General features: G+C 41.1%; 398 protein-coding genes, 33 tRNA genes, 5 rRNA genes, 1 other RNA gene, 4 pseudogenes, 7 riboswitches and 1 other annotated feature (2 of these 449 only partly in view). Of the genes and pseudogenes, 112 read left to right on the top strand and 329 right to left on the bottom strand.

Annotated features, from left to right (window positions below; all coding sequences use genetic code 11):
* The 14 genes from AA0Y26_RS02945 to AA0Y26_RS02880 form a co-directional block, all read right to left on the bottom strand.
* On the bottom strand, positions 1-144 hold the 5' end (the start) of the coding sequence (locus AA0Y26_RS02945) for a DUF418 domain-containing protein (RefSeq protein WP_413364972.1). 1,029 nt of this gene lie to the left of the window's left edge; only the first 144 of its 1,173 coding nucleotides appear in the window; the start codon lies at positions 142-144; its stop codon lies beyond the left edge, outside the window.
* Positions 145-406: 262 nt separating this feature from the next.
* Positions 407-4,132 (bottom strand): helicase-exonuclease AddAB subunit AddA, encoded by a 3,726-nt coding sequence (gene addA / locus AA0Y26_RS02940; RefSeq protein WP_413364971.1) that lies wholly within the window; start codon positions 4,130-4,132, stop codon positions 407-409.
* Complete coding sequence (addB, locus tag AA0Y26_RS02935) at positions 4,119-7,649, bottom strand: helicase-exonuclease AddAB subunit AddB (protein ID WP_413364969.1); 3,531 nt, start codon at positions 7,647-7,649, stop codon at positions 4,119-4,121. The genes addA and addB overlap by 14 nt, the downstream gene beginning before the upstream one ends.
* A gap of 77 nt (positions 7,650-7,726) precedes the next feature.
* Positions 7,727-8,341, bottom strand: a complete 615-nt coding sequence (locus tag AA0Y26_RS02930; protein ID WP_413364967.1) for a TVP38/TMEM64 family protein — start codon at positions 8,339-8,341, stop codon at positions 7,727-7,729.
* Between the two features lie 353 nt (positions 8,342-8,694).
* Positions 8,695-9,864, bottom strand: a complete 1,170-nt coding sequence (locus AA0Y26_RS02925) for a PDZ domain-containing protein (protein ID WP_413364965.1) — start codon at positions 9,862-9,864, stop codon at positions 8,695-8,697.
* 315 nt (positions 9,865-10,179) lie between these two features.
* A complete protein-coding gene (locus AA0Y26_RS02920; RefSeq protein WP_413364963.1) occupies positions 10,180-11,586 on the bottom strand; it encodes a S41 family peptidase in 1,407 nt (468 codons plus the stop codon).
* 92 nt (positions 11,587-11,678) lie between these two features.
* Positions 11,679-12,245 carry a peroxiredoxin family protein gene (locus tag AA0Y26_RS02915; protein WP_413364961.1) on the bottom strand — a complete coding sequence of 189 codons (567 nt, stop codon included), beginning with the start codon at positions 12,243-12,245 and terminating at the stop codon, positions 11,679-11,681.
* A 158-nt stretch (positions 12,246-12,403) separates the two neighbouring features.
* Positions 12,404-13,705 (bottom strand): murein hydrolase activator EnvC family protein, encoded by a 1,302-nt coding sequence (locus tag AA0Y26_RS02910; RefSeq protein ID WP_413364959.1) that lies wholly within the window; start codon positions 13,703-13,705, stop codon positions 12,404-12,406.
* Between the two features lie 28 nt (positions 13,706-13,733).
* Positions 13,734-14,630 carry a permease-like cell division protein FtsX gene (gene ftsX, locus AA0Y26_RS02905; protein WP_413364957.1) on the bottom strand — a complete coding sequence of 299 codons (897 nt, stop codon included), beginning with the start codon at positions 14,628-14,630 and terminating at the stop codon, positions 13,734-13,736.
* A complete protein-coding gene (ftsE, locus tag AA0Y26_RS02900) occupies positions 14,620-15,306 on the bottom strand; it encodes a cell division ATP-binding protein FtsE (protein WP_413364955.1) in 687 nt (228 codons plus the stop codon). The genes ftsX and ftsE overlap by 11 nt, the downstream gene beginning before the upstream one ends.
* A 457-nt stretch (positions 15,307-15,763) precedes the next feature.
* Entirely contained in the window at positions 15,764-16,969 is a 1,206-nt protein-coding gene (locus tag AA0Y26_RS02895) for a DUF4097 family beta strand repeat-containing protein (protein WP_413364953.1), read from the bottom strand.
* Between the two features lie 72 nt (positions 16,970-17,041).
* Positions 17,042-19,909: an excinuclease ABC subunit UvrA gene (gene uvrA / locus AA0Y26_RS02890; RefSeq protein WP_413364951.1), complete on the bottom strand. Its 2,868-nt coding sequence runs from the start codon at positions 19,907-19,909 to the stop codon at positions 17,042-17,044.
* Positions 19,910-19,915: 6 nt separating this feature from the next.
* Complete coding sequence (gene uvrB / locus AA0Y26_RS02885) at positions 19,916-21,898, bottom strand: excinuclease ABC subunit UvrB (protein WP_413364950.1); 1,983 nt, start codon at positions 21,896-21,898, stop codon at positions 19,916-19,918.
* A 281-nt stretch (positions 21,899-22,179) separates the two neighbouring features.
* Positions 22,180-22,422, bottom strand: a complete 243-nt coding sequence (locus AA0Y26_RS02880; protein ID WP_413364949.1) for an IDEAL domain-containing protein — start codon at positions 22,420-22,422, stop codon at positions 22,180-22,182.
* Positions 22,423-22,719: 297 nt separating this feature from the next.
* Here AA0Y26_RS02880 and AA0Y26_RS02875 point away from each other — a divergent pair, with 297 nt between their 5' ends.
* Positions 22,720-23,223, top strand: a complete 504-nt coding sequence (locus tag AA0Y26_RS02875) for a competence protein ComK (RefSeq protein WP_413364947.1) — start codon at positions 22,720-22,722, stop codon at positions 23,221-23,223.
* Here AA0Y26_RS02875 and AA0Y26_RS02870 read toward each other — a convergent pair.
* From AA0Y26_RS02870 to AA0Y26_RS02715, 32 genes are all read right to left on the bottom strand, one after another.
* Positions 23,207-23,575 (bottom strand): hypothetical protein, encoded by a 369-nt coding sequence (locus AA0Y26_RS02870; RefSeq protein WP_413364945.1) that lies wholly within the window; start codon positions 23,573-23,575, stop codon positions 23,207-23,209. The genes AA0Y26_RS02875 and AA0Y26_RS02870 overlap by 17 nt on opposite strands.
* Before the next feature lie 151 nt (positions 23,576-23,726).
* Positions 23,727-24,831 (bottom strand): peptide chain release factor 2 gene (gene prfB, locus AA0Y26_RS02865; protein ID WP_413368025.1). Its coding sequence is split into 2 segments (ribosomal slippage): positions 23,727-24,758 and positions 24,760-24,831, totalling 1,104 coding nucleotides; the frame shifts between segments, so codons are not numbered across the junction.
* Between the two features lie 201 nt (positions 24,832-25,032).
* The gene (gene secA, locus AA0Y26_RS02860; protein ID WP_413364943.1) at positions 25,033-27,543 is read right to left on the bottom strand and encodes a preprotein translocase subunit SecA; all 2,511 of its coding nucleotides are present in this window, start codon (positions 27,541-27,543) and stop codon (positions 25,033-25,035) included.
* 489 nt (positions 27,544-28,032) lie between these two features.
* Positions 28,033-28,947 (bottom strand): alpha/beta hydrolase, encoded by a 915-nt coding sequence (locus tag AA0Y26_RS02855; protein ID WP_413364941.1) that lies wholly within the window; start codon positions 28,945-28,947, stop codon positions 28,033-28,035.
* Between the two features lie 637 nt (positions 28,948-29,584).
* Positions 29,585-30,142 (bottom strand): ribosome hibernation-promoting factor, HPF/YfiA family, encoded by a 558-nt coding sequence (gene hpf, locus AA0Y26_RS02850; RefSeq protein ID WP_413364939.1) that lies wholly within the window; start codon positions 30,140-30,142, stop codon positions 29,585-29,587.
* An 85-nt stretch (positions 30,143-30,227) separates the two neighbouring features.
* Complete coding sequence (locus tag AA0Y26_RS02845) at positions 30,228-30,617, bottom strand: PilZ domain-containing protein (protein ID WP_413364937.1); 390 nt, start codon at positions 30,615-30,617, stop codon at positions 30,228-30,230.
* A 215-nt stretch (positions 30,618-30,832) separates the two neighbouring features.
* On the bottom strand, positions 30,833-31,411 hold the full coding sequence (locus AA0Y26_RS02840) for a competence protein ComK (RefSeq protein WP_413364936.1): 579 nt from the start codon (positions 31,409-31,411) through the stop codon (positions 30,833-30,835).
* An 829-nt stretch (positions 31,412-32,240) separates the two neighbouring features.
* Positions 32,241-32,645 (bottom strand): flagellar export chaperone FliS, encoded by a 405-nt coding sequence (gene fliS, locus AA0Y26_RS02835; protein ID WP_413364934.1) that lies wholly within the window; start codon positions 32,643-32,645, stop codon positions 32,241-32,243.
* A gap of 25 nt (positions 32,646-32,670) precedes the next feature.
* Positions 32,671-33,030 (bottom strand): flagellar protein FliT, encoded by a 360-nt coding sequence (locus AA0Y26_RS02830; protein ID WP_413364932.1) that lies wholly within the window; start codon positions 33,028-33,030, stop codon positions 32,671-32,673.
* 15 nt (positions 33,031-33,045) lie between these two features.
* Positions 33,046-35,421, bottom strand: coding sequence for a flagellar filament capping protein FliD (fliD, locus tag AA0Y26_RS02825; protein WP_413364931.1), 2,376 nt, complete (start codon positions 35,419-35,421; stop codon positions 33,046-33,048).
* Between the two features lie 28 nt (positions 35,422-35,449).
* The gene (locus tag AA0Y26_RS02820; RefSeq protein ID WP_413364929.1) at positions 35,450-35,830 is read right to left on the bottom strand and encodes a flagellar protein FlaG; all 381 of its coding nucleotides are present in this window, start codon (positions 35,828-35,830) and stop codon (positions 35,450-35,452) included.
* A gap of 131 nt (positions 35,831-35,961) precedes the next feature.
* Positions 35,962-37,089, bottom strand: a complete 1,128-nt coding sequence (pseC, locus tag AA0Y26_RS02815) for a UDP-4-amino-4,6-dideoxy-N-acetyl-beta-L-altrosamine transaminase (RefSeq protein ID WP_413364927.1) — start codon at positions 37,087-37,089, stop codon at positions 35,962-35,964.
* Positions 37,086-38,129: a pseudaminic acid synthase gene (gene pseI, locus AA0Y26_RS02810; RefSeq protein ID WP_413364926.1), complete on the bottom strand. Its 1,044-nt coding sequence runs from the start codon at positions 38,127-38,129 to the stop codon at positions 37,086-37,088. Before pseI ends, pseC begins: the two co-directional genes overlap by 4 nt.
* Complete coding sequence (gene pseG / locus AA0Y26_RS02805) at positions 38,130-39,143, bottom strand: UDP-2,4-diacetamido-2,4,6-trideoxy-beta-L-altropyranose hydrolase (RefSeq protein ID WP_413364924.1); 1,014 nt, start codon at positions 39,141-39,143, stop codon at positions 38,130-38,132.
* Between the two features lie 12 nt (positions 39,144-39,155).
* A complete protein-coding gene (locus tag AA0Y26_RS02800) occupies positions 39,156-39,875 on the bottom strand; it encodes a cytidylyltransferase domain-containing protein (RefSeq protein WP_413364923.1) in 720 nt (239 codons plus the stop codon).
* 1 nt (position 39,876) lies between these two features.
* The gene (locus tag AA0Y26_RS02795; protein ID WP_413364921.1) at positions 39,877-40,527 is read right to left on the bottom strand and encodes a hypothetical protein; all 651 of its coding nucleotides are present in this window, start codon (positions 40,525-40,527) and stop codon (positions 39,877-39,879) included.
* A gap of 2 nt (positions 40,528-40,529) precedes the next feature.
* Positions 40,530-41,414 carry an HpcH/HpaI aldolase/citrate lyase family protein gene (locus AA0Y26_RS02790; RefSeq protein WP_413364919.1) on the bottom strand — a complete coding sequence of 295 codons (885 nt, stop codon included), beginning with the start codon at positions 41,412-41,414 and terminating at the stop codon, positions 40,530-40,532.
* Positions 41,407-41,871 carry a MaoC family dehydratase gene (locus tag AA0Y26_RS02785; protein WP_413364917.1) on the bottom strand — a complete coding sequence of 155 codons (465 nt, stop codon included), beginning with the start codon at positions 41,869-41,871 and terminating at the stop codon, positions 41,407-41,409. Before AA0Y26_RS02785 ends, AA0Y26_RS02790 begins: the two co-directional genes overlap by 8 nt.
* 70 nt (positions 41,872-41,941) lie before the next feature.
* Complete coding sequence (pseB, locus tag AA0Y26_RS02780; RefSeq protein WP_413368024.1) at positions 41,942-42,904, bottom strand: UDP-N-acetylglucosamine 4,6-dehydratase (inverting); 963 nt, start codon at positions 42,902-42,904, stop codon at positions 41,942-41,944.
* A 93-nt stretch (positions 42,905-42,997) separates the two neighbouring features.
* Entirely contained in the window at positions 42,998-44,167 is a 1,170-nt protein-coding gene (locus tag AA0Y26_RS02775) for a motility associated factor glycosyltransferase family protein (protein WP_413364916.1), read from the bottom strand.
* Positions 44,167-44,511 (bottom strand): hypothetical protein, encoded by a 345-nt coding sequence (locus tag AA0Y26_RS02770; protein WP_413364914.1) that lies wholly within the window; start codon positions 44,509-44,511, stop codon positions 44,167-44,169. Before AA0Y26_RS02770 ends, AA0Y26_RS02775 begins: the two co-directional genes overlap by 1 nt.
* A complete protein-coding gene (locus tag AA0Y26_RS02765; RefSeq protein ID WP_413364913.1) occupies positions 44,499-46,190 on the bottom strand; it encodes a motility associated factor glycosyltransferase family protein in 1,692 nt (563 codons plus the stop codon). The genes AA0Y26_RS02770 and AA0Y26_RS02765 overlap by 13 nt, the downstream gene beginning before the upstream one ends.
* A 90-nt stretch (positions 46,191-46,280) precedes the next feature.
* Positions 46,281-47,093: a flagellin gene (locus AA0Y26_RS02760; RefSeq protein ID WP_413364911.1), complete on the bottom strand. Its 813-nt coding sequence runs from the start codon at positions 47,091-47,093 to the stop codon at positions 46,281-46,283.
* A gap of 221 nt (positions 47,094-47,314) precedes the next feature.
* The gene (csrA, locus tag AA0Y26_RS02755; protein ID WP_413364909.1) at positions 47,315-47,530 is read right to left on the bottom strand and encodes a carbon storage regulator CsrA; all 216 of its coding nucleotides are present in this window, start codon (positions 47,528-47,530) and stop codon (positions 47,315-47,317) included.
* Positions 47,530-47,973 (bottom strand): flagellar assembly protein FliW, encoded by a 444-nt coding sequence (gene fliW / locus AA0Y26_RS02750; protein WP_413364907.1) that lies wholly within the window; start codon positions 47,971-47,973, stop codon positions 47,530-47,532. The genes csrA and fliW overlap by 1 nt, the downstream gene beginning before the upstream one ends.
* Before the next feature lie 13 nt (positions 47,974-47,986).
* Positions 47,987-48,553, bottom strand: a complete 567-nt coding sequence (locus tag AA0Y26_RS02745) for a DUF6470 family protein (RefSeq protein ID WP_413364906.1) — start codon at positions 48,551-48,553, stop codon at positions 47,987-47,989.
* A gap of 142 nt (positions 48,554-48,695) precedes the next feature.
* Positions 48,696-49,619, bottom strand: coding sequence for a flagellar hook-associated protein FlgL (gene flgL / locus AA0Y26_RS02740; RefSeq protein WP_413364904.1), 924 nt, complete (start codon positions 49,617-49,619; stop codon positions 48,696-48,698).
* A gap of 40 nt (positions 49,620-49,659) precedes the next feature.
* A complete protein-coding gene (flgK, locus tag AA0Y26_RS02735; protein ID WP_413364903.1) occupies positions 49,660-51,210 on the bottom strand; it encodes a flagellar hook-associated protein FlgK in 1,551 nt (516 codons plus the stop codon).
* A 133-nt stretch (positions 51,211-51,343) separates the two neighbouring features.
* Complete coding sequence (locus tag AA0Y26_RS02730) at positions 51,344-51,850, bottom strand: flagellar protein FlgN (RefSeq protein ID WP_413364901.1); 507 nt, start codon at positions 51,848-51,850, stop codon at positions 51,344-51,346.
* Between the two features lie 65 nt (positions 51,851-51,915).
* Positions 51,916-52,176, bottom strand: a complete 261-nt coding sequence (flgM, locus tag AA0Y26_RS02725) for a flagellar biosynthesis anti-sigma factor FlgM (RefSeq protein ID WP_413364899.1) — start codon at positions 52,174-52,176, stop codon at positions 51,916-51,918.
* Between the two features lie 503 nt (positions 52,177-52,679).
* Complete coding sequence (locus AA0Y26_RS02720; protein WP_413364897.1) at positions 52,680-53,663, bottom strand: ketoacyl-ACP synthase III; 984 nt, start codon at positions 53,661-53,663, stop codon at positions 52,680-52,682.
* Positions 53,664-53,788: 125 nt separating this feature from the next.
* On the bottom strand, positions 53,789-54,133 hold the full coding sequence (locus AA0Y26_RS02715) for a hypothetical protein (protein WP_413364895.1): 345 nt from the start codon (positions 54,131-54,133) through the stop codon (positions 53,789-53,791).
* Positions 54,134-54,611: 478 nt separating this feature from the next.
* Between AA0Y26_RS02715 and AA0Y26_RS02710 the strand changes: the two genes are divergently transcribed.
* Complete coding sequence (locus AA0Y26_RS02710) at positions 54,612-54,785, top strand: Fe3+ hydroxamate ABC transporter substrate-binding protein (protein ID WP_413364893.1); 174 nt, start codon at positions 54,612-54,614, stop codon at positions 54,783-54,785.
* Positions 54,786-55,044: 259 nt separating this feature from the next.
* On the opposite strand, the gene AA0Y26_RS02705 is transcribed toward AA0Y26_RS02710, so the two are convergent.
* The 7 genes from AA0Y26_RS02705 to AA0Y26_RS02675 form a co-directional block, all read right to left on the bottom strand.
* The gene (locus AA0Y26_RS02705) at positions 55,045-55,461 is read right to left on the bottom strand and encodes a TIGR03826 family flagellar region protein (protein WP_413364891.1); all 417 of its coding nucleotides are present in this window, start codon (positions 55,459-55,461) and stop codon (positions 55,045-55,047) included.
* 105 nt (positions 55,462-55,566) lie between these two features.
* On the bottom strand, positions 55,567-56,160 hold the full coding sequence (locus AA0Y26_RS02700; protein WP_413364889.1) for a ComF family protein: 594 nt from the start codon (positions 56,158-56,160) through the stop codon (positions 55,567-55,569).
* Positions 56,153-57,544 carry a DEAD/DEAH box helicase gene (locus AA0Y26_RS02695; protein ID WP_413364887.1) on the bottom strand — a complete coding sequence of 464 codons (1,392 nt, stop codon included), beginning with the start codon at positions 57,542-57,544 and terminating at the stop codon, positions 56,153-56,155. Before AA0Y26_RS02695 ends, AA0Y26_RS02700 begins: the two co-directional genes overlap by 8 nt.
* 54 nt (positions 57,545-57,598) lie before the next feature.
* Positions 57,599-58,447, bottom strand: a complete 849-nt coding sequence (locus AA0Y26_RS02690; protein ID WP_413364885.1) for a DegV family protein — start codon at positions 58,445-58,447, stop codon at positions 57,599-57,601.
* A gap of 168 nt (positions 58,448-58,615) precedes the next feature.
* A complete protein-coding gene (locus AA0Y26_RS02685; protein ID WP_413364883.1) occupies positions 58,616-59,149 on the bottom strand; it encodes a DUF4440 domain-containing protein in 534 nt (177 codons plus the stop codon).
* A 336-nt stretch (positions 59,150-59,485) separates the two neighbouring features.
* A complete protein-coding gene (locus AA0Y26_RS02680; protein ID WP_413364881.1) occupies positions 59,486-60,160 on the bottom strand; it encodes a response regulator in 675 nt (224 codons plus the stop codon).
* Positions 60,161-60,202: 42 nt separating this feature from the next.
* Positions 60,203-61,360, bottom strand: a complete 1,158-nt coding sequence (locus tag AA0Y26_RS02675) for a sensor histidine kinase (protein WP_413364880.1) — start codon at positions 61,358-61,360, stop codon at positions 60,203-60,205.
* A 178-nt stretch (positions 61,361-61,538) separates the two neighbouring features.
* Here AA0Y26_RS02675 and AA0Y26_RS02670 point away from each other — a divergent pair, with 178 nt between their 5' ends.
* Entirely contained in the window at positions 61,539-62,174 is a 636-nt protein-coding gene (locus AA0Y26_RS02670; RefSeq protein WP_413364878.1) for a YigZ family protein, read from the top strand.
* A gap of 94 nt (positions 62,175-62,268) precedes the next feature.
* Positions 62,269-63,327 carry an LCP family protein gene (locus AA0Y26_RS02665; protein ID WP_413364876.1) on the top strand — a complete coding sequence of 353 codons (1,059 nt, stop codon included), beginning with the start codon at positions 62,269-62,271 and terminating at the stop codon, positions 63,325-63,327.
* Between the two features lie 324 nt (positions 63,328-63,651).
* Here AA0Y26_RS02665 and AA0Y26_RS02660 read toward each other — a convergent pair whose 3' ends face one another.
* Positions 63,652-64,701 carry a glycosyltransferase family 4 protein gene (locus AA0Y26_RS02660; protein WP_413364874.1) on the bottom strand — a complete coding sequence of 350 codons (1,050 nt, stop codon included), beginning with the start codon at positions 64,699-64,701 and terminating at the stop codon, positions 63,652-63,654.
* Between the two features lie 371 nt (positions 64,702-65,072).
* On the opposite strand from AA0Y26_RS02660, the gene secA2 reads away from it, so the two are divergent.
* Positions 65,073-67,442, top strand: coding sequence for an accessory Sec system translocase SecA2 (gene secA2 / locus AA0Y26_RS02655; protein WP_413364872.1), 2,370 nt, complete (start codon positions 65,073-65,075; stop codon positions 67,440-67,442).
* Positions 67,442-68,338 carry an accessory Sec system S-layer assembly protein gene (locus tag AA0Y26_RS02650; protein ID WP_413364870.1) on the top strand — a complete coding sequence of 299 codons (897 nt, stop codon included), beginning with the start codon at positions 67,442-67,444 and terminating at the stop codon, positions 68,336-68,338. The genes secA2 and AA0Y26_RS02650 overlap by 1 nt, the downstream gene beginning before the upstream one ends.
* Positions 68,339-68,745: 407 nt before the next feature.
* On the opposite strand, the gene AA0Y26_RS02645 is transcribed toward AA0Y26_RS02650, so the two are convergent.
* Both AA0Y26_RS02645 and AA0Y26_RS02640 read right to left on the bottom strand, forming a co-directional pair.
* Complete coding sequence (locus AA0Y26_RS02645) at positions 68,746-69,228, bottom strand: C40 family peptidase (RefSeq protein WP_413364869.1); 483 nt, start codon at positions 69,226-69,228, stop codon at positions 68,746-68,748.
* 338 nt (positions 69,229-69,566) lie between these two features.
* Positions 69,567-70,547, bottom strand: coding sequence for a LysM peptidoglycan-binding domain-containing protein (locus AA0Y26_RS02640; protein ID WP_413364867.1), 981 nt, complete (start codon positions 70,545-70,547; stop codon positions 69,567-69,569).
* Between the two features lie 262 nt (positions 70,548-70,809).
* Here AA0Y26_RS02640 and brnQ point away from each other — a divergent pair, with 262 nt between their 5' ends.
* Positions 70,810-72,129: a branched-chain amino acid transport system II carrier protein gene (brnQ, locus tag AA0Y26_RS02635; protein ID WP_413364865.1), complete on the top strand. Its 1,320-nt coding sequence runs from the start codon at positions 70,810-70,812 to the stop codon at positions 72,127-72,129.
* A 198-nt stretch (positions 72,130-72,327) separates the two neighbouring features.
* The gene (locus AA0Y26_RS02630) at positions 72,328-73,692 is read left to right on the top strand and encodes a S41 family peptidase (protein ID WP_413364864.1); all 1,365 of its coding nucleotides are present in this window, start codon (positions 72,328-72,330) and stop codon (positions 73,690-73,692) included.
* Between the two features lie 219 nt (positions 73,693-73,911).
* Here AA0Y26_RS02630 and AA0Y26_RS02625 read toward each other — a convergent pair whose 3' ends face one another.
* From AA0Y26_RS02625 to AA0Y26_RS02605, 5 genes are all read right to left on the bottom strand, one after another.
* Positions 73,912-74,505 carry a TetR/AcrR family transcriptional regulator gene (locus AA0Y26_RS02625; protein WP_413364862.1) on the bottom strand — a complete coding sequence of 198 codons (594 nt, stop codon included), beginning with the start codon at positions 74,503-74,505 and terminating at the stop codon, positions 73,912-73,914.
* A gap of 236 nt (positions 74,506-74,741) precedes the next feature.
* A complete protein-coding gene (murJ, locus tag AA0Y26_RS02620; RefSeq protein ID WP_413364860.1) occupies positions 74,742-76,277 on the bottom strand; it encodes a murein biosynthesis integral membrane protein MurJ in 1,536 nt (511 codons plus the stop codon).
* Positions 76,274-77,374 (bottom strand): glycosyltransferase, encoded by a 1,101-nt coding sequence (locus tag AA0Y26_RS02615; protein WP_413364858.1) that lies wholly within the window; start codon positions 77,372-77,374, stop codon positions 76,274-76,276. Before AA0Y26_RS02615 ends, murJ begins: the two co-directional genes overlap by 4 nt.
* A complete protein-coding gene (locus AA0Y26_RS02610) occupies positions 77,349-78,515 on the bottom strand; it encodes a polysaccharide pyruvyl transferase family protein (RefSeq protein ID WP_413364856.1) in 1,167 nt (388 codons plus the stop codon). The genes AA0Y26_RS02615 and AA0Y26_RS02610 overlap by 26 nt, the downstream gene beginning before the upstream one ends.
* 142 nt (positions 78,516-78,657) lie before the next feature.
* Positions 78,658-80,904 carry an S-layer homology domain-containing protein gene (locus AA0Y26_RS02605; RefSeq protein WP_413364854.1) on the bottom strand — a complete coding sequence of 749 codons (2,247 nt, stop codon included), beginning with the start codon at positions 80,902-80,904 and terminating at the stop codon, positions 78,658-78,660.
* A gap of 190 nt (positions 80,905-81,094) precedes the next feature.
* Between AA0Y26_RS02605 and AA0Y26_RS02600 the strand changes: the two genes are divergently transcribed.
* Positions 81,095-82,993 carry an S-layer homology domain-containing protein gene (locus AA0Y26_RS02600; protein ID WP_413364852.1) on the top strand — a complete coding sequence of 633 codons (1,899 nt, stop codon included), beginning with the start codon at positions 81,095-81,097 and terminating at the stop codon, positions 82,991-82,993.
* 319 nt (positions 82,994-83,312) lie between these two features.
* A complete protein-coding gene (locus AA0Y26_RS02595) occupies positions 83,313-85,235 on the top strand; it encodes an S-layer homology domain-containing protein (protein ID WP_413364850.1) in 1,923 nt (640 codons plus the stop codon).
* A gap of 217 nt (positions 85,236-85,452) precedes the next feature.
* Here AA0Y26_RS02595 and AA0Y26_RS02590 read toward each other — a convergent pair whose 3' ends face one another.
* From AA0Y26_RS02590 to AA0Y26_RS02565, 6 genes are all read right to left on the bottom strand, one after another.
* Positions 85,453-86,739 (bottom strand): oligosaccharide repeat unit polymerase, encoded by a 1,287-nt coding sequence (locus AA0Y26_RS02590; protein WP_413364848.1) that lies wholly within the window; start codon positions 86,737-86,739, stop codon positions 85,453-85,455.
* A 180-nt stretch (positions 86,740-86,919) separates the two neighbouring features.
* Positions 86,920-88,611 carry an N-acetylmuramoyl-L-alanine amidase gene (locus AA0Y26_RS02585; protein ID WP_413364846.1) on the bottom strand — a complete coding sequence of 564 codons (1,692 nt, stop codon included), beginning with the start codon at positions 88,609-88,611 and terminating at the stop codon, positions 86,920-86,922.
* A 428-nt stretch (positions 88,612-89,039) separates the two neighbouring features.
* Positions 89,040-89,960, bottom strand: a complete 921-nt coding sequence (locus tag AA0Y26_RS02580; protein WP_413368022.1) for an NlpC/P60 family protein — start codon at positions 89,958-89,960, stop codon at positions 89,040-89,042.
* 226 nt (positions 89,961-90,186) lie between these two features.
* Positions 90,187-91,248 carry an S-layer homology domain-containing protein gene (locus AA0Y26_RS02575; RefSeq protein ID WP_413364844.1) on the bottom strand — a complete coding sequence of 354 codons (1,062 nt, stop codon included), beginning with the start codon at positions 91,246-91,248 and terminating at the stop codon, positions 90,187-90,189.
* A 100-nt stretch (positions 91,249-91,348) separates the two neighbouring features.
* Complete coding sequence (locus AA0Y26_RS02570) at positions 91,349-95,581, bottom strand: hypothetical protein (protein ID WP_413364842.1); 4,233 nt, start codon at positions 95,579-95,581, stop codon at positions 91,349-91,351.
* Positions 95,582-95,756: 175 nt separating this feature from the next.
* Positions 95,757-96,416, bottom strand: coding sequence for an S-layer homology domain-containing protein (locus AA0Y26_RS02565; RefSeq protein ID WP_413364840.1), 660 nt, complete (start codon positions 96,414-96,416; stop codon positions 95,757-95,759).
* Positions 96,417-96,663: 247 nt separating this feature from the next.
* Between AA0Y26_RS02565 and AA0Y26_RS02560 the strand changes: the two genes are divergently transcribed.
* The 3 genes from AA0Y26_RS02560 to AA0Y26_RS02550 all read left to right on the top strand — a co-directional run bounded on the left by AA0Y26_RS02560 (position 96,664) and on the right by AA0Y26_RS02550 (position 99,390).
* Entirely contained in the window at positions 96,664-97,359 is a 696-nt protein-coding gene (locus tag AA0Y26_RS02560; RefSeq protein ID WP_413364838.1) for an amino acid transporter, read from the top strand.
* Positions 97,359-98,804 carry an HlyD family secretion protein gene (locus tag AA0Y26_RS02555; RefSeq protein ID WP_413364837.1) on the top strand — a complete coding sequence of 482 codons (1,446 nt, stop codon included), beginning with the start codon at positions 97,359-97,361 and terminating at the stop codon, positions 98,802-98,804. The genes AA0Y26_RS02560 and AA0Y26_RS02555 overlap by 1 nt, the downstream gene beginning before the upstream one ends.
* Before the next feature lie 298 nt (positions 98,805-99,102).
* Entirely contained in the window at positions 99,103-99,390 is a 288-nt protein-coding gene (locus tag AA0Y26_RS02550) for a hypothetical protein (protein WP_413364835.1), read from the top strand.
* A gap of 61 nt (positions 99,391-99,451) precedes the next feature.
* On the opposite strand, the gene AA0Y26_RS02545 is transcribed toward AA0Y26_RS02550, so the two are convergent.
* The 5 genes from AA0Y26_RS02545 to AA0Y26_RS02525 form a co-directional block, all read right to left on the bottom strand.
* Positions 99,452-100,648, bottom strand: a complete 1,197-nt coding sequence (locus tag AA0Y26_RS02545) for a hypothetical protein (RefSeq protein ID WP_413364833.1) — start codon at positions 100,646-100,648, stop codon at positions 99,452-99,454.
* Between the two features lie 38 nt (positions 100,649-100,686).
* Positions 100,687-101,451 (bottom strand): hypothetical protein, encoded by a 765-nt coding sequence (locus tag AA0Y26_RS02540; RefSeq protein ID WP_413364832.1) that lies wholly within the window; start codon positions 101,449-101,451, stop codon positions 100,687-100,689.
* A gap of 120 nt (positions 101,452-101,571) precedes the next feature.
* On the bottom strand, positions 101,572-102,744 hold the full coding sequence (locus tag AA0Y26_RS02535) for a polysaccharide deacetylase family protein (protein ID WP_413364830.1): 1,173 nt from the start codon (positions 102,742-102,744) through the stop codon (positions 101,572-101,574).
* 296 nt (positions 102,745-103,040) lie between these two features.
* The gene (locus AA0Y26_RS02530) at positions 103,041-105,890 is read right to left on the bottom strand and encodes an S-layer homology domain-containing protein (RefSeq protein WP_413364828.1); all 2,850 of its coding nucleotides are present in this window, start codon (positions 105,888-105,890) and stop codon (positions 103,041-103,043) included.
* 845 nt (positions 105,891-106,735) lie between these two features.
* Positions 106,736-107,284 carry a hypothetical protein gene (locus tag AA0Y26_RS02525; protein ID WP_413364826.1) on the bottom strand — a complete coding sequence of 183 codons (549 nt, stop codon included), beginning with the start codon at positions 107,282-107,284 and terminating at the stop codon, positions 106,736-106,738.
* Between the two features lie 475 nt (positions 107,285-107,759).
* Here AA0Y26_RS02525 and AA0Y26_RS02520 point away from each other — a divergent pair.
* A pseudogene (locus tag AA0Y26_RS02520) lies at positions 107,760-108,801 on the top strand (IS3 family transposase).
* Between the two features lie 169 nt (positions 108,802-108,970).
* Here the strand turns inward: AA0Y26_RS02520 and AA0Y26_RS02515 are convergent.
* The 3 genes from AA0Y26_RS02515 to AA0Y26_RS02505 form a co-directional block, all read right to left on the bottom strand.
* Positions 108,971-113,908, bottom strand: coding sequence for a DUF4073 domain-containing protein (locus tag AA0Y26_RS02515; protein WP_413364824.1), 4,938 nt, complete (start codon positions 113,906-113,908; stop codon positions 108,971-108,973).
* A gap of 215 nt (positions 113,909-114,123) precedes the next feature.
* Entirely contained in the window at positions 114,124-114,801 is a 678-nt protein-coding gene (locus AA0Y26_RS02510; RefSeq protein WP_413364822.1) for a phage tail protein, read from the bottom strand.
* Positions 114,802-114,901: 100 nt separating this feature from the next.
* Positions 114,902-116,290: an insecticidal delta-endotoxin Cry8Ea1 family protein gene (locus tag AA0Y26_RS02505; protein ID WP_413364820.1), complete on the bottom strand. Its 1,389-nt coding sequence runs from the start codon at positions 116,288-116,290 to the stop codon at positions 114,902-114,904.
* Positions 116,291-116,476: 186 nt separating this feature from the next.
* On the opposite strand from AA0Y26_RS02505, the gene AA0Y26_RS02500 reads away from it, so the two are divergent.
* Together AA0Y26_RS02500 and AA0Y26_RS02495 are read left to right on the top strand one after the other, a co-directional pair.
* On the top strand, positions 116,477-118,348 hold the full coding sequence (locus AA0Y26_RS02500) for a sensor histidine kinase (protein WP_413364818.1): 1,872 nt from the start codon (positions 116,477-116,479) through the stop codon (positions 118,346-118,348).
* Between the two features lie 115 nt (positions 118,349-118,463).
* Positions 118,464-119,240, top strand: coding sequence for a response regulator (locus AA0Y26_RS02495; RefSeq protein ID WP_413364816.1), 777 nt, complete (start codon positions 118,464-118,466; stop codon positions 119,238-119,240).
* 416 nt (positions 119,241-119,656) lie between these two features.
* Here the strand turns inward: AA0Y26_RS02495 and AA0Y26_RS02490 are convergent, their stop codons facing one another.
* A complete protein-coding gene (locus tag AA0Y26_RS02490) occupies positions 119,657-120,868 on the bottom strand; it encodes a PD-(D/E)XK nuclease family protein (protein WP_413364814.1) in 1,212 nt (403 codons plus the stop codon).
* Positions 120,869-121,407: 539 nt separating this feature from the next.
* On the bottom strand, positions 121,408-122,235 hold the full coding sequence (locus AA0Y26_RS02485) for a hypothetical protein (protein ID WP_413364813.1): 828 nt from the start codon (positions 122,233-122,235) through the stop codon (positions 121,408-121,410).
* A 223-nt stretch (positions 122,236-122,458) separates the two neighbouring features.
* Between AA0Y26_RS02485 and AA0Y26_RS02480 the strand changes: the two genes are divergently transcribed.
* Positions 122,459-123,457 carry a hypothetical protein gene (locus AA0Y26_RS02480; protein WP_413364811.1) on the top strand — a complete coding sequence of 333 codons (999 nt, stop codon included), beginning with the start codon at positions 122,459-122,461 and terminating at the stop codon, positions 123,455-123,457.
* A 207-nt stretch (positions 123,458-123,664) separates the two neighbouring features.
* Here AA0Y26_RS02480 and AA0Y26_RS02475 read toward each other — a convergent pair whose 3' ends face one another.
* From AA0Y26_RS02475 to AA0Y26_RS02450, 6 genes are all read right to left on the bottom strand, one after another.
* The gene (locus tag AA0Y26_RS02475; RefSeq protein ID WP_413364810.1) at positions 123,665-124,051 is read right to left on the bottom strand and encodes a hypothetical protein; all 387 of its coding nucleotides are present in this window, start codon (positions 124,049-124,051) and stop codon (positions 123,665-123,667) included.
* Between the two features lie 326 nt (positions 124,052-124,377).
* Positions 124,378-125,946 carry an Ig-like domain-containing protein gene (locus tag AA0Y26_RS02470; RefSeq protein WP_413368020.1) on the bottom strand — a complete coding sequence of 523 codons (1,569 nt, stop codon included), beginning with the start codon at positions 125,944-125,946 and terminating at the stop codon, positions 124,378-124,380.
* 456 nt (positions 125,947-126,402) lie between these two features.
* On the bottom strand, positions 126,403-126,654 hold the full coding sequence (locus AA0Y26_RS02465; protein ID WP_413364808.1) for a hypothetical protein: 252 nt from the start codon (positions 126,652-126,654) through the stop codon (positions 126,403-126,405).
* Between the two features lie 790 nt (positions 126,655-127,444).
* Positions 127,445-132,190, bottom strand: coding sequence for an endonuclease (locus AA0Y26_RS02460; RefSeq protein ID WP_413364806.1), 4,746 nt, complete (start codon positions 132,188-132,190; stop codon positions 127,445-127,447).
* A 74-nt stretch (positions 132,191-132,264) separates the two neighbouring features.
* Entirely contained in the window at positions 132,265-134,058 is a 1,794-nt protein-coding gene (locus tag AA0Y26_RS02455) for a bifunctional metallophosphatase/5'-nucleotidase (protein ID WP_413364804.1), read from the bottom strand.
* A 1,325-nt stretch (positions 134,059-135,383) separates the two neighbouring features.
* The gene (locus tag AA0Y26_RS02450; RefSeq protein ID WP_413364802.1) at positions 135,384-138,836 is read right to left on the bottom strand and encodes an S-layer homology domain-containing protein; all 3,453 of its coding nucleotides are present in this window, start codon (positions 138,834-138,836) and stop codon (positions 135,384-135,386) included.
* Positions 138,837-139,161: 325 nt separating this feature from the next.
* Between AA0Y26_RS02450 and AA0Y26_RS02445 the strand changes: the two genes are divergently transcribed.
* Complete coding sequence (locus tag AA0Y26_RS02445; RefSeq protein WP_413364801.1) at positions 139,162-139,380, top strand: hypothetical protein; 219 nt, start codon at positions 139,162-139,164, stop codon at positions 139,378-139,380.
* Positions 139,381-139,515: 135 nt separating this feature from the next.
* Here the strand turns inward: AA0Y26_RS02445 and AA0Y26_RS02440 are convergent, their stop codons facing one another.
* The 3 genes from AA0Y26_RS02440 to AA0Y26_RS02430 form a co-directional block, all read right to left on the bottom strand.
* Entirely contained in the window at positions 139,516-140,235 is a 720-nt protein-coding gene (locus AA0Y26_RS02440) for a WecB/TagA/CpsF family glycosyltransferase (protein WP_413364799.1), read from the bottom strand.
* Positions 140,236-140,364: 129 nt separating this feature from the next.
* Positions 140,365-141,633: a nucleotide sugar dehydrogenase gene (locus AA0Y26_RS02435; RefSeq protein ID WP_413364798.1), complete on the bottom strand. Its 1,269-nt coding sequence runs from the start codon at positions 141,631-141,633 to the stop codon at positions 140,365-140,367.
* Between the two features lie 579 nt (positions 141,634-142,212).
* On the bottom strand, positions 142,213-142,689 hold the full coding sequence (locus tag AA0Y26_RS02430; protein ID WP_413364796.1) for an IDEAL domain-containing protein: 477 nt from the start codon (positions 142,687-142,689) through the stop codon (positions 142,213-142,215).
* 340 nt (positions 142,690-143,029) lie between these two features.
* Between AA0Y26_RS02430 and AA0Y26_RS02425 the strand changes: the two genes are divergently transcribed.
* Both AA0Y26_RS02425 and AA0Y26_RS02420 read left to right on the top strand, forming a co-directional pair.
* Complete coding sequence (locus tag AA0Y26_RS02425; RefSeq protein WP_413364794.1) at positions 143,030-144,595, top strand: hypothetical protein; 1,566 nt, start codon at positions 143,030-143,032, stop codon at positions 144,593-144,595.
* Positions 144,596-144,612: 17 nt separating this feature from the next.
* A complete protein-coding gene (locus AA0Y26_RS02420) occupies positions 144,613-147,366 on the top strand; it encodes a DEAD/DEAH box helicase (RefSeq protein ID WP_413364792.1) in 2,754 nt (917 codons plus the stop codon).
* Positions 147,367-147,742: 376 nt separating this feature from the next.
* Here AA0Y26_RS02420 and AA0Y26_RS02415 read toward each other — a convergent pair whose 3' ends face one another.
* Positions 147,743-148,183 (bottom strand): single-stranded DNA-binding protein, encoded by a 441-nt coding sequence (locus tag AA0Y26_RS02415; protein ID WP_413364790.1) that lies wholly within the window; start codon positions 148,181-148,183, stop codon positions 147,743-147,745.
* 246 nt (positions 148,184-148,429) lie between these two features.
* Here AA0Y26_RS02415 and AA0Y26_RS02410 point away from each other — a divergent pair, with 246 nt between their 5' ends.
* Positions 148,430-148,858: a YwpF family protein gene (locus AA0Y26_RS02410; protein ID WP_413364789.1), complete on the top strand. Its 429-nt coding sequence runs from the start codon at positions 148,430-148,432 to the stop codon at positions 148,856-148,858.
* A 44-nt stretch (positions 148,859-148,902) separates the two neighbouring features.
* Here the strand turns inward: AA0Y26_RS02410 and AA0Y26_RS02405 are convergent, their stop codons facing one another.
* The 41 genes from AA0Y26_RS02405 to AA0Y26_RS02205 all read right to left on the bottom strand — a co-directional run bounded on the left by AA0Y26_RS02405 (position 148,903) and on the right by AA0Y26_RS02205 (position 186,279).
* The gene (locus tag AA0Y26_RS02405) at positions 148,903-149,406 is read right to left on the bottom strand and encodes a hypothetical protein (protein ID WP_413364788.1); all 504 of its coding nucleotides are present in this window, start codon (positions 149,404-149,406) and stop codon (positions 148,903-148,905) included.
* Between the two features lie 94 nt (positions 149,407-149,500).
* Positions 149,501-149,884: a hypothetical protein gene (locus AA0Y26_RS02400; protein ID WP_413364786.1), complete on the bottom strand. Its 384-nt coding sequence runs from the start codon at positions 149,882-149,884 to the stop codon at positions 149,501-149,503.
* Positions 149,885-149,981: 97 nt separating this feature from the next.
* Positions 149,982-150,416 carry a 3-hydroxyacyl-ACP dehydratase FabZ gene (fabZ, locus tag AA0Y26_RS02395; protein WP_413364784.1) on the bottom strand — a complete coding sequence of 145 codons (435 nt, stop codon included), beginning with the start codon at positions 150,414-150,416 and terminating at the stop codon, positions 149,982-149,984.
* 106 nt (positions 150,417-150,522) lie between these two features.
* The gene (locus AA0Y26_RS02390; protein WP_413364783.1) at positions 150,523-150,801 is read right to left on the bottom strand and encodes a DNA-directed RNA polymerase subunit beta; all 279 of its coding nucleotides are present in this window, start codon (positions 150,799-150,801) and stop codon (positions 150,523-150,525) included.
* 17 nt (positions 150,802-150,818) lie between these two features.
* Positions 150,819-151,649, bottom strand: coding sequence for a flagellar hook-basal body protein (locus AA0Y26_RS02385; RefSeq protein ID WP_413364781.1), 831 nt, complete (start codon positions 151,647-151,649; stop codon positions 150,819-150,821).
* A gap of 13 nt (positions 151,650-151,662) precedes the next feature.
* Positions 151,663-152,502, bottom strand: a complete 840-nt coding sequence (locus AA0Y26_RS02380; protein ID WP_413364780.1) for a flagellar hook-basal body protein — start codon at positions 152,500-152,502, stop codon at positions 151,663-151,665.
* A gap of 26 nt (positions 152,503-152,528) precedes the next feature.
* Complete coding sequence (locus AA0Y26_RS02375) at positions 152,529-153,524, bottom strand: rod shape-determining protein (RefSeq protein WP_413364779.1); 996 nt, start codon at positions 153,522-153,524, stop codon at positions 152,529-152,531.
* 183 nt (positions 153,525-153,707) lie between these two features.
* A complete protein-coding gene (locus AA0Y26_RS02370) occupies positions 153,708-153,998 on the bottom strand; it encodes a sporulation transcriptional regulator SpoIIID (protein ID WP_413364777.1) in 291 nt (96 codons plus the stop codon).
* Between the two features lie 123 nt (positions 153,999-154,121).
* The gene (locus AA0Y26_RS02365; protein WP_413364775.1) at positions 154,122-154,766 is read right to left on the bottom strand and encodes a peptidoglycan DD-metalloendopeptidase family protein; all 645 of its coding nucleotides are present in this window, start codon (positions 154,764-154,766) and stop codon (positions 154,122-154,124) included.
* A gap of 66 nt (positions 154,767-154,832) precedes the next feature.
* Positions 154,833-155,693: a stage II sporulation protein D gene (gene spoIID / locus AA0Y26_RS02360; protein WP_413364773.1), complete on the bottom strand. Its 861-nt coding sequence runs from the start codon at positions 155,691-155,693 to the stop codon at positions 154,833-154,835.
* A gap of 344 nt (positions 155,694-156,037) precedes the next feature.
* Complete coding sequence (gene murA, locus AA0Y26_RS02355; protein WP_413364771.1) at positions 156,038-157,336, bottom strand: UDP-N-acetylglucosamine 1-carboxyvinyltransferase; 1,299 nt, start codon at positions 157,334-157,336, stop codon at positions 156,038-156,040.
* A gap of 351 nt (positions 157,337-157,687) precedes the next feature.
* The gene (locus AA0Y26_RS02350; protein WP_413364770.1) at positions 157,688-157,930 is read right to left on the bottom strand and encodes a DUF1146 family protein; all 243 of its coding nucleotides are present in this window, start codon (positions 157,928-157,930) and stop codon (positions 157,688-157,690) included.
* 197 nt (positions 157,931-158,127) lie between these two features.
* A complete protein-coding gene (locus AA0Y26_RS02345; RefSeq protein WP_413364768.1) occupies positions 158,128-158,535 on the bottom strand; it encodes a F0F1 ATP synthase subunit epsilon in 408 nt (135 codons plus the stop codon).
* Positions 158,536-158,559: 24 nt separating this feature from the next.
* Entirely contained in the window at positions 158,560-159,975 is a 1,416-nt protein-coding gene (gene atpD, locus AA0Y26_RS02340) for a F0F1 ATP synthase subunit beta (protein ID WP_413364767.1), read from the bottom strand.
* 49 nt (positions 159,976-160,024) lie between these two features.
* Positions 160,025-160,882, bottom strand: a complete 858-nt coding sequence (atpG, locus tag AA0Y26_RS02335) for an ATP synthase F1 subunit gamma (RefSeq protein ID WP_413364765.1) — start codon at positions 160,880-160,882, stop codon at positions 160,025-160,027.
* Between the two features lie 184 nt (positions 160,883-161,066).
* Positions 161,067-162,575, bottom strand: a complete 1,509-nt coding sequence (atpA, locus tag AA0Y26_RS02330; RefSeq protein WP_413364763.1) for a F0F1 ATP synthase subunit alpha — start codon at positions 162,573-162,575, stop codon at positions 161,067-161,069.
* Between the two features lie 29 nt (positions 162,576-162,604).
* Positions 162,605-163,135 (bottom strand): F0F1 ATP synthase subunit delta, encoded by a 531-nt coding sequence (locus AA0Y26_RS02325; protein ID WP_413364761.1) that lies wholly within the window; start codon positions 163,133-163,135, stop codon positions 162,605-162,607.
* A complete protein-coding gene (gene atpF / locus AA0Y26_RS02320) occupies positions 163,132-163,656 on the bottom strand; it encodes a F0F1 ATP synthase subunit B (protein ID WP_413364760.1) in 525 nt (174 codons plus the stop codon). The genes AA0Y26_RS02325 and atpF overlap by 4 nt, the downstream gene beginning before the upstream one ends.
* Positions 163,657-163,825: 169 nt before the next feature.
* Positions 163,826-164,050 carry a F0F1 ATP synthase subunit C gene (gene atpE, locus AA0Y26_RS02315; protein ID WP_413364758.1) on the bottom strand — a complete coding sequence of 75 codons (225 nt, stop codon included), beginning with the start codon at positions 164,048-164,050 and terminating at the stop codon, positions 163,826-163,828.
* A 77-nt stretch (positions 164,051-164,127) separates the two neighbouring features.
* Positions 164,128-164,850, bottom strand: a complete 723-nt coding sequence (gene atpB, locus AA0Y26_RS02310; RefSeq protein WP_413364756.1) for a F0F1 ATP synthase subunit A — start codon at positions 164,848-164,850, stop codon at positions 164,128-164,130.
* A gap of 30 nt (positions 164,851-164,880) precedes the next feature.
* On the bottom strand, positions 164,881-165,252 hold the full coding sequence (locus tag AA0Y26_RS02305; protein WP_413364754.1) for an ATP synthase subunit I: 372 nt from the start codon (positions 165,250-165,252) through the stop codon (positions 164,881-164,883).
* A 523-nt stretch (positions 165,253-165,775) separates the two neighbouring features.
* On the bottom strand, positions 165,776-166,897 hold the full coding sequence (gene wecB / locus AA0Y26_RS02300; protein ID WP_413364752.1) for a non-hydrolyzing UDP-N-acetylglucosamine 2-epimerase: 1,122 nt from the start codon (positions 166,895-166,897) through the stop codon (positions 165,776-165,778).
* A 166-nt stretch (positions 166,898-167,063) separates the two neighbouring features.
* On the bottom strand, positions 167,064-167,693 hold the full coding sequence (gene upp / locus AA0Y26_RS02295) for a uracil phosphoribosyltransferase (protein WP_413364751.1): 630 nt from the start codon (positions 167,691-167,693) through the stop codon (positions 167,064-167,066).
* Between the two features lie 107 nt (positions 167,694-167,800).
* Positions 167,801-169,954: an EAL domain-containing protein gene (locus AA0Y26_RS02290; protein WP_413364749.1), complete on the bottom strand. Its 2,154-nt coding sequence runs from the start codon at positions 169,952-169,954 to the stop codon at positions 167,801-167,803.
* 162 nt (positions 169,955-170,116) lie between these two features.
* Positions 170,117-171,358: a serine hydroxymethyltransferase gene (gene glyA / locus AA0Y26_RS02285; protein ID WP_413364747.1), complete on the bottom strand. Its 1,242-nt coding sequence runs from the start codon at positions 171,356-171,358 to the stop codon at positions 170,117-170,119.
* Between the two features lie 43 nt (positions 171,359-171,401).
* Positions 171,402-171,947, bottom strand: a complete 546-nt coding sequence (locus tag AA0Y26_RS02280) for a TIGR01440 family protein (protein WP_413364745.1) — start codon at positions 171,945-171,947, stop codon at positions 171,402-171,404.
* Between the two features lie 6 nt (positions 171,948-171,953).
* Positions 171,954-172,391: a ribose 5-phosphate isomerase B gene (gene rpiB / locus AA0Y26_RS02275; protein ID WP_413364744.1), complete on the bottom strand. Its 438-nt coding sequence runs from the start codon at positions 172,389-172,391 to the stop codon at positions 171,954-171,956.
* Between the two features lie 395 nt (positions 172,392-172,786).
* Positions 172,787-174,079 (bottom strand): methyl-accepting chemotaxis protein, encoded by a 1,293-nt coding sequence (locus AA0Y26_RS02270; RefSeq protein WP_413364742.1) that lies wholly within the window; start codon positions 174,077-174,079, stop codon positions 172,787-172,789.
* Positions 174,080-174,085: 6 nt separating this feature from the next.
* The gene (locus AA0Y26_RS02265) at positions 174,086-174,526 is read right to left on the bottom strand and encodes a low molecular weight protein arginine phosphatase (protein WP_413364740.1); all 441 of its coding nucleotides are present in this window, start codon (positions 174,524-174,526) and stop codon (positions 174,086-174,088) included.
* Positions 174,527-174,888: 362 nt separating this feature from the next.
* On the bottom strand, positions 174,889-175,920 hold the full coding sequence (locus tag AA0Y26_RS02260; RefSeq protein WP_413364738.1) for an L-threonylcarbamoyladenylate synthase: 1,032 nt from the start codon (positions 175,918-175,920) through the stop codon (positions 174,889-174,891).
* A 97-nt stretch (positions 175,921-176,017) separates the two neighbouring features.
* A complete protein-coding gene (locus AA0Y26_RS02255; RefSeq protein ID WP_413364736.1) occupies positions 176,018-176,566 on the bottom strand; it encodes a stage II sporulation protein R in 549 nt (182 codons plus the stop codon).
* A gap of 45 nt (positions 176,567-176,611) precedes the next feature.
* Positions 176,612-177,466 (bottom strand): peptide chain release factor N(5)-glutamine methyltransferase, encoded by an 855-nt coding sequence (gene prmC, locus AA0Y26_RS02250; protein WP_413364734.1) that lies wholly within the window; start codon positions 177,464-177,466, stop codon positions 176,612-176,614.
* The gene (gene prfA / locus AA0Y26_RS02245) at positions 177,459-178,535 is read right to left on the bottom strand and encodes a peptide chain release factor 1 (RefSeq protein WP_413364732.1); all 1,077 of its coding nucleotides are present in this window, start codon (positions 178,533-178,535) and stop codon (positions 177,459-177,461) included. Before prfA ends, prmC begins: the two co-directional genes overlap by 8 nt.
* A 417-nt stretch (positions 178,536-178,952) precedes the next feature.
* Positions 178,953-179,525, bottom strand: a complete 573-nt coding sequence (locus AA0Y26_RS02240) for a thymidine kinase (protein WP_413364730.1) — start codon at positions 179,523-179,525, stop codon at positions 178,953-178,955.
* A 326-nt stretch (positions 179,526-179,851) separates the two neighbouring features.
* A complete protein-coding gene (gene rpmE, locus AA0Y26_RS02235) occupies positions 179,852-180,055 on the bottom strand; it encodes a 50S ribosomal protein L31 (RefSeq protein WP_036153055.1) in 204 nt (67 codons plus the stop codon).
* A 253-nt stretch (positions 180,056-180,308) separates the two neighbouring features.
* Positions 180,309-181,592 (bottom strand): transcription termination factor Rho, encoded by a 1,284-nt coding sequence (rho, locus tag AA0Y26_RS02230; RefSeq protein WP_413364728.1) that lies wholly within the window; start codon positions 181,590-181,592, stop codon positions 180,309-180,311.
* Between the two features lie 109 nt (positions 181,593-181,701).
* A complete protein-coding gene (gene glpX, locus AA0Y26_RS02225; RefSeq protein ID WP_413364726.1) occupies positions 181,702-182,664 on the bottom strand; it encodes a class II fructose-bisphosphatase in 963 nt (320 codons plus the stop codon).
* A 198-nt stretch (positions 182,665-182,862) separates the two neighbouring features.
* Positions 182,863-184,137, bottom strand: coding sequence for a UDP-N-acetylglucosamine 1-carboxyvinyltransferase (locus AA0Y26_RS02220; protein ID WP_413364724.1), 1,275 nt, complete (start codon positions 184,135-184,137; stop codon positions 182,863-182,865).
* Positions 184,138-184,180: 43 nt separating this feature from the next.
* Entirely contained in the window at positions 184,181-184,831 is a 651-nt protein-coding gene (gene fsa, locus AA0Y26_RS02215; protein ID WP_413364722.1) for a fructose-6-phosphate aldolase, read from the bottom strand.
* Positions 184,832-184,934: 103 nt separating this feature from the next.
* Positions 184,935-185,789 carry a class II fructose-bisphosphate aldolase gene (locus AA0Y26_RS02210; protein WP_413364720.1) on the bottom strand — a complete coding sequence of 285 codons (855 nt, stop codon included), beginning with the start codon at positions 185,787-185,789 and terminating at the stop codon, positions 184,935-184,937.
* Between the two features lie 130 nt (positions 185,790-185,919).
* On the bottom strand, positions 185,920-186,279 hold the full coding sequence (locus AA0Y26_RS02205; RefSeq protein WP_413364719.1) for a response regulator: 360 nt from the start codon (positions 186,277-186,279) through the stop codon (positions 185,920-185,922).
* 133 nt (positions 186,280-186,412) lie between these two features.
* On the opposite strand from AA0Y26_RS02205, the gene AA0Y26_RS02200 reads away from it, so the two are divergent.
* The 4 genes from AA0Y26_RS02200 to AA0Y26_RS02185 all read left to right on the top strand — a co-directional run bounded on the left by AA0Y26_RS02200 (position 186,413) and on the right by AA0Y26_RS02185 (position 190,872).
* On the top strand, positions 186,413-186,973 hold the full coding sequence (locus AA0Y26_RS02200; protein ID WP_413364717.1) for a DUF2529 family protein: 561 nt from the start codon (positions 186,413-186,415) through the stop codon (positions 186,971-186,973).
* 173 nt (positions 186,974-187,146) lie between these two features.
* On the top strand, positions 187,147-188,724 hold the full coding sequence (locus tag AA0Y26_RS02195) for an ATP-binding protein (protein WP_413364715.1): 1,578 nt from the start codon (positions 187,147-187,149) through the stop codon (positions 188,722-188,724).
* Between the two features lie 11 nt (positions 188,725-188,735).
* Positions 188,736-189,443, top strand: a complete 708-nt coding sequence (locus AA0Y26_RS02190) for a response regulator (protein ID WP_413364714.1) — start codon at positions 188,736-188,738, stop codon at positions 189,441-189,443.
* A gap of 106 nt (positions 189,444-189,549) precedes the next feature.
* Positions 189,550-190,872 (top strand): CitMHS family transporter, encoded by a 1,323-nt coding sequence (locus AA0Y26_RS02185; RefSeq protein ID WP_413364712.1) that lies wholly within the window; start codon positions 189,550-189,552, stop codon positions 190,870-190,872.
* 243 nt (positions 190,873-191,115) lie between these two features.
* Here the strand turns inward: AA0Y26_RS02185 and AA0Y26_RS02180 are convergent, their stop codons facing one another.
* The 8 genes from AA0Y26_RS02180 to AA0Y26_RS02145 all read right to left on the bottom strand — a co-directional run bounded on the left by AA0Y26_RS02180 (position 191,116) and on the right by AA0Y26_RS02145 (position 202,631).
* Positions 191,116-192,720: a CTP synthase gene (locus AA0Y26_RS02180; RefSeq protein WP_413364710.1), complete on the bottom strand. Its 1,605-nt coding sequence runs from the start codon at positions 192,718-192,720 to the stop codon at positions 191,116-191,118.
* Positions 192,721-193,232: 512 nt separating this feature from the next.
* Positions 193,233-193,817, bottom strand: coding sequence for a DNA-directed RNA polymerase subunit delta (rpoE, locus tag AA0Y26_RS02175; protein ID WP_413364709.1), 585 nt, complete (start codon positions 193,815-193,817; stop codon positions 193,233-193,235).
* Positions 193,818-194,217: 400 nt separating this feature from the next.
* On the bottom strand, positions 194,218-197,496 hold the full coding sequence (gene icmF, locus AA0Y26_RS02170; RefSeq protein WP_413364707.1) for a fused isobutyryl-CoA mutase/GTPase IcmF: 3,279 nt from the start codon (positions 197,494-197,496) through the stop codon (positions 194,218-194,220).
* A 111-nt stretch (positions 197,497-197,607) separates the two neighbouring features.
* Entirely contained in the window at positions 197,608-198,240 is a 633-nt protein-coding gene (locus tag AA0Y26_RS02165; RefSeq protein ID WP_413364705.1) for a TetR family transcriptional regulator, read from the bottom strand.
* Between the two features lie 3 nt (positions 198,241-198,243).
* Entirely contained in the window at positions 198,244-199,383 is a 1,140-nt protein-coding gene (locus AA0Y26_RS02160; protein ID WP_413364703.1) for an acyl-CoA dehydrogenase, read from the bottom strand.
* 51 nt (positions 199,384-199,434) lie between these two features.
* Positions 199,435-200,571: an acyl-CoA dehydrogenase gene (locus AA0Y26_RS02155; protein WP_413364701.1), complete on the bottom strand. Its 1,137-nt coding sequence runs from the start codon at positions 200,569-200,571 to the stop codon at positions 199,435-199,437.
* Between the two features lie 12 nt (positions 200,572-200,583).
* On the bottom strand, positions 200,584-201,435 hold the full coding sequence (locus AA0Y26_RS02150) for a 3-hydroxybutyryl-CoA dehydrogenase (RefSeq protein ID WP_413364699.1): 852 nt from the start codon (positions 201,433-201,435) through the stop codon (positions 200,584-200,586).
* The gene (locus tag AA0Y26_RS02145) at positions 201,432-202,631 is read right to left on the bottom strand and encodes an acetyl-CoA C-acetyltransferase (RefSeq protein ID WP_413364697.1); all 1,200 of its coding nucleotides are present in this window, start codon (positions 202,629-202,631) and stop codon (positions 201,432-201,434) included. The genes AA0Y26_RS02150 and AA0Y26_RS02145 overlap by 4 nt, the downstream gene beginning before the upstream one ends.
* A gap of 230 nt (positions 202,632-202,861) precedes the next feature.
* Between AA0Y26_RS02145 and AA0Y26_RS02140 the strand changes: the two genes are divergently transcribed.
* The gene (locus AA0Y26_RS02140; RefSeq protein ID WP_413364695.1) at positions 202,862-204,451 is read left to right on the top strand and encodes an Ig-like domain-containing protein; all 1,590 of its coding nucleotides are present in this window, start codon (positions 202,862-202,864) and stop codon (positions 204,449-204,451) included.
* A gap of 212 nt (positions 204,452-204,663) precedes the next feature.
* On the opposite strand, the gene AA0Y26_RS02135 is transcribed toward AA0Y26_RS02140, so the two are convergent.
* The gene (locus tag AA0Y26_RS02135) at positions 204,664-207,003 is read right to left on the bottom strand and encodes a heterodisulfide reductase-related iron-sulfur binding cluster (RefSeq protein ID WP_413364693.1); all 2,340 of its coding nucleotides are present in this window, start codon (positions 207,001-207,003) and stop codon (positions 204,664-204,666) included.
* A gap of 542 nt (positions 207,004-207,545) precedes the next feature.
* Between AA0Y26_RS02135 and AA0Y26_RS02130 the strand changes: the two genes are divergently transcribed.
* Positions 207,546-208,109, top strand: coding sequence for a sigma-70 family RNA polymerase sigma factor (locus tag AA0Y26_RS02130; protein ID WP_413364691.1), 564 nt, complete (start codon positions 207,546-207,548; stop codon positions 208,107-208,109).
* Positions 208,106-209,146, top strand: a complete 1,041-nt coding sequence (locus tag AA0Y26_RS02125) for a DUF4179 domain-containing protein (protein WP_413364689.1) — start codon at positions 208,106-208,108, stop codon at positions 209,144-209,146. Before AA0Y26_RS02130 ends, AA0Y26_RS02125 begins: the two co-directional genes overlap by 4 nt.
* Positions 209,147-209,215: 69 nt before the next feature.
* Here AA0Y26_RS02125 and AA0Y26_RS02120 read toward each other — a convergent pair whose 3' ends face one another.
* From AA0Y26_RS02120 to speB, 8 genes are all read right to left on the bottom strand, one after another.
* Entirely contained in the window at positions 209,216-209,776 is a 561-nt protein-coding gene (locus tag AA0Y26_RS02120) for a cob(I)yrinic acid a,c-diamide adenosyltransferase (RefSeq protein ID WP_413368018.1), read from the bottom strand.
* A 5-nt stretch (positions 209,777-209,781) separates the two neighbouring features.
* Complete coding sequence (locus tag AA0Y26_RS02115) at positions 209,782-211,254, bottom strand: adenosylcobinamide amidohydrolase (protein ID WP_413364687.1); 1,473 nt, start codon at positions 211,252-211,254, stop codon at positions 209,782-209,784.
* Positions 211,255-212,253: a FecCD family ABC transporter permease gene (locus AA0Y26_RS02110; RefSeq protein WP_413364685.1), complete on the bottom strand. Its 999-nt coding sequence runs from the start codon at positions 212,251-212,253 to the stop codon at positions 211,255-211,257.
* On the bottom strand, positions 212,246-213,193 hold the full coding sequence (locus tag AA0Y26_RS02105; RefSeq protein WP_413364683.1) for an ABC transporter substrate-binding protein: 948 nt from the start codon (positions 213,191-213,193) through the stop codon (positions 212,246-212,248). Before AA0Y26_RS02105 ends, AA0Y26_RS02110 begins: the two co-directional genes overlap by 8 nt.
* Positions 213,194-213,452: 259 nt before the next feature.
* Positions 213,453-213,634: riboswitch (cobalamin riboswitch) on the bottom strand.
* A 61-nt stretch (positions 213,635-213,695) separates the two neighbouring features.
* Positions 213,696-214,844, bottom strand: coding sequence for an acyl-CoA dehydrogenase family protein (locus tag AA0Y26_RS02100; protein WP_413364681.1), 1,149 nt, complete (start codon positions 214,842-214,844; stop codon positions 213,696-213,698).
* Between the two features lie 183 nt (positions 214,845-215,027).
* Positions 215,028-216,695 (bottom strand): arginine--tRNA ligase, encoded by a 1,668-nt coding sequence (argS, locus tag AA0Y26_RS02095; RefSeq protein ID WP_413364680.1) that lies wholly within the window; start codon positions 216,693-216,695, stop codon positions 215,028-215,030.
* Positions 216,696-216,697: 2 nt separating this feature from the next.
* Positions 216,698-217,123: a DUF1934 domain-containing protein gene (locus AA0Y26_RS02090; protein ID WP_413364678.1), complete on the bottom strand. Its 426-nt coding sequence runs from the start codon at positions 217,121-217,123 to the stop codon at positions 216,698-216,700.
* Positions 217,124-217,386: 263 nt separating this feature from the next.
* The gene (gene speB / locus AA0Y26_RS02085) at positions 217,387-218,259 is read right to left on the bottom strand and encodes an agmatinase (protein WP_413368016.1); all 873 of its coding nucleotides are present in this window, start codon (positions 218,257-218,259) and stop codon (positions 217,387-217,389) included.
* A gap of 309 nt (positions 218,260-218,568) precedes the next feature.
* Here speB and AA0Y26_RS02080 point away from each other — a divergent pair, with 309 nt between their 5' ends.
* Entirely contained in the window at positions 218,569-220,653 is a 2,085-nt protein-coding gene (locus AA0Y26_RS02080) for a transglycosylase domain-containing protein (RefSeq protein WP_413364676.1), read from the top strand.
* A gap of 360 nt (positions 220,654-221,013) precedes the next feature.
* On the opposite strand, the gene AA0Y26_RS02075 is transcribed toward AA0Y26_RS02080, so the two are convergent.
* Complete coding sequence (locus AA0Y26_RS02075; RefSeq protein WP_413364674.1) at positions 221,014-221,535, bottom strand: YwhD family protein; 522 nt, start codon at positions 221,533-221,535, stop codon at positions 221,014-221,016.
* A gap of 225 nt (positions 221,536-221,760) precedes the next feature.
* Between AA0Y26_RS02075 and AA0Y26_RS02070 the strand changes: the two genes are divergently transcribed.
* Entirely contained in the window at positions 221,761-221,946 is a 186-nt protein-coding gene (locus AA0Y26_RS02070; protein ID WP_413364673.1) for a 2-hydroxymuconate tautomerase, read from the top strand.
* 162 nt (positions 221,947-222,108) lie between these two features.
* On the opposite strand, the gene AA0Y26_RS02065 is transcribed toward AA0Y26_RS02070, so the two are convergent.
* Together AA0Y26_RS02065 and AA0Y26_RS02060 are read right to left on the bottom strand one after the other, a co-directional pair.
* Positions 222,109-223,359 carry an HD domain-containing protein gene (locus tag AA0Y26_RS02065; RefSeq protein ID WP_413364671.1) on the bottom strand — a complete coding sequence of 417 codons (1,251 nt, stop codon included), beginning with the start codon at positions 223,357-223,359 and terminating at the stop codon, positions 222,109-222,111.
* A gap of 104 nt (positions 223,360-223,463) precedes the next feature.
* The gene (locus AA0Y26_RS02060) at positions 223,464-223,688 is read right to left on the bottom strand and encodes a DUF1450 domain-containing protein (protein WP_413364669.1); all 225 of its coding nucleotides are present in this window, start codon (positions 223,686-223,688) and stop codon (positions 223,464-223,466) included.
* Between the two features lie 221 nt (positions 223,689-223,909).
* Here AA0Y26_RS02060 and AA0Y26_RS02055 point away from each other — a divergent pair, with 221 nt between their 5' ends.
* Positions 223,910-224,557 carry an RsfA family transcriptional regulator gene (locus tag AA0Y26_RS02055; protein ID WP_413364667.1) on the top strand — a complete coding sequence of 216 codons (648 nt, stop codon included), beginning with the start codon at positions 223,910-223,912 and terminating at the stop codon, positions 224,555-224,557.
* Positions 224,558-224,613: 56 nt separating this feature from the next.
* Here AA0Y26_RS02055 and AA0Y26_RS02050 read toward each other — a convergent pair whose 3' ends face one another.
* Positions 224,614-225,450, bottom strand: coding sequence for a biotin/lipoate A/B protein ligase family protein (locus AA0Y26_RS02050; protein WP_413364665.1), 837 nt, complete (start codon positions 225,448-225,450; stop codon positions 224,614-224,616).
* 163 nt (positions 225,451-225,613) lie between these two features.
* Between AA0Y26_RS02050 and hemQ the strand changes: the two genes are divergently transcribed.
* Complete coding sequence (gene hemQ, locus AA0Y26_RS02045) at positions 225,614-226,369, top strand: hydrogen peroxide-dependent heme synthase (protein WP_413368014.1); 756 nt, start codon at positions 225,614-225,616, stop codon at positions 226,367-226,369.
* 127 nt (positions 226,370-226,496) lie between these two features.
* On the opposite strand, the gene AA0Y26_RS02040 is transcribed toward hemQ, so the two are convergent.
* Positions 226,497-226,667 (bottom strand): hypothetical protein, encoded by a 171-nt coding sequence (locus AA0Y26_RS02040; RefSeq protein ID WP_413364663.1) that lies wholly within the window; start codon positions 226,665-226,667, stop codon positions 226,497-226,499.
* A gap of 215 nt (positions 226,668-226,882) precedes the next feature.
* On the opposite strand from AA0Y26_RS02040, the gene AA0Y26_RS02035 reads away from it, so the two are divergent.
* Both AA0Y26_RS02035 and gerQ read left to right on the top strand, forming a co-directional pair.
* The gene (locus AA0Y26_RS02035; RefSeq protein ID WP_413364661.1) at positions 226,883-227,041 is read left to right on the top strand and encodes a hypothetical protein; all 159 of its coding nucleotides are present in this window, start codon (positions 226,883-226,885) and stop codon (positions 227,039-227,041) included.
* A 318-nt stretch (positions 227,042-227,359) separates the two neighbouring features.
* The gene (gene gerQ, locus AA0Y26_RS02030) at positions 227,360-227,677 is read left to right on the top strand and encodes a spore coat protein GerQ (protein ID WP_413368013.1); all 318 of its coding nucleotides are present in this window, start codon (positions 227,360-227,362) and stop codon (positions 227,675-227,677) included.
* Between the two features lie 48 nt (positions 227,678-227,725).
* Here gerQ and AA0Y26_RS02025 read toward each other — a convergent pair whose 3' ends face one another.
* The 6 genes from AA0Y26_RS02025 to AA0Y26_RS02000 all read right to left on the bottom strand — a co-directional run bounded on the left by AA0Y26_RS02025 (position 227,726) and on the right by AA0Y26_RS02000 (position 232,568).
* Positions 227,726-229,411, bottom strand: coding sequence for a methyl-accepting chemotaxis protein (locus tag AA0Y26_RS02025; RefSeq protein ID WP_413364659.1), 1,686 nt, complete (start codon positions 229,409-229,411; stop codon positions 227,726-227,728).
* Positions 229,412-229,553: 142 nt separating this feature from the next.
* Positions 229,554-230,732 (bottom strand): M20 family metallopeptidase, encoded by a 1,179-nt coding sequence (locus tag AA0Y26_RS02020; RefSeq protein WP_413364657.1) that lies wholly within the window; start codon positions 230,730-230,732, stop codon positions 229,554-229,556.
* Between the two features lie 115 nt (positions 230,733-230,847).
* Positions 230,848-231,228 (bottom strand): DUF423 domain-containing protein, encoded by a 381-nt coding sequence (locus AA0Y26_RS02015; RefSeq protein ID WP_413364655.1) that lies wholly within the window; start codon positions 231,226-231,228, stop codon positions 230,848-230,850.
* A gap of 160 nt (positions 231,229-231,388) precedes the next feature.
* Positions 231,389-231,667, bottom strand: a complete 279-nt coding sequence (locus AA0Y26_RS02010) for a YwdI family protein (protein WP_413364653.1) — start codon at positions 231,665-231,667, stop codon at positions 231,389-231,391.
* Positions 231,664-231,834: a uracil-DNA glycosylase gene (locus tag AA0Y26_RS02005; RefSeq protein WP_413364652.1), complete on the bottom strand. Its 171-nt coding sequence runs from the start codon at positions 231,832-231,834 to the stop codon at positions 231,664-231,666. Before AA0Y26_RS02005 ends, AA0Y26_RS02010 begins: the two co-directional genes overlap by 4 nt.
* A 62-nt stretch (positions 231,835-231,896) precedes the next feature.
* Positions 231,897-232,568, bottom strand: a complete 672-nt coding sequence (locus AA0Y26_RS02000; protein WP_413364650.1) for a uracil-DNA glycosylase — start codon at positions 232,566-232,568, stop codon at positions 231,897-231,899.
* 167 nt (positions 232,569-232,735) lie between these two features.
* Between AA0Y26_RS02000 and thiD the strand changes: the two genes are divergently transcribed.
* The 4 genes from thiD to AA0Y26_RS01980 all read left to right on the top strand — a co-directional run bounded on the left by thiD (position 232,736) and on the right by AA0Y26_RS01980 (position 236,662).
* Positions 232,736-233,569, top strand: coding sequence for a bifunctional hydroxymethylpyrimidine kinase/phosphomethylpyrimidine kinase (gene thiD, locus AA0Y26_RS01995; protein WP_413364648.1), 834 nt, complete (start codon positions 232,736-232,738; stop codon positions 233,567-233,569).
* 371 nt (positions 233,570-233,940) lie between these two features.
* Complete coding sequence (locus AA0Y26_RS01990) at positions 233,941-234,291, top strand: YojF family protein (RefSeq protein WP_413364646.1); 351 nt, start codon at positions 233,941-233,943, stop codon at positions 234,289-234,291.
* Between the two features lie 15 nt (positions 234,292-234,306).
* Positions 234,307-235,017 (top strand): bacillithiol biosynthesis deacetylase BshB2, encoded by a 711-nt coding sequence (gene bshB2 / locus AA0Y26_RS01985; RefSeq protein ID WP_413364644.1) that lies wholly within the window; start codon positions 234,307-234,309, stop codon positions 235,015-235,017.
* A gap of 295 nt (positions 235,018-235,312) precedes the next feature.
* A complete protein-coding gene (locus AA0Y26_RS01980; protein WP_413364642.1) occupies positions 235,313-236,662 on the top strand; it encodes a YjiH family protein in 1,350 nt (449 codons plus the stop codon).
* Between the two features lie 60 nt (positions 236,663-236,722).
* On the opposite strand, the gene AA0Y26_RS01975 is transcribed toward AA0Y26_RS01980, so the two are convergent.
* The 11 genes and pseudogenes from AA0Y26_RS01975 to AA0Y26_RS01925 form a co-directional block, all read right to left on the bottom strand.
* Positions 236,723-237,349, bottom strand: a complete 627-nt coding sequence (locus tag AA0Y26_RS01975; protein ID WP_413364640.1) for a TerD family protein — start codon at positions 237,347-237,349, stop codon at positions 236,723-236,725.
* A gap of 33 nt (positions 237,350-237,382) precedes the next feature.
* A complete protein-coding gene (locus AA0Y26_RS01970) occupies positions 237,383-238,177 on the bottom strand; it encodes an HAD family hydrolase (protein ID WP_413364639.1) in 795 nt (264 codons plus the stop codon).
* A complete protein-coding gene (locus AA0Y26_RS01965) occupies positions 238,174-239,256 on the bottom strand; it encodes a cysteine protease StiP family protein (RefSeq protein ID WP_413368011.1) in 1,083 nt (360 codons plus the stop codon). The genes AA0Y26_RS01970 and AA0Y26_RS01965 overlap by 4 nt, the downstream gene beginning before the upstream one ends.
* A 75-nt stretch (positions 239,257-239,331) precedes the next feature.
* Positions 239,332-240,588, bottom strand: a pseudogene (locus AA0Y26_RS01960) (phosphoribosyltransferase family protein); the annotation flags it as partial.
* A 12-nt stretch (positions 240,589-240,600) separates the two neighbouring features.
* Positions 240,601-241,716 (bottom strand): HpcH/HpaI aldolase/citrate lyase family protein, encoded by a 1,116-nt coding sequence (locus AA0Y26_RS01955; protein ID WP_413368009.1) that lies wholly within the window; start codon positions 241,714-241,716, stop codon positions 240,601-240,603.
* A 100-nt stretch (positions 241,717-241,816) separates the two neighbouring features.
* Positions 241,817-242,395 (bottom strand): TerD family protein, encoded by a 579-nt coding sequence (locus AA0Y26_RS01950; RefSeq protein WP_413364637.1) that lies wholly within the window; start codon positions 242,393-242,395, stop codon positions 241,817-241,819.
* Positions 242,396-242,408: 13 nt separating this feature from the next.
* Positions 242,409-242,990, bottom strand: a complete 582-nt coding sequence (locus AA0Y26_RS01945; protein WP_413364635.1) for a TerD family protein — start codon at positions 242,988-242,990, stop codon at positions 242,409-242,411.
* Between the two features lie 20 nt (positions 242,991-243,010).
* Positions 243,011-243,628, bottom strand: coding sequence for a TerD family protein (locus AA0Y26_RS01940; protein ID WP_413364633.1), 618 nt, complete (start codon positions 243,626-243,628; stop codon positions 243,011-243,013).
* An 85-nt stretch (positions 243,629-243,713) separates the two neighbouring features.
* Complete coding sequence (locus tag AA0Y26_RS01935) at positions 243,714-245,348, bottom strand: YceG family protein (RefSeq protein WP_413364631.1); 1,635 nt, start codon at positions 245,346-245,348, stop codon at positions 243,714-243,716.
* A gap of 147 nt (positions 245,349-245,495) precedes the next feature.
* The gene (locus tag AA0Y26_RS01930) at positions 245,496-246,248 is read right to left on the bottom strand and encodes a TerC family protein (protein ID WP_413364629.1); all 753 of its coding nucleotides are present in this window, start codon (positions 246,246-246,248) and stop codon (positions 245,496-245,498) included.
* Between the two features lie 517 nt (positions 246,249-246,765).
* A complete protein-coding gene (locus AA0Y26_RS01925; RefSeq protein WP_413368007.1) occupies positions 246,766-248,112 on the bottom strand; it encodes an L-cystine transporter in 1,347 nt (448 codons plus the stop codon).
* Positions 248,113-248,382: 270 nt separating this feature from the next.
* On the opposite strand from AA0Y26_RS01925, the gene ilvA reads away from it, so the two are divergent.
* Positions 248,383-249,648, top strand: coding sequence for a threonine ammonia-lyase IlvA (ilvA, locus tag AA0Y26_RS01920; RefSeq protein ID WP_413364627.1), 1,266 nt, complete (start codon positions 248,383-248,385; stop codon positions 249,646-249,648).
* 478 nt (positions 249,649-250,126) lie between these two features.
* On the opposite strand, the gene AA0Y26_RS01915 is transcribed toward ilvA, so the two are convergent.
* The 3 genes from AA0Y26_RS01915 to AA0Y26_RS01905 are packed head-to-tail and all read right to left on the bottom strand — an operon-like array spanning position 250,127 to position 252,978.
* Positions 250,127-250,921 (bottom strand): ABC transporter ATP-binding protein, encoded by a 795-nt coding sequence (locus AA0Y26_RS01915; RefSeq protein ID WP_413364625.1) that lies wholly within the window; start codon positions 250,919-250,921, stop codon positions 250,127-250,129.
* A complete protein-coding gene (locus AA0Y26_RS01910; protein WP_413364623.1) occupies positions 250,914-251,951 on the bottom strand; it encodes an ABC transporter permease in 1,038 nt (345 codons plus the stop codon). Before AA0Y26_RS01910 ends, AA0Y26_RS01915 begins: the two co-directional genes overlap by 8 nt.
* Before the next feature lie 19 nt (positions 251,952-251,970).
* Positions 251,971-252,978, bottom strand: a complete 1,008-nt coding sequence (locus AA0Y26_RS01905) for an ABC transporter substrate-binding protein (RefSeq protein ID WP_413364621.1) — start codon at positions 252,976-252,978, stop codon at positions 251,971-251,973.
* 322 nt (positions 252,979-253,300) lie between these two features.
* Positions 253,301-253,345, top strand: a riboswitch (PreQ1 riboswitch).
* Positions 253,346-253,351: 6 nt separating this feature from the next.
* Between AA0Y26_RS01905 and AA0Y26_RS01900 the strand changes: the two genes are divergently transcribed.
* The 8 genes from AA0Y26_RS01900 to trpB (AA0Y26_RS01865) all read left to right on the top strand — a co-directional run bounded on the left by AA0Y26_RS01900 (position 253,352) and on the right by trpB (AA0Y26_RS01865) (position 261,078).
* Positions 253,352-253,837, top strand: a complete 486-nt coding sequence (locus AA0Y26_RS01900) for a QueT transporter family protein (RefSeq protein WP_413364619.1) — start codon at positions 253,352-253,354, stop codon at positions 253,835-253,837.
* Positions 253,838-254,060: 223 nt separating this feature from the next.
* Positions 254,061-254,267 (top strand) — a binding site (T-box leader).
* Positions 254,268-254,326: 59 nt separating this feature from the next.
* Positions 254,327-255,508: a chorismate-binding protein gene (locus tag AA0Y26_RS01895; protein WP_413364617.1), complete on the top strand. Its 1,182-nt coding sequence runs from the start codon at positions 254,327-254,329 to the stop codon at positions 255,506-255,508.
* A gap of 5 nt (positions 255,509-255,513) precedes the next feature.
* Positions 255,514-256,551 (top strand): anthranilate phosphoribosyltransferase, encoded by a 1,038-nt coding sequence (gene trpD / locus AA0Y26_RS01890; protein ID WP_413364615.1) that lies wholly within the window; start codon positions 255,514-255,516, stop codon positions 256,549-256,551.
* Positions 256,548-257,336: an indole-3-glycerol phosphate synthase TrpC gene (gene trpC / locus AA0Y26_RS01885; RefSeq protein WP_413364613.1), complete on the top strand. Its 789-nt coding sequence runs from the start codon at positions 256,548-256,550 to the stop codon at positions 257,334-257,336. Before trpD ends, trpC begins: the two co-directional genes overlap by 4 nt.
* Positions 257,333-257,950: a phosphoribosylanthranilate isomerase gene (locus AA0Y26_RS01880; RefSeq protein ID WP_413364611.1), complete on the top strand. Its 618-nt coding sequence runs from the start codon at positions 257,333-257,335 to the stop codon at positions 257,948-257,950. The genes trpC and AA0Y26_RS01880 overlap by 4 nt, the downstream gene beginning before the upstream one ends.
* A complete protein-coding gene (gene trpB, locus AA0Y26_RS01875; RefSeq protein ID WP_413364609.1) occupies positions 257,947-259,140 on the top strand; it encodes a tryptophan synthase subunit beta in 1,194 nt (397 codons plus the stop codon). Before AA0Y26_RS01880 ends, trpB (AA0Y26_RS01875) begins: the two co-directional genes overlap by 4 nt.
* Positions 259,137-259,916 (top strand): tryptophan synthase subunit alpha, encoded by a 780-nt coding sequence (trpA, locus tag AA0Y26_RS01870; protein WP_413364607.1) that lies wholly within the window; start codon positions 259,137-259,139, stop codon positions 259,914-259,916. Before trpB (AA0Y26_RS01875) ends, trpA begins: the two co-directional genes overlap by 4 nt.
* 1 nt (position 259,917) lies before the next feature.
* Positions 259,918-261,078, top strand: coding sequence for a tryptophan synthase subunit beta (trpB, locus tag AA0Y26_RS01865; protein WP_413364605.1), 1,161 nt, complete (start codon positions 259,918-259,920; stop codon positions 261,076-261,078).
* Positions 261,079-261,132: 54 nt separating this feature from the next.
* Here trpB (AA0Y26_RS01865) and AA0Y26_RS01860 read toward each other — a convergent pair.
* Both AA0Y26_RS01860 and AA0Y26_RS01855 read right to left on the bottom strand, forming a co-directional pair.
* Positions 261,133-261,999 (bottom strand): annotated as a pseudogene (locus AA0Y26_RS01860) (IS3 family transposase); the annotation flags it as partial.
* Entirely contained in the window at positions 261,960-262,520 is a 561-nt protein-coding gene (locus tag AA0Y26_RS01855) for a transposase (protein WP_413362014.1), read from the bottom strand. The gene AA0Y26_RS01855 and the pseudogene AA0Y26_RS01860, both read right to left, overlap by 40 nt.
* 504 nt (positions 262,521-263,024) lie before the next feature.
* Here AA0Y26_RS01855 and AA0Y26_RS01850 point away from each other — a divergent pair.
* Both AA0Y26_RS01850 and AA0Y26_RS01845 read left to right on the top strand, forming a co-directional pair.
* Complete coding sequence (locus AA0Y26_RS01850; protein WP_413364604.1) at positions 263,025-263,927, top strand: ABC transporter ATP-binding protein; 903 nt, start codon at positions 263,025-263,027, stop codon at positions 263,925-263,927.
* Positions 263,924-264,637, top strand: coding sequence for an ABC transporter permease (locus tag AA0Y26_RS01845; protein WP_413364602.1), 714 nt, complete (start codon positions 263,924-263,926; stop codon positions 264,635-264,637). Before AA0Y26_RS01850 ends, AA0Y26_RS01845 begins: the two co-directional genes overlap by 4 nt.
* 102 nt (positions 264,638-264,739) lie before the next feature.
* Here the strand turns inward: AA0Y26_RS01845 and AA0Y26_RS01840 are convergent, their stop codons facing one another.
* Together AA0Y26_RS01840 and AA0Y26_RS01835 are read right to left on the bottom strand one after the other, a co-directional pair.
* Positions 264,740-265,924, bottom strand: a complete 1,185-nt coding sequence (locus AA0Y26_RS01840; protein WP_413364600.1) for an iron-containing alcohol dehydrogenase — start codon at positions 265,922-265,924, stop codon at positions 264,740-264,742.
* 25 nt (positions 265,925-265,949) lie between these two features.
* Positions 265,950-267,464: a CoA-acylating methylmalonate-semialdehyde dehydrogenase gene (locus AA0Y26_RS01835; protein WP_413364598.1), complete on the bottom strand. Its 1,515-nt coding sequence runs from the start codon at positions 267,462-267,464 to the stop codon at positions 265,950-265,952.
* Between the two features lie 237 nt (positions 267,465-267,701).
* Between AA0Y26_RS01835 and AA0Y26_RS01830 the strand changes: the two genes are divergently transcribed.
* On the top strand, positions 267,702-268,313 hold the full coding sequence (locus tag AA0Y26_RS01830) for a TetR/AcrR family transcriptional regulator (protein ID WP_413364596.1): 612 nt from the start codon (positions 267,702-267,704) through the stop codon (positions 268,311-268,313).
* A 456-nt stretch (positions 268,314-268,769) separates the two neighbouring features.
* On the opposite strand, the gene AA0Y26_RS01825 is transcribed toward AA0Y26_RS01830, so the two are convergent.
* From AA0Y26_RS01825 to AA0Y26_RS01810, 4 genes are all read right to left on the bottom strand, one after another.
* Positions 268,770-269,723, bottom strand: coding sequence for an L-threonine 3-dehydrogenase (locus AA0Y26_RS01825; protein ID WP_413364594.1), 954 nt, complete (start codon positions 269,721-269,723; stop codon positions 268,770-268,772).
* A gap of 588 nt (positions 269,724-270,311) precedes the next feature.
* Positions 270,312-270,632, bottom strand: coding sequence for a YolD-like family protein (locus AA0Y26_RS01820; protein ID WP_413364592.1), 321 nt, complete (start codon positions 270,630-270,632; stop codon positions 270,312-270,314).
* Positions 270,633-270,648: 16 nt separating this feature from the next.
* Complete coding sequence (locus tag AA0Y26_RS01815; protein ID WP_413364591.1) at positions 270,649-271,902, bottom strand: DNA polymerase thumb domain-containing protein; 1,254 nt, start codon at positions 271,900-271,902, stop codon at positions 270,649-270,651.
* A gap of 179 nt (positions 271,903-272,081) precedes the next feature.
* The gene (locus AA0Y26_RS01810; protein ID WP_413364589.1) at positions 272,082-272,873 is read right to left on the bottom strand and encodes a carbon-nitrogen family hydrolase; all 792 of its coding nucleotides are present in this window, start codon (positions 272,871-272,873) and stop codon (positions 272,082-272,084) included.
* A 93-nt stretch (positions 272,874-272,966) separates the two neighbouring features.
* On the opposite strand from AA0Y26_RS01810, the gene AA0Y26_RS01805 reads away from it, so the two are divergent.
* From AA0Y26_RS01805 to AA0Y26_RS01785, 5 genes are all read left to right on the top strand, one after another.
* Positions 272,967-274,145 carry a pyridoxal phosphate-dependent aminotransferase gene (locus AA0Y26_RS01805; RefSeq protein WP_413364587.1) on the top strand — a complete coding sequence of 393 codons (1,179 nt, stop codon included), beginning with the start codon at positions 272,967-272,969 and terminating at the stop codon, positions 274,143-274,145.
* 118 nt (positions 274,146-274,263) lie between these two features.
* A riboswitch (SAM riboswitch) is annotated at positions 274,264-274,380 on the top strand.
* Positions 274,381-274,479: 99 nt separating this feature from the next.
* Positions 274,480-275,298: a MetQ/NlpA family ABC transporter substrate-binding protein gene (locus AA0Y26_RS01800; protein WP_413364585.1), complete on the top strand. Its 819-nt coding sequence runs from the start codon at positions 274,480-274,482 to the stop codon at positions 275,296-275,298.
* A gap of 67 nt (positions 275,299-275,365) precedes the next feature.
* Positions 275,366-276,391 (top strand): methionine ABC transporter ATP-binding protein, encoded by a 1,026-nt coding sequence (locus tag AA0Y26_RS01795; protein ID WP_413364583.1) that lies wholly within the window; start codon positions 275,366-275,368, stop codon positions 276,389-276,391.
* The gene (locus AA0Y26_RS01790; RefSeq protein ID WP_413364581.1) at positions 276,384-277,055 is read left to right on the top strand and encodes a methionine ABC transporter permease; all 672 of its coding nucleotides are present in this window, start codon (positions 276,384-276,386) and stop codon (positions 277,053-277,055) included. The genes AA0Y26_RS01795 and AA0Y26_RS01790 overlap by 8 nt, the downstream gene beginning before the upstream one ends.
* Positions 277,056-277,062: 7 nt before the next feature.
* Entirely contained in the window at positions 277,063-278,196 is a 1,134-nt protein-coding gene (locus AA0Y26_RS01785; protein WP_413364579.1) for an alpha-hydroxy acid oxidase, read from the top strand.
* Positions 278,197-278,400: 204 nt separating this feature from the next.
* Here AA0Y26_RS01785 and AA0Y26_RS01780 read toward each other — a convergent pair whose 3' ends face one another.
* The 4 genes from AA0Y26_RS01780 to AA0Y26_RS01765 all read right to left on the bottom strand — a co-directional run bounded on the left by AA0Y26_RS01780 (position 278,401) and on the right by AA0Y26_RS01765 (position 281,754).
* Positions 278,401-279,591, bottom strand: coding sequence for a glycine C-acetyltransferase (locus AA0Y26_RS01780; RefSeq protein ID WP_413364577.1), 1,191 nt, complete (start codon positions 279,589-279,591; stop codon positions 278,401-278,403).
* A gap of 197 nt (positions 279,592-279,788) precedes the next feature.
* A complete protein-coding gene (locus tag AA0Y26_RS01775; protein WP_413364575.1) occupies positions 279,789-280,400 on the bottom strand; it encodes a YczE/YyaS/YitT family protein in 612 nt (203 codons plus the stop codon).
* Positions 280,401-280,539: 139 nt separating this feature from the next.
* A complete protein-coding gene (ybaK, locus tag AA0Y26_RS01770) occupies positions 280,540-281,025 on the bottom strand; it encodes a Cys-tRNA(Pro) deacylase (protein ID WP_413364573.1) in 486 nt (161 codons plus the stop codon).
* Between the two features lie 123 nt (positions 281,026-281,148).
* A complete protein-coding gene (locus AA0Y26_RS01765) occupies positions 281,149-281,754 on the bottom strand; it encodes a hypothetical protein (RefSeq protein WP_413364571.1) in 606 nt (201 codons plus the stop codon).
* Positions 281,755-282,038: 284 nt separating this feature from the next.
* Here AA0Y26_RS01765 and AA0Y26_RS01760 point away from each other — a divergent pair, with 284 nt between their 5' ends.
* The 5 genes and pseudogenes from AA0Y26_RS01760 to AA0Y26_RS01740 all read left to right on the top strand — a co-directional run.
* Complete coding sequence (locus AA0Y26_RS01760) at positions 282,039-282,407, top strand: YidH family protein (RefSeq protein WP_413364569.1); 369 nt, start codon at positions 282,039-282,041, stop codon at positions 282,405-282,407.
* 508 nt (positions 282,408-282,915) lie between these two features.
* Positions 282,916-284,091: a YhgE/Pip domain-containing protein gene (locus tag AA0Y26_RS01755; protein WP_413364567.1), complete on the top strand. Its 1,176-nt coding sequence runs from the start codon at positions 282,916-282,918 to the stop codon at positions 284,089-284,091.
* Between the two features lie 43 nt (positions 284,092-284,134).
* Positions 284,135-284,674: a PadR family transcriptional regulator gene (locus tag AA0Y26_RS01750; protein ID WP_413364565.1), complete on the top strand. Its 540-nt coding sequence runs from the start codon at positions 284,135-284,137 to the stop codon at positions 284,672-284,674.
* 64 nt (positions 284,675-284,738) lie between these two features.
* Entirely contained in the window at positions 284,739-285,107 is a 369-nt protein-coding gene (locus tag AA0Y26_RS01745) for a potassium channel family protein (protein WP_413364564.1), read from the top strand.
* 268 nt (positions 285,108-285,375) lie between these two features.
* A pseudogene (locus tag AA0Y26_RS01740) lies at positions 285,376-285,945 on the top strand (toprim domain-containing protein); the annotation flags it as partial.
* Between the two features lie 346 nt (positions 285,946-286,291).
* Here AA0Y26_RS01740 and AA0Y26_RS01735 read toward each other — a convergent pair.
* The 3 genes from AA0Y26_RS01735 to AA0Y26_RS01725 form a co-directional block, all read right to left on the bottom strand.
* Complete coding sequence (locus AA0Y26_RS01735; RefSeq protein WP_413364562.1) at positions 286,292-287,095, bottom strand: alpha/beta fold hydrolase; 804 nt, start codon at positions 287,093-287,095, stop codon at positions 286,292-286,294.
* A gap of 354 nt (positions 287,096-287,449) precedes the next feature.
* Positions 287,450-287,947 carry an SRPBCC family protein gene (locus AA0Y26_RS01730; RefSeq protein ID WP_413364560.1) on the bottom strand — a complete coding sequence of 166 codons (498 nt, stop codon included), beginning with the start codon at positions 287,945-287,947 and terminating at the stop codon, positions 287,450-287,452.
* 904 nt (positions 287,948-288,851) lie between these two features.
* Positions 288,852-289,499 carry a hypothetical protein gene (locus tag AA0Y26_RS01725; protein ID WP_413364558.1) on the bottom strand — a complete coding sequence of 216 codons (648 nt, stop codon included), beginning with the start codon at positions 289,497-289,499 and terminating at the stop codon, positions 288,852-288,854.
* Between the two features lie 79 nt (positions 289,500-289,578).
* Here AA0Y26_RS01725 and AA0Y26_RS01720 point away from each other — a divergent pair, with 79 nt between their 5' ends.
* Positions 289,579-289,785, top strand: coding sequence for a hypothetical protein (locus AA0Y26_RS01720; protein WP_413364557.1), 207 nt, complete (start codon positions 289,579-289,581; stop codon positions 289,783-289,785).
* A gap of 321 nt (positions 289,786-290,106) precedes the next feature.
* Here AA0Y26_RS01720 and AA0Y26_RS01715 read toward each other — a convergent pair whose 3' ends face one another.
* The 17 genes from AA0Y26_RS01715 to AA0Y26_RS01635 form a co-directional block, all read right to left on the bottom strand.
* Positions 290,107-290,691 carry a hypothetical protein gene (locus tag AA0Y26_RS01715; protein ID WP_413364556.1) on the bottom strand — a complete coding sequence of 195 codons (585 nt, stop codon included), beginning with the start codon at positions 290,689-290,691 and terminating at the stop codon, positions 290,107-290,109.
* A 95-nt stretch (positions 290,692-290,786) separates the two neighbouring features.
* A complete protein-coding gene (locus AA0Y26_RS01710; protein WP_413364555.1) occupies positions 290,787-291,275 on the bottom strand; it encodes a hypothetical protein in 489 nt (162 codons plus the stop codon).
* Between the two features lie 253 nt (positions 291,276-291,528).
* Positions 291,529-291,906, bottom strand: coding sequence for a DUF5412 domain-containing protein (locus AA0Y26_RS01705; RefSeq protein WP_413368005.1), 378 nt, complete (start codon positions 291,904-291,906; stop codon positions 291,529-291,531).
* Positions 291,907-292,184: 278 nt separating this feature from the next.
* Complete coding sequence (locus tag AA0Y26_RS01700; RefSeq protein WP_413364554.1) at positions 292,185-293,183, bottom strand: NADP-dependent oxidoreductase; 999 nt, start codon at positions 293,181-293,183, stop codon at positions 292,185-292,187.
* Between the two features lie 41 nt (positions 293,184-293,224).
* Positions 293,225-293,560 carry an ArsR/SmtB family transcription factor gene (locus tag AA0Y26_RS01695; protein ID WP_413364553.1) on the bottom strand — a complete coding sequence of 112 codons (336 nt, stop codon included), beginning with the start codon at positions 293,558-293,560 and terminating at the stop codon, positions 293,225-293,227.
* A 231-nt stretch (positions 293,561-293,791) separates the two neighbouring features.
* Positions 293,792-294,106 carry a hypothetical protein gene (locus AA0Y26_RS01690; RefSeq protein ID WP_413364552.1) on the bottom strand — a complete coding sequence of 105 codons (315 nt, stop codon included), beginning with the start codon at positions 294,104-294,106 and terminating at the stop codon, positions 293,792-293,794.
* A gap of 647 nt (positions 294,107-294,753) precedes the next feature.
* Positions 294,754-295,209 (bottom strand): DnaD domain protein, encoded by a 456-nt coding sequence (locus AA0Y26_RS01685; RefSeq protein ID WP_413364551.1) that lies wholly within the window; start codon positions 295,207-295,209, stop codon positions 294,754-294,756.
* Between the two features lie 183 nt (positions 295,210-295,392).
* Positions 295,393-295,761, bottom strand: a complete 369-nt coding sequence (locus AA0Y26_RS01680) for a hypothetical protein (protein ID WP_413364550.1) — start codon at positions 295,759-295,761, stop codon at positions 295,393-295,395.
* Between the two features lie 639 nt (positions 295,762-296,400).
* Entirely contained in the window at positions 296,401-296,682 is a 282-nt protein-coding gene (locus tag AA0Y26_RS01675) for a hypothetical protein (RefSeq protein WP_413364549.1), read from the bottom strand.
* Between the two features lie 386 nt (positions 296,683-297,068).
* Positions 297,069-297,449: a VOC family protein gene (locus tag AA0Y26_RS01670; RefSeq protein ID WP_413364548.1), complete on the bottom strand. Its 381-nt coding sequence runs from the start codon at positions 297,447-297,449 to the stop codon at positions 297,069-297,071.
* Positions 297,450-297,753: 304 nt separating this feature from the next.
* Positions 297,754-299,940 carry a DNA topoisomerase III gene (locus AA0Y26_RS01665; RefSeq protein ID WP_413364547.1) on the bottom strand — a complete coding sequence of 729 codons (2,187 nt, stop codon included), beginning with the start codon at positions 299,938-299,940 and terminating at the stop codon, positions 297,754-297,756.
* 262 nt (positions 299,941-300,202) lie between these two features.
* A complete protein-coding gene (locus AA0Y26_RS01660) occupies positions 300,203-300,718 on the bottom strand; it encodes a GNAT family N-acetyltransferase (protein ID WP_413364546.1) in 516 nt (171 codons plus the stop codon).
* 397 nt (positions 300,719-301,115) lie between these two features.
* Positions 301,116-302,453, bottom strand: coding sequence for an MFS transporter (locus AA0Y26_RS01655; protein ID WP_413364545.1), 1,338 nt, complete (start codon positions 302,451-302,453; stop codon positions 301,116-301,118).
* Positions 302,454-302,468: 15 nt separating this feature from the next.
* A complete protein-coding gene (locus AA0Y26_RS01650) occupies positions 302,469-303,605 on the bottom strand; it encodes a 5-methyltetrahydropteroyltriglutamate--homocysteine S-methyltransferase (protein WP_413364544.1) in 1,137 nt (378 codons plus the stop codon).
* A gap of 136 nt (positions 303,606-303,741) precedes the next feature.
* Positions 303,742-304,656 (bottom strand): LysR family transcriptional regulator, encoded by a 915-nt coding sequence (locus AA0Y26_RS01645; protein WP_413364543.1) that lies wholly within the window; start codon positions 304,654-304,656, stop codon positions 303,742-303,744.
* Between the two features lie 308 nt (positions 304,657-304,964).
* A complete protein-coding gene (locus tag AA0Y26_RS01640; RefSeq protein ID WP_413364542.1) occupies positions 304,965-306,185 on the bottom strand; it encodes an RtcB family protein in 1,221 nt (406 codons plus the stop codon).
* A gap of 146 nt (positions 306,186-306,331) precedes the next feature.
* Positions 306,332-307,693, bottom strand: a complete 1,362-nt coding sequence (locus AA0Y26_RS01635) for an FAD-binding oxidoreductase (protein ID WP_413364541.1) — start codon at positions 307,691-307,693, stop codon at positions 306,332-306,334.
* 297 nt (positions 307,694-307,990) lie between these two features.
* Between AA0Y26_RS01635 and AA0Y26_RS01630 the strand changes: the two genes are divergently transcribed.
* The 4 genes from AA0Y26_RS01630 to ribE (AA0Y26_RS01615) all read left to right on the top strand — a co-directional run bounded on the left by AA0Y26_RS01630 (position 307,991) and on the right by ribE (AA0Y26_RS01615) (position 312,182).
* A complete protein-coding gene (locus AA0Y26_RS01630) occupies positions 307,991-309,334 on the top strand; it encodes an MATE family efflux transporter (RefSeq protein WP_413364540.1) in 1,344 nt (447 codons plus the stop codon).
* A gap of 176 nt (positions 309,335-309,510) precedes the next feature.
* A riboswitch (FMN riboswitch) is annotated at positions 309,511-309,639 on the top strand.
* Positions 309,640-309,850: 211 nt separating this feature from the next.
* Positions 309,851-310,489: a riboflavin synthase gene (gene ribE / locus AA0Y26_RS01625; RefSeq protein ID WP_413364539.1), complete on the top strand. Its 639-nt coding sequence runs from the start codon at positions 309,851-309,853 to the stop codon at positions 310,487-310,489.
* 10 nt (positions 310,490-310,499) lie between these two features.
* Positions 310,500-311,690 carry a bifunctional 3,4-dihydroxy-2-butanone-4-phosphate synthase/GTP cyclohydrolase II gene (locus AA0Y26_RS01620; protein ID WP_413364538.1) on the top strand — a complete coding sequence of 397 codons (1,191 nt, stop codon included), beginning with the start codon at positions 310,500-310,502 and terminating at the stop codon, positions 311,688-311,690.
* A gap of 12 nt (positions 311,691-311,702) precedes the next feature.
* Entirely contained in the window at positions 311,703-312,182 is a 480-nt protein-coding gene (gene ribE / locus AA0Y26_RS01615; protein WP_036153297.1) for a 6,7-dimethyl-8-ribityllumazine synthase, read from the top strand.
* Positions 312,183-312,263: 81 nt separating this feature from the next.
* Here ribE (AA0Y26_RS01615) and AA0Y26_RS01610 read toward each other — a convergent pair whose 3' ends face one another.
* Both AA0Y26_RS01610 and AA0Y26_RS01605 read right to left on the bottom strand, forming a co-directional pair.
* Positions 312,264-312,818, bottom strand: a complete 555-nt coding sequence (locus AA0Y26_RS01610; RefSeq protein WP_413364537.1) for an NADPH-dependent FMN reductase — start codon at positions 312,816-312,818, stop codon at positions 312,264-312,266.
* A 227-nt stretch (positions 312,819-313,045) separates the two neighbouring features.
* The gene (locus AA0Y26_RS01605; protein WP_413364536.1) at positions 313,046-313,894 is read right to left on the bottom strand and encodes an NAD(P)H-binding protein; all 849 of its coding nucleotides are present in this window, start codon (positions 313,892-313,894) and stop codon (positions 313,046-313,048) included.
* A 63-nt stretch (positions 313,895-313,957) separates the two neighbouring features.
* Here AA0Y26_RS01605 and AA0Y26_RS01600 point away from each other — a divergent pair, with 63 nt between their 5' ends.
* From AA0Y26_RS01600 to AA0Y26_RS01590, 3 genes are all read left to right on the top strand, one after another.
* A complete protein-coding gene (locus AA0Y26_RS01600) occupies positions 313,958-314,998 on the top strand; it encodes a PseG/SpsG family protein (RefSeq protein WP_413364535.1) in 1,041 nt (346 codons plus the stop codon).
* A gap of 184 nt (positions 314,999-315,182) precedes the next feature.
* A complete protein-coding gene (locus tag AA0Y26_RS01595) occupies positions 315,183-315,368 on the top strand; it encodes an SE1832 family protein (protein WP_413364534.1) in 186 nt (61 codons plus the stop codon).
* A gap of 97 nt (positions 315,369-315,465) precedes the next feature.
* The gene (locus AA0Y26_RS01590) at positions 315,466-317,034 is read left to right on the top strand and encodes an ABC-F family ATP-binding cassette domain-containing protein (protein WP_413368003.1); all 1,569 of its coding nucleotides are present in this window, start codon (positions 315,466-315,468) and stop codon (positions 317,032-317,034) included.
* Between the two features lie 101 nt (positions 317,035-317,135).
* Here AA0Y26_RS01590 and AA0Y26_RS01585 read toward each other — a convergent pair whose 3' ends face one another.
* The 6 genes from AA0Y26_RS01585 to AA0Y26_RS01560 form a co-directional block, all read right to left on the bottom strand.
* Positions 317,136-317,423, bottom strand: a complete 288-nt coding sequence (locus AA0Y26_RS01585; RefSeq protein ID WP_413364533.1) for a DNA primase — start codon at positions 317,421-317,423, stop codon at positions 317,136-317,138.
* Positions 317,424-317,477: 54 nt separating this feature from the next.
* Complete coding sequence (locus AA0Y26_RS01580) at positions 317,478-318,107, bottom strand: response regulator (protein ID WP_413364532.1); 630 nt, start codon at positions 318,105-318,107, stop codon at positions 317,478-317,480.
* Positions 318,100-319,125, bottom strand: coding sequence for a sensor histidine kinase (locus AA0Y26_RS01575; RefSeq protein WP_413364531.1), 1,026 nt, complete (start codon positions 319,123-319,125; stop codon positions 318,100-318,102). The genes AA0Y26_RS01580 and AA0Y26_RS01575 overlap by 8 nt, the downstream gene beginning before the upstream one ends.
* The gene (liaF, locus tag AA0Y26_RS01570) at positions 319,113-319,712 is read right to left on the bottom strand and encodes a cell wall-active antibiotics response protein LiaF (protein ID WP_413364530.1); all 600 of its coding nucleotides are present in this window, start codon (positions 319,710-319,712) and stop codon (positions 319,113-319,115) included. Before liaF ends, AA0Y26_RS01575 begins: the two co-directional genes overlap by 13 nt.
* 148 nt (positions 319,713-319,860) lie before the next feature.
* The gene (locus tag AA0Y26_RS01565) at positions 319,861-320,472 is read right to left on the bottom strand and encodes a PspA/IM30 family protein (protein WP_413364529.1); all 612 of its coding nucleotides are present in this window, start codon (positions 320,470-320,472) and stop codon (positions 319,861-319,863) included.
* Between the two features lie 15 nt (positions 320,473-320,487).
* The gene (locus AA0Y26_RS01560) at positions 320,488-320,829 is read right to left on the bottom strand and encodes a hypothetical protein (protein WP_413364528.1); all 342 of its coding nucleotides are present in this window, start codon (positions 320,827-320,829) and stop codon (positions 320,488-320,490) included.
* 391 nt (positions 320,830-321,220) lie between these two features.
* Between AA0Y26_RS01560 and spx the strand changes: the two genes are divergently transcribed.
* A complete protein-coding gene (spx, locus tag AA0Y26_RS01555; RefSeq protein WP_036153319.1) occupies positions 321,221-321,622 on the top strand; it encodes a transcriptional regulator Spx in 402 nt (133 codons plus the stop codon).
* A gap of 59 nt (positions 321,623-321,681) precedes the next feature.
* Positions 321,682-322,110, top strand: a complete 429-nt coding sequence (locus AA0Y26_RS01550; protein WP_413364527.1) for a MarR family winged helix-turn-helix transcriptional regulator — start codon at positions 321,682-321,684, stop codon at positions 322,108-322,110.
* A gap of 268 nt (positions 322,111-322,378) precedes the next feature.
* On the opposite strand, the gene AA0Y26_RS01545 is transcribed toward AA0Y26_RS01550, so the two are convergent.
* A complete protein-coding gene (locus AA0Y26_RS01545) occupies positions 322,379-322,924 on the bottom strand; it encodes an RNA polymerase sigma factor (RefSeq protein WP_413364526.1) in 546 nt (181 codons plus the stop codon).
* 335 nt (positions 322,925-323,259) lie between these two features.
* Between AA0Y26_RS01545 and AA0Y26_RS01540 the strand changes: the two genes are divergently transcribed.
* Positions 323,260-324,642, top strand: a complete 1,383-nt coding sequence (locus tag AA0Y26_RS01540; protein WP_413364525.1) for a dipeptidase — start codon at positions 323,260-323,262, stop codon at positions 324,640-324,642.
* A gap of 297 nt (positions 324,643-324,939) precedes the next feature.
* Positions 324,940-326,388 (top strand): diguanylate cyclase, encoded by a 1,449-nt coding sequence (locus AA0Y26_RS01535; protein ID WP_413364524.1) that lies wholly within the window; start codon positions 324,940-324,942, stop codon positions 326,386-326,388.
* A gap of 284 nt (positions 326,389-326,672) precedes the next feature.
* On the opposite strand, the gene cyoE is transcribed toward AA0Y26_RS01535, so the two are convergent.
* The 9 genes from cyoE to AA0Y26_RS01490 all read right to left on the bottom strand — a co-directional run bounded on the left by cyoE (position 326,673) and on the right by AA0Y26_RS01490 (position 335,004).
* Positions 326,673-327,584, bottom strand: coding sequence for a heme o synthase (gene cyoE / locus AA0Y26_RS01530; RefSeq protein WP_413364523.1), 912 nt, complete (start codon positions 327,582-327,584; stop codon positions 326,673-326,675).
* A gap of 385 nt (positions 327,585-327,969) precedes the next feature.
* Positions 327,970-328,215 carry a hypothetical protein gene (locus AA0Y26_RS01525; protein WP_413364522.1) on the bottom strand — a complete coding sequence of 82 codons (246 nt, stop codon included), beginning with the start codon at positions 328,213-328,215 and terminating at the stop codon, positions 327,970-327,972.
* A gap of 98 nt (positions 328,216-328,313) precedes the next feature.
* Entirely contained in the window at positions 328,314-328,937 is a 624-nt protein-coding gene (locus AA0Y26_RS01520; RefSeq protein ID WP_413364521.1) for a malonate decarboxylase holo-ACP synthase, read from the bottom strand.
* The gene (locus AA0Y26_RS01515; RefSeq protein WP_413364520.1) at positions 328,931-330,613 is read right to left on the bottom strand and encodes a biotin-independent malonate decarboxylase subunit beta; all 1,683 of its coding nucleotides are present in this window, start codon (positions 330,611-330,613) and stop codon (positions 328,931-328,933) included. Before AA0Y26_RS01515 ends, AA0Y26_RS01520 begins: the two co-directional genes overlap by 7 nt.
* Positions 330,606-330,902 (bottom strand): malonate decarboxylase subunit delta, encoded by a 297-nt coding sequence (locus tag AA0Y26_RS01510; protein WP_413364519.1) that lies wholly within the window; start codon positions 330,900-330,902, stop codon positions 330,606-330,608. The genes AA0Y26_RS01515 and AA0Y26_RS01510 overlap by 8 nt, the downstream gene beginning before the upstream one ends.
* A 1-nt stretch (position 330,903) precedes the next feature.
* Complete coding sequence (locus AA0Y26_RS01505) at positions 330,904-331,740, bottom strand: triphosphoribosyl-dephospho-CoA synthase (protein WP_413364518.1); 837 nt, start codon at positions 331,738-331,740, stop codon at positions 330,904-330,906.
* Between the two features lie 11 nt (positions 331,741-331,751).
* Positions 331,752-333,410, bottom strand: a complete 1,659-nt coding sequence (mdcA, locus tag AA0Y26_RS01500) for a malonate decarboxylase subunit alpha (protein ID WP_413364517.1) — start codon at positions 333,408-333,410, stop codon at positions 331,752-331,754.
* Positions 333,411-333,414: 4 nt separating this feature from the next.
* Complete coding sequence (locus AA0Y26_RS01495; protein WP_413364516.1) at positions 333,415-334,341, bottom strand: ACP S-malonyltransferase; 927 nt, start codon at positions 334,339-334,341, stop codon at positions 333,415-333,417.
* A gap of 12 nt (positions 334,342-334,353) precedes the next feature.
* Complete coding sequence (locus AA0Y26_RS01490) at positions 334,354-335,004, bottom strand: GntR family transcriptional regulator (RefSeq protein WP_413364515.1); 651 nt, start codon at positions 335,002-335,004, stop codon at positions 334,354-334,356.
* Between the two features lie 202 nt (positions 335,005-335,206).
* Here AA0Y26_RS01490 and madL point away from each other — a divergent pair, with 202 nt between their 5' ends.
* On the top strand, positions 335,207-335,614 hold the full coding sequence (gene madL, locus AA0Y26_RS01485) for a malonate transporter subunit MadL (protein ID WP_413364514.1): 408 nt from the start codon (positions 335,207-335,209) through the stop codon (positions 335,612-335,614).
* Positions 335,598-336,359, top strand: a complete 762-nt coding sequence (gene madM, locus AA0Y26_RS01480) for a malonate transporter subunit MadM (protein ID WP_413364513.1) — start codon at positions 335,598-335,600, stop codon at positions 336,357-336,359. Before madL ends, madM begins: the two co-directional genes overlap by 17 nt.
* A 61-nt stretch (positions 336,360-336,420) precedes the next feature.
* Here madM and AA0Y26_RS01475 read toward each other — a convergent pair whose 3' ends face one another.
* A complete protein-coding gene (locus AA0Y26_RS01475) occupies positions 336,421-337,440 on the bottom strand; it encodes an AbrB family transcriptional regulator (RefSeq protein WP_413364512.1) in 1,020 nt (339 codons plus the stop codon).
* Between the two features lie 143 nt (positions 337,441-337,583).
* On the opposite strand from AA0Y26_RS01475, the gene AA0Y26_RS01470 reads away from it, so the two are divergent.
* A complete protein-coding gene (locus AA0Y26_RS01470) occupies positions 337,584-338,204 on the top strand; it encodes a hypothetical protein (protein WP_413364511.1) in 621 nt (206 codons plus the stop codon).
* Positions 338,205-338,453: 249 nt separating this feature from the next.
* Here the strand turns inward: AA0Y26_RS01470 and AA0Y26_RS01465 are convergent, their stop codons facing one another.
* From AA0Y26_RS01465 to AA0Y26_RS01440, 6 genes are all read right to left on the bottom strand, one after another.
* Positions 338,454-339,362, bottom strand: coding sequence for an HNH endonuclease (locus tag AA0Y26_RS01465; protein WP_413364510.1), 909 nt, complete (start codon positions 339,360-339,362; stop codon positions 338,454-338,456).
* A gap of 34 nt (positions 339,363-339,396) precedes the next feature.
* Positions 339,397-340,116, bottom strand: coding sequence for a metallophosphoesterase (locus AA0Y26_RS01460; protein WP_413364509.1), 720 nt, complete (start codon positions 340,114-340,116; stop codon positions 339,397-339,399).
* Positions 340,117-340,148: 32 nt separating this feature from the next.
* Positions 340,149-340,460, bottom strand: coding sequence for a hypothetical protein (locus AA0Y26_RS01455; RefSeq protein ID WP_413364508.1), 312 nt, complete (start codon positions 340,458-340,460; stop codon positions 340,149-340,151).
* A 163-nt stretch (positions 340,461-340,623) separates the two neighbouring features.
* Complete coding sequence (locus AA0Y26_RS01450) at positions 340,624-341,571, bottom strand: DUF4003 family protein (protein WP_413364507.1); 948 nt, start codon at positions 341,569-341,571, stop codon at positions 340,624-340,626.
* Positions 341,572-341,696: 125 nt separating this feature from the next.
* Positions 341,697-342,311: a PH domain-containing protein gene (locus AA0Y26_RS01445; RefSeq protein WP_413364506.1), complete on the bottom strand. Its 615-nt coding sequence runs from the start codon at positions 342,309-342,311 to the stop codon at positions 341,697-341,699.
* Between the two features lie 329 nt (positions 342,312-342,640).
* Positions 342,641-344,848 carry an MMPL family transporter gene (locus AA0Y26_RS01440; protein WP_413364505.1) on the bottom strand — a complete coding sequence of 736 codons (2,208 nt, stop codon included), beginning with the start codon at positions 344,846-344,848 and terminating at the stop codon, positions 342,641-342,643.
* Between the two features lie 804 nt (positions 344,849-345,652).
* Between AA0Y26_RS01440 and AA0Y26_RS01435 the strand changes: the two genes are divergently transcribed.
* Positions 345,653-346,528, top strand: a complete 876-nt coding sequence (locus tag AA0Y26_RS01435) for a MerR family transcriptional regulator (protein WP_413364504.1) — start codon at positions 345,653-345,655, stop codon at positions 346,526-346,528.
* Positions 346,529-346,655: 127 nt separating this feature from the next.
* Here the strand turns inward: AA0Y26_RS01435 and AA0Y26_RS01430 are convergent, their stop codons facing one another.
* Complete coding sequence (locus AA0Y26_RS01430; RefSeq protein WP_413364503.1) at positions 346,656-347,192, bottom strand: YusW family protein; 537 nt, start codon at positions 347,190-347,192, stop codon at positions 346,656-346,658.
* 146 nt (positions 347,193-347,338) lie between these two features.
* Between AA0Y26_RS01430 and AA0Y26_RS01425 the strand changes: the two genes are divergently transcribed.
* A complete protein-coding gene (locus tag AA0Y26_RS01425) occupies positions 347,339-347,965 on the top strand; it encodes a LysE family translocator (protein WP_413364502.1) in 627 nt (208 codons plus the stop codon).
* A 122-nt stretch (positions 347,966-348,087) separates the two neighbouring features.
* On the opposite strand, the gene AA0Y26_RS01420 is transcribed toward AA0Y26_RS01425, so the two are convergent.
* Together AA0Y26_RS01420 and AA0Y26_RS01415 are read right to left on the bottom strand one after the other, a co-directional pair.
* Entirely contained in the window at positions 348,088-348,660 is a 573-nt protein-coding gene (locus AA0Y26_RS01420; RefSeq protein ID WP_413364501.1) for a nitroreductase, read from the bottom strand.
* 197 nt (positions 348,661-348,857) lie between these two features.
* Positions 348,858-349,385, bottom strand: a complete 528-nt coding sequence (locus AA0Y26_RS01415) for an amidase domain-containing protein (RefSeq protein WP_413368001.1) — start codon at positions 349,383-349,385, stop codon at positions 348,858-348,860.
* Between the two features lie 387 nt (positions 349,386-349,772).
* On the opposite strand from AA0Y26_RS01415, the gene AA0Y26_RS01410 reads away from it, so the two are divergent.
* Positions 349,773-350,792, top strand: coding sequence for a DUF2804 domain-containing protein (locus tag AA0Y26_RS01410; protein WP_413364500.1), 1,020 nt, complete (start codon positions 349,773-349,775; stop codon positions 350,790-350,792).
* Between the two features lie 44 nt (positions 350,793-350,836).
* On the opposite strand, the gene AA0Y26_RS01405 is transcribed toward AA0Y26_RS01410, so the two are convergent.
* Entirely contained in the window at positions 350,837-351,049 is a 213-nt protein-coding gene (locus AA0Y26_RS01405) for a hypothetical protein (RefSeq protein WP_413364499.1), read from the bottom strand.
* Positions 351,050-351,257: 208 nt separating this feature from the next.
* Between AA0Y26_RS01405 and helD the strand changes: the two genes are divergently transcribed.
* Positions 351,258-353,483, top strand: a complete 2,226-nt coding sequence (gene helD / locus AA0Y26_RS01400) for an RNA polymerase recycling motor HelD (RefSeq protein ID WP_413364498.1) — start codon at positions 351,258-351,260, stop codon at positions 353,481-353,483.
* Between the two features lie 37 nt (positions 353,484-353,520).
* Here the strand turns inward: helD and AA0Y26_RS01395 are convergent, their stop codons facing one another.
* From AA0Y26_RS01395 to AA0Y26_RS01380, 4 genes are all read right to left on the bottom strand, one after another.
* Positions 353,521-353,646, bottom strand: coding sequence for a hypothetical protein (locus AA0Y26_RS01395; RefSeq protein ID WP_413364497.1), 126 nt, complete (start codon positions 353,644-353,646; stop codon positions 353,521-353,523).
* A gap of 218 nt (positions 353,647-353,864) precedes the next feature.
* Positions 353,865-354,737, bottom strand: coding sequence for a GNAT family N-acetyltransferase (locus AA0Y26_RS01390; RefSeq protein WP_413364496.1), 873 nt, complete (start codon positions 354,735-354,737; stop codon positions 353,865-353,867).
* 168 nt (positions 354,738-354,905) lie between these two features.
* Positions 354,906-356,741 (bottom strand): ABC transporter ATP-binding protein, encoded by a 1,836-nt coding sequence (locus AA0Y26_RS01385; protein WP_413364495.1) that lies wholly within the window; start codon positions 356,739-356,741, stop codon positions 354,906-354,908.
* Between the two features lies 1 nt (position 356,742).
* Entirely contained in the window at positions 356,743-358,458 is a 1,716-nt protein-coding gene (locus AA0Y26_RS01380; protein ID WP_413364494.1) for an ABC transporter ATP-binding protein, read from the bottom strand.
* 717 nt (positions 358,459-359,175) lie between these two features.
* Here AA0Y26_RS01380 and AA0Y26_RS01375 point away from each other — a divergent pair.
* Positions 359,176-361,188, top strand: coding sequence for an EAL domain-containing protein (locus tag AA0Y26_RS01375; RefSeq protein WP_413364493.1), 2,013 nt, complete (start codon positions 359,176-359,178; stop codon positions 361,186-361,188).
* Positions 361,189-361,357: 169 nt separating this feature from the next.
* On the opposite strand, the gene AA0Y26_RS01370 is transcribed toward AA0Y26_RS01375, so the two are convergent.
* Positions 361,358-361,846, bottom strand: a complete 489-nt coding sequence (locus tag AA0Y26_RS01370; RefSeq protein ID WP_413364492.1) for a threonine/serine exporter family protein — start codon at positions 361,844-361,846, stop codon at positions 361,358-361,360.
* A 15-nt stretch (positions 361,847-361,861) separates the two neighbouring features.
* Positions 361,862-362,608, bottom strand: a complete 747-nt coding sequence (locus AA0Y26_RS01365) for a threonine/serine exporter family protein (RefSeq protein WP_413364491.1) — start codon at positions 362,606-362,608, stop codon at positions 361,862-361,864.
* A 117-nt stretch (positions 362,609-362,725) separates the two neighbouring features.
* Between AA0Y26_RS01365 and AA0Y26_RS01360 the strand changes: the two genes are divergently transcribed.
* Positions 362,726-364,138 (top strand): polysaccharide deacetylase family protein, encoded by a 1,413-nt coding sequence (locus tag AA0Y26_RS01360; protein ID WP_413364490.1) that lies wholly within the window; start codon positions 362,726-362,728, stop codon positions 364,136-364,138.
* 171 nt (positions 364,139-364,309) lie between these two features.
* Here the strand turns inward: AA0Y26_RS01360 and AA0Y26_RS01355 are convergent, their stop codons facing one another.
* Entirely contained in the window at positions 364,310-366,391 is a 2,082-nt protein-coding gene (locus AA0Y26_RS01355; RefSeq protein WP_413364489.1) for a beta-propeller domain-containing protein, read from the bottom strand.
* 238 nt (positions 366,392-366,629) lie between these two features.
* On the opposite strand from AA0Y26_RS01355, the gene AA0Y26_RS01350 reads away from it, so the two are divergent.
* Positions 366,630-367,187, top strand: a complete 558-nt coding sequence (locus tag AA0Y26_RS01350; RefSeq protein WP_413364488.1) for a GNAT family N-acetyltransferase — start codon at positions 366,630-366,632, stop codon at positions 367,185-367,187.
* Positions 367,188-367,351: 164 nt separating this feature from the next.
* On the opposite strand, the gene AA0Y26_RS01345 is transcribed toward AA0Y26_RS01350, so the two are convergent.
* Genes AA0Y26_RS01345 through AA0Y26_RS01335 form a run of 3 tightly spaced genes read right to left on the bottom strand, consistent with a single transcriptional unit; the run spans position 367,352 to position 371,225 of the window.
* Positions 367,352-368,542, bottom strand: coding sequence for an acyl-CoA dehydrogenase family protein (locus tag AA0Y26_RS01345; protein WP_413364487.1), 1,191 nt, complete (start codon positions 368,540-368,542; stop codon positions 367,352-367,354).
* An 11-nt stretch (positions 368,543-368,553) separates the two neighbouring features.
* On the bottom strand, positions 368,554-369,726 hold the full coding sequence (locus tag AA0Y26_RS01340; protein WP_413364486.1) for a saccharopine dehydrogenase family protein: 1,173 nt from the start codon (positions 369,724-369,726) through the stop codon (positions 368,554-368,556).
* 26 nt (positions 369,727-369,752) lie between these two features.
* Positions 369,753-371,225 (bottom strand): aldehyde dehydrogenase family protein, encoded by a 1,473-nt coding sequence (locus tag AA0Y26_RS01335; RefSeq protein ID WP_413364485.1) that lies wholly within the window; start codon positions 371,223-371,225, stop codon positions 369,753-369,755.
* A gap of 176 nt (positions 371,226-371,401) precedes the next feature.
* Here AA0Y26_RS01335 and AA0Y26_RS01330 point away from each other — a divergent pair, with 176 nt between their 5' ends.
* Positions 371,402-372,202, top strand: coding sequence for a TIGR00266 family protein (locus AA0Y26_RS01330; protein WP_413364484.1), 801 nt, complete (start codon positions 371,402-371,404; stop codon positions 372,200-372,202).
* A gap of 435 nt (positions 372,203-372,637) precedes the next feature.
* Here the strand turns inward: AA0Y26_RS01330 and AA0Y26_RS01325 are convergent, their stop codons facing one another.
* From AA0Y26_RS01325 to AA0Y26_RS01305, 5 genes are all read right to left on the bottom strand, one after another.
* The gene (locus AA0Y26_RS01325) at positions 372,638-373,426 is read right to left on the bottom strand and encodes an ABC transporter ATP-binding protein (RefSeq protein WP_413364483.1); all 789 of its coding nucleotides are present in this window, start codon (positions 373,424-373,426) and stop codon (positions 372,638-372,640) included.
* Positions 373,427-373,436: 10 nt separating this feature from the next.
* Positions 373,437-374,465, bottom strand: coding sequence for a FecCD family ABC transporter permease (locus AA0Y26_RS01320; protein WP_413364482.1), 1,029 nt, complete (start codon positions 374,463-374,465; stop codon positions 373,437-373,439).
* Positions 374,458-375,465 carry a FecCD family ABC transporter permease gene (locus tag AA0Y26_RS01315; RefSeq protein ID WP_413364481.1) on the bottom strand — a complete coding sequence of 336 codons (1,008 nt, stop codon included), beginning with the start codon at positions 375,463-375,465 and terminating at the stop codon, positions 374,458-374,460. The genes AA0Y26_RS01320 and AA0Y26_RS01315 overlap by 8 nt, the downstream gene beginning before the upstream one ends.
* Before the next feature lie 85 nt (positions 375,466-375,550).
* On the bottom strand, positions 375,551-376,534 hold the full coding sequence (locus tag AA0Y26_RS01310; protein ID WP_413364480.1) for an ABC transporter substrate-binding protein: 984 nt from the start codon (positions 376,532-376,534) through the stop codon (positions 375,551-375,553).
* Between the two features lie 177 nt (positions 376,535-376,711).
* Positions 376,712-377,578, bottom strand: a complete 867-nt coding sequence (locus AA0Y26_RS01305; protein WP_413364479.1) for a helix-turn-helix domain-containing protein — start codon at positions 377,576-377,578, stop codon at positions 376,712-376,714.
* Between the two features lie 63 nt (positions 377,579-377,641).
* Here AA0Y26_RS01305 and AA0Y26_RS01300 point away from each other — a divergent pair, with 63 nt between their 5' ends.
* On the top strand, positions 377,642-378,415 hold the full coding sequence (locus tag AA0Y26_RS01300) for an alpha/beta hydrolase (protein ID WP_413364478.1): 774 nt from the start codon (positions 377,642-377,644) through the stop codon (positions 378,413-378,415).
* A 330-nt stretch (positions 378,416-378,745) separates the two neighbouring features.
* On the opposite strand, the gene AA0Y26_RS01295 is transcribed toward AA0Y26_RS01300, so the two are convergent.
* The 10 genes from AA0Y26_RS01295 to AA0Y26_RS01250 form a co-directional block, all read right to left on the bottom strand.
* The gene (locus tag AA0Y26_RS01295) at positions 378,746-379,570 is read right to left on the bottom strand and encodes an undecaprenyl-diphosphate phosphatase (protein ID WP_413364477.1); all 825 of its coding nucleotides are present in this window, start codon (positions 379,568-379,570) and stop codon (positions 378,746-378,748) included.
* Between the two features lie 11 nt (positions 379,571-379,581).
* On the bottom strand, positions 379,582-380,655 hold the full coding sequence (locus AA0Y26_RS01290) for a metallophosphoesterase (protein WP_413364476.1): 1,074 nt from the start codon (positions 380,653-380,655) through the stop codon (positions 379,582-379,584).
* Between the two features lie 307 nt (positions 380,656-380,962).
* The gene (locus AA0Y26_RS01285) at positions 380,963-383,146 is read right to left on the bottom strand and encodes a sensor histidine kinase (protein ID WP_413364475.1); all 2,184 of its coding nucleotides are present in this window, start codon (positions 383,144-383,146) and stop codon (positions 380,963-380,965) included.
* 12 nt (positions 383,147-383,158) lie between these two features.
* Positions 383,159-383,314: a hypothetical protein gene (locus AA0Y26_RS01280; RefSeq protein WP_413364474.1), complete on the bottom strand. Its 156-nt coding sequence runs from the start codon at positions 383,312-383,314 to the stop codon at positions 383,159-383,161.
* The gene (locus AA0Y26_RS01275) at positions 383,292-383,975 is read right to left on the bottom strand and encodes a response regulator transcription factor (RefSeq protein ID WP_413367999.1); all 684 of its coding nucleotides are present in this window, start codon (positions 383,973-383,975) and stop codon (positions 383,292-383,294) included. The genes AA0Y26_RS01280 and AA0Y26_RS01275 overlap by 23 nt, the downstream gene beginning before the upstream one ends.
* 128 nt (positions 383,976-384,103) lie before the next feature.
* Positions 384,104-384,967, bottom strand: coding sequence for a DMT family transporter (locus AA0Y26_RS01270; RefSeq protein WP_413364473.1), 864 nt, complete (start codon positions 384,965-384,967; stop codon positions 384,104-384,106).
* A gap of 166 nt (positions 384,968-385,133) precedes the next feature.
* Entirely contained in the window at positions 385,134-385,529 is a 396-nt protein-coding gene (locus tag AA0Y26_RS01265; RefSeq protein WP_413364472.1) for a hypothetical protein, read from the bottom strand.
* Positions 385,530-385,543: 14 nt separating this feature from the next.
* Entirely contained in the window at positions 385,544-386,929 is a 1,386-nt protein-coding gene (locus tag AA0Y26_RS01260) for an ATP-binding protein (protein ID WP_413364471.1), read from the bottom strand.
* Complete coding sequence (locus AA0Y26_RS01255) at positions 386,926-387,597, bottom strand: response regulator transcription factor (protein ID WP_413364470.1); 672 nt, start codon at positions 387,595-387,597, stop codon at positions 386,926-386,928. The genes AA0Y26_RS01260 and AA0Y26_RS01255 overlap by 4 nt, the downstream gene beginning before the upstream one ends.
* A gap of 31 nt (positions 387,598-387,628) precedes the next feature.
* Positions 387,629-389,725, bottom strand: a complete 2,097-nt coding sequence (locus tag AA0Y26_RS01250) for an MMPL family transporter (RefSeq protein WP_413364469.1) — start codon at positions 389,723-389,725, stop codon at positions 387,629-387,631.
* 132 nt (positions 389,726-389,857) lie between these two features.
* Between AA0Y26_RS01250 and AA0Y26_RS01245 the strand changes: the two genes are divergently transcribed.
* Positions 389,858-390,088: a DNA-binding protein gene (locus AA0Y26_RS01245; protein WP_413364468.1), complete on the top strand. Its 231-nt coding sequence runs from the start codon at positions 389,858-389,860 to the stop codon at positions 390,086-390,088.
* Between the two features lie 310 nt (positions 390,089-390,398).
* Here AA0Y26_RS01245 and AA0Y26_RS01240 read toward each other — a convergent pair whose 3' ends face one another.
* The 3 genes from AA0Y26_RS01240 to AA0Y26_RS01230 all read right to left on the bottom strand — a co-directional run bounded on the left by AA0Y26_RS01240 (position 390,399) and on the right by AA0Y26_RS01230 (position 393,837).
* A complete protein-coding gene (locus AA0Y26_RS01240; RefSeq protein ID WP_413364467.1) occupies positions 390,399-391,385 on the bottom strand; it encodes a homoserine dehydrogenase in 987 nt (328 codons plus the stop codon).
* 345 nt (positions 391,386-391,730) lie between these two features.
* The gene (locus AA0Y26_RS01235) at positions 391,731-392,126 is read right to left on the bottom strand and encodes a hypothetical protein (protein WP_413364466.1); all 396 of its coding nucleotides are present in this window, start codon (positions 392,124-392,126) and stop codon (positions 391,731-391,733) included.
* A gap of 415 nt (positions 392,127-392,541) precedes the next feature.
* On the bottom strand, positions 392,542-393,837 hold the full coding sequence (locus tag AA0Y26_RS01230) for an O-acetylhomoserine aminocarboxypropyltransferase/cysteine synthase family protein (protein ID WP_413364465.1): 1,296 nt from the start codon (positions 393,835-393,837) through the stop codon (positions 392,542-392,544).
* Between the two features lie 158 nt (positions 393,838-393,995).
* Positions 393,996-394,105, bottom strand: a riboswitch (SAM riboswitch).
* A gap of 565 nt (positions 394,106-394,670) precedes the next feature.
* Between AA0Y26_RS01230 and nfsA the strand changes: the two genes are divergently transcribed.
* On the top strand, positions 394,671-395,408 hold the full coding sequence (gene nfsA, locus AA0Y26_RS01225; RefSeq protein ID WP_413364464.1) for an oxygen-insensitive NADPH nitroreductase: 738 nt from the start codon (positions 394,671-394,673) through the stop codon (positions 395,406-395,408).
* 137 nt (positions 395,409-395,545) lie between these two features.
* Positions 395,546-395,965, top strand: coding sequence for a hypothetical protein (locus AA0Y26_RS01220; RefSeq protein ID WP_413364463.1), 420 nt, complete (start codon positions 395,546-395,548; stop codon positions 395,963-395,965).
* A gap of 152 nt (positions 395,966-396,117) precedes the next feature.
* On the opposite strand, the gene AA0Y26_RS01215 is transcribed toward AA0Y26_RS01220, so the two are convergent.
* On the bottom strand, positions 396,118-397,806 hold the full coding sequence (locus AA0Y26_RS01215) for a hypothetical protein (protein ID WP_413364462.1): 1,689 nt from the start codon (positions 397,804-397,806) through the stop codon (positions 396,118-396,120).
* Positions 397,807-397,909: 103 nt separating this feature from the next.
* Between AA0Y26_RS01215 and AA0Y26_RS01210 the strand changes: the two genes are divergently transcribed.
* The 3 genes from AA0Y26_RS01210 to AA0Y26_RS01200 all read left to right on the top strand — a co-directional run bounded on the left by AA0Y26_RS01210 (position 397,910) and on the right by AA0Y26_RS01200 (position 400,866).
* The gene (locus AA0Y26_RS01210; protein ID WP_413364461.1) at positions 397,910-398,551 is read left to right on the top strand and encodes a lysoplasmalogenase; all 642 of its coding nucleotides are present in this window, start codon (positions 397,910-397,912) and stop codon (positions 398,549-398,551) included.
* Positions 398,552-398,578: 27 nt separating this feature from the next.
* The gene (gene pepT / locus AA0Y26_RS01205; RefSeq protein WP_413364460.1) at positions 398,579-399,802 is read left to right on the top strand and encodes a peptidase T; all 1,224 of its coding nucleotides are present in this window, start codon (positions 398,579-398,581) and stop codon (positions 399,800-399,802) included.
* Between the two features lie 110 nt (positions 399,803-399,912).
* Positions 399,913-400,866: a multidrug resistance efflux transporter family protein gene (locus tag AA0Y26_RS01200; protein WP_413364459.1), complete on the top strand. Its 954-nt coding sequence runs from the start codon at positions 399,913-399,915 to the stop codon at positions 400,864-400,866.
* Between the two features lie 289 nt (positions 400,867-401,155).
* Here AA0Y26_RS01200 and AA0Y26_RS01195 read toward each other — a convergent pair whose 3' ends face one another.
* Entirely contained in the window at positions 401,156-401,632 is a 477-nt protein-coding gene (locus tag AA0Y26_RS01195) for a DUF4395 domain-containing protein (RefSeq protein WP_413364458.1), read from the bottom strand.
* Positions 401,633-401,708: 76 nt separating this feature from the next.
* Between AA0Y26_RS01195 and AA0Y26_RS01190 the strand changes: the two genes are divergently transcribed.
* Positions 401,709-402,419 (top strand): Fe-S oxidoreductase, encoded by a 711-nt coding sequence (locus tag AA0Y26_RS01190; RefSeq protein ID WP_413367998.1) that lies wholly within the window; start codon positions 401,709-401,711, stop codon positions 402,417-402,419.
* A 72-nt stretch (positions 402,420-402,491) separates the two neighbouring features.
* Here the strand turns inward: AA0Y26_RS01190 and AA0Y26_RS01185 are convergent, their stop codons facing one another.
* The 11 genes from AA0Y26_RS01185 to AA0Y26_RS01135 all read right to left on the bottom strand — a co-directional run bounded on the left by AA0Y26_RS01185 (position 402,492) and on the right by AA0Y26_RS01135 (position 410,817).
* On the bottom strand, positions 402,492-403,133 hold the full coding sequence (locus tag AA0Y26_RS01185; RefSeq protein ID WP_413364457.1) for a GNAT family N-acetyltransferase: 642 nt from the start codon (positions 403,131-403,133) through the stop codon (positions 402,492-402,494).
* Complete coding sequence (locus AA0Y26_RS01180; protein ID WP_413364456.1) at positions 403,133-404,248, bottom strand: mandelate racemase/muconate lactonizing enzyme family protein; 1,116 nt, start codon at positions 404,246-404,248, stop codon at positions 403,133-403,135. The genes AA0Y26_RS01185 and AA0Y26_RS01180 overlap by 1 nt, the downstream gene beginning before the upstream one ends.
* Positions 404,245-405,366, bottom strand: a complete 1,122-nt coding sequence (locus tag AA0Y26_RS01175; RefSeq protein WP_413367996.1) for an amidohydrolase — start codon at positions 405,364-405,366, stop codon at positions 404,245-404,247. The genes AA0Y26_RS01180 and AA0Y26_RS01175 overlap by 4 nt, the downstream gene beginning before the upstream one ends.
* A 297-nt stretch (positions 405,367-405,663) precedes the next feature.
* The gene (locus AA0Y26_RS01170; protein WP_413364455.1) at positions 405,664-405,813 is read right to left on the bottom strand and encodes a hypothetical protein; all 150 of its coding nucleotides are present in this window, start codon (positions 405,811-405,813) and stop codon (positions 405,664-405,666) included.
* A 119-nt stretch (positions 405,814-405,932) separates the two neighbouring features.
* Positions 405,933-406,223 (bottom strand): hypothetical protein, encoded by a 291-nt coding sequence (locus AA0Y26_RS01165; RefSeq protein WP_413364454.1) that lies wholly within the window; start codon positions 406,221-406,223, stop codon positions 405,933-405,935.
* A 309-nt stretch (positions 406,224-406,532) separates the two neighbouring features.
* Entirely contained in the window at positions 406,533-407,183 is a 651-nt protein-coding gene (locus AA0Y26_RS01160; RefSeq protein WP_413364453.1) for an amino acid ABC transporter permease, read from the bottom strand.
* 13 nt (positions 407,184-407,196) lie between these two features.
* Positions 407,197-407,850, bottom strand: coding sequence for an amino acid ABC transporter permease (locus AA0Y26_RS01155; protein WP_413364452.1), 654 nt, complete (start codon positions 407,848-407,850; stop codon positions 407,197-407,199).
* Positions 407,851-408,010: 160 nt separating this feature from the next.
* Positions 408,011-408,835 (bottom strand): transporter substrate-binding domain-containing protein, encoded by an 825-nt coding sequence (locus tag AA0Y26_RS01150; protein ID WP_413364451.1) that lies wholly within the window; start codon positions 408,833-408,835, stop codon positions 408,011-408,013.
* A gap of 24 nt (positions 408,836-408,859) precedes the next feature.
* Positions 408,860-409,588, bottom strand: a complete 729-nt coding sequence (locus AA0Y26_RS01145) for an amino acid ABC transporter ATP-binding protein (RefSeq protein WP_413364450.1) — start codon at positions 409,586-409,588, stop codon at positions 408,860-408,862.
* A gap of 236 nt (positions 409,589-409,824) precedes the next feature.
* Positions 409,825-409,971, bottom strand: a complete 147-nt coding sequence (locus AA0Y26_RS01140) for a hypothetical protein (RefSeq protein ID WP_413364449.1) — start codon at positions 409,969-409,971, stop codon at positions 409,825-409,827.
* A 102-nt stretch (positions 409,972-410,073) separates the two neighbouring features.
* On the bottom strand, positions 410,074-410,817 hold the full coding sequence (locus tag AA0Y26_RS01135) for a LysM peptidoglycan-binding domain-containing protein (RefSeq protein WP_413364448.1): 744 nt from the start codon (positions 410,815-410,817) through the stop codon (positions 410,074-410,076).
* Positions 410,818-411,165: 348 nt separating this feature from the next.
* On the opposite strand from AA0Y26_RS01135, the gene AA0Y26_RS01130 reads away from it, so the two are divergent.
* The 6 genes from AA0Y26_RS01130 (at position 411,166) to ssrS (ending at position 414,494) form a co-directional block, all read left to right on the top strand.
* Entirely contained in the window at positions 411,166-411,348 is a 183-nt protein-coding gene (locus AA0Y26_RS01130; RefSeq protein WP_413364447.1) for a putative motility protein, read from the top strand.
* Positions 411,349-411,532: 184 nt separating this feature from the next.
* A complete protein-coding gene (locus tag AA0Y26_RS01125; protein WP_413364446.1) occupies positions 411,533-412,171 on the top strand; it encodes a YfbR-like 5'-deoxynucleotidase in 639 nt (212 codons plus the stop codon).
* Positions 412,172-412,326: 155 nt separating this feature from the next.
* Positions 412,327-412,857, top strand: coding sequence for an RNA polymerase sigma factor (locus AA0Y26_RS01120; RefSeq protein ID WP_413364445.1), 531 nt, complete (start codon positions 412,327-412,329; stop codon positions 412,855-412,857).
* Positions 412,850-413,443 carry a zf-HC2 domain-containing protein gene (locus AA0Y26_RS01115; RefSeq protein WP_413364444.1) on the top strand — a complete coding sequence of 198 codons (594 nt, stop codon included), beginning with the start codon at positions 412,850-412,852 and terminating at the stop codon, positions 413,441-413,443. The genes AA0Y26_RS01120 and AA0Y26_RS01115 overlap by 8 nt, the downstream gene beginning before the upstream one ends.
* Positions 413,440-414,141 (top strand): hypothetical protein, encoded by a 702-nt coding sequence (locus AA0Y26_RS01110; protein ID WP_413364443.1) that lies wholly within the window; start codon positions 413,440-413,442, stop codon positions 414,139-414,141. Before AA0Y26_RS01115 ends, AA0Y26_RS01110 begins: the two co-directional genes overlap by 4 nt.
* Before the next feature lie 164 nt (positions 414,142-414,305).
* Positions 414,306-414,494, top strand: a non-coding RNA gene (gene ssrS / locus AA0Y26_RS01105) — 6S RNA.
* A gap of 327 nt (positions 414,495-414,821) precedes the next feature.
* Here the strand turns inward: ssrS and AA0Y26_RS01100 are convergent.
* From AA0Y26_RS01100 to AA0Y26_RS00995, 22 genes are all read right to left on the bottom strand, one after another.
* Entirely contained in the window at positions 414,822-415,337 is a 516-nt protein-coding gene (locus AA0Y26_RS01100) for a hypothetical protein (protein ID WP_413364442.1), read from the bottom strand.
* A complete protein-coding gene (locus tag AA0Y26_RS01095; RefSeq protein ID WP_413364441.1) occupies positions 415,301-415,588 on the bottom strand; it encodes a hypothetical protein in 288 nt (95 codons plus the stop codon). Before AA0Y26_RS01095 ends, AA0Y26_RS01100 begins: the two co-directional genes overlap by 37 nt.
* Before the next feature lie 887 nt (positions 415,589-416,475).
* Positions 416,476-416,547 (bottom strand) — tRNA-Glu (locus AA0Y26_RS01090).
* Between the two features lies 1 nt (position 416,548).
* A tRNA-Asn gene (locus AA0Y26_RS01085) sits at positions 416,549-416,623 on the bottom strand.
* Positions 416,624-416,636: 13 nt separating this feature from the next.
* Positions 416,637-416,713, bottom strand: a tRNA-Ile gene (locus AA0Y26_RS01080).
* Between the two features lie 35 nt (positions 416,714-416,748).
* Positions 416,749-416,824, bottom strand: a tRNA-Phe gene (locus AA0Y26_RS01075).
* Positions 416,825-416,835: 11 nt separating this feature from the next.
* A tRNA-Asp gene (locus AA0Y26_RS01070) sits at positions 416,836-416,911 on the bottom strand.
* Between the two features lie 3 nt (positions 416,912-416,914).
* Positions 416,915-416,989, bottom strand: a tRNA-Met gene (locus tag AA0Y26_RS01065).
* A 54-nt stretch (positions 416,990-417,043) separates the two neighbouring features.
* Positions 417,044-417,136 (bottom strand) — tRNA-Ser (locus tag AA0Y26_RS01060).
* 11 nt (positions 417,137-417,147) lie between these two features.
* A tRNA-Ala gene (locus AA0Y26_RS01055) sits at positions 417,148-417,223 on the bottom strand.
* A gap of 26 nt (positions 417,224-417,249) precedes the next feature.
* Positions 417,250-417,326: transfer RNA gene (locus AA0Y26_RS01050), tRNA-Pro, on the bottom strand.
* An 8-nt stretch (positions 417,327-417,334) separates the two neighbouring features.
* Positions 417,335-417,411 (bottom strand) — tRNA-Arg (locus AA0Y26_RS01045).
* A gap of 14 nt (positions 417,412-417,425) precedes the next feature.
* Positions 417,426-417,514: transfer RNA gene (locus AA0Y26_RS01040), tRNA-Leu, on the bottom strand.
* 4 nt (positions 417,515-417,518) lie between these two features.
* Positions 417,519-417,593: transfer RNA gene (locus AA0Y26_RS01035), tRNA-Gly, on the bottom strand.
* A 44-nt stretch (positions 417,594-417,637) separates the two neighbouring features.
* A tRNA-Leu gene (locus AA0Y26_RS01030) sits at positions 417,638-417,719 on the bottom strand.
* A gap of 12 nt (positions 417,720-417,731) precedes the next feature.
* A tRNA-Lys gene (locus AA0Y26_RS01025) sits at positions 417,732-417,807 on the bottom strand.
* Positions 417,808-417,814: 7 nt separating this feature from the next.
* Positions 417,815-417,887 (bottom strand) — tRNA-Thr (locus AA0Y26_RS01020).
* A 9-nt stretch (positions 417,888-417,896) separates the two neighbouring features.
* Positions 417,897-417,972: transfer RNA gene (locus AA0Y26_RS01015), tRNA-Val, on the bottom strand.
* An 11-nt stretch (positions 417,973-417,983) separates the two neighbouring features.
* Positions 417,984-418,099: ribosomal RNA gene (gene rrf / locus AA0Y26_RS01010) — 5S ribosomal RNA — on the bottom strand.
* A 70-nt stretch (positions 418,100-418,169) separates the two neighbouring features.
* A 23S ribosomal RNA gene (locus AA0Y26_RS01005) occupies positions 418,170-421,098 on the bottom strand.
* A gap of 277 nt (positions 421,099-421,375) precedes the next feature.
* A 16S ribosomal RNA gene (locus AA0Y26_RS01000) occupies positions 421,376-422,930 on the bottom strand.
* Together the 16S, 23S and 5S rRNA genes with 16 tRNA genes alongside form the textbook arrangement of a ribosomal RNA operon.
* Before the next feature lie 457 nt (positions 422,931-423,387).
* Positions 423,388-424,164, bottom strand: a complete 777-nt coding sequence (locus AA0Y26_RS00995) for a YqjF family protein (RefSeq protein WP_413364440.1) — start codon at positions 424,162-424,164, stop codon at positions 423,388-423,390.
* A 496-nt stretch (positions 424,165-424,660) separates the two neighbouring features.
* Between AA0Y26_RS00995 and AA0Y26_RS00990 the strand changes: the two genes are divergently transcribed.
* Complete coding sequence (locus AA0Y26_RS00990) at positions 424,661-425,446, top strand: SDR family oxidoreductase (protein WP_413364439.1); 786 nt, start codon at positions 424,661-424,663, stop codon at positions 425,444-425,446.
* A 155-nt stretch (positions 425,447-425,601) separates the two neighbouring features.
* Here the strand turns inward: AA0Y26_RS00990 and ade are convergent, their stop codons facing one another.
* Both ade and AA0Y26_RS00980 read right to left on the bottom strand, forming a co-directional pair.
* Positions 425,602-427,332, bottom strand: coding sequence for an adenine deaminase (gene ade / locus AA0Y26_RS00985; RefSeq protein ID WP_413364438.1), 1,731 nt, complete (start codon positions 427,330-427,332; stop codon positions 425,602-425,604).
* A gap of 270 nt (positions 427,333-427,602) precedes the next feature.
* On the bottom strand, positions 427,603-428,415 hold the full coding sequence (locus AA0Y26_RS00980) for a M15 family metallopeptidase (protein WP_413364437.1): 813 nt from the start codon (positions 428,413-428,415) through the stop codon (positions 427,603-427,605).
* 495 nt (positions 428,416-428,910) lie between these two features.
* On the opposite strand from AA0Y26_RS00980, the gene AA0Y26_RS00975 reads away from it, so the two are divergent.
* Complete coding sequence (locus AA0Y26_RS00975; RefSeq protein ID WP_413364436.1) at positions 428,911-430,260, top strand: IS1182 family transposase; 1,350 nt, start codon at positions 428,911-428,913, stop codon at positions 430,258-430,260.
* Positions 430,261-430,536: 276 nt separating this feature from the next.
* Here AA0Y26_RS00975 and copZ read toward each other — a convergent pair whose 3' ends face one another.
* The 3 genes from copZ to AA0Y26_RS00960 all read right to left on the bottom strand — a co-directional run bounded on the left by copZ (position 430,537) and on the right by AA0Y26_RS00960 (position 432,819).
* Entirely contained in the window at positions 430,537-430,746 is a 210-nt protein-coding gene (copZ, locus tag AA0Y26_RS00970) for a copper chaperone CopZ (RefSeq protein WP_413364435.1), read from the bottom strand.
* Positions 430,747-430,784: 38 nt separating this feature from the next.
* Positions 430,785-431,108: a metal-sensing transcriptional repressor gene (locus tag AA0Y26_RS00965; RefSeq protein WP_413367994.1), complete on the bottom strand. Its 324-nt coding sequence runs from the start codon at positions 431,106-431,108 to the stop codon at positions 430,785-430,787.
* Between the two features lie 160 nt (positions 431,109-431,268).
* Complete coding sequence (locus AA0Y26_RS00960) at positions 431,269-432,819, bottom strand: hypothetical protein (RefSeq protein ID WP_413364434.1); 1,551 nt, start codon at positions 432,817-432,819, stop codon at positions 431,269-431,271.
* A gap of 120 nt (positions 432,820-432,939) precedes the next feature.
* On the opposite strand from AA0Y26_RS00960, the gene AA0Y26_RS00955 reads away from it, so the two are divergent.
* The 3 genes from AA0Y26_RS00955 to AA0Y26_RS00945 all read left to right on the top strand — a co-directional run bounded on the left by AA0Y26_RS00955 (position 432,940) and on the right by AA0Y26_RS00945 (position 435,418).
* A complete protein-coding gene (locus tag AA0Y26_RS00955) occupies positions 432,940-433,158 on the top strand; it encodes a hypothetical protein (RefSeq protein WP_413364433.1) in 219 nt (72 codons plus the stop codon).
* Positions 433,159-433,291: 133 nt separating this feature from the next.
* Positions 433,292-433,720 (top strand): GatB/YqeY domain-containing protein, encoded by a 429-nt coding sequence (locus AA0Y26_RS00950; protein ID WP_413364432.1) that lies wholly within the window; start codon positions 433,292-433,294, stop codon positions 433,718-433,720.
* A 297-nt stretch (positions 433,721-434,017) separates the two neighbouring features.
* On the top strand, positions 434,018-435,418 hold the full coding sequence (locus tag AA0Y26_RS00945; protein WP_413364431.1) for a diguanylate cyclase domain-containing protein: 1,401 nt from the start codon (positions 434,018-434,020) through the stop codon (positions 435,416-435,418).
* A gap of 97 nt (positions 435,419-435,515) precedes the next feature.
* Here AA0Y26_RS00945 and AA0Y26_RS00940 read toward each other — a convergent pair whose 3' ends face one another.
* Complete coding sequence (locus tag AA0Y26_RS00940; protein ID WP_413364430.1) at positions 435,516-435,950, bottom strand: DUF2269 family protein; 435 nt, start codon at positions 435,948-435,950, stop codon at positions 435,516-435,518.
* A gap of 125 nt (positions 435,951-436,075) precedes the next feature.
* Between AA0Y26_RS00940 and AA0Y26_RS00935 the strand changes: the two genes are divergently transcribed.
* The 4 genes from AA0Y26_RS00935 to AA0Y26_RS00920 all read left to right on the top strand — a co-directional run bounded on the left by AA0Y26_RS00935 (position 436,076) and on the right by AA0Y26_RS00920 (position 439,900).
* Positions 436,076-437,263 (top strand): YbfB/YjiJ family MFS transporter, encoded by a 1,188-nt coding sequence (locus tag AA0Y26_RS00935; protein WP_413364429.1) that lies wholly within the window; start codon positions 436,076-436,078, stop codon positions 437,261-437,263.
* Positions 437,264-437,465: 202 nt separating this feature from the next.
* On the top strand, positions 437,466-438,656 hold the full coding sequence (locus AA0Y26_RS00930; protein WP_413364428.1) for an ornithine--oxo-acid transaminase: 1,191 nt from the start codon (positions 437,466-437,468) through the stop codon (positions 438,654-438,656).
* A gap of 246 nt (positions 438,657-438,902) precedes the next feature.
* A complete protein-coding gene (locus AA0Y26_RS00925; protein WP_413364427.1) occupies positions 438,903-439,454 on the top strand; it encodes a DUF1273 domain-containing protein in 552 nt (183 codons plus the stop codon).
* A 134-nt stretch (positions 439,455-439,588) separates the two neighbouring features.
* Positions 439,589-439,900, top strand: a complete 312-nt coding sequence (locus tag AA0Y26_RS00920) for a hypothetical protein (RefSeq protein ID WP_413364426.1) — start codon at positions 439,589-439,591, stop codon at positions 439,898-439,900.
* A 73-nt stretch (positions 439,901-439,973) separates the two neighbouring features.
* Here AA0Y26_RS00920 and AA0Y26_RS00915 read toward each other — a convergent pair whose 3' ends face one another.
* Together AA0Y26_RS00915 and AA0Y26_RS00910 are read right to left on the bottom strand one after the other, a co-directional pair.
* On the bottom strand, positions 439,974-440,198 hold the full coding sequence (locus tag AA0Y26_RS00915) for a sulfurtransferase TusA family protein (protein ID WP_413364425.1): 225 nt from the start codon (positions 440,196-440,198) through the stop codon (positions 439,974-439,976).
* Between the two features lie 23 nt (positions 440,199-440,221).
* Positions 440,222-441,286, bottom strand: a complete 1,065-nt coding sequence (locus tag AA0Y26_RS00910) for a YeeE/YedE thiosulfate transporter family protein (protein WP_413364424.1) — start codon at positions 441,284-441,286, stop codon at positions 440,222-440,224.
* Positions 441,287-442,015: 729 nt separating this feature from the next.
* On the opposite strand from AA0Y26_RS00910, the gene fumC reads away from it, so the two are divergent.
* Positions 442,016-443,407: a class II fumarate hydratase gene (gene fumC / locus AA0Y26_RS00905; protein WP_413364423.1), complete on the top strand. Its 1,392-nt coding sequence runs from the start codon at positions 442,016-442,018 to the stop codon at positions 443,405-443,407.
* A 71-nt stretch (positions 443,408-443,478) separates the two neighbouring features.
* Here fumC and AA0Y26_RS00900 read toward each other — a convergent pair whose 3' ends face one another.
* From AA0Y26_RS00900 to AA0Y26_RS00890, 3 genes are all read right to left on the bottom strand, one after another.
* Positions 443,479-445,683 (bottom strand): YcdB/YcdC domain-containing protein, encoded by a 2,205-nt coding sequence (locus AA0Y26_RS00900; protein WP_413364422.1) that lies wholly within the window; start codon positions 445,681-445,683, stop codon positions 443,479-443,481.
* A gap of 226 nt (positions 445,684-445,909) precedes the next feature.
* Positions 445,910-446,845 (bottom strand): ring-cleaving dioxygenase, encoded by a 936-nt coding sequence (locus AA0Y26_RS00895; RefSeq protein ID WP_413364421.1) that lies wholly within the window; start codon positions 446,843-446,845, stop codon positions 445,910-445,912.
* Between the two features lie 14 nt (positions 446,846-446,859).
* Positions 446,860-447,477: a nitroreductase family protein gene (locus tag AA0Y26_RS00890; protein ID WP_413364420.1), complete on the bottom strand. Its 618-nt coding sequence runs from the start codon at positions 447,475-447,477 to the stop codon at positions 446,860-446,862.
* 444 nt (positions 447,478-447,921) lie between these two features.
* Between AA0Y26_RS00890 and AA0Y26_RS00885 the strand changes: the two genes are divergently transcribed.
* The gene (locus AA0Y26_RS00885) at positions 447,922-448,239 is read left to right on the top strand and encodes a hypothetical protein (RefSeq protein ID WP_413364419.1); all 318 of its coding nucleotides are present in this window, start codon (positions 447,922-447,924) and stop codon (positions 448,237-448,239) included.
* Between the two features lie 519 nt (positions 448,240-448,758).
* Here AA0Y26_RS00885 and AA0Y26_RS00880 read toward each other — a convergent pair.
* The 4 genes from AA0Y26_RS00880 to AA0Y26_RS00865 all read right to left on the bottom strand — a co-directional run bounded on the left by AA0Y26_RS00880 (position 448,759) and on the right by AA0Y26_RS00865 (position 452,285).
* Entirely contained in the window at positions 448,759-448,950 is a 192-nt protein-coding gene (locus tag AA0Y26_RS00880) for an ABC transporter permease (RefSeq protein ID WP_413364418.1), read from the bottom strand.
* 323 nt (positions 448,951-449,273) lie between these two features.
* Complete coding sequence (locus AA0Y26_RS00875) at positions 449,274-450,590, bottom strand: nucleobase:cation symporter-2 family protein (RefSeq protein WP_413364417.1); 1,317 nt, start codon at positions 450,588-450,590, stop codon at positions 449,274-449,276.
* Positions 450,590-451,174 carry a xanthine phosphoribosyltransferase gene (locus AA0Y26_RS00870; RefSeq protein ID WP_413364416.1) on the bottom strand — a complete coding sequence of 195 codons (585 nt, stop codon included), beginning with the start codon at positions 451,172-451,174 and terminating at the stop codon, positions 450,590-450,592. The genes AA0Y26_RS00875 and AA0Y26_RS00870 overlap by 1 nt, the downstream gene beginning before the upstream one ends.
* A 188-nt stretch (positions 451,175-451,362) precedes the next feature.
* Positions 451,363-451,464: riboswitch (purine riboswitch) on the bottom strand.
* Positions 451,465-451,607: 143 nt separating this feature from the next.
* Entirely contained in the window at positions 451,608-452,285 is a 678-nt protein-coding gene (locus tag AA0Y26_RS00865) for a hypothetical protein (protein ID WP_413364415.1), read from the bottom strand.
* Positions 452,286-452,480: 195 nt separating this feature from the next.
* Here AA0Y26_RS00865 and AA0Y26_RS00860 point away from each other — a divergent pair, with 195 nt between their 5' ends.
* Complete coding sequence (locus AA0Y26_RS00860; RefSeq protein WP_413364414.1) at positions 452,481-452,687, top strand: hypothetical protein; 207 nt, start codon at positions 452,481-452,483, stop codon at positions 452,685-452,687.
* Positions 452,688-452,707: 20 nt separating this feature from the next.
* Here AA0Y26_RS00860 and AA0Y26_RS00855 read toward each other — a convergent pair whose 3' ends face one another.
* Positions 452,708-454,162 carry an amino acid permease gene (locus AA0Y26_RS00855; protein WP_413364413.1) on the bottom strand — a complete coding sequence of 485 codons (1,455 nt, stop codon included), beginning with the start codon at positions 454,160-454,162 and terminating at the stop codon, positions 452,708-452,710.
* A gap of 140 nt (positions 454,163-454,302) precedes the next feature.
* A riboswitch (Lysine riboswitch) is annotated at positions 454,303-454,475 on the bottom strand.
* A 139-nt stretch (positions 454,476-454,614) separates the two neighbouring features.
* Between AA0Y26_RS00855 and AA0Y26_RS00850 the strand changes: the two genes are divergently transcribed.
* The 3 genes from AA0Y26_RS00850 (at position 454,615) to AA0Y26_RS00840 (ending at position 457,527) form a co-directional block, all read left to right on the top strand.
* On the top strand, positions 454,615-455,820 hold the full coding sequence (locus AA0Y26_RS00850) for a CynX/NimT family MFS transporter (protein ID WP_413364412.1): 1,206 nt from the start codon (positions 454,615-454,617) through the stop codon (positions 455,818-455,820).
* Between the two features lie 59 nt (positions 455,821-455,879).
* Positions 455,880-456,434 carry a restriction endonuclease gene (locus tag AA0Y26_RS00845; RefSeq protein ID WP_413364411.1) on the top strand — a complete coding sequence of 185 codons (555 nt, stop codon included), beginning with the start codon at positions 455,880-455,882 and terminating at the stop codon, positions 456,432-456,434.
* A gap of 226 nt (positions 456,435-456,660) precedes the next feature.
* Positions 456,661-457,527 carry a hypothetical protein gene (locus AA0Y26_RS00840; protein ID WP_413364410.1) on the top strand — a complete coding sequence of 289 codons (867 nt, stop codon included), beginning with the start codon at positions 456,661-456,663 and terminating at the stop codon, positions 457,525-457,527.
* A 176-nt stretch (positions 457,528-457,703) separates the two neighbouring features.
* Here the strand turns inward: AA0Y26_RS00840 and AA0Y26_RS00835 are convergent.
* From AA0Y26_RS00835 to AA0Y26_RS00745, 19 genes are all read right to left on the bottom strand, one after another.
* Positions 457,704-457,775: transfer RNA gene (locus AA0Y26_RS00835), tRNA-Glu, on the bottom strand.
* Between the two features lie 91 nt (positions 457,776-457,866).
* A tRNA-Ile gene (locus tag AA0Y26_RS00830) sits at positions 457,867-457,943 on the bottom strand.
* Positions 457,944-457,955: 12 nt separating this feature from the next.
* Positions 457,956-458,029: transfer RNA gene (locus AA0Y26_RS00825), tRNA-Gly, on the bottom strand.
* A gap of 8 nt (positions 458,030-458,037) precedes the next feature.
* A tRNA-Phe gene (locus tag AA0Y26_RS00820) sits at positions 458,038-458,113 on the bottom strand.
* A gap of 11 nt (positions 458,114-458,124) precedes the next feature.
* Positions 458,125-458,200, bottom strand: a tRNA-Asp gene (locus AA0Y26_RS00815).
* A gap of 3 nt (positions 458,201-458,203) precedes the next feature.
* Positions 458,204-458,278 (bottom strand) — tRNA-Met (locus tag AA0Y26_RS00810).
* 53 nt (positions 458,279-458,331) lie between these two features.
* A tRNA-Ser gene (locus AA0Y26_RS00805) sits at positions 458,332-458,424 on the bottom strand.
* A 93-nt stretch (positions 458,425-458,517) separates the two neighbouring features.
* Positions 458,518-458,591: transfer RNA gene (locus AA0Y26_RS00800), tRNA-Met, on the bottom strand.
* 20 nt (positions 458,592-458,611) lie between these two features.
* Positions 458,612-458,687, bottom strand: a tRNA-Ala gene (locus tag AA0Y26_RS00795).
* A gap of 27 nt (positions 458,688-458,714) precedes the next feature.
* Positions 458,715-458,791 (bottom strand) — tRNA-Pro (locus AA0Y26_RS00790).
* A 9-nt stretch (positions 458,792-458,800) separates the two neighbouring features.
* Positions 458,801-458,877 (bottom strand) — tRNA-Arg (locus tag AA0Y26_RS00785).
* Between the two features lie 113 nt (positions 458,878-458,990).
* Positions 458,991-459,063, bottom strand: a tRNA-Lys gene (locus AA0Y26_RS00780).
* An 8-nt stretch (positions 459,064-459,071) separates the two neighbouring features.
* A tRNA-Gln gene (locus AA0Y26_RS00775) sits at positions 459,072-459,146 on the bottom strand.
* A gap of 33 nt (positions 459,147-459,179) precedes the next feature.
* A tRNA-His gene (locus AA0Y26_RS00770) sits at positions 459,180-459,255 on the bottom strand.
* A gap of 37 nt (positions 459,256-459,292) precedes the next feature.
* Positions 459,293-459,366, bottom strand: a tRNA-Trp gene (locus tag AA0Y26_RS00765).
* Between the two features lie 7 nt (positions 459,367-459,373).
* Positions 459,374-459,457 (bottom strand) — tRNA-Tyr (locus tag AA0Y26_RS00760).
* Between the two features lie 15 nt (positions 459,458-459,472).
* Positions 459,473-459,548, bottom strand: a tRNA-Val gene (locus tag AA0Y26_RS00755).
* An 11-nt stretch (positions 459,549-459,559) separates the two neighbouring features.
* Positions 459,560-459,675 (bottom strand): 5S ribosomal RNA (gene rrf, locus AA0Y26_RS00750).
* Between the two features lie 139 nt (positions 459,676-459,814).
* Positions 459,815-461,373: ribosomal RNA gene (locus tag AA0Y26_RS00745) — 23S ribosomal RNA — on the bottom strand (it continues 1,370 nt past the right edge of the window).

Here is a 461,373-nt window from a genome sequence, read left to right as displayed (position 1 = left end):
TGTGAACCAATCATTTAGAGAAATATAAGGCTGGGGCAGATAGAAGCCAAATATGTTGACCAGTAAAATTCCCAGCAGGCTGAACCCGCGTATGATATCAATTGTTGTCACACGTTCATTCAATTGTGTTGGTTGAAAATTCAAATAAAGCCCTCCTCTACTCTTCCTCTATCTTACAATACATCGCGGACATTTCGAATACCCACTGGTCATTTGATAAAAATATTCCATTTTTATAGGAGGAAATAATAAAAAGCAGCTGGGATAAAAACTAATTTAAAATATAAAGGTGAATTCATTTAATTGGATTCGCTTTTTTCTAGAAAAACATAAAAGCGAAGTTGTGTATGTTTAACAACTTCGCTTTTTGCTAGTCTGAAATTACTTCTTTATGCCAGTCTCTTCATTAAATCGCCAGTACTTCTCCAATATCGTAAAGATAGAGAAGACGCTCATCAATTTGTATTTGATTGATTGTCTGGATCGCTTCCTCATAAATAGCCAGCTGAAGGCTATAACGATCCTGCATTTCTTTTGTTAGTGCCGGTTCTTGGTTAAACGGTGGTCTAATCCGATCCGTTTTATAATCCAGCAGCACCCAGCGACCATCTTGATCTTTAAACAAGCAGTCGATGATTCCCTGCACAATTTGTGCATCTCCTTCTCGGTCTGTCCGGCTCAGCGTAAATGGTACTTCGCGAAGCATAAATACTGCCTGTTTGAATCGTTCACCGATAGATGATGCAAAGAATTTCATGACATCTTCCATATCGATCGCCTCTGCTTCTCGCTGATGGAGAAGCTGGCGTTCTACTAAACTATTTAAAAATATATTTGCCTGCTCAATGCTTTCAAACCCTTGCTGTGGTACATGCTGCATGACTGTATGCACAACGGTTCCTCTTTCTGTTCCCGATAATTTCTTTTCCTGTATAAACATCGGTCTACGGATGAGTCCCTTGCTTGATTGTTTCAAAAGGTTAAATGGCGGGTCTTGTTCTTCTGCCCGCTGCATCGCTTCATAACGTTTAATTTCCGAAACAGAGGTCTTTGATTTTTTGTTCACAGCCTCCATATACGGGTACACTGTCGTAAAGCGCTTTGTCAATTCATTAACAAGCGCCTCATCTACTTCAGGCTGCTCAATTAGCACCTCGTCATCTTCTTTCCCGCCAAGCTTTTTCTGGATATAGCGGCCGCTTGGAACAACCTCAACTTTCCACAAAAAGTCTGTAATGACCTCAGCGCTTTCCTCCTCATCTACAAGAAGAGGTTTGAAATCCTCATGACGCGCTACTGCTGGACCTATCCAATCCAGATAATTTTTAGCACCTGCCCGTATATGATTCGGCAATATGGCATCCTCCGGCAGCTCTTGAACCTCGCTCCATTTTTTCAGCGTATCGTCCCAATCATTTACAGAGCCGACTAGAATCAGCTTTTCCTTCGCCCGGGTCATTGCTACATAAAGAATCCGCATTTCTTCAGCCTTCATTTTCGCTACCCGCTTATTTTTCAGCGCTAAATATGGCAAGGAAGTATACATAACCCGGTCCTGTGGATGGACAGCCTTTACTGCCATTCCAAAATCCTGATCAAATAAATAATAGCCGTGGAAATCCATCATATTAAACTGCCGCCCAAGACCTGCGACAAACACAACCGGAAATTCTAATCCTTTGGACGAGTGAATTGTCACAAGCCGGACTACGTTATCCGCTTCCCCGATCGATTTGGCGATTCCTAAATCATCCCCGCGTGACTTCATTCGGTCGATGAAGCGCAGGAACCGGAACAGTCCGCGGAAGGACGTTTTTTCATAAGCTAGTGCACGGTCATGCAGTGCACGAAGATTCGCCTGACGCTGCTTGCCGTTTGCCATTGCTCCAACCATTTCATAGTAATTCGTTTTTAAATAAATATCCCAGATTAAATCAGCTAACGGACCTCTTCGTGCCTCGGCACGCCAAGTTCGAAGATGCTCCAAAAACTTTTCAAGCTTTCTCAATGTCTCTGGATGAATATTGCCCATTGCCTGCTGCAAATAAGTTTTCAATGCCTGATAGAATGGCACATTACGTTCTGCAAGGCGGATTTCCGCAAGTTCGTTTTCCGTTAGACCGATAAACGGTGCACGTAAGACAGACACAAGCGGGATATCCTGGTATGGGTTGTCGATTACCTTTAGTAAATTAAGCATAATCATCACTTCGAGCGCATCAAAGTAACCTTTTGACGATTCAGCATATAACGGTATACCAGCCGCCTTAAACTCTTCTGACAGCTCCGAAGCCCATGTCATTGAACGCATGAGGATGACAATATCACTGTACCGAATGGGGCGTGTCGTACCGTCTTTTGGATTGAATACGGGATATTCCGCCTCTACCAGCTGCTGGATGCGGCTAATCATATAACGCGCCTCCTGCTGGGAGGTTTGTAAGCTTTCTAGTTCTTCCGCCTCTAAATCTACTTCTTCCCCGTCCCAAGGAGCAGCGTCCGAAACGTTATCCCCACCGTTCAGCAAAACAAGCTCTACTGGGACATTCTTTTCGTTATAGCTGGCCTTGAATTTCAATGCGGCTTTTTCGTCATAATTTATTTCTCCAACCGCTTCATCCATCAGCTGCTCAAATACATGGTTTGTACTAGTTAATACTTCCTTACGACTGCGGAAGTTCGCATTTAAATCTATTTTCAATCCGGTTTGTACATCATCCTCTGTAGATAGCTGGAACTGTTTATACTTGTCCATGAAAAGGCGGGGCTCCGCAAGACGGAAAGCATATATTGACTGTTTCACGTCTCCTACCATAAACATGTTGCCGTTTTCTGTATCCCCTGTTTTCACAAGCTGGAGAATAGTCTCCTGCAGCATGTTCACGTCCTGATATTCATCGACAAGCACTTCTTTAAATCGTTCTTGGAAATCCTTCGCTACAGTTGATGGATTTCTATCTTCATCCGTCAAAATCTCCAGCGCATAATGCTCTAAGTCTGAAAAGTCTACCAAGCCCTTTTCTAGTTTAGCTGCTTTGAATGCTTCACTATAAACAATTGTCAAATGAACAAGCGTTTCAATAATTGGCTTCATCATTCGCATTTCTTCTAGCAGCCGCTCAGGAGAACGTGAAAAGTAAGGTGTCTTAATCTTTTTTGTAATGATGTCCTTCGCGCTGTTACGAAGCTTCATTGCCTTTTCCTTTGCTGCTTCATCGAAATCATCATTTTTACCTAACCTTGGCATCGTCGCCCATTTTAGGTTGCTAAGCAGCTCATACACTTCCTGCCATGTTCCTTCTTGCAATGCAAGAAGCAGTGTATTCAGAAGCATTTTATCTGCCTCAATAACCTTTACATAGCTTTGGAGACCATATGCCTCGTTTGCATAGGAATTCATTTCATCAATGCGGTTTTTAGCCATCATCACTTCATTCACTAATGCAGCTTTCACTTCATCGATGAAAAACAGCTCGTCTACCTTTGTATCCGCTGGAATATCATAGGCATTCGGCAACGCTTTTAACCATTCATACGGTGCCGGCTGAACACGTGACATTTCATATAATTTATCCACCAGCTGTTCAATTTGCTGGTCGCTTCGGTCAGATGTAAAACTATCAACAAGTCTATACATTTCTTCGAGGCTGATTGTTTCCTCCAGCCCGCCATATGCGCGTTCAAGCACATTCATCAATACATCATCCCGAAGCAGTGAAACTTCATCCTGACTGGCAATACGGAAGCCGGGGTCTAAATCGATCATATAAGCATACTGCCGGCAAATCGTCAGACAGAAAGAGTGCAGGGTAGAAATCTGAGCTTTTCCAATCAGGCTCAGCTGGCGGCGAAGAAACCTGCTGTCGGGTGCCTTTGCAATTTCTTTTTCCAATGCCTCCGCCATACGGCTGCGCATTTCAGCAGCCGATGCGTTAGTAAACGTCACGACAAGTAATTGATCTACATCGACCGGATTATCCTTATCCAGTACTTTTTGAATTAATCGTTCAATCAGTACGGCCGTCTTCCCTGAACCCGCTGCAGCAGCTACTAGAATATCCCGGCCATTCGAATCAATCGCAAGTTGCTGTTCTGGAGTCCATTTTGTCTTTTGCGCTTCACTCGTAGCCATCTATACCACACTCCTTCTGAATTTGCTGCATGACTTCTTGCTTTTCAAGCTTTGGTAAATCCCTATACCCTTGAGAGCCATCGCTTGGATCGAATTGACAAACTGATTTAAAGTTGCAATACTCGCAAGCCGTTTTTTGTTGTAGACGGTACGGTGTAATTGATGTCTTTCCTTCAAAAATTTCATTGCCTGCTTCTTTATGCTTTTCAAGAACAAACTGCTGCAGTGTCGGTAACAGTTCATCCTCAATAACAATGGAACCCTTTTTAAATGAGCCGTCCTTCTTTGTCATCCCAACCTTGATAACCTTTGAATCTCCACGATTTTCAAGTGTCTCATCCATAGCCGTCAGCACTTTTTCATTCGTCGTCACTAAACCGGACATGCGGTATTCTTCCAGGCGTTTTAACTCCTGTACATTCACATCTACAAGGTCCTGGAAGGAAAGCAGCGGATCATGCACATGCACATATAGCATGCCTGCCGGTGATACGAGTACTTCCTTATTTTCATTTGGCAGTAGTTCATCGACATTCCGCAGGGCCACATCCAAATAAGTGAGCAGCTGCAAGGACAATCCATGATACACTTCGTTTAAGCTAACCATGTGGCGAGATGATTTGTAATCTACTACACGCAGGTGCACCTTATCACCATCATCATAGGCATCTATACGGTCTATTTGTCCGCGCAGCACCATTTTACGATTATGGCGAAGCTGCAGCTCTAGAGCAGATAACGGCTTTTCTTCTTCCTTCGTTGACTTCTGATCGAACTTGCCGAACGGCTTTTCATGAGCAATCGGCTTGAATTTCGAATACTGGGCCTGCTGTGTCAATGCATATAATGTCCGTGCCACAATACGAATCAGCTTTTCCTTGATATACATATACCGGGAGGTGCTGTCTAAAATATTGTAGGAAAATACCGCAACAAGCGGATTAACTGTATCTCTTGCCTTCTCCAAACACTCCCCATATGTTTTTGGCGGCATATCCCCGGTCGTTAAAATAGTGCGCAGTGCTTCGTGGAATAAATCTCCCATCGCAAAGGATTCCAGCTTGTACTGCTGGCGCTCTTCCAACCCTAGACCGTATGTTGTAAAATGCGCAAAAGGACAGCTGTAGAATTTCTCAATACGCGAGACACTAGCTGACAGCTCGTCCCCATATAACCCTGCCGTATTTTCCTTCGTCAACGTTTCTGCTGCATTCTTCTCATAAATCGGCCTAGAAACCTTCTGCAGAATGGATTTCCAATAAGGGTCTCGATCATAAAATGCCTGGAGCGCCGCCCAAATCGGTTCCAGCGGCTTCTTCAAAATATCCGCATACTTTAATTGCATCGTCAAATAGGCAATAGATGGAGACGGATGACGTAAATAGTGAATGGCATTCTGGTGATTAAGTTCCTCAACCGGATCAATAAACACCCGGTTGTAAGGCATTCCTTCAAACAGCTTGGTCATCCGGCTGATGTAAAGCGAAGGAAGAAGCCCTTTGCCTTCTTCATCAGCACTAGCAAACGTCAAGTAAAGCCGATCTGTCGGTGAGGAAATCGCCCGATAGATTAAAAACGCTTCATGAAATAGCTTGCTTTTGGAATTTGGTGCCAGCTCATAATGCACCGCATCAAAATTCTCACGCTCTGCATCGCTAAGAAGCCCTTCTTTATCTATACGCTGAGGGTATATACCATCATTGACCCCGATGACAAAAATTGCCTTCTTGTTATCAAAGCGTGAAGCATCGAGTGTTGAAACTGTCACTTCATCAATGCTCGGTGGAATGCTGGAAAACTTCAATGAATCAAATCCCTCTTCCAGCAATTGGAGGGCATCTTCAAGGGGGATTTTTTGATCTCCGAACATCAGCACAAACTGATCGAGCACATTCACCCAGCCGTCCCAGACTTGGTCATGTTCGTTTGCTTGTTCATATTCAGCGTTTTCAAGCTCTTGTTCTTTTAAACGATCTAGTTTCTCATAAACTTCCAGACCTTCTACAAACTCATAGATTGCTTGAGCAATAGCGAGGCCATTTTCCGCCTTCTTCAGCTTGCTTTCCAGCTTAACTAGCGGGGTGCGAATGATATCCCGCATCTCTATCAGGAACTGCTGCATTTTTTCCTCAGCAGTTTTTTGCACATAGCCTAGCTTTTCTAATGTACGGAAGCGTCTATATTCCCAGTAATCATCCTTCTTCCAGCGTTCCCGGATAATACCCTTAGCGATGACGAAGTTCTCAAGCTGATCCATATTTTCGCGCATCTCATGGATATTACTCCCCTTTGGGAAGAATAAATCTGTCTTCACACTGCGGAATACCGGCTCATACAGCCAGTTTGATGTGACAACTTCTAAAGCAGACCGGGTTAATTCAATCAGTGGATGATGCAGCATAGGGCGCTTTTCATTGGAGAAAAATGGGATGTCGTATTGTGTAAATGTTGTGGCGATAATAGGGTCGTATACGTCGGCTTGTCGATACATGATACCAATATCGCGGTAATGCATTCCCTCTTCTTGCACAAGTCTTGTTATTTCCCGGGCAATCGCCTGTATTTCTGCCCGTCGGTTCGTTCCTTCAATTACCTGCACGAAGCCCTGCGATTGTGTTACTGATGGAACAGGCGCATGAAAATTTTGCTCAATATGCTTTAAATCTTCATTCTCAAAACGGTAACTCTTTTCTAGGTGAACACGCGGCTCAATATCTACTCCTAGCTGCATCGCTTCTGAAAGTAATTTATCATAGGACATTGCTGCGCGGTAAAACAGGGCATCTGTATCTTGTATATCCAATGGTGATTCAAAAGGAAGTACAATTGTAACGCGTTTTGCCAAAGCAAGCAGCTGCTGGACAATGGCAAACTCGCGCTTTGTGAACAGTACAAAGCCATCGATATACACATGGGCATCATGGATTCTGGAGGAATTTTTTAATTGCTCGACAAGAAGCGGATAAAATCCTTCCCCGTCGACATAACCGTCACCGATTCGCTCCTCCAGTTCCCGTAAGATAATTTGGAAATCCTTCATCTTTGCAATCAATGTATGAGAGGCATTTGCTTGTTCCAACTCTTCAATAAGCGGCACAATTGACTCGCTTGTAATATCATACTGGCTGAATTCCCGCAGAAGTATTTCCACTTCCTGTGTAAAACCCCGTTTGCCAGCAGCTTGTCTGAATAGCTTGAACTCCTCTTTATGTTCTTCTAGTATTCTACGGAGCAGCATGCGATAGCCAAAACTGTCGATTCGTTCTTTCGCAATGCCTCCGGTTTCCTGCAAAATGAACCATGCCAGACGCTTAAATGTTAATACCTGCGCCCGCATAATCCCTCGTATATCATAATTATTTGTCATCTCAAACTCGGTCGTAAAGGATACTTGATCAGGCACAATAAGGAAAATCGGGTTTCCGAGTGGATTATTTTTTAAATCCTGTACGATTTCCTCATGAATGAACGTCGTTTTCCCCGTGCCTGCGCGTCCTGAAATGATACGTAGTGACACAGTAATTCCCCCTTAAAACTCATTAGACCCATTGTACCTTAGAATACATGTTCGTGTATGCCGAAAAAGCTCGCCTTTCATTCCTTTTTATGGCGGTTTCGCAAATCACGCTCTACCCTTTTGTTCAATCTTACTTCTACTGCCTTTCCTAAGACCCATAACAGGAAAATAGCGATGACAGAGAGGATTAGCTTAACTGGATTATGAAGCAGCTCGGTGATATCTTGTCCAACAAAGCTCATGGAAAAAATCATCACTAGCTTTCCTATAATGACAGCCAATAAATAAAAATGCCGATGGATGTGAGAGAGCCCCGCTACGATATTCACGAGGACGGAAGGTGTGAATGGAAAGCACAGCAAGACAAATAATGGGCTCAACCCATTCATGTCCACCCATTTAATTAGCTTTTTAATCCGTTTCCGCTGCGTGAAAAAGTGAAGTCTCGGATGCTGTCCATACTTTCGAACAATTAAAAACACCGCATAAGAACCAAGAATGGTACCGATCCACGATATGATAAATCCCCAAAACAACCCAAAAGCATTAACATTCGCTACCACGATGACAAATAGAGGCAAAAAGGGCAAAAAAGCTTCAATAAAAGGCAGCAGTATGCCGACAAGTGGCCCCAATGTCCGGTAATACTTTTCTATCTCTTCTATATTCTCAACCGTCAGCCAATCGAACATATAAACCACCCCAAATTCAAATCTATATTTCTTAAAGCGTTAATTTCTGGATATTATTATAATACAAAAGTGAAGTTCAAAAACCTCAAGCTTAAATTTTTATAAGAAAACAGCTGCCGCTAACTCAAGTTTCTCAGTAAGATTATAGCCCGTTTTCATGCAAAAACAACTAATATTCCCCATTCATAGCCTTGGTTTTCATCCTTAGTATAGACGTTTTTATTACAAAGAGGTTTTCAAAGGATTTGTGCTAAATTTCCTCCCCCTTTTCTTCTACCCTCTTTGTTGAAACACACCACTATTATAATTGCTCAATAAAAAAACATCTCCCGTAAAAAACGGGAGATGTCTCTCTACCTTGCCAGCAACAAGCCGATGCCATGATGATCATCACTATGAACAACATGCTGTGTCAGCCGGAGTTCCTGATGATGGTCGAGCACTTCAATTTTACAATGGGCTGCATTTACCTGCAGCGCCTCATATAACTCACGTTCAGTCTGCACTTCACGACCGTTTACCTTCTTGATCACTTCACCTGTAACCAATCCCATTTTTTCTGCGGGTGAATTCGGTAGGACTGCCGCAATCATGGCACCATTAGAGCTTGGGGCAACTGCATAAACATCAGCACGCTCCTGCATTTTATATTGCAGTGTAATGAGCAGACGAATAAGCGAACCCGCCAGCAGCATGATGAATGCCGCTTCCTTCATGAAATACCCAGTGATTCCTCCCAGTGTGATAGCCACACCAAGTAATGTGACCGTTCTTGCCAGCTTTGGATAAAAGTAGATCGGCAATGTCTTACGGACCTTCTGTTGAAATCCAATGACAAGCGGGAACAGCACAAGACTGAAGGATTCTTCTCCAAGCGTAAACTGCGGCCAATATGGTACATAGGAAGAAATCCCTTCTCCTGGTACAACCAATAATAACGGCAGTAACCAAACAGACTTTGATAAATAAGCAACCGCCTTCATGCCGCGCTTTGTCTTTTCAAGAATGGGCGAGGCAAAATAAGCACCTTTTTTCCGGATAAGCCAGCCTTCTACCATTACGAGTAATCCCGCAAGGATACAAAGTGGAACAACGCTCGCATCATTCCACACAGCCCCATCCACTTCAATGCCCATAAAGGTAAAGGCCATGTCTGTCTGATTCAAAACAACAAGCACCATAAAACTTGCCGTAATCAGGATAACAGAAGACAAAAGATGAAGGGTATACAAAATCATCCCGACAATCGTTATAACGCTCAATACAAGAAGAAACTGAGGAGTTACTGCAAGTCCTGCTGCCACAATGACAAGAGAGAGAACCAGTGAGACTAACAACCCGCCAGTCAAGCTGCTTTTCAGCTCAGACCAGCCATTTGCAACACGAATATGAAAGAACCTTCTTTCCCTTCTTACACGTGTATAGCCCAAAAGGACAGCAAACATAATTGTTAAATAGAATAGAGGATTGATCAAAAACCGTCCGATTCCTTGAAGTAATTCTACTAAAATTGTTGCGTACATAATTCCACCTGCCGTCTCTCACTCAATCAATTACGCCCCGGTGTAATCGTGTCCTCAGATTCAGTTTTATGCTCAGATCCAAAGAACGTGGGTCAGTCAGCCGTTGTCAATGCGACGTACCTAGGCTGACACCCCCTCAAGGATCTTTTAAATCCGTGACATCCGCCGGAGGCTTTCTTTTTTCAGCGGGTGTTTAGGCATCCACTGAAAAGCTGCCTAAACTTATCGTTATCTCGTTACCTGTAGAGGATGAGACTTCTGCTGAAAGAAGTTACATCTATTGTATCAAATGCATTGTTTATTGCGTATACAAATTTAGTGGCCTGCTTGATGCATCAAGTAACTGACTGCCATCTGCAGCTGAAGATCGTTTTCTTTTTTACTCTTATATATTGTAATTTGCTCTTGGAGTTTTTCAAAGAATAACTCATCAAGTACATCTCCCTCATCTAAATCATAGCGCTCCCGGAAATCTACAATGGCCTCTTGAGTCGTTTCATCAAAATAGCCGTCTTGTCTTACAATCTGGAAGCCAAATGCATACAGTACCTTTTGCGCATAGGCTACTTCTTCACTGAAATCCCCTACCTCAAACCGGCCTCTTAATGGTACAAATTCAATCTCAAATAACGGGTGCTGCTCTGCCTCTACATCTGGTTTGACACCTTTCCCGTGAACCCACGCCTCTTTCGGTGTCAGCCATTTATTTGTAGACAGCTTGACCTGCCCGCCATTTGCCAGGTTCCACGATTCCTGTACAGTCCCCTTCCCAAAACTTGTTGCACCAACAAGTGTACCTGTTCCCCAGCTTTGCATGGCAGCACTAAACACTTCGCTTGCAGATGCTGATCCTTCGTTTTGTAAAACTACAAGCGGCAGTTTGCGTACTGCCTTGTTTAGTTCTTCTAAACCTTCCACCTTCACAGTTCTTACCGGCTCCATATGCCCCTTAGCATCCTGCATGTAAGCAAAGGTCTTGTTTTGTTCTCCAAGCGTACTAATGATGCCCGCTACACTATGTAAGTAACCACCTGGGTTGTCCCGGACATCGACAATAAGACCTTTAATATCTTGCTCCATCAGCTTTGTAAGAGCTTCAAGCCATTGCTCGATCGTATTTTCAGCGAATAGCGTAATCGTGATATGGCCGATTTTTACTCCTTCCACTTCTACTATTTCCGATAAAACTGTTTCATTTTTCATCTCCGCACGTTCCACGACTACTGTTATGTGACGTTCTATGCTTGGACGATAAAGAACAAGCGAAACTTCCTCGCCAGCTTTCCCCTGCATTAGCTTCATCACTTCACCCATCGTTTTCCCATCGAGACGAACATCGTTAATTTGAACAATTTCATCATAGGGACGAATTCCTGCCTTCTCGGCCGGCGAAGATTTTACCGGTGATATAACGAGGAATTTGCCATTTTTTTCAGACATTTCAATGCCTATACCGACTTTTTCTCCAGCGAGCGATGCCTTGTGAATGGCTGCCTCTTCCTTCGAGTAATACGTGCTGTAAGGGTCATCGATTGCTGAAGCCATGCCCCGCAGCGCCCCCTCTACCAGCGTCCCACTTTCCAACTCATAAACCGACTGCTCCTCAATCAATGAATATAGCTCCTCTACTACCTCAAGCTCGCTTGTGCCTTCAACCGACACAAACTGATGCCGGACTGCTGTGTAAATCGTAACGGCTAAGACAGTAAATGCTAAAAACAAAAAAAGTCGACTTTTCGGTATCCTTCTCACCTCTATTCTAAGAATATGAATAGATTAATAAGAACATACATAAAAAGTCGAACCTCGCCGGCCTAATCTAACTCTGTCACATAATCCCGAATGGCGTCTGTATCAAGCGGTCCTATAATCTGGTGCTGTAGTCTGCCTTCCGTATCAATCATAAATGTAGAAGGAATCGTTAACACCTCATACAATCTAATAATGCTGTCATCTGGCATAAGCAGGATAGGGAATGTAAGATCAAGGCTTTTGATAAATGTCTGGATATTGTCCTTTCCTTGATCATTATACGTTGTATTGGCTGCAATGATCACGACGTTATCCTTTTTTGCATAGTCTTCATAATAGGTCTGTAAGTGCGGCATTTCTGCCCGGCAAGGAGGACACCACGTTGCCCAGAAATTCAAAATAACCTTCTTTCCTTTTAAATCAGAAAGCGTTACTTTTTCTCCTGTCAAAGTTTCCAGCGTAAAATCAGGTGCCATAGCTCCCTTTTGCAATCCTTCTTCCTTTGTCAGATCTTCTTCGTAGCCAACTTGAGCAATTGCCTCAGTCTTTTTGAGCTGTTGATTAATGAATGTCCCCAGCATGATGGCTACTAGGGCCAGGATGAAAAACAACCCGATATTCTTTTTCATTGTCCGCCTCCGTTTTGCATTCTTAATGGACGACTGTTTCTTTCCATTATTAGTCTAACAAAAAAAAGGGGATGCCGCAAAACGGGCATCCCTTTTTTAAAAAGTTAGAAAGCAGTTATAGAAAGAATAGGCTGGGCATTCGTGTTTGAATGCTCTTTTTATAGTGAAATATAACGTAATGGGTTCAGCGCATTGTTACGAGAGCCGCTCCATGGTCCGTTATGAATTTCAAAGTGAAGGTGAGGCCCTGTAGAGCGGCCTGTACTTCCCATTGGTGCAATCGTTTGGCCTTTTGAAACTGTTTGGCCTTTGCTTACATTAAAGCCATTTAAATGTGCATAAACAGTTGTCCATACTTGTCCATTAATGGAGTGTGTTACCATAATGACATTTCCATAAGTTGATAATGGCGCTGCATAGGACACAACGCCATCAGCAGCCGCTACAACCGGTGTACCAGCTGAATTGGCAATATCCACACCGTAGTGGAACTCAGGCCCGGCACCGATATTACGCCAGCCGAATGGTGACGTTAAGCGCCCGTTTGCAGGCTTTGTCCATGTGCCAGCTGAAACGGCAGGACCATTCCCTGAAACACTGCTGCCTCCACCTGAGTTTGAGCTTTGCTGCTGCTGCTGCTGTTGCTTTTTGCGTTCTGCTTCCTGGCGTGCAATTTCGGCAAGACGGGCTTGCTCTTTTTGAATTTGAGATTCTACGTCTTTACTCAACTCAAGTGCTTCGGAATATTGCTCTTGTAATAAAGCCTTCTCAGATTTCAATTTCGCCTGTTCTGCTTCAAGCGCATCAACTAATTTATTTTTTTCGACTTTTTGCGAGTCTAATGAAGCTTTTAACGATTCCAGCTTCGCTTTATCTTCTTCTAGCTTCTTTTTCGTATTTTGAAGAATTGTCTTCTGTTCTTCTAATTTTTCTTGGTCATTTTGCTGATCACGCATAATTTGACGATCAGCGTCCATCAATGTACTAACTGCAGAAAAGCGGTCGATGAAGTCTACAAAACTATTAGCACCAAGTAATACGTCTAGATAGCTGACTGACCCATTTGATTGAATAGCACGTGCACGTTCTTCTAATAATGCGTTGCGCTCATCAATTTTTTGCTGTAATTCTTTAATTTCCTCTTCCAAAGCTGCGATCTCTTTGTTTGCAGCTTCGATATTGGCCTTCACTTCTGTAATAGAAGCATTTGTTTTTTCAATCTCAGCATTCAATGTTTGAATTTGCTGCATTAACTGCTCCTGCTTCGATTGATTTGTTTTTATTTCAGAAGATTTTTCAGTGATTGAACTGTTTAATGAATTTTTTTGTTGATCAATCTTCTTTTGTTCCTGCTGTAAATCCGACAAAGATGTCGCATAAGCTGCAGGTACTTGAACAATTAATAGCAACGCCATGAAAATAGCGGCCGATTTCCAAGGCTTCTTATTTCCCTTTTTCACTTGATGGTGCTCCCTTCTCTTCACATGGCTAAATTTTCAAAAACTTGCGGACTGACATAAAGCTTCCCCAAATCCCGATTAATAGACCGATCAAAACTAGTAAAGCATTCACCTGGTATAAAAGAGGTGTGACGCTTAGCAGCTCCAGCATATTTCCTTCAAGACGCGGAGCCAGTGAATGATATAAATTGTAATACACGACAGAAACGACAACAATTGGGATAACAGACCCTAATAAACCAATCCACATTCCCTCAAGTACGAATGGAATACGTACGAATGAATTCGTCGCCCCTACTAATTTCATAATCTCAATTTCATCTTTACGCGCAATAATTGTAATCCGAATTGTATTCGAGATTAAAAACATCGCTGTAAACAGTAAGCCTAGAATTAACACTAACCCAATATTACGGCTGATATTTAAAAAGCTAAACAATTTTTCTACTTTTCCTTCGCCATACAATACCTTATATGTATGATCAAGCTTTTCAATCTGCGCGGCTACATCAGCTGTTGACTGTGGATCTGCCGCCTTTACATACAATACATTGTGCAATGGATTGTTCTGTTCAAATAAGCTTAGCTCGTCTCCAAAATCATGAATCAGATCTTCCAGCTCATCCTCTTTTGCTGAATAAACAACCTCAGCTACATCCGGCAAGTTTTCAATCTGTGCTATCAGCTTTTCTTCCTCAGCCTTCATTTCTGCTTCATCATTAAAAATTTCAATCAATACACGAATTTCTACATCGTTCTCAAGATCATCCGCCACTTTGTTTAAATTCATCATAATGATGGCGAACACGCCTACCAGTAGCAGTGTAACTGTCACAGCGCTGATCGATGCGAATGTCATCCATCCGTTACGACCTAGCGATTTGAAACTCTCGCGGAAATGCCTGCGTAATGTCCTACCCTTCATAACCGTAGTCACCTCCGTATTCATCGCGTACAATCATGCCGCCTTCAATGGCAATAACGCGTTTGCGGATTGTGTTAACAATTTCACGGTTATGTGTCGCCATTACAATTGTTGTGCCTTGGCGATTGATTTCCTCAAATATCTCCATAATCTCCCAAGATGTCTCCGGGTCCAAGTTACCTGTTGGCTCATCGGCAATCAGTACTTTGGGATTGTTGACGATCGAACGGGCAATTGAAACACGCTGCTGCTCACCGCCGGATAATTCACTCGGCAGCATTCGAACTTTGTGCTTTAAGCCAACAAGCTCTAACACTTCCATCACACGTTTGCGGATTTCCTTTGGCTGCTCTTCAATTACCTCCATCGCAAACGCGACGTTCTCATAGACACTTAAACGAGGTAACAGTTTAAAGTCTTGGAACACAACGCCTAGCTGACGACGTAGATGCGGTACCCGTCCATTTTTCAATGTGGACAAATTAATACCACTAACAGTTACTTCTCCTGATGTCGGCTTTTCCTCTCGGTACATCAATTTGATGAACGTTGATTTCCCTGCACCGCTGGGACCGACCACATACACAAATTCACCTTGCTTTATATTCACCGTGATGCCATTTGCTGCTACGACACCATTCGGGTACTTCTTTATGACATTCTTCATTTGAATCATGTAACGAAACCACCTAATTGTTTTTAAATCTAATTTTTAAATCTAGTTTTTTTCCTCCGCCATATATTATAGCACTTTAAAACCCATATTTTATTACAGTTTCATTTCATTCATAAGGGGAATAAGACAAAATTATGCATTATTCTTGCCAGTGATCTTCTAATATATAAATTCTCTAGGCAAATTGTCAAACCTCCTCATTTTTTGAATTTATCACTATATATCAAAAACTTGAAACAGAATAATGGAGAAAAATCGACAAAAAAATGCTTAACCTGCTTGCTTCTTCACCTCCTACAGAAAGACCAGCACTGCTTTTCTGAGGATTTTGTCATCTATCTATCATGTTATGAGCATTAACTATACTCCTATTTAGAAGAATCTATATGATTGCCTTTTTTATATTCTCAACAAAAAGACATCGGAAACTAGATTATTTCCGATGTCTTTCATTTCATTATTCACCTTGTGTTGTATAGCGGACAACGATTGATCCCGTTCTTGATTCTCCTACTAGCTTAAGCATTGGTGCATCTTCTATCATTTTGTTAAAGTAGCATGTTTTTTGAAGGAATTGCCCTTCTCCTGTTCGAATAGCTACATCTGTCAACCCGACATCTGTACGGCCTAAATTCGATGTTACCTGGCCATCTAATGCTACATCTTTCGGGATGTATAGTTCAACAGAACCCGCCACTGTACGAGCTTTTACTTTATATGCCTTGTTTGAAGTAGTGGTTACCACCACATGTCCATTCACAGACTCTGCTTCTACTTCTTTTACATCTCCATCGATATAAATACGTCCATTCGCCGTTTCTGCCTCAATGTCATCACCTTGAATGCCGCGCGCCTCAATGGCTCCATTTGCTGATTGAAGGTTCGCATGATCAAATACAACATTCTCTGCCTTCACCGTACCATTATACGTTTTCACTTTTAACAGCTTTGCTTCAGCGTCATTCACTGTAATACCGCCGTTTAGTAAACGTATGATAAATACATCATATTGTTTTTCAGGTAAAACGATGTTAAGTGCAACATGGGACAATTTCGACTGTGTTGCCACTTCAATCTTGCCATCCTTTAACTCAACAAATCCATCTGTAAACTCCTCGATCGTATCATACTCTGTTTCTTTTTTCTGCGTTTTTACAAGCGCTTCGATCAGCACATTTGGCTCTGCCGATCCTCTTTCAACTGTGACACGTCCATTTGGGATATCGATTTCAAAGCCCCGCACCTCATCTGCATTAAATGCATATGATTTGCTAAACTCTACCTTTTCTCCAAATGGGAATTCTACATCAAAATCCTTCACTTTCGAAAGTGTCGTATTCATCATCGTCATCATACGACCGCTGAATTCTGATAAATCGTGACGGAGCTCCTGCATAAGCTCGTCCACTTTTCTATTTAAATCTTTATTACCAAGTTTGCTGAATAAATCTTCAAATCCTGTTGTTTTACGTTTCTTCTCTTCCTCAAATACGAATTCGGGTTCTTTATTAGTTGTTGTTTGCTCCGGTGTCGTATACACAGAAGGTGCTGTAGACTGAGTAGGTTCTTTTTGCTGTGATAATGCTTCCAGTAATTCTATTGCTTCTTCAGCTGAAATCGTACCGGCTTCCACTAGTTTCAATATACGTTTACGTTCATCCATCAAAAAAGCCTCCCTTTCGTCATATAGGTTATTATACGACGTGGGAGGCGAAAAAGTTTCGTTTGCGCTCTGTTATTTTGCTTTTGCCTTTTCAATGACTTCTTCCATACGTTTGCGGTCCCGTTCTAATACCGGCTTCAAATAACGGCCTGTATAGCTTTCTTTTACATTGGAAATATCTTCAGGAGTACCTGTCGCAACAATAGTACCGCCTTTATCTCCGCCTTCTGGACCGAGATCGATAATGTGGTCAGCTATTTTGATGACATCCAGGTTATGTTCAATAACCAGCACTGTTTCGCCGTTTTCAACAAGCCGCTGCAATACTTTCAGCAGACGGGCAATGTCATCTGCATGAAGACCAGTTGTTGGTTCATCTAATATATAGAAAGATTTCCCCGTCGAACGTCGGTGCAGCTCAGACGCCAGCTTCACACGCTGCGCTTCTCCACCGGACAGTGTCGTCGCTGGTTGTCCAAGTTTCATATAACCAAGGCCGACATCTACAATCGTCTGAAGCTTCCGCTTGATCTTCGGAATGTTCTCAAAGAACACCACCGCATCCTCTATTGTCATATCAAGTACATCAGCGATATTCTTTTCCTTATACCGGACCTCGAGCGTTTCACGATTATACCGTTTGCCATGACACACTTCACATGGTACGTACACATCCGGAAGAAAATGCATTTCAATCTGGATAATCCCGTCGCCGCGGCATGCTTCACAGCGGCCACCCTTTACATTAAAGCTGAAGCGGCCTTTTTTATAGCCCCTTACCTTTGCTTCATTTGTCGATGCAAATACATCGCGGATATCATCAAACACCCCTGTATATGTTGCAGGGTTAGAACGAGGTGTACGGCCGATCGGCGACTGGTCCACATCGATGACTTTCTCAAGCTGTTCGAGGCCTTCTACTGACTTATGAGCCCCTGGTTTATTTTTCGCACGGTTCAATTTTTGAGCCAGCGTTTTATATAGAATTTCATTGACGAGTGTAGACTTACCCGATCCTGATACACCTGTGACAGCGACGAACATACCGAGCGGCACATCAACCGTTACATTTTTCAGGTTGTTTTCCGCAGCACCTTTGATTGTCAGCTTCCGCCCATCAGATGTACGTCGTTCTGTCGGCAGCGAGATGAATTTTTTTCCACTCAAATATTGTCCCGTCAGCGAAGCATCATTGGCCATTACTTCCTCTGGTGTTCCCTGCGCTACGATAGTACCGCCATGTACACCCGCACCCGGTCCAACATCGATTAAGTGATCGGCTGCCATCATCGTATCTTCATCGTGCTCGACAACAATTAACGTATTGCCAAGATCACGCATGCTTTGAAGGGTCGAGATCAAGCGGTCATTGTCACGCTGATGGAGCCCAATGGAAGGTTCATCCAGAATATAAAGAACACCTGTCAGACGGGAGCCGATCTGCGTCGCTAAGCGGATACGCTGGGCTTCTCCACCAGAGAGCGTACCTGCTGCACGGGATAGTGTCAGATAGTCAAGGCCGACATTTACGAGGAAGCCGAGTCGTTCATCGATTTCACGTAAAATTAAATGCGCAATCTGACGGTCCTTTTCCGATAAATGCAGCTCTTCGAAAAAGCTAAGTGCTTCCTTGATCGCATAATGCGTTACTTCTGCAATATGTTTTCCTTCTAGTTTGACAGCAAGCGTTTCCGGCTTTAAACGGTACCCTTTACAGCTCGGACATGGCTGCTCTGTCATATATTTCTCCATCTGTTCACGTATATAATCAGAGCTTGTTTCTTTAAATCGGCGTTCAATATTTTTCAGCACACCTTCGAACTCAATCATCTGGGAGCGTGTACGTCCGTACTCATTCGTATAAGTAAACTGGATTTTCTCCTTGCCGGAACCTTTTAAAATAATATTCATCTGTTCTTTTGAAAGGTCACGTACAGGCACATCCATTGGAATATCATAATGATTGCATACTGCTTTTAAGAGCTCCGGGTAATATTGCGAGCTTGTCGGCTCCCAAGGGGCAATCGCATGCCCTAAAAGTGTCCGGTCCCAATCCGGGATGACTAAGTCAGGGTCTACTACCATTTTCATACCAAGCCCATCACACGATGGACAAGCACCGAACGGACTGTTAAACGAGAACATACGCGGCTCTAATTCCCCAATGGAAAAACCACAGAGAGGGCAGGCATGGTGCTCGCTGAACAGCAGCTCCTCATGCTCCATTACATCTACAAGTACTCGTCCATCAGCCAGACGCAGTGCCGCTTCAAGAGAGTCGCTCAATCGAGTCGCTACACCTTCTTTGATGACAACACGATCGACAACGACTTCAATGTTATGCTTTTTATTTTTATCAAGCTCAATATGATCATCCAAATCGCGCAGCTCACCATCTATGCGAACACGCACATAGCCTTGTTTCTTCAGATCATCCAGCAGCTTCACATGCGAACCTTTCTTCCCTTCTACGATAGGGGCCAACAGCTGCATTTTCGTACGCTCCGGGTATTCAAGTAAACGGTCTACCATCTGCTCAATTGTCTGAGAGCTGATTTCGATACCATGGTTTGGACAGACAGGTTTACCGACGCGAGCAAATAATAAACGCAGGTAATCATAGATTTCCGTTACCGTACCAACTGTCGAACGTGGATTTCGACTTGTCGTCTTCTGATCGATCGAAATAGCCGGCGACAGTCCCTCAATCGTATCGACATCCGGCTTGTCCATCTGCCCAAGGAATTGACGTGCATACGCAGATAAACTTTCCACATAGCGCCGCTGCCCTTCTGCATAAATCGTATCAAAAGCAAGTGAAGACTTTCCAGAACCCGACAAGCCGGTTAGTACAACCAGTTGGTCGCGTGGAATCGTCACATTAATATTTTTTAGATTATGTGCTCTTGCACCTTGTACAACGATTTCTGTATTTTTCACGTTACGTCACCTTTCTGCCTTCAGTTCAAAAATAGTATCTCGAAGTTCCGCAGCTCGTTCGAAATCAAGCGCTCTCGAAGCTTCCTTCATTTCCTGCTCAAGCGTCTCAACAAGCTTGTCGATTTCCGCCTTTGTCAGCTTCTTGCCTTTTGTTACTTTTGTTACATATGTTGCTTCTTCTTCTGCCGCCTGTGTTGCACGGATAACCTCAGGAATTTTCTTAATAATTGTTTTCGGTTCAATGCCATGCTCTTCGTTGTAAGCTTCCTGGATGGAACGGCGGCGCTTCGTTTCATCGATCGCCTTCTTCATGGAATCTGTCATGTTGTTTGCATACATAATGACATGACCATTCGAGTTACGCGCGGCACGTCCAATCGTTTGAATCAACGAGCGCTCCGAACGCAGGAACCCTTCTTTATCAGCATCTAAAATTGCGACAAGCGACACTTCCGGAATGTCCAGCCCTTCCCGCAGCAGGTTAATTCCAATGAGAACATCGTGTGTCCCCTTCCGCAGCTCCCGGATGATTTCAATCCGCTCCAGCGTTTTGACTTCTGAGTGCAAGTATTCCACTTTTAAGCCCATTTGCTTCAAGTAATCCGTTAAATCCTCAGACATTTTCTTCGTCAGCGTCGTGACAAGGACACGCTCGTTACGTCTTATACGCTCCTGAATTTCATCGATTAAATCGTCAATTTGCCCCTCGATCGGACGAATATCAATCGTTGGATCAAGAAGACCTGTCGGACGAATAATTTGCTCGACCATCTCAGGTGTATGCTCCAGCTCAAATGGCCCCGGAGTTGCCGAAACATAAATCGCCTGCGACACTTTTGATTGAAACTCTTCAAATTTCAGCGGGCGGTTATCAAGTGCTGAGGGGAGACGGAAGCCATGATCGACTAGTACCTGTTTACGTGCCTGGTCACCATTATACATCCCGCGCACCTGCGGCAATGTGACATGGCTTTCATCGACTACAAGAAGGAAATCCTCTGGGAAGTAGTCAAGCAATGTATACGGTGTCGAACCTTTCTCACGTAATGTTAAATGACGGGAATAGTTTTCAATACCCGAACAGAAGCCCATTTCACGCATCATTTCTAGATCGTAGTTCGTGCGCTGCTCGAGGCGCTGTGCTTCTAATAGCTTGCCTTCTGCACGGAATTTTTCGAGCTGTTCTTCCAGCTCCTTTTCAATTCTTTCAATTGCCTGTACCATCTTCTCTTCACGCGTTACGAAGTGGGAAGCAGGGAAAATTGCTACGTGTTCGCGCTCGCCAAGTACTTCCCCTGTCAGTGCATCCACTTCACGGATACGATCAATTTCATCACCGAAGAATTCCACACGAATGCATCGTTCATCTCGAGAAGCTGGGAAGATTTCCACTACGTCCCCGCGCACACGGAATGTCCCGCGTGTAAAATTGATGTCATTGCGTTCATACTGCACATCGATCAGGCGTCTTAATAATTGATTGCGTTCTATTTCCATTCCTGTACGAATCGAGACAAGCATCTCCCGGTATTCTTCCGGGGAACCTAAACCGTAAATGCAGGACACAGAGGCAATAACGATAACATCCTTCCTCTCGAATAGAGCAGATGTCGCGGAGTGCCGAAGCTTATCGATTTCATCATTGATGCTCGAATCTTTCTCGATATAGGTATCCGTTTGCGGGACATAGGCTTCCGGCTGGAAGTAGTCGTAGTAGCTGACAAAATACTCAACCGCATTGTCGGGGAAGAACTCTTTAAACTCACTGTAAAGCTGGCCGGCCAATGTTTTATTGTGCGCCATGACCAATGTTGGTTTATTTATCTCTTTAATGACGTTTGAAATCGTAAACGTCTTCCCTGTACCTGTTGCACCGAGCAATGTTTGATGACGTTTTCCTTCCTTTACGCCTTTTACCAGCTCGACAATTGCTGCCGGCTGATCTCCGCTCGGTTGATAGTGGGACTGTATTTCAAATTTTTCGTTCATTTGCAGTCGCCCTTTCTCCAATATTCATACGTTCATCTTACCATACCCGTTTTCAATAATCGAACAATAAGCGAACATATATTCTAAGAGAAGAGAACAAATATAATAACAGGCCAGTCTATCTTTTTAAGTGAAAGGGAACCTAAACGATACGAAGCAGGACGCTTCGTTGCTCATACTTCTATCTAAATAGTAAATTAGTCACTATAGGTGTTCTAAAGGATGAAATCAGAATTTTTCCCATAAAAAAATCGTCACGGGGTACCGTGACGATGGTCACTCTATTCGTTTATCTCTTTCTGTAATCCGCAAAATTCCTGGGCATACTTATAAAAAGCCTGTTCGTTCCTTTGGTCTAATGACATATCGATGAGTTTCTTTAACTGGTCAATACGCTGCAATCGCTGCAGTCTACCTAAAAATAAATCCAAATAAATATCGTTCAACAGCTTTTCACTTTCTGTTTCTTGCGGGTACTGCCCTACTGCTCGCAGAAAATCCGTATACGAATAATATTTATCCATCGATATCACCCCAATACCCTTTTCGTTATTATACAAAAAGGTATGAGAGTTTGCAATATTTTCTGAATATTGAACATTTTTATCCATTTTTTTCTCTTTTTCTATTGATTTTGCACTATTAATAAGTATCATTATACATACAGGCCATGTTATCGAATATTGTTGAATTTTCTTCTCTATGGAACAAAAACAAGATAGATAGAGAACTGCCCAGTGACATATGTAAAAAGACACTCCCCGTAATCTCAACAATGGTACGATACCATGCTTGAATAAAATGCATAGGAGGAATTACAGTTGAACCTTCCAGAAGAATTCATTAACGAATATGCCATCACGAGTGACACATATATGCTGCAGTCTGTCCGCCACGGACAGAAAAATCATACGATCGTTTACGAGAAAAAAGGAACATTCCATGTACCAAAGAAATCTTTAAAGCTAGTCGATACAGCCTGTAAAGATATGGGAAGCAGTTATCGCACAGCAGCCGAACGTACGAAACAGTTCCTCACCGGGAATAAGCACAAACTCCCCGTTGTAGTAGGCGTTGATATCAACCGACAGCCTTACATCATGTTCCCTCTCTTTTCACCGAAGTCTGAACACAATGCTTGGATCGCTTATAATGCAGTGACCAGTATCGTGAACCACAAAACACATGTAACCATCACCTTTAGAGACAGCATAGAAGTTGAATTACCTGTATTAATCTCATCTTTTAACAACCAGTATGTCACATCTTCCATGCTATTCAAGGCTGTATACAAACATTGGAACCGATTCAATCCACCGTTTTAACCGCCTGATAAAGATAGAATTTCAATAGCTTTTCACTTTGGTTGCGAAGGCGTATATTTGAATATCGTCGCACAACAGTAGTCCTTACATAACGAAATTGATATTCTGTGAATAAATCATCACGACCCATGCGTACAACTGATAAATCATGCTCCCTCAAATACGCCTTTGCTTTTTTCAGATCCTTCGCTATTTGTTCACTTGTTTTTTGAACTAAATGAAGGTATGGACCCTTCAATTTAAATTCACCTTGTTCCAGCAGCATATAATCCTTTTCCAATACAATGAGCAGCATCGGCAAATAAATAGCTGCTTCAAAATAGCGAGCAACAGCCGGTGGTATTTGTACCATTTCCACTCCTCCAAAACGAACAAATGTTCTAATCATTATTTTACATGCTCGGTTCAAAGTTGCAAGCACAAATTGCTTCATCCTCTCCTGCTATCTTTTACAGGCAAAAAAATCGCCCAGCCGCTATTTCTGCGTCTAGGCGATTCATTTATTATTTAGCGATACGAGAACGGAGGTAAGCATTAATGAATGCGTCTAAATCTCCATCCATAACAGCACCTGTGTTACCTGTCTCTTCATTTGTACGGTGGTCCTTCACCATAGAGTATGGGTGGAAGACATACGAACGAATTTGTGAGCCCCAGCCGATTTCCTTTTGCTCTCCACGGATTTCAGCAAGCTGTTGTTCTTGCTTCTCAATTTCCAATTGATACAGCTTTGCTTTCAGCATTTTCATTGCACTCTCACGGTTTTTGATCTGAGAGCGCTCTGACTGGCACTGCACTACAACTCCTGTCGGAATATGAGTAATACGGACGGCTGAATCTGTCGTATTAATATGCTGTCCACCAGCACCTGTTGCACGGTACGTATCGATTTTCAAATCTTCTGTGCGTACTTCAATTTCAATTTCGTCATTGAACTCCGGCATGATGTCACAAGATACGAATGAGGTATGACGGCGCCCCGATGAATCAAATGGAGAGATGCGGACTAATCGGTGTACACCTTTTTCCGCCTTCAAATAGCCATAAGCATTATGGCCGGAAATTTTCAGCGTCACCGACTTGATTCCCGCCTCATCACCAGGCAAATAATCAAGCGTTTCGACCTTGAAGCCGCGTTTCTCAGCCCAGCGTGTATACATACGTAATAGCATTGAGCCCCAGTCCTGTGACTCTGTACCACCTGCACCCGGATGCAATTCGAGGATTGCATTGTTTTTATCGTAAGGTTCCGATAACAGCATCTGCAGCTCAAAGTCAGCCATTTTTGCTTCAAACTGTTCCAGCTCAGAGCCAAGTTCCTCCTGCAGATCCGCATCAGGCTCTTCCTTTAGCAGTTCCAACGTCATTTCAAGATTTTCCTGTGTTGATAATAAATCGTTATACTCATTCACAATCGCTTTAATGCCATTTGCTTCATTGATGATTGTCTGTGCTCCCTGCTGGTCATTCCAGAAATCCGGCATAAGCATCATTTCATCAAGTTCTTGAATCCTTGCCTCCTTGTTTTCTAAGTCAAAGAGACCCCCTGAAGTCCGCTAGTTTCGTAGCTGTAATTTCCAGGATATTTCTTGCTTCTGCTAATTCAATCATTTATAAATCCTCCAACCTGTGTTTTAGAAAATATTACTCCTCCTAGAATCAGAAGGCTGAAAAAGATGTTCTCATTTTTCAGGTGATAGATCAATCCATCAAGCAAAAACCGGACTGCCTATATTAGGCAGTCTCGGTCACAAAATGTTATAGAAAATGGTCGCATGGACGCTTGAGTAATTCTTATAACGAATGTACCTACTCAGTTACCCCATGACAGTTTTTATATTTCTTTCCGCTGCCGCATGGACATGGATCGTTACGTCCGATTGTATCAGCCTTGCGCACCGGCATCTTCTTCGGCTTGGTGCTGCCCTCTTCTTTCGGGTTTACCGCCTGCCCTTTTGCTACTTCTTCACGCTGCAGGTTATTGCGGATTTCTGCCTTCATCGCATATTTCGTTACGTCTTCACGAATAGAGGCCACCATATCCTCGAACATAGCGAATCCTTCCTGCTGGTACTCGCGGAGTGGATCGTTTTGGCCGTATGCACGAAGGTGAATCCCTTGGCGAAGCTGGTCCATCGCATCGATATGATCAATCCATTTTGAATCAATCGCACGCAGCAGAATAACCTTTTCAAATTCACGCATGCGCTCAGGCGTTAACGCTTCCTCTTTTTCATCGTAACGAGCGATAACTGCTTTTTTGATCACATCAGTAATCTGTTCTGCAGACAGCCCTTCAAAGTCAGCAACCTGCAGATCGCCTTCGTCCAGTAAATGTGCTGAAACGTAGTCAATCAGTGCCTGCAAGTTCCAATCTGTTTGTTCGCCCTGCGTATGAAGCGATACGGCATTTTCAATCGACTCATAAATCATATTTTCTACTAGAGCCCGCATGTTCTCTGTTTCCAGTACCTCTTCACGCTCTTTATAAATCACTTCACGCTGCTGGCGAAGTACATCGTCATATTGCAGAAGACGTTTACGAGCATCGAAGTTATTTCCTTCAACACGTTTTTGGGCTGATTCAACCGCACGGGATACCATCTTCGACTGGATCGGCTGAGAATCATCCATCCCTAGCTTCGTCATCATATTTTTCATGTTCTCGGAACCGAAACGGCGCATCAGATCATCTTCTAATGATAGATAGAACTGTGTCACACCGGCGTTCCCTTGACGACCAGAACGACCACGCAGCTGGTTATCAATACGACGGGATTCATGACGCTCTGTACCGATTACCGCGAGACCGCCAATATCTAATACACCCTCGCCCGGCTTGATATCTGTACCACGGCCTGCCATGTTTGTCGCAATTGTCACCGCGCCTTTGTTACCAGCATTCGCAATGATTTCTGCCTCACGCTCATGGTTTTTCGCATTCAGTACATTATGCGGAATTTTATATTTTGTCAGCAATTTCGAAATGATTTCCGATGTTTCAATCGCTACTGTCCCAACAAGCACCGGCTGGCCGTTGCGGTGGCGCTCAGCGATATCCTTTGCGACTGCCTCAAACTTCCCTTGCATTGTCGCATAAATCAGATCCGGCTTATCATCACGCGCAATTGGCTTATTCGTTGGAATTGCGATAACCTGCATGTTGTAAATGTTACGGAATTCTTCTTCTTCCGTTTTCGCAGTACCTGTCATACCTGCAAGCTTTTCATACATACGGAAGTAGTTTTGGAACGTGATCGTTGCCATTGTCATCGATTCATTTTGAATATCCAGACCTTCCTTCGCCTCGATTGCCTGGTGAAGACCATCTGAATAGCGGCGGCCCTTCATTAAACGGCCCGTAAAGCCGTCAACGATAACTACCTCTCCCTCTTGGACAACATAGTCCACATCTTTATGCATAGATACATGCGCCTTTAATGATTGGTTAATCGCATGGTTTAAACGAACATGTGTCAAATCAAACAGGTTATCAATACCGAATGCACGCTCTGCCTTTTCAATTCCCGCTTCTGTCAGTGTAACGCCCTTTGATGACTCATCATAGTTGTAATCTTCTTCAGCCTTTAACATCCGGACAAATGCATTTGACTGAACATACAGCTGGGCTGTCTTTCCTGCCTGTCCAGAAATGATTAATGGTGTACGCGCTTCATCGATTAAAATGGAGTCAACCTCATCAATTACGGCATAGTGAAGCGGGCGCTGTACTTTATCTTCTTTATAAAGGACCATATTGTCACGTAAATAATCGAACCCTAGCTCATTGTTCGTAGAATATGTGATATCGGCTGCATATGCCTCGCGTTTCCCGCTCTTATCAAGGCTGTTTAAATTTAGACCGACCGTTAGACCAAGCCAGTTATACAGCTCACCCATCTCCGTCGCATCACGTGTCGCTAAATATTCATTGACTGTTACTACATGGACACCTTTACCAGTAAGGGCGTTCAAGTAAACCGCCATCGTTGCTGTCAGCGTTTTACCTTCCCCTGTCTTCATCTCTGCGATATTGCCGTCATGCAGTGCAGCAGCACCCATGATCTGTACTTTGTATGGATATAATCCTAATACGCGCTTCGCTGCCTCTCGTGCTACAGCAAATGCTTCCGGCAGTAAGTTGTCCAGTGACTCGCCATTTTCATAGCGTTTTTTCAACTCAGGTGTCTTCGCTTGAAGCTGCTCATCAGAAAGTCCAGCCATTTGGCTTGCTAATGCCTCTACCTGTTCTGCTTCTTTCTCAAGACGTTTTACTTCTTTTTTATTGAAATCAAACATTTTATTTAAGATGTTTAGCATGTATTGTTCACTTCCCGTTTAGTATCAACTTCCATTTTATCATTTACTAGTATGGTGGTGCAAACTGACACTCGTATTTGATAGGGAAAATCTCAAACTGCCTCCTCTTCAAAATAGTGCTAACTACATATTAGGATTTATATCGATATTTTCCTTTTGTTACTATCTACTATAAAAATAGTAATATTAGACGTACATTTTTCTGAAAAGATAAAATATTATCAAGTTAGCAAATCATTCTATACTAGGAGGCTTTTTTCATGAAGAAGGAATGGCTAGTCACTCTTTATTTAACAGCCAATACAAAACCTCCATTTTGTAAAAGATTGATCAAAAGGGAGGTTTCCATTTTAGTTAATTATAAGACCTATATAAAGAAGTTTACTGATTTTCTGATAATCGCTTCCTTTTTATTGGAGGCTATATTTATTTTCATAAAAAAACGGATCTATCATCTATTCATTAAATCCCTCTTTATCTCTATACAATTCAACCGATAGCTAGTTTAATAATTTTCTTGGTAAGTTCACTGTCAAGTTCAGTGAGTGGAAACAACTCATCAAAGTGATTGCGCTCAGGTTGAATCCAATACTCACCTGGAAGACCAGATGATTGCCATGCAGTGTAGAAGTCGTCCGACTGACGCAGAAACTCGGAAGTCTGCTTCCCGCCTCTTGTTACTAACAATGGCGGAGCAGATTTTGGTAAATTGAGAATCGGACTATTACGTAAAACCTGATCCCAAGTAAGCTGAAGAAAAGGCTGCACAAATGTATATGGTAAGGGCTGAAGATCAAATAGTCCGCTAATCGCACAGGCACCACGTATTATATCCGCCGGTAATCCATACTCATTTTCCCAATCGGTTGCGAGTACCATTGCAACACCATGGGCACCTGCAGAGTGACCTGTGACAACTAATTTTTGAGGGTCTGCTCCGAATTCTGTAGCATGATTGTACGTCCACGTAATAGCTGCACGATGCTGCCGGACAATCTCATCGATTGTAACGGCTGGGCATAAGGCGTACGTAGGGATTACAACCGTAGCACCCTGCGCAGCAAGTCCTCGCGCGACGAAGCTAAATTCTTTGCTTGTCAGCATCCTCCAATAACCACCGTGGATGAACACCACGACCGGTCCTCCCGGCTCACCGTGAAAAACATCTAATCTTTCAGCTCTTGTAGGGCCATACGGGATGTCCAGCGTGCACTGCAGTTCCTCCCGTGCTTTAGCACTCTCCCTTGCAAACCATTCTCCTATTGAGTTGAAATCAGGTACACTTGCATCGATGTCATACTCTTGATTGAGTTCCTCTAATGAGGTGAATACCCTGCCTCCTGGTGTTTGATATAAAGAACGTGCGTTAACTCCATTATAAGTAATATGTTTGTTTAAGCTCATCGTTTATCATCCCCCTTTCCAAATTGTAGCTATTTATGATAAAAAATCAAAATGTTCATTTTTCATTCCATTTTTCTAACAAAGTAATCTCGAGGAGCTTTACCTGAATATTGAATTTTAGTAGAGCCGGTCCGAGGTAGGCAGAATCTGTCGAACTTAAAACACCAGCTTCGATGCGGCATCGGTAGGATACGACCAAGCTGTATTGAAATTCCAACCCCTCCCCCTTTAGTGGAGAATGCATAACCGCTACCATTTGTTTAACGGTGTACTTTTAATGACCTATGCCACTCTTTCCTTATTAAAAGGGATAACTGTTATCTTCTGAGCATCCGTTGACTCACCAGGATAAACATCCACATGTGAAAAACCGAAGAAATAATTTCATTAAAAGCATCTGGACATCTCACGTTCTACTGACAGTTTTTATCCTGCAAACCGGCCTGCTTGTGAAATATAAAGTTCTGTATATCAACACAGGATTGTAAACAAACTTCTTACTAAACGCTGCGGCTTTATTTTAAAATCCGCATTTTTTATAAACATCTACACTTTATTTCAAAACTATAGCTCTCTTCTTTTTACCAATGAAAAGCGCCCGCCTTTCCAATAATTTGGAAGGCGGGCGCCTATTATATTAGTTGATTTCTGTTTCGATTAAGCCATATTTTCCGTCTCTTCGTTTATAGACGATGTTTGTGCCGTCTGTTTCGGCATCTGTGAAGATATAAAAATCATGCCCCAACATATTCATTTGAAGAATCGCTTCTTCTTGGTCCATTGGTTTTAAGTTAAATTGTTTCGTACGCACGATTTGGTACTCTTCATCCGTCTCTGTTTCCGGTTCAGCCAATGCTACATTGGCAAAGTAAGTGCCTGCCCCTTCACGTTCACGGAATTTACGATTTACCTTTGTTTTATGTTTGCGGATCTGACGCTCTAATTTGTCTACGATAAGGTCGATTGCAGCATACATATCGTTATGACGTTCTTCTGCACGAAGCGTCACATTTTTCATCGGAATTGTTACTTCTACTTTCGTCTGCTTATCATTGTAGACCTTTAAATTGACGTTTGCTGTCGCATCCATCTCTTCATTAAAATAGCGTTCGACCTTCTCGACTTTCGTCTCCACATACTCGCGAATCGCTGGAGTTACCTCAATGTTTTCACCACGAATGTTAAACTTTAGCATGTAAACTCCTCCTTCAATACGGCTATACTACTTAATTCGATATCGAACCGTAAAATCCTGCTGAACCAAAAAAATCTTTCAAAAATTATCCCTGACTTTTTGACCCAAGCATCTCTTTACGCCGCCTTGCTTTCAGCTCACTGATGATCAATGATTCGACCCCTGGCTGATTATAAAAGACTATACCATATTGATACCCGCTTCCAAACTTTTTACTCCAAACAATTTCTCCGATTCCGCGAATTTCGACATTATCGAGAATAAAAGAAACCTCTAACTGTAGTATTCTATTTATATAGTTACTTAGGTCCACTTCCGTCATCATCTTCATGCCCCGAGGACTGACATCAAGCACTTTACACGCCAGGCGGCTCTCTCCGGCTCCTACTGGTTTCCCATCAATCATCACGACAAAACCAGCTTCAATCGGCTCACCGAACGAAAAGCGGAACCCTTCTTTTCTTTTAAATATCATTCTAACACCCCCAGCTGATGAACAAGCTTTTTGTTTACCCTCTTATATCGCCCATTATACGACAAATTTTAGTAAATTATCGTCTAATATTCTCTTAACTATTTAAAAATAATTTTATAAAAGAAGGCATGGAAGTATACAGGCAGCAGGAAAACCCATGCTTTTCGAAAAGGCATGGGTAAGTACATATTGAATACTATTTATAAAATAAAAAATTACTTTTGTTTTTCATCAGGATTTGGCTTTTTCACCTCATATTGTACCGAATCACCTTCACTAACCATTCCAAAATTTTCTGTTGGTGAGCTGTATAAAAAAGGATGAGGATAAGTGTTTTGCAGCAGTTTTGATTGAAAAAGGTGGCCCCTGTTCCTACGGTTGTTCAGAGAACATGCGGAGATATGGATCTCTTCCTCATATCCGCAATACAAAAGAACTTTTGTCCTCTCCTTATCAACCGGAATCAACTTATTCACATGATGCAGCGCAAACCAAGTACACTGCTCATTTTTCATTGCTTCGGTCATAAACCAAATCCATTCATTTTCTTTTCCCAATGCTACTGGAAACATGCTGGACGTCCCTAAAATCTCCTTCGCACTATCCTTTGCCCCTCGCAGGCTTGAACCAAATCTCCGTAAATTATAATCGACAATTTCATAGGGAGGTGCCGGAAGATGGAGAAAATCATTGCCGTGAAGAACGATTGAATGCAGCTCCCCCGTCCCTTTTTCACGAAATGGAGAGATTTTCTTCGTCTCCTCCGTTATTTGAAACTCTACCTTCTTTTTCATATTTTCTACTCCCTCCAAGTATAATTTCTACTAAATCTTGAATAAAAGGAGTATACTTACAATATAGCAGGTATACTCCTGCTGGCTAAATCCTCAAGTATGGTGTCTTCCCGGACGATTTACTTGAGGATTTCACTTTTTATCCCTCTTCATTTATCCCTCACCTCCTTAAAGAGGACATTTCGCAAACAAAATTCGCCTACTTTAAGACAAAGTCAAATAAGCATAAGGAACTAGTAATACGACAAACGTCTATCGTACTCTTCGCTGCTGAATGCTGATTATGAGATATTTTTTTCTGTCACTCTCGATGTATTCTATGCTGAAACATGAGGTCGATTAAATTGCTTTCTATGATGATGCTGAAGTAAAAAAATGAAGTAGATCTTTTCGCTCTAGCTATTAGGGGTGAAAAGCCGCTGTTCATAGGGTGAATAGCTTTTCTGCAAGTGTGGGGGTAATACTGGAATTACGCTTGCAGGGGTGTCTAACCGTGATGCATTTTAAATAGCTAGTACTGAATAAAATAGAATTTAGGTCTATTCGACCCTATCTTTTCGTCTACTTTACTCTCCTTCTTCATTGTAACCGTATACACTTCTTATGTCTATATTTTCAAAATAATTAAATTATTGGTTCTTCATTTTTGTACTTTATTCTTCTTAACTTGTTGATTTTCTTCATACTGTTTAGACAGAAAGAGCACCCTTTTCGACATTCGATAGATTGCATCCATTCTTCGGTAACACGGCCGGCCGATTTCATTAGAAAAACGCCATGGAAAAGGCGTAATACCTTCTCCATGGCGTTTAAGATAATAGTAACTGTATTAAACTTGCTGTGCGCTGCCATATTGCTGTTGGCGCGTAATTTTGATGACTTCTTTCCATGTGTCACGGAATTCTGTTACCAAGCCTTCCACTTCTTCAATGATGGCAACATCACTTTGAATATTCGCCTCCACCAGACGACGGTTCATATATTCATATAATGGCAACATTTGTTTTGAAATTTCAATATCCATATTTAATGTGGACATTAGTTCAGCGATAATTGCTTGAGCACGTTGGATATTATAGTTTTTTTCTTCTATATCCTTTTCCGTAATAGCCACTTTCGCTTTTCCTAAAAACTTAAGACAACCGTTATATAACATTAATGTCAATTCACCAGGCGAGGCAGTCGTTACACTATTTTGTTTGTATGCATTAAATGCATTTGTTTGTGCTGTCAATATTGACACTCCTTTGAAGCTTTCATTATTTCTTATTATCGAAGTAGCGGCCATCCATTGTGCTGACATTCGAATATGGATTGATATACTGCTGCTCATGCTTTTTAGCATTATTCAGCTCTTTCATATCCTCTTTAACAGCAGTCATAACTTTATCCAGCCGCTCTCGTATCCCCTTGTCCAGCTCGGCCAATGTTTGATGGGTACGGTTATCGGGATCTATATTGAAGCCAGATGCTTTCAAAGCTAGTATATAAGCTCCCCGCTTATCTAATAGAACATTGATCCTCTCAATATAGCTTTCCCGTTCTTCACCTTTAGGAATATCGGTTAGATGCTGAAACAATTTAGCGGAAATCTGCAGTAATTGTTGAATTGTCTCCATAGTTATATCTCTACCCTATCCTTGCATAAACATTGAAGATTGCTGGTTTGCTTTATTAATCGCTGTTTCCATCGCAGTGAACTGCTTCCAATAACGAGCTTCAATATTTTCTAACTTATCTTTCCAAGTCTCAATGCGATTTTCTACATTCATTAAACTTTTACCGATTGCATATTGCGCATCTGTCATAGTCGAACGACCGGCTTTTTTCTCAATATTAATTTCAATATTTTTCATTGATTCGCGCAATTTTTCCAAATAGCCGCGAGTATCAACAGTTTCACCATTCACCACATCTTCTTTTTTACCCGTTGAGTTTTTAAAGAGTTGTTCTACTGCATCCGGATTTTCCTCCAATGCTTTGCGTAACTTCTCCTCGTTTATTTCCAATGTACCGCCGTCATTATAACTTTTTGATGTTGTAATCCCAATGCTGAACAAAGTATTGAATTTTGGGTCCTGAATAGCCGGATTTGATTCGTATACTAATGAACGCATATTAGAGAGCCCTTCGCGAATAAGAGAATCATTTCTAAGTAAGCCACTCTTTGCTTTTTCTTCCCAAAGCTTAATTTCATCCTCAGACATTTCTTCTTTTTGTTCACTCGTTAATGGTGCATAATCTCTATATTTTGATTCTTTTGTTTGGTCATTTAAACCTTTGACTAATCCATTGTACGTATTTACAAATTCTTTAATTTTCGTCATCATATCATCTACATTTGTTGTAGAAGTCATTGTAACGGGGCTAGTCGTGCTTGTCGGCATAGCTTCTTCTGATATAGCAGTTGCGGTTTCATAACCTGTTTCAGTACCATATTGCTGTTTATACGCTTCCTTAAAGTCTGTTAACGCTTTGTTTTGTCTATCAACTAATGCCTTATGTTCACTTTCCTTGGTATTCTTGATCGCAAGCTTAGCATTATTATCAATATATTTTGTTGCTACATCTGACATAGCATCAAGGTCTGTTGATGAAAGCTGGCGTAGAGTCGACTTTTGCGCAGCATTTAACTTGGCTAGTTTTTCTCCTAAAGCTTTTTCTGTTTCATTAGATGAAGTTTTCCAATTATCAATTTGTGTATTAAAGTCCGTTTCTGATATCGGTTGTGCTACACCATTTAATAATGATTTTTCATCCGCTGTTAAACTATTAAGAAATGTTGCACCCAATGTATTGTACATCGATTGTGCTGATAAACTTTGTAGTTTTTCTTCATCTAAAGATTTTAAAGCGTTAAATTGGTCAAACGTAATATTTGCGTCCTTTAACTTAGTTCTTATGCTTTCAACTACTGTATCATCATTTAACCAAGCTTGATATTCAGCATCACTAGTTATTTCGCTATTATGAATAGCTTGTATTTCATTAGTATTCAAGCTACGAGCTAACTGTGGGTTATTGATTTTATTGAAAGCTGCTTTATCTGCATCTGAAATAGCTACTGTTCCGAATAAATCTTCTTTTGAACTAGTGTAAGCTGTATTTGCAATGTTGTAATCATTTTCTGCTTGTATTTTTGTTTGCTCTGCGTCAGTAATTTTCTGGTTATATTCCGCACTACTCGTGTTTTTCCATTCAGTATAGGCAGCATTATATTTCTCCGCAGCCGCCTTTGCTCCATTAAACGTTTCTTTTAACGTTACATTATATCCGTTAATCGTAAATGAATTTGACGTTCGCTCAGTTGCAATACCATTCACTTGGAAAACAGCATTTTGCCCCTCTTCTGTTACTAATTGATTTAACCCGAGTTTAGCAAAAAGCGTGCTTCCATTTGTATCAGCGGACATTGCCGCATTACCATTTACCTCACGGCCAGTATTCTTTGCTGTAATAGATAAACGGTTTCCTTCAAAAATCGCGCTAACACCAGCAGAACTTGAGTTAATTTTGCTAACAAACTGATCTACTGTCATATTCTCATCAAGGGCAATTGTTACGGGCTCAGTTAATTTACCCTGTGTATCAATAGCACTCAATTTAATTTCCGAAGGCATAGGATTAGAACTATCAAATAATGTGCTTAATTTTGTTGCTCCATTTGCATTAATTTGAGTACCTACACCACGCGCAGCTGTTGCAAGTTGAGAAACCCCTTCAATTGATAATGTACCTGTTGCTTTCCCAGTGGCAGTTGCCGAAACTAAATTTGAATTCGAGCTTGTAGCTGTTTTAGAATTTAAGGTTTTTAAAACTAAATTATCCGCAATATACGTATCAAACGTCTTTAATTTTGTATTAACATTTCGATATGCATCACGTTGCCATTCATACCTTTGCTTATTTTGATAAAGTTTATTTAAAGGTGCTCTTTCTGCATTCATTAACTTTTCTACAAGGGCATCTATATCCATCCCCGACGCCAAACCACCGATTCTATTTACCATTCTTTTTTCCTCCCCATTTTAAACAATTCTATATTTTTTCATCTACAATCATGCCTAGCATTTTTTGCATTTCGTAGAAAGCATCTAATAGCTTTTTTGGTGGAATTTCTTTTATAACTTCTTCTGTCTCACGATTTACTACAGTTACGTAATAGCGTTCTAATCCTTCATGATATGTAAATTTTGAAGCGCTATTGTTTACTTCTAGTAAATCATTCATTGCTTTAACTGCTTGCTGAATTTTATCTTTTGTAGCCGCACTATTATCTAACGGCTCCGAAAAGGTATTTACTTCGCTTACCGGAGCTTCCGCCGGGTTTCTCATTTCATTTTTTACAGCATAAGTTATGGAATCTTCAGGTTTTCTTATTCCCGTTGCATCAGACGAAGTTTGTGCAATAATGCGCATATCTCCCATTCCCTTCAAATTAATGAGCTTATATATCTTTTCATAATTACTATCGGTAAAAAGAGTAAAGTTTTCATAATGATTTTTTCATACAAAAAGATGCCACCTCTCAAAGTGACATCTTTTACCTTCTATTTATTTAAGCATAACTTTAACTGCTCAATAATAAACTCTATATTATCATTAGTAAGTGATGGATGAATAGGAATGGTTAAAGCTTTTTCATACCATGCTTCTGCCACTGGACAAATCCCGCGTTCGTAACCTAATTTTCGGTAATAAGGATGCCAATAAACAGGAATATAATGAACATGTACACCAATATTTGCTCTGCGCATCGCCTCAAATACTTGTTTACGATTGATGCCTTCTAATTGTATCGTATATAAATGCCAACCTGATTCAGTCTCTTCTAATTGTTCAGGCACCTTTATTCCCTCTATGTTCAATAAGGCTTCTTTATATATCATGGCAAGTTCCTGCCGCCTCTTAATGAAACTATCAAGCTTTTTCAACTGTGATATACCAAGGGCTGCCTGTACATCAGTCATACGGTAATTATATCCTAGATCCGTCATTTCATAATACCAATCCCCTTGATTTTGACCATAAGCAGTTGGCTCTATTCCATGGCTGCGAAATCTCAATAATCTTTTATAATAGTCAGCATTATTTGTTACGATAACACCGCCTTCACCAGTAGTAACAGGTTTCACAGGGTGAAAACTAAACATTGTCATATGAGCCTGAGAGCCTACTTTTCTCCCTTTATAACTAGCACCAAGTGAATGTGCACCATCTTCAATTACAACTAAATTGTGCTCTTTCGCAATTTCCATAATTTCGTCTATGTCAACGGGTTGCCCGGTGAAATCAACAGGAATGATAGCCTTTGTTTTCGAATTGATTTTACTTCGAATTTGTTCTGGGTTAATATTATATGTTTGAGCATCAATATCTGCAAAAACAACTGTTCCACCAACATAGCGCACGCAATTCGCACTTGCTGCGAAGGTGATTGGCGAAGTAATAACTTCATCTCCCTCACTTATTTCCGCTGCATAGCAAGCTCCATGAAGTGCTGCAGTTCCATTACAAAATGCTACAGCATATTTTACTCCGACATAATCAGCAATTGCTTGCTCAAATTCTTTAATTCTTGGTCCTTGTGTTAAAAATGGTGAGCGTAACGTTTCAATTACTGCTTGGATATCATCTTCATCTAAGTTTTGACGACCGTAGGAGATAAATTCATTCATAATAACAACTCCCAACTTAGTGGTGTACCCTTTGCAACATCTTTTTTAATTACTTTACCTAAAACTAAATCGTAATATTTTGGTGATAAACCTAATCCTGGACGAATTCTTCTTAAGTTTTTCTCTGTTAATAGATCGCCTGCCTTCATATCTTCACCAATATATAAAGAGCGTCTACGAGAAATAGATGGTTTTTCAGCTGCAGTAGGTCCATAGCTAATTTGACCAATACTTTCCCAAGCTCGCTTAGTATCTAAAACAAGTTGTCGTAATTCAGCTGGCTCCATAGAAAAAGCCGCATCTACACCACCTTCTGCTCGCGAAGTAGTAAAGTGTTTTTCAATAACAGTTGCTCCTAAGGCAACCGCTGCTACAGCAACTCCTACTCCCATCGTATGATCAGATAAGCCAACCTCTGTACCAAATAGTTCACGCATATGAGGAATAGTAATCAAATTCGAATTTTCAGGAGTCGCTGGATATGTGCTTGTACATTTTAAAAGTACTAGATTGTTATTTCCTTCTGCTTGAACTGCATGCACAGCTTCATTAATTTCAGCCACCGTAGCCATTCCTGTAGAAATTATTACAGGCTTGCCGGTTCTAGCTACTTTTCTGATTAACGGTATATCTATGTTTTCAAATGAGGCAATTTTATAAGCTGGAACATTTAATGTCTCTAAAAAATCAACAGCTGACTCATCAAAAGGAGAGCTAAAAGCAATTAATCCTAATTCTTTACATTTATTAAAGATAGCCTTATGCCATTCCCAGGGCGTATAAGCTTTTTGATATAAATTGTAAAGTGACTCTCCTTTCCATAAGCTTTCTTTATTTTGAATAACAAATTCATCCGAGGTGACGTTTAAAGTCATTGTTTCTGCTGTGTAGGTTTGTAACTTTACTGCATCCACGCCTGCTTCTGCCGCTATCTCTACTAATTTTAATGCCCGTTCTAATGATTGATTATGATTGCCTGACATTTCTGCTATAATGAAAGGTTTATGATTTCTTCCAATTTCAACACTTCCAATTTTCATTTATCTATCACCACTATTAGTCTTTAAATTTTTTATGAGTTCGTCAACTAGATTACTAGTACCATACTGGGAATTTTTCAAAAGCATATCAGATTGCTTCTTTCTTAACTTTGAGTTAATAATTAATTCATTTAAATTTTTCAGATAAATTTTCATATTCTTCTCATTGAAATAGCCCATATTTAAAATGCCCGTTTGTTGTTCCCAGTATTTACTTGTGAATAATTGATTTTCCTCTTGAGCAAAAATCATCATGGGCCTGCCACATCTAGCTATTTCAAAAACAGTTGTTCCTGCAGCGGAAATACAAATATCACATTGATCAATTACATTTTTTAAACTAGTTAGGTTTTCCAATATACAGAGATTGTTATATGTATTTCTTAAATTAATAATAGCTTCTTTAGATTTAAAATATTTCCCTAAAATTACTACAAATTTGATTTTTGGATATGCTACAAGGAGATATGGTAGTAATTTCAACGTTATATCATTCGGATCTAGTCCCCCCATTGTAATTAAAACAGATTGAACTTCTCTTAAAACATATGAAGATTTATTTTTATATTCATCACTTAAAATTACATACCTCTCACCTAAAAGGTAGCGCTTATTATGATGTTCATTCTTATAAAAATCTTTAGCATAGAGTGCTTGATTTACAAGTAAATCACTACCCATTAATCCTCGTTTTAAACTATCTAAAATTACTATGAAAATATTAGGGAATTTTAACTTTAGGTTTTTTATATACTGTTCATTGGCAAAATAACCATCTAAAATTACTCCATGTATTTCTTTATGGAAAATAAATTCACAAAAAACATGTTCATGTTCATGTTCAATTACATGAATATTAATATTACAAGCATGCATTATATCCATAGCAGAAGCATCATCAACAAAAAAATCAACTTTCAAATCTCTTTCAACCAATTCTTTTGCTATGCTTAAGCATCTTTTAAAATGGCCATATCCTACATTTTTTATATTTACTCTAAAAACTACATTCAAAATTTACTACCTCTAGCTTTTCTGTTTTACCTGATTATTAATATGAAATAAATCATTTTGTAATATATATTTTAAAGCGTTATCGATAGGGATTATTTGGCCTTCTTCATACAAGTTATTATAAATCATATTAAGTAAAGTATAATCCGCTTCTTCATCTAAAGTTACTCTATAATTACTTTCATTCGTATGGTTTTCAATGCCTTCGGTGCGGAATAAATTTAAATTTTCTCTAATATAGAGAACAACATGCTCACGATGAGGTTCCAATGTTGCCTCTAAAAAACATTTTTCTAAAGCTTCAAATGTAAATGCTGAACATTCTAACCCTCTAGCAAATGTACTCTTAAAAGAGTTAGTAACATAATCTAAATGTTTATTGCTTAACTCTTCAATTAAAGTATCAACTACAATCGGATGTATTAAGGGGCAATCTGAGGTAACACGTACTCCAATATCTAATTTGTAATATTTAGCCGCCTCATAATAACGCTTTAAAACATCCTTTTCATCGCCCCTATAATACAAAATATTGTTTTCATTACAAAATTCTACGATTCGGTCATCCATTACATTCGTAGTAGTTGCTACTATAATTTGATTTAAATGCTTACTTCTCTTTAATCTGTCAACTACATGCCACAAAACCTCTTTACCAGCAAGTTTTTTCATAACTTTTCCTGGGAGTCTTGTAGAACCCATGCGTGCTTGAATAATAACACCAGTATTCATATTAGATTCTCCCTATATTTTTAGAAGGCACACCTACATTTTTAGAATATGGTTCTGTATCCTGTAAAACAATTGAACCCATTCCTATTAAAGAGTAATCCCCTAGTTTTGCTCTTTCTCGAATCGTAGAGTTACTTCCTATATGAACACCCTCACCAGCATCTATAAAGCTTCCAATACTCGAAGAATTGGAAATAAAACAGTAATTACCAATTTTTGTATCGTGTCCTACAATAGAATTTCCATAAATTTGTGTAAAGTCGCCAATGCTCGCGTTGGGACTTATTATGACATTCGGCATTAAGATAACGCCTTTACCAATTTTGCAATGACTTCCAATTACAACACTTGGATGATAGATATTAATCCATTTTTCAGAAGGAATCGCTAAAGCTTTTAATTTTTCTATTCTTTTTGGAGCCTTCCCTACACTAATTAAACTATAAATAAAGTAGGCATTTGGATATTTTTCGCATTCTTCTTTGCTTATTTTGCCTAACACAGGATAGTCATTAATATATGAGCCAATTTCTTCATTATCATTTAAAAAACCAATAATCTTATATGTCGGTTTAACTTTGTTAATATCTTCAATTACTGAAGCAATGACAGTTCCGTTACCTCTACCACCTAGGAGGATTATCTCTTTCATTATTATTCACTTCCATACCTTGATTTTTCTTTTATTTTTTCATAAATAGTAATTAATTTTTTTGCACGTTTAACCATTGGCGGTCCTATCATTTTCCCATTAAAAATAGCAACACCTTTGCCTTTTTCTTCTGCTTCGTTAATTTTAGAAACAATTTTTACCGCTTGATGATACTCATCCTCATGAGGTGTCAAAATTTCATTAACACGGTGAATCTGACTAGGGTGTATACATTGTTTACCATCGAAGCCTAATTCACTAGCTTTTTTGACAGATTCAACAAACTCTATGTGCTCATCTAATGCTAGAAAAGGTGTATCTATTGCTATTTTTTGATAGGCTTTTGCTGCAATAACAATTTGAATTCTGGCATAGTCAAACAAAATTGTTGTTTTACCATGTTTTCCTTGTAAATCAGTAATATAATCTTCTCCACCAAATGCTAATCCTTCAACCTTGGAAAATTTCGTAATGCTATCTAAATGAATCATAGACAAGGCTGTTTCAATCAATGGAATATAATACAAATCTTCTTTATTTAACATTTCTGAAATTAATGCATCGTATTTTTCTAAATCCTCAATAACGTTTATTTTTGGTAGCATAATTCCTTCAAACTGTAAATCTTTTAAATAATTCAAATCTTTTTTTACTTCAGTTTCATTTTCAAGGTTATTTATTCTTACAATAATTTGGCCTTTAAATAAGCTTAACTTCAGTAAATTATTTAATATATTTTTACGTGCCTTTTCTTTTTTAAAAAACGGTACAGAATCTTCTAAATCTAATATAATTACATCTGTGTCTGATGCCAATGCTGAATCAATGTAACTCTCAATGTATGCTGGAACATACAAAAAGCTCCGTGTCAATTTTAGTTTATTCATGTAATGCCTCACGTTTATAAATTAGTACATTTCTAACGAAACTAAGCACCGGTAATCTTTTTTGATTGTAAGCAATAGTGTTAACCGTTATAACTCCTCTATCATTCTTAGTCTTAGAAGGAATTTTATCCAATATTTCACTTCTTACATATATTGTATCACCGATATATACCGGATTAATGTGCCTCACTTCTTTATATTCTAAATTTGCAACTGCTTTTCCACTAATTTCTGGAACAGTCATGCCCACTGCTAAACTAAATACTAACGTGCCCACGACTAGTATTTCACCATGTTGCTTTGTTGCCGCATAATCCATATTTGTATGAACCGGATGATGATTCATTGTTAATAATGAAAAAAAATTGTTATCACTTTCAAAAATCGTTTTAGACAATGGATGCTCTATCACTTCCCCGGTTTCGAACTCTTCAAAATACCTACCAATTGTATGCAATTTATCTTCCCCCGTTTAACAAATACATCTTTATCGTGATATTTATAAAAATAAATTTACCCCTAATAAGCTATATTTTTTCTACTAGTACTTTTAATTCTTCTATACTAATCCACTGTGTGTTTAAATTGCTTACATATGAAAAGTCTTCCGGTAGCTTTGTCCCTTTTGAATTTTCACGTTTCCACCAAGATAATTCAGGTAAAATTGCATAGTAGTTATCAAATTCTAAAGTATGCCGCGCATCGTCTTCAGTAATCATCGCTTCATGCAATTTTTCTCCTGGTCGAATACCTACAATTTCAATCTCACAGTCAGGCGCAATTGCTTTAGCTAAATCCATAATATTCATACTTGGAATTTTAGGAACAAAAATTTCTCCTCCCTGCATACGCTCTAAATTGTCAAGTACAAACTGCACACCTTGCTCTAACGTAATCCAAAAGCGTGTCATACGCTCGTCTGTAATTGGCACGCGGCCTGTATGCTTAATCTTTTTAAAAAAAGGAACAACACTGCCACGACTTCCTACCACATTACCATAGCGTACTACGGCAAACCTAGTTTTCTTTTCACCTACATAGGCATTAGCCGCAACAAATAATTTATCTGATGCTAGTTTGGTTGCACCATATAAGTTTACTGGTGAACAAGCCTTATCTGTTGAAAGCGCAATTACCTGTTCTACTCCACGGTCAATCGCTGCTTCAATAATATTTTGCGCACCATGAATGTTCGTTTTCACCGCTTCAAACGGATTGTACTCACAAGCATCTACATGCTTCATCGCTGCCGCATGAATGACAATATCTACCCCATCAAAAGCACGATATAATCGATCTTTATCCCGCACATCACCGATGAAGAATCGAATACGTTCATCTTGAAACTCTTGCTTCATTTCATATTGTTTAAGCTCATCGCGACTAAAAACAATGATTTTCTTCACACCTAAAGTTAATGCCTTATTAATAAATTTTTTCCCGAATGATCCTGTACCGCCTGTAACTAATACTACTTTATCTTTTAACATACTCATAGTTGTTCTCCTAACTAATATATCTATAACTATTATATCGGACGATCTACTTAAAATTACATGTTTAAAGGCTTAAAGCAAATGACTTTAAGCCTTTAATTTTTCAAATTCATCTTTATTTATTAAAGGTACATTTTGTATTTGAGCGCCTTTTACTGCTGTGTTATAAACATTCATTTTAGTATTAATACACTGTTCATTAAACCACCGCAAATAAACTTGTAAATTGGGCTGGGTATTAATATAAGAACCATCATTAGCTAGAACATTAAAATCTGTTTGGACTTTTTTTCCAGAAGTTGAGCCTATTACATGTGTATCATTACCAGTAAAACCTAAGTCTTGGCCGAATAGTACAATATTTTCATAGCCCATATATTCAATTAAACTGAAAGCTGTCGTAGCAACAGAACCACCTGTAGTTAATTTAGGAAGATTAAATTTATCAGCTGCTTCTTCTGCGAGTGTATATCCTTCTTGACACAATAAATATTTTGGTCCGAGATGAGATTTAACCGCCTCAGCACTTGCTGTAAGTAAATAATACAAAGTTCCTTTATAGTTAGTTCCCTCTAATTGTTTTTTGATACTATCTTGAGCGTCAGTTAAAACAACAGCATCTGGTATTACCCCATTACTTAACAGCACCTTCAATGCAGAACCAACAACGAATATTTCAATATCTTTATTGTTTTCTAACCAATGAATTGTTTCATTTAGAGAAGGGCCTGATGAAACTAAACAAGCAGTTTTTGATTGTTTTTCAGGGTAGTAATTTGGTATATAGTTCTTTAAATTCTCCGAAGCATTTAAGAACATTTTTCCGCTAAATTTTTTAAAAGAAATTTGATTACGTTTCATCGTATCTAATATTTCATATACCTTTGTATTAGACTTCATGATTTGAACCCAAGCATGATGGATTAATACCTGCATCTTTTTATTAATATGCAAATCAGACAAGTGGCTAACTATATGAATATGTGATGCGTAGAGAGGAATATTTTCTTCGGCAATAGCTAGTTCATTCTTATCGAAGTATAGTACATAAATATTTTTCCTTGTTTTTGTTGCTAAGTACGACAAATGATAGCCTAGCCCTAAACCTATCAAAATATAACTATCGGCTGAATCATCAAATTCCTTATCTATCCATCTTTCAGCGTCTTGTATTGGCTTATATTTACTATATAAGAAAATATCATTGACTTTTAATGTTTTTTGCCCATCAATTGCCTTTATAACATCGAATTGCATTATTCCACAGATACCTTGGCTTCTTCTATTGCCTCACAAAATGGTATAAGCTCGTATTCAAAAATATCTGCGACTAATACATAGTCTTGCATTTCTAAACCCTCATTTATTTCTAAAAGAAAGTCTGTTATCTGATTAACATCAATACTTGCATAACCGTTATTTTGATTAATTAATTTTCCTGCTTGACTTAACCATACGATACCTTCAGAAAAGTTTTTAATATTAATTAACGCTTCAGAAAAGTTTTCATTGCGTAGTTGTTCAACGACAGTAACTAAACCGTCAGATAAATTATTAATATATTCATTATACGAGTCAACTACTTCTACTAGTTCTTGCATATACTCTCATCTCCTAGCTTAATGGCACTTTTTGTGAATTTACTCATTTTTTTCATAATTTCTTGTAAACCGCCATACCACGTTATATTTTGTTGATATACACGTTCAAATTTTGCTATCTCACTTTCCTGGCTATTACCTTTATATTTTGTTAATACTTGTTTAATCAGAGGCTCCATAATAGATTGAATCATTAATTCATTTTCTATTATTTCTTTTAATTGGGCATCTGTGCGTTTTAATTTTTTTAGGGTTTCAGGCGAAAAATACTTTTTATGGAAATCTCGCTTAATATTCAATACTAAATTAAAGCAAGCCTCTTCCAAAACTGAATAAAGCTTCGTTTCATTTGTTAACTCCGATCGAATATCTTGCCAATTCACTTGAGGAAAAGAATTGATTTCGTGAATGTATGTATTTTCAGGAATAATAAATTCATTAATAAATTTTCTGAATGGATAATTCTCAATCCCCTTCATCGGAATACCACCTTCAGTACAATTATAGACACCTGGCTGATGAGGATTATTCCGTGCTAAATGCTCGAAACTTTCCTTCATAGAATAAAACGCATAATCAGAGTATACCTCTTTACCTTGATAATCAGTTGTTATAAATGCATTTCTCTTTAGTAAGTATTCTTTAGTTAGACCCTTACTAGCTCTATTACCCAGCGCATGACTTTGTAAATTAGTGTAAGCTAAGTCTTGACCAATAAATGCAATTGGCCCTGTTGTCATTTTTGCAGCTATCGAATAACAGTAATTAGCTACGCTGCCACCACCCGCAACTAATGGTAGATCTACTTTATATTTTTTCTTTACCTTATGTTGCAAATCACGATCTTCTATACCTGCAAAAATAAAGCGCTCATTTTTCCATTCCTGCTGAATTTTATAGTGACTACTTACCCCATAAATTAACCTAGTACCGTTACTTTCTACATCTTTAAAATGTTTGTAGTTAGCTTCTCCTCCATCTATACTGACAACATAATCAGGTATAATCTCATTTTTTATTAATGAATTAATGGTTGAGCCAGCAGCAATTAAGATAATATTATCTCTAATATCATTTAATAATGGAAGTTGCTTATTTAATGAAGGTCCTCCCGAAGCTATTATTATTGGCTTATTTGTCAATTCATATAATGCTGTTAGCGGCTGATCTTTAGCTAATAAAGTAAGATTGTGAATACTATTTTCTTGCCACTTCTCGCTCCAAAGTTGAATAGTATTGTCATATACAACGTTAGACATTTGAATATCTTTTACAATTTGTAAAATTGATTTATAGCTTTCCATAGCAATTTTTTCATAGTTTGGACTACATATAACTTTTACTTCTCTGCTGTAATGTTCTAATGTATTCTCTAATTGTTCTTTAAATATACTAATATCTTTAGTAGATACTACTTTTTCATCTATTATATTTAATTCATCTTTTAAAGGATCGACTACTATTATTGCTTCTTCATTTTTCATACTCTTTTTTAATTCTTCTACAATATATCCCATACCATAGCCAAATACAATATGTACATAGTTTTCCGTATATTCTTTTTGGCATATACGCTGTGCTTCCTTAATAGGATCGTATTTACTATGTAAAAGATAGCTGTTTACTTTTACGATTGGTTCACCACTTTTAGCTTGTATATACTCAATTTCATAACTCATACTACTCACCTCTCCTTTTATATCGACCTATTATATTTAAATTAAATAAACCCCCTCATTAATGAGGGGGTTTATTATTACTTTTATTAATTAACCTAATAATTGAAGTACGCCTTGTGGCTGTTGGTTAGCTTGAGCTAACATAGACTGTGCTGCTTGCATTAAGATATTATTCTTAGTGAAGCCCATCATTTCTTTCGCCATGTCAGTATCACGGATACGTGATTCAGCAGCTGTTAAGTTTTCTGATGTTGCACCTAAGTTGTTAATTGTATGTTCTAGACGGTTTTGAACCGCACCAAGTGCAGAACGTTGCGTAGATACTGTTGATAAAGCTTTGTTAATAGTTGTGATTGCTTCATCAGCATTTGCTTGTGAAGAGATACTTACTTTTGACACACCTAATGTTCCAGCAGTCATATCATCAATCGAAAGTTCAATAGATTGAGACTGGTTAGCACCGATATGGAAAACTTTATCTTGGAATCCACCGCTTAATAATTTTTGCGTATTGAATTCAGTATCTTTAGCGATACGAGTAATTTCTTCAGATAATGCATTAACTTCTTTTTGAAGTGCTTCACGATCAGAAGTTACGTTTGTATCATTTGAAGATTGTACTGCTAATTCACGCATACGTTGTAAGATTGCGTGAGTTTCGTTAAGAGCACCCTCAGCAGTTTGGATTAAAGAGATTGAGTCTTGAGCGTTTTTAGTAGCCATGTCAAGACCACGGATTTGTCCGCGCATTTTTTCAGAGATTGCTAAACCAGCAGCGTCATCGCCAGCACGGTTGATTTTGTAACCTGAAGATAATTTCTCAAGGTTTTTAGAAGCTTGAGTGTTGTTGAAAGATAGGTTACGGTGTGTGTTTAAAGCTGAAATGTTGTGTTGAATTCTCATGATAGAATTCCTCCTTGAATTGTTTATTTATGACCCACGTCCTTGTGGGAAAGCTTAGCAAAGTTTTCCTCTGCCTTACACTTTATATATCGTAACTTGTTTTTATTATTTAATAGTTTTTCTCTAATTTTTTATATTTTTTCTTATACTTAATACTTACTGCATTCCTGCCCTAAAAAACCGCTCCCTTAATAACTCTCTGGGAACGGCCGGCAAACATATTATTTTTTTATATTTTTTAAAAAATCTGCTGAAACATTCAATGCTTCTTTGTTCTGTTCTTGAATTGCCTCGAACACTTCTGAGCGATGGACTTTAACCGATTTTGGCGCAACGATACCTAATTTGACCTGATCGCCTTCGATTGCCAGGACTTTCACTTCAATATGATCGCCAATCATGATAGATTCAGTTGTCTTACGTGAAAGTACCAGCATTAGTTTTCACTTCCCACTGCGGCTTTGATTGGGAAGCGGAGAGGGTATGCTTTGCTATCTTGCAGTACAATCTGCTTTCCTACCTTTTTATTAATATTCACTATAACCGGCGCCATTAAATTAATAGTGGAATCTTTGAATGTTTCCTTTAAAGTTACAATGGAATAAGTTAGTACATCTTCTTCTTTCTCAATTTGCAGATCCTCTTTATCCTCTTCACTCAGTTCAAATATATAGTCCTGCTTGAATGCAAACGGAAAAGCTACAACAAATCCAACAGACTCTTCTTCCGTTGACTGCAATAAAGCTAATGGCAACTCTGCATCAATTGCCAATAAAATGAACTTATGTTGGTCTGGAAATCCAGGTAATCCGTATTCAAAAGTCAATACTTCGGACTCCTTGATTTCCACTTCCCCTAAAAATTTAGTGTTTATAAGCATGGTCTCTCTCCCTCTAACCGATGACATCGATTTCTATATCAGGCCTTACCAACATTGTGCCAGTTACATCGCCCGGCGTATAGTCATGGATTGGCTTGTTCACTTGAACGTCGATTTTTGGCTTTTGTGGTGTAATGGAAATATCTGTTTTACCAGGAGTGTAATCAATTTTCACAGAACCAATGGATGGAACGAATTTAATGTTATAAGGACCTGGACGTTTGGGTCCGTGATTTTGAATCGCAATCTGTTGAATGACTGCCCTTCCCTGTCCTTTTCCTGACTGTTTCATCATTTGGTTGCCTTCACCCACTCTGCGCGAGATTCCTTCCAGCATTTTTTGACGGCCAGCCTTCGCATAGTTTTCTATCGATTCTAGGGGACCGATCATGCCTATATCTCTTCTCGCTTGAGAGGAATCTATTTTCAGTTTGCCTGTTGTTGTTTCAATATCCAAAATGGCAGCCGGCTGTTCAATTGTTTGCGTAGCTTTGGGCTGTTTAATAGTTTGCCTTGGTTTTGTTATATTCAAATCCATTTGAATATCTGTTGTTGTAATCTGAATTTGCGGGATTCGCATCTGTATTCCCTCCCTGTTTAAGAAAAGTTGTATTCGCGCTTACTTACTTATTCGAATGCTTAGACCCTTCTTACACTCGAAAATTTATACTTTTTGTCTTTCAAGAAAAGCGTTTGGAACAAGTCCAAACGCCTTTTTACGTTTATCTTATAAAATCGACCAATGTCTGTTGGATGACCTTTGCACCTACCGAAAGGGCTGCTTGATGAATCGCTTCCTGTGTCACCATATCAGTAATCGTTTTAGCATAGTCCGTATCTTCATTTTGAGACATTTGCTTTGTCACATTGATACTTTGAATATCTAAACGGTTTTCCATCATCTCAACACGATTCTGACGCGCACCAACTTCAGCACGTACAGTAAGTGTTTTTTCATAGAGTCCATCAAGTGCTGGGATATTCCCACCACCGCTTGTTATCTCAAGACCTAGCGCACTACTGATTTCTTCACTTGTTGCATCGCTTTGAAGTACAGTTTCAACATGCCCCATAAAATCATCGATTTCCTTAAAAAGGTCATCACCGCGTGTGTTTAACTTCATGGAAATACCATCAAAAACATTGATTTCAATTGCTCGTCCTGCACCCTCAGGCGTAATCGCTGGATTTTGTGGACCCGTTTGATCTGTATACAGCGGCTGACTCGTATGTGTACCGGAGAAAATATAGTTTTCCCCAACTTTTGTATTAGCAATATCACGCATTTGCTCTTTAATTTGCGAGATCTCTGCATTGATTTTCTGGCGGTCCTCTGTTGTACTTGTATCATTAGCCGCCTGCACGATCAATTCCTTTACACGCTTCATGGCTTCCCCGACCTGATCTAACGCCTCATCCGTCGTATCAAGCCACGTATGCGCTTCACGAATATTACGTGTATACTGCTCATTTTTATCTAAATCGACCCGGTAACCCATTCCTTTTACCGCGACAACAGGATCATCCGATGGCCGTGAAATAACTTTTCCCGAATTGAGCATATCCTGGTATTTCGACATTTTACCGAAGCTTGTGTTTAAGTTTCGCAGCATGTTACTTGATAGCATTGATTGTGTAACGCGCATAGAAATTCCCCCCACTCTAATCTTTCTTATTAGCTAACTATTATAATCCTACCCGGCCCATGCCGTTGATAATTTTTTCCAATGTTTCGTCCACTACTGTAATCATACGAGCGTTCGCATTGTATGCTTGCTGGAATGTAATTAAATTTGTCATTTCTTCATCCAGCGAAACCGAACTTTGTGAAGCTCGGCTATTGGCAATTTGCAGGTGAAGAGTTGCGGAATTATATGCGCTGGTGATTGCTTCTTGACCTTTAACACCTAATTGGCCAACCAAAGATTTGTAATATGTCTGGAATGTCGCATTTTGAAGATTTGGCCGCGTACCCGATTGCAGTGCTGCTAAAAGCCGGATATTATCATTATTTCCTTCTTCACCAGCCACGCCGGAAGCAGCAACTTTTTTAGGGTCGGAAATGGCTGCTTTTATATCCTGTGCTGTAGTTCCTGTGAAGAAATCTACACCTTGATTTCCGTCTGAATCAAATCCAGCTGTATGCTGATTGTTAAATGCTGTGACAAAGTCGGCAACTAGTGCATCCAATTTTTTGAGCATTTCAGGATAAAGTCCCTGGCCGCCGCTATGTCCATACGCATCTATCAGTGACAATAGCTTCCCTTTTCCCGTTTCCAGATTATTATAGTTAATCGTATTTGCTGCATTAGCTACAGCATCTGCCGGCGGGTCACCTAAATCCGAGATATTGATAGCCCCGAATTCTGCATAGCCATTCGTTGCTTGATCATCAACATCGCCATCAACCGCTGTTCCATTCGCATCGACTGCCGCTAATGAAGCATAGTTTCTTCCTTCTACAAGAGTAACTTCATCACCGCCATTTGCCGGCTTGAATTTAATCGTCATAGTTCCTTCCGCGATTGCATTCGCATTGCCTCCCGACTTTACCATGGAAATGGAGACGGGAATATATTCGTTTAGCTCATCGACCAATACATCACGCGCATCATATAGATCATTCGGTACATAACCATTCGGCTCTACTGCCTGGATCTGCTTATTGATCGCTGCTATTTGCTTTAGGATAGAATTTACTTTTTCAGTAGAGACATTGAGTTCATTTCCGATGTTCCCCTGGATCAGCTTTAATTGTGTATCCATATAGTTAAAAGACTCGGCAAGTGCTTGCCCTTTTGAAATTAGTACTTGACGTCCGGCTGTGTCCTTCGGATTGTCAATAACATCCTCCATCGACTTCCAGAAGTCTGTAAATGCCTGATTAATCCCAAACTCTGATGGCTCAGTCATGATATCTTCCATTTGGTTAATTGATTTTGCTGTTGATTCCCAATACCCTAATTTATTCGTCTCCTGACGGTATTGGCGGTCAATAAATTGATCTCGAATCCGCTGAATAGAACCGGCTTCAACACCCGTCCCTAAATGTCCCGGGTATGTTGGTGAATTCAGACCTGCCATCGGATAGCCCGTAGTTGCCTGCATATTCACACGTTGACGCGAGTAGCCCAGCGTATTGGCATTTGAAATATTATGACCTGTCGTATATAGTGCAGACTGCTGCGTGAAAAGGCCGCGCTTACTTGCTTCCAGCCCCATAAAAGTTGAACGCATATTTGTTCCTCCTATGTACCCCGCCTAGCGCGGGAAATGTTTGATGAGAATGAGTGTGTACCTTCGTTCCTAGCAGGAATAGGCCAAAACCGCATTTTATGCCGCAATAAAACGGCGCATACAGCATGCACCGTTATGCTTGCGAATCATAATAAGATTTTTTTCCAACTGTGGACTCTCCGCGTACTTCTGCACCTGAGTAATTAAATGTACTTCCTTGCGGCTGTTGCGGGCGCATCATGTCCAGCGTCAGATTGACAAACTGCAGCGACTGGAAGACAAGCTTTTGGTTTAGATCATTTTGCCTTTTTAATTCGGCTAGTAGTGTGATAAGGCGCTCCCGTACTTCCCGCAGCACCTCTTTTTCAGTTCCTTCAGTTGCATCAATCACCTGTGCGACAGTTGGTATGTCAGTGAAGGCAATTCCTTTTGCCTGTAGGTAATCCGTTACCATCGCCTGACGCTGTTGCTCAAGTGTTTCAATCGCAGCTATATGTGCCTGTTCCATTTTCAGCATGTCATCGATTTGCTCCATGTCATTTGCCTTGATGAGTTCTGTTTTCTTGTTCGCCAATTCCAGTAGACTTTTATGCATTTTTTCTAGTTTCTCAAGTGTTGAGATGATGTTGCTCACTGACATGTTGGCAACTCCTTCTTCGTAAATTGGCTTTGCTATTAACTACAATTTGAGCGAAGCGCTAATTTTTAAAAACGGTAATACTTCAGCATATCCTCTGCCACTTTTTTTGCATCAACCTTGTATTCGCCGGACTGGATCTGTGCTTTTAGCTTTTGAACGCGTTCGGCGCGAGCATCCGTATATTCCGTTGCGACCTTCATTTCCTTTGCGGCAGATGAAATTTCTAATTTATCGGCGAACGATTGGCCCACCTTATTTGTCTGAGCCGTTCGCTTTGTTTGGTTATAAGGATTTACATTATTTAAACCGGTGCCATTGATTTTCATCGTGTATCCCTCCCTATCCGTTTTACAGTTATGTTTTATTTCGGTTATGAGTAACAAATGTTAATGAATTAATGAAAAAACCTACAGAGCACCTAGCAAAAGCTACTCTAAACCAGACCATTCTTCATATCTTTCGTTATTATTTGAGATTTTTTTAGACCATAAAACCTACAATTTGTATCGTCCTAATTCAAAAAAGCTTTACAAAAATAGCGGATGAATATTTTTAACTACAGCTCTTCTTACGTATTTCCTTTTTTCTCACTGTTGAACCCTGTTTTCTCTACTGGATGACCCAATAACAAATAAATACTCCCCTCTTCTATTGTAGCTTTCTCCTTATCTATTCTCATCTTTTCTGCCCTGCTATCAGCTAAATCGGAGGATGAAAGTAACTCTTAGTTTATCTATATACTGTGTACAGTCTACTAACATAAAAAAGATGCCGTCTGCAAAATACAAACGACACCTTTTTACTCTATAACTCGATAATTAATTTTATTTTAGTATTTAATGAGTGTTGCAACAAGTTCAAATCCAGCGCCGATTGTCCAGAAGATAATGTAATCGCCGCGTTTTACTTGTCCGGATTTTAACCCTTCATGCAGGGCTATGAAAGGGCTGCTTGTTCCTGTATAACCAAACTGGTCTCCCACATACACTACTTGGTCATCAGATAAATGGAACTGCTCTTTAATTTTTTGAATATTGTTCAACGAAAATTGAGAGAAGCAGAATTTTACTTGTTCAGGTTGGAGGTTATTTCGTTTAAATAATGTATCGAGCATTCCATACGTTGCATCCAGGACGATACCGCCATCAAACGGAACTGTACGGGCATACTTTAAATCATTCGTTTCACGTATGCCCTTTGTCAGCCCCTCTGCTGGATACATCATCTTTTCTGCAAAAATGGTATTCACATGATAGACAGAATCCATGAACCCTGTATCTTCTGCTGTTCGTTCGACAATAATGGCAGCAGCTCCATCAGCAAAACATGTATAGCACAATGGATCTTCCGGATCGCTGATAAGTGACCAATAATCTGCCCCGACGATTAAAGCGTATTGAATCGACGTATTGGACTTCATATAGTGACTGACCTGCTCTAAAGCTACAGTCATTCCAGCGCAGTTGGCATTTAAATCATAGATGATTGTTTCCGGTTTAGGCTGCAGATGGTTGAATAAACGAACGGCATTCGATGGCAGCGTCGTCTCAGGCGTTTGTGTTGTGAATATAATCATATCTAAGTCCGTCGCTTCGAGATTCGCTTTTTGCAGGACAGCATTGACAGCTTCTATGGCCATCGTTAAAGGTGTTTCATTCGGGTCATTCACAATATAACGCTTCTCTCTACCCATCGCCTTTAAAAGACCTCGTACATCTTTTCCCTGCTTATCAAAATGCTCAATGTAAAATTGATTATCAACTTCATTCTGTGGATGGTAAATTGCTACGTCTTTAATTTTAATATTGTTCATCGGCTAAAACCTACCCTCATCTTTCAACACTCTGTAATACGGTTGGAGCATTGTATTATTTAATCATTTATAAGAAAAGAGAAATAAAGAGTTATAGAAGCACTCTACAACTCTTACAAGATTTATTAAGCAAGCACTTCAGCGTTAGTCAATCCAGCTGTACGAGCTACTCGTGATAATTGCATTTTGAGAATCGGGTCATTTTGAGTCAGAAAAATCACCTTTTTAAAACCAGCTTGACGGTATAGCTGCATCGCTCCCGTTAATTTCTCACTTAATTCAGGTGTTAGCACTTTCATGCTTTTGCAGTCTACATGAAGTTCAAAGCTTGATGCATCAATACTAGCAACTGTTCGCTGGAATTCATTAGCAAAGCGCTCCGCCTCAGCTACCGTCATTTTATCTCCTACGCTAACATCAATTTTTTTAGCTAAAGCATTTTTGTTAATTTTGTAAGTGTCTACCGTCATTTTACTTTTCTCCTCTAATAAGAATATATGTAAATAATGGTTTAAGTAACCTTAAACAGTGCTACTTTACCAAAAATATGCTGAACTGTCAAACAATTTAGGGTATTTTTACCTTACAATAAATAATCCCCGCTAAATCTTAAAGCCTCCATTTTTATTTACTATTAGTTATAATTACTCACCAATTTTTATTGCTTTTTCTCTAGTTCTTTTGATTCTAAAAGAAAGTCTCGATATTTTGAAAAAGCTGCACAGTTCGGTCACTTTTCAATATTTTTTGTATATAGGGATATTTATATTCTTCAAAGAAATAGATTTTCAACGATGGAAAAATAGATTATAAAGGGTGAGATTTAGAGGCACTGCTAAAAAATGAAGATAGGATGGGCTGGGGTTTAACATCATCTTCTCATTTTAAATACTGTATAGTAAAATTATGGATATAAAGAGAGCTAAATAGTTTAAGGAGGAGCGTAAGGTGACATTGATAATTCCAGAATGTATCTATTGTAAGAAAGATATTGAAAAGGACGAACAAGCATTAGTAATCGTACCGTATCCCAAGAAAAAAGGGTTCACAGAAATTAAAGCATTTTTAAATATAGAGGGAAAATTTATTTGTGAGAACTGTAAAGAAAAACTCAGTATATAATCAGGCTCTTTTTAACAATTCACTTATTGGATTATCGTTTTCTTTGTAATAGCCAGTGGCAAAATCGTTTACAAACCCATTTTGTTTATGGGGACATATAGATTTGAGAACTTACCTTCAAATTTCATTTTAAAAGTATACCTCTTCCCAAGAAACCTAAAGTATGAATTGCCAGATCCCCGATTGCAGGTTACTAAAAAAGATACCGCCTGTACAATACAGGCAGTATCTCTATTACATAAAGCAGTCGTCAGCTTCCTTATTTTTTCTTCCGCTCCGCATGATATGTGGCACGGTCCTGCTCGAGGATGCTTTCGCGAAACTCCTTTGCTGCCTCAAATGTACGTAATTCTGACTCGATTTCATCAGTACATTTTTCACAAAGCTTCCCTTTGTTTGTCAGGCGTCCACAGTTATCACATGGATAGCCTAAGTTCGGGAACATTGCTGGATGCAGCCGCCCTTTTCTCACCCATTTATAGAGCAGCTCACGCTCCACCCCTGTTGCTTCTTCAATCCGGTCTACCGTTGCTGCACGGTTTTCGCGTTTTCGTAAAAAGCGATAGACGACCTGATATATATCCTCTTCCTTCTGCGCACAGTTGTGACAAACTTCTCGCAGCCCTGTATAGTTGAAAAATGCCCCGCACATGGGACAGTCGCGTAATTCTGCCATGAAAATTCCTCCGTATATTTCGTTCTACTTCAGTTAGCTCAAGTATACATGATTCGCTATTAAATATGAGCAGCCTTTTCTAAATATTGTTTTTTTGACACAGTTTCACCCTCGGATCAGGGTAAAGGAGGCTACAGACTTGGCCCCAGCTTCAAGAAGGGCCTTTTTGGCATGCTCGATTGTTGTTCCTGTCGTATAAATATCGTCAAACACCAGGTAATGAAGAGCCTTCACCTCACCTACTGCACGAAAAAGCTGTGGTGTATTCAATCGCTCTTCCCGCGTCTTCTTACTTTGTGTATCGGTCGTTGTCTTTTCAAGTAAAGTCATATAAGGAATTTTTGCAGCCTTTAATAATTCCTCTACCGGAGAGAAGGTGCGTTCTACCAGCTTTTGCGGGTGCATCGGTACTGCCACAATTATCCGTTTTTCATTTTTTAATGCCTCGTGAAGCTGCTGCTGAAATACTTTAGCAAGCACGACATCATACATAAATTTATAACGGTGCACATAGTCCTTCATCGGCTCATTATATTTATAAAGGGAGCGGTGTTCAGCATTTGTTTCGGTTGTTGGCTCGAATTCTTCCTTACAATGCGGACAAATGGCTGGCGAAAAGCGCTCGAGAAACGTAAGCCATGATACTTGTTTATTAAGCGGCTTGTAGCAAAGAAGACATTTATGTACTTCCTTATACATTAGGGAACCCCTCCCTGTTCAACCTCTCAATTTCCTCCTTCGCCGTATCCATTTCTATGGTGATTCCATGATAAAAAAAGACAATGTCCCCGGTTGGAAAATGTTTATTCCTGCCCGCTCTTCCGCTGATTTGGATAAGGGCACTCGCCGTAAAAATTTCCCTTTCAGCTCCGACAACAGCGACCTGTACATTTTTAATGGTAATCCCTCGTTCTAAAATAGTCGTTGTCAGCAGCCCCTTTAGTTCTTCATTTCGCAAACGAATGACCTTGTCCTTTCGATCTACATCCTCGGCATGAACTGCCTCTATGGCTGGATCTAACTGCTGAAACAATGAAACGGCCTGCTCCATCAGTTCAATCGTCGGGAAGAAAATAAGGAAAGGCTCGCTTTCCGTTATTCTTTTCATCGTCCACTCTTTTAGTTTTTTAGGAATACGCCGTTTTTTAATCACCTTATCATATCCCCATAAGCTGCTAAAACGGGGGACAGGAAGAGGATAGCCATGATAGCGGCTCGGAATAAAGGAATAGCTTCCTGTCTTTTTCAGCTGCAGAAGCTCGGCGGAAGGCGTAGCCGTAACGAACGCAATCGGAGCCTGCTTCTTTTTAGCCTTCTGAACAGCTTTTTGCAGAGAAGGGTCATACGTATATGGAAATGCATCTGCTTCATCCACAATCATTACATCGAACGCTTCTTCAAATCGGTACAGCTGATGTGTTGTAGCAATAACAAGCGGGGCATGCAAGAAGCTTTGCGGAGCACCTCCGTATAGTGCGTGTACCGTAGTTTGCGGGAATACTTCTTGAAGGCGCGGGGCAAGTTCCAGTACAACATCTGTCCTTGGTGTAGCGATACATACCCGCTTTTTTCTATTTAGGGCATCATGGATTGCCGTAAACAAAATTTCTGTCTTTCCTGCACCGCACACCGCATGAATGAGGTGGCTTTTCCCTTTCCGTATGCTATCTGCCAATTCATTAGAAGCTTTTTTCTGAAGCGGCGTGAATTCACTTTTCCAGTCGAGCTTGTGACGTTTTTGCCCAACAGGCGGTGGGCCTTCCCATATAAGCAGTTCAGTACAGCTGCTCATTCTTCCCATCTGGATGCAATGACGACAATAGGTACATGTTTTTTGACAGCGTGAGCACTGATAGAAAATAAACCAGTTTTTATTCGTATTTAAACATCGGTTGCATATTGGCCCTTCCCCGATCGCTGTCTTTACCTTCAAAAGCCCTCTTTTAATGTAGTAGTCTACCTTTTCCTTCGGGAACGGTGCTGCTTCCCTTGACCATATACGCCCTGTAAAGAAATTCTGTAGATGGGGCTCTATCAAAAATCCCTTATACCTTTTAAACTTCACTATTTTATTTAGTTTCATTTTCCCTCCATAGAAAAAAGCGGCTTCTACTTAAATAGTAGAAACCGCCTTCTATTAGTCTTCTTTTTTCATCCAGCCTATCGCAATAGCACCTTCGCCTAAATGCGTGGCAATAACCGGTCCGAAATAACTAAACTTAAAATCAACTGTCGGGAAGTCCTGCTGCAATTGCGCAAGCCATGCTCGTCCCTCTTCCTCGCAGTTTGCATGGATCACGACAGCCTGTAATTTCTCATAGCGCTGCGCCGACTCCTTCAGTAGCTCTTCTACACGTCGAACTGCCTTTTTGCGTGTTCGGATTTTTTCGAACGGAACAATCTTCTTATCGACAAAGTGCAGAATCGGCTTTACCTGTAGTAACCCGCCAATTAATGCAGCAGCGGCAGATAGTCTCCCGCCACGCTGAAGATGCGCTAAATCATCTACAATGAAATAGGCGTTCATCGTCGTTTTTAGCTCGTCAAGCTTCGCGATGATTTCTTTTGCTGATGCGCCTTGTTCTGCCATTTTTGCTGCTTCTATAGCGAACATACCTTGAGGGCCGCAAGCTACCTCGCTGTCAAACGCGTAAACTTCTATATTATCTACCATATCGCCGGCCTGTATGGCACCCTGATACGTCCCACTAATGCCGCTTGATAGATGGATTGTAACTATTTCATCGTATTCTTTTGCAAGTTCTTCAAAAAGCTCTACAAATTTTCCAACGGGTGGCTGCGTCGTTTTTGGAAATACTTTTGCCCCGCGCACCTTGTCGTAAAATTCGGAGGCTGTAATCGTTACTTCTTCCTCATACGTGCCGTCTTCTAAATTTACACTAAGCGGTACCATGCGGATATTATAGCGTGCGCGCTCTTCTTGCGTTAAATACGCTGTACTATCTGTTACGACTGCAGTTTTCATTTTCCCACTCTCCTATGCTCACTAGTTTACCGTATCCGTAATAGAATGTGAATGCCCAAGTAACAGAAAAAACGCCGTTAAGGATACAAAAATATATTCCGCAACCGATTGGCACGGCAACATAAAAAAGCGCCCTTGGACTTTTCCACGGGACGCTTCTGCTATTTTTTATTCATTTTCACCGATATAATAAACACTCGATACTTTCCAGTCAGCGTCTTCCTTAACGAACACTGTTACCTGGCGCCCAGCACTTGATACTTGTGTATCTGTTTCTTCTTCTGTCATATCGACCGTAAGATTAGCAAATACCTGCGCTTCCTTATCGTCATATTTTACAATCGTCACATCATCCGCCTGACGGTTGATTGCATACATTTCAAAAGCCTTCTTTGCTTCCTCAAGATCTAAATTATAGTCAAACCCTTTAGCATTTTTTGATGTTGTTTCACCATACCGATCAAGATCTTCGGCATTGAAAGCATCTATATATTCATTAAACGCAGCAAGAATTCTCTCTTTTTCCTCTGCCGGAACATTTGCTGCTTCTTCAATAGAGTCACCCATTACCTCAAAGCCGACTGTTCCCTTATCAATAATTTCTTGCGTATCTTTCTCTGTAACATTATCTTTTTCTTGTTCTGTATCCCCACAAGCAGCAAGCACAAGTACTGTCATTACTGCTAACAACCATTTTTTCATTGTTCAAAACCTCCCGCGCAATATTGTAGCATAATTCGCATATGTTATGACGAAATAACGTATGGAATGTTGCATGAAATATGGCAGAGTATTGTCTTATTAAAGCGAAAAACAGCATAGTTCCAGTCTATATTCCTATTTCGCTAACGAGGAAACAGCGGGGCTGCAGCCTCACCAGGTACTCATTCAATAAGATATTTATTGAGAAATATCAGCGGTTTTAGGTAAAATACCGGCGATTTTTAAAAAGTCACCAGCGATTGCTAGGCAAATACCGGCGATTCTACTAAAAAAACCCGCCAATCCGTAGATTAGCGGGTTTCACTAGGCAGTTACTTATCGTACTTCTACCCAGCCATTTTTGATAGCCGTAACAACAGCTTGTGTACGGTCGTTTACGTTCATCTTTTGAAGGATGCTTGATACGTGGTTTTTAACAGTTTTTTCAGAGATGTATAGCGTCTCACCAATTGTTCGGTTGGATTGACCATCTGTTAATAACTGAAGGACTTCACATTCACGCTTTGTTAGTAAGTGGAATGGGCGGCGGATTTCCGTTTGGTGGAAGTTGCCCTTGTTTTCATGCTCAGATAAGCGGCGGAATTCTGCTACTAAATTTTTCGTTACTTTCGGGTGCAGGTACGATCCGCCGTTTGCTACTACCTTGATCGCTTCTACGATCTCATCGGCATCCATTTCTTTTAGCATGTAGCCAAGTGCTCCTGATTTCAATGCATGTGTCACATATGATTCATCATCATGGATAGAGAGCATGATGACCTTTGCATCGCTATATTCCTTAATCAGATCAGCTGTGGCATCCACACCATTTTTTCCTGGCATGTTGATGTCCATTAGTACAACATCCGGCATATGCGCAGCATACAAGTTATTGATGTCGGTACCATCATCGCCTTCTGCTACCACCTCAAATGTATCTTCAAAATCTAAAATACGTTTTACTCCTTCACGGAATAATTGGTGGTCATCTACAATAATAATCTTCGTCATCTCTGTTACCCCCTATAAACTCTCGGTCATTTTTCAACATTTTTAAGCTTCTTCTTTTTCAGGGAACGGAATTTTGAAAATAACAAGCGTCCCTTGGCCTACATGGCTGCGAATATGCATCTGCCCTTCTAATAAGTCAACGCGTTCACGCATGCCGATTAGTCCAAACGACTGTTCCTTCACTGTTTCTTTTTCAAAACCCGCACCATCATCTTTTACGACGATATTGATACCGTTCTTCAACCATTCTAATTTAACATTTATTTCCTTAGGTTTGCCATGTTTTAATGCATTTGTAACACATTCTTGAACTAAACGAAAAATTGCTACCTCATGTTCGGATGGAATTCGCTTTTCCTTCCCGAACGATTGGAAATAAATGTGTATTCCTGGGTTGTATTCCATTACGGTCGATAAATATTTCTTCAGCGTCGGGACAATCCCTAAATCATCCAACGCCATAGGTCTTAAATCATATATGATTCTCCGCACTTCGGAAAGGGCATTTCGTACTGTTATCTTTAAATCTGCCAGCTCTGTTATAGCTGCTTCAATACCTTTTTCACGATACGTACGCTCAATTAGTCCGGAACGCATCAGCACATTCGCCATCATCTGTGCCGGACCGTCATGGATCTCCCTAGACAGCCGTTTCCGCTCCTCCTCCTGAGCTGCAATAATACGGATGCCAAAATCCTGTTTAATTTTTGCCTGCTCTAATGCAAGCGTTACATTTTTCAAATCAGATGTTAAATAGTTAATAACAACATTCACCTGATTGACAATATGGTCGGCACGTTCTATCGTCTCATAGAGGGCTCTTAATCGCCGTTCCAAATCATCCCGTTTATCACGCAATTGCTTTTCTTTTTCCCGTGCGAGCATCAGCTTGATCTGCAAATCATTTGCTACTTCATATGCCGCCCGGACCTGTTCTTCGCTATAATTATCAAAAGCTTTACTCACTTGGACGAGCCGTTGCTTGGAAAGTTGCGATTTGACCTCCAAATGGTCTGCTTCATCAATGACAAGAGCAATTTCCTGTCGAACAATTTCCAGTTCCTTCTGCATTTCCTCGAAGCTTCTTCGACTTTGTTCGCTTATAATGAAAATATCATCTTTTGAACTTGTAATCGTCTCAAGCATTCTATTAAATATAACATCCAGGGAAGCAATATCTAATTTATCATTTGAAAACATAAAAAATCTCCATTCTTCTTAGATGTTGCTACTTATTCGGAAAGTAAAGTACAGCAAGACACATCTTATAACACTTAAACACAATAATTCTCCACTATTATATCATTTTACAAACAAAATTTAAGTAATTTTATAAATACTATCCATTATAATTTCGGAAATGAGAGGGGTCATCGTGATGCGAAAGGACTATAAAACAATAAAAGGTTATGGAGAAAATGAAATAATTATTTCGAAGTCAAGATTTATTTGCTATGTAAATCGGGCTGAAAGTGAGCAAGAAGCCCTGGAATTCATTGAAAAAATCAAGAAAACCCACCCGAATGCTACGCATAATTGCTCATGTTACATGGTAGGAGAAAATAATCAAATTCAAAAAGCCAACGATGATGGGGAACCAAGCGGCACAGCAGGCGTTCCAATGCTAGAGGTACTAAAAAAACAGGACCTGAAAGATACCGTCGTTGTCGTAACTCGTTATTTCGGCGGCATTAAGCTTGGCGGCGGCGGACTGATCCGCGCCTATGGCAAAGCAACAACCGAAGGCATTACAGCAGCCCGGGTAGTTGAACGGAAACTGCATCACATCATGAAGGTCGCAATTGACTATACATGGCTTGGCAAGGTGGAAAATGAAGTGCGGGGCTCTCAATATACATTACAGGATATCCAATATACAGAGGGTGTCGAGTTGTATGTATTGGTACAAAAAGATGAAGAAGAAACGTTTACCGAGTGGATGACGGAACTAACAAATGGACAAGCAGAAATTACATGTGTCGACAAGCAATTTGTGGAATTTGTCGTTTCTTAAAGTAATTTTCGTTTACGCTCCAGCGAAAAACGAGTATAATTAAACGGATTAAACAAAATTTGCAGCTACCATTCCTGATAGAGGAGAATTTAATATGAATCGATTAACGCAGAAAAAGCCAAAGCGCTCTTCTAAGCTAGGCCTTTTTCTAAAAATAACACTTATTTTAGCAGCATCCGCTCTTATTTGCGTCACAACATACGGAATTTATCTGACGAAAAAAGCAGAAAACGCAGTAAATAATGCGTATGAAGCCGTCGAAAACCGTACTGTATCCGAGAAACGGGAAGCTAAGGTCGAGCCTCTCGAAGATAATGTCTCTGTTCTGTTCATCGGAATCGATGATAGTGAAACACGCGGACAGGGAGAAGGAGCGCGCTCTGATGCCCTTATGCTTGCGACATTGAATAATAAGACCAAAACGGTAAAACTAGTAAGTATCCCTCGAGACTCATATGTAAATATCCCGTATGCGGGCTATAAAGACAAAATTACACATGCTCATGCATTGGGCGGTACATTGGCAACAATTGAAACAGTCGAAGAATTATTCGATGTGCCAGTTGACTACTATGTACGCATGAACTTTGAAGCCTTCATTGATGTAGTAGACGCATTAGGCGGTATTGAAGCTGAAGTTCCTTACACTATGCTGGAGAAGGATGAATTCGACCGCTATACAATTAACCTGGAGCCTGGTCTACAGGAGCTGAACGGTCAAGAAGCACTGGCACTTGCCCGTACACGAAAGCAGGACAGCGACATCGAGCGCGGTAAACGCCAGCAGGAAATCCTTACGGCGATTCTCTCAAAAGTTGCATCAGCCTCATCCATCACAAAATACGATGATGTCATTGAAGCAGTTGGCAATAACATGAAAACAGATATGACGTTCAAGGAAATGAAATCCTTCATTAGTTACCTGACAGAAGGAATGCCTCGTGTTGATGCACTGACACTGCAGGGCTACGACGATATGTCAACAGGTATCTATTACTATGCCCTGGATGAAGAAGCACTTGAAGAAACACAGCACATCCTTAAAAGTCATTTAGGCCAGATTCCAGAGTCAACAAACGTCTCCGGCATTCCTAATGATAACTCGGATGAACAAACACAGTCTGATTTTAGAGAAGAAAGTAAATCTCGTTAATCATTCTCCCCCGCAATCGCTGCGGGGGTTTTTTATTTTTACAAAGCATTGGTGTGCTATTGCGCGAATGTAGGATCGTATTGCGCGAAATCGAACCTCTATTGCGCGATTTCAGCTTGTTATTGCGCGGTTTCCTGCTTTTCGCCTATCATACCGCCACTCTTGATAAGAAAGCATATTTGCGATAAACAGCTGGTTTACCTTAAAGCATGATCTTCACAGCCCCAAAAGACCGAGACATTTCTATAGCTTAAGATTTACACCATCTTATTTTCAAACAAAAAAGCCGCTATCCGAAGATAGCGGCTTCTATATCCACTTGGGTTATTTATTAAACATACGTACAAAATTGATGAGTGGTCGGTAGTTTTTACCAGCTAGCCCTATAACCTCTACAAACAATTCAATTACCACCAAAATGACTGTAATCAGTAAAATAGCTCCCCAAACTTTCGCCATAGAGAAGATGATCGCAAATAATCCGAACAGCATAGCGATACCATAAATAATCAATACTGTTTGGCGATGTGAGAATCCTAAATCAAGCAGCCGGTGGTGGAGATGGGATTTATCTGGATCAGACCATTTCTTTTTCATTCGCAGACGTCTTACAATCGCGAAGAATGTATCTGAAATTGGTACACCGAGCATGATAACAGGGACGATGAATGATACGACCGTGATGGACTTGAAGCCCAGCAGCGATAAGACCGCAATCATAAAACCTAAAAAGAGCGCACCCGTATCCCCCATGAAAATCTTCGCGGGGTGGAAATTATAAAATAAAAAGCCAAATGTACTTGCTGCAAGAATAGCTGCTACAGCTAATACAAATCCATTGCTCATAATAAATGCCATTGCTGCAAGTGTAATCAGGGCAATTGTCGAAACTCCTGCTGCCAATCCATCAAGACCATCAATTAAGTTAATAGCATTTGTGATACCGACAATCCAAAGAATTGTTAGCGGAATACTTAAGGCCCCGAATGCTAACGTCCCCTCATCAGTAAATGGGAGATTGATGTTTTCAATTTGAATACCGCCATAGAACACGATGATACCTGCTGCCACTAACTGGCCCAGCATCTTCGCTTTTGCTGATATTTCGTACATATCGTCAAGCACACCGGTAATAACGATCACCGTCGCCCCTAAAATAATAGCCAGCATATATTGACTATCTGGTCGCAATACAGCAATCCCAATTAAAAAGGCTCCAAAAATAGCGAGCCCACCTAGGCGTGGCATAATGCGTGCGTGCACTTTCCGATAGTTCGGTGCATCGACCGCTCCAATCCGAAAGGCTAAACGCTTTACAAGTGGAGTTAGTAAAATGGCAGCGATTACCGCCACGATTAAAGACACGTAAATCATGTCTCTCCTCCTTAAGAAAAATAGTATACACTTTTACTCAAGTGTATTATAGCACGTCCATTTCATAAAATATAGCTTTTCTCTGTAGTATGTACGTCTCCCGTTATATTTACCATCCTTTCAGAAAATGAAACATTTATACTTCTTCCCTTATAGTGACGCCGCACCATTACCCTAGGATGCATCTTTTATTTTTTTAAGGATCATCCACTACTTACCTATGCATTTTTCCGTCACCTATTGAAATATACATTTTCTCATGTAAAAAGCCGCATACTCTCCTGACATTTAGTAGTAAATCTTATTAAATTTTGATAAAATATTTTATGTCTACTAGTAAAGTAGGCGAATTAAAAGGAGCGTAAACAAAGATGTTCTCAATTTTCAAACGTAATAAAGAGCAGACAAGTGCTCGCGAATTAAAGAAATACTATAAAATTGTGGATGAAATTAATCGACTGGAAGACAAGTTTGCCCCGATGACAGACGAAGAACTCCAGCATATGACTGTAGTATTTAAAGAGCGTCTGGAGAAAGGCGAAACAATTCCGCAAATCGTACCTGAAGCGTTTGCGGTTGTGCGCGAAGCCTCCAAACGTGTATTAAACATGCGCCACTTTGATGTACAGCTCATCGGTGGTCTTGTATTAACGGAAGGCAACATCGCTGAGATGCCTACCGGAGAAGGGAAAACGCTGGTCGCTTCCCTGCCTTCCTATGTACGTGCATTGGAAGGCAAAGGTGTTCATGTCATCACGGTAAATGACTACTTGGCAAAACGCGACTTTGAACTGATCGGCCAGATTCATCGATTCCTTGGTCTGACAGTTGGTCTAAACGTGCCAATGATGGAGCCTGATGCGAAAAAGGATGCGTACAATGCTGACATTACATACGGTGTTGGTACAGAATTCGGCTTCGACTATTTGCGTGACAATATGGCTCACTCCATCGCGGACAAGGTACAGCGCCCTTATCACTTCGCTATTATCGATGAAGTCGATTCCGTTCTCATTGATGAAGCGAAAACACCGCTGATCATCGCTGGGAAAATGATGGCTAATGCCGAGCTGCATCAAATCGCTGCTATGCTGGCAAAACGCTTTGTCGTAGAAGAAGACTACGACTTCGATGAAGAGACAAAGGCTACTTCTCTTACTGAGCAAGGTATCGAAAAGGTAGAAGCAGCATTTGGTGTTGATAATTTATACGATTTAGAGCACCAAACGCTTTATCATTACGTCATTCAGGCCGTGCGAGCACATGTCATGTTCAAACGAGACGTAGACTATATCGTCCGTGAAGACAAAATCGAGTTAGTGGATATGTTCACAGGACGCATCATGGAAGGCCGCTCATTATCTGACGGTCTACACCAAGCAATCGAAGCAAAAGAGGGCGTTACAATTACTGAGGAAAATAAAGCCCAAGCACAAGTAACGATCCAAAACTACTTCCGTATGTACCCTACATTATCGGGAATGACAGGTACTGCGAAAACGCAAGAAAAGGAGATCATGGAAGTATACGGCATGAGCGTTGTACAAATTCCTACGAACCGGCCGCGTGCCCGAGTCGATAAAGAAGACCTCGTATTCGAAACAATTGAACAAAAGTACGAATACGTGGCACAGGAAGCACTGCGCCGTCATGAAAACGGGCAACCGGTCCTGATTGGTACAACCTCTATCTTGCAATCTGAAGAAGTATCAAAATACTTAAAGAAATATAACTTACCTCATCAAGTATTAAATGCTAAAACAGTCGAACAGGAAGTACAGCTTATTTCCGAAGCAGGGCAAAAGAACCGTATTACAGTTGCGACAAATATGGCTGGACGCGGTACAGACATCATGCTTGGGGAAGAAGTGCACGATTTAGGTGGACTTTGTGTTATCGGTACCGAAAAACATGAAAGCCGTCGTGTAGATAATCAGCTGCGCGGCCGTTCCGGACGTCAAGGTGATCCAGGTGAAACACAATTCATCCTATCAATCGAGGATGATATGTTCCGCCGATTCGCAAAAGACGACGTAGAAAAGTTTAAAAAGAAAATGGAAGCCAACGAAATCGGCCGTATTCTTAACAAAGAGGTCAACGAGCTAATTGAACGTACACAACGCATTGTAGAAGGTGCACACTTCTCCATGCGTGAGTATAACTTAAAATTGGATGACGTTATCAATGATCAGCGCCGCGTTATTTATACACTTCGTGACAATGTCCTGAAAAATGAAGATCTTTTAGGAAAACTAAAAACAATGCTGGATGAAACAGTAGACTTTGCCGTTCGCGACAATGCACCAGAAGAGCTGAATACGATTGATTGGAACTTCGACAAGATGGAACAAACGGTTAATTCCCTATTCCTAACACCCGTGACAATCGATCGACAAGAAGAAAAGGTAAGCCGTATTTTGGCCAGCCTGCAGCCGCAAGTTGATGAAATTAAACAAATGATTGATACGTACAGTGAAGACGCGCGTATGATGCAGGTTATTCCTAATGTAATGCTTGCATACATCGATCGTATGTGGGTAAAGCACCTTGAACAGATGTCCCATCTAAAAGAAGGAATCGGTCTACGCCAGTATCAGCAGGAAGATCCGATGCGTATCTACCAACGTGAAGGCTTAGAGCTATTCGGCAAAAACTACCAAGAACTACGCCGTCAAATCGTAGAAGAGCTTGTTATTTTCATGAAAGATTTGACAATGCAGGAGCAGGAGGAGCAACAATAATGGGTTTATTTTCTTTCTTTAAGAAATCAGATACAGTCGGAAAAGATTCAGCAATCGATTCAAAAGAAATTGTACAAGGTAAAACACCTTTAAGCACAAAATCACAAGTAAAAACAAAGCTGTCATTCCATCCTGAATGGAACGTGCCGCAGGAGCAGCAATATGTGTTCAACTTCCTGGCAAATGAATTGCAGCCATTAAAACCAAATCAATTATCACTCGCTGCGATCAACATCGAGGAAGACAAGAAATCAGGCGTTTGGAATGTTAAAGCATTTTTCCGTTCCTCCCTATCCCAGCCAATCGAACTTGGTGAAATCGAGCTTTTACTGCTTGATAAGGATGGTAACCGAATCGGTGCAAAAACTTTTAATTTCAAAGACCTTGGCGTCATTCCGCCAAACAGCGCGCGCCCATGGGTATTCGAATTCGACAAAGCTTCCCGTGAGGTAGAAGAAATACCAGAAGAGGGCTGGACAATTGCCTTCAACCTTATCTCTCTACGCGGCCATCAGCTGGACTTAGATGAGACATGGAAAAAGCAGCTCCCTAAAGAGCAGCAGGAAAAGTTAGCAGAAATCATTAAAGGCTTACCGAAGCTTGGTAAGACAGAAGTGAACTTTACAGGCTTACAAGTTCGTTTAAACGATGATCAATCATTACATGCATCTATCTTCATCCGTAATGGTAACGATAAGTCGATCAACCTGGAGCAATTGCCTCTTGAAATTATTGATGCAAACGGCAAGCGCGTAGCAAAAGGTTCGTTTAAAATGGACCCTGTCTTAACAGTGCAGCCAAACTCTACAAAACCATGGACGTTTATCTTCCCTGCCGAACTTGTAGAAGCAGAAGAGGCTGATCTATCTCGCTGGACAGCACGTGTGCCTCAATAACAGCTGTTTATCCGCCTTCTCTTTCAATAGAGAGGCGGATTTTCTTATTCTCCATGAAGCAGATGAAGCATACGCTACATAATTTTCAAAGCGATACCTAACTTTCAGCTCCTTTCATATCAATGATACCCAGGTATCATCGCTTCTGTAGATGCAGCGCTAGGCTTGAGTTCACGTAACATGTTTCCGTCTTTGCCGTACAGTACAACGAACATAGACTAACTAACCACCTTTTAAACTCTCCTTCGAATTTTATATATTAAGGAAGGATTCCAGGGAAAGGGAATAGACATCGAAAAACCCACCTTCTGCTTTTGCAGATGATGGGTTTCTTATTATGAGTATTTGGCTTTGTTATGGATGAATTTTACGTTGATTAGTAGTATGTATGTGATCACTCGTTATAATTATTGAACATTTGCTACACGCTTTGCTCCTACGTAACGGCTACCCCAGTACCACTTGTCATTGATATCAGTGATTGTAACACCTTTACCAGTCATCGAATGGATGAATTTGTTCCCTCCGATATAAATACCTACATGAGAGATGCCTTTTCCAGAAGTATTGAAGAAGACTAAATCCCCTGCTTTTAAATTACCTTTATTGACTGCTGAACCCGTGCCATACATTGATTTAGATGTACGCGGAAGTGAGATGCCAATTTGGTTATATACGTGGCGAACATACCCGGAACAATCGAATCCTGAAGTGGATGTTCCACCGTAGCTATATCTTACACCAATAAATTTTTTAGCTGTTGTTTGAAGCTGTTCAACTGTCAGTGTAGAGGCCTTCGCCTTGTCGTCCCCCATCACCGGTGAGAAAAAGATTGCTATTGCTGCTATTAGTGCCAGTGCACCGCTCTTTAATACCCTATTTTTACTCATCGTAAACCTCCAATGCCAAATTAAATCGACTATTTTTCAGAAAACTTAACTTGTTATTAGATTATCACGAGTGAGCCTTTTGTAACATTACAGTTATGTAACAAGTTGGTTACGTTAATCCATCTAAGGAAATATGTTACATAACACAAAAACCTTATTAAACCAGCATTTCAAAAGGTTTTTAAAAATATACCAAAACATTATTTTACATTTTATTATCTCTTTGCCTCTATCTTGTAACATTTGTAATGAAAGTTTCTTTAGAGTGAAAGAAAGTCAAATTTGCTATTTCTGGTATAAAAAAGCGACTTTCTCTTCATTAGAAAGCCGCTCTTGCCTTAATGTATTTGGTTAAATCTTTTAAATGCAACAAACCGTGTATCCCAGTAACTGTAGGATAAATTGGAAATCTCCACTCCATTAGACCCTGCGTGGATAAATTGGTTATTTCCTATATAAATACCCATATGCGAGATTGTTGGAATATACGTATTTTTAAAGAAAACAACATCTCCCGGTACAGGATTGCCCACTACTGTTGTATCATTCATAAAATAGTCTAGACTGCTCTTTCGGCTCATATTAACCGTTGCATTTGTATAGACATACTTAACAAATCCACTGCAGTCGAACCCTAATGTCGTATTTCCTCCGTACACGTATGGTGTACCGATCAAAGATCGTGCTATTTCAATTGCCTTTCCGTACTTTTCCTGTGAAGAAGCGCTGGGCTGCACCATAATTTTCTTTTCCGCCGCCAATTTAGCTGCAATTTCTTTGTCTGCATTAGACACGTTTGGAGGTTCTGTTTCCGCTGGCTGATTTTGGATAGGCAAAGAAGTAACAGGTCCGTTGGATGCTAGCTCTTCTTTTTTAATGACAAGCGTCTGATTGACATAGATGGAATCAGAGGACAATGCATTCCACTCTTTCAGCTTGGCAACAGTCGTATTGTTTTTGGAAGCAATTTTCGTTAAGTTATCGCCTTTCACAACGATATATGTATAGATCTTTGAGGTAACTGCACTCGGCTTGATTGCCGGAACTGTAGTAGCTACACCAGGCGGTTTACTCGCATTTTGACTCGCCCCTGTTGTTGTCTGCTGGGCTTTTGCTACAACCAGCTTCTGATTTACGAAAATCGTATCCTGCTTCAAATTATTCCATTGCTTTAAAGAAGCAATAGTTGTTCCATGTGCAAGGGCAATTTTAGATAGCGTATCCCCCTTCTGCACTGTATACGTTGCTGCATGTGTGATCGGGGCTGCCAACATACTTGTTAATGCCACCGAAGCCAACATAAACTTCCATTTTCTCATAAAGTCCGCCCACCTTTTCTACTATTCTTCTACCATTTTACTGAAATTCTCCTATCTAAAACAATAGACTTACATACCCGAAATGAAAAGGTCTTTCAGCCTATTTTTTAAATATATTTCTTTTTTTAAAAAATTGACATAATTGTTTAAAGAAAACGATAGTCAACCCTATTTTTTTATGATAGAATCAGTTCTTGTGTGAAACACTAAAGTTTTTTGAAAGTTTCGGCTTTTCTCAAATTAAAAGGAGTTTTTTATTAATATGTCTAGCAACAAAGGATTCATTAAAGAAAATATCGCAGTAGGATTCATGCTATTTGCTCTATTTTTAGGAGCAGGAAATATTATTTTCCCTCCCTTACTTGGTCAACAAGCAGGGGACCAGTTTTTCCTTTCTATTATCGGATTCCTTATTACAGGGGTAGGACTGCCACTTATAGCGATTGTCGCTGTAGCAAAAAACGGCGGTGATCTACAAATACTCTCTAATCGGGTTCATCCTGTATTCGGGATTATCTTTACATCAATTGTTTATTTATCGATAGGTCCACTTTTCGCTATCCCGCGAACAGGCGCAGTATCTTATAATATCGGGATCACTCCATTTTTAACGGAGAGTCAGTTGGATAGCTGGGTGCCGCTATTTATTACAACAATCGTTTTCTTCGGTTTGACACTGTATCTAGCCTTCAACCCAACAAAGCTAGTTGACCGAATCGGAAAAATTCTAACACCAGCTCTTTTAATTGTTATTCTAATTTTGGCAATTAAAGCCTTCGCCACACCGATGGGGGAATTTGGAGAAGCACAGGGTAACTATATTAGTAACGCTTTTTCTGAAAGCTTTATTCAAGGGTATTTGACGATGGATGTGCTTGGTGCATTAGTATTCGGAATCGTCATTGTACAAGCTCTTCAGGCACGCGGTGTGAAGGATGTAGCTAAGCAGGTAAAAGTTTCGATATTCGCAGGAATCGTGGCAGCGCTTGGTCTATCATTTGTATACATCTCATTAGCTTATATTGGTGCAACAAGCGTTAACGCTACGGGCTATTTCGAAGATGGCGGACAAGTTATTGCAGCATCTGCTAAAGTACTTTACGGCGAATTCGGCAATATTGTGTTATCAGCAACAATCATTTTGGCATGTTTAACAACATCTGTCGGGCTGCTGTCAGCAAATGCATCATTCTTTGCTCGCATCTTCCCAGCATTATCTTATAAAGGATATTTGATTATTTTTACATTGTTTAGCTTTGCTATTTCTAATGTAGGGCTGGCGAAACTGATTTCTATTTCACTTCCTGTTTTAATGATGATTTACCCAATCGCTATTGTATTGATGGTCGTGGCACTATTTGCCGGCCGTTTCAATCATGCAAGGGTTATTTATATCCTGCCACTGATTGTCGCCACAATTGTTGGTCTAAACGACGGATTAAAGACGGCAGGCATTAAAATTGCTGCTTATGATAATCTGCTAAACTTATTGCCATTGCAGTCGCAAAATTTAGGGTGGCTAATCCCTTCTGTGATCGCATGTGTAATCGGTATCATAATCAGCTTAGTGAATAAAAAATAAATATTACCCGGTTGGATCTGATCCCACCGGGTCTTCTTATGCCTTATTTTATGTTTGCCTTGATTTATTACGAGATTTCTCATCCTTTACAGTCCACATCAGCTAAAACTACTTCGCTATAACTCTTAGAAAAAATGTTTCCGGCAAATAGCCATCATCTTCCAATAGGTATATAATGAAGGTAATAATCATAAAGGTGTGATATTTTTGAAAAAAATCCAATGGCTCGCATGTGTACTTATTCTTTTATTATTGCCGGTTTCAGCAAGTGCTGCTCCGTTAAATGAAATGAAAAGTTACATAGAGTCCTTCTATGTAGGCGAAATAGACGGAAATTTACATGATGCTACCTCGGCAGAGCAAATCATCGATATGCTGGATCCTTATTCAGCTTACTTTACGGCTGAGGAGTTTGATGCCTTCATCAACTCTATCGAAATGACGTCCGTCGGTATCGGGATTGTCATTGAAGAGCACAGCCAAGGAATCTATATTTCCGATGTTATACAAGGCGGTAGTGCAGAGCAGGCGGGGATAGCTATTGGTGATATTATTACGCACATCGACGGCAACGCAGCAGCACAGATGACTACTTCTGAAGCTTCATCCCTTATTCTAGGGGCTGAAAATACAAGTATCACATTAACATTCTTGAAATCAAACGGTCAGTCGGTTACAAAGACAATTGTTCGAAAACCCTTTTCTTTACCGAATGGAACTTCTAAGCTGCTCTATGGAAATGTAGGTTATATCGCCCTTTCATCCTTTTCTTCCGATGCAGCAGGGCTCGTAAAAAAGGCAATCCGCGAGCTGACAGCAAACGGCGCTACAAGCTTTATATTAGACCTTCAGGATAACGGCGGCGGTTATGTAACAGCAGCCGAAGAAGTAATCGGACTGTTCCCGAATGCAAAGGATGCGTATACATATGAGGATGCTTCAGGCAGCTATCTAATACGCGCCAAACGACAGTCCATTCAGTTTCCGAAAGATACGCGTGTGCTGATTAACCGCTATAGTGCAAGTGCTTCCGAAATGACAGCAGCAGCCCTAGTAGACCAAAAGGCGGCGCTTTTGTACGGAGAAAAATCGTATGGCAAGGGAACGATGCAGTCCTTTTATGAACTATCAGACGGCAGCTATTTGAAATTAACGATGGCAAGATTTGCAGGGCCTGCTGCTACTGTTATTAATCATGTAGGTGTCAAGCCGCATATTGAAACAACAGACAATGCGAAGTATAAGGCGCATTACGATGCTGTTGCCGCAAATCTTCCTGCTTATCGTGAGCTTGCAGCATTGAAGAATGTATCGACACATAAAACGTTTACAGTTAACTTTACTCATGAGCTGACGACGGTTCCAGCAGACGCAATCGACCTTGTAAAGCTTGGTGAAGGTCAGGTAGATGCTGAACTGAAAATCGAAGGCTCAAAGGTGCTTGTAAAGCCTAAAGAGGAATTGGCCTCAGGCGGTCACTATATGCTCGTGGTTCATCCAACTATTAAAGGCCTCAACAGTATGATGAAGAAAGGTTCTTATCTGTACGTCACTGTAAAATAAGCTTATCACTCGCTCCTCCCTCACTAATAATATGAGGGAGGTTTTTTGCAGCAATTTAAGGGCGTATATTGTGTGCTCCCTTTCCAGCCTGTAAGCAGCTTCTAAATACGTTGTTCCCTTGCATTTATCCAAACAAAAAAATGCCAGTGTCCTCATCGGACACTGGCTTTCTAAAATGCTTTAAATATTCAGATATCAAAGCTCAAATACATTGGCATGTTAACGGACTAGCTCTTCCTGTTCGGCGAAATAGATATTGATAATATCTTCAGCCAGCATTTCAGGCGTACGCTTTTCTGTTAATAGGTTAGTTAATGTTAAACGTTCCATTGAACCTAACAGACTTTCTATGAATATACGAGTATCGACGTGATGCAGCATAGAAAATTGGATGTTATGAATTGAAACAGCTTCTACTAGACGGTTTACAAGCTCATTCTTGATCGCCTCAGCTTCCACAGATTCATAAAAACCTATTTTTGTGAGATTTGGATTTTGTACAAAGTAAGAAAAGATTTCCTTTAGCATATTAAATACTTGTGTGCGGATATTCTCTCTGCCTTCTAGCTGTGCTAATCCATCATTGAAAATTTCATAAAGATTTGTTTGAAACTCGGAATTTAAATCGTTGAATAGGGATTCTTTGCTGTGGAAATACAAATAAAAAGTAGGTTGAGTTAAATTAGCAGCCTTCACAATATCGCTAATTTTTGTTTGATGATAGCCATGAGCCGAAAAGAGCTCGATTGCTTTTTCTAGTAACAATTGCTTGCTTCTTTCTCCACTTGAATTCACTCGTCGTCCTCTTGCCATATTTCTCCACCTTTATCTCTCTTTATTAGATGTTTGGTAATTCACTCGTTACCAAATATTGTACATTCATTATATATTAATTTTTTTTCAAAATAAAGGCTTTAGTCATAATTTTAGCGATTAATATGACAGATTATAGTCCATTTAAATTATCAATAAGTATGTTTAATATGGTATTTTTATACAAAAAGATACCTACAAATAAATAGTATATTTGCAGGTATCTTCGCTTCTTCTTAATTCGTTTTTACCAGTTTTGATTTTAATTTTTTATAGAATTGCTCGATTTCTTTAATTTGGAACATAACATACAAAATGACTGTACTTAAACCAAAGACAGTTAGCCCTACCATGAAGGTAATCCATTTATAATCGAAAATAAAATACTTGCTTGAAATATACATAATAAAAGTCAAAACGATGAACGGAACAATCGGCTTTAGAAGCTCTTTTTTGTTTAATCCCGCTCCAAGTTTTAAATCATATTTCACTGAAGCATAAATCACCAGCATGACTGTATTGACGATTGAACTGATCAGTGTACCCCATGCAATGGCACTTACGCCCGCGCTTTCTGCCATTACATACATTACTGCGATATTTACAACAAATACGTTTAGTAAGCTTAAAACAACAGGCGCCGTTGAATCGCCTTTTGCGTAGTAAAAACGCGTAATATATGTGTTAGCAGCCAGGAATAACATTGATAGCACGAAAATCGCAACTACCGGAGCTGTAATGGCTGTATCATCGGCCGTAAATTTCCCGTACTCAAAAATAACCTGCACAAGATTTTCAGCATAGAAATAAGAGAAAATCGTTACTGGACCAAGCAATAACAGCAGGTAATGAATCCCTTTGCCGTACAGATCCTTAATGGACTGATGATCATCCTCCGCTTCCTTGCGGCTTAAAATCGGATAAATAACAGTGGTTACTGCTGTAATTAAAATCGACTGCGGGAATTGTGTCAGCCTGGATGCAAAGTTAACGACTGAAACCGCACTATCTCCAAGACTCAATATCCCAACAAAGAACCGCTGCAGCATTGCATAGATCTGGATTGTTCCGCCCCCTATCATAATAGGAAACACCATGATCCATAAATCGCGCGTCGATTGTGTGCGAATAAATGATACCCCTACTGATGGTCCATCTAATTTACGGTAGCCGCGCGCCAGGAAATACACCATCAGCACGGCGCTGAAGAAGGCACTAATCCCGTAAGAAATCGGGCCTATTACTCCAGATAATCCAACAGCTATGACAAGGAAGAGAATATTATAGATCAATATCGCAAAACTTGATAAATGAAACTTCGAGTTGACATTTAATAAACCGCTATACCAGGAAGCCAGCATCAGTAAGATGGACGACGGCATCATCCAATAGAAGAGATGTTTCGTTGTCTCAAAGTCTTCAGCCGAGATGTCACTGGAGCCCTCGAAAAACATGTTTAATATCGGTGTCGTTAAGGCTAGGCCGATTGCCGTCATGACAATACCAGTAAGTGTTACTATAGTGAAAGACTGCTTTACAAATAACGATTGATCGGTCGTCTTCTTGTTGTAAATCGATATAACAGCTGTTGTAAAAGCTCCTCCCACAACTAAATATAAGAAGTTTGGCAGTGTATACGCTGTAAAAATCCCATCAGCAATATGACTAGATCCATATTGGTACCCGATAACCGCCTCCCTCAGGAAGCCGAATACACGGGCCACAATATTAATGACTGCGACTGCACCGACAATTTTTAAAAATTTATTCATCGCGCTGCGCCACCTTTAACTGCAGATTCGTAGAGCGACAGCACACGTTTTGTAATTTCCTGTTCATCATGCTCATATAAAATGGCATCCATTGCCTGTTTATTGCTGTATACTTCCCTCGGTGTATGCAGAGCATTTATCATTTCCGCTGCTAAATCCGGTGCATTATTCGGCTCAACAAGATGCCCTGCCCCGTCGCCTAGCAATGATACCAGCCCCCCTACACGGGAAGCGATGACTGGTGTACCTGAAGCAATGGCTTCAAGTGCCACAAGACCGAACCCTTCCAAATGGGAAGGCAATACGAAGACATCACTCGCCTGGAACCACTTGACAAGCTGCGGCTGCGGCTGCGGATCTACAAACTGTACATCCCCATCAACGAACGGCTGGATACTTTCAATGAATTTCGTATCACGACGAGAACCGATAATCACGAGCTTCACTTTGCCATTTGCCTCTGCTTGTACTTTTTCGAAGGCAATCAACAGCTCCTCGATTCCCTTTTGTTTGATGACATTCCCTACGAATAGATACGTAAAGGCATCCTGGTCAAGTCCTAATGCCTTACGGGCTTCCGCCTTGTCTCCTGGTCGGAACACCTGGCGATTCACACCCATACTGCAGATGGAGATTTTTTCTTTCGAAATATGAAAATCATTTTCTATTTGCTCTGCAAGGACCGGTCCGACCGCAATCACATGGTCACTCTCCTGTAGAATGAGTTCCGTCCAGCTGCGAATCCGGGCACTTTTCTTCGCCATACGTTCGATATCCCCGCCATGCGCGGTTACGATATATGGGATCTTGAATAACTTTTTAAGCAACAGAGAAAATACACCGGATGGGAACACATAGTGCGCATGGGTGATTGAAATCGATTTACGGTGACGCATCGCCATCGATAGAGTTTTCATCGCCCATTTGCCATATTTAATAATGGTATTTTTCTTGCCGGTTGCAGGATTGTCATTTGCTGCAACAAGCACATCAACCCCGCTTTTTCTTAAAGCCTCTGCTTGATTTTTGACGAAAATTCCGAATGATAAATGCTCGCTGGAAGGATACATATTACTGATTATTAATAGCTTTTTCATTTGCCTTCACTGCCTTTATCATCAATTGTTTGCCACGCATTGCTTCGTCATGAAGTTGCTTTGAAGTTGCTTTTGTCGTTTCCACGATTGTGTGCCAATCCGCTTCCACCATGTCATACATTTTCAATAAAATATCAGATTCATTCGTAATTTCCTCTATAGAACAACAACGTTTTTCCTGACCGATGAGTTTCATAAAATCGCTTACCTTTTTATGATATGAAATCGCAATAATCGGTGTTGCTGAATCCGTCGCTAAAATGAGAGAATGCAGGCGGGTACCGATGATCAGGTCCTGTTTTGATGTAATATCAATCAATGCATTCGGCTTTAAGTTTTGGTCGATGATTGTCGTCTTTTTTGCGTGAAGCATTTTTTTCTGAATGTCCTTTGTTACTGTGACATCCTGCGGGTACTTTGTTGCAAAAAACGTGATTTCAATATTTTTGTTCTCTACTAGACGGTCGAGATTAGCCGCCATACTCGTCACATACGAGTCGTACTTTTCTACGTCTCCTGATGGCCAGTAATTAGCATTATACATCGGCACAGCAGAAATCCCGATTTTCTTCGGAGCTTCTGCATGCATCTGCTTCGGACGGTGCAGTGTGAACGCTGGATCCCCAATTACTTCAATCGGCTTGCTTACACCAAGGCGCTCTAATAATTGTTTAGACTGTGGGTCACGAACTGAAACATTTTCAGCAAAACGGCACATCATACGAATCATGAGCTTGCCTGTTATGGTATCCAATGGTCCAGCCCCGCACCCGTAAATGATATAGGGAACATTGCAGTTCTTCGCCATTAACGCATATGTACTATATAAATGTGCCTCACGCCGGTAAAAGTCCATCAGAATGCCCCCGCCGCCAATAATCAGCAGGTCGAACTTCGTTACATACTTTTTATTCGTCTGATACGTTTTATAAAAGGTTTTATACAAGTTGCTACTTCGGTAATATAATGGGTAGCTTTGGACACCGTACTGCTCGGATGTCTGCTGCGTATTATTACTAAATACTGTAATATCCGCGCTATTTACGGAAAATGTTTGCTTTACCTGTTCAATGAGGCCATATAATATCGATTCGTCACCGTTATTATCATTTCCGTAATTTCCTACGATTCCGATTTTCATGAAACTACATCCTTTAAATAATTTTTAATACAGAGATTATAGCATAGAAGCTAACGAGAAATGAAATAGGAATCCCATCCAGCAAGAATGGGATTCCTATTTTTATCCATATTCCTATGCGCAGGCTACTCTTAGTTCCCTGCTAGTTTAGCACACGGTATAAGAATAGGCCAAAATGCATACGTGTTATGGATTCATACGGCTTGAAGAGATTATTGCCGTATCCTGTTGTAATATTGTTTGCTGCTAGAGCTTGAACGAATTCATACTCCCAGCTTGTTTTTGGTACATCTGTGAACTGGATATTCGAGACACCTTTCAAATCAAATGCCTTGGCAACGATTTTTGCCATTTGAGCACGTGTCAGATAGCTGTTCGGGTTATATGCGCCGTTCACACCGCTGATAATGCCTGCGTTTTGTACCGCTGCAATTTCTTTATAATACTGATGGCTCGGCGTCACATCTTTAAAGCCAGGGTCCTTTACGTTCATCGTATTAAGACCAAGAACACGGCTGATGATGACTGCAGCATGCGCCCGTGATAGCGTCTGGTTTGGTTTGAATGTGCCGTCTCCGTAGCCTGTTACATATTTATTATCAACCAGGAATTTTACTTCCTTCGCATACATGTAATCAGCCGGGATATCGGAGAATAATGACGCTGCCTTTACCGTCACAGGGAAGCTTGCTGTTTTTGAGCCGAGCTTCGCGACGATGCTTCCTTGCCCTTCTTTTGTTGCTGTGAATTGACCAGTACTAGTAATAGAGCCAATTCCACCTTCTACTGACCATTTTACCTGATCTGCATTATAAACAAGCGGCTTACCTGCGTCATCTAACGCCGTAATGCTATAAGCAGCAGATTGCTTCATCCCAAGCGACTTGCTGCCGCTGATTGTCAGCGTAGACGGACCGTCAACTACTTTGACTGGGAAGGACTGAACAACCTTGCCGTTATGTGCCATATAAATACGATCATCTCCAGCTTGTGTTGTTGTAAAGCTATAACCGCTTACCTTCAACGTACCATTTTGTGAGCTGAAGCTCATTGTTCCATTTGCTATAGGAAGCGGATTGTAATACTGATCAAGTACATATTGCACACTCATTGTAGACGTTGTTCCAACTAACATTGTTCCTACATTTGTACGTGTATATTTGATTGTAGCTGCCTCACTTGTCGGAGCTGTACTCACTGCTTGTAAGATAGCGTTGACCGCACGTTCCGATCCAGCAGAAGGAACGTTTGCCAATACGACATTATTGCTGCCGTATTTACGGATACCCATCGTTGTTGAGCCGCCGCCATCCAGATTGATCGCCGTGTCGACACCAAGACGGATTAAATAATCAGCAAGCTGCGACATATTCATACCTGGACTTTTCGACTGCTTACCGTCTACCGTTACGAAATGAACTGTTTTCTTATCTTTACTAATACCAACAACTGTTCGAGCTGTTACTTCTTTTGCTCGTGCACTTGATGTACTCATCATAATGTAAGGCTGCCCATTGCGGACAAGCATTGGACCTGATGCAACAATAAACTGTGCATTATTCCATTTTGAATCAATGGAGAAGTTTACAGATACATCCGTACCAGGTGTCAATTTTTGCAATTTTGTATTTAGCGGAGATGCCCCTTGCACGGAGATGACAAAGCCGTTTTCTGGAATCTTGCCCACACTCTGGCCATATGGCAGTACTTGTATGACCTTACCGGAAATTGTATCACCGAAGTCGATATTGCGTGTGCTTGTACCTGCATCTACAACGATTTCATAGCCGTACTGATTTGAATTCGTACCTGCTTTATAAAATTCCGGTGTGAAAATGACTGTCTCCTTGTTATTGCGCTCACGGTTCATACCATCAAGTTCAAGCGTCTCACCATTTGCTGTCAGATTGATATCAAAATCGAAATAATCGATAATCGCTTCCCCGTTCTCTTTCATCCCAAAAGCAGTCGGTACATTCATATATTCATCCGAGCCGTTTGAGACGATTCCACCATTAATGATGCGATTATTTTGTGCAATTAAAAATAACGGATAACCTTCTCCCATATTAAAGAAAGCAGCATTGACTGCACCGACAACCCGATTCCCTTCCGCTGAATTTTTAGAAGCAAGTGCTGTCGTGCGGATGCGTGATGCAAATGGGTCAGGCATGCCGAGTGTTACATTTGTATAAGCATCATTCAGATTAATTGATAAGTGGTTAATCGAATTGGTATTACTGCTTTTATATGTATACTTGTTATACATGACTCCGCTTGAGAGCGGGTACTGCTCGTTTATAGTTTGAAACGCAAAAGCGGGGCCCGCCTGTGCGAGGACAATGACAAATGCAACCATGAAAGCTATTAATCTACTTGTTTTCTTCATTTTTCTTTCCTTTCTATTTTTAATACCTTAATAGGATAACAAACTATGTAAAAAAATTCTATCTTTCCTCTGAATCTATTAACTTCTATCCTATTAAGAAAATTTATGCATTTATGTATATCTTATTTCCTCTTTTACTAGAAAATAGTTTTTGGTACTATAAACTTATGAAAGAAGGAGGAAATAGAGAATGAAAAAGCTGTTACTGTTCCCAATTGTCCTATTGCTCATGGTTTCGTTCACCATCTCGGCTAGTGCTGCAGACGATATAACAGGCACTTACCACGAAAAAAGTCTACGCTACTTAATTTTAAAAGGAGCCTTAACTCCTGATAGCAAAGGCAACTATTATCCTAACAATATGGTAACGCGTGCGGAGTTTGCGCACTATTTAGCGGTGACATTAAATCTGCCTGATGCAGAATCTACGACAGATTTTACGGATGTACCAAAAAATTCGCCATATTATGCATCTATCCAAAAGGCTGCCGCAGCCCAAATTGTTACTGGCTATGGCGGAAAGTCTTTCAATCCGAATGCTACAATCAGCCGTGTCCATATGGCTGTCATGATTGAACGTGCGTTAATTCATTTGAAGGTTTCTGTCGATTCACCTAAAGCGACTACTTTCAAAGACCAGTCGCAAATTTTACCTGCATATCGTCATGCCGTAGCAGTCGGCGCCCATTTAAATATCATTAAAGGGACACCAATGAAGGATGGCACATACTTCTACCCTGCACAAAATACAAATCGTGCCCAAACAGCAACATTTATTTATCGCTTGAATGAATATTTAGGAGATCCGGATACAAAATTCGATGTGTATGAGATTAAAGCAATTCGAAATAAAGAGCTTGTCTCTACAGGGCAAACTTCTGTTTCGTACGATGCTCTTTATAATCAAATAACAGATCATAATACACAAGTTATTACTAAAGGCGATAAAATCGTTTATATGAAATCCGGCCTTGGCTATGTCGTTTCAAATAAGTACCTTGCCCTGCCGTCTGAAACAGCTGGGGATAAAATCGCCGTTGCAGCCGCTACTGAAATGCAGTACTCCGGCAGTGATGGTGAAAATGTCCGTGTCAATCTAGCAGGCCAAATTGGAACTGTATCGGTTGAGGATGTTACGTTGATTCCATTTGCTACATCAAAAGGCCGCTCTTACTATAAAAATGAAGGCGGCGAGCTGCGTCACTATCTAGTAAATACAGAAGGAAAAGTGACAGGCAGCTATACATCAGGCAAGGCACCTGCCCAGATGAACAGCGGTGCTGCCTACTATAGCTGGGATGGTATTTATTTCTCGGGAAATGGAGAGTCATTCACCCACTATAACTATTATCAGTTTTTACCAATTTATTCTAAAACGCAATATACTGCTGAAGAACTAGATCGTTACATCAACTATGCATTGGCTGAACGGGAAAAAGTAAGCTCGAAGTATGCGAACGCAACCAAAATCAGTAAGCTGGTCGGTCTCGGTTCAACACTTAAGAAAATGGAAGAACAGTATAATGTCAATGCCCTGATGGTGCTGGCACTTGCCTTCCACGAAAGTGACCACGGTATGAGTGACCATGCGCAAAAGCTAAATAACTTATTCGGTCTGTATGTATACGATACGAATCCGTTAAACAAAAACTTTGAATCTGTTGAAGCAAATGTTTTAGAGTATATCAACCAGTTCATTTGGAAAAATTACATTCCTGCCAATGCATCGTATGCTCACGGAGCGATATTCGGCTCGAAATCGCTTGGTATTAATGTAAAGTATGCTTCTGACCCATACTGGGGAGCGAAAGCAGCCGGTCATTTCTACCGTGCCGATAAATACCTTGGCTTTAAGGATGCTCGTAATCCTTACACAATTGGCTTGACGACAACAGTCGGCTTAAACATTCGTTCTGTTGCAACAACAGCAAATAACTCGCCATTGTATACGTACAAGCGTAAAAATTTACCGGTAATTATCACAAGTGATAATCTACCAGAATGGTTCGAGATTATAGGCGAGCAAAAAGGGTTACCTGTTGGTTATGTCAATAAACAATACGTAGATATTCTGCAGACAACTAAATAAAGTGAACTGTAGATTAGGAGTCCTTCTATGTATGATCCCTCCCCTCTTCTAGTGGAAGAGGGGTTTTTTATTGGATTGCGCACAATCCAATGTTTATTGCGCGAATTCGGCTATCTATTACGCGAATCACACCTTTTGCCTTACTTTTTGGCGTACCATTAAACTCCAGTCCTTATTTATGTAAACAAACAACTAATCATTCTATTCAATATCTTTTTATCTAACTTTAGCTAATAGGAATCTAGGGAACATATTTCAATACCCTCTTCTATTATTTACAGTCCGAAAGATAGGTAATTGATCAGGAAGGAGACTATATATGAAAAAATTAGTTATTACTATCATTGCTCTTCTTGCATGTGTTATCGCTCTACCGCAGACCAGTAAGGCTGACTCAGAGCAGAAGGTCGGTATTCTGTTCTCGGATGTCATTAATGACTACTCCCTTTCCACAAATCCAGGGAAAAACAATGCAATGACTCTTCCCTACGCAACACAGCCTGTCAGCGTTTCAGCAAAGGTAAAATATAGCCCTATTAACGATAAAGCACTGAAGATGTATTACTTCTATCGCGAAGAAGGCTTTTCTGTTGCGAAGCTGAGCCATGATGAGCTCAATAATCTGGAGGCATTGAACAAATACGATGTTATCGTCTTCCCCTATTCCGTTTTGATGAATCACAAGCAGCGGGAAAATGTAAAGGCTTATATTTACGGCGGCGGCAATGTACAAATTTTATATGCTACAGCCCGTAATGAATTAGCAAAACTGGCGAAAAGCCCTGCTGATTTAGATTTAACACCGCTCATCTTTGACACGTTAACCTGGGTGTGGGAATGGGACAATTTAACGGAAATTTTCCAGACCCGCTTTATAGATGATGTACAGCTGCGTGAGGCTAAAATCACCAATACTCCAGGCGTTACACATCCAATTTTGTCAAAAGCTTATCAAAAGCTGGGGCGCAGCTCTCTTCAGTTAACAGAATCGGCAAATGAATGGTATGAAATCGTTCAGCCTTGGAAACCTTCTATTAAGCCATTGCTAGTTATCTCCGACTATAGTTCGACAGATAAGCCTGCTAACGTCAAAAAAGGACAGTCTGGTGCCTTATTTGCTCTGGAATATGGAGCCGGGCGCATTGTCCATGCACCATTTAAAATCTATGACTATGTCGGCGTAGAAAAGCATGAAGGCGGATGGCAAGAGGACTCAGGAAAAGCTTATAGCGAAACAAAGGGCGAAAAGGATGCAGAAGCTGTACTTTCTGCTTCTATGGAATGGCTGCTCGAAGGATCGAATACTTTTAAGCCGCGTAACTACAATGTGAAGCTTACCGCGTCGAATTATACGGCCAATATGACACCCCAAAAGACATTTGCCGTTCGGGGTACAGTAACAGCAACAAATACCGGTGACATACCGGTACGCGGCAAGCTGCGTGTCCATATATTGGATTCCGGCAACAAAGCAATCGGCAAATATGAAAAAGTATTAGTCGGCCTTTCACCTAGCCCGAATGATGTGTCGAGCTATGCAGAAAAATTTGAAATTCTTTTACCGGGCAGTATAAAGGATGGAACGTATACAGTGAAGGTGACATTTGAAGAAACACGCCATGACCGTTCCGGCTATATTACAAGAGCTGAGACACATACACTAACGAAACAGGGTAACAAAGGAGCTTTCTCAAACTTCCCTGGCTTTAAAGATGTCAGTTCGGGCAACGGCCACTACCAAAATATTCTTAACGCCGCAAAACTCGGGGTTATCACAGGCTACGGCAATCAAACTTTTAAGCCAACTGCTAACGTTTCCCGCTTAAACGCAATGATGATGCTGCTGCGTGCAAAAGGTATTACTCCGTCTGTATCCGCTGCTTTGCCAAGCTCTGTTACGGACTTAAAAAAAGGCGCGTATGGCTATGATGTAATAGCTACTGCCTACCAGATGGGCTTACTCAATCTTGAAAATGGACAGGCTGCCAAGGATGCGCCGATGCGCCGCGGTGAAATGGCCCAGGCACTCGTGAAGGGCTTTGCATTACAAGGAACAAGTGATATCGTATTTACCGATATCGGCACAGCAAGCTCTTATAATCAGTACCGCAATATCGCAACACTTTATCATCACCGCATTACAACAGGGACAACGGCAACGCTCTATAGTCCGTACAGTGCGGTAACACGACAACAGTTCGCTACATTTATCATGCGCTCGCTGGAGAATACGTCGAAATAAGTTGCAGCTTTCAAGAATGAACACCCTCTTCTATCTAATAAATAGCAGGGGGTGTTTTGTTAGATTGCGCGAATTTGGCCTAGATTGCGCGAAAATAGGGGTTTATTACGCGAATCCAGCTCTGTATTACGTGGTTTATAACCTTTAGCCTAGATAAAATCCCCAAAAAAGAAAAAGCAATTGGCGGAAGGAACATTCCTTCTGCCAATTGCTTTCATTAAGCAAGTTTTTTGCTGTTGTTTGAACTTTGAATAGATGACGCCAGAACGACGAAACCAAACATTAATACAAAGATAAGATCAAGCAGACCTGTATGCATCGATACTGTGAACAGTGTAATAACGAATGCATAAGCCACGGAGTGGAACGTCTTCACGCCCGCTTGTTTAATTTTATTGTAGACGAGTGAAATAATCGCTCCGTATAATAGGAAGCCGATCGCTACTAATAAATAGCCGCCGTCAAGGAACAGCTGACCGATGAATGTCGGTGTCGTTGTACGCCCCTCACGTGTAATATACTTACCTTCCTCTGTACTTAACGAGTTCACTACCTCTGTTACAAGCATACGCGGTGATACTTGCTCACCAGGAAGAATGGTTGTGAAAATGCCTTTATGCATCTCACCGCCAGTATAGCCTTCCTCTTCTGTATACTCAATAATTTTACTTAATACAATATGGCTTGTTACCATCTCTTGGTTGATAGCACGAACCCATTTCGGTGTTAGATTTACACGGCGCTCCGCAGAAATCAGTTTGTCAACTTCCTCTTCTGCCATATGTTCACGATCCGGCTGGCTGCGGTCATTGAATTCATTTGATGTATCTTCCGTTAGTACACGGGCGAAACCAAACATCGCAAATGACAGTCCTACTACAGCAATAAATGCCAGGAACCATGTCAGCTTGATACGTTTCACACAGTAATGGAAAATGATAAGACCTGTAAATAGCATAACGACCAGTGGAGTACGGTACCCCATTAACAGGAAGGCTGTCATTACGACTGCAAAAGCAAGCGCATAAACGATCGCTTTCTTCCATGTCATATTGTCTTCTTTAATCATGCGATAAGATAATAGTAATAACACACCAAACCATAATAGCTGGCTCAGGAAGTTCAGCTTTGGATCAAGCCCTCGTCGTACTGATTCATCCGAGATTCCGATACTTCCTTGGAGGATCATCGTGATGTACGCGACAAGACCGATGAGCGTCAGTAATACGACAAAATGCATCACGTATTTCCCTAAAACTGAAAGACCGAATGTCGGGAATGTCCAGCCCAGTTTATCCACGATGTAAACGCCGATATAATAGCAGGCAATTGCTAAAAAGACAGCCGGCCAAATCGATACGCGTACATTAAACAAATCAAAACGGCTGAAGTCAAATAAACTTAGGAAGAAATATAAAGCTAAAATGAACGGTAAAAAGAAATAAGGTGAAAAAGTATCAATCTTATTTATTTTATTAGTAAATTGCTTAAAGTTCTGTAACATAGTAATAAATCAACATCCTCAGATGTCTACCTTTCCTCTCTATATTTTGCTCTTTGCATTATAACATAAAATCCTTGGAGCCTATTAAAAAAAACATAGGAAAATAAAAAAGGCTATTCCGTAAACTGTAGTCTTACGGAATAGCCTTTTGATGAACCGCTTCCTAAAGCGGTTTTCTCATCACTGTGCGTAGTACTTTGTAATCCCGTTGTAGATGGATTGTGCAAAGATTTCAATATATGCATCATCTGTCAGCTTGGCACGGTCTGCACTATTTGTAACAAACCCAAGCTCTACAAGAACTGCTGGGATATAAAGATTGCGAATGACATAAAAGTCCTCACGTTTTACCTTACGATCATTCATTTTCGCATTTTTTACGATTTCATCGTTGATGAGTTTCGCTAATGCATAATCTTCTTTTTCATTATCATTCGCACTCTTACTATAGAATGTTTCTGTACCATTCGCGGAGGCGCTTGCTGAATTGGCATGGATACTGATGAAAATTTCACCATTATTCTTTTTAGCAAAAGCAACACGGTCTTCCAGACTTGGATACGTGTCTCCAGTACGTGTCATTTTCACGACAGCACCTGCAGCCTCCAGCTTTTTCTGCAGCTTACTTGCTGTGTTGAAAACAATTGCTTTCTCTACAGCATTATTGCTTACTGCACCCGGATCCTTACCGCCATGACCTGGGTCGATTACAATAATACGACCTGCGACAGGTGAACCAGATGTATTTACTAAACGAAGATATGTTTTGCTAATATAACCTGTTTTACCGTTATAGGAAACTTTTACCCAGCTGCCTGAAATAGATAAAACATCTACTTTCGTACCACGGTTAATGCTTCCAATAGCCGCTGAGCTGACTGAAGCTTGAGAACGAATATTCAGACTATCCACTGTCGCAACTCCGATTGTTTTCGCAGTAGTTGCCGGTGGAGCTGGCTTTTCCTCTTCTGGCGGTGTTCCAGTTGATGGGTTGTCCACACTAATTACTTTATCTGCATATTGTTTATAGATATAACCGTATTTTCCGTTATATTCTACTTTATAGTAATCTGCGCCTTCAAAGTAGACGTTAAAAATATGCCCTGTGTTTACTTTCCCCATGACATTATTACTTCCTGTAAATACAGCTGACGAACGGATATTTAGATTATTTGTGTTGACCTTTACCTGCATGATTGCGTCCGACTCATTCGGGACGCCTACTCCTTGCACTGGTAATGGTAGTCGGTACGTGCTGGAAGCAGCACGAGCAACAAATAATGCAAATTGACCGCGTGTTACATTATTTTTAGGCAAATATTTCCCAGCTGTTCCTTGTGTGATGCCTCCATAATAAATCGCTGAAATGTACTTGTAATACGCATTCGACGGCTTAATATCAGAAAATGGAACTTCTAAGCTTTCATACTTATTGCTATCTAGCTTAAATGCTACTGCCAAAGCTTTCGCCATTTCATCACGCGTAATCGCTATGTATGGTGAAAAAGTTGTACTGGTAGTAGGCGCAATGATGCCTAGCTGAGCGGCCTTTTCTACATACATGGACACCTCTGATCCTGCTGGTACGTCTTTAAAGGATGACTTTGATGTTTGTGGGACATCAATACCTGCAGCGATTAAAACCATCTTCGCTACTTGCCATCTTTTGACGTTTTCTCCTGGCTTAAACATCTGTTTGCCATTTACGTTATACCCTTTAATAACGCCTTTATCTACTAGATAGCTCACTTCTTTATAAGCTTCATGTGAAGTAGGAATATCAGCAAAATGCGGGCTGGCATACACACTCTGTATACTGAACATTGACATGATGACGACGACAAAAGTTAAAGTGAATTTCTTAAAAGACAATGTCTTTTTTCCTCCTTCTGTTTTTTAAAACATTACCATTCTAACAAATTTTTTATATAAATAATATATGGCTTTTTTACCTTATCCCCCCTCTAGTAGCGAAAATTACGTATATTTGTCCTTCTTTCCAATACCGCGAACCGCCCTTGATGCTTTCGGCGACAAAAAGCCCTATTTCTCACAGCACAGACCACTAAAAAAGACTTTATTCAACAAAACTTAAAACTAGCATTCTCATACTCACTATTGAATCTACCTATTGCAAAGTATCATATTTTTATTGTATCATATCCTATTTTAGAAAAAAATACCTGTTTTGAATACAAAAAAAGAGAGAGGCGCCCATAGGAAACCTCTCAGCTTTTATTGTAAAACTTTTGCTAGATTATGGTTGGTAGCCTTATTCTTACAAAAGTAGACAATCTACTTTACATATTTTTAGCGCGTTCTATGAATGTATTTAATTGAGTTAATGTTACATAATCTGTTCCACCATATGTACCATTTGGCTTACCAATTGTAATACCGTTAGAAGCTAAAATTCGAATGTAATCGTAGTCCCAGCTTCCAGGTTTTACATCCTTGAAGCTAACTGTTTTATTTGTCATTTTTAGGTCGAATGCTTCGACTAATACTTTCGCCATTTGTGAACGAGTTAGTGGTGAACCAGCGTTAAATTTACCGTTTGTACCTGTGAAAATACCTAACTTATACATTGCTGTTGCTACTCCTGCGTATGTAGAAGAAGATTTAATATCTGAAAACGGTGAGTTTGTATCTGATGTATTAACCCCTAATACTTTCGCCAATCGATTTGCTACCTCTCCGCGGGATGCGTAGATTTTAAAGTCGATTGCTGCGTTTTTTACTTCACTCGCTGCTGCTTGTGTTGTACCGTTCGTAAAAGTAGTAATACGTTTTGCTCCGACATAGCGTTGTGCCCAATAAGATGTTCCCAGGCTTGCTGTCGTTACACCTGTACTTGTACCTGAGTGTGCAAATTTGTTATTTCCTACATAAATCCCTACGTGCGATACACCGCTGCCTGATGTATTGAAGAATACTAGATCTCCAATTTGCAGGTTGCTTTTTGAAACCGCTGTACCTTGGTTATATTGTGCTGATGAGGTACGGTTAATTGAAATGCCCAATTGTTTAAATACTAGCTGTGTATAGCCTGAACAATCTAATCCTCGAGTTGTTGTGCCTCCATAAACGTATGGAACACCGATATATTTATAAGCTGTTGTAGTTAATTCGTTTTGTGTTGCTGCTTCTGCATTATCTGTAGCAGTTCCTGCAAAAATCATAAATGATGCAAAAACCGGTAATAACCATTTTTTCATGATAAGTATTTAATACTCCCTTCAAAACTGTTGGTTTTTTTGCCTACATAAAGACTAACACAGAATACTGCTCCATAATTTTTCACTTGTGTAACAGTTTCACTAAGAACAAAAAAGCACTAAAAATCTAGCCAAAGCTAGACGTTTAGTGCTTTCTATAGCAAAATTATACACATCAAGAAATAGCCCCGTAATACTGCTGTAATATTACAGACCATTATTTTACATATTATTTACTGGAAAACAGCTGTACCCAGTAATATTTTCCATTATCGTCCTTTTTAACCGCGATGCCCAGATGAGTATAGGTAGACTTTAAAATATTCGCTTTATGCGGAGCAGAAGCCATCCATGCTTTGAGCGCTTCACGCGGTGTGGAGATATATCTTGCGATGTTTTCGCCAAAGCTTGAAAACTCATATTCATAAATGGTTGCCATGTCCCATGGGTGACCATAATATGGTGACTCATGCGCAAAATATTCATGCTCAAACATATCTTGTATTTTAATAACCGCAAGCTGGTCTAAATATGGATCATGTACCAATGCAGGTAAGCCTTGCTTTTTCCGCTCTGCATTTACCATTGTTATTGTTTCATTTACCCAGGCTTCATTTTCCTTAAACGTCGAAATATATGTTTTTCCTAAAAAATCATATGCAATTTCCAGCTTGGCAATTTGCGACTCAAAATAAAGACTCCGGGAAACCATTGCAGCCAGCTGTGCCCGTGTCACATGCCCATTTGGATCATATTTTTGATACGGTTTTCCGTGAACAATCCCTGCATCTGCAAGCGATTCAATATAATTTGTTGCCCAGTAACGAGGCCCGCAATCAGCAAATTTCGCTTCATTTTTATTGTCTACGACTACCTCAAACGCAATGGACAGCATTTTTGCCATTTGAGCACGTGTTACTTTACTATCCGGATAAATAGACGCCCGATTATCCATGACACCAAGCTCTACCAGCTTACGAATTGCCTGGTATTGCGGGTGTGAAGCTGGAAGATCTGTAGCTTTTAAGGATATAGAAGCATTCAGCGGCAATTGCAGCGCGCTGGCAATAGTTTCTGCTACTTCGGCCCGGGTAGCAGCCCGGTGAGGCCAAAAGCGGCTATTTTGATCGACATGCATATAGCCATTTTTCAACATATTATTAATAGAGGATGCGGACCAATCAGTAGTCTTTACGTCATTGGCTTGCACGCTCTTGGCTCCTGCCATCGGAGGAAATACTAATAAACAGATGAGTAGAAAAGAAATGATTCGAATACCTATTTTCTTCAAATTGCGTACCTCCCCTTCTCAATAAAAACTCGCCTTTCAATATATGAAAGGCGAAGTTCATTCATTTATAGTACCAAAATTTCTTTAAAAAACAATATGTTTAGAAAAATAACGATGAACCGTTTAGCTGGGTTTCATAGTCCTCTAATAGGAAGTAATTTGTAACGAGACGCTTTTGCTGTGTTGATAGCTTATCATAAGCAGAGCGCGCCGCCTTTACTTTAGATGAGAAGTTGCCTACATTCGGATTGATTTCCGAAATCATGGCACGCACCTTGTCTACTGCATCCGCCTCTTTTTGTGCACTTTTCAGCACATCATAATTCGTGACTAGCTTGCGCATAGAGGATGGCAAGGAGTTATAGAGTGCCAATGCCTCTTCAACCTGCTTCGAGTAATTACCTGAAGAAGAAGAAAGACCTGCGATCTTCGAAATAACCTCTTGCACGATATCTACATTATTTTTCGCTTCCTGAAGTGCAGCAAAGTTTGTAACAAACTGCTTCTCAGTACTTGATAGCATATTATAAGCTGCATAAGCCGCCTGTACGCTGCCCGCATAATTAGGGTTTGACGGCTTCAAAGAGGCAATCAATTTGTATACCTCAATAGCCGGACCAACGCTTTGCAGCTTGCTAAGATTATGCACCATTTGCCGCTGCTCCGCTGTCAGCTTATCCAGTGCTTTTGTCGCCTTATCATAAGCCGATACAAGATTGCTCGCAAATTGCAGATTATCGATCGCGTCGATTGCTGCTTGTACGTTCTTTACCCCTTTTTCATAATTTTGAAGCTCTTTATAAAGGGTTACAGCCTTTTTTTCTGCTGCTGTGAGCATATCATAAGCAGCTCGGGCTTCCTTGATTGCCTGCATATATTGAGACGGGCCCGTGCGAGGAATTTGGCGGATCAATTCATCCACCGCAGACCCACCGGATACTGTCTGTTCAAACGCCAGCAAGTCACGATAATTACTAATTAGTGCTTTATCCGCTGCTGATAGGCTATCGTACCAAGCCCGTGCTTTTGCCACGTCCTGACCAAATGTCGCGCTTGTCTGCTTAATATTCAGAATAGCCTCCATCGTCTTTGCTACTGGATAAATAGTAGAAAGCAGTACTTCCCTGTTATAGACAAGTTCTCGGCTTTCATACGGGATTGCCTCATACGCCTTCACTGCTGTGTTATACTTCCGCACAAAATCCGAAGCTTCATTAACCGGGCGAGCCAGCATTTCCTCTAGCTCTTTAATTTGATGGATTGATGTCGTAACTGGCTTTAGGGCCTTTTCCCGCTCCTGCAGTGTCTTGTAATTTAAAACAAGCTTCTGGTATGAGGAGTTGATGCGTGCCAGCTTATCATACGCTTCTCGTGCTGCGACAAGCTTTTGGACATAGTCTTCTATACCTGGACGCGCCTCATCAATCATATTCATTACCTCATTGACCGTTACGAGGCCTGCCTCTGCTCCCTGTATTTTATCTAGAAGAGGGGCAAGGTAGCGCTTTTCAATATCTGTTAAGCGGTCATACATCGCACGAACTGCTGCAACATCTTCCATATATGTTTTCGCAGTTGGCTTTAAATTATCCACTGCTTCTACTACTTGATAAATTTTCAAGTACGGCTGCAATCCGCTAGTATAGTTATATACATAGGATTTCTGGCGGGAAGTCAGCTTTTCATATGCTTTTAAGGCAGAGTCAACCTTTTTAGCATAGCTTCGATTCGCTACATCTACATTTTTGATGATTGCGTCATTGATTAAATCAACCACTTTTAAAGCAGCCGTACCATCTTTCTTCAACTCTTGGAACTGCTTATAGTTTGTTACCTGTTTCTTTCCGTCGGCAGAAAGCGCTGCATAGGCAGCCTCAATACGTTCTACCTCATTTAAAAATTGCTGGCCTATCAATAGTCCAAGTTTATCGATAGCAATCACTAATCCACTGCCTGACACGATTGCCTGATTAAAAGCTTCTAATGTAAATTCATATGCTTTAACGACTTCAATGATTTTCTTTTTGTAAGCTTCTGATGATTTCCAAGCATCTTCTTTCATTAATTGATCGTATTGTTCCTTCGCAGCCTTGTAAGCTTCCTGGAACCCTGCATCACTTGGTTTCAATGCCTTTACCTGATCAACAAATGCAAGATATGTTTTGAAATCTTCCACACGATTTTTGTTTTCTTCCGAAATAAACGCTTTTTGTGATCCTGTCAGCTTCTCAAAGGCATTCACAGCTGATTTAGCCTTGCTGGCAAATGTTTTCGCCTCTGGATCTACATCCTCAATCGCCTTTGTAACAGTAGCCGGCTGTTTTACTTGCTTCTCCAGCTCTGTTAATGTTTTGAGGTTTGTGACGAGCTTCTGCTCATTTTTCGGAAGAGCATTATATGCCTCACGTGCTGCTTGGATAGCAATAAGCTGCTGCACGGCTTCTTGTTCATTTTTGGCAGCCTCAATCGCTTGGATAACGGGATCCGCATGATCTAGTTGATCTTTTAAAACAGTGACCGCTGCTGCCAAGTCATCCTTCAATTTTTGTAAAGCTGTTTTATCTTCAGTGCTTGTCTTACTGTCGTCTAAAATAGCAACAAGATCGCCTGTTTGTGAAGTTAATGCCATATGCAAAGCAAATACATCTGCTTTATAGCTGTCTGCCGATGTCTTTAGGTTATAGAATTTCCCTGTAACAGCGGCGAATGGTGTAAGATACTTCAAACGAGGATAACTCATTACGAGCGACTGCTCGCCGGCACTTAACTCTCCGTATGTTTTATTGAGTGATTCTACTTTTGTAGCAAATGTCTTTTTATTCTCTACTACGACTGAATTGATTTGATCGCTTAGCTTTATTGTTGTCTTTCCTGACTTTTCCCATGCTTGTAATTCTTTATAATTGTCGACGATTTTCTTTTGACTTGATGTAAGGGCATCATAGGCCTTTCTTGCAGCTGTGATGTTCTCTGAGGTTACATCTTTATTCGTCGTTAAGCCTTCAATTATTTTTTCAACCGCCTCTGCAGCTGTTACATCGGCACGATATAAACCTAAGTTCACATTATAATCAGCAAGCAAGGTTTGAAGGTTTGCAGCCAGCATGTTATAAGCATCCTCAGCTTCTTTTAAAGCAGTTCGGTATTCAGCTGCTGCACTTGGTTTTAAGGCATCCACCAACGCAATAAAATCAAGTCCATCCTTATAGCCAGCATTTTTCTCATCAATGACTTGGTTAGCTACTTTCTTATCATAGTCAAGCACAAGCATTTTTGAGCGAACATTTAATTTGTCATATTCAGAAACAATTTTTCCAACCTTGCTCTTGTAGTCTTTTCCTGTTACAGACTGAATCCCTGCAATTAGTTCCGTCACTTTATCTGCTTTTGATAAATCATCATTAGCCTGTTTCATCACAGTTGCCACCAGCCGCTCATCAGGAAGCATATGCGAATCAGCAATTTTCTTTTCATTTGCTGTCATTTTCTCGTTGTAAAATTGATTCGCTTTGTTTACTACTTTTTTAAAATCAGCCGCCTCTGTTTCATCGATTAATATATCTTTATCTGCAATCGTTTCAACATAGGCAGGTACCTCTTGTGTTACAGGCTTCCCCTCCTGATCTGTCGTCTGGATTGTTCCTCCTTCAACAAAGGCCTCTGCTTTAATAATATCCTGTTCAAAGGTTTCCAGTACTTTTACATTTTTAATAAAGGATGCTTCAAAGTCCTGTACTGTCATTAAATAGCTGTCTACTGTTTGCATCGCTTGTGTATCGAAGTCAGTTATGAAAGGATATGTTACGTTATCCCCTTCTGTTGAATAGGCTGCATTACTTAAAACTACCGTATCTAACGCCTGACGGATGTCTTTGAAGGTTTGAGCAATTGCCGCACGCTCATTTACCAGCTTCGGCACAGTGTCGAATAATTTAGGCTGCGTCGTTTTTAATAAACCTATTTCATTTGATAGACTTGCTGCCCGTGTGTTTAAATCCTGTAAGCCTTGTAAGAACGTCAGCTTTGCTTTTAATAATGTATTTTCAGCTGCAAAAGTATCAGCCGGGAAAAATTCATCCACCATTTGTTGATATGTAGCAAAATTCGAGATTGTCGTCTTTCCATCTAATTTAAACAGCTCTTCAATACGTTCTTTGTTTACATCAATTGCTGCGACTACATTATAAGGAACTACAGTGGCACTAACCTCTTCCGTTACGGCCGGTTCAAGCTGTTCCCCCTCCATTGGTGTCTCGGTCTCATTTGCACTAGCAATAGCTGCCGGTGCTAATAATAGGCCAGCCAGTACACTGACGCGTGCAGTACTTTTCATTGATCGTCACCCTTTCTTTTTATATAAAACACACCATTTTTTATACAGTCTTCTAAACTTTCTATCGACCAATGAACCTTTTTATTTATGAGAAGACAAAAAAATCTTCCAAATGTTAGATATTTCTATATTAAAAAACTACCTTTCTTCAGATGAAGAGAGGTAGTTCCAATTGTTATTCAACGCTGATAATTTCAAGGTCAGCTGTTGTAGAATCGATAGCGCGTTTTAAAAATGTTGCAAGCTGTGCGCGCTTGACTGCGTCATTCGGGCTGAAAGTCGCAGCGCTTGTCCCCTGTGTGACACCATATTGTACAAGCGTCTGGATGTAGCGGCGTGTATCCGTATCTTTAATGCTATTGACATCTTTAAACTTCGTTGTAGAAGAGCCTGCAAGCTCAAGATCAAAACCAAGGACAAGCATTTTCGCCACTTGTGAACGTTTCACTGTGTCTTTCGGTTTGAATGTTTGATCGCTATAGCCTTTAATGATGCCCTTCTCGCTCAGCGCTGCAATCGCTCCGTAGTATTTGCTATTTTTCGGTACATCTTTAAAACCCGGGTCCTTTACGTTTTTCGTGTCCAGCTTCAGGGCATTGGCAATGAAAAGCGCAAGCTCCTCACGTGTTGCTGCCTCGTAGGGAGCAAAAGCCGTTGAAGTACGTCCTTCAATAATATGAAGATTATAAAGCTCATCAATTGCTGTATAGTGATCTCCTACATTATGCAGGTCTTTAAACGGTACTGCAGCATTTGCCGGTGCTTCTGTCACGTAGGCAATTGCTACTGCTGTAAGCGCCGCAGCAGCCGCGAATTTATAATATGAAGCTTTCACTCTTTTATATCCTCCTATTGTTAGGTGTTCTTTTTCCATTGTACACGAAACAAAATAACCACGATACATTTTCATCCATATATTTAGTACTATTTTATAGGTTGGCTAATTGAGGAAAACAAAAAAGAGGTTATAATAGGAGTGGCGTCTTTATTGAAGCCATTTTTGATTCTATTACTCTCCTAGAAACCCGTTTAGGAATAGTGAATATGGGGAAACACAGGTAGAGATCTATTATTTGGAAAGGATGGTATACATGGTATTGCAATACCGCTTTTGGCACTTTCTCTTCAATCCATCCTCATTGACTTACGCACTTGAGCATGGAGATGAATATGAGAAGGTTCGCGGCTATAAAAAGTCATTGTGGATTTTATTTTTTACCACATTACTATTTTTTGCCGTACGAAACATATGGGGGATGCATACGGAGGGCCTGACTGCACTCCTTGCAAATGGTCTGGATGACCGTTATCAATTCGCCCGGCTTATTTCTCTCGGGGGCGCTGTTTTATGGGCCATCCTATTTTTCATTTTCCACTATTTTATTCTTACATACGTGTTGCATGTACTGACAGATCTGCCTTTTAGATGGATTCAAACGGTACAGCTTTATGTTATTACGTTCATTCTGTTGGAAAAGGTTCTTACGTTCATCGTTTTTGTGATTGCAGGTTTCTCTACTCCTCTCACATTTTTCTCATTAGCTCCGATGACCGCCTACCTGTACCAGGATGACTTCCTGTTATACTTCTTGAACCAGCTGACGGTATCAACAGTCATAGCGATTGTCATACAGTATACATTCCTTTCACAATGGGAAGAAGAAGGCAAACGCGCCCTGCTACTGAAGCTGATCGGTGTACAAATTGTACTGGCTCTCATCGTTGCAGGTATCAGTATCCTGCCGATTGCCGAATGGATTCAAAGGGGGCTGGGCTGATGGTGATTAATAAAAAGTTTAAAATTTTTGGGTTCATTGTGGCTTTACTTGTCGTCATTAACGCCTACCTTGCACTGAAAAATAATGACGTCATCCAGAAAGCCTACTATATAAATGATATCCAGTATGCAGCCAGCGGTATACATACAAAGGAGCTAGATAAAGAAGGCATCCTGGCAACAAGTGACGACCTGCGATTGGCTGCTCCTGTTCAGTCAATTGAAGAAGTGCTTGTTAAACGCGGGGATACAGTTTCCGCCCAGCAGGAACTAGCGATTTATAAATCGGATGCAGTAGAAAAAGAACAGCAGAAATTAGAAATTGAGCAAAGCGCCTATGAATCTGAACTGGCAGAGCTGGAAAATATCCTTTCCGATCTTTCGATGGCTTCCGGATCTTCTAATTCATCGACTGCTGCGGATAGTACAACACTTGGCAGCTCTGGCTTATGGAATATTGATTTAACATTGGAGTTTGGGATCGACCAGAATACTCCGACTGCTGAGGGCGAAGCAATTATTCGCCGCCATATCGCGGAAACGGAGCGCCAGATTGAGATTCTAGATGCGATGATGACAGAGCTGATTACGGATCAGGCACTGGCAACACCTATTGATGGGGTTGTTGGAGATATCGTGCAGGACGGCGATACAATTACCTTCATCATCTATGCAGCTGATAAAAGCATCGTCACTTACATCGACGAAAAGCAATGGCAGCGCGTTGAGCCTCAGCAAAAAGCAGAAATCATCATCCGTGCAGGCAAGGATGAGGAGCGAATCATCGAAGGAACAGTCATTGAAAAGCAGGAGATTCCAGCAGTTGAGTCTCTCTGGTATGACGAAATGAATAAGCATGATAAGCTGGACCCTGCCAAAACACTGTACGAAGTGCAAATCCAGCCATTCGATATGCTTGTTGACTATCCTTTCGGCGAAAAGGTTGATGTAACCATTACAACCGACGAAGTATTCAACAGCTTCATTGTTCCTACCGATTGGATTGTCGAATATGAGGTGCCAGATATCGGTAACACACATATTTACACAATCGGCTACGACGGAAAAACACGCCTTGTCCCAGTCGAAGTTGCCTTCAAAAAGCAAGGAACAATAGACGAGACTGCAGTCGTAGAAGAGGAAATACCTGCAGAGGAAGAGGCTGTAGAGGAAGAAGAAGTCGTTGATGAAGTAACAGAAGAAGAAAAAACAATTTATACAGTAGACCTCAATCAGAAACAAGAAGATGAGGAAGAAGTCGAAGAAGAGCTTTACGATGTAACGGTATTTACAGGTGCAGTCGAGGACCGTACTATCCTGCTGGACGGGACAGCTCGTAATATTTATGCCCCTGCTTTCCGCCCTTACCCATTAGAAAAGTATAAATGGGAAGATGTCGGTGAAGTGACATGGCGGGATATTGTGAAATTTATTCTTCAGCCATAACAATTACTTCATAGTTTAAATGGGAGAACCTTGGTTTTTGGTCTTGGTCGTTTGGGAGATACCGGCGATTTTTGATGTGATATCGGCGAATTCGGGACAAATACCGGCGACTTTCAGAAAAATACCGGCGATTCAAGGAAATCCTATTATATGTTACTAGACAGAATCATTTTTGATTCTGTCTTTTCTTTTTGCTGCATATGTTTAATAGAGGAAATTTCTCTTTCCTCATCTAATTATAGAATCTCTCGTTTTTTCAATACGTCTAGTCGGGAGATTGATACAAGGAGGATATAACGTGATTCTTTATCTCACTATTTATTCGCATTTTTCCATCCTTATACTGGTGCTCATGGCGCTGAGTGGCTTGATTTCTTTTCTTTTCCCCCGCTTATCGACCCTCTTCATGGTCGTCATATTGGGCGTGATCGGCTACATGTATGCTTTCTTTATTAACAGCGTTGCAGTAGCACCATCTATCATTTCCATCATACTCATAACTTCTTTAATCCCTATATTCCTGGTCAAATACACACTCCATCTTCAGCGAAAAGCAGAACAACTGTCGAACCTGCAAAACACATAACAATCCCAAAACAAAAAATGTACACCCCTTCTTATACGGGATGTACATTTTTTACTAGTTATTAATACGAATACCAAGGCAGCGTAGAAATATAGATAGACTTCGCTTCAAATGTGCCTGGGTTTTGATAAATATCACGAATAACTTTACCGTCTTTCAGCTTTACTGTAATCGTTGAATAGTTTGGCAATGACTTCGATAGTGTTAAAATAACGTTCTTTGGATTCAGCGGATCGACAGTTGCTTTTGCTCCGTACGACGTGCCGTCCTTATCAGTCACGATAAAGTCATTTTCATTGGAAATCGATACAGCCTGACCAAACGATAAAACAAGCTCTCTTGCATGTTTTGCTGTTAAGGATGGATTCCAATAGCTTTCCTGCGGTGCAACGACTGCCGGCAGAGGAATCGGTTCATAATAATCGCTTATTTCCTCGTAAGACCCGGCTGCGCGCAAGTCAGTTATATATAAATACGGCGTTAAATACCACCAGTAGCTGCGGCTTTCAATTCTCAAAATCACCTGTTTTGGATTCTCCGGATTCACCTGTACTTCCCCAAGCTTATAGCCTCGCACCTCATAATTGTCTAACTCAGAAGCAACTGATTCCTCAACCGGTTGATTAAAATCAATCGTAATGTATCGGGGATCTGTAATCTTTGTATCCGTCAATGATGTATTCACCGCTACTACTTCCAGCTTCTCTCCATTAAACGAATAGTCCTTGGAGCGCTGGAAGGAGACAGTTCCGCCGTCCATGCTGCCATAGGAAAGGTCAGTAAACGCAAGGTCCATTTCATATGCTGCCTGTTCCACATCATGCGGATGCAGCAATTCCCGTAAAGGAATTTTTACCTTGTTCGGCTGATTATAGACAGCGCGTACCTTTACCTGCTTGCCTTCAACCGGCTTTTTCCGCTGACTCTTCGGTTCCGTATAGAGCCCTGTATAGGAAGCTGCTGTATGACTGTTCACACTTACATTGTTGTTAAACTTGATAAACAAATACTCCAGGTTATTTTCCCGGATGACTTCTGTTTGTACAATTTTCAATCCGGCCGCTGCTGCATCAAAATCATGTTTCACAGAGAAGGTTGTATCCTCCCATGTCTCCATATCTGTCACGTAGCTATCAGGTGCTGTACTGATTGTTACCTGACCCTCTAAAGCTTCATTGACTGTCACGATATATGAGTTATCATCTATATCTTCCACGTTTTGAACCGCAAGCTTTTTCTTACCGGCAGAAACTGCCAAATCGCTTGGATACAGGAAGTACAGTGGGTGATTGAATGTTATTTTAAATTTCTTTCCCCCACCTGCTCTACAGATGTTACAAGTAAATTCGCGTTAGTTGATTCACCCTTTGTAAGCGTAGCTGTCAGCAGGCTCGGTCTAGCCAGGTTATTTGCTAAATCTTTTACACCGTTATACGTAACGATGATTTTACTGCCATCCTCGACAAATTTACCGCCCGCATAGGCGTTCCCTAAATGGTATGTCAGGACATTGCCATCAATTGATGTGCGGATTCCTGTTACAGCCTTCCCATTCTCCAGCTTGAATTTTGCCGTATAGTTTTTCACCGGCTCTGTAAAGACCACTCTCGATTGGTTTTTATTGACCCATTCTACCGACTGGATGGCAGGAGGTGTCTGGTCCTTCGCAAAACGGACGACCTCATTGTATGTAGTAAGCTTTTCACCGTGCTGCGAGTAAATGCTAAATACGCGCAGGCGGTAATCGCGAGTAACAGAAACAGGCGTACTCGTCGTCAGCTGATAAGAACGGCCATCCTTACTCAGCTCTCCTCTTTTTAGAGAAATTGCCTGCTTTCCATCAGCTGTCTCCAGCTTAAAGTATTTCTGCAGCTCCGTGCTTTTCGTCATCTTCTCCAGCTCTACCGGCTCATTGAAATAGACGACAAATTGTGTAGTATTGATGTTTTCTACCTTGGTTACCTGCAGCCCTTCTTCTGCTGAAGCAGCAGCACCTGCCGCTAATACCGGCAGCATGCTTGCAGAAGCCATCAATTTATAAAGCGTATATTTTTGCGTCATCCAATCCCCCACTATCTATTTACTCTCTATATTACATATCGGGTTTATTATCGATTCATTTACCGTCTAAGCAGAAAAACCTACAGCAGCAAGCGCTGACTGTAGATTTTATCTGACAGTTTAATAGGATAAATACTGTCTAAATTGCTTTTCCGTAGTCTTCGGCTCGATACCGATCCGATTTAAAGCAAACGGGTCGTCCCCATACTTTACATAGCCTGTCTTCGTTGTAAAGGCGAGCTTGTAACCCATATTTTTCAGTACCTGCTTTGTCGTTGCATTATACTGGCCAAACGGATAAGCGAAATAATGCTGCGGCACTATCGCCTGAGATGTGGCTAAATCCTGCTTTAATGACTTTATTGTCTGCTGTACGACAAGCGATTTTCCATCCACGATTTGGTGAAGTGCATGAGTATGCCCTTCATACTGGAACACATCCTGCGACCACTCTATTTCTTCCTTCGAGATGAACTGCAGATTATCTGCATAGAAGTACTGCGGCGTGTCCATCACACGGGAAGTAATAAGGAAATTCGTCGCCTTCATATTATGTGATTGAAGGAGTGGATAAGCATAAATCAAATTCGACAACAATCCATCATCAAACGTGATCGCCACTGCGTTTTTCCCAAGATTCCGCTTTCCCTGTAAAAAGTCATACAGCTCATCCATCGTAATTGTCTGCGCATCCATTTCATTTAAGATGCTGATATTCTTTGCAAATTGTACATCCGTTATCGTTGTAGATGTGCGGTACTTTTTGTTTTCACTGTCCTTTAAAATATGATGATACATCAGGACCGGGATACCCTTATCCACCGCCGCATGCGTCTTCGGTACTAATGCTGTTCTACCGCCTGCTTCCACATAATAATACTTCTTATCTTCTTTATAGGCATAATGGCGTCTGTTCGCCTGTGACATATAAACGATTTGCCCCCTTTCATCCGTAAAGTTCACTTTCTTCGTCGTATAAATCATCTGCCCTTTACGATTGAGCTTTTCCGGAATCATCATTGTGCTCCCCCGCTTTGTAACATTCGCAGGAACACATCCAAGATGATTTTCAATTTCTATGTAATAACAGTCCGCCGACTTCGAATCATAAAAATAATCCTGCTTACTATAAACCTTCCCAATTACCTCACCCGACTCATCATACACTGGCGCTGATGCCTGTGTGATGAAAAACGTCGGCTCCCGCTCCCCCTTTGTCCGCGCTACATTCGCATCCGCCTGCTGCACACCGACAAAGATAAGGAACAAGGCCAATATAACTACCCTTTTCAAAATATTACCTCCATGTAATTTGTTCGACTTATCCATGATAGTATATTTTTGGGTGGTTTGCTATAGAATCTTTAACTTCATTTATCTGTCTCAAAACCTCAACCTTTATTATCTCAACAACTGTATCTCTATTTTCTACTATTCATCACTTACAATGCTAACGGTAGAAAGATTATATTCCATAAAATTCATATACAAACAATAGAAAAAAGCTTATTGGGATTTCTCCCAATAAGCTTTTCTCATACTTAAGTATTGATAATTGATTACCTATACCTCAGTTATATTTCTTTTAATTAGCGAGTAGCTGTAACAGTGTTTACTGTAGAAATAGAGTTACCAGCTGCATCTTTACCAGTTGTTGTGCCTGTAGCTTTAACAGTAATTGTACCTGTTGCGAAGCTTACATCTGCAGATTTAATAATTAATTGGTTATCTGCTGCACCGTTAGCTACTGTTAAACCTGAAGCTACTTGTGTACCATCTACTGCTACAATGAAGTCACCAATTACTGGTTGAGTACCTGTACCTGTAGTTGTACCGTTAATGCTTTCGCTGAATGTAAGTACTAAGTCACCATTAGCATTCACTGAAGCTGTTTTAATTTCTGGAGCTTTAGTATCTGTTAATGAAACTGTAGTATTAATAGTTTCGATTGTAGCGTTTGAATTTAACGCTTGAACGCCAGAGATAGTTAAAATTTGTACAGCAGTTGTGTCAATTGCTCCTGCTGGCACTTTAATAGTAACTACTTGGTTAGTAGGGTCAATTGTTAATACAGAACCAGCTGGTAATGCTTGGCCATTTAATTTATAGTTAGCCGCATCAGTTGCTGAACCTGCAACATTTCCGCCTTTTACTGCAGTTTTTGCTGCATCATAAGTAACTGTGATAGTGTTTGTTGCATCAGCTGATACAGAAGTCACAGCAGGCTTAACTGCAACTGAACCTGTAACAGTCACTTTAGTTGTGAATGCTGCTGAAGTATTAGCTGCGCCAGCTGCATCAGTTACAGCACCAGCAGCAAAGTAGAATGTATAGCTACCAGCAGGTAAGTTTAAACCTGCAGCACTGTTGTCAAATACTACAGTTTTAGAGTTTGCTTCAACAGCTGCTGAATCAACTGCAGTTGCTACAGTTTTACCAGTAGCATTGTCAACGATTGTTACGCTTGCTGATGAAACTACAGAACCTGTAGATAATGTTTCATCAAAGTTGAAAGCAAATTTCTTAGTGTTAGCATTAAACTCAGCATTTACTAATTTAGGTGCAGTAGTATCTTTTGTAAATGCAAGAGTTTGTGAAGAAGTTGTACCAACATTTAATGCTTCGTCTTTATAACCAGTGAATGTAGCAATTACATTTTGAGTAGTAGCTAAACCAGTGAATGGTGAAGCGCCTAAATCAACAGTGAATGTTTGGTTATCTTTTGTTGTGATAGAAGGTGTGAAAGTTGTACCTGTTGGTGTAGTTAACACTAAACCTAAATCACTAGCTACTGGTGTAGCACCTGCTAATTTAATTTTTTCAGAGAAAGTAACTGTAAATGTTTTTTCTCCTTCTGTTTTAACTGAAGAAACCGTTGGAGCAACAGTATCAGTAATTACAGAATAAGTAACAGATCCAGAGTAAAGATCCATAGCATTGCCAACGTAATCTTCAGCCCCTGCTACTACTACTGAATAGTTTTTACCAGCTTCTAAAGCTTTAGTTCCAGTAAAGTTTGATTTCGCAACAGTTACTTTTGTATCTCCAGCAGTTGGTGTTACTGTGTGAGACTGTCCGTTGATTACAACAGTAGTAGCAGTAGCAGCTAATTTTTCAGAGAAATTAACAACTACATCACCGTTTACTGATTGTACAGAAGTTACAGTTGGTTTTACAGTGTCGTTAAATTGGAAAGTAGAAACTGAAGTCTTTTCTAAGCCTTCACCTTTCTCGTTTAATACACCAGTATCAACTTTAACATCATAACCTGTAGCATTAGTTAAAGCGTTAGCTAAATGTACAGTTACTGTTTTGCCGTCTTGAGATAATTCAAAACCGTCAGTGCCTACAGTTGTATCTAAAGTTAAAGCAGTAGTACCGCCAACCGCTGTAACAGAAATGTCTGTAGCTGTTACTGTTGATTTTTTAACTTTTTGATTGAATTTGATTTGAACTTCTTTAGCGTTAAGAGCAGATACAGATTCTACTGCTAATACTTTTGCATCTTCGATCGCTTTATCAGCAGCCGCTACTACTGCTTCAATTGAAGCTTTTGCATCAGCAATTACTTTGTTAAGTTCTGTAACTTCTGCTTCAGTATAGTTACCGTCAGCAATTACTTTTTCTACTTCTGCAAGAGCAGTTGTAGCTTCTGTTGCAGCAGTTTTAGCAGTTGCTGCGCTGTCAGCAGTGATAGTGTTTAATGCTGGTAAAGTACCTACGATTGAAGCTACTTCAGCTTTTAACTCGTCAGCTGTTGGAGCAGCAGTTACTTCTTCAATGATTTCAAAAGTAGTGTATAAGAATTTAGCGAATTGAGCGCGAGATACTTGCTCTTTTGGACGGAAGTTAGAAACTGTAGTGATGCCAAGATCTGCTAAAGCTTGGATTTCGTCTTGGTAAGCAGTTTGAGCAGTCGCTAAATCTTTTACTTCTACGTCTTCGATTTCTTCAGCTAATTCTACTAAAGATACACCAGCTACTTCTGTAGCAACGCGGTCTAATACTACTGCCATGTTTTCACGAGTAATGTTTTGAGTTGGGTTTAATTTCCCTTGAACACCAGTGAATACGCCTGTGTCTTTTACTAAAGCAGCATATTTTGATAATTCTTCGTTAGAAGATGAAACATCGCTGAAACGTGGGTTAGTAGCCCAGTCCGCTGGTACTGTTGCACCGTTGTTTTCTAACCAACGACCTAACATGATAGCCACTTGGCCACGAGTTAATTTGTTGTTTGGACGGAATGTATTGTCAGAAGCATAACCGTTGATGATTCCTTCTTCTACTAATGCATTGATGAATGGTGCAAACTCGCTGTCTGCAGATACATCTGAGAATCCTGCCGCTGAAGCAACTGGTACGATTGCTGATGCTACTAATGTAGCTGTTGCTGCAGTAGCAACGAATTTCTTATATGATTTCTGTTGGTAACCCATAGAAAATTTCCTCCTAATATCATTTCTTAGTAAACACTAAAAACTTTACCAGTTATTCCACTGATAATAATGAAATTATGTACTAATTCTAGGAAAATATCAAACAAATTTTCCATCTGTAACACGTCTGTAATATTATAGGGTTATATTTCTATTTAATCCTTTTTTAACTAATTTGACATTTTATAGTTTTTAATATTAATATATTTACCATACAATTCCTATTATATATAATAGTTGCAATAAAGTATATAGTTACATTTTTGATAATTTACATATTAATACAGTATAAAAGTCTTATAAATCCATAAATAACCACTTTCATTAAATAGCAAATGATTACAATTCTTTTTTTATATTAATATATCTATTTTATTCCATAATTATTCTTGTTTATTCCTTTTAAAAGAGTCTTTTTACACATTTAAATATTTTTCTTAATATAATAAAATAAGCGTCAGAAATGAGTCGTAAAAGTATAGGAATCTAGTTTGATCGCACTTACCAATTCCACTTTTACAATGATAAATCTCCTCATTTCTAAAAAAGAGCCGCAGATTTTGGCCAATCTGCCGCCCTTTACAATTGAATGTATTTCTTGGTTAGCCAAAACTTCTCGGATGCGTCGATCTGGGGAGTTTTTGCTTTTTTAAAAGACTTTTCAATTCTTTTCCTTGTGTATCTAGCAATTACCTATTCAATCAATGCTTTTTCTGTCTTTGATTAAGCCCCATGTTCTCTCTTCATATAACCATTTAACAGACCACTCTTCTAAAATTACTACTATAAAAAGAAAAAGACCTCACAAGAGTACTTCTCTTGCTCGGCCTTTCTCCGCTTCGGGACTACCAATCGTATGTAATTCCTAATTGCTCTTCAATTTCTTCATACGGAAAGTATGCTCCGAAATCGCTTGTCTCTGCTTCGTTAACACTAAAGCCTACTGTGCCGTACGGTGCAAACTGAACCGTCAGTGACTGTAGACCATCATAAAATAGAAGTTCATCGCTTAACTGCATATACCAATTTGCTGCCTCATCTGCTGACCCCAGCCCCGTTACATCTATGGATATATGGCCATTTTGAAAGGATAATGTTTGAAGATCCCCTGCATTATATAAAAAGTCGCCAATAACTGATCTTACCGTATCCTCAGTCAAAGTACCATAAGCAGACGACACCGGCTCCGTTACTTCTTCCGCTGGCTCTGCTTCAACCGGCTGTGATTCTACCTCTTCAACCGCTGTTTCTTCGATGGCCGGCTCTTCCTGAATTTCTTCTGATTGAATTTCCTCCAGCTCTTCAATTTCCGCTTCCTGTACTTGATCCTCACCACAAGCACTCAACAAAATAGCACTGCCCAAAACCATTCCAACCAATAAAAACCTTGTCAACTTCTAAATCCTCCTGCTAATTAAAGACTGCTCTCTATCATAAACGAGGAAGAATATTATCGTCTAGTAGTATTAATGGTTTATTTACCTTATTAGTCCATACTTTCAACAAAGCAACAGATAATTATATGGCATATCTAAACAGCTATTGCTCTGTTAATATGAGAGATAAACGTCATGACATTAAAATATGACCCTTTCCCTTAACATCTAAATACATTAGCTAAACTAAATCTAGCTCTAGACTTTAATCTATTCATCAAATTCTCTTACGCAGCGGGAACTTCCTGAGGTATATAATGAACAAAACTAACTGTTCCCTTCCGGATTATCTCCGTGTTTTATAAAAATAATAGAACAAAAAAGAACCGGCACAAGGCCGGTGCACTGACCTAAATAAATGAGACAATTTAAAAACACCTTACGTTGAAAACGGGTATTGAATACCAGGAAATCAATGTGGAGGTGTTTTTTTATGGGTACAAGAGTAAGTTATCCGGCTGAAGTTAAAATGAAAGCAATCGAAATGAGACTAGCAGGCATTTCGGTTAAACAGGTAATGGAGGAATTGAATATCAAAAATAAAACACAATTAATGACTTGGATGAAATGGTACAAAAACGGAGAAATGCATCGTTTCCATCAACCAGTAGGTAAGCAATATACCTTCGGTAAAGGGCCAGAATATGATTCAGAAGAAGCGCGACTACAAGTTGAGAACCGCTATTTGAAACAACAGATTGAAGTATTAAAAAAGTACGCCGAATTGGAGAGGAAGTGGTTGGGAAAATCATTGTAGAATTAGTAGATGAATTGAAGGAGATCATGCCGATTCAAACAGTGTGTGCGCCGAGCATAAATTCCGATATGGCTATCGTAAAATCGCAGCACTATTCCCAGGAATCAGTGAAAAAACAGTCCAACGCATCATGCAAAAATACGGTTGGTCTTGCCGGGTAAAAGTAAAAAAGAGAAAGCGAACTGGGCAGCCAACGCATGTGGCTGAAAATCAATTAGCACGCGCCTTTGGCGCATCGAAGTCATGTCAGAAACTCGTGACAGATATTACGTGCTTGCCTTTTGGTCAATCTATGATGTATCTTTCAAGCATAATGGATCTTTATAATGGTGAAATCATTGCCTATACGATTGGATCTGTCCAAGATGTTACCCTTGTATTAGATACACTTCAACAGCTAGATAACTTGTCAAAAGATTGTTTATTGCATAGTGACCAAGGATCTGTCTATACATCCTACGCCTATCAGAAAGCCGTAAAAGAAAAAGGAATTACCATGAGCATGTCCCGTAAGGGCACGCCCGCTGATAATTCCCCGATCGAAACGTTTCACTCCTCGCTAAAGTCAGAAACGTTCTATCTCGACAACATTTACAGTACGACAAATGCGCACGTAAAACAAATCGTCGAAACCTATATTACCTATTATAACAATATCCGGATTCAAACGAAATTAAACAACCAGTCGCCGGTAAAATACCGCCAACTGGCAGTTTAATAAGGTGTTTTCTTACTGTCTCAAAAACGACACTCAGTGCCCGGTTCCTGCTATGTACGTTAAATATCTGCCTAAATCCTTACATCTAAAACATTTCATATAAGGATGATCTACAAATATAGAGCACATTCTTTTCAAAACTGCTTTGGCGGGACAAGGAACTTGCCCTCTATTCTTTTATATCTAATGAAGAAGCATGTTCTCTTGCAGCTTCTTCAATTTCGTCAAACGCCCAGTGTGTTGCTGGGACATCTTTGAACGTTGGTGTTGTTATTCCTGTTAGTGGACCTCTTTTGAATAGGCGGTTAAGTACCTTCACTGCTTGGGCACGCGTTAAGTTTTCCTCTGGTCGGAATTGCCCCTTACTATCCCCAACCATGATGCCTGCTGCTTTGGTGAAGTACATTGCCTCTTTTGCCCAGTGGCTATCCTTTACATCCTTGAAGTTTGCAGCTGGAATATTTGTTAGCATTGCACAGCTTGCATAGGATGTGTCATCTTGTTCACATTGGTTTTGAACCCAGCGATATACAATTGCAGCCATTTGAGCACGAGTGACTGTGCCATTCGGGTCAAATGTTGAAGCGTTTTTACCCATCATGATGCCTGCACCTTTCACTTCCATAATCGCTGCATATGCCCCATTCTTTGTTGAAACATCTTTATACGCTTCTGTCGAAGGAGCTGCATTTATGTTTCTGGCTAACATTGTCGCCATTTGGGCACGAGTGACTGGTGCTTCTGGTCGGAATTCGTTGTTTTCATACCCTTTGATATATGGTGTATGCAGTGTTTCTTCAGCTGTTTTATCTTTCCAATCTTCTAAATACACCATAGTAAAGGTACTAAATTTATTCACCGTAAATTGAAGACCTTCCGAACCATCTTGCATTTTTACGACAGCACCTTTTATTAACTCTTTTGAACCATCACTATGTTCAATATAAACACCTAAGTTATTTAAAAGTTTTTCACGCTCAGCTGCATTTGTCGGTAAACTTGCCGTTAATGGAAGCACGATTGTTACTTCACGGCTTTGCATATTCGTTTCAATTTCCATAGGACGGCCAATAACTTGCACTGTATTATTTCCGATGGCTTCCTGGATTAATGATTCATTTTTCGCCCGATCTTCTACTTGCTGTTTTTCACTTTCAGACTTGATAGGGACAACACGGAAGTATAAGTTTTCATTGAAATTATTAAGAGATTTCGCTGGAATCGAAACTACCGCGTTTGGTGTGACAATTTCAAGTTTCAGCTTCCCATTATTCAATTCAGCTAATGCAGCTTTAGGAACTTCAACGAGCACTTCTGCCACTTTATCCTCCTTATCTGGAATAAGGATACGCGCCGTGTCTACACCTTGTTCTTTTGCTTTTTGAACCGTTTCCTTCGCGATTGTATCTGATACCACTACTTTATCTTTCACTGTACCATTTGGTTCTGTGGTACGAGTGATCGGTGTTTGTGTTAAATTCGAACCGTTATCTCCATCTACATCTACAACGATTTGTTCTGTCGTTGGTTGGGGAGTTGGCGTTGGACCTGGCTGCGGAGCTGGTATAGAACCTTCTCCTCCACCACTAGATGATGGCTGTGCTCGGTTAACCGTAATTGTATACGTTTTTTTCGTAACCCCATCTTCAGCAGTCACAACCACTTGAATTACATTGGCTCCTACCATTAATGGGATAGCTGGCGTTGAAGATTGGCCATTAACTGTGACCGTTGCTTTACCGATATCTTCTACTATTGATGTGAATGTAATGTTAGTCACTGAATTCGGGACATTCACTGTATAAGTCTCTGTGTTTTTAGTAAATATCGGACTTAACACACCGCTTGATAAAGACAAATCACCTAAATAAGCGTTTGTATTTTTTGCATTTACTATCACGGCTGCCACTTCACTCGTTACCTCAGCTGTGTTGTTACCTGTAGCACTACTATCTGTATTTGTTACTTTGACATAATAATACGACGTGCCGGCTACTAAAGTTGCAGCTGAGTATGTTGCACTTGTTGCTCCTGGAATTAATATTCCATTACTATTGCTATTTGTTAAATTTGAATACCATTGATAGCTTAGCTCGCCCTTAATTGCCGTAGCGTTTACAGATAAATCAGCTGATTTGCCTACACTTACTGTTTGGTCAGCTGGTTGATGTAAAATCACTGGTGCTTCTGTATTAGAGAACTCTCTTGTCACTTCTACTGTATAAGTTTTTGTCATTCCACCTTGAGCCGTTACTATTATTGTCACTGTGTTAACTCCAGGTTGCAGCGCAATAGACTCAACTCCGCTATTACCGATTGCTATACCGTTTAGCGCAGCACTTGCCGTTCCATCCGATGTACTTGCCGAAACATCAATACTCGCCGTATCGGATGGTACGATCAAATTATAATTCGTTTGCGCCGAGTTAAATGAAGGTGTTAAATTCCCTGACGACACAGCTAATGTTTGTAACTCTGCCGAAACAACATGGACGTTTCTAGTTACCTCTGCAGCAGAAACACCACTGCTGTTGATTACATTATATTTCAGTGGATATATACCAAGCTCATTATTATTAACCGTTCCAGTAACAATTACCTCACTTGTTAAGTCTCCATCCGCTTCATCCGCTGCACTATATCCCGGTTCTACATATGGACTGCCTAATTCAGTATAAATATTCGTGTTACCTTCCAGCTGAATGACCGGTTTTGAAATGACAGTAAACTGAACCGTTGCATCGGCAGTTTCCGGATGGACTCCCCCATTTGTTGTGCCATTATCCTGAATTGTGTAGTTAAAACTTGCCGTTCCTGTACCGCTTGGTGTAAAGATAATTTTTCCACCTTCAATACGAACTGTGCCTCCAACTGCAGCCGAAACGGATACAACTGTTAGCGTTTGGCCATTTTCATTTTCCGGCCCCGCTTGATCATTTTGTAAAAGCTCTTCAAATGGTATTTCAATACCCTCTGAAGTCATTACTTTGTTTGAAAGCTGATCATCAGCAGCTATCGGAGCATCATTCACTTCCGTTATAGTAATGGAAGCTGTCGCAGCATTACTTAATCCTTTGCCTGTCCCGTCTAATGACGCCTGCACCTTAAAGGAGAAACTATCCCCTGCTAACGTATTTGCATCAGGATTTGGACGAAACTTCAATCCTAATTCCCCTTCTGCTTTTGTGATAAAGTCTTCATTCCCTATTGGAGTAGTACTATCATTTTTGAAAAGCGTACCGCCAGTAATTTCACTTATTCTATAGTGTGTTACATCCTTGCTGTCCTGTGGATCTGGTGTAATCACCAACCCACTTGTACTTATTATATCTTCCTCAGTAGTTGCCTCTGTTACATGTGGAGGTGCACTTTCCGCCTTTGGATTTTCCGTGAAAATTAAAGTTGCTTCTTCACTGGCAGGTTGACCAGTTGAGATGTCAGCAGGATAGCGGACTTTCACCGTCTTATTCCCGCTCAAATCAGGTGGATTCGCAAAATCAAATGTTGTCCACGAACCTTCGTTGATTTGGTATTCCATTGAATTATTAATACCTATCATAATGTTTTGATCATCATCTGCTGTAACTAACGGGGGATGGTATAATCGATAAACAGTAACGGTATACGTTTTCGTTGTTGATTGATTTTCCGCTGTAACTATGATGTCAATAATATTCTTTCCCATATTAAGCAGTAATGGTTCATTTGGGGATACCGACCCATTACGAATCATTAACTCCATTGTTGCTTTACTATTATCTAAAGTCGGGGTAACGCTCATGTTAAATGTCGTAAAAGGTACAATCGCTGTATAATTTACTGCATCTTTACTAAAAGCAGGATTTAACGGACCAGTTGAAATCGTTAAATCACTCAAATCAGCATTATCGGACGGTGGTGCTTCTGTTACCACAATCGTATACGTTTTAACCGTACCATCCTCAGCAGTTACCTCCACCTGGATATTCGTTGAGCCATCTGCATCCAATGTTACTTTCCCATTGGAAACCCCTATAATTTTTACAGATGCATTTGAATCAGCTGCCAAAGCATTTACAGCTACTTCTGCAGTTCCATATGGGACAGTGGCAGAATAGCTTACTGTATTAGACTCAAAAGGTTCATTTATAGAAATAGGATTTAACGATAGAAAGCTCAAATCCGCATTACTATTTTTTAAATCTTGCGTTGTAACTTGCTGTATTGTATATACACTTTTATTCCCCGCAGCATCTTTGACAAGGACATTGAAATAATACGTTGTGTTTGGTGATAGACCTGTGACATCAAACGTATTCAAGTCTTTTGTAAATCCATTACTTAATGGAAGACCACCTTCTACTTCATCTACTGTATTAAAATTACTATTAGTAGATAGGTAGACTTGGTAGTCTAAATCTCCTTGTTTAGTAATGTCATCCGTAGCTTTTGTCCAATTTAATTTACCTCCTGAAGAAGTAATACTTGATGCAGAAATTGTTCCATTGTTTCCTGGAGTCGGTGCAACAGTATCTCCTGTTGCAGGTTGTCCATATAATTCAAATTCAAGTATGCCTGCAAAAGGTATATCCACAACATCAAATGAAACTTCTGTTATTTCCATACGAACATAACGATAATTAATAGGAGATGAAAATGTATCTTCATGGATAACTAGCCCAGTAGCGGGATCAAAAGGCACATCATTAGAAGTTTTTATAGTCTCAAAATTGATGCCATCAAGACTTCCTTTTAATGTTATACTTTTTGCAGTATTATCATTCGGTAATTGTCCACTTCCTATTACTACAAAACGATTAATATTGTGTGGACTACCTAAGTCGACTTGCAGCCACGGCGGATTCTCCGGTTTATTATTATCTAAATTTTCCGACGCCCAAAATGCACCTTCATTATAAGATGAATAGTCTTTGTACCCATCAAAAGCATACGATGGTTCTAATTGGCTTCCTGACGATGAATAAGTCTTCCCTAATGCAATATTTATCTCAGTTGCTGCATATACTTTCTCAACTCTCACAACGCCATTTAAGGGTATTATTTGGAAAATCAATAAAACAATTAAGGTAATAAGCACATTTACTTTAAAACACCACTTTTTCATCATCTTCTACTTCACCTCACTCCCACATACTATATCTTTCAATACTAAATTTTCTAAAGTTAAAATAAAAAAGTAATACATAAATATACAAATATCCCCCAGAATTTAAATTAATTAGATTACTCAACCACTTGATTATTATGCCTTGCCTTATTTATCAATCCATAGATATATACTCAAATAAAATCTATGTCTGTTACTAAACTTTTTTCTAAATTCTAAGGCCTAGGTGGATACAAACCATGAACACATATAATATAATTTAATGTTAAATAAGGTTGCATATTATTTACTGGTAATCCATTACCGGTATTGTTTATAACAACTTCTCCATTTACATTTCCATTTATTGTCCCTTCTATTGTCCCTGTTGCTTTAATAGGACTTTGGCCTAAAGTGATATCTGGAGTAGATTTAGTATACATATTTGCCGTTGACCCGTTATTTAACCCATAAGTTGCCTGTGCTAAATATGTATCTGGCCCTGGATTAGCAATATCCGCTTTCACGTTTTTTGCGTTAGCTGGTACGTTTATAGTAACGTCCCATTTTCCATTATTAATTGTTCCATTGCTAATTTTTGAATTGTTTAATTCAGCACTGTGATTATGGGGTGGTAATTGTGCACTCGAGATTGTATTCGTTTCAAACCCACTTTTTTCTCCTAATTCTTTGTTAGTTAACCCTTCCCCTTGTCCAGCACCAATCGGCACTCGTCCACATAAGTTTGGCAAATTAAATGTTTCATTTGCCTTTCCTCCATACGTAATCCCGATTAAAGAATAAAGGGCCATATACTGATTTACTTGTAACTCTTGCCCCTTACAAAGCATCCAATTCACCGGTGCCCAATCTAAGGGCCAAATTACTATAGTACCTATGTAAGCTTCATCCATAATTCTTTCACTCCTTGGTTATAATTAGATTCTTAGCATTTAGCAAACCTTGCCATTCAAAAGTTTTATATTAAGTCCTTCAGTAGCAATAATCCCTTCATTATTCATGGATAACTAAGTTCGGATCGCTTTCATCTTTCAAATCATAATCAATATGGGCAAATTGGAATTGAATTGCTTCAATACCGCTTTTGTATTTCCATAATGAACCTACTTGAGTATTTACTAACATGTAGTTGTCATTGTTAATCGTTGCAATATTTTTATATTTCGTCTTACTTGAATTTCCAAGTATATCGCTGCTTTCATTATTAGAGTAATGGAATTGAATACTAGATAATACGCCTTCAGAGATGTCTGTCGTTACTCCCGTAATATAAGAGTTTTCAGGAACATTGATTAAATGAGATCTACAGTTCTCTTTTGTTCCGAGTAAACTCCCCTCTCTTTTTATCCCATTATCGTCAAATATAAATTTCAAACCAAAAACCGTATCATTGACGTATACATACACTTGCTTGATACGTCCCGGCAGATCTTCATTCGCTTCTGTTTTCACTAAACCAAGTCTACCGCTGGAAATATGATATCCTTCTTTAGATCTATCGTAAATAAACATCGATTGAGGACCAATCCATAACTCGCCGAAGTGAAGATTTACAACAGGCGGCTCCATTTCTCTGCCCGGTATTATTTTGTTAAGATAAAAAATTGGTTCTACTATTTTCACCATTTCGGCAGACGATTGATTGACAAGATTAGTACGGATTGCTTGTAAGCCTTGGTTATAGTAGGTGTCTACATCTACATAATCAACTTTAAACTTAGCATGGATAGCATTGTTTAGCTGGTCATTCAATTCACCCAGCGTACTAGCCGTTACAAATGCTGTATACCAATCTCTTTCCACCCATGTTTTATAAGTAATTTGTTCTTCGCGCCACTTTTTCCAATCATAAAATAGCGTGCTAGTTTGAAAGAATTTATTATATTTAGAATAGGTACTAATTAATTCTTTTTCCCATTCTTCGTGATTATCCTCTTTGAAAATTTCTTGTCCGAATAATACTCTTTCCCGCAATAAAATTAAATGCAAGTGTGCATGAACAACAATTAGCGGAATTAGATGAATTTTGTTCGAAGATTTAGTAAGCTTCTCAAAAATGATATTACTAGTTGTCAGCATGGCACCCAGCCAAACGGCTTGTTCTGATGGTTTCGCATTTAAATAGCTTTCCATTGAAGATTTCAAACCATCTAGCTCACTTTTCCTTTCCTCTAATTCCTTTTGTAGAATTCTTTCATCTACCAAATGAGAAAATTGATCTTTTAAAGATTCCCAAATACTTAATTTCTTCGTAGGCCAAATTGCTTCTAATAATACTTTAATTGCCCCGCCTACTACTGGAATTTTTGAACTTGCTGCTGATACAATTCCCTTTAATTTATTGTTCAATGAATTTGGATCGGCTATCTCTAATGCTGCCATTATTTCGCTCCTTCTAAATATTATAGTTGATTAAATTTTCCACTATAGACTTAATACCTAGATAAATCTATAATTCAATTATGAAAGAGGTAGTTTAATGTTTCAAATAGAATTTTCTTACAATATTCTTACAAGGTTCGACATAAAACTAGAACTTAGTTCTTATTGATAAACGGAGGTATGGGATTGAAAAAGAGGAAAGTTTTATTCCCTTTCATCTTCTTTGCTTTTCTATTAGCACTTACTTTGTTTTTATTACAAAATGATCAACCATCTTTTGCTTCAAAGGGGTCCCTTGACCTTAGCAAGACGCCATTTCGTGATGATAAAATGATTTCACTTGATGGAAAATGGGAGTTTTATGAAGGAAAGTTGTATGAGCCAGGTGCATTTACGAACGGGATTATCGGAAATGCAAGATGGATTCATGTTCCTGGTAATTGGACTGCTGCGGAAGAAAGACAAGGAGCCGGCACCTATAGACTTGTCATAAAAAACGCACCAATAGGACAGGTTCTCGGCATTAAGAAGCAGAACATCCGCAGTGCGAGTAAAATTTTTATTAATGGGAAATTGATGAGCGAAGAGGGAACTGTCTCAAAGAAAGAGACAAATTATATTGAAGGAAATTACCCAAAGTTGATTTTCTTTCAGTCGGATACTGACCAGATTGAGGTGATCATTCAAGTTTCCGACTTTTCCTTTAATAGTGCGGGAGTTGCAAACTCCCTCTATTTTGGAGAACAGGAGGCTATCGTTACCCAAAGCATAAAAAAAGTACTCTATGAGTTAGCGATTATTACTGTATTACTAACGATCGGATTTTTATATATTCTCTTATATCTGCTTGTGGAGAAATATCGCCGAAAGGAATTTTTCATTCTTTCCTTTGCTTTGTCGTGTATATTTTTTGCATTGATTAATTTATGCTTAAGCGAACGAACGATTCTTTATCTCTTGCCAAGTCTATCTTTTGAGGTCATGTTTAAAATTAAAGACGTCTCCATTTTTCTTGCGACCATTTCCTTAATACTCATTGGGTCTCAGATCGATAAAAGATTACTAACTCATCGATTGAGAAATTCGTTGATTTTCGCGTATGCTCTTTATATTCTAGTGATTTTATTGACACCATTGAAATTTTATCACGCCTTTTTACCTGTCTTTATTTCATTAAATTGCTTCACTTATTTTTACATCATGATAAAAGTTTCCTACTTCTATATAAAGAAGACTACGGCGGCGAATGATTATCAGCTAAATATTATTATGTTTAGTATTTTGAATATTAATATATACAATATCAATTTACTTCTATATAGTTTTGGATTAACAACAAAATTGGAAATCGGCTTTTTAAACATCCTGCTTTATGCTATTGCTCTTGCCATTTATTTAACGATCCGCGTCAACCAATCCTATAAAACAAATGATTATTTAACCCATGAATTAGATGTGACAGAGCAAGCGTATTTAGTAGCCCAAATCAAGCCGCACTTTTTCTTTAATACATTGACGAGTGTTATGTCTTTATGTTATACAGACGGAAAAAAAGCTGCCCAATTATTGGCGCATTTCAGTAGTTTTTTAAGACAATCCTTTGAATTTAATTCCCGTGATACTTTCGTAACGGTCGAAAAAGAAATGAAGCTCTTACATTCTTATATTGCGATCGAGAAGGAACGCTTTGGAGAAAAATTACGTATTGAATATGATATTGACCCTAATGTATCAGCAGAGTCGATTATTCCTCTTTCCATCCAGCCATTAGTAGAAAATGCGATTAACCATGGTATTTATCCAAAAGAAGACGGCGGTATTATTACCATTTCTATCAGTAAAGAGCATTCAACTTTAGTGATTAGTGTGTTTGATACGGGGGTAGGAATACCAGCAGAAAAGGTGTTAGATTTATTGAATGCAAAAAAGCATACAAAACGCGGGATCGGGATAGCCAATATTAATAAAAGATTAACGAAGTACTACGGTACGCAATTAATAATTGAGAGTGAGCAAAGCCTATGGACGAAGATGAAATTTGAAATACCACTTTATTAAAAAATATAAGCGCCCTGCTCAAATGCTTTTTGTCTATAGAGGAAAAGCGGCAATAATTAACGGGCTGGGCGCGAATTACATATCCATACCTTCAATTAAGAAAGGAGCGTTTTTTTTGTTGAAAGCTGTGATTGTTGATGATGAAATGTTAGTCTCCAATTTTTTAAAAATACAATTAGAGAGTACCGGCTTAGCCACGGTCGTCGATCAATTTCACAAACCGGCTGTCGCACTTAGTGAAATCCCAAATTTAAAACCAGACATCGTTTTTCTGGATATTGAGATGCCTGGTATGAATGGAATTGAACTCGGTACGAAACTTCTCAATACATGCATAGAAATAGAAATTATTTTTGTCACGGCATACAACCAATATGCTGTAGATGCTTTCAAGCTGAATGCAATCCATTATCTTTTGAAACCAGCAGATGACGAGGATATTCGCATAGCACTGGAACGAGTCATTGAAAAAAGAAAAGTTTATTCAAGTATTGCACCTAATGATGGCTTAAGAATCGAGCTCCTTGGCCATATTAAAATTTTTCAAAATAGCCGGGAAGTGCGATTAAAATGGCCGACAGTAAAGGTGGAAGAGTTATTTGCACTTATGCTCATATACCGGAAACATGGAATTGAAAAATGGCAGCTTACAGAAAAATTATGGCCTAATATTGAGCTGAAAAAAGCTGAACAGAATCTTTATACGACCATCTATCGACTAAAAAAAATTTTACTGGAAGGCGGTCTGGATATTCGGATTGAAAATGCGAAAGGTAAATATTTTCTCGAATTATCCAACTGTACACTAGACATAGAAGAGCATCCCGGGTTTAACAAAGCAGCACTATTCGGGGATAAACAATATCCTTGGGTAGAGGGACTAGATATTTAATTTTATTTAAGAAGGATTGGGGCTCTCCCTAATTTTCAGGACTAGACGGCAGCATTCGGGAATTTACCGAACCAACTTTAAGGATCTTATTATGCTAGATTACTGGATTAAAATTTAGCAGAAAGCAAGTTCATTCACTGAAAAGGCCAATCGAACAGAAGAAAATGAAATAGCCTGATTACCGACGGAAAGCCCCCGTTTACTAATAGGAAATGACATTTTAAAAGGAACAGAATCACTATTTATAGCAAAGAAAATGGAAAGTGAGGCAGAATGTTTAAAAGCTAATACTTGGATAAGCCTAGAAAACCGAACACCACTATTTTCATCTCTTCTATTTAATATGCATCATCTTGACTTGCTAGAGGAAAGGGCTTTACCTATCTACCAATTATTTAATGATCTATAGAGAAAACTCAGTCATTTGATAAATGGCAATTCAGTAACTTATGTATACCTTCTAAGCATCTTTCTACAAATACCTGAAATTCTGCCTCATCAAATAAGTCACTATAAGAATCCGAAAGGCTGGCTAAACGAAAATTAGGTTTCTCCTCTTCATGTAAGGGAAGGTATTCCCAATGTAAATACAAACCGTCTCGATTAACTTTCTCTCTATGCGGCAATAATGCCTGGATTTCCTCAAAAGCTAAATACTCTTTCTCTTCATCTTCGGCATCTAGATAAAAGCCAGCGTACAAATAATCATCTATTTCAATAGAAAACCAAAGATCATTTCCTTCTACTATATCCTTTTTATATACATAATGAAGACCTGGCAGACCGCTCCTGCCTTTAGTATAATAACCTTTCGTTCTTTTATAATCATTGTAAGCATAGTCATCCTGTATATGCAGTTTCTCCATATCTATGCCAGCTTCCAAAGCTTGAAATAACCGCTTCATCAGTAAAATTCGGGCCTCATTTATATTACTCTCTATCTGCAGCGCACTTTTCATATTCTGGCTGCTCGATGCGAGTAGCTGCTGAATCTCCATTTCCTGCTCATCTCCTACCTGGTTTGTAAACAGTTTGATTGTATCTAGGAATTGCCATAATACTTCTCTAATGGAAGGAAGCCGGACCGTTTCTTTTAGAGTGATGCATTTTTCTATCCACGAGACAATTGACTCTCGAAAAGAAATGCACTGGATATCTTCTCTCTTCAAGCTCCCTAGGCTTTCCTCTGTAGGCATAGAGCCTGTCGGCGTCAAATAATAGATAGGTGAATTTACAGCTGTCCGATAATAATTCTCACACTGTTTCGCCTGATCCTTTGCACAAATCTTCACTTCAATCGGAATAGCATGATTTCTTGTTTTTATGTATAAATCAATTCGGCGGTTCTCATCAATAACATATTCCCGGTATACCTGTGCTGTTTCAAAATCCTTTTTCGTAAACTCGAGCTGAAGAACGGAATGAACAAATGACCGTAAATAGATATCCCCCTGTCCATGACTTCCGTAAGGGTCCAATAATTCGTGCATCACTCTGCAAATCGCTACTTCCGCCGTACCGTTCCCTAAAATCCGAAAAATATTAAAATTCTTCCCCGTCTTTTCATTAATCAATTGATACTTCTTCGAAATACTTGTTACTTCATTTAAAAGTACTCGTGCTTCCATAATGGCTCCCCTTTCTTCCCTCGGCTGTCTTAAATTCTTACCAAGTATTGTTATAATCAATCTATTGTCTTTTTTCTCTTATATTCTTCTAACAGATGCCGCCAAAGAATTGAGTACTGATAACTGCTTGTGTTCTCCTTATAAACAAGCTATTTTTATACTCTAATGTAAAAAAAGGTGACAAAATCCGCTTTTGACACCCCTTTTTCACTATTTAGTTAATAAAGAAATACGCAGCATATCCCAAAATCAATAAACAAATCAGTACCGTTATGTATTTCACCGTCTGCATAACCCAGCTAAAAAAGTCTCCTTTGGATTTACGCTTAGCTTTCGATTGGCTTTCCGGCACCTTTAAGCTTCTTATATCAAAGTTACATGACTTGCATGTATCCCTAAAAGGACCGTTCACCGTTTGACATTTAGGACAGGTATACCCATTCGACACAGGCAACACCTTTTTACATTTTTTGCACGACAATGCATCTGCATGATTCATCGTATGGCAATACAAACATCTTGGCATAATGATTCCCCATTTAATCAATATAATCTGCTTCAATTACAGGTATTTGGTTTACATTGGAATAACCGGTCGTAGAAAAACTGTAAGCTGCATTCAGATAGTTTCCTATAAAGTTCTTCTGTTCCACCTGTAAATAGCTGCCTTTCATAGTTCCGGTAATTGTCACCATGTCATTTTCCATATACTCTGTTGTAGAAGGATAGACGGCCAGCACATCACTTTCAGCATAGCCATTTTCAAATGTTGCTGCTATTACAACTAACGTTTTACCTTTGTGCTCGACGATATCAACGATTGGACCCGCAAAGGAGACAAGCTTTTCTACATAATCTTCAGGACTCTTCGTAATTTCTGCATAGGTCGGATAATCTACACTATTCCAATATAGCTCTTGCTCAATCAGCTCAAGCGATTCTTGTGCCTTTGTATAATAAGCAGACTTTTTCCTGATTTTATGAAAAAGCTCCATCGCTTCCTCTGCCCGGCCATTGTTATAGGCTTCGTATCCTTTCTCATACAGCTCTTTTCCTGGATCCACGTTCTCCTTCTCTCCTGCTTTTTCAGCAGATGGAGTTTCCGTTGTTGCACCTGCTACTTCAGGCTGGTTTCCTTTTTTATACTCATCCATGCCTAGAGAAACAAAAACAATGCCCATTCCTAAAAAAGCTATAGCCAGGACACCTTTTACAACGAGCAAAATACTCTGCATAAAACTACTTATAGAGCGCCTTCTATAAAGCTTCCGCCTGCTTTTCATCTGCTTTTTTGCAGAATGGAGCATAAAATAGCTTCCAAGCATTAATATGCCGCTTATCAACACATATAACATTACATCACTCATAACAATCCTCCGACAATTTTAGCCTGCTATATTCTTTTCGTTAATAAGTTCTTGAAATAATTTACATACCTTTAATAGTATAAATGGTTTATGCCTTTTGTTCTATGAAAATCAGGAAGAAAAAGCAATTTATATAGAAAGTAATCATCTCATTGTTATTGTCTAGAGCAAACACCAATACTATAATGGTATTAATTACCACAGCAAAAGGAGAACCATTCATATGTTATACAAAATCGATACCAACTCCCACGATTATTCGAAGGTCAAGAAAGTCAGCTTAAGCTCGATAGGCTGGAAGGAAAAAGACTTGGAAGTACTTGTTTCAAAGCATCTACAAGACTTTATCTCCAGCAACGAACTGATGACAATTTTCAATGAGCGGCCGCGGCAGGAGGAGCCTGATATTTTAGCGCTCGATCAGAACGGTGATTTGTACATTTTCGAACTGAAAAGATGGGGTTCCAATCAGGAAAACTTACTGCAGGTGCTTCGATATGGACAACTATTTGGCAACAGTACATATGATGAGCTGAATGAAAAATATAAGAGCTATAGCAAAACAACGATCGAATTGGATGATGCACATCAACAATATTTCGACAAAGGGAGTTCCGAAAAGCTTGCAAAAGATTTGTTCAACCAGCAGCAGCACTTCATTATAATGACCAATGGACTCGATCAGCAGACTGTCGAGGCAATTATTTACTGGAAGAAAAATGGTTTGAAAATCGACGCCATCGTCTATTGGGTATTTGAAATCAACGGGGAGTACTACTTGGAATTTAATATGTACTCACCGATCGATAGCTTTTTAGAATATGAAAGCAACGCCTATGTACTAAATACGAACCATTCAAACAACCCAGCTACAACCCAGGAGATGATCCGTGAACAAAAAGCTGCCGCCTACCATAAAGGCTGGCAGGAGAAAATTGAAAAAATCCAAAAGGGCGACTGTGTCTTCCTCTATCAGAGCGGCGTCGGCATCGTAGCCTACGGAACAGGAACAGGGAAATTTGATAAAAAAGACTATAACGGTCATCCAAAGGCCGAAACTTTTACCAAGCTCAATCAATTCCAGGTACTGAAAACACCGATGTCCGCTTCTCAAATGAAAACTGTTACGGGGCAGGGTTTCAATTTTAGGCAAACAATGTTTTCAATCAGCGAAGAAAGTATGGATAAACTTATAGCAGAAATTAAAAAGAATCATTTATAACGATCATTACTTCAGCAGCCTATATAATATAATGCTGCATCCGCTCAGCTTTTCATGACTTGATTTTTTCGTTGACTATCTAAAAAGAGCAACATACCTAGTAATCTGCCAGGTATGTTGCTCTATATCAATTCATTTATTGTACGTACAGACGGTACATAAACGTATTTATTAGCGAGCATATCAGGAGCAAGGAAAGGTAATCGTTTATTCCTTTACTACAATGATGAAACCTGCAGACTCATTGCCTGCTTGGCCTTGTAATTTTACCATTACATTCGTGCCGGCAGTTATTTGGTTGTCGAAATTAACTGCAGTTGAACTGAATGTAAAATGTGGCGATAGACTCAAATCCCCAAATGTACTAACAGTCCATTGATTACCAGTCATGTTCTTTAAAAAATCCGAATTTAATGTAAAAACAGCTTCCTCAGAACCTGCGATAAATCGAATGGTATCACCTGCTTTTAGACCGGAGCCTGTCCATTTATTATTTCCAGCCCCTTTATCTGAAGTAAAACGAAATGAAGCCGGATTTCCCCAGTAAGAACGATCTAAAATTTCGATATTGGCACTATCCAGGTCTTGAAGCACAACTTCGCTATTCCCGCCTTATACTGTCTATCTTTTTTTCACAGCTTTCGAACAGGCCTTCACCGCACAGGCGACTTTCATCGCATACGGCGATCCGTCAGCAGTGTTCCTAACTTATTTCCCCAATTCAATTATAAGGGAAGTTGAAAGTCAGATAAACAAACCCAACCAGGAAATTCCGACAATTCAGAGTATTAATTTTCAATAAAAAATAGGAATCATGGTTTCCCATGCTCCCTATTTTTGCTTATTGCATTAAATATAAAGTGTCGCTGCTGCCCCTTGGATTTAGTGATGAAATGTCGTTGAATGCTTGGGATTCGAGATTAATCTTTAGTGACAGTTATTGCCCACCAAGGTGCTGGGACCTTAACCGTGAATGATTGAGTTACTTTTGCACTACCCTTAGTAATTGTTGCAGTCAACGTGATTGTTTGTGTAAAAAGCTTAGGTCTATTCACATTTCCTGTAGAGGCATTTACATATGTTGAATCAGAAGACTTCCATGCGATTGAAGTTCTCTTACTTCCTTCGGTTGCCAATGTTAATTTATCTCCTTGTACCGTAACATTTAAAGCTTTTTTAGCTTCTAACACATCTTTTTCATTAGCCGCCGCTTCTTCTATTGCCATTATGGCTTTTTCAGCATCTGACAACTTGGCTATGTTAGTAACTAAGGCTTGCTGATCTGCTGTAAGGGCACTATACGCTTTTCGAGCTGCTTCTACTATTCCTTTATGTTCTATTTTAATTTCCTTCGATGAAGGAAGCTGATTTATTTGATCCATTACTGCTGCACCTGCTTCTTGATCAGCTTTTTCTTTCTCCTTTTTCTTCACTTGTTCAACAATATTTTGCTGCTCTTTAATGACGCCTTCCCAAATAGAAGTGTCATATTCACTATCAAGTTTTTTTACCTTATTCACTTTTTCCTGCGCTTTACTAATTTCGTTTTGTGCTTCATCTGAACTACCGGCCTTTTTAACTGCATCAACTAATGCATTAACTGCCTCTTCAGCTTCAGTAATTGCATTTTCTAATTCAGGATCCATTATATTTTTGAAGATAATGTTTAGCGCTACTTCTAATCTAGTTGCCGGTTCAGTATTGGAGACATTGACGGGAAGGGTAAAGAACTCGCTAGTCACAGTGTACTCACCTGGTTTTCTCCAGCTTTCAAAATTAAATGGTCTAATATCCCATTTTAAATCTACTGAGTGTTCTTTACCTGACGAATCTATAATGGTTGTTTGTTTTGGAAGGGCTGTGTTAAATTCTTCAAGTGAAATATTTGCAGGGACAATTAAGTCTTCAAGGGGATTAATTTCCGCTAAAGTGGTTTCTGTTTTTATCACTACGTTAACATAAGTAGTCTTCTTACTACTAATTACTAATGGATTAGTGTCTGGATCATACTTTTTTTCTTTATAGGGTTCACCTAATTCAATTTCTCTAATAACCATACCATCTGCCAATTCTACATGAATGGTATATTCACCTGTTGGCAAACCGGACATTTCGAACTGATTCTTTCTTGTAGATTGGCTTGGAGTCTTTCCATCATTGTACTTTGTGCCCGTTTGCTTGTTTACAATATAGAAATTAGATATATTTTCAAAGTTAAATTTATTGTTTGAAGAAGTAGAATCTTTATATAAACTGATTTGTGCATTCCCTGTCTCTACTGCTTCAACTATAACTGTGTATACCACCTTTCCATTAAAATTCTCTACAGTACCTACTGCCGTTCGCGTCCCTGATATCGAAGTATCAATTGTACTAGGATTCCAGTTAACAGGTACTTCTTTCGTAGTCCCATCACTCATTTTCGCTGTAACAGTTGCCGGAAGCTTTACTTGATCTCCAACTTTTGCTGTTATAGTTTCAGGAGTGATTAAATCTTTTATAATGATGCTATTCCCGTCTTATACCACATTTGCGGCTTTCGATTCGGGCCTTCACCATACAGGCGACTTTCATCGCATACGGCGATCCGTCAATAGTATAATTTCTTCACAACTTATTTCCCCCTTCAATTATATTCCTCCTATGATATAAATATCATAAAAACAATTCAAAATATTAAGACAATTAATTATATTTTCTTACAATTTTCTTTTTATTTTTGTTTATATTTGTAGAATAGAGTACCGAAAGATACTGTCTCAAAAAATAAAAAATGATTTTGATTAAAATACAGGATAAAAGGCCGTAATTACGTTAGCCAAACGCTTATTTTTTAAAAGCTTATTTCTCCAAAAGAAGTAACAATAAGAATAACGCTAGCGTATATTATTCATTTTTGTTCTGTTGTATAAAAAAACCTCACCGAAATGGTGAGGTCCAAGAACTTATTCAAATTCAATCCTTACGATAATTGGAATACTGACTAAATTACCATTTTCATTTACCACTACTGTAAAGTGATAATCATAGTCTAAATTATCCCCGTTAATAGGACTGCTAGGATCAGGCATTGGTTGTGGAATTACAGCAGGAAAATCAGTCCATGTTATCGATTCAATGTTCGCATTTTTGAACATATCCGAAGCATAGGAAGTTGGTAATTCATTTTTCAGCCGTTCTTCCATATATAGCTTCATATCATCTTTATGTGTATTATACGAAACTTCATACGTACCAAATCTCGGTAATTGCTCATTTTGTCCTGGATTATTTGGACCGTTACTATTCTCGCCTTATCCTTTCGGTTTATAACGAGCCTTCACCGTACAAGCCACTTTCATAGCATACGGCGATCCGTCAGCACTAGTTCTTTCTATTCAAAACTTATTTCCCCAAGAAATATAATAAGCTAGTATTAGATATTTGTCACTAGAATCTCCCCTATCAATACTAAAATTCTTAACAAAAAAAGATCATGAGTTTATACGGCGATTTATAGAGTGCTGTTAGCTATTTAATTTAGTTTTAAGTCAAACAATATGACATTATTAACCGCTATATTGAATACGTTTATGGTGATACCTCCTCGAAATAGATTGAGGCTCATAGTTTACTGCCTGCCCCCGTTTGTCTCTTTTGGTGCGTGTTATACTATTCGCCTTATACTTAGTTTGTTATTCATTCGACTCAAATTAATAGTTTACACTGTCCCCATGTAGTCTCCAGCGCTATATCGTTTTCCACATGAATATAATTTATAAAATTCATTTCTGTACTTTGTTATACTTTAAATTAACCAGCTAGATAGGCAAATGCGGTAACTCAGTACAGGTAACGAAATCAAAAAAGCCCTACCGGAATTCTCTTCCCGATAGAGCATTAAATGCACCTTGTCACTGTGTTTCAATATCAGCAATATAGATATTAGCTATTAAGTAATATACTTTTAATTTCATCTCACCAAGCCTTCAAGCTGGCCTATTTTCTCTAATTCCCCCAAATCATTTCCACCCACTCTGGATGATCAATGAATGGATTACGATTTCCCTGCCACTTGTAAATTACTTCATTACGCTTCTTTTCAAAATCACTTACCGGATCTTGTTTATGCCATTGTAATAACACCGAAAGCTTCCCGTGATAAGGATTTTTGCCATTACTAACTTTCTCATTCAACTCTAAGTCTACTCTGTCGCCCTTTTCATAACGTGTAGCCATATAAAATAAGATGCGGGCGACATCTCCTTTCACATGATCAGGCGGCTCAAAGGAATCTGAATCGCGTTTACAGCCGTTACAGCCATTTACCGCCGTTCCTCCGTTGTCAAAATCCAGACTCCCCCGGGCGCTGTTTACCTGTACATCTGTAGGACGTAAATTGTGTATATCTGTACCTGGACCGTTGCTTGTCCCAAAATCTCCGTGAGATTTTGCCCAAACGTGTTCGCGGTTCCAATTCCCTACGTTTCCTCCATTGCTTGTTTTAGAAATTGATTTTGCGGAGTAAAACAAGATGACGTTATTTGAATTACTTGGATCTTCATCCGTTTCTCTCAACGCTTCCCAAGCAGTGCTGTAAGATAGGATTTTATGATCATCTATGATTTCATGAAGAGCTGATTTTAATTCTTGCCCATCTTTTCCATAGGCACTAGTGTAGTAATCACTTGTTGGAGCTTCATTATCAATTACTGTTACACTAAATTGAGTGGTAATGCTTTTTTTACCATCCGTAGCTGTTACTCCTATAAGATGAGTGCCGACCTCTAAATTTAGTTTTAGGATATTGTCAGCTATCTCTCCCTTAGTAGAGGAATAGTTCATTTTATCTCCGTCAGGATCTGTAAAATGTTTCGCAAGGTCAATTAAGATTTCTTTTCCTTTATCAACTTGTTGATTTTCAATTTTTGATGAAACTACCGGTGCTCGATTCTCTTCAGGAAAAGAAGGGCCCGAAATCGGGTCCCCCTTTGAATTTGTCATTTTAATGTTCTCTGCCGATGCACCATTCAAATATTCAATCTCTTGAATATTTTCCGCACCTCTAATTTCCGTTACATTCGTACCGTCAACAATCAGCTTTTTCAACTCTGTACCTTTTAAATCAATGATCGAATCAGCCTGATCCGGCTTGACTGTAACTGTTGTCGTTTTAAATCCTTCTCCGTGCAGTTCACTATAATGACTGTTAATAACAATTCCTTCCTCAATGTGTGAGTTCCCGTCAAGGTGAAGCTCTACACTTGGCTTTGTAATCGTTAATTTTTTCGTCTTATAATTAGTAAACTTATAAACTTTTTCAGCTTTTACCGGCTCTTCACCCTCTGCTGCTGATAAATCTATTTGTACCATTACTGGATCATGGTCACTTGCACGTCCTGCCATATCAGTAAAGTCAGCGTTAATATGAAGGATATCGATTTCTGTTTTATTTACTAAATTATTCGATACTAAAATGTGGTCCAGCACTTGCGAATTCCCTTGATACAAATACGTATAGCGGTCTTTTTGCTCTACCTTATTAATCATGTTTGTCATCAATTTACCTTCGTGGATTTTTAAAGCATCCGCAAATTGGTAATCATTAAAATCCCCTACCGAAACAATATTGGCATTCGGATTTTTAGTTTTAATGTCTTCTATAAAGTTGTAGACAATTTCAGCAATCTTTTTACGCTGGATTTCACTTTCATATACAGGTGGTTGAATTGCACCAAATAACGGTGTATCTCCGGATTTAGAATTCCAGTGGTTAACTATAGCAATGACTTCTTCTCCTTGGAATTCGAACTGTGCAGCCAGCGGTTTACGGCTGCTGTTAAATGCAGCATTGCCAGGGTCTATTCGCCCTGGGTTAAGCGTTAGTTTACCATCTTCATATCCTACTGCTGTTGTAGCATCCCCGGCTTGAATTCCACTTGGCAGCGACACACGTTCAGGATTATATAAGAATCCTACACGGATATTTGCATTTGGCGCACCGCCATCCGCATTATTGACCGGATCGATATTTAGATACTTATATTCAGGTCCACCAGCCGCTTTAATGACATTGATTAAACGCTGATAGCTTTGATCTGCTGCCGCATTACCAGCACTTGAACCATTGTTATCCTGTACTTCTGTAACCCCGATAATATCTGGACTGCCCATGTCCTTCGCAATAGCACGTGCTAATTTTTGAGCTTTATCATTCGATGTTTCACCTGTATTATTTGAGAAGTTTTCTAAATTGTAAGATGCAATTGTTAATTTCTTCTCGTCTTTCACAATTGTTGTTTTCTCAGGAGTTGTATTGCCTTTTACATGCTTTTGCTTCATTTCATCTAAGTCGGCATAAATTTTATAGTTTTGATAGGAGTAGCCTACAATTCCCGTAATCGGTCCCGTAAACTTATCACCAGTCGCTACTTCGAAATCTCGTGCAGTTCCATTTGGCTCCAGACGGAACTGGATCCGATTTGGATTAGCATTGCCTTCTTCATACAAAAGCCCGCCATGTAAAGAGTTAGTTGGCTCATTTTCAAGTACTGTAATCAAATCGCCATGTTCCTGGGGAGATACGGTTTTTACATTGCCTACCTGCACACGCATTCCTTCGATGCTCTCCCAGAAATCAATTGCATCTTCTTCAGGATCGAATACACTGAATTGATCATTATCAATTGTAGTAAAGCTTATATTATTTTCATTTAAAACAAGAGGCTCGGGCAGCTTCACATTATTTTGCACGATTTCTACCTTACCGCCTTGATCATTTCGTACATTAATCTGTGTTGTTTTCAAGTCTGTTGTTTGACGGTCACTGTAACCATCGTACGCATATTCACTTACTTTACCTGTCACCTTTACTAAATCTCCTACAGCAACCGGCCAGGACCTAGTACCTGCATATAAGAAAATGGCCTCCGAAGTGTGAGGGTTATCATCCGCTAATTCATCTGGTGTTTGGATTGTATAATAATAAGCACCATTTAGTGTAAAGGAATAGGTAACTACCCCTTGTACTTCTACCGTTTCATTTTCAAACGATGTTTTATGTCCATCACCTTGAATGTCATGAATTTGCAGACCGTCTGTAATTTTGTACTCGAATGTTGCTATTTCGCTAAACGTACCGTCTTGTGCCTTGACTGCCGTTTTCAATGTTGTTGTTTCATTGATTTCAATCGGTTTTTCATATTTAGTTCCATTAGTTGTTGGATCTGTACCATCCAGCGTATAAAGGATTTCCGCGTTCGATGTGGTAGTCGATAAGGTTACTGTTTGTTTACCGACATAAGTGCCTGCTGCCGGCAAAGCCACAGCTGGCTTTAAGGTAGTGCTGTCTTGTACGATATCCAACTCGGAGCGTGGAATGATTTGATAGTCATTATCAAATTGCTGTACAATTCCTGTTATGCTCTCATATTCCGAATCCACAGCAAGGGTAGATAATTCACCTGTTTCGTCCCGTACGATAAATGCAGCCCCGTCTGCTGTAGTAGCCGTATAGTTTTTCCAGCTTGTCCCCGCTACAGCTGTTAACTTTACATTTTCAACCGTTACTAGTTGTGATTCATTTTCCTCGTTAAGAGCTGTCACTACCTTTGGATTCGGTACACCTGCACCCGCCTGATTGTTTACAATCGCCGCTGAATCTAATTGTAATAACCCTCTGTAATCGGCCAATTTACCTGTTAAAGTAACTTCATCTCCAACTGATACATTCAAGCTTGTTGGACGAACTGCAATACCACCTGTTTCATCTTGGATAGAAATTGTATTTTTCAGCTTAGCTGCAACTCTGCCTTTTACTGTAACTGTTGTACCTAAAGGTTGGTTACGTACATCAGCAATTGACGGTATGTCAGTCTCATTTACAACAGTATAAGTAACAGTCATTACATTACTGTTTTCCAGATTTTCTAATACGGCAATCGCCTTAATCGTTGTTGTTTGATCGATAACTATTGGGCCGCTGTATTGCGTGCCATTTTCCACAGTTGGTTCAGAGCCGTCAGTTGTATAGTAAATTGCGGCATCTTCTGTAGCTGTAGATAATGTAATTTTTGTACCACTAGGAACTGTTGTGGATGCAGGAGAAACAATTACATCTTTCACTTTGATTGGTGAAGGATTTTCGGGTTCTCCGTCTGTTCCTTTCATCTCATGAATACCTAAATTACTGAATGTATCCTTTCCTAAATTGATCCATTCATTAGCTGGATTAAAAGAATCATCGATAATTGTATCACCGGTAGTAATATTACTCTTTCTTATTAAAGTCATATCTTTAATATTTTCTACTTTAGCCCCAACTTGACCGATTGAGTCAATAACTACATTTGCTTTTCTCAATACAACGGCATCGTCACCGTTAAAATTAATCACTGCACTATTTTCTAAATTCCCAACGTTCTTTATCCCTACCGCCGCATCTTTATGGTAAATAACGTAAGTTTTCCCGTTCTCTAATGTACCTTTCAAGTCAACTCTCTGTGTTGGTGTTGCACCTTCATTTCCATATAACTCTAACTTATACTGACCTAAATCAATGGTTGTACCCGTTCCATTATAAAGCTCAATGGCTTTATTAAAACTTGACCCCTCAATATATTCAGAAATAATAAGGTCCTGTGCTGTACCTGCTGCAGAAACAGTGACTGCTGGAACTGCTGGAACGGCAATACTTGCTACTAAACTTGAAGCTAATAAAGTGTTTAGCGATTTGCTCCATTTCTTATTAGACATGTTCATTTTGCTCCTTTTTAGATATTTATTGGAATAAAGGCCCTCTCTTTGCAAGAAAAAGGCCTTTATTTCATTTATAGAATTGTATCTCCTGCTACTTCAATGCCATCAAAGCTTAGCTGATCATGGTCTAAATCGACCAATATTAAATTACCTGATACTTTAATATTGGCAAATTTGATTTCTGCAGCAGCTTTCCCGTATAACACGAGGTCACCGTTAATCTCCGCATTTTTCAACTCGGAAATATTTGAAACATCGACTTTAATATTTCCTTCAAATACTTTCGGCTCAATTTCTGTTCCGTTAAATTCTCCGGGAGTTACTTCCTTTATAGGAGCAGTAACAACATCAATAATACGTCCTTCAGTAGAAGTTGGCAGTGTTTCTAATGCTTGAAGATGTTCTTTAAAGTTTTCCCAGTCAGATAATCCCAAGTCTGCTACACGCCCGTCATCGTAAGCCTTTTTGAACATATTGAAGCCGTCTCCGCCCTGGGCTGTAAAGGCGTTTGTTGCTACTGCATATGTCTCAGTATCTTGAATGTCTACATAGCTGCCTGATGAATCCTTGTATTTGATTGAAACAACACGTTGGCCGGCTGGTTTAGAAGAATCAAATTCCACTTTTGCTCCAGCCACATGCAAGAATCCACCGTTTTCTTTTGGATATGAACCGAGACTATGCTCGAATGCCGCTTTCAGCTCAGCACCGGTTACATCCATAACGGCTAATGTGTTGCCAAATGGTAATACTTCAATGACTTCCCCTACAGTAATAGGACCCTCGTTAATAGCAGCACGGATTCCTCCACCGTTTTGAAGTGCCATCACCACATTTTTACCTTTAAAGCTTTTCGCTTTTGTAAGCATGCCATCTGCAATTAAATTCCCTAATATTGTTTCATTTTTACGTACACTTGGCTTTGTATCATCACCATTCGTCCGCGGGTTTTCCAGAGCTACGCCTGCCTCTACACCAATTTCCTCTGCTGCTACTTTATCAACCTGTTCTTTAAATTCGGCTAAGACACTTTTCGCTTCTGCATCTTCTGCCAATGAACCAACCGGGATCAGTTTGCCTTCATGTTTAACAACAACACCGTTTTTATCAAACTCTACATCTAGCGTACCTAAAAATTCATTATTCGCTTTTGCCTGTACAATAACTGTTGGTGTCTGATTATCTGTCACCACCACAGGAGCCTTTAGCTCTGTATGTGTATGACCACCTACAATTACATCAATTCCCTCTACTTCTTTCGCTAACGTTAAATCATTGTCAACCGCCGCATTGTCATCATAGCCAATATGCGTAAGGGCAATGATTTTGTCGACTCCCTGTCCTTCAAAAGCAGCAACTGCTTTTTTGGCTTCAGCTATATAATCTTCAAACTGAATCTTACCAGGACTTGAGATGTCTTTCGTTTCAGCTGTCGTTAGACCGAAAATTCCGACTTTTTCACCATTAATTTCTTTAATGATTCCATTGTAGATTTTCCCTTGTTCAGGTTTGCTTGATACTAAATCAGTAAACAATCCTGTAAAATTCGCATCTCCTGAGAAATTCACATTGGAACTGACAAACGGGAAATTCGCTGCTTTAATGAAATCAGCCAAGGCCTTATGACCCTCAGGACTTGATCCCAAATCAAACTCATGGTTACCAAATGTCATGGCATCGTATTTCATTAAATTCATAACAGCTATATCTGCTTGTCCCTTAAACTCATTAAAATATAATGTTCCAGAAAACACGTCTCCCGCATTCAGTAATAATGCCTGAGGTTTTGCCGCTCTTACTTGCTTTACAGCTGTAACTGTTTTAGCAGCATTTGCTAAGCTTGCATGTGTATCATTCATATGCATGATTGATAGACTAAAATTGCTATTCCCGTCTTATACTGCATAGAATGCGGCTTTCGGTTCGGGCCTACACCGTACAGGCGACTTTCATCGCATACGGCGTTCCGTCAATGAAATTCTTACACTTACTTCCCCATATACTATATGAAAACATATCTTTATTAATGCAATGTTTCTAATATTTAAATAAATGATATAAGAATGTAAACTTACTTTTTATATCAAAAGAAAAAGAGTCATCAAGTATTGACCTGATAACTCTGACTTCATTAAACTCCGTAAAGTGTCTAATGATATTTTAATTACTTATTGATGAGTTTATATCATATTTTAATGAAAAAATTGATAAGAATTTTTAATTTTAAAGATGGATAATTTTATTATTCATTTTTTTACACTTATCAGGATAAAGTTTTAATGAACAAAGAATTCATTGTAAATTAATGTTAACTTTATAATTTTAGCCATTTAAAAAGGACGCTATAAGAGGTTTTTTCTCTTATAGCGTCCTATTATTAGAAATCCTAAAAGACATACAAAAAATATGCTTAGAAAATTAATAGTTTATAAATAAGATAGCTTGAATACAAGCCTTCCTATTTAACTCACTTTCCTAACATATGGCACCATCAGCGTTTTATAAGAAAGAATTTATTGAATTCTAAATTTACTTTTGGGGAAATAAGCTTAGAATTTATCCACTGACTGGGTTCCTTCGCTCCTGCTAGTTTTCTCCTCCTTACATGTTACCATGCAAGTCCAAGCGGCTAGCGATCCACGCTACTACAAACCCGCTGCCATCCTACCAGCCTCATAGGTGCTAACCCACCTCTTCTAGTAAGACTTCAAACGTTCCATCGTGTTGGTCCCTTCTTTTAATGACCTTAGGCTCCCACTATACAGTATGCACATCATCCGTTTAACAGTTCCAAATTGTTCGGATGCTCTTATCATCATGGAAGATGACAGAAATACATGTGAACTCCTAGCCATTTCGCACATGTAATTGACACATACAGCCTACGTGGGTTCGTCGTCCTAGCCATAATCATTTTTTAAGGAGCCCCGCCTCGGGAATTTCACCCAAGTACGACTTCACCTGACTTCATCCCTTCGTGCAGATAGACACTCACTGGATGCAGGAGGATTAGGCTCATGAGCAATTGGAACTGTTTCTCATACATCAGCACTTCCCTGATGACTCCAACCACGACAGTTAGAAAAAAGACCCCATGGAAGCTTAACTAGTTAAAGTATAATCCATGAGGCCTCAATCTACTTATTTCACTAGTAAACTAGCTTATAAAGTAACGTTTCGTTTATTTTTATTAAGGAGTTGGTGCTAATTTTGCTTCTTCTGCTTCTAATTTAGTCACATTAGCTGGTTTTACTAATGCTTTTTGAGCAGTAGTTAATGCATCATATGCTGTTCTTGCTGCTGTTACTTCTGCTTGAGTAGCATCAGGTGTTGTGAAATCTTCAATTAGCGTATCTACCGCTGCTGCTTTTGCTGCATCAGCTAATTTTGCTTCTTCTGCTTGTAACTTTGTTACATTAGCTGATTTTACTAATGCTTTTTGAGCAGTAGTTAATGCATCATATGCTGTTCTTGCTGCTGTTACTTCTGCTTGAGTAGCATTAGGTGTTGTGAAACCTTCAATCAGTGTATCCACTGCTGCCGCTTTTTGTGAATCTCCTACAACATCCTCTACGACTACAGTAGTAGAAGCTGTTTTTCCTACAGCGTTAACAACAGTTACAACAATTTTTGCATTAGCAGGAGTATTTTGAGCAACAGTATATACTCCATTCACTGGAGTTAAAGCTGTACCATCTACTGTTACAGTTGAAACAGCAGAGTTATTAGCAGAAATTGCAAGAGTACCACCGATTTCATTAGCATCAAGGTCAGTATCAACTAGAGTAGCTGTAACTGTTGGAGCAGCAGCTGTATCAGTTGGAGCACCTACACCATTTGCATTTCCAATACTATAGATATAGAAAGTAGTTACACCGTCTTTTACTTCATAAGTAACTTGTACAGGACCAGCAGCATTTACTAATAAAGATGCAAAATCATCAGCATTAGCGATTGGTTGGTTATTTAAATTACGGAATACTACTTTATCTCCACCATAAGAAACTGGGTTTTTACCAGCAAATTTAAGTGTTTGGTTAGAACTATTAATTGATTCTACAACACCAGTGTAAAGTGCTGGAACAGCTGCTGAATTTGTGAATGATACTGTTGCTGATGTAGTTGGTAAGATATTGTTTGAACCAGTTACATTCACAGATACTGTATCAGCAGCTGAAGATGTAACGCTAACAATTGCTTTACCTTCTGCATCAGATGTCACTTGGTAAGTTTTAGTATTACCATGGTTTTGAGATGCATTTAGAACTTTACCAGCTGCATCTTTAACAGTTGCATTTCCAAATAATGATGTCACATCAAATGCTAATGTGTATTGAGTTACAGTTGTACCACCCACTGTTCTAGTTTCTTGAACATAATAATCAACTGACCCATCATTGTTTAAATCTACAGGAACCCATACTGTTGCCGTAGTAGCTCCAGTAGTAGTACTAGCTGGACGGTATGCGAAACCGTTTTGGTCTACTGATTGGTAAGTGAAGTATGCTTCTTCACCAGAAGCTAATGAAGTTACTGTACGACCAAATTTATCTTTAACTGTTAATGTAGCATTTTTAACAACAGGTGATTTGAAGTAAGTAGCTTCTGCAACTTGTTGAATATCTTCTTTATTTAAAGCTACAGGAGTAACATTACCTGCAGTATTTAAGAATACTGTTGGTTTTGCGAAAGTAGTAGCACCTTTACCAGCAACACGGAAAGTTGTTTTACCATCTTTGCCAACTGTGATTGCATAAGGAGTGTCTTTTGTTACTTTTTTGAACTTTTCTTTAGCTGTTGTAAAGTAAACATCACCATAGAAGTTACCATCTTCAAAAGTTACATAAGCAGTTGTACCTTCTGGAGCAACTTTTCCGTCCTTATCAGTCACAGTAACTGTATAAGTACGACCACCAACAGAGTTTTGATCATAAGCATCAGGCGTATCTACATACTCTGCAGAATTTGCTGTACCTTCAGCTGCTACAGTTAATGCTAATTTGTCAACTTGAGAATATTTAACTGCTGGAGCTTCAGCTTGTAATGCAGTTGAAGCGTACTCATCATCTACAAGAACACCTGAAGAGTTTACATTACCAGAAACTGTTTTAGCATCATATACAATTGGAGTTGCTGTTAAGTTTGAACCGTAAACAGTGAATGTTCCTTCGCCATCTGCATCTGTACGAACTGTTGCAACTACATTATTTCCACCTGTCGATAATTCAGCAGGTACTACGAATGTATCTACACCAGTAGTTTGGACATTTAATTTTGTAACTTTATCAGGAGTTACACCAAGGTTCTCTTTAACTGTTACATAGTAAGTTGTGTTTGCTTTACCATTTACTTTGTAAGTTTTTTTAGTGTTATTAGCAAGTTCGTTACCACTAGTGATTTCAGAAACTGCTAATTGAATTTTGTTAGCCCAGTAAACTTTACCTTGAGATACTACAGAAGATTTTTTAGTAGCGTATGCTGCTACGTTATCTTCAGAAGCATAGTAACGAGTATATTTGTAAGTAGCTACACCTTCAGCGTTTGTGAAAGCTTCTACTTCGATTTTCTCGTTAGTAGTTTGGTTGTTTACGATATTGAACGTTACAGAAACGCCTTCTTTAGACTGGCCTTCTGGAACTGTTACAGCAGCTGTTAAAGTAACTTCTTCACCAATCACGCCTTGTACTGATTGCGTGTTAACTTTAATAGCTGTTGGGATTACAGCAGCGATACCTACGAATGTACCAGCTTTTTCGCCGTCAACAGTTACAGTGTATTCTGTGCCACCTTTTTGTTCAGAAGTAGTTAATACTGCAGTACGTTTGCTAGTTTGTTTAACTACTGCGCCTTTGATATCAAGGCCTTCGATAGCGAATTTCACTTTGTCGATGTTTTCGATATCTTGGTCGAAGATTACTTCAACAGTTGTGCTGTTTACAGCTTTCACTTCGAAAGGAGCTACGTCAACAGCTTCAAAGTTGATAGTGTTATATAAGAATTTAGAGAATTGAGCACGAGTTACGTTCTCTAATGGACGGAAGTTACCGCTGTTAGTAGAAGAGATTTCAAGATCCATTAATGCTTGGATTGCATCTTCAAACTCTGCACGAGCGCTTGATAAGTCCGGAATACGAACGTTGTCTACGCCTTCAGCGATTTCGATTAGAGATTCACCGTTAACTGCAGCATAAGCACCGTTAAGTACTTTCGCCATTTGTTGACGAGTGATGTTGTTACCTGCCATTAATTTACCAGCAGCACCGCCGAATACGCCTTCGTCTGCTACTAATGCAGCGTACTTAACTAATTCTTGGTCTTTGTGGTTAGTTGGCACGTCTGTGAAACGAGCTTTTGTGTTCCAGTCAGATGGAATTTCAACACCGTTAGACTCAACCCAGCGTCCTAGCATTTTAACAACTTGGCCACGTGTTAAAGCTGCTCCTGGTTTGAATGTGTTTGTTGAAGGGTATCCGTTGATGATACCAGCTTCAGTTAATGCGTCGATGTATGGAGCGAACTCGTTGTTTTCAGATACATCGCTGAATGATGCAGCTGAAGCTACAGGAACGATCGCAGATGCTACTAAAGTAGCTGTTGCAGCTGTTGCTACAAACTTTTTGTATTTCTTTGGTTGGTTAGCCATTGAAAATTTCCTCCTCGAATTACATTTATAATGTTAGTTAGTTACCTACACTACAAAACTAGCGTGAAGAACTAATACACACTAAAGTTTAGTAGTATATATTTGGTATGTCAATTGTTTTTTACCAATAATTCCATAATAAAAATGAAAAAGGTAATAAACTTTCAACATTATCCATTTTGATAGATAACTAGAAACCTCCCTAATTATGCCATAAAGAAAAAACAAATAACAGTAGTTTCTGTAAATTTAATATTTTTTGTTAAATAGATACAATTATTTTCTTCGAAATACAGCATTTTTACCATTTTTCAGGAGATTTTAAGTGATGAAAACACACGCCATCTACATATATGCGGCATCTAAGAAAGATATTAATAAAAATTCGAAAGTACTGCTGTATCGGTATTTATCGACACCTTTCGTCAAAAAAAGCCATAACAAAAGGCGGTCTGTTTTCACAGAACCGCCTTTTGTTTGCCATCCACAACCACTTATGAATGACAAGTGGGCTACCAACCGTTTCCTTGCAGGGAAATTTTAAATCTATACCTAATAAGAGGAAATCTTACTAACATTTACAGTGTAGCATTTCCTTAAAAAAAGAACAACGGATTATTACAAAGATTACATAAATAATTTTTAATGTAATAATTAAACATAAAATTATGTTCTGTAATTATTTTGAAGTCTTGTTTTTCGCTACTTCCAGAAGGAATAACGGCAGCTTAATCTGACGTTTGATACGGTGCGGCTCCTTCATCAATCGGTAAAACCACTCCATCCCTACCTTTTGGAATGCTTCCGGTGCACGCTTTACGTTACCAGCCAATACATCAAATGAACCTCCAACACCCTGGTAAATTGTCGGGTGCAGTTGACCGCGGTTGGCATTGATCCAGTTTTCTTGCTTTGGTGAACCCATTGCGACAAATAACAGGTCGGGCTTTGCTGCATTAATCTTATCGATTACCTTTTGGTTATCTTTTTCATAGCCGTCCTGTGTGCCGGCAATTTGAATCCCCGGATACAGCTCCTGTAGCTTTTCTGCCGCTTTGTCTGCAATTCCCGGTTTTCCGCCGTACAGGAAAATCGGCTTCTGTCTTTTTGATGCTTCCTCGCAAAGACGCAGCATCATGTCCACACCTGTAACACGCGATGTAATCTGCCCTTTTTGGATTTTCGAGGCCAAAATAACGCCAATCCCATCTGGAATTTGAAATTCTGCATTGTTTAATAATGTTTTTAATGCCGGGTCTTCTTTTGCTTTAATAATTTTCTCAGGGTTAATAGCAACGATCAGTGACTTTTCTTTTGTTTCAATACGCTCAAATACTTTTGGAATCAGTTCATCGTAGTTTTCCGTATTTACCTGGATGCCCAGGACTGTTTCTTTCATGGTGATACCTTCTTTCATCTAAAGTTTTCTTTATTATTCGTATCCCTTTTCTACAGTAATCTCCTTAAAAGAAGTTTACCCATCATAAAGAAAAGCAGCGCGCATATGCACCCTGCTCTCCTGTTGTGTTTAGTTTTTTGCATCGCCCAGCAGATGGAAATCAAATCCTGCTGCTTCCCAAGCACCGCGGTCTAGACAGTTTTTCGTATCGAAGACGATTTTATTCTTCGCTTGGATCGAAGTAACGTCAATTGTCTTAAATTCGTTATGGTCTGTCAGGAACAGGAGGATATCTGCATTTGCTGTTGCTTCCTCCAGGTTTTGCGTTTGTGTAGCGTGCTTGTTTTCCTTGATATGCGGGTCGAATGATACGACATTCAAGCCAAGGTTTTGCAGCTCATCGATGACAATTGTCGACGGACTTTCACGCATGTCGTCAATATTTCCTTTGAACGCAAGTCCAAGTACCGCTACTGTTGCGCCCGCAATGCCGGCCTTATTGAGGATGCTTTGCGTTTTTTGCGCCGTGTAGCTCGGCATGGAATCGTTTGTATTACGAGATAAATGAATGATTTGCGCTGTTTCGCCGCCAAGCTCTACAAGGAACCATGGGTCAACCGCGATACAGTGACCGCCGACACCCGGACCTGGGAAATGGACATTTACACGCGGGTGATAGTTGGCAAACTTGATTGCCTCCCAAATGTTCACATCTAATTTTTCCGCAAGCTTCGCAAGCTCATTGGCAAATGCAATATTCACGTCACGGTATGTGTTTTCCATTACTTTTACTAATTCAGCTGTTGTTGCATCTGTTAAATGGATTGCTCCTTGTACGAATGTTTCGTAAAGCTCTTTTGTCATCTCAGCGGACTTTTTGTTAATACCGCCGACGATACGGTCGTTATTCACAAGCTCTTCGAATACACGGCCAGGGATCACGCGCTCAGGTGAATGCGATACGAATAACTCTTCCCCAATCTCAAGACCTGATTTCACAAGTTCTGGCAGCATAATATTTTCAACTGTCTTCGGTGGAACCGTCGACTCTAAAATAACAAGGTTGCCCGGTTTTACGTAAGGTACGATGGAGGCTGTCGCCTGACGTACATACTCCAGGTTTGCCGTATTGTCCGGATTAATCGGAGACGGTACGGCAATGATGAATACATCCGCTTCCTGCGGAGTCGTCGATGCAGTCAGGAATCCTTCATCGACTGCTTTATTTAAACGCTCTTGCAAGCCCGTTTCCTCGATGTGCAATTGCTTTTCTTGAATACTTTTCACAGCTGCTGGGTTCACATCAACACCGTGTACCTTCACGCCGTGATTTGCAAACATGACTGCCGTTGGAAGACCGATATACCCAAGCCCAACGACACAAATTGATTTTGACATTGCTTTGACTTCCTTTCAAATTCGAAAAAGAATAGATACTTATTTTATAAACGTCTAGGAATGTAGTTTAGTTCCTGAAACTTTTGTATAGGTTCCACTAGCGCTTTCACTAGCCCGTTCAAAAAGAACTACCTTATAGTATACAACTTTGCGCCGATTGTGGGAAATAAATTTTATCCAGCTGAGGAAGAGACTCGGCAAGCCGGCTGTAACCGCTGGTCGGCTCTTATGTAACTTACCCTGATTAATCGTTTTTCATTTTAAAGCAGTTCTATTAAATTCACTCAACATCTACTCTCCCCACATAAAAAAAGCCCTCTTTTCGCCAGAGCAAAAAGAGGCAAATATGGGTTGAGGAAAGATTCATCAGTATTTCCATGAATCTACCCACAGTATAATTTGAATAGTATTGTTTTTCAAACGTTTTCTACTATAGTAATTCAGAAACCCGCAGTATCTCTACTATGTCTGTTATTCGCTTTACTATTTTAAAGCAAGAAAGCGTCGTCCTATCCTTTTTTAGTATAAGAAAACACCGAAGAAATATTTTTCATCGGTGTTTTCACGTAGAGGTGGCGCTCACATTGCATAGCCTCCGTTTAATTTTTCCTTTTGTGTCATTAAGTCATAGAATAGTTCTTCGTTGCGGTCAGCAAGTGCTACATCGATCAAACGAGATAGGTTCGATTCTTCAAGTGTGTGGATCAGCTCGGCAATTTCTGCGTCCAGTTCATCTGTTTCGGCCTTCACTGGCTGGATGTCTCCTGCTGAGTTCTCAAGAATCGGCATCAGATGCTCATGGACATTCGATACTAAAAGCAGCTGATACAGCGGTAATCGGATAAATCGGTTGCCGCGCTGGAACACGAATACCTCCGACATGTTTTCAACCTGCATCGTGTTCAGGTTGACGATCATTTCCTTTCCTTCAATCGGAATAAAATGGTACACTTCATCGTCCTTCGTAATCGAGAAATACTGGTAAGCAAACACAAGACGTAGTTTCGTTCCCGACACTTTTGTATAAAACGGCTTCATGAACTGCACAGTAATCATATCGATACCCTCCTAGTAGTTAACGTATTCTTTAGCCTTGTAAAATAATACTGAGCCTGCGTATTTGTTTTCGCCTGATTTCAGGTGTATATGGCTAATCATTTAGTACACTATCAATCGGAATATAGAATTTAGTGGGTCATAGTATTGTAATGAATGCTCTCAAGTCAAGATGTGCTATTTAATACTTATTATGCCCATACTCTTACTGTTTCAAACTTCATTGAAAAGAAACTTCCTCCTCGCCTCCCTGTTTTTCCATATTCCAATCTCCTGCGTTTACGCAGTAATTGAATTCACGTTATAATAAAAGGAACGACTTTTTTAGGAGAGGTTAATTATGGGGCTTTCAATTCCTGTCATTGCACGGGACAATGCCGATTTTATTAATAGAGAGTTAGAAAAATATACGACTGAGCTGCACCCTTCATCAGCGGAAGATGAAGAGCTTGTGCGCCGCTCTGTTTTTTCTGTACGTAACAAATCCGTTCTTTTTGAACGATATAACACGGCTGCTGAGAAGCTGTTTACCGTTGTGCAGGATGTGCGTCCAGCAGAGGTAACGATGGACTTTCGATTCCAGCATCTTAGCTGTACATGCCCGCAGCCGCTTTGCCGGCACCAGCTCGGCACATTGCTTGGGCTTTACCAATACTACGGCTCTGTTCAGGACTGGGCATCGAAATGGCGGGCACAAAAATCTGTTCAGCTGAATCAGCTGGCTACAGCGCGGACACCTGAAAGCTGGCAGCAAATGGTGGAGGAAGTGATGGGGCACCTGCTTCCGGCAAACCGCCGCATCGAAAGCTATTTAGTACCGTCCATCCTTGATAATGCCTATGCAAAGCTCCGCCGCTATACGCCGCTTGAGCGTGAATGGCAGCCAATTTTTAAGCTGTATATCGAGCTTGCGGTGCTGAATAAATTATGGTCACACTTTCTCGCAACCGAGTCACCTATCCAGTCTGACTACTTCCAATATGCGATTGATAAGCGCTATGAATATGCCGAGGATTTGATTCATGAGCTGAGCAGTAAATCGCGTTTATTCGCAACAGATCCTTTTTATGATGCCATGCAGGAAAGTGTACGTGAACTGTTGCTGCAGGACGGGGGCTTCCCCCACCTGCGCTTCAGCTTCTTCCTGCTGTGCTGGGAACATATTTTCAATGATAAAAAGCGTGCGTTACAGGAGCTGGAAATGCTGGCGGAAGCGGATAGTCCTTCTGATATCCCGCTTGCTATTGCCCGGGTCGTTTTTTATGTGCTCTTGAAGGACGAAGCAAAGATTCAAGATCATCTCGCACAGCTCGACGCTGAACATATCCAGCTCTACGAGGCGATTGTTCATTTTGCCCTGAACGTAGGGGATCGGCAGGCTGCCGCGCTTTTGTTAAAGGCGATGCTGCCTCATTTACAACAGTATATTCATCAAGTGCTCCCACCGCACCGGCGACAGCTGTTTACGAATAGCCTGAATACGTTATATGCAGAGATCGAGCTGACAGAGGCTGAAGAATTAATGCTTTATGGAGCATTTGGCCGCTACGGCGTCCAGCCATATTCGGACTATCTACTGCAAAAGGGTCGTTATGAGGAATGGACTGCACTCCATCAGCTGCACCCTTCCTCGATCCCTTATTTGGAATCTATCGGCTTAAAGCAGGTGCTGTCTGAAAAACCGGCTGCCGCCCTGCCGCTTTATCATCACTATGCGATGGAGGAAATCCGGCAGAAATCCCGGATGAACTACAAACAGGCAGTACGCATCTGGAAGCAGATGAAATCCGCCGCTAAAAAAGCGGGCAAGACAACTTACTTTGAAAATTATATCGAGTCGGTACGGACACAGTTTAAACGGCTGCGTGCCCTTCAAGAAGAGCTCGATAAGGCACAATTACATTAAGGAGTGACGAAAACTAAATGATTGAAACAGCACCATTTGTAAAGACGCTCCGCTTAAAGATCGAACAAATTCGGCCCGGCTACTACTCATTAATGGCCTTAAACGAGGACGGGCTCATTCATGCTGCAGAAAATTGGGCACCGTTCCTTTATTACAGATATGAGCCGAACTTTTACGGACTGAACGCCAAAACGGATGAGCGTGACTTAATCGTGCCGATTGCTGATTTGCTTGATGTAATGTCACCACGCTACCGGCATCCATTCCTTCGAATTCAACCGGCAGACGCCAAATCGGCGGAGACCCTCAGCCAAATTGAAGAAGCTCTGATGGTATGGCAAGGAGATGAACTTTGGCAGCATGCCACGTTATCGGAGGACGGTCTTGCCTTTGACTATAGCCAGTCTGACCTGCTGGAAGAGGCTGCCTCGCAGCGGCTGTCAAAAGCAGGCTTAACGCTGGAGGATGTACCGGCTCTTCTGCCGTATTTCCAAAATGGAGGATGGCCGCTGCAGACAGAACGCATGGCCGGAAATGTACAAGTGGCACTCCGGTTAAGTGAGCCGCCTGAAGATGAAGAGGACTGGTATCTTGAAACAGTGCTTCTTGCACCTGGCTCTGCAAAACACTGGACACCTGCAGTCCGAAAGCGGACACTCCCGATTGAAATGGCTCTTCCTGAAAAATGGATGGATTTGTCCCCGGATATCGAACAGCTGCAGCACCAGATGACTGCCCTGCTGACGCTTGAAAATCATGCACCGTCACCTAACTACTTCATTCATCTGAGACTGCAGGATGCCGACGTGCGCCATTTCCTTCAGCATGACTTGGCGAAGCTGCAGGCACTTGGCTTTGAAATCATTTTGCCGGCTTGGCTAAAAGAACTAAAGCAATCGAAGATGAAGGTACGAGTGAGTGCCGGCAATACACCGACGAAAAAAACAGCCGGGCTCGATGATATTTTAACGTTCCGCTGGCAGTTCTCCATGAATGGACAGGATATGCCGGCTGAGCAGTTCCGCAAGCTCGTCGAGGAGAAGCGGGAATTTGTCCGTATCGGTACGGAATGGTTCCGTATCGATGCTAATTGGCTAAATGAAATGCGCGAGCTGATGAATCAAGCCGAGGAAGAGAACTGGACTGTACGTGATCTACTGTTTCAGGAGCTGCCTGAGACGTTAATGGAACCGCTAGAAGATCCGGACGATGCAGAGCGTGACGACCCGATGTTTGCTTTTGAGATGCAGAAGTCACTGCAATCCTATATTGAACAGCTGCAGCATAAGCAAGGAATGCCTTACGTAGCTCCTTCGCTGAATCTTCAGGCGGAGCTGCGCCCATACCAGCAGCAAGGATATGAATGGCTTGTGTTTATGCGCGAGCAGCAGTTCGGTGCCTGCCTTGCAGATGATATGGGTCTCGGTAAAACCGTACAGCTCATTACCTATATTCTGTATACGGTGGATGTCCTGCAGGTGGAAGAGCCGGCAATTATCGTCTGTCCAACTTCTGTGCTTGGCAACTGGCAGAAAGAGCTGGCCCGCTTTGCCCCAAGTTTAACCGTGCATACGCACTACAGTGCCAATCGTCTAAAGGATGAGCAGTTCACTCGGTTCATCGAAAAAGAGCGTCCGCATATTATCCTTTCGACGTACGGCACCATTTCGCAGGATGCGGAATTCCTGCAGGATCAGAATTGGTCGACGGTCGTATTGGATGAGGCGCAAAACATCAAAAATATGCAGACACTGCAATCCCGCTCCATTCGCAAGCTTAAGGGTGCACATCATATCGCCCTTACAGGAACACCGGTGGAAAATAGATTATCCGAACTGTGGGCAATCTTTGACTTCATGCATAAAGGCTACCTCGGCAGCTTCGGCAAGTTCCAGGAGCAGTTCATCCTGCCGATTGAAAAAGATGAATCCGAAAAGCATAAACAAGTGCTTCGTATGAAGATTCGTCCATTCTTGCTGCGGCGTACAAAGCGGGATCCAGATTTAATGCTGAACCTGCCGGATAAGCAGGAAACGCAGGAATTCTGCCCGCTGACACCTGAACAGGCTGCGCTGTATGAGGGGTTCATTGAAGATACACTCGCCCAGCTCGAAAAATTAACTGGCTTCGAGAAGAAAGGCCGGATTTTAAAGATGCTGAGTAAGCTAAAGCAATTATGTAATCATCCAGCCCTTTATTTAAAGGAGCCGTTTGAAGAAGCGCGCGTCGAGTTGGAACGATCGGTGAAGGTGAAACGGATTGTACAGCTTGCCGCTGAAATTGTAGAAAATGGCGAGCAGTGTCTGATCTTTACCCAATATATTGGCATGGGCCAGCTGCTGCAGCACTGTTTCTCAGAGCTGTATGATATCGATGTGCCCTTCCTGACGGGCAGTATGCCGAAACAGCAGCGGGACCGTCTCGTAGAAAGCTTCCAAAACGGCGAATTTCCGATTTTCCTGCTGTCATTAAAGGCTGGTGGTACAGGTCTGAATCTAACTGCTGCGAACCACGTGCTGCATGCTGACCGCTGGTGGAATCCCGCCGTTGAAAATCAAGCGACAGACCGTGCCTACCGTATCGGCCAGACTCAATTTGTGCAGGTGCATAAATTTATTACGATCGGCACGATCGAGGAAAAAATCGATAAAATGATTGCGATCAAATCCGCCCTCTCAGAGGAACTGATCCAATCCAGCCAGTGGTTAACCGAGCTCGATGATGCCGAGCTGATGGATTTGATGATGCTCGATACAGCGATGCTGAAATAGCTTTTATACGTATTAGGCTCTCCCCTCCTATTTTGTGAGGGAGGGCTTTTTTCTTGCGCGAATTTTGAATGGTATTGCGCGAATTAAAACTTTCAGCCTATAAGGTATGCCGCTTTCTCTCCTTTAGTAGGCTCGGGACTTCTCAGCAATAAAAAGAGGGAGCCTTTTATGCCATGTGCATGAAAGGCTCTTTGATCGGTTTCTTAGCTATATTCAGTTGTAAATTAGGAGAATAACGGCATAGATAGCGAATATGCCGGTATTGATTTTGTGGGGGTCAATCATTGTACAGTCGTTTTTACAGATTTGCTGTGAACATTGACTTGCTATAACGAAAAGCAATTCGTTGTGTTGTTTACCTTCTTACAATCGCGTATTAAGTTGTCACTGGTTTTGCATCTGCTTCCTCATCCTCAGAAGGAAGTACAAAATGCGCTGTTACATCTACCTCTTGCTGTACTGCATAGTTTGAAGCATTAGAAGCGGGCTGCCCTTCCCGCTGCTTCAAGGCATAAAATCGGACGTCCTCGACAACGACTTCTGTATTGTATACTCTGACGTTGTCCTTATTTACATAGGAACTGGATTGCAGACGACCATTGATACCGACGAGCGACCCCTTGCCGCAATACGTTGCAATTCGTTCCGCAAGCTTTCCCCACGCGACGCATAACAGATAGTCAGCGTCGACTGTGCCCTGGCTGTTGCGGAAATTGCGATTAATGGCAAGTACAAAATTTACTGTCACCTTGCGATCAGATAACTGCCGAAGTGCCGGATCTTTTGTCAATCGTCCAACGAGCCCGACTTGATTCATTACTTCACCTCCCTTCATTACAGCCATCATAATGCAGGAGGATCCGCTCGCGCAAAGCACGAAAATACAGATTTGTGCATACATCAAGGAACCAAATATTCATTTTGTCTATAGCTGAAAATAAAAAGGCGAAGGATTTTATTTAACAATGCTCATACTACTTATGTTCATGAAATTGACTGATTTTTCGAATTTGGCAACTTTCAATATGGTATAATAACCGTAAAAAGAAAATGGGGTGAAAAAATGAAGACCTTTAAAATGCTGTCTTTCGACTTATTAACTTCTACTGGCAGCACGCAAAGCATCCCGTTAACGGACGGCATTATTATCAATCAGGAAAACAGCCATAACTCGTGGATCTTGGAGCTGTATATCGCTAACGATTATCGGGGGTTCTTTGATCCGTTGGTAGTTTCCCATGATGTATTCGAAGCCCGTGCCGTCATTTCATTTCCAGACAATGAGCCAGCACCCTTTTCACTTGTTGTCACTAAAATTATAGAAATTGGTGACTATGTATCGGTATTATGCAAAGGAACTTTAAAAGCGCAGCGAAAACGGTATGCAGAGCTATTATTGCAGGAATTAATTGCAGAAGGGCTCCCGAACGACGAGCTTCTTACTCGGTTTGAGCGCGGCATGAAAGAACGTCCAAAATTAAAAAATACGTAACAAAAGCGTGACTGCCATTCAGCAGCCGCGCTTTTGTTGTTTTGTTATCGAGTTGTATCGCGATCGACACGGTTTTCCACATCGTCTACCATGTCTTTACCGTCATCGACGATTCGGTCAGCTGCTCCTTCTACATCGTTAGCAGCGTCATCAAGAACGTTGTTGTTATTATTGTTATTGTTGTCGTTCCCTCTTATACCGGCATCTGGGCCGCCGTTACGGTTTGTACCGTTATTGCCTTCCTCACCGTTGTTGCCGCCAGCACCGTTCATATTGTTGCCGCCGTTAGAGGTAGCTCCATTGTTGCCGTTGTAGTCTTTATTGGATGTCGGTGTATCGACATTGGCATTATCGCCGTTCATATAAAGACCTTCAGAGCCGTTATAATCGTTATTGATGCCGTCGATTCCATTATCATCATGTGGTGTCACAAGATCACTTGCACCTTGGTCCTCCATTGGTGTTTCGTCATCATTGTTATCGTTGTTACATGCTGCTAATGCACCCGTCATCAACACAACAGCTAAGCCAAATTTCCATTTTGACATAAAAAATTCCCTCCTTTCTCGCCTCATGATTAACTACAATGTAGTCAACAGTAGAGTGCCCGGGAAAAGAGGGAACTATCCTAAACTTAGGAATCTATTTTAATCGTTGTTTTAAAAGTTGCTCCACATAAGCCGCTTCTGCCTTACAATGAAACGTATAGTTCGTACCTAATTGCTTCTGCATTTTTTCGATGGCTTCAATTTGTTTCTTTGTCGGCTTTTCATTTAGAATTTTTTCAATAACTTCGTCGATCTTCTTCGCCATTTCTTCGTGGAATTCATGGCTCATCAATACTTCCTGCGGCACTTTATCAAACCAAGCTGCGTTTTCCGTAAAATATTTTTGCCAACTAGCGACAAAATCTTCCATTGAGAATTTATCTTCATCCCAGCCAATACTCGCCAAATACGACTCAAAAGACGTTGAGATAGAACGGGTAATGCTTATTTTGACGCCTGAAGACAGTTCTTTATACATCTATTTAAAACCTCCTACGTTTAAAGCCAAACCTACGTATCCTGAAATCGTGAATTTCAACCTTCTTATTTTATAATTTTTAAACAATAAAAGCAAATTACCCTTGAACCGGTCCTAATGCGAATAAAATTTCTGCTTCACAAACAAGCTCTCCGTCAACTGTGGCAATCCCTTTGCCTTTTCCCATTTGGCCGCGCAGCTTGATGAATTCCACTTCAAGTCGAAGTTGATCACCTGGTACTACCTGGCGCTTGAAGCGGCAATTATCGATACCTGTTAAAAATGCCAGGCGCCCTTTATTCGCTTCTGCATTTAGCAGGGCTACTCCCCCTACTTGTGCCAGAGCTTCCACAATCAGCACTCCAGGCATCACCGGATAGCCTGGAAAGTGACCATTAAAAAAGTCTTCGTTAATTGTTACATTTTTAATACCTACAGCTCGCTTGCCTTCTTCCAGCTCTGTAATACGATCTACAAAAAGAAATGGATAGCGGTGTGGTAAAATAGCTTGAATTTGTTCTGCACTTAACATATGAATCCCCCTGTTGTGAAGTATGTATGACCCGATTTCTCCCTAGTACGCAACTCCGTTTAACGATCATAAGCCGGAGTCCGTACGATAGCAGTGTACGAACTCCCTACTCTTTGCCGTTCATAATATCGAGGATGTGCTGCCATGTTTCCCATTTCAGGGCATCGCCAGCGCTTCCTTCCCCGATAACGGAATAGCCGAAAATCACACCAATAATCGCCACCACTAAAAATAGGACAGATACGATAATGATGCGCAGCCAAATCGGCAAAAGGCGAAGCCGTACCCAGCGTTTCTGTTTGTCATCGTTGTCTGCTGCTGGCTCTGTTTGTCTTCTCTTTTTCGGTTTTTCCTCTGCTATATGATGGTTTGATTCGTTCGTCATTGTTCGTCTCCTACTTTTTATCGGATGCCGTTAATTAGACCAAGCATTTGGTCAGCAATCGTAACTGCCCGTGAATTGTATTGATACGAGCGCTGTGCTGCAATCAAATTGGTCATTTCCTTAGATAGATCAACATTCGACATTTCCAATGCGCCTATCTGCATACTAACCTCATTACGATTTTGCCCCTGTAATTCTGTTAATACATCACCTTCTGCATAGCCAAGCTCGGCAAGATTAGCCGGCAGACTGAGGTAGGTACCACCGTTCAGCTGCTCCATTACTTGCGGCTTCGTAATTTTTGTTACAGCAAGGTCATATTGAATTACCTGTCCGTTCTCATTCATTACATTCAATGTACCCGCTTCTGACATTGTAAATTCTGTTACGCCCTGTGGAAACGAAATTGTATTGCCATTCGCGGAAAGTACTGGATATCCATCACCTGTTACAAGAAGATTTGTCCCATCCTGCTGGGGAGACATGTAGAAATTTCCTTGACGTGTAAAACCTGTGCTGCCGTCTTGCATCACAACATTGAAATATTGGTTTTCTGCTGTCATAGCGAAATCTAGATTACGCCCAGTCAGCTGGATACTTCCTTGTGTTTCGTTTGATTGGATTTGACTAATATGCGCCCCAACACCTTGGCGGATGCCGACTGGTGATTGGCGGAGCGTTCTGTCTAATTTATCGTTATTATGCTGTTGGTACAGCAATTCCTGAAAAGTGGCCTGTTTTGCTTTGTAGCCTTTCGTATTGCTGTTGGCGATATTATTACTAATTGTATCCAGCTGCAGCTGAATTTGCCCAAGTGTATTGGCTGCTGTATTCATTGTACGGATCATTATTTAGACCTCCTTACACCTTACCGATTTCATTCACTGCCTTGTCCATACTCTTGTCATATGCCTGTAGTACTTTTTGATTCGCTTCAAATGCTCGGTAGGCTGACAGCAGGCTTGTCATAGACTGAGCCGCATCTACATTGGAGCCTTCTAGATACTGCTGTTGAAGACTAAACGTAACACCAGCTGCATCATAAGCAGATGGCAGTGCCTCTCCCTCCAACATACGGAACAGACCGTTATCCTGCTTCATCAGTACATCTGTATTTGCCGCAAAGGATACACCTAACTGTGCTGCTTGTACCCCATTTTCGTCTATAATCATCCCGTCTGGTGAAATCGTAAAGTCATCACTTTGCAGTTGAATTCTTTCTCCGTTTCGGTCTAAAACATATAAACCCATTCCCGTTACAAGATTGCCTTGTCCATCCAGCGTAAAGTTACCATTTCTAGTATATGCTTCATTGCCGTCCGGATGCTGTAAACGGAAGAAAATAGAGCCTGGCTTGCCTGAAGCCTCATCAACAGGAAGAGCACCATCGATTAGCGCAACATCTGTTGAAAGACCTGTTTCAAGCAGCGACCCTTGGGTATGGTTAGATAGAGATTCCTGTAAGTAAACACCTGCATTCAGTGTACCAACCGGAGTCGCCTGTAGTATATTTAGCCCCTTTTCTGTTGGGATGCCATTTGATGTAATTGCCGACATCAACATATCAGGAAATGAACGAATCGTCGTTTGCTCTGATTTATAGCCAGGTGTATTTGCATTCGCCATATTATTCGTCAAAATTTCCGTCTTGCGCTGTTGGGCCGTCATGCCTGATGTAACTGTATAGAATCCTTTAAACATGGGGGCTCACCTCAATTTTATTTTGATTACTTGGATGCGACACGATCAATATTATCCAGCATGATGCCTGTCCCAACCGCTACACAGTCCATTGGATTTTCCGCTATAAACACCGGTACCTTAAGCTCTTCCATCAATAGCTGATCAATACCATGAAGCAATGCGCCGCCGCCTGTCAAAATAACACCACGGTCAATGATGTCTGCCGATAGTTCAGGCGGTGTTTTTTCTAATACATTTTTCGCTGATTGAATGATCAGCTCTACAGATTCACGCAGTGCCTGCTCGATTTCTTTTGAATTGATTGGGATAGTGCGCGGTAATCCCGTCACCATATCACGCCCGCGGATATCCATCTCTTCATTGCGTCCTGCTGCTGAAAACACAGTACCGACTGTCATTTTGATTGTTTCTGCCGTCCGCTCACCGATCAGCAGTTTATATTGTTTCTTTATGTATTGTAAGATGTCGTTATCAAATACATCACCCGCTACTTTGATCGACTCACTCGTTACAATATCACCCATTGAAAGAACTGCGACATCGGTCGTTCCGCCACCGATATCCACTACCATATTTCCGCTCGGCTGGAAGATGTCCATTCCAGCACCAATCGCTGCCACTTTTGGCTCTTCTTCCAGATATACCTTTTTACCGCCTGATTTCTCCGCTGCTTCTCGTATCGCCTTTTGCTCCACACTCGTAATATTCGTCGGACAGCAGATTAAAATGCGCGGCTTTGATAAAAAGCCTTTAACATTCAGCTTGTTCAGGAAGTATTTCAGCATCGCTTCTGTTGATTCGAAATCTGCGATAACACCGTCTTTTAAGGGGCGGATCGCTACGATATTGCCCGGTGTACGGCCAACCATCTGGCGTGCTTCCTCACCAACTGCCAGCACCTTGTTTGTTTTTTTATCGATGGCCACTACGGATGGCTCGTTTAATACGATTCCCTTCCCCTTTACGTGGATCAGTACGTTCGCCGTACCTAAATCGATGCCAATATCTTTTGAAAACATGTTTTGTTAATCTCCTTCCCAGCTTTTCCAACATGTACACGTGCATATCTATTTATCTTGAATATTTTATCATATTAAATGACGAATTACACCAATATTTATCATCGGCCATTTCCTTATTCAGTTAATAAAGGTCCTAAATTTGTCAATAAAAAAAGCATTTTGACGACTGATGTAGTCTTGTCAAAACGCTTCTTTGTCCATTTGGATCTGCTGATCGGATTGTATTTTATGCTGCCATTTCTTCCGTGTCGCTTCTCCTCCGCGAAGATGCCTGACTGATTTATGGTATGCCAGTACTTCCTTGACCTCTACCGATAATGCCTCGTTAACCTTCTCAAGACGTTCTGTCAGATCTTTATGGACGGTACTCTTCGAATACCCTGTCATTTTAGCGATGGCGCGAACAGTCTCTCCTGTCTCTAATAGCAGCTGCCCTAACTTCACGCAGCGATGCCGAATATGCTCGTGCACGCTCTCTTCCTTTCAATCGCGTGTTTGTTCAGCTTATGCCGCGTGAATGGACGTTAGAACTAAAAACAATTGCGCCCAAGGCTTTACTATCTTTTAGTACCTAAACACCCCTGCTATGAGAAATTAAAATCCTAATAGCGATTTTGGATTGATGTGCTGGCCGTCTTTTAACACTTCAAAGTACAAATGGATACCGGCATTTGGATTCCATTCATTTTCGATTGTCGTCGCAATCGGCTCACCTTGTGTGACTGCATCTCCCTCTTTTACGAGGATGTCGCCAACTGATGAGTAGCGTGTCGTATAGCCGTTTTCATGCTCAAGCGTTACTGTATTGCCAGTGAAAGCATCTAGCTTTATTTCTTTTACTGTACCGCTTAAGGCTGCCATCACTTGGAAAGGCTCGCTGTTGATAGCAAGTGAAAGGCCGCTTGATGTCGAATATGTTTGATTGAATACAAGAAGTGAGTTTTCACGTGTTTCTGCATCGGCAGTCACGTCATAATAGTCCTGTACAATCTTCACATTGTTTAGTTGTGCTTCATCAAACGGGTACTTCATTGTTTCTTCACGGGCATTTGTTTCGATGACAGTTTCTTCTTCCTGTGAAACAGGCTGCAGCGTGTCAGTGTCCTCTGGCGTAGCCATTACATTATAGAGTACAATAAACGCAATCATGATAAGCGCAATAACTGCATAAACAGCTGGCCAAAACCAAGGTTTATCGACCCACGTTTTTGGAGATGTAGTTTGTTTGTTCTCTCCCATTGTTTATCACCTCAAGTGGTAGTGTGACCACTATTTGGATATTCTAAACAAGGAAATTTGGAAAATTTACTTTGAACATGCAAGTTGTTCTAACTTTGTATTTGGATAATAATGCTGGACGATTTCCTTGGCGTCTTTTCCTCCTGCAGCCAATGCATCTGCCCCGTACTGGCTCATTCCTACACCATGCCCGTAGCCTTTCGTTTCAATATGAACCCCCCGATTAACCGTAATCGTAAAATCTGCTGATTTTAAGCCCAGCAGCTCACGGAATTCACGCCCTGTCCACGAACGATTCCCAATCGTGATTGTTTCTACCCGGTTTGTATTATTGCGCGTTATTTGCGCCTGCCCGATTTGTGCAAGACTGAAATTACCTTGCAGTGCCTGATTGATCTGCCCAAGTGTAAAGCTTTCAGTATCCGTATACTCCTCTGGAGATGAGACGGCAGTCAAATAGGCAATTTGTGTGCCGCTGAAATTTTCTGATGTTTCCGTCTGCCCATTCGATGCTGCATGGAACATCGCCGTAATCGGCTCACCGTTGTAGGTAAGAATCTGATTTTTTGTTTCCTTCACTGCCCGTTTTAGCTTTTTTTCGTATTTCGGATTCAATTCTTCTTTATACACTTGATGAGCAGTCGTTTGCTTGATTGGATTTGCCCCGTAATTTGTCTGATGAATGGCATACGTCCTCGCAGCGATTGCCTGTGCCTTCAGAGCCTCTAGATCGAAGCTTGCCGGCATCTCCCCTGCGAGCACCCCCACTAAATATTGCTCCAGCGGCAATGCTTCATTTGATTCGGCAAAGGTGATAGAGATTACACACTCCTCCGCTACTTCTTTTGGCAAAGACTTCTTTTTAAACTGCAACGGGATAATAAAAAGCAAGACAACAATGATAAGAGGTAGAATATATTTTTTCATATCGCAGTCTATGAGGGATAGATGAGAAATCATTCCTGCTAATTTAAAAGTTTTTACGAAGATATTTCGGCTGGATTTCTGTCTACCTGGATAGACCTGATACATAGAATAACACGAAGCACTTCAAACGAAGAGGCTTATATCCCAACGCTTTACGACTGCTTGATTTGGCCGGCAGCAGCACTATATCCATCTATTTCTTCCTTCTCATAGCCTGTTGCTCCCTCTCACCATGCTTATCACCAAAAGGAGAGTAAATCTTACTTAATATAAAAATCCGCAAGCACTAAGTGCTTACGGATAGTATTGATTCATATAATTGCTGTAAGGTTCATATTTTAAGATTAAGCAGTTGCTTGTTCTTTTTCCTTTGTTACTTCTTCAGATACTCGTTCAATATCTGCGCCTAGTGCAGCAAGTTTTTCGTGGAAATTCACATAACCACGATCTAGGTGGTGAAGCTTTGTTACACGTGTCATACCTTCTGACACTAAACCAGCCAGGATTAGTGACGCAGCAGCACGTAAATCAGTAGCAGCTACTTCAGCACCTTGTAGTTCTGTTGTACCTTCAATGAACACAGAACGACCTTCAATTTTAGCAACAGCATTCATGCGGCGGAATTCTTCCACATGCATGAAGCGGTTCTCAAATACTGTTTCTGTAATGATGCTTGTGCCTTCAGCTGTCAGCATTAAAGCCATTAGTTGGGATTGCATATCTGTAGGGAATCCAGGGTGAGGCATTGTTTTAATGTCAACTGCCTTTAGAGGGCCATTTGCACGCACACGAAGACCTTCTGCTTCCTCTGTGATCGTAACACCCATCTCACGCATTTTAGCGATTACTGCTGTCATATGCTCAGGTACAGCATTTTCTATTACAACGTCGCCGCGTGTAATAGCTGCTGCGACCATAAATGTTCCTGCTTCAATACGGTCCGGGATGATGTAATGAGTCGTACCTGTCAGTTCTTTTACACCTTCAATACGAATTGTATCCGTACCAGCACCGACTACGCGGCCGCCCATTCCATTAATAAAGTTCGCCAGGTCTACAATTTCCGGTTCTTTTGCAGCATTTTCGATAATTGTCGTACCTTCGGCTAATGCTGCTGCCGACATGATATTTTCTGTTGCACCGACACTTGGGAAGTCTAAATAGATTTTTGCTCCTCGCAGGCGATCCTTCACAATCGCTTCTACATATCCGTGGCCAAATGAAATTTCTGCTCCCATTGCCTCAAAACCTTTTAGGTGTAATTCAATTGGGCGAGATCCAATTGCACACCCTCCAGGAAGTGCTACACGGGCAAAGCCATTGCGCCCAAGCAGTGATCCCATCACTAAAATGGATGCGCGCATTTTACTGACGAATTCGAACTGCGCTTCACTTGAAAGTGTACCTGAGGCATCAATCAACATTTCGTTATTTGCCGCGTCATACTCCACTTTAGCATTTAAGCTTCTAAGTACTTCACCGATTGTTTTTACATCTGCCAAATTTGGCACGTCTCTTATGATATTTGTTTTATTTGAAGCTAATAGCGAGGCTGCCAAGATGGGTAAAACGGCATTTTTTGCGCCTTCTACTTTAACTTTGCCCTTTAATGTCCGGCCACCCGTTACAATAATTTTATCCACAATTCGTCCCTCCGAATACAATTGTACGAAACTGTAAAACACAATTTATTAAAAAAGTTTAATAGTCCTTATTTATACAAACAATTTTCATGTTAACTTGCAAGACTCCCTAATACAAGCGCCCAAATCACTATTTTACGGTATTTTGATGAAATACGCTACATTTTTATAATACTCAACACATGGTAATATCGTGAATTTCATACAAATCCAAAAAATTGTGCGATTCTTTACTTTCCTACCCGCTACCTGCTAATTTAGAAACATTTTTTGTACATTTTTTGGGGAATTATAGGCATTGGAGCGGTAAACAAGACCTTGTTTCCCCCTCCAACATACACAATCGCCCAATTATTGGAATAAATAAGGCAGTTGCTGAGACCACGTGGAGAAGGTAATAAAAAAATTTGAAACTGTTGAACCGATTGTAATACTTAGCAAAATATAGAGCACTTGAATTTGAAATGTCTTTCCCTTTTTAAATACTTGCTCCAGACGTAATGACTGCAGCGCATAAAATGTCACACCAATAAAAAAGATATGAGAAACAATCCCCATGATTGCCTGCTGACCTAACTGTGAATACACATCCATCCCGCATCCTCCTTTTAGAAAAATCGTTTATCTGCGATAAGCACAGGTAGTATACATCCAGCGCTTGCCCACGCATACTATTTGGAGGCCGCGGCCTCTAACACAATTGCTTAGGCAACTTTTCCATTCGAAAATACATAGTTTGATTTTTAAGAAAAAAAGCGGGCAGAAAATGCATCTGCCCGCTTGTTCTTCAATTAGATATTACCCTCATGAACATTGATACGATTGATCGCGCGTTGTAAAGCTAATTCAGCACGTTTGAAATCAACGTTATCCTGTTTTTGTTGAAGACGCTGCTCAGCACGCGTAAGCGCTGCTTTTGCACGGGCAAGGTCGATTGTTTCAGCAACTTCTGCTGAAGAAGCTAAAATCGAAATCTTGTCGGGACGCACTTCAATAAAACCACCATTAACAGCCGCAAGATCAGTTTGGCCGCCTTCTTTATTCAGCTTCACCGCACCGATTGCAAGTGGAGCGACCATTGGAATATGGCCTGGAAGGACACCAATTTCACCTGAAGTTGTTTTGGCGATAACCATTGTTACTTCAGCATCGTATACCGGGCCGTCGGGAGTGACAATATTGACTGTTACTGTCTTCATGTGTTTTCCTCCTAGCCGTTAGTATTAAACCTCTACGCCCATGCTTTTCGCTTTTTCAACTACTTCTTCAATGCTACCAACTAAACGGAAAGCATCTTCTGGTAAGTGGTCGTATTTACCTTCAAGGATTTCCTTGAATGAACGTACAGTTTCTTTAACTGGTACGTAAGAACCTTTTTGGCCAGTGAATTGTTCCGCTACGTGGAAGTTTTGAGATAAGAAGAATTGAATACGACGAGCACGTTCTACTGTTTGCTTATCTTCGTCAGATAACTCGTCCATACCAAGGATGGCGATGATATCTTGCAATTCACGGTAACGTTGGATTGTACGTTGAACACCAGTTGCAACTGCATAGTGTTCTTCGCCAACGATTTCAGGTGATAATGCACGAGAAGTCGAAGCTAATGGGTCAACCGCAGGGTAGATACCCATTTCAGATAATTTACGCTCAAGGTTTGTTGTTGCGTCCAAGTGGGCGAACGTTGTAGCCGGAGCCGGGTCAGTATAGTCATCGGCTGGTACGTAAATCGCTTGAATTGAAGTTACAGAACCTTTTGTTGTAGATGTGATACGCTCTTGTAATCTACCCATTTCCGTAGCAAGTGTTGGCTGGTAACCTACCGCTGAAGGCATACGGCCTAATAGGGCAGAAACCTCAGAACCTGCTTGTGTGAAACGGAAGATGTTATCGATGAATAATAGTACGTCTTGACCTTCTTCATCACGGAAATATTCAGCCATTGTCAAACCAGTCAAGGCAACACGCATACGTGCACCAGGCGGCTCATTCATTTGACCGAATACCATTGCTGTTTGTTTAATAACGCCTGAGTCAGTCATCTCGTGGAATAGGTCATTACCTTCACGAGTACGCTCACCTACACCTGCGAATACAGAAAGACCGCTGTGCTCTTGGGCGATGTTGTTGATTAATTCTTGGATTAATACAGTTTTACCTACACCGGCACCACCGAATAGACCGATCTTACCACCCTTAATATAAGGAGCTAATAAGTCTACTACTTTGATACCTGTTTCAAGGATTTCAACTGAAGTTGATAATTGATCGAAAGTTGGAGCTTCGCGGTGGATTGAATCACGGCGAACTGATGCTGGAACCTCTTCACCTAAGTCGATTACTTCACCAAGTACGTTGAATACGCGACCTAATGTAGCTTCACCAACTGGTACTGAGATTGGCGCTCCTGTATTTGTAACTTCTGCCCCACGTTGTAAGCCATCAGTAGATGACATGGCAATCGCACGAACAGAGTCGTCACCTAAGTGAATCGCAACTTCTAGAGCTAGAGAAGTCGGCGCTTCATTTGGACGTTCAATCATAACTGTTAAAGCGTTATAGATTGCTGGTAATTGGCCGTTTTCGAATTTTACGTCTACTACCGGACCCATTACTTGAATAACTTGTCCTTTATTCATTACTGTGTACCCTCCTATCGTATTCTTATACGACGTCAGTAGAGTGCGCCTATTCTAAGGCTGCAGCTCCACCAACGATTTCTGTAATTTCTTGCGTAATCGCTGCTTGACGCGCACGGTTGTATTGAAGAGATAATTCGGCGATTAAATCCGAAGCATTATCTGTTGCATTACGCATTGCCGTCATACGAGAAGCATGTTCACTCGCTTTTCCGTCTAGTAACGCACCATAGATTAAGCTTTCTGCATATTGTGGAAGAAGTACTTCTAGAATTGCTTCGCCTGATGGCTCGAATTCATATGCAGCGTTGCTAGTAGCAGGTGCGATCTCAGTCAATGGAAGAACCTTTTTCTCCGTTACTACTTGAGAAATAGCACTTTCGAAGTGGTTATAGTACATATAAAGTTCATCATATGCGCCATCGATGAACATACCAACAGCATTACGAGCGATTTCTTTAATATCAGCAAATGTTGGTTGGTCAGGTAACTGTACAACACTGCCGATTACATTATGATCACGTTTTACAAAATAGTCACGTACGACACGGCCTACTGCAAAAACAACGTACTCATCTTTAGACTTGTGGCGCTCGTTAATCGTGCGCTGAAGCTGACGGAGGATACTTGAGTTATATGCACCTGCCAAACCACGGTCAGAACCAATTACTAAGTAAGCTGTTTTCTTAACAGGACGAGTTGTTAACATCGGATGACCGCTGTCTTTTGTACCTGCTGCGATTGCGCCTACTACGTCCTGGATTTTTTCCATGTAAGGAACATAAGCCTTGGCGTTTGATTCTGCACGGCGTAATTTCGAAGATGAAACCATTTGCATGGCTTTCGTCGTTTTTTGTGTACTCTTTGTAGAATTTATACGACCTTTAATTTCGCGTAAGTTTACCACTGGTATTTCACCACCTTTTGTTTTTTCATATCCTTACTTGGTCTTTTATCTTTGGATAGTAAGATATCCAGATATTCATGCCACATCCTCGAGTCGCTTCGGTTCCTTCCTGCGTGTGCGAGCACACTTGTCAGGACCCTCCAGCGCTTTTCGGATGTAGGCAAGCGTTAATATCTTTTAAAGATTACTCAGATTTAGCGAAAGTCTTTTTGAACGCGTTGATTGCTTCTGCAAGGTCAGCGTCAGCTGGAAGATCTTTCGTTGTACGGATGTGATCTAAAACGCCAGAGTGGTTTGAATCTAACCAGCTAAGTAGTTCGCCTTCAAAGCGAGTGATATCCGCTACTGGAATATCATCTAATAATCCGCGAGTTAAAGCGTAAAGGATTACAACTTGTTTTTCTACTTTAAGTGGTTTGTTTAGGTCTTGTTTAAGAACCTCAACAGTACGTTTACCACGCTCTAATTTAGCTAAAGTTGCTTTATCTAAGTCAGAACCGAATTGAGCGAATGACTCTAATTCACGGAACGCAGCTAAGTCAAGACGTAATGTACCAGCTACTTTTTTCATCGCTTTGATTTGTGCAGAACCACCTACACGTGATACTGATAAACCAGCGTTGATTGCTGGACGTACACCTGAGTTGAACAAGTCAGATTGTAAGAAGATCTGACCGTCTGTGATCGAGATTACGTTTGTAGGAATGTAAGCTGAGATATCCCCTGCTTGTGTTTCTACGAATGGTAATGCTGTGATTGAACCGTTTTGGTAAGTTTCGTTTAACTTCGCAGCACGCTCTAGTAAACGGCTGTGTAAGTAGAATACGTCACCAGGATAAGCTTCACGACCTGGAGGACGGCGTAGTAATAATGAAAGCTCACGGTAAGCTGATGCTTGCTTAGATAGATCATCATATACTACTAAAACGTGTTTACCTTGTAACATGAACTCTTCAGCCATAGATACACCAGCGAAAGGAGCTAGGTATAATAATGGAGCTGGTTCAGAAGCAGATGCTGTTACAACGATTGTATAATCTAATGCGCCATTTTTACGTAATGTTTCTACTACAGTACGTACAGTAGATTCTTTTTGACCGATTGCAACGTAGATACAAATCATGTTTTCGCCTTTTTGGTTCAAGATTGTATCGATTGCTACGGATGTTTTACCTACTTGACGGTCACCGATGATTAACTCACGTTGACCACGGCCGATTGGTACAAGCGCGTCAATCGCTTTGATACCTGTTTGTAATGGTTCATGTACTGATTTACGTGCCATTACACCGAAAGCTGGGCTTTCGATTGGGCGTGATTTTGTTGTGTTGACTGGTCCAAGACCGTCCACTGGTTGACCAAGTGGGTTTACAACACGACCAATTAGTTCTTCACCAACTGGTACTTCCATGATACGACCTGTACGACGAACTTCATCGCCTTCTTTGATGCCTAGGTAGTCACCTAGAATAACGATACCAATGTTACCTTCTTCTAAGTTTTGAGCCATACCCATAACACCGTTTGAGAACTCTAAAAGCTCTCCAGCCATGGCGTTGTCGAGGCCATGAGCACGAGCGATACCGTCACCAACTGTGATAACTGTACCAACTTGGCTAACTTGTAATTCAGATTGGTAATTCTCAATCTGCTGTTTAATCAGACTGCTGATTTCTTCAGCTTTGATGCCCATGTATGTTCACCTCTCACATTTCTTAAAATTTAACCAACTAACGTACGCTTTAGACTCTCTAGCTTAGATGCTACCGTGCTGTCAAAAATGTAGTTGCCGATCTGTACACGAACGCCACCAAGAAGTGACGGCTCGATTACGTTTGTAATTTCTAGTCTTTCCATTCCTACTAACTTGGCGAATGCGGCCGAAATTTCAGCACGCTCTTCTTCCGTTAATGTACGAGTTGAAAACACAATTGCTTCTGCAACACCTTGAGCAGTTGTTGCTAAAGCTTGGAATTCCTTCGCTACTAGGGAGACCTCGTCGATACGCTTTTTATCGATTAATAAATGAAGCGTATTCACGACAGCTGGATGAGCTCCAGTTAAGATATTCGATACCATTGCTTTTTTCATGTCAGACGTGACTTTCGGAGCTTGCAGGATTGCAATCAATTCCGGAGACGCTTCAAAAGCTTTTGTCAGCTCTTTTAAGTCTGTACTGATTTCAGCAAGGGCATTCTGGCTTTTCGCTAATTCGAACAAAGCTTCAGCATAGCGCTTAGCTACTTGACTCATTTTGCTTCGCCTGCCTTCGCAATCGTTTCTTTAATCAATGCGCTGTTGTCAGCCTCGGAAATTTCTTTTCCAAGAACTTTAGATGCAGCAAGAACTGATAGTGAAACCACTTCTTCACGCACAGCAGCGATTGCCTTTTCTCTCTCAGCTTCGATATCACGTACAGCAGACTCTTTCAAGCGAGCTGCTTCAGTACGAGCTGCAGATACGATCTCTTCACGAGTTGCGTCAGCTTGTTTCTTCGCACCTTCAACGATTGTTTGCGCTTCAGTACGAGCTTCTTTTAAAAGAGCTTTTTGTTCTTCTAATAGTGCATGTGTTTCTTTGCGCGCTTTTTCAGCCGCATCGATTTCACTTGCAACTAACTCTTCACGTTGCTGCATAATGCCCATTAATGGACCCCAAGCGAACTTTTTAAGTAGAAGTAACAACACACCAAAAATGATGACCGTTGCTAGAATATCACCTGTGTTAAGGCCTGATCCGCTAGCACCAAGTACTAGATTATCTACAAATACCACGATTGTTTCACTCCCTTCAAGAGCTTGTATATATTCAAAAAATCTATAATGTTTAAAACGTTGCTTTCAGTGTTAAATACTACATAAGTAAATGAGCAGAGCTTTACTCTACATCATACAAAAGGAATGGCGAAGGTTTGCTTCGCCATTTTTTCCGCTAGTCCAAAGACTATTGGTTCATTACGATGAATGCTACTACTACCGCGATGATTGGAAGGGCCTCAACTAATGCAACCCCGATGAACATTGTAGTTTGAAGAACGCCGCGAGCTTCTGGTTGGCGAGCGATCCCTTCAACTGTTTTTGAAACGATAAGACCGTTACCGATACCTGCACCAAGTGCACCTAAACCGATTGCGATTGCTGCTGCTAATAAACCAATTGAACCTGTCATTTTAAAATATCCTCCTTGGAAATTGTGTTTTTTTTGTTTGGTTCAAATTACCGCATAATTAACACGGAAATTTATAATTAATGGTCGTGACTCACTTTGTGTGCCATATAAACCATCGTTAACATAGTGAAAATGAAAGCTTGGATAAACCCGATGAAAATCGAGAACCCTTGCCATGCCATCATTGGTACGATTGCACCGACAGCGCCTAGTACACTAGATGTCGCTAATCCAGCGATTAACGAAAGTAAAATCTCACCTGCATAGATGTTACCGTAAAGACGTAGACCAAGAGTTAACGTATTTGCAAACTCCTCAATGATCTTTAATGGGAACATGAATGACATTGGTCGGAAGAAACCTTTTGTATATTCGCCAGTTCCTTGTAACTTTACACCGTAGTAGTGCGTCAATACAAGTACCATAGCTGCTAATGTCATTGTAACTGTTGGGTCAGCTGTTGGGGATTTCCACCATAAGTAATCATCATAAATGATTGCAAACGGAAGACCTAATAAGTTGGCTACTGCCACGAACATGATAAGAGTGATCCCTAACACGTGGAATCGACTGCCTGTTTTCCAGTCCATGTTACCGCCAATGATACCTTTCACGAAGTCCATAACCCACTCCATGAAGTTTTGCATACCTGTTGGCTTAAGCGCTAAATGACGAGTCGAAATAAAAGCGATTAAGAACACGATGGCAGCTGTAACTAATAGCATCATAACTGTAGACAGGTTGAATATAAGTGTTACAAAGCCAAGGTCTAGTACCCACTCAGGACTTTTATGATCCATTTCTGCATTCACCTCTCTTTCTTCTGCACTTTAATGGTTTTTTACATGATGGACAACCCGCTCGATTACGAGAAAGATGTACGGCATCATCAGCCCAATGACCGTGCTAATTAAGTGAAAATATTGTGGCAACGAAATTGCAATTGCGACTGCCGCAACACCAGAACCAAACCGCAGGGCGGTCCCTATTGATGGTGCTTTCGTCCCTTCACTAATGGAACGGTCAAACTTTTCCATCCGTCGAAGCAAAATCCAAAAGTTATATGTGCCAAAGAATGCCCCTAAAGCTATTCCGGCGAAGATTGTCTGAAAGGACGTAAATCCCCAGCCTAAAACACAGAGAGCGAGCAAAAAAAATAACGCTTTCTTCTGCATAGCGAAAATGAGATGCAAATCTAGCATTGGCAATTAATCTCCTGAACCTTTTTTTCGAGTAAGGAATCGCATATGACCATCAAGTGAAATAAAATAGTAGTAAATGCACTACAAGCTTCATTACTTCCAGCAGCAGTGGCTGCTTAGGCATGTCCTGAACTCTGTCACAACTTGTCCAATAACTGGGCAGCTAATGAGCTTTAATGGACATTCATCCAGACGCAGTAAAACGTTGCAAATTGACAATTATTGGTTTCAACTGTCAATCTAGTAGAAACTTGATATAACAAGTGTTTCAACACTTTTTGACTGTATGAAACCCTTATCATTCTTACCCTTTGTAAGCATACAATAGGGGTTATTTGATGTCAATTAGTTATAGGGAAAAACTTCGGTTCCACACGTTCCTTGTCAAATTGTTGACAAATTTGTGTATGAAAATTCACAATTGGTTTCAGAAATTTTTTATCCTATGCGTTTTTTATCTATTTCATACTAATTTTATCTTTACTTAACTATAATAAATTTATTTCGAATTTTTTAAATTCCATTATTTACTTCTATTTAAAAAGTTAATCAATGCTTCTACAATTCGTTTAGAAGCATAGCCATCACCGTAAGGATTGGAAGCATGTGCCATTGCTGCATAAGCTGCTTCATCTGTCAGCAACTCCTTGGCCAGCCCATAAATTGTTTCCTCATCTGTACCTGCCAGCTTTAATGTACCCGCTGCAATCCCTTCTGGGCGCTCTGTTGTATCACGTAAAACAAGAACGGGTTTTCCTAGAGAAGGAGCTTCTTCCTGTACACCACCTGAGTCTGTCAAAATCATAAATGAACGTGCCGCAAAGTTGTGGAAATCAAATACCTCTAGGGGTTCAATTAAATGCACGCGCGGATTGTCACCTAAAATATCATTCGCCACTTCACGTACAGCCGGATTCATATGAACCGGATAGATTACCTGAACATCATCATGTTCTGCTAACAGACGATTGATAGCCCGGAACATATTACGCATTGGATCACCTAGATTTTCCCGACGGTGTGCTGTCAACAAAATCAGACGATCTTCGCCGATTTTTTCAAGTACAGGGTGGCCGTATTCTTCACTCACTGTTGTTTTCAATGCATCGATAGCTGTGTTACCAGTAACAAAGATAGCTTCTGCCGGTTTATTCTCTTTCAGCAGATTTTCCTTGGATACTTCCGTTGGGGCAAAGTGCAAGTCCGCCATAACGCCTGTCAGCTGTCTATTCATCTCCTCTGGGTATGGAGAATACTTTTGTCCTGTACGGAGACCCGCCTCTACATGGCCGATTGCAATCTGATTATAAAAGGCCGCTAGACTGCCGATGAAAGTTGTCGCTGTATCTCCATGTACCAGTACGATATCCGGCTTTGCATCCTTCATCACACCATCAAGTCCCTGCAGGGCATTCGTTGCTACATCAACTAATGTCTGACGGTCCTTCATAATATTCAAATCGTAATCCGGAGTAATTTCAAATGTCTCCAGTACTTGATCAAGCATTTGGCGATGCTGCGCCGTCACCGTCACAATAGATTCAATCTTCTCCGGGTATTTTTGAAGCTCCAAAACAAGCGGTGCCATTTTAATAGCCTCTGGTCGTGTACCGAAAATTGTCATTACCTTGAACTTCTTCGTCATGTCCTCTCAACCTTTCTTATGAGAAACGGGATGCTGCTTTTGCAACATCCCTCTTCAAAATTATTATCCTAAACGATTATAAAGGTGCAAACAGGCTTCCTGCAATCAGTCGTTTGACCTCTCACCCTGCCGACCCTTTCGTCCAGACAGTATATTTCCGGACTGCTTATTTTGTTCCGAACAAACGGTCACCGGCATCCCCTAGACCCGGTACGATATATCCATGGTCATTCAGTTTTTCATCTAATGCTGCGATATAAATATCTACATCCTCATGTGCCTCTTGGATCGCTTTTACACCTTCTGGAGCAGCAATTAAGCACATGAACTTAATATTTTTTGCGCCGCGCTTTTTCAAAGAATTGATCGCTTCAACAGCAGAGCCACCTGTTGCCAACATAGGGTCAACAATAATGAAATCACGTTCTTCTACATCAGCTGGAAGCTTTGCATAGTATTCTACCGGCTGTAATGTTTCTGGATCACGATATAAACCGATATGACCCACTTTCGCTGCAGGAATTAACTTTAACACGCCGTCTACCATACCAATGCCCGCACGCAGAATCGGTACAATCGCAATTTTTTTCCCAGATAACACTTTTGTTTTAGAAGTTGTTACTGGTGTATCGATTTCGATTTCTTCAAGCGGCAGGTCACGCGTGATTTCAAATGCCATAAGCGTTGCTACTTCATCTACAAGTTCGCGAAACTCTTTCGTCCCTGTGTTTTTATCACGGATATAAGTTAACTTGTGCTGAATTAATGGATGATCAAAAACGTATACTTTACTCATAAGGTGGATCTCTCCTAACTGTTGTTTATCTGAATTAGTATAGCATAAAAAATAAACTGTAACATTCGATATATCACAGTTTATTGTCGAAATTCATATCGCTTCTATTAGATATTTCTTTCCTCTAATTCTCTAAATGACATTGGTTGATAAAATAAATAGCCTTGGACGCAGTTACAGCCAAGCTCGTACAATACATCCGCCTGCTCCTTTGTTTCTACACCTTCTGCGACTACATCGATTTCAAGGTTGTAAGCAATCTGGATGATTGACCGAACAATAGCCAGCGTACCTGCCTCATGAATACGTGATGTAAAGCTGCGGTCGATTTTTAACTCCGAAAAGGGCAGCTTTTGCAAATAGCTAAGAGAGGAATAGCCCATCCCAAAATCATCTACACTCGTTTTCAACCCACGCACAAATAGTTTCTCGATAATTTCCTGTGCACGTTTAATATCCACCAGCCCAAGACTTTCAGTAATCTCGATAATTAAATAATTCGGATCTGCATAATACTTTTTGATCAGCTGCTCCAGCTCTTCTACAAACCGAGGGTAGTAAAAGTGTTCTGGAGAAATATTAATGGCCACAGGTACAATACGTTTTCCTTCATATTGGCGCTGTTGAAACCATTTGAGCACCTGCTCGATAATCTGCAGGTCAATTTCGCGTATAAGCCCTGCTCGTTCGGCCACCGGAATGAACTCTGCGGGCGACACATGGCCTAATATTGGAGAGGTCCAGCGAGCCAGCGCCTCCATACTCGTAATACGACCTCTGCGAAGCTCGACTTTCGGCTGAAAGAATGCTGTTATTTCCTTATTTTTAATCGCTTCCGTTAAATGATTTAAAATCAGCAGTTCCTTTTCAAGCTGTGCATCATTTTCCTGATAGTAAAATCTGGCCATCGTGCCGGAATACGTTTTAGCTTCAGACAAGGCACTTTCTGCATGACGAATACTATCCTTTAGTGATTCCCCTGTTCGAATAGATGAGCCCCCGCTTTTAAGCGTTATGTATATATTTCTGCCTTCGATGAGAAACGGCTCTTCAACCAGCATCTTTAAAAAGTCGGTCATTTGTTTTATGCCGGCCTCGTCCTTCTCCATATAGAGAATAATAGAGGAGCTAACAAAGCGCCCAACCAATATATGTTTCCCCTCACATTTTTCTAGAATTCGTTCATACATTTGCTTTAGCAGCGCCTCGCCGCTGTCCCTGCCATAGAGTTCCACAATTCGAGAAAATTCAGTCGGCTCCAACAAGTAAATGACTCCATCTAGCTCCTTTAGCTCCTTTAATCTACCGATAAAGCCGTGACGATTCACCATTCCCGTGGATAAATCCATATAAGCCAGCGCATAAATCTGCTGCTGCTTTTTTTCATAAGAATAGGCAAGCATGATTAAGTCTATAATTTTCTCAAAAAAATAGGCGAAAACGCTGCTTTCATAAACTTCTTGCCCAAAATAAATTACCATAACGCCAAGCTTTTCCTCCTCTTTACGGACGGGCAGGAAAATACAGCGTGTAAAACCATTTTCTAAGGCAAGGTCCTTATGCGGTTGATGAAGATATAAATGATTGAAATCCTCGTATACAGCTACCTGTCTAATATGCATCATTTTTTCGTAACACTTCAGCTCCGGGGATTGTTCAAGCGGATATTGAATCCGCTTTCCTTGATGAAATAAATCAGATTGAATCATCTGAAATTTATCATGATGCTGCAAAATAAAGGTCGTGAAACAACCTGGATGGAAGAGGTGATCAATTCCGTTACAGATAAGCTGAATCTTTTCGATAAAGGAAATTTCATGTTGTATGGCCTGAAACATCTCTTTTTCTAATCGATCAACAAAATTTTGCAATTGTATATAGGTAACATCTTTTACGAAAACAAGGACAAGTTTTGTGTGATTTTGTTCACCTTGGAAAGGCAGGCATTCTAGACCTGCATAAAATGGTATTCCTGATTTACGGTCATGCATTAATTCAGCCTTCGTAATCTTTCCTTTATGCAGCCTTTCTTCTATTTCTTTTATCTCATGATGTAGCATTTTTTGTTGCAGGAGGCTGCGAAACGGAAAACGATAAATATCCTGCAACTCGAAGCCTGTTAATTCAGTATAAAGGTTATTAGAATAAAGGATCGATAAAGAGTCATCTAAAATCAAGTACTTACGCCCCGACTTGTCCCCTAAATCTTTTAACATATAAAACAATGTATCAGTTTCGTAACGAAGAGAGTAAACCGTCAATAACTGTCCCTCCTTCCTTTCAATAACAATCCTAAATATGTATTCTTTTCCATTATCACCGAAACTACTAGAGGGAATCAATATAAAAAAATATAAATTCCTATTTCGCTTTATCAAAAAAAGATACTTTCAACCTAAGTTGAAAGTATCTTTGGTAAGAATTTATTCATATAACGGGAATTTGTCTGTTAATACCTGTACACGCTCACGAGCTTCTGCTTTTACTGCTTCATCTTCTGGATTTTTCAATACAGCGGCAATAATCTTACCTACTTCTGCCGCATCTTCTTCTTTAAAGCCGCGTGTCGTAACGGCAGCCGTTCCTACACGAACACCGGATGTTACGAATGGAGATTCTGTATCATACGGAATTGTATTTTTATTTGTTGTAATGGCCACTTCATCCAGCAGATGCTCTGCCACTTTACCAGTTAACCCTAAAGATTTCACATTCAATAGTAACAAGTGGTTATCTGTACCGCCTGAAACGATTTCAACACCCTCGTCCATTAAGCTTTGTGCTAATGCTTTGGCGTTCTTTTTAATTTGTATTGCATATTCTTTAAATTCCGGCTGTAATGCTTCACCAAATGCTACTGCTTTCGCTGCAATCACATGCATTAACGGGCCGCCTTGGATACCCGGGAATACGGCTTTGTTCAATTTTTGCTCCCATTCTTTAGAAGAAAGGATTAAGCCGCCGCGAGGTCCCCGTAGTGTTTTATGTGTAGTGGATGTAACAAAGTCAGCATATGGTACTGGAGATTGGTGCTCACCCGCTGCTACTAAGCCTGCGATATGCGCCATATCTACCATTAAATATGCACCTACTTCATCAGCAATCTCCCGGAATTTTGCAAAGTCAATTTCACGTGGATAAGCAGATGCACCCGCCACGATTAATTTTGGTTTGTTAGCAATTGCTTTTTCACGTACATCGTTATAGTCAATCACATGCGTCTCTTCTGTCACCCCATACTCTACAAAGTTATATAATTCCCCTGAGAAGTTAACCGGAGAACCATGTGTCAAGTGACCGCCATGAGAAAGGTTCATACCAAGCACTGTATCACCAGGCTTAAGCACTGTATGATAGACTGCCATATTCGCTTGTGCCCCTGAGTGAGGCTGCACGTTCGCATACTCTGCTCCGAACAATTCTTTAACGCGGTCGCGTGCGATATCTTCGACTACATCTACAAATTCACAGCCGCCATAATAGCGTTTGCCTGGATAGCCTTCCGCATACTTATTTGTAAGATATGAGCCCTGCGCTTCCATTACAGCTTCCGATACAAAGTTTTCGGATGCAATCAGCTCAATATTCGAGTTTTGACGTTTTTTCTCTGCTAAAATTCCATCTAGTACTGCCTTATCTTGTGCAGCTAATTTTTCAAATGCCATGATCAGTGAATCCCCCTAAAGTTTAAATTTACAGCTTTGTTCGCTACAGCTTGTACTGCGCACGCGTACCGCCGATAAGCTTCGGCCGTGTCTTCGCTACTGTAACAACCGCTTCTCCAATTTTCTTTACCGATGTACGGATCGGAACTGCTACCACTTTTAAATGCATACCAATTAATGTTTGGCCGATATCAATGCCCGCGTGTGCCTGGACTGTCTCTACCACTACCGGCTCATCCATTTTAGTATAAGCATATGCGGACATAGAGCCGCCAGCTGTCCTGACTGGAACTACAGCAACAGGCTCTAAATGGTACTTTTCTGCGGCAGCCCGTTCAAGCGTAAGCGCTCGATTGATATGCTCGCAGCCTTGAAAAACTAAATAAAGATCGTGTCTTTTTGCAAAGCGTTCTAGCTCGTCATATAAAGTTTGTGCAACTTCTACTGCACCCGCTGTGCCGATTTTCTCCCCTATTACCTCTGAGGTAGAGCAACCGACGACGAATAGCTGCTTCGGCTGAAAGGTTACTTGCTGTTCAACTTCACCCAACAATGCGGCAATATCTTGCTTCACTTGCTGTAAAGTCATAAGCAATTACCCCTCTAATTCAGAAATCTTCTCAATGCGTTTAGTGTGGCGACCGCCTTCAAACTCTGTATCCAGCCAAGTCATCACGATCTCCCGCGCCAGTCCTGGGCCGATGACACGCTCACCCATTGCCAGAACGTTTGAATCATTATGGGAACGTGTTGCTTTCGCTGAGAATACATCGTGTACCAGCGCACAGCGAACCCCCTTCACTTTATTCGCTGCAATGGAAATACCGATGCCCGTACCGCAGATTAGGATACCACGGTCGAATTCACCAGCCGCCACCTTCTCAGCAACCGGCTTAGCATAATCTGGGTAGTCAACTGAATCGTTTGTCGTTGGTCCAAAATCTTCGTAGCTGATGTTCAACTCATCCAATAGGGCCATAATCTCTCTACGTAGGTTATTGCCGCCATGGTCTGAAGAAATAGCGATTTTCACTAAGATTCCCTCTTTTCAAATATATTCATGTACAGTGTACCATTTCTGACAGGAGAATGACACGTATTTTACCGAAAACAAATGATCGTTTTTCTGTTAAATACGAATGTTTTCGCTAACAAACATAATAACGTTCACTTTTTAGCAGAAATACAAGTAGTTTTTAAAGTTTCCGTTTAGATTAATTCGTAAAAAGCTTATTTTCTGGAACAAAAGTGTAGGTATACCTTACACACTGACCGATGGCTCTACTCGTAATGATAGGATTGCTCGGTGAAGTGCAGCTTTCACAGCTGGAGGAATAGCCTGGATATGATTCACCATCTAAATCTCAGGTTTTCTTTATAATAAAAAAGCTCCTCGACAGCCACTTAAGGGTGTCTAGAAGCTTTTGCTTAATTTGTTCTATCAAATTGCAAGATGACTTTATGTAGTTCATTAGATTGTCGTTGGAGGTTTTGTGCCAACTGTTCAATTTGTTCAATCGAATATGCCTGCTCATCTGTCGCTGAACTTACTTCCTGCGTGCTTGCGGATGTTTGCTGAGCAATAGCTGCCACTTCATGTGATTGGCGGGCAGTCATTTCAATATTATGCATCTGCTTTTCTATAAGTGCAGAAATATAGATAACCCCGTCTGCCATTTCATGTACACTTTCTGCCATTCCCTGAACTGCTGAAGTTGTCTCAGACACTCTGTTTGATTCCTTCACTGCATAATCCACCTGCTCATGCATTTGCTTAACGACTGTATTGACATTATGTTGAATTGTTTGGATAAGGTCTGTTATGCCTTTTACAGCGCTGGCACTTTCATCAGCCAGCTTTCGTACCTCTTCTGCCACTACTGCAAAGCCTTTTCCATGTTCACCCGCACGCGCCGCTTCAATCGAAGCATTTAAGGCAAGTAAATTTGTTTGAGCAGCAATATCGCCGACGAGACCGATAATATGTTCGACTTGTTCGGCATTTTTCTCAAGCTCTCGTATGTTAACTAGCGCCTGTTCATTTCCTTGTGCAATAAGCTGGATACCATCGACCAAGCTTTGGATGGATGTTGTCGTGTGAGTTAAATCTTCAATAATAATATGTGATTTGGAAGCTGAATTAACAGCAAGATCATTGACCTCATTCGCTAAAATTCGAACATCTTCGATCGCTTCGGCTGTGTCTTGGACTGCTTGAGCAGAGGCATCTGCTCCTCTTGAAATTTGCCCTACAGTACTCGCGATATTCGATGCCTCTGTACGGGCGGCTGCTGTCTGCTTTGATAAATGGTGAATAGTTTCATTTGTCGTTTGGAAATTTCGGTCAATTCCTTCCACCATTCCTCTTAAATTAACAAGCATTAGCTGGAATGCTTCAGCTACAGAACGAATTTCGTCATTTGTTTTTGGCATTTCAACATCCTGCCCAATTTTCCCTTCAGCCACACGAACCGCAGTTTTTTCGAGGCGCTGCAGCGGCCGGATGATGACGATACTAAAAATTGCCGCTAATATACACGACCATGTAATACCCAAACTATATGTAATGATTTCAAAAAGCTTACGATCTACCGATGAAAAAAATGTCGGTTGGATGAATTCGTTGAAGACGAAGCTGGTAGAATACGTTACCAGAGCTAGAATTCCTACGAACAACACCAATTTCATGCGGAGATTAAACATCCTCCCCTTTGCTTCCATAACTCCTTACCCCTCTCTATGTTTCAATTCAAATTGCTCGATTAGTCGTTTCAACTCTTGGTAAGTCTGCTTATACGTGGATATATCTCCGCCAAATGGATCAAATACATCCTGACTGCTGTAAGGTGTGACATACTCCTTCAATGTATAGGTTTTATTCTTCGCCTGCTCATACGTCCGTACAAGCATTTCCTTATGGGCGCTTGTCATCGTTAGAATAAGATCCGCCCACTCGATATCCTGCTCATTGATTTGCTTAGAAATATGCTCATGATGAATATTTTCTTCTAATAGAACAGCCCGGGCATTTTCAGACATCCCCCCGCCTTCTAACGCATAAATCCCCGCCGACTTCACATGAACATTCGGTAAGCTTTTACTTTTCAATATGGCTTCAGCCATAGGACTTCTGCAGGTATTTCCGGTGCACACAAAATAAATATTCATGCCAATCTCTCCATTTATTTTTGTTTTTTCTTCTATTATATACTAATTGACCTACTTGTTCTCTTTCATTTCTAAGCATATCAAATTTAGGAATAGATGAAAAGTGACCAATTGTAAAGATCTACACCTTCCATTCTACCTATTCGGCAGAAAAATCTATTTGAGTATACTATCTCCAAACAATTGAGATAACACTTTTATTATCGGACACAAATGATTTCATTATATCCGTTTCTATCATTTTTTCTTATTTGCATTGAATTCGTATTTTTATACACACTACCTTGCATTTAAAAATTTATCCACAGCTTTCGCCTTTTTGAAAAATAAAAAACCCCACATTCTCATGTGGAGTTTTCCCCTTAGAATTTATACCATTTTTCACCGGCTGCTTTTTCGAGACGGTTCATGATAGCCGAACCCATCCCCTCTTTAGAAGTAGCTGTCGCTAAAATGATAGTAGCATCCGTTTTATCGCAATTGCGGAGGGCATCATATAAGTTCGCACCCATTTGTTCCTGATTATGCTCTTCACCAAATGTAAAGAAGTAATTCACTGATACTTCTTCATATGATTTCGGTGCCAGCAAGGCCACTTTGTGCCCTTGCCGTTGCAGGCTTTCTACGGCCGCAGCAATATCAGCGGTTTCTTCAATAAGGAAGACAGGTGCATCAGGAGCATAATGAGTATATTTCATACCAGGCGCTCTCGGAGTGGCTTCAACACGCTGCTCTTCATGAGTTGGCTCTAATACAGTTCCAATCACTCTTTCCAGCATTTCCTTCGTTACCCCGCCAGGCCGAAGAATAACAGGTGGATGAAGCGTCACATCCAGTACAGTAGATTCCAGTCCAATGCCTGTTGTTCCCCCATCTAAAATACAAGGGATGATTCCTTCTAAATCCTCGGCTACATGTTCAGCCTTTGTGGGGCTTGGTTTACCGCTGCGGTTTGCACTCGGTGCGGCAAGCGGCTTTTGCAGCGTGTGCAGGAGCTCGAGTGCCACCGGATGATCAGGCATACGTATCCCAACAGTGGATAACCCAGCTGTTACACTGGGAGCGAGAACACCCGATTTTGCTTTCATGACAATTGTCAGCGGACCCGGCCAAAATGCTTCCATACATTTTTCCGCTGTTTGCGGAATCTCTTCTATATAATTTTTCAATTCCTCAATTGTTCCAATATGTACAATTAACGGATTGTCCGAGGGGCGTCCCTTTGCTTCAAAAATCCGTTTTACTGCTGTATCATCTGTCGCTACTGCACCTAGCCCGTATACCGTTTCAGTCGGGAAAGCGACTACCTGTCCCGCATTTAAGATATCCACAGCATGTGCATAAGTTTTCTTACTATTCACATTTTTATCCACAACTATTGTTTCTGTTTTCATAATTTCACCCCTTTATTTTGAAGAAATATTATAAATAATCCACAATCTGTTAATAAATAGTTAGAATTTGTGTATAAGTTGACTTTTTCATTTTTATTTAAAAGAACTTTTCCTTCAGCCACTCAATAAACTTAAAGCGGATTTTTTTCTCTTCCTTCTCTTCTTCCTTTTCCTCTGGCTTGTCACAAATACTTGGGAATGCAGAGCAGAACCAATTTTCTCCTCGACCTTCTCCTATGACAACTACTAACGAATTCGTCGACATCTGTGGATAAAATGACTGCATAACCAGCTTCGGCGGAATTAAGTTATCCCCAGATTTCAATTGAATCGGTATATGTGGATATTGTTTTTTAATAAATGTCTGAATGGATGGAGCTAACTCTTCTTCTTTTGTAGAAGATTCCTTCAAAAACTTCTGCATATCCGCGACAACCTGCTTTTTTATCTCTTGATCCTTTTCTGTATTGCTGCTTGCAATCACACGCACTACCACATCTTCCGCATAGCTTGGGCGGCCTTGATCCAGTAATTCTACAAAACTAGGTGATAGATTGATAATAATATATAGACCAAGTGCGCTAATTAATAATTTTAAAACCGCTAGTATTTTATCATTTCTTTTAATCTCGTAATCATTTAACATGAAAAATCCCTCCTTGCCTAGCATTGTGGACAAGGAGGACGTTTTTTATTCTACTATTTTACAAAATACAATACGATTTTTTTTATTAATATCTTTCACGACTTCTACAACCGCTCCTGGAAACGCCTGCTCAAACAGTTTTTTCACTGCCGTTCCTTGCTTATAGCCGATTTCTACAGCAATAAAACCCGGCTTATTCATGAGATTCGGAAGACTCTCCGCAAGTTTGCGGTATAGAATCAGTCCCTCCTCCTCAGCAAAAAGAGCAGAATGCGGCTCGTGGTCAAGCACTACTTCAGACATTTCAGCCTTCTCCTCAAATGCAATATACGGAGGGTTCGATAGGACAACATCCCATTTTTCCTTTTTGATCGGTTCTGTTAAATCTCCTAACCGAAAATTAATTTCTGCATGAAGTCTTTCCGCATTTTTCTTGGCCGTTTGCAAAGCAGCCTGTGAAATATCAGTTGCTGTCACCTGTGCCTGAGGCATTTCTTTTTTCATTGTGATAGCAATGGCTCCGCTGCCTGTTCCAATATCAGCAATTTTAATTTGCTGATCACCAAAAAGCTGTCGGCATTGATCCACAGCACAGACAATCAGCTCTTCTGTTTCCGGCCGTGGTATGAGTACCGACTCATCTACAAGGAACTCGCGTCCATAGAATTCCTCTCTACCCGCAATATATTGAACAGGACGGCCTTTTGCATGTTCTTCGACATAAGAATGAAACAGCTTAAGCTGCTCTTCGGACAGTACGTCATGAGCGCGCATCATCAGACCTGAATAATTTGTTTGTAAAATGTACTGCAGCAGCAGCCGTGCAGCATTTTCATCGCGACCTTTACCTGTTAAAAAAGAAGAAGCCCCATTCAGGGCCTCTAATACTGTTTTATGCATCTTGGTTCAACTTCTCTAATTTAGAAGCCTGTTCTTCTAAAATCAGAGCATCAATAACTTCGTCAAGCTTTCCTTCGACGATTTGATCAAGCTTTTGCAATGTTAAACCGATGCGGTGATCCGTTACACGGTTTTGTGGATAATTGTATGTGCGGATACGCTCGGAACGGTCGCCTGTTCCGACTGCAGATTTACGCGTAGAGTCGATTTCGGCTTGCGCCTCCGAACGGTGAAGCTCTGCTACACGTGCGACTAAAATTTTCATCGCTTTTTCACGGTTTTTGATTTGAGAGCGCTCATCCTGCATCGATACAACAACACCTGTAGGTAAATGGGTCATACGAACAGCTGACATCGTTGTATTTACCGATTGACCACCGGCACCTGAAGAGGCGAATGTATCCACCCGGATATCTTTTTCATGAATTTCTACTTCTTCTACATGCACCTCTGGTAAGCAGGCAACTGTAGCCGTCGATGTATGAATACGGCCTTGTGATTCTGTCGCAGGTACACGCTGTACCCGATGTGCACCATTCTCAAATTTTAATTTGGAATAAGCACCTTGGCCGTTAATCATAAAGATTACCTCTTTATAGCCGCCTGCCGCGTTTGGTGCTGCTTCCATAATATCGATTTTCCAGCCTTGCGTTTCCGCATAGCGTGTATACATACGGAATAAATCCCCCGCAAAAATGTTCGCCTCGTCGCCGCCTGCTGCACCACGGATTTCCATGATAACATTCTTGTTGTCATTTGGATCTTTCGGAATTAATAAAATGCGAAGGCGCTCTTCAAGCTCTTCAATTTGCCCTTTCAATTCATTGAATTCTTCCTTCACCATTTCCAGCATATCTGGGTCTTTTTCAATTTCGAGCATTTCACGCGCATCTGCAAATTGCTGCTTTGCTGCTTTATATTCACGATAAGCATCGACTGTTTCCTGGATGTCGGATTGCTCCTTTGAATATTCACGGAGCTTCTTGCTATCGTTTACGATATCTGGATCACTTAATAGTTCATTTAAACGTTCATAACGGTCTTCAACCGCTTGTAATCGATCAAACATGATTTCACCTCTTCATATTGTTAGATTTATTTTTTACCGGACAAGCGGGGACTCCCCTTCACATGCTTTACAGCAATCGATGCTGTCTTTCTAGCGGCCCCAGCAAACAAATAACCAATTTCATTTCTTCTCAATCTACCTACATTAGTATAATGAATTCACAGCCTTCGTGCTAGCATTAATCAGCACAAATACGCTAAAACACTTCCCTCATATGCGGTAGAGAACGGCATCTTCTCGTGGAGGCCCTTGCATGTACACAGGTTAAAAAAGCAGCCTCAAGAATCTGGTTTTAGCATTAAAGTTTTTAAAGCAAACACTGTTTTGGCACTTTTACCCAGATGTTTATATGCAGAAATTAAAGTATTCCTTACACAATAGGAATCATGCGGATATGATTGGTTCGCGCTTTCCTGGTTATAGCGGCGGATTGTTATGGCATTTACGGCAAACAGGGTAGTATGTATCATTTCCCCCGATTTGGATCTGGTCACCCGTGTACACCGGCTTTTTCTGTTCATCAACGCGCAGGTTCATAGTCGCCTTTTTATGGCAGAACCAGCAGATCGTCTTCATTTCTTCAATTTTATCAGCATAAATCAGCATGTAGCGGCTTCCCTCAAACAACTCATTTTGGAAGTCATTTTTTAGTCCAAAGCCCATAACTGGGATATTTAGTTCGTCTACGATACGTGTCAGCTGGATTACATGCTCTTTCTTCAAAAACTGCACTTCATCAACTAACACACAATAAAGTTTTTCCGGATGTACCTTTACTGCCTCAAATAGATCTGTATCATCAAAGACAGGAATTGCATCACGACGTAACCCTATCCGACTAGACACCATACCCACTTCATCTCGTGTATCGATACCGGAAGTGAAGATGAGGACCGGTTTGTCCTGCTCCTCGTAGTTATGTGCGACTTTTAAGATTTCAATAGATTTTCCACTGTTCATTGCGCCGTGCTTGAAAAATAATTGCGCCATATAAATATACCTCTTTCCTAAGATGCTCTTCCTTCCTTCATTTTATCCATATTTCGAAGGTACAACAGCTAGACATCCTACTTCTATGCATAAAATGAAAAAACCCTGAGTTGGACTCAAGGCCGTCATTCTTCCATTCAAAACCCTATCATCTATTATAGTATAATTCACTACTGATAGTATACTTATTGAATCATTCCTCTGCAATGCATCTTTTGGAAAATCCTTATTATGTAGAAAGCCCCTGCCGAATGAAAATATCAGCAGGCGCTTCTATAAAAATAACACCTCACGCAGCCTTGCGTGAGGTGTTGGGTACGGAATAATTATTTGTTAAGACCGTATTTTTTGTTGAAACGATCAACACGTCCGTCAGCAGACGCGAATTTTTGACGGCCAGTATAGAATGGGTGACATTCGTTGCAGAACTCGACAACGATGTTTTCTTTTACTGAACCAGTTTGGAATGAGTTACCGCAAGAGCAAGTTACTGTTGCAGTTTTGTAATCTGGGTGAATTCCTTGTTTCATATTCGTTTTCTCCTCTCGCCCTGAACCATCTGGAACAGAGTAATATTCGAACTGCACCTTACATAGCCCGAATATGATCACTACAGGAACCCGTAGTGAAAGCGGTAAAGCCAGCTACATATGTGCACGTTACATACTTTAAGAGAATAACATACTCCTACTATGAAATGCAAGTATGAAATTTCCGCTTGAGAAACGGAACTTTTACCGGCTGTTTTTAATAGAATATCAGCGATTTCTCTTCAAGTTCCCTTTATAGAAGACCTTTCCCTTTTGTCGCTTTTTTCATATCTTCATTTAGCTTTTCAAAGAATTCTTCATTCGTTTTTGTTGTACGAAGCTTACGCAGGAATTTCTCTGCAAAATCCGGGGAATCACTGAATGTCTTACGGATTGCCCATAATTTTTCAAGCTGTTCCGGCTCTAACAGGAGCTCTTCTTTTCGTGTACCAGAACGACGAATATCAAGCGCCGGGAAAATACGTCGTTCTGCCAGATGGCGGTCCAGATGCAGCTCAAGGTTGCCTGTCCCTTTGAACTCCTCATAGATTACTTCATCCATACGCGACCCTGTATCGATAAGGGCTGTTGCCAAAATTGTTAAGCTGCCGCCCTCTTCAATATTACGTGCCGAACCGAAGAAGCGCTTCGGACGGTGGAACGCAGCTGGGTCGATACCACCGGACAATGTACGGCCGCTTGGCGGGATTACTAAGTTATACGCACGGGCAAGACGTGTAATGGAGTCCATTAAAATAATTACGTCACGTTTGTGCTCCACAAGACGGCGAGCGCGCTCCAGTACGATTTCAGCTACCTTCACATGGTTTTCAGGCACTTCGTCAAACGTAGATGATACAACATCGGCCTTCACTGAACGTTCGATGTCTGTTACTTCCTCAGGACGCTCATCAATCAGCAAAACGATAAGTTCCGCTTCCGGATAGTTCGTTGTAATGGCATTGGCGATTTCCTTTAGCAAGGACGTTTTCCCCGCCTTAGGGGGCGCTACAATTAAACCACGCTGACCAAAGCCTACTGGGGCTACTAAATCCATGATACGTGTGGATAATTTATTCGACTCTGTTTCAAGTTTAATTTGGCGGTCAGGATATAATGGGGTTAACGCTGGGAAGTGAACACGTTCCTTAGCAACTTCTGGATCCTCTCCGTTAACTGCTTGCACTTGAAGAAGTCCGTAATAACGTTCATTCTCCTTTGGAGGACGCACCTTACCCGTTACCTTGTCCCCGTTTCGCAGGTCAAAGCGGCGGATTTGCGATGCAGAAATATAAATATCCTCTTTTGAGGGCGAATAGTTAATAGGGCGGAGGAAACCAAAGCCTTCCTGCGATACAATCTCAAGCACGCCTTCCATAAAGAAGTAACCTTCAAGCTCTGATTGAGCCTTTAAAATAGCATAAATCAGTTCTTTTTTATTGAGCTTACTATAATAAGAAATTTTAAATTCACGTGCTTGTGCATATAACTCTTTTAATGTCATATTTTCCAGCTGCGCAATGGTAAGAGCTGTCATTAACATTTCTCCTGTCTATTTATTTTTTGGTCTCGGAATATCTTGAAATGGGAGAACTTTCATTGCTAGAAGAGCCCGGCGAAGCATGCCGGGCAAGTAAATTGTGAAGTTATTTAATAATTGATGGTTTTTTCTTGATGCTATGGCGTCCTTCGATAAAGCGCACCGTACCTGTTTTAGCACGCATAACAACAGAGTGCGTCAATGCGTAGCCGCCTTTATATTGAACACCTTTTAAAAGCTCGCTATCTGTTACAGCTGTTGCTGCAAAAATAGCATCGTCACCTTTCACAAGGTCTTCCATATAAAGAACTTTATCTACATCAATACCCATTTTTTTGCAGCGCGCAAGCTGCTCTTCGTCTTCTGGTACAAGTTTTGCCTGGAAGTCTCCACCTAGGCATTTCAAAGCAACAGCAGCAATTACACCTTCAGGGGCACCGCCAGTACCGAACATAATATCAATACCCGTCTCATCGAATGCTGTATTGATCGCCGCTCCAACATCACCATCTTGGATGAATTTGATACGGGCACCTGCTTCGCGGATTTCATCGACGATTGCCTGATGACGTGGACGGTCCAATAATGTGGCAACAACATCTGATACATCTTTGTTTTTCGCCTTCGCTACTTGAAGTAAATTATACGTGACAGAAGCGTTAATATCTACTTTCCCCGCCGCTTCAGGTCCGACAGCGATTTTTTCCATATACATATCAGGTGCGTTTAATAGATTACCACGGTCTGCAATCGCAAGTACTGTCATCGCACCATTCGTACCTTTTGCAACGATATTTGTACCTTCCAATGGGTCTACTGCGATGTCCACTTCCGGTCCGCCATTACGCAGACCAAGCTCTTCACCAATGTAAAGCATCGGTGCCTCATCCATCTCGCCTTCACCGATCACTACTGTTGCGTGCATCGGGATTGTATCAAACATGTGGCGCATTGCTGTTGTTGCTGCGTCATCTGCTTCGTTTTTAAGTCCGCGTCCCATCCATTTTGCTGAAGCGATTGCTGCAGTCTCTGTTACACGAACGACTTCCATTGATAAACTACGTTCCATTGTTAATTTGCCTCCTGTTTTCGGCCAGCTTAGAAAAGCACATTTGCACTTGCCGCAAATGGATCGGCGGCGAGTATCACCGCCCTCCATCGAATAGAACAGCGCAAATGTCTAGACAGCTATATACTTGCCTAAACCAAAACCTTAACTTTAATTTCACTTCTTACTTCATTGTAACATATTCAGCGTCCTGTCAATCTAGACGGTTTTATCAGATGTTAGAATCGTTTCGCGACGTATATCGGCACCAAGCGCACAAAGCTTTTCAATTAGCGAGCTATAGCCGCGCTCGATATGATAGATATCGTGGATTTCTGTTTCTCCTTTTGCAAGGATGCCTGCAAGTACAAGCGCAGCTCCGGCACGCAGATCCGTCGCTGTAACTACCGAACCTTCAAGCTGTGCAGGACCTTCAATGATGGCGGTATTTCCTTCTACGCGTGCCTTTGCATTCATACGACGCAATTCATCGATATGCTTAAAGCGGGCTGAGTAGATCGTATCCGTCACCTTTGAAGCACCTGCCGCCTGTGTCATGAGGACTGATAGCGGCTGTTGTACATCTGTGGGGAAACCAGGATACACAAGCGTTTTGACATCGACTGCCTGCAGTGCACCCTGCTTTGGAATAAAGATACTTTCCTCATCCTCTTCTACGACGACCCCCATCTCTCGAAGCTTCGCCGTCACAGAATCGAGATGCAGCGGAATGACATTATCAATCGTCACACCATCACCTATAGCAGCGGCCATAATCATAAATGTTGCCGCTTCGATTCGGTCCGGGATAATTGTATGCTTTGTACCATGCAATTCCTCTACCCCATCAATACGAATCACACTTGTACCTGCACCTTTAATCTTCGCTCCCATGTTTGAAAGAAGCGTAGCTACATCAATGATTTCCGGCTCTTTTGCTGCGTTTTCAATAATTGTACGTCCCTTTGCCAGCACTGCAGCAAGCATGATATTAATTGTTGCACCAACACTTGCCACGTCCAAATAAATTTTAGCACCGCGCAATTCCTCTGCGCGAAGGTAGATGGCACCGTGCTCGTTCGTCACTTTTGCACCGAGTGCCTCAAATCCTTTGATATGCTGATCAATTGGGCGCGGTCCTAAAAAGCATCCGCCAGGAAGACCTATAACAGCCTTTTTAAAACGTCCAAGCATTGCTCCCATTAGATAATAGGAAGCGCGTAATTTTTTTACATTGCCATTCGGTAGAGGCATCGCAATCATGCTTGATGGATCGATCGTCATCGTGCCGTCCTCGAACGACACTTCACCGCCTATTTCTTCAAGTAATGCTTTTAATGTCCAAGCATCTGAAATTTCAGGTATTCCTCCAATCGTGACCGAGGAATTCGCCAATATCGATGCAGGAATTAAAGCAACAGCACTATTTTTCGCACCGCTGACTTTAATAGTACCTTGCAAGCGGTGCCCTCCGTTTATTTTGTAAACATCCATGAAGCGTTATCTCCTCATCACTTTAGAAAGCGTATTTCCTTTATTATTGTCCTTCACGCTTTGACCAATCCGCTAAAAATCCTTCAATACCCTTGTCAGTTAATGGGTGGTTAAATAATTGTTTTAATACCTTGAATGGTGTTGTTGAAATATGAGCACCAGCTAATGCCGCTTCTGTAATATGCTGCGGATGACGGATAGATGCTGCAATAATTTCTGTTTTGATATCGTGAATTGTGAAGATATCAGCGATTGTAGAGATTAGCTCTACTCCATTATGACCAATATCATCAAGGCGTCCTAGGAATGGTGAAACGTATGTTGCTCCTGAACGAGCTGCCATCAATGCCTGGTTAGCAGAGAAAATCAATGTCACATTTGTTTTGATGCCCTTTTCCGAGAAGAATTTACACGCTTTTAACCCTTCCGGCGTCATTGGTAATTTCACTGTAATGTTTGGGTGAATTGCTGCAAGCTCCAGACCTTCTTTCATCATGCCTTCTGCGTCCAAAGAGATAACCTCTCCACTGACAGAGCCATCTACTAATTCTGCAATTTCACGCAGACGGTCATGGAAAGAAATATTCGCTTCCTTCGCTACTAAAGATGGGTTTGTTGTAACGCCTGATAAAATACCCCATGAGTGGGCTTCTTTAATTTCTTCAAAATTAGCTGTATCGATGAAAAATTTCATTGTTGTTTTCCTCCCAGTGCCTATTTGCACAAATATTTCCTTATCATAAATCAGGAGAAGGCCTGAATTTCAGACTCTTCTCCTGCTATCATCCGTCGCTTTATTACGCTTTTTGAGAGCTACCGAATTCGCGCATTTTACCAATAACCGTAGTTTTGATAGCTTCACGAGCAGGTGCTAAATATTTTCGTGGATCGTATACTTTTGGATCGTTATTCAAGATTTCACGGATTGCTTTTGTAGCGGAAATTTGATTTTCCGTATTTACATTGATTTTCGCTGTACCAAGGGAAACAGCACGTTGAATATCATGTGTTGGAATACCAGTTCCACCGTGTAATACTAATGGAAGGTCAGCAAGCTGCGAGATTTCTTCCATTTCTTTAAAGCCTAGATTTGGTTCACCTTGGTAAGGACCATGTACAGACCCTAAAGCCGGAGCTAGACAGTCGATTCCTGTTTGCTCTACAAGGTTTTTACATTCTTGTGGATCTGCATAAATGATACCGCCGATAACGCCATCTTCCTCGCCGCCGACAGTACCTAGTTCAGCTTCAACCGAAACACCGTTTGCATGCGCATATTCCACTACTTGTTTTGTAATTTGTACGTTTTCTTCAAATGGGTGATGGGATGCATCGATCATTACGGATGTAAAGCCTGCATCAATTGCTTCTTTACATTTCTCAAATGAGGAACCGTGGTCTAGGTGGATTGCTACTGGAACTGTAATATTGTAGCTTTCAATTAAGCCTTTCACCATATGTACGACTGCCACGAAGCCGCCCATATATTTACCAGCACCTTCGGAAACACCTAGAATAACAGGTGAGTTTTCTTCCTGAGCCGCTTGCAGAATAGCCTGAGTGAATTCCAGGTTATTGATGTTAAATTGACCTACTGCATATTTTTCAGCTTTTGCTTTTATTAACATTTCTTTCATTGAAACTAACGCCATGATGAAAGTCCTCCTTAAGGATGCTAAATATTTTATAAGAAAACATTCAACCCCATCATAACAAAAACAGGCAGTATTCGCCACTGCCTGCACGGGGCATATCCATACTTTTCACAATTTTACTACGTCTTTAAACCTTTAAAATGCTATTTACTTCATTCAGCACCTCAAAAATATTGAAAGGCTTTGTAAAATAATTAGAGGCACCAAGTTTTATTGCCTCGTCTATCAAATCCTGCTCCCCATAGGCTGTCATCATAATGACTGGAATGTGTTCATTTTTAGCCTTTAGATGCCCCAAAATTTCGATGCCATTCATGCCAGGGATTTTCATATCCAGCAATACGCAGTCGATTAGCTCTTCATCAAAAATTTTCAAAGCTTCTAGACCATTCGCTGCTAGATGTGGCATATACTTCTCTTTTTTAAACAATTCATTTAATAAAAGTCTAATGCCTGGTTGATCATCGACAATTAAGATTTTTTTCACGTTTGAAAGTCTCCTCGGCTTATTTTAACGTAATATATTCTTTCATAATTCTCTAATTCCTGCAAAAACTAGGATAATTTTCTCGTTTTGCAATTTAAATTTCCTAAAACTATAATAAAATGGAGGTGGAATTATGTCGAAAATTTTAACTACACAAATGACTGGAATGCTGCAGCGCATCCAAAACAGCGAAGAAGAGGCAATTGAAGATACTGCTCGCCTGCTGGCTCAAGCAGGAATTGGGCAAGGCAGTGTATACTTTGCCTGCTTTGAAGAAATGAAAGGGATAGAAATAAATGCTATGGAAGGCGCAGCTCCATTCATAAAAGCATTGCCCTGGTCTCCAGAAGCGGAGCTTACAGACGCAGATCGTGTCATCATTTTTACACGCAGCTGCACAAACCAACAGGCAATTGCTTTAGCCCAAAAACTTTACGATCAATTCATCCCATTCGCGGTAATTGCCAGCGAACCTGCAGGCGATGACAATGTATTAAGCGAGCTTGCCTATACGTATATCAGCATGAAAATCCGGGGCGGGATTATTCCGCATCCTTCTAAAATCGGAGAGCGGATTGTCTTCCCGCATATGATGGCAGCTTTATTTATTTATGAAGCAATTAAAATGGAGTATGACGAAATGATAGCAGCAGATGAGGATGATGAAGAGCCATCCGATTCTCCATTTGCATAGAGAGATGGCCTGGCATTTCTGACCATTATAATAAGTAGAAAATAAATTGGAGGAAGGAGCGGTCTGCCCCTCCTCCTTGAAGTATTTGGACCCGTTCCAGATACTTTTTTTAATTCTATAGATTTTATGTATGCTATTTATTATAGAATAGGTAGTTGGATGGGGGTTGGAAGATGAAGAAATGGTTTCAGACGATTACCTTTAAAATGATTTCCTTGATCAGTGTGTTGATTATCTTTATTTGCGGAACATTTTTATATTTGCTTCAGGACCATATCCGTGACATGACAGAGCAACAGGTTGCCACACGTGCATTAAATGTTGCTTCTACTATAGCCTCTATGTCGGAAATAATAGATGCTTTTGATTCCGAGAATCCAAGTGATGTGATCCGGCCCATAGCGATGAAAATTCAAGAGGAAATCGAGGCTGCCTTTATTGTGATTGGTAACAATGAAGGAATTCGCTATTCACATCCTATACCGGAAAAAATCGGCATGCATATGATTGGTGGAGACAATGAGGCCGCTCTGTTAAATGGGGAATCTTATTCTTCGAAGACTACAGGCTCCTTGGGATTATCCATTCGCGGGAAGGTACCTCTTATAAAAGACAATGAAATTATCGGTGTGGTATCCGTCGGGTTTCTAGCAGAAAATATTGATGAAATGATTCAAGCTTCGTTTAAAACGTGGCTGACGTACGCCAGCCTTTTATTCAGTTTGGGAATTGCAGGTGCTTTTCTCATCTCGTTTTATATAAAAAGGCTCCTCTTTAATATGGAACCTGTACAAATCGCGAAATTATATCAGCAGCATAAGATTATTCTGGAAACAACGAAGGAAGGAATTCTAGCCGTCGGTCCTGATAGCAATATTACCACTATCAACAATAGTGCCTATAAAATGATCGACCCAAATAAAAAGGCTCCTCTCTCTGAATGGATGGGGACCGATATTGAGCATATCTTCACTAATGAGATTGCGCGCCAGAACATTATTAGGAACCTAGAGATTTCCTTGGATGAATCGATTATCATTCTTAACAAGGCACCCCTGCTAGAAAAGAATAAACAAATCGGTTCCCTATACACAATGCATAATAAGACAGACATCCAAAGAATTGCAGATGAATTGAAACAGGCAAAGCAACGTGCCAATATGCAACGTGCCCAGACCCACGAATATGCAAATAAGCTGCATATTATTTTAGGGTTACTGGTCCATAAAAAATACAGCGAAGCTATTCAATTTATTAAGAAAGAGAAAAACATCCAGGGGCAAGCTAAACAGATGTTGAACAGCAATTCAAAGAATCCTCTGCTATTTGCATTAATTCAAGGAAAGATTACTGAGGCAGCCGAACTAGGTATCAGTATGGAACTTAAGGAATGCAACCTATCCACCGCGTTAAATGACAAGCAAGAAGATGCCCTCCTGACAGCTCTTGGTAATGTGCTGCAGAACGCTATCGATGCTGTTCGTAGTTTAAAGCACCCGCATAAATTGATCCAGGTAACGATTGATGAATATAAGGACCATATCCTTTTTGAAATACAAGATAACGGAAATGGTATTAAGGAAGAACTATATGGTGCTTTGTTCACAAGGGGCGTATCTACGAAAGCAGGAATAGACCGGGGACATGGGCTGGCCATCAGCAAACAAGCCTTGCACTCTGTCGGCGGAGAAATCCTGATTGATGAGGGTGATCTCCCTGGCGCTTGTTTCTTAATCATTTTACCTAGATAGGAGGAAGAATCATGACAAAAACAATAGGTGTATGGATTGTGGAAGATGATTTCCGTGTCGCCCAGATACATGCAGATTACATACATGACATCGGATCCTGTATTGTGCTGGAAAATCTGCGCGGCGGAAATGAAACATTGACGAAATTAAAAAAGACAGCTAATTTGCCTGATATTATATTGCTTGATTTATATATTCCCGATGTAGAGGGATATTCACTTATACAAGAAATTCGTTCTCTCTATTCAGCTATCAAAATCATTGTTATTTCTGCAGCCTCAGAAACGGAGCATATACAGGATATCATGAATCTAGGTGTCTATGATTATATTATCAAACCCTTTGAGGTTCAGCGGCTCGCCCAATCAATCCAACGCTACCAATACATTGAGAAACTATTCCTTACCAAAGAGTATCTCTCTCAAAAAGAGGTTGATGAATTATTTTTACCTATTTTCAAAGAAGGACAGCATGGGCCTATGGCAAAAGGAATCGATTTTCATACGCTGCAATCTGTGAAATCGTTATTTGAGAAAAATACCTTTGAGGAGATGACTGCTTCCAGGCTCAGTGAGGAAATTGGGACAAGCCGCTCTACTGCCCGGCGCTATCTTGAATATTTAGTGGCTGAACAATTTCTTGAAACAAAACTGATCTATGGCTCAGTTGGTCGTCCAGAACGGAAATATATATATCGTGAAACTTATGAACAAAATTAAAATTATTAACTTTATATAAAATATCACCATATTATTCTCCCCTTATCATAATTATGTTACTTTTAGAAAAATCTAAAAACATCAAAAATAAAGGGGAGAAAATGAAATGAGTTTAAGTATAATAGGATTTTTAACAATTCTAGTAATTGTAGTTCTTCTGATCAGCGGGCGTGTGTCCCCCTTGGTGGCTATGGTCGTCCCTCCAATTATCGGTGCATTGATTGCAGGATTCAGCCTGGCAGACATCGGAGGATTTTTCGAGTCCGGCATAAGCTCAGTTATCAATGTCGCGGTCATGTTCATTTTTGCAATTATATTCTTCGGCATCATGCAAGATGTAGGATTGTTCGACCCGCTGATTAACAAAATGATTGCGCTTTCAAAGGGGAATATTATTGTTGTAACTGTCATTACCGTTTTGATTGCCGCTGTAGCTCAGCTTGATGGATCTGGGGCTTCGACTTTCTTACTAACAATCCCGGCATTATTACCGCTATATCTTCGTCTAAAGATGAATCCCTATTTGTTACTTTTGCTGGTTGCCGGATCCGCTGCTATCGTCAATATGATACCTTGGGGCGGACCATTAGGACGTGTGGCGTCTGTATTAGAAACGGATGTTACAAAACTCTGGTATCCGCTGATTCCGTTACAAATCATTGGAATCATCCTTATGCTACTATTAGCCGTTTTCTTTGGTATCCGAGAGAAGAAGCGTATCGTCAGCCAATTTGGGACATTGGTTCCTTCAGATGAAGGTGACACTTCCTCCACAGGAGTTGTTTCATCGGAAGTGGACAAGAGCCTGCAACGACCAAAGCTACTCTGGATCAATGCGCTCATTGCCGTGCTCGTAATCGGGACATTGGTATCTGGCATTATACCGCCAGGGCTCGCCTTTTTAATCGGTGTCGCCATTGCATTGCCGATCAACTACCGTTCCACTGACACCCAAATGGAGCGTATCCGTGCACACTCTCCTAATGCCTTGACAATGGCTTCCATTATCATTGCTGCGGGACTGTTTTTAGGTATCTTGAACGGGACAGGTATGCTGACTGCAATCGCTAATGATGCAGTACAGATTCTACCTTCCTTCATGTCTTCCTACCTTCATATTATCGTGGGGATATTAGGAGTACCCTTTGATTTATTGCTTAGTACAGATGCTTATTATTTCGCCTTATTCCCTGTTGTTGAGCAAATCGGTCTTTCTTTTGATATCGATTCTCTATCAACAGCCTATGCGATGATCATCGGTAACATCGTCGGTACATTTGTATCACCGCTTGCCCCTGCTGTTTGGCTGGCACTTGGACTATCTGGGCTAGAAATGGGCAAGCACCTGAAGTTCTCATTCTTCTGGATGTGGGGATTGAGTATCGTATTACTATTTATTGCCACGTTAATGGGTATCATTCATATCTAGATTCAGCCGAGGGGATATTATCAACTTTGGGTCAGGTATCATAAAATCCGTATATAATCTTTCAATTGAGAAGCCTAAAATTTTATAAACTCCGCACCTCTGACTCCCGTTAAGGACTGTCAGGGGTTTTTAAAATTTTAGAATTATTTAGGGATAAAATCCGGCTAAATACACTAAAAGGTAGAGAAAACATAATGTTTTCTCTACCTTTTTTCATTTACTGTCTCCATCACAGATGGACAATTATTTTTGATTGTTAAATGCCGCACCTACAAATTCGCGGAATAATGGTTGTGGACGTTGTGGACGAGATACTAGCTCTGGGTGGAACTGACCAGCCACGAAGAATTTCTTCTCAGGCAATTCGATAATTTCCACAAGCTTGTTATCAGGTGATACACCTGAGAATACAAGGCCTGCCGCTTCCATTGCTTCACGGAATTCATTGTTAAACTCATAGCGGTGACGGTGGCGCTCATACACAAGCTCTTCTCCGTTGTAGCACTCACGCGCACGAGATCCCTCTTTCAATTTACATGGATATAAGCCTAAACGTAGTGTACCGCCAAGATCAATATCTTCTGATTGATCTGGTAGGAAATCAATGATTGGATATGGTGTTTCTTTATCCAGCTCTGTTGAATGTGCACCTTGTAAATCTAATACGTTACGCGCAAATTCTACTGTCGCTAATTGCATACCTAGGCAAATACCAAGGAAAGGTACATCATTTTCACGCGCATAGCGGATTGACTCGATTTTCCCCTCTACCCCACGGTCTCCAAAGCCACCAGGCACTAGAATACCGTCTGCTTGTCCAAGCAGCTCTGCCACGTTTTCTGCTGTTACATTTTCTGCATTTACCCAGTCAATTTCTATATCAGAATCATATGCATAGCCTGCATGCTTCAGTGCCTCTGCTACAGAAATGTAAGCATCCTGCAGTTCTACGTATTTCCCTACAAGTGCAATACGTGTTTTATTTTTCAGGTTTTTCACCTTTTCAACAAGCTCTTTCCAGTCAGACATATCTGCTTCCGGCGCTTTAATACCGAAGTGCTCAAGCACGATATCATCAAAATCCTGAGCGTGCAGGTTAAGCGGTACTTCATATAAATGCTCTGCATCACGGGATTCAATAATCTCATGAGGCTGTACATCACAGAATAATGCCAATTTATCTTTCATTTCTTGTGAAATCGCCTGTTCTGTACGTACAACGATAATATTCGGCTGGATCCCTAATGAACGCAGTTCCTTCACAGAGTGCTGTGTCGGTTTTGTTTTCATTTCCCCTGCTGCTTTAATGTAAGGGATTAATGTACAGTGGACATACATTACATTTTCATGGCCCAGGTTCGTTTTCATTTGTCGAATTGCTTCTAAGAATGGCAGCGACTCGATATCTCCTACTGTACCGCCAACTTCTGTAATAACTACATCGGCATTTGTTTCACGGCCGGCGCGTTGGATTCTATCTTTAATTTCATTTGTAATATGAGGAATTACTTGAACAGTACCACCGTTGTAATCTCCACGGCGCTCTTTTTGCAGAACAGATTGATATACACGGCCTGATGTAACTGTTGAGTGTTTCCCTAGATTGATGTCGATGAAACGCTCATAGTGCCCTAAATCTAAGTCCGCTTCCGCACCATCATCTGTTACGAATACTTCACCATGTTGGTATGGACTCATTGTACCTGGGTCAATGTTTAAGTATGGATCAAACTTTTGAATTGTTACTTCAAGACCGCGGTTTTTTAATAAACGCCCTAAAGATGCAGCAACAATTCCTTTCCCAAGCGACGAAACCACTCCACCTGTTACGAAAATATACTTTGTCATTCTAAATTCCTCCTTAAAAATTGGAAAGGCATATGCCGACTGAAAAGCGCCTTCATCATGCCTTTTTTAATAGGGGTAGGAAGGATTCCCTCCCTATTCACAAACCTTAAACTCAGTACAGAGCAGCTAGAAACAGCAATAACTTGTCCTGCGTTGCGAACTTTTGCTATAAAAAATAAAAAACGCCCCGCCTGCATACTAGCAGAGGGAGCGTATAACTTATACGGTCAATCTCCTTTTTAAAGGAGCCCAAGTAAAAGATTATACGGAAGTGAAAAAGAAGTCAAGCACTTTTACCTTGAAGGCTTGTCACAGCATACAGTTTCAATTAATTAACTATAGTCACACCCTTAGCGGAAGGGCTGTGGACATTGCTTTTACTTGAAAAGGATGCTTTCTGATCACTTACACCTTAGAGTCATACCGCGTATATGCTTCTCACCATAATAAAACGGTAAATTTCTGCTAACAAAAAAAGTATGGGCAAAACATCATCACCCATACTCCCAGTATTATTTCTCTTCTTCCTCGTCAAGGTCTTCTAGTTCATCAAGATCTTCTTCTTCTTCTTCCTCGTCATCAATAACGAACTCTTCTTCCTCTTCAGGAATCAGTTCTTCATCGATCTCCGCATCCAAATCCTCAATGTCTTCCTCGACAAATTCCAGCGCATCATCTTCTTCGATTTCTTCCTCATCTTCATCGTCTGAGAATTCATCGAAGTCTTCATCAAATACGATATCATCTTCATCAAGGTCGATGATTTCGTCCTCATCATCGATAACTGCTTTTGATTTTTTCTTGCGTGCTTTTACAGTTGGAGCCGTTTCTTCTTCAATCGTCTCCACTTTATACCATTCACGCAGACCCCATCCATTCTCATGATTTAGTAAAAAGCGGCCGTCGATATTCATATCTGTATAAAATTGAACAAGGCGAGATTTCATTTCCTCATCTGAAAAGCCATTTAAGCTTTGAAGCTCTTTTACTAGATCGGCAAATGAGATTGCAGATTTACGTTCTTCTAAAAAAGCGTATGCTAAATCAATTAACGACTCTTCTGCTAATTGTTCTTTTGTCATTTCACGAAAGTTCAAATCGTGCACGTCCCTTCATTTATTACATTTCCTAAGCATAATACCCATTATATACAAACATTATAGTACTATGCTAGTTTCATTTATTGTTTTTTAATTTCGACATTTCTTTCAGGCCGATATAAAAGAAAAGCGCAGACAAAACCAATAGCGGAATCGACGCTAATTGTTCATTATACAGGAAATAGGTGGCTGTTAGACAACAAAATATAACGATATATTTTACATGTGATATCACTTATGCCACCTCCCTTGTTGACCTTACATCCAGTATACTAAATTCTGGTAGGCTCGTCGTGTAAAAAGTATGTCGGAATAACGAGTAAGAGGCGGGCTAGATAGGGCAGCTCTCGGCCCCTATCCAGCAGCATATGTGATGTGTTTCTATCTTTTTTCTTGCTTACATATTGCGTCGATATTGACCGCCCACTTCATATAGTGCATGCGTAATTTGCCCAAGACTTGCTACCTTTACCGTCTCCATCAGTTCAGCAAAAATATTGCCGCCTGTTACTGCAGCCTGTTTCAAGCGTTTAAGCGCTTCAACATTCTTTTCTGCGTGACGCTTCTGGAAGGCTTGAAGATTAGTGATTTGTGCATCTTTTTCTTCCTTGGAAGCGCGCGCGATTTCCATAGAGTTAATATCCTCATCAGATGGCGGGTTCGGGTTTAGGTATGTGTTCACCCCAATGATTGGCAGCTCACCTGAATGTTTTAGATGTTCGTAATACATGGATTCCTCTTGGATCTTACCCCGTTGATACTGTGTTTCCATAGCCCCCAGCACACCACCGCGGTCATTAATGCGGTCAAATTCATCGAGCACTGCCTGCTCTACAAGATCTGTCAGCTCCTCGATGATAAATGCCCCCTGCAGCGGGTTTTCATTTTTCGTCAGCCCATGCTCTTTCGTAATAATCATCTGAATGGCCATCGCCCGTCTTACGGATTCCTCTGTCGGTGTTGTAATTGCCTCATCGTACGCATTTGTATGAAGGGAGTTACAGTTATCGTGCAGTGCCATTAAAGCTTGCAGCGTCGTGCGAATATCATTGAAGTCAATTTCCTGCGCATGCAGACTGCGCCCTGACGTTTGAATATGGTACTTCAGCTTTTGCGAGCGTTCATTCGCGCCATATTTATCGCGCATGACGATTGCCCAAATACGGCGTGCCACACGTCCGATTACCGTATATTCCGGATCGAGTCCGTTTGAGAAGAAGAAAGATAAATTCGGTGCAAAGTCATCAATATGCATGCCGCGGCTCAAATAGTACTCAACATAAGTAAAGCCGTTTGCCAGTGTGAAGGCCAGCTGCGAAATCGGGTTTGCCCCAGCCTCTGCAATATGATAGCCGGAAATAGACACAGAATAATAGTTACGTACTTTATGGTCGATGAAATATTGTTGAATATCGCCCATCATACGCAGCGCAAACTCCGTTGAGAAAATACATGTATTTTGCCCTTGATCCTCTTTTAAAATATCTGCCTGTACTGTACCGCGCACAACTTGAAGCGTTTTTTCACGTGTCTCCGTAAACTCTTCTACCGTTAAAGGACGGCCAAGTTCTTCCTCGCGTTTGCGTACCTGCTGGTCAATCGCAGTATTCATAAACATTGCCAGAATGATTGGGGCCGGACCGTTAATTGTCATTGAGACAGATGTACTTGGCGCACACAGGTCAAAACCGTCATATAGCTTTTTCATATCATCGAGTGTGCAAATGCTCACTCCTGATTCTCCTACCTTACCGTAAATATCAGGTCGGATATGCGGATCTTCCCCGTATAGCGTTACCGAGTCAAACGCCGTTGATAGGCGTTTTGCATCATCATCCTTTGATAAATAGTGGAAGCGTTTGTTTGTACGCTCCGGTGTACCTTCTCCTGCGAACTGGCGCTTCGGATCTTCTCCTTCACGCTTAAATGAAAATACGCCCGCTGTGTAAGGGAATGACCCAGGTACATTTTCCGCATAGACCCACCGCAGGATTTCTCCGTAGTCTTCGAATTTCGGAAGCGCTACTTTAGGGATTTTCGTCCCGGATAATGAGGTTGTCGTAAGCACCGTACGGATTTCCTTATCGCGCACCTTCGTCACATACTCATCGCCGCTATATGCTTCCTTCAATGCTTTCCAATTATCGAGGATTTTCTTCGATTCTGTAGAAAGCTCTCCTCGTACTCCTTCAATTAATGAATTAATCGAGGCGATCAGCGCATCTTCACCTTCCGGAAGCTGTTTTAGCGTTCCTTCTAATTGATAGAGTCTGCGTGCAAGCTCTACCTGCTGTGCTGCTCTTTTATGATAGCCGCGTACCGCATCTGTGATTTCACGTAAATAGTAGCGGCGGTCGTTTGGAATGATAACATCCTGTTTTTGTGTTTTGATAGATTGCTCGTAGGATGTTTCCCAATTAAACCCGCACTTTTCATTGATAAGACGCACGATAGCGGCAAACAATGAATTTGTTCCTTTATCATTGAATTGAGAGGCAATCGTACCGTATACCGGCATGTCATCTAAATTCGTATCCCACATTTCGCGGGATCTCTGCATTTGCTTTTGCACTTGGCGAAGAGCATCCTCAGAGCCTTTGCGTTCAAATTTGTTGATTGCAATAAGATCCGCGTAGTCAATCATATCGATTTTTTCAAGCTGCGTTGGCGCCCCAAACTCGCTTGTCATCACATACATTGAAAGATCTGTATATTTCGTAATCTCTGCATCCCCTTGCCCGATGCCACTCGTCTCCACAATCACTAAATCGTAGCCGGCTGCTTTAACGACATCCAGCACATCACCGATAGAGGCCGATAGCTCAGTACGGGAGCCGCGTGTCGCTAAACTGCGCATGTATACTCTGTTATTGAAGATCGCATTCATGCGGATACGGTCTCCAAGCAGCGCACCGCCCGTTTTTTGCTTCGTCGGATCGACCGATATAATTGCTACGCGTTTATCAGGAAACTCCTGAAGGAAACGGCGAATGAGTTCATCTGTCAAGGAGGATTTCCCTGCACCGCCTGTACCTGTAATACCGAGAACAGGTGGTTTTTTCGTATTGGCGCGGGCTGTTTTCAGCAGTTCCGCTACCCCTTCACCGCCTGTTTCGGCAGCTGTAATTAAATTGGCTAAAATTTCTGGTGATTCCGGCGTCAGCTTCTCTAATTTTTCCACATAGTCACCATTTAATGTAGAGAAGTCTGCCCCTTTCATCTTTTCATTAATCATTCCCTGCAGGCCAAGACGCCGGCCATCTTCCGGTGAAAAGATGCCATTAATACCGTATTCATGTAATTCCTTGATTTCGCGCGGCAGGATTACCCCACCCCCGCCGCCATAGATTTTAATATGGGGTGCCCCTTTTTCACGCAGCAGGTCATACATGTACTTAAAGTATTCCATATGACCGCCCTGATAGCTTGATACGGCAATCCCTTGTGCATCTTCCTGAATAGCAGCATTCACCACTTCTTCTACCGAACGATTATGCCCTAGATGAATAACTTCTGCTCCGCTCGATTGCAGAATACGCCGCATAATGTTAACTGACACATCATGCCCATCAAATAAGCTTGATGCTGTTACAAAACGGACATGATGTGTCGGTTTGTATACTTCTACTTTCGTTTCAACTGGCTGCTCGACTTTTGTCTCTACTTCTGTTGTCATATTGAAACTCCCCTTTGTTATGAAATATCTCCCATCCCGGTCCCCTTACCGGGCAGCAATTAAACAGCACCGTTAATTGCCACGAAGCGTATGCAATTAACGGTGCCTTACTTATTTCTTAAAATGCAAAACGCCATGTAAAAATAAATTCGTCTGCAATTCAATGTACTCTTCAATTGTATAGCGATTTTTGAGTGCCCATTTACGGAATGCCCATGACTGCCCCTGTACAACAAGATGATTTGCTGCTAGAAACAGCTCCTTTTCATCAAGCTCCAGCACCCCTGACTTCACACATCCTGCTAAAATTTCTTCGAAGATGGCAACCATTTCAAGTTCCTTGCTTAATACATACTGCATAGCCTCTTTCGGCAAGGATTTTGTTTCCTGATACATAATTGTGAATTCATCAAACATCCCATCGATGAGCAGGAAATATTGGCTGATCGCTTCCTGAAGCGCCTCAATTGTACCAGCATTTGTCGGAAAGCGTGATAGGCGGTTCGTCACTTCATTAAAAATACTGTCACATACTAAATAAAGGACATCTTCTTTTGTCCGGATATACTCATATAATGTTCCAATACTAAACCCTGCAGCTTTGGCGATTTCCCTTGTCGTTGCACGATGAAAGCCCTTTTCCCGAAACAGATTCACACCTGCACGCACAATCTGTTGTCTGCGGATTTCGATTAAGCTTGCATCTTTGACCGATGTTTCAACACGGATTTTTTTATTTGCCATGCATTACTTTGTCAGCATACGCGAAATGACAAGACGCTGAATCTCTTGCGTGCCTTCGTAAATCTGTGTAATTTTCGCGTCACGCATAAAGCGTTCTACTGGATAGTCTTTTGTATAGCCATATCCGCCGAAAATCTGCACAGCATCTGTCGTTACGCTCATCGCTGTATCCCCAGCCATCAATTTCGCCATTGCAGAGGCCTTTCCGTATGGAAGATCATTTGATTCCAACCAAGCTGCTTGATAAGTAAGAAGACGAGATGCTTCCACCGCTGTCGCCATATCAGCTAATTTGAAGGACACACCTTGATTTGCTGCGATTGGTTTGCCGAACTGTACACGCTCTTTTGCATAGTCAACTGCTGCATCGAGTGCCCCTTGTGCAATTCCTACTGCCTGGGCAGCAATCCCATTACGTCCACCGTCTAATGTTTTCATCGCGATGATGAAACCTTCTCCTTCGGCGCCAAGAAGATTTTCTTTTGGAACACGGCAGTTTTCAAAAATGATTTCTGTCGTTGGAGAAGAACGAATTCCTAATTTCTTTTCCTTTTTCCCTACAGAAAAGCCCGGGAAATCCGATTCGACAATAAAGGCTGATGTCCCTTTATGCTTTGATTCCGGATCTGTTACCGCAAAAACAATATAGATATCTGCAACCCCGCCGTTTGTAATGAAGATTTTTGATCCATTTAAAATATAGTCGTCTCCATCTTTTACAGCATAAGTTTTCATACCGCCTGCATCCGAGCCTGACCCCGGTTCAGTTAGACCATAGGCACCGATTTTTTTCCCTTCTGCCATTGGACGAAGGTACTTTTGCTTTTGCTCTTCGTTTCCGAACTTGTAAAGCGGCCACCCTGCAAGTGATGTATGTGCTGATAACGTTACCCCTGTTGAGGCACATACACGGGATAATTCCTCTACCGCGATACAATATGCCAAATAGTCGAAGCCTGCTCCACCGTATTCTTCCGGCCATGGAATACCTGTCAGACCAAGCTCAGCCATTTTATCGAAAATGCCGCGGTCAAATTCTTCGTTTTCATCCCGCTCTGCTGCAGTTGGTGCTACTTCATTGATTGCAAAATCTCGAATCATTTCCCGTAATTGTTCATGTTCTTCTGTCAGTTGAAAGTTCATTGTACAAATCCCCTTTTCCCCAATGTATTTATATAATGATAGTCCCTTTGCTTAACTAAATAGATGCTTGCCAATGACGATACGCTGAATTTCGGATGTCCCCTCATAAATCTCGGTTACTTTCGCATCACGGAAATAGCGCTCAACCGGATAGTCCTCTGTATAGCCGTAACCTCCAAAAATCTGCACGGCATCGATTGCTACATCAACGGCTGTTTTTGATGCAAATAACTTTGCCATTGATGCTTCCTTTCCGCATGGAAGTCCTTGAGTACGCAGATTGGCTGCGCGGTAAACGAGCAATCTCGCTGCCTCTACAGCTGTTGCCATATCTGCCAGTTTGAAAGCCACCCCTTGGTTTGCCACAATTGGCTTGCCGAATTGTACACGTTCTTTTGCATAGTTTGCTGCTGCTTCCAGCGCTGCTTCAGCAATCCCCAATGCCTGTGCAGCAATACCAATACGGCCGACATCCAAATTGCTCATTGCAATTTTAAAGCCATCCCCTTCAGCACCCAGCAGATTTTCAGCAGAAACAACCATATTGTCAAATGTCAGCTGTACTGTGCGGGAACCGTGAAGCCCCATTTTGTGCTCATCTTTTCCGATAATTAACCCCGGTGTTCCCTTTTCGACGATGAATGCTGAGATACCGCGAGATCCAAGCTCTGGGTTAGTTGAAGCAAATACAATATACACATCTGCTTCACCCCCATTTGTAATGAATACTTTCGAACCGTTGATGATATAGTTTTCACCATCTTTTACAGCCCGAGATTTCAATGATCCAGCATCACTTCCGGCACCTGGTTCCGTCAAACAGAAGGCACCAAGATATTCACCATTTGCTAATTTCGGTACATACTTTTGCTTTTGCATATCATTGCCGAAATACAGAATTGGATTTGTTCCTACCGATGTATGTACAGAGAGAATAACTCCCACAACTGCGCTCACTTTGGAAAGCTCGTTAATTGCGATGATGTAGGAAGTAAAGTCCATCTCCGAACCACCTAGACTTTCAGGAGCTGTCGTTCCCATCAGGCCGAGGCCGCCCATCTTCTTCAAGATTTCCCGTGGGAACTCTCCCTGCTCCATTCGTTCAACGAATGGCTCAATTTCTGTTTTGGCGAAATCCCGGACCATTTGGCGCATCATTTCTTGTTCTTCAGTGAATCGAAGTTCCATGTGAACGTCCCCCTATTCGTAAACGTAGAAGCCGCGCCCAGATTTTTTCCCCAGCCAGCCAGCTGCCACGTATTTACGTAATAACGGACACGGTCGGTATTTCGAATCACCAAGCCCTTCATGCAGAATTTCCATGATGGAAAGACAAGTGTCAAGACCAATAAAGTCGGCCAATGTTAAAGGCCCCATCGGATGATTCATACCAAGCTTCATGACATCATCAATTGCTTCCTTTGACGCTACCCCTTCGTATAATGCATAAATTGCTTCGTTAATCATCGGAAGAAGAATACGGTTAGATACGAAACCAGGGAAGTCATTCACCTCTACCGGCGTTTTACCAAGCTTGCGTGTCATTTCCTCCACTGCTTGATAAACCTCATCAGTAGTAGCCAGCCCGCGGATAATCTCTACAAGCTTCATAACCGGTACCGGATTCATAAAGTGCATGCCAATAACCTGCTCCGGGCGCTCTGTTACAGCCGCAATCTCTGTGATTGGCAGGCTTGATGTGTTCGTTGCTAAAATAGCATGTTTCGGTGCAATCGTATCAAGCTGTTTGAAAATTGATTGCTTAATTTCCATGTTTTCAACAGCCGCTTCGATGACAAGATCCACATCTGCTGCATCTTGCAGGTCAAGCGACATTGTAATACGTCCGAGAATCCCCTGTTTCTCTTCTTCTGTTTTACGTCCCTTTTCTACATCGCGGGATAGGTTCTTCGTCATAACGCCAAGTCCGCGCTCAAAAAACTCCTGCTTGATATCATTTAACTTCACATTGAATCCAGCCTGTGCACATACCTGGGCAATGCCCGAACCCATCTGACCTGCACCAATTACCATTACTGTTTGAATTGTCATTGTCCATCCCCCTGTTTTGCTACTTCAATCATGATGGCATCCCCTTGACCTCCACCAGAGCAAATCGCTGCGATACCGATACCGCCGCCGCGACGTTTCAATTCATAAGCAAGTGTCAATACAATACGGGCACCACTTGCCCCAATTGGATGACCTAGTGCAACCGCACCGCCATTTACATTCACCTTATTTTCATCAAGTCCTGCAATCTGATTGCTGACTAGTGCAACCGCTGCGAAAGCTTCATTGATCTCAATCAAATCAACTTCTTCTATCGTCTTGCCAGTTTTCTCTAGCAGTGCATTAATAACAAGGCCCGGTGTTTGCGGGAAATTTTTCGGTTCCACAGCAATTTCTGTATGCGCCAAAATTGTCGCGAGCGGCGTACGCCCTTCTGATTTTGCCCGTTCTTCGTTCATCAGAACGACAGCACATGCTCCGTCATTAACGCCCGGTGCATTGCCGGCAGTAATCGTCCCTTCCTTGCCAAAAGCAGGACGAAGATTTGCAAGCGTTTCCACAGTTGTGTCTGGTCGAACTGCTTCATCTGAACCGACAACAACTGGTTCGCCTTTCCGCTGCGGAATTTCTACAGAGACGATTTCCTCCGCAAACTTTTCTGCCGCCTGTACCGCTAGTCGATGGCTGCGTTCTGCCCATGTATCCTGATGCTGTCGTGAAATCTGAAACTCATCTGCAGTTGAATTACCGTAAGTACCCATATGCACATGCTTTGGATCAAACGAGCAGGAAAGCCCATCATACACCATGCCATCCACTATGCTTGCGTCTCCCATGCGCAAACCAAAGCGGCCTTTTGGCAAATAATACGGTGCGTTAGACATGGATTCCATTCCTCCAGCAATGATTACCTCTTCGTCCCCTAAACGAATGAGCTGATCGCCGAGTGTTATACTGCGCATGCCAGATGCACATACTTTGTTGATCGTTTCTGTTTTGACATTCCAAGGAATACCAGCCTTGCTTGCTGCCTGTCTAGAAGGAATCTGTCCCTGACCTGCCTGCAGTACTGTCCCGAAAATAACTTCCTGCACCTCTGCAGGCTGAACACCTGACTTTTCCAATGCTGCCTTGATGGCAATACCGCCTAAATCACTTGCCTGCAGACTTGCCAGTGCACCGCCAAACTTACCGAATGGTGTACGAGCACCATCTAAAATAACTGTTCTATTCAATCAACAACACCCCTTTGTTTCGATTGATCTTCTGAAAAGATTTTCGCCGACTGAACGCTCGCTCAGTATTATTGCAAAAAAATAACAAAATCATTGTTATATAAAAAATATACTAAATAGTTAGAAGATTTTCAATTGGTTTTTGTATTTTTTAAATTTCATAATTTTTGATGCTTAAAATCTGGATATTTTTGCTATATTGATTGTATGACAATTTTAGGGGGATGGAAATGAAACGCATCGTTTCACTTTTAATTTGCTGCTTTGTTTTATGCAGCTTCGATATACCTGCCAGTGCAAAAACAGAAATCGGCTTCAATGAGCAGTGGCAACGCACTTTTGACTATAGCCTGTATGCATCGCTGCCTACATCTTTAGGAGATTTATTAGCTATTAGCTTTACAGCAGATGAGGATCAGTTATTATTTGATTTTTATAAGCTGGATCGAAAGAATGGGAAAATTATCAAAAAAGTTTTGCTGAAAAGCGGAAATGTCTTTCCGTTCAAAGCAAAAGACGGACAGGCATATTTATTATTTTATGATGCCGCTGCAAAAAAACTGATACTATATGACGAAAACTTAACGATTCTTTGGTCTCTTGAAAAAGAGTCATATTCTTCTTCTTTTGAAGAAATCGTTTATTGGGAAATCGTAGAGGAGCAATTCCTTTTTTATAATAGCGAAAGCCTTGAGCCAATCCTTGGATTTACGAAAAGCGGCGAAGAGCTCTCCTTTCCTCCTGCAAAATATGAACGCCCGGTGCTGACACCATGTGCCGGGGAAGCTTTCTGTCCTGAGGCAGCTACAGTCGATATTCATATACAGGACAATACACGCAATATCGACCGGACAGTAACAGTAAAGCCAAACTTTCCAGCCAACCATATTGTGAACTTCGTTTCAGTTTTTGTTTATGAATGGGAGCGTTATCTCAATATAGCATCCTATCAAAAAATCGATTTTACTAAACCCGACCGTTACATGATGTATATCAATTCAGTCGATCAAACAGATGAAACGAAGATGACTCACCGTTTTATTGAGTTTAATGCGCAGGGGAAAATTGTTAGAGAGATAGAATTTGCTCAAAATGAATTGGAGTATGACTTTTTCTCAACAGGAAACCGTTTTGCTTTCATTCATGATCAACAGTACATGCTTCTGAACTTGGATACAATGCAGATGAATACTGTTCCTCTTGACAGTAAGGCAGCCTACTCATCAAGCTATGAATACCCTTCTTATTTGATGACAGATGAATCTTTTTATCTATTTCAAGAAGGGTATGGTCTAGGTCAAAAATTTGCACGGACCGAACAAAAGCAGGATTTGCTGACAATTTTAAAAGACTATGTACTTTTGCACAGCTTTGATCAACATACTCCCTCACTTGCCTACCATCCTGTAACAGGAGAACGTGTAGGGGAATTAAAGCAGGCAACTAATTTTATGGATGTACAAGAAACCGGAAACATTGTGGCTCACAGTCCTAACTTCGAGAAGTATTCCTACACACTGACGATGATCCAGCCGGGGCCTATGAAATCTTATGCTAAAAACAAATCCTGGACCATTTCATTCAACCAAGCAGTAGACCCGCGTTCCATTAATGATCATACAGTCTACGTTTTGGATGCAAAAGGAGAACATGTAGAGGGTGTAACATTTACAGTCGATCAGAAAAAGGTTTCCGTTCATGCACCTGCAAAAGGTTATTTATCTGGAGAATCTTATACACTTGTTATTACAAAGAAGATCAAAGCTGCTAATGGACGGCCTATAACGAGCGGACAGACAAAAAAATTTAAAATAAAATAATAATGTAGGGCTGGGATAAAAACTCGCTTTAAAATAAAAAGATGAACCTTACTCTGGTTCATCTTTTTCTATGGTACTGCTGATAGGAAGTGAAACTATACATTAAGAGCATAATCCCTCATTTATCATTTCTATAAAACACAAAAACGAAGCTGCTTGTGTTTAGCAGCTTCGTTTTTACTAGGCTGAAATTAGATAGGTTTCAGTTGTTTTTATGCATTCGGTTTATTTTCTGAAGAAATTTCCGTTACATCTAGCTCCGCTTGATTGAGTTCTGCTGATTCAATTCCTTCAGTCGTTGCAACTGCTTCTTCTGCTGCCTGGATTTCCGTAGAAGGTGCTGACTCTTTATTTTCAGCCTTTACTTCTTTTACTGCCTGAATAGGAGAAAGTTCTTCTTCCGTTTCCTCCACTACTTCTTCCACAGGCTCTTCCTCTACCGGTGTTCCACTGCCGAACACAGCGCGCTCTAATAACTCGGCAATATCATACGTACCAATTTGGTCCTCTACCTCTTTTGCCTTTGTACCATCCTGCAGCATTGTTAAGCAGTACGGACAGCCGGAGGAAATAACAGAGGCATCTGTTTTTAATGCCTGTTCTGTACGTGCTACATTCACGCGGTTACCTACGTGTTCTTCCATCCACATCAGCCCGCCGCCGGCTCCGCAGCACATTGCATCCTGACGGTTTCGTTCCATTTCGACAAGTGTTACACCTGGAATACCTTTTAGGATTTCACGCGGCGGATCATATACATCATTGTAACGGCCAAGGTAGCATGAATCATGGAATACGATTGTTTCTTCAACACGATGATTCATCGTTAAGCGCCCTTGCTGAATTAGATCGTACAGCAACTCTGTATGGTGATATACTTCCCCGTGCCAGCCAAAATCGCCATATTCATTTTTGAAAATGTTATATGCATGCGGATCGATTGTCACAATTTTCGTCACGTCATTTTTTTCAAATTCATCAATATTAGCTGTCGCCAGCTCCTGGAATAAGAACTCATTTCCTAAACGGCGAGGTGTATCACCAGAGTTTTTCTCTTTGTTACCTAAAATCGCAAATTTTACACCTGCTTCGTTTAGTAGACGGGCAAATGACAGGGCAATTTTCTGTGAGCGATTATCAAATGATCCCATCGAACCAACCCAGAATAAGTACTCGAAGCCTTCACCAGATTTCTTCGCTTCTTTCACTGTTGGAATATTAATAGATGGATCAATGTCGCGCCAGTTTTCCTTCTCTTTACGATTAAGTCCCCAAGGATTTCCTTGACGTTCGATGTTTGTCATTGCACGCTGTGCATCCGGATTTACTTTTCCTTCTGTCATCGTTAAATAACGACGAAGGTCAATAATTTTGTCTACGTGCTCGTTCATCACCGGACATTGGTCTTCACAGTTACGGCAAGTCGTACAAGCCCAAATTTCTTCTTCCGTAATGACATCTCCAATTAAGGACGGGCTATAAATATCTTCAATAACCGCACCTTCAGCGCCTGCAGCCATTGCCAGCTGGTTGCCCTTTGTGTTGTTGAAAAATTGGAACGGCACCCAAGGCTTTTGCTTTGTCACAACAGCGCCTGTAAATGTTAGATGATCACGCATTTTCACAAGTAAATCCATTGGTGAAAGCATTTTCCCTGTTCCTGTTGCAGGACACATATTCGTACAGCGTCCGCACTCTACACACGCATACAAATCCAGCAGCTGCTTTTGCGTAAAGTCTTGGATTTTACCAACTCCAAGTGCCGGCATATCATCCTCGTCCTCTGCTTCTTCAAGCGCTGCAAAGTCAACCGGCTTAAGTGTACCGCGGCGATCCAAGCGGTTTACCCCAACATTGACGATACTTGTAATCAAGTGGAAGTGCTTTCCTTGCGGGATATAAACAAGGAATGTTAATAAAATCAATAAATGTACCCACCACATCATATAGAAAATGACAGCTGCTGCTGTTGGCGGCAGGAAGCCAAAAATAGCGGCGATGCTAGATGCAACAGGCTCATAGCCATTGAAGCTGTGGTCATGCCAAATTAAACTCATTCCATTGCCGATAAGTGTAGATGTCATTAATCCGCCAATAAAAATTAATACGAGTCCGTTTTTCCATCCACGCTTTAACCGCGCAAGTTTTTCTACATAACGGCGGTAGAATGCACCGATTACTGCTACTAAAATGACAACAGCCACGATCTCCTGGAAGAAAGTGAAGAAGCCATACAATCCGCCAAGCGGCAGATGAGAGCCTGGTGCTAACCCCTTCCAAATTAAATCAATAGCACCGAACTGGACCATTAAGAAACCATAGAAGAAGAAAACATGAATCAAGCCCATCTTTTTATCTTTTAATAGTTTCGATTGCCCAAATACTTTTTCTATTAAATCACCGATACGTTCCCCTAGCTTTGTATCAAAATCTTCTTTTCTCCCCAACTGAATGAACTGATAGCGCGTTTTTAATAGATATGCGAACAAGCCTAATGCATATAAAATAACAGCGATAGTAGCTACCCAGTTAACAATTAATAGTGCATTCACTACATGCTCCCCCTTTTTGTAAGCAAGACATTCAGCAGCTCCCCCTTCCTTTCACTGCCCAACGTCTAAACGCTTACTACGTAAAGTTATATTTCCATATTAATACTGTTAGCCTTATTGTAATAATGAATGAGCATTCAGTCAACAGTTTTCCTGCTAAACGTCAGAAAATTTCGCATAAAATTACGACGAAATTCTTTTTATTTAGAGAAATTAGGTGTTTTTTCGAGAATACCCTTCCCTTCAAAATTCCACATGCGCGAAAGCCTGCTAAAACAGCCGCTATATAAATGCCGTATTTTTTCTTTCTAATAGAATAGTCCAATAACTGGCTAATGTTTGCTGTGAAAAACTTTCTAATAAATCTTCTTCATTGATAAGAGATACATACAGAGCGTTTCGTTGTAATAAGTGAAAAAGCTTTTTCATTTTGACTATGTTAAACTTTGTTGTTGATTAAAAAAAGTACTTATGTTTGGATGACAAATTAAAAATCACCAATACTTTTTAACGTTGTCTCACTATAAATAAGGAGATCATCTATGAACTGTAATGAACGCAATTTTATAAGGTATCTGAAAAATGGTAATGAGGCAGCTCTGGATTTCATTATCACACGCTATGGCGGGCTTGTTCATGCCATCAGCTATCATATTCTTTCAGATTACGGCAAACATGCTGTGGATGAATGTGTAAACGACGTGTTTTTAAGCATCTGGCAAAATGCTGCTCAATTTTCAGGCGAGGCAGAAAACTTTAAAAAATGGATTGGTACGATTGCCAAGTTCAAGGCTATCGATCTATACCGGAAGCTTGAGAAACGACAGGCCCGGGAGCAAGCAGATGAACAACTGCAGGAACAAGCTGCAGCGTCCGACATTCAGCTGCTCCTGCTTGAGAAGGAACAGAAGAATACTGTGCTGTTAGCAATAAGTGAGTTACCGGAAACCGATCGGAATATTTTTATGATGAAGTACTTCCTTGAGCTGTCCAGTCAGGAGATTGCCGAGAGACTCGGCATGACAATTACGGCTATTGACAACCGGCTCTACCGCGGACGCAGAAAGCTAGCGCAGAATAAACAACTGAAGGAGCGACTCGTATGAAGGACGACTTACAAAAGTGGCTCGATCTTGATATCGAACTGTTAGAAGAAAAGCCGCTTACTGATATACAAACAAAAAAAATCAAACAGGCTGTGCTGGGAGGGTCTAAAAGAAAGAAACGGAGAATGAAAACTTGGGTGGCAGCTGCTGCAGCAGGTGTCATGCTTGTAACAACGAGCTACTTTACGCTGCCTTCGATTGCAAGCCAGCTACCGTTCATTCAAAATATCGTATCATTTGTCGATCAGGACTTTATTCCAGAAAAATATGAGGAACTATCTACTGTCATTGGGGATATTCAGTCAAGTAATGGAATCGATATGATGATTGAAAACGCTGTTTATGACGGGACAACTATCATGATTACATTTGCCATTAATACAACTTATGACTTGGGGGAATACCCTTTAATCGGAAATATGCCGGCCCTTAAAAATGCCAAGGCAAGCAGCATAGCTGGTGGGAGCAGTCTTAAAAAGATCAATGAAACAACATATATCGGGTTTGAAGAAGTAACCCCTCATTTTGATAAAGAAGCCCCTCAGGAAGCAATTGTACAGTGGAATCCGCAGTCTATAACAAACGGGGAAATCGGTTTGCCTATTGAGGGAGACTGGTCATTTGAGTTCAAAGTCCCTAGACTGGAGACAACGACGAAGACATTGGCAGAAAGCTCAGAGCTTGACGGCAGCAAATTAACGATTGAGTCGATTACTTATTCTGATTTAACGGCGGTACTGAACTACGAGTTTCAAATTGCTCCTTCCGTTCTTGCACAGTGGCCTCATTCAATGATTAGAATCACTGAGGCAACGGACAATTTGGGCAGAACACACGAATTGCATGGCGGCAGCGGTATTGTTTCACAAGATGGCCATGGCTATGATTTTACTCTTTCATTGTATACCCTATCGGAAGATATCACGTCGCTGACACTTACACCGGCAATCAATTATGTGGACGGCTCGGGTCTAGCAGCACCAACTGAAAAGATGGACCCTATTACCATTCAATTAAAGGAAGGGCCGACCAACTAGTATGGATAGCAAAAAAGGTGCCAATCGACACACCCGTCGCCGGCACCTTTTTTTGCTATTCTATCAATACTATCTAAATACGTCACTGCCTCTTATATATTCAATATCCGTCAACCCTAGTCGGAAGTTCACTACACGTGCAGCAGCAAATAAATAATCTGATAAACGGTTCAAATACTTTTGGACAACAGGTGATACATCTTCAATTTCACGCATTAATGTGACCGTCTGACGCTCAGCACGGCGGGCAACTGTTCGTGCCATATGCAACGTCGCTGCTGCTGGCGAACCTCCCGGCAAAATAAACCTTTTCAGCGGCGGTGCTTCTTCCGAAAGCTTATCAATCCGCTCTTCTAACACTGCAATCGGGGCTTCCGTCAACTTATAATGACGTTCCTTCATGACATTCGCCAAATCACCGCCGCCATCAAATAGTTCGTGCTGAATTGCTTCTAAATCTTGCAGAATATCTTCAAACAATTTCTTATCAAGCTCTGTCATCGCTTTGCCAATGATAGAATTCAGCTCATCGATTGTTCCGTATGCTTCCACACGTACATGATCCTTATCGACACGTCCACCAATAATGCTTGTTTTCCCTGTATCGCCTGTTTTTGTGTAAAGCTTCACATTCATCACCCGTTTCCATTTATTTTTGTCTGCTTATACTGCCTGATTGCCTGAACAGTTGTTTCAAATACACCCTGTCCGATCAACTTGCCCACTTCTGTAATGGGACCAGCATACGGCATCTCCTCTCCTTGCTGCGTAGCTGCAATTAACAGACTGTCCGTCGCTGTACCGGTCGCGATAGTGCCCGTATGAACATCTCGGATATCTTCCTCAGCAAGCGCTTTCGTTTTTGCTTCGGTTGCCGTAATCATTGCCTGGAAAAATGCTTCATCCGATAACTTCCCATTAATAATCACCCATGTATTAATTGTGCCAATATGAGTATTATCGTTGCGCTCATATGTGCGGGTAACATCTACCGCATTGCCGACACCAGCTGTTACTGCTACTGTAATACTGCAATGGCTGTTTTGGAAGGAACGAATGGCCGCTAACTTTGAGGCTACTGCTGTCAGCATGACGACCGTATTTGTTGGAGAAAACCCGTTGTCTTTCAAAAACTGCAGTGTCTCTCCCTTTACGTTGTCTATATTGTAATCCTCTGGAATGGACCTGTTTAATAATGTACTGTACCAGCCCATCCCAGCGTTATGCACAGCCGATGAAATGACCTTTAACGGCAAGTTTGTATCAAGCCGGACATATTCCTCCGCAATACAAAATTGCTCCGGCAAGACAAACGCCTGCCGTTCACCCGCCTGCTCGGGCATCATTGTAATCTGCGGCTTCGGTATTTCTGGATGGGCGTATGTCGATACTTCAGCTCCGTATACTTCAGCAATTTGTTCCTGCAGGACAACTTCATGCGGGTCCCCGTATGCCTTTACTTTCCCCTTTTCCATCAATAGGAGGCTATCGCAGTAGAGGGACGCCAGATTGATGTCATGAAAAATCGATACAACTGTCAGACCGCTTTCTGTCGCTTCTTTTCTAATCATATCCAAAAGCTGCTTCTGATGAGAAATATCAAGATGATTTGTCGGTTCATCCAGCAGCAGCACCTGTGAGCATTGTGCAAGTGCCTGGGCGATAAATACGCGCTGCTGCTCTCCGCCAGATAGAAATTCCATCATTGTCTCTCGGTACTGCGTGACGCCTGTCTGCCCCATTGCCCTTTCGACAGCCTGTTCATCTATTTTCGACCACGCAGAGAAAAATCCCTTCTGATGAGGATAGCGTCCAAGCGAGACAGTATCATAGACAGAATTCGAAAAAGCATTTGCATGCAGCTGGGGTAATACGGCCATTTTCTTTGCCAGCTCTTTGGGACTAAAGGATTTCAGCGGCTTTTCATCTATAGAGACACTGCCCGCAGTTGGTTCGATGATACCGCTAATCAGCTTCAGAAGAGTAGATTTACCACTGCCGTTTGGACCAAGAATACCAAGCACCTTTCCTTTTCCCACATTGAAAGATACGTCCTGAACAACCGGCACATGATTGTATCCACCTGAAATATGTTCAACCTTCAGCATTTATGCCATCCGCCCCTTTCGCTGTCTGAAGAAAATATAAGCGAATACAGGTGCTCCTATGAAGGATGTAATAACACCTACTGGCAGCTCGGTCGGTGCGATGACCGTCCGGGATACCAGGTCGCAAATGACTAGTAAACTCGCTCCATTTACTAATGCAATCGGAAGCAGATGGCGATGATCCGTCCCTACTATCATACGTACCATATGCGGAACGACCAGTCCGACAAACCCGATTGTACCCGAGACGGCGACTGCGGCACCTGTCAGCATTGAGCCGCCGATCAAAATAAAATACTTGCTTCGCTTTACATCGACGCCGAGGTATTTGGCACGCTCTTCCCCGTAGATCATGGCATTGAGTTCACGGCGGTTCAGCCATAGAATAATCGTACCGAGGATAACAAAAGGAATAATCATCTTCACGTAAGGCCAGCCTCTCATTGAGACACTGCCTAACAGCCAGCCCATAATCGACCGCAATTCCTCCCCCGTCAAGGCAATCATTAATGAAATGCAGGAGCCTAAAAATGAGCTGAATATGATACCGGTCAAAATCATTGTTTCCATCTTCATCGTGCGATCCACTATTCTCGCAAATCCCATGACAACCATCATCGTAACAAACGCACCGATCATACTAAAAATGGGCAAGGTGAAGAAACCCAATACTGGAACGGAAACACCGAAAAACAGCGTAAATACTGCCCCGACAGAAGCACCAGAGGATATGCCTAATGTATAAGGATCCGCAAGGGGGTTTTTCAACAGCCCCTGAAAAGCAGCACCTGCAATTGCAAGCGAGGCACCAACCAGCGCAGCCAGCATAACGCGCGGCATCCGGATATTCCACAATATACTATAGGCCGTCGGATTCGATTCCGCATCCCAAAGTGTAGAAAGAGGCACGGAGACCGAGCCAATCGATACTCCGCACCATATACTAACAAGCAATATAACGGCTGAAATGATATAAGCCGCTACATATTTTTTAGTCATTAAATACCTCTGGGTAAACTGCTTTTGCTATTGATTCTACGCCTTCAGCAATACGCGGGCCTTGGCGGCTTGTTGTGTCCCCGTCTACCACCGTCATATTATTATTTTGGACAGCCTTCATAACAGAAAAGGCTGGGTTATTTTTAATAACTTCATCGTTCCCTTCGTATGTGAACAAAAGAGAATCCGGGTCAGCGGCAACGAATTCTTCCGGACTATACATTGGCCATCCATCCTGCTTTACAGCATTTTCCACATTAATAACCTTCAGCATCTCATTCATGAACGTATTTTGCCCGACTACATAAATATCCGGTGCAACGCCTACTACCATAAAGGCTGTCTTTGGCTCAACACCTTCTAGTTTCTTCTGGATTTCCGCAAGCTTTTCTTTAATAGAGGCAATGACGTCTTCTGCCTCGGCTTCCTTACCTGTTAAAGCCGCCACCTCTTCAATTGTTTCGTATGTTTCATTAAAGCTGGCAGCATCCTCTACTACAAATACCTTGATACCTGAGTCCTCCAGCTGGCCGATTGCTCCCTCAAGTGCATACATACTTGATTCATGGGCAAATACCACATCTGGCTGAAGCGAAATAATCGTTTCTATGTTGAATTCGGTACCGCCTACCCGTGTTCTTTCATTTACCTGCTCCGGGTAATTGTCGTTATCATTAACACCGACAATCTCTTCATCCAGGCCTAAGCCAAATAAGATCTCTGTATTAGAAGGTGTCAGTGAGACAATGCGCTCCGGCGCTTCCTCTAATGTTATTTCTTTCCCTAGGGCATCTTCTACTGTTACCGGGAATGTACCTGCCGTACTTTCCTCACTTTGTGCTGTCTCATTTTGTTCCTTCGGTTCTGCTTCATCTCCACAGGCTATCAGTACACTGAGTGCCAGGATGCTCGTTGCAGCAAGCTGCCAAAATTTCTTCATTTTCTTTTCCTCCTTCTACTGTAAAAGGGCTCTGTTCCTACTAGTCGAACCGGCCCTGACTGGATCGATTTTTCCCTTAGAAGATACATCTCAACCAACATAGCTCAGGATCTTGCCTTTTCTTATGTGAGCCCCTCTAAAACGTCTGCTTTTCTATCCGCAAAAAAGCCCCCCGACTAATTCGAGAGACTTGGAAAAAGGCTAAAAACTACATGTAACGGTACACTTGTAAAAAGCCAGCTTTCCTATCCTCGTAGGTAGTCTTGGGATTTGTAAAGGCAGGTCTCCTGGCTTATGCATCAGCACCAATCTCCCCCTTCCCGATTGCTCAGTGGGCTATACAGATAGGCTAGCATTTACAGTGGCGGGACCGCGTCAGATTTGCACCGACTTCCCTTTTATCCTTGCAGACAGCAAGGAACCTTTACTGCTTATCAAATTATTCAACATGTCTTATTATAGCTCAAAACTGCTATTTGAAAAGGGGAGTTTTCTGAAAACTTCACTTCAATGCGCTGTCTGCCAGCTTCTGGATTGTAATATCATCCATTGGCGGATTGTGTAGACCTGCCCGTACATCACGATAATATCTTTGCAGCGGACAGGACTGCTGCAGACTCTTTGCTCCTACAAGCCGCATTGCTTTATCCACAATTATAAGTGCTGCATTTGTAACGATCGATTTTGCTATGCTTAATTCGTTCGTCAACTGATTTCTGCGCTCTTTGTCATCGTAGGCCTCCGCCGCCCCATATAAGGCAAAACGAGCCTTTGCCAGCTCTAAATCCATTTCGCCTATTAGCGTCTGGACATTCGGCAGCTGGGCAATCGTTCCTTTAATGCTATTTGGGGAATGCGTTTTAGCAAATTGTACAGCGTAATCTCTAGCAGCCTGAGCAACCCCTAAATACGTTGCAGGAATTAATAGCAGCCATCCATTGTTCGTTAAATGTGCCCGGTCAGAGGCAAGTTCGACTAATGCCTCCTGCGGAAGATGAACATTTTCAAGAACTAAATCATGGCTTCCTGTCCCCCGCATCGACAAGACATCCCAGTTTTCTTCTATTGAAACGCCTGGTGTGTCTTTGTGAATAAGGAAATAGCCCGTTTGCTGCTGTTCTTCAATCCATACGGCTGTCAGAAAATAATCGAGCCCATACGAGCCGGTCGTATAGTTTTTGCGGCCGTTTACAACCCACTCTTTACCATCATATATCGCTTCAGACGCTGGCTTTCCGCCACGTGCCGGACTTCCCATGGCGAATTCGCTTACGGCACGGTTTATAATGGCGCCGCTGTTCACTTCCTTGGCAAAGGCATCCAGCTGGTCTTCACTCCAATAACGATGTTCATACAGCTCTCCAACCATCATAAGTGTCCATGCAACAATTAGCGCTGTACTTCCATCAAGGCTCCCTAACTTTTCATGCACAAGCAATGTATCATAGACGCGATACCCTTCCCCGCCCAAATCCTTTGGAAGAGTGAGCTTTGTATAGCCGATCTCGCGGAGCAGCTGCAGATTTTCATAAGGAAATTGCCCTTCATCTCCAATTTGCGGGGCATATTGTTCAAATTGCGGTCGTTGCTTTTCTAATATTCCGTCCCAGCGAGCGTGTAATTCTTTTTTGTAAAATAATGATTTTGTCATACCGATCTTTCCTTTCATCTACAATCAAGGACTTTCTTTTATTGTCTCGTGAAAAGAAAGATTCTACAAGAAAAAAGGCTGCTCCCTTTAAAGGGACAGCCTTTTAATGTGGAACTGCACAGAGCTTTACCGTTTGTTGGAACAAAACTATCGTGTGCTGTTATGTTTGAACAATAGTATTACTTACATTTTTTCTGGCGCACTTACACCAATTAACTTCAATGCATTCGCTAATGTTGTCTTCACAGAAGTAATTAATGCAAGACGAGCTTCCGTTAACTCTTTATTATCTACATTGATAACCTTTTCTGCATTGTAGAAGCTGTGGAACGTCGCGGCTAAATCTTGAATATAGTTGGCAATACGGTGCGGTGTACGGTGTTTTGCTGCATCTGCCACGATTTGTGGGAATGCGCCCACTTTTTTCAGTACATCTTCTTCCTTCTCTGCTGTCAATAATTCAAGGTTTTCTAAGGAAGCTTCAAAGCCTTGTTCACTTGCTGAACGCAGGATCGAATTAATACGAGCATGTGCATACTGTGCATAATACACAGGATTTTCGTTTGATTGTGATACCGCTAAATCAAGGTCAAAGTCCATGTGTGAATCGCCCGCTGTTTTCACGAAGAAGTAACGTACTGCATCAAGACCTACTTCCTCAACTAGCTCACGCATTGTCACAGCATTTCCTGTACGTTTTGACATTTTAAACTTCTCGCCGTTTTTGTACAGCTGTACCATCTGAATAACTTCTACTTCCAATGTATCACGATCATAGCCAAGCGCTTCAATTGCTGCCTTCATACGCGGGATGTAGCCGTGGTGATCTGCGCCCCAAATATTGATCAGTTTATCGAAACCACGACGTAATTTGTCTTCGTGATAAGCAATATCCGGTGTCAAATACGTAAATGAACCATCATTTTTAATTAATACGCGATCTTTATCATCACCAAATGTTGTCGAGCGGAACCATGTAGCACCTTCTTCTTCGAACACATGACCATTTTCACGTAATTTTTCCAATGCCACTTCAATTTTACCGTTTTTATATAAGGAAGTTTCTGAATACCATACATCGAATTCTACACGGAAGTTTTGTAAGTCTTTTTGAAGCTTCGCAAGCTCCAAACGTAAACCATGCTCACGGAAGAATGTAAAACGCTCCTCATCGGACTTTTCCAGCATATCAGCACCGAATTCTTTTACAAGCTCTGCTGCAATTTCAATAATATCTTGACCATGGTAACCGTCTTCAGGCATTTCTGCGTCCATGCCTAATGCTTGTTTATAACGGGCTTCTAATGAATACGCCAAGTTATTAATTTGGTTACCTGCATCATTAATATAATATTCACGAGATACATTATAACCTGCAAAGTCCATTACATTACATAAAGAATCGCCTACTGAAGCGCCGCGGGCATGCCCTAAATGCAGGTCGCCTGTCGGGTTCGCCGATACGAACTCCACCTGTACTTTTTCACCATTTCCTGCGTTTGAGCGACCATAATTTTCTCCTTGCTCAAATGCCGCTTTTACTACGCCGGCAAGGAAATCTTTGCGAACCGTAATATTCATGAATCCTGGACCAGCGATTTCTACTTTTTCGATATCCGTGTTCGCTGTATCTAGATTTTCAAGAATTGCTTCTGCAATAGCACGAGGTGGTTTTTTTGCCACTTTCGTTAATTGCATCGCCAGGTTTGTTGCGAAGTCGCCATTCGCCTTATCCTTTGGTGTTTCTAGATGAATCGTCAGCTCCGCTTCGGCTTCTACTAGTCCTGCCTGGACAGCAGCCACAGCAAGCGCTTCTTTAATTTGTTGTTGTAATTGCTCTACAGCGTTCATTGCTATACCTCCGTATAATTTATTTCTAATGTATAATTCCCGACTGAAGACCCGTCGATGATTAACTCATACTGCGTTCTGAATTGACCGCCAGTCTCTAATCGTTCATAAAATAATTGATTTGTTTCCGTCATGAGGGGAATTAAGCCAAATTGGCTTTCATACCGCCCACGTTCCGGCTGTGTCGTATTTAACGGCAGCCGCATATTGACAGCGCCATTACGCATAATGAAAGCCTGATCATTTGTCAGCTTGACCGTCGTACGAATCAATTGATCGTCCTGCATCTCTTCATACCGTAAATAGTGTGTTCCCGACTTTTCTATAAAGGTCCCCTGCAGCCACATTTCATATGTTTCTTGCTCGCCCTCTGTTGGAATAATCGAGGAAACAAGTTTGATTTTTACATCAGTTCCTACATCGCTCACCGCTCGGACAGCCCCTTTATTTCAATTATATAACCTTCTTATTATAGGATAATCTCCTTAATTTAATCAAGGTGCAAACGAGGTGTATCCTGATTTTATGAGATGTTGAATAACCAGATCGTCTCTTTAATTTTCCAAGGCTTGATTCTATTATGAACAAAAAAGGAAGTGAACCCGTTTTGTTAGGCCACTTCCTTCTATTTAATATTTAGAGGTTCTAGTTGCTCGACGCAAACAAACTATTAGTTTCTACGCACGAAAGTTTATTTCACCCAGCCTAAAATCATTTCGCGAATAAGCTTACTAGCAGTGTTCACTGTCATTTCGGAATGGTCGTAGATTGGAGCTACTTCCACTAAATCGAAACCAACCACGTTAACTTCCGAACGAGCGATTTCGTGAATGGAAGCCAGCAGCTCTTTAGATGTAATACCGCCGCAGTCCACTGTCCCTGTTCCCGGTGCGTGCGCAGGATCCAATACATCGATATCGATTGTTACGTATACGTTGCGCCCTGCTAATGTTGGCAGGATCTTTTTCAACGGCTCTAATACTTCAAACGGCGCGATAAACATACCGTTTTCCTTTGCCCACTGGAATTCTTCTTTTAATCCTGAACGAATACCAAATGAGTATACATTATGCGGTCCAATTTGGTCAGCAATTTTGCGGATTGGGGTCGCGTGGGAATACGGCTCTCCTTCATAGTCTGTCCGTAAATCTGTGTGGGCGTCAAAATGGATGATAGCGATATTATCATATTTCTCTGCTACTGCTTCCATAACCGGCAATGAAACTAAATGCTCTCCGCCCATGCCGATTGGAATTTTTCCGTCAGCAAGCAGTTTGCGCACCCAGTCCTTGATCTCTTTCAAGGATTTTTCCGGATTACCAAAAGGTAATGGAATATCTCCAGCATCAAAGTATTTAACCTCGTCCAATTCACGGTCCAAGTATAAGCTGTATTCCTCCAGCCCGATCGATACTTCGCGGATACGTGCCGGGCCGAAACGTGATCCCGGACGGTAGCTTACTGTCCAATCCATCGGCATCCCATATAGTACCGCTTTACTTTCTTCATAATTAGGATGGCTTTTAATAAAGACATTACCTGAGTATGTTTCATCAAAACGCATATCTTTCACCTTCTTCATTATATTTGGTGCCGCCCTGCATTCATAATAATAAAATTTCCTAGAATGATAGGAATGTTTCTTTCTTTAATTGGGTAGAATGCAAGCATAAATTTGTAAAAGCTGTAATTTTTAACACAATTGAAATACATCTGTAACAGAAATGAAACTTTTCTACAAAAACATTCGTACTATATAGTGTACTTCAAAAAAACAGTATAGATGTTTTTCTGCAAAGTGCAATAGTTTTCGTTATTAATTCACACGAAAAGCACATACTACCAATACGAGTATAGATCGAGGTGAAATCATGTGAACCGACGTGAATATTTTCGAAGCAAATCACGTAAGAAATGGATGAAAAGTGTTCTATTAGTGGCCGTAGGAGTCATCAGTGCAGTTGTCGTGGCCTTTGTTTCCCTGCGCATTTATGCCCAAATCGCAGGTGCACCTACACTTACCGTTCCTAAAGCATCTATTTTCCTGGATAGTCAGAATAACCAGATTGGCGATTACTATACGGGAGAGCGCCGTTATTGGGTGTCATTAGATGAAATGTCTCCTTATTTGACTGATGCTACCATCGCTGTGGAGGATAAGGATTTCTATCAGCATAATGGTTTTGATTATTCTCGTATTGCGGGTGCCGTACTAGCAGACATTAAAGCAGGAAACAAAGTTCAAGGTGCGAGTACACTCACACAGCAATATGCGCGAAATCTCTACCTGACACATGAAAAAACATGGACACGCAAAATAAATGAAGCACTTTATGCTTATCGTCTTGAAGTATTCTATGGAAAAGACGAAATTCTTGAGGGATATTTAAACACCGTTTACTACGGTCATGGGATGTATGGGGCTGAAGCAGCAAGCCATTATTATTTCGGCAAACCAGCTAGTGATTTGACGCTGGCTGAAGCAGCGATGCTTGCAGGTATTCCAAAAGGACCGACTTACTACTCACCGCTTGTAGATGAGGAAAAAGCAACAAACCGACAACAGGTCATCTTAAGCCTGATGGAGGACCAAGGAAAAATTACCGGGTCAGAAAGAGATCGCGCAACACAGGAGCAGCTTGTATTTAAAAGTGATGACTGGGTTGCTTCCAAAAACATTGCCCCGTACTTTTTAGATGCTGTCTGGGAAGAAGCCAGTGACATTTTAGAAAGTAAAAATATGAACATCCGCGAAGGTGGATGGACGATTAAAACAACATTGAACCAAGCCCATCAGCAAGCTGCCGAGAAGGCGGTAGCTGAACAGATGCCAGACAGCGAGCTGCAGGTCGGCTTAGTAAGTATGGATCCAGCAACAGGATTTGTGACTGCTCTTGTAGGTGGACGTGATTATCAAACGAGCTCATTTAACCGCGTGACACTTGCAGAACGTCAGCCGGGCTCTGTCATCAAGCCGTTCCTCTATTCAGCTGCCTTAGAAAATGGCTATACACCGATGACATTCAAGGATGTTTCGCAAACAACATTTACTTATGATAATGGGCGCAAAACTTATTCCCCTAAAAATGTAAATGGACAATTTGCTACCGAACAAATGTCTCTGGCACAGGCGCTGGCCATCTCAGATAATATTTATGCAGTGAAAACCTTGGAGGATATAGGCTATGGGAAATTCCGCAATATGCTGGAACGCTTCCACTTGAATACAACGAAGGAAGAGGCACCATCAATTGCACTCGGTACAATTGAGACGTCACTCTACAGCTTGACGAATGCCTATAATATTCTAGCTGCCGGGGGTGAATCCCGTGAAGCAACGATGATTGTTTCAATTGAAAATTCTAAAGGCGAAGTTGTCTATGAATATGAGCCGCCTAAAGCAGAGCAGCTAGTGGCCCAGGAAGATGCTTACATTATGACGCAGATGATGACTGGCATTTTTGATCCGGTATTTAGCGATTACTCTCCAGCTACTGGTGTATCAATCCGTTCCCGTATGACACACACATATGCCGCAAAATCCGGCTCAACAAACAGTGACCAATGGATGATCGGCTACTCTCCAAATGTAACAGTTGGAGTATGGAATGGATATGACCAAGGAAAAACACTATCCGGACAATCGGATACAGGTTCTACAAAGCAAGTATGGATTGATTTTATGGAAAGTGTACATGACGGAATGCCGAATGAGGAATTTGCTGCCCCTTCTGATATAGAAGGTGTCGTAGTTGACGTTGCTTCAGGTAAGATTGCAAATGACGGTTGTCCAAATGAGCAGCGCTTAGTTTATATGAAAGCTGATGATGTCCCAACTGAACAGTGTTCCACATATTGGTTTAACTCAGATTGGTTCAATAAAGATTCTTTAGAAGACTCATGGGATAGTCTTCTTGACTGGTTACCTTTTGAAGCTTTCAGGAACCCTGAAGAATAGTAAGGCGTCTTAAGGAAGTAATCAGGACTTCGGATAACAAAAAAGGCTGCTTCTTCTCCGGAATGTTCGACGTTCCGGTAGAAGAAGCAGCCTTTTTTTATGGCAAGCGAAAGCATGAGAATCATGGGGCATTCGGCTTGGGAATGTTCAAATGCCGCATAGCTCTCATCGCTTTTCGTTTTGCCAAGTGTCCTAGCCTACTACTGTAAGCTCTGCTTCAAGTTTACTTTTTTTCCTTATTACTTTCAACTATGGATTCAGCAGGAAAGGCAATTGTCACAGTTTGTTCACTCATTTCGATATATTTTTTTTTAAAATATTGACGTGAGTCGAACTAATTCTATTCTTTTCGCAAAAGATTTACGATCTTGCAGTCAAATCGTCGTGTAGCTTCTGTTCGCTGCGCTCCCACATTTCTTGATTGTGTGATTTGAAGAAATCCACTAGTACCTGTTTCGAGGAATCGTCCATAAAGTCTACCATGATATGGCGTTTCATCGATTTATCCATTTTGTTCACATGCTCAGGAAGCAATTTATAGCCGCGTCTTTTCTCACGGTTCACAACCATTTCACAAGCTGTCACGCCAGCAAAATAAGGTCCTTCTTCTTTATAGTCTATTGTTACCCATACAAGCCAATAAGGTTTGCCGCCTTCTGAATCTTCACGGTTCGTCGTGAACTTAATGCCCCGCTCCACTTCACTTTTCGCATGCATTGCACCGATATCGACCATTGCTGTTTTTTCCTGCACATCAATAATAACAGGCGATACATTTTCCAATGTCAGCGAGCCGATACCAAACCCTTTATGTCCATCTGTTGGGTCATTTTTAATAATAGTAAAGCCCATTTTTTGTTTTGGTTTTTCTTCATTCGCCATTGTAAATCCCTCCGTCTAACCAGTTACTCATAATACTATCATATATGTGGATAGCAGCAAAAGAAATGTGAAATCCGTTTCGCTAAATGATTATTATGCAGAAGTTGCTTTTCTCATATACTAAAAAAGAAAGCAGCGCGGAAATTTTCATAATGAACTGTTCTTCATAACGCATATAAGTTATCATAAATTATATCAACACATTACATAGTAGGAGGTTTAATTATGCCAATCGTAACTGTGAAAATGCTAGAAGGCAGAACACCAGAACAAAAACGTGCCTTAGTAGAAAAAGTGACGGAAGCCGTAGCTGAAACAACAGGCGCTCCAACAGCAAACGTAACAATCATCATTGAAGACATGCCGAAATCGCACTATGCGACAGGCGGTGTCCTTGCAAGTGATAAATAGCAGAAAAACTTATCTTTCCTAAGCAGACGCTCTTCTGCGTCCAATGATTAACTGCACTAAGCGTTAAAAATGAATTTACAGCGCAGTTATACTAGATTTTTTATTTACTACCTTTATAATCAAAAGACGATTCCTCATCCAGCAGATGAGGAATCGTCTTTTTTAATAGGAAAAATGAATTTCCTTCGGATAGTATACTTTATAATCCGTTTTAATGTTGTTTGCCATCGCTGAAACAATATGAGACTGCTCGGCAAGCTCCCGAATTTCTCCACTCGGCATTTCCAGATAAATCGGACGTTTCGTCGGCAGAACACCTGGACGATAAAAATCATACGGAAGATCAGAAGTAGAATCCGGTTTTACATAATAATCAGGGTCCAGTCCAATTGCCTTGACCTGCTCGATCAGCCATGCATAACGTTCCGGCTCTTCCTCTGGATTCAAATCCATATGCTCAAACAAGTCCCGGTTAATGAAACGGCGGCATAGGTCACTTAATATAGGATCTTCTTCATCCATCCAAAACTGGAAGTATGTCATCATAATGCTTTCATCAAGTGCTAAATATTGTTCCAACGATACATCCTTATTAAAGAAAGGACGGAAATGCACCGGTTCAAACTTAAACTGGTAGCCTTCTTCACTTAGTTTTTTCGCTCTTTTTAAAATATGATTCAGTACTGCTTCTGCACTGCGCGATACCGGGTGAAAATAAATCTGTAAATACATTTGGTAGCGCGACATAATGTAATCCTCTATTGCATGCATTCCACTCGCTTTTATGACGACCATGTCCTTCCGCGGCCGCATGACACGCAGTATACGTTCCATATCAAAATGTCCGTAGCTTACCCCCGTAAAATAGGCATCCCGCTGTAGATAATCCATTCGGTCGGCGTCGATCTGGCTTGAAATGAGGCTGACTACCTGCTGATTCGTATAATTGTTATCGATCACCTGGGCCACCAGCTCTGGAAAACCACTGTCCACCTTCCTTAATATAGCATTCACCTCGGTATTACCAAGTAAAATAGCACGGGTATACGCTTCGTGATCCGTCCCAAACACTGCCTCAAAAGCATGAGAAAATGGCCCATGACCTAAATCGTGGAGGAGAGCTGCACACAGTGCCAGCAGCCGCTCATTATTATCCCATTCTGGTCTTCCGTTAAATACATCATCTATGATACGGCGGACAATTTCATATACGCCAAGTGAATGGGTAAAACGGCTATGCTCCGCCCCATGAAATACTAAATAGGTCGTCCCTAGCTGCCGGATTCTCCGCAAACGCTGAAACTCGCGCGTGCTGATTAAATCCCAGATTACCTGGTCCCGTACATGTACATAACGATGTACCGGATCTTTAAATACTTTTTCTTCTGCTAGTTTCGACGTCGCGTAATCCATTCTCTCTACCTCCTATACAATACTTCTACTTTTATTATATGAAAGAACTCGCTCTTTATCATTAAAAAAGAGACAGTCCGCTATTTCGAACCATCTCTTTTATACTACTTTTTTAGCTTTGCAATTACCTTCTCCATCAGCTCATCCTCTGTAAGCGCAGCTACTGGACGATTATTTACAAATGTAAAGGTCTTTTTGCGGCCCGGTCCGCAATATGAATGACAGCCAATTTCAACCGTTGCTTCTGGATCTATCTCTTTTAATTTTGGAATTAACGTTTTTAAATTAACGGCCTGACATTCATCGCAAACGTGGAAAATGTTTGCCATAGTGTCAACACCCCTTCTATACTATTTTACGCTTTTTTAAGCAGACTTATTATATCTTAAACCTTCCCTATTGTAGCTTAAAAATGCTTGTCTATTCAAGAGAAAAAGATATACTTCGGTCAAAGGTCTGAAGCTATTTTTCACTTGAAAAAAAATAAAGAATAAACTCTCGTAAATGTGGACATATTAGTATTGAAATCATAAGTTAGGGGGATTTTTCCATGGTAAAAATCAGACAGGATGCATGGTTGAAAGAAAATGATGAACTTTTAGCCGAGGCAGTATTAAGACATGTAAAAGAAGGTAGTACACAATTAAATGCTTTTGAGGAAGCAGGAGATGCGTTAAACCGCACAGCAGCTGCATGTGGTTTTCGCTGGAACGCAGTAGTTCGTAGATTCTATGAGTCAGAACTAGCAGAAGCAAAAAAAGAGCGGAAAGAGCGTCTTCGCGTACTTGGAACGATTGGAAAGCGTCGTGCACAGCAAATCTACTTACTACCATCAGCACAAGAAGAAGAAGGGCGTACGATTCCATTATCTGCACTATCGCTGGATATTGTCATTGCCTATCTGGCACGTTTACAGCATCATAGTTCAGCAGAAACAGAAGTAACAAAATGGCGCCATATGGCCAATGTAACGACTGAAAAAATGAAAGAATTAGAGCAGGAAGTGGCAAGACTTGAACGCGAAAACCGGGAAATCAAAGATGACTATGAACAGTTCGTTAATATTATGAACCGCGCACGCCGCCTTGTCACACTTGATAACGAGGAAGAACGAATCGCACCTGTGTTTAAAATGGAGCGAAACGGTAACTTAGTAGCTTCCTCGCCACAGCCAGAAAACGGGGAGCAGCTGCAATAGCAGCGCTCCCTTTTTTTCATGGTTCAGAATTTGGCTAGCCGGCAGGAAAGCCCCTGCTATTTTCCCTGCTTTTTTAATAAAGAAGCATTCCGTTTGAAAACCCTCTCTAAATAATAAGTATAGTAGGAAAGCTCCTCCTCCTGAAGCGGAAGCAGCTGTGTAGCTAGATTCCATTCAAATAGTAATCGCTGAATACGCAGATTTATTTCGGCAACGGTTACATTTGTGTTCGTCAGCTCCTGCATAGAGGCCATTACTTCAGGCACCACGACAGGATAACTGAATTTTGTTTTCTCTCCTTGCAGGCTCGCCAAATAAAAATCGCGAATTAACGCTGCCCTCTCACTGCCGCTCCCTTCGATGCATAAATACACTTGCACGGCAATACCATTCTGCATACGCCGTTGGGAAATACCAGCGAACTTCCGCCCGCCGATACTTAAATCATATGTTCCTGGGCAGTAAGAGCCGACAATTTCGTAGGCTTCAATTTTGTTTGCGACTTCCGGGAAAATCCCCTTCACCAAATCCACCATATAGCTGAATGCCTTATCAATGCTTGTCGGTTCCGTTTCACTAAAAATGATAGAAATGTTTAAAACACCTGGATCGAGTACAACGGCAAGTCCCCCGGAATTTCGGACAATCGGCTCATACCCTGCATTTCGAAGCAATTCCATCCCTTCTTCAATATGAGGAAGCCGGTGATCTTGAATACCAAGAACAATCGCTTCATTATGTACCCATGTTCGGATAACGGGCAAGCTTTCACCGTGTCCTGTTAAATGGCAAAGTGTATCATCCATGGCGAACGACTCAAGAGGTGAGCGTGTCAGCATGCTTAACGATTGATCGATGAAACGCCAGTTAGTAGTTCGTAAAAAATCATTCATTGTATAGATCTCCCTATTGATTGACTACACTTAGCATACTGTATTTTCAACTCATGTCAAATTGGTGACATACCTCGATTTTAATGTTCTAAATAACGAAATGTTTCGTAATTGTGTTAAACTGATTGTGAATGATTATCAAGTAGAAGGAGTGTCTTACACTATGAATGAAGCAGCTATTACATTAGACGGCTGGTACGCTTTACATGATTTCCGCTCAATCGACTGGGCTTCTTGGAAGTTAGTTTCGCAAGAGGAGCGTCAGGCAGCAGTAGATGAATTTATACAATATCTAGAAAAGCTAAATGAGGCAGATGTAGCAAAAACAGGTGCACACGCATTTTATGCTATCGTTGGTCAAAAGGCAGATTTCATGATCATGACGCTTCGTGAGACAATGGATGAACTGCAAGAGCTTGAAGCAGAGTTTAACAAATTAGCAATTGCAGATTTTACAATCCCAACATATTCATACGTTTCTGTAGTAGAATTATCAAACTACCTTGCTGGAGAATCAAACGAAGATCCTTATCAAAATCCACACGTACGTGCTCGTCTGTACCCAGAACTGCCACGTTCAAAATACGTTTGCTTCTATCCAATGGACAAACGCCGTCAAGGCAACGATAACTGGTACATGCTTTCTATGGACGAGCGTAAGAGCCTTATGCGTTCACACGGCATGATTGGCCGCGGCTATGCAGGTAAAGTAAAGCAGATTATTACTGGGTCAGTCGGTTTCGATGACCATGAATGGGGCGTTACATTATTTGCAGATGATGTACTCCAATTCAAAAAATTAGTATATGAAATGCGTTTTGATGAGGTATCAGCTCGTTATGGTGAATTTGGTGAGTTCTTTGTAGGTAACCTATTAGATAACGAAAAGCTAGTAAAATTCTTATCAGTAAATAAATAATTGGACAATGGACGGCAAATAAGCCGTCCGTTTTTTATTGCGCTGAACGGCCAAGCATACCCACCTATTTCTTTGCAGCCTTTCAAAATAAAAAAGAAATGAGTAGCTCCTTCAATTACTCATTTCCTCATAAATTTTCATCATTCATCTTGAGAATTAAAATAATGGTATTGATTAAGAATCCTACAAATATAATGATTATGAATAAATACCAGTGAAGCGGCTGACCGTATAGGTTGCCGATGACAAAAGATAAAATCGCACCAAGAAGCACTGCTATCCACACGTCTATCCGCATAACAACCTCTCCTTTGTAAATTAATATGCCTGTTGTTAGTTCCTCATTTTCAATAAATATTTACCCATTTCCGGTCATATTATGACCTATCCAAATAGTACTCTTCCCTTATCCATATTTATTTTTTTTTATTATATGGACTTTTTACTATTTTATTCAGTGCACTTTTTTATTTTCCTACATACATTAAAAACAAAGGAGGTTCGCCCATCACCGTGATTCAGACGAATGATGCATCCTTTACGTTACCTATACGATTGATTTGTACTAAAGCTGAAGGGGAAGGCCAGTTAGGCATACTGACAATCCGTAACGTCGGCGTCAATCGGATTCGGGCAGACTGCTTGGATTTCAAAGTTCTCCACCCGCTTTAAAGAGTAGTATATTGGCGGAACGATATCTCTAGCTCAACGCTTGAGGGTTATTTCATGACGTAACAAGACTGATCTCAGGAAAGCAGACTGATATCGAGGAGGAACGTTTCCGCTGCCCAACTCATACTATATCTTTCATATGGTGCCTAGTGACTGTCCTTCCCAACAGTAAAGACACAGACACAGTAGTCACTATAAGATCAATTGTCTCTTTGTCTCGACCGAATCTGAATTTCCATGATTTAATTTTGAAAGGATGATGTTTTGACTTATTATTGGACTCCTCAAAACCCGCCTCAACAGTTTCCTGGCCAACAAATGCCTGGCCAGCAAATACCTGGTCAACAGTTTCAAACTCCGACTGTTGCACAATTTCGCGAGGAATCATACATCGAAAACATTTTACGCTTAAACCGAGGGAAGCCTGGAAATTTTTACTTTTCGTTTGATCACGCAGTTGGAGGAAGCAATACAAAAAACGTAAGAGGTGTGGTTGAAGCGGCAGGACGGGACCATGTTATATTGCGTGAATTAAGAACAAACCACCGCTTCCTCTTCCCGATGATTTACTTCGATTATGCGGAATTCGACGAAGAATTAAGTTATTTCAATCAACAACCTCAGCCGCGTTCGTAAAAAGTGAGCCGACTCATATTAGATGAGCCGGCTCACTTTTATTTTTCTCTATAATTTAAATCGCTGAATTTCTGTCTGTAAGTCCTGAGCACTTTCATTTAACGACACAGCCACACTGTTAACTTCCTGCATCGTCGCACTTTGTTCTTCCATTGCAGCTGCAATCGTAGCAATGCTGTCCGCTGCTGACTCTGCACCGGTTGAAATTTCATTCACGGAAGCAGATACCTCCTCTGCACTTGCAGATAGCTGCTCAGAGGTTGCGGAAATCTCCTGGATTTGCGTTGTCATGATATCGACTGCAGATACAATCGTATGAAACGACTCTCCTGCTTCGCTTATTATGCCAACTCCATCTTTTACAGAAACAAGTGAATCTTCTACAGCACGCTCCACATTTTCAGTATCTGTTTTAATTTCAATCGTTAACGCTGTAATAGAATTCGCCGATTCCTTCGATTCTTCAGCGAGCTTACGAACTTCATCAGCCACGACCGCAAAACCTTTACCCTGTTCTCCTGCACGTGCTGCTTCAATTGCCGCATTCAATGCCAAAAGATTTGTCTGGTCTGTAATATCTGTAATTACTTTCGTGATATTCCCAATTTCCTCTGTTTGCTTTGCCAGTTTGTGGACAAGCTCATTCACAATAGCTGTGGAACCATTAATGACATTCATCTGATTCTTCGCCTGCTCAATAACCTCTGTACCATGCACTGCTGTACTGCTCGCATCTAGGGAGGAAGTATGCAGGGTTTGTGATGCTTCTGCAATACGCTGTACCCCCTGTGCCGTTTCCTCCATGGCCAGCGCGCTTTCATTGGCAGCCCGGGCAGAACCTTGTGCGGCATCTGCCGTCATTGCAACTTGATGCGTCACATCTTCGGTTGTAGCGGATATTTCTTCTGTGCTTGCCGAAAGTTCTTCTGCCGCAGTGCTTAATTGCTCTGTATTAGCTTGTACATTTTTAATCAGGGAACGAAGACTTGCTTTCATTTCATTGAAAACTCTCGCCAATTGGCCGATTTCGTCTTTAGACTGATAAGCAATATCTTGCTCTGAAAGATTACCGTCTGCAATAACCTGCGCTGCACCCATTACCATATTCAATGGTTTCGTAATTGTTCGACGTACATAACCAACTAGGAAGACGCTGATTAAAATACTTAAAATAAGAACAACAATCGATGTTATACGAGATGTACTGATGGATTTCTCTGTTGCCGCTTTAATAAGTGCCAGTTGTTCTTCTTGATACGCACTTATTTCTGTTGCAACAGTTAAAATACCCATATTGGCATCCTGTAATTTTGTATTCACTAATTCAGTAGCTTCCTGGATATTCTCTTTATCGACAGCTGCTAATACTTCCTGTACTGCTTGATTGAATTCAGCATTGTGGACATCAATCTCTTGCAAATAACCTTTCATCGTATTGGATGAGGAAAGGTCCTTTATTGCCAAAATGTTTTCATCCAATTCTTCCGCATAGTTTAGTAGATTTTCACGATTTTTAGTTGTTGTGTCAATTATCAGAGCACGAGCATATAACCCTTGCATTCCCACATCAACCCTTATTTCGTCAATTATCCGTAATTGCTCCACTCTGTTATCCAATGCTTCCTCTGTATTATCACCAATAGTAGACAAATTATAAAAGTTGATTCCTATCGAAATGCATAGAAGTGTAACAATTGAATAGAACGCTATATTTAATTTTGCGCCGACTTTCATGATATTTCCTCCTCAAGGTTCTTCCATATTAGGGGTATTCTACTGTACCTTGGAATTCCTATCGAGAAAATTTACATAAAAGAGAGTTATTTGTTATTTTCTGATATTTATTCAACTATATTGATAGATGCCCTAATAGGTTCTAATTATTCTTTTGTAAAAACTGCAAAGTTGCCTCTCCTAATACTTTGGCAGCAATCAGCATCGCCCGTTCATCAAAATTAAATCTTGCATGATGGTGCGGGTAGACTGTTTCCCAGCAAGGGTCTTTTGCCCCTGTAAAGAAGAACGTACCAGGCACATGCTCCATGTAATAGGCGAAATCTTCCCCAATCATGAACGGATCGCATGTATGAACGGCATTGACTGCGGGGATATTGCGCGCTATCTCCGCCACAAACTCTGTCTCCTGCGCATGGTTCACAACCGGCGGATAACCACGGTAATAGTTATATGTATAGGTTGCTCCTGCACTTAAACAAACAGACTTTAAGAGAAGCTCCAATTCCTCTACAATCTGCTCGCGCACCGTCTCATCAAATGTACGAACAGTTCCTGCTAATTTTACTGAATCAGCAATAACATTAAATGGGTTAATGGCTTCAAAGTGCCCGACAGAAATCACTGCTGGATTCAATGGATTAATACGCCGTGAAATAAGTGTCTGAAGCTGTGTAACAAACTGTGCGCCTGTTACAACGGCATCAATGGCATGATGCGGCTCTGCACCATGTCCGCCTTTTCCCTGAATTATAATTTCAAATCGATCTGCAGCCGCCATAATGGCACCTTCCCGTACTAGTACGTGCCCTAATGGGGTAGGCGCCCAAAGATGGGTACCAAAAATGACGTCTACACCTTCTAGACAGCCATCCTCAATCATTGCTTTTGCTCCACCTGGTGCCAATTCTTCTGCATGTTGGTGGATAAAGACTACATTTCCCGCCAGCTCCTCGCGCAGTTCTGTAAGGCATTGTGCAAGAATTAACAAAGTTGCCGTATGACCATCATGACCACAGGCATGCATAACTCCATCATTTTTTGACTTATAAGGAATATCATTTAACTCTTGAATAGCAAGCGCATCAAAATCGGCACGCAAGGCAACCGTCTTGCCCGGCTTTCCACCACGCAACGTAGCAACGACACCCCGCTCCCCTACACCTTCCCGCACTTCTAATCCCAATTCCCGATGGAAATTCGCAATATAGGCCGGCGTATGTATTTCCTGGAATGACAGCTCCGGTCTCTCATGTAAGTATCGGCGGATCGAGACCATTTCTTCATAATTTTTCTCCAATAAAGAAAATAATTGTTCCATTAGTTCATCATCTCCCTAAAATTAATTATATCATCGTTCTTTATAGTATTTTTTAGTAAATACATATAAAATAACCCTCGCCTTCATTATATTAATAGAAAGCAAGGGTCATGTATTATTTTGCGGATTTTACAGTTGAAACAATGACCAGCACCCAACTGCTCAGGAAGAATACACCGCCAATCGGCGTAATCGCTCCTAATTTACTGATACCTGTCAAAGCCAATATATAGAGACTGCCAGAGAAGAACAAAATCCCTAAATTGAAGCAAATCATCGCTATTTTTAATTGCTTCACTTCCCCAAATAATTTCGCGCTCATCAAAACGCCAATTAAAAGCAGACCTACAGCATGAAACATTTGATACTGAACTGCTGTATCCCAAATACCTTGTCCGTAATCATCCAACACATTTTCAAGCGCGTGCGCACCAAACGCACCGAGCGATACGGCTATAAATCCGTGAACCGCACCGGAAATAATTGAACCTTTCATGATGAAACCTCTTTCATTGTAGTCACTGCCAGCTTGTAATCCCCATGTAAGTGAAGTGTTACTTATATGGGGCTACCAACTGTTAGGATAAAAGCTCCTTTATCCCCGCCAATACCTTCTAACGATAACGTTAAAGGGTTCCCAGCCCAGCGCCTATATTTTAAAAATCAAAGATTGAATCGCCGTTCGCATCCTGCTCCTGAAGTTTTTCAGAAGGCATTGTTTGTTGCAAAGGCAGGGCCTGGCTTTTCTGTATAGCAGGTGCAGCATATATAGCAGGTGACACCTGCTGCGATGTACCGGCTGCTTGTCCAAGAATGACATCGCATAAGGCTTTAACAGCGGTCAGCTGTTCTCGCATATGCTGTTCATTAGGCGTATGTTTGGCATTTTGTACGAGCTGCTCCATTTGCAAAAGCACCGCTTCGTAAGAAATCATGGCTGTCCCTCCTTTGGTACAAACTTCATACAATCCATTCCAGATGATTGCTTCACGACGATAGAAGGAAGCTGTTTTGTTTTAAATCCGTATGCCTGACATCCTCGCGGGTTTGCAGGATCCCATGTCACTTTAAAATACGCACATTTAAAACAATTAACCTTCATGATACTCCCTCGCTTTCTTCACCACTTTACCATGTTTCAAAACGAGAGAAAAGGACCTTTGTTTACAGCTGCCAGTCGATTGGCTCCTTGCCCCATGAAGTAAGCTGTGCATTAATTTTCGAATAAGGTTTACTTCCAAAGAACCCTCGATGGGCACTCAGCGGACTTGGATGAGGTGCCTCTAAAATAACATGCTGAGGATGCCCCGCAATAATTGCTTTTTTTGTCTGTGCAGGCTTGCCCCACAGCACAAAAATAATCGGCTCCTCTCTCTTTGCTAGCTTTGTAATAATCGTATCTGTGAACTGTTCCCAGCCTTTTCCTTTATGGGAATTAGCTTCACCAGCTCGGACAGTCAGTACTGTATTTAGCAGCAATACACCCTGTTTAGCCCACTTCATTAAATAGCCGTCTTTTGGAATCGTACAGCCTATATCATCCTGAAGCTCTTTTAGCATATTCCGCAAACTCGGCGGATGTTTAACGCCTGGCTTAACAGAAAAGCTCATACCATGTGCCTGATTTGGACCATGGTACGGATCTTGCCCTAAAATTACCACTTTCACATCAGAAAAATTAGTCGCCTGCATTGCATTCATGATATCCTCTTTCGGCGGGTAGACTGTCGCACGGCTATACTCTTCTGCGACAAATGTGCGCAGGCTTTGAAAATATGGTTTTTCAAACTCTTCTTCTAGGACTTGCTGCCATTCATTATCAAAAACTTTTTTCATCCTGAATCACCTCTTTCTTAAACGTAGTGGGTAGAATAACTTTAAGCAAGTAAATCGTCCATCTGACCATATAAAATTTTCAGTTTCTGACTATTTCTTAAAAGTCAGGATATGTGTATACTCATAGTCAATAAATTATGGATATTCATGCAAGGAGAGAAACAGCTATGACATTAAAAAAAACATTAACAATCGCAGGCTCTGATACTTCAGGCGGCGCAGGGATCCAAGCTGATTTAAAAGCATTCCAAGAGCACGGAACATATGGTATGACTGCATTAACAGTAGTTGTCACAATGGACCCGGATAACTCCTGGAGCCACGGTGTATATGCATTACCAACGGAAGTATTGCAGCAGCAGATCAAAACTGCTTTATCTACAGGCGTGGACGCAGTAAAAACAGGAATGCTTGCATCAGAGGAAATCATTAAAATTGCGAGCGAAGCCATTCAACAATCCGGCACTGATAAAGTTGTCATCGACCCTGTAATGGTATGTAAAGGAGAAGATGAAGTACTGAACCCTGGTAATACAACAGCTATGATTGAATATCTGCTTCCATATGCAACAGTCGTAACACCGAATCTTTTTGAAGCAGGACAGCTAGCAGGCACTGGTACACCGAAAACAATTGAAGAAATGAAGGCCGCAGCAGCTAAAATTCATGAACTTGGTGCGAAAAACGTAGTGATCAAGGGAGGCAAGGCGCTCCCGACTGAAAAAGCGGTTGACCTTTTCTATAACGGATCAGAATTCAAATTGCTTGAAACGGAAAAGGTAGCTTCTCCGTACAATCATGGGGCTGGCTGTACATTTGCTGCAAGCGTTTGTGCAAACCTAGCCAATGGTTTATCAGTAGAAGAAGCTGTGATCGAAGCGAAGGAATTCGTTGCAGCTGCAATCCAGCACGGCTGGGCATTGAATCAATATGTAGGTCCAGTTATGCATGGTGCAAAACCACGCTTTGGCGCTCCTGAAGTAACCGTTACAACAGTTTAATAAAGCAGCGGCACAACTTTTGAGCATATACAAGCGCTAACTGCGCAGCGGCAGGTGAAAAGGCTTGCGAAGCAATATGGCTGCATGCTCAATTGTTTATGCGTTCATCACAAAATAAAATGATACTTAGCAAAGGGCAACACTTTTTCTCTTACGCCCGTCCCTGCTCTATCATTTTCCCGCTAGTAAAGTGACATATGCAAACAAAACTCAGGTTTTGTTTGCATTTTTTATTAGAAGAGGCAGCTAAAATACTACGCCATTTAGCAAGCATAGAGAAAATTTTTACATGCTTCGCACCTTTTCACTACCCACCTTCAAAAGCTTTTGACTATACTTATAGTTAAACAGATTCGAAAGGAGAGTTAAGAGTGAAGGAAGTAGAGGTAAAAGAACTCCAGGAGTTGCTTAATTCTTTTGCGAACAAAGAAGTATACATCCATCTAGAAACGACAAACGGCGCTTATGCTACACATTTTAACGAGAATGTGTTCAACGCCGGCGCATTTATACGTAACGCACGTATACGCTATGAACTTGGGAAAGTGGTAGGAGACACTCCTCACCGGGTAGGTTTGAAAATGGAGCATGGCTGGGTATACGCTCAAGGCATCACCCACTTCGAGCTTGACGAGAGAGGCCGACTATTGATGGCCGGACTAGATTATACAGGGAAGCTGGCAATCGCACTGGAAATTAGCGAGACGCCTTTTTCATACTAAAGGAGTGAATGATTGATGATAGTAGAACAAGAACGTCAAATTTTACTCGTATTCCCACATCCGGACGATGAAGCATTTTCTTGTGCAGGAGCAGTCCGCTTATATGCGAATATGGGCGTACCAGTTACATACGCTTGCCTTACACTTGGTGAAATGGGACGCAACCTCGGTAACCCGCCATTTGCAACACGTGAATCTCTTCCTGAAATTCGTCGTGCGGAATTAAAAGCCGCAGTCGAGGCAATGGGCATTAAGGATTTACGTATGATGGGACTGCGTGACAAGACGATTGAATTTGAAGACGACGAAAAGATGGTGAAGCTTGTCAGTGATTTAATTGAAGAGCTGAACCCTTCATTGATTTTCACGTTTTACCCTGGTTTTGCTGTGCATCCAGATCATGAAGCTACAGCTCGTGCAGTAGTCGAAGCTGTCCGCCGCATGCCGAAAGAGCAGCGCCCAACAATCTGGGGTGTTGCTTTTGCAAATGATACAATCGAAAAACTCGGTGAAGCAACGATTAACTTAGATGTCAGCAGCGTGAAGCTGGATAAATTAAAGGCGCTTCAAGCTCATACTTCCCAAACTGCCTGGATGATGGCAGAAACGACAAAGCGCGTGGAAGAAGGACAGCCAATGAGCGAAAGCTGGCTGAATGTTGAAAAATTCTATATCATACAGCCTGAAGATGAAGTAGACCAATCTATTAATAGTGCATCTTTATAACCGCTTTATTAAGCGAGCATTTGAAATGCTCGCTTTTTTCATATACAAATATACGTTTTTTTATACATTTATTTTACTTTTCTGATACGTATTTCGATTGCCGATAAATCGTTTATTAGCCCTTTATAAAGGGTATACTCTATACATTAACCCAGTATTTTCTAAAGGTGTATACAAATCGTATTCATTTTTATTATCTGAATAATTCGTCTTTAGCAAAAACAGTAGACAATTGTATATAAAGAATATATAGTGTATAAATATTCAAATATACATGATAAAGAGGTTACTATATATGAAGAAATTTTCGGCTTATACGTGGTTTCTTTTCCTTGTTTTATCGGCTGTTGGTGTATTCTTATTTATTACCCCGATTACAACGGATGATGGATTGAAGGTACCAATCGCTATATTGGCGAACTGGCTTGGAGGAAAAGTAACACCTGTTATTCATTGGTTTGCATTTATTGTATTTATTATTGCAGCACTCGGTTCAATTGTGATGCATTTTATACCGCAAAAGGGACCGCGCACATTAATGGATGGCCTATTCCGTGTCCATTGGTTCTGGACAATCATGCGTGTTTTAGCTGTTGTTTTTGCAGGGATGTACTTATTCCAAGTAGGTCCTGAGAGTTTTATTTCTGATAATACAGCAGGTCTATTAATCGCTCCTGACGGCGGTCTAGTCACGCTAATGTTTACGCTGTTCTTATTTGCCGGTCTATTATTGCCATTATTGACTGACTTCGGTTTACTGGAGTTCTTTGGCTCTATGATGGTGAAAATCATGCGCCCGATCTTTAAAATTCCAGGACGTGCAGCAATTGACTGTTTAGCGTCATGGGTAGGCGACGGAACAATCGGTGTATTATTAACAGCAAAGCAATATGAGGATAAAAATTATACTGGCCGTGAAGCAGCTGTGATTGCTACTACATTCTCGGTCGTATCGATCACTTTCTGTCTTGTTGTATTAGAAACAATTGATTTGAACAACTATTTCATAGAATTCTATAGTTCGGTTATTTTTGTTGGCCTTCTTTTGGCAGTTATCATGCCGCGTATTTTCCCGTTACGAGGAAAAGCCGATACACTCATTGATGGATCGAAGCTTCCTGAAAATTTTGAAGATGTACCAGAAAATTTCAATACATTCACTTTTGGATTGCATAACGCCTTATCAAAAGCAGAATCTAACAAAAATTTAGTGAAAATCATCAGCGGTGGTTTTAAAAACGTACTGGAAATGTGGTTTGCTGTAACGCCTGTTATTATGGCATTCGGTACGATTGCATTAGTACTTGCTGAATTTACTAGCTTCTTTAAACTATTGGGCATGCCGTTTGAGCCGATTTTAGCTCTTCTGCAAATTCCTGAAGCTGGAGAAGCAGCTCAAACGATGATCGTTGGCTTTGCAGATATGCTGTTACCATCCATTTTAGGCGCAGGTATTGAATCAGAATTAACGCGCTTCTTTATTGCCACAGTTTCTGTTACCCAATTAATCTACATGTCGGAAGTTGGGGGATTAATTTTAGGAACAAAGCTTCCACTGAAGCTATGGGATCTATTTATTATTTTCCTCATTCGTACAATCATTTCTATTCCGATTGTTGCAGCCATTGCACATATTTTATTCTAAGCAAAAGGTTCGAGCGATTAATCGCTCGAACCTTTTACTTTGCTCTCTTACTAACTCTGCCTATTTTCTCCCAGGCGTCCAATTCATTCCCCAGCCGTATGCTCGGTCCAGTTTCTCATGGCCATTAAAATATTCAACAAGCCGTTCGACCTTAAATGTCTCATCATTAACATTTTCAATCATGGCAATGGCACACATTCCCATGTCAGAGCGGTGTTCGTCGAGTGGTACAACAATATCCTGCCCGCCTTCATAGGAAAGCGTCACTACACCGTCCGCCTGCGCCCAATTTGTCACTCCCTGATAGATGAAAGAGAATATGACAATGCGTTTGATTTCCGTAAGAAAGTCGCCATTAATGCGAAGATTTTCTCCATTGCTGACCGAACCTGTACGATCATCCCCATCCAGCTCAATATAGGGCCATTCACGATAGTTCCCAAAGGAATTACCCAGTGCCTGCACACACCCCTTGTCACCGTTCTTCAATTCAAATAAACAGCCTAAATCAAGATCGATGCTGTTGTTCTTACTGCCAAATAAAGAAGATAAAAAGCCGCCGCTCGGTTTTTGAATTTGCTGATTCCAATTCAGATTGACGTTAATCTGACCAATTCCTGCATTTTTCTTTTCAAGATTAACGGATTGCCCTTTTTTCGTTAATTCAATTTTATTTAAATTAACCATTTTCCCACCCCCGTTGCATAATCAAATGAAACTCTACTTCACAATTGATTTACCACAGATTTCACCTAAAATCATTTCTGTGAAGCGCACACCCTCTTCATAAACAATTGTTGCCTTCAGCTTATCACCCCGCTGTTTATAAAGCTCTCCATGCATCGGTGTAAAAGCTACATCGGCCATTTCCAGCATTCCTAAATCCATGATGGAATCCCCTGCTGCGTAGTGCGTCTTATAAGGAATATCTTTCAACACATATTCAACTGCATGTTCCTTTGTCAGCGTTTCCGGCAGTACATAAAATTTCCGGCCGTTCACATAGCTGTTCCAGCCGACTTTTCGCATCTCCTGCTGAAGCTCCTCCAGCCATGTCCACTCTATCCGTTCTACATCCATCATCAGCACATAAAACAGCCCGTCCGCTTCGGTAAAGCGTTGAAACATCGAATGCTGCCACTGCTTCTGGAACATGCGCTCCATTTCTGCAAATGGGACACTTGCTTGCAGCTCTTTTTTTACTATTTCATCCCATTCCCTATCACGTACGCCATTTTTCATGACAACGCCTCCATTCGCAGCAATAGCGAACGAAGGTTTATAAGAATCGGTGAATAACGTAATACGTTCATACTGCCGCAATGCTCTCGTCGTTACCGGGATAATTAAAGTGTCTTCTTCAATATTCATTACATAGTCAAGCAAAGCTTTGGACACATAGGACAGGTCACGACCTTCCCATTGCTCAATACAGACAAGCTCTTCTGCCAATCGGTTCACTGTTCGTTCTGAAAAGATAAAGGTCCTGTCTAAATCTGTAGTGAATACATTCATTTTCCCATCTCCTTAATAAGACCGCAGCATGAGTAGCTCATATCTTTATAGGTTTCGATTGGTACACCACGTTCCTCTGCTAATAAATAGATATGCTGCAAATCTTGATTGAACTGCGGGTTAACAAGAATTTTCCATGGAACGCGCCGCAGCAGCACTCTTGTCGTTTCACCAACACCTGGTTTGATGTAATTGCTATTTGTTATGCCAAAATCCTTTTTGATTTTTTCAACCGATTCTAACCCTTTCCATGTCGGCGCTTCGTTTGAGGTTATGTTAAGTGCTGCATATACATCCTGCTGTGTGGATGCATAATGCGAAACAATTTTCTCAATGTACTCGTTCGATACATCAGCATCAATCAATTCATCGTAAAACTTTGCCCCGTGGAAATCTCCTTCTTCTAAAAACTTCGGATTGAGGATGGTACGGCTTACAAGCCCGGAAACCGTTGAATTCAAACAGGCTGAAGGAATTAAAAAATCATCCCTCGTACCGTAAATACCGGCACAATGACCAGGGTCTGCCAATACAGCAAGCGTAGCATCCAGCTGCCTATTATACTTTCTATTAAAAGTTTCACATGATTTTACAAGCTCCTTCGTAATCGCCCCTTTTCCAGTCCAACCATCTATGAACTGGATGTGTCCCTGCGGATGTTGCTTCGATATGTAGAGAAGGGCCGTCTCATCTATTCCTCGATCCCGGATTATAGAAACTGAATAGTGCGGTATATCCACCTTATATTTATAGGAGTAGTAACGCTTAATCAAAATACCGACCGGCGTTCCGGCACGAGCAAGACTTACGAGAACTATGTCCCCAAGCGGTTTGTTTGCTATGATTTTTTCTGCCACCACTCCAACAGCTGTTGCAATACGAGCTGCATAAGCATGAAGCGTTTCATAAAAAAGCTTCATATATTGTTCATTCGGATGAAATTCTACCGGCAGCATTTCCGCATAATGAGTCCCACGCTGAATTAATCGTTCACGCTCTTCTGTGTCTTTTTCCATTTTGATATGGCTGACATCGCGCAGCAGAAATGTTACATCCTCCTTGCTATAGCTTGATTTCATATCAGGTAAAGGTGTACTTTTCGTCAGCTTTACAAGTGTAATCCTTTCAGCACCGACCACACTTAAAGAAGCAAGCAGCTCCTCTAGCCCCTTCCTGCTGGCTAAGCGTTCCAGAACAATTACAATCTCCTGATAGCTTCCTTCAGAAATGTTATATAAATAATTTGTGACCCCCGCATTTTCAGGACTTTCAAATTGAAACTTATTATAGATCAACGTTTGTTCATGTGAATAGATAGGGCTGCGAGTTGTAGATTGGAAATAAACGTCTTCCCCAAGACGAGCAGCAATCTGCATCGGTATATACATGCATTCACCTGTACCGATTACCAGTACCTTTCCTCCGTTGCGTTTATCGCTTAAAGATGCGCTCAAAGCCTCGACTTCCTGCTCAATAACGAATTCTTCTTCTTTCGTAATACTGAAGCGCCCTGTTCCTCTATAGTAAGGGTCTGTACAAATTGAGCCATCCTCACTGAAGGAATGATAAGAAAGAACAGATGGAAGTACATAGTCCAGCTGCTCGATTGCTACAGGCTCAGATTCCCGTCTTATAGGTTTCTCCTGCCCTTCTACAGCTCCCTCCACATTCATATCCCCAGTCATTAAGGATACAACATTTAATGTAATGCCCAGCTTTTCAGCCTGTTCATCATAGGCTGCACGCTGGCTTTTATTACGCCAGTCCAATATGGAGACGACAGTGAAATGCGCAAGATGAGGATACGCTTTCTTCAATTGGTCGATAATATTCAAGTTCGTTTTTCCAGTAGAAATTTCATCGTCTACTAAGATAATATGTCGATGTTCCATTAATAGATTTTCATTTTCCGTATACATACGATGACTTGTCGCATGGGAATGCTCTTCTTCAAACCGGATAATCGGTTCCATACCGCAAATTTCTTCCCGGGTTGTGTGAATATAGGATGCGCGATGATCGCAGGCACGGAAAAAAGCATGCCCCAATGCTGTCGCTGTCTCTGCAAAACCAATAATAAGATGTTTCTCTGGAAGCTTGATTGGATGCTCCCAAACCTCATGCAGTACATCCAAGCCTGACTTGGATTTTATAGCGTGAACAGTTTTTTCTGTATACGGATGCTTTACCTGCAATGAAGTTTCAGCAAAGCGCATTGCCAGCAGAGCGCCCGTAAGCAATGGAATTTGTGGCTGCACGGCCAAATGCTTTCCTAAGACTTTGCTAACAAACAAAAATGGGCGCTTTTTATTGATTCGTGCTGCTACATCAAAGAGGATATCACGGTCAAAGTGATACGGATTTTCTCGGATTGTTGTGTCTACATAAAGCTTCTCCAATACTGAGTACATATGAACCTCCTCCTATAGTAAGTCGTTGAATTGGCTCTGTGGATGAAATACGCCATATACCTCTGCTCGGATGAGTATTTTCCGGGCCCATTCATAGTGAGGTTTCATTTCATTCATTTTATTTGCATATTCACTTTTTTGAACGCCTACTGTCCCTGCCTGATTTCCCATAACATCTAGTGCATCCAGATACTCTTCATGCGTAACCACATGCATGGCGTTTACTATATTGATATGGGTTGGATGAATGATGGTTTTACCAATCAATCCATTTAAACGATCTAGCTGTATCTCCCTGATCAGTCCCTCGGTAGTTGCTGTCATTTTTCTTGTCAGCATATTGCCTACCTCATAATTTTGAGACATCGGGGAATCAAAATATTCCCACACGCTGCCAGATAGAACAAATGGATTCTCGCTTCTTCCAAAAACATTCAAAATATCAGCTAAACAGTCTCTTACAATGACAATATCATAGAGGCTTGTTTGCTGGGTACGGCGAATTCCATAAAGACCTGAGAAATCAGTAGTACCAATACGGACATTTAAAATAGCATCGTAATGCTTAATCAATTTTTCTCTGATCGTCAGCAGGGTATCATGTCTTTTTTCTTTATATAAAATATCGCTCGTCTCTAAAATAGGCATTCCATAAAGTAAATACCCCTTAGTTCTTTGCGCTGCCAGCTCTCCTAGATATGCATCGGCATTATGCACAGAGAATTTCGGAAATACATAGCCTGTCAAATAGTGCTGTAGTGAACCGAGCAAGGATGTTACCTCCCCTAATTGCTCAGGGTTCCGCGGTCTTACAAATAATAATGGCAACTCATCGTGGGTAATTGCTCCTTGTTCAATCGCAGCTGCTAATATTTCAAATGTTTCATGTAAATTGTTTAATGCGGCTGTTACATGTAAATCACCTACCGCATCCTCCAAATCAATAACGACCGATGTCAAATTAGGGAACTTTCTGATAATTAAATCCTGTGCAATCCTCGGCTTTGTAGCGGGCATGTATAGAGCGGCTCCCAAGCAATAAGCAAGGTACTCCCTAGCAGTATTTTTTGAAAAAAGGGTAGGCTGCTTATAAAAAATAGTCGTTAGATTTTCTTGAGGTAGTCCCATAAAAAAACGCATATAAAACCTCCATTTGAAAAGAAAAAGCCGCCCCCTTTCGGAACGGCCTCCTTTGTACTTTATTAAAGTGAGCAAAATGAGAAGCTAATTACACTGATAAACCGTATGCTCGGACTAAAGCAGCCAATCCGCCCTGATAGCCCGATCCTACCGCATTGAATTTCCAGTCTTGATTGTGGCGATACAGCTCACAGAACACGACTGCCGTTTCGATAGAGAAATCCTCCCCTAAGTCAAAACGGAGCACTTCGTTATTTGTATCTTCATTTACCAATCGTACAAATGCATTAGTAACTTGGCCAAAGTTCTGACGGCGTGCCTCTGCATCATGGATTGTTACCGTAAACGCTATACGGTCTACAGAAGACGGAACTTTCGATAAATCGACTTTAATCTGCTCATCGTCTCCGTCTCCCTCACCTGTACGGTTATCTCCTGTATGGATGACGGAACCATCTGTACTTTGTAAGTTGTTATAGAAGATAAAGTCTAAATCATTACGGCATTTTCCATCTGCTCCAAGCATAAAGACAGATGCATCCAAGTCAAAATCCTGGCCGCCGTCGAAATTCTTTACATCCCAACCTAAACCAATGATAATTCGCTGTAGGGATGGATCATTTTTAGTCAGGTCAATACGCTGCCCTTTGCTTAATTGAATTGCCATATGAATCCTCCTCTTACCCTACCTGTAAACCAAAGTCGTTACATAAGGCAGCAAGACCACCTTGATAGCCAGAACCGATTGCTGAGAATTTCCACTCTCCACCATGACGGTATAATTCACCTACTACAAGTGCTGTTTCGATAGAGAAATCTTCACCTAAGTCATAACGGATTATTTCCTGTCCGTTAGCATCATTTACGATACGGATAAAGGCATTCGATACCATACCGAAGTTTTGATTACGGCTTTCCGCATCATGAATTGTTACAGTGAATGTAATTTTTTGGATAGTAGATGGTACTTCATTCAATGTCACATATACTACTTCATCATCGCCATCGCCGTCGCCTGTCAAATTATCTCCTGAGTGGACAACTGATCCGTTTCCACCCGTTGTGTTGTTATAGAAAACGAAGTCGCTTGGATCTTTTACTTTCCCTGTTTCATCCAACAGGAAAATAGACGTATCAAGATCGAAGTCGTTTCCGCCATCATATTTGTTTGTATCCCAGCCTAAACCAATCATCACTTTTTGCAGACCTGGATTTGTTTTCGTTAAATCAACTTTTTGACCTTTTGCTAATGAAATTACCATTTTTTACTTCCCCCTTTTTATTATGTAAATCGGGCACAGACTTCGCCAAGCTTCTTATCCTGCGTAGCGGTACCTGTTGCACCGAATTTCCATTCGTTATTATGACGATAAATTTCCCCCGTAATAAGGGCTGTTTGATTTTGATAATCTTCCGATAAATTATAGCGAATTAATTCATTATTTGTCCCCGGCTCTAAGACACGGATATACGCATTACGAATCATACCGAAATGCTGCTGACGGCTTTGCGCCTCATAAATGTTCACTACGAATACTAATTTATTAAATTGCGCTGGCACGGCACTTAGATTAATTGTGATTACTTCATCATCGCCATCCCCATCGCCAGTTAAATTATCTCCTGAATGTACGACTGACCCGCATGCACTCGCTTTTCTGCCAAAGTAGACAACATCCTCCTGACGAGCAAGCTTATCATTTTGCAGCATTAAAACAGATGCATCACAGTCGATATTGGGCTTTGAACTGCCTCCGCCTCCGAAAAGACCGCCTAAAAAGCCGCCTCCGCCGCTTTTTTGTTCAACCGGATCCCAGCCGAGTCCAACGACGATTTTACTTAATCCAGCGTTTCCTTTTGTTAAATCAACACGCTGACCTTTTTGAAGATTTACTACCAATCGAGCACACTTCCTTCCGTTCAAATTATCCAACAATTAAATATTACCATTTCTAATAACGCATTTCCAAAAAATGCTCCACCTTTTAAAAGTCTCTGCGCTTCATCCGATCAAGAATATTTTTTAAGGAAAGACGTTTAGTTTCTTTCGGTGCTTTCTTTTCCTGCAAAATTTCTTTTAATGTTAGATGGAATTCGATTTTTTCCAGTCTATGTGTCATCACGAGCGGCTCAGTCAGAAAGAGCTCGATATTCGTGCTTCCGCCTGGTGAGAAAATAAAAACATCAAACCCTAAAAACGCTAAAAATACTAATAAAACAGCATCCCCTCGCTGCATCTTTGCATCTTCTTCAATGAACAAAACGTATTTCGGGTTCTCGTAGCTATAGTCAAATTGACGGTAAAGCCGAAGTGTTTCTTCCTGCAGCTTGAATAGCTGCCCCATAATATACCCCTTGTAGTCCACATCTGATTCATGCGGCAGCCGCTCCACGATTTTCAAATCGATTAAACGGATAATTGTTTTTGCTATATTGCGCTGGTTCGCGACTGGCAGCTCCTTGTATGGCCAATTGCGCATCTCAATCATTTTCTCAGCATCCAGCTCCCCATTTGTGCTCGCATCCTGAACATAGTACTGCATGTTCGCCCGCTGCGGCTCAATCAATGGGAATGTATGAATGATTTGAGAAAGCGGGTTTTCTTTCAATCGTTTCAGCTGATCTACATATTCCTGCAAATTCGCTGCGACCCCGTCTATTTTTCCAAAGATGACTGGAAGATATACATATTCATCATCCGCATCGAATCCTTCCCTGTGCTCCATTTTCGCTTCGCTAACGATGAACATTTCATCATAGGTCGTATTCAGCATGACTGCACGTGTTTCATGGTCAAGGTATTTCCACGGATAATTGAGTTTTGAAGACTCATAGAAGTTTTGTTTCATTGTTTCATACGTCCGCGCTGTTACCGTCTGAACCTGAAGCGGCTTTTCATGAGGAAACTCAAATAATATACTCGTAGTCGCAAGCTTTGTTGCTGGCACTCCAAAAAGACCGTACTTCTCTAATGGATTTTCTCCTGTAGGTTCAAAAATTACAACATCACACCCGAACAAATAAAGGAAGTAAACGAAATATGCCTCACTTTCCGTCATCGGTCCATACCAAAGGATTTTTGGCATCTGTTCCTCAAATTGCACTTCCTGCATCCAAAGAGGGAAATAGTGCTTTGACCATTTCACTAAATCTAAGAAAATGCGTTGAAGATTGGGATGGGATAGTCTAGGATATTTTTGGTCCATCAGCTCCAGCCATTTTTTAAAAGCATCTACCATCTGCTGCTTGTATGGCGTGGCCGTCAAAGGAAGTAATTGCCGGGCTGCAAAAAAAGCCAGCATTCGGTTTAAGGATAACGGCGACTGTTTATGTATTTGTAGGATGTTTACAATCTCTGTTCGTGTCTCAGCATCGATTGCTTTCGGTAAAGAATCAAACAGTAACGTCCAGCCAATCGGCAATGATTTCAGATTATATAAATATTCCTTCATCGTATGCTCATCGTCGAAAATACCGAGCATAACCTGGGCGATTCGCGTGTATTGAATTGTTGTACCGGTTTTTGTATAGATAGGTCTCGATGCTAACGGTTGCGTAATGATACTCTCCCATTGCTGTGCTGACGGGTCAGTATAATCGAGTGGTTGAAATATGATCACTAGGCTCACCTCTTTTATTTAGCAAATTCATTTAAATTATACTTTATTTTATACGACAAGAGTATGAATCGCTCTTCTAACGTCTGAATTTTTTTACAACTTTTTCCTCGGCAAAAAAAGGAGGCTTATTAAGAAGCCCCCTTATCATTACAATGTACGTTCTTTTCCCTTTTTCGCAAAATGAATAAGAATCGTAACAGCGAACGCGATAATTAAAATAGCGAAGAATGCATAATTAGAGATATGAATTCCTACGATGCTCAGCAGCATCTTCAACGCAATGATTCCGATTAAAATAAACGCTGTCGTTTCCAATTCCGGAATTTTATCGATTAATGTAACGAAAAATCCAGCAATAGTACGCATCATTAAAATCCCAATCATCCCGCCGATTAACAGTACCCATACTTTATCTGAAATAGCGAATGCCGCCAAAATGGAGTCAACAGAGAAGGCAATATCCATTAGTTCAACAGAAATGACTGTCGCCCAGAAAACACCAAATACCCGTACAAGCCAGCTCTGCTTATTAAATTCCTTTCCTTCCTCTCCATCATTCGATTTTTTAATGAAATGAGAAATAGAAATCCACGCCAGGTAGGCTCCACCCAATAACTTGATAAACCAGAATTTCACGAGATATACACCAATTCCGATAAACAAAAAGCGGAAGAAATAAGCCCCGATCAATCCGTAAAGCAATGCCTTTTTACGCTGTTTTTCTGGTAAGTGTTTCACGAGAATCGCCAGAACAAGGGCGTTGTCAGCTGATAAAAGCCCCTCAATGATCACTAATGAAAAAATAAGCCCCCAGGAGACAGGGTCTGTCAATACTTCAACCCACATATGCCAATCAAAAAACAACGCATATGTGTGTAATATTTGATTAATAACGTCCAAATTTAATCCCCACCTTATATTTCGCTGAAAATTACTTACTAGAGCGTATTTAAATAGTAGTATATATTTATTTTCAAAACCACCAGCTTGTAAATAACTAGAAAATAATTTACCTAATTAAGTAATTAGAAACATTACATCAATTATACTATCCGTCTGATCATCGCTCTCCTCTATACTGATAAACTTTATACAACAGATTGCCGGCAATCCTTCACCACATTACTGCCCTACTTAGTGATTCAAATTATGTAGGAAAAGCTTCTACATTTTTGGTGCACGTATTCTCTATTTAGGACAATACATAGCACTTCTCTATTCCCTTTACAGCCCTATAGTTAATCCTTTCTAAAAAAAGCTGGAGAAGCGGTGTACACTGCTTCTCCAGCTTTTTATAATAGCCAGCTATTTATAGTATTTTCCTAAAGCATCATCTTATATAATAAAAAAATGCTTTTAAATAAAGAATATATTTAAGTAATAGGCGTATCGTACTTTTCACTTTCCTATCTTACACTCACGATTCCACTAGCGGCCTTTCATCGGCAGGTGCATTATACACCTGCATATCCAGCTCTCCTGTAAGCCGTGCAGTGGTTACACCGGCTGTCATAGAGCCGCTTACGTTTAATGCTGTCCTCCCCATATCAATTAATGGTTCAACAGAGATGAGAATACCTGCAAGTGCCAGAGGTAAATCTAATGCCGAGAGAACGAGAATGGCGGCAAAAGTGGCACCCCCGCCTACTCCTGCAACACCAAACGAACTAATGGCTACTATCAACACAACAGAGGCCAAAAATGTTGGATTAAGGGGGTCAATTCCAGCCATAGGGGCAATCATTACAGCTAACATAGCCGGGTACACCCCCGCACATCCATTTTGGCCGATAGATAGGCCAAATGAGCCGGAGAAGTTTGCGATTCCCTCTGGTACACCGAGCCGTTTTGTCTGCGTCTGAATATTCATCGGCAGCGTACCCGCCGATGTCCGGGAAGTAAAGGCAAACAACAAGGTTTCCGCTGTTTTTTTCACATATGTGAGCGGACGCAAACCTGCAGCAGACAAAATAAGTAAGTGGATAATGAACACAATGAAAAGTGCTGCATAACTGGCTACTACAAATCTGCCTAACGCATAAATAGCGTCAAAATCACTTGTCGCTACAGTCCTTGCCATAATCGCAAGGATGCCGTACGGTGTGAGTCTCAGTACAATACGTACTACTCCCATGATTAATGCATGAAGAGCATCAATACCCTTTGTAATCGCTGCAGCGTTATCCGGCTCTCTACGTGCAAGTTGAAGATAAGCAAATCCTAGAAATGCTGCAAATATAACAACAGCAATAGTAGAAGTAGCACGAGCACCGGTTAAATCATAAAATGGGTTGGCTGGGAACAGCTCTAAAATCTGCTGCGGCAAGGTTGCCCCCTGCATCGTTTCAGCACGCTCAACCAATGCCTCTCCCCGGGCCAATTCTTCTTCTCCCTGTATAATCTGGTCTCCCTGTAAATCAAATACGACCGTTGTTCCGATTCCTATTACTGCCGATATAGCGGTGGTACCGATCAGTAACGCTAAAATTAACAGGGCCATCTTTCCTAAATTTCCTCCAGCTGCCATCTTTGTAAAAGCTGCTAAAATGGAAATGAATACAAGTGGTATAGCAATCATCTGCAACAATTTTACATAACCATTTCCTACTATGTTATACCATGGCATACTGTTAACAATTTCTTCAGAGCTGGCACCATAGAGAAGCTGTAATGCTGCTCCAAGGACTACACCAAATCCAAGGCCGATCAATACAAGAATCGAAAATTTGACGCCTCTTTTCTTCAGACTATAAAGTACAGCCATTAATACCAGCAGTAACCCCACATTGATCAGTATGATAATATTCACCTAGCTTCCTCCTAAACATTTTCTGCTATCATATGCAGACCTCTACACAATTCATACAAAACAGGTAAGATTTATAGTTAGACTAAATTTTATTAAAAAGCTCGAATAGAGCGCTTTCATTATGAACATTTTTTAAATTATTAGAATAAAGGGAATTCTAGAGACATTTTTTCTGAATTTTATGATAAAATGAGTCAATGTTTTGAATATGGAGGTTACATATAGATGGAAGAAGTTGCTCAACAAAAAACTGTCGCGGTGGAAAACGTGCTGATTGCCCATCACTTTTTAAAAGATGTTGTGGTGCATACCCCGCTTCAAAAAAATGAATATTTGTCCGAAAAGTACGGTGCAACCATTTACTTCAAGCGTGAAGATCTGCAGCATGTGCGCTCATTCAAACTGCGCGGGGCTTATTATAAAATAAAAAAAATTGAGGCAGAGGCACGTGAAAAAGGGGTTGTGTGTGCAAGTGCCGGCAATCATGCCCAAGGAGTTGCTTATGCATGTGCTCACTTGAAAATCCATGCCAAAATCTTTATGCCAAAAACTACCCCAAAGCAGAAAATCGGCCAAGTTCGCATGTTCGGACGCGATTACGTGGAAATTATTCTTGCCGGCGATACATTCGACGATTCAGCAGCTAGTGCTACTGCGTATTGTGATGAGCATGATATGATTTTCATCCATCCATTTGATGACCTAGATGTAATAGCTGGGCAAGGCTCAGTAGCTGTTGAAATTATGAATGATATTGAAGAGCCAATTGATTTTATTCTCGGCAGCATCGGCGGAGGCGGCTTGATGGCCGGGGTTTCTGCTTACGTGAAGAACCTTTCTCCTAAAACCCGTGTAGTAGGTGTAGAGCCCGCGGGCGCAGCGAGTATGAAGGCAGCGTTGTCGAAAGGCGGACCTACCTCCCTTGATGGGATTGACAAGTTCGTGGATGGTGCGGCAGTTCAATGTGTAGGTCAGGAGACGTACACTATATGCCAGCATTATTTAGACGATGTAATTTCTGTACCAGAGGGAAAAGTATGTACAACTATTTTAGATTTATATAACAAGCATGCAATCGTAGCTGAACCGGCAGGAGCTTTACCTGTAGCAGCGCTTGATTTTTATGCAGACCAAATTCGAGGCAAATCTGTCGTCCTTATCATTTCGGGAGGAAACAATGATATCGGTCGTATGCAGGAGATCAAAGAGAAGTCGATGTTATATGAAGGATTGCTATATTACTTCATTGTCAATTTCCCACAGCGTGCCGGTGCGCTTCGCCAATTTTTAACGGAAGTGCTGGGTCCTACAGATGATATCACACACTTCGAATATACGAAGAAAAATAATAAAGAAAGCGGTCCTGCCATTGTTGGAATCGAAGTACTTAACTGCTCAGACTATCCAGAGCTCCTTGAACGGATGAAGACAAACGGCTTTGAATATAAAGAAGTAAATAAAGACAGCACTTTATTCGGGCTGCTCATATAAAAAGTTCCCCCTACCATATAGGGGGTTTTTTTATGGGCCTTTATTTTATCAGCGTTTTTTACACATTTACCGGCGATTTTTAAAATTTACCGGCGATTCTACTCATTTTATCAGCGGATTTTCAAATAACATCATTCTGTCGGCGACCTAAACCATGAAACTGAGTTGTCCTGCAATATAAATAAAACATCTATTTAATTTGTAACATTATTTGTCCTATTGCCGAAAACCCTGTGCGTATGACAGATAACTGTCATTATTGCCTATTCTCTATCAGTACGGCAGTTTCTCTGCAAAATGAAAATTTTGGCGAAATTTATTTCCCGGGTAATTATTCCATTTACCCTGTTCTTCATTATTCGCCAATTCCTGCATATAAGAAAAAACTTGGCACAAATGTCCGAACAATTCTACACTGCACTTTCTTATCTATTCAAAAAAGCGCCCTATCAGCTAGGACGCTTACATACCATATTTATTACCCTAATAATGCACGGTCTGAATTCATCTTTTCCCCGCGGATGTGCTCGAATTCCGCCATCAAATCAGGAATAGTCAGCCCCGGCTTTTTGTCTTCGCCGACTTCTAGAATAATCTGGCCTTTATCCATCATGATCAGGCGATTTCCAAGGTCAAGGGCTTGCTGCATATTGTGTGTAACCATTAATGTAGTTAAATTATCTGCTTCGACAAGCTCTTTCGTTAATTTTGTAATTAAATCTGCTCGTGAAGGGTCAAGGGCTGCCGTATGTTCATCCAGCAAAAGGATAGATGGTTTTGTAAATGTTGCCATTAATAAGCTCAATGCCTGACGTTCGCCTCCAGATAACAGACCAACTTTAGCCGTTAGACGGTTTTCCAAGTTTAGGTGAAGCCGCTCCAAAGAAGTGCGGAAAAAGTCGCGGCGCTTTTTATCCACCCCAAATCGGAGACCACGCTTTTGATTGCGTGAATACGCAATCGCAAGATTTTCTTCAATCGTCATAGCCGGAGCTGTACCAGCCATCGGATCTTGAAACACACGACCAATAAAATGAGAACGCTTATATTCCGGAAACCTTGTTACATCATTGTTATCAATCATAACGGAACCAAAATCCGGCGTAAGAGCACCGGAAATCATGTTCATCATTGTCGATTTCCCTGCACCATTACTCCCAATGATTGTAACAAAGTCACCGGGTGCTAGACGAAGGTTAATATTCTCCAGGGCAACCTTTTCATCAGGAGTGCCTTCATTGAAAATTTTGTTGATTTTATCTAATTTAAGCAAGCGGGTTGCCTCCTTGCTTTACAGGTGCCGGTATATGTGCAGCATTTCGTTCTGCAATACGCTTCGCCTTTCTCTTTTTTTCTTTCTGTTTATCTAACATTTGAGGCGCCACTAATGCCAAAATAACGATAAATGCTGTAATTAGTTTCATATCGCCTGTATCCAGGAAGTCAATACGCAGTGCAAATGCATAAATCATTCGGTAAATAATAGCTCCAGCCACTACTGCAAATGTCGTGCGCACAATCGTTTTCGTTCCGAAGATTGCTTCTCCAATAATAACTGAGGCAAGCCCGATTACGATCATCCCCACACCCATTTGAATATCGGAAAATTTCGAGTACTGAGCAATGAGTGCCCCTGCAAACGCGACCATCGCATTCGACAAGCCAAGCCCTAAAATAATCAGTCCATCCGTATTGGCAGAAAAGCTGCGAATCATTCGTTTGTTATCACCCGTGGCTCGGATTGCCAGACCGACTTCTGTCTTTAAGAACCAGTCAGCAATAAACTTAATGATTATCGTAATAACAAGAACGACTAACACAGTCCCATATGTTGTAGGTACTGACTCAAGGCCCGTTGCGCGAAGCATATTGCTGATAGCTTCATCAATGCCCAGGCTGCTCCAGAAGCTCTGGAACATAGTAAAAATAGTATCCGTATTCAGCAGCGGTACGTTCGATACGCCCGCTCCCCCATCACGCGTCATCCCCATAATCCGTAAGTTAATGGAATACAATGCAATCATCATTAAAATCCCTGATAACAGCGGATTTATCTTTCCTTTTGTGTGTAAAAGTCCTGTCATACATCCTGCAATAAATCCAGCTACTATTGCGACCAATGTAGCAACGATCGGGTTATAACCAAGCACGATCATCATCGCTGCTGTGGCTGCACCTGTTACAAAGCTGCCATCAACCGTTAAATCCGGAAAATCCAACACTCGGAATGTCAAATACACTCCGAGCGCCATAATTGCATAGATGATCCCTTGCTCAACAGAACCAAATAGAGCTGTAAACATGTTGAATCATCCCCTTTTATTATTCACTAATCTCTGCGTTCCAAGATTCTTTCACTTCAAGCCCTAGGTTCTCTGCAGCCGCTTTATTAATTACCAGCTTCAGATTACCAGGGTATGTTGCCGGAATTTCACCTGGAGATTTTCCTTCTTTCAGGATTTGAACTGCTTTTTCTCCTGCCTCATAGCCGATGTCGAAATATTCAAAACCGTAAGCACCTAGACCACCACGCGCTACAGAATCCATTTCTCCTACCATCAATGGCAATTTATTGGCATTTGCTACGTCGATGACCGACTCAAGTGCTGATACAACCGTATTGTCTGTGATAATATATAGAGAATCGACTTTACCAAGCAATGATTCTGTTGCCTGCTTTACTTCAGCAGATGTCGATACAGCTGCTTCCACCAATTCAATTCCTTCTGCTTCAAGCGCTTGCTTTACTTGCTCCACTTGTGCAATTGAGTTTTGCTCACCTGTGTTATACACCGTACCTACTTTTTCTGCGCCAAGCTCATCCTTTAAAAATGTAACTGTATTAGCGATTGTATCAGGATGCAGGTCAACTGTTCCCGTTACGTTACCACCCGGTGCCTCCATAGATGCCACTAATTCAGCCCCAACCGCATCTGTTACCGATGTAAAAATGATTGGAATATCAGCTGTCGCAGATTTTGCAGCTTGGGCAGATGGTGTAGAGTTTGCGAAGATTAAGTCAACCCCATCACCTACTAATTTTTGAGCAATAGTAACAGTTTGACTACTGTCACCGCTTGCTGAATTAAATTGATACTCCACTTCAAGTCCTGCATCTTCAAGTGCCTTTTGGAATCCTTCATATGCTGCATCAAGTGATGGGTGCTCTACAATTTGCGTTACCCCAATGACATATTTCTCTGTATTATCAGAAGATGATCCTGTCTTCTCCTGATCAGTCGCAGAATCTGAATCACCACCGCATCCCGCAAGCATTAAAGCAAGTGCAGCCGATGATAAAAATGAAACTTTCTTCCATGTTAATGCCATTCTAAAGTCCCCCTAGAACTATTTCTCTATTTTATGCTTTACCGATTCAACTTACCAAAGTGTGAATGTATCGCTATCTTACATGCATATTTTCAGATAGTCAATAAGATTATGAATTTTCAGATTAGATAGCATTACTCATTGTTTATTTAATTAATATTTTTATGCTATATAAAATGTAAAAAATAAAAAAAGACTATTTTTTTATCAAAATAATATTTTGTCAATTTTCTAAAAATTAATAATAGAACAATTAATTTTGAATGATCTTCTGTTATTTGACGCCCCGCTTCTGCTATATTAAAATATTACTCTGTGCTAAAAACACGTGGTTCGCAACCATCCCACGTAAAAAAACTAGGAGGAATTTCATATGAAAGTTAAGTTTTTAGCGACAAGTGCCATTATTGCTGCGCTTTATATTGTCATCACAATGGTCTTTTCTGCAATTAGCTTCGGGCAAGTACAATTCCGCCTTGCAGAAATTTTTAATCATTTGATTGCCTTTAATCCGCGCTATATGGTCGGTGTCGTATTGGGTGTATTTATTTCAAACTCCCTCTTTTCTACAATCGGTATTCTAGATGTCATCTTTGGCGTTGGGCACACACTGATTACGCTCGGACTATTCATTCTTATTTGTAAATACGTCAAAAATATATGGGCTCGTCTCATCATTAATACGTTCTTATTTACATTTACAATGTTCATTATTGCTTTCGAGCTGAATCTAGCCCTGGAGCTTCCTTTCTGGGAAACTTGGCTATTCTGCGCGATTGGCGAATTTGTCGTATTGGCAATTGGTACACCGATTATGTACCTATTAAACAGCCGTTTACACTTCAAAAAGTTAATTTAATATAAATTAATGAAAGGGGTTATTCCTGAGCGCCCTATGTTCTATGCCCCTAGCTGAACGAGCGGTTCTATTTTAGAGCCGCTCGTTTTTTATAGCCTTATATTTTCTGAAAATATTGACTTATCGTCATTTACCCCTTACAATTACGTTAATTCATTCGTTCGGACTGGTTGAAGGTTGCGGAGAGCCGCAATCGCCATGCGAGCAGAGTTGAGAATAGCCGAGTAAATTGATGAATAAGAAGAGTAACAGGATGCAAGACGTTTAGAGAGCACGTGGCTGGTGGGAACGTGTCGTTTTCTCCTGTGAATGGGCCTTAGGAGAGCCATCAGCATAAGTTGATGGACGGGATCTCCCACGTTACGGGATTCAAGAGGGAGCGGTATGCTCCAATCTGAGGTGGCAACGCGGTTATTCAATCGTCCTCTACAAAAAGTTCACACTTTTTGTAGAGGACTTTTTTATTTTTAGAAGAGTGGAGTGGAGCATATGATCAAGCAAAGCGTACGTACAACCATAAAAAAAATAAACGGTGATTGCTTAACACCGGTATTAATCTTCAAGCGTCTGCAAGGAAAGCGGAAGTTTTTATTAGAAAGCTCTGCAAAGCATGAGACAACTGGACGCTATTCCTTCATTGGAGCAAATCCTCGAAAAACATATACAGGTTCGAATAGGACTCTTACTGAGTATTCGCATCATACAAACAAAAGCTATAGCTATGATGGGGACCTAGTCAACCTGCTGAAGCAGGTCATGCCCCGCATTTCAACAAATACGGACTATCCTTTTACAGGCGGGGCCATCGGTTATATTCGCTTTAATCGGGAGCAAGGAGATATTCCTGCTGTAAATTTCCATGTATACGACACAATTATCATATTTGATCATGTCACTGATGACTTGACTATCATCCATACGAATATTGAGGCGGAGTTGAATGAGCCCAACATCGATGAAATTATTCATCAGATCATAAACGCTCAGCCTCTATCATCACAGGAGTTTTCGCTCGGTCTTTTTACAGAGCAAACGTCAAAAGAAGAATTTTCACGCCAAGTTGAACAAGCACAAAACGTGATTGCCTCTGGGAATGCAAAAGAGATTGTATTATCACGCAGGCTACTGGCTGATTTTTCTGGTGATGCTTTTTCTCTTTATCGGGATTTACGGGTAAAGCTTTCATCTCCCTATCTGTATTACATCGAATTCGATGATCATATAGTGATTGGCGCTTCACCTACCAATGTAGTGAGCGTGCATGACAACTTAGTAAAAACAAATGCGGCAACCAATATACAGAACGTTTGTATAAAGGATTCCATCCAGCAGGAGAACGGCTTCATGTCAGGTGTGCTTTCCCATGCTCTTCATGCCATTGACGCATTAACACATCTATTGCCGGCTGACACAGTAACCGGTGAATCGAGACAGCAGGCTGAACAGGCGATTCAGAAAATTGAACAGAAGCAGCGTGTACTTTATGGCGGAGCTATCGGCTATATCGGCTTCAATGGACAAATCGACTTTGCTCTCGCCTCACGCACATTACTTTTGCAAGGTGACAAAGCCCTAACAGAGGTCGGCGCTAAGGTGACAGAAAAAAGTATTGGTTCAGATCTATATGAGCGTTCGAACGTCGAGCTATTTTCAGAAATGGTGAGAGGATGAAAAAAGTGAACTTACAAAATTATACAAAACGTATTGCAGATGGTGAACATTTGTTATTTGAGGAAATGGTAGAGGCAGCAGGCGATGTATTTGACGAAACAACGCCTAAGGAGCACATTAAGGAATTCTTACTTGCCTTGAGCGCAAAAGGAGAAACATCACATGAAATCGCAGGGCTTGCTTCTGTGATGCGCTCACATGCCATTCAGTTGGAAGCTCCAGAAGGTATTTATATTGATAACTGCGGAACGGGCGGAGATGGACTACAAAGCTTCAACATTTCTACCACTTCTGCCTTTGTCCTCGCAGGCGGCGGACTGCCCGTTGCAAAACATGGGAATCGAAAGGTTTCAAGCTTATCAGGCAGCTCCGATGTACTGGAAGCACTAGGCATCGGACTGTTATCGTCATTGGAGCAGACAACGGAGCTGCTAAAGCTAGAAGGAATCGCCTTCCTGCATGCTCCAACTATTCATCCGAGACTAAAACGGATCGGCGAAATCCGCCAGGCTATTGGGAAACCTACTATTTTCAATATGGTAGGTCCGCTGACAAACCCTATTCCATTAAAGACACAGTTTGTCGGGATCAACCGTCCTGCCTTTACGACCTCCTATGCGGAGGTGCTTCATATGCTTGGACGTGAGCGTGCCATTATCGTATCAGGCGCTCAAGGGATGGATGAAGCTTCCCTCGAAGGAGAAAACACCTTTGTCCTGCTGGATCACGGTGATATTCTGCCGTTTAAATTACGGGCCGAAGATGTAGGACTAACACCACAGCCTCTATCAGCTATCCGCGGAGGAAACGCTGAGGAGAATGCAGGCATTATGCGCGAGCTGCTTGGTGGAAAACAAAGCGCCTACTTTGACACTGTCGTACTGAATGCAGGCATCGGCTTCTTTGCGTATGGTCTTGCTGGGACGATGAAAGAAGGAATTGAAATGGCGAAGGACAGTATTTTGTCCGGGCGCGCAAAAGAAAAATTAGAGGCGGTCATTGCCTACAGCAAACAGATGAAGGAAGCAGGTGCCAACGCATGACTATATTACACGAGATACTTGACCATAAAAAAACAGAGCTGCCGAAGTTAAAGAAACAACCCCCCCTATTTAAGCGGGGCGAAAAAAAACGTTGTTCTCTTTACGAAACATTGATTCATGCAGATCGATTGCAAGTCATTGCTGAAATGAAGCGTGCGTCTCCTTCTAAGGGAGACATTGCTGCGCATACCAATCCTACGGTTCAAGCCCTCTGGTATGAAAAAGCAGGGGCTGCCTGCATATCGGTGCTGACAGAAACAAAATATTTTAAAGGTTCTTACCGGGATTTGAACGATGTAGCCAATGCAGTCTCTATTCCCGTGCTATGTAAGGATTTTATTATTGATGAGGTGCAGATCGACTATGCAAAAGCAGCAGGCGCCTCCGTTATCCTGCTCATTGTTGCGGCTTTGTCAGATGAAGAGTTGGCTCGTCTCCATACTTATGCAATAGACCATGATTTAGAGGTTTTAGTAGAAGTACATGACATTGAGGAGCTAAAACGCGCATTCGCAGTAAACGCACGTATCATCGGTGTGAATAACCGTAATCTTAAAACCTTTGAAGTTGATTTGAAACAGACAAAAGCTGTGGCACAGGAGTTCAATCGGCCAGATATTGCATTTATTTCAGAAAGCGGAATTTGGAATGAAGCAGATGCTGCTCTTGTAGCAAGCTACGGTGCAACAGGCATATTAGTCGGCGAATCTCTAATGCGCAGCAGCGATGTAACAGCAGCTCTTCAGGCATTGCAAGTGGAATTGAAAGTAGGCGAAGTACAATGACACTTGTAAAGATCTGCGGATTGAAGAAAGAGGAACATGTGCAGACAGCAATCAATGCAGGAACTGATTTCATCGGTTTTGTCTTTGCACCAAGCAAACGAAATGTGACGATCAATCAAGCCCATGAACTTGCACAGGGTATCCCAGAAAGCGTGAAGAAGGTGGGCGTATTCGTTAATGCAGAAGAAACCTTTATACAGGAAGTGTATAAAAAAGTTCCACTCGATTACATCCAATATCATGGGGATGAAACGAACGAATTCATACAGCAGGTCGGCCTTCCTGCAATCAAGGCATTCTCTATACGGACAAAGGAGGATGTTTTAAAAGCAGTAAGCTATGATGTAGATTACTACCTTTTTGATGCTCCGGGTACGGATTTCCGAGGCGGCAGCGGCCATCCATTCGACTGGTCATTGTTGGAGGAATTGAATATTCCACGTGAAAAAGTCATTTTAGCTGGTGGATTGAATGTTAATAATATTGCAGCTGCTATCCAGCTCGTTCAGCCTGCGGGTGTGGACGTATCGAGCGGTGTCGAACAAGACGGCGAAAAAAACGAAACGTTAATACAAAGCTTTCTACAAAAGGCAAAAGGAGCGAATACAAGATGACAACTACAACGACTACAGGCCGTTTCGGTGCATACGGCGGGCAATTCGTACCGGAAACACTTATGACTCCACTAATCGAGCTTGAAAAAGCTTATGAAGCAGTAAAGCAGGACCCTGCCTTTCATAAAGAATTGCATTATTATTTGAAGCATTACGTTGGGCGCGAAACCCCTCTTTACTTTGCTGAGCGGCTGACTGAAAAGGTGGGCGGAGCCAAAATCTATTTAAAACGTGAAGACTTAAATCATACCGGCGCTCATAAAATCAATAATGCCCTTGGTCAGGCATTGCTTGCCCTTCGTATGGGAAAGAAAAAAATCGTTGCTGAGACAGGCGCCGGTCAGCATGGTGTCGCAACCGCAACAGCATGTGCTTTACTCAATCTTGAATGCATTGTCTATATGGGAGCAGAGGATGTCAAACGTCAGGCGCTGAACGTCTTCAGGATGGAGCTTCTTGGCGCAAAGGTTGTAGCGGTGGATAAAGGCTCTGCAACGCTAAAGGATGCAGTAAATGAAGCACTGCGCCACTGGGTTACTCATATTGAAGATACCCACTACATTTTAGGATCTGCGCTAGGTCCACACCCCTTCCCAACTATCGTCCGCGATTTTCAGCGAGTTATCGGCGACGAAACGCGGATGCAGATTCAAGAGCAGGAGGGTTGCCTTCCAGATGCTGTAGTTGCTTGCGTTGGAGGAGGCAGCAATGCAATCGGTATGTTCTATCCTTTTGTTGAGGATCAGGACGTCAAGCTGATCGGCGTAGAAGCAGCTGGTGCAGGTATTGAAACGGGGAAACATGCAGCTGCGATTGCGGGTGGACAAAAGGGGGTGCTGCACGGGGCCTATATGTATTTACTGCAGGATGACAACGGCTTTATCCAAGAAGCACATTCTATTTCTGCCGGCCTCGACTACCCTGCTGTCGGTCCTGAGCATTGCTTCCTTTCGGATATCGGCCGTGCCGTATATGATTCGGTAACAGATAAAGAGGCATTGGAGGGCGTCAAGCTGTTATGTGCTACGGAAGGCATTTTACCTGCCCTTGAAAGTGCTCATGCAGTGTACTATACATCCAAACTAGCAGCGACTATGAAAAAGGACGAAATCATCATCGTGTGCTTGTCTGGACGTGGCGATAAAGATGTTCATACTTTGATTGATGCTATGGGAGGACATGAGCAATGACATTACAAACAGCAATCGAATCAGTGATCAAATCTAGGGAAAAAGCATTCGTCCCGTACATTATGGCGGGAGATGGCGGCTTACATTCATTACGGGAAACGATTTTGCGTCTGCAGCAATTAGGTGTAACAGCTATCGAGGTAGGAATCCCATTTACTGATCCTGTAGCAGACGGGCCTACGATTGAAAAGGCAGGTGAACGTGCCCTTGCGAACGGAACGAACTTACGGAATGTGCTGACAACCTTAAAAGAATTCGCTCATGAATTGACTATTCCTCTTGTAGCAATGACATATTTAAATCCTATCTTAGCTTATGGATGTGCAGCCTTTGCCCAGGATGCCTATAAAGCTGGCATCCGCGGACTGATCGTACCAGATATGCCGCTTGAGGAGAGCTCTATTATTCATAAAGAACTTTCAGTAGCAGGGATTTCCCTTGTACAGCTTGTGTCGTTGACAAGTCCTGAAGAACGAATCACCAAGCTCGCTGCAGCCAGTGAAGGCTTTATTTATGCTGTAACAGTCAACGGCATTACAGGCGCTCGCTCTGATTTCTCTCATAACCTGGCTGCTCATTTCGCTAAATTAAAGTCTTATAGCTCACTTCCTGTGCTGGCGGGTTTCGGTATCTCGACACCTGAACAGGTTACAGCCTTCAGTACATTTAGCGATGGAGTCATTGTTGGCAGCAAAATCGTTGATGCTCTGGCACAAAGTGATTGGGACACAATCGAGTCATTGGTGAAAGCATCTAAACAAGTGGAGGTAAACTAATATGAAAGCAACAGAAAAACGCGGTTATTTCGGGGAATTCGGCGGCAGCTCTGTCCCCTCTGATTTGCAAAATGTATTAGACATTCTAGAAGAGAATTTCTACCGTTATAAGGATGATGAAGAGTTCAACCAAGAGCTGAATTATTACTTCGAGGAATATGTAGGACGTAAATCGCCGCTTTACTTCGCCGCAAACTTAACGAAACAATGCGGCGGTGCCAAAATTTATCTGAAGCGCGAAGACTTAAATCATACCGGTTCCCATAAAATTAATAACGTATTAGGGCAAATCCTCTTGGCTAAACGCATGGGTGCGAAACGTGTCATTGCTGAAACAGGAGCAGGTCAACATGGTGTAGCCACAGCAACAGTCTGTGCAATGTTCGGTATCGACTGTACGATTTATATGGGAGCAGAGGATACAAAACGCCAGGCATTGAACGTCTTCCGTATGGAGCTTCTAGGGGCAAATGTAGTGGCAGTGGAAAAAGGGCAAGGCCGCCTGAAAGATGCAGTAGACGAAGCCTTCGCGGACCTTGTAGAAAATTATGAGCATACATTCTATCTATTAGGATCGGCGGTCGGTCCCCATCCGTTCCCAACGATGGTCAAGCACTTTCAATCCGTGATTTCAAAAGAATCAAAAGAACAGCATCTTGAAAAAGAAGGGAAACTACCGACTGCTGTCCTCGCATGTGTAGGAGGAGGCAGTAATGCAATTGGTGCATTCGCTGAATATATCGATGATAAAGACGTACGCTTAATCGGTGTCGAGCCGGATAAGGCCCCTACACTAACAGAAGGACGCCCAGGCGACCTGCACGGCTTCCGCTGCATCGTTTTGCAGGATGAAGAAGGGAACCCGCTGCCGACATATTCCATCGCAGCCGGCCTTGATTATCCAGGTGTTGGACCTGAGCACAGTCATCTAATGACGAACGGCCGTGCTGAATATGTAACAGTTACAAATGAAGAAGTACTAGAAGGGTTCCAGACACTTTCAAAAGTAGAAGGAATCATCCCGGCATTGGAATCTTCTCATGCCGTAGCACATGCGTTAAAGTTAGCACCAACTCTATCCCCTACCGACAGTATTATCGTTAATATTTCAGGAAGAGGAGATAAAGATGTAGAGCAAGTATTTGCTATGCTGAATAAATAAATGATACTAAAACAGCAGTCCTTCGGTAGTGACCCCTTAAAGTTAGAGTTTTTATTATGCAGCTAATTGGCTGGCGTGTATTCGGTAATTTACCGGACTCATGCCGGCCAGTTTTTGTTTAATACGATCGTTATTATAATAATTGATATACTTTTCTATTTTCTTTTGTAATGCTGCGTAAGAGATTAATTGTTCCCCATAATACATTTCCTGTTTTAGTATGCTGAAGAAGTTCTCCATGGCCGCATTGTCTGCGCATGTTGCTTTACGAGACATGCTTTGGAAAATCTTGTTCTGCCTTACTGTTTTCACCCACGTATTGTGTTGATAGTGCCATCCTTGATCGGAGTGAATCGTTGTCCGATATGCGGCACGCTTCTGAATGATTGGAAGTGCTTGTTTAAGTGACTCTAACACAAAATCTAGGCTCGGCCGTTTTGACATACTAAACCCAATAATCTCACCGTTATATAAGTCCATGATCGGGCTTAAATATAATTTCTCATTATTTGTACATTTAAATTCGGTTACATCAGTCACCAATTTTTGAAGGGCATACGGTGTGCTGAATCTACGATTCAAAAGGTTTTTAGCGACTTTCCCAACCATTCCTTTGTAGGATTTATAGCGTGATTTACGGACAAATTTTACACATTTCAATCCTAGCTTTTTCATAATCCGTTGTACTTTTTTATGATTAATTATGTACCCCTGCGCTCTTAATTCCGCATGAATACGACGGTAGCCATATCGGCCTTCATGCTTTTCAAAGGTCTCTAAAATCAATGTTTCCCACTTTTCGTTCGAATTTGCTTGTTTCATTTGTTTCATTTGATAATGATAGGTTGCTTCTGGAATACCCACTTGTTTTAAGACATCTTTTAATCGAAATCCTTCTTGTTTAAGTTCGAAGGCGATGGCTGCTTGTACTTTTCGAGGAGGGCATTCGGATTCTCTCGAAAAGCCTTCAACTTTTTTAAATAGGCCACCTCTAAACGAAGCAGTTCATTTTCACGTTCTAGCTGCTCCTCACGTGACATGGTTTTTTCTTGGTTATTCGCTGTTGGTTTTTGTTTCTTAGACATAGACGGGTGCCCCTTTGATTTTTTTTGCAGGCCCTCTATCCCTTCTTTTGAAAACCGATGATACCAACTGGCAACTAAAGTTGGATCATTCAAGTTAAAGTGAATCGCAGTATCTTGATAGGAAGCACCTGTTCGTTTCATAAAGTTTAATACATCTAATTTAAATTGAACAGAATAAAACTGCTTCGTTTTCTTAACGGATAATCCGTTACGCCCAAACGCTTGATAAGCACGTACCCATCTCCTTAATGGAGAATCATCTATACCATATTTCTTCGCTATCGCTCGATATCCTAGAGAGCCACTTAAATATTCTTGAACCACCATCAATTTAAATTCTTCGCTATATTTAGTCATAAAAATCACCCCAAAAGTTAGTTTTTTACTCTAACTTTTGGGGTGCAGTACCTTCTCAAGAGAAGCTGCTGTCTTTTTTATGGAGACTCCACATTCTATTCCTAAAGATAAACCAGATCAATTTGTATATTTATGGTATTATTAATAGATAAATTACAATAAATATTTTGTTTATCTTTTATCGTTAGGCGCTTTGCTGTAAAAATTGATTTCTGCTGCAGCTGACTTGCTTGTCCTATGCACAGCCTCAGTCTCCTTATGGCAACACAACGTTGTTCATAAAGGCTTTGTTACAAAATGCGGTAGTTGTTAGCCTTTACTTCATTCATATTTTGCCTGGCGGAGGCTTTACTTTGCTGGAAAAGACGCATACGATAGGCTACACTCTTCCCCGCTTTTCTTCGCTCAACTAGGAACTCATATTTTGATAAGCGGCATGCCTGAAATCACATAAAATCCACTCACATTTTAGGATAACTTTTTCTAAGAGGAGGCTCGTAAGAAATGAATAGACTCATGGAGCTAACCGGTATTACTCAAAAATATAAAGAGAAGATTGTCTTAGCGGATCTGTCGCTATCTATATTTCAGCATCAGATTGCTGCTCTCGTCGGCCGCAATGGTTCCGGCAAAAGTACGTTATTGAAAATAATAGCGGGGCTGCTGAAGCCAGAACAAGGCGAAATTAATAAACTGCTGCATCCTTTAAAAGTAGGCTATGTACCTGAAGTAACTCCGGCTGATCTGCCGTTTACTCCTGAAGAATATCTTATGCATATGGGAACGATTAGAGGAATGGATAAACAGAGACTTCGGAATCGAATTGACGTCCTTATCCATACATTTCACCTGCAAAGTGATGCTCATATAAAAATGAACCAATTCTCCAAAGGTATGAAGCAAAAGGTGATGATTATGCAGGCAATGCTGGAAGAAACAGATCTGCTTATATTGGACGAGCCTTTATCAGGGCTTGATCCAAAGGCCCAACTGGAATTGGAATATGTTCTTTTAGCTTTAAAAGAAAAAGGGTTAAGCATCCTTTTAACATGTCATGAAACAAAGCTATTGGAAAATGTAGTCGATAGGATGTTATTGCTGCAAGACCATAAAATCGTTGAACCGGCTCTGTCTAATACATCTGTACAAAAAATAAATAGATTAATTTTTGAAATCTCTAGCCAGCAGACGTTTGAAGAATTACTTCCTTTTATGGAAATCACACAAAAAAGCAATATCGATTCTATGATTATGCGATTGGAAGCAACTATAAAAGAAGAACATACAGATGATTTGATACGACAACTTCTTTTAAAACAGGCATCTATTAAACAATTGACGCCGCTCAATAAAGCAAAGGAAGCGTTTTATCACAACTTTTTAAAACGAGAGGATCACATTTTATGAAGGGTTTATTATATTACCAGTTCATCAGCTACTTAAGATCTTATCACTACATCCCTCCTTTTTCCTTATTCATCATTTTATTGATTGTAAACTATACGTACACACCAAATCCGATATTAGATAGTTACTCATTTACCTCCCTCATTCTTTTTTTCATTATGGGATGGTTTACAGTGACTATTTTTCATGTTGAAGAGACGGGACAAAAACAAATCACGTTATTGCATGCTCAAAGTTTGAGCAAATATTATGTATCTCTCTATTTGCTTTCTGCCCTAATTGGTCTTTTTCTAAGCATAGTGGCAGTGGCATATCCGATTGTTTTTGGGGCCTTTGGCGGAGAAACGCGACCGCTGCATGTTCTTATGGGAATATTATCTCATTTCAGCTTAGCATTTTTGGCTATTGGATTGTCTGCCGTCTTCACGAGGGAGATTGTTAAAAAAAGAGTAAATACATGGTGGGGAGTCGTAAGCATCCTGATTATTTCTTTATCACTTGTTACGATCAAGAGTTCACTTCTTCAATTAAAGGGACTTATCTGGCTGATCCCTCCTGTTTATCTTCCGTTAGAGATGATGACCGCAAAAGACAGCATATCGTTCATCCCTGAACTATTTTATTGGAAATTCGGTTTTGTGTTCCTTTACGGAATATTCTTTATGGCTACTTTCCTTTTTATTATCAATCGAAAGCCGGCCTCCTCCTAAGTTTGCCTGGAGAGCATTAGTCAAATCGTTTTTCCTATCGGCAGGTGCCTTTTCAAATCCCGCCTCGGGAGAAGCGGGATTCATCAGTGATTACTACACCTCTTAAAATTCATAATGATATGCTGTTTTATAAAGCTCCATCAATTCGTCCTTCGTCGGCACCTTCGGGTTGTTGCCTGGGCTTCCACTTGCCAGCGCGTCTTCTGCCATTTTGGGGACGGCACTGTAAAACGCCTGCTCCTCAATACCCCATTCCTGCAGGTTGCCGATCCCCATCTTTTTACACAAATTTTTGATGGATTGAATGGCAAAGTCGGCTAGCTGCTCTTGTGACATTGAGTGTCCCTCTTTATTAAAGAATCCCCCTAAATCTGCCAAGCGATCGATGCATGTATCCTTCGAATATTCAAGTACCGCCGGAAGCAGCATCGCATTGGAGATACCGTGCGGGACATGAAACAGCGCACCGATTGGGCGGGACATTCCATGAACAAGCGTCACGGAAGCATTTGAGAATGCAAGTCCTGCTTGAAGTGAACCGATCGCCATCGCCTCACGTGCTTCTATATTGGCTCCATCCTCATATACCGTTAGCATATTTTCGACAATCAGTTTCATTGCTGATAAAGCGAGCATATTTGTATATGGATGAGCCAATCGGGATAAATACCCCTCAACCGCATGGCTTAATGCGTCGATACCAGTTGCTGCGGTAATAGCCGGCGGCGAAGTCATCGTAAGAACCGGATCAACGATGGCTACATCAGGCATAAAAGCGGGCTGCTTGATCATCATTTTCACATCGTTCGTCGTATCTGTAATAACGGTCGCATTCGTTGCCTCTGAGCCTGTTCCTGCTGTTGTTGGAATTGCAATATGCGGAATCGGCTGCTCACTTGCTATTTTTTTCATGTTCATATAATCCTTGATATAGCCGCCATTTGTTGCAACAACTGCTACAGCCTTCGCCGTATCAATACAGCTGCCGCCGCCTACTGAAATAATAACATCACAGCTTTCCTGATCCGCCAGCTCTAACGCCTCTTCTACATACGTATCGATTGGTTCTGTCGTTACCCCTAAATAGGAAACTGTTTCAAGACCTTGCTCTTTTAATAAAGCAATACATTTCGCTACAATTCCCAAGCTGTCCATAATTGGATCACTAACAATCAATGCCTTCGTACCAAGCTTTTTAGCATACACCCCTGCCTCTTCAAAAGCGTCGCGTCCATATACGATTGTTTCTGGCGATTGTACTGTAAACGCCGTCTTTGTTTGAATCATGTCCATCCCCCCGAACATTTTTTCGTTATTCGTTACTTGGAAAAGCAAATGAAGATTTCGTAGAGGCTGGTGTCACCCAACGCTCTGAAACCGTCTTTGTTTTTGTAAAGAAACGTGCCTGCTCCGGACCAAACATTACACCATCACCAAATCGGGAGCCTTTAAAGCCTGCAAAATTATGATAGCCGACAGGAATTGGAATCGGTACATTCACCCCTACCATCCCAACATCAATTTCCGTTGTAAACTTTCGAGCAGCCGCTCCGTCATTGGTAAAAATGGTTACACCATTGCCGAGTTCATGTTCATTAATCAATTCAATTGCTTCTTCTAACGAGGCCACACGGACGATATTGCGTGCTGGACCGAAGACTTCTTGTTCATAAATCTCCATACCTGGCTTTACATGATCCAAAAGCGTCGGACCAACAAAAAACCCATTGGATTCCTTAACAATCGGCAGTTCACGACCGTCACAAACGACTTCTGCCCCTTCAGCCTCGCCACGTTCAATTGCTGCCAGAATAGCCTCTTTTGATTGCTGCGAAATGACAGGGCCAAAATCTGTATCAGGTTCTGTATAAGCCCCTACCTTCAATCCAGCAATTTTCTTCTTTAAAATGGCTACGATTCTATCCGCTGTTTCCTCTCCTACAGGCATGAGTGTGGAAATTGCCATGCAGCGTTGGGATGCTGCACCATAAGCAGCGCCAATAAAGGCGTCTGCCACCTGCTCAAGATCTGCATCCGGCATGACGACCATGTTGTTTTTTCCTCCGCCAAGTGCCGTTACACGTTTGCCGTATTTTGCTCCTGTTTCATAGATATAACGGGCAACAGGCGTTGAACCGACAAAGGATATTGCTTGTACTGCCGGATTTTCTAATAGTTCATTCACCGCATCTTTATCACCATTGATGACGGTCCAAATTCCATCAGGTAATCCTGCTTTTTTCCATAGCTCACTTACAAATAAGGCAGTCATCGGAACACGCTCGGATGATTTTAAAATGACTGCATTTCCAACAGCTACTGCCATACTTGTTTGGGCAAGCGGGACCATAATCGGAAAGTTAAACGGAGAGATAGCAGCTACTACACCAAGTGGATACTTCGCCGAGTAGGCATTGATTTGTCCACCGACATTCACCGAATACTCACCCTTCATTAAATGCGGGGCACCAATTGCCAGATCCACCGATTCGATGCCCCTGGTTACTTCTCCTCTAGCATCCTCTTTTGTTTTACCGCTTTCTGTACAAATAATTTGAAGTAGTTCATCCATATGTTCCGTCAGCAAATTACGGAATTTCAGCAGTACTTCCGCGCGCTTTGCTACAGAAAGATCCCGCCATGCAGGAAAGGCCTTTTTCGCCGTCTCAATTGCCTGCCGCGTTTCCTCTGATGTAGCGAGCGGAACTTTGGCAATAACCGTCCCTGTTGATGGATTATAAACGGAGCCAAATCTTCCGCTTTTCCCCTCCACCATTTCACCGCCAATAAAATGTGTCAATACGTTTACCCCTTGTGCTGTCTTCATACGTAACCCCTCCTAAATAATCAAGAAAAATGCAGTTTGAAAGATTCAAGTCACGACTAGTCAACCATCTTATTTTGTCGTAAGATGAGAAAAACACAATTCACTGACCACAGTCAATAACCGCGGTCAACTAAATGATACCCGCTGCATTTTCCATCGTCAATGCGCATTTTTTCTCTTTTAAACACTTTATCAATATTTTATTATCTTTAAATAGTATGTAATGAGGAGAGTTTTATGAAAAATTTAACTGAGCGGCAAAAGAAGGCATTGGAAACCCGTGAAAAATTACTTGCTAAATCACTGGAGTTATTCGGTAAGTATGGTTTCGAACACGTTTCGATCGAGCAAATTACAAAGGCTTGTGACGTATCTAAGGGAACGTTTTATACGCACTTTCCATCCAAGTACGATGTTATTTTAGAAAAGTTCAAAGAGCTGGATAATTTTTATATGACAGTAGAAAAGAAAATTGATTCCCACCTTCCAGCGAGCCAAAAAATTCTTAAAATCTATGCAGAACAGATGATTTATTTAACCACAGTCGCCGGAAAGGACGTCATGCGGACTGTCTATACGGCCGCTATAACGAATCATGCAGGGCAAGATCATTATTTAATCAGCCCTCAGCGTAAAATCTTTCAGATTCTCAATCAGTATGTTGAGGAAGGTATCCAGACAGGGGAATTCCGGCAGGATATAGAGCCTGAGGAAATGCAGGCTGTCATTCAGCGCTGCATGCGTGCCAATGTGTATGATTGGCTCATTCATAACGAAACTTTCGACCTGGTGAAAGAGATGAATCACTTCACCGCTGTCGTCTTGGCAGGGTTACAGCGGTACCCTTAAGGATGGCATTTAAAAAACGGATCCGCCCATGTTGCGGCAAGGATGATAGCTTTTTGTACGACTTCCGCAAAAGTAATACTTTTAAGGGAGAAGTTCCAAGAACAATAGAGCTGCACAGAGAGTTTTCACCTTCTGTACAGCTCTTTGTTGTCATATCAGCCGATCATCAGCTGCGAGTAAATTTCATATAAATTTTCCGTAGCTTGTTTTATGAATTCTTTTAGTACTGCTGCTTCCATACAAACGAACGGATTTTACCCCTTTTTATCCCAGCTTCGTTAATGCGTATATCGGCCCGCCTGTTTGGTTACTTCATTCGTAAATATGTAAGATGGTGAACCTTTGTCTCACTTTTAAATGCCATAGTAAGCTTCTGAACGCTTCAACATAATCAGATATCTTATTATTTAAAACGGAAAAGCGGTGCCCGATAGGACAACCGCTTTCTATTGTCTATTAAGAAATTGCTTTTCTTTCTAACTTTCTTTTCAGCTTTTCCAGCATATCAATCGTCATTTTCGCTAAGTCATACTCTGCTTTAAAGCCCCATTCCTCACGTGCAGCTGAGGAATCAATGGCATTCGGCCAGCTATCTGCAATGGTCTGACGAGCCGGGTCAACATTATAGCTCATTTTGAAGTGAGGGATATGCTTTTTGACTTCCGTAGCGATTTCCTCCGGGTCGAAACTCATTGCTGAAATATTGAAGGCATTACGATGGATAAGCTTGCTGCCATCTGCTTCCATTAGATCGACAATTGCCTGAAGTGCATCCGGCATATACATCATGTCCATGTACGTGCCTTCTGCAATGTAGGAAGTATAGCGCCCTTCTTCAATTGCTTTGTAATAAATATCGACTGCATAATCAGTCGTTCCTCCTCCTGGAGGTGTAACATATGAAATTAAACCAGGGAATCGTACTCCGCGTGTATCAAGTCCATATTTTGTATGATAGTAATCGCATAGCAGTTCTCCTGCTACTTTATTTACACCATACATCGTTGTTGGCCGCTGCAATGTATCTTGCGGTGTTTCATCTTTTGGGGTTGTTGGCCCAAATGCACCAATTGAACTTGGCGTAAAAAATTGCATATCGAGTTCGCGAGCTACTTCCAGCGCATTCACTAACCCACCCATGTTTAAATTCCATGCGAGCAACGGATTCTTTTCAGCTGTTGCAGAAAGTAATGCAGCCATGTGAATCATCGTATCTGCACCGAAATCTTTCGCAAGCGTAAACATACGCTTGTCGTCTGTTACATCCAATACCTCAAATGGACCCGCGCTATTTTCGACCTTGCGGATATCCGTAGCCAAAACGGCATCCGTTCCATATATTTCACGCAGTTTCACTACTAGTTCAGAACCAATCTGACCAAGCGCGCCTGTAACCATAATCTTTTTCAATAGAAGCCCTCCTCTGATGCGAAACATTTGTACATTCCACAAGTACACAGAAACACTAATATATCAACCTTCATTAGCTAATCGCATTATATAACGTCCTCTTCGAAAGTACAATATTTTTATTTCATTTTTCCATTCAACTCGAAAAAATGAAGCCGCACGAAAAAAGACAACCCTAAAACATAAATAAATCAGTTATGTTGCAACTACTGGCAGATTAAATCTTTTTAGTACAATTTACATGAAGAAGCTGCCCGATAAGTTTGGCTTATTGGACAGCCTATTCCTTTTTATAACTTTAAAATGACGGTATTTTTTTCTTTTTAGTGCTAAATTCAGGGGGCAAATATGATAATTATATTTATTTTTCGACGACTGAGAACCAATATGCGCAATGATATAACCGAAGCTAACAGTCTGCTTTCCCCGTTATTATATGCATCTACCTTCCTGCCGTGACGGATTGGTATTTTCGCTGTTTTCTCAAGAAAGGTGCGCTGATTGCTTTGCCTATTCCCCTTTATATATTTTTCCAACCTAAAGCTTTCATCGCTCTGTACCTTTTTGAAAACATACGTATTTCCAGCATTAATCCATTATGATTGCACTATAAAGGTGTTGAATGGCAATTGCCTTACCTTCTTCCGTATAAATAGATTGCTGGTTATAATCAATCCTTTCAATAACGGTCACCCATTCAGCCGCTTTTTTCTCTTTCCAGACTGTTAACTGAATAGGCAGCCGGTGTTGATAAGCTAGTGTAATCTGATTGCTCAATTCCTCCAACGCCCACTCATCGAGATTCGGCTTTTCTGCTTTTTCATCCTCCTCTTTCCATTCACGCAGCAATTTAACATGTTCCGGCAGCATCATAGCGTTCCATTTGATGGTTCCTCTATCTCTATTCATTTTCAGCACATTCTCCTTACTTCTTATGTCCACCAAGTAACGTACTCCGTCCAAGTGCAGTTCCTGCTTCTGTGTAGGAAACGGCACGCAAGAGAGCTGTTGACCCATATTTCGCTCGGATAGCATCCATGACCATCCCAAGCTTCCTCCTCCGCCATTTTTGTTCATCAAACAGACTCAGCTGCATTGAATGCTCACTTTCCAGGTTATGCAGCGTCACCGTGAGCTGGCGTGCCGGACGTTCGGCATAAAATGTGTCAAGCAGATCGACACAAACTTTATAAATTACGAGGGTATCATTTGTCGGTTCATCAATCGTTTTAGCGTGCTGAAAACCTCCGCCAAATGCATGTTTACTATAGCCGAGCCCAAGAGAAATAGTACGTCCAACCATAGATGCTTCTCTTGCCCTTCCCGCCACATCCTCACACATTTCGAGAATAACCGTCAAAATTTCTTCCCTTGTACGGTAGTCACGCATTAAGATCTGCCCTTTCCCATAGCTCACCTGTCCATTTAAAATGGGGGCACCAATGAGTGAATGGTCGATTCCCCATGCATGATAATATAGCTGGTTTCCTAAAATACCAAAACGTTTTTCTAAAACAGCGAGATCGGTATGTGCAAGATCATACACACTAAAGATACCCATATGATTCAATGTGCGCTCTGTCCTTGCACCAATGCCCCACATGCTGGACAGTGGAGATACCGGCCAAAGCTTTTTGGGAACATCTTCATAGGTCCATTTAGCAAAGCCCTTCTTTTTAGCTTCCAAATCAAGCGCCAGCTTCGCCATCAGCATATTAGGCCCCATTCCGACAGCACTCGGAATCTCGAACTGCTCGTAAATCCAGCGCTGGATTCTTCTCGCTGTCTGTTCGGGCGGGCCCCATAGCCTTTCCGTTCCAGTCAAATCAATAAAGCTTTCATCTACACTGTACACATGGATTGCCTCCTTTGGTACGAACTGATTGAAAAGGCGTGTGATTTCCATCGAGATACGTACAAAAAACTCCATCTTCGGTTCAAATAATCGGATATCTGGATGCTTTGGAATTTCAAAATAGCGGGAGCCCGTTTTAATGCCGAAGCGTTTCTTCATCGGTGGTGAAGCGGCTAGTACAATACTCCCCGGCTGCTGAAAGCTCCCAATAACCGCAATCGGTACTTTCATTACATCAAGATTGTGAAGATGTGCCATACAGCTTGCATAAAAGCATCTCATATCAATACACATAATTGATTTATTTGGCGCCTTCTCATACATCCAATCACCTCAAAAAGAACGTTTGTTCCTATATTAAAATGAGACAATTGAGACGACAACCTAAAAGTCCCAAAAATTGAAGCTTTTAATCATAAATTCTTTGATTAGTATGCAGCCAATAATACTGAAAATAGCAAAAGGCCTTCCATCAGTGGAAGGCCACGCGCTTTATTTTTTTATTATTTTTTTATTACTGTTTCATACAATTCAGGTCTGCGATCATCATAAACAGGAATTCTTCCACGCACTTCATCTACAATCGAGAAATCTACATCAATGATTGCCAGTTCCTCATCTTCTGCTCCTGTCCACAACACTTCGCCCCATGGCTGGATAACCATCGATTGACCATTAAAATTTTCTGGCTTTCTTGAAATACGGTTCACTGCAATCACAAAGCATTGATTTTCAATAGCACGTGCCTGTAACAGTGTTTTCCAATGATCAATGCGAGGGGTTGGCCATTGTGCTGGTACAAACAATACCTTCGCGCCGGACAGTGCGTGGCTGCGGAGCCATTCAGGGAAACGGATATCGTAGCAGATGACACCACCAGCCTCCAAATCTCCTAGCGCAAAACGGTTCATTTCTGAGCCCGCCTCTAAATAAAGGTGCTCGTCCATCAACCGGAATAGATGAGCCTTATTATATTCTCCGGCAAGCTCTCCTTCTTTATTTACCGTATACATCGTATTGTAAAATTTATCTCCCTTTTTTACTGAAACGGAGCCGCCAACGATATGAACACCAAGTTCTTTTGCCAACCGGGTCAAAAAGGCTTTTGTACGTTCCCCATCTACATCGGCCAGCTCTTCTAGTTTTTCCAGTGCGTAACCGGTGTTCCACATTTCCGGTAAAACAATAATTTCTGCTCCCTTTTCTGCTGCTTCCCGGATAAATTTCTCGGCACGTTCATAATTCTCTTCTACTTTTCCAAACCCCATATTTAGTTGAATACATCCGATTTTCATAATTCCTACACCGCCTATAGACTTTTTCTCTTAAATATCATAACATGGTTCGTATAATTTTTAATATATTCTGAAAAATAGGTGATTTATAAAATGGAATTTTCGACTAGACTACAGCAGCTTCCACCTCAATTTTTTGCTGCGCTTGCTGGAAAAGTAGCGCAGGCAGTTGCAGAGGGACGCGACATCATCAATTTAGGACAAGGTAACCCTGATCAGCCAACTCCCCCACATATTATCGAAGCCTTACAGGAGGCGGCAGCTGATCCATCTACACATAAATACTCGCCGTTTCGCGGGATTCCCGAACTTCGCCGGGCAGCAGCTGAATTTTACAAACGCGAATATAATGTGGACATCAATCCCGATAAAGAAGTGGCTATATTAGGAGGGACAAAAGTTGGACTTGTGGAATTACCGTTAGCTATGTTGAATCCTGGAGATACAATGCTGCTGCCGGATCCGGGCTATCCAGATTATTTATCAGGTGTCGCACTTGCAGATGTAAAATTTGATACAATGCCGCTCATAAAAGAGAATAACTTCCTGCCCGACTATGATGCGCTGCCCGAGAAAATAAAAGACCGTGCCAAAATGATGTACATCAATTATCCGAACAATCCTACTGGAGGTGTGGCAGACCAGCAATTTTTTGAAAAAACAGTTGCCTTTGCAAAGCAACACCATATTGCTGTCGCGCATGACTTTGCATATGGAGCACTCGGATTTGACGGTATAAAGCCGGTTAGCTTCCTGCAGGCAGAAGGCGCTAAAGATGTCGGCATTGAATTGTACACACTATCAAAATCGTATAATATGGCCGGATGGCGTGTCGGGTTTGCTGTTGGTAATGAAAAAATGATTGAAGCGATTAATTTGATTCAAGATCACCTGTTTTGCAGTATCTTCCCCGCTATCCAGCATGCAGCTGCCGAGGCTTTAACAGCTGAGCAGAATAGTGTAGAGGGATTGCGCGATACATACGAAAGACGCCGCAATATACTCGTGAAAGAAGCAAGACGTATCGGCTGGAATGTGCAGGCACCCAAAGGCTCATTTTTCGCCTGGCTGCCTGTTCCAAAAGGATTTACCAGCCAGCAGTTTGCTGATTTGCTGCTAGACAATGCGGATGTTGCCGTCGCAGCAGGCAATGGTTTTGGTGAATACGGGGAAGGCTATATACGCGTTGGTCTGCTCGTTTCAGAAGAACGGCTGAAAGAGGCGATTGCTCGTGTAGAAAAGTTAGGACTTTTTCAAATACCTGTTAAGTAATTTTCTTTCGCAAAAAGCAGTTGCGCGTAATTTTTTTTAGAAAAATAATAAAATACTATTGCGAAACTAATAAATAGTCTGTATATTAAGTTTCATAGTTTTTTAATATAGTGTTTCTCTCTTATTAAGAGTAGCTGAGGGACTGGCCCGATGAAGCTCAGCAACCAGCATATGCGAAAGACGCATTTGCAAGGTGCTAATTCCTACAAAACGAATTCGTTTTGAAAGATAAGAGTGGTGTTTGAATATTGTCTTTGTCTATTCATGCCTCTCTTTTCAAAGGAGAGGCATTTTTTATTAAAGGACAAATACAAACACGTTGGAGGAATCATCTATGAAAACAAAAAAATTTGGTTATTTATTCGCAGGTGCAGCACTTGCCCTATCACTCGCAGCATGCAGCAGCGATGAAGATTCAGCCTCAAAATTAAATGATGGTGTGATCAAGGTCGGCGTAACAGCAGGCCTGCATGAAGAAATTACAGAAGTGGCCGCTGAAATAGCAGCAAAAAATGATTTGGAAGTACAGATTGAAGTGTTTTCTGATTACGTGCTGCCGAATACAGCACTAGTAGAGGGAGATCTGGACGTAAACAACTTCCAGCATGAGCCTTTCCTGGACAACTTTAATAATGACCGTGGAGAGGAACTTGTGGCTGTAGCAGAGACAATCTTAAACCCAATGGGCTTCTATTCAGAGAAATATGAGTCGATCGATGCTGTCCCGGAAGGTTCAAAGGTTGCCATTCCTAACGACCCAACAAACGGCGGACGCGCACTAGCGGTACTGGCTGATGCCGGCTATATCACATTGGCTGAGGGCGTAGGCATTAACGGAACAATCTATGATATTGAAGAAAATCCAAAAAACCTGGAATTTATCGAATTAGAGGCGGCACAAATCCCAACTCAGCTCGCAGAAGTGGAATTTGCCGCTATCAATACAAACTTTGCAATGGAGGCAGGCTTGAGTCCTAAAGATGATTCTATCCTGCTTGAATCTGCAGACTCCCCTTATGTAAATGTAATTGTTGTACGTCCTGGTGATGAAGACAGTGAAGACTTGAAGAAATTCATCGAAGCATATCATTCAGAAGAAGTGCGCCAATACATTGAAGAAACATACGATGGAGCTGTCATTCCAGGCTTCTAATCCAATACATGGCCAAAAGTTATCGGCATTGACGCCGGTAGCTTTTTAGCTAGAAAGGCGGAAAACAATGATTCAACTCCAATCGGTTGTTAAACAATTCGAAGCAAAAAACGGCACAGTTACTGCTGTTGACCAGGTAGATATACAAGTTAAAAAAGGTGAGATCCACGGGGTAATCGGCTATTCGGGTGCAGGTAAAAGTACACTCATCCGATGTGTCAACCTTCTCGAACGTCCAACAAGCGGCAAGGTAATCATTAACGGTATTGATCTGACAGAAGCTTCCCCAGAACAGCTTCGACAATCACGACAAAAAATCGGAATGATATTTCAGCATTTTAATTTACTAAAAACAGCGACAGTCTACGATAATATTGCTATACCTTTAAAGCTATTAGGACATAACAAACAGGAAGTAGAACAAAAGGTAAAAAAATATGCAGAAATCGTTGGCTTAACAGATAAGCTGACAAGCTATCCGAACCAACTGTCGGGCGGTCAGAAGCAGCGTGTGGCTATTGCACGCTCCCTATCACAGGAACCTGAAATTCTGCTTAGTGACGAAGCGACAAGTGCCCTGGATCCTGAAACAACGGACTCCATCCTGGACCTGCTCCTTGAAATCAACGAAAAACTCGGCATTACCATCCTTTTAATCACACACGAAATGAATGTCATTCAAAAAATCTGCGATTATGTATATGTCTTGGAGAAAGGCAGGCTTGTGGAGCATAATACAGCAATTGAGCTGTTTACAAAGCCCCAGCATCCCACGACGCGTAAGTTTTTAAATACAATTTCACAACGGAATCTATCAGATTCGCTGATTGAACAGTTGAATTTGACAGGTGCCGTCATCCGCCTCACATTTGTCGGTGAAAGTACAGGAAAGCCGCTTATTGCGGATGTAGCAAGTCGATTCCATGTGCAGCCAAACATCTTGGCAGCCAACATCATTGAACTTAAAAACGGTATTGTCGGCAATATTGTTGTCCATATAAATGGAACCGCTGCTGAGATTACCGCCATCACCCAGTACTTAAAAGACAACGGCGTACAAATTGATATATTGGGAGGTGGAGCAAATGAATAATGATAAAGGCTTTTTGGAGCAGTGGGGACCGATTATTTGGGAGGCATTGCTAGAAACATTCCAGATGACGTCCATTTCCCTCGTCATTTCAATTGTTCTCGGGGTGCCGCTCGGGCTGATGCTCGTATTAACACGTCCCGGACAGTCATTTGAAAATAAATGGATTTACCAAATATCTAATCTGCTCATTAATATTATCCGTTCCATTCCATTTATCATCTTATTATTCTTCATCCTGCCGCTGACGAAATTTCTTGTTGGCACGACGATTGGAGTTAAGGGCGTTATCGTACCGCTTGTCGTCTATACAGCACCTTATATCGCCCGTCTTCTGGAGACTGCTCTTCTTGAGGTGTCCCCAGGTGTAATGGAAGCTTATACAGCAATGGGGATCAAGCGCCGCCATATTATTTGGAATGTACTGCTGCGTGAAGCACGCTCCTCTATTATTCTTGGCCTGACAATTGCTACAGTCGGACTAATTGGGGCAACCGCGATGGCAGGACTTGTTGGTGCAGGTGGTTTAGGCGACTTAGCTTACCGCTATGGCCACATCCGTTTCCAGGTGGATGTAATGTATGCTGCTGTGTTCATTCTCATTATTTTAGTACAGGTAGTTCAATCAATCGGCAACCGTATTGCTGCTAAGCTGAAAAAGGACTGATAAGTTAATGACGAAGGAAGACTTACTTTTAAAAAATATTCAGGGCGACAAGCCCTTTCCAATTTGCTTCGAAGATTTAGAAGAAGCTGTGGCGGAAAAGCTCCCAGCTGGGCCATATGGCTATATCCGCTCGGGAGCTGGCGGCGAACAATCACTTCGTAACAATCGCAAGGCCTTTACGAAGTATTCTATTATTCCCCGCTTTTTAACAGATGTCTCCGAGCCTGATACCTCTATCGAACTGTTCGGCAAAAAACATCCCACCCCCTTTTTATTCGCACCGGTCGGGATGAATCAAATGGCGCATGAACAAGGAGAATTAGCCGTTGTACGCGCAGCTGAAAAACTTGGAATGCCTTATATTCAAAGTACTGTCTCCAGCTATTCACTCGAGGAAGTAGCAGATACTGCCCCAGCTCATACAAAATGGTTTCAGCTATACTGGTCGACGAATGAAGAAATTGCCTATAGCATGGCTGCCAGAGCAGAGAATGCCGGCTTTGAAGCAATCGTTTTGACAGTTGATACAGTCATGCTTGGCTGGCGTGAGGAGGATGTACGTAATCAGTTTTCGCCTTTAAAGCTTGGCCTGGCACGTGGAAATTATATGAATGATCCTATCTTTACAGCTTCTTTGAAGGATGAGTCATTTGAATCGTATATAGAAGGTGTTCTCGCCAATATTTTTCATCCTACATTAAATTGGGAAAATATCCGTGAGTTAAAAAGCCGCCTTCGTGTGCCTCTTCTAATTAAAGGTATTTTACACCCGGAAGATGCGCGTCTGGCCATTGAAGCTGGAGTAGATGGAATCATCGTCTCTAATCACGGGGGACGCCAATTGGATGGTGTCATTGGAAGCCTCGATGCACTTCCTGCCATTGTGAAAGCTGTAGATCATCGTGTACCGGTGCTCTTAGACGGTGGTGTGTACCGCGGAATTGATGCACTAAAGGCATTGGCACTCGGTGCTGCAGCCGTATGCATAGGCCGCCCATTTGTCTATGGCCTTGCCTATGATGGGGAGAATGGTGTATATCAAGTCATGCAAAATTTATATAGTGAATTCAAAGTGTCCATGGGCCTGGCCGGGCAGCGGACAGTTGCGGACCTCCAAACGCTCGCACTTATTCGAGAATAGAGAGGATATCTAAAAGTCTCTTTACGATGAAGATGGTAACACCTCGATATAACACTTACAGAAGTAATGCTCCTTGATAAATATGTATCAAAAACAGAGCTGTCTAGAAAGTTGAAACTTTCCGGACAGCTCTTTTCTTATTGCCGTATATAAAAGCTGCTCCTATCAAAGATAGAAGCAGCTCGAACATAATGATGAATTTTCTTATTGAATGACGCCCAGCTCGCGTCCCACTTTTTCATAGATTGCTAATGCATCATCCAGCATTTTCTTTGTATGTGCCGCAGTCGGCATGTTGCGGACGCGTCCCGTTCCTTTTGGTACCGTCGGGAATACAATAGATTTCGCGTAGACACCTTCCTCAAATAAACGGCGGGAAAATTCCTGTGTTAGCTTTTCATCTCCGACAATACATGGTGTAATCGGCGTTTCAGATTCCCCGATATTAAAGCCAAGCTTCTTCAAGCCTGCTTTCAAATAGTCGCCATTTTCCCAAAGCTGATCATGCAGCTCTGTCGATTCCATCAGCATCTCTACTGCACGTGTAATCGCTGCAACATCGCCTGGCGGTAATGCCGTAGAAAATAAAAATGGACGTGAACGAACCTTTAACCAATCGATTAGATTCTGTTTCCCAGCAACATAGCCGCCTACGACACCAATTGCTTTTGACAATGTTCCTATTTGGAAATCAATCTCTTTTTGCAAGCCAAAATGTTTTACCGTGCCGGCACCTTTTCCTGTTACACCTGAACCATGTGCATCATCCACATAAGTAATTAAGTCGAATTCCTTCGCAATTTCTACAATTTCCGGCAGCTTGGCAATATCGCCATCCATTGAGAAGACACCATCTGTAATGACCATCACTTTATTGTAAAGACCTGACTCTTTTGCTTCTTTCGCCTTTTTGCGTAGATCATCCATATCCGAATGATTATAAGCAATAATTTTTGCCTTCGACAGACGACAGCCGTCAATGATAGAAGCATGATTCAATTGATCTGAAAGAATAGCATCATTTTTATCCATCACGGCAGAGATCGCTGCCATGTTACAGTTAAAACCAGACTGGTAGCTAATTGCAGCTTCCGTCCCTTTGAATTTTGCAAGTGTCTCTTCCAGCTTCACATGAAGGTCGAGCGTTCCGTTAATTGTACGAACAGCGCCTGCTCCTACGCCGTACCGGTCAGTCGCTTCTTTCGCGATACGCTTCAATTCTTCATTTGTAGCAAGGCCAAGATAGTTATTTGACGATAAATTAATCAGATTTTTCCCTCGTACTTGAATAATCGGTCCGTTTGCTCCCTCTACTGGGTCGATTTCATTGTAAAGACCCTGGTCGCGCAACTCTTGTAAATTTTCATTTAGAAATTGTTCCAATACGTGTGACAAAGCTGTTCATCCCTTTCACTTTTCAGACTATTAACATTTTAGCATATTTTCTTTCCGTGTCATCGAAATGATAAAGTTATACACATTTCGAGCTCTTACCCACATTTATCTGTTGATTATTCAGAATATTTGTGAATAAGTAGTGAATTTCTTTCTATTTTTAGAAAATTAGCTGTGGATAACTTTTTTATCCACAGCTACGCTTCGATTAATTCGTGTAGCTTTCTTCTAAAATAATGAAGACTCGGCTGAATAAGATAACCTGTTCCTAGGGCTAATATCACAGTACCCAATCCTACCGGCCCGCCAAGCAGCCAGCCAGCTGCTGCTGCAATCACTTCCAGGATTGCGCGCGCCATCCGGACAGAACCTCCGAACTTTTCTACGATAATCATCATTACGGAATCACGAGGTCCCGCTCCAAGCTCTGCAGAGATATAGAGTCCGCATCCTACACTTAGTACGACAAAACCTGCAAAAAAGTAGACGAACTCCCCTACAAAAACATCCGTCTCCGGCAGCAGCCAATTAAATAAATCAATAAAGGTACCGACCAGCAGCATGTTCAGCCATGTACCAATACGCGGCCATTCCCTTAAATAAAGAGATGTAGCCAGAATAATAAAAAGCCCTGTCAAAATCGACCAAGTGCCGATTGACAGGCCAAATTGCTTGAACAGACCAATATGCAGGACATCCCATGGTCCTGTCCCGACGACACGGCCTTTAATAGTCAGCGTGATACCAAGCGCCATGACAAGCAGTCCTCCAAGGAAAAACGCCCATCGCCATTTAAATTGTTTCGACATGATGTACCTTCCTTCTAAAGATTGTCATCTTTCTAGTTGTAGATGAATCGATTATATTCCTTATAGAGTGAGATTTAAATAGAAAAATGAATGGAAGTCTACAAACACGATGTCACACTTCTCACCCGAGGACTGATGATCAATCCGTCAGCGGAGCAAATGCTGCTTTCGTAATCTTTGCCAAATCCGCTGGGGTAAGCTTAACCTGCATGCCAATTTTGCCTGCGCTCACAATGATCTCTTCAAGTGATTCTGCCGAAGCATCTATAAATGTCGGGAATAATTTCTTCATACCGACGGGTGAACAACCGCCGCGCACGTAACCCGTTACATTTTGAAGCTCCTTCACCGCCAGCATTTCAATCTTCTTTTCACCAGCGGCTTTTGCAGCCATTTTTAAATGAAGCTCGGAGGCTACAGGAACAACGAACACATAATAGCGGTTTGTTCCGGCCGTAGCGAGCAACGTTTTAAACACAGCGGCAACAGGCTGACCTATTTTTCCTGCAACTGTTATTCCATCCACTGCCTGCCCATCTTCTGATGTATATTCAAACAACTCATAAGGTACCTTTTGCTGCTCGATTAACCGTACTGCATTCGTTTTGGCAGCTTTTTTTGCCATCCTTATCCCCCTCTTTCTTTTCACTTATTATAGCGCAAAGACCCAACAAGCCAAACAGCCTAATAATGATAAAAAGACATGAAGAATACCGCATCAGCGGTTTCGTTCATGTCTTCCAAGCTATTATGCTGTTTTAGAAAATGTCGGTTCATCGAATGAACGATAGCCATTTTTCACCATTGCAATATGGTTTGAATAGTTTACACTTGCCAGCTGGAATAGGCGTTGATATCCCCTATCTTCAATTGGGCGTCCAGACAATGACATTCCTTGTGAGGAATTACGCTCAGCAAAGCTGCCTATAAAACGCTCGGGTACTTCTACCTTTTCAGCTTCTGAAAAATTGACCAGCTTCTCATCATTCGTTGACTCTTCTTGCTGCCCTGCTTCTTCCTGTACATTTGGCACATCGGTTACTCGCGGCACTTCATGCGAAGTTGGTACCGCTGATTTCAGTGCAAGGTTTTGGTCATTTTCAAATTGCTCCTTCTCACTGAAGGGATCTTTTACAAATAATCCATCTATTGCTCTTTTTTCTTGACCCGTCGTATGCAAATCTCTTTCTGTCTTTCCGGAAAGTAAATTCTCCAAAGCCTCGAGTAATGGGTTTTTCGGTGATTGATATTGTGCATTTTTACGATATGCTTGTCCTGCTTCACGTTTTTGCAGCGCACGCTTCCGAGCTTCGATCTCTATGGTTGAACTACTTAACAATTGCGGCAGTTTCATTTTTCTCCACCTCCTCAGCCTTTGGATTCCATTTATGATTTTTATCGGCTCTTTATTCGAAATTATATGGGCCGTGATTACAAATAATTCCTAATAACCAGATAAATAAATCCATAAATTACTTTTCCCCTTCTTTCTTTGAAAACAAAACCAGTTCAAAAGACTCAATAAAATCCCCTCTTATTAACGTCTATTTTTCACTTTCCTATTCAAAACAGTTTATAATAGAAGAACTCAGCAATTCACTACCATGAAATGACTTTCAATAGAAGGAGGAAATGTCATTGACTGAAGAAGAAGCAAAGCAGCAGTTGAAATATGCCCAGCAGCACCTGGCAAACGAACGAACCTATCTTGCTTGGATACGGACCGCTATCTCTATTGTTGGAGTAGGCTTCCTGGCAACCAGCCTCCATTTCACGATTGGAAATATACGTGACCCTTTAATTGATATACTATCTGTACTTGTAGGAATCTTTGCCTGCATATTTGGATTTGTCATCATTATCACTACGACTAGGAATTATAAAAAAAAGCGCCGCTATATTATGGAAGAGAAATTCTATCCCTCCGATCGGCACATTACGCTTATCTCCATCATGCTTGGTATTATGATTTTACTTATCCTCTTTTATTTCTTCCTGCTTTTTTAAGACTTATCATGTCCCCTTTACTATAGTAGAAACAATAGGAAAAGAGGCTGTCCCACGATTCGACAGCCTCTTTTATTTATACTTTTCGTGGAAATCCCTATAAATAACCAGTTCTATTCATCCTCTTGTAATCTAACTAGTTCCCTTTTTACATTCTTAGAATCCAGCTAATGTGCCCGTTGACAATGGGCATTCTCCTTCAGTAAGCAATTTCTCCATTGGAATAGAAATAAAGATGAATTTTGTTTTAAGCTTTCTATTCTTATCTCTTTTATACCTTGCTTATTACTGGGACAATCACCCTTTACTTTCTGTCATGTGGCTGATGTTATCTTCACAACTTCGACAAACAATAAAGAAAAAAATACTAAGTCTGCTTCCTTTTCATTGAAAATAGAATAAAGATTTTGTAGAATAGCAAACATAGTTTAAATTAACTACTCAAATTAAACTATTTTAATTATACTAACTAAATGATGAAAAGTCATGAATTGAAAGGATATAACAAATGAAGTTTACAGAGTTTCTCAAGAGCAAAGGCGCTATCGCCTCTATTTTTATGGGGATTTTTTATGCAGTATGTATGCTGGGAATTTTCTTGCCAGGTTATACAGCTATTCCAGGAAATATCGATCGGCTGCCGATTGCTATCATCAATGATGATGAAGGAGAGTATGGAGGACAAATTGCGGATAGCTTAGCAGAACAGCTGCCATTTAAAAAAATAGAAAAAGATATTTCTAATAAAACGGCTCTCGAGCAATTAGAGGAAAATGATTTAGCGCTGGTTGTGCATATCCCGAAAACATTTTCAGCCGACCTGCAGAATGGCGAGATATCATCGAGTATAGATTTTACAATGAATGAGGCAGCAGCTACTGTCGTTTCATCGTCCATGGCACAAGTTGTATCGCAAATTAATAATCAATTAAGCACTCAGTTTTCACAGCAAACAGCTCAGGGGATGTTGATGAATTTTAACGTACCTGAAGAGCAAGCCCGGGCAATGGCCGAGATGATTGAAAATACTTATATCCCAAATGTTGTAACAATCAATGACATTCCGGACGGTATGCACAATAATATGCTTCCTATGTTTCTAACAATGGCTTTATATGTGGGAGCTATGATTGCAGCGATGCAGTTAGTCGGAGCTTTTAAAGCCAGCCGTGGGAAAGCGAGTAAAACACGCCTATTCATCTACATGCAATTGACAGCGGTGTTTATTGGTATTTTGGCGGCACTAGCTTCAACAGGTGTGGCATATGGCATTAATGATCTAGGCGGGGATTTGTTCCTGCCGATTTTAGGGCAACAAATCCTAAACTACTGGGTTAACTTCAACTTCACAGCCATCTTTGTTCTTCTGATTGGTGAAGCAGGAATGATCGTTAATATTCCTATTTTATTAACACAAACGATTGCCAACGGAGCGACGTTGACACGCGATATGATGTACACGCCTTTTGAATGGGTCAGCCATATTACACCAATGTATTACTCCGTGCAAGCATACTTTGCCAATATTTATGGCAGTGCAAGCGTGAGCCCTTACATTTTCGGATTAGCTGCTGTAGGGATCGCTGCCATGCTGATCAACATCTTGATTGTACGATTTTTCCATAAACCGCTGCCTGTTGCAGAAGCTGCGCCATCAATGAATTCTACTGAAGTACAAGCTTAATTTTGCTACAATGAAAGTATTACTTGCCAAAGGAGCGTAAAATATGGCAATTCAAATTTTTATTCTAAGCAAGCTGATGGAAGAAAACACGTATCCATATAAACTGAAGAAGCAAATCTCAGCATTGCAGCCTCTTGACACAGTAAATGGTCTAACGGAGAGTAAGCTGTACTATCATTTTGAATCATTAGCAAAACAAGGTTTTATTGAGGCCAAAGAGGTAATTAAAGAGGAGAACCGTCCAGATAAGCAGGTATTTGCCATTACGGCTAAAGGACGGGAAGTATTGCCAAAAAAAATATATAAACTATTTGAAAATGCAGAAACGATTGGAGATATGGTGATTGGCCTAGCCAATATGAAGTATATAGACCGTGATAAAGCCATTTCACTGATCGAGAAAAAATTAAGCTCTCTTAAACAAAAAAGAGAATATCTAGCGACGCTTGACGGCCATTTTCCTGTTGAACCTGAAAAGAAAGTATTTGTGAATTTCCTGGAAGACTATTCAAAATATAAAATAGAGGGCTCGATACAATTTTTAGAAAGGCTCATTGAGCATATTCGGAAGGAAGAAATTTAAACTATCGATTCTTTACATTCAAAACAGTTTCTATTCCACTATCATTCACCGAAAGGACCTATAGATGATTTCATTTTTCTTAACAGCAAAAAGACTGTTGAAGGCTTTAATAAAAGCAATTAAGCAGCCTATATGTAAATCGTTGATTGCTACCCTATTCCTCATTGTTTTATCGGGTACATTATTTTATTCGAAAATTGAAGGATGGGCGTATATAGATGCTATTTATTTTGCTGTAGTAAGCTTGATTCCCAGCAGTGTAGAAATCGGTCTATCCCCCATTACGACAGTCGGAAAAATTTTTACAATGATGTATTTGATTGTAGGCGTCGGGGTTATGATTGGATTAATCGGCATCATCGGTAAAGCAGTTCTAGATGTCGATTTCAAAAGCTCCTCGGAAAATGGTGAAAATCCTTCCCAAAATAAATAAGTCTCTTTGTCTCGATAGGGAAAGGACGCTGCAATGTAAGAACAGCGGTAAAACAGCGAGCGGTATTTTCATACAGGCAGGGCTCATCCTTTTACGTTATTTCTATGACAAGGACTTGCTTTTTTATAAAGATTGAAAATGACTCCCGCATGCCGCCGGAGTCATTTTTTCCTGTTTCACGCTTGAGCAAATAAGGAAATGATAAAATGCTTAAACCGAGTCACTATGCTATATATTTACAGTAAGGATGCAAGAAAGGCTATTTAGAATGGCAAAAAGCTTAGTTTTAGCAGAAAAGCCCTCAGTAGTGCTTGCTATTGCGAATGTACTGAAGTGTAACAAAAAAGGAAATGTTTTTTTAGAAGGAGATCAATACATCGTGACATGGGCTTTCGGGCATCTTATGACGCTCGCCGATCCTGAAAAGTATGCTAACAAATACAAAAATTGGAATTCAGAAGGCCTGCCGATGCTGCCTGAACGACTGAAATTGACGGTCATCAAGCGGTCCGGCAAGCAATTTAATGCAGTAAAATCCTGACTAAATTGCAGTGATATAAATGAGAGTATCATTGCAACGGATACAGACCGTGAAGGTGAACTTGCTGCACGCTGGATTATCGCCAAGGCCAAGATCAATAAACCGATCAAACGTCTATGGATTTCCTCCGTAACAGACAAGGCGGTTAAAGAAGGCTTCAACAACTTAAAACCTGGAAAGGCATATGAGAACCTGTATCATGCAGCTGCAGCTCGTTCGGAGGCAGATTGGTATATTGGATTGAATGCAACACGGGCCTTGACGACACGCTCTAATGCACAGTTGAATTGTGGCCGTTAATCCCTGTATCCTGTCAATAGCATGGGCGAAATTTGTTAATCTAGATTTTATCCAGGTTGTACGAATTTCGCCTTTATATAGGTGAAATAATAATATAAGTGTTGTGTTGGAATAAAGGTAGATTAAGAAATTCTACTTAATCCGTATTTAAAGGCAAATGTAAAAACTCCATTTTGAAATAAGAGTGATTAAAATGAAGTTTTTCATTTCAGCTAAGTATGAGATTTTTATAAAAAAGTGTAATTACTTCCAAATGTGTTGTTCCACAATTGCGCCCGATTGTAGAAGATAGTTAGCTCACTAAACACCCGTTAGTTCAAAAGAAATCAAATTCTATGAGAAGTTATAACGGCAGAAAGTTTTCCGACTCAAGTCTGTCTAACCAGTTATGAACTAATGCGTTAAACACATCATTTTGTTCGATTTGTAGATTGTGACCAGCCATATCAAGAACTGCAAAAGTTGCCCTTGGATAATCCTCGATTAGTCGCCACGCATCGTGGTATCCGACTACATTATCCTGGCGCCCTGTGATAATTAGCGTGGGATACTCAAGTTTAGATGAAATGTCGAAGGTAAAACCATACCCATTTTGACGAATGTGATTTAAGTATTCATTATTTGTTTGTTTAGAAGGAAGTAAAATTTCATTTTGAAACCTCTTCCATTCAGTTTGACCTTGCACTACCCCCATGGAACAAAATTCATCCGCATCCTCTGGAGACAAACTCGATATTAAATCGATGTCTCTTTTGAGAACTGTCTGAGGCGGTACTAACCTTTCATCAAACTCAGGTACAGTCATTGGTGCCATCAGCAGTAATCCACGAACCATTTCCTGCTTTGAACGGGCTATGCCTCTGGCAATGTATGCGCCATATGAATTACCACAAAGAATAAACGGTTGATTAGGTATAAGCTCTTCCAATAGACGTAAAATTGCTTCTAACATATCATTAGAGTTCTGAATAGATGGTTGTGCCTCTGAATGGCCCATCCCCGGCAAGTCTATATATATTCTCTTCCAACTGTTTCGATTCTGGAATAACGGTTCCATTGCATGTAACATCACTTGATGATCAAGTGTCCAGCCATGTAACATAACGACGGGATACCCTTCCCCGATTACTTTATGGTAAATTGACATGTATTTATTTCCCCTTTCCTTAAAAACCAGATGTATCGATATGTATATTTAATCCTCTCATCCATATATCACAATTATAACAAACCGGATTGTTTAACCAAACTGCTCCGTTAGTTTAAGTACATTACATCACAAACTTAATCGAATTTCACATGAATATCTAAATATTTCTTGTTTAGTGTTATTCAATTAAATGCCCCTTTAATGGAAAAAGGCGCATTCTTTATTAAAGAATTGCACCCGATTGTGGAATAACTCAAAATGGATTCTTCTCTTGTGATCAGTTTTTATAAAAATGATTTATCACTTCATATCTGTGATCTTCAACAATCATCTGAATTACTTAAACTGTTTCTAACCTTTATAGCTAATTTCTTCTGTCTCAAGTAATTCTTTAAGCCCCATAAACATCAAATCCCAGCCATGTTCAGATCCATCGTAATGCTCCGCAACAGATTTTTCAATATCGGACTCTGTCCAATTTTCTTCATGAGCAACATGGATCACTTGTGTGAACGTCATCTCACAGGCTTGGTGGAGCTCTTTTAGCTCAACTGTAATCGTATCAACTAATTCGCTGAATTGTGGCATCTTAAAAGTAAACACGATTTTTTTCGCAGAATCAATTTCAAGGTACTCCCCAATCGCACGGTAATCCTTTCCTCCCCTATGGTCAACAATTTCCCAAGTACCACCTGCTTGAGGATTATTTTGTGCTACCTTATTGGTCCCTTCTAATGTAAAAAACCATTTTCTCATCATTTTTGAATTCAACCATGCATCAAAAACCCTTTCAGGTGCTACATCAAAACTTCTTGTCATTTTCAAAGTGGTAGTCGATACTTCACTCATACAAACACTCCTTATGTAATTTAATGTTCTTTCTTTTTTGCCTCTAATAAATCTTTGTTAAAAAGATCCAAACGATTGCTCTAAAAATTTTCGTCAAACCAAAGCCATTCAGTAGCTTGATTATCTATTTTAAACATCTCCTAATCCCTTTTAAATTCATTTCAACTTATTGAAGAAATCTTCATTTTGTTTAAGTAAATTATTTCATAACCCTCTTTATATTTTAAGGTAAATATCCAATTTTCTTATTGAGCTCTATTCCATTAAATGGCCCTTTAATGGAATAACTTTATTATCACTTAACAGGTTCTTAATCCACAAGAAAACCGAAATCCCTTCTTTATAGAGATAGGAAATTCCGGTTCATCTTTTTTATAAACGGTTAAACTTTTTTATAAACGGTACGACTTTTTTTTAAACAGTTCAACTTTATTTCAAAGCCACACAAACTTTTTTATAAACAAGCAAACTTTAATATAAATTATCGAACTTTATTTCAAATCCACAACCATAACAATTATCGCTGCTATTTTGTTTAGTTTTGTAGCGATTGCAATGATATTCTTTTCAAGAAATTTCCATATTATTACTACAACAGGCTTTTCCAGAACATGTGCTGCTTGCAAGAAATTCATATACCCTAATCAAAAATCGCTAGGAACCAATAGTAAAGAATATTGTAAAGCTTGAACTGCAATGTGTCACATTCTTAATTCCCCAATATTCATTAGGCAGTTTAATTAATATCAAGAAAACATACAATTGCTTTTCGGATTAATTAGCATTAAGAGAAAAAACCTTCACTGAAATAAATTGCGGACTAAGATAAAAGTCATAAAAATAAGATCAAAGCCCGTCACCTTTATTGGTAACGGGCTTTTGTTTATTCATATTATTTCTACATTCAACTAAAAATTTTACAAGCAGCTTCCTTACTTCCATATTTCTCAACTAATGTTCCGAACACATAACCACATGCAAGAGTTGCTGCAGTAGCTCCAAAAGGACCTGCTACGCCAAATCCTAATGTTCCAGCAGCTGCTATACATGCAATACGGCTAGAAAAAATACAAGCCCATTTATAGACTGCGTTACTTGAACTATACGTACCTATAGTGTGATTTACTTCACCAGTTTCTTTTAAAATGGTAGATGTATACTCATGTGTAATTACATTATTTTCACCAACAGAATACAATTCAAAATTTGCATCGCCAGACTCTTTGTCCACATAATATTGGACACTATAGTAGTTAATAGAATCCTCTTCTACATACAAATTATAATACTTATCTTCTTTTTTATTGTAAATATTAATAACACCAGATTTAACTGCTTCATCTAACCAATAAGCTGAGATAATATCTTCTTCATTTTGCAACAAGGTTACAAGAAGGCTTTCATAGTTCTTAATCTTCGAAAAATCACTTTGACTAATCTCCTTCAAGGAATTTTCTTGAGCATTCACCGTCTCTAATAAAGGCTTAAAGGAAAACAAAAACAAAAATGAACTTAATAAAACCATAGAGATTTTCTTCAATTTCTTTTTCATTTTATTACTCCTCATTAATATCAGATTAAAGTTATGTTATCATTAAAGAATATAAAATAAAAGAAAAAGGAGGAAAATAATGAAATTCTACCATAAATTAACTTACCCTGAAAAATTCAAAAGGACATTGTATGCAGGAATTCCTTTGTTATTAGTAAGTTCTATAATTATTTTCATCTTAGCTCCAACAACTGCAGAAAAAATAACGATACCTGCAATTCTGCTGGTTATATGGTTAATTCAATTGATGTATACTTTTCAAAAGTCAAAAAAAACAGAGCAATGAAAATTTGTAACACTGGCTTTTTTTACAACGATATTGTTAAAATACTAAATAGTTAAAACAGCAAAATGCTTGTTGATTATATTAATCGCAAAATATAATGTAGCTTTAGAATAAAGTTTGGTCAAAAACAACGCACAGACCTATATTTTTAGTTAAATGAAAAGAACCCGTTTTGAAAAAAGTTTGTTCAAAACGGGTTAATTCTTTATGAAACAATGTGCAATTTTTATAAAAAAATTTGATCATTTTCTACTGCTGATCTTCCACAATCGCGCCCGATTGTTGAATATAGTTATTGAATAATTGCTCATATGCTTGATTTCATAAATTCCTATTTTTCTTACGTTCCATTGATCTAGAGTATCCAAAACAATCTCTAAAAAGCTTCCTACCAATATATTGATGAAAATTATTATAATCTTTCCTGTAATATTCGTTCCAATAGCTAATCATTCTACTATAACTTTTGCAAAACGAATCAATATTATTAAAACAAAATCTCTTAATTGGTTCTGTGTCTTGTTCTTTTAAGATATCATAAGTCATTTCTAGTATCTCTACGACATATTCATCACATATTTTTACGATATAAGGGATAGTCCAATCTTCATAATCCATTAAAAGCAATGAATTCAGATGTTTTTGGCGAACAAACCCATCACTACTTCTTGAATAAATACAGTGCAAAATCATTTTTTGTTGTACACTTAAATTGTTTATAAATTTATCTGAGTTATCAATGTTGTAAATACGATAAGGAACTTTTATTACGTTTTCATCTTGAAAATATTCAATAGTCTCTTGCGATTCATCAAGAGTGACATTATTATAAGTCTGCTTAGGAATCAGTCCAATTACATTAGTCACATCATCCCTCAAATAGTTTGGAAATCCATATTGAAACATCCAATCACATCCCTACTTCACTAATTGCTACATTGTGTTACTCCTTAAAATGCATACTCTGGAAATGCGCCCGATTGTTGAATATTTTTAAAACTTTAATTTTTTTCTTCTTCAAAACTATTTAACTCCGATTTTAAAGACTTTATGAATTCATTAATCTGTTCCATTTTTACAATAAGACACAATGCAGGACCACATTCTGTTGCACGGGAATGATTCTTTTCACCTGCATCTAAAACAAAAATTAATTTATAACGTGGTTCACGTTCTTTCCTTTCATCTTCAGGCATCTGAAATAGTCCATAACCTGGAAAGTTATAAATGCCATTTTCCGGTATGTGATAAATACTTAGACCTGGATCTTGAGTCTCTAGCATACTTAGATGCACATTATCAATTTGTTTTACGTCGTCTAACAGTTTCAAAAAGTCTCTCTTTAAGCAAGTAAATTCCGTGTGTATCTCGGGAAAGACTTTACCTGATCGAAAACTAATGGAAAATTTTACACTCTCCGAATTAACTAATTTCAAATTTATTTCCACTTCACAACTATGTTTACTCGAGCAATCTCTTAATTTAGCCACTTAAAGGACTCCTTTATCAACATCAATAAATTAATTATTTCAAATCTCTACATTTTTAACAACCGCTTTATTCCATAAAAATACTTTTAATGGAAGAAGAATCATTCCTTATTAAAGAATTGCGTCCGATTGTTGAATATCGTTTTTTCAATTTAATATACAAGTTTTTATTCAGATATCACACTCTTCATAATCTTAAAAATTATTATGGTAGCCCCTGTTTATATACTTGCATAAAAACTGTAAAAGCGAATTATTGTTTACGAAAATCGAATTTTTCATTAGGAACTTCAAGAGTATGCCCATTAATTACAACTGTATTATTATCTAACCACTCAATTTTGGCTGTTGATTCTCGATAATTCCAGTAGATATTTTTTGTTTTAGCATTACGCTCATTAAATACTAATTCACCTCTCACTGCATCGGCACTTAAGCTTGGACTCGATACATAGGCTTTTAAACTATATTTACCATCAGGTGAGGTTTCTTCCGTAAGAAATTCTCCAGTTGGCAACCTATTCATATCAAAAAATGCCCAATAAATTCCATATCCAATAAAACCTATAAATAAAAAGCTAATAATCAGTGAAATTTTTACTATCTTTTTTCGCTTTGCCCCTTTTATCATTGAGTTAGCAGTCACACAATACACCCCTTTTTTACTTTTGAGGAGAAGTTAAATAATTCCTTTCTTGTAGACTTTTTTTATTTCATTTGGTTCCCAATGCATCGTTTAGTAACATCCATTCAAAGATTGTTATTCCACAATCTGGCCCTTTAATGGAAAGTGATGTTTTCTTTATTAAAGAATTGCGCCCGATTGTTGAGTATTGAAAATCACGAAAATCTTTATTCGTTTTCAAAATTACTTACTATTACTATGCAAACTTTAGTTACTCTTCAATGTCATTTGAATTTTAATATTATTTTTCCTTTTGCCCTACCAGACTCTGCGTATTCCATCGCCTTTTGAGCATCATCAAAAGAAAAGACTTTATCTATTACGGGTTTAATATCACCTGCTTCAATATAGTTTGCAATGATACTTAATTGTTCTCCACTGGGTTCCATAAACAAAAATGTATATTGAACATTATGCTTTTTTTCAAGTGCAGCAAGTTTACTGCTTGCTGCTGAAAACAACAATGTTTTAAAAAATCCTGCACCATATTCTTTTGCAAAACGAGCATTCGGCAATCCCGAAACGGAAACAATTTTACCTCCGTTTTTGACAACATTAAATGACTTTTCTAGTATCTCGCCCCCAAGTGTATCAAATACTGCGTCATAATTTTTTAATGTTTCTTCAAATTTTTCTGTTTTGTAATTAATAATTTCATCTGCACCAAGAGATTTCACTAAAAACATACCGGCTTCACTGGCGGTCGTTGCAACAGTGGCTCCCATTAATTTTGCCAGTTGAATTGCAAAAGTACCAACGCCACCAGCTCCAGCTTGAATTAAAATCTTTTGACCTTTTTGTAATTGTAAAATGTCTACAAACGCTTGATATGTTGTTAACCCAACCAATGGAATTGAAGCTGCTTCTTCAAAGGTTAAATTTTTCGGTTTTAAGGCGATATCATCTTCATGAACAGAAATATATTCAGCAAAAGTACCAATTTTACTCTTACGTGGACGTGCATATATTTCGTCACCAACCTTAAAATGAGTCACTTTTGCGCCAACTTTAACCACGACACCAGAAAAGTCGCTCCCAAGAATAAGAGGCATTTTATATTTAAGCAACAATTTCACTTTCCCATCACGTATCTTAAAATCAATGGGATTGATACTAGCTGCATGTATTTCTGCAAGCACCTCATATTCATTGATTTCTGGTGTAGGCATTTCTGCCAAACGCATTGGAACCTTCCCATACTTTTCTATAACCATTGCTCTCATTGCGTCTGTTCCTCCAACTTTTGTATTTTACATTCCTTAACTCAATGAAAATCTTCCAAAAATTTACCAATATCCGTCACAAGATTTTTTAATAAACTTATTTTTGAACGTATATTAATAAAATAAAAGTTTTTTGTGCCTTCTTTACGCATTAATATAACATCGGCCTCCCGCAAAATCTTAAGATGATGTGAAACAGCAGGTCGAGAAAGATGCGTTTTTTCGGTGATTTCGCCAACACGCAACCCTGTTTGACAATCAGTTCCCATTAATACTAAAAGAATCGATTGACGGGTTTCATCACCAATCGCCTGTAATACTTTTTGAGAACTAATAAAATCTTCTTTGATATTATTTAGTTGGTCCTGTTTATTCATTCAATGAAATACCTCCAATACTCAGTTGAATGGTTTAAGTCGACGAACCATATCACTGAACACAACAATATTATATTGTTAAGTTTGGTTCAATATTGAGAAAGCAAATCGAGACGAATCAATTTTTATATAAACTTTATAAATTCATTTGTTTCATAAATGGCTCTTCAATATAAAAAGCACTTTTCCTTTTTCAAGAAAAGCGCCCTATTGTTGAACGAGGATACAACTTTATGGAGTTTTACCGTAAGGTATTATGCTGTTGATTTTCCCTGTTTTAGAAAACAGTTTGTTGTACGAGTAAGAGATATTATATTCTTTATATTTATCTAGCTCTATACTTTGCAGTAAATCTTCGCTAATTTTTAATTTTCGGCTTTCGAATTCTAAGACTATGTAGTGTTGTCCGTCTTCTTCTACTATTTGTTCTTCTGTGATTTCTTTAGTTGTAATAACGTCTACTTGGCTGAACATGTAAGTGAAACTTAGCACAAATATAACTAATAATGCGATAAAAGCATTCCTAAATACTTGTAGTTGAGTCATTTTATCACCTCCATTAATTTGTTTAATTAAAAGTGATCAAGCAAACATACAAATAACAGCCTAACTATTAATTAGCGAAAATATCCTGTCCTAAAGAGCAGTTCTGCTTACCTTGCTGAACTAAAATTATTAAAATATTGCCTATTTTGCCTTACGCAATACTTCCCTTTTTTAATCATACAGAATTAAACCAAAATTTAAGATATTAAAACTAAAATAAAAAACCACTTTGCATAAAACAGCAATAATACATTTCTTTGCTTATCGTGTGAATCTGCAGAAATCTGATTAGAACCCTTATTCCACAATCTGGCCCTATTGCTGAAAAAGGCACAATTCTCAAGAATTGCGCCCGATTGTGGAAGATCGTTTCATCTAAATCTCAAGTAATTGAAGCAGAGGATTAAGAAAATTACAGATTTATAAAGTCTCTATATACAGGTTTTTATTCAGATAACACCCCTACAACGTTTCCTGTAAAATCTTGAAAAGTCTTACTGCGGCTATCTTTATATACCTTTGCATAAAAAGCTGTATAAATAATGTTCATAGAAAAAGCCGCGAAACGTTAATTTCAACATTCACGGCTTTTTTGTGTGTTTCCAAACTTTTATTTGGGAACGTTTATTAGATTTGTTTTGTATAATTTATAAGTCCTTCTCTGATGACTCTGTAGACTTCTTCTGTTCTTCTCTAACGAAGTTAATAGCCTTTTCAACAGTTGAAATATCTTCCTTATGCCAATTTTCACCTATTTCTTTTACCAACGAGTGAACCCTTCCGATTCTACTAAAAATTGCAACATAATGAAGTAATATATTTATTACGCCATTTTTTATTCCTAATAACTGCAAATCCTTAACAAGCTTTATATCGTCTTCGGTAACAGTACCGTAGCATTCATTAATGAAATCAAAAGGTGTTGTAGATTTCACCTTGTTTACATACCATTCATCTGGTGTCATTCCTGTTTTGTCTTTAAATTTCCTGGCACTCCATTCCTCTATTGTCATTCCGTGTGTTTCTTGAAATCGTTCTTCAGGTGTCGTCCCATGTATTAAGTTACCTTGTACTTCTTTCCTTCCTTCTTTATCTTTTGTCATTCCTTTCCTCCCTAATCCAGTAGTTTTAAGTTATATTTTTGCACATATTTCCTTTCCTATCTAATCTTTTTATTGAACTAACCTGCCTCGTTAGTTGAAGAAAAAATGTCCTCAAAGCGAGATTTGGGTGCATTTTCAACTACATATGTATTATTTATTCTTCTTATTTTTTCAAAGAATAAGCTACTCACGTGTGTGTGAATCGATAAGCTTTCCAGTCTTTAAATCGTAAATTTTATAATCCATTGTCCACATATGGTCTTTAGTCACCGTAACCTCACAGTCATAAGGAATTGATTTACCATAGGCATCGAGTTCAGGAATCTTATTGAAAGTAAATTGTTCACCTGAATGAAGCATATTGAAACTCGCATCAGAAGAACGACCAGATGAAGATATTTCTATCGTGCATTTCCCATTAACAATAATGAAGTCTTTCGTTATTACATATTTTAAGCTTGGAACAGTTATCCATAAAATGAGGAGTCCCATTAGAAAACCGCACAGCATTTTAATCGTTGACCAAAACTTAATTTCTCTCTTTCTATACATACGAATAAAAAAAATCACACTGCCTATAACAAATAACACACCTAAACTAAATAAAAAATAATAAATAAAAACAATAAACCCCTCCCTACAATAAGTCATTACTATATTTACATTAATTCAATTATAAAAGTTTCAAAAGTCATCCTTATAACCTTCCCAAACCGTCGTTTGGTAATATTTCATAAAAAGTTGTTATTCAACAATCTGGCCCTTTAATTGAATAAAGCACTTTTCTTATTCAAGAAAAGCGCCCTATTGTGGAATAGTGATATGCGAATGAAGCACCCAGTTTATTGGATTTCCACACAATAAACCTTTTTCTAATTCTCATTCTCCTTCAGTTGTTGTTGTAAAGTAATTGCAGAGTATAATAATGCGATTGTATAAATTACGCTCTTCCAATCAAACGAATTATCATTAATAGAGTAAAATAATGTTATTAATGAGAAAAACGATAATATATAAAGTATGTAGATTATTATTTTCAACTTATTTCCTCCATAGTATATTCGTTTACTTATTCTGTAACTTTACCATAAAGTGTTATTCAAGAAAATGGTCCGATTGTGGAATATCATTATTCAAATAAAGTCCCTCGTTAGTTGAGCACAACAAATTACAGTCTTAATGTATTCTCTGTTAATCGCTATACTTGTGAATTGTATTTCTCAAAATGGGATAAAAAATAAATATTATCATATAAGCAGTAAATATAGCTGAAACACTAATTAATTCATCTTTAATAATATCGCCATCAAAAGTATCGTACATATTCATGTGTAAAATAGCCAAAATTACGCTAGATAAAATACTAAATATACTATATCTCACCAAATTATTATTAATCCTTTTACCACGAACATACCAATTACCTTTAACAAAGATCACTACTATAGCAATTATTAATAAAATGTACTTCATACCGTTTCTCCCTCGACTCCCCTTGTCTAAATGGTATTCTTGTTCAATTAAACTGTTTCAATCGGTAAAGTACATTATTTCCTTACTAGCATTTTAACATATATATCCATTTACAAAAATGGTATTACTCCGTAATCTGGCCGAATTATGGAATAAGAAAAAATCTATTGTTTCTACACAAGAATTTTGCCCTACAGAGCCATAATAAAGTTGTTTATTTTCGCTCTAATAAACAAAAGCCTTACTACATTTTGGTATGTAGTAAGGCTCTTAGAAGTTTTTTAGAATTGAAGTGACCTCAAAGAATATTGTTTCTTAAAAGGATATTATAGTTGTTTCATTCTTTCGCAGCTTTATCGGCAGATCTCATCTTGTTGTTTAGAAATCTACCTATTTTCCATTACTGCAAAATAGTTCTCTTCATAATCTGCAAAGTTAAAAACTCTACCAGACGGCATATTTACAATATCTCCGACTGTAATTTTTTTATCCAATAAGTCACTATGTAATTTTTCGAGATTCTCTGTGAAAAACATTAATGAGGGCGTATCGAGATTTAATCCAGGAGACATTTTAGAAACGAAATCCTTATTGTGCAGAATGAGGCTTGTATCTGCACCTTTTGTGGGAGCAATTTCAATCCATCTCAATCCTTGATTATTATTTTCTTCAGCTATTACAGTAAAGCCTAATTTTTCTGTCCAGAATTCAACTGCCTCATCTTGGTTATTGACATACAGCATAATTTGACCGACTTTACTAAACATATTCCTTTTACCTCCTCATAAGATAAATAATTTTACTATTTAAATCATTATTCTTTATTGGAAAGTAAAAATCCTTCTGCAATTAATCTGCCCCGTTTGTTGTATAAGGATTTTTAAATACCTTTATTATTTTTCAAATGACTTTATTGTATATTTAACAAATTTATTTCCTCTGTACATGACCAATCTTTATTTTAATAATCGTGCTTTATTTAAATTCTGTTCTTTTTCATAAAACTGCACATATCAAAAAAGGCCTCGCTATTTCAAGATAGCGGGACCTCTTTGTTACTTCGTTTTGGGATTAATCAAATTTCATGCCCTTTAATAAATCGGCAAATGCGTTATTAATAGGCTCTGCTTCCTTCTCTTGCTGCTTCATATATTTCTGTACACTACGTTTATCCACCTTACCGCCGCCTTCTTTTTTACGACGTGCTTCAAAAGCAGATAACTTTTCACGATGACCACATTTACATACAAAAATTTGTCCATCGCCTTCACCACGCAGCTCTAGTTTCTTCTTACATTGTGGGCAGCGGGCATTTGTTACGCGTGCAACATTTTTACGGTGACCACATTCACGATCTTGGCACACAAGCATTTTGCCTTTTTTACCGTTTACTTCAAGCATAGGCTTCCCACAGTCTGGACAAGATTTTGTAGATACATTGTCATGTTTAAATTTCTTATCGCTATTTTTAATATCAGCTACGATTTCTTTCGTATGCTGCTTCATTTCATTGATAAACGTCTCTTTCTTTAATTTTCCTTTAGCAATTAACTCTAATTTTTGTTCCCATTCAGCTGTTGTTTCAGGGGACTTTAATTCGCTAGGAACTAAATCGAGTAATTGGCGGCCTTTAGAAGTGATATGAATATCCTTTCCACGCTTTTCGATTAGGAATGAGTTGAATAGCTTATCGATAATATCAGCTCGTGTAGCTACCGTACCTAAGCCACCTGTTGATTTTAACGTATCTGCAAGCTGCTTATCTTGTGTATCCATGTATTTCGTTGGATTTTCCATTGCCGATAATAATGTAGCCTCAGTAAATCGCGCAGGTGGTTTTGTTTGACCAGAAGTCTGAGAAATTAAATTCACTTTTAACTCCTGTCCTTTTTCAAGACGAGGAAGTAATTGTTCTTTTATATCTTCATTCGTTTCTTCATCATCAAAACGATTTGAGTAAACTTCTTTCCAACCTGCAGCAATGACTGTTTTACCACGTGCAATGAATTTTTCATTACCGATTTTAGCTTGCACTATCAATTGCTCATACTCATAGGCTGGGAATAAAACGGCTAAGAAACGTTTTACTACCAAATCATAAATTTTACGTTCTTTATCTGTAAAATTTGCAAAGTTCACATATTCCTCTGTCGGAATAATTGCATGGTGATCCGATACTTTACTATCATCTACAAACGATTTATTGGCTTTAATTGGCTTTGTAAGCACCTTATTTGCTAATGAACGATATTCACCTATACCACACGCTTTTAATCTCTCTGGAAGCGTACTAACAATGTCAGAAGATAAATAACGGGAATCTGTACGAGGGTAAGTAAGCACTTTATGGGACTCGTATAGTTTTTGCATAATATTTAACGTCTCTTTAGCTGAATAGCCGAACATTTTGTTGGCATCGCGCTGTAACTCTGTTAGATCATATAATCCTGGAGAGAAAGATTTCTTTGGTTTGCGTTCTACCCCGATTACTTTTGCATTTTGTTTATCTATTGAATTTACAATCGCATCGATTTTCTCCTTATTAAAGCTACGAGAGTTACCGTTTGCGTCTTGCCATGTTAATTTTAATTCTGGTGTATTTGCTTCAATCCCATAATACGTTTGCGCTTTGAAATTCTTAATTTCATCTTCTCGAGCTGCTACCATTGCAACAACGGGCGTCTGAACCCTGCCAGTATTTAATTGAGCATTAAATTTTGTAGAGAGTGCTCTACTTGAATTCAGCCCTAGGTACCAGTCAGCCTCGCTGCGAGCTACAGCTGCATGATAAAGATTTTCATATGCTTTACCAGGCTTTAAATTTGCAAACCCCTCTTTAATCGCCTTATCTGTTACAGATGAAATCCACAAACGTTTAATCGGCTTATTTACTTTGGCACGGTCAATAATCCAGCGCGCTACAAGCTCACCTTCACGGCCTGCATCTGTCGCAATAATAATTTCGTTTACGTCGTTACGTGTTAGCTGCGATTTTACAGCATTGTATTGCTTGCTAGTTTGTTTAATCGTTGTGAGCTTTAAGCGCTCCGGCAGCATCGGCAAATCTTCTAAATTCCACTTTTTATATTTCTCGTCGTAGCTTTCCGGGTCTGCTAGTGTGACTAAATGTCCTAAAGCCCATGTGACGATGTATTTGTCCCCTTCTAAAAATCCATTTCCTTTTTTATGACACTTCAATACATTCGCGATATCACGAGCGACTGAAGGCTTTTCTGCTAGTACAAGGCTCTTTGCCATAGGTTAAACATCCTTTCTTAAATCCTTGCTTTTAATATAGCACATGCTTTTTACTTATATCTCTTTTCAACAAAGCTTATATTGGTTTGGAATAAAGCTTGATAAAAAAGTATTATTCAATCCTAAAGTGTACCCTATATTATATTTCTAAAGTATCCATTCGATAGAGAATATTTTATGCTCCAGCAGTAAAGACTTTGAAGGGCTTGAAGTTCGACTAATCTTCACCTAAAAGAAAGGGGGCGGAATCCGCCCCCTTTTCCTATTCATTCCACTCTTCTGCAAGCACAGCATAGTAGTATTCATCCCACCAGCTGTCTCCATGTGGGATACATTTTTTAAAATAGCCTTCACGTCGCATGCCGATCTTTTCCATCACCCGATAGGATGGAATATTTTCCGGCTGGCATGTAGCAATGATGCGGTGCAGGTTCATTTTCGTAAATCCATAGTTGACAACCGCCCATGCCGCTTCCGTCGCATACCCTTTATTAAAATAGTCGGGATTAAATACCCATCCAATTTCATATGTATGGTCGCCAAAATACTTGAAAAAGGTGATATGACCGATAATCGTTTCTTCTCCTTTTATTCTTACCGGAAAATATTTTGCCCCTTCCCCTGCATGATCCTGGACAAACTTTTTCGCATCTTCCTCGCTGAAGACACCCTCCGGTATGTATTTCATCACGTCTTCCCTTGACGTATAGGCAAGAACATCCTGCCAATCATATTCTGTAAATGTTTTGATAATAAGCCTTTCTGTTTCGATATCCATATTTTATCCCCCTGTTTTTACACAATTGCCCTTTGGTATAATATAACATAACTCCATTATCCTGTTATCTATCTTCTATTTATTGATTTAGAAAAAACACAGCTATAGAAGATTGATATTAGTAGGGTACCAAAAGTGAAACTCATTCTACTACGATGTAAAGGTGAAGAAAAAAATAGGCAATTCAAATATAGAAATGAGTTTGAAGATTCAATGAGCATCTGCCATATTCAAGGTAAATCTCAAATGAACACTTAACATCCTCCATAAAATAAAGAAGCAAAAAGGCAATTTGCAGTCCAACATCAGACGACAAATTGCCTTTTGGTTCTAAAAACATTTACAGTCACTAGAAATGTACGTTTTTCAGCGGCCTTACTAGAGAACATAGCGACTATCATGCTTTAACTATTTTTGTTGGGATTGTTTCAAGCTCTTCTTCAGCATAATCGGCATGTTTATCATTAATAAAGAACATCGCAATCATTCCGAAAATAGCGGCAATACCGATCGCAATGAAATTATATTGTGGTTGTAAATCCATCGTAAGTAACACGGCAACATATGTTGGGGCCAAAATCGAGCCGATACGACCAAAGGCCATTGTGCTTCCTAATGCTACCGAGCGTACTTCTGCCGGATAGTATGCTGCTACAAAAGCATTGGACATATTTTGCAGCCCCAACGTAGCAGCACCAATTAGGAAAATCAGTACATATGCTACGTACAAATTCGTTGAGAAGCCGATCAATGTCAGCGCAACCGCACCGACTAAATAGAGCGGCATTAATACATTTTTGAATCCTGCTTTTTGAATTAAAGTACTCAGCGTTAACGTTCCTACGATGGAACCAAGCTGTAACACTGCAATAAACATTAAGCTGGATGACAAATTATAGCCAGCCTGCATCATTAATGTCGGTAACCATGTATTTAATGAATACATTAAAATGAATGTACAGAAGCACGAGAGCCAAAACATAATGGTTGTGACGGCGAAGCGCTTTTGAAACAATGCACGCACAGGCGATTTTTGCCCCTTTGCAGGTTGTTGATATGAATAATGAAAGTTCGTTGCCACACCCGGTTCAATTTTTTCAGCAGTAGCGGCAATTTGCGCGTGCTGCTTTTTTTGCAATAAGTAAACAGTTGATTCTGGCAGTACCTTCAGCAAAATCGGGATAAAGAGCAGCGGAATCGCTCCAATCCAATAAATAGGCTGCCAGCCGAACTCCGGCAATAGAGCACGGCCAATAAAGGATGCGCCCATTGCCCCCACAGAATACCCGCAGAAAATAAATGAAATAATGGCTGCTCGGTATTTTAGCGGGGCATATTCAGAAATAAGAGAGGCGATAGTTGGCATTGCCCCCCCGAACCCAAGCCCTGCAATCACGCGGCAAATTGTGAATAGGAGTGCATTGGGTGCAAAGCCTGACAGCATGGTAAAAACACTGAATATTAACGTAGTGAAAATGATAATTCGCTTCCGTCCGAAGCGGTCCGAGTAGAGACCAAACACTACAGCACCAATAGCTGTCCCGATCGTCGTGTAGCTCCCGATTGAGCCTGCCGCGATATCAGAGATGCCCCACTCCTCCTTCAGGAATGGAATGGTGGCACCGTAAATGACCACATCATATCCTTCAAACATCAAAATGATAAACAGCCAAAATATTAAAATAAGATGGAACGGCTTTAGCTTGCTTTCTTCAAAAAAAGTAACAGGATTCACTTAGCTGCCTCCGCTTCATCGACGCACTTCTGCTGTTCCCCATACACGTTCAGCAATTGCTACGATATGACGGATTTTTTCCCATTGCTGTTCCTCTGTTAAAATATTTCCTTCCTCAGTACTTGAAAAGCCGCACTGCGGACTCAATGCAATATTTTTCAGCGGGATGAACTTGCTTGCTTGTGCAATTCGTTCCTCAATTGCTGCCGCATCTTCAAGTTCCGGAAATTTAGAAGTCACCAGCCCTAATACAACGATTTGATTGTCGCGTGTAAAGCTTTTTAATGGTTCAAAGCTTCCGGAACGCTCATCATCATACTCAAGGAATAGGCCGTCCACGTTCAAGCGGGCAAAAATCGCATCTGAGAAATGATCATATCCGCCACTTGTAATGTAAGTAGATTTAAAGTTTCCGCGGCAAATATGCATTGTAATTGTTAAATCTTCGGGTTTGTTTGCGATAGCATCATTTAAGCAGCTCACACGTCTTTCGATGATTTTACTAGCAGGTAATCCTGTTTTTTGTTCTACTGCTTGAATACGCTCTTCAGAAACGAAATCGATCCAAGATGTATCATCCAACTGAAGATAACGACAGCCGGCATCATAAAATGCTTGAATGGCCTTTTGATAAGCTGCAACCGTATCATTGTAAAAACGTTCATTATCTCCGTTGTAATACTCATCACCTTGAAGACGTGTAAAAAGCATATTCGGACTTGGAATTGAAAACTTTGCAACTTGTGTTCCGTCCCCGTACTTTTCTACTGCTTCCTTTAAGAAAGTAAAATGCTCAATCATATAATGAACGTTGAAATCCACCTGATCAACTACTTTAATAGCGTTGTTACGCGTTTGTGCTCCCTTAAAGTTGCTGACATATTCCGTTTCAAAAATTTCAACCCCCTGCAGACCTGCCAAGAAATCTAAATGCCACCAAGAACGTCTAAACTCTCCATCCGTAATGGACTTCAATCCGACTTCAATTTGTTTTTGAACTAGCTTTTCAATTTCCTGATCTTCAATTTGTTTTAACGCAGCCTGATTAATATTGCCGTCTGCGTATGCTTTCCGTGCTTCTTTAATCGGGGCCGTACGTAGAAAACTCCCTACATGATCTGCTTTAAATGGTGCTTTTACTGTTGTCATCATCGATTCCCTCTTTCTATAAATCATTAAAACCAACTTTTCCTATAAGTTATAAAATGAATTCTGATTAATGCTAGTATAGCACCCGGGAACCCTTATAAAGTAACACCTTAAAACTATCTCTTGATATAGCTTTAAACTATATCAGATTTTGTTCTTCTTTAATTGTCTCACGTAAATATTCGATATACATCGCACCCAGTCTGCTCAAAGAACCGTTCTTCAACGTAATATAACCGACCTCGATTTGCTCGTCGACCAGCAATGGTACAGCGACAATATCATTATTAAGCTCACGGCTGATGACGCCGGTTGAAATCGTATATCCATTCAAACCAATCAATAAGTTGAACAGTGTGGCACGATCGCTTACCCGGATGTTCTTTGGCCGTGACAAGGTGCTTAAGATTTCCTCTGAAAAATAAAACGAATTGTAATCACCCTGCTCAAACGATAAATAGGGATAGGGATCCAATTCCTCTAATGTGACAAAATCCCTTGCAGCAAGAGGGTTTTTGGAGCTGATAAATACATGTGGCTTTGCTTCAAACAATGAATGGAATACTAAGTTACCTTCACGCAGAATTTTTTGGATGACATTCCTATTAAAATGATTGACATATAATACCCCGATTTCGCTGCGCATCTTTTTCACATCATCAATAATTTCATATGTCTTTGTTTCCCGTAATGTAAACTCATATTCCTCACGATGATAGTCTTCCAATAAACGGACGAACGCACTGACTACAAATGCATAGTGCTGGGCAGAAACAGAGAAATGCTGCTGGCGCATTTTTGTATTGGAGTACCGGCTTTCAAGCAGCTCGGCCTGCTCGACCACTTGCCTTGCATACCCTAAAAACTCGGACCCTTCCTGTGTAAGATCAATTCCCCGATTTGTACGTAAAAAAATTGTAATGCCCATTTCCTTTTCTAATTCCTTCAAAGCATTGGAAAGACTGGGCTGACTAATAAATAAATTATGTGCCGCCTTACTGATAGAGCGGCTTCTAGCAACTTCAATCACATATTTTAATTGTTGTAATGTCATGAAATCCATACCTTTCACTTTAGATCAATAATATTTTGCCTATCATAACATGCCCCCTCATAAAGTACATTATTCAGCGGGAAAATGAGTAATTTAATAGAGGAAAATGAGGATTCTAATTGGACTTGTGCAGGAAGCTCCATCTTCTTGTCCGAATAAGCGGACTACCTAGATTTATCAGTATTGAAGACAGCAAATACCAGCCAAAAAATCAGCTGGCCATAAAAAAATGAGGGGACTTATCTCGAATTTCCGAAAAAAAGCCCCTTCATTATAGGAATATTCATGTAGGTTTACTATCTACCCGGTTACTGCCTTTTCTTAGGCCCCGTCCATTTGTCACTCGCCTTAAAGTTATAAACTGGAATAATACGTTTCTGGATTTCCACAGTTTCACCAATCTGGTCCATAATCTCCTGCATCGGCTTGTATGCCATTGGTGCTTCATCCAATGTTTCCTCAGAAACAGATGTCGTCCAAATACCATGCATTGTCTGCTTGAAATCTTCCATTGATAGATTTTTCATTGCAGCTGAACGCGAGAAAATACGGCCTGCACCATGTGGGGCGGATTCATTCCAGGCAGCACTGCCCTTTCCAATGCAAATAAGCGAACCGTCACGCATATTCATCGGGATGACTAGCTGTTCCCCTGCCCCTGCGCGTACAGCCCCTTTCCGCAAAATCATAGAGTCAATATCGATATAATTATGCACAGAATCGAACTGCAGGCCATATCCCCACTTCATCTTCTCTCCAATAATACGGGCAATCATCTGGCGGTTTTCGTGAGCAAACTGCTGTGCGAGCTTCATATCTGCTATATAATCGGCAAATAAATCACCTTCCAGATATGCCAGCTCCTTTGAGATAATTGGGTTTTCATCTTTATACTCCGTAATCATTTGCTGGATCTCTTGATATCTTCCAGCAGCTTTTAATTCCTCAATCTTCTCCGTCAAATCAATCCGGCGCAACGATTCATACGCACGATTTTGATGCCAATTCGCAATTTTTGAACCAACATACCGTGAGCCTGTATGGATGAGTAAATAGTGTTTACCTTCCTCATCTTTAGCAAGCTCTATAAAGTGATTACCTCCACCAAGTGTTCCAAGAGAGCGGTTCGTATAGTCATTATGCAGGCCACTCGCTACAAATAAATCATTTGCAAACTGCTCCGTTGACCTTATATTACTTGCTTCTTCATGAATGTCATTACCCGCCGGTACAAATTGCCGAATTGTTCGGTCCAGCTGGTCAAAATCAACTGCTGTCTCTTCAATTTCAGCAACAAATACACCGCAGCCTACATCTACCCCGACTAAGTTCGGTACAACACGATTATTCAATGCGATCGTTGTTCCGATTACACAGCCTTTTCCGGCATGATAATCCGGCATGATCCGGACTTTCGCGCCTTCCATAAAAGGCTGGTTAACGAGCTCCTCAATTTGGGAAATAGCAGCCTCCTGCGGGTTGTTTGTATAAATAAGGGCATCTGTATATTGCCCTTTTATCTCAATCATCCAATCTCTCCTTGTCTCAAAGATAGATTAAAATAAAAATCTCTATCTCGTTTTCTCATTCTTCTGTGTTATACGTCCCAAAACCCAAAATGTTCCCTATAATTCAAAAATCAAGGAATTTCCCAGGAAATACCCCTTTTTCTTCATTATTCTACATCTAGAATGACACCCGGCGAGAAGAGGTTATGAGGATCCAGCAGCTTTTTTACACCTTTCATGATGAAAAGTGTCGAGTCATGTTCTTTTTGTAAAAACCGCTTTTTCCCAATACCTACACCATGTTCACCCGTACATGTGCCTCCGTGCTGAAGAGCGAATTCTACAATTTGGTCATTGATGGCGTGCATTACTGCCACCTCTTCTTCATTATTCTGGTCAATGGCCATGGCAACATGGAAGTTGCCATCTCCTACATGTCCCAAAATAGATGCTTTCATATTGTATTCATCGACAATTTGCCGTGCATGCAAAATGGCTTCACTCAACTTGGATAAAGGGACACATACATCAGTGAACATCAGCTGCTTCCCAGGATTTGCTGCTGCAATCGATAGTGCGGCATCATGGCGTGCCTGCCAAAGTTTTGCGCGGGCCAATGAATCCGTCTCCATCTGTAAATTACATGTCCAATCCGCTGCCAACTCCTGGAGAGCAGCTAATTGCAGCCCAACTTCCTCTCTACTACCGCTCACTTCAATTAACAGAGAAGGGGCTGCTTTTAAATCAAGTTGAGATTGTTGATTAACAATGGCAATCGTTTCAGCATCAAGCAGTTCCATTTTCGTCACTTTGACTCCGCTCGCCAAAATTTGATAAGCTGCGTCACTCGCATCAGTAATTGCATCGAATGTTAGTTTAGCGATCGCATTATATTCTTCAATACCATACAGCTTTAAAGTAATCTCACTAAACAGACCAAGTGTCCCCTCAGACCCTACAAATAGTTCTTTTACTGCATAGCCGGCTGAAGTTTTTGCGGCATCCACACCGGTTGTAATAACTTCTCCTGATGCGAGAACGACGCGGAGCTTACGGACTTGCTGGCGCATTGTTCCATATTTTACAGCATTCGTCCCACTTGCGTTTGTTGCTGTCATACCACCGAGTGTTGCATTCGCGCCAGGGTCAACCGGGAAAAACAATCCATATTGTTTCAGTGCCTGATTCAGTTGTTCTCTCGTCACCCCGGGTTGGACTGTTACCGTAAAGTCTTCCGGACGAATGGCAAGAATCTCGTTCATCTCCGAAAAATCTACGACAATTCCACCATAATAGGGAATGGTTTGTGCTTCTAAGCTTGTCCCCACTCCGTATGGCACAATCGGCTTTTTATATTTTTTAGCAATCCCTACAATATCGATTAGTTCTTGCTCTGTTTTCGGAAAGACAACCACATCCGGCATACTGGCCTTATGATAAGTAAATGTTTTACTATGATGGCCCATTACTGTTTCATTAGTAGAAACATTCCCTACGGCTTTTTTCAATTCTTCAATTAACAAATTCATCTCCCCCTTTCTTCCATTTTACAACACTCTTAAAAGTTATAATATTCTGCACTTTTATTCTCTTTTATTTATGAACAGATTGTTACATCATTACTAAAAAATAGGTTTTAAAAGCTAATTTGAAGGATGATGGAGTTGCGGAGCAAATGGTTCATCTGCTGAATTTCGGGTATAAACGTTGTTACAACGCCATTTAAAAATTCGCTTCTTTTTTCGAAATCTTCTACAACACTTTTGAGAAATAGTATGTTACTATACATCTTGTTTTGAAATACGTAACTGAAACAGGGGTGTCAGATGACAAACAAAAAAGAGCTGAGTTTATTTAAATTAACTTGGCCTATTTTTCTAGAATTGTTCTTATTCATGCTTATGGGATTGGTCGATACGTTTATGCTGAGTTCGGTGTCGGATGAAGCAGTAGCCGGGGTCGGTGCAGCCAATCAATATGTCCAAATTGCTATTTTAATTTTGGGTGTTATCGGAACAGGAGCTTCTATTGTCATTTCACAATATATTGGATCACATCGTCTATTAGACGTAACAAAACTTTCGGCTTTGTCTGTTACACTTAACCTCATCGTGGGACTTGTGGTAAGTGTAGTATTTATTATATTTTCGGGTAAAATTTTGTCTGCTATGAATTTGGAAGGTAATGTCCTTGCCGCAGCAACAACTTATTTAACATTTGTAGGCGGATCGATTTTCTTCCAGGCTATTATTACTTCTGCTTCTGCGATTATTCGTGTACAAGGTTTGACGAAGCAAACAATGTATTTAGCGGCGGGCATGAACTTTTTGAATGCCCTGTTCAACTACCTATTCATCTTCGGTAAATTTGGTTTTCCCGAAATGGGAGTTGCAGGTGCAGGTCTTTCTTCTGTTATTAGCCGCGGTATCGCCGCAGTCGTCTTCTTCTGGCTGCTGTACCGCTCGTTAGAGATTAAAATTGAATATCGATACTTTTACACTTTTTCCAAAAACTATGTAAAGGAAATCTTGAAGATTGGCGTACCTTCTGCCGTTGAGCAAATTTTATATCAAGCATGCCAGCTTGTATTCCTTTACTATGTGACATATCTTGGCGCAGCATCACTAGCTGCAAGACAGTATGCAGTAAACATCTCTATGTTCACTTACCTGTTCGCTCTGGCAATTGGAACAGGGACAGCCATTTTAATCGGGCGAAGCGTCGGTGCCGGTGAAAAGGATATTGCCTACAGCCGGGCATGGTCCAGCATCAAAATGGCGATGCTGTTAACTATTCCAACAGTTGTTATCATTACGATTTTCCGTGAACCTTTCATGCGGTTATTTACAACAAACGAAGAAGTTGTGGCCATCGGAGCCTCAGTTCTCTTGCTTGGTATTGTACTAGAAACGGGGCGCGCTATTAATCTGACATTTATCAACGCCCTGCGCGCAGCCGGTGACGCCCGTTACCCGGTAAGAGTCGGCTTTTTTACAATGGTATGTGTAAGTTTATCGCTCGGATACCTATTCGTCTTTGTTATGGATATGGGTCTGGTAGGTATATGGCTTGCGATTGCAGCAGATGAATGGCTTCGTGCCATCTTTGTCCTTCTTCGTTGGAGAAGCCGCAAATGGGAACGCTACTCTATTATTTCATCAAATAACTAATACTACTGTTATAGCTATACTGTCTGAGGCAGTATAGCTTTTTTCTTGGACTATATAAAAGACTAGCCTGCCTCTACTTCTTACCCCTTTCGCCTTAAATTACGTATTTTCTCTACAATTTCAGATAATTTCTGGATTTCCACAGATGTAGTGCTATAATGTAGAGTAACAATAAATAAGTCCTTCGGGGTCGGGTGTAATTCCCAATCGGCGGTGATAGAGAAATCTTAAGCCCGCGAGCGTAACAGCAGGATTTGGTGCGAATCCAAAGCCGACAGTAACAGTCTGGATGGAAGAAGGAGCTGAAAAAGTCTTCATAGCAAGGCTTATTTAGTGACGCCTTTTACTCATGAGCCCCTTTTTATAAGGGGCTCATTTTCGTTTCAGAGACGTATTTTTGGCCACCACATAGCGTGATATCTATGAGAAAAATTATGGGTCATCTTGCTTTGGCCAGTGGTACGAAAACCTGTACAGCAAGACATATAAAACCTTTTAGGAAAGTGAGGAGAAGAAATGTTTACAGGAATTATCGAGGATGTCGGGAAGGTCCAGTCGATTGCCCAGGGACAAGACTCTATGGAGCTGACCATTTCATCTGAGAAAATCCTCGAAGATGTCCATCTTGGGGACAGCATCGCAGTTAATGGTGTCTGTCTTACGGTCACACGCTTTGCAAACAAGCATTTTACAGTAGATGTAATGCCTGAAACTGTCAAGTCAACAAGCCTGCAGTCTCTCCAGCCCGGTAATTATGTGAATTTGGAAAGGGCCATGCCTGCGAACGGCCGATTTGGGGGTCATTTCGTCTCCGGGCATGTAGATGGTACCGGTATTATTTTGAGAAAGCGCCCTGCAGCAAATGCTGTATATATTGATATCGCTATCAGTGAAACACTCAGCCAATATTGCCTGTTAAAGGGGTCAATTGCAATAGACGGTACCAGCTTGACGATTTTTGACTTACAGCCCCGACAGCTGACTGTTTCACTCATCCCCCACACTTACCGTGAAACGGTACTTGGCATGAAAAAGGAACGAGACTTGGTAAATATCGAAACCGACCTATTAGGCAAGTATATTATCAATCAATTTAAGGGGCGCCAAGAGACGTCTTCACTTACCATGGATTTTCTGCATCAACATGGATTTTAGGAGGTACACAATGTTTCATACAATTGACGAAGCAATAGAAGATTTAAAGGCTGGCAGACCGATTATTGTCGTTGACGATGAGGACCGTGAAAATGAAGGGGATTTTGTCATATTAGCGGAACATGCAACACCTGAGAATATCAATTTCATGGCAGTACACGGTAGAGGGCTCATTTGTACGCCTATCTCCCCTGCACTCGCTGAACGCCTGGCTCTCCATCCAATGGTTGGCAACAATACGGACAACCACCAGACAGCTTTTACAGTAAGTATCGATTATAAGACGACAGAGACAGGCATTAGTGCCTTTGAACGCTCCGATACAATTTTGAGCATTCTTGATGACCAAGCTACGGCTGGGGATTTCCGCCGTCCCGGCCATGTATTTCCATTAATTGCAAAGGAAAAAGGCGTCCTTGTTCGGAATGGCCATACAGAGGCAGCGGTCGATCTGGCTATCCTTTGCGGCTCACAACCAGCCGGTGTCATTTGTGAAATCATGAAAGAAAACGGAGAAATGGCTAGAGTTCCTGAGCTTTTGGAAATTGCTAAACAGCACGCTTTAAAAATTATCACAATTGCGGATCTGATCCACTACCGCTACGAACGCGAGCAGCTCGTATCTCGCGAGGCCAGTGTGCAAATGCCAAGTGAATTTGGTGATTTTCGAATGATCGGCTATTCAAACCTACTCGATGACAAGGAACATGTAGCACTTTATACAGGCGACCTTTCCAAGGAGACTTCCCCCCTTGTTCGCATTCATTCCGCATGCCTGACAGGCGATATCTTTCACTCTAAGCGCTGTGAATGCGGACCTCAGCTTCATAAAGCGCTGCAGGTGATTCAGCAGGAAGGTACAGGCATTGTTCTTTATATGGCACAGGAAGGGCGTGGCATTGGGCTATTAAACAAGCTAAAGGCATATGAACTACAGGAGCAGGGCTATGATACAGTCGAGGCAAATGAACAGCTTGGTTTTGCTGCCGAAATGCGAGACTACGGGCTTTGTGCACAAATGCTGAGGGATTTAGGCATCACAAAAGTCCGCCTCATGACAAATAATCCTGCCAAAATACAGGGACTCGCACAATACGGAATTGAAGTTGTGGAACGTGTACCCCTAGAAATCGAAGCGGTACCGGAAAATACACATTATCTATCAGTCAAAAAACAAAAAATGAATCATATTTTCGCATAGGAGATGAGTAAAATGGGACAAACATTTGAAGCACAATTAATCGGAACAGGGTTGAAGGTCGGCATTGTAGTAGGCCGGTTTAATGAATTTATTACAGCAAAACTGCTCAGCGGGGCAATGGATGGATTGAAGCGGCATGGTATGGCAGAAGAAGATATTGATGTAGCTTGGGTGCCAGGAGCATTCGAGGTACCATTCATCGCTAAAAAGATGGCAGAGTCAGGTCAGTATGATGCGATTATCGGTCTAGGGACTGTTATACGCGGCTCTACAACCCACTATGACTATGTATGCAACGAGGCGGCAAAAGGCATTGCAAGTGTCGGTCTATCAACAGGTGTACCAGTCATTTTCGGTATTATTACGACAGAAACAATTGAACAGGCTATCGAACGCGCCGGTACAAAGGCAGGAAATAAAGGCTACGAGTCCGCTGTATCAGCTATCGAGATGGCAAACTTAAGTCGGTTACTGCCAGGTGCCTCCTCTTAACTAACAGTAACAGCACAACTAGGTAAATCTCTTAATAGCGAAACCCCGCGGCATTATTCCCGCGGGGTTTCTTTTTTATTTTTATTGAGCATTTACTGGCTCTTGTTTTAAAGCCTTACTCATCTCACAATATTGGATAAACACACGCGCCAATTCTTTCAGGCGTATATGGATCTCTTCATCTACGATATTGTTTTCTGCGTCAAAGTGATCTGCATGTGTATACACATAGTTTGGTGTCACTAAACAGCGGAAGTAATCAAGGATTGGCTTCAGTTGATTTTCTAGAACAAGGTGATGCTGATATGTGCCTCCGTTCCCAACCATAGCAGCCGGCTTATAGCGCAGCGCTTTAGGAGGAATCATATCAAATGCATTTTTTAATACACCAGGAATAGATGCCTGGAAAATAGGTGATGCAAAGATATAGCCATCTGCCTCTTCAAATTTTTGAATCATCATTTTCATATCGTCATTCAGCGGACTGCCATCTAAAATTTGATGTTTCAGGTCACTGAAGTAAAGAATTTCTAACTCTAAATCTGTATTTAAGTCTGCAATATATCGTTGAACTTGTTGTAGTACTGCACCTGTCTTACGACCGAATACTGTGCCGTCAACTAGTAGAATCTTCATTATACTCTTGCCTCCATTATAAAATACACGAGTTGATATACTCATATAACATTGTAACAGAAGAAGAGGCCAGTCGAATAGACACTGCGTGTAAATTCAGTCTTAAGGCGTAACCGGTAATAAATCATTAAGTAAGTTTTCACTGCCTTTCTTTGCAGACTGGTTAAGCACCATTTTGGGTTCCCCATGATGTCTATAGCTTTAAAGCAGCTGTTCAAGAAACAGCGTTATTCGTCGTCCTTTTTCAATGTTTTTTCCTTTAATTTTGCACGGTCAAATACTACTTCTTCATCTACAGGAGTATGCTCCTCTTTCTTTCCCTTCGTCCAATCAAACATTTTCTCACGTGAACCTTCCTGCTCTTCTTCTACTGCTGGCATTTGCAGCGCTGCCAGTTGGGATGATTCATAAATGGCCGCTTTCGCCCCATTTCCATGCAGAGCAATCACCTTCATTGCCAACGCTACTTGGCTCGCCTGAATGGATCTTACGCCCTTTAATGGACCGATGAGTAAAGGATTCATTACCTTCAATACCAGTTCCCCAGCCTTCTCACCGAGGCGAAACTCCTTACGATCCCCAACAAGTAAGGATGGCCGGATAATCGATAACTGCGGGAATTCCATTTCGATCAGCTCCTTTTCGAGCTTTCCTTTTACACGGCTATAATAGGCAAGCGCCTTTTCATTCGCTCCCATGGAAGAAATAACGATAAAATGCCGAACCCCCTTCTTTTTTGCCAATGAAGCAATATGCAGGGGGTACTCCAAATCTACCTTTTCAAAATTCTCTCGTGTCCCCGCTTTTTTTATAGTCGTTCCGAGACAGCAAAATACCTCATGTGCAAAATCTAAGTCCGCCTCTGCTAATTCATCAAAATTTACAATCCGCTCGACTAGCTTTTTATGCTGATAACCTAGTTCTCTTCTTGTAAGTACCGTAACAGAAACATATTCTTCACTTTCACACAGCAATTGGACAAGGTGCGACCCGACAAGCCCCGTTGCTCCTACTACGATGGCTGAACGCATTCCCATATGCAAGCCCGCCTTTCCTTTTCTATAGTTTTGTTTCATTTTCACACATAACTACCATTTTTTCACCATATTTTAAAAAGAACAGGCGAGAGAAAGGATGCGATGAATTTGCCAAATCAAAAAAGGAAAATTGCTTTTATTGTGGAACATTGCCCTATTAAAGGTCTTTATCCACTTGAACGAGCAATGCTGTTAAGTAAACTATTAAATGAAGAATCTGTTTTTATGTTCGTGAAAACTAACGATATGAATGCGTTAAAGCGCTTTGAAGAAATAGGCGTGACGCCTGTTTTATTTGAAAAATACGAGGAGCTTGTCAAGTCGATCCGCAATCTTGATCTGGATTTAATTATTCAGGATGGCAAAGATACAGTGGCAGAGCAGGTAGAGATACTGCGCCCGTTCTGCAAAACGATTGTTCACTTTGATGATTTTGGCAGCGGCAATGTACTGGCGGACTGTAATGTAGTCGCCTTATTTGAGGACTTAGGGTCATCAGGTGAGCTGCTGCCTGCAAATACATTAGCTGGCAGCTATGCATTTGCGGTAAATAGACACCTTCCGGAAATTGCCGCTATTCGGGATGACCAGCTGACAAACCATCCCCCTCATATTGTTATAGCCTTTGAGGATGGGGACGAGCATAATCTAACATATCGCACATTGCGTCATTTGACACAGCTTCATGTTCCTCTTAGAATTTCTGTGGCAATTGATGATGAATATAAGCATCCTATCGGAGATTTACAAATGATGCTGTTAAGCCGCCGCAATGCCAAGATTGTCAAAAGTACAGATGCTCTATATGAACTGCTGCATGACGCCGACATTGTCGTATGCAACAACAACTACACACCTTACAAAGTAGCAGCAGTCGGTATTCCATGTATTACACTTGCACAGCATGAACGTGAAATTGCTCACGCGTTTGCACGAGAATTAAATGGTTTTATTCATTTAGGTCTCGGACGTAAAATTAAACAATCCTCCATCCAAAATGCGGTGATGGAACTATTATTACATGAACATCGCAGGGAGCGTGCCATCCGCAAACAGCGCTCACTCGAAATTTTAGGGAACAATGAGATTTTACAGGCATTGCTTCTAGACTTAGCCTATGGTAGACATCTGGCACAACTGTAAGTTCGATGAAGGTCCAACTGCTTACCCTTTGCTCTATCCCACATAATGCCAGTTTCCCTTCTACATCATTCACTACTGAGAAAAACCATTCTCATTCTCAAATCGGCCCTGGATGTGCTACAATAGAGAGCAGAAATTCTCAAAAAGAAGCGGGAATATTTTTTGTAAAGGAGTGTACATTTCCATGCTAACAAAAGCACAGGTACAACAGCAGATTACAGAATTAAAAATGGACTATATCAATTTGCAGGGCGACATGGAAAAGCTGGAATCAGTGGGGCATCCCGAATCGGTTAAGCAAGCTTTGGAGCGCCTTGAAAAAATGGAAGCACGACTTGCAGAATTAAACAAGCAATTAGCCGAGTTTTAAATTGCTTTGAAAACATATTCTACTCTGCTCGCGGCCGCGTACCGCGAGTTTTTTGATGAACATAATAGATGAAAAACTATTGGAGGAACGAGAACATATGGCAATTTTAACGGTTGAAAATTTAGGTCATTCCTTTGGCGACCGCACGCTTTTTAAAGATGTATCATTCCGTTTAGTCGAGGGTGATCATATTGGCCTAGTCGGTGCGAACGGTGTAGGGAAATCGACATTAATGAGCATTATTACAGGACAGGCAATCCATGATACAGGGAAGGTCGAATGGCTTCCTGGCACGCACTACGGCTACCTTGATCAGCATACCGTACTAACAGCTGGCCGGACGATGCGCGATGCTTTGCGCGATGCATTTCTTCCGCTTTATAAAAAGGAAGAGGAATTAAACGAGATTACGTTGAAAATGGCCGAAGCGACGCCTGAAGAATTAGAGAAGCTGCTGGAGGATATGGCTGAAATCCAGGATGCCTTGGATGCGGGAGACTTCTATACCCTCGATATGAAGATTGAAGAGGTAGCTCGCGGACTTGGTCTTGATGCAATCGGGCTTGACCGCGACGTAGCAGCCTTATCCGGCGGACAGCGTACAAAAGTACTGTTAGCTAAGCTATTGCTAGAAAAACCGAAAGTTCTGTTACTGGACGAGCCCACTAACTATCTTGATGAAGAGCACGTTACGTGGCTGAAAAACTACCTGAAAAATTACCCGCATGCGTTTTTACTAATTTCGCATGATACGGAGTTTATGAATAATGTAGTCGATGTTATTTTCCATTTAGAATTCTCTAAAATGACACGTTACACAGCTACTTACGAAAAATTCCTTGAGCTTGCTGAAATCAACAAACGCCAGCACATCGAGGCATATGAAAAGCAGCAGGAGTTCATTAAAAAACAAGAGGATTTCATTGCGAAAAATAAAGCGCGCTATTCAACGACAGGCCGTGCAAAATCCCGTGCGAAGCAGCTGGACCGCCTAGAGCGGATCGATCGTCCCGAAACAGCTGTGAAGCCTGAGTTTGGTTTCAAAGAATCACGTGCATCCAGCCGCTACGTAGTAGAAGCGGAGGACCTGCTTATCGGTTATGAAAAAGACAAACCATTATTGCCTCCATTGACATTCCAAATCGAACGCGGACAAAAAATTGCGTTAGTAGGGATGAACGGTGTCGGTAAATCGACTCTGTTAAAAACGATGTTAGGCAAAATCAATCCGCTTGGCGGAAAAGTTATTCGTGGTGACTACTTATTCCCTTCTTACTTCGAGCAGGAAGTAAAGGCCGAGAAAATCACACCAATTGATGATGTATGGAACGCATTCCCTTCCATGGAGCAAGCACAGGTACGTGCTGCATTAGCCCGTGCAGGCTTGAAGACGGAGCATATTCAACGTCCATTGAACTCTTTATCGGGTGGTGAGCAGGCGAAGGTCCGTCTATGCAAACTGATGATGAATGAAGCAAACTGGCTGATTTTTGACGAACCGACAAACCACTTGGACGTCGATGCCAAAGCAGAGTTAAAGCGCGCTATGCAGGAGTTCAAAGGAACAATCGTCCTTGTATCCCACGAACCGGACTTTTACGAAGGTTTAGCGACGAAAGTTTGGAATGTACAAGACTGGTTTACAACAGGTCAAATAGACATGTAAAAATGAAAAAGCCAGGCCGGTAAATATCCGGCCTGGCTTTTTCAATAAAGATCACGCTACAAACACAACTAGGACTCTCCACCTGTCCCAGTTGTTTTCCTTTAGCTATATATTTTCTCTTTTGCCAATGAAATAGCTCTTTCGCTTACTTCCAAGCGGTCACCATCAGCATTCAGGCGGACAACGCCATTTTCCTCCTCAATAATGGAGCGAACATTCGCCGCAGACTTTGCTCCGGCTACTAGCAGCTTTGATGAACTGCTTGCCTTTTCCTCGCTTAGAATCTCATTCCCGCCTACCTTCGGAAACGTTGTTTGCGCCCGTTCCTGCGTTTTCCTCGGAGAGGGACTGCCTACGTGTGCTCCGCTTGCGCCTACTGATTTTATCACTTGTATATCCCACCTATTGCCGTCTGTTTTTTCTTATATCGGCTTGCCTGTGCTTTATTTCACTAGATGATGCTGAAACGCATAGACTACAGCCTGTGTCCGATCCTGGACTCCCAGCTTGGACAAAATATTGCTGACATGTGTCTTTACTGTTTTAATACCGATAAATAATTCATCGGCAATATCTTGATTTGTCTTTCCTTGTGCTAGAAGGAGCAGCACTTCCATCTCCCGGTCGGTCAACTCATCATGAAGCGTCACGTTTGGTCTGCGGAATTTCTGCATCATTTTTGCCGTCACTTCTGGTTCGAGGACCGATTCCCCTTTTACCGTACGGCGGATTGCATCGGCAATTTGCTTCGCATTAGAGGTCTTGAGCAAATAACTGACAGCTCCCGCTTCGAGTGCCGGATATACTTTATCGTCGTCAAGAAAACTTGTAACCATCATTATTCTTGCTTCCGGCCAATGCTTTAAAATCTCTATTGCAGCTTCTACCCCTGTCATATTCGGCATAACATTATCCAGCAGGACAATATCCGGGCGCAGAGCCAGTACCTTGTCGACGGCTTCTTTCCCGTCTGCTGCCTCCCCGATTACTTCCATGTCCGGCTGGGCGGAAAGATATGCTACTACACCGATACGTACCATTTCATGGTCATCTGCTACAACAATTTTAATCATGATTCTCCCCCGTTTCCTTTGCAATTTGCACCTCAATCCTTGTGCCTTGGCCTACTACGGAGGTAATAGTACAAATACCGCCAATTTCCGTTGCTCTTTCTACAATATTTTTCATTCCGTAGGATCCTATTTTTTCATGCTGGCTATCAAATCCAACCCCATTATCCTGGATGCGTAAAATGTACATATTGGCTCTTTCCATCAGCACCAGCTCTACATCCGTTGCCTTGGCGTGGCGAAGCGTATTAGACAAGGCCTCCTGTGCGATACGAAACAGATGATCCTCCTGTGCCTTCGTTAGGGGAACATCGGCAAGCTCGTAATGCAAGTCAAATGACGCCTTTTGCTGCAGTTCCTCAATAAGCTCTCGAAGTCCCTGTGCAAGTGTTTTATTCTGCAGGGCAATTGGACGCAAATGCAGAAGCAATGCACGCATTTCCAGCTGGGCCTGCTGTACGATTTTTTCAATTTGCACCAAAATAGCTGCATCTTCATTATTTTCAGTCACAGTCGACAACAGCATAGAAGCCGCGAATAGCTGTTGGGAAACTGAATCATGCAGTTCCCTTGCGAGCCGCTGCCTTTCTTCTACTAAGCGTTGACGGACAATTGTTTCATCTGCCTCCACCTTTTCATTTGTGATACGGTGTAAGGTCTTTCGCTGCTGTTCAATAAGCTCCGCCACTTCAGTTAAAGATTTTCTTGTTGTCCGAGAAGAGGCTTTTTGCTCTTTGTAGCGTTCGATATCAAGCAGCTTTCTCACCTGCCTGCTCGTTTGGAAATCCTTTGTGACGATAATAGATGTAATCCAAAGAGAGATGACTAAACTTGCCACCAGGATACCGAAAACAATCATGACGAGTATCGGCAGTCCGCCTGTTCCAAACTCCTCTATGAGCGGACGCCAATTCTCTTCATTCGGCTCACCATACAAAAGAACAAGGCCACCATAAACAAAAGCCCCGAGCATCGTCATGAGCAAAAATGTACGAAAACAAAAGCCAATTATCTTTGCCATATTTCCACCTCGCCCAATCCGATTGATACGTGAATCATCAGCTTACGCCGGCCGCCCTTTTCTAGTACAATACTTTCCGGCACTTTTACTGATTCTCCATTGATGAGCACTTTGCCATAGCCTTGGTTTATCGCAATATAGCACTCAACATCATAGGGTACTAAAATCGTTGTTTTACCGATTCCTTGAAAAATAGAAATGAATGCGGGCTCTAACGGCAGAATAGTTTTTGTAGCATCAATCGTTGCATTGCCGAATACTCTTGTAATGGCTTGATTTTTCCATGGATAGGGCTTCTCCTCTGTCTGATACGTACCAAAGAAAGCTGGTATATAGGAGTCTCGCTTGTAATGCAGGTATAGCCAATAAATAATGCCTGCGGGAATCAACCATCTCAGTGTCGTCATCGATAAGACAGCAAGCAAGGCAAAGATTAGAGCAATTGAGGCATACATTTTTTCCCCCTTTTGTACACTCAGTACATATAGCGCAAAAGCGAGGAGCAGGAAGAAAACACCGCTGTTATGAAAAATGAATAATTCTATAAATACAATAAGTCCAATGATTACTAGTAGTTTATTTTTCATTTGCCCACCTCCGATGTAAAGGGTCTCCATTGAATCAATACTCTTCTATCTTTTTCAACACCCTACAGTATGCTTTGATCAAGTCCCGCTTCATCGAGCTAAAAGACGGAAAAAGATGTGGAGCTTTCACCCCACACCTTTCATTATACTATTCCTTCCGTTCAAGCGCCGCCAAACGTTGTTCAAATGTTGTAATCTCGTAGTCGTTCTTCAGCTTTAAGGAGATACGCTCAATATATTCAGTTGCTTCCCCGAATTTATTGGCATGCAGGTCCGCCTGCTTAGAAGATGCCTCTTCTAAACGGAAATGGGCATGTGCCACATTTTCCTTGCTCATTAACTGAAGCTGACGTACTTTCATGTCTTGTAAACGATGCTTCATCTGCTCGAACTGCCGTTCAAGATTTGCATGCTCCGCTGTCGCTTCTGTCAGACTCTGTTGCAGTAAATCTGCACGTGTTTTATAGGCTTCCACTTCCGATAAAGTGAAATCAATCAAATCCTGCTCCTCTGATTGCTGTGCCAGCTGAAGCTGTTCTGTACGCTTTTGCTGCTTCTTTTCTACCTGCTTTAATTCTGCAGCAATCTTATTTTTCAAATCAGCCTGACGTGCTACAAGACCGCCTACCTTTTCTGTTTCCTTTTCTGCCTGGCGGACATATTGGTTCAGCATAGCAATGGGATTTTTACGCTCTGCTGAATCGAAAAGCTCATGTAATTTCGCCTCAGTTGTATGGATAAAACGTTGTAATAAATTCATTGATCTCTCTCCCTCTTATTTAGATAGCTTATTCCATTCCGCTTCGAAGTTATCGAAGGGGTTATCCGTTACCATTTTCGGCTCATCATTTTTCCATTGCTTATAGACTACATAACCGACTGCCGGTGCGATGACTAATAAAAGAATTGGTGCGCTGCCGATTGCGGCCATAACACCAGAAACCATGACAATAATGCTAATCAGCTTCATGACAGATGACTCACTTCTTTCATAGAGCCAGAAACCTCCTAGTACAATGGCTGCTCCTACCAGGAATCCGGCAATCATCGGTGCTAAAATGCCAGCTAAAATTAAGAGACCGAAACCAATCACCGTATACTTCAGTAATTTCTTCATCTGTTTTTCTCCTCTCGTTTTGTTACATTTATCGTATCTTGAATAAGGAATTGTTTTAACGGTCCCTAAATGGATTTTCATCTCCGTCTACAGGCGGAGATGACCTCCTACTCCCTTGTTTTTTTATATTTCATCTATGGAACTCCTAAAATACCCTTTTAAGGATGATTTAAGAAAAAGTGTGTAAATTTTTTGACAAACGAAACTTTTTTTGTGAAAGGACGTATATATTTATAGAGAGCTGGGTATACAATAAATGGATAAACATTACATACACAGCCGACCTATAAAAAACTTGCAAAACAGATATCTTATTAGTAAGATAAATTTATGACAAATTATCTTATTGGTAGGCTATTTCAAAATAAACTATTGGAAGAGAGGAATTTATATGTCAGTAACAATTTACACACAATCTAGCTGTTCCTCATCACGAAAAGCTTTAAAATGGTTAAATGAAAATAATATCGCCTATACAGAAAAACGTATTACGTCCCAACCACTTACTCTAGCAGAATTTAAAAATATTTTAAGCATGACAGAAGATGGAACAGATGAAATTATTGCAACAAACTCAAATGACTTTAAAAACTTGGATGTTGATATTGATCAATTGTCAATCCAAGAGCTATATAATTTAATCCAGCAGCACCCACGTATGCTGCGGAGCCCGATTCTATTAGATGAAAAGCGTATTCAGGTGGGCTATAATGAAATGGATATTCGTCGTTTCATCCCACGTAAAGTACGTGCATTTGAACTGAATGCTTTACAAAGACTAGCGGTTGAGTAATTTCGCCGCTTTCTTTATTTACATAAAAATGATAGAAAGACTGTGTTGGAGTTGAGGAAATGGACCAAAAAAGAAAAGAAAACCTAACAGCTCTTTTCGAATCGATTTCAGTGCTAGAACGCAAAGTAGCAAACGAATGGAATAGCCATAACGAACTCGGTTTTTCAAAGTCCCATATTTTGATACTCGAATTCTTAGCCAAAGAAGGTCCAAAGCGCCCTTCTGCCATTGCTGATCGTCTAAAAGTAACAACAGGCGGGGTAACAGTACTTACAACAAAGCTACTAAAAGGCGGCTTCATTGAAAAAACACAAAGCGAGAACGATCGCCGTGCTTCTCAAATTTCTATTACAGCAGAGGGTCTCCAAGTGCTGGAGAATTCCCGCAAGCAAATCGAAGCACTCATCAATCATTTGTTCGGCATGTTGACGGAAGAGGAAATCACGACATTGCATACCATTTTCAATAAAATGCATTTACCCAAATAATTAAATGATACGGTCATTCCCGCCAAGAACTTTCTTGGCGGGTTTTCTGTAAGCTAAAGGAGATTTTCCCACAAAAAAGCCCGCCTGTAATGGCGGGCTCCGAGTGAAGACAAAGTCTTCTTTTGACTTTGTCTTCACGTTTTTTCAGCTAGTTTTATATAGTATCGTTTTACTCAGCCTGTCTTGAAAACGCTCGCCAGGCAAGCAACGCTGGATGAAAGCGTTTGTCAACAGGCTGAGCCCGCCTATCATGGCGGGCTCTTCCCTATTATGCAGTAACAACTGTCTCTAATTTTTGATCTGCTAGTAAAATTTCCTTCAATCGTGCCTTTGCACGGAACAGACGTGATTTTACTGTCCCGACGGAAACCTTCATTAGTGTCGAAATTTCAGCCAATGAATACTGGTCTACATAAAAGTACCATAAAGTCTTTTGATAAATAGTATCTAGCTGGTGCATTTTTTCTTGAACAATTTTCGTGACTTCCGTTTTTTCGATTTGTTCTTCTGTCGATAACTCATTGTTTGGAACCAAATCTAGAATCGGAACGTCTAATGTTTCAGGTTGACTCATCATATATTTACTGCGTCGTACATTTTTACGATAGCGGTCACGGAATGTGTTCATTGTAATAGTTGTTAACCACGCCTTTACATGATCTACTTCGGCAAGGTTTTGTTCATAGCGGACAACCTTTACCCATACCTCTTGCATTAAATCTTCCGCTTCATTTGTATTGCGTGTAAGCTTTAAGCATAGGTGGTAAATGTATCGATCAAATTCATTATAAATAGCCGTTAATTTTTCATTCATTTTAAATCTCTCCCGTTTAGAGTAGTTTTATGTGAAATGTGTTATATACGTTTTCTTATTTTCATTTTCGCAAAAACAAATATTACGCTCTATCGTATTTGCTTTCATTTTTCTTACAATGCTGTAAGGTTAGATGAAATATTTTGTAACATAGCGCTGGATATGATAGCACACCCTTTATCCGCCCATTTTTTACAACGTGTATTATCTCTAATTACATCCTTCTATCTTCTTCTCAAAATGACTGCATTTCACCCATGGTTCAGACACCCAATTTTGCCTTCCATTTATGCTATAATATTTCCATTACCGAAATTATTGAAGGAGGCTCCACTATGAGTCATTTATCCAAACTAGATGCTTATTTCGCAGAGAATCGGGACAAGCATCTGGCAGAGCTGGACGAATTCCTACGGATTCCCAGCATCTCTTCCCTATCTGAGCATAAACAAGATATGCAGGTAGCCGCTTCTTGGCTTGCAGCAGCAATGAAACGCGTAAACCTTGAAAACATTACAATCGATGAAACAGGCGGTCATCCTGTCGTTTATGGAGACTGGCTACATGCACCAGGCAAACCGACGATTCTATTTTATGGCCATTATGATGTACAACCAGTTGACCCTTTGCATCTTTGGGAAACTCCCCCGTTTGAACCAGATGTACGCGATAATAAACTGTTCGCCCGCGGTGCATCAGACGATAAAGGGCAAGTATTCATGCACTTGAAAGCGATTGAGGCATTATTTAAATTAGACGGAACACTTCCTGTGAACGTGAAATTTATCATTGAAGGGGAAGAAGAAATCGGCAGTGCGAACCTTCCTCAATATGTGGAGAAAAATAAGGAGAAATTAGCAGCAGACCTTATTCTTATTTCCGATACAGGGCTTTATGCACCAGGTAAGCCGGCTGTATGCTACGGTCTTCGTGGTCTGGCTGGTATCCAAATTGATGTGCGAGGAGCAAAAGGTGATCTGCACTCTGGTCTTTACGGTGGAGGCGTCCAAAATGCTATCCATGCATTGGCTGACATTCTTGCATCCTTCCGCGACGAGCATGGCACAATCCAGGTAGAAGGCTTCTATGACAATGTACGACCATTATCTGAAGAAGAACGCCAGGCTTACCGTGACTTGAATTTTGATGAAGAGGCATTAAAAGAAGAAGTAGGTGTAAAAGAGCTGTTTGGTGAAAAAGGCTACTCCTATCTAGAGCAGACTTGGGCCCGTCCGACATTAGAGGTAAACGGCGTATTCGGCGGCTTCTCTGGTGAAGGCATTAAAACGGTATTACCAGCAGAAGCAGGCGCAAAAATTACATGTCGTCTTGTTCCAGACCAACAACCGGATGAAATTGTTACACTGTTAAAAGCACACATTGAAAAGAATAAACCAACAGGTGTAGAGGTCACGATTTCCGAGTTTGACAAAGGTGCTCCTTACATCACGCCATTCGATCACCCTGTCATCCAAGCGGCAGGACGTTCCTACGAGCGTGTATATGAAGTACCGACTGCCTATACACGCGGCGGTGGTTCTATTCCGATTGTGGCAGCGTTTGATCAAATTCTACAGCTGCCGGTCGTATTAATGGGCTTTGGCTTATCAAGCGAAAACTTCCATGCACCGAATGAACATTTCCATTTGGAAAACTTTGATAAAGGACTACGTGTTCTTGGTGACTATCTGTACGAAGTATCCACTCTCCCACTGTAAAAACCAAAAGAAGCCTGTGTGTTGATAAACTCGCCACTGAAGTAAGGTTTTGCAAAAGAATAACAAAGGGCTATCCAGTAATCGGATAGTCCTTTTTATGTAGAAATTTATTTATCATAGTATGCTTTTATCGAATCGCTATTTACGGAATTGTCACAAAAAAATCAAAATTTAAAAATATGTAATACCAAGTATATCCATTTTTTGTGTAAAATTATATAATTGAGACAGGGAAAAACTACCTAGTGTATATAAAAAATAACTGTAATTTTTCATATTAATAAGGAGGGGAGACAGATGAGGGTAAAATATAAGCCAACTGTACAGATAGACACCGAATATGATTACTTGTATGCGGCAGGGCGCTATGAGGAAGCGATTGACGTCATGCGCGTCTTTTTAGAAGAATGCGACCGAACCAAAAATCCTTATGGTGCAATGCTCGCCCATATCAGTATCGCTACTTGCTACTACTGTATGGGACAAAGTGAACGTGCTTTCCAAAGTATTTTACTGTATAAAAAATTATGCGATGAATACGGTGCTCAATATGAACAATATAATCTATGTCATCTCCAATCTCTGATCTATGAATATGAACTAAACTACAAAAAAGCGAAAGAGTCCACAGAAGAATGTATTCACCTTGCCAGGTCCTTGAATTTACCCCACGAATTATGCATCAGCTATAGTATGCTGAGTTATATTCACCTTATGACTGAACAATATGAAGATGCGCTTACGACTGCTCAAGACGCCTTGGCAATTGCTGAGCTCCATACTTCTAAGGATTCCCGAATACAGTGCCACATTTATAGTCTACTTTCAATCGCTTATGTATCATTGGACAGATTGCCTGAAGCTGCATTTGCTTTGAAGATAACGGGCCGTAACCCTTTCACTCAAAGCAGCCCGCTTGAACGGAGCCGTTATCTATACATACAAAGTCTCCTTACATTCAAGGAAGGAGATATTCAGCATGCCGTTTCCTTATTGACAGAAGCAGAGAAGCTTGCCTTTACTACCCAGAACAGCAGCTTGTTGAAAAGGGTTTACCTTCAACAGGCGCATGCTTATGAAAAGCTAAAAAACTTCGAGCTAGCCTATTACTATATGAAAAAATATACGCAGATGATGGAAGAGCTATACAAAGAATGCGTTCGTTCAAAAATCGAGGAGCTGGATATTCAATATAATATGTCTACACTCGAGCGGCTCGCTAATATAGATTCATTATCTGGGGTCTACACGCGTCATTATTTAGAAGCGGCATGTGATCAATGGCTAAGGACACAGGATCATATATGCTGTGTAGTTTTTGATGTAGATGACTTTAAAACGATTAATGACGAATACGGGCATCTCGTGGGAGACGAAGTGATCAAAGCAGTTGGACAAATGTGCCGGCATGTCATTCAAGAAGAACAAACGATAGTCGGCCGTTATGGTGGAGATGAATTTGTCATTCTATTTAGGGATTTTCCTGAAGAGCATTTAATGCATAAAATTGGAAAGCTGTTTCAGGCCCTCACAGGAATGAAAATTACAGGGCAAAATTATGAAATTCAATTTACTATTAGTATGGGTATAGTATCAACTACAAGCGTCATTGCGGGCCAATTCAAGCAGCTGTTCCAAATAGCCGACCAGGCACTCTATATGGCGAAAAACCAAGGGAAAAATCAAATCGTTACACTTTCTAATACAAATTCTCATACCAATTGTTCAAGCCATCCTCTTTCGTAGAGGATGTCAGCCTGGTGACAAACGCTTTCATCCAGCGTTGCTTGCCTCGCTCGTCCCCCCATGAACTTAGGTTCTATTGGTGTCTTCGCTCGTCGGCGCGCCTTGTCTGGCAAGCGTTTTCAAGACAGGCTGAGTAAAACATACCTTTATAAAACTAGTTGAAAAAACGTAAAGACAAAGTCAAAAAGTGACTTTGTCTTTACTCTGCCATCCTCTTTCGTAGAGGATGTTTTATTTTTGGGAAAAATAAAAAATGCCCGAAGCATAATCGCCCCGGCACATTTTTAAAAAGCACGTAAAAGTAAGCCTACTGATGAATAAATAATGACTGTCGCAAATAAGACAACCATGTGGATAAGAGAAAAGCCAAACATTTTGTTCGCCCATGCTTTCCCTTCCATTTTACGATAGCCAACAAAGCTCAGCCATAGCCATACCGCCCCTAAAATAAGCGATACGAGTGTCAATCCCCAGCTCAAAGGAGCAAAGAGGAAACTTGTTAAAATCAATAGAATCAAATATACATTCGACTGGATGTATGTCCGGCGTTCACCCTTTACTACAGGCAGCATTGGAATATTTGCTGCCGCATAATCATCACGCTTACGAATCGCAATCGCGTAAAAGTGCGGCATCTGCCAAATGACCATAATGATGAAAAGCGCCCAGCACGCAGGATGCCAAATATCCGGCGCCACAGCTGCCCACCCAATCAGCGGGGGCACGGCTCCTGAGATACTGCCAACCTCTGTATTCCATATTGTTCGGCGCTTTGTCCACATTGTATATGGCACAACATAGAGAAATACACCGAGAAAGCCTAAAAGAGCCGCCAGTGGTGTCGTCATATAAAGTAAGACTAACCCTATAACCAATAAAACAACCGCCACGATTAAAACCGTTTTCACACTGAGAGCGCCTGTTACCGTCGGACGAACTTTTGTGCGGGTCATCACCGCGTCAATATCGCGGTCATATACATTATTAAATGAACCCGCCGCCGCAATAACGGCCGCTGATCCGGCAAAAGCTAAAATAAGATTCCATATATTATCAATAAAACTAAGTTCATAGGTATATAATGCAAGCATCAAACCAGCTACCATAGGGACTAAATTTGATTTAATAATCCCTGTTTTGACTGCCTGTGCCCACAATTTAGAATAAGATTGCTTCTCCATTTCGTCTCTTTTCATTGCTCCCTCATATAATCACTTCCATTAGTATAACCCAACCATTACCTAACTTCCAATAGGGTAGACTTTTTTCTTATAAATGACACAAGTTATTGTTAATAGTTCGTGTCATTATTTTTGTATGATTTAATAAAATATTCCTAACAAATTTCCTCGTGCCTTCGCTTTTATTATTATGAACTATCTCCGCTGTCCTTTGATGAATCAATGCCCACTTTCTAATCGTGATTTCATTGCTTGTAAAAGAATATTCTGCTCCCCTGCTGTACAAGCATTCCTCTAATACTAGATACACTGTTTTAAACTATCTACTTTAGCCTGTATACTCCATATACGGATTTCTTAACAAGAAAAAACGTGTGAAGCTAGCGGCATTCACACGTTTTCAGGTAAGCGGGCTGACCCATTTAATAAAAGGAACCCCTTCATATTTAGTTATGACTTTTCGTTGGATATGAGACGGAAAAAAGTGATCAAGCTGCTCCTCTGTCATATCGAGCATTCTTTCGTAGCAGCCGATGCACATGAAACAATATACATTGTGAGAATCGACAAACTCGTACTGCCGGCGATTTGTGGCATCGACCAAATCAAAGCACACATCGCATTCCTTGACACCGTAGAATTCCATTCAAGATCACCTCTTCCCCTATATTATTTCACCCTTTCCTCGGCTTATAACATAGGAGCGCTCACTCTATCTCTTGGCTCTCGAATTTATAGGTATAATTATGCTTTAATTCTTACCTGACCATTTATAATACTTGCCATAAGCGGCCCTGATGATGTTCTTAATAAAAATCCATTTTTAAATTTTATAATGTCCGGCAACAGAGCTGCCCCGGCGTCTTCAAATTCGATTTGTACATCGATCCGAAAAGAACACTGCTGCAACTCTTCATATAATTGCTCCAGCACTTGATAATCCAGGTCAGGTGGTACATACACCGTCATATCCAGATCACTTGTCTCCGTTGCCACTGGAATGCCTGTCGCCAGCTCAAAGCCAATACTGCCTGTAGGTCCCCACTCCAAACGAAACGGAGCAATGATAGTATCAACTTCGGATAAAAAAGGATAGAACGAACTATCTCGATACTGTGCCAGATTTCTAACTAATGATTGTGGGGTGATTACCTGTTCTATATCTTGTTCATTAATAAAACCTGCAATCCGTTCACTTCGTTCTTTCCCTCGAATCCCTATAGCGACTGTCGAGGCAGTTGTTTTCATCCTTCTTGCTACTGCATAGTGCTGGGACGCCGGACGTGTGTATAGCCAATCCGGCACTGTCTCATGGAAAGTGATGACACTTCTATCTTGAAAACGGACGATGTCATGTACATTTACCATTGTTCATCAATCTTTTCTCTCACCTTAATGGAAGCGACCCGTCCATACTGCTTGGCTGTATCTGATTCTAGACGAACACGAAGTGAACGATCTTTGCTTTCTAAAATATCCTCGTAGGCCCGCTTGATTTCTCTTGTGACCTTTCCAACACAGCTATCGGTAGGTACTTGCCCGTGTACCCCTTTTAATAATGAAAATAATGCTCCGAGCTTTTGGAAAGAGTGGATATCATAAGCCATAGAAGGCACATTTGCCGCTGTCGCATCCAACTCCTCGATTGTTCGCATCGTGACGAGTGCCGCTGATTTTTTGGACATAACATGCACCTGAATTTCCTCATCATCAAGGGCAATCAAGCGGTTTCCTTGCATTCCATGGGACAAGAATGCACCGGAAATAGCTTTTCCAACGATTGCCGTAACAATTGGGTGGCCGTTTAGGCGAGCTGTCGCATAGGCATCAACCGCCGCTGAGCATGAAAGATAAATACCAAACAGCTCTTCATGATAGCCAAATGCCTGGCTAGGGACATCAACAATCGGCACAATGAGTCGTTTAGTACCACTTTTGCTGTCCTCCTCTATTGCCTGGTGAACGTATTTTGCTATTGTCCAGCCTTCAAGTAGTCCAACCTCTCCATTTTGAGCACGATAATAACTATTTGCTCTATTAGGCACCACTGCAATGAAACGAGCAGAAATCCCTTCTACTTCCCCATCTGCCACTAAAACAGATGGGACTTCTGAAATGGAGTGAGCACCATTTGCCAATTTCTCAAACCATGTACGTCCCCGGCTTTCTTTCGGTTCGTCTGGCAATTCCATTTTACCGTTCACACTGCTTCGGTTAGATAACAATTCAACAGCATCCACCGCTTCTATCCGTTCCTGAAGATTAAGGGACTTAAACAGCGCTAAAAATTCCTCGTATTGCAAGGTACGCTGAGGAACTTGGCCTGTCTCACCATTCCATATATCTAATATGGCTGTACGATAGTTAGAGACATCATCCTCCACGACACTATCTGCCAACCCTGCATTCTTTCGATTTGCTCCACCAATCATTTTCCAGATTAGCTGCTTATTTTTTGCATTTAATTCACGGATACCTGCTTCCTGCTCTACAACTTCCGGACCGTTCATCCCCAGCCGGCCTTCTCTCGTCATAATTAATGCGCTGCAAAGCCCCGCAGTAAGAGACATACCGCCAAACGAGCCGATTTTGCCTGGAATGACACCTACAACTGGTACGTATTGGCGTAATGCTACAATGGCTGAGCTGATTTCTGCAATGGAGAGCAAACCGTAATTCGCCTCCTGCAGCCGGACACCCCCAGTATCATAAATAATGACCGGATATACAAGATTCCCTTCTCTGCATTCCTCAACTGCCTTTTCCAGCGCTCCGGCAAATTTGGCACCAGATACTTCCCCGATACCCCCACCTTGGAAACTTCCCTCTATCGAAATCACCAGGGCAGTCCTGCCTTCAATTGTTCCTTTCACAATAATCATGCCATCATCATACTGAGGGACAATATTTTGAGCTTCTAGATGGGGAGATTCAAAGCGATCATATGGTCCTAAAATCTCCTGACCGCTACCTTCATCAAGCAGATGGAAAGCCCGTTCACGTGCTCCGCTTTCAACAAGACTTACTGTTAATGCATTAATCATTATTACTCACCTCCACTGCTTGAGCCAGCCGAATTGATACGACGCCTGGTGTTGCTCCAAAATCGTTGATAGAGATTTTGGCGAGGACATCCTGCTGTATGATAAAGCGTTCGATTACCTTTTGCCAAGTTTCCTTGAATCCCGTAACACCTGTCCGGACTTCAATGATGCTTTCATTTCCCTCAATCGGCTCGATCAATACTTCTAAATCTCCTGACCCTACCACACCGACATGTGCACTCTTCTTTACCTGTTTTGTGGCAGGTAACGTAAACGTTAACTTCTCCATGTTATACACCCCTTATGACATGTAAATGTTTTGATTGAAGCTGTTGTAATGTGCTGATGAAAAATGTGGCTGCAAGCAGGTCTGCACTGCCTCCGGGTGACAAGTGACGAGTAATGAAATCCTGGTTCATCTTGACCATACCTGCCACATTTTTATCTTTCAGCAGCCTGTAGGCATATGCTTGCGCATATTTAAGTCCCTCGATACCCCCTCGGTGCACAAGGCACGTATCTTCCAAGGTGGCAATCAGGCTTAATAACGCCAGCAATGCTGCTCGTTTCTCTCCATTAGCCGACTCTCTTTGATAGACCGGTAAACTGGCAGACAATATATGAGGAAAAGCTTCCTGTGCTTCCTGCCTCGCTCCCCTTAAACCGTATTTCTTAACTGCTCTGCTTCCATTTGTTTCAAGCATGGGCACAAAACGGTCTTCAATCTTAGCCAATTCTCCAGCTTTAAGGCACAATTCCTCTGGAGTTCCAATTCCTTTTAGCATGGCACAGGCTGCTCCCAGCAGACCCAATGACCAGATTGCTCCTTTATGTGTGTTGACTCCACCCGTCACAGCAAACATCATTGCTTCACCTTGACGCCCGATTTCGCCGAACTTTTCACGAATTGTTAAAGAAGGAACCTCTCCGTAACAAAGCATAGCCATGTCGTAAAATGTATCATATAGTGCGTAAGCTGAATCCTTCATCATAGATAACGTTAAATCTTGATGGGATCCGGTATCCCACATGTCCACCAGCCCTGGTTTAGGAGTTAGAGTTACTTCTCTGATTAATGCACGAGTGGCTCCTTGCGCAATCTCTCTGCACAGTAGTTCCTTCTCCACTACGCTCCCCCCTACCAGCTGCGGAATTTGGCAGGCGGTTCATATAAACCACCCGACCACTGAACTAATTCATCTATATTTTTAGCAGCAAGTAGTGAACGCTTCGCCTCTGCACGCCGAATACCTAAATCTTCCGGTAATGCCACAAGTCCTCGTTCTCGCAGAAGCGCTGTCGCTGTCGCATCATGTTTCATGCCAATTGGCGTCACGCCTGCGACAGCCGCAATCATCTGCCGGCGTTCACTAGGACTGTCACTCATATAAAGGTAAGCAATCCCTTCCTCCGTCACCACATGGGTTACATCCTCCCCATAGATCATCACTGGTGCCACTGCCAGTCCTGCTTGTTTCTTTACATCCACAGCATCAAGTCTTTCAACGAATACCGGCTGATTTGCATCCTGGAACGTTTCTGCCACTTGGACAACCAGCTTCTTCCCTCGTGCTAATTCATCTTTCGATGTCATCATGTTATACCATGCCTCTGTCGAATGACGACGTCCACCCGGGTCATGTCCCATATTTGGTGCCCCGCCATATCCGGCCACACGTCCCTTCGTAACTGTTGAGGAATTGCCAAGCGCGTCCATCTGCAATGTCGATCCGATAAACAAGTCTACAGCATATTGCCCGGCGAGTTGTGCCAATGTACGGTTTGAACGGAGACTTCCATCCCTTCCTGTGAAGAAAATATCCCGGCGAGCCTCAACATATTTTTCCATACCCAGCTCTCCTCCGAAGCAATGAACACTTTCAACCCAACCTGTTTCGATAGCAGGGATTAGCGTTGGATGAGGATTCAACACCCAGTTTCTGCAAATCTTCCCCTTTAATCCTAATTGTTCGCCATATGTGGGCAGCAATAGTTCAATCGCCGCTGTATTAAAACCGATTCCATGATTTAACGACTGTACACCATGCTTTTCATAGATACCTCTTATGCACATCATTGCCTGTAAAATCTGGATATCTGTAATATGCCGCGGATCTCTTGTAAATAGCGGCTCTAATTCGTAAGGTTCATCCGCTTGTACGACGAAGTCAACCCAAGAGCTTGGAATATCAATACGTGGCAATTCATCCACAATTTCATTTACTTGCGCGATAACGATACCATCACTGAACGCAGCTGCTTCCACAAACGTCGGTGTCTCCTCTGTGTTTGGTCCCGTATAGAGATTGCCAGCACGGTCCGCTTTATCAGCGGCCACAAGTGCCACATTCGGAATTAAGTCAATGAACAGACGGCCATATAATTCTACATACGTATGGAGATCACCCAGTTCCAAACGGCCATCTTCAATCATCTGGGCTATTCGCAAACTTTGTGGCCCTGCATAGGACATATCAATCTTTTTGGCGATACCTTCCTCGAAAATGTCCAAATGTTCCGGTCTGGAAACACTCGACATAATCATATGCAAATCGTATACCTTTCCTGGATCGACCTGAACAAGCGCTTTCGAGAGGAATGATGCTTGCTTCTGATTATTGCCCTCCATAATGACACGGTCTTTCGGTCTGATTAACTTTTCTAATACATCTACGATCTTTTCAGTTGGAATGATGACCCCATCTACCATTCCTTTTACCTTTTCAAGTTGCTCTTTTTTCGCATCCAGTCTTGTTGTCCAGTTTCTCCCTTGTGTCTGGTTATTCAATATGACCATCTATCTACACCCCTTTGTGATTTAAAATGTATAACACATCTTCAACCGCCACCTTTTGGGTACTGACGGCACGTACACCCGGAAATGCTGTATTCGCAAGTTTTGTTAATACATCCCCCGGCGGCATCTCTATAAAAATGCGAACACCATTTTCATATAAAACATTGGTAGCATCATGCCACTTCACTGGATGGCAGATGCTTTCAGCCAAATCGGCCTTAATTGCCTCTGCCTGACGCAACAGCCTGGCATTGCGGTTGGCAGCTATCGGTATCTTGGGACGCTGAAATAACATATTATCCATCTCTTGCTCTAATACATCCTTCACATGTTCAAAAAGCGGACAATGCGAAGGTGTAGAAACATTCAGCAGCTTAGCGGAACGCGCCCCTTTTCTTTCTACGTACTCCAGTACTCGTTGTATCGCTTTTTTGTTTCCAGAAAGCGTGATCTGTGTCGGCGAATTTTGGTTTGATACATAGACTGGCTGCTCCTCGGTATGGAATTCGGCTACGATATCTATCAGCTTATCTTCCGTTAGTCCGACAACAACCCCCATGCCATATTGCAGATCCAAACTTTGCTCCATCATCTGTCCCCGTAATGTAACAAGCTTCAGCGCCTGCTCGAATGTACAGGACTTAGCGGCAACAGCTGCACCAAATGCTCCTACAGAATGCCCTGCTACATAATCTGGTTTAGCTCCCTCCTGCTCCAAAAGGCGTGACATCGCTACCCCTGCAATAAGCAAACTTTGCTGCACTGCTTTTGTAGTGGAAAGCGCATATGGGCTATGAAGCGAATTGATTGTTGTTTCCAATATCTGTTCTGCTTCTTTCAATGTCCCGTGAACGACCGCCATATCTGGTAAATCCTCTAAAAAGCCGGGGTATTGCGTCCCTTGACCTGGAAATAGAAAAGCTGTCTTCAACGGCTCCCCCTCCTAAAGAAGTTGTTTACGAACACTATGGATTACATCTTCTGTATGCTTACGTAAGATTGTCTTTAATTCATCCAACCCATTGTTCTTCAATAACTCATATATAGCCTTATGCTCGTCAATGGATTTTTCTATCATTCTTTCTCTTGAAAAATGAATGACCTGAATACGCAGTAGTGGTAATGCAATCTTGCTATACATCTCAATTAACACCGGGCTTCCACTGAATTTCACTAAAATAAAGTGAAACTCATAATTGGCATGAGTATAGTCGATTTGGGACTTGCAGCTCTCCATCTTTTTCAACACTAACTTCATTTCCTCCAATAGCGTTTTCTGCTTATGAGGTTCTTGGATACGGTCTGCAGCTAACATTTCCAAATGATTTCGTATATCCAATAGGTCGCGTACATCATCAATTGTGTAACCCTTAATAAAGGCACCTTTGCGAGGAACTCTCTCAATTAATCCTTCAGTAGATAATAAGTAAATGGCTTCCCTCACCGGTGATCTGCTTGTATTGAATTGATCGGCATATACACTTTCCACAACCTTATCTCCAGGCCTTAATTCTCCTGATAAAATATTTTCTAATAATTTTTCTGCTATTGTTCTTGATAGGGCATTATCAAATGACTGATTGAAATACTCCATACCTAAACCCCCTGTTTCCTAGAAATACGGTCGACTGTATACAATTATTATATTTTATGAATATTCTTTTTTCAATACAATTTTACTTTTTATTCTGCTTTAAGCATAAATTATCCTTGATTATTGATAAATGCTGTTTTATGATGAAAACAGAATACAGTCGACTGAATTTTCAAAAATTCTATAAGGGGTGGATGTGTAAATGGTTATTTACGGTGTCGCAATTCTGGCTGGATGCTATTTAGCGGGGATGTTGGTTGGAGAATTCATTGGCATAGCAATGGGTGTCGATTCCAATGTTGGCGGTGTAGGGGTAGCTATGATTCTGCTAATTATTACAGTAGATAAACTGGTTAAGTCCGGGAAGATTAGTTTACCCGCCCAAGACGGCCTTGCCTTTTGGAACGGAATGTATATTCCAATCGTTATCGCCATGGCTTCAAGCCAAAATGTGATTGGTGCATTGACAGGAGGTCCGCTTGCTATCATCAGCGGCATTGCAGTGGTTGTGATCAGTTGGGCATGTGTGCCGCTGCTTAGTGGTAAAAAAGCAAAAGAAGCTGCAGTGGAATTTAACACAGGAGGGGATTTGAATGTGGGAAACAATTAAAGGACTGCTCGAAAGCAACGGATTAATTACAGGATTCTTAATTGTCGGTGTTACGATGTGGCTTGCCTATTTAATTTCAAACAAACTGACACGGGGTTTCATTCATGGTTCTGCAATTGCCATCCTTCTCGGATTAATTCTCTCTTATATTGGTGGCGCTTACAGTGGGGGCACTAAAGGGTTGGCTGATATTTCTTTCTTAGCAGGTATCGGCCTTTTAGGCGGAAGCATGCTTCGTGACTTTGCAATCGTAGCAACTTCTTTCGGTGCCAATTTTGATGAAATAAAAAAAGCTGGTGCACGAGGTACCCTTTCATTATTTATCGGTGTCATACTATCTTTTGTCATCGGTGTAATTTTCGCTGTTGCGTTCGGCTATACAGATGCTGTCAGCTTAGCTACAATTGGCGCGGGGACAGTGACATACATCGTCGGCCCAGTAACTGGTGCAGCCCTTGGTGCAAGCTCTGAGGTAATTGCCATCAGCATCGCAGCTGGTTTAATCAAATCGGTACTGGTGATGATTGGCACACCATTCGTAGCAAAATGGATTGGACTTAACAATCCGCTTACTGCCATGGTATATGGCGGTCTGATGGGGACAACTTCCGGAGTTACAGGTGGACTTGCTGCAACGGACCCACGTTTGGTCCCGTACGGTGCCGTTACAGCAACTTTTTATACAGGTTTAGGCTGTTTATTATGCCCAACCCTATTGTTTATTTTAACAGATATGGTTTGGTAAAAAATAAAACAATATACAGTTTATGTGTCAAATTTATAAAATCCTAGCCTGCAGAAGCAGGCTAGGATTTTATCATTTTCCGCGTCACCATTTTCAGCAGCGGAAGTACAACCAGAAAGATAAACAACAGCCTGAATAATTGAAATACGGTTACAATGGAAATATCCGCCCCTACCGCAGCGGCAAGAAGCCCCATTTGGTCAAGCCCTCCCGGAGCTGTACTTAGAAAGCTTGTAGCAAAAGAATAGCCAAGCAGCCACTGAACAGCTAAACTTCCAAAATAAGTTACGACGATAAGAGCCGCTGTATTGATTATTCCTGCCATCAACACTTTTTTAGGGAGACGAATCATATGAGGCTTCAAAAGCAGCCCAATATAAGCTCCTATCAGTAGTTGTGCTACATGAAGCAAAGATACGGGAATGGGCGGTACTTCCAATCCAAACATATGTATGACGATCACTAATAAAACAGGCGTTAAAAAATGTGCAACAGGCAGCTTTATTTTCAGACCCACCCATACTGAACAAGCAGCTAGGAAAAATACCGGGATAAGCCACAAGTTAAATGAATCTGCCTGCCCTCCGTCAGTCACGATATCTCCTGAGACGATGAATGGAATAACAAGGACGACAGCTACTACCCGAATAATATGAAAGAAAGTTACAATTGCCAGGTCGATATCCTTCTCCTCTTCAGCAAACAAAACAAATTGCGACAACCCGCCGGGAATACTTCCCGTTAGTGAGGTCTTTAGGGACATGCCAGTCCACTTCGTTGTCCAAATTGCTAAAATTACAGCAAAAGCGATAAGCCCTATATTTAGCACTGCCATATAGAGAAAGAGTAAGCCCATCCCATTGAATAAAGAAAGGTCGAATTGCTGGCCAATTGCCACTCCTACAATGATCAAGCCTGTATTACGCAAAATGGGCGGCCACGAAAGCTCTCCCTGTACTGCAAACTGACTGATCAGCACCGTAAAGATAGACCCGAGTAACCACGGAAGTGGAAAATGCAAAAAGCTAAACACCAGTGCACCAGCTAAAGCAATGAACAGTACTTTAACAATTCCTTTCATCTAAAGCCCCCTCCTTTTCTATGTTTGCCCTCTACTTTACTACTTTATCTATTTTAAGCAAAATTTTTATATTTCAGGTTGTATTTTTCCCACTATTCAATTAATATATTATTCACTAATAAACTATAATAGAGGGATGGATAATGAGAGGGACAATAAAGTTAACTGTTCAACACTGTTTAGTTTCATTAACTGAGGATGAGCTGCAGAAGTTTGAAAGTTTGTATCAAAAATGGAGCCCCCAGCTTCCCCCGCTTACTGCAAAGATTCATAACAGAGAGGATGCACTCGCAACCGTCCTGAACTGTTGGAAACTTCTCGGGCGATATCCGAAAGTAACTATTACGAAGGTAGAAAAGAATTTCTCCCATCAGTACAATTTTTATTTTATGGAGAAGCTAAATGCGTCAGCAGAAATCCCTGAATTCTTACGGAGCTGGCAAAACGATGCCGATCGGTTATTTATTCTTAGCTATTATTTAGGCTTTCATTTTATGCGCTGGATCGATTTTGTGCTCATTCGCAATAATAAAGAAACAGCCAATGAAGTGTTCGATAAAAACCAAAGCCGTCATTATTATTTGCTTGATGAACAGGATGTACAGAATTCCAACGATGAGACACTCTATATTCAGCAGCGTCTGATCACCTCTTTGCTCGCCCGAGACGATACGCGCAGAAATCGTTTCAGCCAGCTTGTCGAGCAGGCCATTAATCAGGCTCATTATACAATTGATACACATAACAGGACACATCATGAATAATTGTGGTGTGTTTTTTATTTTGAAAGAACTTTTAACAAGGAAGACACCTTTCTTTATTTATTATAATTGCGACCAACGTTATTATTTTGTTAGAAAACCTTTCTCCTTCTTACGGTCCAATATTTAAATTGTGTAGTAGTTGTCACAATGAACATGATTCTTGAGCAACCTGTACAATACGATATTTACCACTACTTAGTAGAAACTTAAAAGAGACGGCTTCTGGTAAAATACCGGGAGCCCTCTCTTTTATTTTCTAAAAATATTCCGCTTATGCCATTTAAAATAAGGTTTATTTTCTTCTCTTCGGTTGATACGCATTTTGGAATGTATACCATATTTTCCGTATTCGCTATTGCTGATCTCATTAGAGATATGAATTTTACCTGAGCCATCAAAGGCAATATATCCTTGGTCATATAAAATTTCATGGTTACAGCATAACAATAACCCATTATAGATATCCAGCCGCTCCTCATCTGTACTGTCTTTCCAAGGTTTCGAATAAGTAGCCCTTAGCAGTTCCGGTAAGTTAATCCCACAGAGCGCACATTGATGATCCCATAGGGGCGATAAGCCTTGTTTAAATTTCTTTTTCCCTTTTCGCAGTTTCTTTTTTGCTTCAGACTCAGTCTCTGCTAATACAGGAATCAGTGTATTGCGTTCTTTACTTGCAATAGTACCGATCGCAAACTCAAGCTGCTCTTGAGCTTCCTCATAAATATTTAAATCACTTATCAGTTCAAGCAATTTAAGCGCCAATAGCTCATTACATGGATAGAGGTAGCCCTGATTCCCATCTCCATCCTCCTGAAAAGCCGAATATTTCAATGGCAGCAACGGTTGGATTGCCTGAAGATTCTCTTTAATAGAAAGCGGTCTTTCCAGCTCCTCGTAGGCCGTTTCAACGGTAAATCCTAATGTGCTGTCACTCGCTTGATATGGACTCTTCCCCTCATGGCAATCCTGGCTGGCTATACTTATTGCAACAATTTCTCCCTTTACATAATGAAAAATTGCGTCTCCTGCCTTTACCTCTTTCATTCGTTCCCAAAAGTGCGGGGTTTGTCCGCTTTTATCCTTGATCAAAGACCAAATAACACCTTTTGATTTCTCCTCTAGATACGTACGCCCTTGCATGACGATGTAAAAATTCATCTTGTTGTTCACCTTTTAATGTTTTTTAATTTTATCATTCTTTACTTTCCGTTTCTTTCGTCGAGCAAACCACAAATGTATTTAACACTTCCCCCTGCTCACTGATGAGGAGCGCATTTAACTGGCCCCCATATGCACAGCCGCCGTCAATGCCAATATAAGTACCAGATGGGCTAACCCAAATATCATCCACTTCATGCATATTACGTGTTGGCGTATGACCAAAAATATTAATTAACCCAGTTTTATTTTCTTCTTTATAATGATTGCGGATCCATAGAAAATCTTGAGTACTTGTATTCTGCCAATCTTCAAGTGAGGAATCGAAGCCTGCATGCGTGATGAGCAAATTGCCGTATTGATAATAATGGCGAGCTTTTCGCAAAAATTCAATTTCTGCTGCAAATTGCGTTCTTAGAATGGCTGCATTTTGTTCAACCGCTCCTTCATCCAAATCTTTGATAAATGAGCGTAACATTTCTAATCCGCCATTTACTAAAAACGGTGTCGGGTCCTTCATCCTTCCGTCTACATAGTACATCAGCATATCTTCATGATTCCCCTTCATGACAATGACCTTTTCAGGATGCTGCTGCTGAAGGTCCATCACGCGCTGTACTACCTCATAAGAATACTCCCCTCGGTCGATCATATCTCCTAAAATGACAAGCTGGCTTTCTCCATCCCAGTGCTGTAATATTTCCTCAAACTGCTTGTACATACCGTGAATATCGCTAACAATAAATAAATTCATAACAATTCTCCCTGTCCAATTGGTTACATTTATTATACCCCTTTTACTTGCTTATAGAAAAATAAGGAAAATAAAATAATTAATTTCTTATAAATGTTTTCTCTTCTATCTAGAAAATGTTCTGTCATATGATAGATCTGTTCAGGAAGCCCCGCAGCCTCTCTTGGCTGGTGTGCTAAAAACAGTGTATAACTCCTGCCAGCGCATGATAGTACATACACGATTTCTTGTATATTAAAAAGGTTATGATAAAGAAACTGGCTGATGGCGGTTTTATCTTTTTCGGTTAAAGCTACCGCCGGCAGCCTCCCGCGGCAAGCTTCCCAATAGTATGTATAAGCCATCAGCAATTCACGTTTTACTCTATTCCCCCTAATTGTGTCATCAGCCTTTATTTCTCCCTCTATTTATACAATCGAAAGAAAAATGGCCTGGGAGCATATAAAGAATTTTTATTATTTATTGTATGTGGAAATCATACACGTTCCTAAACACTCTGCAGCAGTTTCAATCTCCACCGCCGCCTCCATCTCCTCCACCATCACTTCCACCATCTCCGCTGCCACTAGATCCATCGAATGCCCCGTCAATGACAGAGCCCGCAAGATCAAGGAAATCTACTTCTGATGCATCCATTTCCGGTATATCGCTATAAGCCTCACTAGATGTATAGAGCTGTGCTGCTATCAAAAGCAGGTCATCACCTAGCGGAAGGTCTTCGCTTCTTTCATCAAGAATATCGTGTATCGCATATATTTCGGGTAGTGCTTCTGCTTCTACACGGGCAAGAGCCAATAGGCAGATCACATTGTAGGTATCCAACTCGAGCCTATCTTCATCTTCCATAATCTTGGAAAGTATGCAAACTCGCTCCCACACAGATGCCTCGAATGTGCCCGTTCCTAAGACGAGCAGGAGGGCCGCAAGCTTTCCTTGTTTGCCACTATACCAATTCAAGTCGGTTAAGCGATTGTAGTAGTCTTCATAAGCCGTAGCCAGCTCATCGGCCGATTCTGGCCTCCCAGCAAGTACCGCAAGTAAAGCCTGCGATATAGGGAACCACTTCATTCCCGGTTTCTTCTTTAAAATATTGTAGATATCTTTCATTTTAGAGATCTGTCCTGCTTCTCTAATATACATCGCTGCCCGGTAGGCTTCTTCTCCACCAATCATTATGTTCTTCTGATAGACAAGCGCCTGCTCTATTTTGTGCAGCTGTCCAGCAAATTGTGCATAATAGAGATGCTGCAGTTTTTGGTTCATTCTAATTTTCTGATACCATTTTGTATTTGTTTTAATTGTTTTCACTGCTTCCTCATACTCTTTAACAGAGAAAGCCATTCCCTTTATCGCCAGCTTTGCAGCTACCCTTTCCCCTGTTTGTATAGCTCCCTTTCCAAAAAACAAATGAACATTCCTCAAATTCTCAAGGAACAGTTTTACTTTTTCATTCATACATGACACCTCTTTATTGTCTTCTATCTCTATTTAACAGGTTAATAGAAAAATAGCCTCATCTTTCTAACCAATTGAAATTGAAAGGAAAAGACACCTCGCAGTGTGCTTGGTGCCTGTGTCCGTTAATTATTAATATATCGCTCAAATGTCGCGCCAAAATCTTTTTTCATGAAAGCTTCCCTATTTTGAATGAGCCAGTCATGTGAAAATGCCGTGATCTGCTCAAAAGAGGCAGACGCCATTGTCTCTGTATTCCCGCTCCGTCCAATCGCTGTAGATGCAATTGTCAAACTTTGTTTAGCCGCATCCAACTTGTAGGCGTTTAACTTCTGCTCAAGCGAAATAGCATGAAGCGCCTTGTATAAATCTTTGATTTCATTAATAAATCTCTTATGGATATCAATGGAAAGAGCAGTACTGCCGATTGTAAACTTAATTTCTACATCCAGATCAATTGTACCCGCTGTTTCAAGAAACACATTATCGATTGTATAGTGTTCGTAGTCATAGCGACGAAGCAGGCGCTTTTTACTTAATGCGCTTGTTCCGTCCACATGAATTAGTCCGTAGTTTGTGAAGCAGTACTCGTCTGACTTTGTCTTGATTAAAAAGTAAATCTCTTCATCAATCTCATTAAAGATAAAATCATCGGCATCTGTTTTGTCAAAATCTGAACGTGGTACAACTACACCAATATCAGATAAACCTAATGCGTCAGAAGCAATTTTTTTAAACATATGGGTTCCCCCTCCTGTAATTACTTAGTAAATATACGACCAAAAATTCGAAAAGTTTCAAATAAATTATAGCAGGTAGCAGAAAAAACTTCATCAATTATCCAGAATAGAAAAGCAACATCCCAAGGAATGGTGCTCAGTCTGTTGACAAATGCTTTCATTCAGCGCTGCTTGCCTCGCTCGTCAGCGCACCTTGTCTAGCAAGCATTTTCAAAACAGACTGGGTAAAGCCTCCTTAGAAAAGCTCTTTAAAAAACGTAAAGACAAAGTCGATTATCGACTTTGTCTTTACTCAGAGCATTATCCTATAGGAATGGTGCTTACATATTCTATAACTCTTTTCTCCATAGCTTACTTGGCCAGTAAGAAAACTTACCGAAAACCGTAATAAGGGCTGGTACAAGCAAAGGTCTTACAATGAATGTATCAAGAAGTACACCCACCGCTGTAACAATACCGAATTGAACAAGTAATTGGATTGGTAATGTTGCAAGCACTGCAAATGTACCTGCTAAAATTAATCCTGCTGAAGTAATAACTGCTCCGGTTGAAGCAACGCCCCCTGCGATTGAATCCGCATGCTTACGATCCCGTTTGCGATTTTTCCAAATATCAGAGATCATAAAGATATTATAGTCATTGCCAAGTGCGATAATGAACACGAAGCTATACAATGGGATAGCACTAGCCATCGCTTCATGACCAAGTAATCCATGAATGATGAGCCATCCTGCCCCTAGCGCTGCAAAGAACGACACAATTACGGTAACCATCAAATGTACTGCTGTGATAAGGGCTCGTAGATAAACAAGCAATACAAGGAAGATAATGACAATCATAACTGGCTGGATTAGCTTTTCATCATGATATTGCACTTCTTTTGTATCAAGCTGTGCACTCGTCTCTCCACCAAGCCAAAAGTCTGTTTCTGCTAGACTAGCGCCTGTCATAATTTCCTTCATATCTGTCTTCATTTGCTCTACATCATCCATCGCTTCATTCGAATATGGATTTTTATTTAAATCTACTTCATACAACTGAATATTTGGATTCGTTTGTCCTGTTCGCACTTCACTTACTAAATCAATATAAGGCAATGCCGCCAGCTCATTCGAAATATTTACGTCTTTTCCTTCTGTGTCAATCAGCACCTGTACTGGTGCTAGCTCACCTGGTGTGAAGTTCTCCTCTATTAAGGTAAAGCCTTCACGTGATGGCATATCCTCTGGGAAGGAAGATAATAAATCATAATTATATTTAATATGAGTTGATGCATATGCCAAGCCGATTAATATAACTCCTGTCAAAATGATGACAAGCCAAGGATTACTTGTTACAAAGTTTCCAAGCTTCCGCATATAGCGGTGGTTTTGCTTCGGCTCCTTATACGGCTTTTTCTTTTGTGAAGCATAAGCTTTCGCCATCTCAGTTGTACGTGGTACAAACGGCCAGAATGCTGTTCTTCCTAGAACCGCAAGCACTGCTGGAAGGAGTGTCAAAACAGCAATACCTGTCAGCAGCACGCCAAAGCTGAATGGAACAGCAAAGCGCTGAAACGCCCCGTAGTCTGCTAACGCCAGTGTTGCAAGACCGATTACAACTGTCAATCCGCTCATAACAATAGCGCCAGCAGATTCGCGAATGGCCTGTGCAAGAGCCAGGAATTTATTTTCCTCTTCTAGGAGAATATCACGATAGCGTGTAATCAGGAATAGACAGTAGTCTGTACCTGCCCCAAATAAAAGTACAATCATAATAGAGATGGCCTGTGCATCCTTGTCAATCCAGCCAGACTCGGCCATCCACCCTAAAAGCGGGCTCACAACCATAAATGCAATGCCCACGACAACTAGCGGAACGATCGCTAAAATTGGAGAACGATAAATTAGCAGTAAAATAACGAGAATAATAATAACTGTAGCTACCATTAGCTGGAAGTCAGCAGATTTAAATAAGTCAGTCGCATCCACTGAAATTCCTACAGGCCCCGAGAAGCGGGCATGCAATACATCATCATTTAAAGATGTATTATAGGGATTTTCACCAATTTGTTCCTCTGTAATACGTGTAATTTCCGCTAGATTTTCCTTTAACGTTTCTGTATTTGCATCTGTACTAAAAAATACAGGTGTTACGATGGAAGATCCGTTTTCAGATACCGACCCCATCAGCGCTTGTGGTGGCATCTGATCGAATGGAGGAAGAGTTTCCTGTCCGGGCAGCGGGTTTGCCCCGAGCTCTGCGTATAATTTTTGAATACCTTCTATATCTGTCATTTCCAATCCGGCTTCTTTATACCATACAATCAATAATGGAATGCCGGAATCTGATGGAAACTGTTCGCCCAGCAAATTATCAGCTTGCTGGGACATCAGTTCAGCTGGCAAGTCAGGACCAGCATAGTTATCTACACTATTTACTTGCGGGAAAATCATGGCAAGTATAACCGCCATGGCAATCCAGAGTGCAAGGGTAACCCATCTCGTCTTCTTGCCCCCTACCACTTCTCCCCATCTTTCCAACGGGTGTTTTTTCATGTGACTTCCTCTTTTCTACTCCAATAGATTTTCGTTTCTTTACATTTCACGGGTAATCTAGCCGCAAACCATCATGCTACTTCTCTATACCGCAGCCGATAAGACTGCTCTCTTTACAGCAAAAGTTGTCTTAGAATTTTTCCACATTCAAAAGTTGCTGGTCTGGTCTTCCTACAGGGAATTCCGATCGTCATCTGAAACTAATACTAGTAATGAAGTATACCCAATAATTTATCCATTTAAATCCAAAAAAGCTTCTTGTGTCTTTAAATAAGTAATTCGATTCTTTCTAGCGTAATTTCATGTTCCTATTTCAGGTGCAGTACATTTCCCGCTATTTCAAAATACCTTTTGTCGCTTTTTTTACCTTAAACGATCAGTCATCCGCTTATTAAGCTCCTGACACCTCAAACTAAGAGGACGTTTCCGCCGCTCTTGCCAGTTAGACAAAATATATACAGCTTGTAATTTTCCCTCAACATTGAAGACAGACCTTTTCTATGCTGACAACTTCTCCATTCCCCATTTACTCATCCCAATCCTCCCATTTGGTAAGAACTTTTCTCTTTTACGAGAACAAACGTTGTACAATATATATAAGAAAAAACTGATCTGTATAACTTGAAATTTTTATTTTAAAAAAAATCTCCTGTTTTTGTTGTTTCATTTATAAATTTATAGGTAAAACCTTCAGATGTTATACAAAGATTATACACTCATTATACAATGTTTGACAACTCCTTCTTTTTTCTGTTGAATGTTAGTAGCACATCGAGAATAAATTCAGAAATCGGGGGTGATTGAATGAATAAAAAGCTGACATACTCAATTCAGCAAGTGGCTGACATGACAGGTTTATCTAAACAGGTAATTCGAAAATGGGAAGACCGATATGGCATTATTACACCTGAGAGAATGGAGAATGGCTATCGTATCTACAATCAGGCCGAAGTGTCGCTGCTTCAGAAAATTGTAGCATTGACTGAGGCTGGACATTCGGTCAAACAAGCTGCCATGCTTGTCCAACAAGAGCCTGATGAGCTGGAGGAAGTAATTGAAGAATCTGTAGATCGATTCGGATATTTCCTTTATGCCCTGGAAGAGGCTGGTAAGCTGGCTGATGATAAGAAGATTCTCCATCTCCTTGAACAAGCACATCATCAATTCGGTATAGAGATTTCCATTCAAAAAGTCATTCTTCCCTTCTTACAAAGAATCGGTCAGCTCTGGTGTGATAAAGAATGGGGAGAGTACCAGGAAGCGGTCAGCAGCCAAACGATTCGTGACTTTTTGGCAAACGTTCGCCGCCGCTTTTATGTTCCAGACAATGCTCCACTTATTGTAGGCAGCTGTCTGCCAAATGAACGTCATGAAATTCCAATGCAAATCCTGCTCGTTCAGTGCTTGCTGCGTGGTTACCGTACGCTGATGCTTGGACCTGCTCCTGCACCGACAGCCATCGAATCTACTGTTCGCTTAGCCAATCCAGAAATCGTATTATTGAGCGCTACTACCGAATCCGCATGGGAGGACGGAGGAAAAAGCCTCTTAGCTCTTGATGCCTTTGCTAAAACTGTACCTCATGTAAAGTTTTTTCTCGGAGGCGCTGGGGTGATGGGACAAGTAAAGCTTGAAGCAATCCAAGAAGCACATTCTTTAAATGATGTGTTTTCACATTAGAAAAGGCGGGAAAATTTCTTTCTCGTCCTTTTCTGTTCTTTCCCTATTTTATTCAAATTCCCCGCTACAAAATTAGTTACAAAACATAAAAAGCTACCTAACCTTTTCAAGTCAGATAGCCCTTCTATTACTTTTGTTTATTGTATTCCTTTTCAGTACCGTCCGCAAAGCGTACTTCTAATTCTAAATCCGTATAATCTTCTTTCAGATTAAATGCACGAAGCACTTCTGCGATCACTTCATCATCAGCAGTTGATGCATCAAAAGTGAATGCCTGGAAGATTGGTTCTAATCGTGTATAAGCCTCATCGCCATATACATTTTCACCATTCACATCATCTTCAATAGATGCCTCTACACCTGATTGTTCATTTTCATACTCCGCTTCAAAGCTTTCTGTCATAGAGTATTCGACATCAAGTGAAAAGTGTGTGAAATCAAAGGCGGGATTGGCGTTGGATACTGCATTGTTATTAGCACCATTGTTAGCATCATCAGCAGTATTATCTGCAGTGCCATTATCCGTTGTACCGGTATTAGAAGTACCATCATTTTGTTCTGTTGGTGCATCCTCAGGTACATCCTTCACTTCTTCGTCATCATTGCCACAAGCCGCCAATAACAACATACTTAGCGGGATTGCCAGCCATTTTGCATTTTTCATATAAAATTCCACCCCTCTATAACTTATTACGATATATCAATACCCTGTCTTCAAAAAAATATACAGACGCATATCATTTTTTTGATGTTTGAAAAATCAAAAAAGTCAGTCTATATGTGATAAAATAAATCGAAGGGGGAATAGATATGGAATCCGCTATAATTGTTTCTTTTCTAGGAACTGCTATTCTATTGACATTAATGCCCGGCCCGGACATTTTGTTTGTTATCGCTCAAAGTATTTCTCAGGATGTTAAGGCCGGAATTGTGACAGCATGTGGTCTTTGTACAGGGCTGCTTGTACATATTACAGCTGCTGTATTAGGTATCAGTGCTCTTATTTATAGTTCATCAGCAATCTTTTCTATTGTGAAATTTGCTGGTGCTGCGTATTTGCTCTACTTAGCATTCTGTGCCTTCCGAGCAGGTACTAGTTCTGTCCACTTTAGTGAAAAAAGCGCTGTTGCCTACGGAAAGCTATATCAAAAAGGAATTATTATGAATTTGCTGAATCCAAAGGTCTCTCTCTTCTTTTTGGCCCTGCTTCCCCAATTTATACAAGGGGGAACGAACGTGCCTGAACAAATGATAGTGCTAGGAGGTATATTTTTGGCTCAAGCCCTCTTTATTTTCAGTGTTGTCAGCCTTCTTGCCGGCCGGATTGGTTACTGGCTGACAACAAATCGCTTCCTTTCCATGCATTTACATAAACTAGAAGGCTCACTCCTCGCCTTTATCGGGGTAAACATCGCCTTTTCAGACCATTCCGAGTAGTGAACATCCTCTGCAGATCACAAAAAAAATCCGCAGACTTTCTGCATAAGGGCACACAAGCTAATTTTCTGCTAGGCAGTCAGCCTGTGTGCCTGCAAAAAGCAAGCGGATTCCACTTTATTTTATTCACCGAAAATCGTTACTATTTCTTCCGATGTTTTGCGTTCTTTTCCTTTTGGGAGCTCATCAAAATAACCAAGCTGCAGCATGGAGATCACTCTCTCTCCCGGCCCTACCTTCATGGCCTCTCGGAACTTCGGTACATCAAGGAAGCCAGGTGTCTTCCAGCAGGAACCGATACCTTTATCCCACGCAAGAAGTTGAACATTCTGCAGGAAGCTTGCAGCTGCTCCGTAATCTTCCAGGCGCTCCTTTTGTCGAGCGTCCTCCGGTACAATGACAAACACATATGCTCCCGGTAAAGTAAACTTTTTCATTTGGTTCGACAACTCTTCTGAAGAAAGCTCCTTCCAGCGCGGAATAGCAAGATCACACAGCAGTTCATGAAGCTTTTCCAGCTCTGGCCCACATGCCACGACTAAACGCCATGGTTCACGATTGCCGTGATTAGGCGCCCATACAGCGTCATTAATAATATTCAGCAGATCTTCCCGGTCTACAGGCTGGCCATTAAATAATTTAATAGAACGTCGACCGATGACCGCTTCTCTTACAGATAGCGATTGTTCATTCATTTCCAGAATCTCTCCTTAAGGTTTAGAAAGTAAGTTATTGCAAGCAAACAGATTCACTTTTCCTCCAACCAACCTTATCATAATTACAGAAATTTTAAAATATCATTCTCGTCTACTCATTCGGTATCAGTTCCTCTGCAAACGCCTATAATTTCACCTGATTCAGATACGGACTAGATAGTACCTTTCCATTTTTTTCATGAAAATACATCATCGATTTTATAGAAATAGTATTTAATATTCGGTGTGTATGCCCCCGAATTTTTATACTCGTAATGACGATTTTGACTATCATTTGTATGGGCATGCACATACGGAATCCCATTTCTGATACTTGTAACGATGGTGCTATGATCGATAACACCGTTTCCTTGAAAATCATAAAAAATGACATCACCGATTTGCAAATCAGAGACAGAGGCTGTCTGCTTTGCTGTCAGCCCCGATTTAGAAGTTTCCAAATACCATCTTAAACTATGGGAAACAGACCAGCTGTAGCTCCATGTTTCACTCACATAATGATTACCGCTGCCACTTTTCCAGCCACCTGTGATCCACCAGCCTTTTCCACGATCAGGAGCCCCTCTCATGGGCGCCCCGCCTGCAAATAGGCACTGCGAGATAAAATTCGTGCAATCCACTGCGAATGATGGATAATTTGGATTTCGGCCATCCCACCATTTCTTTGCATATTCTACCGCCGCATTTCGGTTGTAAGTAGGAATTCTTTCTTCCTCCTTTTTCTTTCTTATCCTTTTATATGCCTTGCATTTTCCAAATATTTCATAAATTTAAAAAGCAATATACCTCTTCCCAGATAAATATGCTACATTTAATCAATTACAGCTCGTTGGTATGGTGTAAGGAACAAGCTTCATGTGTTATCAGATAGAACCTGGGCCGATTAGCTTTAGGGAATGCCGGCTCCTTTTCAATAGCTCTGACCAGACCTCATGATTTGGCAGAGGCTTTCCCGCCTTTTTAGAAAGGGAACAAGTAAAGAAAGCTACTTTGGAATATAATTGATAAATTGGAATGTTTGAGACACACAATTCTGCGGATCATTTGTTACAATATGAAGTAAAGAGAAGGTCATAAGAGGAGATGGTGATATGAAGCAACATGCAGAAAAGGAAATACTCGAGACAACGCCACTTTGTGATAGGAAGGGAAATTTAAATCCTGAGGCAATCGGCTTTGCGCGGAAGCCTCTTATTGACTGTAATTTAAGTGGCCATTTTATGCGCAAAAAGAAGTGGAATTATTGGTGCGTATACGGGGAAGATATTTTATTTTCTGCAACAATCAGTCATCTTGATTATGCTGCTGTTTGCTTCGTCTACTTCCTCGAATATGAAACACAGCGCTATTTTGAAAAAACAATTACTATTCCTTTAGGTACAAAGGTGAAAATGCCTGCCCAAGTATTGGAAACAGTAAAATTTGAAAACAGTGAAATGCATATCAATATTACTTATTTAAATGGTGATACACATCTATCCGTCATTAGTAATGATTTTGATGGGGAACGTCTTCACGCTGAACTAACGATTCATCATCCAGCCGATGATGATTCACTCAATGTCGTCGTCCCTTGGAATCGCCAAATGTTCCAATTTACAGCGAAGCACCATACCCTTCCAACGACAGGGGTAGTAAAAATCGGTGATCGCCGCTATATTTTCAATGAGGAAGAGAGCTTTGCTGTGCTGGATTATGGTAGAGGGGTATGGCCCCGAGAGGCTGTATGGAACTGGGCCATGGCCAGCCAGCGCCTCCGCGGACGCCGAATTGGGTTGAACTTTGGCGGGAAATGGACAGATGGCACAGGCATGACGGAAAATGCCGTATTTATCGATGGGACGATGATTAAGATTCATGAGGACGTTCTATTTGAATACAATCAACAAAATTTTATGGAGCCCTGGACAGTCAAAACTAAATTCAGTGAAATGGTTGAACTAACCTTCACACCGTTTTTCGAGCGGGTTGCAAAAACGGATGCGAAACTTATTCGTTCGGAAGTACATCAAATGATTGGTTATTATAATGGACGAATCCGATTGGAGAACAGCAGCCTGCAGGTTAGACAGATGCTCGGCTGTATAGAGGAACATACCGCGAAGTGGTAAGAATCATTACCCTGTCCCTATAGCAAAAGAGGAAGAAAATCTTGTTATGATTTCCTTCCTCCTTTTTCTATGGCTTCACGGTTAAAGACTGCTATTCCCATAGCCAGTCCAATAAGCAAAATTACGCTAAGTGCAATGACAATCGATATGATGAAATTGATCATCAATTCGCCACCCCTACTCCTATTTTTAAAATACGTTCTTGAATTCATCATACCATATACAGTAGTATGAAACTCTAATTTGCCTTTTTCCAATAGAAGTCTCTCCCTCTACAGGAGAAATGCGGCTTTAGGTGAAAATAACTGCGAAAAAATGAAAACTACCGGTAAGTCATATATTTCAGGAGGGATCGCTTGGAGAGAAAGTTTGGATCATGCCGCTGTACCTCACTCCACCCTTCTATAAACGCATAAAACCGGGAATGCCAAATTATAACTGATCTAGCGACAGGAGGGAAACGCAATGACTCAACCAAATGCAGAATATCAAAAAGAAGCAGCAAGATTGGATAGCACAAAAGAATATATGAATATACTGCTGACCGAATCAGAAAGGGATCTGCAATCTTCCCAGGAGAAAATCCGGTCAGCCATGGCAAACTTAGAATATATCGATTCAAGTGATAGCTATTTGAATATCTTAACAAACTCGCGCTTTTTTGAAATGGCCAGAACACAGAAAGAGGCATTAGAGGCCGTTATGAATAAGCCTTATTTTGCACGCATCCATTTTCAGCGGGAAGGAGAGCCAGAGGAACTGCTTTATATCGGGAAAACTTCTCTTTTTCACCGGGATACACATGAGCCAATCATCGTTGACTGGCGTTCCCCTGTCGCAAATGTTTATTACGATGGACGTCTTGGTGATTTAACCTATCAGGTTAGGGAGGAAGAGCAGACAGGCCACCTCTTTGCGAAGCGGCAATATAAAATCGAATCCGGACAATTGCTCGATTACCGGGATGTGGATCTGACGACAAACGACGAGCTTCTTCAGGAAGCACTTGAAGGAAAAGCTGATGTCCGCCTCACCGAGATTGTCTCCACCATTCAGAAAGAGCAGAATGAAATTATACGTGCTCACCTTCGTCAGCCAATCCTTGTGCAGGGGGCAGCTGGTTCAGGTAAAACAACTATTGCCCTTCATCGCATTTCCTATTTCCTCTATACAATGGGGGAACATTTCAAGCCCGAGCAGCTGATGATCCTGGCACCTAACAAACTGTTCATCGAATATATCGGGGATGTACTGCCGGAGTTAGGAGTAGATCGAATCTGCCAGACGACTTATGCTGAATATGTACAGAATGCGCTTAACGTGAAATTAAAGCTGCAAAATCCAAACGAACAACTGGAAAGCATTATTGAAAATCATACAGGTATAATTCCTCACTTCAACATCCCGCAAATAAAGGGCTCTCTTCTTTATCGAGATATGATGGACCGTTATGTTGCAATGCATGAACAGAAGCTGGCTTCGCTTTTTGAGGATGTGTTTATTGAAAAATACCGTATCATGCGGGCTTCCCACCTGAAAAAGCTATTCCTCGTCGAATTCGCCTATATGCCTATTGAGAAACGACTGGAACGGATTAAGAAAGTTATTCAAACAGAGGTAAAACGGAAGACAGCTGCCGTATTGAGTACATTAAACGCAAAGTACGAGGAAATAATCGGCCGGGCATTGAATGGCATTCGAGATGATGCAAAGCGCCGCCGTATCGTTACGAAATATATTGACGAGCGCGATGATCGCATTCCGAAGATTAAACAGGAAGTAAAATCTACAGCCACTATCTATATGCGGAAATTTGAAAAGGTAAAGATTAAAGCAATGTATCGTGACCTTATAACAAACCGTATGCTCCTATGTGAAGTGGCTCCCGAATCGTCCCTGGAGCAAATCGAAACATTCCTCGCCGTGCACCGCAAGGAAGCTTGGGCACTTGAGGATTTGGCAGCACTTTATTATTTACACGCCCGTATCAAGGGAATTCCGGAGAAGTGGAAAATGCGCGTTGTCTTCATCGATGAGGCACAGGATTACTCCCTATTCCAACTGGCAGCATTAAAAACCGGCCTGGAAACGGATATGTTCACGATGGTAGGCGATTTGGCACAAGGCATCCACAGCTACCGTTCCCTTACTGAATGGGAGTCGGTGCTCAAGCTGTTCCCGCGTGCTACTTACACTACCTTACAAAAGAGCTATCGTACAACAATTGAGATCATGGATGTTGCTAATAAGATATTAGAGAAAATGGATGAAGATTTACCATTGGTCGAGCCGGTGGTACGCCACGGGAAAGAGCCGGCCTTCATCCCCTGTCCTGTATTTGACGAAAAAATTGTATCGGAAACCTATCATACTATTAGGTCATCTGGCCACCGTTCGATTGCACTGATTACAAAAACGACAAGCGAAGCAAAAAAATTTACCGCTGCACTCATAAAAGCTGGAGTTGAAGCCGAGCTGCTAGATGAGACCGCATTACTCGATCAGTCCAAGCTGCTCGTCGTACCAAGTCATCTTGCTAAAGGGCTGGAGTTCGATGCTGTCATGATTGCCGCGTTCGATCCTCCTTTTTACGACCATCCTGTTGATAGAAAACTGCTCTATGTCGCTCTCACACGGGCCATGCATGAACTCTATTTGATCGGTCCGAATAAGACTACCTTTTTACTATAAATCAAAAAAGCTACCCTGATATCGATATCAGGGTAGCTTATTTACGTTCTGGCACTTTAATGAATGGCTGCTTCTTCTTTGATTTAAAGAGCTTTTCTTTTAATAGCTGAATGTAGGAACGTTTTGGCTCGGATTTATCCTTTGGCAATGCTGGCATACGCATACATATCATCTCCTTTAGTAGAAGTATATGCAGGAGTAGCGCCTCATATGCTTTCTCGCCCTGGGATGTCGATAAATTCTCTCCTTATCCACTCTCAGACACCAATACACATGCAAATAAAAAACTCTAGCCTCTTTAAATAATAGATTCAATTTACATAGTAAGATAAAAAAGAGGATATTTCTCTATTTCAACAAACTATTGAGAGATTATAACGCTTATCCACCGTATGCAAAATAATCTACTTGGGCTGCCTTGCTAAAGCCCGCCTTCTCATATACAGCCAATGCTCGATTGTTCTCCAGTTCTACATCAAGCAGAACATGCTTTTCTCCATTTTGAAATGCGAGCTGCTTCACGAAGTGTAAAATTGCCGTACCGATCCCTCGACCCCCAGATTCAGGGTGAACTGCAAATGCCGTGATCCACTGAGCTTCCCCTTCTTTCCTTGTCGTCACCGTACCGGCAATCTTTCCAGACTCTTCTGCCACCCATAGCACAAGTCCTTCTGTAGTCGTATTGAAATGTATTAATTCAAGCGCTTCTTCACGCATATCACCGAATGCCTCACTAAATATACCTACCAGCGCTTCAGTATCCTTTGAAGCAAATGGGCGAATTGTCAGGCCTGGCCGACTTTCCACCTGTTCCGCACGCGCCTCCATTGTCGCCTCGGAAAAGCTATAAACATATCCCCGTTTTTCCAGAAAAACGAGACCACTTTCCACGCCTTCCATCATCAAGGCGAGCTCCCCTTCAGCACCACGAACCTCAAGCCCTTCACGCAGGACATGATAGATGGCATCTCCTATTCCAATACGGCGATACATCGGAGATACAACGATTGACCATTCAAACGTGTTTAATCCTAGCAGATCGATTGCGCTTGCCAATCCAACCAGCCGGTCATCCTCATCATTGTAAACGAGAATGAAAAAACCTGTTACTTCACTGTTTTGGGCAGTCGGCAAGTTTAAAATTGATTCATAATGTACCCCATCCGCATGATGCACTTCTTCACAAAGCGCCTTCATTTCATTGTATGTTTCCCCATCAACCGGGAACGACACCGTCATAAATGAAAAATTCATAAACCGAACTCCTTGTAAAATGATGTTCTTATTTTAGAGGAACGACTCACATTATGCAATCCATGGTTTGAATGATTTATTCATAGCCAGCCTTCATTTATTGAAGTATTTTAGTTATTCATTCATTAATTTATGAAAAAAGCCACCCTTTTCAGAGCGGCCCCTTCTTTATCTATCTAATAATGCATCAATATCTTTTCCTGCTCGCAGCATGCCCGCATAAATACCGCCGCAGGCTATTAGTTCCTCCTGCATTCCCGATTCAACCAATTGTCCTTGCTGCATCACAAGGACAACATCTGCATTTCGGACGGTATTCAACCGGTGAGCAATTACAAAGCTTGTTCTTCCCTTCATCAACACCTCAAGCGCCTCTTGAATTTTCATTTCCGTTACCGTATCAATCGAACTTGTCGCTTCATCTAATAAGAGAATGACAGGATCAGCCACGAGTGCTCTTGCAATAGAGAGCAGCTGCTTCTGTCCCTGCGAGATCTCGCCGCCATCCGCAGACAGCACCGTATTGTATCCTTCAGGTAATTTCATAATGAAATCATGAGCATTCGCTTTTTTAGCTGCCTCCACTATTTCCTCGTTCGATGCATCCAATTTACCGTAACGAATATTGTCATATACACTCGCCTCAAACAAGAATGGATCCTGCAGCACAAATGCCATTTGGCTGCGGAGTGTTTCCCTCGCAATTGTTCGGACATCGCGCCCGTCAAACTCTACAGTACCGCTTCTTACATCATAAAAACGTGCAATCAGCTGCATGATCGTTGTCTTCCCAGCCCCTGTAGGTCCTACTAGTGCTACTGTCTGACCTGGCTGAATGGCAAAGTCCACATCATGAAGTGTATCCTTTTCAGCTTCAGGATTATACTTAAATGACACATTACGAAATGCAACAGCACCTTGCAGCTTAATATCCCGTATCCCTTTATCTTCCTCATCAGGTTCATCCATAATCGCGAATACACGCTCTGCCCCTGCGATAGCTGAAAGAACTGTATTAAACTGGTTTGCCAAATCATTCAACGGTCTCGTAAACTGGCGTGCATACTCCGTAAAGATGACAATCGTACCGATTGTCACATAGCCGTTCAACGCAAGCAGGCCGCCGATACCGGCTACAATAGCAAAACTCATATTGTTAAGAGCATTCATCACTTTCGGAATATATCCTGAATAGGACAGCGCCCAAAATCCAACCGTACGGAGCCTTCCGCTTTTCTCCTCAAATTCCTCAATCACCCGCTGCTCTTGTGAAAAGGCTTTGACTACACGCTGGCCGGAAATCGTTTCTTCAATCATCCCGTTTAACGTACCAACAGCTGCCTGCTGCTCCTTGAACAGCTTGCCCGTACGCCGTGTAATCCAGCGCATAGCCATAAACATAAGTGGAATAATCGTCATCGTCAGCACTGTCAGTAAAGGGCTCAAATATAGCATGACCAGCATTGTACCGGTCAAGGTAAGAACACTTGAGGCTACTTGAATAAATGCACTGTTTAATGTAGAGCTCACTGTTTCAATGTCATTTGTAGCTCGGCTCATTAACTCTCCATGCTGGCGTTTATCAAAGTAAGTTACCGGTAAGTGCAGCAGTTTCGCAAATACACCTGTACGCATTCGGTAAATAGTAGCCTGCGCAATACCGATCATCCAGTAATTCTGTAGAAATAATGAAATGGATAATACAATATAGACGACAACCAGCGCTATAATAATAACAGTCATTCCACTATACTCTCCGGGTACAACATATTCATCAATAATTCTACCTACTAAAAACGGACCAGCAAGCGATAAAATAGAACTTGCAATCACCATAATGAAGACAAGCACAAGAAGTGAACGCTGCTCATCAACAATTTGCCATATACGCGTAAGTGTATATTTCCAATTTGCCGCACGATCTCCTTTCTGCTTCTTCCCCGATCCCAAGTCCTCTTTTTTCAGAATACGTTCATAGCCAAACGGATTTTGTAAGGATTTCATATTACTCCACCTCCTGCTGCGAAGCGGCTATGTTTTTATAAAGCTCGCTGTGACTGAGCAGCTCTTCATGCGTGCCAAATCCTACTACCCGACCTTCATCAAGCAGTAAAATACGGTCTGCATCGCGGGCTGTTCGAACCTTTTGGGTCACAACAAGCATTGTCGCCTCTTCCTCCGCAAGGGCAGCCCATAAAGCGGCTTCTGTCTTCACATCAAGTGCAGATGTACTATCGTCCAAAATCAAAATATGTGATTTACGGATAAGTGCCCTTGCGATTGATAAACGCTGTTTCTGACCACCAGACAGATTGACGCCCTTTTGACCAACCTTTGTTTCGTAGGCATCTGGAAAGCTTTCTACCGCACTATGGATTTGAGCCTGTGCTGCTGCAGCCTGCACTTCCCCCAAGACCGCATTTTGTTTACCCCATCTCAAATTATTAAAGATAGAACCTGTAAACAGCATAGATTGCTGTGGAACAAAGCCGATCATCTCCCGTAACATATCGAGATCCCACGACTGCACATTACGTCCATTTACATATATTTCACCCTCCGACACATCATAAAAGCGGGGGATTAAACTTAATAAGGTAGACTTCCCTGCTCCTGTAGCACCCATAATAGCGAGCTTCTCCCCTTGTGCTACATGAAATGACACGTTAGATAATACATCCACATTCGTGTCGGGATAGCGGAATGTCACATTCCGAAACGCAAGGGTACCAATTTTTTCTTCATCGATTTCCCGAACGCCTGCCCGGTCTTCCGTCCCCTCGGTAATAAGGAGGATGTCTTCCATCCGCTCTGCTGATGCTTTTGCACGAGCAAAGGCAATAATAATAAAAGCAAACATTGAGAAAGCACCTGTCATGCGCATTGCATAGTTTACTACGGCGACTAGATCCCCTACCTGGGCATCTCCATTTCGCACCTCAGCAGAACCGAACCATAACACAACAAGCAAACTCAGATTCATAACAGCAAGCAGCACCGGCATAATAAGCTCCATAATACGAAGGGCCTTGACCGTATCTACCTGCAAGTTGGATGCGACCTTTTGGAAGCGGCTCGCCTCATACTGCCCTCGCATGTAAGCTTTTACAAGCCGAATTGCCTGCAGACTTTCCTGCAGGACACGGTTTACGCGGTCAAGCCGGGCTTGAACTACTGAAAAATATGTAATTCCTTTTTTGACCATTATAATAAGGAATATTAATAGAAAAGGGGCACCTACCAATAAAAATACTGCCATTTTTGCATTCACTAGAAGTGCCATAATGATACTTCCTATTACAGCAAGAGGAGCGCGCAGCATGATCCGTAAACTCATGAATAATACGTTCTGCACTTGGGTAATATCACTAGTCAGGCGTGTAATAAGACTAGAGGTTGGGAATTTCAAATAGGTGGCCATCGTAAATGACTGGATTTTACGAAATAAAGCATTACGCAAATCAAAGCCAAAACTTTGAGCTACATGAGAGCTGAAATAAGAATTTGTAATCCCTGCTCCTAAAGCAAGGAAAGATAATAAAAGCATGGCTAGCCCCCATAGCCAAATAACCGAGCTGTCACTCTGCAAAATGCCATCATTAATAATTTTGGCAATGATGAGCGGTTGCACAAGCTCTACAAACAGCTCAATAAACATTAGCATAAGTGCAATGACTGCCGGCCATTTGTAAGGTTTTACATAAGAAAAAACTACCCTCACGAAAGCATCTCCCATCAATTAATTCGAGACTCGAACTTTTTTTCTATTATGACATAATATTCAGTATTTTTGAACGCCATGTTTAAAAAAGAAGTGCATAGACGCCTTATTGAATATGACGATTGTGTTACATACCTTGATGTTCTCTATAAAACGATAGCATATTTTTGATATACAAAAAATACTGTCTCGCCTTAGCTCTTTCCAAATTTATTGCTAATTCATTTACTATGTATATTTCGTCTTTATTTTCTATTTTTTTGTGAACCTGCACCTATTTATGATGCAATATTTCCGAATTATGTACTAAAAATTTGTATTTTTTAACCGAAATCAATAGAGGCAGATGTAGTATGAAAGGTATGCCTATCAATTCCAAGGACTCACTACTCTGAAATTTAAAAGTATTACCACAACTTTATTCCCTAATATAATGAAACAAAAACCAAAACTTTTATCCTAATATTCGTATGACATTCTTTCCATTAGATGTGGAAAAACACTCATAGTAGAAAAAGAAGAGCATGTCCTACTCCCTTATTAGGTGAGAATTTTCTTATTACCATTTTAATATCTTTTCTTCTTTTTTTTCGGAAGTAATGATAAAAGTCCTTATTCATATTACTATCAAAATATTAATATCAGATTAATAGTGACTATGAGACTGATATTACCTATAATATTCTTATACATTTACAAATCAAGGAGATATTATTCATGAGTCCACTACAAATGTACCAAATGAGTAACGAACTATTAGAGCAGACTCCTTTCCCATCTTTTATCATAAATCAAAATGGTAATGTATTGAAATGGAGCGCCTTAAGTCGCCATTATTTTGGTTATGAGGCCGATGATTTCACAAAAAGTTCTATAAGAGATAATCTATTTGCTTCATTACCCGAAGATATGCAGGAGGCAATTTTCACTAGTGATCAATCCATTCAATTCAACCATCTTCAATTACTATCAAAGGAAGATGAGCTTATTGATGCTGCTCTGCTGACAAGAATTTGTCTATACAATGAAGAACAGGCCATCTTTGTCATGACGATTCCTCAACAGGATATCGTGGCAGCAGATGATAATCAGCAGGAACTAATTAATCTTCAAAATGGCATCCAGTCTTCTTTTATGACCGTAACGCTAGATTATGAAGGATTCATTATTAACTGTAATCAACAATTTTTGAAAGCAAGTCATTGGACACCAAAACGGGTGCTTGGCAAAACATTTTGGAAGCTGTTCCCGGAAACGGAGGAAAGTGCGCGGCTTACCCAAACTATTTGGAGAACAATTAATAACGGGCATATATGGCAGGGAGAAGTCGAGAAGTCAACGAAAGATGGTCAATCCTATTGGGTACATTTGACTGCTATTCCTACGCTTGGACTGACAAGAGAGAAGTCTCGTTTTACTCTTATAGAAAAAGACATTACAAAAGATAAAACAATCCAACTTCAGCTTGAAAAAATCGCTTATATCGATACTGAAACAGGCTTGATGAATATCCATCGTCTTGAAAAAATCATCAATGAAATGATTGAGGCAAAACGCCACTTCTCTTTTGTTTACTTAAGTATCGATAAATTCTATACATTAAAAGACCTGCACGATAGTGAAGTAGAGAGCGGACTAATCGTGGAATTTACGAAACGTATGAAAATGTACTTCCAGGATAGTACAATGGCACGTATTAATGAGCATGAATTTGTTGTTATTACGCCGTTACCTGAATGGTTTACTCAAGGATTCCTGACGTATCTGCAACAGCATCCGGTCTATAATAACAATGTTGCTGTCCCACTTTCGGTAAGTGGAGGCATTACACGTTATCCAGAAGATCAATCGACATTTACACAGCTGATGAAGGCTTCTATCGCAACAATCGCTTCTGTACGTGAAGCTGGGGGGGACAGTATCGTTTCCTTATCGAAGACAACACATAAAGCGCTCAACCGCAAAGCAGTTATTGAGAAACGTCTTCTTTTAGCTTTAGATCAGAAGAACTTAAAGGTTCTATATCAGCCGCAGCTGGATTTGAAAACGGGTAAATTAACTGCCGTAGAAGCACTCGTCCGCTGGGAGGATGAAGAAATTGGCGTTGTTTCACCTGACGAACTCATCCCTGTCGCTGAAGAAACCGGCTTAATCAATCGTATCGGTTCCTTCATGTTGGAACGTGCGTGTGAGCAGGCAGTAGAATGGCGTAATGCTGGTATTAACTTAAAAGTAAGCATTAACTCTTCTGTACGTGAGTTCCGGGACAAAAATATGGCGAAGTCGATTTTGGATACGCTGGCGAGAACAAATTGTCCACCTAGCTTACTTCAAATCGAAATCACAGAGAAGTTTGCGTTAGAGGCAGAAGCAGAAACATCCATTATTAAGCAAATGCGTCAGCTTGAAAATGAAGGCATCATCTTTGCGCTAGATGACTTCGGTACAGGATATGCTTCTTTCCGCTACATGCAGCTGCTGCCAATTGAAATCTTAAAAATTGACCAAACATTTATTAGCTCCTTATTGAAATCCGAAAAAACACAGCGTTTAATCGACGGAATGGTAAAATTCGGAAAGTCAATGAATTTAACAGTATTGGCTGAGGGCGTTGAAACAGAAGAACAAAAGGATTTGCTGAAAAATTACGGCTGTGATAGCGTTCAAGGTTACTATATCAGCAGACCAGTAGAGGCAAAGGAAATCGAACATCTATATGGCGGAAATTAAAACAGAACATTAGATTTCGAGCTGTAGACTAAAACTGTCTCATTATTTGGTAACGCTTACGTTACCAATATGCTGTTTCCTGCATCTGGCTGGAAAGCTAACAATATTTACTTCCGTAAGTTCGTAATAAAATAAACCCGCTCATCTTTTAACGATGCGGCGGGTTTTCTTATTTTAACTTTGTCGCTTTCTTTTCTTTGACGAATGATTGAATAGATGTACGTCCTCTGTTCATAAAACGGAACATAAGCTGCATCATGACTTCAGCAAAAACGAGCCCCATCGCAATGGCCCCTGAAATCAAAAAGGCACGCATGCCATATTCCATTCCTGTTAAATAGTCTACTTCGACAATATGACGCATTGCATTATAAGCAATTCCACCAGGTACAAGCGGGATGATCCCTGAAACACTGAATACAATCATTGGCACACGAAAGCTTCTAGCATAGATATGCGCTACGATTGCGACGACAAATGCGCCTAAAAACGAGGCATGTACTTCGTATACACCATTCTGCGATAACAAGGAATAAATAGTCCACCCTAATGCTCCTACAATACCACACCACGGAATTGCCTTTATTGGTGCATTGAAAATGACGCCAAAACAAGCTGTTGCCACAAAGCTAAGCCCTAACTGTATAAAAATCTCCAAAATGACGTCCCCTCCTTAAAAAGACAGCACGAGTGCGATTCCCGCACCTATCGCAAAGGCTGTCAGAAATGCTTCTACACCTTTTCCTATACCTGCCATAAAATGTCCTGCCATTAAATCACGGACTGCATTTGTCATAAGTAAGCCAGGTACAAGAGGCATGACACCCCCAATAATAATGCGGTCTAAATCTTGTCCAACTTCAAATTTCACCGCTAAGAAAGCGATGATTCCTATTACCAGCGCTGCCAAAAATTCCGAGAAGAATTTTACCCTTGTCTTTGCATGAACAATGGTTACAACATACAAGCCAACACCGCCGGCTACAAATACTGCCGGCACATCTAGCCAAGAGCCATTAAATAATATGATGAAGCAGCTGCTGGCAATAGAGGCTGCCAATACTTGAAGTAAAATTGGCAAAAAATAATTAGTTTTTTGTATCTTCTGTAACTCGTCATAAGCTTGTTCTAATGTTATGATGTGAGATGTAAGTTTTCTAGATACATTATTTACAAGTGCTATTTTATGCAAGTCTGTGACCCTTGTAGAAATGGATGTGATTCTAGTAGGCTGGGTCCTTCCGAGGGAGAAAATAATCCCCGTTGGCGTCACATAGCTTTGTGAGTTCTCCATATTTTGGGAATGCGCCATTCGAAGCATCGTGTCTTCCACTCGGTATGTTTCGGCACCGCTTTCCATCATAATGCGACCTGCAAGCAAAATACAGTCAATCGCCAGTTCATTATCATATATACTCATGTGGAAATGGAACCTCCTTTTGAATAGACACATCTTAACGAATAAATGAAAAAACCTCAACTTCTTTTTAAAAACTTCCATGAATATTTACAGTATATAGAAAGGAGCGCACACATCATGGAACATACACCTAGAAAAAAGCGCGGACCTTGGATTGACCTTACATTGATTACTTCAATACTAACCTTGCTTAGCCTTATTATTCTTTTCCTCGTCTCAGATGATGAAAATGGGTTTCCCAAGTCCCAGATAACTGCTGCAGAGCCCCTGATCGATTCGACCATAACAAAGGAGAATTCAACTTTCCCGGGAATTCATATTATTTCTGACATATCCAATGACTACAAAGTACCCTTTTCCATCCAGTATCCACAAATAGAGGATGAAAAATTCAATAGTATAATCGAAGAATACATACAAGCTTCAAAAAGGGCTTATATAAATGATATGCACAAGGACAAAAATAAAGACAGCAACACTACGCGTTCCGATGGGCTTACTATACAGTTTGATACATATCAGCACGATAATAAATATTTTTCTTTTGTGTTTACAGAACGTATTTCCAAAAATACTGAAGAAATAAAAACAAAAATAAAAACCGTCTTCTACGACATGGAGGCCGGCAAAATTTTAGACATCCGTACATTGCTGGGGGAAGATACGAAAAGCTTGGAGACATTCGCTAATCATGTACGTGCACGATTAAAAACGAGTCCTTCCCTACAGAAAACAATTCAGAAAGAAAAAGTGGACCTTGCAACAGAACCTCGCTGGATTCTGTTTGACCAGTTCGCTGTCCATAACGATGACCTTTTAATTTACTTTGATGAAGGGACAATCGCACCGGCTGAAGATGGACCTATTTCTATCAATATCTCCCTGTCGTTTTTAAATCCCCTTCTTGCTTCGGAGTTTCAAACTCAGATGATAGAGGCAGAGAAAGCACCTGGCGGACAGGCAGAGGATCAAAAGAAGCGTGTAGCTCTCACCTTCGATGATGGGCCGCACCCGCAAGTCACTCTTCAAATTTTGCAATGTTTAGAAAAGTATAAGGCAAAGGCTACTTTCTTTATGCTCGGCAGCCGTGTTCAACAGTACCCAGATATTGCCCTTAAAGTGAAGAATAATGGCCATGAACTCGGCAATCATACATGGAGCCACCCTATTCTGCCTAAATTAACAGAAGCTCAAATTATGCAAGAATTTACTACGACCGAAAAAGCAATTTTTGATGCAACTGGCCAAGAAGCAACTGTATTTCGTCCTCCTTATGGTGCGACGAATGAAGCAATTAATCAAAAGATTCCAAAAGATAGCGTCCTTTGGTCAATTGATACCCTTGATTGGAAGCATAAAAATGCAGAGAAGCTAATTGCACAGGTGAAGCAGCATATGCATAATAATGCGATTATTCTAATGCATGACATCCACCAGTCAACCGCCGATGCGCTTCCTGCTGTCCTTGATTTCCTATCGAAAGAAGGGTATGAGTTTGTTACGGTGAGCGAAATACTGCCCTACCGTTAACTATTCCCGTAAAGAGAAAGGATACAAACTCTTTAAGTAGATTGTAGATAGTGGAAGGGTTTGTACTATATGATTGACCAAAAGCCCAATTAATGATTTCTACCAATCCGCTTTTATTATTTGAAGTTAAAAATGCCATCTCCACTGTTTCATCTGGAGATGGCGTTTTCTTTATTTCAGTTTTATTGTCTTCAGCTTTTCAAACGTTGTTCTATGATAGGCATCAATTTTAGAAGGAGTGACGGCATACATTGTGTCATCGACATACAGTAAACGCTGCACTATTGTATTCCAGTCCTCATACTGTTCGCCTTGTGCCTTTATAATCATATCTCCTGCAAGATCAATGCCGCTAGGTGTAATTCGGTAAACAAGAGCACCAGATCCCTTATACTGTTGTTCTTTATAAAGCACAATCGGGAAACCATAATAACCATTCTCCTTGTCGCGATACAGGGCTTTATGGTCATGCTGGACATCTGAATATGTTCCTCGCCCGCCAATTATTTCATTATCTACTTCTTTTGGTTTTGAAACATTACTTACATCGAATAGCGATACTTTCATTCCCATTGTATAAACAACCGGCTGCTTTGTATATGCATCTGTTTCCACTTTTGTATCATACCCGATTCCAATAAGGTGGTTCTCATCGAGCGGATGGAGGTAATTACTAAAGCCTGGAATCTTTAATTCACCCAGCACTTTCGGCTTTTCGGGATTGGCCACATCGATGACAAAGAGCGGATCCGTCTCCTTGAACGTTACGATATATGCCTTCTCGCCCATGAAACGTACAGAGTAAATCTTTTCCCCCCGTGCCAAATCTGTCAGCTTTCCAACCTCTTTTAAATTTTTATCGAGAATGAAAAGATGATTGTTTGAGTTCGCTTCCCTCATCGATGCTTGCCCTGTTGTAGTAGCGACACGGAAATATCCATTATACTCATCCATTGAAAATTGGTTAACAAGTGCCCCTTCAATCGTTGCACGGGCCGTCATTTTCACAGATGTACCACTAATCGTGAATTTATATAACTCTGTATCATTGTCCCACATCGGCATAATTGATATTTTTCCCATCGAATCCTCCAACGTTCCCATAGAAGAGTATGTTGGGGCTGCCATGTAGATCGCTTCCTCTGACATATATAATGATGACCCGGCACCTACAAATGTTTCAGCCATAAATTCACTTGTTTTATCATTTTTCAAATCAAGCGCCGAAACGATAACATAATTTGCCTCTCTGCTTCCCGGAAAAATGTGAATACTATCGAGGGGCGCACGTGTTAATGCCTCCTCATTCGAATCATATAACCTAGGCCTCAGATCAAGATTCTTCTCCTCCCGCAACAACCAATAATTCGGACTGTTGTTTGTTACGATATATAAAACATCCTTATATTCTCGAATTCCAACAGCATGCCCTTCCTGGCCCACTTCTCGAATAAGCTGTGGCTTTGAAGCATTTGACATATCATATATCGCTACCTGTGTCATGCTCGTTCCGCCATAATACCCTCGTCTTGCTTTTTCTTCAACGTATTTATCGTAAAATACAAGCAGCTTCCCTTCATGTAAAAGGAGCTTTGATGGATAAGTTTCCGGGATGTCAATTTTACCTATTACTTCCATCTTTTTGGCGTCCGTAATAAAGATACTTTGCTCGTGAATGGAGTAAATATGCTTTCCATCTGTAACAGCGATATCTCCTTCTTCAATACCATCTACTTGATTGTTGGTACCAGAATGAGAGCCCGCCGTATCCTCACTCGTAAAAGATTCATTTTTTTCTGCTTCCATCTCTCCAGGAAGGTTTCGCTGTTCATTCAATAAAACATTAAAATAATCCCTTAAATCTTGTTGTGATTGAATCGCCTGTAATTCTTTTACTACTGAAAATTGAAGCTTCATATCGGATTGGGGCTTTTTCTTAAATGCTGTCTTCTCTACATGAAGAGTATATATGCCTTCAGATAAGTCCTGGATGACAAGTACTTTGTTTTTCTCCTTAAGAGAAAATGCCGCACTCACTTTTTCACCCTTCTCATTTACCACATAAATACTGCCATTAGTAATACTCGCTTTTTTGAGTGGTGTATCAAAGTCTGCATAAAAATCCTGATCCTCAAAAATTGTGGTCGATGCGTATACATGAGGCTGCGGAGTGAATACATAGGCAATCCCACACAAAAATACTATCGCTATTAACATTAGTCCGCTGATTTTTACTTTTCCTGTTACCTTCATTTTCATTCTTCCTCCTTTTTACAGTAGACTTGTGCTGAGAAAAAAAGTTACATTTTTCTGTTTACTTTTTGTAAGATGAATACAGCATCTGAATATCTCTAACAAGCGATCCGGGCAGAAGGTGCTTTTGTTATGTAGGGTACCCATCTAAAAAATTACTTATCACGAAAAAACCTTTGCCGGCCCAAGCCCATTCATTACTTGATCTGTAAACTAAAATGAATTTTAAAGGATGATTATGTTGGAATTAGCAATTGGCAATTTATTTTTATCAAAAATCTCAAATGATGATCTGGACTTCCTCTGTCGGCTCGAATGCGATCAAGCTTTATGGCATTATGAGGAGTCCGTTGAAACAGATGTAAACGCTGTACAAAAGAAATACATGCAGCGGATAGCAAATGAAGAGAAGACACAAAATCATGACTTTATCATCTGTTTACAGCAGGATAAGCGTATTGAACAAATCGGCCTTGCTCAAATTTGGAGTTATATCGATTTTAGAGGGAGTTGGGAAATCGGCTTTGCCGTACTTCCTGAATACAGCGGCAAAGGCTATGGACGGAAAGCAGCAAAGCTCCTTTTAAAGTGGGGTTTCGAAGGGCTGAATGCCCATAAGGTCGTCGGTATGTGCAATGCTAACAATATACCTTCTTCCTCTCTGATGGAGCACATCGGTATGACAAGAGAAGGCATTTTTAGAAAAGAGTTAATGTGGCATGGGCAATGGACAGACCAATATTATTTTTCTATTTTAGAAGAGGAATACGTCTTAAAATACAACACGCATGTATAAACCCTCTTCCCGCAATAGAACGGGAAATGAATAAGTTCATTTTATATGAGTAACTAAAAAAGAGACCTGCTTGCCTATACGGCGCAGGACCTCTTTTCCTTTTTGCAGTAAACTTTCTTTCCTTTTCTGTCCCCGTACTTTATATTCTCCCCCTGCAGAATAAGCTATTCAAAGGGCCAAGCAGGCAGCACATTATTAAGCGGCTTGTCTTCACGCCGGCCAAGTACATAATCCGCCTGCATGATTGTATGAATTTCGCGTGTCCCTTCATAAATGACAGGTGCTTTAGAATTACGTAAATACCTCGCAACAGGATATTCATCAGAATAACCATATGCCCCATGAATTTGCAGCGCATCATCAGCTGCCTTATTGGCGAAATCGCACGCCTGCCATTTTGCAAGTGATGTCTCCCGTGTGTTACGGACCCCTTTATTCTTTAATTCTCCTACACGATATACGAGCAGCCGACTCATCTGATATCCTGCTTCCATACGTGCCAGCATCTGTCCAACCAGCTGGTGCTCCCCAATTGGCTTACCGAACGTTTGACGCTCCTTGCAGTATTTAATACTGGCCTCTAAACATGCATCAATGAGACCAACTGCGCCTGCTGCTACAGTGAAGCGTCCATTATCGAGTGCGGACATAGCAATTTTAAAGCCTTCTCCTTCTTTCCCAAGCAGGTTCTTTACCGGTATACGGACATCTTCAAAAAACAACTCTCCCGTATTTCCGGCTCGAATGCCGTATTTACCTTTAATTGCTTTGGAGGAAAATCCTTCGAATGTCCGTTCTACGATAAAGGCACTAATCCCGTGGTGCTTTTTCGATTTATCTGTATAGGCAAAGACAAGGAAATGGTCTGCTGCATCACAGAGAGAGATCCATGTCTTTTGGCCATTCAATATATAGTAATCACCATCCCGGACAGCCGTGCTCTGCATTGCAGCCACGTCTGATCCAGCACCAGGCTCCGTTAAACCAAAGGCACCGATTTTCTCCCCTTTTGCCTGAGGAACAAGATATTTTTGCTTTTGCTCTTCAGTAGCCCATTGCATAAGTGTCATGGAGTTTAATCCTGTATGCACAGAAACTGCCGTCCGGAATGCTGTATCGCCCCGTTCGAGTTCCTCACATACAATGGCTAAACTGTTATAGTCCATTCCTGCTCCGCCATATTTCTCAGGTACACAGACACCCATTAAGCCAAGATCTGCAAGGCGCTGCCAGATGCTTTTATCAAACGCACCTGCAGCATCCCACTCTCCGATATATGGCATAATTTCGGCATCTACAAACTGGCGCACCGTTTTTCTTAACAACTCCTGCTCTGTTGTAAATTCAAAATTCATAGGCCTCTCCCCTACCATTTCACAATCATTGCCGAGCGGTGTGATGTTTCCTTAATGACTACGCCTCGCTTTGACATTTCCCTAATAAATTCTCTGCCTGGAACGATTTGCTCCGGCGGGAATACGCCATACTGATCGATTTCTCCGTTTCCAATCATTTGAGCCACAATTGATATGGTATTCGCCGTTGCACGTGCCATTGCTGTAATATTGGCATCTACATCCTTACGTACAACCATCTCGTACTCGTACGTAATCTGCTCTTCATTTTTTTCGCCAGAAATAATGGCCCGCAGCAGCACAGCATCCACATTGTTGCCGAGATCCAGCTTTTTCTTCAATGCTTCCCGAACGACCGACCGAACAGAAATATCGTGACCTTCGACTTGCACCATATTCTCCTTGTTCAAGAAGCCGAGATCAGCCAGCAGTTTAAAGTTATCTGCATGCCCTTTATAACGGATTGTCTTGTATTCAAGCGTTTTCACATCTGGGAATGTTTTATAAAGCGTTGAAATTCCACCTGATGTATAAAATGCCTCTAACACACCGAACTCATCAAAATAGATTGGTTCAATACCAGTAAGCGACTCTACTTCTGTCAGTTTGCCTTTTTGAATTGCCTTGCTCGGCTCAGTATAATGATCAAATACACCTTCCAGGGAAAAAACTTGCGTATACTGAAGAGGAGGTTTTGGATCTGTCGGAATCCCGCCTACATATAGTTTAATAGATTCTACTTTATCCAACTTTGTCGCCCCGTAGCCTGCTAGAATGTTCACCATTCCAGGTGCTACTCCCAAATCAGGAATAATCGTTACTTTCTTGTCGGCAGCTTCTTCCGAAAGATTTAAAACATTTTCCGTTATCCCGCCGATATGGCCGCCCAAATCTACTGCATGCACACCCACTTCAATAGCCGCTTTCGCCACACGCTCATTAAATTCGTAAAATAAAGCATTTACCACGACATTTCCCTGTGATATTATTCGGCGAAGCGCATCATCAGATGTTGCATCCAATGCCGCTACTTCAATTTTATCTGTTCCTAATGCTTCGACAAATTCATGCCCTTTTTCCGGTGTCACATCTGCCAAAATGATTTTTTCAACCTTTTCGCTCGCTACTAGATCACGCGCTACTTCTTTCCCCATTAGACCAGCACCTAATACGACTACCTTCATATAGACATCCCCTTTGCTTTCTGTTTTTACGTATCAATTTGAGCCCGCTGCAATTTGCCGCTGTAATCCACGTAAATGCTTTTCCATTCTGTATATACATCCAGTGCTGCCTGACCAGAATCACGGTGGCCATTTCCTGTCCCCTTCGTACCACCAAACGGCAGATGGATTTCTGCCCCTGTCGTTCCTGCATTTATATAGACAATACCTGTATCAAGCAAATGCTGTGCTTTAAAGATTGTATTTACATCCTGTGAGAATATAGCACTTGAAAGCCCGAACTTCACATTGTTATTTACATCAATCGCTTCCTCTAAGCTTGAGACTTCTATTAAACTAATAATCGGGCCGAAAATCTCCTCTTGGGCGATGGTCATGTCTGGACTTACATTTGTAAACAATGTCGGCTCAAAATAAAACCCTTTATCGTAAGGCGGGTCACTCAAAATATTGCCGCCTCTTACCAAATCAGCGCCTTCCTGCTTGCCAATTTGTATATAGTGATTAATCTTTTCCAAAGCCGCCTTGTTTACTACCGGACCTACCTTCGTCTTTGGATCAAGTCCATCGCCAATTGTCAGCTCATCCATTGCCTTCAGGAGACGTTCCACCACTTCTTCTCTAACATTCTTATGAACAATAACACGGCTGCATGCTGTACATCGCTGCCCCGCTGTACCAAACGCACTCCAAAGAATACCTTCGACTGCTAATTCAAGGTTTGCATCATCCATGACAATAACGGCATTTTTCCCCCCTAGCTCAAGGGATACCTTTTTTAGCAGCTTGCCTCCCAGCTCCGCTACTTTGCTTCCCGTTGCATTTGAACCGGTGAAAGAAATAATGGATATATCCGGATGTTCCACTAATGCTGTCCCTACCGTAGGGCCAGCCCCAAAGACAATATTTACTACCCCTTTTGGTAAATCTACTTCTTCAAAAATTTTTCCCAGCTCATAAGCCATAAGAGGGCTTTCATTAGATGGTTTCCAGACGACTGTATTGCCGGAAACAAGCGCCGGAAAAGCTTTCCAAGAAGCGATAGCAATTGGGAAGTTCCATGGTGTGATCAGCCCTGCTACGCCGACTGGTGTGCGCACACTCATAGCAAATTTATTAGCCAGCTCGGAAGGAACTGTTTCGCCAAACAAACGCCTTCCTTCTCCCGCCATATACAAAGCCATATCGATAGCTTCCTGTACTTCTCCCCGAGCCTCTTCAATGACCTTGCCCATCTCTTTAGTAAGCAGTTCTGCCAGATACTCTTTTTTCTCTTTTAGTTTAAAACCAATTTCATATAAATAATCCGCTCGTTTCGGTGCGGGAATGAGTGCCCATTCTTTTTGAGCACGTTTAGCTGCTGTTGCAGCCTCGTTTACCTCTTTTGATGTTGATAATGGGACTGTCGCTATCTGCTCTCCATTTGCCGGATTGATAACCGGTACGGTTTTCAAGTCTCCGTCTATCCAGCGCCCATCAATATAATTTTTCACATTCATTCTTTCGCCCCTCCCTTACATAATCAGGTAATGGTCCTTGTCATTTTATTCTACATTTTCTGCTTTAAGCCCTTTTTTTCTCACATATTATTTCTTCCAAATTTCCCTTAAATTAATGAAACCTTTTGAGCATTCATAAAGTATTAGGTATTAAATAACTTTTTGGAGGCTAACACATGAACAATCATGAAATTGACTACAAACTTTTTGGCGATGACATGCAGTTTGTAGAAGTGGAACTTGACCCGTACGAAACCGTTGTTGCAGAAGCCGGGGCATTAATGATGATGGAAGACGATATTAAAATGGAAACAATCTTCGGTGACGGATCTAATAACCGAGGCGGCAGCGGCATCATGGGTAAACTAATGGGTGCCGGGAAGCGCCTTGTTACAGGAGAAAGCCTCTTCATGACAACGTTCACGAATGAAGGAAAAGGAAAGCGCCATGTTTACTTCGCCTCTCCATATCCAGGGAAAATCATTCCGATGGATTTAAGTATGTTAAATGGAAAAATCATTTGCCAAAAGGATGCATTTTTAGCAGCTGCTAAAGGTGTATCGGTTGGGATAGAGTTCCAGCGTAAATTAGGAACAGGTTTCTTTGGCGGTGAAGGTTTTATTATGCAAAAACTTGAAGGTGATGGCATGGCATTCATTCATGCAGGAGGTACGATTCACGAGCGCCGCCTTCAGCCTGGAGAACGGCTCCGAATCGATACTGGATGTTTAGTAGCCATGACATCCGATGTTGACTATGATATTGAGGCAGTCGGCGGCGTTAAAACAGCTTTATTTGGCGGCGAAGGGATTTTCTTCGCAACGCTGCGCGGTCCTGGCACAGTGTGGGTACAATCCCTTCCATTCAGCCGTTTGGCAAGCCGTGTATTTGCAGCTGCTCCTATTTCCCAGGGCGGCGGCGGTAAGTCTTCGGGAGAAGGCGGTATCGGCGGTTTATTTGATATGTTCAATAAATAATTTATTAATAAGGGCCGACAAGGGACTATCCAGCAAGTAAAAATTGCTGGATAGTCCTTTTCATTACTTAATCCTCGGGAAATCTTTTCTTCTGCGGTAGTCAGATCCAGATGTCACCATCCTATTGGCAAAGGAAATGTCTCAATACGGCTTTTCGACGCCCTTTTCTCATACATGCACCTATTATTAGTCTACGCTCCTTTTTGGCGAAAATGCCTGAATCTCTTTTCCCAATTTCATCACACCCAAGAGCAAAATGATATGCACGTCAATTTAACTGTGACAGGGCCTGATGCATTATATTCACAGATAAAAGAAATATAGAATTCAAACGTCTGGCTCCAATGCCTAGTCGTAAATAATCCATTTTCTTTAGAGAGATTCGGACTAACAACTAAAAAGCGCGGCCGCTATATGCAGACCACGCTGTTCCTGTTATTTAATGACATCATAAGAAATGCAAATAGGGACATCAAGCTCGTCGTCATGCATGATTTTTGCCTGAATATGAAAGACATCCTTCAAAAGCTCCGGCGTCATAATAGCAGCCGGCGATCCGTGGCCTATTAATACACCTTCCCGCATTGCAATAATCTCGTCGGAATAGCGAGCAGCATGGTTAATATCATGCAGCACCATCACAATGGTACATTGATGGTCTCTATTCAGCTTTTGCACAATATTCAACACTTCCAATTGATGGGACATATCCAGATAGGTAGTAGGTTCGTCCAGCAGCAGGATATCCGTTTCCTGTGCCAATGCCATAGCCAGCCATACTCGCTGCCGCTGCCCTCCTGATAATTGGGCAAGCTCACGGCTGCGGAACGCTGCAGTATTCGTTACTTCCATTGCCCACTCCATCATTTCCTTATCCTTTTTAGATAACTGATTGACGTTCTTACGGTGCGGATAGCGTCCATAGGAAATGAGCTCCTCTACCTTTAGCTGAAAGGGTGCCGCAGGAGACTGAGATAAGATCGCCAGCCGTTTGGCAATTTCCTTTGTAGAGAGCATTTGCATATCCTGCTCCTGTAAGAAAATCTGCCCCATCTCCTTTTTCAAGATACGGCCGATTGTCTTTAGCAGGGTCGACTTCCCACAGCCATTCGGACCAATAATTGTTGTCACCTTTCCATGCGCTATTTTTACACTTAAATTCTCAAAGATAACCGCTTTTTCGTAGCCTGCGGTCAGTTCCTCGATTCGAAAAGCCGTTTGCATCCTATCCCTCCTATTTCGCTTTTACTAGTAAATATAAAAAGTATGGTATGCCAATAATAGAAACAACAATCCCTACAGCCAGCTCTGATGGTGCAAATACCGTCTTAGCAATAAAGTCTGAAAAAATAAGCAGGCCTGCCCCAGCCAAAGCACTGACCGGCATTACCAATTGGTGCTTGATACCGACCAACTGCCTTGCAATATGCGGAGCCATGAGCCCGATAAAACCGATACTGCCGGATACCGACACACAAGCGCTTACCAGCCCCACACTTGCAAGCAAGAGGATAACCTTCTCTCTTTCAAGCTGGATACCTAGACTTACGATTGTATTTTCCTCAAGTTGAAAATAGTCAAGCAAGTAGGCTTTTTTATATACATACCAGCCCAGTAATATAATCCACGGCAACATAGCGATAATAAATGTCCAATTTGCATTATAAATAGCACCTGCCTGCCAAACGGCTGCTGATTCATAATCTTTCTCATTCATTTTCAAGGAAATGAACATTGAAAGAGCACCAAATCCACTATTGATAGCGATCCCTGTTAAAATGAGCCGCTGCATATCGAGTTGGCCATTTTTTAAAGCAAAAAAGAAAATAAGTGCTGCAGCCAATGCCCCTCCGACAAATCCAAAGAGCGGCATCATCATAATTTTCATCCAGCTGCTGCCGTCTGACCAGGACGCCTGAAACTGAAAGAAGTACATGAAAATAACAACCGCTGCCCCAGCACCTGCATTGATCCCTAAAATTCCCGGGTCGGCAAGTCCATTTTTAGTAATGCCTTGTAACACGACCCCGGCCATCGCAAGACCAACTCCTACCAGTGCAGCAATAGCAATACGCGGCAGCCTGAAATCAAAAATCACCAGACGGAAATTTTCGTTTCCCTCCAGCCCAATGAGTGTCTTTATGACCTGTAGGACAGACATGTCAAACATGCCGTTTGTAATATGTAAATAGAACCCGGCAAAAATCAGCCCTAAAAGCCCGGTCGTCACTATCCAAAATCGGCGAGACGTGGATTTAAGCATACTTCCCGCCTCCACGTGTACGAATTAAATATAAAAAGAACGGAACACCAATGATGGCCGTTATGACGCCAATAGGTGTTTCGAATGGGAAATTCACGTAGCGGCTGACTAAATCACAGAGGCTAAGGAAAAACGCTCCCATCACAAGTGAGCATGGAATAATAAGCCGGTAATCCTCCCCGACTAAGAAGCGGACAATATGGGGAATGATGAGACCGACAAACGCAATCTTCCCCACAAGGGCAACAGCCGTACCAGTAAGCAGTACAACAGAAAGCATACTAAGCAGCCGTACTGTCTTTGTCTTTTGACCAAGCCCGATGGCAACATCCTCGCCAAGTGATGTAATGGTGATGGCCCTTGCACTTGCCATAGCAAGTACCACTCCCAACAACCCAAAAGGAATGGATAGCCATAGCATATAAGGGTCCACAGATTGTACTTTCGTGTTATACCAGACAGCAACCGTCTGTGATACTTGATAATACATCGCAATAGCAGAGGCTATACTGCTTAAAAATGTCCCGATGACAGTACCGATGATTGCAAGTCTAACAGGTGACAAACCATTTCTGATCAATGACCCGAAGCCAAAAACAAGTCCTGCACCGAGTGCAGAGCCAAGCATCGATAATAAAATCATTTGATAATTCGGCAAGCCTGGTAAAAAGATGACTGCGAGCGTAATGACGAAGGCCGAGCCGTCATTCACACCCATCAAGGAAGGAGAAGCTAAATAATTTCGTGTAATCCCCTGCATCACAGCTCCTGCTACTGCAAGAAACGCTCCGACAACTAATACAGCAATGGCCCTCGGTATACGTGCAGTCCATATGATTTGATGATCTACATTCGCTTCATCAAAAGAGATGAGTGCTTCCCAAACCGTCAACATACTTATTTCTTTCGTTCCGTACATGGTGGAGATAAGTGTAATGATGATAATGAAAAACGGAGCAATCGCGAAAATGATAAAAGGTACTTTCGTTGATTTTTTCAATTTTGCCACCTATCCTATATCGCCTGCAGGTTTCAAAAAGCTGATAATGGCCCATCTATCTCTCCATTACCAGCTTCACAGGCGATTATTTTACTAGTTTCTCAACTGCTGCATCCAAGAACTTCACCTTCGACCAGGCTGTACCACCCTGAGCCAGGGGAGCAATTATGTTTACATGCACTTCCCCATTTTTAGCTGCTGTCAGGTTTGCGAAAATTGGGTTTGCTTCTAGGTCTTTCAAAGCGTTCGGCGCATCAGCATTCTCAGATGTTTCAAACTGCAGGAAGATAACATCCGGATCCACCTCCGCCAATGTCTCAAGAGCAAGCTCTGCCTGTGCCTCTGCTTCCTTCAAAACGGCTGGCGTTTGAAGACCTAGGTCTTCATAAAGCACCGGGTTCAAGTAAACACCGGATGGATAAATATTCATTACCCCTCCACGGACACGAATGATAAGCACTTCTTTGTCAGCTGCTGTTTTACCTAGTACTGTTTTAGCATCTTCAGCCTTTTTCTCATAATCAGCAATAATTTTCTCTGCTTCCTCTTCCTTGTCAGCAAGCTGACCGAATGCTAGTAAATTGTCTTTCCAATTAGTAGAAATATGAGAATACGGCAATGTTGTCGCAAGTTTATTCATTTGCGCCAGCGTATCTTCTCCCCATTTAGAAGTACCAATAATTGCATCTGGTTCTAAAGTTAAGATTGCTTCTGCATTTGGCGCCTTTTTATCACCAACCAATGCTGCTCCGGCTAATTCTGCCGCCAAATATTCAGGGATTTCCCCTGCTATTTCTAATACACCTGCTGGCTTTAAACCAAGTGCTGCAGCATCTTCCATTGCTTCTAAACTTGCTGCTACAATATTTTCAGCAGGGTTCGGGAAAGTATAATCCGCACCTAGGTAGCTGATTACTTTTTCCGATTCTGCTGCTGTACTGTCATTAGCGCTTGTTTCTACTTTTGTGTCTGATTCTGCTTTTGTTTCTTTTGGTTCATCGCCTGAACTGCATGCAGCCAATGTTAGCGCAAGCAGTGCTGCTGCTCCTACAGACCAATATTTCTTCATAATGTATTATCCCCCTATGGTTCACTCTTCATTGATATTGATTCTCATTACCAATTGAATTTTACCAAAGGTACCCTCTATAGGGAATGGACAGAAATACAAATTATATGGATATTTGCGCGAAGAGTGGATCCACCTTACTAGATTAACCCTCATACTCAATCTATAAGAAATTGCCTACTCTTTTTTGAAATATGGATTTTTTTCATAGGTTTTACGATAAGCAGATGGCGGCATGCCTTCATGCTTTTTAAATACACGGCTAAAGTAGAAGCCGTCCGGATAGCCAACCTGCTCAGCAATTTTTGCCATAGGAGAAGAACTCGTCCTTAACAGCTCTTTTGCCCTGCCCAGGCGGTACTCCGTCAAGTATTGAATAGGTGTCAATCCTGTAAGCCGCTCGAACAATTGAGAAAATCTTCTGCGCTCCATTCCAAACTTCCTTGCTAATTCACTGATGAAGAGCTCCTCTTTATAATGCTGATGGATGTAATCTAATGCATCTGTGATGCTATCTCTCTGGTTTTCATAGCGCTCATTTCGTGCCACTAATAAAATATGGCCAAGTAAATTTAAAAACATCAGTTGAGTATGAAACTTAGACATGGAATCGGGCTTTGCCTGCTGTTGAAGAAGCTGCAGGGCCTGCTGCTGAATATTAGAACTGTCATCAATTATTAGGGAAAAGTGGCGATGAAGCATTTCCTTATATGGCGCAGGAGCATCTATAAGCCGATAATGGATCACGATATACTCCCAAGACTCATCAAAAGATTGTATTTCTATATTCATTGCTGACCCCGCATGAACAATCATCTGTTCATTCATTTTATATACCGTACCATCGAATGAAAAATGAGCTCTTCCTACAAGCGGGATAACGAGGCCGCACACATCTCTTGCCGTTTTCCTTCCCGTATCCTTTCCTCCTGCCTCCAGCCTGCTCGTAAAGGCATTTACGAATCGAATAGAGGAGCCCGCATAATACTCAATTACTTGATTGATTGTCAGCTCCATTTCTATATCTTCCTCCATTGACTTCATAATTGAAAATGATTATCATTTAGGATATTATAACAATCAATACGAAATGAGGGTAGTTGATTTATGAATGATTTTTTGATAAATTCCCGTTTTACCAATACTGCTTACGACATCAAAGTTTATATACCGGATGGAAAGGCCCCAAGTGATGGTTTTCCTATCCATTATGTGCTGGATGGTCTGTCCTATTTTGGTTTTGTAAAAGATGCTGTTCGGCTGCAGCAATTAAATAGCATGAAAACAGGTACAAGCCCTGCCATTGTCGTAGGTATTTGCCATCAGGCAGAAGAAATGCGGGAGCGCCGTTTTATAGACTATACGGCCTCTGCAGAAGAATTGCGGATGCCTGCGCATGCGAAAGGGAAAATCCCTGCCATCTATGGCGGGGCGGAGAAATTTTACAGCTTCATCGAGCAAGAACTCATTCCTGCTATAGAGAACAAGTATCCGGTCAATACCGAATGCCGGACACTGCTTGGGCATTCTTTGGGCGGCTACTTTGCATTATGGTGTTCATTTACACACTCTAAGAAGTTTAAGCATATCGTCGCCATCAGTCCCTCTATCTGGTGGAACGGAGAAGAGTTAATAGAGAAGGCTGCCCAGTTCATTACTCATGGGGCAAGCGAAAAGAACATACGTATTTTCATGGCAGTCGGTGAGCGTGAAGGATTTATGGTAGAGGATGCAAAGAAAATGAATACCATGCTGAGAGCTGCTGATCTTCAGGTAGAATGCTATGTAGCTCCTGAAGAAAACCATGCTTCTGTCGTCCCTACCGTTATCAGCCGAGCGCTCCGATTTTGTTCTAATCCATTAACAGTCACGCCTATTTAGCTATCACAGGTGCCGGAAAACAGTTGCTATTTCCAGTGCAAATATACAGCTTTGGATAATAAATAAAGGCAGCATCCTAAAAAGGTGCTGCCTTCAGCCTGTTGACAAACGCTTTCATCCATCGTTGCTTGCCTCGCTCGTCCCCTCATGAACTTAGGTTCTATTCGTGTCTTCGCTCGTCGGCGCGCCTTGTCTGGCAAGCGTTTTCAAGACAGGCTGAGTAAAATCGTCTTTTTATCAAAATATCTAAAAAGTCGAGAAGACAAAGTCATGAAACGACTTTGTCTTCACTCTAACGGCAGCATCCCAAAAAGATGCTGCCTCCCTTTACTACAAGTAGACAACGGCCATTAAAATAAGGGCCACTACAATACGATAAATCGCAAAAGGTGTTAATTTCACTCTTGAAATCAGCTTTAAGAAGAACTTGATGGAAATGAGTGCAAATACAAATGCACTGATAAAGCCTATTGCATAGAAACCAAGGTGATCCATGTTAATTTGATCCCAGTTTTTAAATAAGGAAAGACCGCTGGCCCCAGCCATAATCGGCACTGCCATGATGAAAGTAAAGTCTGCTGCTGTTTTGTGGTCCAAGCCAAGCAATACTCCCCCGGAGATGGTAGCGCCGGAACGAGAGAATCCAGGCCATAATGATAAACATTGGATAAAGCCAATTTTCAGTGCTTTTCCGTAAGAAATTTGGTCAAGCGATGTAATCTTTGGTCGCTTTGGTCCAAATTTGTCGGCTATGATCATTAAGAATGCTCCAATAAATAGACCAACGATGACCGTTTCAATGCCAAATAGATTGTCATCAATATAATCCTCAAATAAAACTCCAAACACACCCGCCGGGATGATTCCCACGATAACATGTCCTAAGTTGAAGCGCGTCTTTTCTTGACCTTCTATTTTATACAAGCCGACCAGGCTCAAAATGCGTTTCCACATGACTACTACAACCGCCAAAATGGAACCGAGCTGAATGACAATCTTAAATGTATTAGCTGATCCCTGTCCTAAAAATTCCGTTGTTTTTAGCCATAAATCATCAACAATAATCATATGCCCTGTAGAAGACACAGGGGCGAATTCCGTCATCCCTTCAACAAAACCGAGGATGAGTGCTTTTAATAATTCAAGTAACTCCATTGTTTTACTCCTTATTTTGTAAATTCAATATCGACTATCCATAATTCCGATTGAGACCCGATTCGTGTCGGTGGTCCCCAAAAGCCAAATCCGCTTGATACGAGAGCATTCATTGTATCTTTTCGCTTATAACCGTAGTCAAGCTCAAAGATACGGGAAGTGATAAAGCTGTTCGGCCACATCTGCCCCTTATGCGTATGTCCTGATGTATGAAAATCTACACCAAGCGCAGCAGGTGTATCCAAGTCATCGGGTGTGTGGTTCATTACAAACCACGGTATTGTTTCATCTGCCGGCTTTAAGCTCTCAAGCGGCTTACGTGATTTGTTCGTTCTATCCTCTTGCCCTGTTAAATAGAAACGATCGTCAACTAAAATGGTTTCATCCAATAGCATTTTTACATTGGATGCTTCCATTTCTTTAATAAGCAATGGGATCTTCCCACCATAATACTCATGGTTACCTAATATCCCATAAACACCATATGTCGTCTTAAGCTGCTTCATTACTTCATGCATACCGTCCTCGATATACCAGCTTGGATCGTCATCAATCAAGTCTCCAACGAGCAATACAAGATCCGGTTTTGCCTCGTTTGCCTTTTGCACGAATTTTTCAAGATGCCCTTTATTCGAAAGCACGCCAAGATGGAAATCTGATGCTACAACAACACGCATCGGTTCGCCTTTCTTGTCAATTTGAATGGACAGCTCGCGCGCAACAGGCATATAGGCATTATATGTACCAACGCCGAATAACACAACCAGCAGAGCAACCCCTATCGATCCAACCCATACTTCACTTTTAAAAGGTGTGAGCAAAATGATGAGGTTAGCAATAAGACAAATAATTAGTCCATATTGCAAAACGAACATCCAGTAGTTCCCGATTACAGCAAGAGGTTTCAAGAGTTCATGGGCCCGACCTAAAATGAACCCAAATGACACGATGAAGAGGATCAGCCAATACACCGGTTCAAAACGAAAAATATGAAGGGCAACAAGCCACCTCTTTAAATTCCAGCCTAAATAAAATGTAATTCCGCCATATAAGGCTATGACGAGCGCTCCGATTAACACCCGCATATTTGTGCACGCTCCCCTATTTTCTTATGATAAGAATCATGTATTCCAGCCAATGTGCAAAAAAGAAGAATTCTTTTTTACAGAAATCCGCTGAAAAAATTATAGCACGTCCGGGAAAACGAATCGAATCTAGGCGTTAAAAACTTTTAATAGAGTTTTATATTTTTTATAGGTTACAAAAGCTGTTCGTGTTGATTGCGTGAAACATATTTTTTATCTACCCGCAAGGTAGATTCGGCTAAAACAAGCTGCGCTTTACCTTCATATAAAAAAGAGTACACTACCGTTGCCGGCAGTGTACCTCTCCTTATAAAGTATGAATTTTTACCGTGACTTTAAATAGGTCACCATCAACCTCAATATTCAATTGGCCGCCGTGTAAGTCCACGATGGATTGGGCAATGGCAAGACCTAGCCCCGAGCCTTCCGTATGACGTGATGTATCTGCGCGCTTGAAGCGTTCCGTCAACTCTTCTACGTTTTCTCCAAGCTCATACTTTGCTACATTTTTGACTGAGAACTCTGCCATGCCTGAAACAGTACGTAATGAAACATATACACGTGTTCCTTCTAGGCTATATTTCCGAGCATTGAGAAGCAGATTATCGACAACACGCCACCATTTCTGACCGTCCACCTCCGCATATACCGGCTGATCATGGATGGCCACTCGCAAATCAAGCCCTGCAGCAACGAAATCCTCTTCATGCTCACCCGCAGCCTGCTGTAGCATTTGAGCTAAATCCAGCCGTCGCTTGACGATTTCCACATTACCACTCGCCATTTTTGAAACATCGAACAAATCCTCTATCAGCGTTTTCAGCTTTGCTGATTTCTGGTCTAGAATTCCGACGTATTTCGCCCGTTCCTCTTCTGTTAAGTTCGGATTTTTCAGAAGATCTGTATACGTAATAATCGATGTTAATGGCGTTCGCAAATCATGGCTGACATTTGTAATCAGTTCTGTTTTCAATCGCTCACTCTTTGCCTGCTCCTTCATCGATAATTCAATTCCCTTACGCAAATCATTCAAATTTTCAGCATGATGTGCAATTGGTGATTTGCCCTTGACCTTTATCGGAGATGTCAAGCGTCCTGCTGCCATCTCTTCTGTCTGCTTCATTACACGGTTTAGGTAGCCCATGCGACGCAGGAAGATATAAAGTGCCGGTAATAAGATAAACGTAAACAATGGAGCATAAATCACGATCAGCCCAAACTGTAGTGTTACACCTGCAAGCCCAACCCCGCCCAAGAAGAAAATGAAGAGGAGCGCTGTCATCTGAATACCAATGGAACGGTTCAGAAAAACATCCTGACCTGCTTTTACGATTTTCATCACGAAAGAATCATTGAACGGTGCCTCTTCTGATTTGATGGACAGATAAGCCCAAACAGCCGTTAGTATGGTTGCACTAAATAAAACAAATTGCAGACCTAACAAAAAGATCAGCTCAAACCCGTTTCTAAAGCCGCCATACATTGTATATTCATACAGCATGCCCTGAATCCGATAAACTCCGCTCTCTATAGCAGATAAAGTAAACAAAGCCAAGATAAGCGAACAAGCTATTTTCACATCCGGCAGAAGACGGTAGAAACGCTCTTCCACATCGAGAACGCCACTAAATAGCGGCCAGCTTGGTCTCCATACTGTAACGAGTAAAAAGATTGCTGCTAAAGCGGCTGCCCAGATTAGATAAAAGATAATTCTCTCCAGTTTGAAAACATGATATTCCTCACTAAAATCTGATTTCGTCAGCATAGACTTTGCCAAGCTGATAGAACCTGTAAAGTAGCGATCGTCCTGGTTTACCTGTATATCATATCCGATCAGTCCTGGTGAATTTGTATAATCTCCTAAATAAATAGACGAGACAGCTTCTGCCTGTAAGGGTTGAGATTCGGTAAATGTCTGTGTATAAGCGGCCTTTTCATCTCCCCATTTTTCTACACTTTTGGATGTTTCCATATCCTTCAATTTATAATCAAAAAAGCTGTATGTTGATTTAAACTCTCGTACACCACGTTCAAATTCCGTTTCGTACTTTGTAAGTGCTTCTTTCTTTAAAGTAATAATTTTTTCTTTTACTAAATCGTCACTTTCAAAGTTCTTTTTGATCTCTTCAAGCTTATTATTCCTCTCCTCCTCCAAAGCTGTTCGTGCAGCTTCGCCTATCGCTGGATCATTCAGGCGCTCACTGTATTGTGATTCAATGTTCATCAGCTGATCACTAAGTGAGCCATAGTAACTGCGATAGTAGTCGATTTCCTCCGATGTAACTTCTATATTGTCCAACAATTCTTCAAAATCAATTGGATTTAGAATATATTGTTTAAGCCCGTCCAGAAATTGATTTTCTGTACCTTCAAAACGATCGGTATAGAAGTAATTGTCAGCCAATAATTCCTGCCCGCGATGTAAAAAGGAGATACCGCCAAAAGCGATAACAAACATAAGAAAAAGGGTGAGGAATAATCTTGTTTTCATTTTTTATTCCTCCTAAAATAGCTTTCGTAAAAGCTTGATGGTATCCATCAAATTCGTATCAATCCAGTTCCAAACGTATGCCCCGATGCATACGATTCCTACAGCTGCAGCAATCAGGCTGCACGTCGAACAAAGACGCAGTACTTTATTTTTCAATCTTGTATCCAAGGCCCCACACCACCTTCAGATAACGCGGATTTTTCGGATCGGCTTCGATCTTTTCACGGATTTTCCGGATATGCACGGCTACGATGTTTTCCGCATTGTATGCTTCCTCATTCCATACGATCTCATAAATTTCATTGATGGAAAACACGCGTCCTGCATTTTTCAGCAGCAGTTCCGTAATTTTGTACTCGATCGGCGTCAGCTTGACAGGTTCACCATCCACCCGTACCTCTTTTGCTTCTGGATGGAGTGTGAGTCCTGATACCTCCTCCTGCTGGCGGTACGTACCAAGCTCCGTATAGCGTCTGAGCTGGCTTTTCACACGTGCCATCAATTCCAGTGGATGGAATGGTTTTGTTAAATAATCGTCTGCTCCAACCGACAATCCATGAATTTTATCTGTATCTTCCGCTTTTGCACTGAGCATAAGAATCGGGATGTTACGCTCTGCACGTATTTTAAATGTTGCTGTAATACCGTCCATTTTCGGCATCATGATGTCAAGGATAATCAGATGGACTTCGTTCTTTTTCAAAAGCTCTAACGCTTCGCTGCCATCCGCCGCCTTGAGCACATGATACCCTTCGTTTCTCAGGTAGATCTCTATTCCATCACGAATATCCTTGTCATCATCCGTGACGAGCACAGTTAGCTTGCTCACCATAAACACCTCACTGCTTTTTCTTATAATCTTATCGTAAAACACAAAAATGAGTTTTTTTCTATCCCAAATCTGAAGAATTTCTTAAGAAACACCAGCGTGCTGCTTGAAGAAATAAAGGAACTCCTCTAGGAAGCAAACCGATTACCAAAAGTAATCACGATAATTCCCCCTAGTATTAGAAATACTCCTGCCCAGGAAGTTAACGATAAATACTCGCCGAGGAACAGCACACCTAAAAGTGCTGCGGTCAGCGGCTCCGCTAAACTTAATGTGACAGCTGCTGAAGAGTTAACAGAACGGAGTCCAGCTAAAAATAACAGGTAGGCGATGCTTGTTGTGATGATACCCATATAGAGCATAGGTACAAGATTACCGATATCTGTTATCCATAACACCCCATCCATCAAAGCAATGGGTGCCAATATAACGGAGCATATTGAAAATGTCATCGCCACAGCAGGCAATGTTTCTGCATGCTTCATTAGCTGCTTGCTGACATTTGTATAAAGAGCAAACATAAGCCCTGCACATAGGGCAAGTCCAATGCCAGCAGGATCAATAATAGCCTCTCCCCGATTTACAAACAGAAGGGCACATCCGATGATCGAAAAGCTCGTTGCTGCAGCCCATATACGGCTGGGTTTCACTTTCCAAATAACCCATTCGAGAATTCCAGAAAATACAGGCGCACTCCCAATCGTCACGACAGTTCCAATGGCTACACCTGTAAAACGGATTGAGGAAAAAAACAAGCATTGGAACAAGGCAATCGCAAGTGCAGCAAGGATATTCCATTTCCATGGCCACGTCCGCCAGGTCATCTTTTTCATCATAAGAACAAGGATCAGCAATAAACCTCCACCGATGCCGGAACGTACACAGGCAACAGCAAAAGAAGAGATTCCCTCCTGCAGAAATGTCTGCGTGGTCCCAGTTGTCCCCCAGAGCACTGCACCCAATAACACCATTATGTATGGTAAAGATTTCATAATAAGGCCTCCTTATGAAGATTATAGCGTGTGAAGGAAGAGAACGGAGCTTTTTTATAAATATAGAAGAAAATCCCTATTTTTATATAGTTATGATAGGACGAATGACTAACTACTCTCCTTACTATTAAAAAAAGAAGCCTGTCCCTGCGGACAGACTACTCTCTTAGTTCTCTTGATTTTCGATAAAGAATGTAATGATCATAAACAGGGTGAATGCTAGCAGCAGTAAAGTTCCACCAACTATGAAGCAAATCATAACAAATGTATCGTTCAGGTTGAACGGATTTAAATTATACATCCACATACCGAATGTCAGTCCAAAGGCTCCGGCCATTGCCAGTATACTTTGAATTGTTACTAGTATTTTATGTTTAATTGTATAAACTTTATAGAAAATCCCCCATGCAAATACTGAAAGCCAGCCGACCAACAGTATGTGTGCGTGAATCGGACGTAATGAATAGTCCATATCTCCGCTCATTTTAGAACCTAAAAATGTTCCGAACAAACCAAAGATTGCAGCAAATCGAATCAATCGAATCGACCATTTCTTCTCCATTTCCCTTATCCCCTTTATTTTCTCTCTATCGGAAGCCAAACGGTAAACGTACTGCCTAAACCTAGCGTACTTTCCAGTCTGATAATGCCCCCATGCATCGTCACGACCTGCTTAACGATTGCCAGGCCAAGCCCTGTTCCATCCTTTTTCCGCGCTTCATCCACGCGGAAAAAACGCTCAAATACCTGCTCCTGTACTTCCGGTGACATACCGATGCCTGTATCTTTAAATGTTACCTCCAGCCCATCGCCCCCTTGGCAGCATGTAATAATAATACTCCCTCCAGGACTGTTATATTTAATAGCATTTGATAATAGATTATCCCATACATTGACAAGCAGTTCTTCGTCCGCATAGGCGATCGCCTTTTCTACTTTATAAGAAAGCTCAATTCCCTGCTCACTCAGCCGCCAACGGTATTTCCTGATAATTTCCTTTACTTGTTCATCAACGCGAAGCTGCCTACATTTCAATGGATATGTCGCCTGATCGAGTGACGTGATCAATAAGAGCTGCTTCGTCAATTTCGATAGCCGCTTCGATTCCCGGTCGATAATTGACAAATATTCCAGCCGTTCTTTTTCACTAACTTCCTCCCCCCTCAACAAGTCCGCATAACCTTGAATATTCATAAGAGGTGACTGGAAGTCATGTGAAACATTACTGATAAACGCCTTGCGAGCCTCATCATTATGCGCCAGCTGTTGCTGCATGAGGTTGAAGCTTTCAGCCAGCTGACCGATTTCATCCTTTCTTGAAATATCGAGTGTATAATGGAAATTCTCTTTGGAGACTGCTTTTGTCGCCTCTGTCAACTGGGTAATGGGGCGAATGAGCTGACGTGTCATCAAAACAACTCCGCTTATACTGACAATAGCGATAGCCGCTACAAAGCCCGCAAGTACGGTATGAATATCCGAAAAGAGCATTTTATTGTTCGGCCTTAAAAACAGACCGTACTGCTCACCTTCCACAGTAAATGGTACACCTACTGTATTTTGTACATCGTTCGAAAAGTAGCTCATCATGAGAAAACTGCCCGAAAAATTCTGCATCCCATGATAAACTTCTCCATTTAAAAGGTCGTCAAGCACTCCTTCAGGCATTTCATCATTTGAGAAGGCTTCTCCAAAATACGCACGGTCGCCGGCCTTATTTATAATAAAAACCTGATAGCCCAGCTTTCCGATAGAAGACAAGTACGCATTCATTTCTTCTTCGGAGCCATGTAAATTCTCTAAAATCCGTACGACTTCTTGTGCGATTTCTACATTTTGCCTATCAACCTTATCATTTGTGAATGTGAAGTACACAACATTAGCGAGGGCAAAGCCGATTCCTACACTACATACCAAGATGACGATCGTAGCACTAATAAACTGCCTATACAATGTTTTCATTTATTCGCCTCTAATTTGTAGCCGATTCCTCGTACTGTGTATATTTCAACCGTCGCCCCGTAACGCTTCAGACGTTCCCGAATACGATTAATATGGGTGTTGAGCGTCATTTCACTACCTTCATAATCAGCTCCCCATGTTTGTTCAATCAACAGCGTACGCTGGGTTATTTTATGGGCCCTCGATGCCAACAAGCTGAGTAGTTCAAACTCCTTCATGGGCAGCATAATCGTCTCCTGATTAATTACTACCTCAAAGTTTTTGCGGTCGATTTTAAGGTTACCTACTTCTATTAAAGCCTCCATAGAACGCTCAAATCTTCTTAACACAACAGCGACACGGAATAGCAGCTCCTTTGGCTCAAACGGCTTTACAATATAATCTTCTGATCCGGCAATAAAACCTTTTTCCTTATCCTCAAGCTGTCCCTTTGCCGTGAGAAGGATAACCGGGATGTCAAGATCTTTTGTAAGAGTTTTTGTAAGCTCAAACCCGTTCATCCCCGGCATCATCACATCTACTATTGCAAGGTCTACGTCTTTCTCCTCAAGTAAATCGAGTGCCTGCTGTGCATCACTTGCCCGCTCTACCTCATACCCTTCACGTGTCAGGTGGATTGAAACAAGCTGTAAAATATCCTGATCATCATCTACGACCATTATCCGCATATCATCCCTCCACGCTCTGAGTATGAGCGGTTTATTTATCTTTTTCAAAAAATAGGATTAACGATGGCAGCAGCATACCGCGTACAAGGAAGGTATCAATCAGAATTCCAACCGCTACCATGAAGCCGAAAATAAACAAGTCTGCAATCGGCATCGTCGTAAGCGCGGCAAAAGTAGCCGCTAAAATTAAGCCCGCGGATGAAATAACGCCGCCTGTATTACGGATGGCCACCTCTAATGCATCCTTCACTTTCTTGTTCTTACGCTCTTCCATGAAGCGTGATACTAATATGATGTTATAATCAATGCCCAGCGCTACGAGGAAGATAAACGCATACACTGGTACCCGTGTACTTACAGCATCATACCCAAACAGCACATCTACAAGGAATAATCCTAGGCCAAGAGCCGAAACATAGGAGATTAAAATCGTTGCCATCATATAAATCGGCATTTTGATTGAACGTGTTAAGGCAAGCAGTAATACAAGGATCAGCAGCGTTTCCAAAATAACAATTTTGATAATATCTCCGTTGTTAATGTCTCGCTCATCAGCTAACTTAGCCGTCGTACCGCTATAGTAGACGTCTGCCTCGATTTCTAACCCTTTCATACTGCTATCTGTGTCTTCACGTAAATCTTCTATAAAATTAATCGCCTCTGACGAATAAGGGTTCATTGTTAAAGAGATATTAACCTTTGCTGCTGTTTGATCGTCTGTTGCAGCAGCTAATGTCGCCGAGTTAACTTCTTCATAGCTTATCAGCTTATTAGTGAATGCTTGAATTTCCTCTTCTGTAAGTGCCTCTGCACCATCAAGAATGACTGTTGTTTGGGCCAGGTCACCTTTGTTGAATTCTTCTTCTACGATTTCATATCCTACCCTTGAAGGTAAATCTTCCGGAAAGTTTTTCACAGAATTAAATTCAAAATCCAGGTTAAAGACATTCAATGCCGTAATCAACATAAAGATGGCTACCAGTCCGCCTGAAAGACCAGGCTTGTTAACGACAAACTTCGCAACCCCTCCCCATATACCATGCTTCACTTCTTTTTGTTCGCCGTATTTCGGTACTTTCGGCCAGAATGCTTTACGACCAAACAATGTAAACAGGGCAGGTACTAGTGTAATGGAGGCTAGTATGATAATAAACATCGCTAAGCCAAAGATTGGTGCAAAGTTCTGATAATCACGGAAATCCGCAAAGAATAAAATGAGCATCGCTGCAAGGACTGTACCGCCTGCAAAGAAGACCGGCTCCCCTGTTGCACGCATTGCATACTTCATTGCCTCATATTTACTTTCATAGTGGTTCAGTTCTTCCCGATAACGCGAGAATACGAACAATGAATAATCAATAACGGCTGCAAACAGCAGGATACTCATAATGGAAGTTGTCGAGTTGTTGATCTCTAACCCGCCTGCTCCCATCAGCGCTACCGACTGGTTCACGACCTGGTAGACAATCACTGTTGCAAGCAACGGAATGAATGCAAGCAGCGGTGAACGATAAATCACAATCAACAGCACTAGAATAATGGCGATTGTCGCAAATAGCAGTTGTAGGTCTGCAGATTCAAAGAGCTTTGTCGTATCACCAGCAATACCTGCTGGGCCGGTAATGTAGAAGTCCAGCTCTAGATTTTTCGCTGCTTCGTTTCCAATTTCGGAAGCTGTATCATTGATTTCCGAATAATCGGAGTTACCAAGGTCCGCCTCTAAATTCATCGGCACAATTATCGTCGATTTGTCCTCCGAGGTGAATGCCGCTAATGCCTGTTCCGGCATGGCTGAAATATCAACAATTGTTTCTATGCCCTCAATATCTTCATTAATAATAGTATTTAATACTTGTTTGACCTCATCCAGTTCAATATTCCCTTCCTCATTATGGAAGACTAGTATACCAGGAGTTCCCTGGTCATTTGGGAATAATTCCTCTGATTTATTTTCTGCAATAATAGACTGCGCTTCTTCAGGAAGTGACTGGAAGTTTGTTACTTTATGATCACCCAGCTTCGGACCCGCACTTAGACCGATCATCAGTACAAGCCAGCCAATGATTGTAATCCACATCCCACGCTTTGTTGAAACCCAGTCAGTTATTGGATATAAAAGCTTTTTCACTGTGTTCTTCTCCTCCTTGTTCAAATTCCACTTTGTATCTTACCGGACGAATATAAATTCAATATAAACTTTTTTTTTCGATTCCCATGTTATAATAAAGGCAAGATTATATTGGAAATGGGGGTCATCAAAATGTATAAAACAGTGGAAGAGACTGCTAAAGATATTGGCATGCCTGAGCATCAAATTCTGCATTACATTTACAATGGCCGCATTAAAGCCGTCCATGACGGAGAACAGTTCTTGATTAATAGCAGGCAGTTCGATGCGTATCATGAGCAGCTCGAACGCATTAAAGAGGAAATTGAAATTTGGCGGAGTACACCTATTCCAGATGATGTGGATGTAAAAGATGAAGACTAACTGACATTGCTTTCCAGCATGCCTAAAAAGCTGATGCCATGCCTGCTTAACTACGCTATGCGCAGGCGAAAGGCTTGGATATAAAACGTATCTTCGCACTGTACTCTAGATGAATAGTACTATTTACTGCACACGAAAAAATCGGACCATCCTTTTCTAATGGATGGTCCGATTTTCTTTTAATGGCCTGTTCCGAATCTTTATAACTATTCAAAACAACAGACACCCTCAGCAGCCCGAGCCAAGAAAGGTGTCTCTGTCCTCAGTTCACCGCTTTAGAGAAATTTTAGCGGCTGCTAGCTGAAAGAAATTAAATCGTCACTACAAATCCGGCGCGCTTACCGATAATTTCTGCATAATCCTCTACCATGACAGAAGCAGTCGGATACATACCAGCTCCGGGACCTGTCACTGTTAATGTGCCAATATAATTTGTATCTATAGCTACTGCATTAAAGACATCATCAATTGGGAATAAAGGATGCTCCCTGTCTACAAGCATAGGCGCTACCTTCCCTGCGATTTTACCGCCTGCCTGTCGTTCCACTTCCGCTACATGCCGATATCGCATTCCGTGTTCTGTGGCATTTTTCACATCCTCTGTCGAAATTGTGTCAATACCAATTACCTCGACCTCTGACCAGTCTGGCTGTTCACCAAAGGCCAAATCAGACAGTACCATTAACTTTTTAAACGCATCCTGTCCTGAAATATCATTGAACGGATCTGCTTCTGCATAGCCGAGACGCTGTGCTTCCAGCAATGCTTCCTCGAAGTTCCACCCTTCCTTACGCATTTTTGTTAGCATATAGTTTGTCGTCCCATTTAAAATTCCCTGAATGCAGCTCACATCATTAACAAGGAGAATATTCTTCAACGTCTTAATCACAGGGACCCCGCCGGCAACCGTTGCTTCATACCCTACAAATACACCATTTTGTTTCGCCATCTCTTGAAGCTCCATCCCTCTTTTAGCAAACATCACTTTATTCGCTGTCACCACATGGCATTTGTTTTCTATTGCCTGTTTTAAATAGGAAAATGCCGGCTCTTCATTAACGATCGCCTCGAATACTACTTGCATGCCTTTCTCGGCAAATACCTCATTGATATTATCTGTCAATAAATGTTTCGTCCCTGGAACCCGCTCGCTTGAAGTATCCCGAACTAAAATCTTCGTCACTTCTAATTCTACGCCCAGCTTTTCCCGCAGTGCTTCTCGCTTTTCATTTAAGATATGATAAATTCCTTGCCCTACTGTGCCAAATCCTAGGATGGCCGCCTTTATTACTGCCATATCTGTCTCCTCCAAAGTCTTCAGAAAATCTATATAAACGCACTATTCTAATAATTTTATATAAAAAATTCTATCTTATATTATAAACGAAAACAAGGGAAATCTCCTCTAGGAAAACATTTGTTTTTGTAAAATGTACACGAAACCCCTTACATCTTCTCCTATCATGCATATTCTGCCATATTTACAGAGTGTTATTAGGAAAATCAGGCCTGCCAAATAGCTCCGCGGCACTAAAAGGAGCTCTAAAAAACAAAAGCACCCCCATCGGATGCTTTTAAAATAGCTGATAAAGTGAACTTCAATCGGCACTTCCTTGTTATACTTCTGCGCATGTTTAAGCAGCTACACCGCGATATTGATTCCCTCAACAGATGTGCGATAGCGATCAAGTACTTTTCGAGCAATCATTTCCTCTTTTTGTGTAAAGGGCGGTATACCATATGTACGGTGCACAAGCTGGAATTCTCCATATTTTAAATACCACTCTTTTGCTGGTAATGAAATATGATCTGTTCCTAACTCTTTATATGCATCATACACTTCCTTTACAACATATTCAGCAGATGTAAGATTGTATGTTTCCTCTAAAAAAGCGTCATGTCCAAATGCTTTTTTCCATATAGCATTGAACTGCCCTAATAAATGTTGGATAGAAATTTGGTTTACAAAAGTGTGGACTTCATTCAATTCATATATAAAATAAGCTGCGACATGTTGTGCACTGTAGACATTGCCCATTTTCAACTCTCCTTTTATTCATACACTTATGTGATTTATCACTCGAGTAAAAACACAAGATGCTTTCCCGAGTTTATTGGTAGGTTTTAAAGTTGTTTTTATCTTACAGAATATCACAGCTATTGTCAATAAAACTTATAAACTTACTATGAATTGAATTTACTGTTGAAAAGCGATGGCTCTCCGTGAAATGGCACGGAGCCGCCGCTTTCTTTTGCCGAATGAGGCAGTATAAAACATTATGGCAAGATGCAGCGAGCCTAAAACAGCTCTCTTCCAGAACGCCTATTTGATTTGCATCACTCCGGTATTTGCTTCCCTTTAATAGGATCATTCAGGAATCCAGTGAAAAAGTGCTGTAAGTCCGCCCCTTGCATTTCCACCTATAGAAATAACTTTCTTTTGTTAAAAGAAATTAAACGCTGGCAGACACCTGTCTTTGCACTTTTGCTAGCGCCTGCTCTAAATCAGCGATAATATCCTCTACATTTTCGAGACCGATTGATAGGCGAATGAGCCCTTCGGATACTCCTGCAATTTTCAGTTCTTCTGCCGACAGCTGCTGGTGCGTTGTAGATGCTGGATGAATAATTAACGAACGGGCATCACCGACATTCGCCACATGAGAGAACAGCTCTACATTATCAATTAATTCACGTCCTGCAACGCGGCCTCCCTTAATCTCAAATGAGAGAATAGAGCCGTAACCATTTTTCAAATACTTGTTTGCTAAATGATGGGATGTAAATTCCTCAAAGCCTGGGTAATTTACGTAATCCACAAATGAGTGGCTCTTTAAATATTCCCCAACCTTTAAGGCATTTTCATTATGGCGGGCTATACGCAGATGAAGCGTCTCTAACCCTTGAATAAAGTTAAAAGCAGAATCCGCTGACAGTGTCGGCCCGAAATCACGCAGCAGCTGTACACGCAGTTTTGTTGCGAACGCCGCATTTGGTACATCTACGCCGTAACGGATTCCGTGATAGCTTGCATCCGGTTCTGTAAAACCGGGAAAACGTCCTTGTGTCCAGTCAAATTTTCCAGCATCGACAACGACTCCGCCGATTGTTGTTCCATGTCCGCCAATCCACTTCGTAGCTGAATGAACGACGACATCTGCCCCGAAATCAATTGGGTTTGCACCATATGGAGAAGGGAACGTGTTATCAATAATCAATGGCAGTCCATGTTCATGGGCAATTGCTGCAACCGCTTCTATATCCAAAATGTTTAAGCTTGGATTTCCGACTGTCTCGGCAAAGATTGCTTTTGTTTTTTCTGTAATGGCAGAGCGGAAATTTTCTGGATTTCGTTCATCCACAAATGTTGTCGTAATACCGTACTTTGGCAATGTAGTAGCAAATAAATTATATGTTCCTCCGTAAAGCGAACCAGCTGATACAATTTCATCGCCGGCACCGGCAACATTCAAAATAGAGAAGGCAATGGCAGCTGCACCTGATGACAGGCCTACTGCTGCAGTTCCCTTTTCCACCAATGCAATACGCTCCTCAAACGCCCCTACTGTCGGGTTCATAATACGTGAGTAAATATTCCCCGGCTCCTCAAGTGCGAAAAGGCGCTGTGCATGAGCAGTGTCTTTAAATGCATAGGCCGTTGTACGATAAATTGGTACAGCGATGGCTCCTGTAACAGGGTCTGGCTTTTGCCCGCCGTGTAATAATAACGTTTCTGGCTTTTGTGACATGGATATCTTCCTCCTAAATGTATACTCGATGGACAATCGGTCGAGGAGGATATGGAAAACTCCCCGCACTCTATTTGGAAAAGGGCCTTTGTACAAATGAGCACCAAAAAGCCCTCTTCTCAAATAAGAAGAGGGCTGCGAATGAGCAAGTTTTCCTCCCCTTATCTTTCAGATCCCGATTCGAATCTGTAGGAATTAGCACCTTTGTAAGTCATTACTGGTTGCCGGGCATCACAGGGCCTAGTCCCTCCGCCGCTCTTGATAAGAGTTTATGATTCATGTTCCATCTATTGTTTCACAGTATAAAACAGGTTAATCTGATTAGTCAACTATTAATTTAAAATCTTCTGATTTTAATTTTCCTGCTGCATGCTTTATGCTGGATTACAGGATAAATAAGCAATTCAAAGCTCTATATATCCCCTTTTGAATATGCCTGCAAAATACAAATAACTACCTTTACATTGCCACTACATCATTACTACCGTATAAAAGTTTCGCATATAAAGGGGTGCAAGCTTATATTACTACATTAGCTGATACCGTAAGGCATTACTAACCATTCGCAAATAGTATAAATACGGCGAATGCGGGAAAGTGACGCCCTGGACATCATTACTGTTTTTACTACCAAAAATTCTCTAGGTACAATTTTGCTTCAGGTGGAAGGCAGTTATCGGCTTTATTTTCCTGAATCCTCGTATCCCGTTGATCTGCTTCCCCACAATTAGTGCAGCCTGCTGGCACTGGATTGGATTACTATAGAAAAATATTATAAGATGGGCTTAAAGGTATTTCCTTTAAGCTTATTTTTTGTAGAGGGGGAAAATAAATTGAACAAAACAAAAGAACTTTTAAAAAACCATTCATCTGTCCGTAAATATACAGGAGAAGAAATCTCTCGTGAAACGGTAATCGATCTAATTGAAACCGCACAAATGGCCGCCAGCTCTCACTTTGTACAAGCGTATAGTGTCATCTGGGTGACAGATGATGAAAAAAAGAAAAAGTTAGGCGAGCTGTCAAAAAATGAATTTCAGTTCCAAACAGCAGGTGCCTCTTTCTTATTCTGTGTAGACTTCAAGCGCCTGCAAAGAGCTGGTAACAAAAATGGTGTTGACATCGTCGTGGACTCTGCAGAAAATCTTCTTGTCGGTGTAGCGGATGTTTCCTTATTTGCGCAGAATTTTGTCGTCGCGGCTGAATCTGAAGGCTATGGAATATGCTATATCGGCGGCGCACGAAACAATCCGAAGGAAATTAGTGAGCTATTCAATCTTCCTGATTATGTATTCCCGTTATTTGCTATGACAATTGGCAAGCCAACAAAACGAAACGAAACAAAACCCCGCCTACCTGTAGCCGCTGTCCTGCATGAAAATAGCTATGATGAAGAGAAATACGATACACTTCTTGATGAGTATGATGCAACAATGGAAGCTTACTACGCCAGCCGCTCATCCAACCAAAAGATGGCGAACTGGACAAAACAAATGGCTGATTTCTTAATTGATCAAAAACGCCCATTTATAAAAGAATTCCTGGAAACAAAAGGATTCACTTGGAAGTAACAAAAAGATCTTATACATCTATTAAAAGCGAAATTAACAAGATGTAAGGCCTGTTAATTTCGCCTTTTTACTGAAATCTAACCTTACCTTTTGATAAAATAGTAGCAACGAAAAAGATGTAAGAAAGGACTTTTCGTATGTATACAAATAAACATGTAGCCAATTCACTTGAAAAACAGCATCTCCAGAATGTGCGAAAATATTATTTATCCATCGCAGACATTAATATTGCTTTGTCAAAGGTGCATCAAACGATTCTGCCGCATATCGATTCAAAAAAATATCAATTGGCTACCGACTATATTCACCAGTATATTTCCTATACATCGGTCTGGAATTTAAAATTCGTCGCAAACTTAGAGAGCCCTGAAGTGGCATTGCTGCAGGTTTTCCACCTGAACTATATTTTTAACAAGGAGCCGGAAAGCCGATTCATTCAGGAACGTGCTATTCTAGCTGAACAGGAGCAGCGTTTCTTTGATTTGAAACCTTATAAAACAGAGCATGTAGAAAAGCGCAAACAAAAAATGCTGGATTATATTGAAACGCACGCCTAATATCTCAATACTCAAAACAAGCTGTCTACGCGGCTCGATATAAAAAATTGTCTTAAGTAAGCCACCCCTGATATTTTCTCCTGTCCTATTATTTTCAGCATAGAAAAAACCCCGAAAGCAAGTAGATCACTTACTTTCGAGGTAGTTTTCCTCTATTCCTGGACTGGTAATTCTGTAATCGTTACATCCTTAACCGGCAGGAACTGCTCGCCTGTCGCTAAATAGGTTACGCTCACTGCATCCCCTGCTTCCATATAAATGGCTAGCGGCACGGTTTCCGTGCTAACAATAAAGTTTTCCCCTGTCGCTAACAGGAATGATACCATGGTAAAATCTCCAGCCCGCTCCTTATATACACGGATCACTTCGCCTGTGATGCGTGCTTCCTCTGCATCTGAGGAACCTTCAACCGTACTTCCTCCTCGGGATAACGCTGTTTTATATAATTTCAGCGCCTCGTTCGGCGTAGAGGCATAAGCAGAGATTTCAGGATTGGCTGCTGAGACAATGAAATAGTTCTGCAGGAAGCCATTTGAATCGAGTACAGCGGTCAGCCAGCTAGCTTCTCCATAGAAGTTATACAGGATTGGCATTTCGCCCTCCCACTTCTTCTCAATAAATTTCTTCTCAATAATGTCTAGTGCTCCTTGTGAATCCATATAGGATTCTTCCAGATTCCCAGTATAGTATATCGCTTCGCCCGTCCGTCCATTTGTTAATGAATAGCCAAGCATCGAGTCTACGCCCTCTTTTGGGCTAGTAAAATCAGTGAAGTAGTACATTTGCCCATCTTCTGTAAAGATCGGTGACACATTGGCCTCCGTTCCCTCGTCCGACGGCAGCTTAACATCTTTCTTACCAAATACACTGTTCCAGAAACCATGTACATAGTTACCGTAGTAGCTGTTTTGCAGACTTACTGTTTCAGGGGACACTGCACCATCGATGAAATCAGGAACATCCGCTAATGCAATTTTTTCTGATTTACCAGTAGCTGCATCTACTAAAATAACCCCTTTTACATCAAATCCACTACGTGCAGAAATGAACTCTCCATATGAGCGAATGTAATAAGGCTTACCATCATCATCCACTTCAAGCTGTGGTGCCCCATAGAAAATCAGTGCCGGATACTGCAAACGCATATGACGTTCCAGATTTTTGTTCAAAAAGGCGGACGGCACGTAGGCCATTTCTTGTTGAACAAATTTCGGATTTTCATTTGCATCTGTGGCACTCATCATAAAGTAACCTGGTGTTGTTTTCCCATTAAACCATTTGAACAGCCCTGAAAATTCAACCGGTGCTATATATACATACTCACCGTTCACCTTCTGGATCTGTAAATTCCCTAATTCGTAAAAGCTAGTATTGGGTACTTGCCCAAAAGCTTTTTTCATTTTATTTTTCACATATTTGGGTGGTACACTTGCCGGTGTCTGTGTCTCATCAAATGCCTGGATTTCTACATCCTCAGCCATTTTTGCTGATTCGTATTTTTCCTCAGCATTAAACAGCGGCGCACTTAGCAAGTAAGCTACAGCAAGGATACTTGCTAATACCGCCGCAGACTTCACTTTTCTTTCCAGACCTGCTGAAAAAATGGCTCCAGCAAGAGCAATTACGGGTAAGACATAAAGAAAAATTGTCCATTGGAGATCAATTTTTGATACATAAACAATAAAAAACGTCGAAATAAAACTAACAATTAAAACAGAAACCGCTATTATCCCATGCTGCTTTGATGTCAGCTCTACTTTCGGAAACTTTTTTGTCACCGGTACGAGTAAAATAGTGATAATTACTGACGCGATAGCTGAAATAATGAATAATTGACTCATTCGAATCATCCTTTCTAGTTACCTTTTATACGGACTAAACAGTTAAAAAGTTTCATATTTATAATTAATGGCTATTATCTCATTCTTCATAAGGAGGCTGTTCATGCGCACTATCTTACTGATCATCGCTGTTATTTTTGGGCTTTATTATGTACTTTTGTTTGATACCATTCCACCAGAGACAAAAATGGTTTTCAAACTCATTCCCATGGTACTAATCATTCTTTTTGCCTTCTTGACTCGTGTTCGTACAGCAAGATACTATGCACTTGTATGTGTGGGCCTCCTATTTTGCGCGATTGGTGACTATACGCTTCAATGGTTCATTATTGGGTTAACGAGCTTTTTGATCGGCCATATTTTTTATATTGCTGCCTTTTCAGAGGGGAAAGAGCGCGTGCCAACCGGTATAAAGATAGTTCTGCTTTTTTACGGAACTTCAATGGCGATTTGGATGTGCAGTACGCTGTTCAGCCAAGGTGAGACCGTTCTAGCGATTGCTGTATTTGCCTATATTAGTGTCATTTTAACGATGGGCTGGATGTCATTTAAGACAGGAGCCTTATTTGCCAAAATTGGCGCTCTTTCTTTTATTGCATCCGATAGCATCCTGGCGATCAATAAATTTATAATGGACGTTCCCTATGATCATGAGCTGATCATGTTCACCTACTATGGGGCACAAATTTTCATAGCCCTAAGTGTTACACAATATTCCGAAAAGCGAAATAAAGTGGTACACTAAATATACCATTTCAAGGAGGTACAATTCATGAAAGAAAAATGTATTGAACGTTTAATTCGCTACGCTAAAATTGATACACAATCAGATGCAGGCAGTACAACAACACCTTCTACACAAAAGCAGTTTGACTTGCTTCATGTGCTAAAAGAAGAGCTGGCTGATATTGGCCTGACAGAAATCACATTGGATGAAAACGGCTATCTATTTGCGACACTTCCTGCTAATACAGATAAACCTGTACCGACACTTGGTTTCTTAGCCCATGTTGATACGACTTCTGATTTTACCGGGACAAATGTTAATCCGCAGCGTATCAATAATTACGACGGCAAAGACATACAGCTAAATGAAGAGCTGACAATGTCAGTAGAATATTTTCCAAATTTAAAGAACTATGTGGGACAAACTTTAATTACAACAGATGGAACAACTTTACTTGGAGCTGATGATAAGGCGGGTATCGCTGAAATCATGACAGCAATGGAATATTTAGTTCAACATCCAGAAATCAAACACGGTAAAATTCGCGTTGCCTTTACACCAGATGAAGAAATCGGGCGTGGACCTCATAAATTTGACGTAGAGGCATTTAATGCTGACTATGCTTATACAATGGACGGCGGGCCGCTAGGTGAACTTCAATTCGAAAGCTTCAATGCTGCAGGTGTAAAAGTAACGACTTATGGCACTAGCGTGCACCCGGGCTCTGCAAAAGATAAAATGGTAAATGCTACAACAATGGCGGTTAAATTCCAGAACCTGATGCCGCAGGATGCAGTACCTGAGAAAACAGAAGGATATGAAGGTTTCATTCACTTGATGAGCTTCAATGGCCGTATTGAAAAAGCTGAATTATCCTATATCATCCGTGATCATGACCGCGAAAAGTTCGAAGCGAAAAAAGCACATATGCTAGAAGCCGAAAAACAAATTAAAGCGGCGTATGGCGAGCAGGCAATCAAGGTTGAAATTGAAGACCAATATTATAATATGGGTGAAAAAATTGAACCTGTTATGGAAATTGTAGATATCGCTAAAGAGGCAATGCATAAGCTTGGCATCACCCCAATAGTTGAACCTATTCGCGGAGGTACAGACGGCTCCCAGCTTTCCTTCATGGGATTGCCAACACCGAATATTTTTGCAGGTGGAGAAAATATGCACGGAAAGTTCGAATATGTGTCGGGCGAAACAATGGAAAAGGCTGCAGAAGTAATTTTGGAAATTGTCAAACTATTTGAACAAAAATAGGTTGAAATTTTCAATGAAAAGTTTATAATACGTGTTTAAGCGAAGTGTTTTGACACTTCGCTTTTATATTCTATCGATTTGACTGAATTTTCAGAGGGAAGGTGCAACAAGTGAAAGAAATCGCTATCGGTATACTTGCCGCATTCTTTTTTGGCTTTACCTTTATCTTTAATCATTCTATGGAACTTGAGGGAGGAAGCTGGCTTTGGAGTGCCTCACTGCGCTACTTTTTTATGCTGCCGTTTTTAATCGCAATTGTTTGGATGCGCGGAGGATTCAGGCCTTTGGCTGAGGAAGTAAGGCAGGCACCAATTCCTTGGCTCGGCTGGAGCTTTGTAGGCTTTGTCCTGTTCTATGCCCCTCTTACATTTGCTGCTGCATTTGGTCCAGGCTGGCTCGTTTCAGGGACATGGCAATTTACGATCGTAGCAGGTGTTCTGCTTGCTCCCCTATTCCTGACAAGTACAGGAGTGCGGCATAAAATTCCGCTTATTTCTTTAGCTATTTCTGCTGTTATATTAATTGGTATACTGCTTATACAAATTCCACAGGCAAATACAGCCTCTCTACAAACTATTCTTTTAGGGGTATTGCCGGTCATAGTAGCAGCATTTGCCTACCCCCTTGGGAACAGAAAAATGATGGAGGTATGTAATGGACGTCTTGATACATTCCAGCGTGTGCTAGGTATGACAATTGCCTCTATGCCTGCCTGGATTATCATGGCAATCTGGGCCCTTCTAACAGTCGGGTTACCGACAGGCTCGCAAGTATTCCAGTGCCTGCTAGTGGCTGTAAGTTCAGGTGTCATTGCTACAACATTATTTTTTATTGCCACAGATCGTGCTCGTACCGATCAAGGAAAGCTCGCTGCTGTTGAAGCAACCCAGTCGACAGAAGTACTATTTGTCATGGCTGGTGAAATGCTTCTGCTCGGGATTGCACTGCCATCATCCATTGCATTAGCTGGTGTAGGAGTAATCATTGCAGGGATGGTGATGCATAGCTATCATACGATGCTTGTAGCAAAAAAAATGCATCTCGAAGACATCGAATCTTCGTAAAGAACAAAAAGCGCCAAAATCTTATCGAAAGATTTTGGCGTAAGTGGGTTTCTCTTCTATAAAGAGAAACGTTAAAAATAAAGGGTGAAAACAAATCATCATGGCAACTGCCATAAGGTGTGAATGTTCTAAAATGAGGGGGGTTTAGAACATTTTTATGAACTAGCACACTCCTGGAGAAAAGCAGCTAAAGTTCAAGTACACTCGCACTGTTTTGCAAGTGGTACTCTTTATATGATAATGATAATCGTTATCAATTATTTCGTCAATACATTTTCTGATAGTTTTTTTAATTTTCTTTCAGCAGGCGTTTTTGTTTTCTTCTGTATATATGTTGATTCCATTGAAAATGGATAAAACATCCCACACAAAAGCCTAAAATAGCTACAAATGAAGCAACTGCCACCATAACGGTGAATACATAACCGACTACAGGAAAACCAGCAGCAAATCCTATAAAGCCTCCGCCTAAAAAAGTTGTAGCAATAATGGAATTAAAGCGTTGCTGCTGTGCATCCTCCGGAACATAGTCTTTCTTGTTCTTTTTCAAGAAAAACTTTGCTGCCCGCATAATAGGATTGAAGCCAATTAAGAAACCAAGCAGGTTAGCGATAAACGGGATTAGTAAAATTCCATATAGTCCTGTTACCCACGTCAGGACAACAGATGAAAAAATTACCCACTGATTTGTCCTTACTAAAGGTCTTGGAATGGATACAGGTAATTGTGGCATTAAAAACCAACCTCCCTTATATGTTTTATACATTTTAATTCATTTACTACGTTTTGTATAGCAGGAAATGTTACACTATACATATAACTATTTTTGAAAGGTGATCATTATGCCTGCACTTTCCTATGATCAAATACGCCAATTAAATTCATACAGTATTTATACAGAAGAGCCGTCAAGACCCCTCTTCACGCTGGCAAATATACAAAAGGATTTTTATCTGACAGATTTCCGTAATCTATTAATGGGAGTTACAGGCGCTGCGACAGAAGCAGCTGCCGTCTCTCATTTTGGACGTCGTTATGGAATGTTTGTAGCAATGCAATTTTATATGCTGGCCGCTTATGACGAAGTATGGGATGGTAATTTTAAGGATATTCGTTTTGCAGTAGTAGAGGAATATGGCATGCGCACACTAGGTACTTTCATTACGGCAACCGATTTTCGCTATGTAGAAGATGACGAACGAGAGCGTGTTATTACAAATATTCTTTATAAGCAATGCTATGAAATCATTCAGCAATTAAGAAAAACAACAACGATTTCTCCCTTAACACTGTGGGAAAATATTTTTGGCTATATGTTGTGGCATTATCATACATTGCTTGAAAATCCCGCACTTGCAGATCGAGCTTTCGAAGACCTGGAAATCTTAGAAAGTGAAAAAGTGTGGAGTACTTTCTCACAGAAGTCCTTGTTCAAGTCATATACAGGTGGGTTGAACCCTTCACAGCTCATCAATGTCCCTGTACGGAAAAGCTGCTGTTTTTCAAAAGATGTTCCCGGCCTTATGGCATGCGGTTTCTGTCCGGTCAAATAATATTTAGTAAAATTCAAGTGTCTTTTTTCTTTACAAAAAAGCGATTCTCTCAAGTCGAGAATCGCTCTATTTTTATCTTTTATATACTACAGCCCAATCAGCGCCGGCAGGTTTCATCTCTGTCCCAACAAAGCCTTCTGCTAATAGCTGCTGCTGCCTTTCAGTATCCTGCATCGATACAGCTACCTGCTCATCACCAAATTGACGAGAGACATGTAAATTCTTACCGAATACATAGCGTAACTTGCCACCGTATTTGAATTTCAGGGCATATACATACATTCCTTGCCCAAATTTATCTTTCAAGCTTGCGATGTTATACGGCATGACTGTCGCACAGACCCAGTCGATATGTGCTATATCTACTTCCTTCATAATCCAGCCAGCCATCAGCTTTTGCAGACCATGCCCCCTGTAATGGGGATGAACATTGGAAATTTCCTGATAAAGCACTTTTGAAAGATCAACTGCTCCCACGTCCCGGCCAAGGTGCTCTTCCTCGTCAGCTTCTGGCTTCAACAGAGCGCGAAATGCTACAAGCCGTTCCTCTGCAAAAACACCGAGTATTACGCCGTTACCACGCAGAATATGTACAAGTTCTGCTTCACTCAGCGGCTGCAGGATATCCGGATCTTCAAGCGCCGCGCACACATCCTGCTGGAGCATCTGAACAGCCTCAAGGTCTAGTTTCTTCAATAATCGATGAGTAAACATTAACATACCACATCCGAATACTGTGTCAGCTCAATCAATGCTGTCTCATCAATTTCTACACCTAACCCTATCCCTGTGCCAAGTTCAATGAATGGAATACGATAGCTCTCACGCAAATTGCCGATATCCTTAGAGAATTTTAACGGTCCTGTCAATTCGACACTTGTCATGACTTTTTTCGAAAAAGCTACATGGAACCCAGCTGCTGAGCCGATGGAAGATTCCAGCATGGAACCGATTTGGCATTCCATTCCTGCCATTTCTGCCATAGCAGCCAGTTGTACTGCTCGGTAAATTCCTCCACATTTCATCAGCTTAATATTTACTTTATCAGCTGCTCTTTTTGCGATAATTTCCCGCATATCACGCATTCCGCAAAGGCCCTCATCAATCATAACAGGTACAGTTGTTTTTGATTTAATTTCGACCATTGCATCGATATCATCCGCAATAACCGGCTGCTCCAGCCAGTCAAGTCCCGCCGACTGCAGCTGACTTAATGCCTGAAGGGTATTGCCGCTATTTTTCCATCCCTGATTCACATCCACTCGGATTGCGATTTCTTCACCGACACAGGCACGTACTGCCTGGATACGCTCCACATCGCTAGCTACATCACGGCCTACCTTCATTTTAAAGGAGCGGTAGCCTTCTGCTGCTTTTTCTGCTGCCTGGGCAGCCATTTTTTCCGGTTCACCGATACTCAATACATGAGTAATCGGAAATTTCTCATGATAGCGTCCGCCAATAAGTTGGTAGACCGGTACATTCAGCTTTTTCCCAGTTACATCAAAGCATGCAATATCAATTGCTGCCTTTGCAGCAGGTGCATTTTTCACCAAGCTGTCCATGAGCTCATGAATCTTTTCAAATTCCATCGGGTTTTGCCCAATCAGCTTTGGTCCAAGCCGATGCTTCAATACAGCATATGTGCCCTCAAAAGTTTCACCTGTTACATGGTCATCAGGTACTGATTCTCCCCAGCCCACAAGGCCGCATGCTGTCGTTATTTTTACAATGATTGACGGCATAGAAGGGTACGTATCATAGCTTACAATAAATGGTTCAATTAATGGTAAATCGATTGCAAAGATTTCTACTTGTTTAATTTTCATTCTGCTTTTCCTCTTGCTGCGTTTTTTAATGTAGCCGTTAGCACGTCTACTCCTATTTGTAATGCGTCTTTATTAAATGTCATATTTGGGTGGTGCAGCCCCGGCACCAAATTTGCTCCGACACCAATCATGGTAGCCTTTAAGGCAGGTTGTTTAACTGTATAGTAATGGAAATCATCACTTCCCGGCGTGATCACTGCAGGCGCTAAATAATCCAAGCCGCATGCTTCGATAATAGAAAGCTCTGCTATTTTTGCTGCCTCCTCTGACACTTCTGCACCCGGTGTTAAATCTAGCCACTTCCATTGAATATCTACATCAAACATAGATGCAATATGACCGAATCCTTTTTCTATACGTTTCTGCAGTTCTTTAATCACTTCATTTTTCTGTGCTCTTACATCTATAGAGAAGGTAGCTTTTCCTGGGATAATGTTCACACTGCCCCCATCCGCCACAATTTTCGTCAGCTTGGCAGAACAAATTTCCGATGGGTCAATATGAAGTGTTTGAATCATCTGCTGGATGGCAAAAACCACATCAATAGCATTCTTCCCCTGATGTGGACGAGCCCCGTGCGCATCTACCCCATGAACAGTTCCTTCTAGGAACACAGCGGCCCCATGATGAATAGCCGGCGCCACTTTTCCAAGCGGAAGCTCCTCTGCGGGGCGCAAATGTACTCCATATAAATGTGTTACATCTTTCAACACATCCCGCTTAATCATAGAAAGCGCACCGCCTCCTGTTTCCTCTGCAGGCTGGAAAATGAAACGTACACGACTTTTTAGCTGCATTTCCTTCAACCGCCTTAAAGCACCTAACACCATCGTAATATTCGCATCATGTCCACAAGAGTGGTTTGCCTGCATTACACCATTTACTTCCTGCCATAAGGCATCAATATCCGCCCGTACTGCGATTACTTCTTCTCCTGATCCAATTTCCGCAACAAGTCCTGTCACATCATCGAACATTCGGTAAGGAACATTCATTTCATCAAGGATGGTAGCAATCTTCTTCGTTGTATTAAATTCCTTCCAACTTACTTCAGGGTGAGTATGGAAATGTTCAAACCATTCTAAAATTATATCCGTCTCTGCCGCTACTTGCTTCATTATTAGCACCTCGAATTTTTTGAATTCACTTTCTATATTATACATAACTATTTTTGAAAGTTTAGCGCAACTTGCCTATTCCCTTATAAAAAGTCCTAACCACGGACGAATTGCATCCACGTCGCTCAACTACAACATACGAACGACCTTGATCCATAACATACCTGCCACCTATAGATAATGTGAAAGAGCTACAGGTTTCGCAATTAATTTGTATTCTTAAAATAAACAGCAGCATTCCTTCTCACTTCTTTAAAACGTATTCTCCAAATAAAAAAAGCCGGCTAGCGCCGACCCTTACAAGCTTGAAAAGAAGCCTTGTGGATATTGTGGTGGTTCTTGTGGCAAATATTCCTGTTGCTCTTCCATTTCTGAAGTCACAGTTTCCATTTCCAATTCCTCATCGAGCAAATATGTTTCAAAGCGTGACAGCAATAAATCAGTCATGTCTTGCACCCCTATAGTTAGAATTTTCTAATAATTAAACTATACAAGGGAATTTCCTCTTATGCAAGTCCTTTATTCACCTTATGCATAACAAGTATTAAACATATCTCTTCTTGATATTATTTCGCTATATAAATTCGCCCTTCCTCAAGAGAACCATAGGACAATAACGCTTCTACAGCGCTTTTAAAGTCTTTATTCCTTACAATGACCTCCAGTTCAAATGTTTTATATTGGCTTTCAATTTCAGCAATATAGTCATGAAGACATTGGACTTGATGGACCACTTCTATCTCTACAAAAAAAGGAAGCCGGCGATCAGAGAAATGAGTACCTCTCCTAATCCACACACCCTCGTTTGGATAGTAGCGTATAGGGAGCTGTTTATTACAGGCAATAATAATATCCATAAGTCAACCTCCTTTTACTCCATCTAAACAAAAACAGCTGGCTTATGCAAATACATAAGCCGGCTGTTTTTAAGGAAGGAGCCATTTTTGGCCCTTTACCTTTTTTATCGCCAATAATCTGAATTACAAACATGATACCGAAGACAACCCGCTCTTTAATATCCAAAATGTATGACCCTAGTAAGAAACGGCAGTAATTAAAATAAGACGTCCAAACCATAGGAGTTTACGGGACCAGTAGCTAATAACTCCAGAACCGATCGTAATGGAAACAAATAAAACTCCTCCACAAAGGAGGAGCCTCAATCTTTATTGCACCTTCAATTCCAAACGTTTTGCCAGAATCGATAAAGCATAGTTTACAACGAAGTACATCACTGATACCAATAAGAAAATCGGTACTATATATTTAATACTTTGAGCATTGATTACTTGTGCGTGGTGCATGAGTTCAGGTAATGCAATGACAACTGCAAGCGACGTATCTTTCAATAGTGAAATAAACTGACTAACTAAAGGCGGCACCATACGACGCAAACCTTGCGGCAATACGATATGCCATAAAGTCTGAATGTATGATAACCCTGATGAACGCCCCGCTTCAATCTGACCCTTATGTACCGAGTTCAAACCACTTCGGATGATTTCTGAGACCATTGCTGATTCAAAGACTGTAAGAGCGATGATTGCCGACCACTCGATGCTGAATTTGATACCGATTTCCGGTAATGCAAAATATACAAAGAAAATAATCAGCAGCAGCGGCAAGTTACGGATCAACTCTACCAATATAGCAAGAACTTGCGAGACAACGGGTACTTTTGCATATCGCAATGTACCAATTAAACCGCCAATAATGAAACTGAAGAAAATAGAGATGGCAGCAATTTTGATTGTTACCCAAAAACCCTTCAATAAGAAAATTAAATGATCTGGGCTATATGCTCCAATAAAATCCATTCACATAACCCCCTTAATTACTTCTCGCAAGGTGTTTTTCCAAATAATTCACACCTAAGCTTAAAGGAATTGTGATGATTAAATAAAACACCGCGACAAAAATATAAACATCGAACGTTACAAATGTACGGGAAGAAATCAAGTCACCCTGATACATCAACTCACCTGCAGCGACAATTGTTAAAATCGATGAGTTCTTCACCAAGTTAATAAATTGGTTTCCTAATGGCGGAATAACAATTTTAATCGCTTGCGGCAAAATAACGTACCACATTGTTTGAATATAGTTTAACCCTGATGACCGTGCTGCCTCTGTTTGTCCTTTTGGTACAGACATAATACCTGCACGAATGGCTTCTGCAATAAAAGCTGCCGTATAAATTGTTAAAGCGAGCGTACCCGCAACAAATCCACTCAATCGAACCTCGAATACCGGCAATCCTGTAAAAATGAAAAACAGGATAATAAGCAGCGGGATATTCCGGACAAATTCGACATATACCGCACCAATCCAGTTTAATGGTTTAATCGGAGCAATACGGAATATTGCCAAAATCGTCCCAAGAACAAAGCTACCTACAAGTGCTAGAAAACTTACAAACAATGTAGTTTTGAAACCTTCTAAAAACATATCCATGTTCTCTGAAAGAATCGTAAAATCAAGCATTCATTATCACTCCATTAACTAACCAAAATAATTTAGAATAAGTGCATCGATCCCGCCAATCACGAAAATGCACCTGTCATCCTATTTGAAAAAACAGGCAGACACCCTCTTAAACTTTTTGACAGTTTAAGAAAAATCTCTGTCTGCCCGTCTACTGCCATTATTCTACGTTAATCCACTTTTCGTAGATTTCATCATACTTACCATTTTCTTTTAATTCAGCAAGCGCATCGTTTATTGCCTGGACAAGATCATCGCTGCCTTTTTTCATCGCAATACCATATGGCTCTTCAGTGAACTGCCCACCAACTAATTCATAGTTGTTATCTTCAGAAGCCATACCATATAAAATTGAGTCATCTGTCGTTAATGTGTCCCCTTGGCCCGCTTTCAATGCTGTAAACGCTTCTGCATAGTTTTCAAATTCCAGGACCTGTGCATCCGGTGCTTTTTCACGGATATTTTGAGCTGAAGTTGATCCTTTTACTGCAATGACTTTTGTAGATGCATCTAAATCCTCGATACTTTTAATTGGGCTACCCTTCTTGACTAAAAGTGATTGACCCGCTTCAAAGTAGACATCAGAGAAGTCAACTTCTTTACTACGTTCTTCAGAAATTGTCATTGTTGCAATAATTGCATCAATTTCTCCGTTATTAAGCATTGGAATACGTGTTTTTGATGTTACTTCCTTGAACTCCACTTTTGAAGCATCCCCTAGAATAATTGCTGTGATTTCTTTTGCAATATCGATATCCAGACCTTCCACTTCACCAGTCGATGGATTTTTTAGACCGAATAATTTTGTATCGTTCTTTACACCCCATACAATCTTGTCATTTTCTTTCACCTTTTCCAATGCAGATGCTGATGAGTCACCATCTGAACCTGAAGTACCTTCACTGTCATCACTGCCGCATGCAGCAAGCACAAATGTTAGAGCTGCAACCAGCATAAGCATGAACCAATTTTTCTTTTTCAACATGTTTATGTCCCCCTTTTTCGTAAATTAATGATTGAAAATCCGACTTAAGAATAGCTTCGCACGTTCCTCTTTTGGCGCTGTGAAGAATTCTTCCGGATTAGCATCCTCCAGAATTTGGCCTTTGTCGATGAAGATAACACGGTCTGCCACCTCACGCGCAAAGCCCATTTCGTGTGTGACAACAACCATCGTCATCCCTTCACGAGCTAAATTTTTCATAACATCCAGCACTTCCCCGATCATTTCAGGATCCAGGGCAGATGTCGGCTCATCAAACAGCATGACTTCCGGACTCATAGCCAGGCCTCGTGCGATTGCCACACGCTGCTGCTGTCCACCTGATAACTGTGAAGGGTAGGAATCCGCCTTATCTGGTATACCTACTTTTTCCAAATAGTATAAAGCTGTCTTTTTAGCTTCTTCCTTTGTTTTCCCCAAAACTTTTATAGGTGCCAGCATAATATTTTCCAAAACTGTCTTATGCGGATACAGATAAAAATGCTGGAATACCATTCCGATATTTTTACGTAACTCATTAATATCCGTCTTCTTGCTGTTCACTTCTATATCATTAACAGCAAGCACTCCTTCAGAAATCGTTTCTAACCGATTGATACAACGAAGCAAAGTGCTCTTACCCGAACCAGATGGCCCTATAATTACTACTACTTCACCTTTTTTGATATCCAAGTTAATATTTTGCAGAACATGAAAATCTCCATAATGCTTGTTTACATTTTCAAAGCGAATCATTGCATCAAACCCCTAACATAATTTCTATATCTGTACCAATACAATTTTGGAAATAACAAACACAAAACCTATTATATAACTAAACTATTATCCTATTCAATATTTTTATAATTTTCAAATATATTTTATCTGCTTTAAGCGCTTTAAATCTCTAATAATACTAAATAATATAATAGATTGAAAAATTAATATATTAATAATTTGTTTAAAATTGAAAATATTTAATTTCCATTGTACTACAACAAATACTTTTGTGCTATTTTATTACATTTTTCGAAAAAATAAAATGATAATTTTTTGTTAATAAATAGCGTAAAAACACAATTTTCAAGCCCTGTAACTAAGATAAGAACGGGGAAAGCTTCTGTTGATTTCCCAATCATTATATTTCCACCTTTTATTTCTTTATTACTGATATTGCTTTCTTTCAAAAAATAATAAAAACCTTACGAGAAGAAATTCTCGTAAGGTCTCAATCTATCTTATTATTTTAGAATTGTAACTTTCACTGATTTACGGCCCCAGGCAAGCGCCCCTTCTTTAGATGGGATGAATACATCAATTGTATTGCCTTTAATAGCGCTTCCTGTATCAGCTGCGACTGCTTCACCGTAGCCTTCAACCCATACTCTTGTACCTAATGGAATGACACTTGGATCAACTGCGATGACCTTCGCGTTCGGGTTCGCACGTAGGTCTGTTCCATTCGCTGTAACGCCTGAACAGCCATCACAGTACGCTGTATAGGCTGTAGCCGTCATTGTCATTGTTTGGATCGCCTCGCCAGCTACATCTTGTGTCCCCTGTTGTACTTCAGGTTTTGGCTGTGAGGGTGCCGCTCCTGCCGATATCGTAATTGTATCACCAGCATAAATCAAATTAGGTGTTGATATATTGTTCCAGGCCAACAATTGATCGACCGTTACGTTGTATGCCCTGCTAATTTTAAATAATGTATCTCCAGGTTGAACGATGTGAATGCCATTTTTTGAAGTTGAATTCCCCTCGCCCGAAACTTCTAGTTGCTGATTTTGGATAATAAGATTGGAATTCAAATGATTCAACGTCTTCAACTCATCAACGGATGTATTATATTGTTGTGAAATTGACCAAAGTGATTCCCCGGATTGAACAGTGTGCGTAGCTGCTTCAGTATTTGCTGCGTATGCACCTGCGCTTACCGTAAATGCTGTTGCTAATGTTAAGAACGTTTTCTTCATAGCTTTCATTTCCTCCATTGCTCTGTTCAGTTAAATTTTTGCGCCCCATTCTTTCGGGGGGTCACTCGCAAACTCTGAAACTAACTTTACAGTAGGAAGATTGCAGCTTTATAACGACAACACGTTACTAGCATTACATTCATATTTCGTATAGTGTCCACTATTTACCAAATATTCAATAGAAATTTAAGGATTTTCATCTTGAAACCTTGATTCCTCCGCTCTGGCATTTTTTTGAACTGGTAATTTCTATTACAAGGTATTAACAGAAGGCGCGTAAATAACAACAAATTGTAATGTTTAATGAAATGAACTAGAGACTAATGAGACCGATATATATATAAAGGAGGCGAATTCATGGAGATTAACTCACATCTGTCGGCTCAGGTAGCCCAATTACAGCAGACACTTCAAATGGGTATACTGGACAAATCTTTAAATATGGGTGCGGCCGGAGCAGTTGAAATGCTCGAGGATATGTCAGCACAGCAGCCCGCTGCTCATCCATACAAGGGCCAGATCATCGATATCCAAGCATAGTAAAATGATACTCCGCTTTATTTAGCGGGGTATTATCCCTTCATTTTCCACTTCTCCTATTTGGCGCTTACACCTTATTCGGATAGGCAAAAGAAGAAATTATTGAGCGCCTATTAATCTTTTTTAAAACCGTGTAAATTCTACGCGAATTGGGGAATAAATATAGTACGATGCAGTTAAAGGAGTGATTATTATCGGTATTCATACATTTTTTACAAGCTTAAATGACCTAGAGCGGATTATCCGGGCACCAGGCCGTTTTAAATTTGAGGAACATAATGTGGCTGCCCACTCATGGAAGGTTTCCCAGTATGCTATGTTCTTTGCTACGATTGAAGAAATGCATGGAGCGGTGGTGAATTGGAAGTCACTCTATGAAAAAACAATTAATCATGATTTTGCGGAAGTTTTCATTGGTGACATTAAAACCCCTGTTAAACATGCAAGTCCCAAATTAAAAGAAATGCTGACGGTCGTCGAGGAGAAAATGATGGAGAATTTCATTGCAGAAGAGATTCCACCTGAATTCCAAGAAGTCTTTTTTGACCGGATGAAAGAAGGAAAAGATAATACACTGGAAGGACGCCTTCTCGAATTTGCCGACAAACTCGACCAATTCTATGAAGCATTTGCCGAATTGAAGCGCGGTAATACGGACAAGGAATTTGTTATTATGTATCAGCAGGCTTTAGCAAAATTACTTGATCTGCCTCTTCCAAACAGTGTCAAATACTTTCGCCATGAAATTTTGAAAGATGCAGTGGCTGAGGATACACAGATTGATATTGTGACCTTAACGGAAGAAATTTTAAAAAACAAATAACTGCTCGTAAAGTTTTCCAGTTAGAATGGAAGGCTTTTTTTACTGTGAAAAATTAACTTTCTTCTTTAAAGATTGCTGCTTAGATGTAATAGAGCAGCACTCTTTTATTTTTTTCACATACATGTAACGAAATGGATTAAGATGGTACTAATGATTTGAAAGGACAGAAAAAGGAGGATGGCAGCATCATGGAAGAGCTGGAGCAGATATATCGAGACATCCATCCAAAGCTGTTCACATTTTTCTATTTAAAAACAGCCAATACAGCATTGGCCGAGGATCTCACTCAGGATGTCTTTTATGAAGCAAGTAAGAGCCTGCACCGTTTCAACGGTCAATCGACCCTATCTACATGGATGTTTGCCATTGCCCGCAATCTTTTAAAGAAGCATTATCGATCTAAAAAATATGAGAAGGCATTGGTTGAAAAATTAGAAATTGAGCCTATTACAGCTAGTCTTACACCCGAGCAGCAAATCGAACTGAAGGAAGATATACAGAGCCTTCTGATGAAGATTGGAAAGCTAGACCCTCATCTAAGTGAGATCATCCTGCTGAGAATTTATGGTGATTTATCATTTAAGGAGATTGGCGAGCTGACAGGCAAAAGTGAAAATTATACAAGAGTCGCCTTTCATCGTCTAAAAAATAAATTACAAAAGGAAATGAGGGATCTGAATGAATGATTGCCGTATTGTCGAAGATTTGCTTCCACTCTATGAAGAAGATTTATTACATAAAGAGACCGTTGATTGGATAGAAACCCATCTTTCCACATGCGAATCATGCCGTTCACGGGCAAATGAGACACTTGCTGCTTTCCCAGCAGCGCCCATAAAGCCGAAAAAAACGGCTGCAGCCATGATGAAGAACGTACGTTCAAAGCTTGCCATCTATCAGCTGTTGTTTGTACTCTTATCATTTGCCTTTGCAATGAGTACATCCATATTCGCCGACAGCTTTCAATTTATTTTAAGTTATTTTATCCTCGGCTTCAGTACATTTTATTTTTACCGCAGCTGGATATTTACAATTCTCATCTCAATGATACCGATAATTATCTGGTCAATTTATGATACAATTGCTTCTTATGGCTCCTATCATCAATGGTACACACAGGCTTTAGAAAACCACGATTCTGTCGCCGGCTTATTTGGTATGCTTCTCGGCAGCAGTCTTTTAATGGGCATTATTCATACCCTATTTGCTGCACTTGGTGCTGTCGTTGCCCTGCTAACGATGAAGATTACAGAAAAGGAGGAGTCCTTATGACATTGAAAAAGTGGGTTTATCTAATCATCGCCCTCGCTATTACAGGCTATATTTTATTTTTCTATATAAGTTTTAATGGAAACCCTATTTCTAAAGCGGTTGCGAAAAATTATGCATCGGATTATTTGGAAAAATACTATCCAGAGCAAAACTATTCCATTAAGGACAGCGGCTATAACTTTAAAGATCAAAGCTATTCTTTTCACTATATTGTGAATGAAAAGAATGACCAAGTATACAATTATTCCATTGAGATTGGGAAAGGCTTGAAGCCGGACGAAATCATCTATCATTCCCTTCGTTATGACTCCGAGGATGTAGAAATGAGCAGTACTTTTTCTGAAGCAGGAACAACCTATGTACAGAAATTGCTGACGGAAGCAAAGCTAGATAGTGAAGTATATTATTACGTGCAGGTACCGCTAGGCTATGTAGATCGCAGCGCTGAGTGGAAACCAAAACTCGAATTACCTGTGAACGCAGACATTCATGTATATACAGAGAAGCCTTTTACATCAAAGAAGGAATTTTTTCAATACGTCAAAACTGTAATAAATGAACTCGATGAAGTTCTTTATAAAGAGCTGTACATTGAAAATACGCTGTCTGAAACAACAAACGGATCGGAAATAGCTTATAAGATCACAATTGAATACGATGAAGATATTACGATTGAAAATGTCTGGGCAGCTGAGTAGCTTCTTTCCAACCGGAAGAAAACAGAAATTATATCTATATAATCATTATACAAAGGAAAGCAATTTAACCAATATTCTTCATGCTAAATTCCTATCATTTTATTTGACAAATTTCTCGAATGCCCCTTACTTGCATAATTTTAATGTTTATCATACAATAATAAATGAAGCTACGTTGTACGTGTAATATTAAGTTTTAACCTTTATACAGTAACAGGGAGTTTTATATCCAAGCTGAAATGGCGAGCCCGAGCTCCTTTGACCTCGGGATAAACAGGAAAGCTTATGCGAACACCCACTTTGAGAAGTGTGGTTTAAAACTTTCTATAATGTCGCGGCATCGTGGCTTTTGCCATTAAGAAAGCATATGTAGCAATATTTTATAGACACCCAGTCCAAATATGGTCTGGGTGTTTTTTTATTGCCGTAAATAGCTGCCGGGAGTAAAATTCAAGCTCATCCTCACTAATAGAAAATAAGTCATCTCATTTCCACTAGAGAGTTTATCTATCTGTAATATATAGCAGCTGCCGCTGGTAACATATTCTCTATCCGCTCACGCTAATAAACAAAGCTTTATTCAATATATTGTTAAACACCCTGGCTATACGTCAACAAACCAAACAAATAAAGCAGCCCTCTTACTAGTTATTCATTAAGAAGGCTATATGGTTCCTAATCTATAAGTTATCCTTAATTAGCTTTAATAAATTCACCGGGAGCCAATTATTGAGGGCGTTACTTCCTTCTGAGCTTACATACAGATAACCATTCACTTCAATACCTAGCGATGAAAAAAAGGTTTCCTTTTCATGCATTATTATAGATTTAGCTCCATCTAACGGGGTGCTTTTCCCATCAGTATCTTTTGTTAACTCATAACGTATAAATCTTTCGCTTGATATTCTCTCAGCGATTTTAAGATCTGTAACAGAATATTGAATGCACCTTTCATAAGAGCCGTCGTTACTGGCATCACAGGTCCTGAGCAGCTGTCCATTGTTTGTATCCTTGAAATAACTATCCCCGAAAAAGTCTGATCCGAAGTACCATCCGTAACCATATTGACCCTTACCGTAAATACTGTCACGGTTAATATTAATATAAGTTGGATTTTGATAAAAGGATGAACGAATTTTTATCGGTACTTCTTTGAAAACTACCAAATCTGTTGCTTGTACACGGTACTGTCCCATCTGGTAGAATACTTTGCCATCATATTTTCAATATCATACGTTCTAAAGAAATTGTTTCGCTTCACCACTAACGAATCAAACGTACCATTTGGATTTCTCTTGTATACCTTGATGTCTTTTTTGAAAGTCATTTTTCCTGTTTGCCCTTTTACAACTTCCGACCCGTCATGCATCACTTTCGCTTCCGATTTTACTGGATTTATTACAGCTAATACAAACGCTGCTAGTAACATAATAAAAAGCTTTTTCATTATTATCTTCCTAATCAGTTTTATAGTAGAAAATATACCTTCTTAGTGGGATACACTAATATAATCCACATTCTACCAATTAAAATATAATGATATAAGAAATCCGGCAGAATTAGAGTGTTTACCCTAACATAATTTTCCCTCTCTGTCATACAGGCCGCATACAGTGCAGTTAATAAATTCTAGACTAAAACCCTTTTTCACTTATAAACTGTCTAATACGCTCATCAAGCGCTTCTATAGAGCCTTCTGGAATGGGGGTTGGCTGAACTTTTTCTTATCGATATATGACTCTTTCCCTTTGATTGAAGAGCATCTATTCCATTTACACTAAACGTTTTTTCCAGGTCTTATATTTGAAACACTTGTAGTAGTGAAAATAGCCGCTGTTTCAACACTAGATATACTATATTCAGTTAGATAATTTAGTACGGCCACTTTAACCTGTAACCTATAGCTCGTATATTGTTTAAGAAAAAGCATTTACACCATTAGTTTTAAAATGGTTTATCTTCGTATTATATTGTGCTCTGTTACAAGGAATTTCGGTGTATTATAAGAGCTTTCATTCCCATTTAGATACCAAGGAGCTGCTGCTTGTAATCCATGTTCAGTAGTAAACTTTCCTATAGAAAAACTGCACCCAAATTGTTTGATTGTATCTAACAATTCGGATGCAGTTTAATTCTTTAGGAGGCTTTTTATTATTAAATTTTTAGTAGGTTATTACGCTAATGTATTTGAGCAATAATAAGGCACTCTATTCTTTATAATCAGTTATTTTCTAACGATAAACTTTACCAGGCAAACTCTTCATATATCCCATTTAATAGTGATAAAAATTTGCAAATAAAAAAGTATGCAGCTTATCGCTGCATACTTTAGGATGACCCGTACGGGATTCGAACCCGTGTTACCGCCGTGAAAGGGCGGTGTCTTAACCACTTGACCAACGGGCCATGGCTCCGAAGGTAGGACTCGAACCTACGACCAACCGGTTAACAGCCGGTTGCTCTACCACTGAGCTACTTCGGAATAATATTATATATGGTGGGCCTAAATGGACTCGAACCATCGACCTCACGCTTATCAGGCGTGCGCTCTAACCAGCTGAGCTATAGGCCCCCTACTTTAAAATTACTTTCTTATGTATTTTCTGATGGTGGGTCAGGACGGAATCGAACCGCCGACACTTAGAGCTTCAATCTAATGCTCTACCAACTGAGCTACTGACCCTTTATCAAAAATGGCGGTCCCGACCGGGATCGAACCGGCGATCTCCTGCGTGACAGGCAGGCATGTTAACCGCTACACCACGGGACCATTTGGTTGCGGGGGCCGGATTTGAACCAACGACCTTCGGGTTATGAGCCCGACGAGCTACCACTGCTCCACCCCGCGATAATTTTATTCAAGTTTGCTGAAGTCTGTAATGCACCATTTCTATTTCAAAAATGGCGGAGGAAGAGGGATTCGAACCCCCGCGCGGTTTAACCCGCCTGTCGGTTTTCAAGACCGATCCCTTCAGCCGGACTTGGGTATTCCTCCGTTTATATGGTTGGTGGAGCCTAGCGGGATCGAACCGCTGACCTCCTGCGTGCAAGGCAGGCGCTCTCCCAGCTGAGCTAAGGCCCCATGTTGTTTATTCATAGAAATTTGGATGGTCGGGAAGACAGGATTCGAACCTGCGACCCCTTGGTCCCAAACCAAGTGCTCTACCAAGCTGAGCTACTTCCCGTAATTTTTTGGCGCGCCCGACAGGAGTCGAACCCATAACCTTCTGATCCGTAGTCAGACGCTCTATCCAATTGAGCTACGGGCGCTAAAATCATAAAAATGGTGCCGAGGGCCGGAATCGAACCGGCACGGTGGTCACCCACCGCAGGATTTTAAGTCCTGTGCGTCTGCCAGTTCCGCCACCCCGGCATATTGGAGCGGAAGACGAGGTTCGAACTCGCGACCCCCACCTTGGCAAGGTGGTGTTCTACCACTGAACTACTTCCGCAATATGCGTTGCTTTTTATTCTGACAGTATATGAAGTTAAAAGATGCGGGTGAAGGGAGTCGAACCCCCACGCCTTGCGGCGCTAGATCCTAAGTCTAGTGCGTCTGCCAGTTCCGCCACACCCGCATATTATAAAAATGGTGAGCCATGAAGGACTCGAACCTTCGACCCTCTGATTAAAAGTCAGATGCTCTACCAACTGAGCTAATGGCTCAAAATGATGCCGGCGATAGGAGTCGAACCCACGACCTACTGATTACAAGTCAGTTGCTCTACCAACTGAGCTACACCGGCATTTTGAGATGGTGGAGGATGACGGGCTCGAACCGCCGACCCCCTGCTTGTAAGGCAGGTGCTCTCCCAGCTGAGCTAATCCTCCAAAAAAAATAAGCGAAGCGATGTCCTACTCTCGCAGGGGGAAGCCCCCAACTACCATCGGCGCTAGAGAGCTTAACTTCCGTGTTCGGTATGGGAACGGGTGTGACCTCTCTGCCATCATCACTTCACATATTATGTAGTTGAAGAAACTTATTCCTTCAAAACTGGATAAACGTTTCATTGTACAGCACACAAAATTTGGTTAAGTCCTCGACCGATTAGTATTCGTCAGCTCCATATGTCGCCATACTTCCACCTCGAACCTATCTACCTGATCGTCTTTCAGGGGTCTTACTTACTTGCGTAATGGGAAATCTCATCTTGAGGGGGGCTTCATGCTTAGATGCTTTCAGCACTTATCCCGTCCATACATAGCTACCCAGCGATGCCCTTGGCAGAACAACTGGTACACCAGCGGTATGTCCATCCCGGTCCTCTCGTACTAAGGACAGCTCCTCTCAAATTTCCTACGCCCACGACGGATAGGGACCGAACTGTCTCACGACGTTCTGAACCCAGCTCGCGTACCGCTTTAATGGGCGAACAGCCCAACCCTTGGGACCGACTACAGCCCCAGGATGCGATGAGCCGACATCGAGGTGCCAAACCTCCCCGTCGATGTGGACTCTTGGGGGAGATAAGCCTGTTATCCCCGGGGTAGCTTTTATCCGTTGAGCGATGGCCCTTCCATGCGGAACCACCGGATCACTAAGCCCGTCTTTCGACCCTGCTCGACTTGTAGGTCTCGCAGTCAAGCTCCCTTGTGCCTTTACACTCTACGAATGATTTCCAACCATTCTGAGGGAACCTTTGGGCGCCTCCGTTACCTTTTAGGAGGCGACCGCCCCAGTCAAACTGTCCGTCTGACACTGTCTCCTGCCCCGATAAGGGGCATGGGTTAGAATTTCAATACAACCAGGGTAGTATCCCACCGACGCCTCCTCCGAAGCTGGCGCTCCGGGCTCTCTGGCTCCTACCTATCCTGTACAAGTTGTACCAAAATTCAATATCAAACTACAGTAAAGCTCCACGGGGTCTTTCCGTCCTGTCGCGGGTAACCTGCATCTTCACAGGTACTATAATTTCACCGAGTCTCTCGTTGAGACAGTGCCCAGATCGTTACGCCTTTCGTGCGGGTCGGAACTTACCCGACAAGGAATTTCGCTACCTTAGGACCGTTATAGTTACGGCCGCCGTTTACTGGGGCTTCAATTCACAGCTTCGCTTGCGCTAACCGCTCCTCTTAACCTTCCAGCACCGGGCAGGCGTCAGCCCCTATACGTCACCTTACGGTTTTGCAGAGACCTGTGTTTTTGCTAAACAGTCGCCTGGGCCTATTCACTGCGGCTCTCTCGGGCTTTCACCCTACCAGAGCACCCCTTCTCCCGAAGTTACGGGGTCATTTTGCCGAGTTCCTTAACGAGAGTTCTCTCGCACACCTTAGGATTCTCTCCTCGACTACCTGTGTCGGTTTGCGGTACGGGTACCTCCCACCTCGATAGAGGCTTTTCTTGGCAGTGTGAGATCAGGAACTTCGTCCATACGGACTCGTCATCACAGCTCAACGTTACAGTGTGCGGATTTGCCTACACACACGCCTTACTGCTTGAACAGAGACAACCAACGCTCTGCTTACCCTACCCTACTGCGTCCCCCCATTTCTCAAACGGTGGGGAGGTAGTACAGGAATATCAACCTGTTGTCCATCGCCTACGCCTGTCGGCCTCGGCTTAGGTCCCGACTAACCCTGAGCGGACGAGCCTTCCTCAGGAAACCTTAGTCATACGGTGGACGGGATTCTCACCCGTCTTTCGCTACTCATACCGGCATTCTCACTTCTAACCGCTCCACCAGTCCTTCCGGTCTGACTTCAACGCAGTTAGAACGCTCTCCTACCACTGACATCAAAGATGTCAATCCACAGCTTCGGTGAATCGTTTAGCCCCGATACATTTTCGGCGCAGCGTCACTCGACCAGTGAGCTATTACGCACTCTTTAAATGATGGCTGCTTCTAAGCCAACATCCTGGTTGTCTAAGCAACGCCACATCCTTTTCCACTTAACGATTACTTTGGGACCTTAGCTGGTGGTCTGGGCTGTTTCCCTTTTGACTACGGATCTTATCACTCGCAGTCTGACTCCCGTGTATAAATATCCGGCATTCGGAGTTTGTCTGAATTCGGTAAAGCGAGATGCCCCCCTAGTCCAAACAGTGCTCTACCTCCGGTATTCTCAATCACGAGGCTAGCCCTAAAGCTATTTCGGAGAGAACCAGCTATCTCCAAGTTCGATTGGAATTTCTCCGCTACCCACACCTCATCCCCGCACTTTTCAACGTGCGTGGGTTCGGGCCTCCAGTAAGTGTTACCTCACCTTCACCCTGGACATGGGTAGATCACCTGGTTTCGGGTCTACGACCACGTACTATTTCGCCCTATTCAGACTCGCTTTCGCTGCGGCTCCGTTTTCTCAACTTAACCTCGCACGTAATCGTAACTCGCCGGTTCATTCTACAAAAGGCACGCTATCACCCATTAACGGGCTCTAACTACTTGTAGGCACACGGTTTCAGGTTCTCTTTCACTCCCCTCCCGGGGTGCTTTTCACCTTTCCCTCACGGTACTGGTTCACTATCGGTCACTAGGTAGTATTTAGCCTTGGGAGATGGTCCTCCCGGATTCCGACGGAATTTCACGTGTTCCGCCGTACTCAGGATCCACTCTGGAGGGAATGACTTTTTGGCTACAGGGCTTTTACCTGCTCTGGCGGACCTTTCCAAGTCGCTTCGCCTAAATCATTCCTTTGTAACTCCGTATAGAGTGTCCTACAACCCCAAGAGGCAAGCCTCTTGGTTTGGGCTCTTCCCGTTTCGCTCGCCGCTACTCAGGGAATCGAATTTTCTTTCTCTTCCTCCAGGTACTTAGATGTTTCAGTTCCCTGGGTCTGTCTCTAACGCGCTATGAATTCACGCGAAAGTACTGCGCGATTAAACGCAGTGGGTTCCCCCATTCGGAAATCCCCGGATCAAAGCTTACTTACAGCTCCCCGAGGCATATCGGTGTTAGTGCCGTCCTTCATCGACTCCTAGTGCCAAGGCATCCACCGTGCGCCCTTATTAACTTAACCAATAAGTTAACGCTAACTCGAAGAGTTAGACTTCAGTTTACACGTCAATTGCTTGACTTGTTTGACTCATATCTATTTAAAGATAGAAATTTGTGTTTGCTTTCAATGTCGTTTTATCCAGTTTTCAAAGAACAAGTGCGCTACCTGTGTCTACTTCTTCGCACATTTGCGACGAGTAACCGCAGGAGCAAGTTTTGAAAGTATGAACTTTCAAAACTGAACAGCAAGAACGTTAACGTATATCACCGTGTGATATACTTCCGAAAAATATCCTTAGAAAGGAGGTGATCCAGCCGCACCTTCCGATACGGCTACCTTGTTACGACTTCACCCCAATCATCTATCCCACCTTCGGCGGCTGGCTCCAAAAGGTTACCTCACCGACTTCGGGTGTTACAAACTCTCGTGGTGTGACGGGCGGTGTGTACAAGGCCCGGGAACGTATTCACCGCGGCATGCTGATCCGCGATTACTAGCGATTCCGGCTTCATGTAGGCGAGTTGCAGCCTACAATCCGAACTGAGAACGGTTTTATCGGATTAGCTCCCCCTCGCGGGTTGGCAACCGTTTGTACCGTCCATTGTAGCACGTGTGTAGCCCAGGTCATAAGGGGCATGATGATTTGACGTCATCCCCACCTTCCTCCGGTTTGTCACCGGCAGTCTCCTTAGAGTGCCCAACTAAATGATGGCAACTAAGAACAAGGGTTGCGCTCGTTGCGGGACTTAACCCAACATCTCACGACACGAGCTGACGACAACCATGCACCACCTGTCACCGTTGTCCCCGAAGGGAAAACTGTATCTCTACAGTGGTCAATGGGATGTCAAGACCTGGTAAGGTTCTTCGCGTTGCTTCGAATTAAACCACATGCTCCACCGCTTGTGCGGGCCCCCGTCAATTCCTTTGAGTTTCAGTCTTGCGACCGTACTCCCCAGGCGGAGTGCTTAATGCGTTAGCTGCAGCACTAAGGGGCGGAAACCCCCTAACACTTAGCACTCATCGTTTACGGCGTGGACTACCAGGGTATCTAATCCTGTTTGCTCCCCACGCTTTCGCGCCTCAGCGTCAGTTACAGACCAGAAAGTCGCCTTCGCCACTGGTGTTCCTCCAAATCTCTACGCATTTCACCGCTACACTTGGAATTCCACTTTCCTCTTCTGCACTCAAGTCCCCCAGTTTCCAATGACCCTCCACGGTTGAGCCGTGGGCTTTCACATCAGACTTAAAGGACCGCCTGCGCGCGCTTTACGCCCAATAATTCCGGACAACGCTTGCCACCTACGTATTACCGCGGCTGCTGGCACGTAGTTAGCCGTGGCTTTCTAATAAGGTACCGTCAAGGTACAGCCAGTTACTACTGTACTTGTTCTTCCCTTACAACAGAGTTTTACGAACCGAAATCCTTCTTCACTCACGCGGCGTTGCTCCATCAGACTTTCGTCCATTGTGGAAGATTCCCTACTGCTGCCTCCCGTAGGAGTCTGGGCCGTGTCTCAGTCCCAGTGTGGCCGATCACCCTCTCAGGTCGGCTACGCATCGTTGCCTTGGTGAGCCGTTACCTCACCAACTAGCTAATGCGCCGCGGGCCCATCCTGTAGCGATAGCAGAACCATCTTTCAACTTTCTAACATGAGGTAGAAAGTATCATCCGGTATTAGCCCCGGTTTCCCGGAGTTATCCCAGACTACAGGGCAGGTTGCCCACGTGTTACTCACCCGTCCGCCGCTAACGTTAAGTCGGTGCAAGCACCAACAAAACGTCCGCTCGACTTGCATGTATTAGGCACGCCGCCAGCGTTCGTCCTGAGCCAGGATCAAACTCTCCATAAAAGTAGTTTGAGTTAAGCTCAAAATGTTGCTGACTATTGCTTTAGTCAAATTGTCTCTTTCAATTAAGAAAGAAAATTATTGTTAACGTCTTGCTTGTTCAGTTTTCAAAGTTCATTTCGTTACCGCTATTTAGCAGCAACTCTTATATATTAACACTTACTGAAGTTTGTGTCAATAACTTTTTTAAAAGTTTTTTGATTGCTGTTTTGCAGCAACTTTTATATCTTATCACTTTTTTATTATGAAGTCAATAACTTTTTTGTTGAGTTTTGTTTCATAAATTAGCGACTCACTTATAATATCAAGCTCCTAATTATTCGTCAAGAAGTTTTATTAAAATAACTTCATTTTTTGAGGTTGTATCTCAACAACTGACTTTCTAACGTTTTACAGGTCCCATTATACAACTAAATCCAATGATTCTAATACATAATAAATAAAAAGCTGCTTTCTATAATTAAATATGGAGACGATTTGTAAATGGATGAACTAACGGCCAAGCACGCACCTCTATACTTTTGGCATAATGCAAAATAGGCGATGCCTCCTCTACAATGATTCCCTGCTCAGACAGCACTCTATTTTTACTGAACTCTGCCTCTGCTTGCTGCAATATCCAAGGCTCATGTAAAATATCACAACGGAGCGGTACTCCTGAAGCATTTAATGTATAAAAGCAGTAACGTTCAACCATCCATTCCTCAAAAGAACCTTGGTCTGCCTGAAATGATTTTGAAATGGGTTGATAGCTGCACGCAAAATTGATGCGCGAATCATTCCTCCTCTTACTTTCGAATTCAATAGTTGTTCCTCTATTCCTTATTTCCATATCAGCAAACCAATACGGTAAGTGATATAGTGTTTTAGCCGCCATTACAGCAAGTCGATTTGCAGCATCTAAACTAAAAAAGTACACACCCGCTTTATCATCAACCGTTACATATGTCCGGATATTGAGCTCTGGAAAAAGATCCGTTCCCGGAACAGGCGGTAATCCTCTTAGCCTAACACCTGACATACGAAATGGCACAACGCCGATCCAGCATGTACCCTTATATGTATCCAGATTTAATGCTTCAGGTACTAGTTGCCGTAATATATCAAATTCAATTGGATAGTGTGCAAATAAAAGGTCGCTCCATGTCTGCCTCATTGTCCACGGAATATTGGGAAGAGGCCATGGCCGATGACTGTCGTCCCAAGGACCTTTCTTTAGTTTCAGATTTTCTTCCATAATAAATCACTTCCTTTACAGAGCAGCATTTCACTATTTATAAAAAGGAGCCCAAGAAGTTCAGTCGCCTTTCCCTTTTTCAAGCTTGGCGAGTTCCCTCTAAAATTTTGCAATATATCTTTTCAGCAATTTACTTTAATAATTCCTTCGCTATTACTTCATTATATCCCTCTATTTATCCTTGGCAGTCATCTCATCATTATGTTCCACCCTGTGAACAAACACGCTATCTAATGTAGCTGCTGGATATGGATAAGCGGATTGCCAGTCTTCTTACTTATACAAAAGAGAGTGACCTTGTACCTGACTATCTTCAAAACAACCCGCATAAACCTGCTTAGCTTCTTCATTCATACTTACATTTTAAATTATACATAGCTTTATACTCTTACCCTCGCTTAAATCGTCCCACTATACAACCGCGCTCTGTTACATGTTTCGGTGAGCTTGCAGCGGGAAGAGGAACAAAGACAATAATTTATGAGGAGGAGTCAATATGAATAAAACGATATTTATCACAGGAGCCGGGAGCGGATTTGGCCATGGGACAGCAATTGGACTAGCGAAAAAAGGACATCATGTAATTGCAGCCACAGAGACAACTTCACAGCATACTAGTCTAATGCGAGAAGCACGAGAGCTGGGGCTTGATATTGAAGTTTTCAAACTCGATATTTTAAATCCCCGGGACCGTGCACAAATCGAAAAATATGACTTTGATGTATTCGTAGCCAATGCAGCAATCAATGAGGGAGGCCCTTTAGCTGAGGTGCCGATGGATCGATTCCGTGCATTATTTGAAGTTAATGTATTTGCGACCCTTGAAACTGTCCAGATTGCTGCACGCAAACTCGTTGCAAAAGGCAGCGGGAAAATTGTTTTCTTGAGCTCTATTGCAGGTTTGTCAGGTACACCTTATGTAGGACCATACACAGCAACAAAGCACGCAATCGAAGGCATTGCAAAGACGATGCAAAAAGAGCTCGCCGAGTTTGGTGTACAGGTCGCAACAATCAACCCAGGTCCTTATAACACGGGATTCAATGACCGTAGCGCTGATGAAAAATGGAAATGGTTCGATGAAGAAAAGAACTTCACAAAGAAAGAGAACATGCTAAAGCAAGAAGAGAGCTTAAAGGATCAGTACGATCCACAGGAAATGATTGAAAAAATGATTGAGCTCATTCCGGCAGATCATCACAAATACCGTACTGTCTATCCACCAGAAATGGAAGAAAAGATGAAACAAGATGAAAAAGAAAGATGGGAACTCGATATCTGACCTATCGTTTTATTTCCCCTACTCATAAACATTCTACTAACAATTTGTATTAATAAAGAATATACGACAGAGACAAACATCTTCCTATTTGATGTACATCAGGTAAAAAGGCAGGCGGAGCACCCCCAGCTCCATCTGCCTTTTCTTTTATCATATTATAAGGAGGCATCAACTGGGATATGCTTGAACTCTTCTACATCAAATAATCCTGTATCTGTCAGTTTCAATGAAGGAATGACCGGCAGACTTAAGAACGAGAGAGTCAAAAACAAATGGAAATGGCATGTCGGATGAATAATGTGAAGTGCTTTATGTACTTCTTGCAGCTGTTGTTCCGCTTGTCGGGCTCCGCTATTTGTCATAATTCCTCCAACAGGTAAAGCCATCTGTGCGAGTACTTTACCGTCTTTTACTACGACGAGGCCTCCGCTTATCTGTTCAAGTGCACGTAATGCCATAAGCATATCCTCATCATTTGTGCCAACAACGATAGCATTATGTGAATCATGTGCGATAGTTGTAGCAATAGCACCTTCTTGTAACCCCAGACCGTGGACAATTGCGGTGCTTTTTGTATGACGTAGATGGTGTCGTTCAAAAACAGCAATCTTCAGGTAATCCTTCTCGATACAGGGCTTGAAATATCCATCCACTACATCAACATCAGCCTGCAGCTTTTTCGTCACGATTTGGTTTGGAATGACTTCAATAATATTTGCTCTCGTCCCTTTCATCGGCAATGCTAAATCTGCGGCAGACAATTCCGGTAAGCGCACAGATTGCAAAATATTGGCCGGCACCTCTACTGCAGCAGGACTCTTCGTCAACATCTCTCCTGCTTCAGCAACTTTCCTTCCATTCTTCCAAACTGCTGCTGGCTTCATTGTCTCTAGTCCTTCCAGCATTACAAAATCTGCTATATATCCTGGAGCGAGAGCCCCTTGGTGATATAAACGATAGCATTCTGCAGCATTCAGTGTTGCCATTTGGATAGCCTGAAGCGGCTCCACCCCTTCTTTTATTGCTAACGCAACAGCATGATTAATCGTTCCTTCCTGAATGATCTCATCCAGATGCTTGTCATCCGTACAGAAGGCAAACCGTCTTGCATTGTAAGAGTTAACAGCTGGCAGCACATCCTTCAAATTCTTTGCAGCGGAGCCTTCGCGAACCAGTACATACATCCCCTGCTCTACACGCTCTCTCGCTTCCTCGGCGCTAATGCACTCATGGTCTGTGTGAATTCCTGCCGCGCGGTACCCTGTAATTTGAGAAGGCGACAATCCTGCCCCATGCCCGTCTACAATCATCTGGCGGTCATGCCCCAGTTTTATTTTTTTCAGCATATCTTCCTGTCCTGCCAACACTGCGGGAAAATCCATCACTTCTGCAATACCCAGCACCCGCCCCTCTTCTATAAAAGGGGCTAAGTCTTCAGCTTTCATCACTGCTCCCGCATGCTCGAAGGCTGTTGCAGGCACACTAGATGGAAGCATATAATAAATATCCAATTCCGCTTCCTTTGCTGCATCCAACATATACTGCAGCCCGGCTGCCCCTGCTACATTCGCAATTTCATGAGGGTCAGTTACGACAGACGTAATACCATGGGGCAATAAAATACGGCTAAACTGCTCAGGCGTCAACATGGACGATTCAATATGAATATGTGAATCCATAAGCCCTGGAATGACATAGCGCCCTTCCGCATCCTCTTGATGTCTTGCTTCATATTGGCCATGTGAATCAATCGCTACTATTTTACCTGCTGCCACTACGATATCAGCCGACCTCCATGTCAGGGAAAATACATCTGCTACCCGAGCATTCCTCAATATAAAATCAGCCGGTTCCTTACGCTGAGAAATAGCGATTAACTCCTTCATTCTCCCTACCTCTTTCCCATACAATTTTGTCAATCATAGCTTTTTTTCAGGGGGTTTACGAATAATTGCTTCTAAAATAACCAACTATTCCCGCCCTCTCTATAGGCAATAATAAGAAAAAACATAATCAGACGGCTTGAAGTCTGCCGAAGGTCGATTTCCTTACTCAACATGATATATTTCAATTTATCTGCCTATTAATAACTATATTCTATGAACGGAGAGAGGCTTCCTTTTTCACTACAACGAAAGAACTGGACCCTTCCTAACCTATAATTCCACCGTTACAATAACTCCTCCCATATTATCACCGGATACTTGATACGGCTGTTCAGGAATAATGGATATGTCTAAACCATCCGCCGCTTTATAATAAGTGATTTCATATTTGTTCCCTTGCACGGTTGTTTTGTATTGAGTATGTTCTCTTAAGTAAGCTAAATATTCCTCCAAAACCCAGTCTTCCTTATACATGATGGCACTGTGAGGGAGCCCGACAAACCGGAAATGCCAAGGCTCATATTGAATGCCCGTAATTTCCTGCTTATTAGATGGATACCTTAAAATAAAGCCATATTTCCAAGCATTTTGCTCAAGCCATCTTCCTTCTGCTGCCGTATCCATTGAACCTTCCGTTGAACCGATATCAACTGAAAGCCCTAAATTATGCTCACTATAGCCAGCTGGCAGCGCATATTCCGCTCCCATCTCTTCATACAGTTCAGCCTGCTTGTCTAAGTTTCGATAGGCACTATTGATTATAAAGTGATCGATACCATCCTTTTCTGCATCTTTTATCATTAGCCCAAGATTTTGTAACAAGTTTCTAGATATAAGAATAGAAGGATCCACCATCTGAAGCCCCGGTGCCATAGACTGGTAGTCCTCTAACAAGACAATGTCGTTTGGCAGCCCTTGTTTACTTATTGGGAATTCGCCGTTAACTAAAACCAGCTCCCCTTTGTATAATTGATCTTTTTCTACAGCCACTTCCATCCGAGGGACTTCAGCAAACTCAATATCCTCAAACACAAAAAAACCTATAACTATTAAAGAAACTATTAAAAAGAGCCATTTTTTCATGCGCTGATCTCCTTTTTCAAAACTCCTTTTAGAATAGACAAAAATACTTAATATTTAGCTAGATGATTTCTTAAGAATTTCTTAATCCTCTGGTGAAAAGTCTGTTACCTTTCCTATCATGCCCACTTCTCCTCTACCAACAAAAAAGCCAGTACCTCTACAGTACTGGCCTTCAGACTGAAGACAAACTCAAATTTGATTTACAATACATACTAAGAAATCGTCGATTTCCGCTACAGGCGCTACGCTTTCCACGGGCACGGCTTCAGCCTTCTCCCTCGCTGCGCTCAGTCCGGGTGCTTCGGGCCAACAGGATGTTGGTCACAAAGGCGTTGTCACACGATGTGACGGTTATAGCCTTTGTTCCTTTCGTCGCACATAAATTCGCTGTTCCCGTTGGAGTCTTTCGCGCCTTCCACTCCAATCGACTTTTATTGGCTACTGAAAGAAGGGTTGTACTTCTACATCTACCACTATTTTGAGGTAATGATAACTATGATGACGAAAAACCAAATCAATGAACATGAACAAATTGAAATGCTGACAATTGAACAGCTTGTACCAAAGGACCATCTGGTCCGTAAACTGGATGCTGCCATTGATTTTACCTTTATCTATCCATTAGTAGAACATCTTTACTCTGCTGTTGGACGACCAAGCATCGATCCTATCGTATTGTTTAAAATGACATTTATTCAATATACATTTGGTATCCGTTCGATGCGTCAAACAATCAAAGAAATCGAAACGAATATGGCGTATCGTTGGTTTTTAGGTTTCGGTTTTCATACAGAAATTCCACACTTCACCACCTTCGGTAAGAACTATGTTCGTCGTTTTCAAGAGACGAATATTTTCGAACAAATTTTTTACCGGATTTTAAAAGAAATTATGGATCGTGGTTTATTAGCAGAAGAGCACGTATTTATTGATTCAACGCATGTGAAGGCCAGCGCCAACAAACGGAAGTATAATAAAAAAGTCGTACGTAAGGAAACACGTGCTTATGAAGAGAAGCTCCAGGCGGAGCTAAATTTGGATCGGGAGGAAAATGGGAAGAAGCCTTTTCCCCCGAAGAAGTTCGAACGCGAGGAAATGAAAGAAATCAAAGAGAGTACCACAGACCCCGAAAGTGGCTACTATGTGAAAGATGAGTGTACAAAACAATTCGCCTATTCCTTTCATGCAGCGACAGATGAAAAAGGTTTTGTATTGGGGACGATCGTTACACCTGGGAATGTACATGATAGTCATCTGCTGCAGCCATTTGTTGAAAAGGTCATTGCCCATATCGGAAAACCTGTTGCTGTGGCAGCGGATGCTGCCTACAAAACGCCTGCGATTACAAACTTCTTGTTAGAAAATCAAATGTTGCCTGTATTGCCGTACACTCGTCCGAAAACAAAGGAAGGGTTCTTCCGTAAGCATGCGTATGTTTATGATGAGTACCTCAATGCCTATATCTGTCCAAATAATCAGCTGCTAGAATACATAACGACAACACAAGAAGGTTATCGCCAATACAACTCCAAACCAGCGGTTTGTGCGAACTGTCCTTTCTTATCACAATGCACGGAAAGTAAAAATCACACGAAGCTGATTCAACGACATATATGGGAAGAATACGTTGAGGAGGCGGAACATTTACGTCATCATGTTGAAGTAAAAGAGGTTTATGCGAAACGCAAAGAAACGATTGAGCGTTTCTTTGCTGATGCGAAAGAAAAGCATGGTATGCGCCCGACAACCCTACGTGGGCTTAAAAAATTGTCCATGCAGGCGATGCTTACTTTTGCTGCCATGAATTTGAAAAAGCTTGCAACTTGGACATGGCAAGCTGCCTAATACGAAATGAAAACGTCTCGTAGAGGCGATTCACAAAGAAAATTCAGCGGAAAGTTACATTCAACTACCTGTGGAAATGACAAAATGCCCCGAGAGACGGACTCTCGAAGCATTTTGTCTTCACTCTGAAGCCAGTACCTCTACAGTACTGGCCTTTTCTTCTTTAATTTTTACACACTGCAATGAAAACAACAGATACATAGCTGACGATTGCCTCCGCTGTTCTCCCATTCTCGCCTGTTTGGACGTTTCCTTTGTAACAGCAGTCCTATCTCACTATTCCACTACATCGTATCCTTGATCATCAATTGCCGCTTTCATTTGGTCAATCGTCACTTGATCGCCTTTATAAGCAACTTCCACAGTACCTGCATTCAATTGAACAGTTACTTTTTCTACACCTTCTAACTGGCCCAGGCCTCCTTCAACAGCCTTTACGCAATGCCCGCATGACATACCCTTTACTTGAAATGTTACATTCTCCATAGTTAATCGCTCCTTTTCGTGATTATAAAAAATCCTATCTATTTTCTCATCAACTTCTGAATAGTCACCAATAGTTCATCTAATACTTCTTCATCGCCTTCTACCAGACGATCCACGACGCACCCTTTTAAGTGGCCTTGTAAAAGGACCTTCGCTACACTGTTTAAAGCAGATTGGATTGCCGAAAGCTGTGTAATAATATCATCGCAGTAGACATCCTTCTCGACCATCCCTTTAATTCCCCGAACCTGCCCTTCAATGCGGTTCAAACGGCTTGTCAAATCCTTCTTCACATGCTCAGGATGATGACTTTTTCTCTCTGACTCTTCTGTATGGCACGAAGAATCCAGCTGTTCATTCATTTCTTTTTCCACTTCATCTTCCTCCTCCAGGTACTTTTAAGGGTACCCCTTATAGGTATGAGCATCATGTCTCTTCACTATAAGTTACCCATGAAAGGTATGTCAATCCATTTATCTCATTTCCAGCCTTCTGCTCATTTCTAATAAAGTCACATACCTCTCATTCGTTATGTCCAAGACCATAATACTCGTTTTGCAGTTGTTTGATTTGTTCATTCATTATTTTCAGGCGGTTTTTCAACTCTTTAGCCTTTTCCTTGGCTGTTGTTGCCTTTTCATCATAGACAAGCGCCTTTTCCCGCTGTTCTTTTGCATTGGCTTGATGGACTAGCAGGCTTTCTCGCTCTGCCTGCAAAAAAGCACCTCCAGACTTTAACAACTCTTCAACTAACTCTTTCTGTCTTTCTTCACTTTCTTTTTGAAGCTGATTTTTCCGGACATTCAGCTTTGTATTATCAATTGTGGCGCTGATCGTCCGCCATAATCCCTTTCGCTCTCGATTCTCTCCCTTTTGCTGCTCTATGGCGGCGATTTCTTCCTTTATCGAAGCCAGAAAATCAATTCCTTCTTGAAGAGCGGATGTCCGCTCCTCCACTGGTAGTGTCGCAATATGGCTGCCTATAAATACTTTATAAGTCTTGACCTTCTCTTTTTCAGATTCCATCATTTGCACATGACTTTCACGCTGTTCTTCGTAAAATTTTATTTCTGCCTCTTTATCAAGTAATGCCGCTTCATACTCAGCACGTTTTATCGTAAGCTCTCGGTGGCGGGCCTCTTGTTTTTCCCAATGTGTGATAAATGGAGCAAATTCTGCTTCACCAATTTTAGCCTGTGCGACAAGTGGCAGCGTAATTTGAAGTATACCTACCGGCAGGAGCTTTTTCTTCATGCTTTTGTTTTGATGCTTTAATAGTAATCCGCCTCCGCCTAAGGCAAGGGGCAGGAGTATAAGTGGATTGACCAGCATCGAGAACAGCGAAGTAGCAAAGGTATAAAATCCAAATGGTAATGTAACACCGACAAGCGCCATCGCTGCTGCAATTGCCGATGTCAGTGTTGTATAGGCTTCGAAACCTGCCACTTCCACAATAATAGAAAGCACAACTACTGATCCTTGGGTCAATATCGCCATACGGATAGCCTCCGTCGACAGATCATCAACCTCCAGCTTACTTTTCAATTCCTGCTGTTTTTCGTTTGGCAGTTCCATTAAAAATCCGTGAATTTTCTTCGTAAAATCTGTTGTTTTCTTTTCATCCAGCTCTCTGAACTTAGTGTCAAAAGCAGAAAAAACCTTCTGCATTTGGTACTGGATGATAAGCTGGTAAATCTCGCGATTATTTGGTGACTCAACAAACCTCTCATAGTCTTTATCATCGTTCAGCATTGCTCTATGCACTGCCTCCATAATCGTATCTCCCTGCATTTCAATTTCGACTGGCGTATTATAAGGCTTGGCAGGAAGATCAAGCACTCTTGTAATTTCCGTAAACAACTTTACTTGGAGCTCTTCATCCGAGAAACGCTCCAGCTTTGTCATTTCTATTTTCAAAGTTTCATTAAAATGATCTGTTTCTTTCGAGAAGAAATCCTTTGTCTTTGCTGTCATCATCCCGAGGATATTTGTTTTAAGAAGCAGAGCATATACCATTCGAAGCTCATTGCCAGATGTCTGCAATAAAGCTTGGGTCAAAATTTTTCCATTCATATTCAAATCCCTCTTTCAGTTATTTCTACCTTTCATAGTACTCACTTTCCCCTAAGTGCGCATCTATTTCTTTTCGTTTTAGGAACGGTATAATAAAAGTATCTATAGATTAAGAAAGGAATGTTTTTTATGCATATTACCTTGAAGGAAAAGGGAGAAGTATTAGCCACAATTATAGGCAAAGAGGTAACTTCAGAAGACAGAAAGGTTCGGGAATTTTTAGAGGCATTGATCGCTAACCACGAGCTAAACAAATTCCCTCCTCATGTGGACAAGGATCAGATGCTAGAAGACGTTATCAAGGCTTTTGCCTTTGTTAACAGCTACGAAGTGGAATGACAAGAGCTGCGGGTATATTGCCCGTATGCTCTTTATTCACAAAGGCAGCTTTTCCACACTTCTATTACATGCAAGAAATAATTTGGAAAAATATGTTATAATAAAACCAAAATGAAACGGAGATGAAGGATGTATGTTAAAAGAGCAAGTTTTTGAGCAGCTAAAGGTTGCCATGAAGGAAAAGGATGCTTTATCTAAAGGTGTATTGACGTTATTAAAGTCTGCTCTTGATGGAGCTGAAAAAGAAAAAGGTACGGCGCTAACGGAGGCAGAGGAAATTGCGATCGTCAACCGTGAAGTTAAACAGACAAATCAAGCATTGGAAGGTGCTCAAACAGCAGGAAGAGAAGATTTAATAGAAAAGGAAAAAGCGAAACTATCACTGCTGAAAAGCTTCCTTCCAAAGCAGCTTTCTGAAGAAGAAATTATAGAAGAGCTAAAGGCAGCAGGTATCGGTGCAGGGATGAATATGGGAGATGCTATGAAAATTGCGAAGCCTTTACTTGCTGGCAAAGCAGAAGGCGCAGTCATCTCAAAAGCGGTCAAATCGCTCATTTCTTAAATCCTGGCAGTTTTATGGGACTCTATCCATATATCTGTCTTCTGATGCATTCGTGTAATGTCTCGAATGCATTTTTTATTTTTCTTTTTATCATTTTTTTCTTATAGAGAACAAAATTTCTAGATATCTCACATTCTTATTACCACATCAATTTTTATTTTGAGTCAAATTGCTCTATTTATTTTATTAAAAATAAAACTTTTTACTTAAAATAAAAGGATAATTTTAGTTTATTTTGGTATTATTATGTCATGGAGAGAATGATTAGAAACACGTCGATTATGTGGAGGGATTATTTTGCAATTCTATTACGATGCCCAATTAAAAGTAGCTAGAGAGCTTTTCCATAAAACACAGTACGATATAGCTATTTCTATACTTGATGAAGAAATCCCTAAACTTGAGGAAACACAAAATTATCAATCACTTGGTGAATATATAAATTTAAAAATCGCCTGCCTATTTAATAAAGGTGATACCCAATCTGTACAGCCTTTACTCGACCAATTGAAGCATTGTCTGTTAGTAAGCGGCCATGAGGATTTACAATTAAATCATCTTTATCACAGTGCTAATTTTTTTTATTACAGCGGGGACATAGAACGTTCAATCGCATATAACCTTAAAGTATTGGAATTTCTGGAAGATACTCCATCCCACCGATACTATCCTGCCGTCTGTCATAATCTTGTTGGGTGTTATATTTTATTGAAGGATTTAGAAAAGGCTCTTCATTATAGCGAAAAAATTTATCCTATTATGAACGCTGCTAAACATGAACAGCCAATTATGTATATCTACTATATGAATACTCTTGCTTGCTATCTATTTGAATTAAATAAATATGATGAATCATACAAATTACTTCAAGAAGTACTGGCCCACCCCCTTCTTAAGCAAGATTCAAAGCAGTATGCAACGACAATTAGTAATGTAGGCGTTTATTATTCCCGTACTAATCAATACCAACAGGCAGATGATTACTTTACGGAAGCATGGTCTATTATGAAAGAGATTTCCGATGTTCAATTAAAAAGCAGAATGCTTAATACAATTATTGAATCCTATGAAGTGATGCAGAATTATAAAAGGGCCTACGAGTATGCCCGCATTAAAAATGAACTGCTAGAATCTGAGGAATCTCGTCGTCAATTAGATCGCCTGCATGAATTCGCCTTAAGTACGAGTAAAGCGGCGCTTAATTTACTCGCCTATACAGATAACTTAACACAAGTATATAATCGTCACTATTTTGAAGAAGAAGCTGAAAAATGGCTGCTAGAAGCGCAATCTGATAGCTATCCGCTTTGCTGCGCTCTCTTCGATATTGATGATTTCAAGGAAAAAAATGATTGTTATGGACATTTATTGGGGGACCGTATTCTCCAACAGATCGGAGAAGAAGCAAGAAAATGTAATCATACTGGAAAATTATTTATTGCCCGGTATGGCGGAGATGAGTTTATTGTCATGAGTAAGGATCCGACCTTATTTAAACAGACGATTGAGCATCTTTTTTCTACTCTGCAGGCGAGTGAAATTCTTTTTGAAGATAAATGTTTACATTTCACTATTAGTTTGGGTGCCGTAATTGTAGAGGATTTATCTGACTTTACTGTTTCTATGCTTATTCAAAAAGCAGATGAAGAGCTTTATAAAGTGAAGCGCAATGGAAAAAATGCTTTAAGTGTATTATAAAGCAAAGGCTTCATTTCAATAAACTCTTCTTATTTACAGCATATTAAGATATATACTGCAAATCACCAGCCCCTCTAAATGAGGGGCTTTGCTATAGCTACCATAGCTGTGGTTTTATTACCATCAGCCAAAGCATCATGAGCATGATAGCGATATATAGAACTGCAGCCTTTTTCATCACTGGAATGAAAACTTCCTTTTGGAATCGCTCTGCTTCGGCAATACGCCAGGCAGGCTTAAATGCCCTGGCAAGGAACAAGAGTGAAACAACGAGCAGAATAATTGTTGCCAGTACCCAGGGTGTCTTCCATGACCAGCCGCTAAGCCAGATGAGTACGATTCCGCTTGGTACCAATACATGCCCTGCCAGACTGACAGCACGCACAACACCACGCAGCCCTTCCACCATCCCCTTAACATCTTTTTCTTTCGCTCTTTCCATACGCTTCAAAATCGGGAATATCGAAAAAAGCGGACCAATTGCTACAACAGCACTCAATATATGTATATACACTATGACTTTATACAACATTCTGCCCTTCCCCTTCCTACCTTTCTTCCTCTTCATTGTAACGGTTGATATTCAAATTGCTAGCTAACATTTTTCTACAATTGTATTTAACAGAATGTTATGATTAATTAACAAGGGGTGGTTATGTGAATTATCGTCACGCAGGGGTATTACTCGGGGGGATATTATTACTTGTCATTGCTATGGGGATTAGCCGGTTCGCCTTTACGCCGCTGCTGCCGTTCATGCGGGTGGATGAAGGCTTGACGTTTCAAGCTGGTGGATGGCTCGCTTCAAGCAATTATATAGGCTACTTTGCCGGGGCATTGGGAGCCGGATTTATTTATAAAGGTAAAAAATCCTTTTTATTAGGAAATGTTTTATTAAATGTCGCCTCCATTATCGCCATGGGGCTGTCTCATTCCTATATCATTTGGATTGTTCTTAGATTTATCGCGGGAGCGACAGGCGGATTCATTTTTGTATTAACTTCAAGTATTATTATGGATTACTTAGCCTCACACCTGCTAACACGCTGGTCTGGCTATGTATTTAGCGGTATTGGTATTGGCATCGCGATTTCAGGTTTATTCGTTCCTTTTTTGGAGGCGAGATTTCATTGGGAAGGCACATGGATCGGGCTAGGTGTGCTATCTGCTCTATTTTTAGCTGCTACCCTTATGCTTTGGCGTCATATCCGTGTTCAAAATGGAGAGAAGGTCGAAAAAACAAACGATACAAATATTTGGCGCGGCTTTATGCTCTGGCTTATTATCGCCTACGGGCTGGAAGGCCTGGGCTATATCATTACGGGAACCTTCCTCGTTGATATTGTCTATAATATCGAAAACTTACAGGCATATGCGAGCTATTCATGGGTGGTTGTCGGCGTTGCCGCTGCCCCTTCAGCACCATTTTGGATGGCGATGATGTCACGCTTCAAGCCTGTTTCTGTCATGTTTATTGCATACATACTGCAAGTTTTAGGTATTATTCTGCCTGTACTGACACAAACAGCGTGGAGTGTATTACTCTCGGCATTTTTATTCGGCTGTACGTTTGTCGGATTGGTCACACTTACTACCGGCTATGGAAGGCAGCTGTTTCCCCAGCAAAGCGGCCTGGTCGTTTCTGTCCTGACAACTGCCTATGCATTAGGCCAAATTATCGGACCACTTATTGCCAGCCGAGTAGAAAATCATTTCAATAGTTTTAAGGCGCCGCTTCTGTTTGCAGGTCTAGTAGTATTTTGTGCATTCATCATTCTAGTTGTCGGCCATTTCATCACAAAGCGCTCTACTGCTCACAATAAGCCGCTTCAAGGGCCATCCTGAACTGTCTTGGTATTAAGTATTGCGCTCGCCACCTTTTGGAAAAGACCAAACAGCTATCAACCATAAGAAAATTGCATTTTCTTGAGCTATATTTATAGAGATACGATTTCTATCCTTAACCATACTTTAAAAAAAGCAGATAAAGAGCCTGCTTTTTTTATTGTCTTTCCGTTATGATGGTAATAAAGGGAGGATGGATATTATGAACAATAGTAAAGGAATTATTCACAAAACAGAGCAATTCGGGGCAAACAACTATCATCCGCTGCCGATTGTGATTTCAGAAGCCTCTGGGGTATGGGTATATGATCCGGAAGGCACTAAATATTTGGATATGCTATCAGCTTATTCAGCTGTCAACCAGGGGCATCGTAATCCGAAAATTATTGAAGCCCTGAAACAACAGGCTGACCGTGTCACACTTACATCCCGAGCCTTTCATTCAGATCAGCTCGGACCATGGTATGAAAAGGTAGCCCATCTGACAAACAAAGAAATGGTACTACCCATGAATACAGGAGCAGAAGCGGTGGAAACCGCTATAAAAACAGCACGTAAATGGGCTTATGAGGTGAAGGGCATAAAGGGGAATGCCGATATCATCTGTTGTACGGGCAACTTCCATGGCCGTACAATGGCGGCTATATCGATGTCTTCGGAAAAGGCCTATCAGCAAGGATTTGCTCCACTTTTACCTGGCTTCACCCTTGTGCCGTACGGAGATGTTTCTGCTATTCAAGACGCCATAACAGAAAATACAGCAGCCGTTATTTTAGAGCCAATTCAAGGAGAAGCTGGTATTGTAATTCCAACGGAAGGCTTTTTACAGAAAGTGCAGGCTATATGCCGCGAGAAAAATGTATTGTTTATTGCAGATGAGATTCAGACTGGTCTTGCTCGTACTGGCCGCATGTTTGCTTGTGACTGGGAAAATGTAGTGCCGGATATGTATATTTTGGGCAAAGCGTTAGGCGGAGGTGTAATGCCAATTTCTTGTGTAGCAGCAAACCGCGACGTACTTGGCGTATTTACTCCTGGCTCTCACGGGTCAACATTTGGCGGAAATCCGTTAGCCTGTGCTGTTTCAATTGCTGCTCTTGATGTCATTATTGATGACAACTTAGCAAAACGATCCGCTGAGCTTGGTGCCTATTTTATGGAGAAGCTGCGTGAGATTCAAAACCCTGTTATTAAAGAGGTTCGAGGCCGCGGATTATTCATTGGCATGGAACTATATGAAGCCGCTCGTCCATACTGCGAAAAATTAATGGAGCTTGGTCTGCTATGTAAAGAAACGCATGATACAGTCATTCGTTTTGCTCCTCCGCTCATCATTTCCCGCGAAGAACTGGATTGGGCAATCGAACAAATCAAGCAAGCTTTTACAGAGTAATGTAATATACCCAGCTTTTATTTTATTATCTATAAAGCCCCAGGACTGTCTCCTAGGGCTTTTTTGCTCAGCAGTCCTGTCTGCATAATTTAACCGATCTATTGATACTTTCTATCGAATAAGGGTAAAACAAAATCATAGAACAATTAATAGAGAAAATCCGCCTATTATAACTCCGCTCTTTCTGTTTTCTGCTGAAGGCAAATTAGGTTAGAATGGTAGAAAGCAAGTGAAAGGAGATTTCCGATGAAGACCATCTATGTAACGGGATATCGTGCGCATGAGCTGGGTATCTTCAATGAGAAGCACCCGGGCATCCCTGTCATCAAAAAAGCATTATATAATAATCTATATCCCCTTTGCGAAGAGGGACTTGAATGGGTTGTTATCAGCGGGCAACTCGGGGTAGAAGGATGGACAGCAGAGATAGTGACAGAGTTAAAGGAGCATTTCCCAAATCTAAAATACTCTGTTATCACTCCTTTTTTAGAACAAGAAAAAAACTGGAATGAGCATAAACAGGTTCAATATGAAAGGATTTTAGAAAACGCTGATTTTGTCACAAGTGTGACAAAGCGCCCTTACGAAGCACCTTGGCAATTTACCGAGAAAGACAAGTTTATTATTAGTAATACGGACGGTATGCTGCTTTTATATGATGAAGATAATGAAGCCTCTCCAAAGTATGTGCTCAACCTTGTGATAAAGTATATGGAAAACAACGAATATGAATTGCTTCGAATCAATGCATACGATCTGCAGGTAGTAGCAGAAGAAATGCAACGTGAGGATTGGTAATATACATTTATAATTTTTAGACAAATAAGAAATTTGTTCGAAATAATCGAATTTTCAATTATTACTTTTTAGTTATCTGCTATAATCGACTCGTATAAGTTAGCTTTCCCACCATTTAAGAGGGGTTGATGTTAATGATTAAAATTGACATGATCACAGAACCAAAGCCGATCAACATTTCCCACCATACGTATAAACGCGAATGCCGCTACAACCGAGGATTGCACATCCCACTTGCAGAATTCCAACAAATAATTAACAGCATGTGTCCCGACACGAGAATATATTTTGACTTCCACAATTCTGGGAAACATCTGGAATGTGGTGAATATTTTAACGGTCATGCAGGCCTAGCCCGTGAAATTGATAACTATTACAAAACAGTAAAGGATACAGAAGTCACAGGAATCAATAATGGCCGGGATTTTTATGTAAAAGTTATTTAACGCATTAAGAAGACACAAAAAAGCCACTGCCCAGGCCTAGATGACCGAGTAGTGGCATTCTTTATTTTAAAAATTAGTTTTTCTTAATTGTAATTGTCCATGCAGCTTCGCCAACTTGCTCGAAGTTTGTTACTTCATGCCCTGCTTCCGCTGCCCAACGAGGGATAGATTCTGTACCTTGTGTACAGTCAAACTCTACTACTAACTCGTCTCCTGTGTTAATCTCTTCGATTGCTTGTTTTGCTTCTACTAAAGGGAACGGACACACCATACCCATTACTTCTAATTTTTTTTGCATAGTTACTCTCTCCTTTAATCAAATTAAGCTGTTACTGTTTCTGAACGAGCAGCTTGTGCTTTTTTTCTTGGACGGACAAATACAAAATAAGAAGCCGTCCATGTACCTAAAATCATAAATACAAGTGAAATCCAGCCTGACCACGTCATCATTGCTGTCATAACAAGACCGTTCCCGATTGAACAGCCCCCTGCCAGGCTCGCACCGAAGCCCATCATCAAACCGCCGGAGAAACTGTTAAGCCCTGTTTTTACATCCGGCATGCGGAAACGGAACTCTCCAGACATTTTCGCCGCAAACATTGAACCAAGGAAGACACCCAATACTAGGAAAACTCCCCAGTTTACAAAGCTTATATCACCTGTCACAAGGAACTGCAAAATATTTGCTGAAGGCGTTGTAATTCCTAGACCGCCCATACGTCCAGTAGCCACAGATAACGGCCATGCCAATGTAGCAATTAAACCGATCAATGTAGCTGTAACGAAAGGATTCCAGCGTTTTTCAAAAAGAACATGAGCCAAACCAGTTTTCTTAGGTTTTAAGGAAGGAATCTTCACTTTTGGCTTTTTCAACTCGCGGTAAACAATGAAAGCCACAATTGCTACTAAAATCGCAATCAATACCCATGGACTTACCCCAAATGTTGCTGCCATTGAGTTGTTTCCAACCTCATAAGATTTGAGCTCCGCATCAATCGGTGCTAGTGGACCCGTACGCATCATAGCAGCTACTAGCATATAACCTGCAAGTGCCATCCAGCTTCCAACTAACCCTTCGCCGGCACGATACCAAGTACCTGTTGCACAACCTCCGGCAAAAATAATACCGATACCAAAAATAAATGATCCGGCAATAACGGCAAGTAAAGAGATAGTACCTGTCGTAAATTCAAAAACACCTAAACTAATCAATGTATATACACCAACGCTTTGAACGGCAATCGCAATTAAAAGCGCATAGAACATGCGATTATCTTTTGCAATATACATATCGCGGAAACCACCTGTTAAGCAGAAACGACCGCGTTGCATAACGAACCCTAACAAAGCGCCACATAACAAACCTGTTAAAAGACCAAATGACATTGTCATGTAACCTCCAATTATTCCTTAGTAATTTTATAGGTTTATATTATATTAGAAAAGTAGTTTTGGCAAATTATTTGTTTACCCATAAAGTTACTTGGTTTATTTATCAAAAGCACCTACTTTTATATTCCTTAATTTGTAATATATATCCAAAATAGTTACATAAAGCTGCCCGCTATTAGAAGAACAGGTAACAAAATTCCCCCTACTGTCTCTTGTCATCCATGTTTGTATTATCAGATTCCCATGGCCTCTCTATAAGAAAAGTGATATGACAAAAAGATGTTCGGGAGCGTCTATGTGTAACTAACTTTCATCACGAACATATTTTTTAAAAATTCTTACTCAATTATTATTGACTTTCTTAATGAGAAAGATTATCATTATCATTGTAGTGATCAACTAGTTGAAATTTTATTTCGAGACATGTCCCCCCAGAATATGTTTCGAACCTCCCTTATTATTTTCATATTGAATAGAAATCCCTCAAACAATTTTTGAGGGATTTCTATTTGCAGCATTTTGTGAAGTGTTGTTACTGTTATAGCTGTCATTTCTTTGTTCCAATGATGTTTTAGCATCATTGTGTACGTATTGTCCTTGCTGCCTATAAAGGTAGGATACTTCGTATATACAAAAGGTAAAATAATTATTTCTTCACGTTTGTTATGTTTCCGATTTGGGGAACATCAAATACATAATACATATAAAAAAGGAGCGATTAAAATGGAATTTCGTATTGAAAAAGACACAATGGGTGAAATTCAAGTACAGGCGGATAAATTATGGATGGCACAAACACAACGAAGCTTGGAAAATTTCAAAATTGGTACGGAAAAAATGCCGATTGAGGTGATCCGCGCATTTGCCATTCTAAAAAAATCAGCAGCAATTGCAAACCAAAAGCTTGGTAAACTGTCGGATACCAAAGCAAAAGCGATTGTGCAGGCTGCAGATGAGGTATTAGACGGTAAATGGAACGATCAGTTTCCGCTTGTTGTATGGCAGACTGGTTCTGGTACGCAATCAAATATGAACATGAATGAGGTATTATCATTCCGTGCAAACCAAATTCTTGAGAACCAAGGCAGTGAAGAGCGTATCCATCCAAATGATGACGTTAATAAATCTCAAAGCTCAAATGATACATTTCCAACTGCTCTCCATGTAGCAGCTGTCCTTGCTGTCGAGGATTACTTGTTACCAAAACTAAATGTTTTAAAAGCTACGCTAAAGAAAAAATCCGAAGCATTCAACGATATTATCAAAATCGGCCGTACACACTTGCAGGATGCAACACCGCTTACGCTCGGCCAGGAAATTTCAGGCTGGCACCATATGCTCGTAAAGTCTGAGAAAATGATCCAAGTGACTACAGAATTTATGAAGGAGCTTGCAATCGGCGGGACTGCTGTAGGGACAGGGATTAATGCACACCCGAAATTCGGTGAAATGGTGGCTGCGGAAATTGCCGGCTTAACAGGCAAGCAATTCGTAACAGCAGAAAATAAATTCCATGCATTGACAGCTCATGATGAGATTACGACAGCCCACGGTGCATTAAAGGCATTGGCTGCCGATTTGATGAAGATTGCTAATGATGTGCGCTGGCTGGCATCCGGCCCTCGTTCAGGGATCGGTGAAATTACAATTCCTGAAAACGAACCAGGTTCTTCTATTATGCCAGGAAAGGTAAATCCGACTCAATCAGAAGCAATGACAATGGTTGCCTGCCAAGTATTTGGTAATGATGCAGCAATCGGCTTTGCAGCATCTCAAGGAAACTTTGAACTTAACGTATTTAAGCCGGTAATTATCTATAACTTCCTGCAATCTGTACGCCTGCTTGCTGATGCAATGCAATCATTTAACGATAATTGTGCTGTAGGCATTGAACCAAACCAGGAAGTGCTGGATGCAAACTTGCGTAATTCCTTAATGCTTGTAACAGCTCTTAATCCGTACATCGGTTATGAAAATGCGGCAGCTATTGCGAAAAAGGCACATAAAGAGGGAACAACACTGAAAGAAGCAGCTATTGCAAGCGGTCTGCTAACAAAAGAGCAGTTTGATCAATATGTAGACCCAGCAACGATGATTTATCCTAACGCTGAATAATATCGTTTCCTAATTAATAAAACCGGTGGAGAAATCTCCACCGGTTTTCCTATTTCCCTGCTGTACATCCATTAATGATAGATGTTATTTTCCTTCATTTCATTAGCCAGTAATACCGTCATCTTCGCTAATTCAGCATATGTTATTTCCTTTTGCGGATTCGCTTGATTATTCTCAGCATTCAATAGCCCCATCGCATAGGCCAGTGCTACGTAGCCCCGCTTATCTGAGGACACTTTTGCTGCATCTGTATACCCTAATTGATAAATATCCCCATGCTTTGCGGCGGCCTCCAGCTTCAACATTCTCACGGCCCATTTTGCTACTTCCTCGCGTGAGAGCTTATCATCTGTTTTGAGCGCTTTGTCCGCCTCATCTAAAATGCCAATCGTTACAGCAGCCATCACTAATGGATACAGTTCATCCGCAGGCGATATATTTTCAAAGAACTTCGATTCTGCCTCTTCTTGTGGATAATAATCATATGAATACGTAAGTGATCTCATGAGCACCTTCAGCGCCTCTCCTTTTGAAATAGCAGTATCAGGATTAAAATCTCCGTCAACTTCTAAGGCGCCTATACGGATAAGATAATTCAACTCAACTGCTGCTGTTGGATGCTCAACTGCTGGATATTCTGCCTTCTCTTCACCAGATAACCATTTCCCTGTTTTTGCATCAATCATGCCATAGCTGCTTTCCTTAAACAGAGGGCGGTAAATAAGACTATAATGCTGGGCATCTCCAATATTTTTAATGTTTTCGTATTGTAATTGTAGTGATAAATTCTCTTTCAGCTGCTTCGTTGCTTCTTCCTTCGCTACCACATCTTTTGTAGTCGGCCATTTAACATCGCTGTATGTCGTGATAGACAAACCAAGTAAGTCCCCTGCCACTCCAATATTCACCGTAATTTGGTCCCCTTCTACCAATAATCCATTTACAATGCGCGGGAAAGAGAAATAATAGCTGTCATTATGCTCGAAATAGTGTGCTTCCGCTACTGGCATGGCGTATTCATTTGCATAAGAAGGTGCCCATTTTTTTATAGACTCAACAGCCTGTTGAAGGGCAGCCTGTTGCGAGAATGACCCCTTCTTCTGCTCTTGTTTCATTTGCGTTGCTAAATCGTACTTGATATCGTAGTATTCTATAATTTCACCTGTTGCTTTATCAATCGATAGTGCCGTCCCTACATTTCCACCTTCATACTCATAATTATACTGAATCATATACACCTGCTTACCTGTATAATTAGTTGTTTCGTTAATAGAATCAATGGTTAATGTAACACCTGGTATCTCCGTTTGGAGGAATGAAAGTGCCAGCTGTTCTGCCTGCTCCTCTGTAATATCCGGCTGTCTAGGCGGCAATGGCTGCGGAGCAATCGGCGTAATGTCTTTCTCTTTCGGTAAGGATGCTGATAGTCCATCTAGCGTCACCCAATCACCTGACAATGCATGGACCCCAGAAGCAATTTGATTGTTCGGCCGGTAGACAAGCTGTGCCTCTGCCCCTCCCGTATGGTAGTTTGGCGTCAGCAAATAGAAAAGCTGTGCTTCTACAGTGTTCTGTATGTCTGTTTGAACAGCAGCTGCGTCTTTCTTTTTGGAAGCATCATCATATGTGAAAGCCCCTGTCTTTGTGCCCGAGTTGTAGAAGGAAATTAGTTGACCATCTCCCCGTATTGTTACTTCCATATACCGGTCCGCTACCGGAATATCCCCTTCTGTTTTCCGATAGATAAATGTATATTGTACTGGCTGTGTCAAATTACTTGGCGTATAGACACCCTCTGTAGAAGAAAACTTATATCCAGCTGCTCCCAGCTGTTTGACAAGCTTGTCCGCGATTTGCTGTGCTTCACTTTCTGAAACCTTTGCAGGGAAGAAAGCATCTTCTGTCTCCGGCGGCTGGTAGTAGAAATGTTCAAGCTGCAGGTCCGCTCCTGCAAAAATCAGGCTTCCGTATATATGCTGTTCCTTCACCTGTTTGGAAAAGCTCAGCTCATAACGTACCGTTGACTCACCTGGATAAGGATAGCCCGTATTCATATAGAAATCCTTCTCCGTCAGGCCGGAAAACTCCGTCGGAAACAGTTCCTTCATACGGTTAATCAGATCTTTCTTTGTTACCTTAGTGTTTGTCTGCGCCACCTGAATAGGCAGCCTTTCCATACGTTCGTCCACTGTTGTTGCACTGGCAACTGGCGCTAATAAACCTATAGACAATGCTGCCGCCGATAATAATACACTTGCCTTTTTCAATACAACCATTTTTTATCCTCCTATTTTTGCAGTTGAAAAACTCCTCGTTCCAACATACGCAAGTAGAAGGCAAAACTTTCTAAAATATTCTATTTTCTTTTTTTCTCTATAGATTTCCATTATAAATAGGCCACTGTCCCCATCTACCATTCGCTGCCTCATAGTAAAAGAGTAGCTATTCTATTTCATCCTTATGAAAAAACGTCCGTGCAATGAAGCACGGACGTCATATATTCTACTTTTCTAATGGGCGCACCTGGAGTACAGGCAGCTTGCTTTCTAGCTCATCCCGCAAATGTTCATATTGCGGCGGCAACATCAGCTGCTCTCCCAGCACTTCAGTATCCTCATCAACAGAAAAACCTGGTGGATCTGTCGCAATTTCGAATAAAATATCTCCTGGTTCAGGGAAGTAAATCGCATCGAAATAGTGACGATCTTTTACCTCCGTTACACGAAGGTTATGCTGCAGGACATGTTCCTGCCACTGCAGGTGCTCCTGCTGATCCTTTGCACGCCAGGCAATATGATGGACAGTGCCAGGTCCCATTGAGCCACGCTGTCCCGGAACTGTCTTTAAATCAATGATATTTCCGATAGTTGCAGTGGATTTGAATCGAAGATAGTCCCCCTCGCGTGATACCAGCTCTAACCCCATCACTCGGGTTAACACATCTGCTGTCTGTTGAGGGCTGCTTGAATACAAGGTCGCTCCGCCAAAACCTTTAATTGCAACCTCAGAAGAAACGCCTCCAAATGTCCATTCGCTTGGTTTTCCTTCTGTACGCTCTACAAGCTCAATATGCAATCCATGCGGGTCGTCTAGCTGAATGTATAACTCACCAAATCGCTCTACTTCAAGAAATGGAATGTTGAATTGTTCAAGCCGCTCCTTCCAGAAAGGTAATGCCCCTTCTGGCACAGCGTAGGAAGTGACACCTACTTGACCATCTCCAATACGGCCGCGGAAAGCAGTAGGCCATGGAAAGAAGGTCATAATCGTCCCGGGCGACCCCGCCTCATCACCAAAATACAGATGATAGGTTCCGGGATCATCAAAATTCACTGTTTTCTTCACTAGACGCATTCCTAATATACCGGCATAAAAATCTACATTTTCCTGCGGATTTCCTACAATGGCTGAAATATGATGAATACCTGCTGTCTTCATATGCTCTACTCCTTCTATATAAATGTTACAAACTCGTTTACCGGCTTCCGATAGCCGCGCAGATTGCGACTTTCCTCTTTTTCCTTTCCAATTGTGATCATCATGACGATTTCATGAGTTAGCGGGACATGGAGAATCTCACGCACCTTCTGCTGGTCGAAACCAATCATCGGACATGTATCCCAGCCTCGGTTCTTCGCAGCTAGCATAAATAGCATGGAGGATAGTGATGCATTGCGGATGGCCTCTTCCTTCATAAACTCCTCACCACGTTGCTCATAGAATGCCGTATTATCCTCAACCAATTGTTCCAGCTGACAGTCGTTGATGATGCCAAGACTTTTCATACCTTCATTCAGCTTTGCTGTCTTTTTATAAGCATACCGGTCAGACGTCACAATAATTACCGCAGAGGCTGAATGAACCTTATATTGCCCATAAGCTGCTTCACGCAGCTGCTCTTTCACATCGGGATTTAGCACTGTGAGATACTCTGTATGCTGCAAATTGAAGGCTGACGGAGCAAACTTTACATCATTAAAGATAGGCTTCAAATCCTGTTCTGTCATCACTATATCCTTTATAAAATTATTAGCTGAACGTCTCTTTTCTATTAGCTTGTCAAATTCCATCACCAAGGCACCCCTTCTATTTATCTCGAAACTATTTATCTCTAATTCGAGATAAATATATCATTAGCTTCTATTTTTGTCAAATTAGTTAGGATTTTTTTATAAAAGTTATCTTATCAATTTTACTCATCTACTTTTGAAATAATAATTGAAGCAACACTCTCTCTATATTACATTTAATATATTCTTTACTATATATTGTCATATTTTTATAACCGAATGAATATAGTATAAGTAGATGCTTCCGAGCTTTATAGTAGTGGTATCTTTCATCTTTTTATAAAGAGAAGAAAAAAGTCTAACTCTTATAAACTATCAAACAGGTATCAAGAAGGAGCTTGTTTATATTTAGAGTGCTAGAGTTATACTAACTTTAGAGAGCTATGATAAAGAAACGAACGCATCTATCTTACACTACCCCATCATTTTAAAGGAGGAGTTTTCATGAAAAAAATGGTAGTTGGAGTTTTATCAGCAGGTTTACTTTTTGGAGGATTCTTCAATGCACCTCTTCCAGCAGGAGCAGCGAGTGAGTCATCAGGATTAGTAGAGACAGCGGCTTATTCCAAAACAGTGACACAGACAAAAACGTATTTAAAAAGCCAATCTGTACCTTCATCAATATCTTATAACGTAGGGGGTTGGAGTGGAACATTATACCTAACAAGCAAAAGGGATGCGGTTGATCACTGGATTGCGGTATATAGCGGTACAGTTAATTGCTCAGGGCCATGCGCTATGGCGAACACTGAAATAGAATAGGATTTTACAAAAGCAGATGTAGAGCCATACTATCTCTACATCTGCTTTATTTATAAATAGATCATTCATTCCTTACTTCCCCACTCTATATCCAAATGCATAAAAAGCAGCCCCTTTTATATCTGATTGATAAGCTGTTTTGCAAATGTACATATGCTCCCTATCTTGTTCTGGAGCGAAAAGCTAACTTCTAGTATAGGTACTGGCGTTATTCCCTCCTTGGTCATTTAGAAAATTTCAATGGAAAATGAAAGGAAATCCCGCGGTAAGCTAATTTTCCAATCTCTACAAGGACTTTTTCTTGTCCATAGCGATTTAACCAGTATTCATTAAGAATAGAAGGCTCCATCTTTCTCATTTTAAATCATTTATTTTATGTATAAATTTTTTGTCAAGGACTTTATTGTATGAACACGTCCCCTAAAAACACATCAAGGCGCTGCTCGTATTACCAATGCTTGAGCAGCGCCTTTAATCAAATGTGTCTTGATCGTCGTACATTTCAATTGTTTTTTCCAACTATTGTGCCTCCTGTAAGATCGTTTTATTGTTCTCAAGAAGCTGAATCATCGACTGAAGAATCTTTTCCTCCGTTCTCGGTGATGAATTAACTTCTTTCGCAATAATGCGTTTCAAATCTAAAATCGTCTGAACTTCGAGCATGTGCTTTTCAGCTAATTTGAAAGCCTGCTCTAACTGACCGGTCACCATAGGCAACTCTCCTTTTCAAATGTATTCCTTATTATTATATCAAATATCCTGAAGAGAATTCACACAAATTTACCGAAAAACAATATAAATTTTTCTGAAAACTTCAATTTCCTTTCAATTAAATGAATTTCAAGTCTGGATGAATCTACCTTCTGTCTACCACAAGAAATAGGTTATCATTGTTTTATTATATGAACAAAATAAGCATATGATACTTTTTTGATTTCCCCAAAATGGATGGTTAGCGTTATTCCTTTGTACTACTAGGTATTGAGTAACAACCTCAAATAAAAAAGCTCCTCGAGTTGAGGAGCTTTCTAAGCTTATTCTTTTACAGCTTCTGTTTGCCCAACTGCATGCATTTTTGTTTCTACATGCGAGCTGCCAATCATATTAAAAATAATATTCAGTACAATTGCAGTGACCGAACCTGTCACAATCCCATTTGAAAATAAGATAGATAAGCTGTTTGGCAAGGATTGAAACACTTCTGGTACAACTGAAACACCAACGCCTAGGCCGACTGCACAAGCTACGATCAATGCATTTTCCATCGACTTCACGATTTCTGGTGCAAGCATTTTCATTCCTTGCGTGATAACCGTACCAAACATCGCGATCATCGCAGCACCTAAAACTGGTGTTGGGATAATTTGCGTTAATGCTGCTGCTTTTGGCAGGAAGCCAAGCACGACAAGCATTGCCCCTGTGATAAAGATCACTTTTCGTTCCTTTACACCCGTGATTTGAACGAGGCCGACGTTTTGGGAATACGTTGTATAAGGGAAGGCATTGAAAATACCGCCAATAATGGAGGCAAGGCCTTCTGCACGGTAACCTCTCGCTAAATCTTTTGAATGAAGAGGTTTTTTACATATATCACTCAGCGCATGGTAGACACCTGTAGATTCAACAAGCGATACGATTGCTACAAGTGTCATTGTGATGATTGGCTCAATATGGAACTCAGGCGTACCGAAGTAAAATGGCTGAACCATATGGAACCATGAAGCATCCTTTACTGGAGCGAAGCTTACAACACCCATCAGCATGCCTAGAACAGTACCAACAACCAGCCCCATCAAGATTGCAATTGCACGCATGAAACCTGTTGTAAAACGATAGATAACCACAATTGTCAATAAAGTAATAAATCCTAAAAGTAAATTCGTCGATGAGCCGAATTCAGCAGCACTTGCGTCTCCCCCGCCCATATTTGTCATCGCTGTTGGTAATAGAGAAATCCCGATAATTATTACGACACAGCCTGTAACAACCGGAGGGAAAAAGCGTACCAGTTTACCAAAGAATCCAGAAATTAATACGATAATAAGCCCTGAAGCGATAATGGCACCGTAGATGGCTCCAATGCCTGCTGATGTACCAATCGTTATGATTGGTGTTAGGGCCGTAAATGTACAGCCAAGAACAACTGGAAGACCGATTCCAACAAATTTGCCGCTCCATACTTGCAGGAGTGTAGCAATACCACACATTAAAATGTCAATAGCTACGAGATATGTCATTTGTTCTGTATTAAATCCAAGGGCACCGCCAATGATGAGGGGCACTAAAATGGCTCCTGCATACATTGCCAGTAAATGTTGAATGCCAAATGTCACTGCTTTTGCGTTATTCATTAGAATTCACCGTCTTCGAAAAATTCGACCTTGCCATTTGCTAATGATTTGATACGAGCCAAAGATTCAATGCGTACGCCTTGTTCACGCAGATGCTTGCCCCCATCCTGGAATCCTTTTTCAATGACAATTCCTACTCCTACCACGTGTGCACCCGCCTGCTCTGCAATATCAAGCAAACCTTTTACCGCTTCACCGTTTGCAAGGAAATCATCAATGATAATGACATTATCCTCTGGAGATAAGAAGTTTTTAGAAACGGAAATTTCATTCGTTTCATTTTTTGTAAATGAATGCACCTTTGACGAGTACAGGTTGTCCGTCAATGTAAGAGATTTACGTTTACGCGCAAATACAACCGGTGCGCCGATTGTCAGACCTAAAAATGTAGCAGGTGCAATACCTGACGATTCAATCGTTAATACCTTCGTGATGATGTCATCGGCATAACGGTTTGCCAATTCATCCCCAATCTCCTTCATTAAAAGCGGATCGATCTGGTGGTTCAGGAATGAATCCACCTTTAATACAGTGTCCGATAAAACATTGCCTTCTTTTTCGATTTTCTCTTTTAAAAGCTTCACAGTTGGGACTTCCTCCTCTATTTTCATCTTCACGCATATAACAGCTTACTTGGCTTTGCCCGCTTTTGTTCACCTGCCCCCCGAGAGAAACAAAAAGCTCGAAAGCCCGCTCCCATAAGAGGAAACAAGTCTTTCGAGCATACGTCAAAAGAAATACAAATAAAAGCAGTGCTGACACTGACATTCTACTAGTAAAACCTGCTCCTCATAGTCGACAAATTTACGGTCAGTCGGTAGAAACTCGCGGGCCTTATTCCCGCTATTATATGAGTAAGGATATTTAACTAAAATTTAAGAATGTCACAATTATAATCAGCTTGTTTTTGAAATGCAATGGTATTGACAATAATAAAATGATTTTGATTATTCGGAATTCAGCAGAAGAATGCTTTGGAATAAATATGAATGTTCGCCTTTTGAACGTTGACTTAGTCTACACTAAGGCTTCTTTAACTCGTTCCTTGAATGTACCAAATGCTTCCCCCATCTTACCGTAATAACTTAAATTCCGGCAAGCAATGACCTGCACCTTTCTTCCATTAGAAAGGCTCCAATCGGCAAAAACCCCATACTCCTCTAAATCCTGTACCTTTTCCAATTGAGGATAGCGGTCTAAAATGGCAGCTCCAAATCGCTTTCTGAATTGTTTCACTGCATCTGATCCATATAAAATAAGGAACTCTGGTTGAAACTCTTCCACCGCCTCCTGAAATATGCGGAACCCCTTTTCATAATCTTCCGGGGATTCTTTGCTATATTCCTTTAGCTTTTTAGCAGAGTCTGCCATCAGTGCTGTTAGGTTTACATGGACAGCTGTTTCCCCACAGGCTTCTTTCAGCCATTGGATAAATGCTGTAGTTCCCTTATTTTCACGAGTCCCCATCTGTTCTCCATAGAAAGTATCCCATAGCTCCGTATCTACTAAGGATTCAATATATTCTTCACGCTCTTCTTCATCTACTTCAATTACAGGATGAGGAAAAGACCCACTCACAAAAATACGAGATTTATACGGATTGCCATTCACAAGAAACGGACGAAAAGCAACCCGGCCTTCCTTCGATAATATCCATTCATTTATTTTCCGATTAAACCCATTTGATACGCCCATTTTTCCACCTTCTCACTCCCGAACTGGTATTTCACCGATTCTTTTTAGGCAGCCATACAGTCTCGGGTAACATTTTCATTTGTTCTCCTATCTTAACATATTTTCTCCAGCATCTGCCTCTTCCTGAGTGCGAACACTTTCTGCCGTATTACCCTGCTTGGCCTGCCTGCGGATTACTGTCTGCTGCGCATTCTCATGTTTGCTATCGGTATCTTCCTTGAACATAGCGTGGAAGGGCCTCAAATCAATGCCTTTCAATATGTTCATAAAGGCCAAATGAGCAAGGACACAGCCTGCATAACATACTTCCTAGAGCAGAGGCTGCTATTAGCATTGCCCAAGCTGCGTCAAGTCATAGTAACGGCAAATATTATTTACATAGAAAAAGACGATCTGCCGTAAAGCAGACCGTCTTTTTTATGTTAGTAATCCAAATCGCACTGATCAAGCGGTACAACTTTTGTTTTATGCTTAATTTTATAACCAATCCATAAGGCTGCAAACAATGGCAGACCAATATAGGATACGAGTATACCGTACCAATCAATCGTACCACCTGTGAACGCTGTATAGTTCTGGCCAAGAACAACAATCATACAGATTGTAAATGCAAACAGCGGCCCAAACGGATAAAGCGGTGCCACATATGGAAGGTCACTTAAGTTACGTCCTTGTGCCACGTAAGCTTTACGGAAGCGATAATGACTGATAGCAATACCAAGCCATGCAATAAACCCAGACATACCAGAGGCATTTAGCAGCCAAATATAAACAACACCATCTCCAAAGAATGAAGCAAGGAACGATAAAGAACCTACTGCAAGAGTAGCAAGCAGTGCATATACCGGAATACCACGCGTATTAATACGGGCAAATAGCTTTGGTGCCTTCCCATCTACTGCAAGCTGGAACAGCATACGGCTCGCTGCATAAAGACCTGAGTTACCGGCAGAAAGCATAGCAGTCAAAATAATAGCATTCATAACGGAAGCCGCGACTGCTATTCCTAAATTTTCAAATACGAGTGTGAAAGGACTCATCGCAATATCATCAGATAAAAGGCGTTCATCTGTATAAGGGATTAGAAGTCCAATCGCTCCAATAGCAAAGATATAAAACAGTAAAATACGCCAGAATACAGAACGTACCGCCTTTGGAATATTCTTTCCCGGGTCGTCTGTTTCCCCCGCTGTCACACCAAGCATTTCTGTCCCTTGGAACGAGAAACCGGCTGCTAGGAAGATACCGAACATCGCCATGAGACCGCCGTTAAACGGCGCATCCTCTACAAAGAAATTCGAGAATCCGACTGGGTCATTGCCTCCCAGAATACCAAAAATCATTAGGAACGAAACAATGATGAAGATGATAACTGTTGCTACCTTAATCATCGCAAACCAATATTCACTTTCCCCATACGCTTTAACTGATAATAAGTTAAATGTCAGTACAACAGCGATAAATAATACAGTCCATAGAATTGATGAACTATCCGGGAACCAGTACTTCATGATAATAGAAACAGCTGAAATTTCAGCAGCAATTGTAATCGCCCAGTTATACCAGTAGTTCCAACCTAATGCAAATCCAAGCGCTGGATCAACGAAGCGCGTTGCATACGTACTAAATGATCCGGATGTCGGCATAAATGCGGCCATTTCCCCAAGACTTGTCATTAAGAAATACACCATGATACCGATCAGCGCATACGCCATCAGTGCACCGCCTGGCCCAGCTGATGAAATAGCTGAACCTGAAGCCAGGAACAGCCCTGTCCCGATTGTACCTCCCAACGAAATCATCGTTATATGACGGCTTTTCAGCCCTCTTTTCAGCTCCGGTTTATTGCCGAGCTGGTCTATTTTTATTTCACTCATACTTCAAACTCCTCAACTTTTTTGTTGATGGTATTTCGGTATCGAGGCTTGAGCAATTTCACGAATGATCCTTCCTCAGATCATTTAAATAAAAAAGCCGCCATAAAAGTTATGACGGCACCCAAAATACCTCATCAACTTGAAACGATAGCTCACCCGCCGCAGCGGCAGTTCTGTCCCTATTCGAGTACAGCCCCAGCATGGCACTTGAAGAGCAGTGCTATACTTCGGCAACCATTCCTTTCATAAAGCCTCGCAGATTCTCCCAATCTCCGCTATACTAGTCATAATGGTCGCGACCTCTACCCCACTTTCACATGAGGTATAATCTATTAAATTTAAATACTTAAAAAAAGTCTATCATAGCATTTTTTTGTTATCAATGGTTTTCACTTATTCAGTTTTTTCATACATTTCAAACTTTTTATAACAATAAATAAGGAGTTGTCATTATGGAAGATACACCTCATCAAAAAAGCAAAAAAATACAACTAAATAATAAAGTAATTTTATTTACTGTATCTATTATCCTATTAGCGATGACATTACGTACACCGCTCACACTAGTAGGGCCGGTTATTTCTTTTATTCGCGAAAGTTTGGGGATTTCGAATGTTTTGGCAGGATTTCTCACGACCATCCCCCTTCTTGCATTTGCTGTTGTGTCACCTTTTGCACCCCGCATTGCAAGAAAATTTGGTATGGAGTGGACGCTCTTTTACTCTGTCGTATTATTGAGCGCGGGGATTCTGCTGCGTTCATTCGGCACGACTGCCTTGCTGCTCATTGGCACTGTCCTAATCGGTGTAGCCATTTCATTTGGCAACGTACTAATCCCGAGCTTCTTTAAAATGCGCTATCCGCTTCATATTGGCTTGCTAACCGGGATTTACACCGTTTCAATGAACCTGTCAGCCGGTATTGGTGCAGGAATCAGCTATCCCGTTGCATCAGGATCTAGCTGGCAGATTGCTTTAGCGTTAGCTCTTGTGGTTACAGTAGCTGCTCTCTTCTTTTGGATTCCTCAGCTGCGCGGAGAAAAGGTAACATTAGGAGAAGGCGCTTCAAATAGTAAGGGATGGTCTTCTCTCATCCGTTCTCCTATTGCGATTGCCGTCATGCTGGCAATGGGGCTGCAGTCCTTTATTTTCTATACAACAGCAGCATGGATTCCAGAAATCTATATCGCACAGGGAATTGATGCAAACAAAGCAGGCTGGCTTGTCTCGGTATTACAGTTTGCCCAAATTCCAATGACTTTCCTGACACCAATAATCGCTGGGAAAATGACCAACCAACGACCTATTGTGGTCATATTCACTATCTTTTACTTAATCGGCTTTACAGGCGTGCTTATGGAATGGACCGAATATGCGTTCATCTGGATGATCTGCCTAGGCTTTGCCGGCGGTTCTTCTTTCAGCCTTGCTATGATGTTCTTTACACTGCGGACAAACACAGCCTATGCAGCTGCGGAACTCTCTGGCTTCGCTCAGTCGATTGGTTATCTACTGGCCGCAATTGGTCCGATTGGCTTTGGATTAATCAAGGATATGACGGGTGATTGGTTCATACCGAACTTTATTTTTATTATAATTGCCATTTCTTTGTTCTTTTCGGCATATATTGCAGGGAATAACCGAATAATCGACAATTGATGCAAACATACGTACTTATTTTATGATATAATTGCGTATTATATCTAAAGGAGAAAAGTATGTTTCGGAAACGTCGAAGAAAGAGAAAAAAACGCACTCCATACTTGCAGTTGCTACTAATTTTGATTGCAGGAGGTATTGGCTGGTACTATATTAGAACCCTTGAAGGGATTGCTGGCGGAATTGGCGTCTATGTATTTATAGGAATTGCCTTTAAGTTCTGGCAGTATTGGCGGGAGTCTGCACGCCTTCGAAAAGCTGATATTGCCGAGGTCGATCGAATGTCAGGCGAGGAGTTTGAACGTTTCCTAGGTGAATTATTTAAACGTCGCGGCTTTAAAGTATCCTATACTGCGGCAAGCGGGGATTATGGGGCCGATCTCATTTTAAAAGATGGGCATGATGTAATTGCTGTGCAGGCAAAACGTTATTCTAGCTCGGTCGGTGTGAAAGCTGTGCAGGAGATCATCGGTGCTGTCAAGATGTATGATGCTACAGAAGCATGGGTTGTAACCAACAGCTATTTCACAAAACAAGCGATTAAGCTGGCGGATATCAACGATGTGTACTTGGTGGACCGAAAAGAATTAATTGATATGATTTTGGATAAATAGCTCTCCTATAGGAGGGCTATTTTTTTGGGGGTTTCAGAGTATATGGAAAATCTTATTTGCTTTGACAGCCCTTTTTGTAAGAGGTACAGATAATATCCACGGGGAGAATTCTATTTTTATGTAATATTTCTCAATAAGTAAGCACAGAAAGCTAGAATTTATCTCATCGTGTATTACCATTTCCATTCATAGAAATACTAAATGAAAACCTTCAAGGAGGATTTCGATGCCATACTTACAGACGCGAATGGACTATGCCATAACACTTTTTCAAACAGCAGAATATGAAGAAGCCAAGATCTTATTTGGCCGGCTTTTAAAATTATGTAAAAAAGAATCACAGCTAGAACATATAAGACCTTGCCTGTACCGGCTTGCATGTATTGCCTACATACGCGGAGAAATACAGAATTTCCATGAGATATTTACAAGTTACCAAGCACATAGGCAGCAGGAAGCGGACACTAATCGGGACGTAGAGTATCACGTACTGTTAGGGATTGAAAAATTGTCGCGTCAGTATTATGAAGAGGCAATTACTGCATTCACCTATGCGCTGCCGCTTGCAGAGGAAAGAAAGCTGACAGAGCATAAAATTACGACTCTCCTCTATATTCAAAGGTGTCATATTCTTCTTGGTCAATCACAGCTCTCCCTTAAAATAAGTGATGAGCTTTGGACAACCTGTCGGGAGGAAATCCAATCAAATATCGGTCATTTTTTCCATTACTTGTTAAATCGTGCAGATACACTTTACGCCTTGGAATACCTAGAAGAAATGACTGAGCTGCTTGAAGCCTGCGAAGCTTATGAAGATTTTCAGATTATGCCAAAAGAATATGCTAAAACTCTTTTAACACGTGCCAAGTTCCATATGACCAACAAAGATTCCCGTCCTGCGATGCTGGCTTTAGAAAAGGCAGTAAAAATTGTTGAAGGACAAGAAGATATCAATTTACGCAGCGAAGTATACGAAATGTTGATTGATCATTATGAGCGCCGTGGTAAAACAAAGCAGGCACTACGTTATACTAAAAAACAGGTGGCACTTCATAAAAAGGCCAGAAGAAATACAATAACCTTCGACGGATGAAGATTTCCAACATAAAGAGAGGGCCATTATGCGTGTTACGTCTAGTTGGGAGATATTATGTGTCTTTTGGAGAATAAAAAATATGCTTTCTTTTAGACTAGCACAAGGACTAGCCTTCAATTTTATTTCATGGAAATAATAAAAAAGTATGCAGCTTATCGCTGCATACTTTAGGATGACCCGTACGGGATTCGAACCCGTGTTACCGCCGTGAAAGGGCGGTGTCTTAACCACTTGACCAACGGGCCATAGCTGTGAAGATAACATTCTGTAACATAAGGCCAACCGGTTAACAGCCGATTGTTCTACCACTGAGTTACTTCGGAATAATATTATATATGGTGGGCCTAAATGGACTCGAACCATCGACCTCACGCTTATCAGGCGTGCGCTCTAACCAGCTGAGCTATAGGCCCATTACATATAAATGGAGCGGGTGATGGGAATCGAACCCACGACATCAGCTTGGAAGGCTGAGGTTTTACCATTAAACTACACCCGCAGATGAAATGGTGGGTCAGGACGGAATCGAACCGCCGACACTTAGAGCTTCAATCTAATGCTCTACCAACTGAGCTACTGACCCTTTATCAAAAATGGCGGTCCCGACCGGGATCGAACCGGCGATCTCCTGCGTGACAGGCAGGCATGTTAACCGCTACACCACGGGACCATTTGGTTGCGGGGGCCGGATTTGAACCAACGACCTTCGGGTTATGAGCCCGACGAGCTACCACTGCTCCACCCCGCGATAATATTATTTTGCTGAAGTATGTATATATTGTACCATTTCTACTTAAAAAATGGCGGAGGAAGAGGGATTCGAACCCCCGCGCGGTTTAACCCGCCTGTCGGTTTTCAAGACCGATCCCTTCAGCCGGACTTGGGTATTCCTCCGTTTAAATATTTACCTGCTAAGCCTTATAAGAAGACTTTGAGCTGTGTAACTAGACGTTTTTAGCCGTCTGAGGTCACAAAAGCTCTTTAAGATGGCGGCAGAGGGGATCGAACCCCCGACCTTACGGGTATGAACCGTACGCTCTAGCCAGCTGAGCTACGCCGCCAGGATCTTTAATTATATGGTTGGTGGAGCCTAGCGGGATCGAACCGCTGACCTCCTGCGTGCAAGGCAGGCGCTCTCCCAGCTGAGCTAAGGCCCCATATATTTTCAGTCATATAAATTTGGATGGTCGGGAAGACAGGATTCGAACCTGCGACCCCTTGGTCCCAAACCAAGTGCTCTACCAAGCTGAGCTACTTCCCGTACATTCATTGGCGCGCCCGACAGGAGTCGAACCCATAACCTTCTGATCCGTAGTCAGACGCTCTATCCAATTGAGCTACGGGCGCTAATTTGTAATATGAATGGTCCCAGAATAAACGAATTGGTAAGGTAGTCACCTACCTCAGGATTGTAAATCCTGTGCGTCGCTATTTTCCCTAAACCGATATATACAAAGTGATGAGCCATGAAGGACTCGAACCTTCGACCCTCTGATTAAAAGTCAGATGCTCTACCAACTGAGCTAATGGCTCATAAAAAATGGCTGGGGTACTAGGATTCGAACCTAGGCATGACGGAATCAAAATCCGTTGCCTTACCGCTTGGCTATACCCCAAAATATACTATAGAACCTACTGTTTAAAATGAATGGGGCGACTGATGGGAATCGAACCCACGAATGCCGGAACCACAATCCGGTGCGTTAACCACTTCGCCACAATCGCCACTATATTATGTAAGTAAAAATCAAGAAATAAAAAATGGCAGGGGCAGTAGGAATCGAACCCACACCAAAGGTTTTGGAGACCTCTATTCTACCGTTGAACTATGCCCCTATCAAAATGGTGGAGGGGGACGGATTCGAACCGCCGAACCCGAAGGAGCGGATTTACAGTCCGCCGCGTTTAGCCACTTCGCTACCCCTCCGATATATAACATTTATGGTGGAGGATGACGGGCTCGAACCGCCGACCCCCTGCTTGTAAGGCAGGTGCTCTCCCAACTGAGCTAATCCTCCAAAAAAAATAAGCGAAGCGACGTCCTACTCTCGCAGGGGGAAGCCCCCAACTACCATCGGCGCTAGAGAGCTTAACTTCCGTGTTCGGTATGGGAACGGGTGTGGCCTCTCTGCCATCATCACTTCACTACTGCATGGATGCAATGGCTTCTGCGCTGCCACAGGATGTGGCGTTCTAGCAGAAGTTCCGCTGACTTCCGTGCTTCTTTGAAAGAAACTTATTCCTTCAAAACTGGATAAACGTTTCATTGTGCAGCACACAAAATTTGGTTAAGTCCTCGACCGATTAGTATTCGTCAGCTCCATATGTCGCCATACTTCCACCTCGAACCTATCTACCTGATCGTCTTTCAGGGGTCTTACTTACTTGCGTAATGGGAAATCTCATCTTGAGGGGGGCTTCATGCTTAGATGCTTTCAGCACTTATCCCGTCCATACATAGCTACCCAGCGATGCCCTTGGCAGAACAACTGGTACACCAGCGGTATGTCCATCCCGGTCCTCTCGTACTAAGGACAGCTCCTCTCAAATTTCCTACGCCCACGACGGATAGGGACCGAACTGTCTCACGACGTTCTGAACCCAGCTCGCGTACCGCTTTAATGGGCGAACAGCCCAACCCTTGGGACCGACTACAGCCCCAGGATGCGATGAGCCGACATCGAGGTGCCAAACCTCCCCGTCGATGTGGACTCTTGGGGGAGATAAGCCTGTTATCCCCGGGGTAGCTTTTATCCGTTGAGCGATGGCCCTTCCATGCGGAACCACCGGATCACTAAGCCCGTCTTTCGACCCTGCTCGACTTGTAGGTCTCGCAGTCAAGCTCCCTTGTGCCTTTACACTCTACGAATGATTTCCAACCATTCTGAGGGAACCTTTGGGCGCCTCCGTTACCTTTTAGGAGGCGACCGCCCCAGTCAAACTGTCCGTCTGACACTGTCTCCTGCCCCGATGAGGGGCATGGGTTAGAATTTCAATACAACCAGGGTAGTATCCCACCGACGCCTCCTCCGAAGCTGGCGCTCCGGGCTCTCTGGCTCCTACCTATCCTGTACAAGTTGTACCAAAATTCAATATCAAACTACAGTAAAGCTCCACGGGGTCTTTCCGTCCTGTCGCGGGTAACCTGCATCTTCACAGGTACTATAATTTCACCGAGTCTCTCGTTGAGACAGTGCCCAGATCGTTACGCCTTTCGTGCGGGTCGGAACTTACCCGACAAGGAATTTCGCTACCTTAGGACCGTTATAGTTACGGCCGCCGTTTACTGGGGCTTCAATTCACAGCTTCGCTTGCGCTAACCGCTCCTCTTAACCTTCCAGCACCGGGCAGGCGTCAGCCCCTATACGTCACCTTACGGTTTTGCAGAGACCTGTGTTTTTGCTAAACAGTCGCCTGGGCCTATTCACTGCGGCTCTCTCGGGCTTTCACCCTACCAGAGCACCCCTTCTCCCGAAGTTACGGGGTCATTTTGCCGAGTTCCTTAACGAGAGTTCTCTCGCACACCTTAGGATTCTCTCCTCGACTACCTGTGTCGGTTTGCGGTACGGGTACCTCCCACCTCGATAGAGGCTTTTCTTGGCAGTGTGAGATCAGGAACTTCGTCCATACGGACTCGTCATCACAGCTCAACGTTACAGTGTGCGGATTTGCCTACACACACGCCTTACTGCTTGAACAGAGACAACCAACGCTCTGCTTACCCTACCCTACTGCGTCCCCCCATTTCTCAAACGGTGGGGAGGTAGTACAGGAATATCAACCTGTTGTCCATCGCCTACGCCTGTCGGCCTCGGCTTAGGTCCCGACTAACCCTGAGCGGAC

The sequence above is a fragment of the Lysinibacillus canaveralius genome (assembly GCF_047301505.1).
Taxonomy (GTDB): Bacteria; Bacillota; Bacilli; order Bacillales_A; family Planococcaceae; genus Lysinibacillus_B.
This window is presented reverse-complemented; position numbering and strand designations above follow the sequence as displayed.

What these genes read in the sequence shown, in the direction of transcription:
- trpB (WP_413364605.1), top strand. Translation starts at nt 259,918, where the DNA reads ATGAAAGCAACAGAAAAACGCGGTTATTTCGGGGAATTCGGCGGCAGC.
- AA0Y26_RS02065 (WP_413364671.1), bottom strand. Translation starts at nt 223,359, where the DNA reads ATGGATTACGCGACGTCGAAACTAGCAGAAGAAAAAGTATTTAAAGAT.
- glyA (WP_413364747.1), bottom strand. Translation starts at nt 171,358, where the DNA reads ATGGCATTTGAAAAATTAGCTGCACAAGATAAGGCAGTACTAGATGGA.
- AA0Y26_RS01260 (WP_413364471.1), bottom strand. Translation starts at nt 386,929, where the DNA reads ATGAAAACATTGTATAGGCAGTTTATTAGTGCTACGATCGTCATCTTG.
- addA (WP_413364971.1), bottom strand. Translation starts at nt 4,132, where the DNA reads ATGGCTACGAGTGAAGCGCAAAAGACAAAATGGACTCCAGAACAGCAA.
- pseI (WP_413364926.1), bottom strand. Translation starts at nt 38,129, where the DNA reads ATGAAAATTGGAAGTGTTGAAATTGGAAGAAATCATAAACCTTTCATT.
- AA0Y26_RS01670 (WP_413364548.1), bottom strand. Translation starts at nt 297,449, where the DNA reads ATGTTTAGTAAAGTCGGTCAAATTATGCTGTATGTCAATAACCAAGAT.
- AA0Y26_RS01845 (WP_413364602.1), top strand. Translation starts at nt 263,924, where the DNA reads ATGAAGGGTTTATTATATTACCAGTTCATCAGCTACTTAAGATCTTAT.
- AA0Y26_RS02420 (WP_413364792.1), top strand. Translation starts at nt 144,613, where the DNA reads ATGATTGAAACAGCACCATTTGTAAAGACGCTCCGCTTAAAGATCGAA.
- AA0Y26_RS00840 (WP_413364410.1), top strand. Translation starts at nt 456,661, where the DNA reads ATGCCATACTTACAGACGCGAATGGACTATGCCATAACACTTTTTCAA.
- AA0Y26_RS01840 (WP_413364600.1), bottom strand. Translation starts at nt 265,924, where the DNA reads ATGATTCAAACAAAGACGGCGTTTACAGTACAATCGCCAGAAACAATC.
- AA0Y26_RS01805 (WP_413364587.1), top strand. Translation starts at nt 272,967, where the DNA reads ATGGAATTTTCGACTAGACTACAGCAGCTTCCACCTCAATTTTTTGCT.
- AA0Y26_RS02140 (WP_413364695.1), top strand. Translation starts at nt 202,862, where the DNA reads ATGAAACGCATCGTTTCACTTTTAATTTGCTGCTTTGTTTTATGCAGC.
- secA2 (WP_413364872.1), top strand. Translation starts at nt 65,073, where the DNA reads ATGTTCTCAATTTTCAAACGTAATAAAGAGCAGACAAGTGCTCGCGAA.
- AA0Y26_RS02005 (WP_413364652.1), bottom strand. Translation starts at nt 231,834, where the DNA reads ATGAAGGTTAATTGTTTTAAATGTGCGTATTTTAAAGTGACATGGGAT.
- AA0Y26_RS00900 (WP_413364422.1), bottom strand. Translation starts at nt 445,683, where the DNA reads ATGGTTGTATTGAAAAAGGCAAGTGTATTATTATCGGCGGCAGCATTG.
- AA0Y26_RS01300 (WP_413364478.1), top strand. Translation starts at nt 377,642, where the DNA reads ATGAATGATTTTTTGATAAATTCCCGTTTTACCAATACTGCTTACGAC.
- AA0Y26_RS01440 (WP_413364505.1), bottom strand. Translation starts at nt 344,848, where the DNA reads ATGAAAAAACACCCGTTGGAAAGATGGGGAGAAGTGGTAGGGGGCAAG.
- AA0Y26_RS01645 (WP_413364543.1), bottom strand. Translation starts at nt 304,656, where the DNA reads ATGACATTACAACAATTAAAATATGTGATTGAAGTTGCTAGAAGCCGC.
- AA0Y26_RS02510 (WP_413364822.1), bottom strand. Translation starts at nt 114,801, where the DNA reads ATGGATGAAGCTTACATAGGTACTATAGTAATTTGGCCCTTAGATTGG.
- AA0Y26_RS02625 (WP_413364862.1), bottom strand. Translation starts at nt 74,505, where the DNA reads ATGGCAAGAGGACGACGAGTGAATTCAAGTGGAGAAAGAAGCAAGCAA.
- spoIID (WP_413364773.1), bottom strand. Translation starts at nt 155,693, where the DNA reads ATGAAAAAATATATTCTACCTCTTATCATTGTTGTCTTGCTTTTTATT.
- fumC (WP_413364423.1), top strand. Translation starts at nt 442,016, where the DNA reads ATGGAATTTCGTATTGAAAAAGACACAATGGGTGAAATTCAAGTACAG.
- AA0Y26_RS02665 (WP_413364876.1), top strand. Translation starts at nt 62,269, where the DNA reads ATGAATCGATTAACGCAGAAAAAGCCAAAGCGCTCTTCTAAGCTAGGC.
- AA0Y26_RS02505 (WP_413364820.1), bottom strand. Translation starts at nt 116,290, where the DNA reads ATGGCAGCATTAGAGATAGCCGATCCAAATTCATTGAACAATAAATTA.
- wecB (WP_413364752.1), bottom strand. Translation starts at nt 166,897, where the DNA reads ATGACGAAGAAGTTCAAGGTAATGACAATTTTCGGTACACGACCAGAG.
- AA0Y26_RS00940 (WP_413364430.1), bottom strand. Translation starts at nt 435,950, where the DNA reads ATGTTGTATAAAGTCATAGTGTATATACATATATTGAGTGCTGTTGTA.
- AA0Y26_RS01640 (WP_413364542.1), bottom strand. Translation starts at nt 306,185, where the DNA reads ATGATTGAGATAAAAGGGCAATATACAGATGCCCTTATTTATACAAAC.
- AA0Y26_RS02190 (WP_413364714.1), top strand. Translation starts at nt 188,736, where the DNA reads ATGACAAAAACAATAGGTGTATGGATTGTGGAAGATGATTTCCGTGTC.
- AA0Y26_RS00885 (WP_413364419.1), top strand. Translation starts at nt 447,922, where the DNA reads ATGAAAAAAATGGTAGTTGGAGTTTTATCAGCAGGTTTACTTTTTGGA.
- AA0Y26_RS01455 (WP_413364508.1), bottom strand. Translation starts at nt 340,460, where the DNA reads ATGGCTTATACATACTATTGGGAAGCTTGCCGCGGGAGGCTGCCGGCG.
- AA0Y26_RS02040 (WP_413364663.1), bottom strand. Translation starts at nt 226,667, where the DNA reads ATGCGGATAGACGTGTGGATAGCAGTGCTTCTTGGTGCGATTTTATCT.
- cyoE (WP_413364523.1), bottom strand. Translation starts at nt 327,584, where the DNA reads ATGAAAAGAGACGAAATGGAGAAGCAATCTTATTCTAAATTGTGGGCA.
- AA0Y26_RS01835 (WP_413364598.1), bottom strand. Translation starts at nt 267,464, where the DNA reads ATGAAGACAGCACAAGGGGTAAACGTATTGACACATTTTATTGGCGGT.
- AA0Y26_RS02125 (WP_413364689.1), top strand. Translation starts at nt 208,106, where the DNA reads ATGAAGGACGACTTACAAAAGTGGCTCGATCTTGATATCGAACTGTTA.
- AA0Y26_RS00950 (WP_413364432.1), top strand. Translation starts at nt 433,292, where the DNA reads ATGTTAAAAGAGCAAGTTTTTGAGCAGCTAAAGGTTGCCATGAAGGAA.
- AA0Y26_RS01180 (WP_413364456.1), bottom strand. Translation starts at nt 404,248, where the DNA reads ATGAAAATTAAACAAGTAGAAATCTTTGCAATCGATTTACCATTAATT.
- AA0Y26_RS02915 (WP_413364961.1), bottom strand. Translation starts at nt 12,245, where the DNA reads ATGAAAAAGAATATCGGGTTGTTTTTCATCCTGGCCCTAGTAGCCATC.
- AA0Y26_RS02795 (WP_413364921.1), bottom strand. Translation starts at nt 40,527, where the DNA reads ATGAAAGAGATAATCCTCCTAGGTGGTAGAGGTAACGGAACTGTCATT.
- AA0Y26_RS02110 (WP_413364685.1), bottom strand. Translation starts at nt 212,253, where the DNA reads ATGACTAAAAAATATGTAGCGGCTTATATCATTTCAGCCGTTATATTG.
- AA0Y26_RS01140 (WP_413364449.1), bottom strand. Translation starts at nt 409,971, where the DNA reads ATGATTGGGAAATCAACAGAAGCTTTCCCCGTTCTTATCTTAGTTACA.
- AA0Y26_RS02380 (WP_413364780.1), bottom strand. Translation starts at nt 152,502, where the DNA reads ATGTTTAAAGGATTCTATACAGTTACATCAGGCATGACGGCCCAACAG.
- AA0Y26_RS00925 (WP_413364427.1), top strand. Translation starts at nt 438,903, where the DNA reads ATGAAGACCATCTATGTAACGGGATATCGTGCGCATGAGCTGGGTATC.
- AA0Y26_RS02210 (WP_413364720.1), bottom strand. Translation starts at nt 185,789, where the DNA reads ATGGCGTTAGTTTCAATGAAAGAAATGTTAATAAAAGCAAAAGCTGAA.
- AA0Y26_RS01540 (WP_413364525.1), top strand. Translation starts at nt 323,260, where the DNA reads ATGAGTCATTTATCCAAACTAGATGCTTATTTCGCAGAGAATCGGGAC.
- madL (WP_413364514.1), top strand. Translation starts at nt 335,207, where the DNA reads ATGGTTATTTACGGTGTCGCAATTCTGGCTGGATGCTATTTAGCGGGG.
- trpA (WP_413364607.1), top strand. Translation starts at nt 259,137, where the DNA reads ATGACATTACAAACAGCAATCGAATCAGTGATCAAATCTAGGGAAAAA.
- AA0Y26_RS02465 (WP_413364808.1), bottom strand. Translation starts at nt 126,654, where the DNA reads ATGAAGCTATATATGGAAGAACGGCTGAAAAATGAATTACCAACTTCC.
- AA0Y26_RS01345 (WP_413364487.1), bottom strand. Translation starts at nt 368,542, where the DNA reads ATGAATTTTGAATTTACAACAGAGCAGGAGTTGTTAAGAAAAACGGTG.
- AA0Y26_RS01765 (WP_413364571.1), bottom strand. Translation starts at nt 281,754, where the DNA reads ATGAAACTGCCGCAATTGTTAAGTAGTTCAACCATAGAGATCGAAGCT.
- AA0Y26_RS02560 (WP_413364838.1), top strand. Translation starts at nt 96,664, where the DNA reads ATGGTATACATGGTATTGCAATACCGCTTTTGGCACTTTCTCTTCAAT.
- atpE (WP_413364758.1), bottom strand. Translation starts at nt 164,050, where the DNA reads ATGACAGGTTCAATTGGTTTATTAGCAGCAGCAATCGCAATCGGTTTA.
- AA0Y26_RS01675 (WP_413364549.1), bottom strand. Translation starts at nt 296,682, where the DNA reads ATGAAGTACATTTTATTAATAATTGCTATAGTAGTGATCTTTGTTAAA.
- AA0Y26_RS02155 (WP_413364701.1), bottom strand. Translation starts at nt 200,571, where the DNA reads ATGGAACTTCGATTCACTGAAGAACAAGAAATGATGCGCCAAATGGTC.
- AA0Y26_RS01970 (WP_413364639.1), bottom strand. Translation starts at nt 238,177, where the DNA reads ATGAATGTATTCACTACAGATTTAGACAGGACCTTTATCTTTTCAGAA.
- AA0Y26_RS02925 (WP_413364965.1), bottom strand. Translation starts at nt 9,864, where the DNA reads ATGTACGCAACAATTTTAGTAGAATTACTTCAAGGAATCGGACGGTTT.
- brnQ (WP_413364865.1), top strand. Translation starts at nt 70,810, where the DNA reads ATGTCTAGCAACAAAGGATTCATTAAAGAAAATATCGCAGTAGGATTC.
- AA0Y26_RS01385 (WP_413364495.1), bottom strand. Translation starts at nt 356,741, where the DNA reads ATGAAATCCTTACAAAATCCGTTTGGCTATGAACGTATTCTGAAAAAA.
- AA0Y26_RS00920 (WP_413364426.1), top strand. Translation starts at nt 439,589, where the DNA reads ATGATTAAAATTGACATGATCACAGAACCAAAGCCGATCAACATTTCC.
- AA0Y26_RS02305 (WP_413364754.1), bottom strand. Translation starts at nt 165,252, where the DNA reads ATGCTAGATTTGCATCTCATTTTCGCTATGCAGAAGAAAGCGTTATTT.
- AA0Y26_RS01235 (WP_413364466.1), bottom strand. Translation starts at nt 392,126, where the DNA reads ATGGGCAATGTCTACAGTGCACAACATGTCGCAGCTTATTTTATATAT.
- AA0Y26_RS01170 (WP_413364455.1), bottom strand. Translation starts at nt 405,813, where the DNA reads ATGACTGATTTATTGCTGTCACGCTTTGAAACATATTTGCTCGATGAG.
- ilvA (WP_413364627.1), top strand. Translation starts at nt 248,383, where the DNA reads ATGGAAGAAGTTGCTCAACAAAAAACTGTCGCGGTGGAAAACGTGCTG.
- AA0Y26_RS01270 (WP_413364473.1), bottom strand. Translation starts at nt 384,967, where the DNA reads ATGAAATCTTTACCATACATAATGGTGTTATTGGGTGCAGTGCTCTGG.
- AA0Y26_RS01945 (WP_413364635.1), bottom strand. Translation starts at nt 242,990, where the DNA reads ATGGTAATTTCATTAGCAAAAGGTCAAAAAGTTGATTTAACGAAAACA.
- AA0Y26_RS01820 (WP_413364592.1), bottom strand. Translation starts at nt 270,632, where the DNA reads ATGAATAGAGATAGAGGAACCATCAAATGGAACGCTATGATGCTGCCG.
- gerQ (WP_413368013.1), top strand. Translation starts at nt 227,360, where the DNA reads ATGCCTGGCCAGCAAATACCTGGTCAACAGTTTCAAACTCCGACTGTT.
- AA0Y26_RS02375 (WP_413364779.1), bottom strand. Translation starts at nt 153,524, where the DNA reads ATGTTTTCAAAAGATATTGGCATCGATTTAGGTACGGCGAACGTACTG.
- csrA (WP_413364909.1), bottom strand. Translation starts at nt 47,530, where the DNA reads ATGCTGGTACTTTCACGTAAGACAACTGAATCTATCATGATTGGCGAT.
- AA0Y26_RS00865 (WP_413364415.1), bottom strand. Translation starts at nt 452,285, where the DNA reads ATGGGCGTATCAAATGGGTTTAATCGGAAAATAAATGAATGGATATTA.
- AA0Y26_RS01955 (WP_413368009.1), bottom strand. Translation starts at nt 241,716, where the DNA reads ATGGGACTACCTCAAGAAAATCTAACGACTATTTTTTATAAGCAGCCT.
- rpmE (WP_036153055.1), bottom strand. Translation starts at nt 180,055, where the DNA reads ATGAAACAAGGAATTCACCCAGATTACAAAACTGCAACAGTAACTTGC.
- AA0Y26_RS02675 (WP_413364880.1), bottom strand. Translation starts at nt 61,360, where the DNA reads ATGTTTTCAAATGATAAATTAGATATTGCTTCCCTGGATGTTATATTT.
- AA0Y26_RS02845 (WP_413364937.1), bottom strand. Translation starts at nt 30,617, where the DNA reads ATGATATTTAAAAGAAAAGAAGGGTTCCGCTTTTCGTTCGGTGAGCCG.
- AA0Y26_RS02400 (WP_413364786.1), bottom strand. Translation starts at nt 149,884, where the DNA reads ATGTATAAAGAACTGTCTTCAGGCGTCAAAATAAGCATTACCCGTTCT.
- AA0Y26_RS01220 (WP_413364463.1), top strand. Translation starts at nt 395,546, where the DNA reads ATGTATACAAATAAACATGTAGCCAATTCACTTGAAAAACAGCATCTC.
- AA0Y26_RS01285 (WP_413364475.1), bottom strand. Translation starts at nt 383,146, where the DNA reads ATGAAAACAAGATTATTCCTCACCCTTTTTCTTATGTTTGTTATCGCT.
- AA0Y26_RS01110 (WP_413364443.1), top strand. Translation starts at nt 413,440, where the DNA reads ATGACATTGAAAAAGTGGGTTTATCTAATCATCGCCCTCGCTATTACA.
- AA0Y26_RS01545 (WP_413364526.1), bottom strand. Translation starts at nt 322,924, where the DNA reads ATGAATGAAAAATTAACGGCTATTTATAATGAATTTGATCGATACATT.
- AA0Y26_RS01100 (WP_413364442.1), bottom strand. Translation starts at nt 415,337, where the DNA reads ATGGGACAGTACCGTGTACAAGCAACAGATTTGGTAGTTTTCAAAGAA.
- AA0Y26_RS02410 (WP_413364789.1), top strand. Translation starts at nt 148,430, where the DNA reads ATGAAGACCTTTAAAATGCTGTCTTTCGACTTATTAACTTCTACTGGC.
- AA0Y26_RS02595 (WP_413364850.1), top strand. Translation starts at nt 83,313, where the DNA reads ATGAAAAAATTAGTTATTACTATCATTGCTCTTCTTGCATGTGTTATC.
- AA0Y26_RS01905 (WP_413364621.1), bottom strand. Translation starts at nt 252,978, where the DNA reads ATGGCATTAACATGGAAGAAAGTTTCATTTTTATCATCGGCTGCACTT.
- AA0Y26_RS01130 (WP_413364447.1), top strand. Translation starts at nt 411,166, where the DNA reads ATGGAGATTAACTCACATCTGTCGGCTCAGGTAGCCCAATTACAGCAG.
- AA0Y26_RS01420 (WP_413364501.1), bottom strand. Translation starts at nt 348,660, where the DNA reads ATGAATGAACAATCGCTATCTGTAAGAGAAGCGGTCATCGGTCGACGT.
- AA0Y26_RS01830 (WP_413364596.1), top strand. Translation starts at nt 267,702, where the DNA reads ATGAAAAATTTAACTGAGCGGCAAAAGAAGGCATTGGAAACCCGTGAA.
- AA0Y26_RS01265 (WP_413364472.1), bottom strand. Translation starts at nt 385,529, where the DNA reads ATGGAGAAGAAATGGTCGATTCGATTGATTCGATTTGCTGCAATCTTT.
- AA0Y26_RS02660 (WP_413364874.1), bottom strand. Translation starts at nt 64,701, where the DNA reads ATGATTTACGTGTCTTTAATCGTGGCGGTAATCGCTGCCATTTTACTA.
- AA0Y26_RS02150 (WP_413364699.1), bottom strand. Translation starts at nt 201,435, where the DNA reads ATGACAATTCAAACAGTAATGGTAATTGGTGCAGGTCAGATGGGTTCG.
- AA0Y26_RS02615 (WP_413364858.1), bottom strand. Translation starts at nt 77,374, where the DNA reads ATGAAAAAGCTATTAATAATCAGTAATATGTATCCTTCCAGCGAGCAT.
- thiD (WP_413364648.1), top strand. Translation starts at nt 232,736, where the DNA reads ATGACATTAAAAAAAACATTAACAATCGCAGGCTCTGATACTTCAGGC.
- AA0Y26_RS02130 (WP_413364691.1), top strand. Translation starts at nt 207,546, where the DNA reads ATGAACTGTAATGAACGCAATTTTATAAGGTATCTGAAAAATGGTAAT.
- helD (WP_413364498.1), top strand. Translation starts at nt 351,258, where the DNA reads ATGACTCAACCAAATGCAGAATATCAAAAAGAAGCAGCAAGATTGGAT.
- AA0Y26_RS01965 (WP_413368011.1), bottom strand. Translation starts at nt 239,256, where the DNA reads ATGAAATCAAGCTATAGCAAGGAGGATGTAACATTTCTGCTGCGCGAT.
- AA0Y26_RS01735 (WP_413364562.1), bottom strand. Translation starts at nt 287,095, where the DNA reads ATGTCAATTTACCATAAAGTAATCGGGGAAGGGTATCCCGTCGTTATG.
- AA0Y26_RS01850 (WP_413364604.1), top strand. Translation starts at nt 263,025, where the DNA reads ATGAATAGACTCATGGAGCTAACCGGTATTACTCAAAAATATAAAGAG.
- AA0Y26_RS02195 (WP_413364715.1), top strand. Translation starts at nt 187,147, where the DNA reads ATGAAGAAATGGTTTCAGACGATTACCTTTAAAATGATTTCCTTGATC.
- AA0Y26_RS01175 (WP_413367996.1), bottom strand. Translation starts at nt 405,366, where the DNA reads ATGAAGCAAGTAGCGGCAGAGACGGATATAATTTTAGAATGGTTTGAA.
- AA0Y26_RS01795 (WP_413364583.1), top strand. Translation starts at nt 275,366, where the DNA reads ATGATTCAACTCCAATCGGTTGTTAAACAATTCGAAGCAAAAAACGGC.
- AA0Y26_RS02270 (WP_413364742.1), bottom strand. Translation starts at nt 174,079, where the DNA reads ATGGAAGCAAAGGGGAGGATGTTTAATCTCCGCATGAAATTGGTGTTG.
- AA0Y26_RS01590 (WP_413368003.1), top strand. Translation starts at nt 315,466, where the DNA reads ATGGCAATTTTAACGGTTGAAAATTTAGGTCATTCCTTTGGCGACCGC.
- AA0Y26_RS01350 (WP_413364488.1), top strand. Translation starts at nt 366,630, where the DNA reads ATGTTGGAATTAGCAATTGGCAATTTATTTTTATCAAAAATCTCAAAT.
- AA0Y26_RS01160 (WP_413364453.1), bottom strand. Translation starts at nt 407,183, where the DNA reads ATGGATTTTATTGGAGCATATAGCCCAGATCATTTAATTTTCTTATTG.
- AA0Y26_RS00930 (WP_413364428.1), top strand. Translation starts at nt 437,466, where the DNA reads ATGAACAATAGTAAAGGAATTATTCACAAAACAGAGCAATTCGGGGCA.
- AA0Y26_RS00890 (WP_413364420.1), bottom strand. Translation starts at nt 447,477, where the DNA reads ATGGAATTTGACAAGCTAATAGAAAAGAGACGTTCAGCTAATAATTTT.
- flgM (WP_413364899.1), bottom strand. Translation starts at nt 52,176, where the DNA reads ATGAAAATCAATGGCACCGGTTTAAATAATGTAAATCCTTATAACCAA.
- AA0Y26_RS02480 (WP_413364811.1), top strand. Translation starts at nt 122,459, where the DNA reads ATGTTATACAAAATCGATACCAACTCCCACGATTATTCGAAGGTCAAG.
- AA0Y26_RS01800 (WP_413364585.1), top strand. Translation starts at nt 274,480, where the DNA reads ATGAAAACAAAAAAATTTGGTTATTTATTCGCAGGTGCAGCACTTGCC.
- AA0Y26_RS02325 (WP_413364761.1), bottom strand. Translation starts at nt 163,135, where the DNA reads ATGAGTCAAGTAGCTAAGCGCTATGCTGAAGCTTTGTTCGAATTAGCG.
- AA0Y26_RS01115 (WP_413364444.1), top strand. Translation starts at nt 412,850, where the DNA reads ATGAATGATTGCCGTATTGTCGAAGATTTGCTTCCACTCTATGAAGAA.
- AA0Y26_RS01790 (WP_413364581.1), top strand. Translation starts at nt 276,384, where the DNA reads ATGAATAATGATAAAGGCTTTTTGGAGCAGTGGGGACCGATTATTTGG.
- AA0Y26_RS02530 (WP_413364828.1), bottom strand. Translation starts at nt 105,890, where the DNA reads ATGGGTTACCAACAGAAATCATATAAGAAATTCGTTGCTACTGCAGCA.
- AA0Y26_RS02060 (WP_413364669.1), bottom strand. Translation starts at nt 223,688, where the DNA reads ATGGCAAACATTTTCCACGTTTGCGATGAATGTCAGGCCGTTAATTTA.
- AA0Y26_RS01815 (WP_413364591.1), bottom strand. Translation starts at nt 271,902, where the DNA reads ATGTATGAGAAGGCGCCAAATAAATCAATTATGTGTATTGATATGAGA.
- AA0Y26_RS02720 (WP_413364897.1), bottom strand. Translation starts at nt 53,663, where the DNA reads ATGAACAATATTAAAATTAAAGACGTAGCAATTTACCATCCACAGAAT.
- AA0Y26_RS02485 (WP_413364813.1), bottom strand. Translation starts at nt 122,235, where the DNA reads ATGAGTGATGTAATGTTATATGTGTTGATAAGCGGCATATTAATGCTT.
- upp (WP_413364751.1), bottom strand. Translation starts at nt 167,693, where the DNA reads ATGAGTAAAGTATACGTTTTTGATCATCCATTAATTCAGCACAAGTTA.
- murJ (WP_413364860.1), bottom strand. Translation starts at nt 76,277, where the DNA reads ATGAATAAATTTTTAAAAATTGTCGGTGCAGTCGCAGTCATTAATATT.
- flgK (WP_413364903.1), bottom strand. Translation starts at nt 51,210, where the DNA reads ATGCGTTCAACTTTTATGGGGCTGGAAGCAAGTAAGCGCGGCCTTTTC.
- AA0Y26_RS00895 (WP_413364421.1), bottom strand. Translation starts at nt 446,845, where the DNA reads ATGAAGACAGCAGGTATTCATCATATTTCAGCCATTGTAGGAAATCCG.
- AA0Y26_RS01425 (WP_413364502.1), top strand. Translation starts at nt 347,339, where the DNA reads ATGGAATCCGCTATAATTGTTTCTTTTCTAGGAACTGCTATTCTATTG.
- AA0Y26_RS01660 (WP_413364546.1), bottom strand. Translation starts at nt 300,718, where the DNA reads ATGGATATCGAAACAGAAAGGCTTATTATCAAAACATTTACAGAATAT.
- AA0Y26_RS01135 (WP_413364448.1), bottom strand. Translation starts at nt 410,817, where the DNA reads ATGAAAGCTATGAAGAAAACGTTCTTAACATTAGCAACAGCATTTACG.
- AA0Y26_RS01245 (WP_413364468.1), top strand. Translation starts at nt 389,858, where the DNA reads ATGTATAAAACAGTGGAAGAGACTGCTAAAGATATTGGCATGCCTGAG.
- AA0Y26_RS01900 (WP_413364619.1), top strand. Translation starts at nt 253,352, where the DNA reads ATGAAAGTTAAGTTTTTAGCGACAAGTGCCATTATTGCTGCGCTTTAT.
- AA0Y26_RS02010 (WP_413364653.1), bottom strand. Translation starts at nt 231,667, where the DNA reads ATGATTTCTTACGAAGCGGTGCTTTTGCAAATGGAGCAGCTCGTACAA.
- AA0Y26_RS02365 (WP_413364775.1), bottom strand. Translation starts at nt 154,766, where the DNA reads ATGGGAGAGAACAAACAAACTACATCTCCAAAAACGTGGGTCGATAAA.
- AA0Y26_RS00965 (WP_413367994.1), bottom strand. Translation starts at nt 431,108, where the DNA reads ATGAATGAACAGCTGGATTCTTCGTGCCATACAGAAGAGTCAGAGAGA.
- AA0Y26_RS02570 (WP_413364842.1), bottom strand. Translation starts at nt 95,581, where the DNA reads ATGAAAAGTACTGCACGCGTCAGTGTACTGGCTGGCCTATTATTAGCA.
- atpD (WP_413364767.1), bottom strand. Translation starts at nt 159,975, where the DNA reads ATGAATAAAGGACAAGTTATTCAAGTAATGGGTCCGGTAGTAGACGTA.
- AA0Y26_RS01610 (WP_413364537.1), bottom strand. Translation starts at nt 312,818, where the DNA reads ATGAAGATTCTACTAGTTGACGGCACAGTATTCGGTCGTAAGACAGGT.
- spx (WP_036153319.1), top strand. Translation starts at nt 321,221, where the DNA reads ATGTCAGTAACAATTTACACACAATCTAGCTGTTCCTCATCACGAAAA.
- AA0Y26_RS02450 (WP_413364802.1), bottom strand. Translation starts at nt 138,836, where the DNA reads ATGGCTAACCAACCAAAGAAATACAAAAAGTTTGTAGCAACAGCTGCA.
- AA0Y26_RS00860 (WP_413364414.1), top strand. Translation starts at nt 452,481, where the DNA reads ATGTTTGCTATCGGTATCTTCCTTGAACATAGCGTGGAAGGGCCTCAA.
- AA0Y26_RS01335 (WP_413364485.1), bottom strand. Translation starts at nt 371,225, where the DNA reads ATGAATGTGAAAAATTATATTGATGGGCGCTGGATAGACGGAGACTTG.
- AA0Y26_RS02695 (WP_413364887.1), bottom strand. Translation starts at nt 57,544, where the DNA reads ATGAAACTAAATAAAATAGTGAAGTTTAAAAGGTATAAGGGATTTTTG.
- icmF (WP_413364707.1), bottom strand. Translation starts at nt 197,496, where the DNA reads ATGACAACAGAAGTAGAGACAAAAGTCGAGCAGCCAGTTGAAACGAAA.
- AA0Y26_RS02685 (WP_413364883.1), bottom strand. Translation starts at nt 59,149, where the DNA reads ATGAAAAAATGGTTGTTAGCAGTAATGACAGTACTTGTGCTTGCTGCT.
- AA0Y26_RS02760 (WP_413364911.1), bottom strand. Translation starts at nt 47,093, where the DNA reads ATGAGAATTCAACACAACATTTCAGCTTTAAACACACACCGTAACCTA.
- bshB2 (WP_413364644.1), top strand. Translation starts at nt 234,307, where the DNA reads ATGATAGTAGAACAAGAACGTCAAATTTTACTCGTATTCCCACATCCG.
- pepT (WP_413364460.1), top strand. Translation starts at nt 398,579, where the DNA reads ATGAAAGAAAAATGTATTGAACGTTTAATTCGCTACGCTAAAATTGAT.
- AA0Y26_RS02390 (WP_413364783.1), bottom strand. Translation starts at nt 150,801, where the DNA reads ATGACGAACGAATCAAACCATCATATAGCAGAGGAAAAACCGAAAAAG.
- AA0Y26_RS01855 (WP_413362014.1), bottom strand. Translation starts at nt 262,520, where the DNA reads ATGACTAAATATAGCGAAGAATTTAAATTGATGGTGGTTCAAGAATAT.
- AA0Y26_RS02165 (WP_413364705.1), bottom strand. Translation starts at nt 198,240, where the DNA reads ATGGCAAATAAAAAAATCCGTGTTGAAACATCGGTCAAAGATGCAAGC.
- AA0Y26_RS01705 (WP_413368005.1), bottom strand. Translation starts at nt 291,906, where the DNA reads ATGATAAAAGGGGCAAAGCGAAAAAAGATAGTAAAAATTTCACTGATT.
- AA0Y26_RS02800 (WP_413364923.1), bottom strand. Translation starts at nt 39,875, where the DNA reads ATGAATACTGGTGTTATTATTCAAGCACGCATGGGTTCTACAAGACTC.
- AA0Y26_RS01210 (WP_413364461.1), top strand. Translation starts at nt 397,910, where the DNA reads ATGCGCACTATCTTACTGATCATCGCTGTTATTTTTGGGCTTTATTAT.
- AA0Y26_RS02345 (WP_413364768.1), bottom strand. Translation starts at nt 158,535, where the DNA reads ATGAAGACAGTAACAGTCAATATTGTCACTCCCGACGGCCCGGTATAC.
- speB (WP_413368016.1), bottom strand. Translation starts at nt 218,259, where the DNA reads ATGCGTTTTGATGAAACATACTCAGGTAATGTCTTTATTAAAAGCCAT.
- AA0Y26_RS01435 (WP_413364504.1), top strand. Translation starts at nt 345,653, where the DNA reads ATGAATAAAAAGCTGACATACTCAATTCAGCAAGTGGCTGACATGACA.
- AA0Y26_RS02700 (WP_413364889.1), bottom strand. Translation starts at nt 56,160, where the DNA reads ATGTATAAGGAAGTACATAAATGTCTTCTTTGCTACAAGCCGCTTAAT.
- AA0Y26_RS02640 (WP_413364867.1), bottom strand. Translation starts at nt 70,547, where the DNA reads ATGAGAAAATGGAAGTTTATGTTGGCTTCGGTGGCATTAACAAGTATG.
- hemQ (WP_413368014.1), top strand. Translation starts at nt 225,614, where the DNA reads ATGAATGAAGCAGCTATTACATTAGACGGCTGGTACGCTTTACATGAT.
- AA0Y26_RS01810 (WP_413364589.1), bottom strand. Translation starts at nt 272,873, where the DNA reads ATGAAAATCGGATGTATTCAACTAAATATGGGGTTTGGAAAAGTAGAA.
- AA0Y26_RS01375 (WP_413364493.1), top strand. Translation starts at nt 359,176, where the DNA reads ATGAGTCCACTACAAATGTACCAAATGAGTAACGAACTATTAGAGCAG.
- uvrB (WP_413364950.1), bottom strand. Translation starts at nt 21,898, where the DNA reads ATGAACGAAAAATTTGAAATACAGTCCCACTATCAACCGAGCGGAGAT.
- AA0Y26_RS02405 (WP_413364788.1), bottom strand. Translation starts at nt 149,406, where the DNA reads ATGTCAAAATGGAAATTTGGCTTAGCTGTTGTGTTGATGACGGGTGCA.
- fliW (WP_413364907.1), bottom strand. Translation starts at nt 47,973, where the DNA reads ATGCTTATAAACACTAAATTTTTAGGGGAAGTGGAAATCAAGGAGTCC.
- AA0Y26_RS01525 (WP_413364522.1), bottom strand. Translation starts at nt 328,215, where the DNA reads ATGGAATTCTACGGTGTCAAGGAATGCGATGTGTGCTTTGATTTGGTC.
- AA0Y26_RS01365 (WP_413364491.1), bottom strand. Translation starts at nt 362,608, where the DNA reads ATGAGTATATATGATAATGAACTGGCGATTGACTGTATTTTGCTTGCA.
- AA0Y26_RS00845 (WP_413364411.1), top strand. Translation starts at nt 455,880, where the DNA reads ATGTTTCGGAAACGTCGAAGAAAGAGAAAAAAACGCACTCCATACTTG.
- AA0Y26_RS01595 (WP_413364534.1), top strand. Translation starts at nt 315,183, where the DNA reads ATGCTAACAAAAGCACAGGTACAACAGCAGATTACAGAATTAAAAATG.
- AA0Y26_RS02680 (WP_413364881.1), bottom strand. Translation starts at nt 60,160, where the DNA reads ATGACGAAGATTATTATTGTAGATGACCACCAATTATTCCGTGAAGGA.
- prmC (WP_413364734.1), bottom strand. Translation starts at nt 177,466, where the DNA reads ATGCATAAAACAGTATTAGAGGCCCTGAATGGGGCTTCTTCTTTTTTA.
- AA0Y26_RS02115 (WP_413364687.1), bottom strand. Translation starts at nt 211,254, where the DNA reads ATGCTGAAGGTTGAACATATTTCAGGTGGATACAATCATGTGCCGGTT.
- AA0Y26_RS01700 (WP_413364554.1), bottom strand. Translation starts at nt 293,183, where the DNA reads ATGAGAGCAATGGTTATAGAAAAGTATGGGAAGGTTCCAATGCGTTTG.
- ftsX (WP_413364957.1), bottom strand. Translation starts at nt 14,630, where the DNA reads ATGAAGGGTAGGACATTACGCAGGCATTTCCGCGAGAGTTTCAAATCG.
- AA0Y26_RS02255 (WP_413364736.1), bottom strand. Translation starts at nt 176,566, where the DNA reads ATGTTAAATGATTACGAGATTAAAAGAAATGATAAAATACTAGCGGTT.
- fabZ (WP_413364784.1), bottom strand. Translation starts at nt 150,416, where the DNA reads ATGTTAAGTGCAGAACAAATTCAAGCTATTTTACCACACCGCTATCCA.
- AA0Y26_RS01575 (WP_413364531.1), bottom strand. Translation starts at nt 319,125, where the DNA reads ATGGCAAAGATAATTGGCTTTTGTTTTCGTACATTTTTGCTCATGACG.
- AA0Y26_RS01715 (WP_413364556.1), bottom strand. Translation starts at nt 290,691, where the DNA reads ATGTTTCAATATGGATTTCCAAACTATTTGAGGGATGATGTGACTAAT.
- AA0Y26_RS02240 (WP_413364730.1), bottom strand. Translation starts at nt 179,525, where the DNA reads ATGGCGCAATTATTTTTCAAGCACGGCGCAATGAACAGTGGAAAATCT.
- AA0Y26_RS01510 (WP_413364519.1), bottom strand. Translation starts at nt 330,902, where the DNA reads ATGGAGAAGTTAACGTTTACGTTACCTGCCACAAAACAGGTAAAGAAG.
- AA0Y26_RS02075 (WP_413364674.1), bottom strand. Translation starts at nt 221,535, where the DNA reads ATGGCGAATGAAGAAAAACCAAAACAAAAAATGGGCTTTACTATTATT.
- AA0Y26_RS02670 (WP_413364878.1), top strand. Translation starts at nt 61,539, where the DNA reads ATGCGAAAGGACTATAAAACAATAAAAGGTTATGGAGAAAATGAAATA.
- AA0Y26_RS01895 (WP_413364617.1), top strand. Translation starts at nt 254,327, where the DNA reads ATGATCAAGCAAAGCGTACGTACAACCATAAAAAAAATAAACGGTGAT.
- AA0Y26_RS01725 (WP_413364558.1), bottom strand. Translation starts at nt 289,499, where the DNA reads ATGAAAAAGAAATTGAAGAAAATCTCTATGGTTTTATTAAGTTCATTT.
- AA0Y26_RS01745 (WP_413364564.1), top strand. Translation starts at nt 284,739, where the DNA reads ATGATTTCATTTTTCTTAACAGCAAAAAGACTGTTGAAGGCTTTAATA.
- AA0Y26_RS02930 (WP_413364967.1), bottom strand. Translation starts at nt 8,341, where the DNA reads ATGTTCGATTGGCTGACGGTTGAGAATATAGAAGAGATAGAAAAGTAT.
- AA0Y26_RS02185 (WP_413364712.1), top strand. Translation starts at nt 189,550, where the DNA reads ATGAGTTTAAGTATAATAGGATTTTTAACAATTCTAGTAATTGTAGTT.
- AA0Y26_RS02020 (WP_413364657.1), bottom strand. Translation starts at nt 230,732, where the DNA reads ATGGAACAATTATTTTCTTTATTGGAGAAAAATTATGAAGAAATGGTC.
- trpB (WP_413364609.1), top strand. Translation starts at nt 257,947, where the DNA reads ATGACAACTACAACGACTACAGGCCGTTTCGGTGCATACGGCGGGCAA.
- AA0Y26_RS00955 (WP_413364433.1), top strand. Translation starts at nt 432,940, where the DNA reads ATGTTTTTTATGCATATTACCTTGAAGGAAAAGGGAGAAGTATTAGCC.
- AA0Y26_RS02600 (WP_413364852.1), top strand. Translation starts at nt 81,095, where the DNA reads ATGAAAAAGCTGTTACTGTTCCCAATTGTCCTATTGCTCATGGTTTCG.
- AA0Y26_RS01325 (WP_413364483.1), bottom strand. Translation starts at nt 373,426, where the DNA reads ATGCAAACGGCTTTTCGAATCGAGGAACTGACCGCAGGCTACGAAAAA.
- AA0Y26_RS02160 (WP_413364703.1), bottom strand. Translation starts at nt 199,383, where the DNA reads ATGAACTTTCAACTGACAGAAGAACATGAACAATTACGGGAAATGATT.
- AA0Y26_RS02180 (WP_413364710.1), bottom strand. Translation starts at nt 192,720, where the DNA reads ATGACAAAGTATATTTTCGTAACAGGTGGAGTGGTTTCGTCGCTTGGG.
- AA0Y26_RS02870 (WP_413364945.1), bottom strand. Translation starts at nt 23,575, where the DNA reads ATGGTACAAATACCACCGGCTGTTGCTCGCTATTTTGAAGCAGCTATT.
- atpA (WP_413364763.1), bottom strand. Translation starts at nt 162,575, where the DNA reads ATGGGCATCAAAGCTGAAGAAATCAGCAGTCTGATTAAACAGCAGATT.
- AA0Y26_RS01310 (WP_413364480.1), bottom strand. Translation starts at nt 376,534, where the DNA reads ATGAAGAAATATTGGTCTGTAGGAGCAGCAGCACTGCTTGCGCTAACA.
- AA0Y26_RS01195 (WP_413364458.1), bottom strand. Translation starts at nt 401,632, where the DNA reads ATGTATAAAACATATAAGGGAGGTTGGTTTTTAATGCCACAATTACCT.
- AA0Y26_RS01785 (WP_413364579.1), top strand. Translation starts at nt 277,063, where the DNA reads ATGACGAAGGAAGACTTACTTTTAAAAAATATTCAGGGCGACAAGCCC.
- AA0Y26_RS00990 (WP_413364439.1), top strand. Translation starts at nt 424,661, where the DNA reads ATGAATAAAACGATATTTATCACAGGAGCCGGGAGCGGATTTGGCCAT.
- AA0Y26_RS01355 (WP_413364489.1), bottom strand. Translation starts at nt 366,391, where the DNA reads ATGAAGGTAACAGGAAAAGTAAAAATCAGCGGACTAATGTTAATAGCG.
- AA0Y26_RS01290 (WP_413364476.1), bottom strand. Translation starts at nt 380,655, where the DNA reads ATGCGGGTGTTAATCGGAGCGCTCGTCATAGCCTTATATGGCGGAATT.
- AA0Y26_RS02430 (WP_413364796.1), bottom strand. Translation starts at nt 142,689, where the DNA reads ATGATTACTGTGCAGTTCATGAAGCCGTTTTATACAAAAGTGTCGGGA.
- AA0Y26_RS01580 (WP_413364532.1), bottom strand. Translation starts at nt 318,107, where the DNA reads ATGATTAAAATTGTTGTAGCAGATGACCATGAAATGGTACGTATCGGT.
- trpC (WP_413364613.1), top strand. Translation starts at nt 256,548, where the DNA reads ATGACTATATTACACGAGATACTTGACCATAAAAAAACAGAGCTGCCG.
- AA0Y26_RS02025 (WP_413364659.1), bottom strand. Translation starts at nt 229,411, where the DNA reads ATGAAAGTCGGCGCAAAATTAAATATAGCGTTCTATTCAATTGTTACA.
- AA0Y26_RS02490 (WP_413364814.1), bottom strand. Translation starts at nt 120,868, where the DNA reads ATGGAAGCACGAGTACTTTTAAATGAAGTAACAAGTATTTCGAAGAAG.
- AA0Y26_RS01330 (WP_413364484.1), top strand. Translation starts at nt 371,402, where the DNA reads ATGAACAATCATGAAATTGACTACAAACTTTTTGGCGATGACATGCAG.
- AA0Y26_RS02855 (WP_413364941.1), bottom strand. Translation starts at nt 28,947, where the DNA reads ATGAGCTTAAACAAACATATTACTTATAATGGAGTTAACGCACGTTCT.
- AA0Y26_RS01910 (WP_413364623.1), bottom strand. Translation starts at nt 251,951, where the DNA reads ATGTTTACAGCTCTATTTGGTTCTGTTGAGCAAGGGATCATCTATGCA.
- AA0Y26_RS02105 (WP_413364683.1), bottom strand. Translation starts at nt 213,193, where the DNA reads ATGAAGAAATTTTGGCAGCTTGCTGCAACGAGCATCCTGGCACTCAGT.
- AA0Y26_RS01450 (WP_413364507.1), bottom strand. Translation starts at nt 341,571, where the DNA reads ATGAATGAAAAAGTAAAACTGTTCCTTGAGAATTTGAGGAATGTTCAT.
- AA0Y26_RS01155 (WP_413364452.1), bottom strand. Translation starts at nt 407,850, where the DNA reads ATGCTTGATTTTACGATTCTTTCAGAGAACATGGATATGTTTTTAGAA.
- AA0Y26_RS02440 (WP_413364799.1), bottom strand. Translation starts at nt 140,235, where the DNA reads ATGAAAGAAACAGTCCTGGGCATCCAGGTAAATACGGAAAACTACGAT.
- AA0Y26_RS01230 (WP_413364465.1), bottom strand. Translation starts at nt 393,837, where the DNA reads ATGTCACAAAAGCCAGAAACGTTATTATTACACGGCGGGCAAAAGCCA.
- AA0Y26_RS00980 (WP_413364437.1), bottom strand. Translation starts at nt 428,415, where the DNA reads ATGAAAAAATGGCTCTTTTTAATAGTTTCTTTAATAGTTATAGGTTTT.
- AA0Y26_RS01520 (WP_413364521.1), bottom strand. Translation starts at nt 328,937, where the DNA reads ATGGTAAATGTACATGACATCGTCCGTTTTCAAGATAGAAGTGTCATC.
- AA0Y26_RS02050 (WP_413364665.1), bottom strand. Translation starts at nt 225,450, where the DNA reads ATGAATGATTTTTTACGAACTACTAACTGGCGTTTCATCGATCAATCG.
- rho (WP_413364728.1), bottom strand. Translation starts at nt 181,592, where the DNA reads ATGACAGCTCTTACCATTGCGCAGCTGGAAAATATGACATTAAAAGAG.
- AA0Y26_RS01215 (WP_413364462.1), bottom strand. Translation starts at nt 397,806, where the DNA reads ATGAGTCAATTATTCATTATTTCAGCTATCGCGTCAGTAATTATCACT.
- glpX (WP_413364726.1), bottom strand. Translation starts at nt 182,664, where the DNA reads ATGGAACGTAGTTTATCAATGGAAGTCGTTCGTGTAACAGAGACTGCA.
- AA0Y26_RS01690 (WP_413364552.1), bottom strand. Translation starts at nt 294,106, where the DNA reads ATGACTCAACTACAAGTATTTAGGAATGCTTTTATCGCATTATTAGTT.
- AA0Y26_RS02690 (WP_413364885.1), bottom strand. Translation starts at nt 58,447, where the DNA reads ATGAAAACTGCAGTCGTAACAGATAGTACAGCGTATTTAACGCAAGAA.
- ftsE (WP_413364955.1), bottom strand. Translation starts at nt 15,306, where the DNA reads ATGATTCAAATGAAGAATGTCATAAAGAAGTACCCGAATGGTGTCGTA.
- prfA (WP_413364732.1), bottom strand. Translation starts at nt 178,535, where the DNA reads ATGTTTGATCGATTACAAGCGGTTGAAGACCGTTATGAACGTTTAAAT.
- AA0Y26_RS01630 (WP_413364540.1), top strand. Translation starts at nt 307,991, where the DNA reads ATGACAAACAAAAAAGAGCTGAGTTTATTTAAATTAACTTGGCCTATT.
- AA0Y26_RS02770 (WP_413364914.1), bottom strand. Translation starts at nt 44,511, where the DNA reads ATGCAAGAACTAGTAGAAGTAGTTGACTCGTATAATGAATATATTAAT.
- AA0Y26_RS01470 (WP_413364511.1), top strand. Translation starts at nt 337,584, where the DNA reads ATGAGAGGGACAATAAAGTTAACTGTTCAACACTGTTTAGTTTCATTA.
- AA0Y26_RS01165 (WP_413364454.1), bottom strand. Translation starts at nt 406,223, where the DNA reads ATGGATATTATTATTGCCTGTAATAAACAGCTCCCTATACGCTACTAT.
- AA0Y26_RS00915 (WP_413364425.1), bottom strand. Translation starts at nt 440,198, where the DNA reads ATGCAAAAAAAATTAGAAGTAATGGGTATGGTGTGTCCGTTCCCTTTA.
- AA0Y26_RS01430 (WP_413364503.1), bottom strand. Translation starts at nt 347,192, where the DNA reads ATGAAAAATGCAAAATGGCTGGCAATCCCGCTAAGTATGTTGTTATTG.
- AA0Y26_RS02830 (WP_413364932.1), bottom strand. Translation starts at nt 33,030, where the DNA reads ATGGAGACAATTCAACAATTACTGCAGATTTCCGCTAAATTGTTTCAG.
- AA0Y26_RS01635 (WP_413364541.1), bottom strand. Translation starts at nt 307,693, where the DNA reads ATGAATTTGTTAATTGAAGAATTGAAAAAAGCCGTAGGGAATGTTTCT.
- AA0Y26_RS01295 (WP_413364477.1), bottom strand. Translation starts at nt 379,570, where the DNA reads ATGGAGTTACTTGAATTATTAAAAGCACTCATCCTCGGTTTTGTTGAA.
- AA0Y26_RS01730 (WP_413364560.1), bottom strand. Translation starts at nt 287,947, where the DNA reads ATGAGTGAAGTATCGACTACCACTTTGAAAATGACAAGAAGTTTTGAT.
- AA0Y26_RS02840 (WP_413364936.1), bottom strand. Translation starts at nt 31,411, where the DNA reads ATGAAAAAGAAGGTAGAGTTTCAAATAACGGAGGAGACGAAGAAAATC.
- AA0Y26_RS01665 (WP_413364547.1), bottom strand. Translation starts at nt 299,940, where the DNA reads ATGGCAAAGAGCCTTGTACTAGCAGAAAAGCCTTCAGTCGCTCGTGAT.
- AA0Y26_RS02435 (WP_413364798.1), bottom strand. Translation starts at nt 141,633, where the DNA reads ATGTCAAAATCAATTTGTGTCGTTGGGCTTGGGTATATCGGTCTTCCA.
- AA0Y26_RS00855 (WP_413364413.1), bottom strand. Translation starts at nt 454,162, where the DNA reads ATGAGTGAAATAAAAATAGACCAGCTCGGCAATAAACCGGAGCTGAAA.
- ade (WP_413364438.1), bottom strand. Translation starts at nt 427,332, where the DNA reads ATGAAGGAGTTAATCGCTATTTCTCAGCGTAAGGAACCGGCTGATTTT.
- AA0Y26_RS02200 (WP_413364717.1), top strand. Translation starts at nt 186,413, where the DNA reads ATGTCGAAAATTTTAACTACACAAATGACTGGAATGCTGCAGCGCATC.
- hpf (WP_413364939.1), bottom strand. Translation starts at nt 30,142, where the DNA reads ATGCTAAAGTTTAACATTCGTGGTGAAAACATTGAGGTAACTCCAGCG.
- AA0Y26_RS00975 (WP_413364436.1), top strand. Translation starts at nt 428,911, where the DNA reads ATGATGACGAAAAACCAAATCAATGAACATGAACAAATTGAAATGCTG.
- AA0Y26_RS02605 (WP_413364854.1), bottom strand. Translation starts at nt 80,904, where the DNA reads ATGAAGAAAACAAGTAGATTAATAGCTTTCATGGTTGCATTTGTCATT.
- AA0Y26_RS02820 (WP_413364929.1), bottom strand. Translation starts at nt 35,830, where the DNA reads ATGCGCATTATTGCACAAACTTCGTCTGATGCAACGGGAATAAGAAAA.
- pseB (WP_413368024.1), bottom strand. Translation starts at nt 42,904, where the DNA reads ATGTTAAAAGATAAAGTAGTATTAGTTACAGGCGGTACAGGATCATTC.
- AA0Y26_RS01650 (WP_413364544.1), bottom strand. Translation starts at nt 303,605, where the DNA reads ATGATGACAACAGTAAAAGCACCATTTAAAGCAGATCATGTAGGGAGT.
- AA0Y26_RS02460 (WP_413364806.1), bottom strand. Translation starts at nt 132,190, where the DNA reads ATGTCTAATAAGAAATGGAGCAAATCGCTAAACACTTTATTAGCTTCA.
- AA0Y26_RS01680 (WP_413364550.1), bottom strand. Translation starts at nt 295,761, where the DNA reads ATGTATAGAAAGAGAGAAATTAAGTTTTGGTCAACGATTAAAATGCTG.
- AA0Y26_RS02515 (WP_413364824.1), bottom strand. Translation starts at nt 113,908, where the DNA reads ATGATGAAAAAGTGGTGTTTTAAAGTAAATGTGCTTATTACCTTAATT.
- AA0Y26_RS02715 (WP_413364895.1), bottom strand. Translation starts at nt 54,133, where the DNA reads ATGACGGTAGACACTTACAAAATTAACAAAAATGCTTTAGCTAAAAAA.
- AA0Y26_RS01755 (WP_413364567.1), top strand. Translation starts at nt 282,916, where the DNA reads ATGAAGTTTACAGAGTTTCTCAAGAGCAAAGGCGCTATCGCCTCTATT.
- AA0Y26_RS02100 (WP_413364681.1), bottom strand. Translation starts at nt 214,844, where the DNA reads ATGACAAAATCATTATTTTACAAAAAAGAATTACACGCTCGCTGGGAC.
- AA0Y26_RS02415 (WP_413364790.1), bottom strand. Translation starts at nt 148,183, where the DNA reads ATGAATCAAGTCGGGCTCGTTGGACGATTGACAAAAGATCCGGCACTT.
- AA0Y26_RS02730 (WP_413364901.1), bottom strand. Translation starts at nt 51,850, where the DNA reads ATGTCAGTGAGCAACATCATCTCAACACTTGAGAAACTAGAAAAAATG.
- AA0Y26_RS01535 (WP_413364524.1), top strand. Translation starts at nt 324,940, where the DNA reads ATGAGGGTAAAATATAAGCCAACTGTACAGATAGACACCGAATATGAT.
- AA0Y26_RS01975 (WP_413364640.1), bottom strand. Translation starts at nt 237,349, where the DNA reads ATGGTTAATTTAAATAAAATTGAATTAACGAAAAAAGGGCAATCCGTT.
- AA0Y26_RS02880 (WP_413364949.1), bottom strand. Translation starts at nt 22,422, where the DNA reads ATGGATAAATATTATTCGTATACGGATTTTCTGCGAGCAGTAGGGCAG.
- AA0Y26_RS00875 (WP_413364417.1), bottom strand. Translation starts at nt 450,590, where the DNA reads ATGAATAACGCAAAAGCAGTGACATTTGGCATTCAACATTTACTGGCA.
- AA0Y26_RS01150 (WP_413364451.1), bottom strand. Translation starts at nt 408,835, where the DNA reads ATGTTGAAAAAGAAAAATTGGTTCATGCTTATGCTGGTTGCAGCTCTA.
- AA0Y26_RS01550 (WP_413364527.1), top strand. Translation starts at nt 321,682, where the DNA reads ATGGACCAAAAAAGAAAAGAAAACCTAACAGCTCTTTTCGAATCGATT.
- AA0Y26_RS00995 (WP_413364440.1), bottom strand. Translation starts at nt 424,164, where the DNA reads ATGGAAGAAAATCTGAAACTAAAGAAAGGTCCTTGGGACGACAGTCAT.
- AA0Y26_RS02070 (WP_413364673.1), top strand. Translation starts at nt 221,761, where the DNA reads ATGCCAATCGTAACTGTGAAAATGCTAGAAGGCAGAACACCAGAACAA.
- AA0Y26_RS01465 (WP_413364510.1), bottom strand. Translation starts at nt 339,362, where the DNA reads ATGAATTTTTACATCGTCATGCAAGGGCGTACGTATCTAGAGGAGAAA.
- AA0Y26_RS01980 (WP_413364642.1), top strand. Translation starts at nt 235,313, where the DNA reads ATGAAGAAATTTTCGGCTTATACGTGGTTTCTTTTCCTTGTTTTATCG.
- AA0Y26_RS01560 (WP_413364528.1), bottom strand. Translation starts at nt 320,829, where the DNA reads ATGAAGAAATTACTGAAGTATACGGTGATTGGTTTCGGTCTCTTAATT.
- AA0Y26_RS01925 (WP_413368007.1), bottom strand. Translation starts at nt 248,112, where the DNA reads ATGGCTGTACTTTATAGTCTGAAGAAAAGAGGCGTCAAATTTTCGATT.
- AA0Y26_RS01390 (WP_413364496.1), bottom strand. Translation starts at nt 354,737, where the DNA reads ATGAATTTTTCATTTATGACGGTGTCGTTCCCGGTTGATGGGGAAACA.
- AA0Y26_RS02265 (WP_413364740.1), bottom strand. Translation starts at nt 174,526, where the DNA reads ATGAATATTTATTTTGTGTGCACCGGAAATACCTGCAGAAGTCCTATG.
- AA0Y26_RS01565 (WP_413364529.1), bottom strand. Translation starts at nt 320,472, where the DNA reads ATGAATTTATTACAACGTTTTATCCATACAACTGAGGCGAAATTACAT.
- AA0Y26_RS02350 (WP_413364770.1), bottom strand. Translation starts at nt 157,930, where the DNA reads ATGGATGTGTATTCACAGTTAGGTCAGCAGGCAATCATGGGGATTGTT.
- AA0Y26_RS02220 (WP_413364724.1), bottom strand. Translation starts at nt 184,137, where the DNA reads ATGGATGTTTACAAAATAAACGGAGGGCACCGCTTGCAAGGTACTATT.
- AA0Y26_RS01685 (WP_413364551.1), bottom strand. Translation starts at nt 295,209, where the DNA reads ATGACAAAAGATAAAGAAGGAAGGAAAGAAGTACAAGGTAACTTAATA.
- AA0Y26_RS01775 (WP_413364575.1), bottom strand. Translation starts at nt 280,400, where the DNA reads ATGTCGAAACAATTTAAATGGCGATGGGCGTTTTTCCTTGGAGGACTG.
- AA0Y26_RS00910 (WP_413364424.1), bottom strand. Translation starts at nt 441,286, where the DNA reads ATGTCATTTGGTCTTTTAACAGGTTTGTTATGTGGCGCTTTGTTAGGG.
- argS (WP_413364680.1), bottom strand. Translation starts at nt 216,695, where the DNA reads ATGAACGCTGTAGAGCAATTACAACAACAAATTAAAGAAGCGCTTGCT.
- AA0Y26_RS02645 (WP_413364869.1), bottom strand. Translation starts at nt 69,228, where the DNA reads ATGAGTAAAAATAGGGTATTAAAGAGCGGTGCACTGGCACTAATAGCA.
- AA0Y26_RS01950 (WP_413364637.1), bottom strand. Translation starts at nt 242,395, where the DNA reads ATGGCAATTCAATTAAGCAAAGGGCAGCGTATTGACCTGACTAAAAAT.
- AA0Y26_RS01605 (WP_413364536.1), bottom strand. Translation starts at nt 313,894, where the DNA reads ATGAAACAAAACTATAGAAAAGGAAAGGCGGGCTTGCATATGGGAATG.
- AA0Y26_RS01190 (WP_413367998.1), top strand. Translation starts at nt 401,709, where the DNA reads ATGCCTGCACTTTCCTATGATCAAATACGCCAATTAAATTCATACAGT.
- ribE (WP_036153297.1), top strand. Translation starts at nt 311,703, where the DNA reads ATGGGACAAACATTTGAAGCACAATTAATCGGAACAGGGTTGAAGGTC.
- madM (WP_413364513.1), top strand. Translation starts at nt 335,598, where the DNA reads ATGTGGGAAACAATTAAAGGACTGCTCGAAAGCAACGGATTAATTACA.
- AA0Y26_RS02790 (WP_413364919.1), bottom strand. Translation starts at nt 41,414, where the DNA reads ATGAATAAACTAAAATTGACACGGAGCTTTTTGTATGTTCCAGCATAC.
- AA0Y26_RS01395 (WP_413364497.1), bottom strand. Translation starts at nt 353,646, where the DNA reads ATGCGTATGCCAGCATTGCCAAAGGATAAATCCGAGCCAAAACGTTCC.
- mdcA (WP_413364517.1), bottom strand. Translation starts at nt 333,410, where the DNA reads ATGGTCATATTGAATAACCAGACACAAGGGAGAAACTGGACAACAAGA.
- AA0Y26_RS01340 (WP_413364486.1), bottom strand. Translation starts at nt 369,726, where the DNA reads ATGAAGGTAGTCGTATTAGGTGCTGGTCTAATGGGGAAAGAAGTAGCG.
- fliD (WP_413364931.1), bottom strand. Translation starts at nt 35,421, where the DNA reads ATGGTAAATAGAATCGGTGGTTTGGCGTCGGGGATGGATATAGATGCC.
- ribE (WP_413364539.1), top strand. Translation starts at nt 309,851, where the DNA reads ATGTTTACAGGAATTATCGAGGATGTCGGGAAGGTCCAGTCGATTGCC.
- ybaK (WP_413364573.1), bottom strand. Translation starts at nt 281,025, where the DNA reads ATGGCAAAAAAAGCTGCCAAAACGAATGCAGTACGGTTAATCGAGCAG.
- AA0Y26_RS01515 (WP_413364520.1), bottom strand. Translation starts at nt 330,613, where the DNA reads ATGATTAATGCATTAACAGTAAGTCTTGTTGAAAGCGGAGCACGTGAA.
- AA0Y26_RS01490 (WP_413364515.1), bottom strand. Translation starts at nt 335,004, where the DNA reads ATGGAGTATTTCAATCAGTCATTTGATAATGCCCTATCAAGAACAATA.
- AA0Y26_RS01255 (WP_413364470.1), bottom strand. Translation starts at nt 387,597, where the DNA reads ATGCGGATAATGGTCGTAGATGATGATCAGGATATTTTACAGCTTGTT.
- AA0Y26_RS02000 (WP_413364650.1), bottom strand. Translation starts at nt 232,568, where the DNA reads ATGAAAAAAGTTTTTGATAATGAATGGCAGCAAGTCCTAGAAGAAGAG.
- AA0Y26_RS00880 (WP_413364418.1), bottom strand. Translation starts at nt 448,950, where the DNA reads ATGGTGACCGGTCAGTTAGAGCAGGCTTTCAAATTAGCTGAAAAGCAC.
- AA0Y26_RS00850 (WP_413364412.1), top strand. Translation starts at nt 454,615, where the DNA reads ATGGAAGATACACCTCATCAAAAAAGCAAAAAAATACAACTAAATAAT.
- AA0Y26_RS02650 (WP_413364870.1), top strand. Translation starts at nt 67,442, where the DNA reads ATGGGTTTATTTTCTTTCTTTAAGAAATCAGATACAGTCGGAAAAGAT.
- AA0Y26_RS02775 (WP_413364916.1), bottom strand. Translation starts at nt 44,167, where the DNA reads ATGCAATTCGATGTTATAAAGGCAATTGATGGGCAAAAAACATTAAAA.
- liaF (WP_413364530.1), bottom strand. Translation starts at nt 319,712, where the DNA reads ATGAAAAATAAACTACTAGTAATCATTGGACTTATTGTATTTATAGAA.
- AA0Y26_RS02055 (WP_413364667.1), top strand. Translation starts at nt 223,910, where the DNA reads ATGGTAAAAATCAGACAGGATGCATGGTTGAAAGAAAATGATGAACTT.
- fsa (WP_413364722.1), bottom strand. Translation starts at nt 184,831, where the DNA reads ATGAAATTTTTCATCGATACAGCTAATTTTGAAGAAATTAAAGAAGCC.
- AA0Y26_RS02015 (WP_413364655.1), bottom strand. Translation starts at nt 231,228, where the DNA reads ATGAAAGGTTCAATTATTTCCGGTGCGGTTCACGGATTTATAGCCGTA.
- AA0Y26_RS02610 (WP_413364856.1), bottom strand. Translation starts at nt 78,515, where the DNA reads ATGAAAATCGGAATCGTAGGAAATTACGGAAATGATAATAACGGTGAC.
- AA0Y26_RS02590 (WP_413364848.1), bottom strand. Translation starts at nt 86,739, where the DNA reads ATGTTACAGAACTTTAAGCAATTTACTAATAAAATAAATAAGATTGAT.
- AA0Y26_RS02555 (WP_413364837.1), top strand. Translation starts at nt 97,359, where the DNA reads ATGGTGATTAATAAAAAGTTTAAAATTTTTGGGTTCATTGTGGCTTTA.
- AA0Y26_RS02705 (WP_413364891.1), bottom strand. Translation starts at nt 55,461, where the DNA reads ATGGCAGAATTACGCGACTGTCCCATGTGCGGGGCATTTTTCAACTAT.
- AA0Y26_RS01750 (WP_413364565.1), top strand. Translation starts at nt 284,135, where the DNA reads ATGGCAATTCAAATTTTTATTCTAAGCAAGCTGATGGAAGAAAACACG.
- AA0Y26_RS01720 (WP_413364557.1), top strand. Translation starts at nt 289,579, where the DNA reads ATGAAATTCTACCATAAATTAACTTACCCTGAAAAATTCAAAAGGACA.
- AA0Y26_RS01240 (WP_413364467.1), bottom strand. Translation starts at nt 391,385, where the DNA reads ATGGCAGTAATAAAGGCGGCCATCCTAGGATTTGGCACAGTAGGGCAA.
- AA0Y26_RS01305 (WP_413364479.1), bottom strand. Translation starts at nt 377,578, where the DNA reads ATGAAGTCAATGGAGGAAGATATAGAAATGGAGCTGACAATCAATCAA.
- secA (WP_413364943.1), bottom strand. Translation starts at nt 27,543, where the DNA reads ATGCTAAACATCTTAAATAAAATGTTTGATTTCAATAAAAAAGAAGTA.
- AA0Y26_RS02765 (WP_413364913.1), bottom strand. Translation starts at nt 46,190, where the DNA reads ATGAGTTATGAAATTGAGTATATACAAGCTAAAAGTGGTGAACCAATC.
- AA0Y26_RS02260 (WP_413364738.1), bottom strand. Translation starts at nt 175,920, where the DNA reads ATGAAAACAGAAACAATAGTTGTGGATAAAAATGTGAATAGTAAGAAA.
- AA0Y26_RS02280 (WP_413364745.1), bottom strand. Translation starts at nt 171,947, where the DNA reads ATGACTTTACAGCAAGTGAAGCAAGATATTGCCGCATTGTTGGGTGAA.
- AA0Y26_RS00960 (WP_413364434.1), bottom strand. Translation starts at nt 432,819, where the DNA reads ATGAATGGAAAAATTTTGACCCAAGCTTTATTGCAGACATCTGGCAAT.
- AA0Y26_RS01145 (WP_413364450.1), bottom strand. Translation starts at nt 409,588, where the DNA reads ATGATTCGCTTTGAAAATGTAAACAAGCATTATGGAGATTTTCATGTT.
- AA0Y26_RS01445 (WP_413364506.1), bottom strand. Translation starts at nt 342,311, where the DNA reads ATGTTTAAAAAAATTGCTTCTGACGCATTAGGTTTATCTGATATTGGT.
- AA0Y26_RS01600 (WP_413364535.1), top strand. Translation starts at nt 313,958, where the DNA reads ATGAATTTGCCAAATCAAAAAAGGAAAATTGCTTTTATTGTGGAACAT.
- AA0Y26_RS02540 (WP_413364832.1), bottom strand. Translation starts at nt 101,451, where the DNA reads ATGACGCAAAAATATACGCTTTATAAATTGATGGCTTCTGCAAGCATG.
- atpB (WP_413364756.1), bottom strand. Translation starts at nt 164,850, where the DNA reads ATGGATCATAAAAGTCCTGAGTGGGTACTAGACCTTGGCTTTGTAACA.
- AA0Y26_RS01320 (WP_413364482.1), bottom strand. Translation starts at nt 374,465, where the DNA reads ATGCTTAAATCCACGTCTCGCCGATTTTGGATAGTGACGACCGGGCTT.
- AA0Y26_RS02425 (WP_413364794.1), top strand. Translation starts at nt 143,030, where the DNA reads ATGGGGCTTTCAATTCCTGTCATTGCACGGGACAATGCCGATTTTATT.
- AA0Y26_RS01695 (WP_413364553.1), bottom strand. Translation starts at nt 293,560, where the DNA reads ATGAATAAACAGGACCAACTAAATAATATCAAAGAAGATTTTATTAGT.
- AA0Y26_RS01185 (WP_413364457.1), bottom strand. Translation starts at nt 403,133, where the DNA reads ATGTTTACTCATCGATTATTGAAGAAACTAGACCTTGAGGCTGTTCAG.
- AA0Y26_RS02455 (WP_413364804.1), bottom strand. Translation starts at nt 134,058, where the DNA reads ATGCATATGAATGATACACATGCAAGCTTAGCAAATGCTGCTAAAACA.
- AA0Y26_RS01880 (WP_413364611.1), top strand. Translation starts at nt 257,333, where the DNA reads ATGACACTTGTAAAGATCTGCGGATTGAAGAAAGAGGAACATGTGCAG.
- AA0Y26_RS01410 (WP_413364500.1), top strand. Translation starts at nt 349,773, where the DNA reads ATGAAGCAACATGCAGAAAAGGAAATACTCGAGACAACGCCACTTTGT.
- AA0Y26_RS01360 (WP_413364490.1), top strand. Translation starts at nt 362,726, where the DNA reads ATGGAACATACACCTAGAAAAAAGCGCGGACCTTGGATTGACCTTACA.
- AA0Y26_RS01460 (WP_413364509.1), bottom strand. Translation starts at nt 340,116, where the DNA reads ATGAATTTATTTATTGTTAGCGATATTCACGGTATGTACAAGCAGTTT.
- AA0Y26_RS02385 (WP_413364781.1), bottom strand. Translation starts at nt 151,649, where the DNA reads ATGATCCGTACAATGAATACAGCAGCCAATACACTTGGGCAAATTCAG.
- AA0Y26_RS02895 (WP_413364953.1), bottom strand. Translation starts at nt 16,969, where the DNA reads ATGGATGAACGTAAACGTATATTGAAACTAGTGGAAGCCGGTACGATT.
- pseC (WP_413364927.1), bottom strand. Translation starts at nt 37,089, where the DNA reads ATGAATGAATTTATCTCCTACGGTCGTCAAAACTTAGATGAAGATGAT.
- AA0Y26_RS01095 (WP_413364441.1), bottom strand. Translation starts at nt 415,588, where the DNA reads ATGAAAAAGCTTTTTATTATGTTACTAGCAGCGTTTGTATTAGCTGTA.
- AA0Y26_RS01475 (WP_413364512.1), bottom strand. Translation starts at nt 337,440, where the DNA reads ATGAAAGGAATTGTTAAAGTACTGTTCATTGCTTTAGCTGGTGCACTG.
- AA0Y26_RS01620 (WP_413364538.1), top strand. Translation starts at nt 310,500, where the DNA reads ATGTTTCATACAATTGACGAAGCAATAGAAGATTTAAAGGCTGGCAGA.
- copZ (WP_413364435.1), bottom strand. Translation starts at nt 430,746, where the DNA reads ATGGAGAATGTAACATTTCAAGTAAAGGGTATGTCATGCGGGCATTGC.
- flgL (WP_413364904.1), bottom strand. Translation starts at nt 49,619, where the DNA reads ATGCGCGTTACACAATCAATGCTATCAAGTAACATGCTGCGAAACTTA.
- AA0Y26_RS02745 (WP_413364906.1), bottom strand. Translation starts at nt 48,553, where the DNA reads ATGCGAATCCCGCAAATTCAGATTACAACAACAGATATTCAAATGGAT.